Source organism: Arthrobacter sp. TmtSoilC77 (genome assembly GCF_059739415.1).
The window spans coordinates 2,063,741-2,525,113 of sequence record NZ_AP046050.1 but is presented as its reverse complement, the minus strand read 5'-3'; the positions used below and the strand labels follow the sequence as shown (position 1 = coordinate 2,525,113).

413 protein-coding genes, 1 tRNA gene and 6 pseudogenes (2 of these 420 only partly in view) are annotated in these 461,373 nt (G+C 61.5%); 204 read left to right on the top strand and 216 right to left on the bottom strand.

Going from position 1 to position 461,373, the window contains the following annotated elements; translation table 11 throughout:
- The 6 genes in view from tkt to pgl are tightly spaced (at most 22 nt apart) and all read left to right on the top strand, a layout consistent with a single transcriptional unit that may run on beyond the window.
- Positions 1-584, top strand: partial view of a transketolase gene (tkt, locus tag AC6I99_RS11595; protein WP_497960992.1) — the 3' portion only. Its footprint begins 1,543 nt before the window's first position; the window shows 584 of its 2,127 coding nt (coding positions 1,544-2,127); the start codon falls outside the window, past its left edge; its stop codon occupies positions 582-584.
- A gap of 22 nt (positions 585-606) precedes the next feature.
- Entirely contained in the window at positions 607-1,725 is a 1,119-nt protein-coding gene (tal, locus tag AC6I99_RS11590; RefSeq protein ID WP_224164362.1) for a transaldolase, read from the top strand.
- 6 nt (positions 1,726-1,731) lie between these two features.
- Positions 1,732-3,363, top strand: coding sequence for a phosphoglucose isomerase-related protein (locus AC6I99_RS11585; RefSeq protein ID WP_497945061.1), 1,632 nt, complete (start codon positions 1,732-1,734; stop codon positions 3,361-3,363).
- 15 nt (positions 3,364-3,378) lie between these two features.
- On the top strand, positions 3,379-4,935 hold the full coding sequence (gene zwf / locus AC6I99_RS11580; protein WP_224090233.1) for a glucose-6-phosphate dehydrogenase: 1,557 nt from the start codon (positions 3,379-3,381) through the stop codon (positions 4,933-4,935).
- Complete coding sequence (locus AC6I99_RS11575; protein WP_497945062.1) at positions 4,932-5,873, top strand: glucose-6-phosphate dehydrogenase assembly protein OpcA; 942 nt, start codon at positions 4,932-4,934, stop codon at positions 5,871-5,873. The genes zwf and AC6I99_RS11575 overlap by 4 nt, the downstream gene beginning before the upstream one ends.
- Positions 5,863-6,681, top strand: coding sequence for a 6-phosphogluconolactonase (pgl, locus tag AC6I99_RS11570; protein WP_224090229.1), 819 nt, complete (start codon positions 5,863-5,865; stop codon positions 6,679-6,681). The genes AC6I99_RS11575 and pgl overlap by 11 nt, the downstream gene beginning before the upstream one ends.
- On the opposite strand, the gene AC6I99_RS11565 is transcribed toward pgl, so the two are convergent.
- The 15 genes from AC6I99_RS11565 to AC6I99_RS11495 form a co-directional block, all read right to left on the bottom strand.
- Complete coding sequence (locus AC6I99_RS11565; protein ID WP_497945063.1) at positions 6,634-7,029, bottom strand: RNA polymerase-binding protein RbpA; 396 nt, start codon at positions 7,027-7,029, stop codon at positions 6,634-6,636. The genes pgl and AC6I99_RS11565 overlap by 48 nt on opposite strands.
- Before the next feature lie 165 nt (positions 7,030-7,194).
- Entirely contained in the window at positions 7,195-7,452 is a 258-nt protein-coding gene (gene secG / locus AC6I99_RS11560; RefSeq protein WP_216925786.1) for a preprotein translocase subunit SecG, read from the bottom strand.
- A gap of 36 nt (positions 7,453-7,488) precedes the next feature.
- Positions 7,489-8,304, bottom strand: a complete 816-nt coding sequence (tpiA, locus tag AC6I99_RS11555; protein WP_497945064.1) for a triose-phosphate isomerase — start codon at positions 8,302-8,304, stop codon at positions 7,489-7,491.
- A 75-nt stretch (positions 8,305-8,379) separates the two neighbouring features.
- On the bottom strand, positions 8,380-9,606 hold the full coding sequence (locus AC6I99_RS11550; protein WP_497945065.1) for a phosphoglycerate kinase: 1,227 nt from the start codon (positions 9,604-9,606) through the stop codon (positions 8,380-8,382).
- A gap of 9 nt (positions 9,607-9,615) precedes the next feature.
- Complete coding sequence (gene gap / locus AC6I99_RS11545; protein ID WP_224090226.1) at positions 9,616-10,626, bottom strand: type I glyceraldehyde-3-phosphate dehydrogenase; 1,011 nt, start codon at positions 10,624-10,626, stop codon at positions 9,616-9,618.
- Positions 10,627-10,896: 270 nt separating this feature from the next.
- Positions 10,897-11,520 (bottom strand): superoxide dismutase, encoded by a 624-nt coding sequence (locus AC6I99_RS11540; RefSeq protein WP_216925790.1) that lies wholly within the window; start codon positions 11,518-11,520, stop codon positions 10,897-10,899.
- Between the two features lie 175 nt (positions 11,521-11,695).
- Positions 11,696-12,676, bottom strand: a complete 981-nt coding sequence (whiA, locus tag AC6I99_RS11535; RefSeq protein ID WP_018777554.1) for a DNA-binding protein WhiA — start codon at positions 12,674-12,676, stop codon at positions 11,696-11,698.
- A 13-nt stretch (positions 12,677-12,689) separates the two neighbouring features.
- Complete coding sequence (locus tag AC6I99_RS11530) at positions 12,690-13,706, bottom strand: gluconeogenesis factor YvcK family protein (protein WP_224090225.1); 1,017 nt, start codon at positions 13,704-13,706, stop codon at positions 12,690-12,692.
- On the bottom strand, positions 13,706-14,629 hold the full coding sequence (gene rapZ / locus AC6I99_RS11525) for an RNase adapter RapZ (protein ID WP_224164358.1): 924 nt from the start codon (positions 14,627-14,629) through the stop codon (positions 13,706-13,708). The genes AC6I99_RS11530 and rapZ overlap by 1 nt, the downstream gene beginning before the upstream one ends.
- 87 nt (positions 14,630-14,716) lie before the next feature.
- Complete coding sequence (gene uvrC / locus AC6I99_RS11520; protein ID WP_497960991.1) at positions 14,717-16,738, bottom strand: excinuclease ABC subunit UvrC; 2,022 nt, start codon at positions 16,736-16,738, stop codon at positions 14,717-14,719.
- Between the two features lie 44 nt (positions 16,739-16,782).
- Positions 16,783-17,451: a lysophospholipid acyltransferase family protein gene (locus AC6I99_RS11515; RefSeq protein ID WP_224164356.1), complete on the bottom strand. Its 669-nt coding sequence runs from the start codon at positions 17,449-17,451 to the stop codon at positions 16,783-16,785.
- Entirely contained in the window at positions 17,438-18,154 is a 717-nt protein-coding gene (locus tag AC6I99_RS11510) for an HAD hydrolase-like protein (protein ID WP_497945067.1), read from the bottom strand. Before AC6I99_RS11510 ends, AC6I99_RS11515 begins: the two co-directional genes overlap by 14 nt.
- Positions 18,155-18,265: 111 nt before the next feature.
- Entirely contained in the window at positions 18,266-21,193 is a 2,928-nt protein-coding gene (gene uvrA, locus AC6I99_RS11505; protein WP_224090221.1) for an excinuclease ABC subunit UvrA, read from the bottom strand.
- Positions 21,194-21,258: 65 nt separating this feature from the next.
- Complete coding sequence (locus tag AC6I99_RS11500; protein ID WP_216925843.1) at positions 21,259-21,639, bottom strand: GntR family transcriptional regulator; 381 nt, start codon at positions 21,637-21,639, stop codon at positions 21,259-21,261.
- A 157-nt stretch (positions 21,640-21,796) separates the two neighbouring features.
- Positions 21,797-22,576, bottom strand: a complete 780-nt coding sequence (locus AC6I99_RS11495) for a trans-aconitate 2-methyltransferase (RefSeq protein ID WP_497945068.1) — start codon at positions 22,574-22,576, stop codon at positions 21,797-21,799.
- Positions 22,577-22,646: 70 nt separating this feature from the next.
- Here AC6I99_RS11495 and AC6I99_RS11490 point away from each other — a divergent pair, with 70 nt between their 5' ends.
- Genes AC6I99_RS11490 through AC6I99_RS11475 form a run of 4 tightly spaced genes read left to right on the top strand, consistent with a single transcriptional unit; the run spans position 22,647 to position 28,493 of the window.
- Positions 22,647-25,181 (top strand): DEAD/DEAH box helicase, encoded by a 2,535-nt coding sequence (locus AC6I99_RS11490; RefSeq protein WP_497945069.1) that lies wholly within the window; start codon positions 22,647-22,649, stop codon positions 25,179-25,181.
- Between the two features lie 45 nt (positions 25,182-25,226).
- Positions 25,227-26,609, top strand: coding sequence for a CoA transferase (locus AC6I99_RS11485; RefSeq protein WP_497960990.1), 1,383 nt, complete (start codon positions 25,227-25,229; stop codon positions 26,607-26,609).
- Between the two features lie 29 nt (positions 26,610-26,638).
- Complete coding sequence (locus tag AC6I99_RS11480; RefSeq protein ID WP_224090217.1) at positions 26,639-27,151, top strand: GNAT family N-acetyltransferase; 513 nt, start codon at positions 26,639-26,641, stop codon at positions 27,149-27,151.
- The gene (locus AC6I99_RS11475) at positions 27,144-28,493 is read left to right on the top strand and encodes an alpha/beta fold hydrolase (RefSeq protein ID WP_497960989.1); all 1,350 of its coding nucleotides are present in this window, start codon (positions 27,144-27,146) and stop codon (positions 28,491-28,493) included. Before AC6I99_RS11480 ends, AC6I99_RS11475 begins: the two co-directional genes overlap by 8 nt.
- Before the next feature lie 47 nt (positions 28,494-28,540).
- On the opposite strand, the gene AC6I99_RS11470 is transcribed toward AC6I99_RS11475, so the two are convergent.
- The 4 genes from AC6I99_RS11470 to coaE form a co-directional block, all read right to left on the bottom strand.
- Positions 28,541-29,857, bottom strand: a complete 1,317-nt coding sequence (locus AC6I99_RS11470) for an MFS transporter (RefSeq protein ID WP_497960988.1) — start codon at positions 29,855-29,857, stop codon at positions 28,541-28,543.
- A gap of 29 nt (positions 29,858-29,886) precedes the next feature.
- The gene (locus tag AC6I99_RS11465) at positions 29,887-30,915 is read right to left on the bottom strand and encodes a TerC family protein (protein ID WP_224090214.1); all 1,029 of its coding nucleotides are present in this window, start codon (positions 30,913-30,915) and stop codon (positions 29,887-29,889) included.
- A gap of 166 nt (positions 30,916-31,081) precedes the next feature.
- Complete coding sequence (gene uvrB / locus AC6I99_RS11460) at positions 31,082-33,178, bottom strand: excinuclease ABC subunit UvrB (protein ID WP_497960987.1); 2,097 nt, start codon at positions 33,176-33,178, stop codon at positions 31,082-31,084.
- A 29-nt stretch (positions 33,179-33,207) separates the two neighbouring features.
- Positions 33,208-34,449 (bottom strand): dephospho-CoA kinase, encoded by a 1,242-nt coding sequence (gene coaE, locus AC6I99_RS11455; protein ID WP_497960986.1) that lies wholly within the window; start codon positions 34,447-34,449, stop codon positions 33,208-33,210.
- Between the two features lie 22 nt (positions 34,450-34,471).
- On the opposite strand from coaE, the gene AC6I99_RS11450 reads away from it, so the two are divergent.
- A complete protein-coding gene (locus tag AC6I99_RS11450) occupies positions 34,472-35,158 on the top strand; it encodes an IMPACT family protein (protein ID WP_497960985.1) in 687 nt (228 codons plus the stop codon).
- Positions 35,148-35,654, top strand: a complete 507-nt coding sequence (locus AC6I99_RS11445; RefSeq protein ID WP_497960984.1) for a GNAT family N-acetyltransferase — start codon at positions 35,148-35,150, stop codon at positions 35,652-35,654. The genes AC6I99_RS11450 and AC6I99_RS11445 overlap by 11 nt, the downstream gene beginning before the upstream one ends.
- A 112-nt stretch (positions 35,655-35,766) precedes the next feature.
- On the opposite strand, the gene rpsA is transcribed toward AC6I99_RS11445, so the two are convergent.
- The 4 genes from rpsA to polA form a co-directional block, all read right to left on the bottom strand.
- Complete coding sequence (rpsA, locus tag AC6I99_RS11440; RefSeq protein ID WP_216925808.1) at positions 35,767-37,242, bottom strand: 30S ribosomal protein S1; 1,476 nt, start codon at positions 37,240-37,242, stop codon at positions 35,767-35,769.
- A gap of 204 nt (positions 37,243-37,446) precedes the next feature.
- A complete protein-coding gene (locus tag AC6I99_RS11435; RefSeq protein ID WP_497960983.1) occupies positions 37,447-38,481 on the bottom strand; it encodes a polysaccharide deacetylase family protein in 1,035 nt (344 codons plus the stop codon).
- Between the two features lie 48 nt (positions 38,482-38,529).
- The gene (locus AC6I99_RS11430) at positions 38,530-39,870 is read right to left on the bottom strand and encodes a GNAT family N-acetyltransferase (RefSeq protein WP_497960982.1); all 1,341 of its coding nucleotides are present in this window, start codon (positions 39,868-39,870) and stop codon (positions 38,530-38,532) included.
- A gap of 81 nt (positions 39,871-39,951) precedes the next feature.
- On the bottom strand, positions 39,952-42,594 hold the full coding sequence (gene polA / locus AC6I99_RS11425) for a DNA polymerase I (protein WP_497947083.1): 2,643 nt from the start codon (positions 42,592-42,594) through the stop codon (positions 39,952-39,954).
- A 160-nt stretch (positions 42,595-42,754) separates the two neighbouring features.
- On the opposite strand from polA, the gene AC6I99_RS11420 reads away from it, so the two are divergent.
- Positions 42,755-43,219, top strand: coding sequence for a hotdog fold thioesterase (locus AC6I99_RS11420; RefSeq protein ID WP_223932901.1), 465 nt, complete (start codon positions 42,755-42,757; stop codon positions 43,217-43,219).
- A gap of 22 nt (positions 43,220-43,241) precedes the next feature.
- Here AC6I99_RS11420 and AC6I99_RS11415 read toward each other — a convergent pair whose 3' ends face one another.
- The 6 genes from AC6I99_RS11415 to AC6I99_RS11390 form a co-directional block, all read right to left on the bottom strand.
- Complete coding sequence (locus tag AC6I99_RS11415; protein ID WP_224164342.1) at positions 43,242-43,787, bottom strand: dihydrofolate reductase family protein; 546 nt, start codon at positions 43,785-43,787, stop codon at positions 43,242-43,244.
- A gap of 13 nt (positions 43,788-43,800) precedes the next feature.
- Positions 43,801-44,730: a hypothetical protein gene (locus AC6I99_RS11410; RefSeq protein WP_224090183.1), complete on the bottom strand. Its 930-nt coding sequence runs from the start codon at positions 44,728-44,730 to the stop codon at positions 43,801-43,803.
- Positions 44,727-45,725 (bottom strand): hypothetical protein, encoded by a 999-nt coding sequence (locus AC6I99_RS11405; protein WP_224090182.1) that lies wholly within the window; start codon positions 45,723-45,725, stop codon positions 44,727-44,729. Before AC6I99_RS11405 ends, AC6I99_RS11410 begins: the two co-directional genes overlap by 4 nt.
- A 92-nt stretch (positions 45,726-45,817) precedes the next feature.
- On the bottom strand, positions 45,818-46,039 hold the full coding sequence (locus tag AC6I99_RS11400; RefSeq protein WP_216925815.1) for a hypothetical protein: 222 nt from the start codon (positions 46,037-46,039) through the stop codon (positions 45,818-45,820).
- Positions 46,036-47,241: an inorganic phosphate transporter gene (locus AC6I99_RS11395; RefSeq protein ID WP_224090181.1), complete on the bottom strand. Its 1,206-nt coding sequence runs from the start codon at positions 47,239-47,241 to the stop codon at positions 46,036-46,038. Before AC6I99_RS11395 ends, AC6I99_RS11400 begins: the two co-directional genes overlap by 4 nt.
- A 179-nt stretch (positions 47,242-47,420) precedes the next feature.
- Entirely contained in the window at positions 47,421-47,927 is a 507-nt protein-coding gene (locus AC6I99_RS11390; protein WP_224090180.1) for an HAD domain-containing protein, read from the bottom strand.
- 132 nt (positions 47,928-48,059) lie between these two features.
- Between AC6I99_RS11390 and kynA the strand changes: the two genes are divergently transcribed.
- From kynA to AC6I99_RS11375, 3 genes are read left to right on the top strand one after another with little or no spacing between them, the layout of a single operon-like run.
- Entirely contained in the window at positions 48,060-48,929 is an 870-nt protein-coding gene (gene kynA, locus AC6I99_RS11385) for a tryptophan 2,3-dioxygenase (RefSeq protein ID WP_497945074.1), read from the top strand.
- 36 nt (positions 48,930-48,965) lie between these two features.
- Complete coding sequence (gene kynU / locus AC6I99_RS11380) at positions 48,966-50,204, top strand: kynureninase (protein ID WP_497960981.1); 1,239 nt, start codon at positions 48,966-48,968, stop codon at positions 50,202-50,204.
- Positions 50,201-51,058: a PaaX family transcriptional regulator gene (locus AC6I99_RS11375; RefSeq protein WP_497960980.1), complete on the top strand. Its 858-nt coding sequence runs from the start codon at positions 50,201-50,203 to the stop codon at positions 51,056-51,058. The genes kynU and AC6I99_RS11375 overlap by 4 nt, the downstream gene beginning before the upstream one ends.
- On the opposite strand, the gene AC6I99_RS11370 is transcribed toward AC6I99_RS11375, so the two are convergent.
- The 6 genes from AC6I99_RS11370 to AC6I99_RS11345 form a co-directional block, all read right to left on the bottom strand.
- Positions 51,045-52,385, bottom strand: a complete 1,341-nt coding sequence (locus AC6I99_RS11370) for an MFS transporter (RefSeq protein ID WP_497960979.1) — start codon at positions 52,383-52,385, stop codon at positions 51,045-51,047. The two genes, AC6I99_RS11375 and AC6I99_RS11370, sit on opposite strands and share 14 nt — an antisense overlap.
- Before the next feature lie 39 nt (positions 52,386-52,424).
- Positions 52,425-52,715, bottom strand: a complete 291-nt coding sequence (locus AC6I99_RS11365; RefSeq protein WP_497960978.1) for a Dabb family protein — start codon at positions 52,713-52,715, stop codon at positions 52,425-52,427.
- Positions 52,712-54,370, bottom strand: coding sequence for a 4-oxocyclohexanecarboxylate 2-dehydrogenase (chcC1, locus tag AC6I99_RS11360; RefSeq protein ID WP_497960977.1), 1,659 nt, complete (start codon positions 54,368-54,370; stop codon positions 52,712-52,714). The genes AC6I99_RS11365 and chcC1 overlap by 4 nt, the downstream gene beginning before the upstream one ends.
- A 35-nt stretch (positions 54,371-54,405) precedes the next feature.
- Positions 54,406-55,191 carry an SDR family NAD(P)-dependent oxidoreductase gene (locus AC6I99_RS11355; protein ID WP_497960976.1) on the bottom strand — a complete coding sequence of 262 codons (786 nt, stop codon included), beginning with the start codon at positions 55,189-55,191 and terminating at the stop codon, positions 54,406-54,408.
- 221 nt (positions 55,192-55,412) lie between these two features.
- Positions 55,413-56,207, bottom strand: a complete 795-nt coding sequence (locus AC6I99_RS11350) for an IclR family transcriptional regulator (protein ID WP_497945081.1) — start codon at positions 56,205-56,207, stop codon at positions 55,413-55,415.
- A 1-nt stretch (position 56,208) separates the two neighbouring features.
- Positions 56,209-56,940, bottom strand: a complete 732-nt coding sequence (locus AC6I99_RS11345; protein ID WP_497947085.1) for a GntR family transcriptional regulator — start codon at positions 56,938-56,940, stop codon at positions 56,209-56,211.
- A gap of 112 nt (positions 56,941-57,052) precedes the next feature.
- Here AC6I99_RS11345 and AC6I99_RS11340 point away from each other — a divergent pair, with 112 nt between their 5' ends.
- The 7 genes from AC6I99_RS11340 (at position 57,053) to AC6I99_RS11310 (ending at position 64,358) form a co-directional block, all read left to right on the top strand.
- Complete coding sequence (locus AC6I99_RS11340) at positions 57,053-58,486, top strand: sugar porter family MFS transporter (RefSeq protein ID WP_497945082.1); 1,434 nt, start codon at positions 57,053-57,055, stop codon at positions 58,484-58,486.
- On the top strand, positions 58,417-59,400 hold the full coding sequence (locus AC6I99_RS11335; protein WP_497960975.1) for an N-acetylglucosamine kinase: 984 nt from the start codon (positions 58,417-58,419) through the stop codon (positions 59,398-59,400). The genes AC6I99_RS11340 and AC6I99_RS11335 overlap by 70 nt, the downstream gene beginning before the upstream one ends.
- Before the next feature lie 40 nt (positions 59,401-59,440).
- Positions 59,441-60,520, top strand: coding sequence for an SIS domain-containing protein (locus tag AC6I99_RS11330; protein ID WP_497945083.1), 1,080 nt, complete (start codon positions 59,441-59,443; stop codon positions 60,518-60,520).
- Between the two features lie 127 nt (positions 60,521-60,647).
- On the top strand, positions 60,648-61,784 hold the full coding sequence (locus AC6I99_RS11325; RefSeq protein WP_497945084.1) for a LolA family protein: 1,137 nt from the start codon (positions 60,648-60,650) through the stop codon (positions 61,782-61,784).
- 105 nt (positions 61,785-61,889) lie between these two features.
- Complete coding sequence (locus AC6I99_RS11320; RefSeq protein ID WP_497947092.1) at positions 61,890-62,825, top strand: ABC transporter ATP-binding protein; 936 nt, start codon at positions 61,890-61,892, stop codon at positions 62,823-62,825.
- A 76-nt stretch (positions 62,826-62,901) separates the two neighbouring features.
- Entirely contained in the window at positions 62,902-63,717 is an 816-nt protein-coding gene (locus tag AC6I99_RS11315) for an ABC transporter permease (RefSeq protein ID WP_497947096.1), read from the top strand.
- Positions 63,718-63,737: 20 nt separating this feature from the next.
- Positions 63,738-64,358 (top strand): L-threonylcarbamoyladenylate synthase, encoded by a 621-nt coding sequence (locus tag AC6I99_RS11310; RefSeq protein WP_216925826.1) that lies wholly within the window; start codon positions 63,738-63,740, stop codon positions 64,356-64,358.
- 26 nt (positions 64,359-64,384) lie between these two features.
- Here the strand turns inward: AC6I99_RS11310 and AC6I99_RS11305 are convergent, their stop codons facing one another.
- Together AC6I99_RS11305 and ligD (AC6I99_RS11300) are read right to left on the bottom strand one after the other, a co-directional pair.
- Positions 64,385-65,401: a serine hydrolase domain-containing protein gene (locus AC6I99_RS11305; protein ID WP_497947100.1), complete on the bottom strand. Its 1,017-nt coding sequence runs from the start codon at positions 65,399-65,401 to the stop codon at positions 64,385-64,387.
- A gap of 122 nt (positions 65,402-65,523) precedes the next feature.
- On the bottom strand, positions 65,524-66,549 hold the full coding sequence (ligD, locus tag AC6I99_RS11300) for a non-homologous end-joining DNA ligase (RefSeq protein WP_224164331.1): 1,026 nt from the start codon (positions 66,547-66,549) through the stop codon (positions 65,524-65,526).
- A gap of 112 nt (positions 66,550-66,661) precedes the next feature.
- Between ligD (AC6I99_RS11300) and AC6I99_RS11295 the strand changes: the two genes are divergently transcribed.
- On the top strand, positions 66,662-67,327 hold the full coding sequence (locus AC6I99_RS11295) for an alpha/beta hydrolase family protein (protein WP_497945085.1): 666 nt from the start codon (positions 66,662-66,664) through the stop codon (positions 67,325-67,327).
- A gap of 4 nt (positions 67,328-67,331) precedes the next feature.
- Here AC6I99_RS11295 and AC6I99_RS11290 read toward each other — a convergent pair whose 3' ends face one another.
- The 3 genes from AC6I99_RS11290 to AC6I99_RS11280 all read right to left on the bottom strand — a co-directional run bounded on the left by AC6I99_RS11290 (position 67,332) and on the right by AC6I99_RS11280 (position 70,945).
- Positions 67,332-69,416, bottom strand: a complete 2,085-nt coding sequence (locus tag AC6I99_RS11290) for an elongation factor G-like protein EF-G2 (RefSeq protein WP_497945086.1) — start codon at positions 69,414-69,416, stop codon at positions 67,332-67,334.
- 144 nt (positions 69,417-69,560) lie between these two features.
- Positions 69,561-70,295 carry a M50 family metallopeptidase gene (locus AC6I99_RS11285; protein ID WP_497960974.1) on the bottom strand — a complete coding sequence of 245 codons (735 nt, stop codon included), beginning with the start codon at positions 70,293-70,295 and terminating at the stop codon, positions 69,561-69,563.
- Positions 70,296-70,327: 32 nt separating this feature from the next.
- Entirely contained in the window at positions 70,328-70,945 is a 618-nt protein-coding gene (locus AC6I99_RS11280) for a TetR/AcrR family transcriptional regulator C-terminal domain-containing protein (RefSeq protein ID WP_497945088.1), read from the bottom strand.
- Between the two features lie 155 nt (positions 70,946-71,100).
- Between AC6I99_RS11280 and AC6I99_RS11275 the strand changes: the two genes are divergently transcribed.
- Positions 71,101-72,558: an APC family permease gene (locus tag AC6I99_RS11275; protein ID WP_497945089.1), complete on the top strand. Its 1,458-nt coding sequence runs from the start codon at positions 71,101-71,103 to the stop codon at positions 72,556-72,558.
- The gene (locus AC6I99_RS11270; protein ID WP_497945090.1) at positions 72,548-74,245 is read left to right on the top strand and encodes an amidohydrolase; all 1,698 of its coding nucleotides are present in this window, start codon (positions 72,548-72,550) and stop codon (positions 74,243-74,245) included. The genes AC6I99_RS11275 and AC6I99_RS11270 overlap by 11 nt, the downstream gene beginning before the upstream one ends.
- A 20-nt stretch (positions 74,246-74,265) precedes the next feature.
- On the opposite strand, the gene hrpB is transcribed toward AC6I99_RS11270, so the two are convergent.
- A complete protein-coding gene (gene hrpB / locus AC6I99_RS11265) occupies positions 74,266-76,956 on the bottom strand; it encodes an ATP-dependent helicase HrpB (protein ID WP_497961956.1) in 2,691 nt (896 codons plus the stop codon).
- An 82-nt stretch (positions 76,957-77,038) separates the two neighbouring features.
- Positions 77,039-78,082 (bottom strand): NAD(P)-dependent alcohol dehydrogenase, encoded by a 1,044-nt coding sequence (locus AC6I99_RS11260; protein ID WP_224164324.1) that lies wholly within the window; start codon positions 78,080-78,082, stop codon positions 77,039-77,041.
- 130 nt (positions 78,083-78,212) lie between these two features.
- Here AC6I99_RS11260 and AC6I99_RS11255 point away from each other — a divergent pair, with 130 nt between their 5' ends.
- The 3 genes from AC6I99_RS11255 to AC6I99_RS11245 are packed head-to-tail and all read left to right on the top strand — an operon-like array spanning position 78,213 to position 81,841.
- Positions 78,213-79,133 carry a helix-turn-helix transcriptional regulator gene (locus tag AC6I99_RS11255; protein WP_497945091.1) on the top strand — a complete coding sequence of 307 codons (921 nt, stop codon included), beginning with the start codon at positions 78,213-78,215 and terminating at the stop codon, positions 79,131-79,133.
- A 21-nt stretch (positions 79,134-79,154) separates the two neighbouring features.
- Entirely contained in the window at positions 79,155-79,559 is a 405-nt protein-coding gene (locus AC6I99_RS11250) for a (R)-mandelonitrile lyase (protein WP_497945092.1), read from the top strand.
- A gap of 53 nt (positions 79,560-79,612) precedes the next feature.
- Positions 79,613-81,841 (top strand): HNH endonuclease signature motif containing protein, encoded by a 2,229-nt coding sequence (locus AC6I99_RS11245; RefSeq protein ID WP_497960973.1) that lies wholly within the window; start codon positions 79,613-79,615, stop codon positions 81,839-81,841.
- 82 nt (positions 81,842-81,923) lie between these two features.
- Here AC6I99_RS11245 and AC6I99_RS11240 read toward each other — a convergent pair whose 3' ends face one another.
- The 4 genes from AC6I99_RS11240 to AC6I99_RS11225 form a co-directional block, all read right to left on the bottom strand.
- Positions 81,924-83,186: an RNA polymerase sigma factor gene (locus AC6I99_RS11240; RefSeq protein ID WP_497945094.1), complete on the bottom strand. Its 1,263-nt coding sequence runs from the start codon at positions 83,184-83,186 to the stop codon at positions 81,924-81,926.
- Between the two features lie 97 nt (positions 83,187-83,283).
- The gene (locus tag AC6I99_RS11235; protein ID WP_224090154.1) at positions 83,284-83,703 is read right to left on the bottom strand and encodes a YciI family protein; all 420 of its coding nucleotides are present in this window, start codon (positions 83,701-83,703) and stop codon (positions 83,284-83,286) included.
- Positions 83,704-83,918: 215 nt separating this feature from the next.
- The gene (locus tag AC6I99_RS11230; RefSeq protein WP_497945095.1) at positions 83,919-84,476 is read right to left on the bottom strand and encodes a hypothetical protein; all 558 of its coding nucleotides are present in this window, start codon (positions 84,474-84,476) and stop codon (positions 83,919-83,921) included.
- A gap of 139 nt (positions 84,477-84,615) precedes the next feature.
- On the bottom strand, positions 84,616-85,551 hold the full coding sequence (locus AC6I99_RS11225; protein WP_497947102.1) for a 5'-3' exonuclease: 936 nt from the start codon (positions 85,549-85,551) through the stop codon (positions 84,616-84,618).
- Positions 85,552-85,745: 194 nt separating this feature from the next.
- Here AC6I99_RS11225 and AC6I99_RS11220 point away from each other — a divergent pair, with 194 nt between their 5' ends.
- The 3 genes from AC6I99_RS11220 (at position 85,746) to AC6I99_RS11210 (ending at position 89,474) form a co-directional block, all read left to right on the top strand.
- Complete coding sequence (locus AC6I99_RS11220; protein WP_497945096.1) at positions 85,746-87,680, top strand: FAD-binding monooxygenase; 1,935 nt, start codon at positions 85,746-85,748, stop codon at positions 87,678-87,680.
- A gap of 129 nt (positions 87,681-87,809) precedes the next feature.
- Positions 87,810-89,066 carry an MFS transporter gene (locus tag AC6I99_RS11215; RefSeq protein ID WP_497947104.1) on the top strand — a complete coding sequence of 419 codons (1,257 nt, stop codon included), beginning with the start codon at positions 87,810-87,812 and terminating at the stop codon, positions 89,064-89,066.
- Between the two features lie 189 nt (positions 89,067-89,255).
- On the top strand, positions 89,256-89,474 hold the full coding sequence (locus AC6I99_RS11210) for a hypothetical protein (RefSeq protein WP_497945097.1): 219 nt from the start codon (positions 89,256-89,258) through the stop codon (positions 89,472-89,474).
- A gap of 67 nt (positions 89,475-89,541) precedes the next feature.
- Here the strand turns inward: AC6I99_RS11210 and AC6I99_RS11205 are convergent, their stop codons facing one another.
- Positions 89,542-89,895, bottom strand: coding sequence for a TraR/DksA family transcriptional regulator (locus AC6I99_RS11205; protein ID WP_497945098.1), 354 nt, complete (start codon positions 89,893-89,895; stop codon positions 89,542-89,544).
- A gap of 86 nt (positions 89,896-89,981) precedes the next feature.
- Here AC6I99_RS11205 and AC6I99_RS11200 point away from each other — a divergent pair, with 86 nt between their 5' ends.
- Both AC6I99_RS11200 and AC6I99_RS11195 read left to right on the top strand, forming a co-directional pair.
- Positions 89,982-90,401: a DUF1801 domain-containing protein gene (locus AC6I99_RS11200; protein WP_497945099.1), complete on the top strand. Its 420-nt coding sequence runs from the start codon at positions 89,982-89,984 to the stop codon at positions 90,399-90,401.
- A 126-nt stretch (positions 90,402-90,527) separates the two neighbouring features.
- Positions 90,528-90,917: a hypothetical protein gene (locus AC6I99_RS11195; RefSeq protein WP_497945100.1), complete on the top strand. Its 390-nt coding sequence runs from the start codon at positions 90,528-90,530 to the stop codon at positions 90,915-90,917.
- Here the strand turns inward: AC6I99_RS11195 and AC6I99_RS11190 are convergent.
- From AC6I99_RS11190 to AC6I99_RS11180, 3 genes are all read right to left on the bottom strand, one after another.
- Positions 90,889-91,482 (bottom strand): dihydrofolate reductase family protein, encoded by a 594-nt coding sequence (locus AC6I99_RS11190; RefSeq protein WP_224091001.1) that lies wholly within the window; start codon positions 91,480-91,482, stop codon positions 90,889-90,891. The two genes, AC6I99_RS11195 and AC6I99_RS11190, sit on opposite strands and share 29 nt — an antisense overlap.
- A 107-nt stretch (positions 91,483-91,589) precedes the next feature.
- Positions 91,590-92,471 (bottom strand): NAD(P)H-binding protein, encoded by an 882-nt coding sequence (locus AC6I99_RS11185; RefSeq protein WP_497945101.1) that lies wholly within the window; start codon positions 92,469-92,471, stop codon positions 91,590-91,592.
- The gene (locus AC6I99_RS11180; protein WP_497945102.1) at positions 92,468-92,941 is read right to left on the bottom strand and encodes a nuclear transport factor 2 family protein; all 474 of its coding nucleotides are present in this window, start codon (positions 92,939-92,941) and stop codon (positions 92,468-92,470) included. Before AC6I99_RS11180 ends, AC6I99_RS11185 begins: the two co-directional genes overlap by 4 nt.
- Before the next feature lie 66 nt (positions 92,942-93,007).
- On the opposite strand from AC6I99_RS11180, the gene AC6I99_RS11175 reads away from it, so the two are divergent.
- The 5 genes from AC6I99_RS11175 to AC6I99_RS11155 all read left to right on the top strand — a co-directional run bounded on the left by AC6I99_RS11175 (position 93,008) and on the right by AC6I99_RS11155 (position 97,346).
- Entirely contained in the window at positions 93,008-93,670 is a 663-nt protein-coding gene (locus tag AC6I99_RS11175) for a TetR/AcrR family transcriptional regulator (RefSeq protein ID WP_497945103.1), read from the top strand.
- Positions 93,671-93,766: 96 nt separating this feature from the next.
- Positions 93,767-94,186 carry an alternative ribosome rescue aminoacyl-tRNA hydrolase ArfB gene (gene arfB / locus AC6I99_RS11170; RefSeq protein ID WP_497945104.1) on the top strand — a complete coding sequence of 140 codons (420 nt, stop codon included), beginning with the start codon at positions 93,767-93,769 and terminating at the stop codon, positions 94,184-94,186.
- Positions 94,187-94,302: 116 nt separating this feature from the next.
- On the top strand, positions 94,303-94,704 hold the full coding sequence (locus tag AC6I99_RS11165; protein WP_224090137.1) for a RidA family protein: 402 nt from the start codon (positions 94,303-94,305) through the stop codon (positions 94,702-94,704).
- 187 nt (positions 94,705-94,891) lie between these two features.
- Positions 94,892-95,938: a homoserine dehydrogenase gene (locus AC6I99_RS11160; RefSeq protein ID WP_497945105.1), complete on the top strand. Its 1,047-nt coding sequence runs from the start codon at positions 94,892-94,894 to the stop codon at positions 95,936-95,938.
- The gene (locus AC6I99_RS11155; protein ID WP_497945106.1) at positions 95,931-97,346 is read left to right on the top strand and encodes an aldehyde dehydrogenase family protein; all 1,416 of its coding nucleotides are present in this window, start codon (positions 95,931-95,933) and stop codon (positions 97,344-97,346) included. The genes AC6I99_RS11160 and AC6I99_RS11155 overlap by 8 nt, the downstream gene beginning before the upstream one ends.
- Before the next feature lie 112 nt (positions 97,347-97,458).
- Here the strand turns inward: AC6I99_RS11155 and AC6I99_RS11150 are convergent, their stop codons facing one another.
- The 3 genes from AC6I99_RS11150 to AC6I99_RS11140 all read right to left on the bottom strand — a co-directional run bounded on the left by AC6I99_RS11150 (position 97,459) and on the right by AC6I99_RS11140 (position 100,424).
- Entirely contained in the window at positions 97,459-97,914 is a 456-nt protein-coding gene (locus AC6I99_RS11150; RefSeq protein WP_224090134.1) for an Lrp/AsnC family transcriptional regulator, read from the bottom strand.
- A 292-nt stretch (positions 97,915-98,206) separates the two neighbouring features.
- Positions 98,207-99,460 (bottom strand): MFS transporter, encoded by a 1,254-nt coding sequence (locus AC6I99_RS11145; protein WP_497960972.1) that lies wholly within the window; start codon positions 99,458-99,460, stop codon positions 98,207-98,209.
- Between the two features lie 76 nt (positions 99,461-99,536).
- A complete protein-coding gene (locus tag AC6I99_RS11140; protein WP_497945108.1) occupies positions 99,537-100,424 on the bottom strand; it encodes a dihydrodipicolinate synthase family protein in 888 nt (295 codons plus the stop codon).
- A 124-nt stretch (positions 100,425-100,548) separates the two neighbouring features.
- Here AC6I99_RS11140 and pdxR point away from each other — a divergent pair, with 124 nt between their 5' ends.
- Complete coding sequence (gene pdxR / locus AC6I99_RS11135; protein WP_497945109.1) at positions 100,549-101,946, top strand: MocR-like pyridoxine biosynthesis transcription factor PdxR; 1,398 nt, start codon at positions 100,549-100,551, stop codon at positions 101,944-101,946.
- A gap of 51 nt (positions 101,947-101,997) precedes the next feature.
- Here the strand turns inward: pdxR and AC6I99_RS11130 are convergent, their stop codons facing one another.
- On the bottom strand, positions 101,998-103,746 hold the full coding sequence (locus tag AC6I99_RS11130; RefSeq protein WP_497945110.1) for a pyruvate dehydrogenase: 1,749 nt from the start codon (positions 103,744-103,746) through the stop codon (positions 101,998-102,000).
- 106 nt (positions 103,747-103,852) lie between these two features.
- Here AC6I99_RS11130 and ligD (AC6I99_RS11125) point away from each other — a divergent pair, with 106 nt between their 5' ends.
- Positions 103,853-105,097, top strand: a complete 1,245-nt coding sequence (gene ligD, locus AC6I99_RS11125) for a non-homologous end-joining DNA ligase (RefSeq protein ID WP_497945111.1) — start codon at positions 103,853-103,855, stop codon at positions 105,095-105,097.
- Between the two features lie 21 nt (positions 105,098-105,118).
- Here the strand turns inward: ligD (AC6I99_RS11125) and AC6I99_RS11120 are convergent, their stop codons facing one another.
- Both AC6I99_RS11120 and AC6I99_RS11115 read right to left on the bottom strand, forming a co-directional pair.
- Positions 105,119-106,834, bottom strand: coding sequence for a thiamine pyrophosphate-binding protein (locus AC6I99_RS11120; RefSeq protein ID WP_497945112.1), 1,716 nt, complete (start codon positions 106,832-106,834; stop codon positions 105,119-105,121).
- A complete protein-coding gene (locus tag AC6I99_RS11115) occupies positions 106,831-107,643 on the bottom strand; it encodes a cyclase family protein (RefSeq protein WP_309926325.1) in 813 nt (270 codons plus the stop codon). The genes AC6I99_RS11120 and AC6I99_RS11115 overlap by 4 nt, the downstream gene beginning before the upstream one ends.
- A gap of 340 nt (positions 107,644-107,983) precedes the next feature.
- Here AC6I99_RS11115 and AC6I99_RS11110 point away from each other — a divergent pair, with 340 nt between their 5' ends.
- From AC6I99_RS11110 to AC6I99_RS11085, 6 genes are all read left to right on the top strand, one after another.
- Entirely contained in the window at positions 107,984-109,312 is a 1,329-nt protein-coding gene (locus tag AC6I99_RS11110; protein WP_497945113.1) for an MFS transporter, read from the top strand.
- 49 nt (positions 109,313-109,361) lie between these two features.
- Positions 109,362-110,501 (top strand): thiolase family protein, encoded by a 1,140-nt coding sequence (locus tag AC6I99_RS11105; RefSeq protein ID WP_497945114.1) that lies wholly within the window; start codon positions 109,362-109,364, stop codon positions 110,499-110,501.
- On the top strand, positions 110,498-110,815 hold the full coding sequence (locus AC6I99_RS11100; protein WP_497945115.1) for a zinc ribbon domain-containing protein: 318 nt from the start codon (positions 110,498-110,500) through the stop codon (positions 110,813-110,815). The genes AC6I99_RS11105 and AC6I99_RS11100 overlap by 4 nt, the downstream gene beginning before the upstream one ends.
- Positions 110,812-112,428, top strand: coding sequence for an ATP-dependent acyl-CoA ligase (locus AC6I99_RS11095; RefSeq protein WP_497945116.1), 1,617 nt, complete (start codon positions 110,812-110,814; stop codon positions 112,426-112,428). The genes AC6I99_RS11100 and AC6I99_RS11095 overlap by 4 nt, the downstream gene beginning before the upstream one ends.
- Positions 112,429-112,487: 59 nt before the next feature.
- On the top strand, positions 112,488-113,462 hold the full coding sequence (locus AC6I99_RS11090; RefSeq protein WP_497945117.1) for a LysR substrate-binding domain-containing protein: 975 nt from the start codon (positions 112,488-112,490) through the stop codon (positions 113,460-113,462).
- Positions 113,463-113,612: 150 nt separating this feature from the next.
- On the top strand, positions 113,613-113,804 hold the full coding sequence (locus tag AC6I99_RS11085) for a hypothetical protein (RefSeq protein ID WP_224090122.1): 192 nt from the start codon (positions 113,613-113,615) through the stop codon (positions 113,802-113,804).
- Between the two features lie 82 nt (positions 113,805-113,886).
- Here AC6I99_RS11085 and AC6I99_RS11080 read toward each other — a convergent pair whose 3' ends face one another.
- A complete protein-coding gene (locus tag AC6I99_RS11080; RefSeq protein WP_497945118.1) occupies positions 113,887-114,405 on the bottom strand; it encodes a hemerythrin domain-containing protein in 519 nt (172 codons plus the stop codon).
- A gap of 79 nt (positions 114,406-114,484) precedes the next feature.
- Positions 114,485-114,958, bottom strand: coding sequence for a DUF1003 domain-containing protein (locus AC6I99_RS11075; protein ID WP_497945119.1), 474 nt, complete (start codon positions 114,956-114,958; stop codon positions 114,485-114,487).
- A 226-nt stretch (positions 114,959-115,184) separates the two neighbouring features.
- Here AC6I99_RS11075 and AC6I99_RS11070 point away from each other — a divergent pair, with 226 nt between their 5' ends.
- The gene (locus tag AC6I99_RS11070; RefSeq protein ID WP_497945120.1) at positions 115,185-115,955 is read left to right on the top strand and encodes an SDR family NAD(P)-dependent oxidoreductase; all 771 of its coding nucleotides are present in this window, start codon (positions 115,185-115,187) and stop codon (positions 115,953-115,955) included.
- A 339-nt stretch (positions 115,956-116,294) separates the two neighbouring features.
- On the top strand, positions 116,295-117,752 hold the full coding sequence (locus AC6I99_RS11065; RefSeq protein ID WP_497945121.1) for a multicopper oxidase family protein: 1,458 nt from the start codon (positions 116,295-116,297) through the stop codon (positions 117,750-117,752).
- Here AC6I99_RS11065 and AC6I99_RS11060 read toward each other — a convergent pair.
- Both AC6I99_RS11060 and AC6I99_RS11055 read right to left on the bottom strand, forming a co-directional pair.
- Positions 117,749-120,175, bottom strand: coding sequence for a phosphoketolase family protein (locus AC6I99_RS11060; RefSeq protein ID WP_497945122.1), 2,427 nt, complete (start codon positions 120,173-120,175; stop codon positions 117,749-117,751). The genes AC6I99_RS11065 and AC6I99_RS11060 overlap by 4 nt on opposite strands.
- Before the next feature lie 13 nt (positions 120,176-120,188).
- On the bottom strand, positions 120,189-121,337 hold the full coding sequence (locus AC6I99_RS11055; RefSeq protein ID WP_497945123.1) for an acetate/propionate family kinase: 1,149 nt from the start codon (positions 121,335-121,337) through the stop codon (positions 120,189-120,191).
- Positions 121,338-121,504: 167 nt separating this feature from the next.
- Here AC6I99_RS11055 and AC6I99_RS11050 point away from each other — a divergent pair, with 167 nt between their 5' ends.
- Positions 121,505-122,311 (top strand): universal stress protein, encoded by an 807-nt coding sequence (locus AC6I99_RS11050; protein ID WP_497945124.1) that lies wholly within the window; start codon positions 121,505-121,507, stop codon positions 122,309-122,311.
- A gap of 67 nt (positions 122,312-122,378) precedes the next feature.
- Here AC6I99_RS11050 and AC6I99_RS11045 read toward each other — a convergent pair whose 3' ends face one another.
- A complete protein-coding gene (locus AC6I99_RS11045; RefSeq protein WP_224090115.1) occupies positions 122,379-122,876 on the bottom strand; it encodes a pyridoxamine 5'-phosphate oxidase family protein in 498 nt (165 codons plus the stop codon).
- Positions 122,877-123,010: 134 nt separating this feature from the next.
- On the opposite strand from AC6I99_RS11045, the gene AC6I99_RS11040 reads away from it, so the two are divergent.
- Together AC6I99_RS11040 and AC6I99_RS11035 are read left to right on the top strand one after the other, a co-directional pair.
- Positions 123,011-125,620 carry a cation-translocating P-type ATPase gene (locus AC6I99_RS11040; protein WP_497945125.1) on the top strand — a complete coding sequence of 870 codons (2,610 nt, stop codon included), beginning with the start codon at positions 123,011-123,013 and terminating at the stop codon, positions 125,618-125,620.
- Positions 125,621-125,673: 53 nt separating this feature from the next.
- Positions 125,674-126,132 (top strand): universal stress protein, encoded by a 459-nt coding sequence (locus AC6I99_RS11035; RefSeq protein WP_497945126.1) that lies wholly within the window; start codon positions 125,674-125,676, stop codon positions 126,130-126,132.
- Here the strand turns inward: AC6I99_RS11035 and pta are convergent.
- Positions 126,129-128,204, bottom strand: a complete 2,076-nt coding sequence (pta, locus tag AC6I99_RS11030) for a phosphate acetyltransferase (protein WP_497945127.1) — start codon at positions 128,202-128,204, stop codon at positions 126,129-126,131. The genes AC6I99_RS11035 and pta overlap by 4 nt on opposite strands.
- Before the next feature lie 206 nt (positions 128,205-128,410).
- On the opposite strand from pta, the gene AC6I99_RS11025 reads away from it, so the two are divergent.
- Positions 128,411-128,833 carry a pyridoxamine 5'-phosphate oxidase family protein gene (locus tag AC6I99_RS11025; protein ID WP_224090113.1) on the top strand — a complete coding sequence of 141 codons (423 nt, stop codon included), beginning with the start codon at positions 128,411-128,413 and terminating at the stop codon, positions 128,831-128,833.
- On the opposite strand, the gene AC6I99_RS11020 is transcribed toward AC6I99_RS11025, so the two are convergent.
- The 4 genes from AC6I99_RS11020 to AC6I99_RS11005 all read right to left on the bottom strand — a co-directional run bounded on the left by AC6I99_RS11020 (position 128,772) and on the right by AC6I99_RS11005 (position 132,890).
- Positions 128,772-130,640 (bottom strand): heavy metal translocating P-type ATPase, encoded by a 1,869-nt coding sequence (locus AC6I99_RS11020; RefSeq protein ID WP_497947110.1) that lies wholly within the window; start codon positions 130,638-130,640, stop codon positions 128,772-128,774. The genes AC6I99_RS11025 and AC6I99_RS11020 overlap by 62 nt on opposite strands.
- Positions 130,641-130,712: 72 nt before the next feature.
- Positions 130,713-131,780: a zinc-dependent alcohol dehydrogenase family protein gene (locus AC6I99_RS11015; RefSeq protein WP_497945128.1), complete on the bottom strand. Its 1,068-nt coding sequence runs from the start codon at positions 131,778-131,780 to the stop codon at positions 130,713-130,715.
- A 72-nt stretch (positions 131,781-131,852) separates the two neighbouring features.
- On the bottom strand, positions 131,853-132,317 hold the full coding sequence (locus tag AC6I99_RS11010) for a pyridoxamine 5'-phosphate oxidase family protein (RefSeq protein WP_497945129.1): 465 nt from the start codon (positions 132,315-132,317) through the stop codon (positions 131,853-131,855).
- 102 nt (positions 132,318-132,419) lie between these two features.
- Positions 132,420-132,890 carry a pyridoxamine 5'-phosphate oxidase family protein gene (locus AC6I99_RS11005; RefSeq protein WP_497945130.1) on the bottom strand — a complete coding sequence of 157 codons (471 nt, stop codon included), beginning with the start codon at positions 132,888-132,890 and terminating at the stop codon, positions 132,420-132,422.
- Positions 132,891-133,042: 152 nt separating this feature from the next.
- Between AC6I99_RS11005 and AC6I99_RS11000 the strand changes: the two genes are divergently transcribed.
- Positions 133,043-134,752, top strand: coding sequence for a GAF domain-containing sensor histidine kinase (locus tag AC6I99_RS11000; protein WP_497945131.1), 1,710 nt, complete (start codon positions 133,043-133,045; stop codon positions 134,750-134,752).
- A gap of 17 nt (positions 134,753-134,769) precedes the next feature.
- Here AC6I99_RS11000 and AC6I99_RS10995 read toward each other — a convergent pair whose 3' ends face one another.
- Entirely contained in the window at positions 134,770-135,459 is a 690-nt protein-coding gene (locus tag AC6I99_RS10995; RefSeq protein ID WP_497945132.1) for a response regulator, read from the bottom strand.
- A gap of 228 nt (positions 135,460-135,687) precedes the next feature.
- On the opposite strand from AC6I99_RS10995, the gene AC6I99_RS10990 reads away from it, so the two are divergent.
- From AC6I99_RS10990 to AC6I99_RS10980, 3 genes are all read left to right on the top strand, one after another.
- Entirely contained in the window at positions 135,688-136,050 is a 363-nt protein-coding gene (locus tag AC6I99_RS10990; RefSeq protein WP_497945133.1) for an SPW repeat protein, read from the top strand.
- A gap of 90 nt (positions 136,051-136,140) precedes the next feature.
- The gene (locus AC6I99_RS10985; RefSeq protein WP_497945134.1) at positions 136,141-137,526 is read left to right on the top strand and encodes an MBL fold metallo-hydrolase RNA specificity domain-containing protein; all 1,386 of its coding nucleotides are present in this window, start codon (positions 136,141-136,143) and stop codon (positions 137,524-137,526) included.
- Positions 137,527-137,674: 148 nt separating this feature from the next.
- Positions 137,675-138,538 carry a universal stress protein gene (locus AC6I99_RS10980; protein WP_497945135.1) on the top strand — a complete coding sequence of 288 codons (864 nt, stop codon included), beginning with the start codon at positions 137,675-137,677 and terminating at the stop codon, positions 138,536-138,538.
- 145 nt (positions 138,539-138,683) lie between these two features.
- On the opposite strand, the gene AC6I99_RS10975 is transcribed toward AC6I99_RS10980, so the two are convergent.
- From AC6I99_RS10975 to AC6I99_RS10955, 5 genes are all read right to left on the bottom strand, one after another.
- The gene (locus AC6I99_RS10975; RefSeq protein ID WP_497945136.1) at positions 138,684-139,523 is read right to left on the bottom strand and encodes a universal stress protein; all 840 of its coding nucleotides are present in this window, start codon (positions 139,521-139,523) and stop codon (positions 138,684-138,686) included.
- 41 nt (positions 139,524-139,564) lie between these two features.
- Positions 139,565-140,008: a pyridoxamine 5'-phosphate oxidase family protein gene (locus tag AC6I99_RS10970; RefSeq protein ID WP_497945137.1), complete on the bottom strand. Its 444-nt coding sequence runs from the start codon at positions 140,006-140,008 to the stop codon at positions 139,565-139,567.
- Positions 140,009-140,102: 94 nt separating this feature from the next.
- Positions 140,103-140,633, bottom strand: a complete 531-nt coding sequence (locus tag AC6I99_RS10965) for a flavodoxin family protein (protein ID WP_497945138.1) — start codon at positions 140,631-140,633, stop codon at positions 140,103-140,105.
- The gene (locus AC6I99_RS10960; RefSeq protein ID WP_497945139.1) at positions 140,633-141,103 is read right to left on the bottom strand and encodes a universal stress protein; all 471 of its coding nucleotides are present in this window, start codon (positions 141,101-141,103) and stop codon (positions 140,633-140,635) included. The genes AC6I99_RS10965 and AC6I99_RS10960 overlap by 1 nt, the downstream gene beginning before the upstream one ends.
- A gap of 87 nt (positions 141,104-141,190) precedes the next feature.
- Complete coding sequence (locus AC6I99_RS10955) at positions 141,191-142,462, bottom strand: GAF domain-containing protein (protein WP_497945140.1); 1,272 nt, start codon at positions 142,460-142,462, stop codon at positions 141,191-141,193.
- 318 nt (positions 142,463-142,780) lie between these two features.
- Between AC6I99_RS10955 and AC6I99_RS10950 the strand changes: the two genes are divergently transcribed.
- From AC6I99_RS10950 to AC6I99_RS10940, 3 genes are all read left to right on the top strand, one after another.
- On the top strand, positions 142,781-145,183 hold the full coding sequence (locus tag AC6I99_RS10950) for an HAD-IC family P-type ATPase (RefSeq protein WP_497960971.1): 2,403 nt from the start codon (positions 142,781-142,783) through the stop codon (positions 145,181-145,183).
- Between the two features lie 69 nt (positions 145,184-145,252).
- Positions 145,253-146,254, top strand: a complete 1,002-nt coding sequence (locus AC6I99_RS10945; RefSeq protein WP_497945142.1) for a zinc-dependent alcohol dehydrogenase family protein — start codon at positions 145,253-145,255, stop codon at positions 146,252-146,254.
- A 158-nt stretch (positions 146,255-146,412) separates the two neighbouring features.
- Entirely contained in the window at positions 146,413-146,835 is a 423-nt protein-coding gene (locus tag AC6I99_RS10940) for an Hsp20/alpha crystallin family protein (protein WP_497945143.1), read from the top strand.
- Positions 146,836-146,910: 75 nt separating this feature from the next.
- Here AC6I99_RS10940 and AC6I99_RS10935 read toward each other — a convergent pair whose 3' ends face one another.
- From AC6I99_RS10935 to ppsA (AC6I99_RS10925), 3 genes are read right to left on the bottom strand one after another with little or no spacing between them, the layout of a single operon-like run.
- Positions 146,911-147,936: a 6-phosphofructokinase gene (locus AC6I99_RS10935; RefSeq protein WP_497945144.1), complete on the bottom strand. Its 1,026-nt coding sequence runs from the start codon at positions 147,934-147,936 to the stop codon at positions 146,911-146,913.
- Positions 147,933-151,106 carry an HAD-IA family hydrolase gene (locus AC6I99_RS10930; RefSeq protein ID WP_497945145.1) on the bottom strand — a complete coding sequence of 1,058 codons (3,174 nt, stop codon included), beginning with the start codon at positions 151,104-151,106 and terminating at the stop codon, positions 147,933-147,935. The genes AC6I99_RS10935 and AC6I99_RS10930 overlap by 4 nt, the downstream gene beginning before the upstream one ends.
- Positions 151,103-153,526 (bottom strand): phosphoenolpyruvate synthase, encoded by a 2,424-nt coding sequence (gene ppsA / locus AC6I99_RS10925; protein WP_497945146.1) that lies wholly within the window; start codon positions 153,524-153,526, stop codon positions 151,103-151,105. The genes AC6I99_RS10930 and ppsA (AC6I99_RS10925) overlap by 4 nt, the downstream gene beginning before the upstream one ends.
- A gap of 127 nt (positions 153,527-153,653) precedes the next feature.
- Here ppsA (AC6I99_RS10925) and AC6I99_RS10920 point away from each other — a divergent pair, with 127 nt between their 5' ends.
- From AC6I99_RS10920 to AC6I99_RS10855, 14 genes are all read left to right on the top strand, one after another.
- The gene (locus tag AC6I99_RS10920) at positions 153,654-153,986 is read left to right on the top strand and encodes a DUF3040 domain-containing protein (protein ID WP_497945147.1); all 333 of its coding nucleotides are present in this window, start codon (positions 153,654-153,656) and stop codon (positions 153,984-153,986) included.
- Positions 153,983-154,450 (top strand): flavodoxin family protein, encoded by a 468-nt coding sequence (locus tag AC6I99_RS10915; RefSeq protein ID WP_223932672.1) that lies wholly within the window; start codon positions 153,983-153,985, stop codon positions 154,448-154,450. The genes AC6I99_RS10920 and AC6I99_RS10915 overlap by 4 nt, the downstream gene beginning before the upstream one ends.
- Positions 154,450-154,896 (top strand): universal stress protein, encoded by a 447-nt coding sequence (locus AC6I99_RS10910; protein ID WP_223932671.1) that lies wholly within the window; start codon positions 154,450-154,452, stop codon positions 154,894-154,896. Before AC6I99_RS10915 ends, AC6I99_RS10910 begins: the two co-directional genes overlap by 1 nt.
- 91 nt (positions 154,897-154,987) lie before the next feature.
- Positions 154,988-155,890 (top strand): ABC transporter ATP-binding protein, encoded by a 903-nt coding sequence (locus AC6I99_RS10905; protein ID WP_497945148.1) that lies wholly within the window; start codon positions 154,988-154,990, stop codon positions 155,888-155,890.
- Complete coding sequence (locus AC6I99_RS10900; protein ID WP_497945149.1) at positions 155,887-156,651, top strand: DUF2705 family protein; 765 nt, start codon at positions 155,887-155,889, stop codon at positions 156,649-156,651. Before AC6I99_RS10905 ends, AC6I99_RS10900 begins: the two co-directional genes overlap by 4 nt.
- A gap of 2 nt (positions 156,652-156,653) precedes the next feature.
- Entirely contained in the window at positions 156,654-158,105 is a 1,452-nt protein-coding gene (locus AC6I99_RS10895) for a DUF4389 domain-containing protein (RefSeq protein ID WP_497945150.1), read from the top strand.
- Entirely contained in the window at positions 158,102-159,076 is a 975-nt protein-coding gene (locus AC6I99_RS10890) for a polysaccharide deacetylase family protein (protein WP_497945151.1), read from the top strand. The genes AC6I99_RS10895 and AC6I99_RS10890 overlap by 4 nt, the downstream gene beginning before the upstream one ends.
- 17 nt (positions 159,077-159,093) lie before the next feature.
- Positions 159,094-161,805, top strand: a complete 2,712-nt coding sequence (locus AC6I99_RS10885) for an HAD-IC family P-type ATPase (protein WP_497945152.1) — start codon at positions 159,094-159,096, stop codon at positions 161,803-161,805.
- Between the two features lie 9 nt (positions 161,806-161,814).
- Positions 161,815-162,348, top strand: a complete 534-nt coding sequence (locus AC6I99_RS10880; RefSeq protein WP_497945153.1) for a hypothetical protein — start codon at positions 161,815-161,817, stop codon at positions 162,346-162,348.
- On the top strand, positions 162,323-162,793 hold the full coding sequence (locus tag AC6I99_RS10875) for a pyridoxamine 5'-phosphate oxidase family protein (protein ID WP_497945154.1): 471 nt from the start codon (positions 162,323-162,325) through the stop codon (positions 162,791-162,793). Before AC6I99_RS10880 ends, AC6I99_RS10875 begins: the two co-directional genes overlap by 26 nt.
- Positions 162,794-162,870: 77 nt before the next feature.
- Positions 162,871-163,239, top strand: a complete 369-nt coding sequence (locus AC6I99_RS10870) for a DUF5655 domain-containing protein (RefSeq protein ID WP_497945155.1) — start codon at positions 162,871-162,873, stop codon at positions 163,237-163,239.
- An 81-nt stretch (positions 163,240-163,320) separates the two neighbouring features.
- Positions 163,321-163,809, top strand: coding sequence for a GyrI-like domain-containing protein (locus AC6I99_RS10865; protein ID WP_497945156.1), 489 nt, complete (start codon positions 163,321-163,323; stop codon positions 163,807-163,809).
- 2 nt (positions 163,810-163,811) lie between these two features.
- A complete protein-coding gene (locus AC6I99_RS10860) occupies positions 163,812-164,198 on the top strand; it encodes a hypothetical protein (RefSeq protein WP_497945157.1) in 387 nt (128 codons plus the stop codon).
- Between the two features lie 39 nt (positions 164,199-164,237).
- On the top strand, positions 164,238-165,107 hold the full coding sequence (locus AC6I99_RS10855; protein WP_497945158.1) for a universal stress protein: 870 nt from the start codon (positions 164,238-164,240) through the stop codon (positions 165,105-165,107).
- 61 nt (positions 165,108-165,168) lie between these two features.
- Here the strand turns inward: AC6I99_RS10855 and AC6I99_RS10850 are convergent, their stop codons facing one another.
- Positions 165,169-166,191: an AraC family transcriptional regulator gene (locus AC6I99_RS10850; protein WP_497945159.1), complete on the bottom strand. Its 1,023-nt coding sequence runs from the start codon at positions 166,189-166,191 to the stop codon at positions 165,169-165,171.
- 369 nt (positions 166,192-166,560) lie between these two features.
- On the opposite strand from AC6I99_RS10850, the gene AC6I99_RS10845 reads away from it, so the two are divergent.
- From AC6I99_RS10845 to AC6I99_RS10820, 6 genes are all read left to right on the top strand, one after another.
- Positions 166,561-167,355, top strand: a complete 795-nt coding sequence (locus AC6I99_RS10845) for an SDR family oxidoreductase (RefSeq protein ID WP_497945160.1) — start codon at positions 166,561-166,563, stop codon at positions 167,353-167,355.
- A 110-nt stretch (positions 167,356-167,465) separates the two neighbouring features.
- Positions 167,466-168,743: a styrene monooxygenase/indole monooxygenase family protein gene (locus AC6I99_RS10840; protein WP_497960970.1), complete on the top strand. Its 1,278-nt coding sequence runs from the start codon at positions 167,466-167,468 to the stop codon at positions 168,741-168,743.
- Between the two features lie 50 nt (positions 168,744-168,793).
- On the top strand, positions 168,794-170,572 hold the full coding sequence (locus tag AC6I99_RS10835) for a flavin reductase (RefSeq protein ID WP_497945162.1): 1,779 nt from the start codon (positions 168,794-168,796) through the stop codon (positions 170,570-170,572).
- 16 nt (positions 170,573-170,588) lie between these two features.
- Positions 170,589-172,166: a phytoene desaturase family protein gene (locus tag AC6I99_RS10830; RefSeq protein ID WP_497945163.1), complete on the top strand. Its 1,578-nt coding sequence runs from the start codon at positions 170,589-170,591 to the stop codon at positions 172,164-172,166.
- Positions 172,167-172,194: 28 nt separating this feature from the next.
- Positions 172,195-173,007, top strand: a complete 813-nt coding sequence (locus AC6I99_RS10825) for a cyclase family protein (RefSeq protein ID WP_497945164.1) — start codon at positions 172,195-172,197, stop codon at positions 173,005-173,007.
- The gene (locus AC6I99_RS10820; protein WP_497945165.1) at positions 173,004-174,680 is read left to right on the top strand and encodes a thiamine pyrophosphate-binding protein; all 1,677 of its coding nucleotides are present in this window, start codon (positions 173,004-173,006) and stop codon (positions 174,678-174,680) included. The genes AC6I99_RS10825 and AC6I99_RS10820 overlap by 4 nt, the downstream gene beginning before the upstream one ends.
- A gap of 100 nt (positions 174,681-174,780) precedes the next feature.
- Here the strand turns inward: AC6I99_RS10820 and AC6I99_RS10815 are convergent, their stop codons facing one another.
- Complete coding sequence (locus AC6I99_RS10815) at positions 174,781-174,921, bottom strand: hypothetical protein (RefSeq protein ID WP_497945166.1); 141 nt, start codon at positions 174,919-174,921, stop codon at positions 174,781-174,783.
- Positions 174,922-175,144: 223 nt separating this feature from the next.
- On the opposite strand from AC6I99_RS10815, the gene AC6I99_RS10810 reads away from it, so the two are divergent.
- Positions 175,145-175,957, top strand: a complete 813-nt coding sequence (locus AC6I99_RS10810) for an MBL fold metallo-hydrolase (protein WP_497945167.1) — start codon at positions 175,145-175,147, stop codon at positions 175,955-175,957.
- A gap of 30 nt (positions 175,958-175,987) precedes the next feature.
- Here AC6I99_RS10810 and AC6I99_RS10805 read toward each other — a convergent pair whose 3' ends face one another.
- Positions 175,988-177,640 (bottom strand): helix-turn-helix domain-containing protein, encoded by a 1,653-nt coding sequence (locus AC6I99_RS10805; protein WP_276573605.1) that lies wholly within the window; start codon positions 177,638-177,640, stop codon positions 175,988-175,990.
- Between the two features lie 158 nt (positions 177,641-177,798).
- On the opposite strand from AC6I99_RS10805, the gene AC6I99_RS10800 reads away from it, so the two are divergent.
- The 6 genes from AC6I99_RS10800 to AC6I99_RS10775 all read left to right on the top strand — a co-directional run bounded on the left by AC6I99_RS10800 (position 177,799) and on the right by AC6I99_RS10775 (position 182,369).
- The gene (locus tag AC6I99_RS10800) at positions 177,799-178,185 is read left to right on the top strand and encodes a hypothetical protein (RefSeq protein ID WP_224090088.1); all 387 of its coding nucleotides are present in this window, start codon (positions 177,799-177,801) and stop codon (positions 178,183-178,185) included.
- A gap of 218 nt (positions 178,186-178,403) precedes the next feature.
- The gene (locus tag AC6I99_RS10795; protein WP_224090087.1) at positions 178,404-178,799 is read left to right on the top strand and encodes a hypothetical protein; all 396 of its coding nucleotides are present in this window, start codon (positions 178,404-178,406) and stop codon (positions 178,797-178,799) included.
- Positions 178,800-178,893: 94 nt separating this feature from the next.
- The gene (locus AC6I99_RS10790; RefSeq protein WP_224164289.1) at positions 178,894-179,568 is read left to right on the top strand and encodes a DUF6766 family protein; all 675 of its coding nucleotides are present in this window, start codon (positions 178,894-178,896) and stop codon (positions 179,566-179,568) included.
- A gap of 115 nt (positions 179,569-179,683) precedes the next feature.
- A tRNA-Lys gene (locus AC6I99_RS10785) sits at positions 179,684-179,756 on the top strand.
- Positions 179,757-179,800: 44 nt separating this feature from the next.
- Positions 179,801-180,697, top strand: a complete 897-nt coding sequence (locus tag AC6I99_RS10780; RefSeq protein ID WP_224164288.1) for a LysR family transcriptional regulator — start codon at positions 179,801-179,803, stop codon at positions 180,695-180,697.
- A gap of 184 nt (positions 180,698-180,881) precedes the next feature.
- Positions 180,882-182,369, top strand: coding sequence for an NAD-dependent succinate-semialdehyde dehydrogenase (locus AC6I99_RS10775; RefSeq protein ID WP_224164287.1), 1,488 nt, complete (start codon positions 180,882-180,884; stop codon positions 182,367-182,369).
- Positions 182,370-182,599: 230 nt separating this feature from the next.
- Here AC6I99_RS10775 and AC6I99_RS10770 read toward each other — a convergent pair whose 3' ends face one another.
- Together AC6I99_RS10770 and AC6I99_RS10765 are read right to left on the bottom strand one after the other, a co-directional pair.
- Positions 182,600-184,015: a ferredoxin reductase gene (locus AC6I99_RS10770; protein ID WP_224164286.1), complete on the bottom strand. Its 1,416-nt coding sequence runs from the start codon at positions 184,013-184,015 to the stop codon at positions 182,600-182,602.
- The gene (locus tag AC6I99_RS10765) at positions 184,012-185,313 is read right to left on the bottom strand and encodes an aromatic ring-hydroxylating oxygenase subunit alpha (protein ID WP_224164285.1); all 1,302 of its coding nucleotides are present in this window, start codon (positions 185,311-185,313) and stop codon (positions 184,012-184,014) included. The genes AC6I99_RS10770 and AC6I99_RS10765 overlap by 4 nt, the downstream gene beginning before the upstream one ends.
- Positions 185,314-185,476: 163 nt before the next feature.
- Between AC6I99_RS10765 and AC6I99_RS10760 the strand changes: the two genes are divergently transcribed.
- The 4 genes from AC6I99_RS10760 to AC6I99_RS10745 all read left to right on the top strand — a co-directional run bounded on the left by AC6I99_RS10760 (position 185,477) and on the right by AC6I99_RS10745 (position 191,007).
- Positions 185,477-186,409, top strand: a complete 933-nt coding sequence (locus AC6I99_RS10760; protein WP_224090081.1) for a LysR family transcriptional regulator — start codon at positions 185,477-185,479, stop codon at positions 186,407-186,409.
- A 487-nt stretch (positions 186,410-186,896) separates the two neighbouring features.
- Complete coding sequence (locus tag AC6I99_RS10755; protein ID WP_497945169.1) at positions 186,897-187,934, top strand: quaternary amine ABC transporter ATP-binding protein; 1,038 nt, start codon at positions 186,897-186,899, stop codon at positions 187,932-187,934.
- Positions 187,934-189,961: an ABC transporter permease gene (locus AC6I99_RS10750; RefSeq protein WP_224090077.1), complete on the top strand. Its 2,028-nt coding sequence runs from the start codon at positions 187,934-187,936 to the stop codon at positions 189,959-189,961. Before AC6I99_RS10755 ends, AC6I99_RS10750 begins: the two co-directional genes overlap by 1 nt.
- Before the next feature lie 65 nt (positions 189,962-190,026).
- Positions 190,027-191,007 carry an ABC transporter substrate-binding protein gene (locus AC6I99_RS10745; protein WP_309926380.1) on the top strand — a complete coding sequence of 327 codons (981 nt, stop codon included), beginning with the start codon at positions 190,027-190,029 and terminating at the stop codon, positions 191,005-191,007.
- Positions 191,008-191,398: 391 nt separating this feature from the next.
- Here AC6I99_RS10745 and AC6I99_RS10740 read toward each other — a convergent pair whose 3' ends face one another.
- Positions 191,399-192,433 carry an AAA family ATPase gene (locus tag AC6I99_RS10740; protein WP_497945170.1) on the bottom strand — a complete coding sequence of 345 codons (1,035 nt, stop codon included), beginning with the start codon at positions 192,431-192,433 and terminating at the stop codon, positions 191,399-191,401.
- 120 nt (positions 192,434-192,553) lie between these two features.
- Complete coding sequence (locus AC6I99_RS10735; RefSeq protein ID WP_224090073.1) at positions 192,554-192,964, bottom strand: RidA family protein; 411 nt, start codon at positions 192,962-192,964, stop codon at positions 192,554-192,556.
- Between the two features lie 81 nt (positions 192,965-193,045).
- On the opposite strand from AC6I99_RS10735, the gene AC6I99_RS10730 reads away from it, so the two are divergent.
- Positions 193,046-193,432: a winged helix-turn-helix transcriptional regulator gene (locus AC6I99_RS10730; protein ID WP_224090072.1), complete on the top strand. Its 387-nt coding sequence runs from the start codon at positions 193,046-193,048 to the stop codon at positions 193,430-193,432.
- An 80-nt stretch (positions 193,433-193,512) separates the two neighbouring features.
- Here the strand turns inward: AC6I99_RS10730 and AC6I99_RS10725 are convergent, their stop codons facing one another.
- The 3 genes from AC6I99_RS10725 to AC6I99_RS10715 all read right to left on the bottom strand — a co-directional run bounded on the left by AC6I99_RS10725 (position 193,513) and on the right by AC6I99_RS10715 (position 197,713).
- A complete protein-coding gene (locus AC6I99_RS10725) occupies positions 193,513-194,355 on the bottom strand; it encodes a pyruvate, water dikinase regulatory protein (protein WP_497945171.1) in 843 nt (280 codons plus the stop codon).
- Complete coding sequence (gene ppsA / locus AC6I99_RS10720) at positions 194,356-196,755, bottom strand: phosphoenolpyruvate synthase (protein WP_497945172.1); 2,400 nt, start codon at positions 196,753-196,755, stop codon at positions 194,356-194,358.
- Positions 196,756-196,969: 214 nt separating this feature from the next.
- The gene (locus tag AC6I99_RS10715; protein ID WP_224164277.1) at positions 196,970-197,713 is read right to left on the bottom strand and encodes a FadR/GntR family transcriptional regulator; all 744 of its coding nucleotides are present in this window, start codon (positions 197,711-197,713) and stop codon (positions 196,970-196,972) included.
- Positions 197,714-197,919: 206 nt separating this feature from the next.
- Here AC6I99_RS10715 and AC6I99_RS10710 point away from each other — a divergent pair, with 206 nt between their 5' ends.
- The 6 genes from AC6I99_RS10710 to AC6I99_RS10685 all read left to right on the top strand — a co-directional run bounded on the left by AC6I99_RS10710 (position 197,920) and on the right by AC6I99_RS10685 (position 204,060).
- A complete protein-coding gene (locus tag AC6I99_RS10710) occupies positions 197,920-199,287 on the top strand; it encodes an MFS transporter (protein ID WP_497945173.1) in 1,368 nt (455 codons plus the stop codon).
- A gap of 87 nt (positions 199,288-199,374) precedes the next feature.
- Positions 199,375-201,135 carry a dihydroxyacetone kinase family protein gene (locus AC6I99_RS10705; protein ID WP_497945174.1) on the top strand — a complete coding sequence of 587 codons (1,761 nt, stop codon included), beginning with the start codon at positions 199,375-199,377 and terminating at the stop codon, positions 201,133-201,135.
- Complete coding sequence (locus AC6I99_RS10700; protein ID WP_224090067.1) at positions 201,132-201,602, top strand: ribose-5-phosphate isomerase; 471 nt, start codon at positions 201,132-201,134, stop codon at positions 201,600-201,602. The genes AC6I99_RS10705 and AC6I99_RS10700 overlap by 4 nt, the downstream gene beginning before the upstream one ends.
- Positions 201,586-202,404, top strand: a complete 819-nt coding sequence (locus AC6I99_RS10695; RefSeq protein WP_497960969.1) for a triose-phosphate isomerase family protein — start codon at positions 201,586-201,588, stop codon at positions 202,402-202,404. Before AC6I99_RS10700 ends, AC6I99_RS10695 begins: the two co-directional genes overlap by 17 nt.
- Positions 202,401-203,198 (top strand): sugar phosphate isomerase/epimerase family protein, encoded by a 798-nt coding sequence (locus tag AC6I99_RS10690; protein WP_224164273.1) that lies wholly within the window; start codon positions 202,401-202,403, stop codon positions 203,196-203,198. The genes AC6I99_RS10695 and AC6I99_RS10690 overlap by 4 nt, the downstream gene beginning before the upstream one ends.
- A gap of 1 nt (position 203,199) precedes the next feature.
- Entirely contained in the window at positions 203,200-204,060 is an 861-nt protein-coding gene (locus tag AC6I99_RS10685) for a phosphogluconate dehydrogenase C-terminal domain-containing protein (RefSeq protein ID WP_309926398.1), read from the top strand.
- 84 nt (positions 204,061-204,144) lie between these two features.
- Here the strand turns inward: AC6I99_RS10685 and mctP are convergent, their stop codons facing one another.
- Both mctP and AC6I99_RS10675 read right to left on the bottom strand, forming a co-directional pair.
- On the bottom strand, positions 204,145-205,815 hold the full coding sequence (mctP, locus tag AC6I99_RS10680) for a monocarboxylate uptake permease MctP (protein ID WP_497945176.1): 1,671 nt from the start codon (positions 205,813-205,815) through the stop codon (positions 204,145-204,147).
- Positions 205,812-206,159, bottom strand: coding sequence for a DUF3311 domain-containing protein (locus tag AC6I99_RS10675; protein WP_224090062.1), 348 nt, complete (start codon positions 206,157-206,159; stop codon positions 205,812-205,814). The genes mctP and AC6I99_RS10675 overlap by 4 nt, the downstream gene beginning before the upstream one ends.
- A 202-nt stretch (positions 206,160-206,361) precedes the next feature.
- Between AC6I99_RS10675 and AC6I99_RS10670 the strand changes: the two genes are divergently transcribed.
- The 3 genes from AC6I99_RS10670 to AC6I99_RS10660 are packed head-to-tail and all read left to right on the top strand — an operon-like array spanning position 206,362 to position 208,400.
- The gene (locus AC6I99_RS10670) at positions 206,362-207,054 is read left to right on the top strand and encodes a histidine phosphatase family protein (protein ID WP_224090061.1); all 693 of its coding nucleotides are present in this window, start codon (positions 206,362-206,364) and stop codon (positions 207,052-207,054) included.
- Positions 207,055-207,078: 24 nt separating this feature from the next.
- Entirely contained in the window at positions 207,079-207,633 is a 555-nt protein-coding gene (locus tag AC6I99_RS10665; RefSeq protein WP_224090060.1) for a DUF3090 domain-containing protein, read from the top strand.
- Complete coding sequence (locus tag AC6I99_RS10660) at positions 207,633-208,400, top strand: SCO1664 family protein (RefSeq protein WP_224090059.1); 768 nt, start codon at positions 207,633-207,635, stop codon at positions 208,398-208,400. The genes AC6I99_RS10665 and AC6I99_RS10660 overlap by 1 nt, the downstream gene beginning before the upstream one ends.
- Positions 208,401-208,483: 83 nt before the next feature.
- On the opposite strand, the gene AC6I99_RS10655 is transcribed toward AC6I99_RS10660, so the two are convergent.
- Positions 208,484-208,801, bottom strand: coding sequence for a DUF6457 domain-containing protein (locus AC6I99_RS10655; RefSeq protein WP_224090058.1), 318 nt, complete (start codon positions 208,799-208,801; stop codon positions 208,484-208,486).
- Between the two features lie 196 nt (positions 208,802-208,997).
- On the opposite strand from AC6I99_RS10655, the gene AC6I99_RS10650 reads away from it, so the two are divergent.
- The 4 genes from AC6I99_RS10650 (at position 208,998) to AC6I99_RS10635 (ending at position 213,993) form a co-directional block, all read left to right on the top strand.
- Positions 208,998-210,587, top strand: a complete 1,590-nt coding sequence (locus tag AC6I99_RS10650) for an ATP-dependent DNA ligase (RefSeq protein WP_497960968.1) — start codon at positions 208,998-209,000, stop codon at positions 210,585-210,587.
- Between the two features lie 301 nt (positions 210,588-210,888).
- A complete protein-coding gene (locus AC6I99_RS10645; protein ID WP_309926442.1) occupies positions 210,889-212,145 on the top strand; it encodes an ABC transporter substrate-binding protein in 1,257 nt (418 codons plus the stop codon).
- 58 nt (positions 212,146-212,203) lie between these two features.
- Positions 212,204-213,136 carry a carbohydrate ABC transporter permease gene (locus AC6I99_RS10640; protein ID WP_224090056.1) on the top strand — a complete coding sequence of 311 codons (933 nt, stop codon included), beginning with the start codon at positions 212,204-212,206 and terminating at the stop codon, positions 213,134-213,136.
- Positions 213,133-213,993, top strand: a complete 861-nt coding sequence (locus AC6I99_RS10635) for a carbohydrate ABC transporter permease (protein ID WP_224167404.1) — start codon at positions 213,133-213,135, stop codon at positions 213,991-213,993. Before AC6I99_RS10640 ends, AC6I99_RS10635 begins: the two co-directional genes overlap by 4 nt.
- Positions 213,994-214,083: 90 nt before the next feature.
- Here the strand turns inward: AC6I99_RS10635 and AC6I99_RS10630 are convergent, their stop codons facing one another.
- From AC6I99_RS10630 to AC6I99_RS10590, 9 genes are all read right to left on the bottom strand, one after another.
- Positions 214,084-214,548, bottom strand: a complete 465-nt coding sequence (locus AC6I99_RS10630) for a VOC family protein (RefSeq protein ID WP_497945177.1) — start codon at positions 214,546-214,548, stop codon at positions 214,084-214,086.
- 53 nt (positions 214,549-214,601) lie between these two features.
- Positions 214,602-215,351, bottom strand: coding sequence for an SDR family NAD(P)-dependent oxidoreductase (locus tag AC6I99_RS10625; protein ID WP_224090049.1), 750 nt, complete (start codon positions 215,349-215,351; stop codon positions 214,602-214,604).
- Entirely contained in the window at positions 215,348-216,484 is a 1,137-nt protein-coding gene (locus tag AC6I99_RS10620; RefSeq protein WP_497945178.1) for a Gfo/Idh/MocA family protein, read from the bottom strand. Before AC6I99_RS10620 ends, AC6I99_RS10625 begins: the two co-directional genes overlap by 4 nt.
- Positions 216,485-216,619: 135 nt before the next feature.
- The gene (locus tag AC6I99_RS10615; protein WP_497945179.1) at positions 216,620-217,849 is read right to left on the bottom strand and encodes an MFS transporter; all 1,230 of its coding nucleotides are present in this window, start codon (positions 217,847-217,849) and stop codon (positions 216,620-216,622) included.
- A 118-nt stretch (positions 217,850-217,967) separates the two neighbouring features.
- Entirely contained in the window at positions 217,968-218,960 is a 993-nt protein-coding gene (locus AC6I99_RS10610; protein ID WP_309926462.1) for a Gfo/Idh/MocA family protein, read from the bottom strand.
- Positions 218,960-219,859, bottom strand: a complete 900-nt coding sequence (locus AC6I99_RS10605; protein WP_224167399.1) for a sugar phosphate isomerase/epimerase family protein — start codon at positions 219,857-219,859, stop codon at positions 218,960-218,962. The genes AC6I99_RS10610 and AC6I99_RS10605 overlap by 1 nt, the downstream gene beginning before the upstream one ends.
- 3 nt (positions 219,860-219,862) lie before the next feature.
- Positions 219,863-220,429 (bottom strand): VOC family protein, encoded by a 567-nt coding sequence (locus tag AC6I99_RS10600; protein ID WP_497945180.1) that lies wholly within the window; start codon positions 220,427-220,429, stop codon positions 219,863-219,865.
- Complete coding sequence (locus AC6I99_RS10595; protein ID WP_309926465.1) at positions 220,426-221,421, bottom strand: LacI family DNA-binding transcriptional regulator; 996 nt, start codon at positions 221,419-221,421, stop codon at positions 220,426-220,428. Before AC6I99_RS10595 ends, AC6I99_RS10600 begins: the two co-directional genes overlap by 4 nt.
- The gene (locus tag AC6I99_RS10590; RefSeq protein ID WP_497960967.1) at positions 221,414-222,400 is read right to left on the bottom strand and encodes a Gfo/Idh/MocA family protein; all 987 of its coding nucleotides are present in this window, start codon (positions 222,398-222,400) and stop codon (positions 221,414-221,416) included. The genes AC6I99_RS10595 and AC6I99_RS10590 overlap by 8 nt, the downstream gene beginning before the upstream one ends.
- A 141-nt stretch (positions 222,401-222,541) precedes the next feature.
- Here AC6I99_RS10590 and AC6I99_RS10585 point away from each other — a divergent pair, with 141 nt between their 5' ends.
- The 14 genes from AC6I99_RS10585 (at position 222,542) to AC6I99_RS10520 (ending at position 235,564) form a co-directional block, all read left to right on the top strand.
- On the top strand, positions 222,542-223,189 hold the full coding sequence (locus AC6I99_RS10585) for a bifunctional 4-hydroxy-2-oxoglutarate aldolase/2-dehydro-3-deoxy-phosphogluconate aldolase (protein WP_224090041.1): 648 nt from the start codon (positions 222,542-222,544) through the stop codon (positions 223,187-223,189).
- A complete protein-coding gene (locus AC6I99_RS10580; protein WP_497945182.1) occupies positions 223,189-223,731 on the top strand; it encodes a P-loop nucleotide/nucleoside kinase family protein in 543 nt (180 codons plus the stop codon). The genes AC6I99_RS10585 and AC6I99_RS10580 overlap by 1 nt, the downstream gene beginning before the upstream one ends.
- 312 nt (positions 223,732-224,043) lie before the next feature.
- On the top strand, positions 224,044-225,444 hold the full coding sequence (locus AC6I99_RS10575) for an MFS transporter (RefSeq protein ID WP_497945183.1): 1,401 nt from the start codon (positions 224,044-224,046) through the stop codon (positions 225,442-225,444).
- Between the two features lie 197 nt (positions 225,445-225,641).
- Positions 225,642-226,454 carry a sugar phosphate isomerase/epimerase family protein gene (locus AC6I99_RS10570; protein ID WP_497947113.1) on the top strand — a complete coding sequence of 271 codons (813 nt, stop codon included), beginning with the start codon at positions 225,642-225,644 and terminating at the stop codon, positions 226,452-226,454.
- A 159-nt stretch (positions 226,455-226,613) separates the two neighbouring features.
- The gene (locus tag AC6I99_RS10565) at positions 226,614-227,405 is read left to right on the top strand and encodes an SDR family NAD(P)-dependent oxidoreductase (protein ID WP_224090039.1); all 792 of its coding nucleotides are present in this window, start codon (positions 226,614-226,616) and stop codon (positions 227,403-227,405) included.
- A 739-nt stretch (positions 227,406-228,144) separates the two neighbouring features.
- Positions 228,145-228,573: a winged helix-turn-helix transcriptional regulator gene (locus AC6I99_RS10560; protein ID WP_224167393.1), complete on the top strand. Its 429-nt coding sequence runs from the start codon at positions 228,145-228,147 to the stop codon at positions 228,571-228,573.
- A 542-nt stretch (positions 228,574-229,115) separates the two neighbouring features.
- Positions 229,116-229,529 carry a tautomerase family protein gene (locus tag AC6I99_RS10555; RefSeq protein ID WP_224090036.1) on the top strand — a complete coding sequence of 138 codons (414 nt, stop codon included), beginning with the start codon at positions 229,116-229,118 and terminating at the stop codon, positions 229,527-229,529.
- 177 nt (positions 229,530-229,706) lie between these two features.
- Positions 229,707-230,570 (top strand): alpha/beta fold hydrolase, encoded by an 864-nt coding sequence (locus tag AC6I99_RS10550; protein WP_497945184.1) that lies wholly within the window; start codon positions 229,707-229,709, stop codon positions 230,568-230,570.
- 332 nt (positions 230,571-230,902) lie between these two features.
- Positions 230,903-231,694, top strand: coding sequence for an SDR family NAD(P)-dependent oxidoreductase (locus AC6I99_RS10545; RefSeq protein ID WP_497945185.1), 792 nt, complete (start codon positions 230,903-230,905; stop codon positions 231,692-231,694).
- Positions 231,695-231,780: 86 nt separating this feature from the next.
- On the top strand, positions 231,781-233,178 hold the full coding sequence (locus tag AC6I99_RS10540; RefSeq protein ID WP_497945186.1) for an MFS transporter: 1,398 nt from the start codon (positions 231,781-231,783) through the stop codon (positions 233,176-233,178).
- A gap of 25 nt (positions 233,179-233,203) precedes the next feature.
- A complete protein-coding gene (locus AC6I99_RS10535; protein ID WP_497945187.1) occupies positions 233,204-233,968 on the top strand; it encodes an SDR family NAD(P)-dependent oxidoreductase in 765 nt (254 codons plus the stop codon).
- Between the two features lie 127 nt (positions 233,969-234,095).
- Positions 234,096-235,043, top strand: a complete 948-nt coding sequence (locus tag AC6I99_RS10530) for an alpha/beta hydrolase (protein ID WP_497945188.1) — start codon at positions 234,096-234,098, stop codon at positions 235,041-235,043.
- Positions 235,044-235,064: 21 nt separating this feature from the next.
- A complete protein-coding gene (locus AC6I99_RS10525; RefSeq protein ID WP_497945189.1) occupies positions 235,065-235,307 on the top strand; it encodes a hypothetical protein in 243 nt (80 codons plus the stop codon).
- Positions 235,307-235,564 carry a CGNR zinc finger domain-containing protein gene (locus AC6I99_RS10520; protein ID WP_497945190.1) on the top strand — a complete coding sequence of 86 codons (258 nt, stop codon included), beginning with the start codon at positions 235,307-235,309 and terminating at the stop codon, positions 235,562-235,564. The genes AC6I99_RS10525 and AC6I99_RS10520 overlap by 1 nt, the downstream gene beginning before the upstream one ends.
- A gap of 1,001 nt (positions 235,565-236,565) precedes the next feature.
- On the opposite strand, the gene AC6I99_RS10515 is transcribed toward AC6I99_RS10520, so the two are convergent.
- The 5 genes and pseudogenes from AC6I99_RS10515 to AC6I99_RS10495 all read right to left on the bottom strand — a co-directional run bounded on the left by AC6I99_RS10515 (position 236,566) and on the right by AC6I99_RS10495 (position 243,650).
- A complete protein-coding gene (locus AC6I99_RS10515) occupies positions 236,566-237,753 on the bottom strand; it encodes an acetyl-CoA C-acyltransferase (RefSeq protein ID WP_497961954.1) in 1,188 nt (395 codons plus the stop codon).
- A gap of 288 nt (positions 237,754-238,041) precedes the next feature.
- Positions 238,042-239,763 (bottom strand): annotated as a pseudogene (locus AC6I99_RS10510) (3-hydroxyacyl-CoA dehydrogenase NAD-binding domain-containing protein); the annotation flags it as partial.
- A gap of 49 nt (positions 239,764-239,812) precedes the next feature.
- A complete protein-coding gene (locus tag AC6I99_RS10505; protein ID WP_497947119.1) occupies positions 239,813-240,973 on the bottom strand; it encodes an acyl-CoA dehydrogenase family protein in 1,161 nt (386 codons plus the stop codon).
- Positions 240,973-242,244 carry a CaiB/BaiF CoA transferase family protein gene (locus AC6I99_RS10500; RefSeq protein WP_497945191.1) on the bottom strand — a complete coding sequence of 424 codons (1,272 nt, stop codon included), beginning with the start codon at positions 242,242-242,244 and terminating at the stop codon, positions 240,973-240,975. The genes AC6I99_RS10505 and AC6I99_RS10500 overlap by 1 nt, the downstream gene beginning before the upstream one ends.
- A gap of 32 nt (positions 242,245-242,276) precedes the next feature.
- Positions 242,277-243,650: an MFS transporter gene (locus AC6I99_RS10495; protein ID WP_497945192.1), complete on the bottom strand. Its 1,374-nt coding sequence runs from the start codon at positions 243,648-243,650 to the stop codon at positions 242,277-242,279.
- Between the two features lie 487 nt (positions 243,651-244,137).
- Between AC6I99_RS10495 and AC6I99_RS10490 the strand changes: the two genes are divergently transcribed.
- The 4 genes from AC6I99_RS10490 (at position 244,138) to AC6I99_RS10475 (ending at position 248,017) form a co-directional block, all read left to right on the top strand.
- Positions 244,138-245,169 (top strand): LacI family DNA-binding transcriptional regulator, encoded by a 1,032-nt coding sequence (locus AC6I99_RS10490; protein WP_497945193.1) that lies wholly within the window; start codon positions 244,138-244,140, stop codon positions 245,167-245,169.
- 97 nt (positions 245,170-245,266) lie between these two features.
- Positions 245,267-246,268: a VOC family protein gene (locus AC6I99_RS10485; protein ID WP_497945194.1), complete on the top strand. Its 1,002-nt coding sequence runs from the start codon at positions 245,267-245,269 to the stop codon at positions 246,266-246,268.
- Between the two features lie 44 nt (positions 246,269-246,312).
- Positions 246,313-246,855, top strand: a complete 543-nt coding sequence (locus AC6I99_RS10480) for a carboxymuconolactone decarboxylase family protein (protein ID WP_497945195.1) — start codon at positions 246,313-246,315, stop codon at positions 246,853-246,855.
- Between the two features lie 52 nt (positions 246,856-246,907).
- Positions 246,908-248,017 carry an alcohol dehydrogenase catalytic domain-containing protein gene (locus AC6I99_RS10475; RefSeq protein ID WP_497945196.1) on the top strand — a complete coding sequence of 370 codons (1,110 nt, stop codon included), beginning with the start codon at positions 246,908-246,910 and terminating at the stop codon, positions 248,015-248,017.
- A gap of 68 nt (positions 248,018-248,085) precedes the next feature.
- On the opposite strand, the gene AC6I99_RS10470 is transcribed toward AC6I99_RS10475, so the two are convergent.
- Positions 248,086-248,616, bottom strand: a complete 531-nt coding sequence (locus tag AC6I99_RS10470) for a cupin domain-containing protein (RefSeq protein WP_224090019.1) — start codon at positions 248,614-248,616, stop codon at positions 248,086-248,088.
- Between the two features lie 157 nt (positions 248,617-248,773).
- Between AC6I99_RS10470 and AC6I99_RS10465 the strand changes: the two genes are divergently transcribed.
- The 7 genes from AC6I99_RS10465 (at position 248,774) to AC6I99_RS10435 (ending at position 255,413) form a co-directional block, all read left to right on the top strand.
- A complete protein-coding gene (locus AC6I99_RS10465) occupies positions 248,774-249,841 on the top strand; it encodes a fumarylacetoacetate hydrolase family protein (protein WP_497945197.1) in 1,068 nt (355 codons plus the stop codon).
- A gap of 11 nt (positions 249,842-249,852) precedes the next feature.
- On the top strand, positions 249,853-250,842 hold the full coding sequence (locus tag AC6I99_RS10460) for a C-terminal binding protein (RefSeq protein WP_497945198.1): 990 nt from the start codon (positions 249,853-249,855) through the stop codon (positions 250,840-250,842).
- Positions 250,839-252,143, top strand: a complete 1,305-nt coding sequence (gene eno / locus AC6I99_RS10455; RefSeq protein ID WP_497945199.1) for a phosphopyruvate hydratase — start codon at positions 250,839-250,841, stop codon at positions 252,141-252,143. The genes AC6I99_RS10460 and eno overlap by 4 nt, the downstream gene beginning before the upstream one ends.
- Positions 252,140-253,186 carry a phosphotransferase family protein gene (locus tag AC6I99_RS10450; RefSeq protein WP_497945200.1) on the top strand — a complete coding sequence of 349 codons (1,047 nt, stop codon included), beginning with the start codon at positions 252,140-252,142 and terminating at the stop codon, positions 253,184-253,186. The genes eno and AC6I99_RS10450 overlap by 4 nt, the downstream gene beginning before the upstream one ends.
- Positions 253,183-254,121: a fumarylacetoacetate hydrolase family protein gene (locus AC6I99_RS10445; RefSeq protein WP_497945201.1), complete on the top strand. Its 939-nt coding sequence runs from the start codon at positions 253,183-253,185 to the stop codon at positions 254,119-254,121. Before AC6I99_RS10450 ends, AC6I99_RS10445 begins: the two co-directional genes overlap by 4 nt.
- Positions 254,122-254,151: 30 nt before the next feature.
- Positions 254,152-255,090 carry a quinone oxidoreductase family protein gene (locus AC6I99_RS10440; protein ID WP_497960966.1) on the top strand — a complete coding sequence of 313 codons (939 nt, stop codon included), beginning with the start codon at positions 254,152-254,154 and terminating at the stop codon, positions 255,088-255,090.
- Positions 255,091-255,200: 110 nt separating this feature from the next.
- Positions 255,201-255,413: a hypothetical protein gene (locus AC6I99_RS10435; protein ID WP_224090007.1), complete on the top strand. Its 213-nt coding sequence runs from the start codon at positions 255,201-255,203 to the stop codon at positions 255,411-255,413.
- Between the two features lie 143 nt (positions 255,414-255,556).
- On the opposite strand, the gene AC6I99_RS10430 is transcribed toward AC6I99_RS10435, so the two are convergent.
- The 11 genes from AC6I99_RS10430 to AC6I99_RS10380 all read right to left on the bottom strand — a co-directional run bounded on the left by AC6I99_RS10430 (position 255,557) and on the right by AC6I99_RS10380 (position 269,161).
- On the bottom strand, positions 255,557-256,834 hold the full coding sequence (locus AC6I99_RS10430; protein ID WP_497945203.1) for a glycosyltransferase: 1,278 nt from the start codon (positions 256,832-256,834) through the stop codon (positions 255,557-255,559).
- Complete coding sequence (locus AC6I99_RS10425; protein ID WP_497945204.1) at positions 256,834-257,454, bottom strand: TetR/AcrR family transcriptional regulator; 621 nt, start codon at positions 257,452-257,454, stop codon at positions 256,834-256,836. The genes AC6I99_RS10430 and AC6I99_RS10425 overlap by 1 nt, the downstream gene beginning before the upstream one ends.
- Before the next feature lie 161 nt (positions 257,455-257,615).
- Positions 257,616-257,795 (bottom strand): hypothetical protein, encoded by a 180-nt coding sequence (locus AC6I99_RS10420; protein ID WP_497945205.1) that lies wholly within the window; start codon positions 257,793-257,795, stop codon positions 257,616-257,618.
- A 147-nt stretch (positions 257,796-257,942) separates the two neighbouring features.
- Positions 257,943-259,451 (bottom strand): sulfatase family protein, encoded by a 1,509-nt coding sequence (locus AC6I99_RS10415; protein WP_497945206.1) that lies wholly within the window; start codon positions 259,449-259,451, stop codon positions 257,943-257,945.
- A gap of 48 nt (positions 259,452-259,499) precedes the next feature.
- On the bottom strand, positions 259,500-261,968 hold the full coding sequence (locus tag AC6I99_RS10410; protein ID WP_497945207.1) for a beta-glucosidase family protein: 2,469 nt from the start codon (positions 261,966-261,968) through the stop codon (positions 259,500-259,502).
- Positions 261,969-262,004: 36 nt separating this feature from the next.
- Complete coding sequence (locus AC6I99_RS10405) at positions 262,005-263,705, bottom strand: sulfatase family protein (RefSeq protein ID WP_497945208.1); 1,701 nt, start codon at positions 263,703-263,705, stop codon at positions 262,005-262,007.
- On the bottom strand, positions 263,702-263,905 hold the full coding sequence (locus tag AC6I99_RS10400) for a hypothetical protein (protein ID WP_309926505.1): 204 nt from the start codon (positions 263,903-263,905) through the stop codon (positions 263,702-263,704). Before AC6I99_RS10400 ends, AC6I99_RS10405 begins: the two co-directional genes overlap by 4 nt.
- Positions 263,906-263,959: 54 nt before the next feature.
- Positions 263,960-264,796 carry an ATP-binding cassette domain-containing protein gene (locus tag AC6I99_RS10395; RefSeq protein ID WP_497945209.1) on the bottom strand — a complete coding sequence of 279 codons (837 nt, stop codon included), beginning with the start codon at positions 264,794-264,796 and terminating at the stop codon, positions 263,960-263,962.
- A complete protein-coding gene (locus AC6I99_RS10390; RefSeq protein WP_224167378.1) occupies positions 264,793-266,631 on the bottom strand; it encodes a dipeptide/oligopeptide/nickel ABC transporter permease/ATP-binding protein in 1,839 nt (612 codons plus the stop codon). Before AC6I99_RS10390 ends, AC6I99_RS10395 begins: the two co-directional genes overlap by 4 nt.
- Complete coding sequence (locus AC6I99_RS10385) at positions 266,628-267,569, bottom strand: ABC transporter permease (RefSeq protein ID WP_224089991.1); 942 nt, start codon at positions 267,567-267,569, stop codon at positions 266,628-266,630. Before AC6I99_RS10385 ends, AC6I99_RS10390 begins: the two co-directional genes overlap by 4 nt.
- Before the next feature lie 62 nt (positions 267,570-267,631).
- Positions 267,632-269,161, bottom strand: coding sequence for an ABC transporter substrate-binding protein (locus AC6I99_RS10380; protein ID WP_497945210.1), 1,530 nt, complete (start codon positions 269,159-269,161; stop codon positions 267,632-267,634).
- A gap of 267 nt (positions 269,162-269,428) precedes the next feature.
- On the opposite strand from AC6I99_RS10380, the gene AC6I99_RS10375 reads away from it, so the two are divergent.
- The 3 genes from AC6I99_RS10375 to AC6I99_RS10365 are packed head-to-tail and all read left to right on the top strand — an operon-like array spanning position 269,429 to position 272,636.
- Positions 269,429-270,994 carry a sulfatase family protein gene (locus AC6I99_RS10375; RefSeq protein ID WP_309926513.1) on the top strand — a complete coding sequence of 522 codons (1,566 nt, stop codon included), beginning with the start codon at positions 269,429-269,431 and terminating at the stop codon, positions 270,992-270,994.
- 8 nt (positions 270,995-271,002) lie between these two features.
- A complete protein-coding gene (locus tag AC6I99_RS10370) occupies positions 271,003-271,662 on the top strand; it encodes a helix-turn-helix transcriptional regulator (RefSeq protein WP_309926515.1) in 660 nt (219 codons plus the stop codon).
- Between the two features lie 11 nt (positions 271,663-271,673).
- Positions 271,674-272,636: a formylglycine-generating enzyme family protein gene (locus AC6I99_RS10365; protein WP_497945212.1), complete on the top strand. Its 963-nt coding sequence runs from the start codon at positions 271,674-271,676 to the stop codon at positions 272,634-272,636.
- 240 nt (positions 272,637-272,876) lie between these two features.
- On the opposite strand, the gene AC6I99_RS10360 is transcribed toward AC6I99_RS10365, so the two are convergent.
- Positions 272,877-273,818 carry a LysR family transcriptional regulator gene (locus AC6I99_RS10360; protein WP_309926519.1) on the bottom strand — a complete coding sequence of 314 codons (942 nt, stop codon included), beginning with the start codon at positions 273,816-273,818 and terminating at the stop codon, positions 272,877-272,879.
- Positions 273,819-273,938: 120 nt separating this feature from the next.
- On the opposite strand from AC6I99_RS10360, the gene AC6I99_RS10355 reads away from it, so the two are divergent.
- The 4 genes from AC6I99_RS10355 to AC6I99_RS10340 all read left to right on the top strand — a co-directional run bounded on the left by AC6I99_RS10355 (position 273,939) and on the right by AC6I99_RS10340 (position 278,952).
- Positions 273,939-274,931, top strand: a complete 993-nt coding sequence (locus AC6I99_RS10355; protein ID WP_497945213.1) for a DUF1852 domain-containing protein — start codon at positions 273,939-273,941, stop codon at positions 274,929-274,931.
- A gap of 20 nt (positions 274,932-274,951) precedes the next feature.
- Positions 274,952-275,998, top strand: a complete 1,047-nt coding sequence (locus AC6I99_RS10350; RefSeq protein WP_497945214.1) for a methionine synthase — start codon at positions 274,952-274,954, stop codon at positions 275,996-275,998.
- Positions 275,999-276,000: 2 nt separating this feature from the next.
- On the top strand, positions 276,001-276,573 hold the full coding sequence (locus AC6I99_RS10345; protein ID WP_497945215.1) for a flavin reductase family protein: 573 nt from the start codon (positions 276,001-276,003) through the stop codon (positions 276,571-276,573).
- Between the two features lie 1,215 nt (positions 276,574-277,788).
- Positions 277,789-278,952 (top strand): hypothetical protein, encoded by a 1,164-nt coding sequence (locus AC6I99_RS10340; protein WP_497960965.1) that lies wholly within the window; start codon positions 277,789-277,791, stop codon positions 278,950-278,952.
- Positions 278,953-279,200: 248 nt separating this feature from the next.
- Here AC6I99_RS10340 and AC6I99_RS10335 read toward each other — a convergent pair whose 3' ends face one another.
- A complete protein-coding gene (locus AC6I99_RS10335) occupies positions 279,201-279,371 on the bottom strand; it encodes a hypothetical protein (protein ID WP_497945217.1) in 171 nt (56 codons plus the stop codon).
- 116 nt (positions 279,372-279,487) lie between these two features.
- On the opposite strand from AC6I99_RS10335, the gene AC6I99_RS10330 reads away from it, so the two are divergent.
- From AC6I99_RS10330 to AC6I99_RS10315, 4 genes are all read left to right on the top strand, one after another.
- Positions 279,488-279,700 (top strand): hypothetical protein, encoded by a 213-nt coding sequence (locus AC6I99_RS10330; protein WP_224089948.1) that lies wholly within the window; start codon positions 279,488-279,490, stop codon positions 279,698-279,700.
- Between the two features lie 75 nt (positions 279,701-279,775).
- A complete protein-coding gene (locus AC6I99_RS10325; protein WP_497960964.1) occupies positions 279,776-280,516 on the top strand; it encodes an ANTAR domain-containing protein in 741 nt (246 codons plus the stop codon).
- Between the two features lie 1,338 nt (positions 280,517-281,854).
- On the top strand, positions 281,855-282,475 hold the full coding sequence (locus AC6I99_RS10320; RefSeq protein WP_497945219.1) for a helix-turn-helix domain-containing protein: 621 nt from the start codon (positions 281,855-281,857) through the stop codon (positions 282,473-282,475).
- On the top strand, positions 282,472-283,053 hold the full coding sequence (locus AC6I99_RS10315; RefSeq protein ID WP_497945220.1) for a DUF6036 family nucleotidyltransferase: 582 nt from the start codon (positions 282,472-282,474) through the stop codon (positions 283,051-283,053). The genes AC6I99_RS10320 and AC6I99_RS10315 overlap by 4 nt, the downstream gene beginning before the upstream one ends.
- Before the next feature lie 844 nt (positions 283,054-283,897).
- On the opposite strand, the gene AC6I99_RS10310 is transcribed toward AC6I99_RS10315, so the two are convergent.
- From AC6I99_RS10310 to AC6I99_RS10295, 4 genes are all read right to left on the bottom strand, one after another.
- A complete protein-coding gene (locus AC6I99_RS10310) occupies positions 283,898-285,154 on the bottom strand; it encodes a metal-dependent hydrolase family protein (protein ID WP_497945221.1) in 1,257 nt (418 codons plus the stop codon).
- A gap of 65 nt (positions 285,155-285,219) precedes the next feature.
- A complete protein-coding gene (locus tag AC6I99_RS10305; RefSeq protein ID WP_497945222.1) occupies positions 285,220-285,675 on the bottom strand; it encodes a GAF domain-containing protein in 456 nt (151 codons plus the stop codon).
- Positions 285,676-285,717: 42 nt separating this feature from the next.
- On the bottom strand, positions 285,718-287,391 hold the full coding sequence (locus tag AC6I99_RS10300; protein ID WP_497945223.1) for a hydantoinase B/oxoprolinase family protein: 1,674 nt from the start codon (positions 287,389-287,391) through the stop codon (positions 285,718-285,720).
- Positions 287,392-287,401: 10 nt separating this feature from the next.
- Complete coding sequence (locus AC6I99_RS10295) at positions 287,402-289,453, bottom strand: hydantoinase/oxoprolinase family protein (RefSeq protein WP_309926544.1); 2,052 nt, start codon at positions 289,451-289,453, stop codon at positions 287,402-287,404.
- A gap of 333 nt (positions 289,454-289,786) precedes the next feature.
- On the opposite strand from AC6I99_RS10295, the gene AC6I99_RS10290 reads away from it, so the two are divergent.
- The 3 genes from AC6I99_RS10290 to AC6I99_RS10280 are packed head-to-tail and all read left to right on the top strand — an operon-like array spanning position 289,787 to position 292,982.
- Positions 289,787-291,139, top strand: coding sequence for an MFS transporter (locus AC6I99_RS10290; protein WP_497945224.1), 1,353 nt, complete (start codon positions 289,787-289,789; stop codon positions 291,137-291,139).
- Positions 291,136-291,987 carry an aspartate/glutamate racemase family protein gene (locus AC6I99_RS10285; RefSeq protein WP_309926549.1) on the top strand — a complete coding sequence of 284 codons (852 nt, stop codon included), beginning with the start codon at positions 291,136-291,138 and terminating at the stop codon, positions 291,985-291,987. The genes AC6I99_RS10290 and AC6I99_RS10285 overlap by 4 nt, the downstream gene beginning before the upstream one ends.
- Entirely contained in the window at positions 291,984-292,982 is a 999-nt protein-coding gene (locus tag AC6I99_RS10280; RefSeq protein WP_497945225.1) for a zinc-dependent alcohol dehydrogenase family protein, read from the top strand. Before AC6I99_RS10285 ends, AC6I99_RS10280 begins: the two co-directional genes overlap by 4 nt.
- Positions 292,983-293,132: 150 nt before the next feature.
- Here the strand turns inward: AC6I99_RS10280 and AC6I99_RS10275 are convergent, their stop codons facing one another.
- From AC6I99_RS10275 to AC6I99_RS10265, 3 genes are read right to left on the bottom strand one after another with little or no spacing between them, the layout of a single operon-like run.
- Positions 293,133-294,623, bottom strand: coding sequence for a helix-turn-helix domain-containing protein (locus AC6I99_RS10275; RefSeq protein ID WP_497945226.1), 1,491 nt, complete (start codon positions 294,621-294,623; stop codon positions 293,133-293,135).
- On the bottom strand, positions 294,616-295,698 hold the full coding sequence (locus AC6I99_RS10270) for a DUF917 domain-containing protein (RefSeq protein WP_497945227.1): 1,083 nt from the start codon (positions 295,696-295,698) through the stop codon (positions 294,616-294,618). The genes AC6I99_RS10275 and AC6I99_RS10270 overlap by 8 nt, the downstream gene beginning before the upstream one ends.
- A complete protein-coding gene (locus tag AC6I99_RS10265) occupies positions 295,695-297,014 on the bottom strand; it encodes a hydantoinase/oxoprolinase N-terminal domain-containing protein (protein ID WP_497945228.1) in 1,320 nt (439 codons plus the stop codon). Before AC6I99_RS10265 ends, AC6I99_RS10270 begins: the two co-directional genes overlap by 4 nt.
- 422 nt (positions 297,015-297,436) lie before the next feature.
- Here AC6I99_RS10265 and AC6I99_RS10260 point away from each other — a divergent pair, with 422 nt between their 5' ends.
- On the top strand, positions 297,437-298,216 hold the full coding sequence (locus tag AC6I99_RS10260) for an isocitrate lyase/PEP mutase family protein (protein WP_497945229.1): 780 nt from the start codon (positions 297,437-297,439) through the stop codon (positions 298,214-298,216).
- A gap of 211 nt (positions 298,217-298,427) precedes the next feature.
- Here the strand turns inward: AC6I99_RS10260 and AC6I99_RS10255 are convergent, their stop codons facing one another.
- Both AC6I99_RS10255 and AC6I99_RS10250 read right to left on the bottom strand, forming a co-directional pair.
- Positions 298,428-298,997 carry a hypothetical protein gene (locus AC6I99_RS10255; protein WP_497945230.1) on the bottom strand — a complete coding sequence of 190 codons (570 nt, stop codon included), beginning with the start codon at positions 298,995-298,997 and terminating at the stop codon, positions 298,428-298,430.
- A 744-nt stretch (positions 298,998-299,741) separates the two neighbouring features.
- Positions 299,742-300,215 carry a hypothetical protein gene (locus tag AC6I99_RS10250; RefSeq protein WP_497945231.1) on the bottom strand — a complete coding sequence of 158 codons (474 nt, stop codon included), beginning with the start codon at positions 300,213-300,215 and terminating at the stop codon, positions 299,742-299,744.
- Between the two features lie 1,483 nt (positions 300,216-301,698).
- Here AC6I99_RS10250 and AC6I99_RS10245 point away from each other — a divergent pair.
- A complete protein-coding gene (locus AC6I99_RS10245) occupies positions 301,699-301,836 on the top strand; it encodes a hypothetical protein (protein ID WP_217376615.1) in 138 nt (45 codons plus the stop codon).
- A gap of 225 nt (positions 301,837-302,061) precedes the next feature.
- On the opposite strand, the gene AC6I99_RS10240 is transcribed toward AC6I99_RS10245, so the two are convergent.
- The 7 genes from AC6I99_RS10240 to AC6I99_RS10210 form a co-directional block, all read right to left on the bottom strand.
- Positions 302,062-303,270, bottom strand: a complete 1,209-nt coding sequence (locus tag AC6I99_RS10240) for a cytochrome P450 (protein ID WP_217376616.1) — start codon at positions 303,268-303,270, stop codon at positions 302,062-302,064.
- 29 nt (positions 303,271-303,299) lie between these two features.
- Positions 303,300-304,271 carry a PDR/VanB family oxidoreductase gene (locus AC6I99_RS10235; RefSeq protein WP_497945232.1) on the bottom strand — a complete coding sequence of 324 codons (972 nt, stop codon included), beginning with the start codon at positions 304,269-304,271 and terminating at the stop codon, positions 303,300-303,302.
- Between the two features lie 99 nt (positions 304,272-304,370).
- Entirely contained in the window at positions 304,371-305,135 is a 765-nt protein-coding gene (locus AC6I99_RS10230) for an IclR family transcriptional regulator (RefSeq protein ID WP_217376617.1), read from the bottom strand.
- A 29-nt stretch (positions 305,136-305,164) separates the two neighbouring features.
- Positions 305,165-306,031: an ATP-binding cassette domain-containing protein gene (locus AC6I99_RS10225; protein WP_497945233.1), complete on the bottom strand. Its 867-nt coding sequence runs from the start codon at positions 306,029-306,031 to the stop codon at positions 305,165-305,167.
- Complete coding sequence (locus AC6I99_RS10220; RefSeq protein WP_497960963.1) at positions 306,028-307,857, bottom strand: dipeptide/oligopeptide/nickel ABC transporter permease/ATP-binding protein; 1,830 nt, start codon at positions 307,855-307,857, stop codon at positions 306,028-306,030. The genes AC6I99_RS10225 and AC6I99_RS10220 overlap by 4 nt, the downstream gene beginning before the upstream one ends.
- On the bottom strand, positions 307,854-308,795 hold the full coding sequence (locus tag AC6I99_RS10215; RefSeq protein WP_497945235.1) for an ABC transporter permease: 942 nt from the start codon (positions 308,793-308,795) through the stop codon (positions 307,854-307,856). Before AC6I99_RS10215 ends, AC6I99_RS10220 begins: the two co-directional genes overlap by 4 nt.
- 60 nt (positions 308,796-308,855) lie before the next feature.
- Positions 308,856-310,406, bottom strand: a complete 1,551-nt coding sequence (locus tag AC6I99_RS10210) for an ABC transporter substrate-binding protein (RefSeq protein ID WP_497945236.1) — start codon at positions 310,404-310,406, stop codon at positions 308,856-308,858.
- A gap of 310 nt (positions 310,407-310,716) precedes the next feature.
- Between AC6I99_RS10210 and AC6I99_RS10205 the strand changes: the two genes are divergently transcribed.
- Positions 310,717-311,664, top strand: coding sequence for a LysR family transcriptional regulator (locus AC6I99_RS10205; protein WP_217376621.1), 948 nt, complete (start codon positions 310,717-310,719; stop codon positions 311,662-311,664).
- 32 nt (positions 311,665-311,696) lie between these two features.
- Here AC6I99_RS10205 and uidA read toward each other — a convergent pair whose 3' ends face one another.
- From uidA to AC6I99_RS10175, 6 genes are all read right to left on the bottom strand, one after another.
- Positions 311,697-313,472, bottom strand: a complete 1,776-nt coding sequence (uidA, locus tag AC6I99_RS10200) for a beta-glucuronidase (RefSeq protein WP_497945237.1) — start codon at positions 313,470-313,472, stop codon at positions 311,697-311,699.
- 27 nt (positions 313,473-313,499) lie between these two features.
- Positions 313,500-314,471, bottom strand: a complete 972-nt coding sequence (locus AC6I99_RS10195; RefSeq protein ID WP_217376623.1) for a LysR family transcriptional regulator — start codon at positions 314,469-314,471, stop codon at positions 313,500-313,502.
- Positions 314,472-314,484: 13 nt separating this feature from the next.
- Positions 314,485-316,158 (bottom strand): sulfatase family protein, encoded by a 1,674-nt coding sequence (locus AC6I99_RS10190; RefSeq protein WP_497945238.1) that lies wholly within the window; start codon positions 316,156-316,158, stop codon positions 314,485-314,487.
- Between the two features lie 45 nt (positions 316,159-316,203).
- Positions 316,204-318,537: an arylsulfatase gene (locus tag AC6I99_RS10185; RefSeq protein WP_497945239.1), complete on the bottom strand. Its 2,334-nt coding sequence runs from the start codon at positions 318,535-318,537 to the stop codon at positions 316,204-316,206.
- Between the two features lie 75 nt (positions 318,538-318,612).
- Positions 318,613-320,193: a sulfatase-like hydrolase/transferase gene (locus AC6I99_RS10180; RefSeq protein WP_471766714.1), complete on the bottom strand. Its 1,581-nt coding sequence runs from the start codon at positions 320,191-320,193 to the stop codon at positions 318,613-318,615.
- Between the two features lie 194 nt (positions 320,194-320,387).
- Positions 320,388-321,275: a formylglycine-generating enzyme family protein gene (locus AC6I99_RS10175; RefSeq protein WP_437344721.1), complete on the bottom strand. Its 888-nt coding sequence runs from the start codon at positions 321,273-321,275 to the stop codon at positions 320,388-320,390.
- Positions 321,276-321,632: 357 nt separating this feature from the next.
- Between AC6I99_RS10175 and AC6I99_RS10170 the strand changes: the two genes are divergently transcribed.
- Genes AC6I99_RS10170 through AC6I99_RS10150 form a run of 5 tightly spaced genes read left to right on the top strand, consistent with a single transcriptional unit; the run spans position 321,633 to position 326,741 of the window.
- Positions 321,633-322,652, top strand: coding sequence for a VOC family protein (locus tag AC6I99_RS10170; protein WP_217376628.1), 1,020 nt, complete (start codon positions 321,633-321,635; stop codon positions 322,650-322,652).
- The gene (locus AC6I99_RS10165; RefSeq protein WP_217376629.1) at positions 322,652-323,602 is read left to right on the top strand and encodes a fumarylacetoacetate hydrolase family protein; all 951 of its coding nucleotides are present in this window, start codon (positions 322,652-322,654) and stop codon (positions 323,600-323,602) included. Before AC6I99_RS10170 ends, AC6I99_RS10165 begins: the two co-directional genes overlap by 1 nt.
- Complete coding sequence (locus tag AC6I99_RS10160) at positions 323,599-324,639, top strand: cyclase family protein (protein WP_217376630.1); 1,041 nt, start codon at positions 323,599-323,601, stop codon at positions 324,637-324,639. The genes AC6I99_RS10165 and AC6I99_RS10160 overlap by 4 nt, the downstream gene beginning before the upstream one ends.
- A gap of 49 nt (positions 324,640-324,688) precedes the next feature.
- Positions 324,689-325,774 carry an amidohydrolase family protein gene (locus tag AC6I99_RS10155; RefSeq protein ID WP_217376631.1) on the top strand — a complete coding sequence of 362 codons (1,086 nt, stop codon included), beginning with the start codon at positions 324,689-324,691 and terminating at the stop codon, positions 325,772-325,774.
- Entirely contained in the window at positions 325,767-326,741 is a 975-nt protein-coding gene (locus AC6I99_RS10150) for a fumarylacetoacetate hydrolase family protein (protein WP_217376632.1), read from the top strand. Before AC6I99_RS10155 ends, AC6I99_RS10150 begins: the two co-directional genes overlap by 8 nt.
- 75 nt (positions 326,742-326,816) lie before the next feature.
- On the opposite strand, the gene AC6I99_RS10145 is transcribed toward AC6I99_RS10150, so the two are convergent.
- The 5 genes from AC6I99_RS10145 to uxaC all read right to left on the bottom strand — a co-directional run bounded on the left by AC6I99_RS10145 (position 326,817) and on the right by uxaC (position 332,726).
- Positions 326,817-327,857, bottom strand: coding sequence for a LacI family DNA-binding transcriptional regulator (locus AC6I99_RS10145; protein WP_497945240.1), 1,041 nt, complete (start codon positions 327,855-327,857; stop codon positions 326,817-326,819).
- Positions 327,858-328,176: 319 nt separating this feature from the next.
- Positions 328,177-328,719: a gluconokinase gene (locus tag AC6I99_RS10140; protein ID WP_497945241.1), complete on the bottom strand. Its 543-nt coding sequence runs from the start codon at positions 328,717-328,719 to the stop codon at positions 328,177-328,179.
- Positions 328,709-329,938 carry a D-mannonate dehydratase ManD gene (gene manD, locus AC6I99_RS10135; RefSeq protein ID WP_497945242.1) on the bottom strand — a complete coding sequence of 410 codons (1,230 nt, stop codon included), beginning with the start codon at positions 329,936-329,938 and terminating at the stop codon, positions 328,709-328,711. Before manD ends, AC6I99_RS10140 begins: the two co-directional genes overlap by 11 nt.
- The gene (locus AC6I99_RS10130) at positions 329,935-331,329 is read right to left on the bottom strand and encodes a mannitol dehydrogenase family protein (protein ID WP_497945243.1); all 1,395 of its coding nucleotides are present in this window, start codon (positions 331,327-331,329) and stop codon (positions 329,935-329,937) included. The genes manD and AC6I99_RS10130 overlap by 4 nt, the downstream gene beginning before the upstream one ends.
- A complete protein-coding gene (gene uxaC, locus AC6I99_RS10125) occupies positions 331,326-332,726 on the bottom strand; it encodes a glucuronate isomerase (protein WP_497945244.1) in 1,401 nt (466 codons plus the stop codon). Before uxaC ends, AC6I99_RS10130 begins: the two co-directional genes overlap by 4 nt.
- 221 nt (positions 332,727-332,947) lie before the next feature.
- On the opposite strand from uxaC, the gene AC6I99_RS10120 reads away from it, so the two are divergent.
- Positions 332,948-333,373 (top strand): YidH family protein, encoded by a 426-nt coding sequence (locus tag AC6I99_RS10120; RefSeq protein WP_497945245.1) that lies wholly within the window; start codon positions 332,948-332,950, stop codon positions 333,371-333,373.
- Positions 333,374-333,376: 3 nt separating this feature from the next.
- Positions 333,377-333,721 (top strand): DUF202 domain-containing protein, encoded by a 345-nt coding sequence (locus AC6I99_RS10115; protein ID WP_497945246.1) that lies wholly within the window; start codon positions 333,377-333,379, stop codon positions 333,719-333,721.
- 926 nt (positions 333,722-334,647) lie between these two features.
- Here the strand turns inward: AC6I99_RS10115 and AC6I99_RS10110 are convergent.
- The 3 genes from AC6I99_RS10110 to AC6I99_RS10100 are packed head-to-tail and all read right to left on the bottom strand — an operon-like array spanning position 334,648 to position 339,390.
- Positions 334,648-337,065: an AAA family ATPase gene (locus tag AC6I99_RS10110; protein WP_497945247.1), complete on the bottom strand. Its 2,418-nt coding sequence runs from the start codon at positions 337,063-337,065 to the stop codon at positions 334,648-334,650.
- Positions 337,058-337,630 (bottom strand): hypothetical protein, encoded by a 573-nt coding sequence (locus tag AC6I99_RS10105; RefSeq protein ID WP_497945248.1) that lies wholly within the window; start codon positions 337,628-337,630, stop codon positions 337,058-337,060. Before AC6I99_RS10105 ends, AC6I99_RS10110 begins: the two co-directional genes overlap by 8 nt.
- Positions 337,630-339,390 (bottom strand): SIR2 family protein, encoded by a 1,761-nt coding sequence (locus AC6I99_RS10100; RefSeq protein WP_497945249.1) that lies wholly within the window; start codon positions 339,388-339,390, stop codon positions 337,630-337,632. Before AC6I99_RS10100 ends, AC6I99_RS10105 begins: the two co-directional genes overlap by 1 nt.
- A gap of 1,598 nt (positions 339,391-340,988) precedes the next feature.
- On the opposite strand from AC6I99_RS10100, the gene AC6I99_RS10095 reads away from it, so the two are divergent.
- Both AC6I99_RS10095 and AC6I99_RS10090 read left to right on the top strand, forming a co-directional pair.
- Positions 340,989-341,204, top strand: a complete 216-nt coding sequence (locus AC6I99_RS10095) for a hypothetical protein (protein WP_497960962.1) — start codon at positions 340,989-340,991, stop codon at positions 341,202-341,204.
- A gap of 12 nt (positions 341,205-341,216) precedes the next feature.
- Positions 341,217-341,612 carry a hypothetical protein gene (locus AC6I99_RS10090; protein ID WP_497960961.1) on the top strand — a complete coding sequence of 132 codons (396 nt, stop codon included), beginning with the start codon at positions 341,217-341,219 and terminating at the stop codon, positions 341,610-341,612.
- A 411-nt stretch (positions 341,613-342,023) separates the two neighbouring features.
- Here the strand turns inward: AC6I99_RS10090 and AC6I99_RS10085 are convergent, their stop codons facing one another.
- On the bottom strand, positions 342,024-342,434 hold the full coding sequence (locus AC6I99_RS10085) for a hypothetical protein (protein ID WP_497960960.1): 411 nt from the start codon (positions 342,432-342,434) through the stop codon (positions 342,024-342,026).
- Positions 342,435-342,574: 140 nt separating this feature from the next.
- Here AC6I99_RS10085 and AC6I99_RS10080 point away from each other — a divergent pair, with 140 nt between their 5' ends.
- Positions 342,575-343,801: a PIN domain-containing protein gene (locus AC6I99_RS10080; protein WP_497960959.1), complete on the top strand. Its 1,227-nt coding sequence runs from the start codon at positions 342,575-342,577 to the stop codon at positions 343,799-343,801.
- A 100-nt stretch (positions 343,802-343,901) separates the two neighbouring features.
- On the opposite strand, the gene AC6I99_RS10075 is transcribed toward AC6I99_RS10080, so the two are convergent.
- On the bottom strand, positions 343,902-344,606 hold the full coding sequence (locus AC6I99_RS10075) for a hypothetical protein (RefSeq protein ID WP_497960958.1): 705 nt from the start codon (positions 344,604-344,606) through the stop codon (positions 343,902-343,904).
- Between the two features lie 229 nt (positions 344,607-344,835).
- On the opposite strand from AC6I99_RS10075, the gene AC6I99_RS10070 reads away from it, so the two are divergent.
- Positions 344,836-345,393 carry a hypothetical protein gene (locus AC6I99_RS10070; protein WP_497960957.1) on the top strand — a complete coding sequence of 186 codons (558 nt, stop codon included), beginning with the start codon at positions 344,836-344,838 and terminating at the stop codon, positions 345,391-345,393.
- 97 nt (positions 345,394-345,490) lie between these two features.
- On the opposite strand, the gene AC6I99_RS10065 is transcribed toward AC6I99_RS10070, so the two are convergent.
- The 3 genes from AC6I99_RS10065 to AC6I99_RS10055 all read right to left on the bottom strand — a co-directional run bounded on the left by AC6I99_RS10065 (position 345,491) and on the right by AC6I99_RS10055 (position 347,440).
- A complete protein-coding gene (locus AC6I99_RS10065) occupies positions 345,491-345,868 on the bottom strand; it encodes a hypothetical protein (RefSeq protein ID WP_497960956.1) in 378 nt (125 codons plus the stop codon).
- 250 nt (positions 345,869-346,118) lie between these two features.
- Entirely contained in the window at positions 346,119-346,361 is a 243-nt protein-coding gene (locus AC6I99_RS10060) for a hypothetical protein (protein ID WP_497960955.1), read from the bottom strand.
- Positions 346,362-346,510: 149 nt separating this feature from the next.
- Positions 346,511-347,440, bottom strand: a complete 930-nt coding sequence (locus tag AC6I99_RS10055) for a hypothetical protein (RefSeq protein ID WP_497960954.1) — start codon at positions 347,438-347,440, stop codon at positions 346,511-346,513.
- 788 nt (positions 347,441-348,228) lie between these two features.
- Here AC6I99_RS10055 and AC6I99_RS10050 point away from each other — a divergent pair.
- From AC6I99_RS10050 to AC6I99_RS10040, 3 genes are all read left to right on the top strand, one after another.
- Positions 348,229-348,945 (top strand): KAP family P-loop NTPase fold protein, encoded by a 717-nt coding sequence (locus AC6I99_RS10050; protein WP_497960953.1) that lies wholly within the window; start codon positions 348,229-348,231, stop codon positions 348,943-348,945.
- A gap of 144 nt (positions 348,946-349,089) precedes the next feature.
- On the top strand, positions 349,090-350,361 hold the full coding sequence (locus AC6I99_RS10045) for a hypothetical protein (protein ID WP_497960952.1): 1,272 nt from the start codon (positions 349,090-349,092) through the stop codon (positions 350,359-350,361).
- Positions 350,362-351,544: 1,183 nt separating this feature from the next.
- Positions 351,545-351,787: a hypothetical protein gene (locus tag AC6I99_RS10040; protein ID WP_497960951.1), complete on the top strand. Its 243-nt coding sequence runs from the start codon at positions 351,545-351,547 to the stop codon at positions 351,785-351,787.
- A 1,034-nt stretch (positions 351,788-352,821) separates the two neighbouring features.
- Here the strand turns inward: AC6I99_RS10040 and AC6I99_RS10035 are convergent.
- The gene (locus AC6I99_RS10035) at positions 352,822-353,085 is read right to left on the bottom strand and encodes a hypothetical protein (RefSeq protein ID WP_497960950.1); all 264 of its coding nucleotides are present in this window, start codon (positions 353,083-353,085) and stop codon (positions 352,822-352,824) included.
- Positions 353,086-353,426: 341 nt separating this feature from the next.
- Here AC6I99_RS10035 and AC6I99_RS10030 point away from each other — a divergent pair, with 341 nt between their 5' ends.
- Positions 353,427-354,089 (top strand): hypothetical protein, encoded by a 663-nt coding sequence (locus AC6I99_RS10030; protein ID WP_497960949.1) that lies wholly within the window; start codon positions 353,427-353,429, stop codon positions 354,087-354,089.
- A gap of 378 nt (positions 354,090-354,467) precedes the next feature.
- Here the strand turns inward: AC6I99_RS10030 and AC6I99_RS10025 are convergent, their stop codons facing one another.
- The gene (locus tag AC6I99_RS10025) at positions 354,468-354,653 is read right to left on the bottom strand and encodes a thymidylate synthase (protein WP_497960948.1); all 186 of its coding nucleotides are present in this window, start codon (positions 354,651-354,653) and stop codon (positions 354,468-354,470) included.
- A 1,013-nt stretch (positions 354,654-355,666) separates the two neighbouring features.
- Here AC6I99_RS10025 and AC6I99_RS10020 point away from each other — a divergent pair.
- From AC6I99_RS10020 to AC6I99_RS10010, 3 genes are all read left to right on the top strand, one after another.
- Positions 355,667-357,247, top strand: a complete 1,581-nt coding sequence (locus tag AC6I99_RS10020; RefSeq protein WP_497960947.1) for a hypothetical protein — start codon at positions 355,667-355,669, stop codon at positions 357,245-357,247.
- Complete coding sequence (locus AC6I99_RS10015) at positions 357,248-357,565, top strand: hypothetical protein (protein WP_497960946.1); 318 nt, start codon at positions 357,248-357,250, stop codon at positions 357,563-357,565.
- Between the two features lie 349 nt (positions 357,566-357,914).
- The gene (locus AC6I99_RS10010; protein ID WP_497960945.1) at positions 357,915-358,520 is read left to right on the top strand and encodes a DUF4192 family protein; all 606 of its coding nucleotides are present in this window, start codon (positions 357,915-357,917) and stop codon (positions 358,518-358,520) included.
- A 945-nt stretch (positions 358,521-359,465) separates the two neighbouring features.
- Here AC6I99_RS10010 and AC6I99_RS10005 read toward each other — a convergent pair.
- The 9 genes from AC6I99_RS10005 to AC6I99_RS09965 all read right to left on the bottom strand — a co-directional run bounded on the left by AC6I99_RS10005 (position 359,466) and on the right by AC6I99_RS09965 (position 366,451).
- The gene (locus tag AC6I99_RS10005; RefSeq protein ID WP_497960944.1) at positions 359,466-360,134 is read right to left on the bottom strand and encodes a PASTA domain-containing protein; all 669 of its coding nucleotides are present in this window, start codon (positions 360,132-360,134) and stop codon (positions 359,466-359,468) included.
- 417 nt (positions 360,135-360,551) lie between these two features.
- Positions 360,552-360,764 carry a hypothetical protein gene (locus tag AC6I99_RS10000; protein WP_497960943.1) on the bottom strand — a complete coding sequence of 71 codons (213 nt, stop codon included), beginning with the start codon at positions 360,762-360,764 and terminating at the stop codon, positions 360,552-360,554.
- 135 nt (positions 360,765-360,899) lie between these two features.
- A complete protein-coding gene (locus AC6I99_RS09995; RefSeq protein WP_497960942.1) occupies positions 360,900-361,616 on the bottom strand; it encodes a TetR/AcrR family transcriptional regulator in 717 nt (238 codons plus the stop codon).
- Entirely contained in the window at positions 361,603-361,992 is a 390-nt protein-coding gene (locus tag AC6I99_RS09990; RefSeq protein WP_497960941.1) for a RidA family protein, read from the bottom strand. The genes AC6I99_RS09995 and AC6I99_RS09990 overlap by 14 nt, the downstream gene beginning before the upstream one ends.
- Positions 361,993-362,004: 12 nt before the next feature.
- The gene (locus AC6I99_RS09985; protein WP_497960940.1) at positions 362,005-362,907 is read right to left on the bottom strand and encodes an ABC transporter substrate-binding protein; all 903 of its coding nucleotides are present in this window, start codon (positions 362,905-362,907) and stop codon (positions 362,005-362,007) included.
- Between the two features lie 59 nt (positions 362,908-362,966).
- Positions 362,967-363,719 carry an amino acid ABC transporter ATP-binding protein gene (locus AC6I99_RS09980; RefSeq protein ID WP_497961952.1) on the bottom strand — a complete coding sequence of 251 codons (753 nt, stop codon included), beginning with the start codon at positions 363,717-363,719 and terminating at the stop codon, positions 362,967-362,969.
- 20 nt (positions 363,720-363,739) lie between these two features.
- Entirely contained in the window at positions 363,740-364,684 is a 945-nt protein-coding gene (locus AC6I99_RS09975) for an amino acid ABC transporter permease (RefSeq protein ID WP_497960939.1), read from the bottom strand.
- Positions 364,681-365,661, bottom strand: coding sequence for a dipeptidase (locus AC6I99_RS09970; RefSeq protein WP_497960938.1), 981 nt, complete (start codon positions 365,659-365,661; stop codon positions 364,681-364,683). The genes AC6I99_RS09975 and AC6I99_RS09970 overlap by 4 nt, the downstream gene beginning before the upstream one ends.
- A 22-nt stretch (positions 365,662-365,683) precedes the next feature.
- A complete protein-coding gene (locus AC6I99_RS09965; RefSeq protein ID WP_497960937.1) occupies positions 365,684-366,451 on the bottom strand; it encodes an IclR family transcriptional regulator in 768 nt (255 codons plus the stop codon).
- A gap of 222 nt (positions 366,452-366,673) precedes the next feature.
- Here AC6I99_RS09965 and AC6I99_RS09960 point away from each other — a divergent pair, with 222 nt between their 5' ends.
- Both AC6I99_RS09960 and AC6I99_RS09955 read left to right on the top strand, forming a co-directional pair.
- Complete coding sequence (locus tag AC6I99_RS09960; RefSeq protein WP_497960936.1) at positions 366,674-368,317, top strand: hypothetical protein; 1,644 nt, start codon at positions 366,674-366,676, stop codon at positions 368,315-368,317.
- Positions 368,318-368,322: 5 nt separating this feature from the next.
- Positions 368,323-369,018, top strand: coding sequence for a hypothetical protein (locus AC6I99_RS09955; protein ID WP_497960935.1), 696 nt, complete (start codon positions 368,323-368,325; stop codon positions 369,016-369,018).
- 34 nt (positions 369,019-369,052) lie between these two features.
- Here the strand turns inward: AC6I99_RS09955 and AC6I99_RS09950 are convergent, their stop codons facing one another.
- Entirely contained in the window at positions 369,053-369,175 is a 123-nt protein-coding gene (locus AC6I99_RS09950) for a hypothetical protein (protein WP_497960934.1), read from the bottom strand.
- A gap of 79 nt (positions 369,176-369,254) precedes the next feature.
- On the opposite strand from AC6I99_RS09950, the gene AC6I99_RS09945 reads away from it, so the two are divergent.
- The 3 genes from AC6I99_RS09945 (at position 369,255) to AC6I99_RS09935 (ending at position 372,591) form a co-directional block, all read left to right on the top strand.
- Positions 369,255-369,413, top strand: coding sequence for a hypothetical protein (locus AC6I99_RS09945; RefSeq protein ID WP_497960933.1), 159 nt, complete (start codon positions 369,255-369,257; stop codon positions 369,411-369,413).
- Between the two features lie 69 nt (positions 369,414-369,482).
- Positions 369,483-369,830 carry a hypothetical protein gene (locus AC6I99_RS09940; RefSeq protein ID WP_497960932.1) on the top strand — a complete coding sequence of 116 codons (348 nt, stop codon included), beginning with the start codon at positions 369,483-369,485 and terminating at the stop codon, positions 369,828-369,830.
- A gap of 598 nt (positions 369,831-370,428) precedes the next feature.
- The gene (locus tag AC6I99_RS09935) at positions 370,429-372,591 is read left to right on the top strand and encodes an amylo-alpha-1,6-glucosidase (protein WP_497960931.1); all 2,163 of its coding nucleotides are present in this window, start codon (positions 370,429-370,431) and stop codon (positions 372,589-372,591) included.
- 38 nt (positions 372,592-372,629) lie between these two features.
- Here AC6I99_RS09935 and AC6I99_RS09930 read toward each other — a convergent pair whose 3' ends face one another.
- From AC6I99_RS09930 to AC6I99_RS09915, 4 genes are read right to left on the bottom strand one after another with little or no spacing between them, the layout of a single operon-like run.
- A complete protein-coding gene (locus tag AC6I99_RS09930) occupies positions 372,630-373,499 on the bottom strand; it encodes an ABC transporter ATP-binding protein (RefSeq protein WP_497960930.1) in 870 nt (289 codons plus the stop codon).
- A complete protein-coding gene (locus AC6I99_RS09925; protein ID WP_497960929.1) occupies positions 373,496-375,271 on the bottom strand; it encodes a dipeptide/oligopeptide/nickel ABC transporter permease/ATP-binding protein in 1,776 nt (591 codons plus the stop codon). Before AC6I99_RS09925 ends, AC6I99_RS09930 begins: the two co-directional genes overlap by 4 nt.
- Positions 375,264-376,310, bottom strand: a complete 1,047-nt coding sequence (locus AC6I99_RS09920) for an ABC transporter permease (protein WP_497960928.1) — start codon at positions 376,308-376,310, stop codon at positions 375,264-375,266. The genes AC6I99_RS09925 and AC6I99_RS09920 overlap by 8 nt, the downstream gene beginning before the upstream one ends.
- A 14-nt stretch (positions 376,311-376,324) precedes the next feature.
- The gene (locus AC6I99_RS09915) at positions 376,325-377,908 is read right to left on the bottom strand and encodes an ABC transporter substrate-binding protein (protein ID WP_497960927.1); all 1,584 of its coding nucleotides are present in this window, start codon (positions 377,906-377,908) and stop codon (positions 376,325-376,327) included.
- 314 nt (positions 377,909-378,222) lie between these two features.
- Here AC6I99_RS09915 and AC6I99_RS09910 point away from each other — a divergent pair, with 314 nt between their 5' ends.
- The 9 genes from AC6I99_RS09910 to AC6I99_RS09870 all read left to right on the top strand — a co-directional run bounded on the left by AC6I99_RS09910 (position 378,223) and on the right by AC6I99_RS09870 (position 386,293).
- Positions 378,223-378,855: an RraA family protein gene (locus tag AC6I99_RS09910; protein ID WP_387819164.1), complete on the top strand. Its 633-nt coding sequence runs from the start codon at positions 378,223-378,225 to the stop codon at positions 378,853-378,855.
- Between the two features lie 50 nt (positions 378,856-378,905).
- Complete coding sequence (locus AC6I99_RS09905) at positions 378,906-380,255, top strand: MFS transporter (RefSeq protein ID WP_497960926.1); 1,350 nt, start codon at positions 378,906-378,908, stop codon at positions 380,253-380,255.
- A 91-nt stretch (positions 380,256-380,346) separates the two neighbouring features.
- Complete coding sequence (locus AC6I99_RS09900) at positions 380,347-381,150, top strand: LamB/YcsF family protein (RefSeq protein WP_497960925.1); 804 nt, start codon at positions 380,347-380,349, stop codon at positions 381,148-381,150.
- 24 nt (positions 381,151-381,174) lie between these two features.
- Complete coding sequence (locus tag AC6I99_RS09895; RefSeq protein WP_497960924.1) at positions 381,175-381,927, top strand: 5-oxoprolinase subunit B family protein; 753 nt, start codon at positions 381,175-381,177, stop codon at positions 381,925-381,927.
- Entirely contained in the window at positions 381,927-382,952 is a 1,026-nt protein-coding gene (locus tag AC6I99_RS09890) for a 5-oxoprolinase subunit C family protein (RefSeq protein ID WP_497960923.1), read from the top strand. Before AC6I99_RS09895 ends, AC6I99_RS09890 begins: the two co-directional genes overlap by 1 nt.
- A 106-nt stretch (positions 382,953-383,058) precedes the next feature.
- Complete coding sequence (locus AC6I99_RS09885; RefSeq protein ID WP_497960922.1) at positions 383,059-383,856, top strand: SDR family oxidoreductase; 798 nt, start codon at positions 383,059-383,061, stop codon at positions 383,854-383,856.
- Between the two features lie 46 nt (positions 383,857-383,902).
- The gene (locus AC6I99_RS09880; RefSeq protein WP_497960921.1) at positions 383,903-385,081 is read left to right on the top strand and encodes a pyridoxal phosphate-dependent aminotransferase; all 1,179 of its coding nucleotides are present in this window, start codon (positions 383,903-383,905) and stop codon (positions 385,079-385,081) included.
- The gene (locus AC6I99_RS09875) at positions 385,078-385,680 is read left to right on the top strand and encodes a TetR/AcrR family transcriptional regulator (RefSeq protein WP_497960920.1); all 603 of its coding nucleotides are present in this window, start codon (positions 385,078-385,080) and stop codon (positions 385,678-385,680) included. The genes AC6I99_RS09880 and AC6I99_RS09875 overlap by 4 nt, the downstream gene beginning before the upstream one ends.
- A gap of 112 nt (positions 385,681-385,792) precedes the next feature.
- Entirely contained in the window at positions 385,793-386,293 is a 501-nt protein-coding gene (locus AC6I99_RS09870; protein ID WP_497960919.1) for a TetR/AcrR family transcriptional regulator, read from the top strand.
- A gap of 3 nt (positions 386,294-386,296) precedes the next feature.
- Here AC6I99_RS09870 and AC6I99_RS09865 read toward each other — a convergent pair whose 3' ends face one another.
- Positions 386,297-386,815, bottom strand: coding sequence for a hypothetical protein (locus AC6I99_RS09865; protein ID WP_497960918.1), 519 nt, complete (start codon positions 386,813-386,815; stop codon positions 386,297-386,299).
- Positions 386,816-387,632: 817 nt separating this feature from the next.
- On the opposite strand from AC6I99_RS09865, the gene AC6I99_RS09860 reads away from it, so the two are divergent.
- Together AC6I99_RS09860 and AC6I99_RS09855 are read left to right on the top strand one after the other, a co-directional pair.
- Positions 387,633-388,172 (top strand): gluconokinase, encoded by a 540-nt coding sequence (locus AC6I99_RS09860; RefSeq protein ID WP_497960917.1) that lies wholly within the window; start codon positions 387,633-387,635, stop codon positions 388,170-388,172.
- A 578-nt stretch (positions 388,173-388,750) separates the two neighbouring features.
- Entirely contained in the window at positions 388,751-390,145 is a 1,395-nt protein-coding gene (locus AC6I99_RS09855) for a glutamine synthetase family protein (RefSeq protein ID WP_497960916.1), read from the top strand.
- 175 nt (positions 390,146-390,320) lie between these two features.
- On the opposite strand, the gene AC6I99_RS09850 is transcribed toward AC6I99_RS09855, so the two are convergent.
- Both AC6I99_RS09850 and AC6I99_RS09845 read right to left on the bottom strand, forming a co-directional pair.
- Positions 390,321-390,602 (bottom strand): hypothetical protein, encoded by a 282-nt coding sequence (locus tag AC6I99_RS09850; RefSeq protein WP_497962014.1) that lies wholly within the window; start codon positions 390,600-390,602, stop codon positions 390,321-390,323.
- A gap of 136 nt (positions 390,603-390,738) precedes the next feature.
- Positions 390,739-391,068, bottom strand: a pseudogene (locus AC6I99_RS09845) (hypothetical protein); the annotation flags it as partial.
- 475 nt (positions 391,069-391,543) lie between these two features.
- Here AC6I99_RS09845 and AC6I99_RS09840 point away from each other — a divergent pair.
- Positions 391,544-391,675: pseudogene (locus AC6I99_RS09840) on the top strand (IS110-like element ISMav6 family transposase); the annotation flags it as partial.
- 187 nt (positions 391,676-391,862) lie between these two features.
- Here AC6I99_RS09840 and AC6I99_RS09835 read toward each other — a convergent pair.
- The 7 genes and pseudogenes from AC6I99_RS09835 to AC6I99_RS09805 all read right to left on the bottom strand — a co-directional run.
- A pseudogene (locus tag AC6I99_RS09835) lies at positions 391,863-392,063 on the bottom strand (IS110 family transposase); the annotation flags it as partial.
- 286 nt (positions 392,064-392,349) lie between these two features.
- Positions 392,350-392,829 (bottom strand): annotated as a pseudogene (locus AC6I99_RS09830) (DDE-type integrase/transposase/recombinase); the annotation flags it as partial.
- A 7-nt stretch (positions 392,830-392,836) separates the two neighbouring features.
- On the bottom strand, positions 392,837-393,901 hold the full coding sequence (locus AC6I99_RS09825; protein ID WP_497960915.1) for an IS110 family RNA-guided transposase: 1,065 nt from the start codon (positions 393,899-393,901) through the stop codon (positions 392,837-392,839).
- A 298-nt stretch (positions 393,902-394,199) separates the two neighbouring features.
- A pseudogene (locus AC6I99_RS09820) lies at positions 394,200-394,634 on the bottom strand (helix-turn-helix domain-containing protein); the annotation flags it as partial.
- A 307-nt stretch (positions 394,635-394,941) separates the two neighbouring features.
- A complete protein-coding gene (dmpG, locus tag AC6I99_RS09815) occupies positions 394,942-395,964 on the bottom strand; it encodes a 4-hydroxy-2-oxovalerate aldolase (protein ID WP_497960914.1) in 1,023 nt (340 codons plus the stop codon).
- Positions 395,961-396,911, bottom strand: a complete 951-nt coding sequence (locus AC6I99_RS09810) for an acetaldehyde dehydrogenase (acetylating) (protein ID WP_497960913.1) — start codon at positions 396,909-396,911, stop codon at positions 395,961-395,963. Before AC6I99_RS09810 ends, dmpG begins: the two co-directional genes overlap by 4 nt.
- Positions 396,912-396,930: 19 nt before the next feature.
- Positions 396,931-397,725 carry a 2-keto-4-pentenoate hydratase gene (locus tag AC6I99_RS09805; protein WP_497960912.1) on the bottom strand — a complete coding sequence of 265 codons (795 nt, stop codon included), beginning with the start codon at positions 397,723-397,725 and terminating at the stop codon, positions 396,931-396,933.
- 85 nt (positions 397,726-397,810) lie between these two features.
- On the opposite strand from AC6I99_RS09805, the gene AC6I99_RS09800 reads away from it, so the two are divergent.
- Complete coding sequence (locus AC6I99_RS09800; protein ID WP_497960911.1) at positions 397,811-398,584, top strand: IclR family transcriptional regulator; 774 nt, start codon at positions 397,811-397,813, stop codon at positions 398,582-398,584.
- Between the two features lie 84 nt (positions 398,585-398,668).
- On the opposite strand, the gene AC6I99_RS09795 is transcribed toward AC6I99_RS09800, so the two are convergent.
- Positions 398,669-399,409, bottom strand: a complete 741-nt coding sequence (locus tag AC6I99_RS09795; RefSeq protein WP_497960910.1) for an L-2-amino-thiazoline-4-carboxylic acid hydrolase — start codon at positions 399,407-399,409, stop codon at positions 398,669-398,671.
- An 815-nt stretch (positions 399,410-400,224) separates the two neighbouring features.
- Here AC6I99_RS09795 and AC6I99_RS09790 point away from each other — a divergent pair.
- Both AC6I99_RS09790 and AC6I99_RS09785 read left to right on the top strand, forming a co-directional pair.
- Entirely contained in the window at positions 400,225-401,037 is an 813-nt protein-coding gene (locus AC6I99_RS09790) for an IclR family transcriptional regulator (RefSeq protein ID WP_497960909.1), read from the top strand.
- A gap of 84 nt (positions 401,038-401,121) precedes the next feature.
- A complete protein-coding gene (locus tag AC6I99_RS09785; RefSeq protein ID WP_497960908.1) occupies positions 401,122-401,859 on the top strand; it encodes a FadR/GntR family transcriptional regulator in 738 nt (245 codons plus the stop codon).
- A 232-nt stretch (positions 401,860-402,091) separates the two neighbouring features.
- Here AC6I99_RS09785 and AC6I99_RS09780 read toward each other — a convergent pair whose 3' ends face one another.
- The 12 genes from AC6I99_RS09780 to AC6I99_RS09725 all read right to left on the bottom strand — a co-directional run bounded on the left by AC6I99_RS09780 (position 402,092) and on the right by AC6I99_RS09725 (position 414,504).
- Positions 402,092-403,567, bottom strand: a complete 1,476-nt coding sequence (locus AC6I99_RS09780) for an APC family permease (RefSeq protein ID WP_497960907.1) — start codon at positions 403,565-403,567, stop codon at positions 402,092-402,094.
- 274 nt (positions 403,568-403,841) lie between these two features.
- Complete coding sequence (locus AC6I99_RS09775) at positions 403,842-405,362, bottom strand: amidohydrolase (protein WP_497960906.1); 1,521 nt, start codon at positions 405,360-405,362, stop codon at positions 403,842-403,844.
- A gap of 333 nt (positions 405,363-405,695) precedes the next feature.
- Positions 405,696-406,604 carry an SDR family NAD(P)-dependent oxidoreductase gene (locus AC6I99_RS09770; RefSeq protein WP_497960905.1) on the bottom strand — a complete coding sequence of 303 codons (909 nt, stop codon included), beginning with the start codon at positions 406,602-406,604 and terminating at the stop codon, positions 405,696-405,698.
- Positions 406,597-406,911, bottom strand: coding sequence for a non-heme iron oxygenase ferredoxin subunit (locus AC6I99_RS09765; RefSeq protein WP_497960904.1), 315 nt, complete (start codon positions 406,909-406,911; stop codon positions 406,597-406,599). Before AC6I99_RS09765 ends, AC6I99_RS09770 begins: the two co-directional genes overlap by 8 nt.
- 11 nt (positions 406,912-406,922) lie before the next feature.
- Positions 406,923-407,780, bottom strand: a complete 858-nt coding sequence (locus AC6I99_RS09760) for a VOC family protein (RefSeq protein ID WP_497960903.1) — start codon at positions 407,778-407,780, stop codon at positions 406,923-406,925.
- Complete coding sequence (locus tag AC6I99_RS09755; protein WP_497960902.1) at positions 407,777-408,991, bottom strand: NAD(P)/FAD-dependent oxidoreductase; 1,215 nt, start codon at positions 408,989-408,991, stop codon at positions 407,777-407,779. The genes AC6I99_RS09760 and AC6I99_RS09755 overlap by 4 nt, the downstream gene beginning before the upstream one ends.
- Positions 408,988-409,530, bottom strand: a complete 543-nt coding sequence (locus AC6I99_RS09750; protein ID WP_497960901.1) for a 3-phenylpropionate/cinnamic acid dioxygenase subunit beta — start codon at positions 409,528-409,530, stop codon at positions 408,988-408,990. The genes AC6I99_RS09755 and AC6I99_RS09750 overlap by 4 nt, the downstream gene beginning before the upstream one ends.
- On the bottom strand, positions 409,530-410,774 hold the full coding sequence (locus AC6I99_RS09745; RefSeq protein ID WP_497960900.1) for an aromatic ring-hydroxylating oxygenase subunit alpha: 1,245 nt from the start codon (positions 410,772-410,774) through the stop codon (positions 409,530-409,532). Before AC6I99_RS09745 ends, AC6I99_RS09750 begins: the two co-directional genes overlap by 1 nt.
- Before the next feature lie 126 nt (positions 410,775-410,900).
- Positions 410,901-411,581, bottom strand: coding sequence for a type 1 glutamine amidotransferase (locus tag AC6I99_RS09740; protein ID WP_497960899.1), 681 nt, complete (start codon positions 411,579-411,581; stop codon positions 410,901-410,903).
- A gap of 50 nt (positions 411,582-411,631) precedes the next feature.
- A complete protein-coding gene (locus AC6I99_RS09735; protein WP_497960898.1) occupies positions 411,632-412,399 on the bottom strand; it encodes a gamma-glutamyl-gamma-aminobutyrate hydrolase family protein in 768 nt (255 codons plus the stop codon).
- The gene (locus tag AC6I99_RS09730; protein WP_497960897.1) at positions 412,396-413,328 is read right to left on the bottom strand and encodes an alpha/beta fold hydrolase; all 933 of its coding nucleotides are present in this window, start codon (positions 413,326-413,328) and stop codon (positions 412,396-412,398) included. Before AC6I99_RS09730 ends, AC6I99_RS09735 begins: the two co-directional genes overlap by 4 nt.
- 909 nt (positions 413,329-414,237) lie before the next feature.
- Complete coding sequence (locus AC6I99_RS09725; protein WP_497960896.1) at positions 414,238-414,504, bottom strand: metal-sensitive transcriptional regulator; 267 nt, start codon at positions 414,502-414,504, stop codon at positions 414,238-414,240.
- A 305-nt stretch (positions 414,505-414,809) separates the two neighbouring features.
- Here AC6I99_RS09725 and AC6I99_RS09720 point away from each other — a divergent pair, with 305 nt between their 5' ends.
- From AC6I99_RS09720 to AC6I99_RS09680, 9 genes are all read left to right on the top strand, one after another.
- Positions 414,810-415,583: an MBL fold metallo-hydrolase gene (locus AC6I99_RS09720; RefSeq protein WP_497960895.1), complete on the top strand. Its 774-nt coding sequence runs from the start codon at positions 414,810-414,812 to the stop codon at positions 415,581-415,583.
- Positions 415,584-415,615: 32 nt separating this feature from the next.
- A complete protein-coding gene (locus tag AC6I99_RS09715) occupies positions 415,616-416,023 on the top strand; it encodes an ester cyclase (protein ID WP_497960894.1) in 408 nt (135 codons plus the stop codon).
- Positions 416,024-416,335: 312 nt separating this feature from the next.
- Positions 416,336-417,628, top strand: coding sequence for an MFS transporter (locus tag AC6I99_RS09710; RefSeq protein WP_497960893.1), 1,293 nt, complete (start codon positions 416,336-416,338; stop codon positions 417,626-417,628).
- Positions 417,629-417,677: 49 nt separating this feature from the next.
- Positions 417,678-420,134: a glycoside hydrolase family 3 protein gene (locus AC6I99_RS09705; protein ID WP_497960892.1), complete on the top strand. Its 2,457-nt coding sequence runs from the start codon at positions 417,678-417,680 to the stop codon at positions 420,132-420,134.
- Positions 420,135-420,137: 3 nt separating this feature from the next.
- Positions 420,138-420,767, top strand: a complete 630-nt coding sequence (locus AC6I99_RS09700) for a TetR/AcrR family transcriptional regulator (RefSeq protein WP_497960891.1) — start codon at positions 420,138-420,140, stop codon at positions 420,765-420,767.
- A gap of 137 nt (positions 420,768-420,904) precedes the next feature.
- On the top strand, positions 420,905-421,354 hold the full coding sequence (locus AC6I99_RS09695; protein ID WP_497960890.1) for a pyridoxamine 5'-phosphate oxidase family protein: 450 nt from the start codon (positions 420,905-420,907) through the stop codon (positions 421,352-421,354).
- Position 421,355: 1 nt separating this feature from the next.
- Positions 421,356-421,544 (top strand): DUF202 domain-containing protein, encoded by a 189-nt coding sequence (locus AC6I99_RS09690; RefSeq protein ID WP_497961950.1) that lies wholly within the window; start codon positions 421,356-421,358, stop codon positions 421,542-421,544.
- A gap of 1,316 nt (positions 421,545-422,860) precedes the next feature.
- On the top strand, positions 422,861-423,802 hold the full coding sequence (locus AC6I99_RS09685; protein WP_497960889.1) for an AraC-like ligand-binding domain-containing protein: 942 nt from the start codon (positions 422,861-422,863) through the stop codon (positions 423,800-423,802).
- 159 nt (positions 423,803-423,961) lie between these two features.
- Positions 423,962-425,041, top strand: coding sequence for a carbon-nitrogen hydrolase family protein (locus AC6I99_RS09680; RefSeq protein ID WP_497960888.1), 1,080 nt, complete (start codon positions 423,962-423,964; stop codon positions 425,039-425,041).
- 382 nt (positions 425,042-425,423) lie between these two features.
- Here the strand turns inward: AC6I99_RS09680 and AC6I99_RS09675 are convergent, their stop codons facing one another.
- A complete protein-coding gene (locus AC6I99_RS09675) occupies positions 425,424-426,968 on the bottom strand; it encodes an IclR family transcriptional regulator (RefSeq protein WP_497960887.1) in 1,545 nt (514 codons plus the stop codon).
- Between the two features lie 165 nt (positions 426,969-427,133).
- Here AC6I99_RS09675 and AC6I99_RS09670 point away from each other — a divergent pair, with 165 nt between their 5' ends.
- The 7 genes from AC6I99_RS09670 (at position 427,134) to AC6I99_RS09640 (ending at position 435,295) form a co-directional block, all read left to right on the top strand.
- On the top strand, positions 427,134-428,447 hold the full coding sequence (locus tag AC6I99_RS09670; RefSeq protein ID WP_497960886.1) for an MFS transporter: 1,314 nt from the start codon (positions 427,134-427,136) through the stop codon (positions 428,445-428,447).
- Positions 428,448-428,459: 12 nt separating this feature from the next.
- On the top strand, positions 428,460-429,449 hold the full coding sequence (locus AC6I99_RS09665; protein ID WP_497960885.1) for a hydroxyacid dehydrogenase: 990 nt from the start codon (positions 428,460-428,462) through the stop codon (positions 429,447-429,449).
- Between the two features lie 15 nt (positions 429,450-429,464).
- Complete coding sequence (locus AC6I99_RS09660; protein ID WP_497960884.1) at positions 429,465-430,106, top strand: RraA family protein; 642 nt, start codon at positions 429,465-429,467, stop codon at positions 430,104-430,106.
- Positions 430,107-430,274: 168 nt separating this feature from the next.
- Positions 430,275-430,436, top strand: a complete 162-nt coding sequence (locus tag AC6I99_RS09655; RefSeq protein ID WP_497960883.1) for a hypothetical protein — start codon at positions 430,275-430,277, stop codon at positions 430,434-430,436.
- Positions 430,437-430,876: 440 nt separating this feature from the next.
- Positions 430,877-431,209: a hypothetical protein gene (locus AC6I99_RS09650; protein ID WP_497960882.1), complete on the top strand. Its 333-nt coding sequence runs from the start codon at positions 430,877-430,879 to the stop codon at positions 431,207-431,209.
- Positions 431,206-434,769 (top strand): MobF family relaxase, encoded by a 3,564-nt coding sequence (mobF, locus tag AC6I99_RS09645; RefSeq protein WP_497960881.1) that lies wholly within the window; start codon positions 431,206-431,208, stop codon positions 434,767-434,769. The genes AC6I99_RS09650 and mobF overlap by 4 nt, the downstream gene beginning before the upstream one ends.
- An 82-nt stretch (positions 434,770-434,851) precedes the next feature.
- On the top strand, positions 434,852-435,295 hold the full coding sequence (locus AC6I99_RS09640; protein WP_497960880.1) for a hypothetical protein: 444 nt from the start codon (positions 434,852-434,854) through the stop codon (positions 435,293-435,295).
- 307 nt (positions 435,296-435,602) lie between these two features.
- On the opposite strand, the gene AC6I99_RS09635 is transcribed toward AC6I99_RS09640, so the two are convergent.
- The 13 genes from AC6I99_RS09635 to AC6I99_RS09575 all read right to left on the bottom strand — a co-directional run bounded on the left by AC6I99_RS09635 (position 435,603) and on the right by AC6I99_RS09575 (position 450,589).
- The gene (locus AC6I99_RS09635; protein ID WP_497960879.1) at positions 435,603-436,112 is read right to left on the bottom strand and encodes a single-stranded DNA-binding protein; all 510 of its coding nucleotides are present in this window, start codon (positions 436,110-436,112) and stop codon (positions 435,603-435,605) included.
- A gap of 45 nt (positions 436,113-436,157) precedes the next feature.
- Positions 436,158-437,303, bottom strand: coding sequence for an ArdC-like ssDNA-binding domain-containing protein (locus AC6I99_RS09630; protein WP_497960878.1), 1,146 nt, complete (start codon positions 437,301-437,303; stop codon positions 436,158-436,160).
- 87 nt (positions 437,304-437,390) lie between these two features.
- Entirely contained in the window at positions 437,391-437,891 is a 501-nt protein-coding gene (locus AC6I99_RS09625) for a hypothetical protein (protein ID WP_497960877.1), read from the bottom strand.
- Positions 437,891-439,168, bottom strand: a complete 1,278-nt coding sequence (locus tag AC6I99_RS09620; protein WP_497961948.1) for a type IV secretory system conjugative DNA transfer family protein — start codon at positions 439,166-439,168, stop codon at positions 437,891-437,893. Before AC6I99_RS09620 ends, AC6I99_RS09625 begins: the two co-directional genes overlap by 1 nt.
- A 518-nt stretch (positions 439,169-439,686) precedes the next feature.
- Positions 439,687-441,147 (bottom strand): putative type IV secretion/conjugal transfer ATPase, encoded by a 1,461-nt coding sequence (locus AC6I99_RS09615; protein ID WP_497960876.1) that lies wholly within the window; start codon positions 441,145-441,147, stop codon positions 439,687-439,689.
- Positions 441,144-442,634 (bottom strand): SCO6880 family protein, encoded by a 1,491-nt coding sequence (locus AC6I99_RS09610; RefSeq protein WP_497960875.1) that lies wholly within the window; start codon positions 442,632-442,634, stop codon positions 441,144-441,146. The genes AC6I99_RS09615 and AC6I99_RS09610 overlap by 4 nt, the downstream gene beginning before the upstream one ends.
- Positions 442,627-444,042, bottom strand: a complete 1,416-nt coding sequence (locus AC6I99_RS09605) for a type IV secretion system protein (RefSeq protein ID WP_497960874.1) — start codon at positions 444,040-444,042, stop codon at positions 442,627-442,629. Before AC6I99_RS09605 ends, AC6I99_RS09610 begins: the two co-directional genes overlap by 8 nt.
- Positions 444,043-444,054: 12 nt before the next feature.
- A complete protein-coding gene (locus tag AC6I99_RS09600; protein WP_017197424.1) occupies positions 444,055-444,342 on the bottom strand; it encodes a hypothetical protein in 288 nt (95 codons plus the stop codon).
- Positions 444,343-444,566: 224 nt separating this feature from the next.
- Positions 444,567-446,813 (bottom strand): DEAD/DEAH box helicase family protein, encoded by a 2,247-nt coding sequence (locus AC6I99_RS09595; RefSeq protein WP_497960873.1) that lies wholly within the window; start codon positions 446,811-446,813, stop codon positions 444,567-444,569.
- Positions 446,814-446,953: 140 nt separating this feature from the next.
- Positions 446,954-448,492: an Eco57I restriction-modification methylase domain-containing protein gene (locus AC6I99_RS09590; protein ID WP_497960872.1), complete on the bottom strand. Its 1,539-nt coding sequence runs from the start codon at positions 448,490-448,492 to the stop codon at positions 446,954-446,956.
- Entirely contained in the window at positions 448,492-449,157 is a 666-nt protein-coding gene (locus tag AC6I99_RS09585; protein ID WP_497960871.1) for a hypothetical protein, read from the bottom strand. The genes AC6I99_RS09590 and AC6I99_RS09585 overlap by 1 nt, the downstream gene beginning before the upstream one ends.
- Positions 449,154-449,387 (bottom strand): helix-turn-helix domain-containing protein, encoded by a 234-nt coding sequence (locus tag AC6I99_RS09580; protein ID WP_497960870.1) that lies wholly within the window; start codon positions 449,385-449,387, stop codon positions 449,154-449,156. Before AC6I99_RS09580 ends, AC6I99_RS09585 begins: the two co-directional genes overlap by 4 nt.
- A gap of 404 nt (positions 449,388-449,791) precedes the next feature.
- Positions 449,792-450,589 carry a C40 family peptidase gene (locus AC6I99_RS09575; protein ID WP_497960869.1) on the bottom strand — a complete coding sequence of 266 codons (798 nt, stop codon included), beginning with the start codon at positions 450,587-450,589 and terminating at the stop codon, positions 449,792-449,794.
- Between the two features lie 473 nt (positions 450,590-451,062).
- Here AC6I99_RS09575 and AC6I99_RS09570 point away from each other — a divergent pair, with 473 nt between their 5' ends.
- The gene (locus AC6I99_RS09570; protein WP_497960868.1) at positions 451,063-451,236 is read left to right on the top strand and encodes a hypothetical protein; all 174 of its coding nucleotides are present in this window, start codon (positions 451,063-451,065) and stop codon (positions 451,234-451,236) included.
- Between the two features lie 426 nt (positions 451,237-451,662).
- Here the strand turns inward: AC6I99_RS09570 and AC6I99_RS09565 are convergent, their stop codons facing one another.
- Positions 451,663-452,448: a hypothetical protein gene (locus AC6I99_RS09565; RefSeq protein ID WP_497960867.1), complete on the bottom strand. Its 786-nt coding sequence runs from the start codon at positions 452,446-452,448 to the stop codon at positions 451,663-451,665.
- Positions 452,449-452,743: 295 nt separating this feature from the next.
- Between AC6I99_RS09565 and AC6I99_RS09560 the strand changes: the two genes are divergently transcribed.
- Positions 452,744-453,067, top strand: coding sequence for an ArsR/SmtB family transcription factor (locus AC6I99_RS09560; RefSeq protein ID WP_497960866.1), 324 nt, complete (start codon positions 452,744-452,746; stop codon positions 453,065-453,067).
- Here the strand turns inward: AC6I99_RS09560 and AC6I99_RS09555 are convergent.
- Positions 453,021-453,527 (bottom strand): hypothetical protein, encoded by a 507-nt coding sequence (locus tag AC6I99_RS09555; RefSeq protein WP_497960865.1) that lies wholly within the window; start codon positions 453,525-453,527, stop codon positions 453,021-453,023. The two genes, AC6I99_RS09560 and AC6I99_RS09555, sit on opposite strands and share 47 nt — an antisense overlap.
- A gap of 185 nt (positions 453,528-453,712) precedes the next feature.
- On the opposite strand from AC6I99_RS09555, the gene AC6I99_RS09550 reads away from it, so the two are divergent.
- Positions 453,713-453,997, top strand: coding sequence for an ArsR family transcriptional regulator (locus AC6I99_RS09550; RefSeq protein ID WP_497960864.1), 285 nt, complete (start codon positions 453,713-453,715; stop codon positions 453,995-453,997).
- Here AC6I99_RS09550 and AC6I99_RS09545 read toward each other — a convergent pair.
- The 10 genes from AC6I99_RS09545 to AC6I99_RS09500 all read right to left on the bottom strand — a co-directional run.
- A complete protein-coding gene (locus AC6I99_RS09545; RefSeq protein WP_497960863.1) occupies positions 453,984-455,183 on the bottom strand; it encodes an alpha/beta hydrolase family protein in 1,200 nt (399 codons plus the stop codon). The two genes, AC6I99_RS09550 and AC6I99_RS09545, sit on opposite strands and share 14 nt — an antisense overlap.
- Positions 455,161-455,619, bottom strand: a complete 459-nt coding sequence (locus AC6I99_RS09540; RefSeq protein WP_497960862.1) for a hypothetical protein — start codon at positions 455,617-455,619, stop codon at positions 455,161-455,163. Before AC6I99_RS09540 ends, AC6I99_RS09545 begins: the two co-directional genes overlap by 23 nt.
- Entirely contained in the window at positions 455,616-456,632 is a 1,017-nt protein-coding gene (locus AC6I99_RS09535) for a hypothetical protein (protein WP_497960861.1), read from the bottom strand. The genes AC6I99_RS09540 and AC6I99_RS09535 overlap by 4 nt, the downstream gene beginning before the upstream one ends.
- Positions 456,629-457,120: a hypothetical protein gene (locus tag AC6I99_RS09530; RefSeq protein ID WP_497960860.1), complete on the bottom strand. Its 492-nt coding sequence runs from the start codon at positions 457,118-457,120 to the stop codon at positions 456,629-456,631. The genes AC6I99_RS09535 and AC6I99_RS09530 overlap by 4 nt, the downstream gene beginning before the upstream one ends.
- A 255-nt stretch (positions 457,121-457,375) precedes the next feature.
- Entirely contained in the window at positions 457,376-458,614 is a 1,239-nt protein-coding gene (locus AC6I99_RS09525) for a hypothetical protein (RefSeq protein WP_497960859.1), read from the bottom strand.
- Positions 458,611-459,783 carry a hypothetical protein gene (locus AC6I99_RS09520; RefSeq protein ID WP_497960858.1) on the bottom strand — a complete coding sequence of 391 codons (1,173 nt, stop codon included), beginning with the start codon at positions 459,781-459,783 and terminating at the stop codon, positions 458,611-458,613. Before AC6I99_RS09520 ends, AC6I99_RS09525 begins: the two co-directional genes overlap by 4 nt.
- 1 nt (position 459,784) lies before the next feature.
- Positions 459,785-460,495 (bottom strand): hypothetical protein, encoded by a 711-nt coding sequence (locus AC6I99_RS09515; protein ID WP_497960857.1) that lies wholly within the window; start codon positions 460,493-460,495, stop codon positions 459,785-459,787.
- Positions 460,496-460,507: 12 nt separating this feature from the next.
- A complete protein-coding gene (locus tag AC6I99_RS09510) occupies positions 460,508-460,858 on the bottom strand; it encodes an STAS domain-containing protein (RefSeq protein ID WP_497960856.1) in 351 nt (116 codons plus the stop codon).
- A 16-nt stretch (positions 460,859-460,874) separates the two neighbouring features.
- On the bottom strand, positions 460,875-461,198 hold the full coding sequence (locus tag AC6I99_RS09505; RefSeq protein ID WP_497960855.1) for an STAS domain-containing protein: 324 nt from the start codon (positions 461,196-461,198) through the stop codon (positions 460,875-460,877).
- Positions 461,195-461,373, bottom strand: the end of a protein-coding gene (locus AC6I99_RS09500) for an ATP-binding SpoIIE family protein phosphatase (RefSeq protein WP_497960854.1). Its footprint extends 1,549 nt past the window's final position; the window shows 179 of its 1,728 coding nt (coding positions 1,550-1,728); its start codon lies beyond the right edge, outside the window; the stop codon is at positions 461,195-461,197. Before AC6I99_RS09500 ends, AC6I99_RS09505 begins: the two co-directional genes overlap by 4 nt.

Below are 461,373 nucleotides of genomic sequence, written 5' to 3'. Positions count from 1 at the left end.
TGGACGTTGTCCGGCCTGGTGATGCGAACGAGGTCTCCGCAGCATGGAAGGCCATGCTGGAGAACCACGAGAACCCCGCCGGTATTGTCCTGACCCGCCAGAACATCCCCACCTACGCCCGCGGCGAAGGCACTGCAGAAGGCGACACCTTTGGTTCCACCGCTGGTGTGGCAAAGGGCGGTTACGTCCTGGCCGAGGCTTCCAAGGACGGCGAAACCGTTGACGCCCAGGTCATCCTGATCGGCACCGGCTCCGAAGTCCAGCTCGCCGTTGCAGCCCGCGAAGCGCTCCAGGCTGAAGGCATCGCCACCCGCGTTGTCTCCATGCCGTGCGTGGAATGGTTCAACAAGCAGGACGAGGCTTACCGCGAGTCCGTGCTCCCGGCCGATGTGAAGGCCCGTGTTTCCGTTGAAGCCGGCCTCGCACTGGGCTGGAAGGAATTCGTCGGTGACGCCGGCCGTTCGGTCTCCCTGGAGCACTTCGGCGCCTCGGCAGACTACAAGCGGTTGTTCCAGGAATTCGGCATCACTGTCGAAGCCGTTGCCGCCGCCGCAAAAGACTCCCTCGCAGGCCTGAGCGCCTGATACCTCTATCAAGGAGAAAACAATGACCAGCACCCCCACGCAGCAACTCTCCGACGCCGGCGTTTCCATCTGGCTCGATGACCTTTCCCGCAACCGCCTCGAAACGGGTACGTTGCAGAAGCTCATCGACGAAAAGAATGTCGTCGGTGTCACCACCAACCCGTCCATCTTCCACGCCGCCATCACCACTGGCACGGACTATGACGCCACGATCGCCGCGCAGGCCGCGGCCGGTGCAAGCGTCGAAGAAACCATCTTCGAGATCACCACCACGGACGTCGCAGACGCCTGCGATCTCTTCGCACCGATCGCTGCCGCCACCAACGGCGTGGACGGTCGCGTATCCATCGAAGTGGATCCCCGCCTGGCCTGGGACACCCAAGCCACCATTGCCGAAGCCAAGCACCTGTACGGCAAGGTCAACAAGGCCAACGTCCACATCAAGATCCCGGCAACCCTGGAAGGCCTGGAGGCCATCACGGCTACCCTGGCCGAGGGCATCAGCGTCAATGTGACACTGATCTTCTCCCTGGAGCGCTACCGCGCCGTCATCAACGCCTTCCAGACCGGCCTGGAGCAGGCCAAGGACAACGGGCACGACCTCTCCAAGATCCACTCCGTGGCATCCTTCTTCGTTTCCCGCGTGGACACCGAGATCGACAAGCGCCTGGACGCCATTGGCACCGATGAAGCCAAGGCCCTCAAGGGCAAGGCAGGCGTCGCCAACGCACGCCTCGCCTACCAGGTCTACGAAGAGCTGTTCTCCACCGAACGCTGGGCCTTGCTCGCAGAAGCCGGCGCGCTCCCCCAGCGTCCGCTCTGGGCTTCGACGGGCGTCAAGGATCCGGCCTACCCGGACACCCTCTACGTCACCGAACTCGTCGCCGCCGGCGTGGTCAACACCATGCCGGAAAAGACACTCGATGCAACGTTCGACCACGGCGTAGTCACCGGAGACACCATCACCGGCACTTACGCAGAAGCGAACCAGACCCTCGACGCACTCGAAGCACTCGGCGTCTCCTACAACGACGTCGTAGCCGTCCTTGAGACCGAAGGCCTCGAGAAGTTCGTGGCCAGCTGGAAGGAACTCCTGGCCGACGTTGAAGGCGCCCTCGCCACCGCACGGAAGGCTTCCTAACCAACCATGAGCACAATCAGCTACGACGCCAGCGGTGCCGCGCAGCAGGCCATCGCCCAGAACATCTCCAGCCTGGTAGACGACAAGGTCGCCACACGGATTTTCGCCAAAGACCATACGCTGTGGGGTCCTGAAGCGGAGTCCGAGTCGGCAATCCGCCTGGGCTGGGTTGAGGCTGCCGCCGTATCGCAACCTTTGGTGGAGAGCATTCTCGAACTTCGCGATGCTCTCCGCGCCGAGGGCGTCTCCCGTATTGTCCTCTGTGGCATGGGCGGCTCCTCCTTGGCTCCCGAGGTCATTGCCGGCACCGCCGGTGTCGAGCTGACTGTGCTGGACAGCACAGATCCTGAGCAGGTCAACGCTGCTTTGACGGACCGGTTGGCGCAGACCGCGATTGTGGTTTCCTCCAAGTCAGGTTCAACCGTTGAGACTGACTCCCAGCGCAGGGTGTTCGAGAAGGCGTTCAAGGACGCCGGTATCGATGCAAAGAGCCGGATCATCATCGTCACGGATCCGGGTTCTCCGCTGGACAAGGCTTCTCGCGAAGCCGGCTACCGTGCAGTCTTCAACGCCGATCCCAACGTCGGCGGCCGGTTCTCTGCGCTCACGGCGTTCGGACTTGTCCCGTGTGGCCTGGCTGGCGTGGACATCCAGGCTTTCCTGGACGAAGCTGAGGAGGCTGCCGAGATCCTCAATGAGGATTCGGAGGACAACATTGGTCTTGCTTTGGGCATTGCCCTGGGCGGTACCAATCCTCTGCGCAACAAGATCGTCATTGCCGAGGATGGTTCCGGCATCGTCGGCTTCGCCGACTGGGCCGAGCAGCTCATCGCTGAATCCACGGGCAAGCTGGGCACGGGTGTGTTGCCTGTTGTTGCAGGACCTGATTCCCCCGAGGCCCTCAACGGGGCCGAGGATGTCCTGGTGGTCCGGCTGGTCAGTGCGGACGCCGACGTCGAACTTCGTGAAAACGAAGTAGCCATCGCAGGTGGTCTCGCTTCCCAGATGTTCCTCTGGGAATTCGCGACCGCCGTAGCTGGACGCCTCCTGGGCATTAACCCGTTTGACCAGCCCGACGTCGAGGCTGCCAAGGTGGCCGCGCGCGGCCTTCTGGATGCCCGCCCTGAGCCCACGCCCGCGGCTTTCACTGACGGCGTCGTAGAGGTTCGCGGCGGAGATTGGCTCGGTAGTGCGTCCACGACAGCCGAAGCCGTGCAGGCCCTTCTTGACCAGCTCGGCACGGATGGCTACCTCAGTGTCCAGGCTTACCTGGACCGCATCTCCCACGCACCCCTTGAGGGCATCCGTGACGACCTTGCCGCAGTTTCCGGCCGTCCGGTGACGTTCGGATGGGGTCCGCGGTTCCTGCATTCCACGGGACAATTCCACAAGGGCGGTCCGGCTATTGGTGTGTTCCTCCAGATCACCGCAGCGTCGTCCCTGGATCTGGAAATCCCGGACCGCCCCTTCACATTCGGGGAGCTCATTGCTGCACAGGCCTCCGGGGATGCCCAGGTCCTGGAAGGCCATGGCCGTCCTGTGTTGCGCTTGCACCTCACCGAGCGTGCTGCCGGCGTAGCCCAACTCCAGGAAGTCGTCGCTGCGCTGGCCGGCCAGGCCAGCGCACTCGAAAGCTAAGGCACAAAACCAAACATGCCAGAAACTGAAAACGGCAGGAAGAACGCCGGCTTGCGGAATCCCTTGCGGGATCCGCGGGACCGGCGCCTGAACCGCATCGCTGGGCCGTCGTCGTTGGTGTTCTTCGGAGTCACCGGGGACCTCGCCCGTAAGAAACTCATGCCAGCGGTCTATGACCTCGCGAACCGCGGCCTGCTTCCGCCCAGCTTTGCCTTGGTTGGATTCGGACGCCGTGAGTGGGATAACGCCGACTTCGCCGCAGAGGTGAAGGAGAACGTCAAGGCCCATGCACGGACCAAGTTTGACGAAGCTGTCTGGGAACAGTTGGCTTCGGGCATCCGCTTCGTTCAGGGCGAATTCGACGACGACGACGCCTTTGAGCGCCTCGGCGACGTGTTGGAGGAACTGGATGAAACCCGCGGCACGCGTGGCAACCACGGTTTCTACCTCTCCATCCCGCCCAAGGCGTTCGAGCAGGTCTGTCGCCAGCTGTCCAAGCATGGCCTGGCCCAAGCGAAGCCCGGGCAATGGCGGCGTGTAGTTATCGAAAAGCCGTTCGGCCACGACCTCGAGTCTGCCCGTCAGCTGAACGACATCGTGGAGTCTGTGTTCCCGCAGGATGCGGTGTTCCGGATCGACCATTACCTCGGCAAGGAGACGGTCCAGAACATCCTGGCGCTGCGCTTCGCGAACCAGCTGTTCGAGCCCCTCTGGAACGCCAACTACGTTGACCACGTCCAGATCACCATGGCCGAGGATATCGGCACGGGTGGCCGTGCAGGCTATTACGACGGCGTGGGTGCTGCCCGCGACGTCATCCAGAACCACTTGCTGCAACTGCTGGCGCTTACGGCAATGGAGGAGCCCATTTCCTTCAACGCCGATGACCTGCGGGCCGAGAAGGAAAAGGTCCTGGCCGCCGTCAAGCTGCCGGATGACCTCTCCACCCATTCCGCCCGCGGACAGTTCACCGGCGGCTGGCAGGGTGGCGAGGAAGTCCTTGGCTACCTGGACGAGGACGGCATTCCTGCTGATTCCAAAACCGAAACGTACGCCGCGATCCGTGTGGATATCAACACCCGCCGCTGGGCCGGGGTGCCGTTCTATCTGCGTGCCGGGAAGCGCCTGGGCCGCCGCGTGACCGAAATTGCGGTTGTCTTCAAGCGTGCGCCCAACTTGCTGTTCCGGGATCACAACGATGACGACTTCGGCCAGAACGCCGTGGTGATCCGTGTCCAGCCTGATGAGGGCGCCACGATCCGTTTCGGTTCCAAAGTCCCGGGCACGCAAATGGAGGTCCGCGACGTCACGATGGACTTCGGCTACGGCCACTCGTTTACCGAGTCCAGCCCCGAAGCCTACGAACGGCTCATCCTGGACGTACTCCTGGGCGAACCGCCGCTGTTCCCGCGCCATCAGGAAGTTGAGCTGTCCTGGAAGATCCTGGACCCGTTCGAAGAGTACTGGGCGGGCCTGGACGAACAACCGCAACCCTATGCACCGGGCAGTTGGGGGCCGGCTTCAGCCGATGAGCTCCTGGCCCGGGACGGACGAACCTGGAGAAGGCCATGATCGTAGATCTTCCCGACACAACCACCTCCAAGATCTCCAAAAAGATCATGTCCCTGCGGGAACAGGGCGGCGTGATCGCCCTGGGCCGGGTCCTGACCCTGGTGGTCGTCACGAAGTCCGGACAGGAAGAAGACGCCATCGAGGCAGCCAATGAGGCCAGCCGCGAACACCCCTGCCGCATCATCGTGCTTGCCGATGCCGGGGTAGAAGCACCGGACCGCCTCGACGCGCAGATCCGCGTTGGCGGCGACGCCGGTGCTTCCGAAGTCATCGTTCTCCGGGGATTCGGCCACATGGCCCACGAAAGCGAGTCCCTGGTATCAGGCCTCCTGCTTCCGGACGCACCTATTGTGGCGTGGTGGCCCCACGGGGCACCGGAAAGTGCCTGCGAGACGTCCATAGGTCGTATTGCACACCGTCGCATCACGGACTCCGCGAATGAGCCCGACCCCGCCCAGGCGCTGGAGAACATTCGGCGGACTTACAAGGCAGGCGACACCGATCTCGCATGGACCCGCCTGACGAACTGGCGCATGCAGCTTGCTGCCGTGTTCGACCAAGTGGACGGCGATCCTGTCTCGGCCGTTGCGGTGGAAGGTGCTTCGGACTCTCCGAGTACCCTGCTACTGGCAGCCTGGTTGAGCCTTGCCCTGCAGGCGCCCGTAACGATCGTTGCCGATCCGGCCGGTACGGGAATCCGCCGCGTCCGCATGACGCGTGCCAGCGGTGACGTTCAGCTTTTCCGCCCGGGATTGTCCGTGGCAGAGCTAACGCAGCCGGGTCAGCCCGCGCAGCGCATCACCCTCCCCCGACGCAGCCTGAAGGATTGCCTCGCCGAAGAACTCCGCCGGCTGGACCCCGACGAAGTCTTCGGAGAAGTGATTACGATGGGACTGCCATTAACCAGTCAGAGGAGAGTCCAGACCAGTGCACGCTGAGCCCAGAGTAAGCATCCACCCCGATTCCAAGGTGCTCATGGCGGCCATTGCGGCCCGCCTTATCACCAAGCTTGTGGATGTCCAGGACAAGCACGGTGAGGCCACGGTGGTCCTGACAGGAGGAACTGTCGGGATCGGCACCCTGAAAGCGGTGGCGGATTCGGCCGCGGCACCAGCTGTCGACTGGTCAAAGGTGAACTTCTGGTGGGGTGATGAGCGCTTTGTCGCAGCAGACAGCGATGACCGCAACACCCGCCAGGCACACCAGGCCCTGCTCGCTCACCTGCCGGTTGACCCTGCCCGGGTCCACGAGCCCGGTTCCTCGGACGAGTTCGTATCGGCTGACGACGCTGCGGCTGACTATGCCGACAGGCTGAAGGCAGCAGCTGAGGCAGAGCACGCAGCTGACATGTCCGATACCCGCCCGGAGGAGCCCGGCGTCCTTCCGCGTTTCGACGTACTCCTGCTCGGTGTAGGTCCGGACGCCCATGTCGCGTCCCTCTTCCCGGAACAGGCTGCCATCAGGGAGAAGAACCGGACAGTGGTGGGCGTTGAAAACTCACCCAAGCCGCCGCCGTCGCGCATTTCCCTGACCTTGCCCGCCATCAACACGGCGCAGGAAATCTGGATGGTCGTAGCGGGTGAAGACAAGGCCGGTGCTGTGGGCCTTGCCTTGGCGGGTGCCAATCCTGTTCAGGTCCCCGCAGCGGGCCCCGTGGGGCGCTCCAGGACCCTGTGGCTCATTGACGAGAACGCTGCGTCACGTGTCCCCCAGCAGTTGGTCCGGAAGGACCCCGCGGGCGCGTAACCGCTCCAACGCTCCAGCCAGGACGATTTCGGCGTCCTGGCTGGAGCGTCGTTCTTTAACGTAATCCAGGTGGGACTTGAAGAGGTCGTCTTCCGGCCGGGCTTCCGTAACCTGGCCCGGGTCTCTGGATGCCACAAGGCCGCATTTGGGGCAGTCCCAGGTCTTGGGTATTTGTTCGTCCGGCAGCTTAAGAAAAACAAGCCGCGTCTCGTGTCCCTTGGCGCACCAATATGGGACACGAATACGCGGCAGTTGTTCTCCATCGCCGTGGTCGCTTTGATGTCGAGGGGCAGATCCCAGTGCCACACCAACACGGGTGCCCCGGTAACCAGGCGTGCCATGAACCATTTTCGAACCCCTAGCGACTCGGTGGTCGGCCGTCACGGCCCGTAGGCCTTACGGCCAACAGGGCCAGTCTAATGCGAGGGGTACGACGGCGGCACTGGTGTTTGGTGCCGAATGATCCGGAAGTGACGGGAAGGCTCCCTTGCAGGAGCCTTCCCACACGAACTTTTAAGAATCGCCACCTGAAGTGAAGCGCATGATCAGGCCAAGGCCGATGATGACGACTCCCCAGGTAACGCCAAGAATGATGGTGAAGCGGTTCAGGTTCCGCTCAGCGACACCGGAGGAGCTCAATCCGGAGCTCATTCCCCCACCGAACATGTCGGACAAACCGCCTCCACGTCCCTTGTGGAGAAGAATGAGCAGCGTCAGCAGAAGGCTGGTTACGCCCAGCAGGATCTGCAGAATGACATGAAGAACGTCCACGACGGCCTTTCGAAGAAGCGGAAATCGGGAGCCGGACTAGTCCGTGACGAGGTGGCTCTCGAACCTGACAATGTTAGCAAACTCAGCTGGGTCCAAACTGGCGCCACCCACAAGCAGGCCGTCAACATCGTTTTCCGCCATGATGGCGGCAGCGTTGTTTGCCTTGACGGAGCCTCCGTACAGAAGGCGCGTCTTCTCAGCTACGCCCTCGTCGAAGAGCTTGGCAAGTTCGGCGCGGATAGCTGCACACATTTCCTGTGCGTCGTCCGGACCTGCAACTTCACCTGTTCCGATAGCCCACACAGGTTCATAGGCGACCACAAGCTCAGCGGCCTGTTCCGGAGTGAGGCCTTCGACACCGGCGCGCAGCTGCGCCAGCGTGTGCTCCACGTGCGTTCCTGCCTGACGGATTTCGAGGCCTTCACCGACGCAAAGGACCGGTGTGACACCGTGGCGGAACCCGGCTTTGACCTTTGCGTTCAGGACGTCGTCGGACTCGTTGTGGATGGTCCGGCGTTCACTGTGCCCTACCAGTACGTAGGTGCAGCCCAGCTTGCTGAGGAACTGTCCGGAGATGTCACCGGTATAGGCTCCGGAATCGAACTGGGACAGATCCTGTCCGCCGTAAACAACGTCAAGTTCGTCGCCCTGTACAAGCGTCTGCACGCCGCGGAGATCAGTGAACGGAGGGAAGACGGCAACCTCTACACGGTTGTAGTCATGCTTGGCGTCAGAGAGGGTCCAGGCGAGCTTCTGTAGCAAGGTGATGCCCTGGACATGGTCCATGTTCATCTTCCAGTTGCCTGCGATGAAGGGCTTTCGGACAAAGTTGCCGTTGGCAGAGGTAGTCACATGAACTCCAAGAATGCGTTGATAAATGGAAACAGCCGGCAGGACGCGAGGGCGTCCTGCCGGCCGGATTGCTGTTTAGCGGTCCAGGACGCTGAGGCCTGGAAGTTCCTTGCCTTCAAGGTATTCCAGGCTTGCCCCGCCACCGGTAGAGATGTGGCCAAACTGGGAATCCTCGAAGCCGAGGGTCCTTACTGCTGCGGCGGAGTCGCCGCCACCGACCACTGTGAAGGCCACAGTGTCGGTGAGTGCCTGCGCGATAGCCCGCGTGCCGCTGGAGAATGCTTCAAATTCGAAGACGCCCATGGGGCCGTTCCAGAAGACGGTCTTGGCTCCTTCAATCTGCGCTGCAAATGCAGACGCGGATTCGGGCCCAATGTCCAGCCCGATGCCGGAGGCACCAAAGGAGCTTTCCTCAATGGCATCCGCCCGGACGACTTCGTGCTCGGCATCCGCCGCGAAACGGCTTGCAACCACAACGTCCGTGGGAATCACGAACGAAGTACCGGCATCAGCCGCGCGCTTGAGGTAGTCCTGGACCACCGGAATCTGGTCTTCTTCCAGGAGGCTGCCGGCAACCTTGTGGCCTTCGGCGGCCAGGAAGGTGAACAGCATGCCGCCACCAACCAGGATGGTATCTGCCTTGCCAAGAAGGTTGTCGATGACTGCCAGCTTGTCCGAGACTTTGGAACCGCCCAGGACAACGACGTAAGGCCTCTGGGTGTCCGCGGTGAGCTTCCGGAGAACTTCCACCTCGGTGTGCACGAGGTCGCCGAGGTAAGACGGCAGCCGCGTTGCGACGTCGTAAACGCTGGCGTGCTTGCGGTGGACTGCGCCGAAGGCGTCATCCACGAACGCGCCGTTGTCGCCCGTAAGGGCAACCAGCTCGTCAGCGAATGCGCCGCGCTCGGCGTCGTCCTTGCTGGTCTCGCGGGCGTCAAAGCGGACGTTCTCCAGGATGAGTACTTCGCCATCCTGCAGTGCAGCTGCAGACTCCTTGGCGGAGTCCCCAACTGTGTCGGCAGCCAATCGGACGTTGAAGTCCGCAAGTTCCGCGAGGCGGGCTGCTGCGGGCTTCAAAGAGTACTTTTCCTCAGGGGCCCCTTTGGGGCGGCCGAGGTGGGCGGTTACGAGCACACGGGCACCGGCGTCCGAGAGCTTCTTAAGGACCGGGAGGGAGGCCTTGATGCGGCCGTCGTCGGTCACTGTAGAGCCGTCGAGCGGCACATTAAGGTCACTTCTGACCAGAATGTACCGCCCGCGGACACCTTCAGCGATGAGTTCGTTGAGGGTGTGAGATGTCATGTGTCTACCCTAGCCCAGCTTGGATGCGACGAGCTCCGTGAGGTCGACGAGGCGGTTGGAGTAGCCCCACTCGTTGTCATACCAGGAAACAACCTTGACCTGGTTGCCGATGACCTTGGTCAGGCCGGAGTCGAAGATCGAGGAAGCGGGGTCGCCGACGATGTCCGAGGAGACGATAGGGGCATCCGTGTAGCTCAGGATCCCGGCGAACTGATCGGACTCAGCAGCGGCCTTGACCGCGGCATTAACTTCCTGGACCGTAACTTCGCGGGAAACAGTGACCGTGAGGTCCGTGGCGGAACCGGTGGGGACCGGGACGCGGATCGCATAGCCATCCAGCTTGCCCTTGAGTTCCGGCAGGACCAAGCCGATGGCCTTTGCGGCACCGGTGGAGGTAGGAACCATGTTGATGGCGGCAGCGCGCGCACGGCGGAGGTCTCCGTGGGGGCCGTCCTGCAGGTTCTGGTCGGCCGTGTAGGCGTGGACCGTGGTCATCAGGCCACGCTCGATGCCGAAGGCGTCGTTGACTACCTTGGCCAGCGGCCCAAGGCAGTTGGTGGTGCAGGATGCGTTGGAAATGATGTGGTGTGCCGCAGGATCGTAGAGCTCGTGGTTCACGCCCATGACGATGGTGATGTCTTCATCGCTGGCAGGTGCCGAGATGAGCACCTTCTTGGCGCCGGCGTCGATGTGCTTCTGCGCAGCTGCTGCCTTGGTGAAGAACCCGGTGGATTCGATGACGATGTCAACACCGAGCTCGCCCCAGGGAAGGTTCGCGGGATCGCGTTCAGCAAGAACCGTGATGGACTCGCCATTAACAACGAGGTTGCCCTCTTTGACTTCCACGGACTGGGTCAGACGGCCACCGACGGAGTCGTACTTCAGGAGGTGGGCGAGGGTCTCGGGGCTGGTGAGGTCGTTGACTGCGACGATCTCAAGGTCTGCGCCCTGGGCCAGTGCTGCGCGGAAGTAGTTACGGCCGATGCGGCCGAAGCCGTTGATACCAATACGGGTGGTCACTATGTGTCAATCTCCTTGGTGCTCTTGCAAGCACGCCTAGTGAGTCGGATCAATATTTCCAACTAACAGACCCCGCACGTCATTGGGCAGAGGTGATTATCAGATCGGAGGGCGACCAGCCACGTTGCTGAAGGCTAACCGCCTTCCGTGACCCATCTTACGTTTAACTAAGCCTGCCCCCGCAACTGCGGGGGCAGGCTTTCCAGTATTTGGTCCCATTTCACCGTTAATGTGACTTTTGTTACATCAGCGTGAACCGGGCCTCACCAGCTACAGAACGATGAGGCCCGTAGCGTTGGCGCGGGCTGCTTCGAAGCGCTTGGCGACGTCTGCCCAGTTCGCGATGTTCCAGAATGCCTTGACGTAGTCAGCCTTGACGTTGACGTAGTCCAGGTAGAACGCGTGCTCCCACATGTCCAGCATGAGCAGCGGGGTGGTGCCAACGGCGACGTTGCCCTGCTGATCGTAGAGCTGCTCGATGACGAGGTTGCCACCGATGGGCTCGTAGGCCAGGAAGGCCCAACCGGAACCCTGCAGGCCCAGTGCGGCAGCGGTGAACTGGGCACGGAAAGCGTCAAACGAACCGAAAGCGTCCTCGATGGCTGCTGCGAGTTCGCCTTCAGGCTTGTCGCCGCCGTCCGGGGAGATGTTGTTCCAGAACACGGAGTGGTTGATGTGGCCGCCGGTGTGGAACGCGAGGTCCTTGGAGAGGCGGTTGATGTTGGCGAAGTCGCCCGATTCGCGGGCTTCAGCGAGCTGCTTGAGGGCGTTGTTGGCACCTGCAACGTAGGCGGCGTGGTGCTTGCTGTGGTGCAGCTCCATGATCTTCGCCGAAATGTGCGGCTCAAGAGCTGCGTAGTCGTAGCCGAGCTCGGGCAGAACGTACTCTGTCACGAAATCCTCCAATGTAATGGACCGAAGTCCGGTTTGGTAACTCTCGTTGTGTTCATCCGGCCGGCAGGCCAGCCGGAAATCTCTGGGGAAGAAGCCTGCTCCTGCCACCAACGGGAACAACCCGCCGCGCCCTCGCAGTATTTCCTCCACACGATCTCGATTCTATGGGCGGGAACTATTCGTCCATCATTTCCGGAGTCACATTTGCTTCCGTACCCGGAATTCCGAGATCAAGCGCGCGTTTGTCAGCCATCGCGAGCAAGCGACGGATCCGGCCTGCAATGGCGTCCTTGGTCATGGGCGGATCGGCAAGGCGGCCCAGTTCGTCCAGGCTGGCCTGCTTGTGGGCGACCCGGAGTTCGCCTGCGTACTTCAGGTGGTCCGGAACATCATCGCCCAGGATTTCAAGTGCCCGGTCAACCCTGGCGCCGGCCGCTACGGCGGCCTGCGCCGAGCGGCGCAGATTGGCGTCATCAAAGTTGGCCAGCCTGTTGGCAGTAGCCCGGACTTCCTTGCGCATGCGCCGCTCCTCCCAGACCATCAAGGCGTCATGTGCGCCCATCCGGGTAAGGAGCGCTGCAATAGTGTCACCGTCGCGGATTACTACGCGGTCTACGCCGCGGACTTCGCGGGCCTTGGCCTGTATGCCCAACCGGCGGGCGGCACCCACCAGTGCCAGCGCGGACTCCGGTCCTGGGCAGGTTACTTCCAGGGACGACGAACGACCCGGTTCGGTGAGGGATCCATGGGCAAGGAAAGCTCCGCGCCAGACGGCTTCCGCATCGGCCGCGGATCCATTGACAACTACGGAAGGCAGGCCGCGCACCGGGCGGCCGCGACCGTCCAGCAGACCTGTCTGGCGGGCAAGGGCTTCGCCGTCGCGGACAACCCTGACCACGTAGCGGCTCCCCCGGCGCAGGCCGCCACCTGAGACCACGATGATCTCGCTCTGGTGCCCGTAAACCTCTGCTATCGCGGCACGCAGCCGCCGCGCGGTGGAAGCCAGGTCCACCTCAGCCTCGATAACGATTCGTCCCGAGATAATATGCAAGCCCCCCGCAAAGCGGAGCATCGCCGAAACCTCAGCTTTGCGGACTGAAGATTTCTTGATGTCCAGCCGGGACAGTTCGTCCTTGACCGACGCGGTAAGTGCCATCGCGTGTGTATTCCTAACTGTTCCCGAAAATATCGTGGTACGCCGCTGCCAGGAGCAGTGGGTCATGGACAGGGCGGCGCCTCGAAGCCCCTACTCTACCCAACACCACCTCCGCACCGATCATCCCCGCTGCTTTCTCAAAGGCCTTCAGGTCCTGGATCGCGGAGGGATCGGCGAGTACGACGTCGACGCTGAACTCCGGCGCATAGCGTCGCAGGACATCCAGGTGGTCGGCCGCCGTCATGCCGGACGTTTCCTTGGTTTCGACGTCAAGATTCATGGTGAGGCAGCGCTTGGCGGCAGTATCGCCCAAGGCCTGCCGAAGCTCGGGGAGCAGCAAATGAGGCAACACCGAGGTGTACCAGGACCCTGGTCCGAGGATGACCCAATCGGCGAGCTCGATCGCGGTGAGCGCCTCGGTGCAGGCCCGGGCGTCCTCGGGCAGCAGCCGCACTTCGTCCAGTTTTCCCGCAACGGCACACTTTGCCTGGCCGCTGACGGTCTGCAGTTCATATCCACCGCCGGGCAGTTCCACCCGGGCTTGGCCCTCAATGGTCAGGGGAACACTGGACATGGGCAGCACCTGGCCCCGCGCGCCCAGCAGCGCCCCGGCCCATTTGAGGCCGGCCACGGTATCCCCCAGCAGCTCCCAGAGCGTGACGATGAGCAGGTTGCCCATGGCGTGGTGGTCAAGCGAACCGCCCTTGGCGGTGCCGGCAGTGAAGCGGTGCTGCATGACGTCCCGCCATGTCCGCCCCCAGTCGGTGTCGTCGCAGAGCGCGCTCAGTGCCATCCGCAGGTCGCCGGGCGGGAGGACGCCGTACTCGTCCCGCAGACGCCCGGAGGAGCCGCCGTCGTCAGCTACCGTGACGATCGCCGTCAGTTCCGACGTCAACAAACGAAGTGCGGAGAGCGACGCGGCCAGTCCGTGTCCGCCGCCGAGGGCCACGACCGAAGGACTTTTGTTTTGCTGGCTGCCCGGAACGCCCTTTGGCGGGATGAGGGGCAACGGACCTGTGAGGACTCCCATTACTCACGCCCCAGGTCGCGGTGGGTGGTTGTCACGGTAACGCGCGGATATTGCGCGAGGCGTTTGGAGAGCTCGACGGCGACTGCCACCGAACGGTGCTTGCCACCGGTGCATCCCACGGCCAGAGTGGCGTAGTGCTTGTTCTCCTGGCGGTAACCGTCCAGGACCGGCTCCAGGGCCTTGACGTAACGGTCGACAAAATCCTGCACCCCATCGGCAGAGAGCACGTAGTCGCTGACGTCCTCATCCAGTCCTGTATGGGGACGTAGCTGCGGCACCCAGTGCGGGTTGGGAATGAAACGGGCGTCGGCCACGAAGTTGGCGTCAACAGGCAAGCCGTACTTGAACCCGAAACTCATGACATTCAGCCGTAGCGTCACAGGTCCGGTATCGCTGAACAATTCAGTGATGGCTGTTGCAAGGCCGTGCACGTTGAACTCACTGGTGTCCAGGACAACGTCGGCATGCTCCCGCAGTTCGCGCAGGACTTCACGCTCTATGCCGATTCCGTCAAGGATCCGTCCCCCGCCCTGCAGCGGATGCGGCCGCCGGCCTTGTTCGAACCGGCGGACCAGGACTTCGTCGCTGGCATCGAGGAACAACACCCGGAACGTGATGCCGGTGGCGCTCAAGGCCCCCAGAGCTGTCTGGATGTCGGTAAAGAGGTCCTTGCTTCGGACATCCACCACTACGGCCAGCTTCGGGATGGATTTGGGCGCGTGCGAGACAATTTCCGCCAGGGTGCCAAGCATCTGGGGAGGAAGGTTGTCCACAACGTACCAACCGTGGTCCTCCAAGGCGTCCGAAGCGGTGCTGCGGCCCGCCCCCGACATGCCGGTAACCACCAGCAGTTCCGCCTCCGCCGGCTTGACGGGCGTTAGTCCGTCCTGCTCCGCGCCGGCTCCTGCCGTTGCCTCATCCATCAGTGGTCCCCGTTTCCTCGACAAGTGGTTGTTACGGCCTGACCGGTGGCATCGCAGTTGCGGCCACCGGTCAAGTTCTTACCCTAGCTAAGATTCGAGGATTTCGCCGGTGGTCATGTTCACGGCAGGAGCGGTTTCACCTGCGTCTTCGCTGGAACCCAGATGCTGCACGACTGCCGCTGCCAACGCCGGACCGATGCCCTTGGCGGAGGTGAGTTCCTCCGCACTGGCCGCCCTGATCTTCTTGAGGGACCCAAAATGTGCCACCAAGGCCTTGCGTTTGGCTTCTCCCAGGCCCGGAACGCCGTCCAGGGCAGACACTGTCATGGCCTTGCCGCGCTTTTGCCGGTGGTACGTGATGGCAAAGCGGTGGGCTTCATCGCGGATGCGCTGTAGCAGGTACAGGCCCTGCGAAGTCCGCGGAAGGATCACGGGGAAGTCGCTGTCGGGGAGCCAGACCTCTTCAAGGCGCTTTGCCAGGCCAACCACGTAGACGTCATCGATGCCCAACCCGGCCAAGGCACGCGCCGCAGCGTTGACCTGCGGCTGCCCGCCGTCCACCACCACCAGGTTGGGCGGGTACGCGAACTTGGCTTTGGGGGCCGGCATGGTGGGGTCCGACGGCGGCGTTTCAGTTCCAGGGGCAGCCGCGGCGGTGCCCGCACGGGTTGGGTTGATGATTTCACCGGAGACGGGCACCTGGGCGGCCTTGTCGGTGAGGTAGTGGCGGAAGCGGCGCGTCAAGACATCGTGCATGGCGGCGGTGTCATCGGTTGCCGCCGCTCCCGTGATGGAGAACTTACGATAATCGGACTTCTTGGGCAGGCCGTCTTCCACCACCACCATGGACGCCACCACGTTGGTTCCTTGGACGTGCGAGATATCGAAGCATTCGATCCGAAGCAGCGGAACCGGAAGCTCAAGGGCCTCCTGTAGCTCCTGAAGGGCCAGCGAACGGACGGTGATGTCCCCGGCCCGGCGCGTCTTGTGCAGCTTCAGCGCCTGCTCGGCGTTCTCGCGGACCGTTGACATGAGCGCAGCCTTGTCACCTCGCTGGGGCACGCGGATATCCACTTTTGCCCCGCGGAGCCCGCCCAGCCATTCACTCAGCTCGGCATGGTTGCTCGGATTCTCCGGAACGAGTACTTCCCGGGGAATGCGGCCCTGGACCTCGCTGTCTTCCCCGTAAACCTGTTGCAGCAGGTGCTCGATGAGTTCCGGCGTCGTGGCGTCTTCGACTTTCTCCACCACCCAGCCACGCTGTCCACGGACCCGGCCGCCGCGGACGTGGAACACCTGCACGGACGCCTCGAGCTCGTCTTCATGCAGCGCGAAGACGTCGGCGTCCGTATCCTCGGCGAGGACTACGGCGTTGCGTTCGAAAACCTTGCGCAAAGCGATGATGTCGTCCCTGAGCCGTGCGGCGCGCTCATAGTCGAGTTCTGCGACGGCGGCCGCCATATCCTTTTCCAGCCGGTTGATGAAGCGCTTGGCTTCCCCGCCCATGAAGGCGCAGAAGTCCTCCGCAAGTTCACGGTGCTCCTCCGGCGTCACGCGGCCAACACAGGGTGCTGCGCATTTGTCGATGTAGCCAAGAAGGCAAGGGCGCCCACTGGCTTGTGCCCGCTTGAAAACGCCCGCGCTGCAGCTTCGGACCGGGAACACGCGAAGGAGGGTGTCCATGGTTTCCCGGATAGCCCCCGCGGTGTAGGGGCCAAAATACCTGGTGCCCTTCTTGCGTTCGCCACGCATGACCTGCACCCTGGGGTACTTCTCCCCCATGGTGACGGCCAGGTAGGGATACGTCTTGTCGTCCCTGAAGACCACGTTGAAACGCGGCTTGAATTCCTTGATCCAGGTGTACTCCAGCTGTAGCGACTCCAGCTCGCTACCCACAACCGTCCACTCCACGCTGCTCGCGGCATGGACCATGGCATGCGTCTTGGGTAGAAGCCCGGACGGGTTTGCAAAGTAGGAATTCAGCCTGGAACGGAGGTTCTTGGCCTTCCCCACGTAGATAACCCGGCCGTGGGGGTCGCGGAAACGGTAGACGCCCGGGGTGGTGGGAATTTCACCCGTTTGGGGCCGGTAACTTGCTGGATTTGCCACGATTCCAGTCTAGTGAACAGGATCGGCAGCCTACGCCAGCCCGCTCAGTCCACCGACTTGCTTTGGTTGTAGCTTGAGGACCGTTCCTGTCCGCTGAGGGCAGCTATGGCATCCATGATCTTGTCCGTCACCTGGCGTCGTGCTGGAAGGGAATGGTCCGGGCCCGTCTTGTCGAAGTAGAGCGGCTCGCCAACCTTCATGGTGAAGTGCTGGGGGCGGACGGCGTTCTTGTCCGCTGGCTGCAGTTTCTCCGTGCCTATCAGGCCCACGGGAATTACAGGCGCGCCCGTGGTGAGCGCCAACCAACCGACGCCGGTCCGGCCGCGATAAAGGATGCCGTCACGGGAGCGGGTGCCCTCCGGGTAAATTCCAATGCCCTTGCCGGACTCCAGGATGTCCAGAAGGGTCTTCAGGGCCTGCACGCTGGCAGCCTGTTCACCGCGTTCCACCGGGATGGAACCGACGGCTTCGAAGAAGGACTTCATCACGGCGCCCTTAACGCCTTTGGTGGTGAAATACTCCGCCTTGGCGAAGAACGCTACTGGACGGGGCATGAGCGCCTGGACAATGACGCTGTCCAGGAAAGAGAGATGGTTTGGCGCCACAATGAACGGGCCTTCTGTTGGCACGTTCTCCAGTCCAATGACCGTGGGCCGGCACGTGGTGGAGATCAGTCCACGCGTTGTCCAGCGGATCGCATCAAAGACTGCCATCGTTTTGTACCTCGCTCAGGGCCGCCGCGCGGACAGCGTCAAGTTCTTCAATTTTGGTTCGCAACTCAAGGGTGCTGCCGACCACGGCAACCGCACCGGCTTCCTCCAGTTCGCCGTCCGAAGCGAAACCCCAGCCAACACCAATGCAGTCAAGGCCATTGGCCATTGCTCCGGCCACGTCCTGGTGCCGGTCCCCCACCATCACAGCAGGCTGGGAGTGGAGATCAGCCAAGGCCGCGCCAACAATCCCGATCTTTCCGGACGCGGAATTGGCTGCCAGCGATTCGTCGTCGGAAGCTCCCCTAATGGAGACAAAGAAATCCGCAATACCGTGATGCTCAAGGACAATCCGGGCAATACCTTGAGGCTTCTGGGTTGCAACGGCGACGGCCCGCCCCGTTTCGGCAAAGAATTCAAGGAGGTCGAATATTCCCGGATACAACTTGCTCTGGCCAATACCGGTTTCCCTGTAATGCCGCCGGTAGCGGGAAATGGTTTCATCTACCAATTCGGTCGGAACATTCGCCAGATGCAGAAGTGCATCGCTGAGCTTGGGGCCAACCATGGCGTTCAGCACGGCCTGTTCCGGGACCCGGAGGTCCATTTCGCGCAGGGCCGCGGATATTCCTCCTGTGATACCGCCGGCTGGATCGACAAGGGTGCCGTCCAGATCGAAAATTACGGGCACCGTTGTTTGAGTCACCGGCTTAGTTTCTCACGAGTAGCGGCATGCCTGAAACTCGCATGCCGCTACCGGAATACTTCTGCCCCGCTGAGGATATTCTTTAGGCGTCCAGGAAGGCGATCCGGGCTGTTAGCGCAGAATTTCCGCAAGGAACGTTGCGGTGTGGCTGTCAGTGGACTTGGCTACCTGCTCAGGCGTGCCCGTTGCGACGATCTTGCCGCCACCTGAACCACCGTTCGGCCCGAGGTCCACAATCCAGTCCGCGGACTTGATGACGTCCAGGTTGTGCTCAATGGTGATCACGGTGTTGCCCTTGTCCACCAGTCCTTGCAGGACCATAAGCAGCTTCCGGATGTCCTCGAAGTGCAGACCGGTAGTGGGTTCGTCCAGAACGTAGATGCTGCGTCCGTTGGACCTCTTCTGGAGTTCTGCAGCCAACTTCACGCGCTGCGCCTCGCCACCGGACAGGGTTGTGGCCGGCTGGCCCAGCCTGACATAGCCCAGTCCCACGTCCACCAAGGTGTTCAGATGCCGCGCGATAGGGGTGAAGGCAGCAAAGAATTCAGCGCCTTCCTCGATGGGCATGTTAAGGACATCGGCAATGGTCTTTCCCTTGTAATGCACTTCAAGGGTTTCCCGGTTGTAACGGGCGCCATGGCACACCTCACACGGAACGTAGACGTCAGGCAGGAAGTTCATTTCGATCTTCAATGTGCCATCTCCGGAGCACGCTTCGCAGCGGCCGCCCTTGACGTTGAACGAGAAGCGGCCGGGCTGGTAACCGCGGACCTTTGCTTCGGTGGTTTCGGCAAACAGTTTCCGGATGTTGTCGAACACGCCTGTGTACGTTGCCGGGTTGGAGCGGGGTGTGCGCCCAATGGGGCTCTGATCGACGTGGACCACCTTATCCAGGTGCTCCAATCCATTCACGCTCCGGTGCCGCCCGGCAACCTGCTTGGCGCCATTGAGCTTGTTGGCGAGGACCTTGTAAAGGATCTCGTTCACCAGCGTGGACTTGCCCGAACCGCTGACACCCGTCACTGCCGTGAAGAGCCCCAGGGGGAACGTGGCATCCACATTGTCCAGGTTGTTTTCCCTGGCACCGATGACCTTTAGTTCACGTTTTTTGTCGTACTTGCGGCGCTTGGCCGGGACATCGATCTTGCGGCGGCCGGACAGGTAGTCGCCAGTGAGGGAGTCCTTGTTTTCCAAGAGCTCCTTGTAGGTACCTGAATGGACCACTTGCCCGCCGTGCTCCCCGGCGCCGGGTCCAATGTCAACCACCCAGTCCGCTTCATGGATGGTGTCCTCGTCATGCTCCACCACGATCAGTGTGTTGCCGAGATCCCGCAGGCGGGTCAGCGTCTCGATCAAGCGGCGGTTGTCGCGCTGGTGCAGACCGATGGAAGGTTCGTCAAGGACGTAGAGGACTCCCACCAGGCCGGAACCAATTTGCGTAGCCAGGCGGATACGTTGGGCTTCACCGCCGGACAAGGTCCCGGAAGGACGTTCCAGGTTCAAGTATTCAAGTCCCACGTCCAAAAGGAACGTCAACCGGGCCTGGATTTCCTTCAGGACCTGGTGGGCAATCTGTGCCTCGCGGTCGGTCAGGGTCAGGCTGCCCAGGAACGACGCACATTCACGCATGGGAAGGGCCGCGACTTCAGCGATCGACTTCCCATTGATCAACACCGACAACGAGGCAGGATTGAGCCGGGCACCGTTGCACTCGGGGCAGGGAATCTGGCGCATGTACTCTTCGTACCTGTCCCGTGCCCAATCCGAGTCAGTTTCGCCGTGTTTGCGGTGAACATATTGGATGGCGCCCTCAAAGCCGGTGCTGTACTTGCGTTCCCGGCCGAACCGGTTGCGATACTGGACCACAACCTTGTGGTCCTTGCCGTGCAGCACGGTGTTCCGGACATCCTTGGGGAGTTTTTCCCACGAGGTGTCCATGGAGAAGCCGAGTTCATGGGCCAGGCCCTCCAGGAGGCGGTTCCAGTACTCCGTGGTGGCGGTGCCCAGGGACCAGGGGGCGATGGCGCCTTGTGCCAGGGAAAGCTCCGGATTGGGAACAATCAGTTCCTCGTCCACTTCAAGCCTGGTTCCGATGCCACTGCAGGCCGAGCAGGCGCCAAAGGGGTTGTTGAACGAGAAAGAGCGTGGCTCGATTTCATCGATGGCCAGGGGGTGCTCGTTGGGGCATGCGAGGTTCTCGGAGAAAGCACGGATACGTGCGGGGTCCCCCGCGTCAAGGTCCACGAACTCAATCAGCACCCGGCCTTCCGCCAAGCCCAAGGCAGTTTCAATGGAATCGGTGAGCCGCTGGCTGATCTCTTCCTTGACCACCAAGCGGTCCACCACCACCTCGATGGTGTGCTTGAACTGTTTGCCAAGCTTGGGCGGCTCGCTGAGCTGTACCAGTTCGCCGTCCACCCGTGCGCGCGAATAGCCTTTGGCCGTGAGTTCCTTGAAGAGGTCCACGAACTCGCCCTTGCGCCCGCGAACCACAGGAGCGAGAACCTGGAATCGTGTGCCCTTTTCCAGTTCCAACAGCTGGTCAACGATCTGCTGCGGGGTTTGCCGGGCGATGGGCTCGCCACAAACCGGGCAGTGCGGACGGCCTACACGCGCCCAGAGCAGACGCATGTAGTCGTAAATTTCCGTGATGGTGCCCACGGTGGAGCGAGGGTTCTTGCTGGTGGATTTCTGGTCGATCGACACCGCGGGCGACAGGCCCTCGATGAAGTCCACGTCCGGCTTGTCCACCTGGCCGAGGAACTGGCGGGCGTAGGCGGACAACGATTCCACGTACCGACGCTGCCCCTCGGCAAAGATCGTATCGAATGCCAAGGAGGACTTGCCTGAGCCTGAAAGGCCCGTGAACACGATCATCGCATCCCTGGGGAGGTCCAGGTCTACATTGCGCAGGTTGTGTTCCCGCGCGCCCTTGACTACCAGCCGGGACAGGTCCGGCCTGGTGGGCTTGGTATCGGGGACGACGGCTACACTCTTCAGGGCATCGATGGCTGCATCTTCAGCTAAGGCTTTGGGCACCTACCAATGCTAATCGAAAACTTCTTCGAATTTCCATGTCGTGCCTCACATGCTACCGATCGGTATCAATCAGCGTCATATGCGGCCGCAAGAAGCTGTACAGCCTCCGCGAATGAGGCTCCTTGGGCCTTTGCCGCAGCAGCATACTGGGCGGCAACTTCCGCAAGCGCGCCCCAGCGGTCATCCCGTGCACACACGATGGTGCCGTTGCGTCCCCTCGTGGCGACGACGCCGGCAGCCTCCAGTTCCTTATAGGCGCGGGCCACTGTATGTGGGGCTACATCCAACACACCCGCCAGGTTGCGCACCGGCGGGAGCTTCGCTCCAACTGCGAGGACGCCGGAGTCTGCGAGTTCGATGATGCGCAGCCTCAGCTGCTCAAAAAGGGCAACTCCGCTGCTGGTGTTGGGCCGCCAGTTCCCGGGAAAGCCGTCCATGGCAGTCATCGCGAAAACCGGCCGGGTACCGGAAGCCATCCGGGCGTTTGCTGCTCAATGAAGCGTCCATGGTCCATGCCGAGAATTAGACCAGCGACGCGGAAAGGGTACAAGCCACGGGCGGCAGGAAACTTAATTGCTACGTCCGGCAACAGGTCCTGCCGGCTCATTTGTCTTTCCGGGCCACCGCGAAGATACGACGGAACGGGAACACCGTCCCGTGGCCCGTAGGCGGATATGCCTCGCGCAGCAAAGCGGAGTATTCCTGCTCGAATTCGGCGGCATCTGCAGGAGACAGCGCTGCCAGTACCGGCCGCAGTCCTGTGCCGCGCACCCACTCAAGGACGGGGTCCTTGCCCGGCAACAGCTGCTGGTAGGTGGTTTCCCAGGCGTCAGCTGCGCAGCCGGCGTCGAGCATGATACCCAGGTAGTCCGCAGGACTGCCCACAACGCCATCATGCCGAAGGACGCCGCCAAGGCGGGAGGACCATTTGGGTGACGCGGCAAGCTCCCTCATGAGAGTGTGCGAAGGGGATGTGAAGTTCCCCGGGACCTGGAGCGCGAACCAGGCGCCTGGTTTAAGTGCACGCAGCCAGTGACCGAGCATGGCCTGGTGCCCGGGAACCCACTGGAGTGCGGCGTTGGTTACTACGACGTCTGTCTCCTGGTCAGGCTGCCAACCAGCAATATCTGCCTGCTCGAATTCCAGGTTGGCGAATTTCCGGGCCTCTCCATCTGCCTTCGCAAGCATGTCGCCGGAGGAATCGAGGCCGACCACGCGCGCATCGGGCCAGCGGACAGCCAGTGTGGCTGTGAGGTTGCCGGGGCCGCATCCAAGATCCACCACTTTCCGCGGCGATTCAGCCTGGATCCTGGCCACCAAGTCATGGAACGGCCTGTCCCTGTGATTGCCGAACTCCACATACTTGGACGGATCCCACCTCATATAAGCCTCCTGGCGTTGGGCAACAGTGCTGGGGCGAGCCTAAACCGTCCGGGGACTAAGCTGGAAACCAATGAAACTTCTTGAGCAGCTCCCTGGTTCCACCCCCTCCAACCCGTTGGGTCCGGACGAGATCTATACACGGTTCGTTGAGTGGACAGAAGGCCGCGGCTTGCAGTTGTACGCTGCCCAGGACGAAGCCATCATGGAGCTCGCCTCCGGAGCCAACGTCATCCTGGCTACACCCACCGGGTCGGGTAAATCGCTGGTCGCCATTGCGGCCCACTTCGAGGCCATGGCCCGTGGCCAGCGCAGTTATTACACCGCTCCCATCAAGGCTTTGGTCTCGGAGAAGTTTTTCGCCCTCTGCGACATCTTCGGTGCCGAAAACGTTGGCATGATTACGGGTGACTCCGGCGTAAACCAGGATGCGCCGATAATTTGCTGCACCGCTGAGATCCTGGCCAATATTGCCCTCCGCGAGGGAGCTTCCGCGGAACTTGGCACCGTGATCATGGATGAATTCCACTTCTACTCCGATCCCCAGCGCGGATGGGCCTGGCAGGTTCCCCTGCTTGAACTGCCGCAGGCCCAGTTCCTGCTCATGTCCGCGACGCTGGGTGACGTCAGCCGTTTCGAAGCCGGCCTCACCGAACTCACCGGGCGGCCCACCACTACCGTTAGCTCTGCCGAACGTCCGATTCCACTGCATTACTACTACCACCTCACTCCGGTCCACGAGACACTGGAAGAACTGCTCTCCACCAAGCAGGTCCCGGTCTACGTTGTGCACTTCAGCCAGGCAGAAGCGATCGAGCGTGCCCAGAACCTGATGAGCATCAACATGTGCAGCCGGGAGGAAAAGGACCGCATCGCTGAGCTCATCGCAGGCTTCCGGTTCGCCGCGGGCTTCGGAAAGACACTCAACCGGCTGGTCCGCCATGGCATCGGCGTCCATCACGCCGGCATGCTGCCCAAGTACCGCCGCCTGGTGGAGCAACTCGCACAAGCCGGGCTCCTGAAGGTTATCTGCGGGACCGACACGCTGGGCGTGGGCATCAACGTTCCCATCCGCACGGTTCTGTTGACGGCGTTGAGCAAATACGACGGCGTACGCACCCGGGTGCTCAACTCACGCGAGTTCCACCAGATTGCCGGCCGCGCGGGTCGCGCAGGGTATGACACCGCCGGCACCGTGGTGGTCCAGGCACCGGATCACGTAGTGGAGAATGCCAAGGCCATGGCAAAGGCCACGGCAAAGTTCGGCGACGACCAGAAGAAGCTTCGCCAAGTGGTCAAGAAGAAGCCACCGGAAGGTTTCGTTTCCTGGGGTGAATCAACGTTCAAACGGCTGGTGGAGTCGGTTCCGGAGCCTTTGGGTTCCAGCTTTACGGTCACCCACGCGATGCTCCTCAACCTCATGGAACGCCCAGGAGATCCGTTCCAGGCAACCCGGCGCTTGCTCACTGAAAACCACGAGAACCGCCCGGCGCAGTTGAAACTCATGAAGAAAGCGCTGGGCATCTACCGTGAACTGCTGGCCGCGGGTGTGGTTGAACGCATTCCGGAAGATGAACAACAATCCGAAGGCCGTTCTGTCCGCTTGACGGTCCACTTGCAGGCCAACTTTGCCCTCAATCAACCGCTTTCACCGTTTGCGCTTGCCGCGCTGGAACTGCTGGATCCAGAGTCGCCGTCGTATGCGCTGGACGTTGTTTCGGTTATCGAGGCCACATTGGAGAAGCCGCGCCAGATTCTCTCTGCGCAGCAGAAGAAGGCCCGTGGCGAGGCGGTTGCCGCCATGAAGGCCGACGGCATCGAATATGAGCAGCGGATGGCCATGCTCGATGAAGTCACGTACCCGATGCCCTTGGCGGAGATTCTTGGCCAAGCCTTCGAGGTGTACCGAAAGGCTGCACCATGGGTGGGCGACTTCGAGCTGGCGCCGAAGTCAATTATCCGCGACATGTATGAACGTGCCATGAACTTCGGAGAGTTCGTGCAGTTCTACGGCCTGGCCCGCTCCGAGGGCATCGTCCTGCGCTACTTGGCGGATGGATTCCGTGCACTCAGGCAGACTGTGCCCCAGGACTTGCTGCGCGAGGACCTCGAGGACCTCATCGCCTGGCTGGGTGAACTTGTCCGGCAAGTGGACTCCAGCCTCCTAGACGAGTGGGAGGAGCTAACCTCAGGGCTCATGCCAACACCGCATGACGCTCCCCCACCTCCGCCGCCGCTATTGACCACGAACATCAGGGCTTTCCGGGTCATGGTCCGGAACGAAATGTTCCGCAGGGTGGAGCTGTTTGCGGACGAAGACTCTGCCGCCCTGGGTGAGCTGGACGCCGACGCCGGCTGGGACGCCGAGCGCTGGGAAGAGGTTCTGGACGACTACTTCGATGAACACGATGACATCGGCACGGGACCTGATGCCCGCGGACCCGGATTGCTCATCATCACCGAAGAACCCGGCACGTGGCGGGTCCGCCAGATCTTCGATGACCCCGCCGGAAACCACGACTGGGGCATCTCCGCCGATGTGGATCTCGCGGCTTCCGATGAGACGGGCACAGCCGTGGTTCGCGTGACGAACGTCAACCGGCTCTAAGCCAACAGGCTCCCAGGTCCAGCTCAACCGGCTTAAGGAAGTCCCATGGAATCCGTCCCCGATCTCGGCAGCAGCTTGCGGGCGCTGGAGGTAATGAGCGCACAACCTGCGGCTCCCTGGACCGGATCGCGACGATGGTGGCCCTGCGCAGATGGCGTTCCTGCACTGGACGTGGAAGGGCTGGCTTTGGGCGCGGTGCGGGCTGCAGCTACGGCCCTGAATGCCTTGATGGGAACGACGCGCCGGTATTCTGTCGCAGCGGGGCCCACTGCGGCCGCGTTCGATTCCCTGGGGCACCTGCGCATAGGTGGCCGGAAAGCTGAAGGGTTCGCTCCCTTGTCCGGTTTTCGAAAAACCGCTGATGGCTGGATCCGCCTCCACGCAAACTATCCACACCACGCGGCCCGGCTCATGGAAGCGGTCTCGGCCAGCGAACCTGCCGACGTGGACCGCGCACTTCTGGCAATGACGGCTTTGGAAGCCGAACACCTTATTGCGGGAAACGACGGCGTAGCGGCCGCTGTCCGTACCAGGGAAGAGTGGGTAGCCGCCCCTATGTTTGAAGCGGCCAGTGAGGGGCCGTGGATCACTTTCGATCAACCGGGACAATCCGCTGAAGCAAGCCGCCCGTCGTCGTGGGTTCCTGCCGCGGAACCGGGACGTCCTTTGGCAGGTCTCAAAGTCCTTGACCTGACCCGGGTCATTGCCGGCCCCGTGGCAACCCGGCTCCTTGGAGCCTTGGGCGCGGACGTCCTCCGGATAGACCCTCCCCAGCTTCCGGAGCTGACGGACGCCTTCATTGACTCCGGCTTTGACAAACACAGCGCCGAAGCAGACTTCCGGAATCCCGAAGATCTGGCTGCGGTCATGGGCCTCCTGGAGACGGCAGACGTTGTGGTAGTGGGGTATCGCGGCGGCGGGCTGGATCGTTTTGGATTGACCCCCGACGCGCTGCTGCGGCGCCGCGCCGACCTCGTCGTAGTTGCCTTGGGCGCATGGGGCCACGGCGGTCCCTGGCAGGCGCGACGAGGATTTGACAGCCTCGTGCAGGCAGCATGCGGGATAGCTGATCGATATGGCCAGTCCGGCGACGGCGGGTGGAGGCCTGGGGCGCTACCGGTGCAGGCACTGGATCACGCCACGGGTTATGGCCTTGCGGCGGCAGTGTTCGCTTTGCTTGCCCAGCGACTGGGTACGGGACGTGGCGGAGCAGCCCGGCTTTCGCTGGTCCGGACAGCGGAAGAGTTACTTCTCCTTTCGACGGGCACGGCGACTGAAGTCGAGCTGCCAGAGCCCGATTTCCACGAGATGGACAGCCCCTACGGCCGTCTCCGGTACGTTGGCCCACCCATCACGGTGGATGGTGTTCCCGTTGGTTATCAAGAACCTCCTGTCACGTACGGGTCCTCCGCCCTGCGCTGGCGGTAGGCGACCCGGGCCCTAGTAAGCTCGGAAGCATGAGTGTAATCCGCCCTGCCACCGTTGAAGACGTTCCCGCCATCCTGCGTATGATCCACGATCTTGCGATCTACGAAAAGGAACCCGACGCCGTCAGGAACACCCCGGAGCTCCTGACCGAGGTGCTCTTCGGAGAGAACCCCCGGGTGTACGCCACCATGGCCGCGAATGCCGCTGGGACAGTGCAAGGTTTCGCCCTGTGGTTCCTGAACTACTCAACGTGGGAGGGTGTCCACGGCATCTACCTGGAGGACCTTTACGTTATTCCGGAAGCGCGTGGCGAGGGCCATGGCAAGGCGCTCCTGCAGCATCTGGCCGCGACCGCCGTCGAACGCGGCTATGCCCGGGTGGAGTGGAGCGTCCTGGACTGGAACGAACCGTCCATCAAGTTCTATAAGAACCTTGGCGCCCTCCCCATGGATGAATGGTCGACGTTCAGGCTGACCGGCGAGGCGCTGGAAACGTTCGGGGCAGGTGCCACCAACGGAAGCAAGGCTCTTGCCCATGGCTGAACTGCAGGCCGTGGCCGACGCACACCGCATCCGCGCCCGGCACGAATTCCGAGGCCTCCGAACCGCTGAGCACTACTTCACGGTCCCCCTGGACCACGGTTTGGCCACATCTGCTGTGGACGGCCAGACGACCGGCGAAACGATCACTGTATTCGCGCGGGAGTATTCCTCCACGGAGTACTCCGCGGAGGAGGCCGCCAAACTTCCGTGGTTGCTGTTCCTCCAGGGTGGACCCGGCGGACGCGGGAACCGCGTCACTTCCCTCTCAGGTTGGATGAAGGCAGCGGCCAAGGATTTTCGGATCCTGATGCTGGACCAGCGCGGCACGGGCCTTTCCACTCCGGTGGAGCGGCAGTCATTGGAGCTGCGGGGTGACGCCGCAGCCCAGGCTGACTACCTGAGGCATTTCCGGGCCGATTCGATCGTGGCTGACGCCGAGTTCATCCGGCATGCCCTGGATTCCGGTCCATGGTCGGTGCTGGGCCAGAGCTTTGGTGGGTTCTGCGCGTTGACCTATTTGTCGTTCGCCCCGAAAGGGCTGCGGGAGGTTCTCATCACGGGAGGACTTGCCCCGCTGCACGGCCCCGCAGAGCGCGTGTACCGCGCCACTTTCCGCCGGGTGGCGGAGCGGAACGCGGAGTACTTCGCCTGGTATCCGGAAGACCGCGAAACTGTCACCAGGATCGTCCGCCACCTCGGGCAGCATGAGGAATTCCTGGCCAGCGGGGAACGGCTGACGCCCGAGCGGTTCCAGATGGTGGGATCGTTCCTCGGCGGCAACACCCGGGTGGACTCCCTGCACTACCTCCTGGAGGACGCCTTCATCGAAACACCCGTGGGCGAACGCCTGTCGGAGGTGTTCCTTGAGCAAGTCCGGACCCTGGTGAGCCGGGCCGGGAACCCTCTGTACGCGGTCCTCCATGAATCGATCTACGGGCAGGGCCAGGCCACGGACTGGGCAGCATGGCGCGTGCTGGAAGAATTCCCGGAGTTCAAACCCGAAGCAGAAGCCCCCCTGCTCACGGGCGAAATGGTCTACCCCTGGTACTTCGAACAGGACCCTGCACTAATCCCGCTTCGCGACGTAGCCGACTTGCTGGCAGCCAAGTCGGACTGGTGTCCCCTCTACGACCACCAGCAGTTGGCGGTCAACAAGGTTCCAGTAGCAGCCGCCGTCTACAAAAACGATATCTACGTGGACCATGACCTCTCAATGGAAACCGCCGCGGCAGTCCGTGGGCTTCAAACCTGGGTCACGGACGACTTCCACCATGACGGCATAGGGGAAGACGGCGAAGGCATCTTCAGGCGGCTCTTCGGGCTTGTGCGGGGTTCCCGCTAACCCACCCTGTTTCCAGCGCAGGGATTGTTCCCGCGCAGGGATTCTTCCTATGCGGGGAGTGAACGGCGCACCCGGGCAGCGGTGGCGGCCGTTAAGGCCAGCATGACGGCGGCCAGCACGCCAGCGGCTATGTTCAGTCCTTCGTAGCCGAGCCAGGCGAGGACGAGTCCGGACGTCGCGCCGCCCGTTGCGCCCGCCGCGCCCATGAGCGTATCGGAAACGCCCTGCACGGTTACCCTCTGTTCTTCGGCGACGCTCTCCGCAAGCAGGGTGGATCCGGCAATGGTCGCGGCGGACCAGCCAAGGCCAAGGATGATCAGCCCGGTGGTGACCAACACCGGCTCTTGTTGGCCGATTCCTGCGATCAGCACTGCGACCAGCAGAAGCCCGTGGCCCATGGCGATGGTTTGGATGCGGCCGGCTTTGTCCGTCAGCCAACCCCAAAGTGGCGATAGGGCGAACATGCCGGCGATATGCAGCGAAATGGTCAGCCCAATAACTACCAGGGCATCCGTGCTGTCAGTTGTTCCGCCGTGATGGCCGGCATGTGAACCGCCAACCAGCTGCTGCAGGTGCAAGGGTGTCATGGACATGATCGCCACCATGACGCCGTGTGCTGCGACCACGGCCGCAAGCCCAAGGATGGCCCGGGGCGAGGAACGAACAGCCTGCAGGCCGGAACGGATGGTGCCCCTGACAGGCAGGGACCCGGCGCCCGCGGATTCCGAGGCCAAGCGCCGTGCCAGCAGCAGCGGGTCGGGCCGCAAACCGGCAAACAGCAGCACCGCCGCCAGGAACAGCCCTGCGGCCGAGAAGACAAACGGTCCGGCAATCGGCGGCAGGCCCAATGCGGCCCCCACTGCGGCGCCGGGCTGGATGAGGTTCGGCCCCGCGACAGCCCCAATCGTGATGGCCCAAACAACAGTGGACAGTGACCTGCCGCGGTGCTCAGCGTGGGCGAGGTCGACGGCGGCGAACCTCGCCTGAAGGTTGGCGGCTGTACCAAGACCGAGGAAACCGGCAGCGAGCAGGAGCAGCGGGAAGGATCCGATCACCACGGATGCCATCACCAGGAGCGCCCCGATCATGGCAGCGACCAAACCGGAGACGAGGCCAACCCGGCGTCCGCGTGCTTCCGCGAGCCGTGCCAGCGGTAGGGCAGTCAGGGCTGCAGCGAGGGTCAGCACAGTAGTGATGGATCCAGCCCACGCCTCGGATCCGGACAGGTCCACGGCCAGGAGCGATCCAATGGATAACGTGGCGCCGTTACCGATTCCGCTCAGGAGCTGGGCCGAGCTGAGCAGGAAAACAGTACGGCGCTGAACCCGTTGGGGGTCCAGCGCCGTAGTAGAAGTGGTAGTCACTTCACGAGACTACAACCTTCACAGCCCGGTTACTCTGCTTCGCTCAAGCTCTTCTTCGCGTCTTCTTCCAACCGCGCGTCCAGCTTGGACTGGCGGGCGGCCGGGCTAAGCAAGCTGGCCACGACGGCTACGACGATCGTGCCGATAATGACCGCCAACGAAACGAAGGTGGGAATCTCCGGAGCCCACTCGATGTGGTGGCCGTTGTTGATGAAGGGAAGCTCGTTGACGTGCATTGCGTGCAGGACGAGCTTGACGCCAATGAAGGCAAGAATGACTGACAGGGCGTGCTTCAAGTAGATCAAGCGGCTCATCAGTCCGCCCAGCAGGAAGTACAGCTGGCGCAGGCCCATGAGCGCGAAGATGTTGGCCGTGAAGACGATGAAGGCACTCTGGGTCAGGCCGAAGATCGCGGGAATGGAGTCCACCGCGAACAGGAGGTCTGTCATGCCGATGGTCACGAAAACGATCAGCATCGGGGTGAAGACCTTCTTGCCGTCCACCGTGGTCCGCAGCTTGCCGCCGTCGAACTTTTCAGACATCGGCAGGACCTTGCGCAGCCGGGCAACCAGGGGGTTTTCGGCACCTTCTTCTTCGTCTTCACCGGAATCCGTGGCCTGCTTCCAGGCAGTCCACAGCAGGAACGCGCCGAAGATGTAGAAGATCCAGCTGAATTGCTCGATGACTACTGCGCCCAAGGCGATGAAAATGCCGCGAAGGACCAGTGCGATGATGATGCCCACCATCAGCACTTCCTGCTGGTATTTCCGCGGCACCGAGAAGCGGGCCATGATGATGATAAAGACGAACAGGTTGTCGATGCTCAGGCTGTATTCCGTGACCCAGCCAGCGACGAACTGGCTGCCGTATTCGGGGCCAGTGAAGTAGAACATGGCACCGGCAAAGACCAGGGCCAAGGCAACGTAGAAGGCGACCCAGAGGCCGGCTTCCTTCATTGTTGGTTCGTGGGGACGCTTGACGACCAGGAGGAGGTCGATCAGCAGGATAATTCCGAGGGCGACAAACGAGCCGACCTCAAACCAGATTGGAAGCTCCATTAATGCGGGCCTTTCGCAGGGTACGGGAAAGCGGTGTAAGTCTCTCCGGCCTGCCAGTGCGGTGAATGCACGTTCAGCGGCCCACTAAGTCCGGCGAGGCATCTGTGCCTTGCGTGCTGACGGACGTAGCGCTTGGGATACTCCCCTACGTGACCATAACCTTACCTTAGGCGTGCCCTGCAGACTGCATTTGACGCAATTCCCGCTTCAACTCCCCCACTTCGTCACGGATACGGGCCGCCACCTCGAATTGCAGTTCGGCAGCGGCGCCATGCATCTGTTCCGTGAGTTGTTCGATGAGGCCAACCAGGTCTTCCGCTGGAGCTGCGGCCAGCCCGTCCTTCCGGACGGTGGCTGCACCTTTGGCGCCGGACGTACGTTTGGCACCCTTGGCCAGCCTGTTGTTGTTCAGGAGCTCCTGGGTATCGGCATCTTCGCGTGCCAACTGGTCTGTGATGTCAGCGATCTTCTTGCGAAGCGGCTGGGGGTCAACCCCGTTGTCGGTGTTGTACTTGATCTGGATGGCGCGGCGCCGGTTGGTTTCCTCGATGGCGTGGGCCATGGAGTCCGTGATCCTGTCCGCGTACATGTGGACCTGGCCGGACACATTTCGAGCGGCACGGCCAATCGTCTGGATCAGGGAGGTAGAGGAACGCAGGAAGCCTTCCTTGTCCGCATCCAGGATGCTTACGAGTGAGACTTCAGGCAGGTCCAGGCCTTCACGCAGGAGGTTGATGCCGACCAGGACGTCAAAGACCCCCATCCGCAGCTCGCGCAGCAGTTCCACCCGGCGAAGAGTATCGACGTCGGAGTGGAGGTACTGGACCTTGACTCCATGGCCCAGGAGGTAGTCTGTGAGGTCTTCGGCCATCCGCTTGGTCAACGTGGTGACCAGGACACGTTCATCGCGTTCAGTACGTTGGCGGATTTCACCCAGGAGGTCATCGATTTGTCCCTTGGTGGGCTTCACGATCACTTCGGGGTCGATCAGGCCGGTGGGCCGGATGATCTGCTGGACATATCCGTCTGCCTTCCCGAGCTCGTACTTTCCGGGCGTGGCCGACAAGTACACGGTCTGCCCGATGCGTTCAAGGAACTCGTCCCACTTCAAGGGCCGGTTGTCCATGGCGGAGGGCAGCCGGAAGCCGTGGTCCACCAGCGTGCGCTTGCGGGACATGTCCCCTTCATACATAGCGCCGATTTGCGGGACGGTGACGTGGGATTCGTCGATTACCAGGAGGAAGTCATCAGGGAAGTAGTCCAACAGGCAGTGCGGTGCCGTACCGCCGGCGCGGCCGTCAATGTGCCGGGAGTAATTCTCGATGCCGTTGCAGAAACCCATCTGCTGCATCATTTCGAGATCGTAGGTGGTCCGCATCCGCAGGCGCTGGGCTTCCACCAGCTTGTTCTGGCTCTCCAGCACCTTCAGGCGTTCGGCGAGTTCGTCTTCGATGGCTGTGATCGCCCGGCCCATTCGTTCCGGCCCTGCCACGTAGTGGGAAGCCGGGAAGACGTACATCTCGGTTTCCTCGCGAATGACCTCGCCGGTGACTGGATGCAGTGTGTAGATGTTCTCGATTTCATCGCCGAAAAATTCGATCCTGAGTGCGAGTTCCTCGTACATGGGAATGATCTCTACGGTGTCTCCGCGGACGCGGAAGGTGCCGCGGTGGAAGTCCATGTCGTTTCGCGTGTACTGCATGGAAACGAACTTGCGAAGGAGGTGGTCGCGGTTCATTTCAGCGCCCTTGGTGAGCGTCACCATGCCCGCGATGTATTCTTCGGGCGTTCCCAGGCCGTAAATGCAGGAGACTGTGGCCACCACGATGACGTCACGCCGGGTCAGCAGTGCATTGGTGGCCGAGTGCCGAAGGCGCTCAACTTCCTCATTGACCGAGGAGTCCTTTTCGATGAACGTATCCGTCTGGGGTACGTAGGCTTCCGGTTGGTAGTAGTCGTAGTACGAAACAAAGTACTCCACCGCATTGTTGGGCAGGAGTTCCCTGAACTCGTTGGCGAGCTGGGCTGCCAGGGTCTTGTTTTGAACCATGACCAACGTGGGGCGCTGCACCTGCTCAATGAGCCACGCAGTGGTGGCGCTCTTGCCCGTGCCCGTTGCGCCAAGAAGTACGACGTCCTTCTCGCCGTTCTTGATGCGTTCCGTCAGTTCCGCAATTGCCGCCGGCTGGTCTCCGGCGGGTTTGTAGTCGCTGACGACTTCGAAGGGCGCGACGACACGGTTGATCTCCTGGGCAAGACTCATGACACCAATCTACCCCTGCACCCCGACAGTTATTGTCCTGCTTTATGTCCCGCTGCAACGGAAGAATACGACGGCGGTTGCCAGCCGGTGCGGCTGGCCCACTCATCCATCAGCGGCCAGGCCACCTCCGTGAACCAGGGCTCTTTGGCGTCGGCGTATCCAGCGGTGCCGGGGTCGGTGGCATGCTGTGCAGCCACTTCGCGCTTGTGCGCCTCGTACACGGCAAGAGCAGAAGGTTCCGCCCTCAACCAGTCGCGGAACAACAGCGCGTATCTCCAACCCGGCGTGCCGGCAACGCGCACATGAAGGTTGGTTGGGCGTCCCGGATCAGCATTGGCATGGAAGCGCTTTTGCCATTGGGCCGGATCAGGGTGTGACGGCTTCGGGGTGTCCGCGGTCACGCCAGGAACACGTGGGTATCCAGCAGCGGCCAGACGCGGTGCGATCCGATCCGCTGCGTCAAGGTCCGCAACAGTCACTTGAAGGTCGATAACATCCTTGGCGGCCAGTCCGGGCACGGACGTAGACCCAATGTGGTCCACGGCGAGGATGTCATCCGGTGCTGCCGCTCGGATGCGCGAGGAGAGCCGGGCCGCTTGCAGGCCCCAGTCGGTTCGCGGGGCGGACAGGACCGGACCATTTGTCCGCCGGGCACGAACCCCACGCCTGCAATTCTCAGCGAAGGGCACCAACCGCCCGAACCACAAGTCATCCACTTTGGCGAGCAGTTCCTCCCGGCTACCGGAATTTTCCAGGACGATGTCCGCCGCAGCGATTCTTGCCTCCTGGCTGGCTTGGGCCGCCATTCGGGAACGCGCGTCCTCATGGGTCATTCCGCGAAGGCCGACCATCCGTTGAATCCGCACATCATCCGGGGCGTCCACCACGATTACCAGATGGAAAGCGCTCCCCTGCCCTGTCTCAACCAACAAGGGAATGTCCTGGACCAGAATGTCTTCATCCGTAGCTTCGGCGACGATTGCCGCTGCGGACTGCCGGACCAACGGATGGATGATGCCATTGAGCACTTCCCGCCGAGCGGGATCCTGGAAAACTATGGCGCCAAGGGCCGGCCGGTCCAGTCTGCCCTGCCCGTCCAGGATCTCCGGCCCAAAAGCCTCTACTACACGGGCCAGGCCCGGAGTTCCAGGCTCCACCACTTGCCTGGCAATGACGTCAGCATCAATGAGCACAGCCCCCAGCTCGTGCAGCCTGGCCGCCACCAGCGATTTTCCCGAGGCGATGCCGCCCGTCAGTCCGATCTTCAACACCCCTCCACACTAGACTGAAGCGGTGGAAATTGAGGATGACAGCCGCGCGACGGCCTACACAACGCTGGCCGAGGGTCCTGATTTCCGTCACGAGCTGGAGATCCGCCGCTCCCGCTTCATCACCGTCCTCCGCCGCTCTCCTGACGAAGATACGGCACGCTCACTTGTGGCTGCGCTGCGACGCGAGTTCCATGACGCACGGCACCACTGTTCGGCTTTCGTTGTAGGTCCGGACAGGATGGTTCAACGATCCAGTGACGACGGCGAACCTTCCGGCACGGCTGGTATCCCCATGTTGGAGGCACTGCTCAAACGTGAGACATCACCCGGGGTGACTGATCTGAGCGACGTAAGCGCCGTCGTCGTGCGCTATTTTGGTGGGATTCTCCTGGGCGCCGGCGGGCTGGTCCGCGCCTATTCGGAGTCGGTCTCGGCTGCCCTTGATGCCGCCCCGCTGGTGCAGCGCCGCAGGCTGCGGCTACACGCCGTCAGCGTTCCACATGCCGCCGCCGGGCGACTGGAAAATGACCTCCGCTCGGCCGGGTACGTAATGGCGGAGACCGGCTACGGAGCCAACGAGACGGTCCTGAGATTGGCGCTCCCCGATGAGCCGGCAGCAATGGCCGACGCCGGTGCACGGCTCGCGGCGTTAACCGCCGGGTCTGCGGTACTCCAGCCGGAGGGAACGGAATGGATCGATGTGCCCTGAATCAACTGTGGCACCCCGCGTGGCACTGGCCGACGTTGATGAGGAGATGCTCAAGGAATTGCTTGCGTTGGCGCTCGTACAAGCCAGCGCTGATGAGGTCACTCCCCCTCTGGGCTCGACGCCGTCCTGGAACCCTGAACGGATCGCCTGGTTCCACGCCTATCACCGGGCCGCTGCAGCCGGACTTGAAGGGCCTGCGCGTGAGAAGACGTGGGCTGTGGTGGCAGACGGAACGGTGGTTGGCTCCATCAGGCTGAAACGAACGGCGCCCGGTTCCGCAGAAACCGGCATCTGGTTGGGCCGGAGTTTCCGTGGCCGGGGTGTGGGGCGGCTGGCCCTCCACCTGGTGGCAGACGAAGCGCGTGCTCGGGGCTTCGCCGTCCTGCAAGCCTCTACTACGCCAGGAAACAAGGCTGCACAAGCCCTGCTGTCTTCCCTCGGTGCCGAACTCATAGTCGAGGGCCCTTCGGTGGAAGCGCGGCTGGCGCTCCGATAGGCAGCGCTCTTTTCACTAGTGCCCCTCGCACCTGACTTAAGCAGAAGGACCCCTGCCGCAAGGCAGGGGTCCTTCTTTGGCTATTCAGCGCATCCCGTGAGGGGTGGCGGAATTAGTTGCCGGTCAGCTTCTCACGCAGTGCCGCGAGAGCTTCGTCGGACGCCAGGGTACCGGCGTTGGACTCGGCAGCAGCCGGCTCCGAGGAGTAGCTGGTGGTGCCGGAATCGCTCTCACCGGACGTTGCAGCGGCAGCGTCGTCAGCAGCGTGCTGTGCAACCTGCTTCTTGTGGGCTTCCCAACGGGTCTGGGCGTCAGCGTACTGCTGCTCCCAAGCGGCGCGCTGGGTCTCGTAGCCTTCGAGCCATTCGTTCGACTCGGGGTCGAAGCCCTCGGGGTACTTGTAGTTGCCCTCTTCGTCGTACTCAGCGGCCATACCGTACAGAGCGGGATCGAACTCGGTGCTGTCAGCGTCAACGCCCTCGTTAGCCTGCTTGAGGGAGAGGGAGATGCGACGACGCTCGAGGTCGATGTCGATGACCTTGACGAACAGTTCGTCGCCAACGGAGACAACCTGCTCGGCGAGCTCCACGTGGCGGACAGCCAGCTCGGAGATGTGAACGAGGCCTTCGATGCCGTCTTCGACGCGAACGAACGCACCGAACGGAACCAGCTTGGTGACCTTACCCGGAACAACCTGGCCGAGGGCGTGGGTGCGGGCGAAGGTCTGCCACGGATCTTCCTGCGTAGCCTTGAGCGACAGGGAGACACGCTCGCGGTCCAGATCCACTTCGAGGACCTCGACGGTGACTTCCTGGCCAACCTCGACAACCTCGGACGGGTGGTCGATGTGCTTCCAGGAGAGCTCGGAAACGTGAACGAGGCCGTCTACGCCGCCAAGGTCCACGAATGCACCGAAGTTGACGATGGAGGAAACGACGCCGGGACGAACCTGGCCCTTTTCCAGCTTGTTGAGGAACGTGGAGCGGACCTCGGACTGGGTCTGCTCGAGCCATGCACGGCGGGACAGCACAACGTTGTTGCGGTTCTTGTCCAGCTCGATGATCTTGGCTTCGATCTGCTGACCGATGTACGGAGCGAGGTCGCGGACACGACGCATCTCGACGAGGGATGCGGGCAGGAAGCCGCGCAGGCCGATGTCCAGGATGAGGCCACCCTTGACAACCTCGATGACGGTACCGGTAACGACGCCGTCTTCTTCCTTGACCTTCTCGATGTCGCCCCAGGCGCGCTCGTACTGAGCACGCTTCTTGGAGAGGATCAGACGGCCTTCTTTGTCTTCCTTGGTGAGAACCAAAGCTTCGACCTGATCGCCAACGGCAACAACTTCGCCGGGGTCAACGTCGTGCTTGATGGAAAGCTCGCGGGAAGGGATGACACCTTCGGTCTTGTAACCGATGTCGAGCAGGACTTCGTCGCGGTCGACCTTGACGACGGTACCTTCGACGAGGTCGCCGTCGTTGAAGTACTTGATGGTGGCGTCGACAGCTGCGAGGAAGTCCTCAGCGGTACCGATGTCGTTAATGGCGACTACGGGGGTACCGGGCTTCTCGGTGGAGGTGATGGTCATGTAGTAGGGGCTCCGTTGTGGATAGTGTGTCGGTCAGGCAAACCGCTGCCGCCCGGGTCCGGACGGCAGAACACGGCAAAATACCGGGTCATCCTGATTTGTGGATTAATACAAAATGGACGCATGCACGTAGTACACGCCCGTTTATTCTAGTCGTATCTGCAAAGCAGGGTCAAAAGGACCCCGGCAGGACTACGAAGGCCTTCACACAGGCATAACGTCTCCGAGCCGCGCGAACGTAACCCCGCGGTCCAGCAAGCGAGGCAAAGCCTTCGCATAACCCTCGGCAGTTCCCGAGGCCGGCCTGTTGAAATGCGAAATCACGATGTCCCCCGCATCAACCTTGGCCACTTCCCCGGCGACGGTTGCCGGCGTGAAAGTGGCTCCGCCGTCGCCGTTCACCGTGAAGTTGACCGGGAGCATCCCCAACCTGCGGGTCATGCTCGCAGCGACTTCGTCGTAGAACGCCGTTCCCGGCCTGAAGAAGCGCGGCGAAACACCGGTCAACTCAAGCATCAGGGCTTGGTTGCCCATTAGTTCCTCGTACACTGCGGCCGGGTTTGCCGTTCCGGCAATGCCGTAGGCGGACCTGCCGTTAACTGACAAGGGCAGGTGCAGTGTCCCGTGGTTCGCGAGCTCGAAGAGAGGCTCGGCGGCCAGTTCCGCGGGAAGTGACCTGTTGGCGGCAATCCAGCGGCTGTTGATGAAAAGCGTGGCCGGGACGTTGAGGCTGCGGAGCGACTTCAGCAATTTGTGGTCACAGCCGGTTCCGCCCGGGCCACCGCAGGCGTCGAAGGTCAGGGCCACATGCTGCGAGGCAGAATTGTTCACTACACCCGTAACGTGAAGGCCCCACTCCTGGGGCCGCAGGGGACCAAATTCCGCCAGGATCTGCGGCTTGCCTGGGATTGTGGCTGGCGATGCAGGAACGCTCGACGGCGGAGCTACAGTGCTGTCGCCTCCCTCACCGCTGCCTCCTTCACCGCCGCCGGGTTTGGCGGCGACCGCCGCGGCGGCCTGCTCGCTTGAGAGTGCAGCGATCGAAGGCGGTGGCGTCGCAGGGCCGGCACCCGCTGCGCTTGGCTGGGCGACAGGCGACGCCGGCCCTGCTCCCGCGCCGTCCGGGAATGCCGGCCTCCCGTTGTCCGCGCAAGCCGCCAGGGCAGCAGATGCCAGTCCCGCCATTCCAAGCAGCACTGATCGCCGGCCGGCCAGCGGCCGCCGCTTGGAATCCCCCATGGATGTCCTTGTCTATTGGGTGTGTGAGCTCTTTGTAGAAGTGTATTTCTAGAAATGGGTGAGGCAGTGTGCTGGCCGTTCCACAGCAAAAAGCTGCTGGGCTGCGAATGCGGCACCGGGCTTACCTTCACGCATCCGCCCTGCAGCAGTGAGCGTCACCGGGGACACAGCACCAAGATAGATGGACGCGAGATCGGCGACATCCATCCAGAGATCCGGTTCCTGGCCGGATACCTCGGTGACGGTCGCGGCAGCACCGCCGTCGGACTCCAACGCCCACGTGCCACCAGCCATGCCAAGGGTATCCGAGACTTCCATGACCAGCTTTCCGGCAGCCGGGTACCGGCGGGCGGACAGCGCTGCCGGAACGTCCAGGATCCGTAACCACAACATGTCCCGCACGTCCGAGGAATCCAAGCATCTGGGATCTTCCAGGGCCCACGTCAACGGATCATCCACGGGGGCCTCGGCCCACGTCACCTGGTCAATGAGATCGATGCTCCCAAGGAAGCGCCAGAGATCGAGGTAGGCCGCATTGGTGCCAGCAACGAGGTCCACGATTTCCATGGTGTACGGCTTGGCGTCCCAGCCCTTGAAGCGATAGGAAACGTAGCCGTCCGGTGTCCCGGAGGAGTCGTAGTGCAGGGCGCTTCTTACCCCGGTGTCCGGCTTCCCGTCATGGCCGATCGCTCCGGAAGCCAGCAAACGATAGTACTCTTGACGGTCTACTGAGCCAGGAGTTACCCGCTGGACGTGCTCGAAGACCTGTGGCGCAACGTCCAGCAGAACTGCCGGATCAGCCACCTCTACCGTTCCCGTCGCTTGCCCCTTGAGGCGGAAACGAGGGCCGGTATCGACCTTGATGCTGCGCTCAAAAGTAGCCACGCCAAAACCGAAGCGGCCGTAGATGGACCCCTCCGAGGCCGTGAGCGCTGCCATGGCGAGGCCATCGTCCTTTGCGCCGGCAAGGTCAGCGGTGATCATGCCCCGGAGCAGTCCTTTGCGCCGGTGCGTTCCACGTACGGTCACCGCGGTCACCAGGTTTGATTCCAGTTGCCGGCCAAACCCGATGTTCAGGGATTTGCGCATGGTGCCGTACGTGGCCACCGGAACCTCCGCGCCCAGAGCGTGCTGGGGAACGTCTCCGTTGATGTAGACCCCGGTCAATTCGCGGCGGTCCGTGCGGTAAGCGCGCAGGGTCTTGGCGATGTAGTCGTCGTCGCGTCTGTGCTGGTGGAAGCCGTGCGAGACTGCCTGGACCCACGCGGCACAGCGGGAGTAGGCGGGGTCCTCGCGATCAGCTACGGCAGGGAATTGTTGAACCCTGTATTTCCCGGCATATGTTTCGGCGGAATTCGTTTCGGAATATCTTTCATTGGGATCAGCCACGCCCCGAGCCTAGCCAGACGCCGGAGGGCGCGCCACCATTCAGGCGGCGCGCCCTCCGGCGATCCTTGGAACGCCTGGCGGCTAGTGGCCGGCCTCATACCAGCTGGAGCCCACGCCGAGCTGGACGTCCAACGGGACTGACAGCTCAGCAGCAGCCCCCATTTGCTCCACCACGAGTTTCTCGACAGCCTCGCGCTCTCCCGGTGCGACCTCGAGGACGAGTTCATCATGGACCTGGAGGAGCATCCGCGATTTCAAGCCCTGGCCCGCAAGTTCGGCCGAAACACCCAACATGGCCCGCTTGATGATATCGGCGGCGGAACCCTGGATGGGCGAATTAAGGGCAATTCGCTCGGCTGCTTCCCGGGCCTGGCGATTGGTGCTGGTGAGGTCCGGGAGGTAACGGCGACGACCCTCAATGGTGGCCGTGTAACCATCCACCCTCGCCTGGTCCACAACGCCCCTGAGATAGTCACGCACGCCGCCGAAGCGATCGAAGTAGTCCTTCATCAGCGTCCGGGCCTCGTCCACGGAAATTTCCAGCTGCTTTGAGAGACCGAACGAGGTCAGCCCGTAAGCCAGTCCATAGGACATGGCCTTCACTTTGGATCGCATCGCGCTGGTGACCTCGGCAGGAGCGACGTTGAAGATCCGCGAGCCCACGAAGCGATGCAGGTCCTCCCCGTCCCTGTATGCCTGGATCAATGCTTCGTCACCGGAGAGGTGGGCCATGATGCGCATTTCGATCTGTGAGTAGTCAGCGGACAGAAGGCATTCATACCCTTCGCTGACCACGAAAATCCCGCGGACACGGCGACCTTCTTCGCTGCGGACCGGGATATTTTGCAGGTTGGGGTTGTTCGAGGAGATCCTGCCCGTGGCAGCAATGTTCTGCGCGTAGGTGGTGTGGATGCGCCCATCGTCCGCCACGGACTTCTTAAGGGTTTCCACCATCTGGGCGAGCTTGGATGATTCCCGGTGCGCCATAAGCTGCACCAGGAATTCATGGCCGGTCTTCTCCAGCAGGGCCTTCAACGATGCCGCATCCGTGGTGTAGCCGGACTTGATTTTCTTGGTCTTCGGGAGGCCGAGTTCCTCGAAAAGGACGGTCTGCAGCTGCTTGGGCGAACCCAGGTTTACCTCGTGCCCGATCGCGGCGAAGGCCTGCTCCTGGGCGTTCTCGATCACCTTGGTGAGGTCCGCAAGCTGCTCGTTCATGCGGTCCATGGAGACGTAGATACCAGTCAGTTCCATCTGTGCCAGGACGCGGGACACAGGGAGCTCCAGCGTGGTCAGCAGGGCGTCGGCCTTGCGGTCGGCGAGTTCCTTCTCGAAGTGCTTGCTGAGGGCATGCACGACGGCGGCCTGCTGGACGAGCGCTGCGGCTGCGGCTTGGTCGCTGCCTCCCATGAGGTCCAGCTCCAACTGCCCGGCCGACGCGGTTACAACGCCCAGGGAGATCTTGAGGTGGACCTGGGCGAGTTCAGGGAGGTCGTAGCTGCGGCGGTCAGGCTGGATCAGGTATCCGGAAACCGAGGTGTCATCAACCACGCCTTCCAGTCCCAGGCCACGGTTGTGCAGGGCCTTGAGGGCGGCCTTGAACTCGTGCACCACCTTGGCTTCTTCAGGATCCCGGAGCCAGTTGGCCAGCACCGGCTCGGCTGCTGAATCCAACTCCGTGAGGTCGATATAGGCAGCGCCATTGTTCCGGACCACTGCCAACGCGTTGGCATCCTCGCCTATGCGGCCTTGGACGGGCTGGATGGCAATCGCGGAACGTGTGCCGGAGCCGGCGCTGAAGAAGGCCTCCAACTCAGCGGCGTCCTTGAGCGTGGCAAACTCAGGGGCTTCGATGGTGTCCGGGGCGGCACCGGTGGTGTCGTCACCGTACAGATCGAACAACCGGGCGCGCAGGGTGCGGAATTCCAGTTCCTCGAACAGTTCCTCGATGGCCTGCCGGTCGGGGCGCGGCTCGTGGAGGTCCTCCAGCCCGACGGGCAGTTCGAGGTCCGTCAGCAGCTGGTTCAGCCTGCGGTTACGTTTGACGTTCTCCAGGTTCTCCTTGAGTGCCCCGCCCACCTTGCCGCCGATGGCGTCCAGGTTCTCCAGGATGCCCTCCAGGCCACCGTAGAGGTTGATCCATTTGGCGGCGGTCTTTGGCCCCACGCCCGGTACGCCCGGAAGGTTGTCCGCGGATTCGCCCACCAGTGCGGCGAGGTCCGAATACAGGGCAGGCTTGACGAAGTACTTCTCCTCAATGGCCGCGGCATCCAGCTTGGGGATGTTGCTCACGCCCTGTTTGGGGTAGAGCACAAACACGTTGTCATTGATGAGCTGGAAGGAGTCCCTGTCCCCCGAGACCAGGAGGACCTCAAAGCCGGCGGCATCCGCCTGGGCAGCTAGAGTGGCCAGGATGTCATCAGCCTCGTAGCCGGGCAGTGCGATGGTCTTGATACCCCAGGCCTCCATGACCCTGGCGATGAGGGCGATCTGGCCTTGGAACTCCGCAGGCGTCGCGTTGCGGCCACCCTTGTACTCGCTGTACTCGGCCTTGCGGAAGGTGGTGTCGTCAGAGACGTCGAACGCCACGGCGACGTGCGTTGGCTTCTGGTCCTTGATCAGGTTGATGAGCATGGAGGTGAATCCATGCACGGCGTTGGTGTGCTGGCCTCTGGCGGTAGAGAAGTTTTCAGCAGGAAGGGCGTAGAAGGCCCGGAATGCCATGGAATGGCCATCCAGGACCAGCAACCTGGGCCGGCCCTCCCCCGTGGTGCTGGATGAAGCGGTGGAAGAGGGGGTGGGTGCTGTTGCAATGGCAGCAGCTTGGGCCGTTGGAACCTGGTCCGGTTTGGTTGTTTCACTCACAGGTGCCAGCCTAGTTGGCATGATGGACAATTTCACGCCGAACCGGTTTGTCGACGAACTGAACGAGGCAGGTGTGCCCGAAGAGTTCCATGATTGGCTTTCGGGGCACGGCGTCGGCTCCCTTGTGGTGAAAATGGGGATCCGGTTTACCGAGCTCAGTGCCGAGCGGACTGTGGCAACCATGCCAGTGGAAGGGAACACACAGGTAGCCGGCATCCTTCACGGCGGAGCCCACGTGGTCCTCGCCGAAACCCTGGGTTCATTTGCTGCCTCGCTTCACGCCGGCAGGGGACGGCACGCCGTAGGAATCGAAGTTGGCGCAACGCACCACCGCTCCATTGCAAGCGGCACGGTAACCGGCACATGTACGGCGATCCACCTGGGCGGGACGTTGGCCACCCACGAGATCGTTATCACCGATGAAAAAGGTCGCAGGCTTTCAACCGCCCGGATTACCAACATGATCCGGAACAACCGCCACTGATCCGGGAGTTGCTGCCTAACAGCTACCGTGGCGGCATACGGTAGTGCAGTTCAGCCGCGGCCCCGCCAAGGATGCGCGAGGAGAGCAACTCAAGTGGCGCCGTCGGGCCCTTCAGCGGCAGCAGCCGCTTACCGGCGCCAAGGACAACCGGGATGATGGTGACGATCATCTCGTGGAGCAAGCCGGCGTTGGCGAACTGGGCCACGAGGTCGCCGCCGCCCACCAGCCAGACGTTCTTGTCTCCGGCGTCGGCGAGGAGATCCGGTGCGAACTCGCGCACGTCCCCACGGACGAACGTGACATTGGAACCGGCCGGAGCTGAGTACTCATGATGCGTGAACACCCAACAGGGGATGTCCGGGTACGGCCACTTGCCGGGCTCGTGCTCCATGAGCCAACGGTAGGTCCCGCCGCCCATGGCGACACAACCCACACCTGCGAAGAAGGACTCATAGCTGCCGCTCACGCCTTCAACCTGGTCGAATTGCAGGAGCCAGCCGAGATCGTCATCCTCGGAAGCAATGAAACCGTCCACGGTGGACGCCACGTAATACTGGAAGATCGACATGGCCCCACACTAGTCAGTTGGCGCTGGCGTTCCCATACTCCACACGCACACTGCCATCATCACGCAGTACCACCACCCGGCCCTGGGCAAGCGTCCATCCATCGTTCAGCAGGAAGATCCTTCCTCCACTGACCACCAGCAGCCGCAAACCCGTGTACCGGTACAACGGCTCAGCGTCCGTACCAGCCGAGTCCTCATGGACGTTGGGCGCTGTCACGGCCAACCGCTCCTTGCTGTAGACCACGGCCGTTGGCAGCAGGCTGGATCTTTCCTGGTAATCGATGGCCGCGCCCCGCCCAAGGGCCTGCGCGTAATCGGAGGTACCCCAGAAAAGGAGCAGGGTGACCAGGACGAACACAAGGGACCTTTCGAGCGATCTCGGAGTGGTGGCGCGGAGGATCCTCTGGGCAGGATCAGCGGCCCGCCGACGCACGCTCAGCCCCCATGCCCCCACGAGCAAGCCGGCGGCGATGAGGAAGGGTGCGTAGAGCAGGATCCGTCCCGGCTGGGTCACGATCGCCACCCACATCACCGCCGCGTAGGCGAAACCAACAACCAACACCACCAGGGCGGCCCTTCGCAGAAGCGTCCGGTGGCGTGCGGCGCCCAGGAGCCGGGAAACGAGCCGGTCCACCATGAGCCACAACAACCCGATCACCACGAGCCAGGCCAGCGGCTGGAAGAGCGACTGGATACTCCGCAGAATAAAGTCCTGCACGGTATAACCAAACAGGCTGACGTCCAGGCCCATGGCCTTCGCCTGGGCATCCGTACGCGCCCAGCCGAAGTAGACCAACAACGCCGTGGCCACGGTCAGGGGCGGACCTATGACGGAGAGGACGTCCAGGGTCCGCTGCCAGCGGTTGTTGACCAGGCTCCGCTCAGCGGATTCTTGAGAGGCAGCGGATTCTTGTGAGGCAGCGGGCTCCTGGGCGGCGCTCATGGAGTTGCCGTGGGGGACGCACCGACAGAAGGGATGGCCGGCGGGGCGCTCCGCGTGGGCTCAGCGCTTGGCTGGGTTCCATTGGTTTCGGGCGTTCCACCCGGGCCCGTGCCGGTGGGTGCGGAATCATCATAGAAAAACGTCACTGTTCCGCTGATGTCCACGGTGTCCGTAATGGAAATGCGGACGGCGGCGCGGCCATCGGACGGCGGCATCCTCAGATACAGCGTTTCGTAGTCCCCTCCTCCGGCAACTATTTCGGGAGCTGCGGGGACGCCGTCGAACAGGATGTCCCCGACCCTGACGTAATAGCCATCCAGCCTGACCACAGTGCCGCCTGACCGGGGGCCGGAGGCACGCGCTGTGCCTGCCACTGGCTTCAGGTCGTTGTCTACTACCGTGAGGCCGCTCAGGTGCCGCGGGCAAGCTTCACCCGGGGCGGTTTCAGGCTTTAGTTGGACTCCCGGGTTGCTGCGGTGTTGGGCGACCGCAGAAGCTGACGTTGCGGCGACGGTGAACTCAAGACACTGGGTCTGCGGTATGCGCGGTGTAGCTGCAACGGCATTCGAAGCGCGCTGCCAGTCCTGCTGCACACCACTTTGCAGTGCCTTGCAGACAGCGGCGGCGGCTTGCCACACGGCAACATCTTCGGCGCCTTCCAGGCTCTTGGCCAGCGCATCGCATTGGAATTGCTGCAGCAGGAGATAGCGTTGACCGGCTGTGGGATCGTTGGGGCCTACCGGCCCAATGGGTACCCAGCGCACCACCGGCGCTTCTGCCTGGGGTGCTCCCGGTCCGGCCGGACCTGCGGGCTGCCCGGCGGTGGGAGCGAGGGCGGTGGGGACCGCTGGTGATGTTGCGTTGGTGGCGGGCGGAGCCGGATTGGGAGATGGACTGCCCTGTGGGGTGTTGTTGGGAACGCACGCAGAAAGTGCCAGCATCAGGACCGGAACGAGCGCCAGTCCGATGCGATGTCTTCGGGAATGGCACTTCATGACAGCCCCACATCTGCCGGATCACGATCACGCAGTGATGTAACTTCACTGCTGATTATTCTCCCGAATGGACTTTGCTGCCAGAGAGGCGGTTACTTTCCGAAGTAGGGCACGATCAAGTAGATGCCGAACAGCACGGCGAGTCCGCAGATGCCAAAGCATACGGCCGCCAGGGAGCGAACGAGTCCGGGCGACTTCTGCTGGGCGTCACCGGCAATTGCGGTGAGGCGTACTCCCAGGGAGTAGAGAACCACCAGGGTCACAGCAGCAACGAGCGTGACGCCGGCAACCTGAAGCAATTCCAGCCACTTCATCGCTGCACATCCTTGTTGTTGACGGACTTTCGGGATTTCTTTTTCTTGCTGAACTTCACGGCGTGGCCGGCCTCTTCAACTTCCACTGCGTTGTGGTGGCCAACATGCGATTTACGCGACGCAACAAACATGAAGACGACGGCGGCGCTACCGACGACCGCGGCAATGACGACACCCACGACGCCGATGTTCACCAGGAGCGCGGTAAGCCCACCCACGATGGCCGACGCCGGCAGGGTGAACAGCCAACCCAAAGCGATCTTGCCGGCAGTGCCCCAGCGAACGGAGGTGCCCTTTCGGCCCAGACCTGAGCCAATGACGGAACCGGAGGCGACCTGCGTGGTGGAGAGCGCGAAACCCAGGTGGGAAGAAGCCAGGATGGCTGAGGCCGTGCTGGTTTCGGCCGAGAAGCCTTGCGCCGGCTTTACTTCGGTCAGGCCTGAACCCATGGTGCGGATGATGCGCCAGCCGCCAGCATAAGTGCCGATGGCGATGGCCAAAGCACAAGCAGCCACGACCCAGAACTGCGGACCGGATCCCGGAGCCTGCGTGCCTCCTGCAATGAGGACCAGGGTGATGATGCCCATGGTCTTCTGGGCATCGTTGGTGCCGTGTGCGAGGGCTACGAGGCTGGACGTGAAGATCTGGCCGGTCCGGAAACCACCGCGCTTCTGCGTGAGCTTGTCACCCGTTTCGGGGTCGTGCCGGGAGGTCAGCGCGTAGGCCAGGCGGGTGCAAAGGTACGCTACGGCCCCGGCGATGAGGGGTGCAAAGACAGCTGGCAGGATCACCTTCTGCAGCACTGTTTCAAAGTTGATGGAGTGCAGTCCGATACCCACCACCGCGGCGCCGATAAGGCCACCGAACAATGCGTGCGAGGAACTGGAGGGCAGGCCTTTGAGCCACGTGACCATGTTCCAGAGGATTGCACCCATCAGACCGGCGAAGATGATGTCCGGTGTGATGTGGATTCCGTCCGAGCCTTCCCGGATGAGTCCCCCGGAAATGGTTTTTGCCACTTCGGTTGAAAGGAACGCCCCAACAAGGTTGAGCACGGCTGCCAGGGCAACCGCCGTCTTGGGCTTGATCGCCCCCGTAGCGATAGGCGTAGCCATCGCATTGGCTGTGTCGTGAAAGCCGTTGGTGAAGTCAAAGAATAGGGCCAACGCTATGACAAGCGCGACCATGAAGGTGATTTCCACCTGTTGCCCAATCTGCAGAGTCGACGTTCAGCAGTTCCACTTCCCCATACCTGCCATGCACAGCATAGTTCAGCCATTGTTCACCTGACTGGACTTGCCGCACTCTATCCGGCGGGCTTGAAACCTTAAGAATCCTACGTGCCAACCACCGAGCGGCCAAACAGGTACCGTCGCTTCGGTCAACCGAGGAAGGTACGGACCGCGGCAAGATCGCGGCGGGAGAGTCCCTTGCGTGGATCCGGTGAGATGCAAAGCACACGGTCCTGGTGGTATTCAGCCCAGGAACGGGCGTCTGACTCCTGGCCAAGTTGGTCGTCAAGCCACACGAAGCGCTCGGCTCCCATCGCGGCCAGGTCCTTCTGGAGCGCCCCGAGTTTCCACCATTCCGCGCTTTGGTCCCACCCCTGGCTGGTAAGGACAGGCCAATCCTCGCCCTTCAGTCCAATGGCAGGACAGAGAAACTCCGGGGCAAGGCGTTCCCAGGTGGTGAGCCATACAAAGCGGGCGAAGGGATGCTCTGCCAGCTCGTTGAGTTCGGCCACTGCCTCGGGCGCGAACGCGACGTCAAGGATGCCGGCGTCGGCGATTTTCCATTCACCACCCCAATCAGTGACGCCCTGGGGGCCGAACGGGTTCACCACGCCGTCGACGTCCAAATATATGGACACCGGCATGTTGGAGGCCATGGTCGTCCTCCCTTCCCCGCGTTCCGGTCTACCAAGCCCAGCGTACGGCACTGCGGCGAACGTCAGGGGAAAGAACGTGCGGGGCGAAATCATTCGCTTGACGTTCGTCATGGAAGTGATAATCTCGAAGGTATGGAAAAGCCCCCAGTCCATTCCTCCCAAAGTGTCCGCCACATAGAAGACTCAGTGCGCACCGATTTCCGGCATGCAATGTCCTATGGCGGTTATCTGGACCTGGACCACCTGCTCAACTCGCAGCATCCGCTCAGCCAGCCCGAGCACCACGACGAACTGCTGTTCATCATCCAGCACCAAACCAGTGAGCTGTGGCTCAAACTCGTCCTGCATGAGCTCCTGGAAGCCCGCAGGCTTTTTGACCAGGACAACCTTGGCAAGGCGCTCAAATGCATCGCCCGCGTCAAGGCCATCCAGCGCACCATGACAGAACAGTGGTCGGTCCTGGGCACGCTCACGCCCCGCGAGTATGCACAGTTCCGCGGATTCCTGGGTAGTTCCTCAGGTTTCCAGTCGTATCAATACCGCGGGGTTGAATTCCTGCTGGGCAACAAAAACAGGGGCATGCTGCGCGTTTTCGAAAGCGACCCCGAAGCACATGCGCTGCTCAGCCGGCTCCTGGATGAACCCACCCTGTACGACGCCTTCCTGGCGGTGCTCGCCCGGGCCGGATACGACATCCCGGCCGACATTTTGGAGCGGGACACCAGCGAGCCTTGGACGTTCCGAAAGGATCTGGTTCCGGTCTTCCAGAAGATCTACGAATCGGATGATACCCAATGGGGCCTATACGAGGCCTGCGAAGACCTCGTGGACATCGAAGACAACTTCCAGGCCTGGCGGTTCCGGCATCTGCGCACCGTCCAGCGGACCATCGGGTTCAAGGTGGGCACCGGCGGCTCCTCAGGTGTCGACTTCCTCAAACGCGCCCTTGACCTCACCTTCTTCCCCGAGCTGTACGCCGTCCGTACTGAGATCGGCAACTAAGCAAACACCCGCCAAGCATTTCCCAAGGAGGGAACCATGACTACTGCCCAGCAGACCCAACGGCCAACGTCGGCCGAGCTGGACGCCGCAGATCCTCTCGCCGCCCAGCGTGAGGCCTTCTACACGCCCGACGCCGGCCAGCTCACCGCTTATCTCGACGGCAACTCGCTCGGACGTCCGCTGAAGGCAACCGCAGCGAACCTCCAATCCTTCGTCCATGATGCCTGGGGCAGCCGGCTGATCCGCGGCTGGGACGAACAGTGGATGGATGAGCCTACACGCGTGGGCGACCGCATCGGCGAAGTGACTCTTGGTGCCGCTCCCGGGCAGGTCACCGTGGGCGACTCCACCTCGGTCATGCTGTACAAGCTGATCCGGGCAGCGGTAGATGCCCAGCCTGGCCGTGACGAGATCATCATTGACAGGGACAACTTTCCCACGGACCGCTTCATCATCGAAGGGATCGCCAGGGAACGCGGGGCAAGCATCAAATGGATCGCCACCAACCCCGCAAGCGGCGTTCGTGCGGCGGACCTTGACGGGCTCCTTGGCGAGCGGACCGCCGTCGTGGTTCTTAGCCATGTGGCCTACCGCTCCGGGTTCCTTGCAGACGCGAAGGCAATCACCGGCAAGGTGCATGCCGCAGGTGCCCTCATGCTCTGGGACCTGTGCCATTCCGTAGGTTCCGTGCCGTTGGACCTTGATGCCTGGGACGTCGACCTGGCCGTTGGCTGCACCTACAAGTACCTCAACGGTGGTCCGGGCTCCCCCGCATTCGCGTATGTCAACGCCTCACGGCAGAACCTTCTCCAGCAGCCCATCTGGGGGTGGATGGGTGCGGACAATCCATTCGGCATGACGGATTCATACCGTCCCGCCGAGGGAATCCGGCGGTTCATCACGGGTACTCCTCCGGTTCTTGCCATGCAGCCGATCAAGGACATGGTGGAGCTGATCGCCTCTGTGGGCATGGATTCGGTCCGGGGGAAGTCGGTCAAACTCACCGAGTACGCGATCGCCCTTGCGGACGAGCTCCTGGTTCCACTTGGAGTAGAAATCGTGAGCCCCCGCGACGCTGCCGAGCGCGGCTCGCATGTCACGGTGGACCACCCACTGTTTGCCGATGTGACGGCCAAGCTGTGGGAGCGGGGCGTCATTCCAGATTTCCGTCCTCCACATGGCCTGCGCATCGGATTGTCTCCCTTGAGCACGAGCTACGCCGAGGTTGAGCTGGGAGTGACAGCTATCCGCGACGCCCTCGCCGAACTGCTGTGAGTGCCGTTCTTGACGATATGGACTCCCGTCCCGGGAGTACCACGTCGTTGCTGCGAACCGTCATCGGCTTGTACCTGCGGGAAGCGGGCGGTTGGATGTCGGCCAAGGACATCGTCGTCCTCATGGAAGCCCTTGGCACGTCCGGCACAGTGACCCGGACGGCCCTGGGCCGCCTGCGGAAGAAGGACGTTGTCCTTCAGGAGACGCGCGACGGGATCCCCGGTTTCACGCTGACCGAAGGAGCCGCATCCATGCTGGCCCGCGGCGACCGCAGGATTTACAACCCCACCAGCATGTCACCGTCCGATCCGTGGTGCCTCGTCTCCTTTTCGATTCCGGAGACGGAACGGGAGAAGCGTCATCAGTTGCGGCGCAGGCTCCACTGGATTGGCTGCGGGACGGTGGCCGCCGGCCTGTGGATCTGCCCGGATACCCTGCGCGGCGAGGTGGAGGAAATCCTCGCCGACCTCGAACTCCGGGGAATGGCCACCCTCTTTGTGACGCAAACCCCGCTGGTGGGCGGCAGCCTGGAGGATGCCGCCTCGAAGTGGTGGGATCTGGACGCCGTAGCGGAGCTATACAAGGACTTCATCCGTGAGCACGGGGCTGCCGTGCCCGCCCGGGACGGCGTCGGCATCGATGCCGGCGCCTTTGCCAGGTATGTCCAATGCATTGACCGCTGGCGGATCATCCCCTACCTCGACCCCGGGCTGCCCGGGACATTCCTGCCCGAAGACTGGCCCGGGGCCCAAGGAACTGCGTTGTTCAAGCAGATTATGGACGCCTACGCACAACCAAGTGCGGACTTCGTGCGCCGCACCTTGCAGGGAAGTACCGCGGTTACTGTTTCCTAGCGGCCACTCCGCGCCAGTATGGCTCGCCGAGCTCCTTGATGGGCGTTCGTGCCGTCTCGCGGGAGTAGAAGGCGGCCACGCCGGCGATCGCCATGCAGACGACCGCGAAGCCCGCTACAGGTAGCCAGCCATCGTGTCCCTTTCCCAAAAGAATGCCTGCGATCAGTGGGCCAAATCCAGCCACCACCAGGCCCAGCTGGTTGCCCAAAGCCATTCCTGAATAGCGGACCGGAGCCGCAAACAGCTCGGCAAAGTAGGCTGGCCAGATGCCGTTGAAGCAGGAATACAACAACGTCATGTTCGCGAAAGCCGCAGCAAAGACCAGCAGGATGTTGCCCGTGGACAACGCACCGAAGTAGGCGAAAATCGTAACCGAGCAGCCGAGGGCAGCCGTGAGGAGAAGCGGCCTGCGCCCCACTTTGTCGGAGAGCTTTGCAGTCAAGGGCATCACGAACATGGACAAACCAATCGCAACGGCGTTGACGGTGAGGATCGACGCTTTGTCGAAACCCGCAGTTCCTGTGGCGTAGGACAGGCCGAAGACCGTGAAAATAGTCTGCATGACGGACATGATGGACATGCCCACCACCCGGATCACGTCTGCTGACTGGAAGCGCAGGACCTCCCGGAGTGGCATGGGCGCAACCACTTGACTGGCCTTTGATTCCTCGAATTCCGGCGTCTCGTCCAAGTGCGTGCGGACCCAGTAGGCGATTGCCAGCACCACGATGGACAGCCAGAACGGGACGCGCCAGCCCCAGCTCATGAGTGCTTCGGTAGGCAGCGCAGCTACGGGGATGAACACCAGCGTTGCGAGGACCATCCCCGAGGCGTAGCCGGTCATGACGAAGCTCGTGAAGAAGCCACGGCGGCCTTCCGGGGAGTGCTCCAGGGTGAGGGTAGATGCGCCCGCGGACTCTGCACCCGCCGAGAAGCCTTGCGCCAGGCGGCCGACCACCAGCAGGATGGGAGCCCAAACGCCAATCTGGCTGTAACTGGGCAGGAACCCGATGCCAAGGGACGCCGTGCCCATGACGCCCAGCGTGATGAGGAGGATCTTCTTCCTGCCCAGTTTGTCGCCGAAGTGGCCCATGACCAGGCCGCCTACCGGCCGGGCAACATAGGCGACTCCAAAGGTGGCGAACGCGCCTATGAGTCCCACCGCAGGGTCCTCGGACGGAAAAAACAACGGACCGAAGACCAGCGCGGCAGCGGAACCGTAAATGAAGAAATCGTAGTACTCCAGGGTGCTGCCCAGAAACGAGGCAAGTGCGGCTTTCCGTGGTGTTTTTTGCAGTTTTTGCGGCTGGCGGGTGGTGCTTAACATGGCAATTCTCCTTTGAATGGCAACGTGCTGCGGCCAGGGCTACAGCGGAAAGTCGACGGCGATGATCTGCTCGCTGTTGCGGAACGAATACTTCTTGAGGGGCTCATGCAGGGGATGGGTGTTGTAGGCCTCGATGTCTTCCACCGCATTGAAATCGGCAACAATGGCGTAGTCGAAAGAGCGCCCTTGCTGGAGGATGTCCGAGCCGTGGGTGAGCTTCAGCAGCCCCGGAATGTTGCCCTCCATCCGGTCAAGGCCCTCGATCCAGGCTGCTTTGTCCATCGGCGGGAAATCCGGTTTGAACTTGAACAAGACCGTGTGGCGGATCATGCGCCCACCCCCGCCGGGACAGCCTCATACTCCGCGGATTGGCCTGCCAGGGTCCGGCCTGCCAGGTACCCCATGGTCATGATGGGTCCCAGGGTCGCGCCGGCTCCGGGATAGCCCGCAGCGTAGGCATTTTCTGCAGTGTTTCCTGCGGCGAACAATCCAGGAATTGGTTGTCCGTCCACGTCCAGTACACGCGCGAGGCCATCCGTCGCCACGCCACCATTGCTGCCAAACGCACCATTGACCACCTCCATCGCGTAGAACGGGCCGGTTTGCAGCGGACCGAGCGAGGGGTTTGGCCAGGGGCAATCGTCGTCTCCCCAGTATTTGTCGTAGGCACTTTCGCCCCGGCCAAAGTCGGGGTCCTCTCCCTTGACTGCGAACTCATTGAAGCGTTCGACCGTCGCCTTCAGGTTCCCTGCGGGGACGCCGATCTTCAATGCCAGTTCTTCCAGGGTGGGCGCCTCGATCAGGTAATTCGGCGTGGGCTGGCCCGCCCTGTGCGCGAGGACCCCATAGCGTTCCAGGTAGCTGTAGTCGAAGACCACGTGGGCCGGAGTATTCAGGGTCTGGTTGTTGGGCGAATCCCACGACTGCAGGCAGCGGGCGAGATCGTTGTAGTTCTGGGATTCGTTGGCAAAGCGGCGGCCGTGGCGATTGACCATGAGCGAGCCCGGTCCCTGACGTTCAAACCGGAGCAATGTGCCAATGGGTGCGCCGTCGCGGGTGTCGCCCGTAATGGACATGGGCGCCCACCACGCTTCACGGGTTGCCCTGGTCTGGGCACCGATCCGTTGCGCCATTTTTAGGCCGTCTCCAGTGTTGGAGGGCGGCGAGCACATGATGTACAAGCGTGAAGCCAGGAGCGAGTCCGCCAAAGCCTTGTCCCATTCGAAACCTCCGGTGGCGAGGACTACGCCGTCGTTGGCGTGGAAAACTTCACCCGACTCGAGTTCGACGCCCGCTACCCCGCCGCCGTCGTACTGCAGCCGGTGGCCGCGTGCGCCGACTACGAGCGCAGCGTCATCGCGGACCAAGCTGGCCAGCAACATCGCCACCAAGGCCTGACCCTTGGCCACGAGGCCCCGCTCTTGCCGCTGGGTGAGTTCTTTCCAGGGGAACTTGGTGAAGGCGCCCCATGTCTCGTACTCCTGCATGGTGAACGGTGCCCGGCCATCGGAACGGACGTGGGCTGCGAGTTCGCCGAGCGCCTCCCGGATGTTGAACAGCTCCGGCTCCACCGTCCTGCCGCCTTCCACCGAGCCAGCGAGATCCTGCCGGTAGTCGGGGAAGTTGTCCAGGAAGATGAACCTGACGCCGCACTCGTCCTCTGTGAAACGGAGCATGGTGTCGCCGTAATCCAAAGCTGCATCCAGCAGTTCTTCCCGGCCGCGGCCGCGGGCCACGGCCCGGACGTAACGGGCGGCCGCACTCTTGGAATCGTTCAGTCCGGCCGCACGTGCATGGTGGTTGTCGGCCACCCAGAGCATGCCGCCCGAGACGGCGGACGTACCGCCCAGCAGCTGGGTTTTTTCAAGCACGACGACGGACTTGCCGGCCCGCGCGGCAGTCGCCGCTGCCGTCAAAGCGCCCGCGCCGGAACCAACCACTACTACGTCGTAGGTATCGGAACGTGTGCCGTTCAGGAATTTCATGATGGTGCCCCTCTGGAAAATTGTGGTGGTGATGGTCAGACAGCTGTGTAACCGCCATCGATGACGAGCTCGGAGCCCGTGGTGAATCGGGATTCATCGGAAGCCAGGTAGAGGACTCCGTACGCAATTTCGTCCGGTTCACCCTGGCGCGGGAGCGGGTTGCCGCCCACGAGCTGCCTGTAGTAGGCCTCCGGTCCGATGTCTGATTGCTCAGCCGAGCGTCGGCTCATCCTGGTGTTCATGGAACCCGGGTGGACAGAGTTCACCCGCACGCCATGGACGCCATAGGCTGCGGCATCGGACTTGCTCAGGAGCCGGACGGCACCCTTGGTCGCATGGTAGAGCGGAACATTACGCCCACCGGTGAGTCCGTGGATGGATGAGAAGTTGATGATGCTCCCCGACTGCTTGTCGATCATCCCCGGGACGATGTACTTGGTCATCAACCACACGCCCTTGACGTTGACGTCAAAGATCACGTTGAAGTCGTCAAGGCTTGCGGTGTGGCTCGCTCCCGCTGGTCCAATGATGCCTGCGGCGTTGACCAGAATGTCCGCAGTGCCGAGATCCGCGGTGAGTTGCCGGACAACCTCGGCGACACTCGATTCGTCGGTGACATCGACGGCGTACTCCCTGACGCCCGGGTGGCTGGCCCCGCCGGCAGTGCCTGCCCGGTCAAGGCTGGCGACCACTGCTCCATGATCCGCCAACAGGCGGGCCGTTGCACTGCCCAGGTCTCCCCTGCCTCCCGTGACCACGGCCACCTTGCCGGCTACGCGTTGTGCCGTCAATCCTTGAAGTGGCTGCGTTGCTGTCTCCATGACCAGCTCCTCCTGCCGCGGCATTGCGGCTGCTCAAAATCGTCTCGACTCAAAATCGTCTCGACTCAACATCGTTTCGACTCAATACCGTTTCGACGCAGGGCAGCACGGAATTGCCCGTTGCGGCTTCGTTTTGTGGTTACCGGGCGAGTTGCCCTGCTTGGGTTCCACTGTGCCAGCGCGCCTGTGAGAGGAACCACAGCGTTACCGATGAACGGGAATCAGATGTTGCCGTTGCTCTGCCGCAAGGCGCCTTTGAGTTCGCCGCGCCACCCCAAAGCACGCGAGATGCCGCGGGCCGCCGTCATCAAAACGGGTACCCGGGTGGCGGCATTTTCTTCATTCCGCGGGACGACGACACTCAGCGCGGCCACCACCTTATTGGCGCGGTCAAAGACAGGAACTGCGATGCCGCTCGACTCGGGAACGATGATTCCGGGCATGGAAGCGAAACCACGCTGGCGGATGCCCGCCAGATGGCGGCGCAGTACAGACGGATCGGTAAGTGTCGAGTCCGTGAACTTTTCCAGGGGCCTGGACAGGAAGAGGTCCTGGTAGGCAGCCGGAGAGTGGGCAAGCAGCACCAATCCGGACGAAGTCCCGTGCACGGGGAGGCGCCCAGCGACCTTGGTGATGTCCACCATGGAATCCCTGGAACCGATCCGCTCGATGTAGAGCACTTCATCCGAATCCAGGATCCCCAGCGTTGTTGAATGCTGAACCACGGACTGGACGTCCTCCATGAACGGCAGGGCGGCTTCACGCAGCCCCACCATCCGGGAACTCCTGGAGACGAGTTCCCATAACCGGGTGCCGATGCGAACCTCGCTGTTGGCTTCGCGTTCCAGCAGCCCCTCCGCGAGCAGCTCATCGACCAAGCGGTACGTCGTGGTGACGGGGAGCTTTGAACGGCGGGCAAGGGTGGCCACGCTCATGGTGCGGTGTCCGTCGTCGAAGGCTTCCACCAAGCGGACTACCCGACGGATAACGGACTCCCCCGACGGCGAATTGGCCATCTCAGGCGCCCGACTTCACCCGGGAAACGAAGCGGAACCGGTCGCCGCGGAACGTGCTGCGCGTCCATTCGACAGGGACCCCTGCAGCATCCCGCGCCAGGCGGTGGACCACCAGCAACGGCGCCCCCATTTCGATCCCGAGCAGCCGGACGTCCTCCGGTCCAGCCAGTGCTGTCTCCACGGTGTCCTCGACGTCGGAGATATGGATGCCGTAAATGTCGGCCAGGGCTGCATAGAGAGAACCGGCCTTTTCCAGGTTTGCCTTGAAGCGTGGCAGCTTGCCCGGTAGGTAAGCGACCTCGTGGGCCAGGGGTTCGCCGTCGATCAAGCGAATTCGCTCAAGGCGTGTGACGCCATCGCCAGGATCGATTCCCAAATGCGCTGCGACGTCGACGTCCGCCTTGGCCGCAGCCAGGGACAGGAGGTTGGAGTCAGGCCGCAGGCCTTGGTTCCTTGCGTCGTCGGAGAAGGACGTGAGCTGCCGCACGTGGGTCATCTTTGGCGGCGCCACAAAGGTGCCATGGCCCTGGATGCGGCCCAGTTTCCCCTCCGCGACGAGCTCGCTGATGGCTTGCCGAACGGTGGTGCGGGACGTCTTGTACTTCTCCGCCAGAGCCCGTTCCGTGGGGATGAGGGTGCCCGGCTGGAGTCCGGCGATCGAGGCAAGCAGCTCGGTCTTGAGGACGTAGTACTTGGGCATTGCCGCCGCGACATCTGTGGACATATTGGACATCCTACTTGTAGACAAGGTGATTGGTCTATGCCAATCTAGTGCAGGTTGGTCTAAACCAATTTCGGAGAATCTCCGCTGAACCCCTACTTTTCCACAGATCCAAGGGACAAAGATGTCGATCCTGCAAGACCTACGGCAAACACCCAAGCTCGGGCTCCTGGTGGGCGGCGCCGCCGCCACCATCGGCGTGATTTACGGCTACGACATGTCCAACATCGCCGGCGCCCTGCTGTTCATCACCAAGCAGTTCAGCCTCACAACATCCCAGCAGGAACTTGTGACCACCGCAGTGGTTGCCGGAGAGGTGCTGGGAGCCCTGGTGGGTGGCTGGCTATCCAACCGCGTGGGCCGCAAGGCGTGCATGGTGGGCCTGGCGATCGGATACGCGCTCTTCGCAGTGCTCAGCGCCATGTCCAACGATGTGCCGACACTGCTCATTGCCCGACTACTGCTGGGCCTCACCATCGGCATCTCCGTGGTGGTGGTTCCCGTGTTCGTCGCGGAGTCGGCGCCGGCGAAGGTCCGCGGCGCCCTGCTGGTTGCGTACCAGGTGGCAACCGTTTTCGGCATCATCGTTGGCTACCTGGCGGCCTACGCCCTGGCAGGCACTGGCTCATGGCGGTGGATGCTTGGCCTTGCAGCGATCCCGGCAATCATTGTGCTCGCCATGGTGGTCAAGCTGCCGGACACTGCCCGGTGGTACATGATGCGGGGCAGGACGGTGGAAGCCAGGCGGACCCTGTCCGCTATTGAGCCCGGGACAGACGTCGACGCCGAATTGGCAGAGATGCAGCGGGCTATCAGCGAAGAACGCGGCGGCGGCCTGCGCGAAATGCTGCGCGTTCCCTACCTCCGCGCAACGGTGTTCGTGGTTGGCCTGGGCTTCTTCATCCAAATCACCGGCATCAATGCCGTGGTCTACTACAGCCCCAGGATCTTTGAAGCCATGGGTTTCAGCGGCAATGCAGCGCTCCTGTTGCTTCCCGCGGCAGTGCAGGTGGCCTCGCTCGTCGCTGTCTTTGTTTCCCTGTCATTGGTGGACCGTCTGGGCCGCCGCCCGGTGTTGTTGACGGGCATAGGCATGATGGTGGTGGCCAATGTCCTGTTGGTAGGTGTCTTCATGGCCGGCCAGGACTTCGGCGGCCTGCTCACCGTCCTTGGCTTCCTTGGCGTTCTTCTTTTCACGGTCGGCTTCACGTTCGGGTTCGGTGCACTGGTGTGGGTATACGCCGGCGAGAGCTTCCCTTCCCGGCTCCGCTCGCTTGGTGCAAGCGCGATGCTGACCTCCGATCTGGTGGCAAATGTCCTGGTGGCAGCGTTCTTCCTGACCATGCTCCAGCGGTTGGGTGGTGCAGGCACCTTCGCAGTGTTCGGTGTTCTGGCTATCCTCGGCTTTATGTTTGTCCGCAAGTTCGCTCCCGAGACGAAGGGCCGCCCCTTGGAGGAAATACAGCAGTACTGGGAAAACGGTGGGAAGTGGCCGGAGGCCGAAGCGGCCGGACACATCCCCGCACAGGAAGACACCGAACCGGCGGTTGTCCGGTGACGCCGGCGGTGTTGGGCCTTCATATTGGAGGTTCCAAGACACATGCTGTCCGTTCGGAGCTGGATTCGGGCCCAGGCCAGGGCACGGAACCAAGCAATGAGGCACCTCTTGAGATCACCGAGGCGAGCGCCAACCTGTCCTCAGTGGGTCACCAGGGAGCAGACGCCGTGCTGCGGCGGATCGCGGCGGCTGTCGGTGACGGTGTCCAGGCGGTTTGCGCCGGTGCCGCGGGGGCTGATACGCCTGCCAGCAGGGCAGTCCTGAGTGCTTTGCTGACCGAGCGCTTTCCGGGTGCCAGGGTCGAGGTGGTCCATGACACCCGCATCGTCCTCGCCGCAGCAGACCTCGACGCCGGAGCGGTCCTGGTCGCAGGCACCGGCTCGGTAGCCTGGGGCCGGAACCGGGAGGGACAGGAGGCGCGCAGCGGAGGCTACGGCTATTTGCTCGGCGATGAAGGCGGAGGATACTCCGTGGTTCGTGACGCGGTCCGGGAGGCCCTGCGTGAGTACTACGCGGGGCTGGAACCCGGCACGATGGTCAGCGCCCTTTTGGCTGCGACGGCGAGCGCGGACGCGCTGCAGCTCATGGATCTTTTCTATGCCAAGCCAGAGCCGGACCATTGGGCTGGCCTTGCACCGTTGGTCCTGGATCTTGCGGTTGAGGGTGATCCCGCTGCGTTAAGGATTCAAGCCGAAGCCGCGCATTCCCTGGCCACGTTGGCCAGGCAAGTACTGGGCGAGCTTGGATTGGACCTGCCTTTGGTGATGGCTGGTGGTCTCCTGGTCAATCAAGAACAACTGGCAGGCGCTGTTGCCCGCAAGGTTGCCTTGGAGGATCCCTCACTGATCAGGATCCTGGGCCAAGCCCCGGTGCACGGCGCGGTAAAGCTGGCCCGGCAATTGATCGCTCCCTGACTCCCAGAGATTTTGTCCCTTCGAAAAACAGACAGGAACCATGACCATCACTCCTACCTCCCCAGGCGTCCCGCACTCTGTTCCGGCCACTCCAGGTGCCAAGATGGCCCATGAGATCAGCGAGCAGCCCCAGGTACTCGCCGGACTCCTGGATTCGGGCCGCCAGCAGTTCGTTGCCATGGCGGACATCATCAAGAGGACGTCCCCGCGGTTTGTCCTGCTTGCCGCCCGCGGCACGAGTGACCACGCGGCGTTGTATGCGAAGTACCTCATTGAAATCAGTCTGGGGTTGCCGGTTGGCCTTGCCTCGCCGTCGACCCTTACTGCGTATGGAGCCAAGCCCCAACTGGAAGGTGTGCTGTGGTTGGCGGTAAGCCAGTCCGGCGGTTCACCGGACCTGGTGGAGTCGACGGCGGCAGCCCGCCGTCTTGGCGCCCTCACCGTGGCGGTGACCAACTCTCCGGGGTCCCCGTTGGCCGGGGCTGCGGAACATCACGTGGATATCCTGGCCGGGAGCGAAACTGCGGTGGCGGCTACCAAGAGCTACACGGCACAGCTTCTGGCTCTGTGGTTGTTGGTGGATGCGTGGCGTGGTGGAACGTCCGCCAACGCGGCGGGCATTCCTGACTGGGCCGCTTCGGTGCTGGCTGACGATGCCGTGTTGGACGTGGCCGGCAGTTACCGCTTTGCCGAGCGCATCATCACTACGGGTCGCGGCTATTCCTATCCCACTGCGAGGGAGGGTGCCTTGAAGCTCATGGAAACTTCCTACCTTCCCGCGCAGGCATTCTCTGGCGCGGACCTCCTGCATGGACCGTTTGCGATGATCGACTCCCAGCATCCTGTGATTGCCGTTGTACCGGAGGGAATCGGGGGAACGGCCATGCGCCCGGTCCTGGAGAGGCTCGTAGAACGGGGTGCCCACGTGTGCGTGGTGGGTGACCTCTCTGCCGCCCTTCCGGGTAGTTTGGTTGTTCCTTTGCCTGCGGGCGTTCCGGAGGAGCTTTCTCCTATCCTGCAGATCCTGCCGCTCCAGCGGCTGGCCTTGCAGTTGTCGGTGGAACGCGGCAACGATCCGGATGCTCCGCGTGGCCTGATGAAGGTGACTGAGACCTGGTAGAGGCCGTTGCGTGCGCGGCTGGATGTGCACACCGCATCCAGCCGCGCATCCAGCCGCGCACCGATGATCCGCACAGGTAACCGGAGTAGTCTGGATTCATGCCTCTCACGTGTGGTGGTCGGTAGTCATGGCGCGGGCCAGGCAGCGGTGGCTGCCAGCTCTCCTGGTTCCCCTTGCACTGGCGTTGGCGGCGCTCATCGGCTCCGTCCAGGCTGGCGCGAGTGTTTCCCTGCCGCCCAAAACAGCGGACGAGATCCTGGCCATGATCGCCCGTACCGAGGTGCGCGCTTTATCCGGCACTGTGGTGCAAACCGCTGAGTTGGGTCTGCCTGAGGTTCCCACTGCCGGCCCGGGAATCGTACCTGGGGCCACCTCGGCACTTGAACTGCTCACAGGTTCGCACACCGCCCGCGTTTATCTGGACGGACCCTCCAAAGCCAAGCTGCAGATCCTGGACAGGATGGCCGAGCGTGACTTTGTGGTCAACGGCGGCGATGCCTGGTTCTACAATTCCGCTGACAACAGCGCTACGCATTTGAGCGTCCCTGTGCCCTCATTGGCAGACCGGGGAAAGTCCCTTCCGACTGAATCAACGCGTCCTGACATTCCCACTCCGGAGGCAATGGCACGTCACTTCCTGTCAGCCATCGATTCCAGCACAGAGGTAACGGTGGGCGAAGCTTCCACCGTTGCGGGTCGAAGCGCTTACCGGTTGAGCCTGGTGCCGCGCAGTGACGGGACACTGGTTGATTCTTTGTCGATCAACGTCGACTCCGAAACCGGATTGCCGCTGCGCGTCGAGGTTCGCGCGAAGGGCCAGCCGGAGCCTGCTTATTCACTTGCCTATACCGAGGTGAACTTCTCCACACCTGACGCGGCCTTGTTTAACTTCACTCCTCCGGCCGGTGCAACTGTCACGGAGAAGCCGGTCCCCATGAAGCCAATGCCGCCGGAGATGGAAGATCCTGCCGTCCCGGCACCGGATGAGCCTGTTCCGGCACCGGGGGGATCATCCATTCCCGTGCTCCCCAATCCCGGCCCTTCAGTGACCGGCGAAGGGTGGGACACCGTGATCGGGTTGCCCGCTGGAACGGCGCCCGCTGATCTCACATCGAACCCGCAACTCGCCCAGGCCCTGCAACCCGTGAATGGCGGACGGGCGTTGACCACGGCCCTGGTGAGCGTCCTCATTCTCGACGACGGCCGCGTGTATGCCGGCTTGGTGCCTTTGGACCGGCTCGAATCAGCCGCGAATGCCCAATGACCGGTGCACAATGATCGGTGCACAACCTAGGGCAACCTGTGAACAGCGCCCCATGATCGGCATCCTGTGACGGAGATCCGCGAAGCTGCTCCCGGCTCCCAACCGATGGACCTTGCGATAGAAACCCATGGCCTCGTGAAGCGCTTCGGGCACCGTTCCGCAGTGGATGGCATTGACCTTGCGGTCCCCCGCGGCGCGGTCTACGGCTTCCTGGGGCCCAATGGGTCGGGAAAGACCACCACGATCCGCGTTTTACTTGGACTGGCTTCAGCGAACAGCGGCGAGATACGGGTTCTGGGCAAGGACATGCCCCGGCAGTGGGCCTCGGTGTTGCCCGATGTAGGCGCGCTGGTGGAGGGGCCGGGGTTCTATCCGTTTCTTTCCGGAGCGGCCAATCTGCTGCGGCTGGATTCAGCGGACCGCCATGCATCGTCTTCCACCCGGCGCAACCGCGTCAACGAAGCATTGGACCGCGTTGGGCTGGGTCACGCCGCCGGAAAGAAAGTACGTGCCTACTCACTGGGCATGAAACAGCGCCTCGGGCTGGCCAACGCCATGCTCCGGCCGCGCGAACTGCTGGTGCTCGATGAACCAACGAACGGGCTGGACCCCCAAGGCACCCGGGAGGTTCGCAGCCTGGTGCGCTCCCTTGCCGCCGGCGGGACCACCGTCTTCGTTTCCAGCCACCTCCTGGCCGAGGTGGAACAAATGTGTACCCATGTGGGGGTGATGAGTGCCGGACGGCTGGTGGCCCAAGGACCGCTGGATGAACTGCGGTCTGCCGGGCAAGCGCACGTTCTGGTACGAACGCCCGACGTCGAACGTGCTGCCGGTGTCCTGGCCCGGCTGGGGCTGGTGCCCGGCGAAGCACCTGGCCGCGGGGTGATCCAGGGAAACGGGCTGGACGGCGTTGAGCCCGAAGAGATCGTTGCAGCCTTGGTAGCCGACGGCGTACGGGTCCGGGGCTTCTCTGTGGAGAACGCAAGCCTGGAAGAGCGGTTCGTGTCCTTGACCGGAGAGGGGTTCGACGTTGTCGGCTGAAACTGGTGACACCTTTGAGAGGGTCGGAAGGGCTGGAACAACCAGGGCTTCCAATGACAAGGCTCTCCATACCGGGATGGGGTGGGCGTTGCTTGGCTCGGAGTTATCCGTGCTGTTTCGTCGCCTCCGCACCTGGGCCATGCTGGTGGCCCTCGCTGCCGTTCCCATCCTGATTGCCCTTGCCGTCAAGCTCTCGTCCCGGCCGGCGACACCTGGCCGCGGGCCACTGTTCCTGGATCGCATCACCCAGAACGGCCTCTTTGTTGCTGTGACAGCCCTCGTGGTGTGTGTCCCGCTGTTCCTCCCCCTCACTGTCGGCGTGGTGGCCGGAGACACCATCGCCGGAGAGGCCAACCTGGGAACTTTGCGGTATCTGCTCCTGGCACCGGCGGGGCGCATCCGTCTGCTCCTGGTCAAGTACACCGGGGCCGCTGCTTTCTGCTGTGCTGCGACGGCTACCGTGGCAGCGGCTGGGACCTTGGCCGGCGTCGTGTTCTTCCCCATCGGTCCTGTCACGCTGCTCTCCGGCGACATGATCGGGGTTGGCGAGTCAGTCCTGCGCTCCTTGCTGATCGCTGCCTACATCACGGTCTCGCTGCTGGGCCTGTCCGCGATCGGGCTGCTCATCTCGACCTTCACGGACGTACCCGTGGGCGCCATGGCCGCCACGATCGTCCTCTCGGTGGTATCGCAGGTACTGGACAACCTGCCACAACTGGAATGGCTGCATCCTTTCCTGTTCAGCCACCACTGGCTGGGCTTCGCCGACCTCCTGCGGCAGCCGGTTGTCTGGACATCGTTTGGCGAAAACGCGCTTCTCCAAGCGGGTTATATTGCCGTCTGCGGCGCGCTGGCCTACGGGAAGTTCACTACCAAAGACATCCTGTCCTAGCTTTGACGTAGGCTCTCTCCATGGCCAGATTCTTTGACGTCCACCCTGAAGATCCCCAACCACGCGCCATCGGCCAAGTGGTTAATATGCTGCAAAGCGGCGGGCTGATCGCCTACCCAACCGACTCCTGCTACGCCCTGGGTGCCCAGATCGGCAACAGGGAAGCCCTGGATCGCATCCGGACCATCCGGCAACTGGACGACAAACACCACTTCACCCTGGTCTGCAAGGACTTTGCCCAAATGGGGCAGTTCGTGATGATCGATAACGATGTTTTCCGCAGCATCAAGGCCGTCACGCCCGGCAGCTACACCTTCATCCTTCCGGCCACCCGCGAGGTTCCCAAGCGCCTGCTCCACCCGAAAAAGAAGACAGTGGGCGTACGCATCCCGGACCACAAGGTGGTCCAGGCACTCCTTGCGGAACTCGGTGAACCCTTGCTGTCCAGCACGCTTCTGCTGCCTGACCAGGAGGAGCCACTGACCCAGGGCTGGGAGATCAAGGAGCGGCTGGACAACGAAGTGGACGCAGTGATCGATTCCGGCGATACCGGTTCAGAGCCCACAACAGTGATCGACTTCTCCAGCGGCACGGCAGAGGTAGTGCGGCGCGGAACGGGCGATCCTTCACGGTTCGAATAGGGTCCCAGCCCTCCGCAGGAGCGGGGTCAGCGGAACTGGAAACGGCAGCTCGCGTTCAAAGCGACCTGGGCCAGCCCTGTCAGTTCCAAGGCGATGGCCGAGGGTTGCGTGGACAGGGGCAGCGGCGGGTACGCCAAGGAAATGGTGAGCTGACGGTTGCCATCAGCACTGCTGATCGAGATGGTGCCATAGCCGGGTATGTCACCTGAATGGCCGTAATAGAGGCCGTTGGTACACGTGTCGTGCCAGTGGTCCAGCCCCAGTCCGTAATCGGCGAAAACCGGGCCCTTCATCTCCACGAGGCTCTGCGGTAAGAGCAGCCGCCCTTTGAGCAACGCTGCGTAGAAGGCATTGATGTCTGCCACGCTGGCGATCACGCCCTCTGAAGCCGGGCCGCCAGCCTGCGCGGAATGCGTGACGTCCACGGTTTTACCCCGCAGCACTGCATAACCATGGACCAACGCGGCCGGAAGGGGGCCCTCGTCCAACACCTTGGTTGAATGCAAATTCAAGGGATCCAGGATGTCCGTTCGCAGCACGGTTCCCAGTGGAGCCCCCCGCAGCCGCTCCACCAAAAAGCCAAGGACCGCATAATCCGAAAGTCCGCTGGCATAGGGAGTCCCGGAGGTGTGGTCCAACAATTGCCGGACGGTCACTGGCTCTTGCCCCGGCTGCAGGAGGACGTCGATCCCCGGCAGGTATTTGGCGATCGGATCCTCAAGTACCAGCCGGCCTTCTTCCACCAGCTTCAACACGGAAACTGCCACCATGGTCCGCGTCAGCCCGCCCACCCGGATCGGATCATCCGCCTGCACGGGAGCACCTCCGTCAAGGCTCCTAACACCTGCCGCGTGCCTCCACACTTGTTGCCCGGCTCTGGCCTCCATCAGCACCGCCGGCGCACCGTTCTGGAGCATCTCCCGACTAAAGAGTTCCAAAGTTGCCTGCAGCTCGCGAAAGGCAGGTGTTACCGGTGGTGACTGTGATGTTGATGTCGGCGGCGGCGCAGGGACCGTGGGAGGGGCCGCCGTCGAGCTTGTCACTGGCGTCGACGGCAGCGGGTTGGGCCGCGGTTCGCCCGTGCAGCCAGCGAGGAACAGGCCGCATACAAGCGTTGCGGTCACAATGCCCCCGCGTGAACCTGGATGCACACCCGCTCCTGCGTTTACTCCTCCTGCTTGCGCGCCCGGCTGGGCTGCACCCGCATTGGCTCCCCCGGCATCTTGGGAAATTCCGGTGGGAACGGCATTTCGCCTTGGCCGTTCTTGACGTCACGCTCCCACCATTGCAGCAGGACGTCGATGTCTCCGGGCTTGTCATGCATCGTTGCCCACGGGTCACCTGTTGTCTTCAGCCGGTCCGGGACAGTGGTGATGGTGTATTTGGCCGGATCGGAATTCTCCAGCTCTTCCCACGCCAACGGGCACGATACCTGTGCATTTGGCACGGCACGCGGGCTGTATGCGCCGGCGATCGTCCGGTCGCGGTTGGCCTGGTTGAAGTCCACGAAGATCCTGGTGCCGCGTTCTTCTTTCCACCATGCTGTAGTGACCTTCTCGGGCATCCGTCGCTCCAACTCCCGGCCGGCAGCGATCACCGCGTGGCGCACTTCCAGGAATTCATGCTTGGGGTGGATGGGCGCATACACATGCAGTCCCCTGTTGCCCGAGGTCTTGATGAAGGCCGTCAGCCCCGCTTCGTCCAACAACGCACGGAGTTCCTGCGCAGCCGGTATGGCGTCATCAAAGTCGGTTCCAGGCTGGGGATCGAGGTCGATTCGCAGCTGGTCGGGGTTATCGGGATCGTTGGCACGGGAAGCCCACGGGTGGAAAACGACCGTGTTCATTTGCGCTGCCCACACCGCGGCCGCGGGTTCATCGATCACCAACTGCGGATGGGTCCGCGCGCTCGGATAAGTCACCATGACCGAGCGGACGTAGTCCGGCGCACCCTTGGGAGGGTTCTTGGAGAAGAACATTTCGCCCTCGATGTTGCCCGAGTACCGCTGGAGACTGACGGGCCGGTTGCCGTTGGCAGCCACAAAAGCGTCCCCCACGTCCACCAGGTAGTTTGCCAGGTCCAGTTTCGTCAGCCCGGCCTCAGGCCACATGATGCGGCCTGGACTTGAAATCCGAACTTCTCGGGGGCCCTCGGGACCGGGCACGGAGACTGTTGCTGATTCGCTCGCCATGGCCACAAGCTACCCCGTCAAGGGCGTTCACGTCAGCATCCCGCGTTCCTTTTTTCGGGCGGCGGGGAGTATGCCTGACAGCTCCAAGGCCAAACTGCTTCATGATGGATACATGCCAAACACTGAAACCGCCCTGACTGTTGCCATGGGAGACACCAAGGTATCGGGAATCCACGTCTGTCCGGAGAAGTCGTTCGCCACCCTCGTAGTTGCCCACGGCGCCGGAGCAGGAAAGGAACACCCCTTCCTGCAGGGATTTGCCGAAGCGATGGCGGAGGAAGGCGTCAGTACGCTGCGCTTCAATTTTCCGTACCGGGAAGCCGGGCGACGATTCCCTGACCGCCCGCCGGCAGCCATAGCCACGTGGCGCGCTGTCATGGAAAAGGCCGCGGAACTCGCAGGCAATGAACCGTTGTGGGCGGGGGGAAAATCCTTTGGCGGACGGATGGCCTCCATGGCCGTGGCTGAGGGAATGCCCGCGAGTGGCCTGGTGTATCTCGGTTATCCACTCCACGCGCCGGGCAAACCGGAGAAGCTCCGCGATGAACACCTCTACGGGATAACAGTGCCCATGCTGTTTCTTCAGGGCACCCGCGATACCTTCGCGACACCGGAACTACTGGAGTCTGTGGTGGCCAGGATAGGCACGACGGCGACTCTCCAGTGGAGCGAAAATGCAGACCACTCGTTCGTGGTCAAGGGCCTCAAGCGCAGTGCCGCCGAGATAGGTGCCTCGCTTGCACCCGCGGTGGCAGGATTCATGAGGGAAAACAGTTGAGGAACTACTTCGGCACCGGCTCGTGGCGCAGGTAGGATCTCCGGAAGCGGCCGGTGCCCGCTGTCAGGGCGCGAAGTTCCACGGCGTAGCGCCGAAGTTCCTGGTCAGGGACCTCGGCGGTGATCTCAGTGCCTTCGCCGTTGGCTGCCGTCGTGCCTGTCACCCGTCCCCTTCGGCCGGACAAATCACTCATCACTGCCCCGACATGCTCGTCCGGGACACTGACCACAACGGCTGACACGGGCTCAAGCAACTGGATTTTGGCCGTTGCCGCGGCTTCGCGGAGGGCCAAGGCGCCGGCGGCCTGGAAGGCTGCGTCCGAGGAATCCACACTGTGGGTTTTTCCGCCCACCAAGGTGACTTTGATATCCACCACGGGGAACCCGGCCGAAACGCCCTTCAGCATCTGGGAGCGGACGCCCTTTTCCACGGAAGTGACGAACGTACCGGGAATGACACCGCCCACCGTCTTGTCAGCGAATTCAAACCCCTCCCCGCGCGCCAGGGGCTCGACCTCGATGTCGCAGATAGCGAACTGCCCATGTCCGCCGGATTGCTTGACGTGCCGGCCGTGCCCGGCTGCCTTGCTGGCGAAGGTCTCCCGCAACGGTGTGATGACCTCCACGGTTTGAAGTTTGACGCCCTGGTTGCGCAGCCTGTCCAGGATCACCTCGGCATGCGCTTCACCCATGCACCACAGGATCAGCTGGTGCGTGTCCTGGTTGCGTTCCACCCGAAGCGTCGGATCTGCCGCGACTACCTTTCCTATGCTCTTGGCCAACGCGTCCTCGTCGCTACGGGACATTCCTTCGATCGCTATGGGCATCAGCGGTTCAGGCATGTTCCAGGTTTCGATCAGCAGGGGGGCGTCCTTGTCAGAGACCGTGTCCCCGGTTTCCGCGTTTGCCAGCTTGCTGAGGGCACAAATGTCACCTGCGATGCACTGGGAGACAGCTTTCAGGCTTGATCCGACGGGTGAGTACAGATGCGTGACGCGTTCATCGCTGTCGTGGTCCTCGTGTCCCCTGTCAGCCAATCCCCTGCCGCCGATGTGGATGGCTGTATCTTCACGGAGGGTTCCGGAAAAAACACGGACCAGGCACACGCGACCCAGGAACGGGTCCACAGTCGTCCGTACCACCTCGGCAGCCAGGCGTCCTGCGGGGTCGCAGTCCAGCGGTTTCAGGGACGAACCGTCGAGCTTCATCACCGGGGGTGCGGTTCGTTCCAGCGGCGACGGCAGCGCATCGATCATCAGCGCCATGAGCTCGGGAAGCCCCAAACCCGTTTCCGCCGAGGTAGCCATCACCGGGAAGAAGGAGCCTCTGCTCACAGCGGTCTCCAGGTCCTTGATGAGGTCCTCCAGCGGCAACTCTTCACCGCCCAGGTAGCGGTCCATCAACGTCTCGTCTTCGCTCTCGGCAATGATCCCTTCAATCAACGGACCGCGTGCTTCCTCCACGGCAGGATCATTGCTGCTTCCGTGGAGCACGCCTGCCAGTTCTCCCCCGGAAGGCAGGTACAGCGGGAGAACGGACTCGCCGAAGGCTTCCTGGCAACGCACGACGGCGGCGCTGAAGTCTGCGCGGGGGTGGTCCAGGCGGCTGACTACGACAGCCCTCGGCATGCGGATCTTCTCGCATTCACCCCACAAGGCGATGGTGGCGCCGTCGATGCCGTCCACGGCGGACACGACAAAGAGGGCCGCATCGGCGGCCCTCAACCCTGCTCGTAATTCCCCTGTGAAATCCGTGTACCCCGGAGTGTCGATCAGGTTCACCTTGACCTCGCCCACCAGTATCGGGGCCACAGACAAGGTGACGGACCTCTGCTGGTGGATGGCTGAAGGGTCTGAATCACTGACGGTAGTCCCCTCGGTGATCGAGCCCATCCTGGTGATGGCCCCGGTCGCCGCCAACAGGGCCTCCACCAGCATCGACTTCCCTGCACCTGAATGCCCCACGAGTGCCACGTTGCGTATCTTGGCAGGATCGCTTGCCGCCAGAGCCGTACCGTTCTCGCTTCGCCGGGACTCGGGTGTACCGGGTCCGGCCGCTTTGGCCGTCTCCCGTGTGCCCTTCGCGGACATGAGCACCTCCTGGTGTCGTATCCAAGCTCGGAGTTCGAACGCGTCGAAAGGTTCGAACGTGTAAGAGGATTGGACACCCTGAGGCGACCACAGGGCAAGACCCAGTTGCGGACGAAGAGCCGCCGGCCAAGCGGCCAACGTGTACTAGGCCGGCACCATGCCCCACAACAACCATGCTGAGGTTACAGTGCTTCCTGTGATGACTACGGAGAATCCTGTCAGCCACAGGAATGATGGGACACCCGTGGTTTGGCTCAGGATGTAGGCGTCCGACGCTGCGAGCCGGTTCCGGCGCCGTGTATGGACACCGGCAAGCTTGAAAAGGTCGCGCACGGCACCCACTGACAGGGCGATCCCCAAGGCCAGCACAGCGTAGTCAACGATGGTGGGAGATCCGAAGAAGACCAAAAGCTGGGCGATAGCTGCGCTGACCACCGCCACGAGGATCCCTGTGAGGTTGCGCAGGAAAATCAGGGAGACCAGCAGGATGAGGGCGCCTACGGACATTGCGGCCCCTGATCGGCCGGCGGCGAACGCAGCAATCAAGGCAAGTCCCACTACCGCGGGCGCAGGATATCCCCAGAACCCTGACCAGGCCGCACCAAAGGGGCTCCGGCCGCTGCTGACGAGGCGGCCCGAATGATCCAGTCCGATGCGGAGGCTGTGGACGAATCGCCCCGTCATGAGGGCGGCATAGGCGTGGCCCAGCTCATGGACGAAGGTGACGTAGAGACCGAACCATCGCCACGTGGCTCGAGGGATGCTCAAAATGGTTGCTGCGGCAAGAATCGCCACCAACGCAGATAGGGGCACGGCCGTCGTGTGGACGTCGGTGAAGCCACGGACCACAGCCGCCCACCAGGTTTGTAAAGGATTCACAGCGGGATTCACAGCGCCGTTCACAGCAACGTTCACGGCACCGGGGAGTTGAGGCGTGAACGGAGCCCGGCTACCAGGATCTCCAAACCGAAATCGAAGGCTGCTTCACCCCGCTTGTCCGGCGGACCCGCGTGCGTTAACGCCTGGGTAAGGGCCGGGTAGCCGTCAACGGGAGGGGCCCACACGACGTCGGGAGCGGCCAGGTCCAACGCAAATCCCAAGGCAAAACTGTCGATCGTGGAGATGGCCGAAACCACATCCTGTCCCTGGAAACCGGCATTTTCCAAGGCGACCGCCAGACTCTCATAGAGAGCCAGCACCTGATCGTCCTGCACAGTTTGCAAGACCAGCAGGGGCGCCAGGCGGGGGTGCCGGGCGAAGGCGTCCCGGTAGGCGCGGACGATGACCCTGAGGGCGTCCTCCCAGTCCTGCCCTTCATGGAGCGTGTAAGGGCTCTCGGCGATGATCCGTCCCCGCATCAGCTCCAGTATTTGTTCGCGGCCGCTGACATGGTTGTAAATGGACGATTGACTGACGCCGATCCTCTTGGCCAGTTTGGGCAGGCTGAAGTCCCCGGCCTCGTCCACCAGTTCCAAGGCGGCCGTGACGAGTGCGTCGATGGATATCAGCGGAACCAGCGGGCGTGGCATTCGGGTTCTCCAATCAATGTGTTGTTACGACTCTAGCCAGAAGTTTGGGCAAAGGTATTGTGCGCCCAATCACAAGGCCCTACGATAAACGAAAGCCTTTCGCTTATCGATCGACTCCCCCCCAAATCTCCCCGCATTAGATCTCCGAGGACACCATGTCTGAAATCGAAACCCGCCCTCCTGCAGCGGATGCTGGAAACGGGCTCAAGAAAAATGCCATCGGCACAGGCGGCATTGCATTCCTGGTCATCTCCGCAGCAGCTCCCTTGACCGTGATGGCCGGCGTGGCACCTGTGGCCATTGGCATCGGGGGCATTGGCGCCCCCATGGGCTACGTCATCGCCGGCGCCGTTCTCTTGATCTTCGCTGTGGCTTTCATGGCCATGACCAAGCACGTCAAAGCAGCCGGCGGCTTCTACACCTACATCACTCTTGCCATGGGAAAAACGGTAGGTCTGGCCTCCGCCATCCTCGCCATCGTCTCCTATAACTGCCTGCAGATCGGCGTCTACGGGCTCTTCGCAGTCCAGACCCAGGCCATGCTCCGAACACTCTTCGGCCTGGACGTACCATGGCCGGCAGTCGCCTTGATGGCCGTCGCCGCCGTCTGGTTCCTTGGCTATCGGGGCATCGACGTCGGGGCAAAGGTCCTGGGTGTCCTGCTCATTGCCGAGACCGCCATCCTTGCCGTCATGGGCGCCGGCATCCTGGCGAACGGGGGCGCCCAAGGCATCAGCCTTGCCTCCTTCTCCCCCGAGCATGCGTTCACCCCTGGCGTCCTGGCCATCCTTGCCATCTGCTTCGCCGCTTTCATGGGCTTTGAATCCACCGTGCTGTACCGCCGTGAGGCCCGAAACCCAGACAAGTCCATCCCGCGGGCAACCTACATCGCGGTCGGCTTCATGTCCGTGTTCTATGCGTTCATCGTGTGGACGGTCATCCAGGCCTACGGCGATGGTGACGTGATGGCAGCTGCAGGTGAGTTGGCCGACGGCATGTTCTTCGCCACGATCAATCACTACGTGGGTCCGTGGGCCGAGGTTGTCATGTACGTGCTGATCGTGACCAGTGTCTATGCCTCCCAGCTTGCCTTCCACAATGCCATCAACCGCTACGTTTACATGCTGGCAAAGGACGGCGTCCTTCCCGCTTTCCTCGGGAGGACCCATCCGAAGTACAAGTCCCCGCACCGCGCCGGACAGATCCAGACAGCCCTCGCAGCCGTCGTCATCATTATTTGCGCCATCGCCGGCGCCGATCCTTACAAGGAGCTGCTGATCTGGGTCAACACCCCCGGCATCTTCGGCATTGTCGCGTTGCAGGGACTGGTGTCCGTGGCAGCTTTCATCTACCTTCGGCGCAACCCGGAAGCCGTGACCAACCGGCTGCTCATTCCTTTGAGCATCGCTTCAGCCATCCTGCTCTTCGGTGTGGTTGCCCTGATCGCCATCAACATCGAACTGTTGACTTTCGCCGATGCCCTTACCAACACCATCCTCCTGTTGGTGACCCCCCTTGTTTTCGTGGCAGGCCTGCTGACAGCCCGCAGATTGCGCAGTGCCCGCCCTCACATCTTCGCCCGGATTGGAAGCTTCGAAACCCATGACTCCTGACCTCATTGTCCTTGCCGACACCATCCACACGCTCGACGACCACCCGGATAACGGTTCCCGACCGGCCATTCAGGCCGTTGCCGTCCGCGACGGGTTGGTAGCCGCCGTCGGAACCCGGGAGGATGCCCGGCAGTGGCGTGGGCCCGGTACCCGGGTAGTGGACCTTGGCGGTGCGACACTTACGCCAGGCCTGGTGGATTGCCACATCCACCCGGTGTTTGGCCTGGACCTGACCATCGGCTGTGATCTGTCCGGCGCGTCGACTTTGGCTGAAGTACGCGCGCTGCTGCAGTCAGAATCAATGAACGGCGCAGAATCAACGACCGGCCCAGAATCAATGACGGGCCCAGTGCCATCGGACGACGGCGGCTGGTTGCGTGCCTGGGGTCTGAATCCGAACGCGTTTGGCCCAGTACCCCTGCACCGGAGTGTGCTCGACGAAGTCTCCGGAGACCGGCCGGCGATGATCCGTTTGTTCGACGGGCATTCGGCGTTGGCAAACAGCCGGGCACTGGAATTGGCCGGGATCAGTGGCCGCGTTGAATTCGACCAGTCCGCCGAGGTGGTCTGCGACGCCGACGGCGTCCCCACAGGGATGCTCCTGGAAGCGGCGGCCATTGACCTGGTGCAGCGTCACATTCCCAAGGAATCCTTTGAGGACCGCAAGACCCGCCTGGGTGTCTTGCTCCGGGACTTCGCCCGGTCCGGCCTGACCGGCGGGCACGTCATGGACCATGACGAGGAGTCGACGGCTCTACTTCAGGCTTTGGAAGCCGACGGTGAGCTGCCGCTGCGGTTGCGGAGTGCGCCGTGGTGCATGCCGGGCACTGGCGTGGCCGAATGGAAGCAGCTTGCCCGCACTGTAGGCACCGGCGGACGCCGCTGGTCGGTCGAGGCCATCAAACTGTTCGTTGATGGAACCGTGGACAATGGGACGGCGTGGCTTTACGAGCCGGACCTGTACGGCCAATCCACTGCGCCATTCTGGCCACGGCCGGAAGAATACACAGCTGCGGTACGCTACTTTGCCTCCCGGGGAATCCCGACGGCGACACACGCCATTGGCGATGCCGGCGTGGAACATGTCCTGGACGCCTTGGAGTCGCTCCGCGGTGTTGTGCCCTCGGACGTGCTCCGCCAGACAGTTCACAGGATTGAACATATCGAAACGGTGCCCGACCAGCTGGTGGAACGCTTCCAGCACGCCGGAGTCGTGGCGAGTATGCAGCCGACGCACTGCACACATTATTCCGCGGCTGACCACAGTGACAATTGGTCCACCCGGCTAGGCAAGGTCCGTGCCGACCGCGCATGGCGTTGCAGGGACCTCCGCGAGGCCGGAGTCACCGTGGGCATCGGCTCCGACTGGCCGATCGCTCCGTACGCACCCTTGCCGATCATTGCAGACGCCCAGTTGCGGCGCCGTTCCGGACATCCGGAGCAGGAGCCCATCGCACCAGCCCAGGCGCTCACCGCACTCCAAGCGCTTGAGGGCTACACCTCGCACGCGGCGCGGGCTGCAGGACTGTGGGACGTTTCGGGCTCGATCACGGTGGGCAAACGCGCCGACTTCACCGCGTTTGAGCGGGACCCACTGACCACGGCGCCGGATGAGTTTGCCGCAAGCAGCGTAGTAGGCACGTTCGTGGACGGCGAGATCCAGTTCATGTTGGAAAGGCTTGCCTAGCAGTTCTTTCATCGGCTGGGCTACATGCGGTTCTTGGTTTTGGCCGTAGCCAGTGCCGTCCACGGATCTTCGGGCCAGGGATGCCTGGGGTAGCGCCCACGCATCTCTGCCCGAACCCGGGAGTAGGGCCCGGACCAGAACGAAGCGAGATCGGCTGTTACTGCCAACGGCCTGCCTGCGGGAGACAAAAGGTGGAAAAGCACCGGTACCCTTCCGCCAATAAGGCGGGGCGTGCGGTCCCAGCCGAAGCATTCCTGCAGCTTGACCGCTACAACCGGGCTACCGCCGTCGTGCTCCGCATTCTTTCGCTCCGGGCCCCCGGAGCCGTCAGCGACCTCGGGGTAGTCGATCCTCACCCGCGAGCCGCTGGGCACCTGAAGGCGCTCGGGCACCAGGCTGTCCAAGGTGGAAGCCTCGGGCCACGGGAGCAGGCGCCGGAGTGGATCGGTGAGGTCAATCGTGGCGGCCGGGGTACCGGTGGCCATGGATTCGAGCTCCGGGGCAAGCCAGTCATCCAACCTGGCCAACAGGGCGGATTCGCTGACATCCGGCCACGGATCGCCCAGCTCCCGGTGCAACAAGGCCAGACGCCGGCGCAGCGCATCTGCCGCAGCGGACCACCCGATCATCGAGAGTCCTGCCTTTTCCAGCGCAATCGCAACAGCATGACGGCCCTGCTCGACGCTGGGGCGCACGGGCGTCGAGGACAGCACAAGGGCTCCCAGCCTCCGCTCAAGCCTGGCGGTCACCCGGCCTTGGGCGAAACGTGCCGTTACTTCCTCCACCGACAGCTCCGGCGCCGCAGCCACCGCCAGTTCGGCGGACAGGGGCGCCGCCGATCGGATCACGGCTCCCGTGCCCGCGGCATCCCTGCCTTGGGCGCGGGAAACCTCCGCCACGGCCAACCAGTCATGACCGGCCAGGGAGCTACCTGCGGGCAGACCAGCCCTGGTGCCCGATGTCAGCAGATACGTGGGTGCCCCTTGGCCGGGAACCCGCCTGGCAATACGGTCCGGGAAGGCCAACGCGACCACGAACCCCGGAGCTTCCCTCGCTGAAACGTCCAGGGGCGCTTTCACGGCGTCGGAGGTCTCCTGACGCGCGAACGATTCCATCCGTTTGACGTCCTCGGCGAATCGTCGGGCTGCCGGGTCTGATCCGGAACGGACTGCCGCCAGGAGTTTTGTGAGATCGGCACCAGGTGCGCGTTGATCACCGGCCACCAGTGCCACGGTTTCAGCGGCAAGGCGGCGGCCAACCAGCGCGGAACCGTCCAGCAACGCGCGGGCCAGCCGCGGGTCTGCCGGGATCTTCGCGAGTGTCCTGCCCAGGTCCGTGACCGTTCCTTCCAATGTCACTGCACCGAGTTCCCGAAGGACCTCGACGGCGTCATCCATAGCGGCACGCGGTGGTGCGTCGGGCAGTGCAAGCCCCCGACCCCCGGGTGCTCCCCAGCAAGCGAGAACCAGAGCGGCGCTGGTGAGGTCGGCCACCGAAATCTCCGGGGTTTGATGTGCTGGCGCAGCAGCGAAGGCCTGTTGGTCGTAGCACCGGACAACCCTGCCTGGTCCTTGGCGCGCTGCGCGGCCGGCCCGCTGCTCCGCAGAAGCCTTCGAGCAGGACACCGTCACCAGTCCGGACATGCCTCTGCCCGCGTCACGACGCGGTTCACGTGACAGGCCGGAATCAATAACGAGCCGGACGCCCGGCACCGTGAGTGACGACTCGGCCAACGCCGTTGACACAATAATTCGAGGAGGGCCGCCGGGTTCCCGGCCCGAAACCGCCCGGTCCTGGGCATCCGGACCGATCTGGCCGTGCAGCTCAAGTACCTCAACACCGCCCTGGACCCGCCCGCGGAGGCGGCTGGCGACGTCGGACACTTCACGGACGCCTGGGAGGAAGACCAAAGCGTCAACGTCGGGGTTTTCCATGAGCGCTTCCTCATGGGCGGCCACCGTTGTCTCGGCAACATGGTTAAGGAAGCTGTATGCCACGCCGCGATCGTCCAAGCGCTGGCCCGGGGCCGGAACCCACTGGACCTCCAGGGCGTGCAGCACGGAAGGACAGTCGACGACGGGAGCCGGCACGCCGCCGTCGGCCTCCCCCAAGCCGCCTCGCTCCAGCCCGTTTTGCCCCAGCAGGCTGGCGAAACGCTTCGCGTCAACGGTTGCCGACATGGCCACCAGCGTGAGGTCGCCCCGGAGTTCCTGGACTTCCGCGAGCATGCCCACCAGCAGGTCGGTTTCGAGGCCCCGCTCGTGGACCTCATCCAGGATCACCGCTTGCGTGCCCTCAAGTCCCGGATCAGCCAGGAGGCGCCGCAAGAGAATGCCGGGAGTGACGAATTCCACCACAGTGTCCGGGCCCGATTTGCTCTCGCCGCGGACTGTATAACCCACCCGGCTGCCCAGACGGCTGCCGTCGAGAGAGGCAAGGCGGCGGGCGGCTGAACGCGCGGCCACCCTGCGCGGTTGGGTGACGACGACGCGGGGCGGGCCCGGGCGCCCCTCCTCCACGAGGTTGGCCAGCAGCGGAGGAACCAATGTTGTCTTTCCCGTCCCGGGTGGGGCCTGGACGACCACCGTTCCGCCGACGCCCTGGCTTTTGAGCGCAGCGGTGAGCTTTCCCAGGGAATCAGCGAAGACCAGCCCTGCGCCAATGGTCTCCAGTCTAAAAGTCACCACACCATTGTCCCTGCTTGCCTGCACTAAAAAGGCCACGCCCCTCGATCAACCTGACGGCTGCGAGGAGGCGTGGCCCCTTCAGTGGTCTTGCTGTTGGGTCGGCGTGCTAGCCAATGGTGGACGCGTCGATGACGAAGCGATAACGCACATCGGAGGCGAGTACGCGCTCATAGGCATCGTTGATCTTGCTGGCGGGGATGACCTCGATCTCGGCACCGAGCCCGTGCTCGGCGCAGAAGTCCAGCATTTCCTGGGTTTCGCGGATTCCGCCAATCATGGAGCCGGCGAACCTGCGGCGTCCACCGATGAGGGCGAAAGCATTCACGGGCAGCGGCTCGGCCGGCGCGCCAACGTTCACCAGCGTGCCGTCAAGGCTCAGCAGTTGCAGGTAGGCGCTGATATCGATGGAAGCACTGACCGTGTTGATGATGAGGTCAAAGGTACCTGCCAGTTGCTCGAACGTGGCAGGATCACTGGTGGCGTAATAGTGGTCAGCGCCAAGATTGAGGCCATCTTCCATCTTCTTCAGGGACTGAGACAAAACCGTCACCTCGGCACCCATGGCGTGGGCAATCTTGACCCCCATGTGGCCCAGGCCGCCAAGGCCCACGATCGCGACCTTCTTGCCAGGGCCGGCTTCCCAGTGGTGCAGCGGGGAGAAAGTCGTGATGCCTGCGCACAGCAGCGGTGCAGCAACGTCGAGATCCAGCGCTTCAGGGATGGTGACGACAAAGTCCTCGTTCACCACCACGCTGCTCGAGTAACCGCCCTGGGTGACGGTACCGTCACGGTCAATTGCTCCGTAAGTGCCCACGTTGCCGTTGAGGCAGTACTGTTCCTCGCCCGCCAAGCAGTTCCGGCACTCCTTGCACGAGTTGACCATGCAGCCAACACCAACCCGGTCGCCGACTTTGTGCTTGGTGACGTTCGGGCCAACTTCGGTAACGATGCCGGCAATCTCGTGGCCAGGGACCAGCGGGTACTGCTGGGGACCCCAATCGCCGCGCACAGTGTGGATGTCCGAGTGACAGATGCCAGCGAATTTGATGTCAATGTGGACATCGTGAGGTCCAACCCCGCGACGTTCGATGGTGGTCAGGGTGAGGTCGCCCGTGGCCGAGGGTGAAGCATAAGCGTTAGCGGAAGGCATGTTTCTCCTGCGTGATGAAGATCAGTGGATGTTTCCATCTAACCCTCTTTTCCACAATGCAAGGAGTTACTGCTGTTAGGGGTACTGACAGGGACTCCCTTGGGAGACCAAAACCCCTACCGTTGGAAACATGGACAACCGTACCGAGACGCGCGATTTCCTCTCGACACGAAGAGCGAAGATCACCCCCGAACAAGCTGGGCTTGCCGCCTATGGCGGCAACCGGCGCGTCCTGGGGCTCCGCCGAGGCGAAGTTGCCATGCTTGCCGGCGTCAGTGTTGAGTACTACACCCGCTTGGAGCGGGGGAACCTCTCAGGCGTCTCGGATAGCGTCCTCGAATCGCTCGCCAATGCCCTGCAACTGGACGACGCCGAACGGGCGCATCTCTTGGACCTCGCCCGTGCGGCCAACGACGGCGGCTGGTTGCGGCGTCGGCCGGTACGGAAACAATCCATCCGGCAGGGCGTCCAACTCACATTGGACGCAATCACCCATTCGCCGGCATTCGTGCGCAATGGCCGGCTCGATATCCTCGCTACCAACGCCTTGGGCAGGGCACTGTACTCGGAAAGCTACGACAACCCTTCCGGACCACCCAACCTTGCCCGCTTCCTCTTCCTCGATCCCCGCAGCCATGACTTCTACACCGATTGGGAACGGGCCGCCAACGACACGGTGGCCATTATGCGGACCGAGGCCGGGCGGGACCCATACGACCGTGGACTCACAGACCTCGTAGGCGAGCTGTCCACCCGCAGCGAAGAATTCCGTGTGCGCTGGGCTTCGCACAACGTCCGGCAGCATTACACCGGCAAGAAACAATTCCGTCATCCGATCGTCGGGGACCTGCACATGCTCTACGAGGCGTTTGAGTTGTCCGCTGACGACGGCCTGACCATGACCATCTACAACCCGGAGCCCGGCACCGGGACTGAGGATGCCCTGCAACTGCTTGCGAGTTGGGCTGCCACCACGCTTGCCTCTGAACCTGGCACGCCCGAACCCGGCCACGACCTCCCCGCGACGAAACGCAAGACGAACCGCAACTAATTCCGCAACGAAAAAGGAACGATGGAGATTACCCCCAAAACCACCAGCACCAAGGGACCATCAGGGCTCTTCACCGGCGACGTCTACTTCGACGTCATCGCCAAGGGAGACGAGCCCTCCCGACTGCGGGTGAACATCGTCCGCTTCGCACCGTGTGCGAGAACGGCGTGGCACACCCACGCGGCTGGACAGACGCTCTACGTGACCGACGGTGTGTGCCTGGTGCAGGCGCGCGGAGGCGAGGTCAAGGTGGCCCGTCAAGGTGACACCATCTACACACCGCCGGGCGAGTGGCACTGGCACGGTGCTGCTCCGGACCATTTCATGAGCCACCTTGCCATGTGGGAAACCACCGGAGCCTCAGACGGTTCCGAAACAACCTGGGGCGAGTTGGTATCTGACGAGGAGTACGGCTATCCCGGCTGAAGCCCTTGGAAGTGCTTCCTAAAAATGTCAGACCCTGGTGAGAGGGTTTATTCATGGGAAGCATTGGGGAAATCATGGCGCGACGGGCAGCGATGCCTGGCGTGGCGGTGCGCCCCCGGGGCCTTCCCCGAGGAGGCCACACCGGTCCTGCCAGCGGCCAGGCCGGCTGTGAAAGCCCGACGGCGTCGGCTGCGGCAGGCGGCGATTCGGAGAAGCTCAGGGCCATGGCGCTGCTTCGCGGCATTGAACCGAAATCCTTCGCCACCCTTAGTGAAATGGACCGTGAAGTCGAGCCTGTTCACGGCCTGGAACCACTGCCCTTCGCCGGCCTTGGGGTCCATCCTGAAGTTGAAGTCGATTCAGGAATTAGGGTCGATCCTGAAGTCAGCTCTGTTTCCCGGGGACTGGGCGGTTCCTTGGGACTTGGGAGTCCGCTAAGACATCAAGGCGCGCCGGGGCTTGAGGATACGCTCGGACTTGGGGATGCGCCGGGGCTTGGGGATGCACTCGGACTTGGGGATGCGCTGGCTGATAGCGTTGGGGCCTTGGAAAGTCTGCGTTCCGTCACCGTGGCCGGTGCCCCGGGGTTCGGGTTTGCCGAAGCCGCAGGGTTCGCCGGGCGGGTGGAGGAGATCGCCCGCACCGTGGAGTATCTGCAGGTCATCGCGGCGCACGCCGTGGAACGGACCCGCACCCAGGCCCAGCAGGCACGGCCCTCCTCCGCGGCGGGCACGGGATGGCAGACAGGCTGGACCAACCCCGCACCCACAGGACCAAACCCCGCCACCGCCACAGCCACAGACACCGCTGCAGGATCCGACACTGCTGCTGTTGCTGGCTTCTCCACTGCCGGCGGATCCGCCACCGCTGCTGGCTTCAATACTGCTGCTGGATCCGCCACCGCTGCTGGCTTCAATACTGCTACTGGGTCCGCTACTACCGGGTTCGATACTTCTGCTGGGTTCGGTGCTGCTGCGGTGGCGGACGCTGCTGCGGTGGCCGATGATGGCTACCGCAACGCCGCGGAATTCCTGCGGGCCCGTTTGCGGATCGGCATCAGCGAAGCCCGGCGCCGGCTCGCCCTGGCCTCCCAGGTCCTCCCCGGGACCGGGATCGCCGGGCAACACATCCCGGCCCGCCGCGAAATCCTGGCCCAAGCCCTCGAATCCACGCAAATACCCACCCGGTCCGCGAGCATCATCAGCGCCGCCCTGGACAAAGTACGGCTCCTCACCGACGAGGAGACCCTCACCCGGATGGAACACGCCCTCACCCGCACCGCCGCCGGGTCCGACCCCGACTTCGTCCTGAAAATGACCAAACGCTGGAACGACCTGATCGACCAGGACGGCCCGGAACCCAGCGAAGAAATCCTCCGCCAGCTCCAAGGCACCTTCATCCGCAAGCCCCGCCACGGACTGCATCATCTGGAAATCTTCGCCACTACCGAACAATACGAAACACTCACCACCGCCATGAACACCGCCACCAACCCCCGACTCACCTCCGCACACACTAATGAGCCCGAAACCAGCAACACCACCGACGAAAGCAACGCCACCGGCGAAAGCAACGACAGCGTTAACGGGAACGGGGGCGGGAACGGAGACGGCGGGAACGAACCAGCGGGTCCGGACCTGGACCGGCGTTCCCGGGCCCAGAAACTCCTCGACGGCCTCGTCGGAGCCTGCGCCGTCGCCATGACCACAGGGATACTGCCCTCCAACGGCGGGCTCCGACCCCAGCTCGCCGTCACCATCGACGAACGCGACCTCTTCCAACGACTCACGCGCACGGCCCCCACCCGGACCACAGGCACAGGGACCGGACCTGACCCGCAACACCCCCGGCTCAGCTCCGGCTCCGCCACCTTTGCCGGCCCGATCCACCCCGACACCATCCGCAAAATAGCCTGCGACGCCGACATCCTCCCCGTCCTGCTCGGAACCGACTCCCGCATTCTGGACATCGGCCGCACCACCCGGATCTTCCCGCCCCACATCCGCAAAGCCATCACCGCCCGGGACCAAGGCTGCGCGTTCCCCGACTGCACCATGCCCTCCCCCTGGTGCGAAGCCCACCACATCACCTACTGGTCACACGGCGGCACCACGTTAACCGACAACGGCACCCTGCTCTGCAGCCACCACCACCACCTCATCCACAAAGAACAATGGACCATCACCACCACCACCGGCGTACCCTGGTTCACCCCACCCCCACACATCGACCCCCACCAAACACCACGACGCAACCACCACCACACACCCCTCAGAACATAAGAGAGCCTCCGAACATGAAGAGTGCCCGGCCATAAAAGTGCCCGGCGCACATCGAGGGGCTAGCGTGCACCCGTTTGAGCGCTTACTGGCGTTCTCCGGGTTGCAAGTCCTTGATTTTTCGCTCAAGGACCAAGCGTTCGGCGCCGCTGGAGCACAGTTCAAGAGCTTGGTGAAATGCTTCCCTCGCTTCTTCATCGCGTCCAAGCCGCCACAGCAGCTCGCCTCTTACCGCCGGCAAGAGATGCGAGCCCTTAAGTTCACCCGTGCGATCCAATTTGTCAACGAGGTCCAGTGCGGCGGCAGGGCCAGAAGCCATGGACACCGCGACGGCACGGTTCAAATCGATGATGGGCGACGGCGTGAGTCGCCCGAGCGCCTCGTACAGAACCACGATTCGATCCCAGTCCGTCTCCTCCACTGAGTGCGCCACAGCGTGGCATTCGGCGATGGAAGCCTGCAGCCCGTAGGCGCCGAGCCCACGGCCGGAACCAGCCGCCGTCGAAAGTGCTGCGCGTCCGCGACGGATTGCTGACTGATCCCATCGACGTCGATCCTGGTTTTCCAGCAGGATCGGCTGGCCATCCGCGTTGAGCCTTGCCGGGAACCGCGCCGCTGTGAGTTCCATGAGTGCAAGCAACCCGAATGCTTCGGGCTCCGGTGCCACGCGGACCAGCACTCGGGCAAGTCGACGTGCTTCACTGGCCAGCTCGGTCCGCATCCAGTTTTCTCCTCCGGAAGCGTAGGCTCCTTCGTTGAAGATCAGATAGACGACATTCAGCACCGAACCAAGCCGCTCAGGGACCTGTTCGGCTTCGGGCACTGCGAAGGGGACGCGCGCAGCGGCGAGCGTCTTCTTGGCCCGGGTGATGCGTGCCTGGATGGTTGGCACCGGGACCAGGAATGCCTTGGCGATCTCTTCCGTGGTCATGCCGCCCACAACGCGAAGAGTCATGGCTATCCGGGCTTCCCTGGACACCACGGGGTGGCAGGAAATGAACATCAGGGCCAGGACGTCGTCGTCTATGGCTTGGGGGTTGAACAGCGCATCCACGCCCGCTTCTTCCTCTGTGAGGTCGCGCGCCAGCAGCGCATATTTGTCGTCCAGAGCGGCCCGCCGCCGGAAAGTATCGATGGCACGACGACGACCCGCTGTGAGGAGCCATCCCACGGGATTGGCAGGTGCGCCGTTGACAGACCATGACACGAGGGCCTCTGCGAGTGCTTCCTGTGCGAGGTCCTCTGCCAGTGGAAAGTCTCCGGTATAACGGGCAAGGGCGCCGACAATACGGGCGGATTCGCTGCGCCACACCGCTTCGACGGCGGCCCTTGCCTCGTTAGTGCTCATGCCAGCTACTGCTCATGCCAGTTACTGCTCACGTCAGGTGGTTCTCACGTCAGTTACTGCTCATGTCCAGTACTGCCCAAAGGAGTGCCCGTCCGGTCTAGAGCTGTCCGGTCTGTTCGCGCCAAGCCCGCTCCTTTTGGATCCATTCGTTGTCCTGGGGGAATTCGTCGATGCTGGTTACCCGTCGGATCTCCGTCTTGGTGCCCGCGGTCATCGGCGCACGCTTGGCCCACTCGACGGCTTCCTGCTTGGACGCAACATCGAGGATGTAGTAACCGGCAAACAGTTCCTTGGTTTCACCGTACGGACCATCAGTGACCACCGGAGTGTCGCCGGTGAAGTCGACCACGACGCTTTCCTTTGCATCGTCCAGTCCTTCTGCAGCCAGGAGCACCCCGGCGCGAATCAGTTCATCATTGAACTTGCCCATGGCTTCGAGGATTTCGTTGAAGTCAATGTTCTCGAACTTGGCGAACGATTCGTCGGTTGCCCGCATGATCAGCATGTACTTGGCCATTGCACTCAATCTCCTGTGTTGTGGAAGGTCGCCCTTCGACCTTCTCATCCATGGGTCGAACAGTGCGAGGCAAAATCGACAACCTCTCAAAAGAATTTTCCCGGTTCTTCCAGAAGCTGTGTGGCCTCAACGATAAGGATCCCCTGGAGCTGTCCAGGGGATCCTTATTGCTTCCGAGCATCGCGGGGTGGTTACTCCTGCCCGGGGGCAGCGCCTTAGTGGCCGCCGCCTCCGATGACTCCAGCTTCAACAGCTTTGGTCACGGCATCCGCTTCAGCCTGTGTGAGCTTGCCGTCCGCCACGGCCTTGTCCAACCGGGTCTTGAGGGCAGCGGCTCGCTCCTGCTGGGCGGCAGCACGAATTTCTTCCAAGGCGGTAGTGACCTTGGATTCGTCAATGCCCAGGGCTGCGGCCAGGGACTTGGCCAAGGCTGCTTCCTGCGCCGCCCGGTCCGGCTTGGTTCCTTCGGTGCCTTGGGTTGGTGGCGTGGTGGGCTTATTCGCTTCTCTGAAGGCCTTTAGTGCGTCGGTGACCTTGGCTTCGTCCACTCCCAACTTGGCGGCAAGGTCCGCTGCGAGCTGGCCGCGGTCACGACCGTGGCCTCCGGGCCTTCCGTGGCCCTGCCCGGGCGTTGTGGCATCGGCTGACGACGTTGCGCTCGGTGTAGGCGTCGGCGTCGTGGTGGCTGAAGCAACACTGGTGACACCCAGCCCTGCGCCCAGCGCCAACGCTCCGGCTGTGATGCCCAGCGTGATTCTCTTGGTCTTTGACATGGTGCCTCTCCTCAATCCGCCGTCAATTTAACGGTGCTGAGCCGTCCGAACGGCTGGTAACTTCCAGACGATCTGTAAACATCGTCCTGTTACTACAGTGAGGCGATCACCCAAGCCCACGCTGTTCTGAAGCTGTCAATCAGCTGTGAAGGTGTGGTTGGGTGTCCAAGGCCGCAAGCAATCGTTTGACTGAACCACCCAGGTTCCACTCGTTGGCCAAGCGCTCAAGCTCAGCGCGTGCCTCGCCGGTCACGGGACGCAGTTGGGCGCCTGCCTCCTCAAGTGAGGGCACCTTCAGGTCGCGAACCACATTGACGACGGCGGGAGCTACTTCAAGGTATCCGGCCGCTGCGGAAAGCTTGGCGCGTACGGAACTCGAGAGTCCGCCGTCGGGATCCTCTGCTGCCTCCAGGAGGCCCTCAAGGGAGCCGTATTCCGCGAGCAGGGACGCGGCCGTTTTCTCGCCGATACCGGCAACGCCCGGCAGGCCATCGGATGAATCGCCGCGCAGTGTGGCGTAGTCCGCGTATTGTTGCGGCAGCACGCGGTACTTGCCAACGACGACGACGTCGGTGACCACTTCCAGGTTCTTCATGCCACGAGCGGTGTAAATGACGCGGACGTCCCGATCATCGTCGACGAGTTGGAAAAGGTCCCGATCACCCGTGACCACATCGGTGGGCAGCTGCGCCTGGCTGGCGTATGTTCCTACGACATCGTCGGCTTCATGGTCATCGATGCCCACCACAGCAATACCCGCAAGGTCCAGCACGTGGCGGATCAGCGGGATCTGCGCTTCGAGAGGATCGGGGACGATTTCGACGTCGGGGCCCACCGGCACGATTTCGGCCACCCTGTGGGCCTTGTAGCTGGGGATGAGCTCAACACGCCATTTCGGGCGCCAGTCATTGTCCCAGCAGGCGACCACGTGGGTCGCTTCATAGTCCGTGGTGAGGCGGGCAATCATGTCCATCAGGCCGCGGACGGCGTTGACGGGTGTGCCGTCGGAACGGCGGATGGAGTCCGGAACACCGTAAAAGGCGCGGAAGTACAAGGAAGCAGTGTCCAGGAGCATGAGTCGAGGCATATCTGATCCTGACACGTCCTGGCCGGATTCACCGTGAACCTGCGCTAAGCCTCGTCGGCCGGCTACATAAAGACTTGATCCTCACTGTGAGCCGCATTACGATTGGGTGAGCGATAATAGAACAAGGTGTTCAACTATAGAACACCATAAGAATTCAACCCACAAAGAAGTGAGGAAAGCCCGTGCAGTTCCACCACCACGGTTACGTATCCGGTGACCCTCGGGTCGAGCCAGCCGCCGGCGTCGGAATCAACCGCCCGGCCGAGCTTCCCGATGAAGTCGACGTTCTCATCGTCGGTACAGGCCCTGCAGGGATGCTGGCGGCCGCGCAACTGGCTCAGTTCCCGGATATCACGACGCGTATCATCGAGCGGCGCCCCGGTCGTCTGGCCATCGGCCAAGCCGACGGCATCCAGGCCCGCAGCGTGGAGACCTTCCAAGCGTTCGGGTTCGCCGAACGCATCACGGCTGAGGCCTACCGCATCACCGAAATGGCGTTCTGGAAGCCGGACCCCGCCGACCACTCGCGCATCGTCCGCGCGGCCCGCACAGTGGATGACCCCACCGGCATCAGCGAATTCCCGCACCTGATCGTGAACCAGGCCCGCGTGCTGGACTACTTCGCGGAGTTCATGGCCAACTCCCCCACCCGCATGAAGCCTGACTACGGCTACGAGTTCCGCAGTCTCCAGGTCACTGGTGTCGGTGACTACCCGGTCACCGTCACCCTTGGGCACACCGCGGGGCCGGACGAAGGCCAGGAGCGCACTATCCGGGCCAAGTACGTCGTTGGTGCCGATGGTGCCCGCAGCAAGGTCCGCGAGTCCATCGGGTGCCATCTCGCAGGTGACCAGGCCAACCATGCCTGGGGTGTCATGGACGTTCTGGCCGTCACCGACTTCCCGGATATCCGCACCAAATGCGCTATCCAGTCCGGCGCGGGCGGCAGCATCCTGCTGATCCCCCGCGAGGGCGGGCACTTGTTCCGCATGTATGTGGACCTTGGCGAGGTTAAGCCTGAGGATCACGGCGCTGTGCGGAAGACGACCATCGAGCAGATCATCCAGAAGGCCAACGACATCCTGCACCCCTACACGCTGGATGTCCGCAACGTCGCCTGGCACAGTGTTTATGAGGTGGGGCACCGGCTCACGGATAGGTTCGACGACGTCCTGCCGGAGGAACGCGGGACGCGGACGCCGAGGGTGTTCATCACCGGCGATGCCTGCCACACGCACAGCGCAAAGGCCGGCCAGGGAATGAACGTTTCCATGCAGGACGGCTTCAACATCGGCTGGAAACTCGGGCATGTCCTGGAAGGCCGAAGCCCTGAGAGCCTCCTGGACACGTACTCCGCTGAGCGTCAGGTGGTGGCCAAGAACCTGATCGACTTCGACAAGCAGTGGTCCACCTTGATGGCCAAGAAACCCGAAGAGTTCGAAGACCCCACGGAGCTTGAAAACTTCTACACAAGCACGGCCGAGTTCCCTGCCGGTTTCATGACCCAGTACGCTCCGTCCATGCTTGTTGCCGAGCCCACGCACCAGGAACTCGCCACGGGCTTCCCCATCGGCAAGCGCTTCAAGTCGGCCCCGGTCCTGCGGGTCTGCGACACGAACCCGATGCACCTGGGCCACCACGCCAAGGCAGACGGCCGCTGGCGCATCTACATCTTCGCCGATGCCGCGCAGGCCGGCGCCCCGGGCCCTGTCGCGGACTTCGCCGAGTGGATCGCGAACTCGCCGGACTCGCCGCTGGCGGCCACGCCGTCGGACGCTGACCGCGACGCCTGGTTCGATGTGAAGGTGATCTACCAGCAGGACCACACCAACGTAGACATCAACGCCGTCCCCGCAGCGTTCAAACCCACCGTTGGACCATTCAAGCTCACCTACCTCGAGAAGGTCTTCGGCACGGACCCGGCAGCAGACATCTTTGAGCTGCGCGGGCTCAGCCGCGACGGCGTGGTGGTAGTCGTCCGCCCGGACCAATACGTCGCCAACGTACTCCCCCTGACCGCGACGGAGGAACTCGGTGTGTTCTTTGCCACCGTGCATTCCGGGGAGCGGGAAAAGTCGAACACAACGGACGCCGATCTGGTCAGCCACCAGGCGTAGGGATGGATGCAGCTGCCGGGGGCCGGCCCAGGCTCCCGGCAGCGAAACCTTCCCCGGGATCTGGCGGAGGCCGGGCAAGCGGACGAGAATGAGCGTGTGGTCACACCTGCCAGCGCTGGCGGCGACACCCTGAACGACGCCGCCAGAAAGATTCAACGTGTCTATCTCACGCTGACGCTGGGCAACACGGTGGCAGCTTCCTTCATCTGGGGTATCAACACGCTTTTCCTGCTTGATGCAGGCTTGAGCAACCTCGAGGCCTTCGCTGCCAACGCTTTCTTCACAGCGGGGATGGTCCTTTTCGAGGTACCTACCGGCGTCATCGCGGACGGCTGGGGTCGCCGTACTTCTTTCCTGCTTGGCACGATCACGTTGGCGGCCTCTACATACTTGTACTTTGTGCTGTGGCAGATCTCCGCACCGTTTTGGATGTGGGCCGTTGTCTCGGTGCTCCTTGGCCTCGGGTTCACGTTCTTCTCCGGAGCTGTGGAGGCCTGGCTTGTGGACGCCTTGCGCTTCTCAGGCTACGAAGGCGGTCTTGAAACCGTTCTGGGCCGCGGCCAGATGGTGCAGGGTGTGGCTATGCTGCTGGGTTCGGTGGCAGGTGGGGTGATCGCTCAAGCCACCAACCTTGGTGTGCCGTTCCTCTTACGGGTTTTCGTTCTGGTTGCCATGTTCGCCGTGGCGTTTGGGCTAATGCACGACGTCGGGTTCTCACCTGAGCGGTCCACCCACCCACTTCGCGCCACCCGCGCAGTGCTCTCGGCCTCGATCGAGAACGGTCTGAAAAACCCGCCGGTCCGGTACGTCATGCTGGCCGCTCCCTTTAGTGCCGGCGTCGGGATCTATGTTTTCTACGCCCTGCAGCCATACCTCCTGGACCTGTTTGGCGACCCCCATGCCTATTCCATTGCGGGCCTCGCCGCTGCAATTGTGGCTGGCTCGCAAATCCTGGGCGGTTGGCTTGCGCCGCATGCCCGGCGCTTGTTCCATAAACGGACCTCGGTGATGATCCTGGCCGGTCTGGTGGGATTCGTGATCTTGCTGGTCCTCGGTTTCACCCGTGTCTTTTGGGTGGCACTGGTGCTGCTGGCACTGTGGGCTGTGGTCGGCTCTGCGGCAACTCCGGTCCGGCAGGCGTACGTCAATGACATGATCCCCTCGAAGCAGCGCGCCACAGTGCTGAGCTTCGATTCGCTCATGGGATCCAGCGGCGGTGTGGTGATACAGCCACTCCTTGGCCGTGGCGCTGACCTTTACGGCTACCCGGCGTCGCTGGCCATCGCGGGCATTATTGAGCTCATTTCGGTGCCGTTCCTGCTGGCGAGCCGCAGGCAGGGGGCATCCGCAGACCGTGCCAACACCGAAGCCGTTCAGTCACCTTGAGCCGGCAGCGAGGGCTTTATGGGCAATCTTCCGGTCAGGGGAAGGTGAATGAGGCGGCAAGTCCGTCGGCATGACACAGTGGGACTCACTCCATGAACGTGTTTAAACGCAAAATGTGGTGAAACCAGATACTGAAAGCGTGGACAAGCAATGATTTCCCTAAGGCAGGACTCCCAAGGCTTCATCCGGATGAGCAGGCATTTTCCCGCCAGCGCCTCTGTGTCCGTCACGTTTGCCGACGGCACCCGGAAGGTTTTCCCGGGCAAGCGGCTCAACGAGATCTTCGACGATGCCCTGGCCGCGTTCCGGGCGGGAAACAACCTGGACGCCAAGGGCTTCGACCGCGGACCAAAAAAGAAGGTCCAGCAGGGCATCGAGTTCGTGCCCATCAGCCCTGACATGGCGTGAAGCGTGCCTGGCTGGTCTCTACCCGTCGGGTTTTCCTGTTTGCCTGGGTTTCCTGTTTGTCCGGGTTCTAATGTTTGCCTGAGGCGTGATTGACGCAATAGGGCGTCCACGGCCTCGCTTCGAGCCGGCCCTCCGGAATGGCGACACCACAAACCGTACATATGCCGTAAGTTCCATCGGAAATCCGCTGCAAAGCGGCCTCAATCTGCTCAAGGCCCACACGGCTCTGGTCAAGCAGCGCGGAGGCCTGTGAGAGCTCGAAGGCGATGGTGGTGCCTTCAGGATCATGCTCGTCGTCGACGTTCGAGTCCTGGCGGGCGAGGCTGACCGATGTGATGTCACTGCGCAGCGCCTTCAGCAGGGCAAGCTTCCGGCCCCGCTCCTCCTCCAGCAGAACCCGGAACCGCTCGACGTCGACCATGTGAGCAAGCCTACCCATCGCCCCGCCCGCGGTCTGGACAAGACCCAGTCTGGACAAGCTGTGGGGCGTAGTGCCCTAATAACGTGATGGGGAACTACTCGCACCATCCCGGAGTCGATAGTTACATAGACGCCCTCCCGGACTGGCAACAAACACTTTGTGAGGAACTGCGTGACGTGATCCACGAGGCCGAACCGGACATCGTGGAGACAATCAAAAGACGGGTTCAGCCCTACTTTGTCCTGGATGGAAACGTCTGTGCATTGCTCGCGGCCAGGAACCACGTGAACCTCTTTCTCTATGATGGCGCTATCGTTCCTGACCCTGCCGGGATCATCACAGCAGGGCACGATAACAAGACCGGCCGAATGATCAGCTTTTACATCAACGACGATGTACCTACCGCACCCCTCATCGCTATGCTGCGACAGATCGCCGCCAACAATCGCGCAGGCGGGTGGCGGAAAATCAAAGCAGGTTTGCAAGAGACTTCCGGCCCAGCGTGAGCGCCGGCCTTCATCGCGCGGCGGCCGGGAATCATGCGGAACAACGGCCCGTTATGTCTACAACGGCCATCTCTACAACGGCCGTTTCCGCCGTACACATAACGACAGGAAGTTTGGGGACTGACCATGACGTTGAACGAAACGATTGCCCGGCTCCGGGCGGCCCACCTCATGGTCCGTGACGCCAAGGAGTGGGACGAACTGTCCGTGAATCTGTGGACGGCCTACCAGGCCAACGATGAAGAACTCGTTGAGCAGTTGCGGCCACCCTTCCTGCAGTCGTGGCGGACCGTCACGCGTTACGTGCTCCGGGACACCTTCGACGCAGCCGGCATCTCGGTCGGCGAACCATCGCATCCATGGGGAATCGCGACGCTCACCGCCAATGGAACCACCAGCGAACCACTCCTCTGCCCCGCTGAAGGATTCCAGCTGCTCACGTTTGCCGAAATAATGTCCAGCTATTCGGATTCGCTGGAGCCTCTTTTCACGGCTGCCGGACAGGCGGACCGCTGATCAGCGTGGGTATGTACTCCAGCAACTGCAGCTGACCATCGAAGGTCCTGCTGTTCACCATTTGAAGCGAAACATCAGGATAGCCGTCATAGATCCGTTCCCTGCCAGTGCGGCCAGTGATCACCGGAAAAACGACGATCCTGTATCGGTCCACAAGTCCGGCACTCAACAAAGAGCGGCAAAGGCTGAGGCTTCCCAGTGTGGTCAGGGTGCCGGTCCGGGTCCGCTTCAGCTCTTTGACAGCTTCCACAGCATCCCCGCTTACCAGCTCGGAATTCGGCCATGCCAGGGGTTCCTGGAGTGTGGACGAGAAGACGACCTTCGGCAGGGCCGCCAGCCCTGTCAAGGCCTCTCCCTCTTCCTTGGAGAACCCGGAGTCTTCGCCCGCGGCCTGTTCCGACATGCTCGACATCACCCGATAGGTGTTGGCCCCCATCAGCGTGGTGAAATCCTTCTTCCCTTCTTCCTCAAGCCAGGCAAGGTATTCCGGGGATTCAAGTCCCCACCAACCGGGCCATCCCTCCGCTGAGGCATACCCATCAAGGGAAATGATCAAATCCACCATCAACTGCGCTGATGTCGCTTCTGTAGTTGGCTCGCCCACGGCTGCTCCTCACGGGATTTCAGGTTGTGCCTAGCATTGTCCTCCCGAAGGCCGGTTTGCACCACGACTCATGTGCTCCTGATCCGGTCCAAACTCTCACGCAGTCCGATCACGGGAATTTCAGGGAACGCGGCACGTTCCACAGCCGGATCGAAGGCCGCAGCGCCTGATTCCATCCACAGCGCAGCCCTGGCCATCCGGGCCATGAACGGCGAAATCGGACCTGCAACTGCGGCCATCACCCGTAACGCCGCTACTGGTATACGCTGGATCGAGCCCATTCCAGCGTCTGCGAGGATGGCTTCCGCGAGCGTGTTGAAGGGGTGCGTTTCGGACCCCCACTCAACGGTCCTTCCACGCAAGGAAGCTCCGGACAGAGCCAACCGAACAGCGGCAGCAGCGTCCGGCGTCGACGTAAATGTCACAGGTGCCCGTCCCGAACCGAAGACAAGCACCCTGCCCTTCGTGTGGAGGGGCTGGCTCATTGAGTCGAGGAACTGCTCAAGGTTCGCTCCCATCCGGATTACTGTCCATGCCATGCCCGAGGCCTTCAATGCCTCCTCCGCTGTGTACTTCATGCGCAGGAAATCCAGAGGGGCATCGGGAGCCGCCCCATGCATCGACATCATCACTACATGTTCCACGCCCGCCCGAGACGCGGCATCGATGACCCGAAGTGCGCCGTCGCGGTCCACAGTGCGTGGGTTGCCGCCCCTTTTCAGCCCAAAGCCCGACGCCGCGAACACCACGTGGCTGCATCCGGCAACGGCCCGCCCGCAGTCCTTGCCCGAGGCGAGCGTCCCGCGGACAAGCTCGACGCCGTCGACGTTCTTCCTGGGGAAGGGCTGGGATTCACCCCTGGCCATGACCCGTACGGAAGCACCGCGCCGAACCAGTTCCCCCGTAAGCCGCGAACCCAGGCGGCCCGTGCCGCCCACTACGAGGATCATGACCCCTGCGATGTCGGAAGTACGGCCCCATCCTGAAGGCCCGTGCCCGCAGTGGCGCGGACGGCGTCGTTGATGTCACCCGAAGAATGTTCCACAGGTTCGAGATAGAAATGGACGGAGGCAATACGCTCCTGGCGCACAGTAAAAATCGCCACTCCGGCAAGTTCCACCGGCGTCCCATCGCGTCTTGTGCCCCGGGCGCCCCATTCAACCCAAACGGTTCCGTCCCGGCCTTCAGCGGCGTCGGCGATTGCTGGTGTGAGGTCAGGAATACCAGCAAATAGGCTGGTCCAGTTGGCACGGACCTGGGCGCGGCCCGTGAAATTACGTTCGGGATGAATCGGGGTGATGTTGACGTAGTCGTCGGCGAATTCGGCGACCAAGGCGTCAAGGTCGTGGCGGCCGGACGCAGCGAACATCCGGCGAACGGGCCCTTCCGGAAGGCGCTCCAGGCCCTCCACGGTTTCCATGGTGACTCCTTGGTGCGGTATCTTGAATTCAATACAGTTATCTGTATTGATTGGAGTCTAGGAGTCATGGCAACCGGAATCAAGAGTCCCGGTGAAACATCCGGGGGTCAACGCAGCTACGATGCCAGCCGTCGCCGCCAAGCCGCCGAGGCGTCGCGGCGCACCATCCTCGCGCGCGCCCGCGAACTATTCCTCCTGCAGGGCTTCGGCGCGACCACCATCTCCGATATTGCCGCTGCGTCCGCAGTATCGACGGAGTCCATCTACAAGAAATTTGGCGGCAAGGCCGGCCTCGTCCGGGCTCTCCACGAGCAGAGCCTCCTCGGCAAGGGCGGGCCGCCAGCCGAGCAGCGCTCAGACCTCGCACAAGTAGCGGCGGACGACCCACGGGAACTGATGGAACAGTTCGGCCGGTTCACTGCAGAAGTCAGCCCCCTTGCGGCGCCGATCAGCCTGCTCATCCGTGACGCCGCCGCAACAGGGGATGCCGACATGGCCGGCCTCCTGAAGGACATTGACGACGCCCGGCATCGCCGGATGCTGCACAACGCGCGTCAACTGATTGCCCGCGGCCTGCTCCGTCCGGGCTTGGGCGCTGAAGAGGCCGCCGACATCATGTTCGCGTGCACCACGCCCGAACTGTTCGAAAGCCTCGTCCTGAAACGAGGGTGGAGCGCAGGGCGGTACGGCCGGTTCGTCGCCTCCGCTCTCGCCGCAAACCTGCTCTGACACGCAGACCTACTCTGACACGCGGACCTACCCTGACACGCATGCCGAAGCACCGCCCGGCTGGGAAGACCCGCCCCGACGTGCAACGCTTGTTCAATGGACCTGGAAATCTCGCCCTCCCTCACGATTCCGGCCTCGGAACTCGGTTGGCGGTTCTCGCGTTCATCGGGACCGGGCGGTCAACACGTCAACACGACCGACAGCAAGGCTGAGCTTTCCTGGAACGTAGCTACGTCTGAGGCATTAACAGAAGGCCAGCGGGAGATCTTGCTGCGTCGCCTGGAGAAGCGACTCGTCGACGGAGTCATCACAGTTACAGCCTCCGAACAGCGCTCGCAGTTGCGCAACCGCGAGAGCGCCCTGGCCAAGCTCGCTGGCATTGTGGTGGCGGGCCTTGCCCCACGGACTCTCCGCAGGGCAACTAAACCCACACGCGGTTCCGCCCAGCGGCACCGCGCCGCAAAAGTACAGAGGGCAGCAACGAAACAACAACGACGGCGGCCCTCGCCTGAGTGACGAACACCTGAGTCACAAGCACCTGAGTGCGAATACGCGACTGACGAGGCGGGGCCAACCGGAGCATTGGGGTGCACCCCCTTTTGGCAATTGGCCGGGGATGGCAGCATACAGTCATGTCACCTATCCAGCGCATCCGGCCCGAGGGACTTGTCTCCAGCCCGGCATTCAGCCATGTAGCCGTCGTCCCTCCAAACGCCACCACCATCTACGTCGGCGGCCAGAACTCCGTCGACAGCGGCGGTTCGCTCGTCGGCGAGGGTGATGTTGGAGTGCAATCTGCCCGCGCCCTGGCGAACGCAAAGACCGCGCTCGCGGCTGCCGGGGCAACCCTTCGCGACGTCGTGCAGTGGACGGTCCTCTTCGTGGACGGCGCCGACCTCGCCGCAGGGTACGGCGCCATTGCATCGGACCTCGCCGCCGACGAGCCGCCGCTCGTGACAGCCGCGTTTGTCTCCCGTTTGGGCGTTCCCGGGGCGCTGGTGGAGATCAGTGCGGTAGCCGCCGTCGAGCGGTAAAGAAGGCCATTGCTCTGGAAGATTCTCCATCCAATCCCAACTGGGGGCAGCACCGCGGGCGTTTAGGCATGGTTGGCGGCTTTTTTGGGCGTTTCGTCATCCTTGGCGGGCGATTCGCATCTAGGGAACTGACACGGCTGGAACCGAGGCTTATAGGACAGCACCACCGCCCTACCAAGGAGATCACGTGACTACCTACAACCTGGCCCTCATCGGTTTCGGAGGCGTCAATCGCGCTTTGGCCGAACTCATCCGTGATGAACCCCGGCGATTTGCCTCACTCGGATTCGAGCTTCGCGTCGTGGCCATCACCGATCTTGCCTTCGGCTCACTCGTACAGGTAGACGGCATCGATCTGGCCGCCGTGTTGGCGATGCCCCGTGGGTCCTCGTTCGAGGGACTGCCAGGTGGCAGCCCGGATCCCCGCAATGAAGACGTCATCAAGAACAGTCCGGCCGACATCGTCGTTGAGGCTACATTCACCAGTCCGATCGACGGCGAACCCGCAGTTTCGCACGTCAAGTGGGCCATCGAGTCCGGCAAGCATGTGGTGACCACCAACAAGGGCCCGGTGGCCTTGCATGGCATGGAACTGGGCCGGCTTGCGGCAAACAATGGTGTCCGTTTCGAGTACGAGGGTTCAGTCATGAGTGGCACGCCCGTCATTCGACTAGCACACAAAATGCTGGGCGGCCTCGAATTGAACTCCGTTCAAGGCATTCTGAACGGAACCAGCAACTACGTCCTGGGCCGGATGGAGGCCGGGCTGGGCCTGAAGGAAGCGATTGCCGAAGCCCAGGACCGCGGATACGCCGAAGCGGACCCCACTGCTGACATCGGCGGCTCGGACGTCCGGTTGAAGGTCGCCATCCTGGCCAACGAGCTGCTCGGCGCCAACATTCAACCCAATGACGTGGAAACCACCGGTATTCAGGACATCAAGAGCGAAGACGTGGCACAGGCCCTGGCAAGCGGCTACCGCTGGAAGCTGATTGGCGAAGCCCGGCGGCAAGACGACGGCGGCATCGTAGCTACCGTCCAGCCCATCGCCCTTCCGGGTGAACACCCGCTGGCTGGTATTTCCGGCGCCACCAATGCCGTGTCCTTCAGCACGGATTTGCTGGGAGCCGTCACAGTATCGGGTCCTGGGGCCGGCCGCGTGGAAACTGCCTACGCCCTCATCTCGGACATCATCGCCGTCAACGAATTCGCCAAAGGAGCGGTCCGTGCCTGAGTCAGCCATCGCCGACGCCACAACCGCAGCCCCTACCACCGACCTGGCGGTCTACGACAAGTTTGACGGTTCCATCCTGGCGACCCTTCCACAGTGCACCGAGGCAGATGTGCGCGTGGAGATCATCCGTGCAGCAGCCTCCGCTCCGGCAGCGGCGGCTATGCCGCGTCATGAACGTGGACGGATTTTGGATACGGCTGCAGACCTTCTCCAGCAACGGACGCAGAAAGTGGCCGGGCTAATCGTCGCCGAGGCCGGGAAGACCATCACACAGGCGCTCAAAGAGGTCTCCCGTGCAGTGAATACGCTGAAGCTCTCGGCAGCGGAAACCCGCCGTAACGTTGGCGAAGTAGTTCCCTTCGACTCCTTCTCCGGCTCCGAAAACCGCCAGGGCTGGTTCACCCGTGAACCGTTGGGTCTTATCGCTGCCATTACCCCGTACAACGATGCCCTGAACCTGGTGGCGCACAAGTTGGGGCCGGCGATTGCCGGAGGGAACACCGTCATCCTCAAGCCGTCCCAGCTGACACCTTTGACGGCCATCCTCCTCGTGGACCTGTTGCGCGAGGCAGGCCTGCCGACGGAGTTCGTCACCGTTGTCCTGGGCGATCGCACCATCGCGCAAACCATCATCTCGTCCAAACTGGTTCGGATGGTCTCCTTCACGGGCGGCTTTTCCACCGGCCGGGCCATCGCCGCCAACGCCGGTATAAAACGCCTGTCCATGGAACTCGGCGGCAACGCACCCGTCATCGTCTTCGACGACGCGGACATTCCTGCCGCCGTCGAGGCCAGTGTTTCCGGTTCCTTCTGGGCCGCTGGACAGAACTGCATCGGCGCCCAGCGGATCCTCGTCCAGCGGCCGGTCTTCGACACCTTCCTTCACGCTTTTGTCGCCCGAACGGCCGCCCTCACGACAGGCGATCCCCGAAGGGAGCAGACCGACGTCGGACCCATGATCAGCGCCGCGTCTGCCGCAGAAGCGAAGCGCAAGATCGACGAAGCGGTGTCGGCCGGTGCGCGACTGCTCACTGGCGGCACGTTGGACGGCGCGCTCCTGACACCTGCTGTCCTTACCGAAGTACCGCGCAGTTGCGAGGCATGGAGCGAGGAACTGTTCGCACCCGTGGTCCTGGTGGAACCGTTCGACTCCGCCGAGGAAGCCATCGAACTGGCCAACGACAGCGAATACGCGTTGCAGGCGGGGGTATTCACCAAGGACCTGGCCCGGGCGCTGGCCACCGCTAAGGCAATCGACGCAGGCGGAGTGATGATCAACGATTCTTCGGACTACCGCCTCGATGCGATGCCTTTTGGCGGCTCGAAATACGGCAGCATGGGCCGGGAAGGCGTCCGCTTCGCCTACGAAGAAATGACGCAGCCCAAGGTCATCGCGATCACGTCATGATGATCGCCTGGCGTTACCGTCAATAAATCAGGCCGTGCCTGTTCCGGCGCTGCGTAACCTCCTCGGTTCCGCAGCGCCGGAACCATTTAAGCCCGGTATGGTTCGCGCCGCCTTAGCGGGGTGACTGCCTGTCGATGACCGTGGAGAGGGACAAGGCAGTGGTGATGTCGCGGACTCCAGGAAACTCTGAGACCTGCCTCCAGATCTCCTGGATCCGTGCAGCGTCGGGGGCCTCCACCCTGACCACGATATCCAGTTCGCCGCTGACGACATCACAAGTGGCGATCTCAGGAATGGCCTTGAGTCCGGCAATCACGTCTCCGCCCCGCATCCTGTCATGCCGTTGGATCAGGAGCACCGCATTGACCGTGGCCGAGCCTTCTCCGGCTGATTCCTTGATGGTGTACCCGTGGATATACCCGTCCCGTTCAAGTCGCTCAATCCGTTGCCTCACTGCGTTTCGGGAGAGCAGCACCTTCTCGCCCAACTGGGCAAGGCTGATACGGGCATTGCGCCGCAGCTCGGCCAGAATCTGCGCATCTATCTCATCACGTGGACTCTTCGGCACGGACGCTCCTGTCTGAGGGGTTGTGAACATGTGTTTGGGGACAACGCCCTTCGAAGCAGGAATGCCGCTGCGGCTACCGTGTCCGGCGAGTTGGCCGGTTCAAACATATCCCATTGATCTATTGCTTCTTCGGGCATAGTTGGCAGGACCTTGTTCGGTGCTCGTGTGGACCTGCCGGACCTGGTCCAGTCCCCCGAACCCAAGAGCGTCAAGGTGACACGAAAAGATGAAGGTGCCCTGCTGTGGAAAGTGCGGCAAGCGGCTTTCTGCTCCAGTAAAACCCTGCTATGTCTTACGGCCTGGCCTGCCTCAGGGCCGATCCCGCTGTTTGGGACCGTTCGCGACGGCGGTCAAACAGGGAAGCGCTCACGGCCACCGCAATAAGGGCGGACGCCAAAAGCAAGGGCAGGTGTGGCATGGGTACAACCATGGCCCCTGCCAACGCTGTGCCGGCAGAACCCGCTGTGATCTTTAAGGCTCCGATCCACACGAAGACCTGACCTCGTGCCCCGGCTGGTGCATATTCGCTGCGCGCGGCCAATGTTGCGGCGAAAAAGCAGGAGTTGAGCACTCCGGCCAGGGAATAGACCACCGCTGCCACGGGGAAGATCCCGGCGAAGACCGCCCCACACAGCGCAACGCCAACAGCAGCTCCCAGCCAGGTCATGAGGTGGTCCGCATCGCTTCGCAACGGCCGGATCATGACACCAGCGGATCCTAGAAGCCCGCCAAGACCATATGCGGCAGTCAGGACCCCTGCCGCGGCTGGCCCGACCCCCAGTTGTGTCGTCGAAGCCACTGCGGTGACAGGCAGCGAAGCGACCGACAAGGCGACGACGACCGTCAGGTAGAGCGTGCGACGCAAAGGACCGCTGGACAGCATCATTAGCAAGGTCGGACCCGGGCGCGGTACCTCCGAGGGAACTGAAGTTTGAGGAGAAGAGGGCAAAAGCCTGACCAGGGCAGCGGCGACAAACGTTAGTCCGGCTAGGATCAATGCCGCCAATGCCGGATTCGCCCAGCCCGAAACAGCTGCGACCAAAGAGGGACCAATGGTTCCGCTGATGCCATATGTTGCTACATCCCATCCATGTGCGCGTCGCTGACTGATTCTGCTGCCCCCAGCGATCGCTGAGAGCCGGCTGCTAATGCCGCCCGTCAATAATGGACCGACCAGTCCGGACGCAATGAGCAGAAGACCCGGCACGATTGGAGGAGTCAGCGGGTACAGCAGGACAGCAGCGGCCAGGGTAACGCCGTGCATCAGGCACGCCCAGGCGATCACCGTTCTGCCGTCCCGGGCAGTGTCCAGTGTCCTGGCAACGAACGGACCGAAAAGGTGCGGTGCCGTGATGCAGGCACCCAGGATTCCGGCCAGCCAACCCGGCGCCCCACTGGTTGTCACCAGCAGGACAATGGCGACAACCGCACCCCCATCGGCGCTGCGGGCCAGCGTGGCAGCAGCGACATAGCGGGCCAATCCGCCCGGAGACGTCTCCTTACCCCTGGCAGCACGGTTGGTTGTGCGCCCGTCGATGAGGCTCATGTCCCTCTCCCCCGTTCTTGGCCCGACCCCATTCATTTGCGTTGTTTCCAGCCAGGTGGCCAGCCCTCCAAACCACCTAGGCCTCCAATCCACACTGGCGGATGGCTTCGGTAACTCTGGTGCGTCCTTCGGTATCCAAGCCGTGCAGCGGCAACGGCAAGGCTGACGACGGAATGAGCCCCAGGTCTTCAGCCAGTGCGACGGTGACCCGAAGGCTCCCATAGGTTCGGAACAGGGACCAGACGGGTTCCAACGCGGCGGAAGCTGCCATCGCATCATCGCGCCGGCCAGCCAAAGCGTGATCAACGATTTCCCGGGCCTGGCGGGGAAGGATCCCGCCAATCACCGAGTACCAGAGATCGCAACCAGCAAGCAGTGCTTCGGCGGCAATCCAATCTCCGCTGATACCCACAAATGTTTGCCCGGGCAAAGCTGCGCGGAGCTTGCCGAGTTTGCTCTCAATGTCAGTGGCAGCCGGCGGCGGAATCTTGATGGAAGCTATTCCCGGGATACGTGCGATCCGGGCATGCAGTTCGTCCGTGAAGGTGAAGCCCGTGGTGCCGGGATTGTCATAGACGACGACCGGAAGGTCTGACTCCGACGCAAGGTCCTCAAACAACCCGAAAACCTCCCCTTCCGACAGGCGTTGATAGGACACCGGGGCCAAGAGCAGTGCCGAGGCGCCAGCGGCATGGGCATCGCCGGCAAGCGTGAGGACGTCGCGGGTACGCACTGCCCCCACACCGGCCAAAACCGGCACGCCCCCCGCAGCCTGAACGGACGCTTCAAGGACCATGCGTCGTTCTTCACGGGAGAGGTAGGCGTAGTTCCCCGTCGAGCCAAGGACACCGAGTGAATCCGCCCCTGACTGTGCCGCGCGGGCCGCCAGCCGGGCAACGGCGTCCAGATCGACACTTTCACCGTTCATGGGTGTCAGGGGGAATGCGCTGAGGCCGTTGAACACTACAGTCCTGCTTTCTTGTGGCTGTGGCCGGGTGCGAGCACAGCAAATGGGTGAGTACGCGTCTCATGCTGCCAAAGGGCTTGGTCCTACACTAGATCCAAGAATGAACAACTCCGGAGGTCCAATGAGCGAATCGGAAATACCCATCGAGCTGGATAGGCAGAGTCCGGCCTCCCTGTCCGCCCAAGTTGCAAGCCAGCTCCGTAGCGCCATCCTCAGCGGACTCCTCCAGCCTGAGCACACGCTCCCCGCAACCCGACGCCTGGCCAAGGACTTGGGGATATCCCGTGGCGTGGTGGTGCGGGCCTTCGAGCAGCTCTCCGGGGAAGGTTTCCTGGAAAGCAACGGTACTGGTGGGACCAGAGTGGCTGTCCGGCCGGACATTCAAAAGCGCCCGGACGAAGTGAAAGCGCAGCGCAGCAGCCCTGCCAACGCCGAGGTGATTGACCTGACCCCCGGCCGCCCCTCGGGATCGCCGTTCCAAGACAGGGAGTGGCGCAACGCGTGGAAGAGGGCCTTGGCGGAGCAAGGAAACACGCATCTGCCACCACCCCTTGGAACGCTGGAGCTTCGGGAAGCCGTGGCCGGTCATCTGGCGGTGTCCAGGGGTTTGGCCGTCGACCCGGAGGACGTCATCATTACTGCCGGCACCAGTGATGCACTGCATCTGGTGGTGTCCATGCTTCGCGGCAGGAGGAACAATCCGCGCATCCTGGTTGAAGACCCGGGCTACCCCACGGCGCGGCGGGTGATGAGCGCGGCCGGTGCCCATCTTCAGCTGCTTCCCGTGGACGAGGACGGCCTGAAGAGCTCCCAACTCGCCGGACTCAACGTCATTCCCGACGCCGTCCTCATCACCCCCAGCCACCAGTACCCTCTCGGTGGCAGGATGGCAGTCCAGGAACGGCTCGGCCTGCTGAAGTGGGCGGACCGCCATGGCGTGCTCGTGTTGGAGGACGACTACGATAGCGAATTTCGTCACAGCAGAATGCCCCTGCCTGCCGTCGCCTCCCTGCCAGCAGCTGCCGACGTCGTACTTCTTGGAACGTTCTCAAAGAACCTTAGTCCTTGGCTGCGCTGCGGATATCTGGTGGTCCGGGGCGATGCCGGCCAGCGCCTCAGGGCCGTACGTGAAGCCTTGGACACTCCGGTGGCCGGGGTCCTGCAGTCGGCCCTCGCCCATTACCTTCAGGGCGGCGGACTCTCCCGACACATTGCCCGGGCCCGGAGGGAATATTCGCACCGCCGGTCCTTGCTCATTGAGCGCTTGGGCCCGCGGACCGATGTGGAGCTTGCAGGACTCGACGGCGGGTTGCATGCCGTGATCCGCTTCGAACACCCTGACGCGGCGGATCTGGCTGGGAAGGCGCTGGAACGGGGTGTACGGGTCATCCCCCTGGCCGGATATTACGCTGAGCGCCTACCGGTGAACGGCTTGGTCGTCGGGTATGGCGCAGTGTCCGACCTCCAACTGTCAAAAGCCCTCGCTATCCTGGGCACCCTTCTCGACGAGCATCCGTAAGCCAGGGAATTCCTGCGTTCCGTTTGAAACTGCTGCCGGCACAGACTCCCGTCACCGCCGGGGAATGTTGCGCAGATTGCTGCGGGCCATGCTCACAGCTTCGCCGGCGCCGCGGTTCAAGACCACTTTGGACATGGCCGTCGCGAACCCGATGACTTGTTGCCCCGAAATCTTCGGCGGGATGGACAGCGCATTCGGATCAGTGATGAGCTCCACCAGAGAAGGACCCGGGTGGGCGAACGCCTCCCGGTACGCTTCCTCGATGTCCGCAGGATCCGTCACCCGGACAGCATGGAAGCCCAAGGCCTTCGCGACGGCGGCATAGTTTGCGTCAGGTACGTCGACGCCGAAATCGGGTAGCCCGTCCACCAACATTTCGAGCTTGACCATGCCCAGTGTTGAGTTGTTGAAGACCACTACATTAACCGGCAGTTGATGTGCAGCCACGGTAATGAGCTCACCAAGCATCATGGACAAGCCCCCATCGCCAGAGACAGAAACCACCTGGCGCCCGGGATAGGCCATCTGTGCACCGATGGCGTGTGGAAGGGCGTTGGCCATTGACCCGTGAAGGAAGGAACCGATCAGCCGGCGCGTGCCCAGGGGGTTGATATAGCGAGCCGTCCAGACGTTGCACATTCCGGTATCCGCGGTGAAGATGGCGTCATCCGCCGCTATCTGGTCCAGCAGGGAAGCAGCATACTCAGGATGAATGGGCTGCTTCTTTTCGACCTTCCGCGTGTACGCGCCCACGGACTTGTTCATCAGGCGGTCGTGCTTCTTTAGCGTCTGGTCAAGGAAGCGGCGGTTCTTCTTTGGATTGACCAAGGGCAGAAGAGCGGCCAAGGTAGGCAGGACGTCGCCATGGACGGCAATGTCGACGTCGGTCCTCCTCCCCAGCCGCTGTGCGGCCCGGTCAACCTGTGCCGTCCGGGTGTCCGGCAGGAACTGGTCGTAGGGAAAATCGGTACCAAGAAGGATCAGCAGATCAGCGTCCTCGATGCCCTCCGCAGCAGCACCATAGCCCAGGAGCCCGGTCATGCCGATGTCGAACGGGTTGTCGTACTGGACGAAGTCCTTGCCTCGCAGCGAGTGGCCAATCGGGGCGTTGACCAGTTCCGCCAAAGCAATGAGTTTGTCGTGGGCTCCCTGGACGCCCGCCCCCGCGAAAATGGCGACTTTTCCGGCGTCGTTGATGGCGTCAGCCAGTTCCTGGACGCTCGACTGGTCCGGGATCAGGCTGGCGGGCCGAAACGTAGCGGGTAACGGGGTCGGCGCGGTGGCCTCAAGTCCGGCGATATCGCCGGGAAGAGTCACGACGGCGACTCCTCCAAGGGCTACAGCGTTCTGGATGGCGCTGTGCATCACGCGGGGAGCCTGCTCGGCCGTGCTGACCAGTTCCGAATACACTGAGCATTCGGTGAAGAGCCGGTCAGGATGGGTTTCCTGGAAGAACCCGCTGCCGATCTGCTTGCTGGGGATGTGCGAAGCGATGGCAAGTACGGGCGCGCCAGTGCGGTTGGCGTCGTAGAGTCCGTTGATCAGATGGAGGTTGCCCGGTCCACAGGAGCCGGCACAGACTGCAAGCTTGCCAGTCAGTTGCGCCTCGGCGGCCGCAGCAAAAGCGGCCGCTTCTTCGTGCCGGACATGGATCCAATCGATACCGCCTTTGGCCGACCCTCCCGTTTGACGTACGGCATCCACTATTGGATTGAGGCTGTCACCGACGATTCCATAAATGCGCTGCACACCGGCAGCCTGGAGTTGTTCGATGAGCTGGGTAGCAAGTTCCTTGGCCATAGTGTGCAGACTCCCGCGATTGTGGTGGTGGACTGACATGGTCAATATAGTCGCCGCCCTCGCCCCTGGTCTGGCTGGGACCGCCGATCGTTGCTAGCGTGGCGGCATGAACCCGTCGAAGACTCCGGCAGAGATTCTGGACATTGGCGACGCCGAGGTTCGCGTCTCGAATCCGGACAAGGTCGTTTTCCCCGAACCCGGGCTAACGAAGCTGGATTTGGTCCGCTACTACCTTTCAGTTGCGGAGGGTGCGCTGCGGGGCGCGGGCGGCCGCCCCATGGTGCTCAAGCGCTTCCCCAAGGGCATCGACGCCGAACCGTTCTTTCAGAAACGCGTTCCCGAAAACCATCCGGAGTACATTGATACGGCAACGTTGCACTACTCATCGGGGACTTCAGCAGAAGAAACTGTAATCCGGGACGCCGCTGGTTTGGCGTGGGTGGTGAATCTTGGCTGCCTGGACCTCAACCCCCACCCCGTACGTGCCGAGGATCTGGATCATCCCGATGAGCTCCGGATCGATCTTGATCCCATGCCCGGTGTGGATTGGTCCCAGATCGTCGACGTCGCCTATGTGGCGCGCGAGGTGCTTGACGACGTCGGGCTGGTTGGTTGGCCCAAGACAAGCGGGTCCCGGGGACTGCACATTCTGGTGCGAATCGCCCCGGAGTGGTCCTATAGCGAGCTGCGGCTCGCCGCGGAGACCCTTGCCCGGGAGGTCGAGAACCGGGCCCCCGGGCTCGCCACGGCGCGGTGGTGGAAGGAGGAACGCGGCGAAAGCGTCTTCGTCGACTTCAACCAGAATGCGAAGGATCGGACTGTCGCCTCCGCCTACTCTGTCCGGCCCCGGCCCGATGCCCGCGTTTCCACTCCCCTGACATGGGCCGAGGTCACTACCACCAGGCCCGAACAATTCACCGTCCGCTCAGTGCCAGAACGCTTCGCGGAGCTGGGCGATCCCCACGCTGGAATCGATGGTGCTGTTGGCTCCCTTGAGGGCCTGCTGGCCTTGGCCAAGGAACTTGGTCCCGCCGAGAAGGCACCGCGCGCCGGCGATGGATCGGGCCGCCGTGTCTCAACAATGCCACTCATTGAGGTGGCGCGAACGAAGACCAAGCCCGAAGCGCAGGCCGCCCTCGATGAATGGAAGGCCCGGCATGCGGACCTTGTCCCGGACCTGCACCCCGCCGATGTACTCATCGACGGGATGCGCGGTTCGAGTTCGCTCTGGTACCGGGTCCGGGTGAACCTGCAGCACATCCCCGAAGCAAAGCGACCGGCCCAGGAGGAGCTCATCGCGGACTACGATCCCTGGGCCGGCAAGGAATGGCCAGGGCGTCCAGGATCGTGATGCCCTGCGCGACGGTCGGCTTCAATGGCCTTTGAAGGCCTCGGCGAGCCACCACGCGCCACCGTCGGAAGCGATGCGGGCGTCAATGACGAGCGGCATATCCCGGGGACCCGCAACCCATTCCTCCACTGGAGCCAAATCCGCGACGCTTCGGACCGTCACGGTGGCAACACCGTAGCCCGCGGTGATGGAGGCGATATCTGTCGTGGGGAATCGAACCACTTCCAGGTCTTCATCATCTGCATCAAAGTGATGGACCTCGGCGCCGTACGCGGAATCGTTGTAAACAATCACCACCATCGGAATCCGCTCACGGACCAGCGTCTCCAATTCGGAAATGGCCATGAGGAAGCCACCGTCGCCGGTGCCCAGGACAGGTACGCGCAGGGGTTGGGCGACCGCCGCGCCGATCGCAGTGGACAACCCCAGCCCAATCGACTGAAAAGCCTGGGTGAAGCAAAAGCCATACTCATCGGGAACGGACAGGTAGGCGCTCGGGTACCCCATGAAATTGCCGGAATCAACGGAAACGATTCGATTGTGGGGCAGGATCCGGTCCAGCTCGCGGCTGAGCACCCGGGGATCGATGGTCCCCGCAGTGGACAGGTCTTCCGTGGCCACCGAGTTCCAGCGCGCATGCACGGCTATCCGGTCAGCCATCTGGTTGGTACGCAGGCCAACCGCCTGGTGTCCGGCAGAGCGCAGTTCATGGAGCACAGCAACGGCCGTCTCGCCGCAATCCCCCAGAACCCCCAGATCAATGTGCCGGTTCGCCCCCAGGGCCGAGTCATCAAGATCCACTTGCACTACTTTTGTTCCAGGGCCAATGAGCGAACCATGGCGCATCGTCCACATGTTCAGCGCACAACCCCAACCGACGATCAAGTCTGCGTCCCGCACGGTGTCCGCAGTGAATGGCGAGGAAAATCCACCGGAAATTCCCAGATTGAACGCATCGCCGTTGAAGAGTCCGTGAGCGACTGCGGACGTCGCCAGCAGCGCGCCCGCGGTTTCGGCGAGCGCTGCGATGTCCGGCCCTGCATCGCGGCCTCCACGGCCAGCCACAAAGACGGGCTTCTTCGCAGCTTGGATGAGTTCTGCCAGTTTGCTGGCAGCCGCCCGTGATGGCCTGATCCGCTGCCGGGGTTCCAAAGGATCCACGTGGCCGGTTCCTGCCGGCGCCTCTGCGCTTTGGATGTCTGTCGGCAGTGAAAGGACCACCGTGCGGCGTTCATTTACGGCCGTCCGGTAGGCGCGGAGGGTGTCTGCTACTGCACTTTGCGGCGAGTGGACCCGCTCAGCCACTGCCCCGACGCTTCGGGCAAGGGCATCCTGATCGATAGTGAAGTTGGACCTGACGGCGGATGCCGCCGTGTCCGCGGTTAGGACGATCATTGGAGTTCGGCTCTTCGCTGCCTCCCCGATTCCAGTTACAGCATTGGTCAGCCCGCAACCCTGATGCGTAGTGACGACCCCGACCTTGCCCGACATCCTCCCGTAGGCATCGGCCATGGTGGCGGCGCCGCCTTCGTGCCTTGCTGCGGTATAGGGAACTCCTGCCCTGCGCAGTGCGTTTGTCACGACGAAGTTTCCGCTGCCCACTACTCCGAAGACGTGGCCGATACCAAGCCGGGCGAGGGTGTTCCCCACGAGTTCGGCAACATTGACGGAGCGGGATGCGGGTGCCAGCGCGGTGGAGTCCTTTTTGAGAACCGGGGTGCTGGTGCTGACGGTCATCGTGTTTCTCCTTCTTTGAGCGCGAACACGCGGGCCGGGCTTCCGGTTCCGCCAACGATTGGCAAGGGCGCAACGATGAGCGCGGCTCCGATTGGGGGCAGTTGGTCGAGGTTTTGCAGTGAGGTGATTCCGTACTTGTCGTTACCCAGCAGGAAGTGATGGGCCGGAAAGGGAGGTTCCTGTCCACCGGCGGCCCCGGCATCGATACCAACGGTTTCCACGCCAATGCCGGACAGCGCAGACTCCTCGGCAATCCATCGGGCGCATTCGACCGTGAGCCCAGGAGAATGTGGCCCAAACTCGTCCTTGTTCAGGAAGAGCTGTCGGTCATGGGAGCGCTTGTCCCATCCCGTTCGAATGAGGAGCCAGCCGCCGTCGGGCAGTGGTCCGTAGGTTTCCTCCCATCGGCGGATGTGGTGGAGGTCCAGGAGGAAGTCCGGGTCCGCAGTAGCTTCCCCGGTCGCGTCAAGGACGATGGCCGGGCCCACGAGCCGGTTTGGTTCTATCCGGGCGACGTCTTTGCCGTTGCGCCCGGTGATCCAGTGCACGGGCGCGTCCAGATGGGTGCCTATGTGTTCGCCGGTGTGGATATTGTGATGCTTCCAGAAGGGCCCGGGGCTGTTATAGGCGGAGACCTCTTCGAGGCTGAAGTCGATGAGGTTTGCGAAGGGCTCGGGTAGTTCGAGGGTTGGAGTGTTGTTCGAGAGCCTGGTGGTCAGGTCAATGACATCGATCCGGCCCGCGGCGAGGCCGGCAAGCACCTGGGCTACGCTGCCTTGGCGCACGTCAATATTGCTGCTGGTATCCATGAGAGTTCCTTGGGGATGGGTCCGCCGTCGATGAGGGCGTTGAGGGTCCCGTGGCGGTGCGCAACAGGACTTGTGGCTGCGACATTAGCAGCACATTCATACGCACCGGAACAGCGTTTTCATCCCAATTGCAAGGGTTACCCGGAAAGGCATAGCCCCTGGCAAAACCGGCATTCGACGTTCCCCTGCGCTCGGTGGAAACTGAAATCAGCAGCTGTAACGCCCATCACAATTGACCGTTTCGATCATGAAGCGGACAACCTGATCCGCAGAGTTGCAGCCAGGACGGTACGTCCAATTGGCCGCACGATTGCCGGAGCTTTCGCCCTAAGGAGCAACAATGTCCCATCCACAGCACACCTTGCCCGGACAACGTCCCGGAGTCCGTCGGTACGTTGTTGCCTCCCTCGTGGGCAATGCGCTGGAGTGGTATGACTTCTTCCTCTACGCCACTGCATCGGCAGTCGTCTTTGGTCGGTTGTTTTTCCCCTCCGACGTCGACCCCCTGGTTGGTACCATGGCCGCCTTCGCCGGCTTCGCCGTCGGGTTTGCAGCCCGTCCTCTGGGCGGAATCATTTTCGGACACATCGGCGACAGGCTGGGCCGCAAGCGCGCCCTGGTCATGACGCTATCCATCATGGGAATCAGCACAGCCCTCATGGGCTTGCTACCGACATATGCGCAAGTAGGGCTGTGGGCCCCTGCCTTGTTGATCCTGCTCAGGGTCATTCAGGGCATCGCGGCCGGTGGTGAGTGGGGCGGAGGCGTCCTGCTGATCAGCGAGAACTCCTCCAATGCCCGCCGGGGCATGCTCTCTGCCTTCAGCCAGGGAGGAATTTCGCTCGGTTTCGTGCTGTCGTCCATGGTCTTCTTCCTGGTCCAGTTGATGCCGGACGCCCAGTTCCTGGAGTGGGGCTGGCGCGTTCCGTTCCTCCTGAGCGTTGTGCTGCTGGCAGTGGGCGCGTACATTCGCTTCCGGCTACCGGAAAGCAAGGAGTTCACCGCCGTCAGCCACAGCAAACAACACCGACTCCCCGTGCTTGCGGCCATCAAGACCCACCCCCGCGAAATCCTCGTCGCCATGGGACTTCGTGTGGCAGAGAACGGCGGCTCGTACATCTTCCTCTCCTTCTCCATTGCCTATGGAGTTCACGTGGGCGTGGACAAGGGCCTGCTGTTGATGGCAGTGGCAGTATCCATGCTTGTCTCATTTGGCACGTACATCTTCTTCGGCCATCTCTCGGACAGGATTGGACGGCGTCCTGTCTACGCCCTCGGGGCAGTTGGCATGGGCGCCATGGCTTTCCCGTTCTTTTCCATGATTGATTCCAACACTCCCGCCATCGTCATACTGGCCTTCCTCCTGGGCAATGGCCTCTGCCACGGAGCAATGATCGGAACGCAGCCGGCATTCTTCCACGAACTCTTCTCCGCCGAGGTCCGCTATTCCGCGATGGCGATCGCCCACGAGCTGGCAGCGGTCTTCGCCGGCGGATTCGCCCCTTTGATCGCCACAGCCTTGCTGCTGCAATACGGTTCCTCCATACCGGTGTCCCTTTATGTGATTGGCCTGGTCCTGGTCACGCTCGTAGCACTGGTCTTCTCGCGCCATGGCATCAAAGCCGCACAGAAGGAAAAGGCTGGCCACCAGGCACAGGTTCTCTTGTAGACACCCAAAGTCCTTCTGCTACTGCTTTCATTCTTTGGAAAGGATGGCCATGACGGTCTCCATCATCGGGACGGGACAGTCCCCCTACACCAGGCACCCTTCACCAGGTACCACCACGTCCCGGCTTATTGCCGGGGCCGTGAGCAAGGCATTGCATGATGCCGGCCTCCAAACCAGTGACGTGGATGGGTTTGCGGTATCCAGCTTCACGCTCGCACCCGATCACGCCATCGATCTGGCATGGCGCATGGGCCTTCGACTCTCCTGGCTGATGCAGGACACCAACGGCGGCGCCAGCGCAGGCGGAATGCTCCAGCATGCCATCCGTGCCATTGAAGCAGGCGACGCAAACGTTATCGTCCTGGCCGCCGGCGACCTCATGGACCAGGCCGCGTTCTCCCGCCTTGTTGCCAGTTACAACAAGGCGACGGAAGACCATCTGACGCCCCTGCCGATGAACGGACCGAATGCGCTCTTTGCAATGCTTACTTCCCGCCAGATGGAGCACCTGGGACTCTGCCGGGAAGATTACGGCCGCATCGCCGTGGCGCAGCGCCAATGGGCCATGGATAACCCAGCTGCTGTCTACCGGACATCCCTGAGCATGGACGAATACCTTAACGCTCCAATGGTTGCCACCCCCTTGGGCCGGTACGACTGCGTACCTCCCGTCACCGGGGCGGACGCCGTTGTCCTGGTGGCAGATCGGAGCAAGGGAACTCCCCGCGTCAAAGTGCTTTCTGCAAGGGCCTCGTACAACTCTGACCAACAGTCCGGCGACGGCCTCGCTACGGGCCTGCAAGCCTGCGCAACCAGCGGCTGGGAGCAGGCGGGGATCGGTCCCAGCGACGTAGGTCTCGCCTGCGTCTATGACGACTACCCGGCCATGGTGGTCGCGCAATTGGCGGACCTGGGCATTCTTTCAGAGCAGGACGACCCGGCCTACTTCATCGAACACCGAATTGCCACGCGCCAGTTGCCGGTCAACAGCTCCGGAGGCCAGCTTTCGGCCGGGCAAGCTGGTGCAGCGGGTGGAATGCACGGACTGGTTGAAGCGGCCACACAGCTGATGGGACGGGCCGGGGCCCGTCAGGTCACGGCACGCCACGCAGTCGTCAGCGGTTATGGGATGGTCCTTTACCGTTACGGGGCCTGCGCCACGATGTCGGTGCTGGAGGCAGCCGAATGAGCGCCGCCATCCAAGCCTGCGTTGGATGCGGGAGCCTCTTCTTTCCGGCACGTCTCATTTGTCCCCGCTGCGGACAGGATGACTTTTCGACGGTCCAGGCCGGGCAAGCAGACGTCCAGCAGACAACGCAACTGGCTGACGGCACGCTTCTGGCCACTCTGAGTATCCCGAACGGGCCTCATGTCATTGCCAGGGTGACCGGCGGCACGACAAAGCCCGGTCAAAGCCTGCCGCTCACCAACAACCCAAACGCCGGCCCCGGCGTCCACGCCTTCATCCCTGTCCACTCAAACGTAAATGAGAATCAGCCATGAACCCTCAGGTAACAGACCCAAACCGCCGTCCCCTGACCATCCCGGAAATGCTCCTTGAACGAGCCCGGAAAGCACCCACGGCGCCTCTGTTCCGCTGCGGTGAAATTCGTCGGGACAGCCAGACGATGGCAGACGCAGTTGCCCGCACTGGTGGGCTGCTGCGCAGTGCCGGGATCGAGGCTGGCCAAACAGTAGCCCTGATGTCCTCCAACAGGACAGAGCTGCTGGACTTCATCCTGGGCTGCGCATGGATCGGCGCTGTCGCTGTCCCCGTAAACACTGCAAGCAGGGGCGAGCAGTTGCGGCACGTCCTGATCAACTCCCGACCGGCGCTGATGGTTGCTGAAGCTGAACTGCTGCGCCATATCTCCGCGGTTGGTCCAATACCGGACCTGCAGAAGGTGTGGGTACTTGATGGTTCGATGACGGACGTTACCACCGCTTTCGAGGCCACCCCCGCATTTGAGGTTATGCCTGTTCCCGAGGCCGTTTCCGGAGTGGAACCAGTGGAAGCGGGACCGGCAGACACGGCTGCGATCCTTTACACCTCCGGCACCACCGGGGTATCCAAAGGTGTGCTGTGCCCTCAAGGGCAGTTCTATTGGTGGGCCGAAAATATGTCAGACCAGCTGGGTCTCAAGCCTGATGACGTGCTCTACACCTGTTTGCCGCTGTTCCACACGAACGCCCTCAATGCCTTCATGCAGGCCGTCGCTTGCGGCGGTGAGTACGTACTCGGCCCACGGTTTTCGGCCTCGCGGTTCTGGGCAGATGCGTCCTCCGCGGGAGCAACCGTGACCTACCTTCTCGGCGCGATGGTCGGAATACTCGCCGGCAAGGAGCCTGCACCCGGCGATCGGAACCACACCATTCGCCTCGCCCTTTCCCCGGCGACGCCTGCCCGCCTGGTGGAGCCCTTCCAGGAACGGTTCGGGGTGCTCCTCCTGGATGGCTACGGATCCACCGAGACCAACTCCGTGATCGGTTCCACGCCCCATCAGTGGCGTCCAGGGTACATGGGCCAGGTGCGGCCCGGGTTCTCCATCCGCGTTGTGGACGCGCACGGAGTGCCCGTTCCCAACGGGCAGCCGGGTGAGCTGCTCATCCGCAGCGAGCAGCCCCATGCACTGGCCACCGGATACCATGCCATGCCCGAGGCGACAACGAAGGCGTGGCAGGATCTCTGGTTCCATTCCGGGGACAGGGTGGTTCTGGAAGAGGACGGGTGGGTCCGGTTTGTCGACCGGATCAAGGATGTCATCCGGCGCCGCGGGGAAAACATCTCTTCAGTGGAGGTTGAGCAGGTTCTGCGGCAGCATCCCGCCGTCCAGGAGGCTGCTGTGTACGCGGTGGATTCCGAACTCGGTGAAGATGAAGTCATGGCCGCACTTGTCCTGCGTGAACCTGTGGATTTTGAGGGGTTGTGCGAGTTCTGTGTTCCCCGGCTCGCTTCCTTCGCCATCCCCCGCTTCCTGCGGGTCGTGGATGAACTGCCCCAGACCGAGAACGGCAAAGTGCGCAAACAGGTGCTCAAAGCCGCTGGCCGGGAGGCAGCACAGTGGGACAGGGACGTTGCCTCGCCGCGCCGGGCCGCGGCTGTAGGCACCCGCTGATTGCCACTCCCGCTGGGGTTGGCAGCAGCCCGCAGGATATCGACCCGTAGGATGAAGGCATGGACCTGCGGGCGCTGCTGACCACCCACGTAAAGCTCCGCCACCTTGTCATTGCGCTCACTGTGGCGGAGCAAGGCAGCTTGGTCCGGGCGGCCGAAGAACTCTATCTAACCCAACCGGCGTTGAGCCGCGCTTTACGGGAAGCCGAACACGCCATCGGAGCACCCCTTTTCGAGCGAACGGCGCGTGGGATGGTCCCTACGCCGGCCGGGGAGGCATGCCTTGAGCATGCAAAGGCCATCGTCGGTCATCTCAGCACCCTGCGGCGCCGGGTAGAGGAACTGGCCGACCCTGCGTCGGGCCTGATTAAGGTGGGCGCCCATGTCACCGGCGCCAATCTCCTGTTGCCGCGCGCTGTCGCCCGCCTCACCGCCGAAAAGCCCCGCGTGGAAGTCCGTCTCCGCGAAGCGCCGCCTGAGACACTGATCCAGGAACTGGGCAATGGTGACCTGGACCTGCTTGTAGGGCGTGTGACTGAGCATCCCAGTACAGCACGGCTGCGGCTCGTCCCCCTGTACCGTGAAGACTTTCGCATCGTCGCCGCTCCGTGGCACCCCGCCCACGCCATGCCCAACGTAACCCTGCAGGACCTGGCAGATCAGCGCTGGGTGGTACCACTTGCCAACACTCCGCTTCGCGATGAGCTCGAACAGAATTTCAGGAATGCCGGGCTTGCCCCACCTGCACAACAGGTCGAATCCGGCGCTCCGGCCACCGTGCGTACGCTCGTGGTGGAGGCGGGGTTCCTGGCTCTCATGCCTGAGTCCATGGCCTTGGCTGAACCGGATGTTAAGATCGTCGACCTTCATCTGAACGGACTGGCTCAACAAGTAGGGCTGCTGCTCCATCCCGATAGGCCCCTGGCCCCAAGCGCAGCACTGCTGGCAGAAAAACTCCGCGAAGTCGGGGACGAGATGGCAAGCGAACTTGCTCTACGGGCGCTGCCTTCGTCCGAGGTTCCCGGAGAGGGCTGAACGAAGGCAGACTGCAGGTCGAAATTCTTGTCAATCGTCAACAATTGACGATACTGTTGTTGCATCCGTCTGCGAAAGGCAGCCCCCCATGCGACAACGTCGTCGTCTATCGCCCTGGAAGTTTTGCAAGCCGGCGAAGGTTCTGGCGCCATGCTTAGCTTGAGCCTCATCATCGCCGCGGCTTTGGTGACCAGTTTCAGTGCGGTGTCCCTCATTCCGCGCTCCGCGCCAGGAGGATCGCGGCTCTCCAAGGACGGCCTCCTCTTGCAGCTCGGCGCGGGAATCCTCGCGCTGGCGTCCGTGGTGCTTGCCGTCAACATCCAGCTGGGCGCGTTTGGGTGACGGAATTGTAGCCACAGACCTGGAACCCTCTGCTTTTTTACCGGACCACGCGCATCACAATCCGTGCACAGACTCAGGCCTCTCAGCTTTGTTTGTGGTGGTGAGTGTGAGAATGAGCTTCACCAACCAATTCGTGCAGCCCTTCGACGGCGGACGCCAGAGAAAGCTCAGCGGAATCAGCGATAAACGGCATGAGGAGCTGGTTCTCCTTGTCCAAGTGCAAGGCGAAGAGTTCTTCTATGACTCCGCCGGTCACCGCAGCCTTCACACCGCGGGAAACACGAAGTTGCTCCACGAGACCGACAATTGCTTTGTGCTCGGCCAACATGCCTTCAACCAGAAGCCTGCCCTCCAAAGCTTTCCTGGCGCCTCCATAGAGAGGCTCCTCCTCTGCCAAAGCGTGGGGAATCAGCTCATGCTCGCACCAGGCAAGCAACTCCTCCTGGGCGTGATGTCCGGTGTTGGAGTCTCTCTCCTCAACTGCCCGGACGAGCGCGGACACGAGCTCGCGCAGCTTCCCAAGCATTTCTGCGTGATGATGCTCGACGGCCTGGAGCGCGCGCCGCTCTGCTGCCGGATCTTTGTGCGTGTCGTGATGCATACCGTCTCCTGCAACTTGAGCGAGCGGGTTGCCAAAACCAAGCATTTCCACTCTACGTCGCTGAACCGTTCCAGCAACCTCAAACCGAGCGCGGGTTCCAAGCGTCGGGGTCCGCGGGGGGTGTTCCGCCGTCGGTCCCCGACATTCGCGGCTCCCGCAGCAGGACCCTAAGCTCCTCAAGAAGTTCCAGCTGCTGGCTGTTGATGGCCATCAGTCGATCGATCTCTGTCTTCGCCTGCATGTCCGTTTCATAGTCGTGCAGAGCCATGGCGGCGGCTATCGCGTCCTGCCGCTTTGCAGCAATGAGCAATATGGCACCTTGGAGACCGGCCAGCATGGACAAAAAGAGGTTCAGGAGAATAAACGGATAGGGGTCCCATGCCTGATTGGCCAAAATATACGTATTCACCACGGCCCAGGCTGACATGAATACCACGAACAGCCCAACGAAAGTCCAGCTTCCCATGCCATTCCGAAGTATGTCTGCCGCGCGCTCACCTCGGCTCAGACCCGCCTTATGCTGCCCATGCCACGTTGTCTCTGTTTCACTCATGAGCACAGCGTAAAGGCCTGCCCGGAAGCATAGGGACTTTCAGCACTTGTTGGCGGCTTTGTTTCCGCCGCACGCTAGAGCTTAAGGACGACCACACGAATTAAGAACAAAATACACTACCCGTTTCACCGGCTCCCAGCTGGCAGAGTGCCAACCAAACACAGCAGCCCGATTCCTCAAAATGCCGGCTCGGCGTACCGGTCCCTGAACGTAGAAGGAGCCTCCCATGCCCGCATGGCGCGAAGTCGTCACACCTGGCCGGTTTGACGGTCAGACCGTCATCGTCACCGGGGCAGCTTCTGGCATCGGTCGTGCGACCGCGCTGCGCGTTGCCCGGGAAGGCGGGCATGTCATCGCCAATGATGTGAGCCAGGATGGCGTGGACCGGCTTGTTGCCGATCATTCAGACTTGGACCTCGTGCCCGCGGCAGGTGATATCAGCGCTGAGGACGCCGTGCAGCGTGTCGTCGCTGCAGCCAACGGAAGGATTGACGCCCTGGCGAATGTCGCGGGCATCATGGACAGTTTTCAGCCCGTCCATGAGGTGGACGACACGACGTGGGAGCGAGTGCTCGACGTGAACCTCACATCGATGATGCGCCTCATGCGCGCCGTGGTGCCGTTGATGCTCGACGCCGGATACGGCTCAATCGTGAATGTGTCATCGGAAGCCGGACTCCGAGGCTCGGCGGCAGGAGCAGCGTACACCGTTTCGAAGCACGCAGTCATCGGCCTCACGCGCAATTCGGCGGTCATGTACGGGCGCAAGGGCATTCGCGTGAATGCGGTTTGCCCCGGCGGAACAAGGACCAATATCCATGCCGAGTTCCAGTCCCAGCTCGCGGCTGAAGTTCTCGGCCCACTCATGCAGGTCAATGTGCCGCCTATCGCAGAAGCCGAGGAACTAGCGGCCGGTATAACGTTCCTGCTGAGCCGGGACGGATCGAATATCAACGGGAGTGTGCTCCCCTCCGACAATGGATGGGCCGCTATCTGAGAGGGGCCAGTCGAAAGAGGCGGGCGAACCTGTCCGCAGATCGGGTACACAACGGTGGTGCGTCAGGTGAAAGGTTCTTGTCATGATGTGGGGCTATGGGATGGGCAACGTTTGGATGTGGATCTGGGGGCTTCTCACGCTCATCGGCCTTGCGATCCTTGTGCTTCTTGCAGTCCGGATGTTCGGCGGGGGGTACGGTACCGGATCACGCCACACCCCCGACCTACAGCCCCCCGGACGAAGCCCGGCCCGGCAAATACTCGATGAACGATTTGCGAGGGGGGAACTCACCGCAGACGAATACCGTGACAGGATCAAGGTTCTCGGTGAAGGACCCTGATGGAGCCCCTCAGCAGGCGTTCGGCGTTGCTCCTGGGAAGCCTGGGTTTGGCGAGCACTGTCGTGGGCGGGACAGGCCTTGTTACGACGCTGGCGTCCCATCCCACCGGTGCCAGCGTTGGAACCGATTTGACCTATCCGCCGGTTGTGAAGAGTTCGGCAGGCAGACTGAACGTCCAGCTTGAAGCCGGACACAGCCGTGTGGAGCTCGCGGGACGGCAGGCCTCCGCCGTTGCCTACAACAATGAAGTACCTGGTCCAACGCTTCGGATCCAACCCGGTGATGTCGTAAGAATCCACCTCGCCAATAACCTGCGTGAACCCACGAACCTTCATGTGCACGGACTGCATGTCTCACCCCAAGGCGACGGCGACAATGCTTTTATCGTTGTTGGCCCCGGCAGGACCTTCGACTACGAATACCGTCTACGTGAGGACCATCCTCCGGGCGTGTACTGGTACCACCCCCATCATCACGGCAATGTTGCCGACCAGATCTTTGGAGGCCTCTTCGGAGCGATCATCGTTGAGGACCCTGAGACCATCAACACGGTTCGCGAACGGATCCTGGTGGTTTCCGACACCACGTTGGACCCTTTCGGGAACGTCCAGCAGGCGTCTCAAATGGAGAGGATAGCCGGCCGCGAGGGCACGCTTCTCTTGGTCAATGGGCAACTCAATCCGCGGTTGGAGGCCCGCCCCGGCGAACGCGAAAGGTGGCGGATCATCAATGCCTGTGCTGCCCGTTATCTCCGTTTGAGCATTGACGGCCAGCACCTTCAGCTGCTGGCGGTGGACTCCGGTCGACTGCCACGGCCACTTGCCACAGAGGACCTGCTGCTCGCTCCGGGCAACCGCGCCGACCTGTTGGTCACAACAGTCACTGGCGATTCCGTCCTGCGAGCCACACAACACAATCGTGGCGTCCTGCCGGTAATCCCGGGCACTGGAGGATCGAAGGTGTCAGGTACGGAGGACAACGACAGCACACCTTTGGCCACGTTACGTGTTGCGGGAAAACAGGCAGGGCCGTGGCCTGAGGTGCCCGGGGGAAACCAAGGCCTCGACCTCAGGTCGTCCCCGGTAGCGGTCCACCGTCGCCTGACATTCGGCGCCGGGATGGGTATGGGGATGATGGGATTCACAATCAATGGCAAGCAGTTCGACGCCACCAGGACGGACACTACAGCTTCGGTCGGGAGCGTCGAGGAATGGACCTTGATCAACGGCAGCCCCATGGACCATCCCTTCCATCTTCACGTGTGGCCCATGCAGGTCATCGAAGAAAACGGCAAGGCATCGGATGTCGTTCGACGTCAAGACGTGGTGAACGTTCCTGCGAATGGCAGGGTCACGGTCCGCGTGGCATTTAGTGATTTCGTCGGACGCTCCGTCTACCACTGCCACATTCTTGACCACGAAGACCTGGGAATGATGGGCGTCATCGAAGTTCGTTAGGAATCCGGCTCCGACCATGTCCAGTCCCTGATCTCCGGAAGGTCTTCGAAATGCTCCCGTATGTAGGTTGCGTGGGCGTCAAGCTGGCTCAGACAGTGCTTCACAAGTTCTTCCGAACCTGCGAAGCGCCCACGGGCCCGGCGTAGCGCCTCCATGACCAGGTGGTAGCGGCTGACCCTGTTCAGCACCACCATGTCAAAGGGTGTGGTGGTGGTCCCCTGTTCGTTGTAACCGCGGACGTGGAATCTCTCGGGAAGTGGGCGGCCATGCAGGAGTTGATGGAGAGCCCGCGCGTATCCATGCCACGCCATCACCACGTCCACATCAGTAGTAAAGATCTCCTCAAACTTCTCAGTTGAGAGCCCGTGGGGATGCGCATCCGCAGGCGGGAGCACCATAGCATCCATGACGTTGACCACCCGCACGGTCAGCCTGGGGACGTGACGCTGGAGAAGCCAGGCAGCGGCCAAGGTCTCCTGGGTGGGAACATCCCCGGCACAGGCAAGGATGATGTCAGGTTCTGCAGCGACGGGTGAACTGCCGCGCTGTTCATTCCCGGCCCACCCCCATATGGACGCACCAACGGCAGCGTGCTCCCTGGCCTCGGCAAGCGTCAGATACTGGGGGTGGTCCTGCTTGTCGATGACAACGAGGTTTACGTAGTCCTTGCTCCCCAGCATGTGCTCCGCCGCCACTAACAGGGTATTGGCATCCGGCGGGAGGTAGACCCTGATGACACTTCCGGACAGGGATAGGACCGTGTCGATGAGCCCCGGTCCCTGATGGCTGAATCCGTTGTGATCGTTTCGCCAACAGGTGGAGGTCAGCAGGATATTCAGGCTCGGGACGGGCTGGCGCCATTCCAGCTCCCTGGAATGCTGCAACCATTTGGCGTGCTGGACTGTCATGGAGGCGCTCACCATCGCAAATGCCTCGTAGCTTGCGAAGAGGCCGTGCCGTCCTGTTAGCACGTATCCTTCGAGCCAGCCTTGGCACAGGTGTTCGGAGAGGACCTCCATGACCCGGCCGCTGGCCGATACATGGTCCTCAGCCAGGGCTGCGGCGCTGTTAGTGGGCGACTCCAGCAGGCACCTGTCCGTGGCTTCAAAGACTGCACCAAGCCGGTTGCTATTGGTTTCGTCCGGGCAGAAAAGGCGGAATTTGGGATCATCGGCGGTATCGACATAGATGTCCCTGAGCATCTCCCCGAGTGGTCTGGTGCTCTCGTGCATCAACGCTCCGCGAGGAACAGCCCCGACGGCGTACCGGCCAAGGTCGGGGATCACGAGTTCTCCACCGCCCACCCCGCGGCTCGCCGGCAGCGCTCCCATGCGAAGGTCGCCGTCGGGAGCCAAGGCCGCCAGTTCAGGGATAAGGCGCCCTTGGTCATCGAAGAGGTCCTCCGGACGGTAGGAGCGCATCCAGGTCTCCAGTTGCGCCAGATGCCCGGGCTTTTCCCTTACTCCAGCCAACGGCACCTGATGTGAACGGCTGGTTCCTTCAACCGGCACTCCGTCCACTGCGACCGGCCCCGTCCAACCTTTGGGAGTGCGAAGGATAATGGCAGGCCATCGGGCCGGACCCGTAACGCCTTCTTGGCGGGCATGCGATTGTATGGCCCGGATGGAGGCGTACGCCGAATCCATCGCGGAGGCCAAGGCTGGGTGTACAAGGTCCGGATCGTCTCCGGCAACAGTGACAGGGTCCCAGCCATGCGCCGCCAGCAACGCCGCGACGTCCATGTCCGTGCGACGGCCCAAGACCGTGGGACCAGAGATCTTGTATCCATTGAGGTGGAGAACAGGAAGGACCGCGCCGTCGCGGAGCGGGTTGATAAATGCCGGCGCCTTCCATGAACCCTCCAAAGGCCCTGTTTCTGCCTCTCCATCCCCAACCACACAGGCCACAATGAGGTCCGGATTGTCCATGGCGGCTCCAGTGGCATGCATCAGCGAGTAGCCCAGTTCACCGCCTTCGTGGATGGAACCGGGCGTGGCCGGTCCGACATGGCTGGCGATCCCGCCGGGCGTCGAAAATTGCCTGACAAGGCGCCTCAGCCCTTCAAGATCCCTGCCAACAGCCGGATAGACCTCTGAATAGCTGCCCTCAAGATACGTATTGGCAACGACGGCGGGGCCTCCATGGCCAGGGCCAGTCACCAAGAGGACTTCCGCCTTCGTGCGACAGATAAGCCGGTTCAGGTGGGCATAAATGAGAGACAACCCGGGGCTGGTTCCCCAATGGCCCAGAAGCCGGGGTTTGATGTGCCGTGCTTGCAATGGTTCGCGCAGAAGAGGATTTTCCTGAAGGTAGATCTGAGCCACGGTGAGGTAGTTCGCGGCAGCCCAGTAACGGTTGAGCAATTGAAAGTCCTCGGACTCCGGCCCATTGACTTGGCGGGTGTCCGGCGTGCTTGGCCTCATCTTGCAATCCTTCCTATTCACGTTCAGCGAGGAGTGAAGCAGTGGCTTCTGCGATTGCGCGCTCCTCGTCGCTGGGCACCACAAGCACAGGAAATGTGGAATCCTCCGTGCTGACGCCGCGGATGCCTTTCACATCAGCTGAGTTCCCGTCCGCGGCGACGCGTAGTCCCAAAGGGCCAAGCCAGGAAAGGACCTTGGCCCTGAACACATGGGAATTCTCGCCCACGCCCCCCGTGAACACTAAAACGTCGGGCCGATGAACCACCATCGAGTATGCCGCGATGTACTTGGCCAGACGGTAGGCAGCAGTCTCGAGGGCCAGAACTGCCCTGGGCTCTGCCCTCTCTACCGCAGCGCCAATTTGGCGCATGTCCGCCGTTCCTGCCAATGCCAGGAGGCCCGATCGATGATTGAGGACAGCATCGACTTCGTCTGCAGTGGCTCCCGCACGTTGCATCAAGACGATGATGGAAGGGTCCAGGTCCCCCGATCGGGTACCCATGACCAGCCCTTCCAGCGGTGTCATACCCATGGAGGTGTCCACGCTCCGGCCGTCCCTGACTGCCGTCACCGATGCGCCATTACCCACGTGCGCCACTATTGCGTTAAGGGAAGGACAGGCCACATCAAGAAACGCAGCCGCATCACGGCATGCCATCTCAACGGAAATGCCGTGGAATCCATAGCGCCTGACAGGGTGCGCTGTATAGCTGTCTTCCGGAATCGCATAGCGGGCTGCGAACTCGGGGATGGAACGGTGAAACCCTGTGTCGAACACAGCCACTTGGGGGACCCCCGGCCAGCGTTCTCCGGCAGTCTTCATACAGGCGGCGCTCGCGGGGTTATGCAGCGGCGCCAAGGGACTCAGCCGTTCAATGGCCGCCACAACGTCCGACGTAACGCGTACCGGAGTACTGAACCGGTCACCGCCGTGAACGACGCGATGTCCGATTGCCTCCGGAAATCCTGTTCCCGCGTTCTTGGCCACTGCGGCACCGATTTCTTCAAAAGTCTCCAGCAGGAGAGATGGATCATGGCGGCCATCCGGTGGCAAATTGACCTGTCCCGAAGTCAGGACGCTGTTGTTCCCAGCGGGGTGCAAAGTGTCCCTCAAATGGTATTTCAGCGATGAGGAACCGGGGTTCAGCACAAGAACTTGCACATTGTGATCCTTCCCGCCCGATGTCCAGTGGGAGCCTCCAGCCCTCTGCTGAGGACCCTAACGCACTTCTGCAGGCGGCGGAAAGGTCTTCTGGCCCTTGCGACGGCGACTTCACCCGCAGATAGTGGAAACGATCACTGTTGGGACACGCGAGGGGACGCCGTTACGTGAAGAACCAGATCGTGGCAGCCCTTGATGGTTCCAGGGCCGGCCGGAACGTCGCAGACTGGGCGGCGGCACATGCAGATGCCCTTGGTCTGGGGCTCAACCTCGTTCATGTCGTTCCGCCGGACTGGGCGTTTCCCGGGGCGGATGAACGAAAGTTGGCCCTGGAACGGGCTGGCGACCTGTTAGGCAGCGAAACCGGGCGGCTCGCCCAGGCGTACCCTTCGTTGGAGGTCTCATCCACACAGTTGACCGGAGAACCTGCAGAAACCCTCGCCGGCCTGTCCCCGGAAGCAAACATGCTGGTTGCAGGAACCGACCGCGGGCCAGGGACGGAAGGGCAGGGATACGGATCCGTCAGTTTCCAGATCGCAGTCACAAGCAACTGCCCTGTCGCGGTGGTTCCGGACATGGCATCCGGTGTCCGCACGGGCGTGGTGGTCGGAGTCGACGGCTCCGCCGATTCGCTCACTGCCCTGGATCTGGCGGCGAGTGAGGCACAGCGTATGGATGAAGAACTGATCATCGTTCATGCGACGGGTCCGGATCCCCGATCTCCCCGGAACGGTGGCATCATGGCCGAGGCCGTCCGCTGGGTCAACGAAAACTACCCCGGGGTATCCGTGCAGGAAAAGCTGGAGGACAGCCTCGGACCTGGGGACGCGCTGGTGGATGCTGCCAGGGAGGCCCGGCTGCTGGTCATGGGCTGCCGCGGGCGGGGTGGCCTACGGGTGCTGCTGGGATCCGTGGCACAGCACGTTCTCCTCAATGTCCAGTGCCCCACAATCCTGACGAGGCCGTCATCCTGACGAGGCCGTCCTGAAACCTGACAAGGCCGTCCTGAAACCAGACCGCCAACCCGGGCCGTCGCGCCCGCTACTGGTGTCCGGCGTCGTTCCCTTCCGCGGCCCCGTCGTCAGATGCGGCAGGATCCAGCGGCGGCCACCACTTGGAGGGTGGGGTGATGACAAACCGCCGTCCACTGATTTCCGTTGGCGTCACCCGCACCAAAATGTCCTTCGGACCGGGCTGCCACGGGGACAAGCCTGCATCCACCGCTTCCTGAATTTCTTCGGGATGGGTCACGAACTCGGGGCGTCCCTTAATGATGACGCTCCAGGCAATGGTCCCGTAACGGTTGAACCCGTCAGCTTCCATAGCAAGCACGGACCCTTCGCGGAGGGCGTTGTGTTTGGTCCCCTGCCCGGTCCTGAACAGCAGCGTCCCGAAATTAGGGATGTAGTTAACCGGGAAGATCTCCGGAACGTCCCCATTGATGAGTGCCACCCTGCACGTAGACGTGGACTGCAAATACTTCCAGCAGTCGTGGACGCTGAGTTCTTTCGTTTCCTGGTCCGGTGATGTGTTCTCCATGGCGCCGAGCCTAACGCCTCAGACGCGGCACGTGTAGGGCAGAAGGTCCTTTCCCAACCGTGCCCTTTGGCCCTAGACACGTCAGGGCTGCTGATGGAGCCTTTCAGGAACAGGCATCCCGTTTTGGAGAAACCATGTCCTCTGGGAACAAACCCCCTGCGCCGCTGCCTGCAGCGACCCGAACCGACGGCCTGAGTTCCCGCGAGGCCGCGGAGTTATTGGCAGAAACGGGCCCAAACGTTCTGCCGCAAGCCAGAAAGTTGCCGCAGTGGCGAAAGCTGTTGGGCGAGTTGACACACTTCTTCGCATTGATGTTGTGGGTTGCCGCCGCGTTGGCCTACATCGGTGGCATGCCGCAGCTGTGTGTGGCAATCATCGTTGTTGTCATCGTCAACGGGGTCTTCGCCCACATCCAACAAGAACGTGCCCAGCACGCAGCTGAACGACTGCAGGGCCTCCTCCCGGCCGAAGTGAATGTACGGCGGGACGGGAGGATCCAAAGCGTGCATGCCAGCGACCTCGTCCCGCGGGACGTCGTCATTCTGGCAGCCGGCGACAGGCTTCCCGCGGACATCCTGCTCGTTGCGGCCTCAAGCTGCACGGTGGATGAATCCATGCTGACCGGCGAAAGTGCAGCAGTGCCCAAAGGCAGCAATGAACCTGTCTGGGGTGGAACGTTCCTGGTCAACGGAGAAGCAGAAGGCCTTGTCACCGCCACGGGCGGGAACACCAAACTGGCCGCAATTGCCGCCCTCACGAGTGGCACCAAGTCACCACCAACTCCCCTGACCCTGGAACTCCGGAGGATAGTCCGGCTCATAGCCATTGTTGCTTTGACCGTTGCAGGCTCGTTCTTCGTCGTTTCGCTCTTGGTAGGGATAGTCTGGCGCGACTCGTTTCTGTTTGCGATCGGTGTTGCCGTCGCGCTGATTCCGGAAGGCCTCCTGCCCACCGTCACTCTGTCATTGGCTATGGGGGCGCAGCGTATGGCTGAACGGCAAGCACTCGTCCGCAACCTGGAGGCAGTGGAGACGCTCGGTTCCACCACCTTCATCTGCACGGACAAAACCGGAACCTTGACGCAAAACCGGATGAACGCCGTCGAAGTCATCACTTCCGACGGTGCAGTGAAGATCGTGGGCGAGGGCTACGGCCCCGTTGCACGGATCGAAGGACAGGCACGCAGCGCGTCGCTGCTGGCCGCTTTGGGTGCACGGGCAGCGTCGCAAGGACGGGCGGTGCAACACACAGGTGAATGGACGGCCAGTGGCGACCCCATGGAAGCGGCCATTGATTCCCTGGCACGGCGGCTGCTGGGGCGCGAGCCTGACACGGTCACCACCATGCGGCGCTTTGCCTTTGACGCCACCAGACGCCGGGAGTCCGTCATTGTCGGCGCAACGCTTTTCGTCAAGGGGGCCCCTGAATCGGTTTTGCCCTTGTGCGGGGACACCTCCGGCATCTTGGCCGACGCCGTAGAATCAATGGCTTCGCGCGGATTGCGGGTGATAGCAGTGGCAAGCCGGGAGTTGCCCGGAAGGGCAGAGGACTGGCTGGACCGATCGGCCGTAGAGGCCGAACGCAACCTTGTGCCCTTGGGCCTCATCGGGCTCCATGACCCGCCCAGGCCGGATGTCGGTGAGGTGATCAAGGCAGCCAGAGGGGCTGGGATCAGGATCGCAATGATCACTGGCGACCACCCATCAACGGCCGGTGCAATCGCCAGGGAGATTGGGCTGATGGGGCCGGACAACCTCGTCGTCCAAGGCGTCGACCTCCCGGAGGATGAGCAGATCCTCGGGGCCCTCCTGGACCGCGACGGCGTTGTGGTCAGCAGGGTGTCGCCGGAGCAAAAGCTACGCGTGGCGAAGGCATTGCAGGCCCGCGGCCATGTGGTGGCGATGACGGGAGACGGCGTCAATGACGGTCCCGCGCTTCGCCAGGCCGACATTGGGGTAGCCATGGGACTCAGCGGCACGGACGTGGCCCGCGAAGCTGCGGATTTGGTTCTCCTGGACGACCATTTCGCTACGATCGTGGCCGCAATCGAACAGGGGCGCGCTACCTACTCGAACATTCACCGCTTCCTTACTTACCACCTCACGGACAACGTGGCGGAGCTGGCACCTTTCGTCATCTGGGCGTTGTCAGGCGGCCAATTCCCGCTTGCGCTTGGTGTCCTCCAGATCCTGGCGCTCGACATCGGAACGGATCTGCTGCCTGCCCTGGCTCTCGGCGCCGAGCCGCCGGGTCAGCGCGTACTGAAGAGACCACCCGAAAAGCGGCATCTCCTGGACCGTCAACTCATGCTGAGGGTGTTCGCTGTAATGGGACCAACCGAGGCTTTGATAGCCATGGCAGCATTCTCCACAGTGCTGTTCGGCAGCGGCTGGGTTCGTGGCCAAATGTGGGATCCGGGTGTACTGATGTCAGCGTCCGGGGCTGCGTTTGCCGCCGTGGTGCTGGGCCAACTGGCCACCGCTTTCGCATGCCGGAGCGCAACGGCTCCCCCCTGGAAGCAGGGATGGTTCACCAACCGGCTCCTGCTGTGGGCTGTATCCGCGGAATTGGCGGCACTGGCCCTGTTCCTGTTCGTTCCGCCCCTGGCCGGAATCCTTGGACAGGCGCCGCCCACTGCCTTGGGGTGGCTCGTAGCCGTCCTTGCCATTCCCGGCGTCCTTGGCGTCGATTGGCTCTACAAACGGCTGCGTCACCGGCAAAGCGGAACCCCTTCGCGGGCCTGAAAACGTGTCCTTTGGCCCTATCCTGGCACCGCGCGCAGGGGCAAGCTGGTCCCATGAACCCACAATCACGGCCGAATCGAATTGTCGTCGGCGTCGATGGCTCGGAATACTCCTCGAAGACCCTCGAAATGGCAGGGCGGATGGCGTCCACCCTTGGCGGGCCCATGGACGTGGTCACCTGCATCGGCATGTCCGATTTCTACATGGCATCGCGCTTCGAACCTGAGCTGACCCGTTTTAGTTCACAGCTTGAGGACACCGCGAGGCGCCTGGTGGAGGAGGCACTTGAGCGCGCTTTCGGAGAATCCCGCCCCGAGGACCTGACGGTCACTGTCAAATTCGGCGATCCAGCGAAGGTATTGGTCGAGGAAAGCCGTGGATCCCAGTTGCTCGTCGTAGGCAGGCACGGCGCCGGCGGCTTCCTGAATCAGCCCATTGGTTCGGTCAGCAAAGCCTGCGCAGCCCATGCCCACTGCCCGGTTCTTCTGGTGGCTACGGAGGAAGACGCCTAGCCTGCTTGCTGGGCCTGGACGGCGGTGATGGCTACCGTGTTGATGATGTCATCCACGGTTGAACCCCTGGATAGATCGTTGATGGGCTTGCGCAGACCCTGCAGGATAGGCCCGACGGCGATAGCACCCGAGGACTGCTCCACCGCCTTGTAGGTGTTGTTGCCAGTGTTGAGGTCGGGAAAGATGAAGACAGTCGCCTTCCCTGCGACGGTCGATGAAGGCAACTTGGAGCTCGCGATGGTCGCATCCACTGCGGCGTCGTACTGAATTGGCCCATCCACCGGAAGATCAGGACGTGCATCCCTGACCAGTTCCGTGGCGCGGCGCACCTTGTCTACGGCAGTTCCGGATCCGGAGCCTCCCGTCGAATAGGAAAGCATGGCCACCCTCGGCTCTACACCGAAACGGGAAGCAGTGTCAGCGGAAGCGATGGCGATTTCCGCGAGTTGTTCTGCGTTCGGCTCGGGAACCACCGCGCAGTCTCCATAAACGAACACCCGGTCCGGAAACAACATGAAGAAGACAGAGGAGACCAGGCCTTCCCCCTCCCGGCCCTTCACGAACTCCAACGCCGGCCGTATGGTATTGGCCGTAGTGTGGGCCGCGCCGGAAACCATGCCGTCTGCTTCACCGAGCTGGACCATCATGGTGCCGAAGTACGCGCCATCAAGCATGATTTCCCGGGCGCGTTCCATGATCATGCCTTTCCGGGCCCTCAAGCGGCAATACTCGGCAGCAAAGCGCTCCCTGAGCGGTGAACTGGCAGGATCAAGTATCTGGAGCCCGCTCACATCGATGCCATGGGCTTCAGCGAGCTCCCGGATCGCAGCTACGTTGCCAAGGACCGTTATCCTGCAAACATCCCGGCGTCGAAGGATCTCGGCCGCCCGCAGGACGCGCAATTCTTCGCCCTCGGCCAGAACAATTCTTCGTTCCTGATTCCGGGCCCTTTCGATCAGCTCGTTGAGGAAGCGCAGGGGCGTCACAGTGGCCGGATGTGGAAGGGCCAAACGATCGAGCATTTCGGTTTCGTTGACGAAGCGGGACCAAACCCCCAGCGCCGCAGCCAGCTTACGGTTCTCCCCCGTGTGGATCTCACTGCGCACACCCGCGACCTTTTGTGCCGTGACATACGTATCTGTCGGGTGCGTGAAGACAGGGAAGGGCGCACGCTCCAACAACGGCAGCACGTGTGCACCGGGAAGCAGCCCATCCGACAGGATAATGCCCGCAGGCGTCGGAAGTTCGGGCGACAGGGCCGAGGCCACGCAGGCCATCATGACGTCGGAGCGGTCACCGGCAACGATGACCAGATCTCCGGCATGGAGAGTCTCAAGGAAGTTGTCCACGTTCATTCCCGCCACCTTGATACTGCGCACATCACGGTCCAGCTCTGTGCTGCCCGACATAAGGGTAAGGCCCAAGGAAGAGGCGACGTCTGCAACAGTTGGGGTGGAAATCTGCGGCACTTCGGGTATGACGTATGAAGGGACCTCCCCCGCAGATGCCTTTACAGCCCGATGGACGTCCCCCAGTGCCTTGGGATCGGCGCGATTCACCACCAATGCCAGGAGTGGGCAGCGCCCCGCCTTGAACTGCCTGACGGCTGCGTCCACGGCGCCTGCTGTCTGTGCCACCGAGAGTCCTCTTGCGCCAACGACGGCCAGCACCGGCAGCCCCAGGTTGTTCGCCAACCTGGTGTTGAGGTCCAACTCCCTTCCTGCGTCGTTTCCGCGAAGGTCCGAGCCGTCCACCACCACCACATCGCACTCTTGGGCAATCTCCCTGTATTCCGCCAGGATCCAGGAGAACACTTCGTCCTGACGGCCCGCCGCGACGTCCGCCCTCGCTGAGTCCAGGGACATGCCGCTCCGGCAGCGGGACTGTCCCAGTTCGTAGAGTCGGCGAAGCATGACGATTACGGGGTCCTCCTGGGCCTGGGCACTATCGACCAGCGGCCGGAAGAAGCCCGGACGTCCCGTCCTGCGATGCAGGGCATCGGCCAGACCCAAAGCAACCAGCGACTTTCCGGAACCCGGAGCAACGGAAGCAACGTAAACGCCCTGGACCATATGTCTCCCTCCACACCTGAACGGGCCCGCTTCACAGCTTCTCGCGGACAGGCCCGGGAGGCCAGAGCCGAAGGTCATGGTGCCGCACCTTCCCGCAGGACCTTGGACCCTGTTGCGGTCAACGTGGCCCGCCGTAGGATCACGGACATCAGCTGCGGCAGGCCATCCAGCCGGGCAGCCCCTACGTCAGGTGCAGGAGAAAGACCGTGGAAAATGACGAGCGACCAGGCACTGTCCTGTCCGAAGCCGACTCATGGAAGGTCCTCGAACGGAACCAGCATGGTCGTTTGGCCGTCAGCGTCCTGGGCGAGCCGGACATCTACCCCTTGAACTTCATCGCACACGGGAAGCGTTTGCTCCTCAGGACCAATCCGGGAACAAAGCTAGCTGAGTTGACTGTCAATGAGAAGGTTGCCTTCGAAGTGGAAGAGATCGTTGACGCCGAAGCCTGGAGTGTGGTCCTCAAAGGGACGGCGCGCGTCATCGAGTCGCAGTCGGAAATCGACGAGGCCGACAAGTTGCCCCTCAAACCGTGGATCCCGACCCGCAAATACACCTACGTGGAGATCACTCCGACGCGTGTCCAGGGCCGCTACTTTGAACTTGGGGATGAGCCCGAGCGCTACTGAACGCGGGGCCAACGGCCCTTGAACGTGCGCTGGCCAGCCGTGGACCAAGCGCCCTGAGCGCATTCAGGATAGTCGCCAAATCCACGAATTCCTGAAGCAGCGCTCCGGCCACGGCGGGGATCACACCCAACGTTGCCACCGCCATCAGGCCCAAGCTTAGGAGGATGCCTGTCCAGATGCTCGTACGGGCGATCCGCATGGTGTGCTGGCCGATGTCCACCGCGAAGGCGGCTCTTGAGAGGTCGTCGAGCATAATGACCACGTCCGCCGATTCGCTTGCCGCAGTGGCACCTTTGGCGCCCATGGCGATGCCGACGTCGGCCGCCGCCAGGACAGGGGCGTCGTTGACACCGTCACCAACCATCATGACCGGCCGCACAGTGAGGGCTGCAACGGTGGCGACCTTGTCCGAAGGCAGACACTCCGCCTGGACATTCCCGATCCCAGCGGTTTCAGCGATGTGATGGGCGGTCGACGAAGCATCGCCAGTCAGCAGCATGGTTTGTGCGACACCGAGCCTGCGGAGCTCCGTGAGTGTTTCCACAGCATTTGCCCGCAAGGGATCACTCATGATGAGTGTCCCGGCAAACTTTCCCTCCACACCTACGTAGACCGCGAGTTGCCCTCCTTCCAGGGGCGCGCTTTCAAAGCCTGCCGTATTTTCCTCGACGAACGCCGGCTTTCCCACCACCACCCTCCGGGTTCCGACATCGGCAGCCACGCCATTGGTGGCGTGTTCGCTGGCGTTCGTCGCCGGCAGCAACGGTAAGCTCCGCTCGCGCGCCGCCGCGATGACGGAGGCTGCAAAGATGTGCGACGAGTACTGCTCAGCCGATGCCGCCAGCTGCAACAGTTCGTTTTTTGACAGGCCTGCCGCGGCAGAAAGGCGAATCCCGGTCAGGACAGGCCTGCCTTGGGTGAGAGTACCGGTCTTGTCGAACACAGCAGTCTTCACGCGGCTGAGCTGCTCCAACGTACCTGCATTCTTGATGATGATGCCGGCTTTGGCGGCCCGGCTGGTACCGGCAAGGAAGGCGACGGGCGCGGCAATCAGCAAGGGACACGGAGTCGCAACAACGAGCACCTCCACAAACCGGACTGGATCGTGGCTGAGCCACCAGGCCGCCCCGGCAAGGACAAAGGCTACCAGGGTGAACGGCACGGCATATCTGTCAGCCAGGCGAACCGTAGGTGCACGACTCGCCGCGGCTTCCCTCACCAACGCAACAATCTGGCTGTACTGCGAATCGCCCGCGGAAGCCGTGGCCACCATCCGGATCGCGTCGGCCCCGTTCACGGAGCCACTGAGCAGCAAGTCTCCCGCCAGTCGCTCCGCCGGAAGGCTTTCGCCTGTCAGCGCAGACTCGTCAAAGGTCCCGACGTCGGACAGCAGCCTGCCGTCCACGGGAACAGTTTCAGCCGGCTTCACCAGCAGAATGTCACCACGAGCAACGGACTCGACGCCGACGTCTTCCACTAATCCACCGCTTTCCTCACGGTGGGCAATACGCGGGGTACGTTCCAATAGTGCGCGGAGCTCCTTGGTGGCGCGGCCGTGGGCAAAGTCCTCCAACGCTTCGCCACCGGTCAGCATGAGAACAATGACCAAGGACGCAATGTACTCCCCGACAATTGCGGTTGAACAAATGGCCGTAACGGCCAGGAGGTCAATGCCCCACCGTCCTTGAAAAAGGCCCTTGATCATGCTCCCTGCGCGGTAGACCGCTACCGAGAGCGAGTAAATGGTTGCCGTCCCCTGGGCTGCAGCATCGTGCCCGCTGATAATCAGTGCCGCAACGACGAGCATGGCCAGCACAGTGCCGGCCACCAACGGAAAGCGCGCTACCAGCGTCACCAAACGATGTCTCACGATGAATGTTCAGTCACGGGGCGTCCTGCTGAGCACCACTTTCAACGCCTCCGTTTCGGCGGCCCTGGAAAATGTGTCATAGGCGTCCATGATCCGGTCGAGGGAAAAGTGATGGGTGGCGAACTTCTCTGCGGGCAGCTTGTGCTGGGCAACCAAGCGCAGGAGCATCGGAGTGGTGTTCGTGTTGACCAACCCCATGCTGATATTGATATTGCGGATCCACAAGTCCTGCAAGGGCAGTTGAACAGGCTTTCCGTGAACGCCGATATTGGCCACATTGCCTCCTGGACGTACCAGCCGCAGGGCCATCTCGAAAGTCTCCGGAATCCCCACCGCTTCCATGGCAACGTCAACGCCGGCACCATCCGTGAGGGCCAGGACGTCGCTGATCCAATCCTGGCTTTCAGGGTTGACGGTGTGCGTTGCACCGAAATCGGCGGCCCTTGAAAGGCGGCTTACGTTGGGGTCGATGGCGATGATCGTTGACGCTCCGCAGAGTCCCGCCGTCGCCATGGCCGCCAAGCCAATGGGCCCGGCCCCCACTACGGCGATAATGTCGCCGGGAGCAACGCGGCCATCCAGCACGCCGATCTCAAAGGCTGTGGGAAGGATGTCGGACAACATGACGGCCTCATCATCGTTGACACCGTGCGGAAGCTTGTGAAGTGAGTTGTCCGCGTAGGGAACACGAACGAACTCCGCCTGGGTCCCGTCAATGAGATGACCGAAAATCCAGCCCGTACCCACTTGCCCTTCGTCTCCAAGGCAATGCGAAAACAGCCCTTTTCGGCAATTGGTGCAGTGTCCGCAGGACTTGATGCAAGAGATGATCACACGGTCTCCTGGCCTGACGTTGCCAACTGAACCACCAACCTCCACGACGGTACCCACCCCTTCATGGCCGAGGATCCGTCCAGGTTCCACCGCAGGTACGTCGCCCTTGAGGATATGCAGATCGGTGCCGCAAATGGTGGTCGTGTCGATGCGCACAATTGCATCCGTGGGCTCAGTGATGCCCGGATCCGGAACATCCTTCCACGACTTGGTGGCTGGACCACCGTAAACAAGGGCTTTCATGGTGCTGATCCGTCCTGTGCGTGGCGTTGCAGGCTACCGTTTAGCAGGCATGCAAGGCACTTTGAGAGTGGGTTAGTGGAAGGTTTCGGTACGCGCGTCGTTCAACGGGGTTCCCCAGAGGTCCGGTCGCTTGGTCTTGAAGCGGCGGCCGGTGACGGCGTCCGGAACGAGGCGCAGGTAGTAGTTCTTGCTGCCAGGTTGCCAGGGATCGAGCCCCAGCGCGTCAACCTTGGCCCTTTCCTGCCGGTCCAGGATCAGGGCTGTCCGGCCGCGAACGACCACGCTCCAGGCCTTTCCGCTGAGTGCCCGGTAACCGTCGATTTCCAAGGCACAGGACGTGGTCATGGTGCTCCAGAATTTCGTACCGGCACCTGTACGGAAGACGATGCTGTCTCCTTCCAGGACGTAATTCACCGGAAAGACATCAGGGTGCCCTTCAACCAGGACGGCCAGCCGGCCAACGTTGCTCTCACCCAGCAAGTCCCAACATTCGTCAGGGGCCAACCGTTCTACGACTGCATCAGGCTTTGTCTTCATGCCCTCGACGCTAGCGGCGGCAGGTCGCCGTCGTTAGGGCCGTTGGACCCGGGGCAGCGCGGGCCTGGATGCCGTGGGATCGGCCGCAGTGGGACCGTCCCGCTATTCCAAACCTGCGCGGGTGGCATCGTCCAAGGGGCTCCACCACGTCAGGGGCGGCGTCACTTTGAAGCGCCGCCCGGTCATGGAGGTTGGGACAATCCGGACAAAATGGTCCTTCCGGCCGGCCTGCCAGGGAAAGAGCAAAAGGCCAACAGTGTCCAGTACATCCTGTGTCAACTTGATGCTTTCCGTGGTCCCCTTGATTACTACGCTCCAGGCAATACCGGATCCGGAGTCCACACCGTCCGCCTCCAGCGCTACAGGCGTTGCCCCCAGTGCCGCATGGAGCTTTGTGCCTTCGCCAGTGCGGAAGACCAGGGTTCCGTGATCAACTTTGTAATTGATGGGGAAGATGTCGGGGTGGTCGCCTGCCCAGACTGCCAAGCGCCCCACCGACACACTGCGGAGCAGTTCCCAGCATTGTTTGATGTCCAGGTTCTCTGCCTCGGGGATTGCTGGTTTGTTCGTCATGCGATGACACTAAGGCGGCCCACGGGAATGCGACAGGGCCCAAAGCCCCCTACCCGGCAACGGTTTCGGGCGGAGGGGCCCCGGAGTAGGCTGGCACCAAAGATGGGTGAGGCACCTCCCGTGGTGTTGCCGGTCCTGGTCGAAAGGCGACAATGAACGACTCTCCGGAGGAAGCACGCAACGAGGCGCCGGGCGCGCCGGGAGTCCAGTTGGAAGACCTCCTGAAAGAATTCATGGCCCGGGCCGGAGAACTGCTCCAGGCCCAGGAGAGAACGCGGGGGCTGCTCGAAGCGGTGGTGGCCGTAGCCGAGGACCTGAGCCTCGAATCCGTGCTGGAGCGGGTTGTCAGATCCGCCTGCGATCTCCTCCAAGCACGCTACGGCGCTCTGGGCGTCATCGGCGAAGACGACGTATTAAGTCACTTCATCACCGTCGGCATCGATGACCACCTGGCCAGCCGGATCGGCCCGCTTCCCACCGGCCACGGGGTCCTCGGTCTTCTGATCACTGAGCCCGCACCGCTGCGGCTCCATGATCTCAGCCAGCATCCCAAAGCCCATGGCTTCCCCCGGAATCATCCTCCCATGAAGTCGTTTCTGGGCGTCCCGGTGCGGGTCCGGGATACGGTCTTTGGGAACCTCTACTTGACCGAAAAGGCCGGCGGCGAGGACTTCACGCCGGAAGACGAGGACCTGGCAATTGCTTTGGCGGCCGCGGCCGGCGTGGCCATTGAGAACGCCCGCCTCTACGAGGACGCCCGTCGCCGCACATCGTGGCTCGAAGCCTGCATGGACGTCACCGGCAGGATGCTGGAGGACGGCCAGCCCGAGAATGCATCCCTGGACCTGATCGCAAGCAGGGCTTTACTGGAATCCGGGGCGAAGCTGGCCTTGGTCCTGTTGCCTGCCGCCGAGCGGCCCGGGGTCTACACCGTGGAGGGTTCCGCCGGAATAGACAGTGTTGCACTCAGGGGCCGGGTGCTATCCGTGGATTCCACGGATACCGGCGCCGATACCTTCGAGGGAGCTGCGACCGCCCTCGACGATCCTTGGAGACTAGTTGACGAGACAGGCCATGGGCAGCCCGGCAAGCTGCTCATGGTGGACCTCAGCGCCCAAGGCGCCCATCAGGGATACCTCCTACTGGGCCGTTCGCCCGGCACCGGGGCCTTCTCCGCCACCGATATTGATATGGCATCCGTCTATGGCTCGCACGTGGCCCTGGCTTTGGCCCTTGACCGTATTCATCGCTTACGTGAACAGTTGGTCGTCTTCACTGACCGGGACAGGATCGCGCGCGATCTTCATGATCTGGTGATCCAACGGCTCTTCGCCGCAGGACTGAGCATCCAAAGCCTGCGTCGCTTCACCTCCACAGGATCAGCTGCAGGGCGGATCGATGCCATAACGGACGAGCTCGACACCAGCATCCGGGATCTTCGGAATACCATCTACTCCCTGCGGGCCACTACCAGTGAACCTGAACTCTTGAGCAGCCGAATCCTGCGGACCATACAGGCAGGGGCAAAGACTCTGCCACATGCACCACACCTGACACTGACAGGGGCCGTGGATGCCTTGGAAGACGAGGTTGTCGTAGAGCACCTGTTGGCAGTCATTACGGAAAGCCTGAGCAACGCAGTACGCCATTCGGGGGCAGAAATGATCACAGTGGCCGTGGCCGTGGAAGACGGCGCCCTGATCATGGAGCTGGCCGATGATGGCTGCGGATTCAAGGAGCCCGGTGCCGGCAATGGGCTCGGCAACATGATCCGCAGGGCCGCTTTACTCAATGGTTCATGCACTATCACCAGTGCCCCGGGCAAGGGTACCTTGCTGACATGGACAGTTCCGGTACTGTAAGCCGGCCAACCTGTCTGTCAGTGACCTCGTCCTGAGTCCTCCCCCGGCGCGTGGGCCATGAAGACCGCCGCCTGGGTCCGGCGTTCAAAACCCAGTTTCGCCAACAATGACGAAACATAGTTCTTGACAGTCTTCTCTGCCAGTAGCATCTCTTCGCCAATCTGGCGGTTGGTCATGCCTTGGCCGACGTACTCCAGGACACGCCGCTCCTGCGGCGTCAGGGACGCTACGCGCGGATCCAGCCTCTTGGGCTCCGTCAGTCCCTTGATAATCCGGGCCTTGACAGTCTCATCGAACAATGATTCGCCGCGGGCTGCGCGTCGCAGGGCCCCCAGGAGATCCGTGCCGCCAATTTCCTTGAGAATGTAACCGGCCGCACCGGCAAGCACCGCGCCACGCAATGCCTGCTCGTCGTCGTAGCTGGTCAAAATCAAACAGTTGAGGCGAGGGTCAACGGAACGCACATCCCGGCAGACTTCGATTCCTGTTCCGTCCGGAAGCCGCGCATCCAAGACCGCGACGTCGGGGTGCAAGGCTGGTATCCGCCGAGTCGCCTCCTCTGCAGACCCCGACATCCCAACCACCTCGAACCCCTCGCTTTCCAGAAGCTCCTGCAAACCCCGGCGTACCAATTCGTGGTCGTCGAGTATGAACACACGGATGGGCTGCACCGTGATATCCGGGGCGGATTCTTCTACGCGATTCATGATTATCCTCTCCGGCGGGGGCCGCAGCGCACATGCCGATCTTTCAGCACCTCCAAATTGTTGCCGACGTCCTCCCCGGGTTACAAGGGCCCAAGGACCCTGCCGAAGGCTCGTGACTTTCGGCCCTGTTGCGCTTCGAGGTTTGAACTGAATCTGGGAATACGGGAGACCGGAAGCCGCCCTGCAGAGGCAGGCGGTGTTTCCAGACAATGAAGGAGCAAGAAAACCATGAAGAAATGGACGCGATGGCAGGACTGGACCGTTGTCGCAGCCGGCGCCTATGCGGCCCTATCAGTGTTGTGGACCAGTCAAATGGGATCCTCGACGGCCGTAATGGTCACCCTGGGCATACTCCTTGTCATCGGCGGGGTGGTTAACCTTGCCGCGCCAGGGATGCCTGCCGCGGAATGGGCACAAGCCATCATTGCGGTGGCCCTGCTGCTGGCGCCGTGGGTAGCCGGCTTCACTTCTGCCACAGGCGCAGCCTGGAGCGCGTGGATTACCGGCGCCATAGCGTTGGTAGTAACCGCGTTGGCAATAAAGCCCAGTACTGAGGAATACCGGCATCACCACGCCGTACCGTCGTCCTAGCGAGGACAAATACCTGGCGCCGGAGCATCGCCCGGCGCCAGATGCTTCCCCGAATCCCGCTGCTTCAGCCGCCAGGGTGGATAGGTCCCCATGCATAACAAGCACGTCCCCAGACTCCGCTTTCTCGGCGCAACCGATACGGTCACAGGTTCGCGGTACCTCCTTGAGTACCAAGGCTCGCGGGTACTCGTGGACTGCGGCCTCTTCCAAGGCTATAAACGGCTTCGGGAACGCAACCGCAGGCCCTTCCCGGTTGCGCCTTCCTCCGTCGACGCCATACTTCTGACCCATGCCCATTTGGACCACACCGGTTACGTCCCTGCATTGGTCCGGGATGGTTTTCGCGGACCCGTGTATGCAACACATGGAACCAGCCAGCTTTGCAAACTGCTGCTGCCCGACAGCGGCCATCTGCAGGAAGAAGAAGCCCGCTATGCAGGCCAAACGGGCTCCTCAGTCCACGTACCTGCCCTTCCGCTCTACACCGCCGCAGACGCCGTCACATCACTTAACAGCTTCAGGCCCGTGGATTTCGATGCCACCATCGAAGTCGGCCACGGGGTTGAGGCCACTTTTGTCCCGGCGGGCCACATCCTGGGGGCGGCCCAAATCCATGTCCGGATAGGCGGGCACTCCGTCCATTTCACTGGTGATCTGGGCAGGGCGGACGATCCCTTCATGTACCCGCCACGCGAACTTGGCGAAGCCGACATCCTGGTCACGGAGTCCACATACGGCAACCGGACACATCCCTTGGGCAGCTCTGAAAATGAACTCGGAGAAGTAGTCAACCGTGTCATCAAACGGGGAGGGGTAATCCTCATCGCGGCGTTCGCGGTGGGACGCGCCGAAACCTTGATGCTGCAATTGGCCCGTCTTCGCCGCAATGGACGCATTCCGGACGTACCGGTCTACCTGAACAGTCCCATGGCCATCGATGCCTCATACATGTACCAGCAGCATCCGGAAGAGCATCGCCTGCGTCCTGGGGAATTCAAGAACATGTATCAGATCGCCACCATGACCAGAAGTGCGGATGACTCAAAGCTCCTCAACCTGCGTGGCGGTCCGATGATCATCATTTCAGCCAGCGGAATGTTGACTGGCGGCAGGATCCTGCACCATATACAGGCGTATGGGTCCGATCCGAAGAACGCCCTGGTACTGAGCGGCTACCAGGCCGCCGGAACCCGTGGTGCGGCGCTTGCGGCCGGTGTCCGCGAGCTCAGGATTTATGGACAGGATGTTCCCATACGCGCCGAAGTGATCCAACTCGAGGGTTTCAGTGCACATGCCGACGCCGACGCGATCATCCGGTGGATGGGTTCGGCTCCCCGGGCGCCAAGGATGACCTATGTCACGCATGGTGAACCGGAAGCCTCAGATGCGTTGCGTCTCCGAATCAAGCGTGAATTGGGGTGGAAAGCACGGGTTCCGGAGTATCTGGAGACCGTCTCAGTCGAGGCGCCGGAGTAGCCAGGCCCCAACCCTGGACAGTAGCGGACCCAGCATCCGCTTAGTAGGACTTCCGGCCCTAACTCCAAGGAAACGGAAGGCAGAAACTGGACTGACAAAGCCCCGGCCTCACCCTTCCGGGGAACATCCAAGAAGAATGGGACCAGCCATGAAGGAAGCAATTGTCGTTGGCGTCAGCGATTCCCCCGGTAGCGACGCTGCAACACGGTGGGCCATGCAGAGGGCGGCCGCCCTGAAATTGCCGGTGCAGCTTGTTCACGCAGTGGATGACCGCTGGGCATATGACGCCGTTGGGTATAACGAATGGATCCGGGAATCCGGAGACAAATTCCTGGTCACAGCCAAGGACCGTGCCAGCAAGCTTGAGCCGACTGTCGAAATCACCACAGACCTGGTCTCGGGAGGAGCCGGATACGCGCTTCGCAAGAAGTCAAAAAGGGCCTCAATGGTTGTTATAGGATCCGGGCACAGCTGGGTTGGGGGCTCCCTGACTGACCGTGCACTGCAGGTTGCCGCCGTGGCACACTGCCCCGTGGCAGTCATAGGGGAGCATGATCTGGCGAACCGGCACGGCGTCCTGGTGGGCGTGGACGGTTCGGAAGAATCCACGCAAGCCGTGGCGTTTGCCGCAGCCGAGGCGGATCGGGAAGGACAGGAGCTTACCGTGCTCCACGCCTTCCGGCTGCCCGAGCCGGTGGTGGCCCGCGGCATGCCGCCAGGAAACTTCTCAGAAATCGTTGCCGAGGAAGAACGCGTGGTGTTGGCCGAAACGGTTGCAGGGTTGGCAGACACCTACCCTGACCTGATTGTGCATCAGGTTCTGGAGACGCACACAGGACCCGCAGAGGCACTTATCGCAGCCGCCGCTACTGCACGCTTGCTGGTTGTCGGCAGCAAGGGGCGTGGCGGTTTCAAGCGTCTTCTGTTGGGATCAACGGCACACTCAGTACTTAGCAAGCTGCCGTGCCCGACCATCATTACCCGCCTCCATACCGTGAAGCACTCCGAATAGCCTGAGTGCTGCAGTTTGCCTGAGCGCTGTAGTTTGAAGGGCCCTGGATCCACACGTTCCAGGGCCCTTCAGGTTCGTCGGTCCTTCGCTGCAACGACCGGCATTCTCTTACGGCTTCGTGTACCTGAGCGCTTCGTGTACCTGACTACGGCCTGGGGTGCCTGACGACAATCACCGGGCAGCCGGCGTGGTGGAGCACGGCATGGGCAGTCGAACCAATGCTGCCTTTAACGAGGCCGAGGCCGGAGCTCCCCACGACGACAACCTGCGCATCGCTTGTGGCGCTCAAGAGTGTTCCTGCGACCGATGTTCCACTCAGCAGGACATCCGCCACCTCCAGCCCCGGCGTCGTGTTGCGTACAGAACGTATTGCGGAGTCAAGCATTTCCCGGGCGCCAGGGCCCTCAGCCGTGTCATGACCGTCGTGCTTTCTGCGAACGTGCACAATCCTTAGGCTCGCTTGGGTTTGGGATGCGAAGGTCGCTGCATACCGGAGCGTCGCTTCCCAGCCTTCCCCATCGATTCCGACAACGACGGGTCCGCCGGGACGCTGCACGGGCCCGATGACGGCCACGGGACAGGCCGCCGTGGCGGCCAGTTCGAGGCTGACCGATCCGACCAGCAGGCCCAGGAACCCGCCAATGCCGCGGGTGCCGACAACCAGGAGGGAAGCATGTGAAGCCAATTTGCGCAGGTTCTCGGCCGGCCATCCGTACACCAGGCTCGTTGTGACCTCGACGTCAGCCGACACCTCGCGAGCGCGCGCTACTCCTTCGGAAACGACCGACTCGGCCGCGTGGCGCAAGCCGCTTTCGGCGATTCCAGGCACAGGTTCCATGTTGTGGGTTATGACCGGCCAGAGCGAGCAATGCACAATTTGCAGCGGGCATTTTCTCCTGTTGGCCAGCCTGGCGGCCCACTGCACGGCCGTGTCTGCCTCGTGCGAACCGTCGTAGCCAACGACAATCGGCTCTTTGTCATTCATGGTCAAAGCCTCATTCCGCCACGCATGGCCCTTGGCTCCTGTCAGGCCAAATAGACGTGGCGGCCTGTCATCTCGGCGACCTGAATACGGACGAAGAGGTCACGTCCACCGCCTGCCCAAGGCTCGGCCATGGCCTTGCCCCAGAGCTCGGTCAACAGCCCAGGCTCTACCACATGGGAAGACGGACCACTGGCTAGAACGGACCATCCCTCACTCCTGTCCACCCGGACGTCGTCAACCTGGAACGATACCTGCATCCGTGCAAATGGCTCACCGATAAGCCCTTGAGGAGCTGTGCGAAAGTAGAGGTTGTTCCTGTGGATCACGTGGTTAACGGGAAGGATCATCACCCTTCCGTGGTGCACGAATCCAACCCTGCCGGTAGTCTGCGAACGGAGCAATTCCCAACACTGGTCTTTGCTGAGGTCTTCGCTGACATGCCTTGCTCCATCGATCCGGCCAGGCTCCGTGTTTGGCAGTGTCATCTTCATCTCCTCCATTGGGCGGGTGCGTTCACCCGCCGTCTACTGTGAGCCTAGGAAGGCCCAGGCTTCCGGACGTAGGGCCAAAAGACCCCGCCTACGTTTCGGTGGCAAGAAGTGCAGCCAGGCTTCCGCCCCAACGGGTCGCGTGTTCGAGCTCGTCCGGGCCGACGGAGGGCCTGGCATCTACCTCGAAACTCCGGGGCTCAGCAATCAGCGTGAACCCAGCTTTGCGTAGTTCGGTTGCGATGCCTTTGGATGCCCTTCCGGTGAGGAATGCAGGTCCGTGGTTGCGGGTATCGAAGGATGCCGCCTTTTGGCCCTGGAAAGCCGGACGGAGCTGCGACAGCCACTCCCGGACGCCAACTGTCAGATTGCCATCCGGCACCTCGGAACCACTTGCAGCCGCCACGTTGATGGCGGACCGTCTCGTTGACCATCGACTCATGCCGTGCACATGGGTCGGACCTCCGACGATCAGCAAATCGCAGGCACCCGGTTCTTCCCCAGTGAGTTCGGCGACAGAGACAAACCGGGCTTCTCCCATGCCACTGAACCCCGCAGCAATTGCCTCAGCTACGCTGCGGGTATTCCCGTACACGGTTTCGTAGACAATAAGAACACGCATTACTGGATCCTGCCGTTGTCCGACGTCGCATCCACCTCAGGCTCATGCACAACGAGAACCGGACAGTGGGCATGTGCGACACACGCGGAGCTGACCGATCCCACCAGCAGCCCACCAAACCCACCATGTCCGCGCCGTCCAACGACAATCAGATCCGCGTCGCGGCTTGCCTCGATCAGCCCTTGCCGAGGATGATTACGGACCAAGCGGGAAACGACGTTGTCCGGAAGGGCAGGTCCGAATGCTTTTTCCACGGACTTCTTGAGAATCTCCCCCGCAGCTTCCTCGAAGCCGGTGATTCCCATGGCTACGTACCCCTCATAAACACGGGGATACTCCCAGAACGCCGTGGCAACCACCTCAGCGCCCAAGGGCACTGCCAGGCGTTGGGCTTCCCGCAGGGCAGCAATTGATGCCTCCGAGCCGTCGACTCCTACGATGATAGTGCCTGCGGAACCTGAACTGTTCATAACCGTCCTCCCACCGAGCAAAGCATTTGTGCTGCCAGATTCTCGTGAAAGACCGACGTCGACCAGAGTCTTAGGTCACAACGCCACTCATGGGACGTCCCTGGATTCGTCGGAGCGGAGTTGCTCGATGGTCTCCCGGAGCGTTCGGATGGTTTGGTCGAGATCCGATGTTACGTCCCCCATACGTTCCAGGGCTGCAGGATCCTCCATGAAGCGCCGAAGGTTCTGAATCCCCAGGCCAGCGGCAAAGAGGCGCTGGATCACGAGGTCGTGCAGATCCCGGGCGATTCGTTCGCGGTCCGTCAGCAGGAGTGCTTGCTCGCGAAGCGCACTGACTCGCGCGAGGTCCAAGGCCAGACCCACCCTGCTTCCAAACAAGGCGCTCGATTCGACGTCGGAGCGCGTGTAAAGGGGGCCACCTGCAGCTCGCGCCAGCAGCAGGACGCCGTTCCCGGTCCCGCGGTGTCCCAGAGCGGAGACCAGTACGCTACCCAGCTTTTCCGACATGCCAGCCCCGAACACCGTCGCCGCGTCGCGCACCAACTCGGATTCTCCCGTTTCCAGTACCGACGCGACAACGTCAGCGCTTGGAAGTTCCTGACCCGCGTACAACCCCTGTACACCGACGGCCGAGCGGCAGCGTAGAACTCCTGCAGGAGTCGGGACGGCTACGACGCCCAGAATAGAGTCCGAGGCCCGCAAAGCAGTTTCGGCAACATGGTCAAGGTTGCCTGAGCCACTCTCGGACTGATTGGCAATCAGGTGTCCGCCCAGCTCCATTCCGGCTTCCAACCACCGCTGCCGCCGGCGACTCTCCTCGAAAAGGCGGGCATTCTGGATGGCAACACCAGCCGCCGCTGCGAGAGCGATGGCAAATTCCTGGTCGGCTGCGTTGAAGTCCTGGCCATTGCTCTTTTCCGTGAGATATAAATTGCCGAAAACGATGTCTCTGACCCTGATCGGAACGCCAAGGAAAGTCTTCATGGGCGGATGGTTTTCGGGGAAACCCACGGCCATCGGATGATGGCGCAGGTCATGGAGCCGTAGAGGCTTCGGCTCCCGGATCAGATGTCCCAGGACCCCATGCCCGGTCGGGAGATCGCCGATGGACCTGATGCCGTCATCGTCGATACCTACTGTGATGAAGTGGCTCAGACGCTGGTCTTCCCCGATCACCCCCAGCGCTCCATATTTTGCATCCACGAGGGCGCAGGCCGATTTGACGACGCGATCAAGAACGGCTTCCAGGCTGAGATCTTCGGCAATTGAGACAACTGCCGCGAGCAGGCCGTTCATCTGTTCCTGGGCATGCAACAATTCGTCTGCACGCTCCACGAATTCGCGCAGAAGCGTATCCACACGCCCTTTCACCGGGGAGCTCCAAGTATGTTCTTCGCCCATGGGTACCGAACTTCCTTACGTCGGTCCAGGAGTGTCTTTTGCTTGAGTCTAGGGGAAATCGTGGAATACAGACACACGTCCCTGCAGCTTCCGGGGTGAGCCGTTCAACAAGGCATTCTTCCCCCGACGTTGCAAGCTTTCGTTCCAAAACTGTCTTGTGACTTTCGGCCCTAGACCGGCCATCCCGCGTCCGGAACCCTTGTACTTCACTGGACAGCGTGGAGGAACCTTGAATCGTGCGAGGTATGCCAACTTCTTAACTGAGGTTTGCCGCCAGTGACCAAGCAGTACGGTCCGCTGGCGGGCCTCTCTGCTGACGACGTCTCGCAGCGGATCCGCGACGGGCTGGTCAACGTCGCGCCCATACCAACCAGCCGCAGCTTGCTGGCTATCGTCCGTGCCAACGTCTTTACGCTTTTCAACGGCATCGTCTTGTCGGGCTTTTCGCTGTTGCTCTTTCTCGGGCAGTGGCAGGACGCGCTGTTCGGGTTGGCGGCCATCGGGAACGCCCTTATTGGCGTCATCCAGGAATACCGCGCCAAACGATCCCTCGATCGCCTGACCATCATCCACGCGGCCACGGCACGCGTGGTCCGCGATGGACATCACCACGAAATTCCCGCAACGGGACTGGTGATGGATGACTTGCTGCTGCTTGGTGCCGGCGATCAAGTGCCAGCGGACGCGGTTGTCACCGGGGAGGGTTCCGTTGACGTGGACGAGTCATTACTGACGGGTGAGTCGGCGCCTGTGCCGAAGCACCGCGGGGACGTGCTGTTGGCTGGGTCCTTGATTTTTGCCGGTTCCGGCTCCGCCCAGGTCATCAGGGTTGGCCAGGAGACATTTGCCAACCGACTGACCGCGGATGCCAAGCGTTTTTCCCTTGTGACCTCTGAGATACGCAGGGGAATAGACAAGGTGCTGGGCGTCCTGGCCTGGATTGTCCTGCCCGTGACGTTGCTGGTGCTGAATTCGCAGTTTGTCCGGCAGGACGGCTGGGCGGGAGCACTGGCTTCCGGGGCTTGGAGACAGAACGCCGTTTCCACCGTGGCTAGCACGATAGCCATGATTCCCCTCGGCCTGGTGCTCCTGACCAGCGTAGCTTTCGCCGTCGGAGCCGTTCGCCTGGCACGGCAGAAAGTCCTCGTCCAGGAGCTGGCAGCTGTCGAAGTCCTCGCCCGTGTGGATGTGCTCTGCTTGGACAAGACAGGAACGCTCACGGACGGACAGATGGCTTTCGACGCCGTTCACCACCTCCGGGACGACATCCAGGATGGCTGGAGCGCAGCACTGGAATGGTTCGGGGCCAACCAACCGGCCAACGCCACCTCGCGGTCTGTCGGGGACGCCTTTCCCCAGAAACAGGAGCTGCACGCGTTGGCTTCAGTGCCATTCGATTCAGCGCGCAAGTGGAGCTCTGTGACCCTTGGCAATCTCCGGGGCGGCTCCTGCACTTGGGTACTCGGCGCCCCGGAAGTGGTCCTGGCGGGTGGCTCTTCGGGATGCAAATCTGCACGGGAGCGGGCGGAACGGTTGATTGAGTCAGGTTTCCGGACCATGGCGTTGTCCCGCTCCAATCTGGCCATTGTTGGGACCGAAGATCCTTTGCCCCCGGATTGTGAACCGGTACTGCTGCTGACATTCCGTGAAAGTATCAGGCTCGATGCGCCCCGCACGTTGGCCTACTTCCGTGAGGAGGGGGTGGACATAAAGATTCTTTCCGGCGATGATCCCCGCACGGTTGGTCTGCTGGCCGGCAAGCTGGGCTTGGAAGATACGAATGCAATCGATGCCGGCACATTGCCTGAAGATCCCGTCGCATTGGAAAGGCTGATGGAAGACCACTCAGTGTTCGGACGCGTCTCCCCCAAACAAAAGAAGGAGCTGGTGCTCGCACTGCAGCGCCGGGGCCACACAATTGCGATGACCGGTGACGGGGTCAATGACACCTTGGCACTCAAAGTGGCAGACCTGGGCATCGCCATGGACTCCGCAGCTCCGGCCACCAAGGCTGTAGCGCGCATCGTCCTGCTCGATGGCAAATTCAGCAGGCTTCCTGCCGTGGTGGCGGAGGGACGGAGGGTAATTAACAATATGGAGCGGGTTTCCATGCTGTTTCTCAGCAAGACGGCGTATGCGGTTGTTATCTCCGTGTTCTGCGGGACGCTGCTTCTACCCTTTCCCTTCCTTCCACGCCAACTATCGGCGGTGGATGGGCTGACCATCGGGTTGCCCGCGTTCTTTCTGGCCCTACTGCCCAATTCGAGAGGCTATGCCCGCGGATTCCTGCGCCGCTCGCTGTCCTTCGCCATACCCGCCGGGTTGGCCACCGCCGTCGGGATAACCGCGCTCAATTACTACATCCAGGCGACGGGCAGCTTCAGCGTCGACCAAGCCCGCTCAGCGTCAACCATGGCGCTGGCACTCATTGGCTCGTGGATCCTGGCGGTCATCGCGCGTCCGCTCGATGCACGGAAGACGGCTGTCATAGCCGCGATGTATTTCGGCACAGCCACCGTTTTCACCTTCCCGCTGCTGAGTGACTTCTTCCGGCTCGACTGGCCCCCGGGGGATCTCTTGCCGGTGACGATCGGAGTCGCGGTGGCGTCCAGCGCCGCCGTCGAGATCGCGGGGCGATTCCGCAGGAGGGTGTCCCCCGCCAATAGCCGGACCCCGTGACCTTTGGCTCTGGTTTATATCCCTGCAGCCTGCAAACCTCGTGGCATTGAATCGCGGAAGGATTTGGCAATGCATGCATGGTGGGTAGCAAATCCCGGACCGATGCCGACCCGGCCCTTGGTGCAAGGGAAGCGGAAAGATCCCCGGCCGAAAGCCGGGGAATTGTTGATCCGGGTGAGTGTTTGCGGTGTATGCCGGACAGACCTGCACTTGGCTGAAGGTGATCTGCAGCCACGCAGCGCTAATGTGGTTCCGGGCCACGAAGCCGTTGGAACTGTGCTCGAAACCGGCTCGAACGACAGCAGATTCGCGGCGGGCGACCGCGTGGGCGTGGCATGGCTCGGTGGCACCTGCGGAACGTGCACCTTCTGCCGACGGGGCAAGGAAAACCTGTGCTTGACGCCAACTTTCACTGGATGGGACCGCGACGGCGGATTCGCGGAACTAATGACGGCCCAGGAGGATTTTGCCTACGCTGTCCCAGCCCGCTTCACAGACGAACAGGCCGCCCCGCTCCTTTGCTCGGGAATCATCGGCTATCGCGCACTGAAGAGGTCCTCCCTACCACCAGGAGGGCGCCTGGGCATCTACGGTTTCGGGGGTTCCGCCCACCTCACCGCGCAGATTGCGATGCATCAGGGTGCCTCGGTCTACGTCATGACGCGTTCAACGGAAGCCCGGGCCCTTGCCCGCTCCCTGGGCGCCGAGTACGTGGGCGGTGCCAAGGATGTTCCTCCGGTCAAACTCGATTCAGCGATTCTTTTCGCACCGGCAGGAGAGCTGGTGCCCTACGCATTGAGGTCGCTGGACCGCGGCGGAACGCTGGCAATTGCCGGCATACACCTCACAGACATCCCTTCACTCAAGTACGCCGACGACCTGTTCTACGAACGTCAGGTCCGGAGCGTAACTGCCAACACACGCACGGACGGGGAGGAACTCCTGGCCCTGGCTGCAGACATGGCATTGACACCGACCACAACCTCATACGACTTCGGGCGGGCAGACCAGGCCCTGGACGATCTGGCGAACGACCGTATCACCGGAGCAGCCGTACTCCGCGTCCATTGACCACCTGGGCCGGCATGCTTCAATGGCGGGTTCCTGCGGAGGACTTTCGACTCTGGATGCCTGTTTCCGGCTGAACAAGGCTATAGGTGCGGGGAACCACTCCCTGCATTGATTGGATCAGGTTGATTGGACCGGATTGTTTGGACCAGGAGGAAAACATGACTGACTTGATGAAATGGTTTGACTCACGTCGCTCGCCTATTGAGCTGATCGAGAGGCTCTTCGATGGAGATGCCGGCACGGGCGCGATCAGGGTGGAGGAAGTCGTTGACGGCAACACCTTGGTCGTCCGGGCAGAGCTCCCCGGAATCGATCCCGAAAAGGATGCTGAAATCACCGTCTCAGATGGCGCATTGACGATCAAGGCAGAGAGGCAGGAGAAGAAAGAGCAAAAGGACAAGGACAGTTATCGTTCTGAGTTCCGCTACGGCTCCTTCTTCCGGCGCGTCCCCCTGCCGGATGGCGTGCAGGAAAGTGACGTGAAAGCGTCGTACAAAGACGGGGTCCTCGAGGTAAGGGCGCCCATCCCGGAGCAGGCGTCGGTGGCTTCCACTTCAAGAATCCCCATCACCAGAGAATAGTCGTTTGGCCCGGCCTCGCCGGGTCAAACCCTTTGTCCGGGAACCTCGCTCCCGGGCGGTCGCGACATCCGGGTCCTAGCCGAACAGCTCCTCGGCTTCCAAATACCGGGAGACCGGCACAGTTTTGATCGTCCCCAAGGCGGTTTCCAGGCCCACGGTAATAATGTCCGTTCCGCGCAGGGATACCATGGTCCCCCATTCGCCTGCTGCGGCTGCCCGGACTGCAGCCATCCCCAACCGTGTTGCCAGCACCCGATCAAAAGCAGTGGGCTCTCCTCCGCGTTGAATATGGCCCAGAACGGTTGCCCTGGTCTCGATTCCCGTAAGATCCTGCAGTTGCTGTTCCAAGAGCATCGCGATACCTCCGAGACGCGGCCGGCCGAATGTGTCCAGTCCACGCGGCGAGTACGGAGCCTCCTGGCCGACAAGCACAAACGCCTCCGCGACAACCACCAAGGGCGCACGGCCGCGGTCATGGGCCGAATTGACCCATGCCGCAACTTGGTTCAAAGCCGCTCGATGCTCGGGAATCAATATGGCGTGTGCGCCTGTGGCCATTCCCGCATGCAGCGCGATCCAACCGGCGTTACGTCCCATCACCTCAGCAATCATGCACCGATGATGCGACTCACCCGTGGTCCGCAACCGGTCGATCGCTTCCGTGGCCGTCTGTACTGCGGTATCGAAACCAAAAGTGAAGTCGGTGGCGCCCAAGTCATTGTCAATGGTTTTCGGCACCCCAATGACCTTGATTCCAGTATCCGACAGGATCCTGGCGGCAGCGAGCGTACCCTCTCCCCCTATGGCAATCAAGCCATCCAGACCGTGCCGGCGCAACGAGTCGGATACAGGTACGGGACCGTCCTCCTTCAAAGGATTAGTCCGTGACGTGCCCAGGATTGTTCCACCGAGCCGGGAGATTCCGCGAACGGCACGACGGGGCAGAGGGAGGATGTCATCGTCCAGGACGCCTCGCCAGCCGTCGCGGAATCCAATGAATTCGTACCCGTGGGTCAGGGCTCCGCCCAGCACTGCCCCTCGGATGACAGCGTTCAAGCCCGGGCAGTCGCCACCGCTTGTCAGGATTCCCAGTCGCTTCATCGATGTTCGCTTTGGCGCGCTGGTTGCATGCGGAAGCTTCGTGTGTCTCCACATGCCAGCATCACGGTTTGGCCGTGGACCTTGACCCTGACCGGTGGGGCGCCGCCGGCGGCAGAGGATATTCGGATGCGTCCATCTTTCAATTGGATGTCCATCAAGTGTCCCCGGTAGGTCACATGGAAGGAGACCGACCGAAGGCCGTGGGGCATGTTCGGCGTAAACGACAACCCGCTCCTGTCCAGCCGCAGGCCAGCGAAGCTTCTTTGGACAACATCGATGGTTCCCGCCATCGCTCCCAAATGTATGCCCGCCTTTGTGGTGCCGTGCTGGGTGTCATCAAGGTCAGCATCAAGGGCTTCCCTGAAACTGTCCCATGCCCGTTCCGGATCCAACGCAGCCAATACTGAAGCATGCGCGACCCTGCTCAAGGTGGAACCATGGGCCGTCCGGGCCAGATAGTACTCAATCGTTCGATCCAATTGTTCCTGCTGCAAAGCGTAGCCAAGGCGCTTCAGAAACGAAATAAGCCCTTGGCGTCCCAAGAGATAAGGAAGCATGAGGACGTCTGCCTGTTTGGCCAGCTTGTATCTGTTGACGTCATCGCCCTCTGCTTCGAGGATGAGGTCCAGCCGCTCAATGTTGTCGTACCGCTGGCGGTACTTGTCCCAGTCCAGTTCCTCCAATTGGTCGTAGCCGGCAAATTGGCTAATGATTCCGTCGTTTGTGAAAGGCACAAATATGGCGCTGGACAGGTGGCTCCACCGGTCAACTTCCTGTTCAGTGATGCACAGGCGTTCCAAAAGGTCGGCCAGTTCGTGACCGGAGAAGGTTTCGGGAATCATGGCAGCACAGGCACAGACCCAGGCAGCCATCACATTCGTGTACGCGTTGTCATCGAGGCCGGGGTTCCCGTTCCCAGGCAACTGCGTGTGATACTCATCCGGTCCCATTACGCCGCGGATGTGGTAACGCTGGTCACCGGGATCGTATTCGGCGACAGCGGCAAAATAGCGCGCTACTTCCACCACCAACTGCGCCCCCTTCTGCGAAAGCCATGGCAGGTCGTTGGTGGCTTCAAAGTACTGCCATGCATTAAAGGCAACAGCAAGCCCCACATGCCTTTGCAGGTGGGAGTGGTCCTGCACCCAACGTCCCGACCTCGCGTTGTATAGCCACCGCGGAGTTTCTTCAGTTCCGTCGCTCCCGCTCTGCCACGGAAACCTGGCACCGGGAAGACCGCCACAGGCCGCGGCCTGCCGTGCCGCAGGGAGTCGACGCCAACGATAGTCCAACAACGCCCGCGCCACGTCAGGTGTCCTTGAGGTGAGAACGGGAAGTACGAACAGCTCATCCCAGAAAACGTGGCCACGGTACCCTTCCCCGTGCAATCCCCGTGCGGGTACGCCAACGTCGAGTTCAGCCGTATGCTGCGTCAGCGTTTGCAGCAAGTGGAACAGGTGCAGGTTCAAGACAAGCTGTACCTGCGCCGGGGCGTCCAATTCCACCTTGAAAGGACGGACGGTCCGCTGCCATGCGGACTCATGGGCCCGCAGGAGTTCGTCAAAATCGGTGCCGGCCCTTGCCAAGCATGCGGCCGCCGCTGTGCCAGTCGACGAAATGGCCCGGTCCCGGGACGTCGCAACGACCACGATCCTCGTCACCGTCACTGCTGCCCGGTCAGGACAATGGGCTTCGAAAGTCCGGAAGTGGAACGCCCCTTTGCTCCCGGAAGTTCCCTTGATACCGGCGACTTCCACACGAAGACCGACGCCAATCCGAACCTGGCTTTGGCTGGTTTCCGCTTCAACCAACAGGGTGTTTCCTTGACCGCCGCCTGCGCCGTCGAAGGTTGTCCGGTCGATCAGGTGTTTGAGACCCGTCAGTGGTGGTTCGGGAAGGTTTGCGTTGCGTACGCCGGCATTGACACCCACACGGATACTGATCAAACCACTCCATCCCACCGGAGCGATACGGGTCTTGATGGCGAGCACGTGAGGATCGGCCATGGAGACGAGTCTCGTCTCAGTGACTTCCAAACGCCGCCCGTCGGGTGCCTCCAGGACGAGTCGGCGCGTGAGGACTGCCTTGTCCATTTGAAGTGTTCTCCGCTCGTGGACAACCCGCAGCCCGTCACTGGACCACCACGGACTGCCTTCCAGCCGCAAGTCCATCGGGAGGCAATCAGGACCGTTGACCATGTGTTCTTCGAGGACTGTCTCCTGGCCCAGTCCGGCGGAGACACGATTGAATACCCCTGAAAGATACATCCCGGCATAGCGCGTGCTCCGGTTGGATTCGGCCACGGCGCCGCGGACGCCCATATATCCATTGCCAAGTGTTGTGAGTGCCTCACGATGGCCTTCGTGGTCCGGATCGGTTCCTTCGAAAATCAGCTGCCAGGGATCACCCATGACCAACCCCAGGTCAAGTTCGCTGACGTCATTGAGCACTACACTTGCTCCGGCGGCCTCAAGCTGGTTGCGGATTCCCCTGCGATCGATCCCCACGACCAGGCCGAACCCGCCTCGATGGGCAGATTGCACTCCTGCAACAGAGTCTTCTATGACTACCGCGCGCTTTGGCGGGACGTTCAACCGCCGGGCTGCCTCCAGGAACACATCGGGCGCAGGCTTGCCGGGGAGGCCAATCGCGGCGGCCGCCGTCCCGTCAAGGACTACGGCGAAGGTGTCTTCCATGCCGGCCCCCGCGAGTACCGGAGTGGCATTTCGGCTTGAGGTCACTACCGCCGCTGGAACCCCGGCTGCCCTCAAGCCCATCAGGAACTGGACTGTTCCCGGATAGGTTTGGACGCCGTCGTTCCTTAGGCGCGCCAGATAGGCCTTGTTTTTCAGTGCACCCAACCCGAAGGCGCTCCACTCACCTGTGGGGTCGCTCGGTAGTCCCTGCGGGATGCGAACACCCCGGGATGCCAGGAGATCCATCAAGCCTCGTTCCCGCGGCTTTCCGTCCACAAGTGTGAAGTAGTCGTTCGGCGTGAAGGCCCGGCGGTCGGCGTCCGACGGAAAGCGGGCATCATGGATGATCGCATCGTAGGCGTCTTTCCAAGCCCCTTGATGGATAGTTGCCGTGCTGGTCACTACTCCATCCAAATCAAGAATGACGGCGTCATAGGGAGGCCTGGCCGCAGCAGCGGTGGGTGATCCCTTCATGTGGCCCTGTCCTGCTCCGGGCGCTGTTCGGCGGCCGCTATCACCGGCAAAGTGCGTAGGAAGGTATCCGGGTTCAATGAGATTGAGTCAATGCCCTCCTGGACCAGGAACCCTGCGAAGTCCGGGTGGTTACTCGGCCCCTGGCCGCACAGGCCGATCTTGATGCCCGCATCGTGCGCTGCCCTGATGACTTGGGAAATCATCGTGGTGACGGCGGGATCCCGTTCATCGAAAAGGCCAGCCAACTGTTCCGAATCGCGGTCCACACCCAGAACCAACTGGGTAAGGTCATTCGAACCCACTGACAAGCCATCAAACCTTTGCGCGAACCTTTCTGCCAGGACGACGTTCGAAGGCACCTCGCACATCATGTAGATCCTGAGCCCGTTTCTCCCCCGCACCAGTCCGTTGTCAGCCATGACAGCGATGACCGTCTCCGCTTCGTGGATTGTGCGGCAGAAAGGTACCATGACGATGACATTGGTAAAACCAATATCGTCACGGACGCGCTTCAAGGCCCTGCACTCCAGCTCGAAACCTTCTTTGTACTCGTTGCTGTAGTACCTTGAGGCGCCACGGAAGCCCAACATGGGGTTCTCTTCGGGACGCTCGAAGTATTGGCCTCCCATGAGGTGGGCATACTCGTTGCTCTTGAAATCGCTAAGGCGGACTACCACTGGCTTGGGGTGGAACGGAGCCGCAATCTTCGCAATCCCAGTGGCCAACACCGAAACGAAATATTCCTCAGGACTTTCATAATCGACAGTCAGGTCACGGATCGACGCGGCCTCGGCGGCGTCGATGACCCGCTCCGGATGCACCAAGGCCATCGGATGAACCCGGATCAAATTGTTAATGATGAATTCCATCCTGGCCAGGCCCACGCCGGCCGCCGGCAGGCGCCACCACCGAAACGCTGCAGACGGGCTGGCGACATTGATCATCACTTCTGTCCGGGTCTCGGGAAGCGTTCCCACATCCACTTCTTCGACGTCAAACTCCAGCAAGCCCTCATAAACCCGGCCTTGCTCACCTTCAGCGCACGACACCGTCACTTGTGAGCCAGGTTTGAGGACTCCCGTGGCGTCACCGGTTCCAACGATTGCCGGGACTCCGAGTTCCCTGCTGACGATGGCAGCGTGGCTTGTGGGACCACCGTGATCCGTGACAATGCCAGCAGCACGCTTCATGACAGGGACCCAGTCGGGATCCGTCATCTGTGTGACCAGAATGGAGCCGTCCACGAACGATTCGATATCCCCCGCATCCCGGATGACACAGACCGGGCCCCGGGTAATCGACTCGCCTACCGCGGCACCGGTTGCCAGTATCCTGCCAGGGCGCCGCAGGTGGTGCATTCGGAAACTGGAGGCAGATCGTTGGGCCTGCACAGTTTCCGGACGTGCCTGGACCATGAACAGTTCGCCGGTGACGCCGTCCTTGGCCCATTCCATATCCATGGGACGGCCGTAGTGCTCTTCCACGGCAACAGCCCATCGCGCAAGCTGCAGTACTTCCGGATCCGTCAGGACCAACGAGCGCTGTTCCCGCTTGCTCGTGTCCACGAGCCGGGTCCGGGCGGTACCACCCTGGCTGTAGACCATCTTCCGTTCCTTGGCTCCGATGTCCCTTTGGATCACCGGTGTCAACGCCGGGTCGCCCAGTAGCGGCTTAAACACTTGGTACTTATCAGGGTTGATGGTTCCTTGAACAACCGTCTCCCCCAGACCCCAGGCTGCGCTGATAAGGACGCTCCGTGGAAAACCGGACTCCGTGTCAATGGAGAACATGACTCCGGACGCCCCGACATCGGAGCGGACCATTCGCTGCACGCCTACGGAAAGCGCTACGTCGAGGTGCCCAAAGCCCTTGATCTCCCTGTAGCTGATGGCCCGATCGGTGAACAGGGAGGCGTAGCACTGCCTGCATGCCTGAAGGACGCCACGCTCCCCGGAAATGTTGAGATAGGTTTCCTGCTGGCCGGCAAAGCTCGCGTCGGGCAAGTCCTCCGCCGTCGCGCTGCTCCGAACGGCCACGGCGAGATTTTCCTGCCCTGCGCGCTGGCACAGGATGCTGTAACTCTGCTCAACGCTTCGGGCGAAGTCCGGCGGGAATTCGGCTGACAGGAATGCTTCCCTGATGGCGCTTCCCGCCTGTCGCAAGGATGAACGCCCGGACCGGTAACCATCCAAAGCGTCACTGATCACCGATTCCAGGCCGTTCGCGAAAAGGAAATGACGGTAGGCATCAGCAGTGGTGGCAAATCCGTCAGGTACCTTCACTCCGGCGGACCGGAGGGACCTGGTCAACTCACCCAGTGAGGCATTCTTGCCCCCGACGGACGGGATGTCCTGGATGCCTGAATCTTCAAACCACAAGACATGGGCGCTGTTCAACGAAGCTTCACGTACTGAATCCATGCCTTGATTCTGGACGCAGGCCTGCAGCATGGGGAGGGTCTTTGGTCCTCTGGCCCGCGGTGACTTTTGGCCCTGTTTCGCCACCTGACATCCGCCCATGCTGGACAAGAGAGCAGGAGGTAAAACCATGGAACTATCCAACTTCGAGAGGCTGGAATTGGACAAGATCGCACGGGCCCTCGAAGAAGAGGACCCAAGGCTGGCCGCCCTCATGAGCATGGAAGACCTGGGACGAATCCGCTGGAAGCATGCCGTCAGGGGAATCCTGGTTGGCCTGTCAGGACTGGGGTTGCTGCTGGCTGGCGTCGCGCTGGGTGAACCAGTGCTCGGAATAACGGGCTTCATGGTGATGGGCGGCGGCACATACTGGGCAACTCTGTTCATGGATGCCCGTCCCGCCCGCAGGAAGGCCGAGGCCACCAGGCTCCAACACCATGGAAAAGACGAGGAAGCAGCATGAAGGCAGTTATTGTTTACGACTCCGCTTACGGAAACACCAAGGCAATCGCGGAGGCTGTGGCCTCTGGACTGGGATCAGCGAATGCCAGGACAGTGCCGGCAGCACAGTTCCGGCGTGGGGATGTGTCGGCCGGCGACTTGTTGGTAGTGGGTAGCCCCATCAACGGCTGGCGGCCTACACCCAAGACCATGCAAGCCTTAACCGATGTTGGGACTCAGGGACTTTCCGGAATCCTTGCCGCTGCCTTTGACACCCGGGTCAAGTTATTCATCCACGGCGATGCGGCCAAGAAGATCTCCCACCAACTGAAAAAGGCAGGTGCAACTCTCGTGAGCAAGCCCATGCCCTTCTACGTGGGGGGCACGGAAGGTCCACTCCTGGCCGGTGAGACCGAGCGGGCGCGTACTTGGGGCGGGGAGCTCCTAACGCTAATGAAGACCAAAGCAACCAAGAGGAGTGCCTGATGGCTGGACGTTTGGATCCCAGCAAGATCATCGTGGGCGTCGACGGCTCCCAAGCGTCAGTGGAAGCGTTGCGCCAAGGCCAACATTTGGCAACGGCCCTCAACGCGCCTATGGAAGCGTGGGCCTGTTGGGAACTTCCCCTCGGATACGAGGCCTACCTGGCGATGGGCATCGACGGGTTCGCCCATGAAGCCGAGAAGCATTTGGAAGACGCCCTCGTCGAAGCTTTCGGGGCCGACCTGCCAAAGAACGTCAGCCGGCGGCTTGTCCAAGGCTCGGCCCGGGCCGCCTTGGTGGAGGGCAGCAAGCATGCAGCACTCGTCGTCGTCGGCCGCCGCGGACACGGCGGCTTTGGTGGCCTCCTTCTTGGGTCAGTGAGTTCCGCAGTCGTCGCGCACGCCCACTGCCCCGTCGTCGTCGTGCATTCTCCCGAAAACGCTACCTGAGATGGAACCGGACCAGAAGACGCGGCTTCCAGCCAAAAAAGCTCCTCTCCCGGAGTCAGCAAGCCCACGTGCTGTGATCGAATGCACGGGCTTGACTAAAGCGTTCGGACGCAACATCGCCCTCGATGCGGTAAACCTGAGCGTGCTCGAAGGGTCGATCTTTGGCTTCCTGGGCCCCAACGGTGCAGGAAAGACCACTCTGCTCCGCATTATGACGGGACTGTCCCACGCTACGTTCGGCGGCCTCCGCGTACTGGGCATGGATGTCGGCGCGGAAGCCCCCCAAGTCCGTCGCGAGGTCGGCTATCTCCCTGATGTTCCGGCCTTCTACGGCTGGATGACGGCTTCCCAAACCCTTCAGCTCGCTGGCCGGCTATGTGGTCTCAAGGGCGGACTGCTGGCCGACCGGGTCCAGGAGTTGTTGGGCTTCATGAGATTGGACGGAAACAACCAGGCAATCGGGAAGTACTCCCGGGGAATGCGTCAACGCCTGGGCGTGGCACAGGCCCTCATCAATTCGCCCAAACTACTTTTGCTGGACGAACCCACCAGCGCACTGGATCCCGGCGGCCGGAGGGAACTCCTGGATTTCATCGGTGGACTGCGAGGGCAGACTACCGTGTTCTTCTCAACGCATATCCTCAGCGATGTGGAGCGTGTTTGCGACTCAGTGGCCATCCTTGACAAGGGCAGGGTCCTCTCCCAGTCCTCCATGGAAGAACTCCGGTCAAGGCACGGACAACAGACAATCGCAGTGGAAGTCAGTACGGGCGCCGAGAGGCTCGCCCAAGCAATCGCCGGAAGGAACTGGAGCATATCGGTGCACCCCGGCCCCCGGGGCGAAATTCTTGCGCGGGTATCGGATGTGGCTGCTGCCCAGCACGAGATTCCCACCATGGTCAGTGACCAGGGCACGGGCCTGGTGCGTTTGGAAAGCACCGAGATCAGTCTGGAAGACATCTTCCTCGAACTCGTTGGAGACCCGGTGCCGTGAACAGCTTTTCAGTCCTCGCCCGCAAGGAAGCCCAGGAGATAGTCCATACGTGGCGCATATGGGTGCTTCCTGCGATGGTGGTCTTCTTTGCCGTCACCGGCCCGCCGCTTGCCCGGATAACTCCTGAGCTCCTGGGATCACTCACCGCCGGGTCGCCGGGGTCGATCAGCCTGCCCCCGGCAACGTTTGCCGACGCGTACGGGCAATGGGTCAAGAATCTGTCCCAGATCATCCTGTTCGCCATCATCATCATGTACGGCGGAATGGTCTCCACCGAGGTCCGCGAAGGCACTGCGGCATTCGTACTCTCCAAGCCTTTGCGGAGACGCACGTTCATCACCGCCAAAGCAGCCGTCCATGGGCTCTTCGTCACCATCGCCATTGGTTTTGGCACCCTGGCTACGTGGCTTGCCACGCTGTTCGTCTTTGGCGAGGCACCCGCCGGCCGGCTTTGGGGTCCGGCGCTTTTGCTCCTCCTCTTCGCCCTCCTGATCCTCGCCTTCATGGAACTCTTTTCGGTCCTGATTCCAGCACCGGCAGGCGCCGCCGGGGCCGGACTTGGCTTGTATGCGCTGTTGGCAGTGGGCGCAGCATGGGATCCGTTGGCGAGCTATTCTCCCGCGGGTGTCCCCGGCCTGGCTGCCGCCATAACAGCGAATCAAGCACATCCTTCGCCGGTCTGGCCTGTGATCACGGGGCTTGCTGCCGCGGTGGCCGCTGTCCTATTGGCCACGTGGGCATTCACGAGGAAAGAACTGTAGACATGCCAAAACCAGCCTCGATAGCGATGCTCGTCGTCGGGATCATTCTGTCAATCTTTGGATTCGCGCTCACCACGGGAGGGGCAGCGGCTGCTCTACTGGCCTCGGGCCAGGGCGACGAAGGCTACTTCAGCTCGCGCACGGAACGCTACACCGTGGCATCGTATGCGTTGGTCTCTCCACAGCTGGATGCCATCGGCGAGGGAACTCCTGAAAGACTCCCCTTTGACGTTGGCACGCTGAGGCTCAGGGCAACGCCGGACAAACCTGATGGCCGGATTTTCATCGGCATTGCGCCCCAAGCCGAAGTTGATGCCTATCTGAAGGGCGTCCACCGTACGGAGCTGCAGGAAGTTAAGTTCCAGCCCTTCCGGCCCGTTTACCGGGACATCCCCGGGTCCTCCACACCGGCCCCACCCACCAGCCAACCCTTGTGGGCAGCCTCCGCTTCCGGACCGGGACGACAGGAACTCACATGGAACATTTCCGCGGGCAGTTGGACCGTGGTTGTCATGAATGCCGACGCAAGCGAGGGCGTTTCCGCCGACCTCCAGGCAGGATTCCGATCAGAGCTGATTAAGCCTGCGGCAACGGGCCTGCTGCTCGCCGGCACACTTGCCCTGGTCCTCGGAGTGCCGCTGCTGGTGGCTGGAGCCGTAGGACTGGGCAGGCACGGCGCCGCCTCTGTGCCGTCGGTCCAGCAAGCCCCCTTCGTGGCCGGGCAACAGCCGGCAGCCGCAGGAACCATCGGCTATCCGGTGCGCTTGTGGGGGTCTGTGGATCCGGCCCTCACACGTTGGATGTGGCTGGTCAAGTGGTTCCTTGCCATTCCACATTTCTTCGTCTTGTTCTTCATCTGGTTTGCATTCGTGGTGACCACCTTTATCGCGTGGTTTGCCATTCTCTTCACCGCCCGATATCCGCAGTCGCTCTTCCAGTTCAACGTGGGCGTCCTCCGGTGGACGTGGCGTGTGGCTTTCTACGTCTACGCCGCCGGCGGCACGGATCAGTACCCGCCCTTCACACTTGCACACGCCAACTACCCTGCCGACCTGGACATCGACTATCCGGCTCGTCTTTCCCGTGGCCTGGTGCTTGTTAAGTCCTGGTTCCTGCTTATCCCGCATTTGCTCATCGTCGGGGCGATCACCGGCACAGCGACGTGGGCGTGGCGTACCCAGGACGGAGCCGCCGGTGTGGTGGGTGACCGCGGCGGAGGACTGTCTTTGCTTGCCCTGCTGGTGCTTATCGCCCTGGTGATCCTGCTGTTCACCGGCAGGTATCCCGAGGCACTATTTGCTTTCATCATGGGCTTGAACAGGTGGGTGTACCGGGTCCTGGCGTATGGCGCGCTCATGCGTGACGAATACCCTCCGTTCCGGCTTGACCAAGGCCCTGATGAGCCGTACGTGGTGCGGCCTCCGGGTCAAAACCAACAGGACGGCTACCCGTGACCGGGAACGACCTGCCGTCACAAGACCTGCCGTCCAGGAGCAAGGCACGACGGCGGATGGTCGCCGTCGTGGTTGTGGCCGCCTTGGCGGTGCTTGCGGCGGGCCTGACGCTGATGATCAGTTTGTGGCCAAATGGATCACCTGGCCCCGCGACGCAGGGTGCATCGCCGGAGACACGTGCGGCAAGTTCCCCCGCCAGTCCCACGCCTCCTGCCACAAACACGACACCAACCACGGAACCATCCCTGGTTCCCCCACCGGAAGTTCCCCCACCGGAACCTGCGCCCACCGTGCCCGGCTCCACCACGGCCACGCCGCCTGCCCTCCCTTTTCCAGAGTGGCTTCGCGGACAGGACCTGACGTCGATTCCAGGAGCAGGAAACCAGATTGCCTTGACCTTCGACGGCGGCGCCAACGCGGCCGGACTTCAAATCATTCTGTCCACGCTGGACCGGGAACATGTCCGGGCGACGTTCTTCCTCACAGGAACCTGGGCAGCGGCGAATCCGGACGGCGTGGCCCGGATAGTGGCGGCCGGGCACCGGCTGGGCAACCATTCGATGACCCACCCTGCCTTCACCCAGCTGACGGACCCGATGATCGCTGACGAAATCGGACGCGCCGAATCAGCGATTGTCGCGGCAGGCGGTGCGCCCCGGCCCTTCTTCAGGTTCCCTTTCGGAGACCGCGACTCCCGGACCATCAACACCGTCAACGGCCTCGGCTATGTGCCTGTGCGCTGGAGCGTCGACACTCTCGGATGGAAGGGAACCAGCGGAGGCATGGCCCGTGAATCCGTAGTCCAACGCGTCTTGGGAGGCCTTCAGCCAGGAGGCATCATCCTCATGCATGTCGGTTCGAATCCTGACGATGGCAGCACGTTGGATGCAGATGCTTTGCCGCTCATTATTGAAGGGACAAGGTCCGCCGGATTCGGTTTCGTCACTCTCGATGCGCTCATGGCCGGCTAGACCAAGGATGCCTCCCGATGAAGAACGGCACCGAGACGGCCCACCATAGCCTGCCCGCCCATGAAGTAGTGCTGCTCCTGGAAGCCGACGCGTTTCACGGCCTCAGGGTGGAGGAAATTGCGGGTCGGAGGCAGGCATATGGGTTGAACGTGCTCCCGCGCGCTGCCCGGAGCGGGCTTCTGCGTTCCGCGGGCCACCAGTTCAACAATCCCCTGGTCTATGTACTGATTGCTGCGGCCATCGTGACCATGGTGCTCGGTGAGTATGTGGACACCGGAGTCATTGTTGGTGTTGTGATCGTCAATGTCGTGATCGGACTCATCCAGGAAGTCCGTGCAGAGGCCGCGTTGGAGGCGTTGCGCTCACTTGTTCCGACTAGCAGCGTCGTAGTCAGAGGGGGTAACCGGATAGAGGTCCCCTCCGAATATCTGGTACCGGGAGACCTCGTATTGGTGGAAGCAGGCGACAAGGTCCCCGCGGACATCCGGCTTGTACGTACTTCCGGGCTACGGGTTGACGAGTCCGCCCTGACAGGGGAATCCGAAGCTGTGAGCAAGGATGAAATCGTCCTGCCGCTCACCACTCCCGTGGCCGACCGCCGCAACATGCTCTACGGAGGCACCCTGGTCACCGTAGGCGCCGGCGCTGGAATCGTCGTCGCCATTGCCGCAGAGACGGAACTCGGGGAGATCCAGCGGCTCATGGGGGCAGTCACTCCGGCTTCCACTCCCCTTACCAACAAACTGGCCTCGTTCAGCATGACACTCACTGTGGCAATCCTCGCGTTGGCCGCAGTTGCTTTCATCATTGGGGTGGGCCGGGGCCAGCATCCGGCCGGAATGTTTACGGCCGCGGTTGCCCTGGCGGTCGGTGCCATACCTGAAGGCCTGCCGGCTGCCGTTTCCGTGACGCTGGCCATTGGAGTGAGGAGGATGGCACGCAGACGCGCCGTGGTCCGGCGGCTTCCTGTCGTGGAGACCCTGGGGAGCACCACGGTGATCTGCTCGGACAAGACGGGCACCTTCACTGAAAACCAGATGACTGTGACCGCGATCAGGACCCCCGCCTGCTGCTACGAGGTCACAGGAACCGGATACGGTCCCGAAGGTGCCATTGGGCCTGTTTCCCCTGGGCACACCGCGGGTACTGCCACCGCGGGTGACGTTGCGCTGCAGTGGTGCCTTGTAGCCGGTGCCGTCTGCAACGATTCCACCGTCTTCCAGGAAGATGGCCAGTGGCATGTACGGGGTGACCCTACAGAAGCCGCCATGATCGTGGTTTCGGGCAAGGACGGCGTGGACATCCCGCGCTTCGTTTCCCGGAATCCCCGGCAGGGCATCATCCCGTTCACCCACGAACGCCAATACATGGCAAGCTTCCACAAGGACGCTGGCGGGGAATCGCATGGCCTGCTCCTTGTCAAAGGAAGCCTCGAACGTGTTTTGGAACTCTCCTCCAGCCAAATGGGCGCTGACGGCTGCTCCCAGCCGCTCGACGTCCGGACCATCGGCCAGGCTGCTGAGGAACTTGCCGGGCGCGGCCTGCGAATACTCGCAACAGCCATGAAACGCCTGCCCGAAAACGCGGCAATCGACGCTGCACCGCCGCTTAAAGGACTCGTGTTTACTGGCTTTCAGGCGATGTACGATCCTCCGCGGGCGGCAGTTGCAGGCGCTGTACGGTCCTGCCTGGACGCAGGCATCGCCGTCAAAATGATCACCGGGGACCACCTCGGAACGGCCACCGCGATCGCCGCAGCCGTTGGTCTTGACGGCGGAAGTACCGCCGCCACAGCCCTTTCGGGCACCGACCTTGAAGGCATGGGTGAGGATGAACTAATGGCCGCCGTCAACAAGGCATCAGTTTTTGCGAGGGTGTCGCCGGAGCTGAAGCTGCGCCTTATCGATGCGCTGCAAAACAAAGGCCACATCGTCGCCATGACAGGCGACGGCGTCAACGACGCACCGGCACTTCGCCAAGCCAACGTCGGCATCGCCATGGGTCATTCCGGAACAGAGGTAGCCAAGGAGGCATCGGACATTGTACTGACCGATGATAATTTCGCGACCATCGAAGCCGCGGTCGAGGAAGGCCGGAACGTTTTCGACAATTTGGTTAAGTTCATTGTCTGGACGCTTCCGACGAATATGGGAGAAGGCATGGTCATTCTGGTGGCCATCGTCCTCGGACTGACCCTGCCTATCCTGCCCACGCAGATTTTGTGGATCAACATGACGACGGCTGTTGCCCTCGGCCTCATGCTCGCCTTCGAGCCCAAGGAGCCCGGCCTCATGTCCAGGCCGCCCCGGGATCCCCGCCAGTCCCTGCTGACCTGGACGCTTACGCTCCGCGTCCTGCTTGTCTCGATTCTCCTTGTTGGTGGTACCTGGTGGATCTTCGAATACGAATCAGGCCAAGGATCCACGCTTGAGGAAGCGCGGACTTCAGCCGTCAATCTCTTTGTCATGGTGGAGCTTTTTTACCTGTTCAGCTGCAGGTCCCTGACCCGTTCCGTGTGGAAGCTCCGCCCGTTCAGCAACCCTTGGCTTGTGGTCGGTGTCCTCATCCAAGCAGCCGGACAGGCCGCCATGACCTACTTGCCGTCCATGAACGCCGTGTTCCACACCGCTCCATTGTCAGCAGAAGCTTGGCTGCGCATTCTAGGCGTTGCCATGGTGGCTGCTCTGGCGGTGGCATTGGACAAGCACTTTCGCCACAACATCATTTAGGAGGAAGACATGACCTTTGTGCTGCTTCTGATCATCCTCGGCTTCGTCGCCACGACTTCCATAGCTGGTGGCCTCACCATGGTCCTTGGATCCTGGCCGGGCCCGGAACGCCTCGGACTGCCAGCGGAGATACAACTGCCTGTTGAGTACCTGGAGGGCTCGCTTTTCAGCAACTATCTGGTTCCCGGAATCTTGCTGGCATGCGTTGTGGGAGGCCTCCATACGGCAGCATTCGTCCTGCTCCTCAGGCGGAGCCGCTTGGCCGGTCTTGTAACCACCACCGCTGCCTATTCCATACTGGTATGGATCTTCGTACAGATGTCCCTGATCCCGTTCAGCGCGTTGCAGGCCGTCTACTTCGGTGTGGGCCTGGCAGAACTGGGGCTGCTGTTGCTTCTGCTCGGTGTCATGCCCCCAATTGGTCGGCAGCACGCTTCACGGCGAGTGGCAGCGAACCGATCGCACGACGGGACTTTGGGCCCTGTTAGGCACAATCGAGCCGCCGTAGGATCGCCGCATGACCGACAAGAACATAGTGCCTGAGGCAGAAGTACTCGAAGCCGACGATTGCTGGAGGCTCCTTGGCGAAACGAACGTTGGGCGACTCTCCGTGATTGTGGACGGCCACCCGGACATCTTTCCGGTGAATTATGCCGTGGACAACCGGACGATCGTCTTCCGGACGGGCATGGGAACCAAGCAGCAGGCTATTGAAGACAACTCCGTTGTTGCCCTTGAAGCCGACTCGGTGAGTGCCGAATTCGGTATGGCCTGGAGCGTGGTGGTGAAAGGCGCAGCCGGCGAGGCCGGTCCGGGCGGTCCCACCTTGGATGAAGTCAAACGTTCCCTCTTCCCGTGGCAAGGCGTTGGCCAAGACCTTCTGTACCGGGTAGTCCCCCAATCCGTCACCGGCAGGCGCTTTGATCTCTCGGCTCCCATGTCCCTGCAAACTCCGCTGGACGACGCCACGCGCGCAGGCTTGGAGTAAGTCCGGCCGTCGCAGCCAAAGACGGCGGTGATGGCACTGGGCGCCAGATTGCTGCCTCGAAGCCCCGGCCGGGCGTTGTGAGCCTCACTCCGCCACCCGATGCTGTGGCCTTTTTCGATGGGTCACCCGAAGGACTGGCGATCTGCAACGCGGTCTTCAGCGCGATCTCCGGCCTCGGGCCGATATCGGTCCGCGTTTCCAAGAGCCAGATCGCCATCCGACGCCGGCATGGTTTCGCCTTCCTTTGGCGCCCGGGCAAGTACGTGAAGTCAACGGTTCCTGTCGTCTTGTCGTTGGCTTTGCCGTATGAGCTCGGATCCCGCAGGTTCAAGCAGGTAGTCCACCCGGCCCCCTCGGTGTGGGTTCATCATCTGGAACTTCGGGATCCTGGGATGGTTGATGAGGAAGTGGCGCAGTGGCTGCAGGTGGCCTTTGATGCTGCCTAAAGCCGGTCCGGTCGTCCCCTTCCTACGTTTTAGAGTCGTTCGGCCCTGTCGGTTGCGGGATGATCAGGGAAATCTGGAGGCATGAGCACCATCGACCTGGAACCCAGACTGATTAAGACGTCCGAGCAGCCCACCGCGGTGGTCCGCGACCGCGTGCCAATGGCCAACCTGACAGAGTTCTTCGGCCGTGCCTTAGGTACAGTCATGGCCGCCGCCCAGGCCCAGCACGCCAGCCCCACAGGCCCACCGTTTGCCCTCTACCACGGCATGCCTACCGACACCGTGGACGTTGAGGCAGGGTTTCCTGTTACCCCGAACTTCTCCGCAGGCGGGGACGTCATCAGTGGCCGACTGCCGGCTTCGGACGCGTTCGAGGCCGTCCACAAAGGACCCTATGACACTTTGGAAAGGACATACGCCCTTATCCTTGAGCGAATGAGCGCGGAAGGAATGACCCCCTCCGACACAATGTGGGAGTTCTACCTGAGTGATCCGGAAAAGGAACCGGACCCCGGCAAGTGGCAGACGCGCGTCGTCTGGCCCGTAGTCGGAGCAGTGCAGGCAGTCTGACCATGCCGGCCCGACACGACAATCCACGCAAGCGCGACCGTGGCCTTTATCAAGGTCACCGGGCCGACGGTCATCAGCGAGGCGCCAAAGGCACCGGGAAACTGCAGATGGTGGTCAAGTTGGAGCCGGACTATCCGGCTGCCTGCCTCATTGTCCGTGGTCACATCTCCAGCCAGAACATCCCGGTCATCTTTGCCGTAGTGCGCCGGGTCAACACGGCCGTTCCCGGCGTCGACATCTCCGTGGATCTCAGCCTTGCCAGCATAACCACCGAGGCTCTTGGCCAGCTCAAGGAGGTCTCCAGGAACGGCATGCTTCCCCTTGCGGCGGACCTGGCCAGGGTTCCCTGCCACGTTCGGATCCTGGAATCCTCACGCCAAATGGCCTGAACGCCACACACTGCAACTTGACGAAAGCAGGCAACAACAATGAGCAACGACCACACCATCGCCGTCGGCGTAAAGGACTCTACCCAAAGTGAGGCCGCCCTGATTTGGGCTGGTCGACGTGCCGAAAAACAGCATGCGCCGCTTGCAATCCTCCATGTCCTGGATGACCGTTGGCTGGTTGAGCCCGCTTCGTGGCGGCGTTCCCTCGCCCAATCCGGCGAAAAGCTCCTGCAAGCAGCTGAGGCACGTGTCATGCAGCGTTTCCACGTCAAGTCCACCACCGAACTGCTCAACGGCAGTGTGGCAGCGGCCCTTGGTGAGTACGCCCGGAAGACGTCTTTGATGGTGATCGGATCCGGCAGCCCCCACCTTGGCGGCTCAATGACAGACCGGGCCCTGCAAATAGCCGGCGCTTCGGCCGGCCCGGTGGCCGTGGTCGGGACGGCAAACGACGAAGAGGACAGGCACGGAATCGTGGTTGGCGTGGACGGTTCGGAACTCTCCCTCAGAGCCGTTGCCTTCGCGGCTGCCGAAGCGGACCGCGAGGGCCAGGAACTCACAGCACTTCATGCGTACAACGCCCCTGATCCGGTCACGGATGCCGGTTTGGCGCCAGCGGAACTCAGGCAGTTGATCAGCGAACAGGAGCGCATTGTTCTGTCTGAGACGGTTGCCGGACTCAGCAACTCCTATCCCGACCTGACCATCAAGAGGGTTTCGGAGCCGCACAAGGAACCGGTGCGGGCTTTGGTGGAGACAGCCGCCAACGCAAGGCTGCTCGTGGTGGGGAGCCGGGGACGCGGAGGTTTCGCCCGTCTGCTGCTTGGCTCGACGGTCCATGGCGTTCTGACTCATTTGCCATGCCCCACCATCGTCATCCCGCCGGACAACACTCCGGAGATGGACTAGCCTGCGCTTCTCCATCCTCCCACCTGCAACCGACGGTGCAGCAGCGCCGCGAAGGTCTCTGCTACCGGCGAAGGCTCTCCGAGGGCAACTCGCCGAACGTGTCCAGGTACAGCGCCGAGAAGCGCCCTTGGTGTGAGAAACCGCAGCGCTCGGCGATCGAAACAATGGTCTCCTGTCCAGGGGCAGCAGCGAGAAGCAGTTCCCGGGCCCGGTCCAGGCGCACCCTCCTCAACAACTCCGACGGCGTTGCCCCAACTTCGGAGCGAAGAGCCAGCTGCAGGGTACGCACCGACACTCCCAGGTTCTCCGCGATGTCCGGAACCGCCAGGTCCTCAGAGGCATGCCGTTCCAGCAGTTCGCGGAACTGGCGGATCAACCGGCTCTCGGCGGCAGGGCTGGAGCGATCAGCCTCCGTCACAGGATTCATGGCCAAGAGCAGTCGTGAAACCATCGTGTCCGCGAGTAGCTTCTGGACGAACCCTGGAGCTGTCTTTTGCTGCTGGCTGATCATGTCGTCGTGGAGTTCAACGACGGACCTCAAGAACGCCCGGCCGGCCGAGCCCGTGAGGTCCATCGCGTAGCCGAGCTTCACGCCCTTCTCCGGGTCTGCGCCCGGATCATTGCTGCGCAAGTCTTTACCCTGCGGATCCCCGCCGTAGAGCTGGGCTGCAACGGAGGCAAGGGCGAGGCGGCTCACGTAGACAATCAGATGCGGGGTTCCGCGATCCCACGTCATGGTGAACGGGCGGTCGATCGGCGGAACTGTCGCGGTTTTGGGGCTCGAGTCCACCGACGATGAGCCCACATCCATGTGCGCGTGGCCAGCGAGGGGAATCTGGATCAGGTGGAAGTTCTCCAGGCCTTCCGGACTGATCCGGACGTCCGCACCGTAGTCGAGGAATTCGATGCCGACATCACCGCGATGCAACGAGCGCAGCTTCATGTCCACGGACGTCCCCCGGGTCTGCGGAACGAGGTCGTGACCGCAGAACAGATCGGCGATTTTCTGGTGCGCATCATCGACATCGGTCGTGGTCACTGTGGGCAAACCCCGGAGGACATCACGGGGAAGGATCCTCACCATTGCGCGTTCCTTCCCCGGTTTTCGTTTTTCGGATGAGCCCTGCGCCAAGCGGATAGACCCGTTTTTCGCCTGTGAATAGAGTCGCTCTTAGAACAAGTATGACGCACGTCATAGAAACGCAGCAACGAAACCGATGGAAGGGGTGAGCAGAGATGAAGAACGTCAAGCTGGTGCATGACCGCCGAATCGAGTGGGAACGGACTCATCCGAAGCCCGCGCCCAAGCCCACTGTCAAATAGGTCCAGGCCGACTGTCCAATAGTCCTGGCTCGGTCAAATAGGCAGTGAAACGGGCCCTCCGTCGGCAATGACGAGCGTCATGCGTACGTAAGACTTTCCACCTCACAGATTCACTACGAAAGGTTTGGCCATGTCAGAACTCTCGGGCAGGACCGCTGTCGTCACCGGCGGCGTCACCAAGATCGGCCAAGGCGTCGCCATGGCGTTGCGCGATGCCGGTGCCACCGTCGTGGTCGCCGACATCGACGCCGACGGCGGTGCCCAGCTCCACACGTTGGGAAGCGGCATCAGCTTTTCACTCACTGACATCACGGATGACGTAGCCATTGCGCGGCTTATGGACGATACGGCGGCCTCGCACGGGGGTATCGACATCCTCGTCAACCTTGCCTGCACTTACAAGGATGACGGTGCGGCTTCGGACAGGAACGATTGGCTTCAGGCACTGAACGTCAATGTGGTGAGCGCCGTCATGGCAAGCAACGCGGCGCGCCCCTACCTCAAGGCATCCCAGCGCGGAGCCATCATCAACTTCACCTCGATTTCGAGTTCCGTTGCCCAGACAGGCCGGTGGCTCTACCCCGCGGGCAAGGCCGCCCTGGTCCAGCTGACCCGGAGCATGGCCGTAGATCTTGCCGACGACGGCATTCGCGTCAATTCGGTCAGCCCTGGATGGGTGTGGAGCAACATCATGGACACCCTGTCCGGCGGCGACATTGACAAGACAGACTCGGTAGCAGCCCCGTTCCATGCCCTGAAGCGGGTGGGCCGGCCCGAGGAGATCGGAGCCGTGGTCGCTTTCCTCGCCGGCGACGCCGCAAGCTTCGTGACAGGAGCTGATTGGGCCGTCGACGGCGGCTACTCCGCATTGGGGCCCGAGCGCGCCGAAGAAGCCATCCCATTACTCGCCGCTGAAAAGAGGTGACGACACATGAATGACATCAAGCTCGTGCACATCGGCCTTCCCGGCTGGGAACAAACCCATCCCGAACGAACGCCGAGGCCCGGCCAAATATCTTCCCCCATCATTTACGGATGCAGAGACTGCAGAAAGACAAGGTCAACACTATGACACAGCGCCACATCACCATCGTCGGAGCAGGGCAATCGGGCCTGCAACTTGGCATCGGCTTGCTCAAGGCAGGATTTGCGGTCACCACGATCTCCAACCGCACCGCTGAAGAAATCCACGAGGGAAAAGTCTCCTCCAGCCAGTGCATCTTCCACGATGCCCTTGAACACGAGAGGGCGCTTGGGTTGGACTTCTGGCCAGAAGCCCCCACCGTGGACGGAATATCGTTCACGATCCCCCATCCTGAAGTTCCTGGTGAGAAGGCCATCAGCTGGGCATCCCGCCTGGATAACCCGGCCAAGTCCATTGACCAGCGGGTCAAATTCCCGCGGTTCATGGAAGAGTTCGTGGCGCAGGGAGGCGAGCTCGTGTTCGAGGACGCCGGCGTGGAAGAACTGGAACGCTACTCGCTTAACTCCGATTTGGTGATTGTGGCAGCCGGCAAGGGAGAAATTGCGCAGCTCTTCACCCGGGATGCCCAGCGCAGCGCCTACGACGCACCCCAACGCGCTTTGGCGCTGACGTACGTCACTGGAATGGAGCCCAGAGCAGAACATTCGGCAGTTTCCTTCAACCTGATTCCAGGGGTGGGCGAATATTTTGCCTTCCCTGCGCTCACCACCACTGGTCCCTGCGAAATCATGGTTTTCGAGGGCATCCCGGGCGGACCCATGGATTGCTGGAAGGGCCTGACTCCCGCGGAACACTTGGAGACGTCCAAAAACATCCTGAAGCAGTACTTGCCGTGGGAAGCCAGCCGGGCAGCCGACGTCGAGCTGACCGACCCCAACGGGTTCCTGCAGGGCCGGTTCGCACCCACTGTCCGCCATCCCATCGCCACGCTCCCCAGCGGCAGGAAGGTCCTGGGACTCGCCGACGTCGTTGTCCTGAACGACCCCATCACCGGACAGGGCTCCAACAACGCCAGCAAGTGCGCGGCTTCCTACTTGCAGAGCATCGCGGCGCACGGCGAAGGTGCCTTCGACGCAGCGTTTATGCAGGCCACTTTCGAAGAGTATTGGAACTACGCCCAGCACGTAGCACAGTGGACGAATGCGCTGCTGGCTCCGCCGCCCCCGCATGTCCTTTCGCTACTGGGAGCGGCCGGCCAGTCGGCCGAAATCGCCCACCGCTTCGCCAACGGATTCAACAACCCGCCGGACTTCCAGGAATGGTTCATGGACCCGGATAAGGCGGCCGCATACCTTGCAAGCGCGGGCTCCGCCGTACCCGCGACCTGATAGTCGTTCCACTTCCCCTGGCAACAACGTTCCTCGAAGGAAAACCAGACATGCGAAAGATCGCAATTATCGGAGCCGGCGAATCCGGCGCTCAACTGGCCTTGGGCCTGCAGCGGGAGGGGTATGAAGTCACGCTGTTCTCGGACCGTTCGGCCGCCCAAATCCGCACCGGCAAGGTTATGTCCAGCCAATGCATGTTCCCCACGGCCCTCGCCGCCGAAGCACAGCTGAGTTCGGCCCTGACCAGGCTTTATGACGATGAAGCCGTGCCCGGGATCAGCGCTATCCAATTACGTGTGGAAGGCGAACCCGGCTTCGGCGCCATCGAGTGGGAGGCGCCCCTTGAGGGAACCGCCCACTCGGTGGATCAGCGGATCAAGAGTGCTGCCTGGATCGAGGCCTTTGTGGCTGGCGGCGGTGATTTCCGTATAGAGAAAGTCACGCCGCGCATGCTCGAGCAGCTCGCACGGGACTACGAACTGGTTATCGTCAGCACCGGAAAGGGAGAGATCGCCCAGATCTTCCCCAAGGACAGGTCCAAGTCCCCGTTTGACCGGCCGCAAAGAGTCCTCGCCCTGAACTATGTCTGCCTCGATACAGCCTCTCTCGATACAGCCTCTCTCGATGCATCCACCACCGAACCGGCCGATCAGCCCAGCGACAGCATCCGCATGTCCGTAGTCCCCGGCGTCGGGGAATTCTTCACCTTTCCCGGACTCACCGTGTCCGGGCCATGCCAGATGATGGTCTTTGAAGGCGTCGTGGGCGGCCCGATGGATAAGTGGACCGACGTCACGAGTCCGGAGGAACAGCTGAGTCGATCTCTGGAAATCCTGGAAGAGTATTTTCCCCACGAGGCGAAGAACTTCGCCAACGCAAGGCTCACCGACGAGGGCGCAACACTCCTGGGACGGATCACCCCGACGGTTCGCTCAGCAGTGGGTGAGCTGGGCAACGGCAACCTGGTCTTCGGCCTGGGCGACGCCGTCCTGCTCAACGATCCCCTCACCGGCCAGGGGTCCAACAACGCGACGCTGGCCGCCAAGTACTACCTGGATTCCATCGTGAGGAGAGGCCAGCAACCCTTTGACAAGCAATGGATGGAACGCACCTTTGACGAGTTCTGGCGGGGCTGGGGCCAGTGGGCGGTGGCATGGACAAATGACATGCTCAAACCCCGGCGGGAACACCAGCAGACTGTCCTGGCCGAGGCCGCCGACCACCCGGCCCTGGCCGCAAGCATCGCTGCAGGATTCGATGATCCCCGCACGTTCTACCCATGGTGGTTCGATCCCGCAGCTGCCGCCGAGTTCATGCAGGCACGCAAGGACGAAGATTCGTCGGCTTTTGACCTGAGGGACTTCCGCGGCGCCCTGGGACAATTCGCCACCGGCGTCACGGTGGTCACCACCCTCGGAACCGACGGCCGGAAAGTAGGCATGACTGCCAACTCCTTCACGTCCGTTTCCATGGAACCTCCACTGGTGTTGTGGTGCCCCAGCAAACGGGCTCCGAGCCTGGCGGACTTCGAGGACGCCACGCACTTTGCCATCAACATCCTGGCCAGCGACCAGCACGTACTCTCGCGCCAGTTCGCAACACCGGCCACAGACAAATTCGCCGGCGCGGAAACCACGGAAGGAATCGCCGGGATCCCGTTGCTGGACGGCGCCGTCGCCACGTTCCAGTGCCGGACCGTCTCACGACACGATGCCGGAGACCACGTCATATACGTAGGCGAAGTGGAGAAGTACGAGAATGCTGGAGGGGCGCCCCTGGTGTTCCACAGCGGCAAGTACCACGCCGCGACCAACCACCCGGACTTCTGAGATGACGGCGTCCTCCATGACGGACTCGACCGATATTGCCATCATTGGTTCGGGGATCAACTCCCTGGTAGCTGCCGCGGAACTTGCCATGGCCGGGAAGCGCGTCTGCCTCATTGAGCGGGCTGGCAGGCTGGGCGGCTTCATCCATTCAGCGGAACGAACGCTGCCCGGGTTCATCCATGATTCCTTCTCTTCCTGGCACCCCCTGTTCGTTTCCGGAGGGGCATACCAGGCTTTGGGAAGCGAGCTCCATGCGAGGGGATTGAAATACTGCAATTCCGACGGCGCGGTGACCGCCAGCGTGGCAGCCGATCCAAAGACAGGGCAGCACAGAACGGTCGTGGCCCACCGCGATCCAGAGGTCACTGCAGCCGCTTTGCAGGCAAACGGAGACGACGGCGCCTACCTGGCGATGCTGGAGGACCTTGGCCGCAATGCCGGGACCATTTTCGGTGCGTTCGGTGCTGAACTGCGGTCTTTCAGGGAGGTCCTGACGATCGCCGCGGGCGCCCTGCGGCGAGGCAAGGTCAAGGGCACCGAAGCATTCGTCCGCGATTCGGTGATGAGTGGCCGCAACTACCTCCGCAGCCGCTTCAATGGATGGCAAACCGACCAGCTGTGGTCCCCTTGGCTCCTTCACGCAGGCCTCGGCCCGGACCAAGCGACCGGCGGCGTCATGCTTCCGGTCATGGCCTTGAGCATGCACAGCTTTGGCCTCCCTGTCGTGAAAGGCGGAGCCTCGAACTTCATCGCTGCGTTTGAGGCCCTCCTGAGGGATAAAGGCGTCCGGATCATGCTGGACACAGAAGCCGAGGAAATCCTGGTCGATTCCAAAGGTGCAACGGGAGTGAAAACCTCCAATGGCCTGGTCAGCGCACGGACCGTCCTGGCCAATGTGTCGCCCCAGGCCTTGTATTCCAAACTGTTGCGTCAACCACCAGCGGGCTTGGCCGAAGCAGCCGCACGTTACCAGAACGGCCGCGGAGCCATGCAGATCCACCTGGCCTTGGACAAACCGGTCAAATGGCTCGATCCCCGTTTGGATTCCGTACCCTTGGTTCACTTGAGCAACGGTTCGGACAGTACCGCAATTGCTTGCGCCCAAGCCGAGGCGGGGCTGTTGCCTACGGAACCTACCGTCGTCGTCGGTCAACAGTGCGTCCTGGATCCTACCCGGGCCCCCGCAGGCAAAGCGACACTATGGCTCCAGCTACAGGAAGTGCCCTTCTCGCCGGTGGCGGATGCCGCAGGCGCGCTCGCCGTGGACGGCGGCTGGACACAGGAACTTAAGGAACGGTACATGGAACGTGTCCTGAGCAGGCTCGAACAATTCGCGCCCGGCACCAGGGCGTCCGTCCTGGGCTGGGACATCCTGGCACCAACCGATCTGGCTGCGGAAAACCCCAATGCCGTCAACGGCGATCCGTACGGCGGATCCGCGGAAATCTTCCAGAACCTGCTCTGGCGGCCCTTCCCCCAGGCCGCAAACCACAAGACCACCGTCAAGGGCTTGTGGCACATTGGCGCGTCCACCCACCCCGGCCCCGGACTGTCCGGCGGGTCGGGGCATTTGGTGGCCCGGAAACTGAAATGAACCCACACATCAATCCGACAGGAGAACAATGTCTGTTCTAAGTGAACTCACCGCAGCCTTGTCATCCGGCGCCATCGACGTCGTCGACCTCACCACGCCGCTCAGCGGTGACACTCCCATCCTGAATCTGCCCCAACCCCTGGCCAACACGGTTGGACTCTCGCTGACTCCCGTCAGCAATTTCGACGACGCCGGACCGGCCTGGGCGTGGAACGACGTCACGGTGGGCGAACACGCCGGGACGCACCTGGACGCTCCCGTCCACTGGATCACGGGCAAGGACGGGAAGTCCGTTGACCGGATCGAGCCGCACCGCCTGGTGGGGCCGGCCGTGGTGATTGACAAGACCGCCGAAGCTGCACGAGACGCCGATTTCCTGCTGGAGCCCGAACACTTCGAGCAGTGGCAGCAGGAGCATGGCCCTTTCCCGGAAAACTGCTGGGTCATCTTCCGCACCGGCTGGTCCGCACGCGGCGGTAACGCCTCGGACTTCATGAACGCTGACGACGCCGGCCCCCACACCCCGGGGGTCTCCGCGGCCGGCGCCAAATGGCTCGCCGGCAATGCCTCCATCAGCGGCTTCGGCGTGGAAACGGTGGGCATCGACGCCGGCCAGGCCGCCACGCTGGACCCTATGTTCCCCGTCCATTCGTTCCTGCTCGGCGCTGACAAATATGGCGTGACGTCGCTGCGGAACGTTGACCGCCTCCCGGTCACCGGCGCGACGCTGGTGGTTGCACCCCTTCCTATCGTTGGCGGGACGGGCAGCCCCAGCCGCGTTTATGCTCTGGTTGACAGCTCAGCAAATACGGCAAGCACGGCATCGGAGCCGGGCGCATGAGCGAGCAGGCAAGGGTCTCTACCTTGGTGGGCCGGACACTGGCAAAGCTGGGAGTCGGGCACGTCTTCGGGGTGGTGGGCAGCGGCAATTTCGACGTCACCAGCACCATGATGAACGCCGGTGTACCCTACACCGCGGCCCGCCATGAGGGCGGCGCTGCCACCATGGCCGATGCCTACTCCAGGATGTCGGGCAAGGTGGGCGTGGTGACCACACACCAAGGATGTGGCCTGACCAACGCGATCACCGGCGTCGGAGAGGCTGCCAAGAGCCGCACCCCCATGATCGTGCTGACGGCCGATACGCAGGCTGCAGCCATCCGGTCCAACTTCAAGATCGACCAGGATGCTCTGGCGCGCAGCGTCGGGGCCGTGGCAGAACGGATCCACTCCCCCGAAACGGCCGTAGCGGATACCGTCCGGGCCTTCCGAACGGCGGTGAACGAGCGCAGGACCGTGGTGCTCAGCTTGCCTTTGGATATCCAAAGCGGAACCGCCGCAGACACGGTGGGTACCGTCGTCGTGCCTGTGCCGGCGCGGCTTCGTCCGGATACCGGTGCAGTGAACCAGCTGGTAGAGCTGATCTCGAATGCGAAACGCCCCGTGTTCGTCGCAGGCCGCGGTGGCCGGGGCGCCCGGGATTCCATCCTGGCCCTGGCCCGGCACGCCGGGGCGCTGGTGGCGACCTCGGCCGTGGCCAATGGGCTGTTCAACGGCGATTCGCATAATTTGGGCATCTCCGGCGGATTCTCCTCCCCTTTGACCGCGGAGCTCATTACCTCAGCGGACCTGATTATCGGGTGGGGTTGCACGCTGAATATGTGGACTATGCGGCACGGCAGGCTCATCTCTGCCGGAACAAAAGTAGTCCAGATCGACGTCGAAGACTCCTCCTTGGGCGCCAACAGGACCATCACACTGGGCGTGCTGGGCGATTCCGCCCTCACCGCGGAGGACGCCCTGGAAGTCCTCAAGACGATCCAGCCTGCCGCGGCTGAAAAGTACCGTACCGAGCAGAACGCCGTCGCCATCAAACAGAGTGCACGGTGGCGGGACGTGGAGACTCCGGACCTGGGCACTTCGACGTCCATCGATCCCCGGGTGATCAGCCGGGAACTGGATACAATCCTTCCGGCAGACAGAATCGTCGCAGTGGATTCGGGCAACTTCATGGGCTACCCCAGCCAGTACCTGGCGGTGCCGGACGAATTCGGATTCTGTTTCACCCAAGCGTTCCAGGCGATCGGCATTGGCCTCTACACGGCAATCGGCGCTGCAATGGCGCAACCACAGCGGCTGCCCGTCCTGGGTGCCGGAGACGGTGGTTTCCTGATGGGCATCAGCGAACTGGAGACCGCCGTCCGGCTGAAGCTGCCGCTGGTTTGCATCGTCTACAACGATGCTGCGTACGGCGCTGAGGTGCATCACTTCGCTGAGCATCACGCCCAGGAAGAACTGGGGAGTGTCTCGTTCCCGGAGACCGATATTGCGGCCATCGCCAGGGGATTTGGGGCCGACGGCGTGACAGTCAGGACTCTGGAGGACCTTCAGCCAGTGCGGGAATGGGTTGCCGCCTTCCGTGACGGCGGACAGGACCGGCCCTTGGTGATCGATGCCAAGATCGCCTCGGACGGTGGTTCCTGGTGGCTGGCGGAGGCCTTCCAAGGACACTAATTCCGGCATGGGTGGTCGGAGAAGGGTTGGGGCGCGATGCTGCCCCAACCCTTTTCACGGTTGCGTACTTTCACACGCAAGGAATTTGTTCAAAGGGTGTCTAGATGAATATGAGGCCAGCCCACGGTGTGGCAACCGGCGTCGTGCCGTCGAACACGGAGCGGAACTCTTCATCGAGCAGAGCGCCCATGGTCAGTTCCTGTGAATGTTCCATGATCTCATCAGAGCGTGAACCAGACATCTTTGTCTCCTTAGTTCGGACATGAGGAGCGGGCCACCGCTTGCGGTGCCCCCATGCTTCCAGACACAGTTTATATCGTTACCATGACGCTCGTAAAGAGATCGACATATAGATTTCTGGCGTAGCGGGGCTGGAGTAGAAGGCTGATACAGCGTAAATTGGCGCCAGGTTCGGAGCAGAAGGAGACCGGATACGTCCGGGACCTGAGCGGGAAGGGATAGCTGTGCTGATCTGCGCAACCTGTGCCGTTGAACGCGACGAGCCGACGCCGGAAGTCTGCCCGATCTGCGCCGACGAGCGCCAGTACGTGCCCGAGGACGGACAAACGTGGATTTCACTCGACGAATTGGCGCAGGCTGGCCAGCAGTTACTGCTGGAAGAGAACGAGCCGGGACTTATCGGCATCAGAGCTGCGCCGAAAGTCGGGATCGGTCAAACTGCCCAGCTTGTAGTGACACCACAGGGTTCGCTGCTGTGGGACCCCGTTGGATTTGTTGATGACATCAGCGTGAAAGCAGTCCTTGAACGAGGCCCGGTTGTGGCGATTGCAGCCAGCCATCCCCACATGTTCGGGGTACAGGTGGAATGGTCACGCCGGCTTGGCGGCGTCCCCGTGCTTGTGGCGGACGCCGACCGGCAGTGGGTTGGTCGGAATGATGCGGTCATCTCCTACTGGTCCGGCAGCAGGACCATCACCGAAGGATTGACGTTGCACCAGACCGGAGGCCACTTCCCCGGGAGCGCGGTAGCGCACTGGACTGCGGGAGCAGGAGGCAAGGGGGTCCTGCTGACCGGAGATAGCGTGTTTCCAAATCCGGACCGCCGCTCCATCGCCTTCATGCGTAGCTACCCGAATCATCTGCCGCTTTCGGGTGCGGTAGCGTTGCGGGTCACCGCACAACTGGAAGAACTCACGTTCGACAGGATCTACGGCAACTTCAACAACATCATCGCCTCCGAAGCCAAAGCCGTTCTGCACGATTCAGCCCAACGGCATGCTGCCTGGGCGCGAGGCGACTTTGACCATTTGACGTGATGGGGCAACCTGGCGCCCAAAGACACTCGGCTACGGGGCGATGTTGACGATCCCCTGGCCGATGGCATGCGTGGCTGCTTGCGTTCGGGAGCTCACGCCGAGCTTTTCGAGAATATTGGTTACGTGCCGGTGGACGGTCCGCTCGCTGATGAACAACTCGCCGGCAATTGCCCGGTTCGTCCGGCCACGCACGATCAAACGGAGCACCTCCAATTCGCGCGGCGAGAGCCCGTATTGAGGGGAAACACCCTGCTGCCGGAGCATGTTCTCAACCTCGGCCAGGTCGGCACGGGCGCCGAGACGCCTGAATTCCTGTCGCGCTGATTCAAGCTCAAAGCCTGCGGCCTCGTGGTCCCGCACACCCCGGCAGGCCGTCGCGAGGAGGACCGAGCACCGCGCGACTTCGTAGGGGACATCCAGCCCACGCCATAGGTCAGCGGCCCGTCGAAGTTCGGGAAGTGCCTTCTGACAGTCACCGTCGGCAAGAGCAAGCTCGCCCAGGGCCCGCGCGTGGGCTGCGCGAACACTGTCAGAGGCGAAATGCTCGGCGAGGCTGCCTATCTCCTCGGCAGCGGCCGCGGCCTCGCGGCCAGCCCCGGCCGCAAGAAGGACCGTCACCGCCGCGGGCAGCAGGTCCACGCGAGCACCTGATCCCGCGGATTCCCCGAGTGCGCGCCGGATACCCGCGGCCGCCGCTGGAACATCGCCCAGGGAAAGCCTGAGCAGTGCCAGCCCCGGCTGCGTAGGACCTCCCGAGAAGGCGGCCGCCCGGAAGGACGCCTCTGCCTCGGGGAAATCCCCGAAAAGACGATGCGATTCACCGAGTTCGTAGCGGGCGTGGCCGATAAGGCGTGTGCCCGCACCGTCGGCCAAACTCCGACATGCCTCCTGAAGCTCAGCGAGGGCCGCCGCCCATTGTCCCGCGAGCCGGAGATGGACTGCCCGGTATGTAAGGCAATTGCCATAGAAGGGCCCGCCGAATGGGGGCACCGCATCCAACCACGATCCAAGGGCTATGCTCCACTCGCGGACCCGCGACACATCCCGGGCCTCCATCTGGCACGTGCCGATCGCCGCGCAGAAGAGCAGGCTCGTGGTCCTGGGGGTGGTTTCGCCCACCACAACACGGAGCATCGCATCGTCCAGCCAAGCCAGTCCGTCCGCGAGGTGGCCGGACTTGACCAGTGCGCGGCCGGTAAGAAGCGTCGAAAAAGCCAGCTGATCGGCGTCGTGCGCGGCAGTGGCCGTCGCCCGGGCGCGCGCGAGAAGTACGCCCGCCTCGTCATACGCGCCCGCCGCGATGAGACCGTAAGCCTTAGTGATGAGCAGCCAACCGGGGTCTCCCCCCACGTCATCCGGACCGAGTTCGCGAGCCCTTGCCATCCAGCCGCTGGCCTGGGCGAACTCATTATTGAGGTTGTACGCCTGCCACAGCCAGAACGCTGAGGCGAGCGCGGCGCGCACCTGACCCTCCGCTGCCCGCACTTCGAAGGAACGCTCAAGCGCGGGTATCGCATCCTCATTCAGCCCTGCGATCTGTGCGCACTCCGCGAAGCGCTCCACATCCTCTACCCCGAGTGCCGGCAGTCCGCCGGCGGCGCGAAACTCCTCGCACGCCTCCCGCCACTGGTACTCCATGTGGAGCGTCCGGGCCCTCGCCAGGTGATCTGCCTCGTCGGCCACGTCCACCTCCTGATCACCAGTATGCATCGGTGGACTGGGCAGAACTACCCAACGCCGGGACGGCGAAGCCGGCCCGAACTCCCGATGTCCGGGCGGGGCGCCAGCGGGATCCTGAAGGTAATCCGCAAGGTGCGGATCCCTTGATTCAGGAGGCAATCATGTCAGAGCCGTTCATCTACTTCAGCACATATAAGGTGCGGGCCGGTCATCTGGAGGAAGCCCTCGAAGCATGCCGCGAGGTGTCGCGGCTTGTGGAGAGCCGCGAGCCCAGGATGCTTATTTTCCAATTCTTCGGCGACGAATCAGGCCGGAAAATCACCTGCCTTCAGGTCCATGCCGAAGCAGAGTCCATGGCCAATCACATGTCCGTGATCAGCGATCATCTCGCACAGTCCGGTTCATGGATCGAGTCCTTCACCAATGCCGTCACACTGGGCGAGCCACCAGCCGTCCTGACGCAGTGGTATGAGGAGGCCGGCGAGCAACTGGATCAGTTCCCGCGGCGCATAGCGGGCATCACCAGAGTTGGGTCGCCCGTAGGGTGAGCACAGGCCCTGATGAAGGTCGCCATTGAGGACCACCGCGGAACTGCCCAAAGTCGCTGGATAAGGCGGCGACGTGCAGTTCACCTGGCTAAGCAGTTCCTGAGTTTACACTAAAGCCATAGCAGATCCTCAGGTTGCTTAGTGTCGGTGGCGGGGAGGAACGCATGGGTGCATGTCGAAGGTTCGGTTGCCTGGTCCAGTCTCTTAAGCTGGGGCCCATGCGCAGAATAATCCCCGCTACTGCCGCCAGCCTTCTCCTCTTTGCTGCGACAGGTTGCGCCGTAGATACTGCCGGCGCAACCAAGGTCGCTGAGGATTTCCATCGTGCCGTAGATGCCTCGGACTGGGCTGCTGCCTGTGATTTGCTGCAGCCCACGGTCCGGGACAAATCTGAAGAGCAGGACGGTGACGACTGCCAGACCCACTTGGCGTCACTACATCTTCGAGCTTCCGGAGAAGTGGTCAAAACCGAAGCCTATGGCCGGGAAGCATTGGTGCAGTTCGAGAGGGATAACGTTTTCGTCGCTGTTTCCGGCTCAAGTTGGCGTGTGACAGCTGCCGGATGCACTCAAAGGGAGGAAACCCCCTATTCCTGTGAAGTAGGAGGAAGATAGCAATGCGCGTCGCCTTTAGCCTCTATCTCATTCTCATTTTCGGTGGTCTTGCCTACCTGGCCTCCGTGGGACTGGTTAACGGATAGGACGCGACGTGAAAAAAGCCTTGAGGAACAACGGATTAAGCCTATTTTTCGGTCTGATCTTCATCCTTGCGTTGGCGGGTCAGGCCATTACTGGACAGGCCGTCTTCAACGAAGACCAACTCACTGCCGGCCTTGATGAAATCACCTTCCTCCAATACATCACTTCTTCCAGCTTCGCGGTTGACGTGTCGGAAAACTGGCAATCCGAGTACCTGCAGTTTCTCCTCTACATCACAGCCACCATTTGGCTGCTTCAGAAGGGGTCCCCGGAATCAAAAGAGCTGGACAAGCCAGGCCTGGAATCCGACGAAGAACAACTCGTCGGTGAACATGCCAACGCCAAGTCCCCCGCATGGGCCAAGGCAAAAGGTTGGCGCCTGACCGTATTCTCGAACTCGCTCGCCGCAACAATGGGCCTGATTTTTATCCTCTCGTGGCTGGTCCAGTCCATCACAGGCCACGTTGCCTTCAACGAAGAGCAACTTCGCAACTTCCAAGAGCCCCTGTCCTGGGCTGAGTACCTGGTATCACCTGACTTTTGGAACCGCACCCTGCAGAACTGGCAGTCGGAGTTCCTTGCCGTCGGATCCATGGTGGTCCTTTCCATTTACCTTCGCCAGCGGGGATCACCGGAGTCCAAACCTGTTGGCGCAGCCCATGATGCCACCGGAACCAGCGGCTGACCCGGCCGGGAATACCTCGTGGTGAGGCACGGTTAAAGATTGCGCCCACAATGAATCACGCCATGTGACCCTGGCCGAGCCGGAGTCCTGCGCGCATGGCTCCGGCGCGATTCCGGCATCCGTAGCTCAGTGGTCAGAGCAGGGGACTTTTAATCCTCGGGTCGTGGGTTCGAACCCCACCGGATGCACCGAAGTGGAAACTACCCCGCCTGCGCACGCGTAAGCTACCAGCATGCTCGACCTCCATCGCCTCACCCTCCTCAGGGAAGTCAAGCTGCACGGCAGCATGAGTGCCGCCGCCCGCGAACTTTCGTACAGCCACTCCGCGATCTCACAGCAGCTCGGTTTGTTGGAAAAGGAAACAGGTGTCGTTCTTCTCGAACGGGTGGGGCGCAATGTCCGGCTCACCCCTGCAGGCGAGGAACTCGTACGCAATACCGAGGCAATACTGACCGCGATGGAGCGCGCCGAAGCTGATCTTGCGACCTCCCATGAACGGCCCCAGGGGATTGTGACCATAGCGGCATTCAGCACTATCAGCCGAAGCGTAATGCCTTTTGCGCTGGCCGAACTGGCCCGAAACTATCCCGGACTGGACGTCAGGTTGCGACGCGAGGATCCCGAGCAGGCAGTCGTTCAGCTGATCTCCCGGCAGGTCGATGCCGTGGTCAGCGATGCGTTTCCCGGGACTGCAGTGGCTCCGCCCGGAGGAGTGCACACCACCCTGATCGGCCAGGACCCAATCCGCGGCTATCTGCCGCATGGCCTGGAGTTTGCTGACTTTGACGATCTAAAGCAACTGCGCTGGGTAGCAGAGCCACTGCACACCGCCTCATCACAATGGGCCGTGCGCGTCTGCCGCGAACTAGGCATCGATCCGGTCATCTCCTATGTTTCTTCGGACCTTCTTTTCCACCTCCGCATGGTTGAACAGGGCCTCGCCGCGGCCTTCCTGCCTGACATGGTGCTGCGTGAAGCCGGCAGTGTGATGACGCCCAGCTCCTGGCTGCCAGCGGATCAACAGCGCAGCATCCAGTTCCTGGTTCGGTCCGGCTCTGAGCGCAGCGCTTCCCTGACTGCCGTGCGGGAAGCAATAACCCAAGTGCTGCACGCCAAACACAACATGTAAGAAAAACTTACATAAGTACGTCAAAAAGGTTCGCTTTTATTTACTTTCGCACGTAATTACATTGGCTTTAGGCACAAAACCATCATGCGTTGGTTATCGATCGCGGCGAAACGCAGATCATCCGTTGGAGATGTACGCGTCTTCGTACCGCCATCGACCAGGCCAGTACTGAAAGAGAGAATCGATGAGCCTCATATCCGACGTCGCTGCACCCCTGATTGCGGCCGACTCCGCCAGCGTCAAACATGCCGATGCCGTCATCCGATCCATCAGCCTTCCCAGCTCGGGCATCGAAGTCCAGGACCCCGCGACAGGCGAAACCATAGCCCATGTCCCCGACGCCGATGTTGAGGCCGCGCTGGAAGCTGTTGCGACAGCCGACAAGGCTGGAACGCCCTGGGCCAGGTCCAGCCTCCGCCAGCGCGCCGACGTACTCCACGCCTGGTACAACAAACTCGTTGAACACACCGAAGACCTCGCCCACCTGATCTCCCGCGAAATGGGCAAGCCCCTCGCCGAAGCCCGCGGCGAGGTCAAGTACGGAACCGATTTCGTCCGCTGGTACGCCGAGGAAGCAGTCCGCCCCGCAGGAAACTTCCGCGAGACACCGGATGGTGGTGCGAGCCTCCTGACACGCCGCTCCCCCGTCGGCCTGGCGGTCCTGATCACGCCATGGAATTTCCCCTTGGCGATGGCCACCCGAAAAATCGCACCCGCCCTGGCTGCGGGATGCCCCGTAGTCATCAAGCCTGCGACCCTCACCCCCCTCACGACGTACTTTGCCGTTCAACTCGCGGTCGAGGCAGGGGTACCGGAAGAACTTATCCAGGTCATCACGACCTCAAAATCAGGTGCGTTCAGCGAAGCCGTCCTGCTCGATCCCAGAGTCAGGAAAGTTTCTTTCACTGGATCGACGCCGGTGGGACGCCAGCTGTTGCAGCTTGCCTCCCAGAATGTCCTCCGAAGCTCAATGGAGCTTGGCGGCAACGCACCGCTCATCGTCTTCAACGACGCCGATCTGCAGCGGGCAGTGGACGGAACGTTTGCCGCGAAACTCCGCAATGGCGGCCAGTCCTGCATTGGAGCCAACCGGATCTACGTCCAGGACGGAATAGCCGATGACTTTGTTGCAGCGCTCACCGAACGCTTCGCCCAGGTCGCTGTGGGAAGCGGGCTCGGACAGCAGACCGGACTCGGCGCGCTGATCGACGACCGTGCAGTCGCCCAAATGCAGGCCTACACCGAGAACGCCGTGGCTCTGGGAGCCACACTGCTCACCGGCGGCCACGGTTACGACTCCGCAGGCAATTTCTTCGCCCCGACCGTCCTGGACCGCGTCACCGAGGATTCCGACGTCGCCCAGTCCGAGATTTTTGGCCCCATCGCGGCGATACAGCGCTTCAGCTCCGAAGCCGAAGTGATTGCCCGCGCCAACGCCACGGAATTCGGCCTCGCCGGCTACGTCTTCACCGAGAACCTGGACCGCGCCCTTAATGTCGCCGACAATCTCCAGACAGGAATCGTCGGCATCAACCAAGGCGTCCCATCCAACGCAGCCGCCCCCTTCGGAGGCGTCAAGCAGTCAGGTCTCGGACGCGAAGGAAGCGCCGAGGGCCTCGAAGAATACGAGAACATCCGCTTCTACAACGTAGCGCGACGCGCCACATCCTAGCCCGTGGCAAGGCTAAGGGCCGGACATCTGCATTGCTGCAGTTGTCCGGCCCTGGCCGACGGAACCCTTGGGCACCAACCGCCAAACGTTGGGGGGTTATTGGCAGTTATTTGGGCTCCGCTGCATCCAGTAAAGACCAACGGGCAGTCTTGGTGCACGAGTAGTTTGTACTCGTCTTTCGTCCGTAACCGTGGCCACGCTACCTGTCCCGCTATCTCCGCAGCTGGAAGCTAGGCATCAATCACCATATCGGTCCGGGCTGTGGAGCAGCAGGGCAGGAACTTGCCTGCATCGATTTCCCTGGCCCGGATCCCGCCCTGGTGGTTCATCTCCACCTCCCCGGAAAGCTTGACGACCTTGCAGGAGCCACACATGCCTTCCTTGCAGTTTGCGCCGATCCTGACGCCCGCACGCTGGGCCGCCCCCAGAATGTGCTCGGTGGGATCGATGCGTACATTGATTCCCGTGCGCATGAAGGACAGCGTGAGGCTTCCCGTTCCGACGGTGTCGAAACTTGAGGCATCCGGGGACGCGGTCTCCGGCTCGGTGTCCGAACCGCCGTCGAGGGCTTCCGGACCAGCCGCATCCGCATCGACGGTTTCCAGCGGCAGTCCCCCGGCCTTCAGGGTTCCCTCGGCGTCGTAGCCTGGCTCGTAGAGCCCGAACGCTGTGGGCTGGCTTTCAAAGTAGTCCTCGGCGGAATCGGCGATTTCCTCCGCGATTTCCTCGGCAATGTCCGCTGCATGCGCCAGCTCCGCCTGGTATTCAAGGAGCGTCTGGCGGTCGCCGGTGAAGAACTCCATGTAGATGGAGGTGTCGTCGACGCCCACCTTCTTGAGGAGCTCGGTGGCAGTGTTCAGGTAGCCCTCGGGACCGCAGGCATACACCTGGCGGCCGTTGGCATCGGGGGCCACCTCGTCGAGCATGGCCGCCGTCAGCCTCCCGCTGAGTCCTTCCCACCCCTCGGGTTTGCTGCGGTCACCCAGGGAATAGAAGACCTTTACGCGCGAGTCCACGGACGCTATGTACGCCAATTCCTGGTGGAAGGCAAAACCCCCGGCTTCCGCTCCGTGGTACAGGACAACAACGTCAGCATGCCCCGGCAAGGAGTGGATGGTCCGCACCATGGACATGATGGGCGTAATGCCGGCTCCAGCAGCGAGCAAGAGGTAACGAGCACGCCGGTCCGCGTCGGGCAGGTGGAACGCGCCGACTGGCCCGAGCATCTCCAGGACGGTACCTGGCTTGACGTTTTCGTGCACCCACGGCGAAACCAGGCCGCCACCATCGCGCTTGACGCTGATGCTGAAAGTCCACGGCTCGGTGGGCGAACTGGACAGCGAGTAGCTGCGGTCCACCGGTTCCTTGTCCTCGCCGTTCACGGGAAAGGCCACGTTGACGTACTGCCCTGCACGGAACGCAAGAGGGGCGCCGTCGCAGCGCCGGAACACGAACGTCATGAGGCCGCCCGCTTCCGGAACGGTTTCCACGCATTCAGCCATGAACTCCTGCGGGTGCCAGGGGCCCAGGGCACGGGCAGCACGGGCGGGTGCCTCGGTGCTGCCCATCACCCTGTTCCACGGCATTTCAAGTCCACGGATCCGCTGTGGCTCCTGGATTGCCGTCTCTGTGAGGAGTTCAATCATGCCAAGTGCTCCTGCACGCGCTGTACGTACCAGTTGATGAACGCCTCAACCTGGTATTCGCTCTTCATGTACGGGCCGGGCTCGTAGGCGGGGCTGCCGGCGCCCTGCTGGCACAGCTCCACGAAGGCCTTGTCCTGCAGGTTGGTCTGCTTCCAGGTGTAGGTCAGCTTCTCGAGGTCGTAGTCAACGCCTTCCACGGCATCGTCGGCTACCAGCCAGGTGGTGCGGACCAAGGACTGGTGCTCATTGATCGGGAAGACACCGAAGGTGATCACGTGGTCGCCCAGGAAGTGGAACCAGCTGTTGGGCTGCAGGTGCATCGAGCAGCGGCCAAGGCGGAAGTCGGGCAGGTCACCGAGCAGCTTCTTGGACAGCCGGCGGCCATCGGCGGAGAACGATTCGCCCTCACCGTCCAGGGATTCGCGCGAGATGCGGATTCCGGCGATACGGGTGTCCAGTTCCTCAACTACCTCGTAGGGCAGGCCGTAACGGCGGCAACGCTCTTCGAGCGAGGACTGTGCTTCCTTGTTGCGGTCCCAAACTTCCTCGAGATGGGCCGGGATCAGCCCCTCGGTCAGGCCCCACGTGGGGAAGAGCGAGCAGGCGAGTTCCGGATGCCCGTCGCAGTGGTAGCACTCACGGTTGTTCTCCATGACGAGCTTCCAGTTGCCCTCTTCGATGATGTTCTGCTGGTAGGCAATCTTCGTCTTGGACAGATCGTGGGGCGCGAGGTAGGGCTCGAAGATCTTGGAGGTCTCGTCAAAGTCCGTCGGCGGTTCATCAGCGATGCAGACGAAGATGAGGCCGGCAACTTCGCGGCTGTGCGCACGCTTGAGCGCGAAGCAGTTCTTGTCGAACTTCGCTTCGCCGGGAGCGGAGGCGTGGATCAGGTTACCTTCCGCGGAATAGGTCCAGGAGTGGTAGCCACAAACGAGGTTGCCAGTGGACCCGGCAGCTTCGGTCAGGACGCGGGCGCCACGGTGGCGGCACACGTTGTGCAGGACGTTCACGCCGCCGTCGTCGTTCCGCAGCACAATCAGCGAGTAGGGGCCATAATCCACAGTGATGTAGTCACCCGGCTCCGGGAGTTCTGCGACGCTGCCGGCAAAGATCCAGTGCTGGCCAAAAATGGCCTCCATGTCGATCTTGAAAATCGTGGGGTCTGTGTAGAAGGGGGCATCGAGGGAATATCCCGTGCGCCGGAACTCGAACAACTGGCTGATCTCTGCCAGCTGCTCTGCAGGCAATGATGAAGCGAGTTTTCCGCGTGAATTGAGGGGCAAGACTGGAGCAGACATGTGTTTCCTCCCGGGAGGCCTGGGTTAGCGTGCGATTCATGGCGACCAAGGGTGCTTGGGTGCAACCGATGTTGTATTCAAAATCCTTGTAGTCATGAGATTAGGGACGAATGCGCTGCAACAAAAGCGCAACATTTGGAAGATAACCGTGCACAATAGGTGCATGATCGATGCGAGACTCATCACACTTCGGGTGTTTGCCCGCTGCGGCACCATTGGCGCCACCGCGGAGCTCACAGGTTATTCTCCCTCCGCCGTGTCGGCGCAGTTGCGGGAGCTCCAACGCGTACTTGGAATGCAGCTGCTGACGAAGGACGGCCGGGGGGTGCGGCTGACCGCCACGGGCCGCTTTCTCGTGGCGGGTTCGGACACGCTCATTGCCGACTGGGAGAGCCTGCGCGCCGCAGCCATGAAGGCCGGGGACCAGGTCCAGTCGCATTTTGGCCTCGGCGGATTCTCGACGGCGGCCGCCCAGTTGCTTGCGCCACTCGCCGCGACTCTTCGCTCAACGCGCCCCCAACTGGAAGTGCAAGTACTCGAGGCCAACCCGGCCCGCTGCTTCGACTTGTTGGTTGCCGAGCGAATCGACCTTGCAGTCATCGTCGCCATGCAGTCCGACACATACGCCGAGGACGATCCGCGCTTCGAACAGACCGTCCTGCTCGATGACCCCCTGGACGTCATCATTCCCTCTGACCATCCGTTGGCATCGCGGGAGACGGTGACACTCCAGGAGCTGGCGTCGGAACCCTGGATTACGGAGGCCGCCGGCTCGACCTACCATTCCCTCTTCACTGCGGCGTTCACCGCGGCCGGGGTAACACCACGAATTGCCCACGAGGCCGTCGAGTGGGAAACCCAAATCGCCTTCGTGGGCGCAGGGCTGGGCGTGGGCCTGCTGCCGAGACTGGCGCCGCTGCGTAGTGCAGAAAACGTAGTTCGGCTCCGTATCACGGGCAGGGGTAAGCCGTCGCGCCGCATTGTCGCTGCCGTACGCCGCGGCAGCATCACCTCTCCCCTGATCCAGGAATCGCTCGGCATCCTCCAGTTGAGCGCCAATCGAATTCTCACTGCCCGGCCCGAAGACGACCTCTGAGATCCTCACACCGGTCAGAACCAGTACGGGCCAATGCCGTCATACGACTCGACGGCACCGTCACAAAGCAGCTTCCCTCACGGTGACCCTTCCCTTGACGTGGTCCAGCGCCCAACCCGCCAATCATTGGGATGGCGCAAGCGTCGTCCACGGTGGCTGTTGGCCATCGTTTTTATTTATTTCCAAACCTTGACAGGTGGAGTGAGATACATCACTGTTGCGTATTACGGGTGATGTTGATGCATGCACAACCAGCAACATGCAGATCAAGTCCGTTCGCAGCGAAGAAGATTTACAGTGCCCTCGCGACATCGCGCAAGGATTTGCCCGCGGGCGTCTGGAGCATGGCGTTGAGAGCGCTGCCTCCACCGGCGTATCCCCCAGCTTTCCCCAAGCTCAGTGGGGGACTTCGGCGAAAAGGCAAGCAGCAAGACATCCACTCAAAGCCCGGCCATTGGTTCGAGCCGCCATAAGCAGGAGTACAGCAATGAACAGCCCCGACATCTCAGTACGGAACCTCTGGAAAGTCTTTGGCCCCGCTGGTGAAAAGATCCCTGGTGATCCCCGGCTTTCGTCCCTTAGCTCTGCTGAACTGTTGGCAGCCTCAGGCTGCGTAGCGGCCGTCCGCAACCTAAGTTTCGACGTCGCAAAGGGTGAGGTCTTCGTCGTTATGGGTCTCTCGGGATCCGGCAAATCAACCCTTGTCCGCTGCCTCACCCGGCTTATTGAACCCACTTCAGGGCAGGTAATGGTGGACGGCAGGGACGTCCTGCAGGCAGGCGTTGGGGAGCTGCGGGAACTTCGCCGGCGGAAGATGTCCATGGTGTTCCAGCACTTCGGACTCCTGCCTCACCGGACGGTTTTGGACAACGTATCCTACGGCCTGCAAATCCGGGGGGCGGCTAAGAATGAGCGCTACGGCCGGGCTCGGGAAATCATTGAACTGGTCGGCCTGAAGGGGTACGAACAGCACTATCCGGACCAGCTGTCCGGCGGTATGCAGCAGCGTGTCGGCCTTGGCCGGGCTTTGGCAGGCGACCCGGACACCATCCTTTTCGACGAGCCCTTCTCTGCATTGGATCCCCTCATCAGGCGTGACATGCAGGCCGAGGTGATCCGACTCCACAAGGAAATGGGGAAGACCATGGTGTTCGTCACCCATGACCTTTCCGAGGCACTCAAGCTCGGGGACCGCATCCTGATCATGCGCAACGGCGAGATGGTCCAGTGCGGCACCGGGGATGAGTTGGTGGGATCTCCGGCAGATCAGTACATTGAGGATTTTGTGTCCGAAGTTCCCCGCGCGGACGTCCTGACCTTGAAGTGGATTATGCGTCCCTTGATGGATGGAACGCCCCTGGATGCTCCGGTCCTCAGTTCCGGCATGATCATCCGGGACGCCATAACAACCGTGATGCATTCCTCCTGCCCCGTCCTCGTGGAGGATGAAGCAGGCAGGATCATCGGGCAGATCGACCGTGACAGCATCCTCTCTGTGCTGCAGCCAGCGGAAGCAGCGGCCTGATGACTACGCTTGTCCGGGATCAGGAAAAGATCCAGCCAGCCTCCTCCCCTGTTAAGGAACCGCGCCGCCTGCCCAGTCGCCGCACCATGCTGCTGGTTGGCGCGGGCGTCATCTGGATCCTGGGCTTTCTGATCCTGCACGGGACGTCCACCCTGACTTTGCCTGCCTCCGAGTTGACGGATCTGCACCGCTCACTCAACCAGTTCAACGCCTGGGTTGCGGCCAACCGGGCCGACAACCCCGTCTTCCTGTATATCTTCACACCACTGCGGGCCGTGGTGGACAACGTCGCCAACCTCTTCATCACGCTCTTTGCGGCGAGTTCCACCGGCCTGCGGCTGCCTGAAATTGGCTGGCTAGGAACCGTAGGACTACTTGGCTGGATTGCGTTCGCCGTCGGGAACGTCCGCGTGGCTCTCCTGACCCTATCCGTCTTTACCTTCTTCGGCATCCAGGGTCTGTTCGTTGAGGCCACCTACACGTTCGCCTTGGTTCTTACCGCTGTGCTGCTGACACTCCTGATTGGGATCCCGCTCGGTATCCTCGCCGGTGTCTCCACCCGGGTTGCCACAGTGATCACGCCGGTACTGGACTTCATGCAGACGCTGCCCACATTCGTCTACCTGGCCCCCTTGGCGCTCATCTTCCTCATCGGCCCGGCCTCGGCCGTCATTGCCACTGTCATCTACGCCGCGCCTCCGGTAATCCGCCTCACGGCCCACGGTATCCGAAGCATCCCGGAGAACACCCGGGAAGCCTCGGACTCGCTGGGTACCACGGGCCTGCAGCGGCTGCTTACCCTGCAGCTTCCCATGGCCAGGCGCACAGTTGTCATGGGAATCAACCAAAGCACCATGGCGGCTCTGTCCATGGTCACTATTGCGGCACTGATCGCCGCTCCAGGACTCGGCCAGGTCGTTGTCCGCGCGCTGCAATCGCTCGACGTCGGAACTGCAGTAAATGCCGGCCTCTCCATCGTCCTGCTCGCGATCGTGCTGGACCGGGTAACCACTGCAGCCAGCCGCCGGGCGGAACCGGGCGCTGCCCGGAACGGCCGGATCTCGCGCAGGAACCGATACATAGTCCTGGGTGTCACGCTGGGCCTGGCCCTGGTCATGGTCCAGTTGTCCAGGAGCTCATTGTGGGCCGCGGCTTTCCCGAAGGACTTCAACATCGGCCCGGCGATTGTCCAGGCGGTGAGCTCGGCAAGCCAGTGGATGCAGAGCAACCTGTCCCTGTTCACAGTGTCCCTGCGTGAATCGGTCACCACTGGAATCCTGAACCCGTTCCAGTCCCTGCTCACAGACACCCCTTTCTACATCCTCGTGGGCGTCATTGCCCTGGCCGCTTACGCATTGGGCGGTTGGAAGCTCGCCGCCGTAACCACCGCCTGCCTTGGTGTCATCATCTACCTTGGCCTCTGGAGCGATTCCATGGTCACCCTCGCCGGAACGCTGGTGGCCACCGCGCTTGTCATGGTCCTTGGTGTGGTCTTCGGTGTCGCGATGGGCCGTTCCGAAAGGGTAGACCAAGTCCTTCGGCCAATTCTGGACGCCGGCCAGACGATGCCCGCGTTCGTTTATCTTGTTCCGTTCCTGGGACTCTTCGGCGCTACCCGTTTCACGGCGATCATCGCAGGCATCATCTACGCAGCTCCTGTCGCCATCAAAATCACCGCCGATGGCATCGCAGCAATCTCACCCACTGTCCTTGAAGCTGCCATTTCCAGCGGCTCAACGCCTTGGCAGGTCATTACCAAGGTCCAGTTGCCGATGGCCAGGAAGTCCCTGGCACTCGCCGCCAACCAAGGGCTGATCTACGTCCTTGCCATGGTGGTCGTGGGTGCCCTGGTCGGTGCAGGCGGACTCGGGTACGACGTCGTCGCCGGCTTTGTCCAAAGTTCACTGTTCGGCAAGGGCCTGGCCGCAGGCCTTGCCATCGTGTTCCTCGGCATCCTGCTCGACAGGATGACCCAGGCTGCGGCAGCAACCCCGCTGCGGAAAATTGCCGCGGCCAAGACCCCATGAACCTGGTCGCTCCAATGAACAAACATTCCCGCCATACTCCCACCCCCCAACAAGGAGACCCAACAATGAAAAAAGCCGGACCGCTGTTGAAACGAACTATCCCCCTGATGGCAGGAGTCGCCGCGGCTGCTTTGCTGCTGACAGGCTGCGGGGGTGCTTCCGTGAACCAGGTGGCCGCCGCACCCGCAGGTGCCTCGGATGCACCCTGCGGAGCTGTTAGTGTCGCGATGAACGCCTGGGTCGGCTATACGGCCAATGCTGCCGTGTACAGCTACGTAGCGAAAAACCAGCTTGGTTGCACTGTGGTGCAGAAGGACCTCAACGAACAGATTTCCTGGCAGGGTTTCGCCTCCGGTGAGGTGGACGTCATCATGGAAAACTGGGGTCATGCTGACCTCACCAAGCAGTACATTACGGATCAGAAGGTGGCTGTAGACGCCGGACCCACCGGCAACGAAGGCCACATCGGCTGGTACGTACCACCATGGATGGCAGAGAAGTACCCGGACATCACGGACGGGAAGAACCTGAACAAGTACGCGTCGATGTTCACCACCTCCGAGTCCGGCGGAAAGGGCCAGATCCTCGACGGCGACCCCGCTTTCGTCACGAACGACGAAGCACTGGTGAAGAACCTGAACCTGGATTACAAAGTGGTGTTCTCCGGCTCGGAGGCTGCCCTCATCCAGTCGTTCCGGACGGCGGAGCAAAACAAGACGCCGCTGCTGGGCTACTTCTATGAACCGCAGTGGTTCCTGTCCCAGATTCCCCTCAAGAAGGTCTCCCTGCCGGCCTGGACCGAGGGCTGCGATGCTGACGCAGAAAAAGTGGCGTGCGACTACCCGACCTATACACTCAACAAGATTATTTCCAAGAAGTTTGCGGACAGCGGCTCACCGGCAGCCAAACTGGCCAAGGGCTTCAAATGGACCAACGATGACCAGAATTCAGTCGCCACGGATATTCAGGGCGGCATGAGCCCCGAAGCCGCAGCCAAAAAGTGGGTGGACGCGCACCAGGAAACGGTGACGTCCTGGCTTAAGTAACAGGAATCGTGCGACGGCGGCACTCGGCAAGTACCGCCGTCGCACTTTTTCCTGTCCATAAACTTTGCCTAAGCTGCGCAAAACCGGGGTAACTCTTGATCCAGCTGAAGCATGGTTGAACCAGCAGGATGCAGGAGGAGCCATGAAGCGCATAACAGCCACCCCTACCTTTGGCGGAGCCCCCAAGGGAAGCTCGCCGGTCAAAGTGTCGAGCGGTGTCACATGTAAGGCGACCGCGTGGCGGACTCCCCCCGCGACTGGGCTGCGATCCGAATCCCGTGGTTTTGGCATTCAGGAAACGAGCCATCAAATCTGGCCCGACTGCCGTGACTGAAGGCTTTCCGGCGGCGTGCCACCACCTCGAGCCCGACGCCTGGAGAAGGCCTCGCCGTCAGACCAGCCAGCGCCACCAGCGTGACTGTTCCCGTTCCGGCGTCGCTTCCGTCTCCGGCTCCTCACCCAAGGCCAGTGCGGCCTCGGCGATGTCCTCCGCGGTGAGCGTCATGACGGCCTCACGATCGAGGGCGTCCAGACTTTGTTCTTCATCGAGCGAGAGCCGAAGCGCCTGGCGGTTGAGCGCCTGCTCGAACAGCGTGCGTGCAAACCGCGCGTTGCCGGAGTCCTCGCCCGCGTGGAGCCCAGTGAGGATGCGCCGCAGCATCTGGTCTGCACCCGGCTCCAGCGTGTACTCGTGCTGGGCAAGCATCTGGTGGAAGATCGTATCGAGCTCGTCCACGGAGTAGTCCGGGAACGTAATCTCCCGGGCGAACCGGGAGCGCAGTCCAGGGTTCGAGAGCAAGAAGGATTCCATCAACCGCGGGTAGCCGGCCACGATCACCACCAGGCGGTGGCGGTGGTCCTCCATCCGCTTGAGCAGGACCTCGATCGCCTCGGGGCCGAAATCCATCCGGCCGTCCTCCGGGGCCAGCGCGTAGGCCTCGTCGATGAACAGGACCCCGTCCAACGCCCGCCGGATCACCCGGTCCGTCTTGATGGCGGTCGCCCCGACGTACTGCCCCACCAGGCCCGAACGGTCGACCTCGACCAGGTGCCCTTTCTGCAGCAGCCCGACCGCGCGGTACATCTCGGCCAGGAGCCTCGCCACGGTCGTCTTGCCTGTGCCCGGGTTTCCGAGAAACACCAGATGCTGGGATGTGGCCACCTCCGGCAGACCGTGCGCCTTACGACGAGCCTGGACCTGGAGCAGTGCGACCAGGGCCCGCACCTGTTCCTTCACGGTCCCCAGTCCAACCAGCGCGTCGAGTTCGGCCTGCACCTCGGACAGCGGCCGGGCCGGCCCGGGCCTTGCACCGATGAGATCGCCCACGAGGTCGTCGACGCGTTCGGAACCGGGCAGCTTGAGCTGATTGGCCAGATGGCCGATGGTTTCGCGCAGGTCATCGAGCGGATTGCGGCTGGCAGCCATACATCAACTGTAGTACCCGATTTACCGCTGAGTGGGCTTGGCCCCCATCGGTATCACGATTTGGTGGTTGAGGCGCTGAGGACTCTTTAAACAGTCGTGCACGAACCCCTGGTGGCGTTGCTAATCCAGTACCGCGGTTGCTTCAACTTCGACGAGCCCATCCGGTTCGAACAGATACTCGACGCCGATCAGCGAGGACGGTGGCATCGGCGAGGGCAGTCCGATCTCCGCAGCGACACTTTCGATACCTTCCATGAAAGCGCTGATCTTCTCCGGAGCCCAGGCGGTGACGTAGAACGTCAAACGCACGACGTCGTCGAAGCTCGCCCCGGCGCCGGCCAGCGCGGTCGCGGTATTGCGGAGGGCCTGGGCGACCTGGCCGGCCAGGTCGTCCGGAGCGACGGGCGTAGCATCAGCCAGGCGCGAGATCTGGCCCGCGACGTGAACGTGACGGGTGCCGGTGCCGACGGCGACGTGGTGGTACGGGGTGGGCTGCATCAGGCCTTCCGGGCTGAAACGGTGAACAGGCATGAGACTCCTTGGGAAAGAGGTAAACGTTGGTATATCTTTGATACCTGGTAGATGCAGGACACTTCAACGAGACCAGGTTTCATGCCGGATACCACTAGCCACGATGACCGTCTGGAGATCAGCACGCCCCATCGGGAATTGCTCGATCAAGTTCTCGACAAGTGGTCATTGAGCGTGCTCAACGAACTCTGCGAGCGGCCTTGCCGGTTCAGCGAACTGCGACGGGCCATCCCGTCGGTGTCGCAGAAGTCCCTGACGGCGACGCTGCGTCGCCTCGAACGAAACGGCATTATCGAACGCGAACTGCTTAGCTCGCGCCCCGTCGCGATCGAGTACCGCATCACACCTTTAGGCAAGACACTTCGTTACCCCATCGATGTGCTCCTGGAGTGGGCTGCAAAGCACATGCCCCTCATCGAACAGGCGCGCGAGACCTTCGACGTCCAGGACCTGGCCGAAGACACCTAACCCTCATTGACCTTCCGGCCCAAGAGCGTGCCTCCCGATCTTCATGATCGACCTCCCCTGTGGGTTGCGAGGCAATGACGTCAGTGATGCAGCTGCATTCGTTGGAGCACCGTGGCAGATATTTCTTCCACGGACATGGATGCGGAGTTGACGTAGGGAATGTCATTGGCCCGGTACATGTCTTCGGCGTTGCGCAGCTCGAAGGTGCACTGGTTCAGGGACGCGTAGTTACTGCCCGGCCGGCGTTCCTGCCGGATTTGGCTGAGCCGGACAGGCTGGGATGTCAGCCCGAAACACTTGCCCGCGAAAGGCAACAAGGGCTTCGGGAGCACCATGTTGTCAAAGTCTTCCTCCACCAGCGGGAAATTGGCGGCGAGGATGCCGTGCTGCAAAGCAAGGTACATGGTGGTGGGAGTTTTCCCGCACCGCGAAGGGGCAATGAGTATCAATTCGGCGCGTTCAAGCGCCCGGAGCGATTGGCCGTCGTCGTGCTCTATGGCATATTCCACCGCGGCCATGCGGGATTGATAGCGGACGGCATCGCCCACGCCGTGAGCCTGGCCGGGCTTGCCGTTGGCCTGCGCACCGAGGGCTTGTTCGAGTTGCCCTATATGCGTACCGAACAAGTCGAAGAATTGCCCGCGGCTCTGGGAGAGTACGGCACGGATGCCCTGCCCCACGGCGGTGGAAAAGATGATCGGAACAGGACCTGTGGCAGCCACCCGGTCGATCAGCGCCACCACCTGACGCGCTTGCTGGATGGTGGTGATGAACGGGATGGTCCGCCGTTCCAGCCGCTGGCCGGGGAACTGGGTCAGTAGCGTATTGCCGAGCGTTTCAGCGGTGATTCCGGTGCTGTCCGAGAGGAAGAACACCGTGGGGGCGGGCGGGGAGCCCGCCCCCACGGTTTGGTGGTCTGCCATTTAGACCGTGGTACTGGTGGTGCGGGCCAGGCGCAGCCAGGTTTCGGTCACGGCGTCGGGGTTGAGCGAAATCGAACTGATGCCCTGCCCGAGCAGCCACTCGGCAAAGTCCGGGTGGTCACTGGGGCCCTGGCCACAGATGCCGACGTAGCGGCCCTTGGCGCGGCACGCCGTGATCGCCATCTCCAGCAGCTTGGTCACGGCCGGGTTCCGTTCATCGAACCCTTCGGCAACCAGGGCGGAGTCGCGGTCCAGACCCAGGGTGAGCTGGGTGAGGTCGTTTGACCCGATGGAGAAGCCGTCGAAGTACTCCAGGAACTCGTCGGCCAGGAGTGCATTGGCCGGCAGTTCGCACATCATCACGATCTCCAGCCCGTCCTCGCCGCGCCGCAGCCCATTGGCGGCGATCAGTTCGGTCACGCCACGGGCCTCGTCCAGGGTCCGTACGAACGGGACCATCAGCTTGATGTTGGACAGGCCCATCTCGTTGCGCACGTACTTCAAGGCTTCGCATTCGAGTTCGAACGCCTGCCGGAAGGACGCCGACAGGTACCGGGACGCGCCGCGGTACCCGATCATCGGGTTTTCTTCCTCCGGCTCGAACGCCGGACCACCGATCAGGTTGGCGTACTCGTTGGACTTGAAATCCGAGAGCCGGATGATGACCGGTTCGGGGGCGAAAGCCGCCGCGATGGTGGCGATGCCTTCGGCCAGGCGCCGGACGTAGTAGTCGCGGGGACCGTCATAGGCGGCTGTTTTTTCCTGGATTTGCCGGATGGTGTAGTCATCCAGGGTCGCCGGGCGCTCGATCTCACCAGCCACAGCCAACAGGGCGTTGGGATGGACACCGATCTGCCGGTTGATGATGAACTCCAAGCGGGCCAGTCCCACACCGTGGTTGGGGAGCTTGGCGAAACTGAACGCCTGTTCCGGGGTTCCCACGTTCATCATGATCTTCACCGGAGCTTCCGGCATGGTCTCCAGGCTGGTTTCGTGCAGCGAGTACTCCAGCAAACCTTCGTAGACGAGCCCAGCCTCGCCCTCCGCGCAACTAACGGTGACCGGAGTTCCGTCCTTGAGGATCTGGGACGCGTATCCGGTACCAACAACGGCTGGAATACCCAGTTCCCGGGCAATGATGGCGGCGTGGCACGTCCGTCCGCCCCTGTCCGTGACAATCGCGGCGGCCTTCTTCATGATCGGTTCCCAGTCCGGGTCCGTCATGTTCGCCACCAGGACATCGCCTTCCTGGAACGAGGACATCTGGTCGATCGAGGACAGCACCCGCACCTGCCCGGCACCGATCCGCTGACCGATCGCCCGGCCCTCCACCAACACCGTGGACCGCTCCGTGAGCGTGTACCGGGAAGTGGTCCCGGCGGCTTTTCGGGACTCTACGGTTTCCGGACGGGCCTGAAGAATGTACAGCCCACCATCAACACCGTCCTTGCCCCACTCAATATCCATCGGACGGCCGTAGTGCTCCTCGATTGCTACCGCGTGCCGGGCGAGCTGTTCAACCTCAGCATCGGTCAGGCTGAAACGGTTCCGCAGATCCTGCGCCACCGGGACGAAGTCAATCGTCCGGCCAACTTCGTCCGAATCCGTGTAGACCATCTGCACGGCCTTCTCCCCCAAGCCGCGCTTGAGCACCGCCGGGCGCCCAGCTGCCAAAGCGGGCTTGTAGACATAGAACTCATCAGGGTTCACAGCCCCCTGGACCACGGCCTCCCCCAGCCCATACGAGGACGTGATGAAGACAGCGTCCCTGAAGCCGGTTTCGGTGTCCATGGTGAACATGACGCCGGAGGCACCGACGTCGGAACGCACCATCCGCTGAATACCTGCCGAGAGCGCCACTTCCGAATGCGTGAAGCCGTGATGTACGCGGTAGGCGATTGCGCGATCGTTGTACAGGGAAGCGAACACATCCTTGATGGCCAGCAGGATGTTCCCGATGCCGCGGATGTTCAGGAACGTCTCCTGCTGCCCTGCAAACGACGCATCCGGAAGGTCCTCAGCCGTGGCACTGGAACGTACCGCCCACGACACATCCCCACCATGCTCCTGGGTCAGTCGCTCATAAGCCGTCCGGATGTCCTCTTCGAAACCGGCCGGAAACGGCGTCTCACGGATCAGGGTCCGGATTTCCTGGCCGGCCTTGGCCAACGCGGCCACATCGCCGCTGTCCAAGCCCTCAAGAATGCTTTCAATCCGGGCATCCAACCCCGAGTCCGCCAGAAAACGCCGGTAAGCGTCCGCCGTCGTCGCGAAACCGCCTGGAACCTTCACCCCGGCAGAGGCGAGATTCCGGACCATTTCCCCAAGCGATGCATTTTTGCCGCCAACCTGGTCAAGGTCGGACAAGCCAAGCTCAGAAAACCAAAGAACGTTAGTCATAAATTGTGTCCTCCATTGGGCACGCTCTGACAAGCGCTAAAAAAACTAGGTCATGCAAGGATCCAGCGCACGGGTCGAGGGAAGCAAATAGATGTGATGAGCGCAACATGACCGGGAAGTAACGAAAGGTCACCCACCCGGTCTCGGAAGCCACTGCGTAAGACCATTGCCGGAATCAAAAGCCCGCGGCGTTTGGCGCGAATCGCGCGGTGCCTTACTGCGCGGCGTCGAATCCGGCGAGAAGGCGCCGTGATGCCGTAGCCATGTGGGAACGCATCGTCTCGGATACTGCTGACGCGTCCCTGGAACGCAATGCCTCGAAGATCGCAGTGTGTTCGCGGAGCGCGGCTTCGGCGTGACCTTCGTCGGTCAGGGCACGGTCCACCCAGATCCGCAGCAGCGAGCGAATGCTCTGGAGGAGCTCCTCCAGGACCATGTTGCCGGAGGCGGCCGCAATTTCGCGGTGGAAGGCCGCATCTGCTTCAACGAATGCTGCGAGGTCATCGAGGTTCTTGGCCATGACGTCCAGGTCGGTCTGCATGCGCTCAAGCGCCTCGTCAGTAACCCTAAGCGCGGCAAGCTCAACAGCTTGAACTTCCAGGCCGCTGCGCAACTCAACCAGTTCGCGGGTACGCGGCTCACCCAACATCAGTCCCCAACTCAGCGTCCGGGGCAAAAGTTCGGAGACGCCGTCGCGCAGGTACGTTCCCGAACCTGGGCGCACGATGACGATACCGAGGATCTCCAACGCGGCGAGGGCCTCGCGGATCGCTGAACGCCCAACCCCCAAGGAAGCCGCCAGATTCCGCTCCGCCGGAAGGCGGGTTCCCGGTGCGATGTCACCACTCGTGAAGTAGGCGAGCAGCCTTTCTGCAACTTCGGACACAACGGAGCCCTGCTCCATGGGGGCAAGCGCTGCCGTCATGTGTGCCGCTGCTGCGGCGGTGTTCGCTGACATGCTCTCAGCGTAACAACCGGATGACCAATTGAGCGTTTGGGGATCCGGAACAAATACTTGAGGTCAACCGGTTGACCAATTTGCCTCGAGCGCCCTATGGTTTAACTCACAAGCTTCGCCAACGCCGGATCCCCACCGGCATGACATGAGTCAGCCCGGCGCATCCAGTGCAGGATCCGCAGGGATACCAACATCTAGGAGTCAATGTGGACACCACACAATCGGTGGTCGAAAAATCCGCAATCAAGAAGGTGGCAATCCGGCTGGTGCCGTTCGTCGCCCTGATGTTCTTCATCAACTACCTTGACCGCACGGCCATCTCCTTTGCCGGCCCCAACGGTATGAACAACGATTTGGCACTCTCTGCGGCCCAGTTCGGCTTCGCATCCGGAGTCTTCTTCATCGGCTACATCCTTCTCGAAGTCCCCAGCAACCTGGCCCTCCACAAATTCGGCGCCCGCCGCTGGCTGGCACGCATCATGGTCAGCTGGGGCATCGTGTCCCTGCTTTTCACCTGGGTAGGCAACGTTGAGCAGCTGTACATCCTGCGTTTCATCCTGGGTGTTGCCGAAGCCGGCTTCTTTCCCGGCGCCATCCTCTTCCTGAGCCTCTGGGTTCCGTCCAAGCACCGCAGCAAGATCCTTGCCCTCTTCTACTTGGCACAGCCACTCACCACTGTGATCGGCGCCCCGCTTGCCGGAGCTTTGATCCAGCAGCACGGCGTGTTCTTCGGTCTCGAGGGCTGGCGCTTCATGTTCTTCGGTGTCGCCATCCCGGCAATCGTCATCGGCATCATCGCCTGGTTCTACCTGGCGGACTCCCCCGCCAAGGCCAAGTGGCTGACATCCGAGGAAAAGACCTGGCTGACCGGCGCCCTTGAAAAGGAAAAGGCCCAGACCGCCGCAAGCAACAAGCACGTCAGCGTCCGCACCGTATTCGGCAATGGCCGCGTCTGGATGCTCTCCCTGATCTACTTCGGATTCATCTACGGCCTGTACGCCCTGGGCTTCTTCCTGCCGACCATCATCGCCGGCTTCGAAGGCCTCTACGGCACCAAATTCGATGTCTTCCAGAAGGGCCTGATCACAGCGATCCCGTACCTGCCGGCAGCGTTCGCCCTGTACTTCTGGTCCAAGGACGCCACAAAGCGCGGCGTAAAGACCTGGCACATCGCCCTTCCGGCCCTCATTGGCGGTGTCAGCATCCCACTGGCGCTGTTCGCCGGATCCCCCGCGGCAACGATTGCCGTCATCACCATCACGGCCATGTCCATCTTCGCGGCACTGCCCAACTTCTGGACGGTTCCCACCCAGTTCCTTACAGGTGCAGCGGCCGCCGCAGGCATCGCACTGATCAACACGGTGGGCAACCTGGCAGGTTTCAGCGCCGGATACATCACGGGCTGGCTCAAGGACCTGACCGGCGGCTACACGGTACCCATGTTCGTCGTCGGAGGCTTCATGTTGCTCTCCTCGATCCTCATGGTCACCCTCAGCCGCCAGCGTAAGTCCAGCGACGGCATCCCCGCCGAGGCACTGGACCCCGCAGGTGCCGGCCACCACGCGGAGCCGTAACCACGCCAAGCAGCAGGTTGTGCCCTTCCAGCAGGGAGGGCACAACCACCACACCTCACACCTTTAGTACAGCCCAGGAGATACCCCATGACCCGCCTCTTCAACGAGCCCTCAGCTTTCGCTGACGAAATGATCGAAGGCTTCGTCGCATCGCACGGCCGCTGGGTCCGGCGTGTCGCCGGTGGCGTCGCCAGAAGCACCCGCAGTATCCCGGGCTCTGTGTCCTTGGTGATCGGGGGCGGCTCCGGTCACTACCCGGCTTTCGCTGGCTTGGTCGGCCAGGGCATGGCCCACGGTGCAGCGATGGGCAACCTCTTCGCGTCCCCTTCCGCCCAGCAGGTCTACAACGTAGCCAAAGCCGCGGACAACGGCGGCGGCATCCTGCTCGGCTACGGCAACTACGCCGGCGATGTCCTGCACTTCACCCAGGCCCAGGACAAGCTCCGCGCCGAGGGCATCGACTGCAGGAGCATCGCCGTCACCGATGACATTTCCAGCGCGCCCTTGGCCGAACGGCACAAGCGCCGGGGCATCGCCGGCGACCTCACGGTCTTCAAAGTGGCGGCAGCGGCCGCCGAAGTGGGCTACTCCATGGATGCCGTGGTGGAGATTGCCGAACGGGCCAACGACCGCACCCGTTCCTTCGGTGTCGCGTTCACCGGCTGCACGTTGCCGGGCGCGGACCACCCGCTCTTCACAGTTCCCGAAGGGCGTATGGCCGTGGGAATGGGCATCCATGGCGAACCCGGTATTGCCGAAACTGACGTCCCGACCGCGGACCAACTCGCCGAACTGCTGGTCAAGGACCTCCTGGCGGAAGTCCCGGACGGCCTCACCGTCCGCGGAGCACGCGTGGTCCCGATCCTCAATGGCTTGGGCAGCGTCAAGTACGAGGAACTGTTCGTGGTCTACCGCCGCGTGGCCCAGCTGCTCGCCGAAGCAGGAATCGAGGCAGTGGACCCACACGTGGGCGAGCTCGTCACCAGCTTCGACATGGCCGGCACCTCCCTGACGTTGTTCTGGCTGGACGCGGAGCTGGAGGCGTTGTGGCTCGCGCCCGCCGATGCCCCGGCTTTCCGCCGTGGTGCGGTCACAGCAACACCGCTCGACGCCGCACAACTCGCCGCCGGCAACGACGTGACGGAGCGTTCCATCCCAGTTGCCTCCGTGGTCTCCCGTGATGCAGCAGTCCGTGTCCTTGCGGCACTTGGTGCCGCGAAGGCAGTCATTGACTCAAGCGTGGACGAACTGGGAAGGATCGATGCGATCGCCGGCGACGGCGACCACGGCATCGGCATGGAACGCGGAGTCCGGGCCGCCGTGGAAGCCGCGGCAGACGCCGTCGAACGCGGTGCCGGCGCCGGAACCGTCCTGAACCTGGCCGCCGATGCCTGGGCAGACAAAGCCGGTGGCACCTCCGGCGCCCTCTGGGGCATGGCCTTGCGGGCGGTTGGTGACGCCTTGGGTGATGTCAACGCGCCCGACGCCGGTGCTGTCGCCACCGGTGTGGCCGACGCCGCAGCCGCGATCATGAACTTCGGCAAGGCCAAGGTGGGCGACAAAACCATGGTTGACGTCCTGGTCCCGTTCCGCGACTCACTCAGCGAGGGTGTCCACCACGGCCAGTCCCTCACCGAGGCGTGGGGCATCGCCGCCACCATCGCCGAGCAGTCGGCCGAGGCGACCGCAAACCTGCTGCCCCTCATGGGCCGCGCCCGCCCGCACGCGGAAAAGAGCCTTGGAACGCCCGACGCCGGAGCCGTCTCCATGGCTTTGATCGTCCGGGCCATCCACAACACCCTCGCCGGGAACACCGCCGGGAAGATCTCAGTAAAGGAAACAGCATGAGCACCAAACTGCGCCTGGTCATAGGATCGGACGACGCCGGATTCGAGTACAAAGAGGCCCTCAAAGCCGACTTGGAAGCCAACGGTTTGGTGGAATCCGTGACCGACGTCGGCGTCGACGCGTCAAGCCACACTCCGTACCCGTCCGTGGCCATCGCAGCGGCTGAACTGATCGCCGCCGGCAAGGCCGACCGCGCGCTCCTGGTCTGCGGCACCGGCCTCGGCGTCGCGATCGCAGCGAACAAGGTTCCCGGCATCCGCGCCGTCACCGCCCACGATTCCTTCTCCGTGGAACGCTCCGTCCTTTCGAACAACGCACAGGTCCTCACCTTCGGACAGCGCGTGGTTGGGCTGGAACTCGCCCGCCGCCTCGCCAAGGAATGGCTCACGTACACCTTCGACGAAACCTCTGCCTCGGCCGAGAAGGTCACACTGATTAAGGACTACGAGGGTGTCACTTCCTGCTAACAACTCCGGGGTGAAATCCATGGCGGTCATCGGCGTGAGCCTGAAGATGTACTTCGGCTACCAGCGCTCCGTGGACTACTGCCGCGATGTCGCCACCATCGCTTTCAAGCACCCGGCCGTGGTGAGCCGCGACATCGAAGTATTCGTGCTGCCCACCCTGCCGGTCCTGCCCGAAGCGGCCCGGATCCTGGGGCAAGCCAACGTTGGAACGGGAGCGCAGGACATCTTCTGGGAAGACGAAGGCGCGTACACCGGGGAGGTCGGCGGCAAGACGGTTGCGGAGCTCGGTGGCAGGTACGTCGAGGTTGGACACGCGGAACGCCGCAGGATCTTCGGCGAGGACGATCGCGTGATCGGCCTGAAGACTGCAGCTGCCTACCGCAATGGCCTCACGCCCGTGCTCTGCGTGGGCGAACTGAACGCCGGCTCCCCCGAGGAAGCCGTTGCCCACTGCATGGCAGAGATCGACGCCGCGCTCAACCGTGCCGCAACCCTTGGACCCACAAACAGGACCATCGTGGCCTACGAACCGCAGTGGGCCATCGGAGCACCGGAACCTGCAACACCGGACTACATCAGCGCCGTGGTTCGTGGCCTGGACGAGCACCTCCGCTTGCTGCCGGGCCAGGAAAACAGCCGGGTCATCTACGGCGGCAGCGCCGGACCGGGCCTGATCACGGAACTTGACACCGCCGTCGCGGGCTTGTTCCTGGGCCGCTTCGCGCACGATCCGCAAGCGCTGAAGACCATCCTGGACGAGACAGCGGCGCGGCTCGCCGCGGATAAGGCGGTGGCGGCATGAGCAGGATTGGACTCAGCAGCTACGCGTTCTTCTGGCAGCTCTCGGACCAGGTCAGTGAACCGCTGAGCATTCACGACGCCCTGCGGAAGGCCGCGGACCTGGATGTGGATCTCTTCCAGATCTGCGATTACGCGCCGCTGGAGGACATGGACGACGCCGACCTCGCCGCCGTCCGCCACACGGCAGACGAACTGGGAATCACCCTGGAAGTGGGGACGAAGGGCATCCGCGCGGAACACCTGCGAAGGTTCCTGCATATCGCCCAGGTGCTGGGCTCGGACCTTTTGCGGACCATGTTCAACGTTCCCGGCCATACCCCGGACAACGAGGAAGCCGTGGCGATCTTTACCGAGGTGCTGCCCGAGTTTGAGGCAGCCGGGGTGAAGATCGCCGTCGAGACCTATGAACAGGTCCCCACTGAACGGATCCTGGACGTCGTCCGCCGCGTCAACAGCCCGTATCTCGGCATTTGCAGCGACCCCGCCAATACCGTGGCGGCGCTGGAGATGCCGCGGCAGGTGATTGACGCCGTCGGGCCTTACGTCCTGAATATGCACATCAAAGACTTTGCGTTCAGCCGCAAACAGGGATGGGTCGGGTTCACGTACTCGGGCGCACCCCTGGGCGAGGGCCTTCTCGACTACGACTACATGGTCGAAAAGATCCAGCCCAAAGAAAGAAACATCAACCAGATCGTCGAACACTGGCTGCCATGGCAGGACACCGAAGCGGAAACCATCCGCCTCGAAAACCAGTGGACCCAACAAAGCCTCGATTTCCTAAGGAGCAAGTGAAATGTCAGCAGAACAATTGACCGTCGCGGTTATCGGAGCCGGTGGCAAAATGGGGATGCGCGTTTCCCGCAACCTCCAGAAGTCCAGCCACACCGTCTTTTACAGCGAGAACTCCCCGGCCGGCCAGGAACGCGTCCGCGCCGAAGGCCGCGAGATCACGGCAACTGACGACGCCGTCAAGTCCGCCGACGTCGTCATCCTCGCCGTCCCGGACACCGTCCTTGGCATTGTCTCCGAGGGCGTCGTCCCGCAGATGAAGGCCGGCGCGATCCTTCTGACCCTTGACCCGGCCGCCGCGTACGCAGGACTGCTGGCCAAGCGCGACGACGTTGTCCAGGCTGTTGCCCACCCGTGCCACCCGTCAGTGTTCCTGGAGCGCACCACCAAGGAAGAATGGGCCGATACCTTCGGCGGCCAGGGGGCCCCGCAGAATGTCGTAGCAGCCATCGACGACGACGCCCCCAGCACCACCCGCGACGTAGCCGAAGCGGTCATCCGCACCATTTACGCACCCGTGATTGACGTTCACTGGGTCACCGTCAAGCAGCTCGCCATCCTGGAACCCACCCTGGTGGAAACCGTGGCCTGCATGATCGGCACCCTGCTCAACGAAGCACTGCACGAGACCGTCCACACAGCCGGGGTTCCCGAGGAAGCCGCCAAGGCCATGCTGTTCGGCCACGTCCAGATCGCACTCACCAACGCCCTGCGCGGCTCCAACCCCTTCTCCGAAGCCTGCGAAATCGCCATCCAATACGGCAAGGACACCATCATCAAGGACGACTGGAAGAAGATCTTCGACGACTCCGAGCTGGACGGCGTCATCGCCAAGATGCTCAAGCTGGACGCCGTCAAGCGCTGAACCTTCCCGGAGTTGCGGTGGTCACCATGCCACCGCACCTCGGGCCATCCCGGGCTGCGGCCCAGGCAGGCGCTTTGCTCAGCCTCACGGCACCGGCGGCGCGTCTCCCGGCTCCACGAAGCGATGCGTCCGCTCGATCTCGGCAATCTTCGGATCGGTTTCATCGGCGCCATAATCCGATGGCCGGGTCTTGTCCGCCCCTGCCGGCACCTTCAGCGCGCGCAGCACCAAGGTGAGGACAGCGGCGACGATCAGGTTGAGGGCGAAGGCCGTAACGGCGATATACACGGTGAAGTCGGTTCCCGGGATGGGGGCGACGGATCCACCAAAATGCGCGTGGGTCACCGGGTTGACGACGTTGTAGGCCGAGACGGTACCGAAGGCTATGCCTACCGCCCATCCGGCAAGCAGCGCCCAGCGGTCAAACCATCGCGTGTATAGACCGGCTACAACGGCCGGGAACGTCTGGAGGATCCAGATGCCGCCCAGCAGCTGCAAGTTGATCGCCGTGGTCTGGTCCATGGCGACGACGAAGATGAGCGCGCCAACCTTGACCACCAGCGAGACGATCTTGGAGACGCTCGCCTCTGTCTTGGGGTCGACGTCGGGCCGGATGAAGTCCCGGTAGACGTTGCGCGTGAACAGGTTCGCCGCGGCAATGGACATGATGGCCGCCGGCACCAGGGCACCGATGGCAATGGCCGCGAGGGCAACTCCGGCGAACCACGCCGGGAAGTGGTCCAGGAACAACTGCGGGACCACGAGTTGGGGATTGACCGATCCATCGAGGTCAGTCGGCTTGGTACCGGCTTTGATGGCCACGTAACCCAGCAGGGCGAGGAACCCGAGCATGAGCGAGTAAAGCGGCAGGATGGCTGCGTTGCGTCGGATCGTGTTGCGGCCTTTTGACGCGAGGACGCCAGTCACGGAGTGCGGGTACATGAAGAGGGCCAGGGCTGAGCCGAGCGCCAGGGTCCAATATGCGGAGTAGTTGGCGCCGCCTGGGATGAACACCCCGGCCGGCTTGCCCGTTGCCTGGTTCACTGTGCCCAGCTTGGTTTCCGCCGCACCGAAAATCGTGTCCCAACCGCCGAACTTGATCGGAAGGTAGATGACCGCCACGATGACGGAGAGGTAGATGAGCAGGTCCTTGACGACGGCGATCATGGCCGGCGCCCGCAAACCTGAGGTGTAGGTGTAGGCGGCGAGCACGACGAATGCGAGGATGAGCGGCAGGTCCGTTAGCAGCACGTTCTCGGAGCTGCCGAGGCCGAGAACCGTGAGGACTGCCTTGATGCCCACAAGCTGGAGGGCGATGTAAGGCATCGTCGCCACAATGCCGGTGATGGCGACGGCGAGCGACAGCCACCGGCTCCCGTACCGGCCACCAACGAAATCCGCGGAAGTGACGTAGCCGTGCCTGTGGGACACGGACCACAGCCGGCTCATGATGATGAAGATGATCGGGTAGAGGACGATCGTATACGGCACGGCGAAGAAGCCGGTCACCGCGCCCGTGGCCCACATCGCTGCAGGCACGGCCACGAAGGTGTAGGCCGTGTAGAGGTCGCCGCCCAGCAGGAACCAAGTGATCCACGTTCCGAAGCCGCGGCCGCCCAGCCCCCATTCATCGAGGCTGTGGAGCCCCTCGTCCGACTTGCGCCACCGAGCGGCAAGGAAGCCCATAACAGCAACAATGACGAACAGCACGATGACGATGATGAGGGCGATCCAGTTGATCTCGCGTCCGTTCATGGCCTGTCCCCTCCGTTTCGGTTCCCGGCGCGGGCCGCTGTCCGCCGTCGTCGATCCTCCGTACTGACCAGCCAGTAGGCTATCCCGCTGAGCCCTGCGGAGATGGGCACCCAGAGCAGCTGGTACCAGTAGAAGAAGGGCATACCGCCCAGGCGTGGCGCGTCGAAAGAGTACAGCTGCGGCATGAGTGGGAGCACGATCGCGGTGACCAACAGTACGCCTGCCACCACGTAGGGTAGGGGCCTCGCCGGTCCTCGGGTTGGCGTCTCGCGGGTTGGCTGTCCGCCCGGCGGAACTGCGGGGAAGGGGCCCTGATCCGGACCCGCACCATTTTGATTGGACACCACGACCTCCTTGTCGACCATGGTTGGAGGGCGAATATGCCCTCCTCAACTCTTTTGTACCGCTGTGTGTCCCGCTCGGGAAGGCCTCTTCGGCCTATCCGAAGCCTGTTTGTTCATCGCAGGATTCTCTTCCTTACCGAGCCAGGAATGATGCGACCCGGCATGGTCCACACCACCAGCGGAGGGTGGCTAGGCTGGGTGGATGGCAACACTAATTCTCGTGCGGCATGGCCGCACCACAGCCAACGCCAGTGGACTGTTGGCGGGTAGGGCCGACGGCATCAGCCTGGACCAACTGGGCTGCGATCAAGCAGCCCTGGCCGGTGACCGGCTCGCTGCTGTGCCCGTCGCCGGGGTGGTATCGAGCCCTCTTGAGCGTTGCCGGCAGACCGCCCGGCTCATCATCGATCGCCAGGCCGGCTCGCCGCAGGCAGTAGTGGATCCCGATCTCACCGAGTGCGATTACGGTCAGTGGCAGGGCCGCAAGCTCGATGACCTGGCCACCGAGGATTTGTGGCCTATGGTGCAGTCGCAACCGTCCGCCGTCGTCTTTCCCGGCGGTGAATCCATGGCCGCGATGCAGGCCAGGTCCGTGGCAGCAGTTCGACGCCACGATGCTGCCTTCGAAGCCCGGAACGGGCCAGGGGCCGTGTGGGTGGCCGTGAGTCACGGTGACGTCATCAAGTCAATCCTTGCGGACGCGCTGGGCATGCACCTTGACCTGTTCCAGCGTATTAACGTCAGCCCCGGTTCCGTATCAATCGTGCATTACAGCGCGAGTCGCCCCAGCGTCCATGCGACCAATACCGAAGCTGGTGACCTGTCGTGGCTGTCGAACGGCATCCGCTCGGGCGATGCACCGGTGGGCGGCGGCGCAGGACAGAAGACGACGTGAAGGTCATGTGCCTAAACTACTGGCATGCCTACACGCGTTCACGAGTTTGCCTGGCCTGATCGGGTTGTCATTGGCACCATTGGCCTTCCCGGAGCGCGCACGTTCTACCTGCAAGTGCGGACCGGGGCGCAGATCGTGAGTATTGCCCTTGAGAAGCAGCAGTCGGCCCTGCTCGCGGAGAAGATCGACGAACTGCTCGATCAACTCCTCACCGTCGACGGCAACCCCTTCAGCGTCCCTACGGGTACACCCATTGAACTCGTCGACAATGACCCGATCGAACCTCCTGTGGAGCAGTTCCGCACCGGCGCCATGACCTTGGATTGGGACCCAACCACAGCCCAGATCGTCGTCGAGGCATACCCCCTCATCGACGTTGATGCTGACGACGAGGACGAACCGCTTGTTGAGGACGGCTCTAACGAAACCGAAATGATGCTGGTGCGAATGCCGGTTGGGACCGCCCGCGCATTCGCCAAGCGCACACGTGAGATTGTGGACGCCGGTCGGCCGATATGCCCCCGCTGCGGGTACCCCATGGATGCGGACGGGCACGACTGCACCTTGCCCGAGGTCTAATGCCGGCGCTGGACCTGATGACCGCCGAGCTGACGCTTTCAGGGCGCATCACGGCGGCCTCAAACGCCACATTCCTCGGCAGCATCGGCGACGTGCCGGTCGTCTATAAGCCAATAGCGGGCGAGAGCCCCCTATGGGACTTTCCCGACGGCACCCTCGCCCACCGGGAGGTGGCCGCGTACCTGGTCTCGCAGGTCCTCGGCTGGAACGTCGTGCCGCACACCTGGCTGCGTGACGGTCCTCTGGGCGAAGGGATGGTGCAGCTCTGGCAGGAGCAACACCCCGCCCAAAGCGCGGTGGACCTGATTGCAGCGGACCACCTGCCAGAGTCAGGTTGGAAACACGTTCTCGAGGGACAAGATGAAAATGGTCGGATGGTGGCCCTCGTCCACGAAGACTCGCCGGCGCTGAGACGTATGGCGGTGTTCGACGTCGTGGTCAACAACGCTGACCGCAAAGGAAACCACATACTTGCCATGACGGACGGACACCGGCACGGTGTGGACCACGGACTCACCTTTCACAGCGAACCTAAACTGCGTACCGTGCTATGGGGATGGCTGGGAGAGGCCCTGACAGCGGAGGAACTCGACGGGATCGATCGCGTCACCGAAGGACTAAAGCGCGAGCTGGGCCGGAATCTGGCGGACCTGCTCACTTCCGAAGAAATCGCATCGCTCATCGCGCGCTGCGCTCGGCTCCGGCTGACGGGACGATTTCCGGCCCCGGTCAGTGGAATGCCGGCGGTCCCCTGGCCGCTGTTCTAGAGTCGGCTACCGGCTACCGGCTTCGCGGGCTGAGTCGTCCGGTACTCCCCTGTGCCAAGTCTTACCGTCAGGGGTTCTCGGCCTTACGACTGATTTGTGGGCTCCCAGCCCCTTCCTTCCGCCCGGTCAGAACAGAGCCTGAAGGCGATGTCTGCCGCCTTGCTAGTTGCCACGGCAGGTAAAACGTCCGATCCCCGGCTTCCTTTCCCGGCTTCAAGCCCGGCAGCGTAACCGACCATGAAAGCCGTCACCGGCGCTGCTGCATGGATCACGGAGTCTGCAGATTTCCTGGCCAGATCGAGGACAAGTTCCTGGTCAACCTCAAGGTCCAGGATGTGCAGCGCCCTTGCCAGTTCCTGGCTCCACTGGGACAGAACCTGTGCTTCGTTGTCGCTGGGCATGATTTCTCCTTGCCGAAAGTCTCAAGTGGTTCGGGGGTGGTGCCGTGGTTCGGTGTGGTGCCATGAGAATACAAGGCATTGCTCCACAAGTCAGGGGTTGCCCGGCAAATTGGCCGGGGACCGGGCATTCGCCCGCGCCGCTTCTGGACAGGGATTAATCGCTGTTCATGGACGGCGGCCGTGACAGACTGGTGCCATGCTGCTCGATGAGCTCGTGAGGACCTCGGAAGCCGTCGCGGCCACCCGCTCCCGGGTCGCCAAGATCAACGAACTGGTAGGCCTGCTGCTGCGCCTCGACCCCGCGGACATCCCGACGGCGGTCGGCTTGCTCACGGCCAAGCCTCGCCAAGGGCGGGTCGGGATCGGCTGGAGCGGCATGAGGGCGGCCAAGGGCAAGCCCGCTGCTGAGCCGACTCTCACCATCGCCCACCTCGACGCTGCCTTGGACCGGCTGCTGGCGGCCGCAGGCGCTGGGTCGACCGTAGAACGCGCCGCCATCCTTCGGACCCTGATAGCGGAAGCCACAGAACGAGAGCAGACCTTCATCGCCGGCGTGCTGCTCGGGGAGCTTCGTACCGGTGCGCTTGAGGGCGTATTAACGGATGCCGTTGCCCGTGCCGCCGATCGCCCGGTCGAGGCCGTACGGCGCGCAGCGATGCTCTCCGGCGATCTCGGCGGGACTGCCCTGCTGGCGATCACAGGCACCGCCGCCGAGCTTGACGCAGTCGGCCTCGTCGTCGGGCGTCCTGTCCAGCCCATGCTCGCCGCAACCGCGGCCAGTGCCAGCGAGGCCCTGGAGACGACGGGGGAAGCGTCCGTGGAATACAAACTCGACGGCGCACGCATCCAGGTGCACCGTGCCGGCGACGACGTGCATATCTTCACCCGCACCCTGGCCGAAGTGACCCATCGGTTGCCTGAGGTGGTGGAGGTGGTGCGCGGACTGCCGGTGCGCGATGTGATCCTCGACGGCGAGACACTGGCACTCGACGAGGACGGCGGGCCCAGACCATTCCAGGAGACCATGTCCCGGTTCGGGGCAAACGCGGCGCGCACCACACTGCTGCATCCGTGGTTTTTCGACGTGCTGCACGTCGACGGGCGCGACCTTCTCGACGAGCCGCTGGCAACGCGAATCGGCGTGCTCGAGCGGATCGTCCCCTTTCACCGCATCCCAGGGAAAATAACTGCGGATGCAGCTGTTGCCGAGAGCGTTTCGCGCGATGCCCTGGAAGCCGGCCATGAGGGTGTGGTCGTGAAGGCGCTGGGCTCGTCCTACGCCGCCGGGCGGCGGGGTTCGAACTGGATCAAGGTAAAGCCGGTGCTCACCTACGACCTGGTGGTGCTCGCCTGCGAATGGGGGTCAGGACGACGCGCCGGGCTGCTGTCGAACCTGCACCTCGGAGCCCTGGACCCTGTTGGGGAGTTCGGCGAACCCGGCGATTACGTGATGGTGGGCAAGACTTTCAAGGGCATCACCGACGCGCTGCTGAAGTGGCAGACTGAAAAGTTCCAGGAGTTGGAGGTGCGGCGTACTGCGGGCACCGTATGGATCGAGCCGGTCACCGTGGTCGAGATCGCCATCGACGGCGTCCAACACTCTCCCCGCTATCCGGGTGGAATCGCCCTTCGATTCGCACGCGTCAAGCGCTACCGTGACGACAAGACCGCCGCCGAGGCCGACACGATCCAGGCCTTGCGCGCTCTGCTCCGTACAACAGGGGGTAGAAAGGTATCGCCCGCACCGGCGGAGCCGGATCCCCGGGCCCTGGCTGAGGAGCCTTAATCTGGATGTTGGTTGAGTTCGACCAGTGTGGCGGTGGCCGCACGGGCCGCCGATCGAGAGCAAGGCACTTCCAAAATCCGCACCAAAGGTTCCCTTGACAGAGCCCCCCATCGGCCCTAAGTTTATTGCAACCGATCTCAGCAACCGATCTCACTGCTAATTTCGTAAAAATGCAACCGATCTCAAAGGAGAGACTCGATGATCAACTGGCTCCTCCCGATCGTCGGTGGCCCACGTTTGGTAGGCATCGATTGAGCACGGCATGCTCCCGCATATGCAACCCAGTTCACAGGAGAAATTCATGATCAAAAAGCGATGGGGCTTGGCGCTCGTCACAGCTGTCGTGGCCGGCCTCGCCCTCAGTGGCTGCTCCCCCTCGGCTTCGGAACCCAAAGGTCCCGTGACGCTCAATTACTGGGACTTCCTCGATCCCAGCCAGGCGAATCCGCGCTCGAAGGCACTCAAGGAAAACATTGCCAAGTTTGAGGCGGCAAACCCCGATATCAAGATCAACCTCTCTGTGGTTTCGCTTGGCGACATGTTGAACAGACTGCCGCAAGCGGCGGCAGCAGGTCAGGCTCCTGACGTCTTCAAGATGTTCACTCCCGTAGTGCCCCAGATGGCGTCTGCCGGCGTCTACGCACCGCTGCCTGAGGCTGCTTCCAAGGTGACTGACTGGCTGCGTCCGACCGACACTCTTGCCGGCCCTGACGGCAAGCCGGTTGCCGTGCCCTATGAATACCGAACCTGCGCCCTCTACTACAACCAAAAGATCCTTGACCAGATAGGCGCGACCGTTCCCACCACGTACGACCAGGTTGTCGACGTTGCCCGGAAAGCTGCTGCTGCAGGATTCACCGGCTTCGGGACCGGCTTCTCGGACACCGACAACTCGGCAATCATCAGCACCTTCTTCAACTGCTTCATGACACAGGTTGACCAGGAAATCTGGAACAAGGATGGGAAAGCGGATTTCGCAACAGCCAAAGGCAACGAGTTTGGTAACTTCCTTGCCAAGCTCAGGGACGCAAAGGCTTTGGGTAGCAACGTCGTTTCAGACACGTACGGCACAGTAGCTGACGGCATGGCGAGCGGCACGGTCGCCATGGCAGTTCTGGGCACGGAACGAGCAGTTTCCTTCGGCTCGCAGAACAAGGACCTTAAGTGGACGGCCTTGCCTAAAGCGAGTACCGGCGATACGACAGGTACCACCATTGGCTGGACGTTGGGCATAGGCAATGGCAGCAAGAACACCGACGCCGCCTGGAAATTTATCGAGTACATGACCGGGCCGGAAGCCGGTGCCCTCATGGCAACCGGCGGTGAGGTGCCCACCCGGGCAGCCACCTACCAGCAACCGTTCTTCTCCACGCCTGAGGCAAAGACCGTCAATGACATCGCAGCCTACGTCAAGACCAACAGTGAGCCACGCACCTATTCCAACACCTGGACCGCACTTGCCACTGGTCTGTCCCAAGCCGGGCAGAAACTGACCCTCAACGGTACGTCAGGCAACGACTTTATCCGTTCCGCGCAGGACGCGGCCAACAAGAAGTAGCCGCCCGATATCAGGGGAGCCTGACCAAATCAGGCTCCCCTCGGAAGGAACACAGATAATGTCAACAAAAAGCCCAACCCGCACCTCACGCCAGACTGTGGCTTCCCCTTCAGGCGTCGATGCTATCCGCCGGGTCCGTAGGGATCGAATGGTATGGCTCTACGTCGTCCCCGTCAGCGCCGTTTTCCTCTTTGTTTTTGTGGGGCCGCTCATCTACACAGCGTGGACGGCCCTCCACGAGACGACTTATTACCAGATAGGGAAATTCTCGGGTCTGAATTCGTTTGTCCGACTGTTCTCAGACTCCGAACTCCCGAGCCGCATCTGGACAACCTTGGTATTCTCGCTCGGCGCCCTGGTTATCGCCTTGCCGGCCGGGCTTCTGTCTGCGATCGTGCTCAACAATCTTCACCGCTTCAAGCGCTCCGTCCGGAGCCTCTTCCTGCTGCCTTGGCTGATGTCACAGGCCACTGCAGGAACAATCTGGCTCTGGTTCCTCAATCCCAATTACGGTCCCGCTTCCGCTATCACCAAATCCCTCGGATTCGGACCTACTGATGTGTTCTCATCACCCGGCAGTGCGCTTGTTGCAGTAACTCTGATGACAGCCTGGTGGTCCTATCCCCAGGCCATGCTCCTCTTCCTGGGCGCCCTTCAAACGATTCCTGAAGAGCTTCGCGAAAGCCTGAGGGTAGACGGCGGCGGTATCTGGCACCAGTTCGTGAATATCACTCTGCCCTACCTGCGCAACACCATCGTCTCCGTCGTCGTCGTTCTTCTCATGCTCTATGTGCAGATGGTCACCATCATTTTGGTCACCACAAGAGGAGGCCCCATCGGGTCTACAGAGACGCTGTCCATGCGTGTCTACAACCAGATGTTCGACAAGTTTGATCTCTCCGGAGCATCAGCAACGGCAATCCTTCTTTTCGCCGTCAACATCGTCCTGACTCTCGTCGCCATTCGCTTCCGACGGAAGGAAAGCCTGTGAGCATCACAACCCCGCGCCGCCAGCGACGCCTGGGCAATGTCATTCGTGCGGTCCCGTCCTGGGCGTACGTCATTCTCTCAGCCGCGGTGGTCCTTCCTCCGGTCGCATGGATCCTGTCCACTTCGCTCAAGACCGCCTCGAGCACCCTGGAATTTCCTCCAAGGTGGATACCGGCCCCATTCTCTGCCGAGGGCTATATCGGCCTGCTGACGTCGACCAACATGCGCTTTTTCGCAAACTCCCTCATCTATGCGGTCGGCTCTATCGTCCTTGCCCTGGCAATTTGCATCCCGGCAGCGTACGTGGCAACGCGGTACCGGAGCCGCCGCATGGAAACACTGATGACCGGGATTCTGGTCCTGTCCATGGTCCCGGCGATCGTGGTTTTCATCGCGCTGTACTCCATGTTCGTCAAGACCGCCTTGATCAACACCTACCCGATGCTGATCATCGTCTACACGGCAATCATCTGTGGACAAACCATCCTGTTCCTGCGAAATTTCATCGAGAACATACCCGTCGAAATCGAGGAAGCGGCGGCAATCGACGGATGCTCCCGAATGCAGATTTTGTGGCGCATCATCCTCCCGCTCATCCGGCCCGGTATCGCTGCTGTGGCAATCTTCATCTTTGTCTTCGTTTGGAACGACTTCCTTGTGGGCACCGTCCTCGCCACCACAGAAGACATGAAGACCGTCCAGAACGGCATAGTGCGATACATAACCACCGGCTTCGGTAGCTTCTGGGGACTCTTCGCCGCATTCATCGTCGTGGCTTTCATCCCCGTACTCTCAATCTTCCTCGCATTCCAGCGCTGGTTCGTTGCCGGCATGACCTCAGGTGGTGTCAAGGGGTAGCCTATTCGCCGAGGTTTGGTCCTCAGGCGGGCGTGGTGCCACGGTAAATGCAACATTGGCGGGCAGGGTGCACCCTGCCCGCCAATTCGCTTATGAATTTTCGCTCGAGCGCCAGTCGGGCGGCTGAATCAGTTCTACCCGATTCCCATCCGGATCGAGTAAGTAGATCAGCAGACCTCCTGCAACCGGTCCGGACGTGGGCGCGACCGGTTCGGACAAGGCCCTGTATCCGAGCTTCGTCATTCTGGCGTAGACCTCGCGCAGGTCAATATCCGTGAAGGCAAGATGTGCCGTGCCAGGCTGCGCTTCCGAGGGATCAACGGCAGGCGGAGGATCCTCAACCTGGACCAGCTCCAGGTGAAAGGTCCCATCACCGGCTGTGAGCATCATGGCTTTGACCTTGACGTTCGGACGGCCGTACAGCTCGCCGACGTAGGGGCCCGAGGTCCACTCATTCAAACGGGTAAAGCCCAGCCCTTCCACGTAAAACCGGGCGCTGCGCTCCAAGTCTGCAACGTGCAGAGCAGTGTGATGATGACGGATTGCTGTATGCATTTTTCCTCTAATTCCTGACTGAATCGAAATATCTGCTCAAGGATGCGTGCGGGTCAGGTTCCTATTCCCAGATGTGCTCCGCCTGCCACGTCGAGGGACACTCCAGTGATGTAGCGATTGTCGGGATCAGAAAGGAACAGGATGGCACGGGCAACTTCATCGGGTTCGGCAAAGCGGCGCATCGGTAGCTGCGCTGCCCGCTTGGCCCGGTTTGCTGCTGCGTCCGGGCCGGAGTCCCTGGCGAATTGAGCCCACATGGGCGTGTTCACCGGTCCTGGTGCAATGGCGTTCACTGAGATGCCGTTGGGTCCAAGCAATTCTGCGAAAGACCACATAATATGCAGGACCGCGAGCTTGCTCGCGTTGTAGGGCAGATAGTTGAGCCGTGCTTCTTTGGCCGCAACTGAGGACAGGACTACGATGGCGCCGGATGTGCCGGTCTCAAGCATCGATTTTGCGGTCTCCCGGACCATGGTGAAGGTCGCGGTGGTATTGATCCTCAGGATGGAGTCGAACTCTTCGGTGCTTGTTTCCATGATGTCCGGTGTGGGGCCGAGCACTCCCGCTGCGTGGACGAGGACATCAAGACGGCCATATTTGGCTTGTATGTCCTGGATAACCGTTGCGCACTGTTGTTCAGAGGTGATGTCGAGGGGATGGAATGCCTCCAGGGACTGGTCCTCTTTCGGGGAACGGTCTGCGCCGATGACGATGGCACCTGAGGCTGTGAGTGCGCTGACTGCAGCATCGCCGATTCCTCCGCTTGATCCGGTTACCAGGACCACCTGGTTTTTGAGGCTCATCGGTTCCCTCCGCTCTGGGCGCGGCTCATCCGCGGCGTTCCTGTGGTCGGGGTGTGAGGTGCTTGCGTCATGTTCATTTCCTTACTCGATATTGCTCGGTTCGGCCGGTCGCCATTGGTTCGCGTTTTGTCTATTTCGCGTTCTGCTGATGCTGCGTGATGAACCGCCCTGGCATCAGGGGCTGCCCCTGCACGGATTGCGTCGGCGATCTCTGTGGCACGGAGTGCCTGGGCGAATGAAACGGCCGGCGTTTCACCCGCACAGAACCTCAATGCCGCTTCCGCCTGGCGGAGGAAGAGGTCAGAGGGATCGAAGGTCTGCTCTTGTTGGCCGCCGTCCCGGTCCCACACGTGCAGGGAATCGTTTGACCACAACATCCGGCCGCCATTGGCAAGGACATCGACGGTCAGGCTCCAATCGCCCTGGTTGAGACCTTCGGGTTCTTGCCAAGGGGACCAGTAAGTCTGCAGAGTGAACACCACTCCAGAGGGGAATTCGAGCGTGGAGACGACGTGTTCCGGCACCGGAGATCCGTAAAGGCTGTTGCTGGCGCTGGTGGCCAGGACCTTCGGGTCACCCTTGAACCACGACGAAACCAGTTCTATGGCGTGAATGCCGTTCACTACCGCAACGCCACCCTCCTTGGGATCAGCACGCCATGAGTCAACGTTCTGCTTATGGGCAACCGAACGAACAGTAATGGCTATAACGTCGTTGTCGCTGACCCACTGCGATACGGCTGGAACGCCTGGATGCTGGTGGAGTGTGTATCCCACCATGAGCCGTTCATTGACTCCCGAAGCAGAGGCCATGAGTGCAGCACCTTCTGCATCTGCCGCCACCGGCTTTTCAGTCAGCACCCGGAATCCCCTGTTCAGCAGATCCGCACAGATGGCCGGTTGCAAGGTTGTTGGCAACGCGACGACGACCAGGTCAAGGTGATCAGGCAGCTCCAGGACGCTGGGCACCAAGTGCGCACCCAGCTCCTGTGCGAGCGCAAACCCCCGCTCGTCCTGCTCCACAAGGTGGGTGACATTTGCACCGGCTTTGGCGAATGCGCGGGCATGCCGGGATCCGGCCCAGCCGGCCGCTCCCACCACAGCGACGCACGGTGCCTGTGCCGCCGTCGTCATGATGCGGGTCCTGCGAAGATCAAGCCTGGGGTGAAAGTGTAAGTCATGAAATCTCTCCCTTGAGTCCATTCAAAATGTCGATGAGATCGGTTGTATTAATGGGCGACACCAACATTTGGTGTCGCAGTAAGGGTGTCAAGGGCCTTTATCAAGCATGCGTGGCTTGTTGACCATGATTGCCCCTGCCACAAGCACCACGAGCCAGGCACCGAGCATGCCAAATGAGGGCAGCCAGTCGTCCCCTGGACTGTGCAGGAGCGCGAAAAGAAAAGGGCCGATGCTTGCGAAGGCGTAGCCGGTCCCCTGGGCGAAGGCGGATAAACTTCCCGAGCCGGATTGCGTTCGTGTCCGCTTGTTGATCATGGTGAACGCAAAGGCATAAGCGCCTTGGCCCAGGCCCGCAATGACGACCCAGACCGCTGCAGAGGCTGGTGGGGCGAAGATTATGCCTGCATAACCGACGGCAAATGCGAGGACAAAGAGGATTGCCACAGGTAGCGGGCGTGGCATTCTTACGACAACCACAGGCGCAACCAGGGCGACCGGCAAAGCGAGGATCGAATAGAGCGCCAGCATGGATCCAGCAGCGTCCGGGCCCGTCCCTCTGTCAACGAGAACCGCCGGAAGCCAAGTCAGCGCCGCAAAGGTGTTGCTGGAGCAACCAGCAAAGATCATCGCTGTGCCCCAGCCGATTGATGATCTCCATGGTTTTATCGCGTTCGCAGGGGGCAACGGCCTATCATCGGCTGGTGAGGTCCGCGAACGGGCTAGGTTCCGTTTGGCCGCCGGAAGAATCAGCCAAGGGATCGCAGCAAGCGCACTGAAGGCAGCCCAAATACCTATGGAGAACCGCCAGCCATATAGATTGCCCAGAGGGATGGCGAATTGGGCGGCCATGGCCGTGCTGCCACCCAGGAGACTGATGTGAAGCGCTGCCAGAACCCCGATCCGATCGGGAAAATACTTCATCAGTAGAGGCGGAGCCACGACATTGACCAGGCCAATCCCAAGCATGGCGATGCAGGTGAACACCAAGAATGCCACGACGTTCCATCCAAGTGCACGGCCCACCTGACCTGATGTTGTCAACAGGATCGCGACCAAGAGCAGGTGTTCCATCTGGAATTGCCGCACGAGCGGCAGCGCAAAGAATCCCATCATTGCGAAGCCTGCGGTCGGCAGCATCCCGAGGATCCCCGTGGTTACCGCGTCGAACGGAAGGTCCGCACTTATTTGGCCAAGGAGCGGGGACACCGCCGAGACCGCTTCTCTCGCGCTGAAGGCAACCAGCAGGAGTCCAGCCAGCGCGGTGACACGCCCCCGAAGCGGCCGCTTCTCCGCTTCCTTGCCTTTCAGTGCACCCATGTTTCGTAGGCGAAGTAGAGCTATGTTCGCACCTCCCTATATCCGACAGTCGGCTCTGGCCACTGCGTCTAAAGCGCCCGCGCCAGACACCTGTGCAACTTTGGCAGAGGTGAACGGTTCAGCTTGCGTTTACCGCGTGGCTTGCCCATTCGCGGCCGGTCTGCTCCTCTGTCGGCAGGCCGGCGGCTGCAAGGATCTGATCGAGCAGACGTTGGGTGTGAACGGCTTCCCGGCCTGAGGTAAGCGGCTGGCCCCTGTCGGCGACCCGGTCCAGGAAGTGGTGAACGGCGGCCGAGAATCCGAGGGTGTCTGTCGCCGTAGCCCAGCCGTATGCTTCCGCGCTCAGTTCCCGTGACGTCGTGACGCCGTTGATGGTGGTGGAAACCGTTTCCGGTGCCCTGACTTCGACCGTCTTCCCGTCACCATAGGCGTCCAGTTTTTCGTTCCATGCCCCCGCTGTACGGGCCGCCATCAGGACGCCGGTATTCCCGGTGCTGAAGCGGATGGTCGCTGCAAGTCCGTCTTCTTCCCAAGGATCCTCACCCGCGGCATGGGCGGCCACGTGTTCCGGTTCGCCTCCGCAGTACCAGCGTAGGAGATCGACCATGTGGATGGCGTTCTCGAAAGTCGCGCGGTATTCGGACCCTGGGCGGTTCTTCTGGGCGACGCAGAAAGTAGCACCTTTGTCGCCAAAAACTTCGCGGCCGGCCGTGTATACGGGTGCATACCGGCGGTTGAAGTCAACCATCAATATCCGTCCCCGCTCGTCGGCCAGATCAGCCAGACGTTCCGCTTCATCAGTTGCCGGAGCCAAAGGCTTCTCGCAAAACACATCCACGTCGTGATTGAGGCAAAGCTGGACGGCATGGGCATGCTCGGAACGTGGGGTCAACACGAAAACTGCATCCAGCGCCTGCGCGGCCAGCATGTCCTCCACCGTTTTGTAGGCATCGTTGAAGCCCCACCGCCGGACCAGGCTGCTGGGATCCTCACGCCGGGAAACCAAGGCAGCCAGCTCAATGTCATCGCGTTGCACGAGGGTGGGTAGCTGGGCAATGGTGGCGATGTTGCCGGCGCCGATAACTCCGACGCGGAGGCGGTTGGTATTCATCAGGCGTTCCTTACTTTGGCCGAATCAGCGAGCATTGAGCGCAGGACAGCGACGGATTCCCGGAATCCATCCTCCGGCGCAGGGAGGTCTTGCGGGTGCCAACGGTATTCAAGCTCGATGCTCAGCACGTCGTCATAGCCGTGCTGAAGCAGCGCGACGAGGATCCGGGCCCACGGAACAACACCGCTTCCTACAACGCGGGAGCGGACTGCGCGCTCTGAGGCGTTGACCCTGGCCGTTTCAGTGGCGCGGAAGGCCGCATTGGGATCCGTGAAGACAAGGTCTTTCACGTGGACGTGACCGATCAGGTCACCTTGAACAGCGAAGGCTTCTTCGTAGTTTTCGTCGTGCGTGAAGGTGAGGTTCGCCTGATCGTAGAGCACGCGGACGGACGGCTGGGCAATTTCCCGGACCAGGGCCGCTGTGTCCGCTGCCGTCTGGGTCATGGTGCCGAAATGGTTCTCCACGCAGAGGCGGACGCCAGCCTGCTGGGCCACGGGGGCAAGGGTCTCCAGCGCCTTCCGCAGCTGTCCCCAGCGGGCCGCGTGATCGGTGTCTCCGGGGTGCCAGGAACCAGCGTAGACACGGACGCGGTCAGCGCCGAGCAATTGTGCGGTGTCAATGGCACCACGGAATTCGTCGACGGCATTGCGCCATTCGGCATCGTCGAGTGAGTTGATAGCGGTGGTGTAAGGCGTCAAACCGACGATTGGTACGCCTTCGCCTTCGGCTGCTTTCAGCGCCTCCATTGCCGAGCGCCGGTCGCCCAGGGGCAAACCGGACTTGTAGTCATCCTGGTAGATGACCTCGGCGGCATCGAGCCCTGCGGCCCGAAAGAGACCAAGTGCTTGGGGAACGGTGTGGTTCGGCGTACCTAGAGTGTGACCCGCTAGCCGCATTGTTTATGTCCTTTCTGAAGTGTTTGGAGCTGCCGTCCAGTCCGTAGGACCGACCAGCCGGGGCGGGGCTGCGACGCGGGATCTGTCCACGATTTCCATCAGCAGCCCCCAAGGGGTGACGAAGTAGGTCCAGCGGTTGCCAGCTACGCGTGGGCTGTCGCCAGCGACTTCCTTGCGCTCACCGAGCACCCTGACGCCAGGTGTTTCCTGCAGTACGGCGATGGCTTCGTCGACGTCATCCACGACGAAGCACAAGTGGTGCCCACCGGCGTCGCAATGACGCGGTGGCGTCTCACGCCGCTCAGCGCTGCTCCACTCGAAAAGCTCGATGTTCAGGTTCGGCGGCAAGCGCAGCATGGCAAGCGTGAGCTTGGCATCTGCCGGCACTTCGAAGTTGGTGGTCATGAATTCTTCATCGGGGCCGCGCTCGGAGCGGTACAGCTCCTCGGCGCCGAGGACTTCGACAAAGAAGCGAATGCCTTCATCAAGGTTCGGAACCGTCAGACCGACGTGGTCTGTGTGCCGTATTCCCGGCAGGCGCCGGAGCGTCTGTTCCTGCGCCCCGCTCATTTGCGCGGTCCAGCGGTGGAGCGACGGACCAGAAGCTCAGGCTCGAGGACTATATGCTCAACCGCCCCATCCACGTTTTGCTTCTCGGCCAGCTCGATGGCAATGTGCCCCATGTCGGCAATGGGCTGCCGGATGGTTGTCAGGGCAGGGTTAAACCGGGCACCAAGAGCAAGGCCATCGAATCCGATAACCGAGACGTCTTCCGGAACCTTCACACCGCTGCCGCCCAGTGCTGAGATCACGGCGAAGGCCACCATGTCGTTGGCTGCGATGATGGCCGTTGGCGGATTGTCCATCTCCAGGAAGTGCTCTGCACCGCGAGTGCCCGCATCAAGGTCTGAACCGCTGTCCAGCACGATGGGCGTGCTCCCGCTTTGGGCGGTGAGTTCAAGGTAGGCGTCCATCCGGTCTTGGGCAGTGTGTGTGCCGGCGATGCCGGATACGTATCCGATCGATGTATGCCCCAGGCCGTGCAGGTGGTCAAGTGCGAGCATGATCCCTTGACGGCTGTCGACCGTGACGGTTGGTACGGAGGAATCCCCTTCCACACGGTCGATTACCACCACTTTGTGGCCGAAGTCGAAGCGTTTCAGGGCCTCGGTATCGACCTTGGTCGAAGGTGCCACAATCCCGAAGGGGGCGTACATCGCCTGCATGGCGGTGAAGTATCCGTCGGTCTTGGCTGGGTCGCCGTTGGTGACGCAGAGCATGAGCTGGTAGCCGCGCTCGTCGGCTGCCTGTGTCATCGTCTTGGCAAGTTCCGCGAAGAACGGGTTGGTGATGTCGGGGACGATCAGCGGAATGATGTTGCTTGTCTTCCGTCGAAGCGCCTGGGCGAGTGGGCTCATCGTGTAACCGAGTCCTTCGGCGACCCGGAGGATATGCTCGCGTGTTTCGCTCTTCACCGCCTCTGGGCGAGAGAACGCCCGGGAGACGGTTGACCGATGGACACCGGCGGCTTTCGCGACGACGTCGATACTCAAGTCAGGCATGTTCTCTTCCTCCGTGCTGGTTGCCATAGGCCTGCCAAATGGGGCGCATGACATTTTCGAGCTGGGCCAGCGTCGGCAGGCCCCGGAATCCATCTTCCAGCGTCCGGGCGACGTTCCGCACAAACGGGTCGTAGAGCGGGTCGCTGTCGACATTGATTTCGTCGATTTCCGTAGTTCCGTCCAGTGCCGTGAAAGTAGCTGTGCCATCGGAATTAAGGGAGGCGAATCCGGCCTCGCCCACTGAGGTAAAGCTGCAATACCGCTTCAATGGCGAGCCAGGGAATGCGTAGCCAACTTCCACGATGGCTTCACGTCCCTCCGGCGTCGTGATGATGAGGCTGGCATGATCCTCAACAGCCTGGCCGTGGAGAACCGAAGAGAGCCGGGAATCCACGTCCGCTGCCGGCTCATCGCAACCTCGGAGGAACAGGTCAACAAAATGTGGACCCAGGTTCGCGAGGCAGCCTCCCCCGGCCTTGACCGGATCGAGCATCCAAGGATTGGAGTTCTCCAGATACCGGGATGGCGGCCCGGCAATGAATGAGGCTCGCTGATAACTGGGCCTACCCGCCTTGGCAAGCCATTTCTCTGTGGGTCCGCCGCGCTGAACCAAGGGCACAGTGGCTGGCACACCTGCTGCTTCGGCGGCCTGGCGCACGGTGGCAAGCTCCCCGAGGGAAGTGCCCACCGGCTTTTCCACGACGAACGGAATACCCCGCTCGATCAGGGCCATGCACTTTTCCGCCATCCCCTCGTGGGGACCAAAGACGTAAGCGAGTCCCACGTCGGGAAGATCAACCAGCTTTTGCCAATCGGCTTCAGCGTCTGTCTCCCAGCGAGCGGCCAGTTCCTTTACCTGCACACGAGAGACATCTTCGTCGCTTACTCCAACCACGTCGTGTTCTTCGGCGATAGCCTGCGCGCAGAGTGGAACGTGCCAATGGGAGGCGCCAAGAATAATTGTTCGTACATGAGTCAACCGCAATACCCCCTTGTATGAGATCGGTTGCTGAGATCGGTTGCAATAACAGTATGGATGGTGGGAGAGTTTGTCAACGAAACATCAATACGGTCGGGCCGCTCGTGAAGATGACGCCGCCCGGCCAGAGAGAGGCCAGCTATGAATAAGAAACTTCGCACTCTGCAAACCATCCATGAATCAGGAGCCGTCCTCATCGTGCGGCTGGAGAGCGCCGAACTTGCCGAGCAGGTCGCTGAAGCTGCCATCGAAGGAGGCTTCCGGGCCCTGGAAATTACTCTTTCCATTCCGGGGGCCGTTGAAGTGATACGCCACCTGGCCGCAAAACACGGACCCAGCGGCGTGGCGGTCGGGGCGGGGACAGTGCTTGATGAGCACTCCGCATACGAGTGCATCCGGGCGGGCGCCGAGTTCCTGGTCAGCCCCCAACTGAACCCTGCCATGATCAGGACAGCAAACCGGTACCAAGTGCCAACAATCAGCGGAGCCTACACGCCAACCGAACTCGTCGAGTCCGCCGAGGCAGGTGCCGACATCCTCAAGCTCTTCCCCACCGAGGCTGGCGGAGTCGCCTACGCGAAAGCAGTGCTGGCACCGCTGGCGCACCTGCCGATCATGCCGGCTGGGGGCGTAACCCTGGACAATGTGGGCGAGTGGTTTGCCGCGGGTGTGGCAGGCGTCGGCGTGGGGAGCTATGTGACCAAGGCATGGCAGCCGGACGGCGACTTTACCCGCGTCAGCGAGGCAGCCCGGGCTTTCCTCGCAGCTGTAGCAGAGGCCCGCCGTTAATGTCCCCCCAGGTTTTCATTGTCATAGGACCGGCTGGCTCGGGGAAAACGACCATTGCCCAGCAAACGGCAAAGGACCATGAGGCCGCGTACCTGGACAAGGACCGGGTCAGCGGGCGATTTGTCGAATTCGCCCTGGCCGCGACCGGACACGATCCCACCGACCGGGAGTCCAACGACTACTACCGGGACAATTTGCTGCCACTTGAATACGAGACACTCATGGATGTGGCGGGAGTGAACCTGCGCCTAGGCAGGTCCGTAGTCCTCGACGCCCCTTTTGGGGCCTATTTTGGGGACCCTGACTATTTGACCCGCACGGCAGACAGCTTCCACTGGCCAACGTCCACGATCACCGTAGTCCGGGTACGGGTGCCTAAAGACGTTCTGCGTACTCGGCTTATCCGCCGCGGACTGGAACGAGACCAGTGGAAACTTGCCCACTGGGATGAATATTGGTCCTTATATGGCCGCTTGGAGTGCGCCTGGTCCGGCGTGGAATACCTGGACTTCAATAACGAGGCGCCCCTTCCCGTCGATTGAGCCCTGCTCCTAAACGACCGCATGTTGGATCCGAGCAAAGCTATGGCAAAACACATTGACAATGATCACATAGCATCCGTATCGTTGACTGCAACCGATCTCAGCAACCGATCTCATTGGAGATTCCGGATGTTGCATATGCTTCTTTCCGCTTCAAAACCCAGCAGCGCCCACCGCGCTGCCCGGCTGCCCGGCGTTGGAATTCCATCGAACGGGCCAACAAAATCTACAGCCGGCTGAAACCCGCACACCGACGTGTCCGGGAACCCGCAATATACCCACAGCACTAAACGTGAAAACATGGAGAGTTCAATGAAGACCTCAAAGGAAGCCGTTGACAGTTCCGGCACTTCGGAGCGACCCGAAGCGTCTGAACATCCTCGTCGCACACTGAACATGGTGGCCGGTACGATCGGCCATTTCGTTGAGTGGTACGACTGGTACATTTATGGACTGCTGGCGGCCGTGTTCTCGTCACAGATTTTCCCCAGCGATTCCCCCTTCGCCTCCCTCATCGCAGCACTGCTCACCTACGCGGTCGGGTTCGTGGTACGCCCGCTCAGCGGAATCATCGTCTCGCCACTGGCCGATCGTTTCGGCCGGCGGGTCATTCTTACACTGTCTATCTCCGGAATGGCCCTCGGCTCGCTCATCATTGGCCTCACTCCTTCTTTTGCAACCATCGGTTACGCAGCGCCTGTACTCTTCCTGGTTGCACGCATCCTCCAGGGAATCTCGGCCGGCAGCGAGGGACAGAGCGCCATCGCATTCATGGTTGAACACGCTCCCGCGCGCCGGAGGGGCCTGTTCGGTTCGTTCACCAACATGGCAAGCGGTCTGGCGACCCTCGCGGCAACAGGGGCCGCTGCAATGGTCACATCATCCTTTACACCGGCAGACCTTGCGGCGTGGGGCTGGCGCATCCCCTTCGTCATTGGAGGCATCCTCGGCATCGTAGGCCTCATCCTGCGGTCCCGCGCGGAAGAAACCCCTGAATTTGAAGCAGGGAGCCTTGTCGATCAAAAGTCCGCAGCTGCGCGCCTGATGGACCTGCTTCGCGAACACCCCAAGGCGCTGCTGCAGGCAGCAGCGCTCTCTGCTCCGGCCGTGGCCTACTACACCTGGGCCACGTTCCTCCCCACCTACGCCAAGCTGACCTCCGGCCGGGACCTCGCTTCCACACTGGCCGGCAGTGTTATTGGGCTGGCCTTGCTGGTTATCATCGTGCCGGCATGCGGCGCGCTTTCCGACCGTCTCGGCCGACGCAAGATCTTTCCGATCATCGGCGCCATCGGCATGATCGTCCTCTTCTACCCCTTGCTCCTGCTCCTGAACCAGCCGGGCTTCGGCGTTTACGTCCTCGTATCGGCGTCCGGATGGGTTGTTCTCGGTATCTGGCAGTCGGTCTATCCGACCATTCAGGCCGAGCTGTTCCCCGCCTCCGTCCGCGTATCGGGCATCGGCTTCGCACACCAGATCGTGATTGCCGTCTTCGGGGGTACCGCTCCGCTGATTGCGGCCGCATTCGTCGGCGCCGGGCAGCCAATGCTTGTCGCGGTCTACATGATCGTCGTCGTCGCTATCTGCCTCGCGGTCTACTTCACGCTGCCGGAGACCGGAAACCGCGGTGACCGCGCCACCGTGGCGCTTGCCGACCCTGAGGTACTCGAAGGCGAACACCTGGTCTCAAGCACGTCCTCGCGTACCAGCTAGGGCAGGCCTGGCCGTTAGGCGCGCCTGTCCTTTGAAGGCCGGCACAGCCCGACGAGGCATCAGCGGGTGACCCCGATTTACCGGGCCGCCGGCTCGCGCAGCAAATTGCCGGGTGGGATCGAAATTTACAGTACGTGCTATCTAAAAGTTCGTTCCACGTTGGCTCAGAACTGAGAGGAACTCTCCAAGTGAACCAAATGATTATCAATACGTTTTCCTACCTGTGGTCATCCTCGGCAATTGATGCGATTGCCGAGTTGGTTGAAAACGGGCACAAAACCTTTGAAGTCCCAATTAGCTCTCCACATTGCTGGCCGGAGGAAATCTCCGGCCCCGAGCGGTCCGCGATCTACAGCCGGCTCAATGGCTACGGCGCCGATATCAGGTCGCTGAATGCCGGTGGATACGACATCAATCTGGCCAGTCCCGGGGCAAATATGCGCCGGAAGAGTATCGAGCATATCAAGTCAGTGATTGAGCTGGCCGAAGCTTGGAAGGTCCCGGAGGTGGTGATCTCCCCCGGGACGCGACGCCCTATGATTTCGCCCTCTCTTGAAAAGACTTACGGGTGGATGTACGAGAGCCTGGAAAGCCTGATTCCGCTGGCCAAACAGGCGGGCACGCGACTCCTCTTCGAAAACACTCCGTATTGCTTCACCCCCACGATCCAGGACCTGGCAGGCGTCGTTAAGACAATCAACGACGACGCCGTCAAGATCGTCTATGACGTCGCCAACGCCGCCTACATAGGTGAAGACCCCGTACAAAGCTTGCTCTCCCATCACGAGCTAATTGGGTTGGTACATATTTCCGATACGGGTACTGACACATGGGGTCATGATCCGATCGGCACGGGAGTGATTGACTGGTATGGACTGGGCAAGGCGGTCAGCGAAACGTGCGGCGTCAACAACGTAGTTCTCGAGATTATTCGCGAAGAAAACCCCGAACAAGAATTCAAGAAGGCGATGCAGGACCTCAAGGATCGGGGCTGGGAACTGGCCAATTAACCCGGATTTGGCGATCGGGACGCCTGCGGGCCCGTAGGTCGAATTAGAAATTCTAAATAGTTCACATTGCGAATCAGGTGGCCGGTAAAATTGGGCAGCTCTTGATTCTCAAGCAATAGAAGTATTTCTCAAGTGAACCGATGATAAGGACGACGTTTAATGAGAGCTTTGGTCAGTGGTGGAAGCAGCGGCATAGGAGCATCTGCCTGCCTAAGAATCGCAGAGGCGGCTCTTGCCCGCGGCGTACACCCCATGATCGCAGTGGCAGGACACGAATCGAACGGCAACCAAGACCAGGTGGTGCGTTCGATCCAGTCAATGGGCGGTACCGCGATAGCACTGGCGGGCAACCTCGGCGATCCGGATGTACCAAGTCAATTGGTGGAAGCTGCGGTAGCGGAGTTTGGTGGGTTGGACGCCCTGGTAGCGAATGCCGGGATCGCAAATCCTGGTGCTATCTGTGACGTGACAATCGAGGACTGGGACGAAATGTTCTCCGTCAACCTTCGCGGACCGTGGCTTCTTGCCAAAGCAAGCCACCCGCATTTGAAGCAGAGCCGCGGATCCGCCTGCTTTACCTCTTCAATGTCTGGCCAGATACCACACGCAGGATCAGGTGCTTATAGCCCCAGTAAGGCCGCGTTGACGATGCTGGCCCAAACTCTCGCGTTGGAATGGGCGCCTGAAGGAATTCGCGTCAATGTGGTCTCCCCCGGAATGACTCACACACGGATGACCGAAAAAATGTACGCCGATCCCCAAATCAAGAAGGCCAGGGAAAACATCATCCCCTTGGCACGAATTGGAGATCCCATGGACATTGCCAACGTGATCGAGTTTCTCGTAAGCCCTCTGGCGGGCTACGTCACCGGGCAAGACATTTGTGTCGACGGTGGCTTCACCAAATCTATTCTTAGCCATATCCCTGGACGACCAAGCTCCAAATCCTGAAGCCTGCACTGCACCTGCAACCCGGAGCAAAGGGCCAGCCCCGCCACCGTCACGTGCTTTGAAAGCACCGTTACGTTGGCGGGGCCCGACTCACCTGGGCCGCAGCACATCGCTCAACTGTCCATGACAACTACACGAGGAGGCGCCGTGTACATGGCAAAGAACATTTTGGATGGCACGGAATGGACCGCCCCGGAGTTCGCGGTTCTTCTCCCGGAACAACAAAAAGCAGCCCGACAGGAACTGGCATGTCTGTCTTGTGGCGGCCCCGCCGTATTTCGAGCGGGAGCGAAGCGGCGGCCATCGTTCGCCGCCCATCATCAGTATGGCTGCCAGTTGGTTTCGCCAACGTGGAGTGCTTTCAAATACTTGGCAGGCCAGGGATACGCGCTGGACCAAAAGGCCGGAATCTCAATCGGGTGACCCGTCGAAATATGAAGCATGAGGGGCTCGTTCGTGATGAACGGAGTACGGATCATCGTCATGGCTGACAAGTCATGACGCCTACTCCCCCACCCCTGCGGCAGGGCCCCTCTATAGTGCGCCACGCTCCTACGCAATAACGGGACTGTCCCTCGGTACTTGGGTTCCTTCAAGCCAGGCACTCCTGTCTGGGACCCATCGTGCGGCTGACTCTCACTCCGAACTGAATTTCGGGCCTTCGGGTATGATAACTATCAACTCAGGAGTTACATCGGTAGATCAGTTATTGAGTCAACCCCAGAAAGGCGGTGTGACAATGCGCAGCCGAAGCAGCTTTGACGGCATGAAATGCAACGTCGCCCATGCTCTCGAAGCCATCGGTGACGAATGGAGCGTGCTGATCATCCGGGACGCCGTTGTCTGGGGCAAGAGCCGCTACGACGAATTCCTGGAGAGTCTCTCCATCTCGCCCACGGTTTTGTCCAAGAGGCTGGCCACTCTGGTGGACGCGGGCATTTTCGAGCGCTCTCTGTACAACGAAAGGCCTCCCCGGTTCGAGTACAAGCTGACGTCCGCTGGCAAGGAACTCGAGGTGCTGATAAAGGTTTTGGATAACTGGGGATACGAACACGCCCGCACGCCCGATGCCGCTGACCCCATTATGGTCTCAGGCTATGCCCAGAACGTCATATCCCGCTGGTTCAGCGAGCCCGTAACCGTCGGGTCAGGCGCCTCCAGCCGTTAGCCGGCGCATCGGCGAAGTTCACGGCGGTCTGGTCTGCACCATGCCGGAGCCGGGGCGTCGGCACCAACTCAGGCAGCCGTCGGCGCCAGTCGTTTGCTGGCCGGCGCCAGCAGAACGGTCCAACACACGACCAACTCAACGACCCGCGCCATAAAACGGTGCGAGAGCGGGCCGGGCCCGCACGGGTCGCACCTCCATTGCCAAGGATGTCCACGACCAGCCCCAACCGGACCTTTTTCAACGAGGCAACCTATGCCCCGCCGAGGACCTTTTCCATGAGTCAACGTGAGGGGTTGACAGGCGCACTGTGACGGAATAATGTAGCTGCCATCACCACTTACTACTGAAAACGTAGCAACCCCCCGAGTAACTATCGAAAATGGAGTAAGTGCGATCCGGAGGCCATCGCGTTCGCTACATTCCCCTTCGCGACTCGGCCGCGGTTGGCCTTCAGGCCATGTTCCCGGCGATTGTTGATTCGATTCGCTGGAAGTTCCACTTCGAACGCTGTTCAAGCCCAGCAACTACAAAGGAAAAGTTTTATGCCCATATTTCACGCGTATATTCCAGCTCAAAAATTCTCAAGCGAGGAGAAGCGTGCTCTTGCCGATGCCTTGAATCTTGCGCTTCATGAAGCGATGGAAACGCCCATGGATGATCGTTTTGTCGTCATCAGCGAGCATGGCGTGGATGAGCTCTTCATCCACCCAACATTCCCGGCCCAAAAAAGGTCCGACCGGCGCTTGATCGTGACCGTAACCTTCGGTGACAGCAGGACTATCGAGCAGAAGCGCAGGCTCGCCGAGCTGGTCACCCGCTACGCAGTGGAACGCGTGGGCGTCGACCAGGACGATGTAACTCTGCTTATGCATGCCATTCCGCTGGAGAACATGAGCTTCGGCGGCGGCAATCTGGTTTCCGACATCGACCTTTCGATGCCCTGGGTGGAAAGGTAGGAAAGTTCGCGGATGGGATGCTGAATCCAATCGTTGACAGCCACGCTGCCACGGAATAATGTTGCACGCATCACCATCGACTACTGAAAACGTAGTGACTTCCGAAGTAACTACCGAGAATGTAGTCATTGCGGCTGTCGGGCATTGCCCCTGCATTCCCAATCTGAAAGGAAAGGCATGTCCTCTCTGTACCTTGCTACCCCTGTGCGCTCTGTCGACGTTGACGGCACTGGGCTGGCATACCGCGAATTCGGAGACCAATCCGGCGTTCCGCTGGTTTTGTTCAGCCGGTTCCGCGGAAGCATCGACGACTGGGATCCCACTGTCATCGAACTGCTCTCCCAGGATCGCCGCGTGGTCACCTTCGACAACGCCGGCGTGGGCTTCAGCGACGGTGAGGTTGGGGCCAACATTACCGAGATGGCCAAGACTGCCATCGAGTTCATCAAATCCCTTGGTGTTGAGAAGGCGGACCTGCTTGGCTTCTCGATGGGCGGGTACATCGCCCAGCGCATCGCCCTGACCGAGCCGGAGCTGGTCCGGAACATCATCCTCGTAGGTACGGGTCCTGGTGGCGGCGAAGGAGCCACCTACCCCGGGCCGGAGGTTGAACACTGGGTGAATGCAGTACGAGACCCGGAACTCACCTTCCAGGCATTGTGGTTCAACGGTAAAGGGACCGGCAGAGCCGCAACCCGCGCCTACATGGACCGCATTTACACTCCCGAGCGTCCCGGGCGCGCCAATGTAACTGCCGAGGCCGGCGCAAAACAGCGCGCCGCCATCGTTGACTGGTGGGAAGGCAACGGCTCCACCTTGCCGGAGCTGGCGAACATCCAGCACCCGGTCCTGGTCGTCAATGGTTCCAATGACGTCATGGTGCCCACCCCGAACTCCTTCCTAATGGCCCAGCGCATTCCCAACGCCCAGTTGATCATCTACCCCGACTCCGGACACGCCTCACTCTTCCAGTACCCGGAAACCTTCAGCGAACATGTCCTGAAGTTTCTCAGGGACCAGGACAACGGCGGCATGAAGTGATCCATTCCCCCTTCGAATGTCGGGGAAGAGTTTTGGTCACCGGACCCGACGCCGGGTAAGGGACTGGCCATTGCCAAGGGCTTTGATGCCTGGGCCGGCCCAGCAGAAAGGTCCCCGTCGGACGCATTGGCGAATGCAACGAGGTCATCGGGGCCGCCCTGGCACGTCATCCGAAACCCCTTTCTATCATTTCTCCTCTAATTAGACAGGACTGGAATTCAATGGAGACTTCCACAACACCTACGACATCCAGTGGCAATGGATACTCAGCCATCGCGAGCGGCCATCACGCCGCTCTATTCCCTCAACGACAACAGGAACTCTCCGAGCCCATGCCCTCAATGCACCAGGTGGCCACTGCGCCCGGAAGCCCCTTTGAACTCCGCGGCAAGCGCGCCGTGATCACGGGGGCAACTTCCGGCATGGGACTTGCTGTCGCTCGAGCCTTTGCACTGCACGGGGCAGACACCATCATCTCGAGCTTCGACGCGGACGATGTTAGTAGCACAGTCGAGATGCTGGCCAGCGACGGTATCGAGGTTTCGGGCACAACATGCGACCTCTCGAGTTCGGATAACGTGCGCTCGTTCCCAGCGGCCGTCACCGACGAATTCGGGCCCATCGACATCCTGATTGCGCATGCCACGCCATTTGCGCCGATGGGCCCGATCGAACAGACTACCCGCGAGGAACTCGACCGCCTCTTCAGCGGGGTCCTCAACAACTTCGAGCTGATGCGTGGCTTCCTGCCGATGATGTCGAAGAACGGTGGCGGGTCCATAGTCGCAACTTCAAGCATTGCCTCAGTTCGCGCCAGCATTTCGCTCGGCGCGTACGGCGCAGGCAAGGCAGCCACGGACGCCTTCGTTCGAAGCATCGCGGCGGAATGGGGCAGCCGCGGCATCCGAATCAACAGCATTGCTCCCTCGATCGTGCGCACACCATTCGCCGCTCCCGTCTGGGACGACGACCAACGCGGCGACGCAGCCGCGCGCAAGACGGCCCTCGGGCGCATCGCAGAACCGGAAGAGGTGGTGGGTGCTGTCCTGCTGTTCGCCTCGCCGGCCGGCTCCTACATCACCGGTCAAACACTCGTGATCGACGGCGGTCGTTCGATTCTCTAAGAGATCCGCAGTGCATGTCACCTACGAATTAGACGTTCCCTCACACTCATCTACCGGGTCAATGCTGATCCCAAGAAAGGCCGATCGTGGCTACTTCTGACAAAACCTCGCCGATCGTGGCGACCACTGATACGACCTCCGCGAAAACGAACATCCAGGGTTTCCTCGACTCGCAACCCGTAGGAAGAAGACGCTGGTCCATCGTGGTCCTTGCGTTCCTGGTGATCACCCTCGACGGCATCGATGTCCAGGCGTGGAGTTTCGTCTTTCCGCAGATCGTGGCCAAATGGGGGACGCCCCTTGCCGCGATTACCGCAGTGGTTACTCTCGGTGTAGTGGGTATGGCCGTTGGCGCCATACTCGGTGGCCCCCTCGCCGACCGCTTCGGACGACGGACAATCATCTTGGTGGGGACCGCGTGGTTCACAGTCTTCACGCTTCTCGGTGCCGCCTCGCAAACTGTTGAGATGGTTGGCGCCACCCGCTTGTTGGCGTGTCTTGGCCTCGGCGCCGTCCTGCCTACAATCGTCACTCTCGTAGCCGAGTTTGTGCCGGCGGCGCGACGTTCCACTCTCATTACCATCGCCTTCTCCGGATTCACTTTCGGTGTGATCTTGTGCGGCTACTTGGCAGCAGCAATCGTTCCGACCCTCGGATGGCAGGCGCTCCTGGTCACTGCAGGCATACTCTCGCTCGCGATCATCCCCTTGCTCGCGTGGAAAATCCCGGAGTCGGTTACCTTCCTGGCGCTCAAGGAACGCTCCCCCGAGATGGTCAAGCACACTCTCCAGGCAATTTCGCCATCGGCTGACGTTGAGAACATCAACCTCGGCATCGATCGCGCCGAGCCTGTACGGGAGGGCGGCGTCCGAGTCGTGCTGTCCAAGCAGTTCCTGGCCTCAAGCATCCTGCTATGGGTCTGCTACTTTATTGGGCTTTCGGTCACGTACCTCCTCGTCAACTACTTGCCCCTCATCATCAATGCCTACGGGCTGACCGCTGCAGATGCCGGCGTGATCGTCGCAATGTACGGCTGGGGCGGCACGGTGGGCTCGCTGCTCGTCGGTTTCGCCATGGGCAAGCTCGGCAGTTTCCGAGTGCTCGGAGTCATGTTTTGCCTCGGTTCCCTCTCAATCTGGGCTGTCGCGGCGTTCACACTCGGATTCTCCGGCCTCTTGGTGGCCGCCTTCGCCTGGGGACTGTTTCTCCCCGCAACGAACACGGGCGTCAACGCGCTTGCCGCGCTTGTCTACCCAACAAGGGCCCGTGGTACGGGAGTCTCGTGGATGCACGGATTCGGTCGCGTCGGCACCATTGTCAGCGGCATTGTCGGCGGCGTCATGCTCTCCCTCGGCTGGAGCACCGGGCAGATCTTCTTTGCAATCGGCTTCCCGCTCCTCATAGGAACGATCGCAATGATCCTGCTCGGGGTCGCGTCACGTCGCCGGGAGGCGCGCGCGCTGGCCGACAACACCCTCAACTAAATCCCGCCGACAAGGAAGCTACACCATGAACGAGACAACCGATCGCTTCCGCCTTGACGGCGACGTCGTCGTCGTCACAGGCGGCGGGAGCGGCATTGGAAAAACCTTGGCCGCGGCATACGCCGATGTGGGCGCGACCGTCATCATCACCGATGCCAACGAGGAGGCCGCCGAATTGGCCGCCGCGGAAGTTGGTCATGGCGCAACTGCGGTCGCTATCGATGTCACTAACGAGGCATCCGTAACCGACGGTTTCGCGCGGATCGCCGACGAGCACGGCAAACTCGACGTGCTCTTCAACAACGCCGGCGTCAACCGGCGTGTGAAGACCACTGAGCTCAGCATGGCGGACTGGCAGTTGGTGATCGCGGTGAACATGACTGGATCGATGCTTGCCGCCCGGGCCGCGGCCGCAATTATGTTCACTGGCGGAGGTGGCAGGATCGTCAATACTGCCTCGGCACTGGGGCTGTCCGGCGGGTGGTACCCGAACCTGGCTTACCAGGCCACCAAGGGTGCTGTCGTCAACATGACGCGATCGCTGGCAGTTGAATGGGGGCCGCAGAACATCCGCGTCAATGCTGTTGCACCGTCCCTGGTACGCACACCGTTCATCAAAGCAATAACGGATCAACCGGGTCAGGTGAAGTTCTTCGAGGGGCTCTCTCCGCTCGGGCGCATCGGTGACGTGGAGGACCTGATCGGGCCGGTGATTTTCCTGTCATCGCGTTCCTCCGATTTTGTAACCGGACACATCCTGCTCGTCGACGGCGGCCTAATGGCCTCCTAGTGCTGATGGTCTTGCGCGAGGAGACCTATTCCCTGACCATCGGCGGTCGAACGATACATGTAGAGCACCGGCACGACGGGTCCCCCCCGATTTAGTAACTGCACTGACAATGACAAAGGAGTCAGCCATGTCCAATGATCAGCACCAAACGCCGCGATCGCAAACCCAGGGCAAATTCACGATCGAACGGGTCAGCTTCCGTGCCGACGGCGACGTTGAGCTTCGGGGCAACCTCTACATCCCCACGACAGGTGATGGCCCACACCCGGCACTGACGCTTTCCATGGGGTACGGAGGAGTCAAGGAACAGGGCGCACTCCCCTATGCCGAAGCCTTCGCCAGCGCCGGCTTCGTCGTGCTCTTCCACGACCACCGCGGCTTCGGAGAAAGTGATGGAACACCGCGCCAGGACATCAACCCCTGGCAGCAAATCGAAGACTGGCGCAGGGCCATCACCTACCTTGAGTCCCGCCCGGAAGTAGATCCGGACCGGATCGGGCTATGGGGCTCGAGCTACTCGGGAGGCCACGCACTCGTCCTGGGCGCTACCGAACCCCGGTTGAAGGCGATCGTCTCGCAAGTGCCCACCATCAGCGGCTACCAGCAAGGACTCCGGCGGGTCAGCCCCGAAAAACTGGCAGCACTGCAGGCCTCGTTCGCGGCCGATGACCGCGCACAACTCGCCGGTGAGGAACCGCACCGTATCGCCCTGGTCTCTGACGGGTCCGTCCCTGCCAGCTACACCGATCCGGAAGCCGTATCGTTCTACCTGCAACCCATCCCCGACGGGCTCTGGGAGAACAACGTCACCATACGCTCAACACGGGCGGCGCGGGCCTACGAACCCGGGATCTTCATCGGACGCATCTCACCGACGCCTCTGCTGATGATCGTCGGGGACAGCGACACGGTGACACCAACGGATCTGGCACTGGAGGCCTACCAGCGCGCCCTCGAACCCAAAGAGCTGCTGCTCTTCCCCGGGGGACACTTTGACGCCTACCTCAGCGAATTCGAAGCCACCTCCGGTGCAGCCCTGCAATGGTTCACCAAGCACCTCATGCCGGAACAGTAGTGTAGGGAGAAACATCTGACCATGACTGACGGATCCGGACGCTACATGGCTTGGCCCGCTACCACCCGCTACGGGCTCTCTGTCGCGCCCGGAACCCTCGGTCTCGTTCAGGACTTCCTCAACACCATCACAGAGGGAACCATAGCTCCCCCCGACCTACTCGCCACCCTGGACACCGCCCAGGAATGGGCCGACACAGTGACCGAGCAATGGATATCCATCGACGAACTGGGTTGGGCGAAAACCCTGCCTATCGTCCCGTGATGGCAGTCTCCACCGGAGGTATCGATCTCCGGCCAGACGGGGAGGGCTGGCAGTACTTCGAGATGGCGCTGCTTCTCATCTGCCACCAAAGTCAACTCGAAGGCGTCCTACGCCGCATGAAGTCATGCAAGAGCGAGACGTGCGACGTCGTCTTCTTCGACCGCTCCAAAAACAACAGCGGCGCCTGGCACGACGTCAAGGTCTGCGGAAACCGGGCCAACGTCCGGGCCCACCGGGAACGCTCAGCAGCGGTCTAAAGCCCCCATCAGGCGAGCCTTGGTTTCCCCTGCATCCGGTGCACCCAGTTCTTCTGGAGCGCACCGCTCTTACGGCTGAATCCCAACACGTCCCTGCCAGCCCCTGTGGCCCTTTGATCGGGTCAGGGGCACACACGAACACCTGCATTCGATCCTGCCCAGGCGCCGGGTCACCCTGCTGTGGGCCGTTGGAGGATTGCGCGGCCCTCAGTCAGGACGAATTGCTCAATCGGTGCGCTGAACTCCCTTTCCGTGACAGTCCAAGCTGTGTAGCCTTGCGATTTTTCGAAGAGAACGCGAGGTTCCACACCATCGCCAAGCATCCATAGCATGTCAGCCTTTGGTGTTACTGCCTCTACTTTTCCAATCCGGCTATACCGGCTCCCTCTCCGTACACAAATGGTGCGCCCGGCCAGATGAGTCCAGTCATCAATACGTCGACCCGTCATATCAGCGACTCCATGGTTGGTAGGGCTATCTTGATGAAGCCAGTGAGTTCCTGGCCGCTCGAAGTGGTGCAACATCAGATTTCGAACCACCATCCAATCCACGCTGCCGAGCCGAGGAGAGGACCCTCTGGCATGATCTCTTCGTGCACAGATGCGGACGGGAGCGGAAGATTCTCCAGCCCGCGTTCGGTATACATAGCTGGTTGAGGATGCTGGTCGGGCAATACAACGCTCGTACAGAGCTCAGCGGGGGCAGTACCGTGATGGCACAATTTTCCGTGCAGATTATTTGACATGGGCGGATCCACTTGGCTTTGCGCGCCATAAAACTGCCTGAGTGATTTGGCCATTGGCATCAGCATCGTAGGGGCCGAGCAACTGTATCTCGGGCGGGATGTGTTCAGTGCATGTCAGTGGGAGTCTTATGACCGTTGGAGTGCTCCCTGTCGGATGATTGATTAGCCGCCGGGACTTCATGGCGGTTCCCTTCTTTCCTGTTGGTGGTGTTGTTCAGCTGTGCAGTCGTGAAAATTGAGCAGGGCAAACCCTTATTCAGCGGCTGAGGAGCAGGGCTTCCCCCTGGCCGCCGCCGCCGCATAAGCCGACAGCTGCCTTGCCGGTGCCGCGCCGTAGGAGTTCGTAGGCGGCGCTGACCACCAGCCGTGCACCGGAAGCGCCGATAGGGTGGCCTAGGGCGATCGCTCCGCCGTTGATGTTGATCCTCTCCATCCCGACGCCAAGCTGTGCGGCAGAATGGAGCGCTACCGAGGCAAAGGCCTCGTTGATCTCCACGAAATCCAGTTCAGCCGCGTTCCAGCCCTCCTTTGCCAGTGCTTTGCCGATTGCACGGGCTGGTTTGTCCGGCAGTGACGTGTCGGGGCCGGCTGTCTGCCCGGGGGCACCGAGTACGGCCAGGACCTCAAGTCCATGGTCATTCGCGTAGCGGCGGGTAGTAAGGACGACGGCGGCCGCACCGTCGTTGAGCGGTGAGGCATTACCGGCCGTGATTGTGCCGTTGGGTGAGAAGGCAGGCCGGAGCCGACCCAGCAGTTCTTCGCTGCTGTTCGGGCGTACGCCCTCGTCCATGGTTGCCAGTTCGGTCTGTCCGCCCCGATGGGGCACCTTAACAGGGACGATCTCGGCGTCGAAGAGCCCGGCCGCCTGTGCGGCAGCAGCCCGGCGGTGGGAATCGGCCGCAGTCCTGTCCTGTTCCCCGCGGGCAATCCCGATAGCCTCATTTATGCGGTCCGTCGCCAGGCCCATGGCCTCGTGGTCAAAGGCATCGGTAAGTCCGTCATGAGCCGCCGAGTCGACTAAGGCGGCGTTTCCATAAAGATGTCCGGCGCGCGAGCCTGCCAGAAGGTGTGGGGCGTTGCTCATCGACTCCTGTCCGCCTGCCACCACTACATCGGCTTCTCCCAACTGCAGCAGGCGGCTCGCCTCGATAATGGCACTCAGGCCGGAGAGGCACACCTTATTGACGGTGGAGGCGTGGGCGCCAAGCGGAATCCCCCCGGCGACGGCCGCCTGGCGGGCAGGATTTTGTCCCGCCCCGGCCTGGAGGACGTGACCCATGATGACGGCGTCCACCACATCGGGGTGGATTCCAGCCCTGTCCAGGGCCGCCGAGATTGCTTGGCCGCCGAGCTCAGTGGCGGACAGTGATGCAAGCTGTCCCATAAGCCTGCCTTGCGGGGTGCGTGCTGCCCCTACGATCACAACATCTGACGTCTTCTTCATATCTTCTCCTTGGGAAACGCGCAGGCCGGGGTGGAAAGTGGTGCCAACTTTCCGGTCCAGCAGCGGCGTCAGCCCTCCTGCATGGAAGGGATAGTTGGCGCCGAGGATCATGCACAAATCGATCTGCTCCGGTCCGGCCACCACGCCCTCGTCGAGCATGGCTGTGACTTCCTGGGCCAGCGCGGACAGAATCCTGTATTGGACGGCGACGGGATCGACGGACCTCGGCACAGGCAGGAGGTCGACGGCGGCAGGTGAAATCCCGCCTTCGTCGTCCAAATAGCCGGCGCTCCCGGAGGCGACGAGCGCAGCCAGGCTGGTGCTTACTGGGAAGCGCGCCGGATAGGCCGCATGCATGGCCTTGCAGATGTGCAACTGCACGGCCGGGCCGATGTATTGCAGCAGTTGCAGTGGAGTCATGGGCAGGCCCAGCGGTTCCAATGCACCGTCCACGGTGGCGGGATCGGCGCCGTCGTCAATCATCGAGAGCATCTCGCTGAACAGGCGGGTCAGCACACGGTTCACCACGAAGCCGGCCGTATCCGTGACCAGCACGGCGGCTTTGCGTAGACGCCGGGCAAGCTCAAACGCCGTCGAAAGCGAGGAATCGTCTGTGCGAGGTGAGGTGATGATCTCCACCAGCGGCAGCACGGCTACGGGGTTGAAAAAGTGGAAACCGACCAGCCGTTCAGGATGCGCGAGGCCGTGACCCATAGCTTCAATCGACAATGAGGAGGTGTTGGTCAACAGCAGAGTGTCCGGCCGCAGCATCGGTTCGAGCTCAGCGAGCACTGCCCGTTTCACCTCGAGTTCTTCAAAAACTGCTTCAATGACGACGTCGCAGTCGGCAAAAGCGGCCTTGTCCGTGCCCCCCGTGATCAGGTCGCGGACGGCATCCGCATCCCTTTCGTGAAGGATCCCCCGGTCCACCAGTTTGCCCAGGTCCGCGCCGATCCGGCCCAAAGCTGAGTCGATGCGCTCCTGGGACAGATCGGTGATGTGTACTGGGACGCGCAACTGCTGGGCGAAGACGAGGGCGAGCTGACTGGCCATGAGTCCGGCACCGATGACGCCAACCGCGCGCACGGACAGCGGCTCGGCGTCCGGCCTGCCCGTGGGCCTCTTGGCCATGGACTTCGTGAGGTGAAAGGCGTAAATGCTTGCTCGCGCCTCATCGGAAAGCAGTAGCTCTCCAAAGGCCCGGATCGTTGCTGCCGTCTGAGCAGCGGCGCCGGCGGTGACATCGGTCGCTGCGATCAGGTCCAAGGCGCGGTAAGGAGCAGGCGCAGCACCATGGAGGCGGGCGTCGAGTTGAGTCAGGACCGCCTCCAGCGCTGTGGAATAAGCGAACCCGGCGGGCTGCCCTTCCTCTTCGGCTGGGCCCGGGCGGCTCGGGGCTCCAGCAGTGCCGGCGAGGATCCCGGCGGCAAAATCCAATGACGCTACCAGGAATCCCTCCTCCGGCAACACCGTATCGACCAAGGCAAGCCCAGCCGCGGCTTTGGCTGACAGGTTCTTGCCAGCGAGCGAATCCGTGACCACCAGCCGGGCCGTCCGGGCGGGTCCGAGTAGCGCTGCTGTTCGCGGTATGCCGCCCCAAGCTGGAACCAGCCCGAGCCGGACCTCGGGAAAGCCAAGGGCCTGAACCGAGTCTGCGACAGTACGGTAGTCGGCGTGGAGGGCCAGTTCGAGCCCGCCGCCCAGCGCGATTCCGTTGACGAACGCGAAAGTTGGCACGGGAAGCGCCGCCAGCCTGCCCAGCGCATCGAGGCCCTGGCGCGCCACGTTCTCTGCCTGCTCCAGGGTGGTGGCCTCTGTCATCGACTTCAGATCGGCGCCGGCACAAAATACCGCGCCCTTACCTGTAACGGCGACCGCGTCAACTCCATCCAGTCTTAGTGAAAGCACAGCGGCCTTGAACCGGGCCAGGGATGCCGGGCCCAGTGTCACGGGCCGGTTGCCCGTGTTAGCCAAGGTTAGGACCGCGAAGCGGAAACCGGCGTGGTCCATATAGGTCGTGACGATCTCGGTGACGGTTTCCGTGGGCTGAGTCATGGGACTAGGAGAAGCTTGGAATGCCGGTGATGGCACGGCCCATGATCAGGGTGTGGATCTCGTCCGTGCCCTCGTAGGTCCGCACACTTTCAAGATTGTTTGCGTGCCGCAGCGGCGAGTATTCGAGCGTGATCCCGTTTCCGCCGAGGATGGTGCGCGCGGAGCGGCAGATCTCAATTGCCTGCCGGACATTGTTGAGCTTCCCGAAGGAGATTTGCTCGGGACGCAGCCGTCCGGAGTCCTTCAGGCGCCCGGTCTGGAGGGCCACCAGTGTCCCCTTTTGGATCTCCAGCACCATGTCCACCAGCTTCTGCTGCGTGAGCTGGAACGCAGCGAGCGGCTTGCCAAACTGGGTCCGCTGGTTGGCATAAGCCAAGACGGTTTGGTACGCATCGCGGGCGGCGCCCATGGCGCCCCACAGGATGCCGTACCGGGCTTCGTTGAGGCAGGAGAAGGGGCCCCGGAGACCAGTGACTTCGGGGAGTACGGCAGTGGCGGGCAACTGGACGTTCTCCATGGTGATGTCGCACTGGATTGAGGCCCGCATGGACAGCTTGTCCGGGATCGGGGTGGCCAGGAAGCCCTCGGTGTCCGTCGGGACGACGAAACCGCGGATGCCGTCGTCGGTAGCTGCCCAGACGACCGCCACATCCGCGATGGAGGCAAGGCCTATCCAGCGCTTGGCCCCATTCAGCACCCAGCCGTGCCCAACACGTTCCGCCCGGGTGACCATGCTGGCGGGATCGCTGCCCGCAGTTGGTTCGGTGAGGCCGAAGCAGCCGATGAGCTCACCTGCAGCCATGCCAGGGAGCCATTGCCGCTTTTGCTCCTCTGACCCGAACTTGGCTATGGCGCTCATAGCCAGGGAACCCTGCACGGAGACAAAAGTTCGGATGCCTGAATCGCCGGCTTCAAGTTCCATAGCGGCTATTCCGTATTCGACGGCGCTGCGGCCGCCGCAGCCGTAGCCGTTCAGGTGCATGCCGAGCAGGCCCAGGCTTCCCATCTCTTTGACAAGGTCCTGAGGGAAAACCGCGTCCTCGTACCAGGCGTTGATGTTGGGCCGAATGCGGTCATCGACGAACTGGCGGACCTGGCTGCGCAGGTCGAGCTCCTGTTGGCTGAGCAGTGAGTCGATGTCAAGGTAGTCGGTGGCGAGGTCGATCACGGGTGTGCTCCCATTGGCTGGTCGTTGGTGTTCTTGTTGTGGAGTTGTGGGGAATCTGTGGCTGGCAGGCTGTTGAGCCAGGCACGGACTTCGTCGGCGTGCTGCCCAAGCCGGGGTGGGCGCCGGCGGTAGGACACTGGGGTGTCGGATAAAGTGATCGGATTGGCGGCCAGGTCTACGCTGTCCTGGCCCACGCCATCGCGGTCGGTGTTGTCGTGGCCGGCTCCAACGCTTACGCGGGGGCTGAGACCAAGTTCGCCGGCCATGGCAAAGGCTTCGGCGATGTTATTGACCGGCCCGCAGGGAATCCCATGCGCTGACAGCAACCTGTACCAGTGGTCGGCGGTTTCGCCGGTTGTCCGTTCCGTGATGATGCTGTCGAGCTCATCGATGTGGGCGACGCGGGCAGCGTTGGTAGCGAAACGTGGATCGTTTGCTGCCTGTGGAACGCCAAGTGCGGTGCAGAGCTGAGTGAACTGCCGGTCGTTGCCAACAGCGATGACCACTGACCTGTCCGAAGCGGGAAACAGCTGGTACGGCGCGATCGACGGGTGCCGGTTGCCCAGGATGCCCGGAACCGAGCCCGCGGCGGTGTAGCCCACGCTCTGGTTGACCATGCTGGACAGCAAAGTGCCTAGCAGATTGACCTCAACAAGCTGGCCCCGTCCTGTTGTCTCCCGCGCCCGCAGGGCGGCCAGCACACCGATCGCGGCATGGAGCCCCGTCAGCACGTCGACCAGGGCGACGCCGGCCTTGACCGGCTCACCAGGTGCCGGCCCGGTGACGCTCATCAATCCTCCGACGGCCTGCACCAGCAGGTCGTAGCCCGGCAGGTCCGCCGCGGCGTCGTGGGAGCCGAACCCTGTGATGGAGCAGTACACCAGCCGTGGGTTGATCTCTGCCATCTGGTGGTAGGACAGCCCGTACCTTGCCATCGTGCCCGGCCGGAAGTTTTCGATCAGTACGTCGGCGCGCCGAATCAGTTCGACCAGGTCCTCATGGTCGGCCGCCGCTGACATGTCTGCGGTAAAGGAGCGCTTGTTGCGGTTGACCGACAGGAAGTACGTCGCCTCATGATCATCGGTAAACGGCGGACCCCAGTGGCGGGTATCGTCACCGGAACCGGGACGCTCGATCTTTATGACGTCGGCGCCAAGGTCACCGAACAGCATCGTCGCGTACGGCGCCGCCAGCACCCTGCTGAAATCTGCGACGATGATCCCCGCCAGCGCGCCGGCAGGCGGGCGTTGCGGATCGGTGTCAATCATTGGAACTCCTTAGTTGGTGATCAGCGGGGTGATCAATGACTGGCTGCGCGGACCGCGTTGTTGAAGAGCGGAGTCCGGACGATCAGCATGATGGCGGCGGCCGCCAGCGGCAACACGGTCACCTGCAGCAGGCCGGCTCCTTGCCAACCGACGCTTGGCACCAGCGCAGCGAACAGCAAGCCGGAAAAGGCTGCCGATCCGTAGTAGCAGGTGACGAAGAGACCGGCGGCGCGCCCCACCTGGTGCGGACGGACTGCCCGCTGGATGGCGCTGTTCATGTTGGGGAAGAAGACGCCAGTACCGAACACCCCCATGAGGCAGGCGAAGACGCACTGCCAGGCGAACGGTGCCTTGAGCTGGTAGATCAGCACGCCGAGCACCGCCATGACAGCCAGGGAAACGATCAGCAGGGTCCGCTGGTTGATCCGGTCCCCGATCCAGCCCCCGAGCAGACCGGCGAGGCCGCCCAGACCCACGAAACTCAGTGCCACGGCGGACTCTCCGGTGGAAATGCCCAGTTGAGTGGTCAGGAATGTGGGGTACAGGCCCAGGAATCCATAGAGCGCGATGGAGCCGCAGCCGGCGGCAGCCGCGATCGCCAAGGAGTTGCGGTTGTACGCCCTGTCCGGCATGTAGTCATAGGATCCTTCGACGCCGGTCAGGCTGATGGCCCGCTCGGTGAACTTGCGGCTGACGGTGAACGCGACCACCACTGCGAGCAGCAGACCGAGTGCCCCGAAGATCGTAAAGGGCGCACGCCACGTTCCGAACTGGCCGGCGAACATGATGCCGAGGGCGGGCCCGAAGGTTGCACCCAGGCCGAATGCGAAGCCCAATATACCCAGGGCGAGGCCCCGCCGGAGGTGGAAGAACGACCCGACCGCGGCGAACAGAGCTGCGGCCTGCATGCCCTCACCCAGCCCGGAGATGACCCGGTACACGGCCATGTCGCCCCACGAAGCGGCAAGCGGTGTGGCCAGCGTGCCCAGGGAGTAGATCGCAATGCTGACTATCAGGACGGTTTTGCGCGAGAAGCGCTCCACCAGGAACCCCGCAGGGATGCCTGCAATAGCCATCCCCAAGGTGAAGATAGTGGCCAGCAGTCCGCCGGCCTGCAGGCTGAACCCGTACTCAGTGCTGATAGTGCCCAGCAAGGGAAAGAAGACCTGCCTGTCCATCGCGTTGAGCATAAATGTGATGGCCAGTACCGCGAGCGACACACCAGCAACCACCTTGGTGGGCATGCCCTCGGGATTGTCCTTGACCCGTGATGGTGCAGGGCTGGACGGAACCGCATCCATGGAAATAGCGTCCATGGGTTCCGGGTATGTGGGCACGGCGGGGTCGGTGGAAGGTCCAGCTGGGGCCGAAGGCTGGCCTGTGCCGAAGGGGGTCGAGTGGGACATCTTTGTCTCCTAGTCGGGAGGATTTCGTTCTCATGTGGATTTGCTGGCCGAATCGGCCAATGATCAACGGAATGACATGAAGTACGGCAGGTGGCCGGATCCTGACCAGGCCCGGAAGTCTCCTCCCCTGGTCAGGTGGGACCCGCCTCGTGCGTCGCAGTGTATAGAAGCTGCCCGTTTCTGCTCGTGCAGTCTGTGCAGATTGGATGCGACGAGATGTGGAACTTGTGCTAACGATAGCACGCTCACTGGCCGAGTCAAGAGCATGTTGGTACTTCTGATCACAAAAGTCATCCGCCTTGACGACTACCGCAGGAGTGCTATCGTTAGCACTAGTAGTCCTCGTCGCTGGCACGATTTGAGCCTTCATGCCAGTACGTTGAAATGGGCTGGCGCTCGGGATGGCGCGTCAGTCCAGGCCGCATCAGTACACTGATCCCAGCCCGGTTCCCGATAGCAACCGCTCACCGGCTTCACAGGAGGAACGATGGTCACCACCAAGGATATCGCTGCACACCTGCAGCTGTCGGTCTCCACAGTGGGCCGCGCACTGGCCGATGACGCGCGCATCAGCGACCAGACCAAGGCGCGGGTGCGCCAGGCGGCTTCCGAGCTCGGATACGTAGGCAACCATGCCGCACGAATGATGCGCGGGGCTCCCAGCAACGTGGTTGGGCTGGTCATCCCTGATATCCGGAACAGTTTCTACTTCACGATTGCCCATGAGCTGTCTACGATCATGGCCGGCGAGGACTATCAGCTGATGCTGGCCGAGACTTTCGATGACCGCCTCATTGAGAGGCGCCATCTTCGCGAGCTCTCGGCGAGCCGTGCGGCAGGGGTTGTCATTGCCCCCACCCCAAATCCCCACAGCGATTCGATCAATATGCTGAGCGGAATGCCGTACGTCCAACTACTGCGCAAGCATTCATCTCTGGGCGCCCAGTGGTTCGGCATCAACGACCGTCGCGCGCTCAAGGATGCCACGACGCACCTGCTCGATCTCGGCCACTCCCGGATCGCCTATATCGGAGCGCCCGCCGACCTGCCCACAGGCCGGGAGCGGCTCGAAGGCTACAGCCAGGCCCTGCACGAAAGCAACGTTCCACAACGCTCGCAGCTTATCGAGTTGGGCCCACCGGCGTCTCCCGAGCACGCCCGGGAGGCCATCCGCCGGCTACTGAACCGACCCAGTCCGCCCACCGCCGTCGTCCTTGGCTCCGTCCTTCACACTGTGGGCGTTCTGGACGGATTACTGGAGATGGGCATCGACGTTCCGACGGAACTGTCCGTGGTGGGCTTCGGCGATCAAAGCGGGTTCTCCTGGTGGGGGCCTGGCCTGACTACCGTCAGCCTTCCCATCGGCGATGTGGCCACCTCCTGCGGCCTATGGTTCATCCGCCGGCTCAACAATCCGCCTGCTGGAAATGACCCCTACGAGTCGGCGTCAGTGGGCTGGCTCGTGCAAAGGGGCAGCACTGCCCCACCTTCCGCGGCATCGCGCGAGCGCTCCGCCTGAAACCGAATTACCAACCAAAAGCTGCGTCCCTTGCGCGAACCTAAAAGTAATGATGCTAACGATAGCATGACATAAATCACATTGGAGATGGACAAATATGCTGCCACCGGTCGATCTACGTCCGCCATTCAACATCACCCGAACCAGCCACCTGCGCCTGAATGTCGCCGACCTTGCCGCGAGCCGTGACTTCTACACCACTGTCCTCGGCCTGGTGGTGACCGAGGAGGACAACTCCACCGTCTACCTGCGTGGCCTCGCCGAGGCCTGTCATCACAGCCTTGTGCTGGAGAAGAGCAAAGACGGCGGCACCGCCCGCCGGATAGGTTTCCGCGTCTTCTTTGAAGAGGACCTGGACGAGGCCTACAGCTATTTTCGTGAGCGGGGACTCCCGGCCGAGTGGGTGGACATGCCACATCAAGGCCGCACCTTGCATGTTGCAGACCCCGCCGGCACTCCCGTGGAGCTGTGCGCAACCATGGAGACCCGGCCACGGCTGCACATCAACTTTGAGCAGTACAAAGGCGCCCACGCCCAGCGGCTGGACCACTTCCAACTGCTCACGCCCGACGTCTACGGGTTGTGCGCGTTCTACAGCGAACTGGGATTCCGAAACTCGGAGTACCTCGAGCATGGCGATGAACTTGTGGGAGCCTTTATGTACCGCAAGGGCACCTGCCTCGACCTGGCGATGGTGCCCGGCGCCGGTCCAAGCCTCCACCACTTCGCTTACACAGTCTCGGAAAGCCACGACATCTTCACCGCCTGCGATTTCGCCGGCATCCTGGGCTATGGCGACCAGGTGGAGCGTGGTCCGGGCCGTCATGGCCCGGGCGGCATGCTGTTCGCGTACCTCCGGGACCCGGACGGCCACCGCGTTGAGGTCTTCAATAGCCACTACCAGACCATCGATCTTGAGACCGAGCCTGTTCGCTGGGACGCCGCATCGGTGAGCACCAACGCACGCTGGGGCCTGCCGGCCCTGGAACAGTGGTACTTCGAAGCCTCGCCCTTCGTCGGCACACCACTGAAGTCCCCGGCTGTCCGCCCTGCCCCCATGACGCTGGAAAAGTTCCTGGCCAGCCCCCAACTCCCCTGATTGCCAGCCCCGCTGACACCCCAACCCGACTGGAGCACCACACTATGTCCCGAGTTCCCTCCCTGTCCCGCGACGACGCCGTCTCGGTCCACCAGCAGCCGCTGTGGGACCGCATCGAGGCGGAACGCAAAATGCCCACAGCCAACATCTTCCGCTCACTGGCGAACGCCCCGGTGCTGCTCGACGCGTTCCTCTCCTACGCCAACGCCATGCGCGACAGCTCCCTGCTGAGCCCGAAGCTGCGGGAGCTTGCCATCCTGTCCGTGGGTCACGCCACCGGCTCTGAGTATGAGATCGCGCACCACCAGTCCCATGGCCTCAAAGCCGGACTCACGGATGAGCAGCTTGCCGCAGTGGCCGACGGCACCAGCACTGAGTTGTTCAATGACCTCGAACGCGCAGTGATAGCGCTGGCGCGTGAATCCACCATCAACGTGAATGTGTCCGATGAAAGCTGGTCAGCTGCAGCCAAGCACCTCGATGACCAGCAGATGGTGGAGCTCACGTTGACCATCGCCTGGTACAACTCAGGCGTCCGGATAATGGGCCTCCTCGGCATTGAACTCGAGGACAGCTACCGTAAGTAGCTGCCTGCCTCCCTCCCCCAGAACCACACCCTTTTCCCAGAAGGAGCCGTCAATGGCGACGATGCGCGCAGCCAGACTGCATCAGATCGGCGATCCGATGTCGATCGACACCATCGAAGTACCCAAGCCCCGACCCACGGATGTACTGGTCAGGGTCAAGGCCGTCGGCATTGTGCCGAACATGGCCAACGTGATCAATAGTTGGCCCACTTGGTTTCCGCACCAACCGATCCCCAAATTTCCGGCGATCTTCGGGCTCGATCCCACCGGGGTGGTGGAAGAAGTGGGCGAGTCCGTCATCAACATCAAACCCGGAGACCGGGTGTATGTGAGCCCGCTCCGCTCCTGCGGCAGCTGCTACGCCTGTTCCGGGGGAACCCCCAGCCGCTGCCGCTACTACACCCTCAACGGGTATTTCAGCACCTCCCGCGATGGCCAGAGGATCTTTGATCTCTACCCTTACGGCGGGTTCAGTGAGTTCATGACCGCGCCACAACAGGCTCTGGTTAAGATTCCTGACAACCTTCCGTTTGAGCTGGCAGCCCGTTTTGGCTACATCGGCACCGCTTACGGTGCCCTGCGCCTGGCCGATGCCGGACCCGGCACGGTGGGCTTGATAGACGGCATCACCGGTACCTTGGGCGTGGCTGCTACCGTGCTTTGTTTGAGCATGGGCGTTGCGAAGATCCTGGGCACGGGGCGCAACGCGGAGCTGCTCCAGCGCGTGAAGGCGCTCGCCCCGAACAGGATAGAGGTCATGAACCTCGGGGAGCAGTCCTCCGGGGAGTGGGCCAAGGCCCGGACGCGGGGCGACGGTGCCCACTTCGTGATCAGTGCGCTCGGGGCCAGGGCTGACGCCGCAACCATGGTGGACTCCATGAAGGGGGTCCGGCGTGGCGGCCGCGTGGTGAACGTCGGCGGAGTTGCCGACGAGGTCCCAGTGGACATGAAGTGGCTGATGGACGAGCAGGTGCAGATTATCGGTTCGAACTGGTTCACCGCAGCCCAGGGCCAGGAGATGGCAGACATGGTCGAGACAGGAACCCTGGACCTCAGCTACCTTGAGACTGAGGCCTTCCCGTTGTCAGACGTTAACAATGCCATCTCAGGGCGGTTGAAGGACCCGCGCGGTGGCTTCAGCAACTATGTAGTCATTCCCTAGTGAAGTTTCCGGCTGGCCGTCCCTTCGGGGACGGCCAGCCGAGGTGTCCCTGAGACACGGGACAGTACTTAGGCGCCGGCGCCGGTGAGCACAAATGCCACCGTCGCCGGCGTCTTTGTCTTGTTCCGCCAGGCATGGCGGGCGGCAAGCTGCACTATGGTGTCACCCGGGCTCAACAGCACCTGTGCGCCGTCGTCGAGCTCCAGCCACAGCTCCCCGTCCAGCACCACTCCGTAGTCGACGCTGGGCGTGCGGTGCATGCCGTCCGGCTCGAACACCTCCGCAAGGTCAGGGGCGTAGGCCGCCATCTCCTGCCCTGCGGCGCCCGGATCGAAGCCCGGGCTCATCACCACGGATTCCGGTGCGTAGCTCACGATCACGAAGCTGGCCCCGCCTGGCCCCGGCACCACCGGGCCGTGGTTGTCGGTAGGTTCCCCCTCCGGCAGCGAACCTGATGGCACCCCCGGTGTAAACCAGACCCGGACCTGAGCCTGTCCCGGCATACTCGCGAACGCATGGCTGTTGGGCACTGGTCCGTCGGAAACAAAAACGGACTTTCCAGATCCGTCCATGCCGGTCACCACTCTGCGTACAGTCATGGCTTGTCCTCTCTCTATGTGCAATCGTTAGCACTATTCCCCCATGACGCTGAGGTGTCAAGGGATGGGATCAAAACCGGGAATGATTTAGCGTCGACCTCCTACTTTTACGGGTAAGCATCTGGCATTCGCCTTCATCTGTGCTATCGTTAGCATTATGCTTGAAGAAGATAAGATCGACGACGGCGTCGCTCCCGCGGGAATCGTCCTGACCCAGGCGGGCCTCCCCCACGAAAAGGCAGCCATCTGGCTGGTGCGCAGCGGCAAGGCACTTCCGTTGCAGGCGTGGGCCGGACGCTGGGCCTGCGCCGGATTCGCCTCACTCACTGAGCTGATTGCCCACTGGGGCAGCGTCCATGCGGAGCTTCGCCGGCTCATCGAGCTCCCTCAGACTTCAGCGGCGATCCGCGAAGAGGGCGTTCCGGTGGCTTCCCTGCGGCTCGAGGCTCCCATCCAGCCCACCCAGGTTTTCTGCACCATCGGGAACTACCGCCGCCAGGTCATCGAAGCCGCGGTGGACGCCGGCGACCCCGCCGACGCCGGGCAGTTAGCGGCCGACACCGCCCAGGCACTAAAACTCCGACGCCGGGATGGCAGCCCCTACGTCTGCTTGACCAGCAACGACAGGGTTGGCCCCGCTGATGGCGAACTCGCCCTGGAGCCGGACTTGGACACCCTTGACTGGGAAGTGGAGATCGGCGCCGTCGTCGGAGGTTCCGGCTACCGCCTGACGCTGCCGGAGGCTGAGGCGGTGGTCGCCGGCTACTGCGTGGTCAACGACCTGACCATTCGCTCCCGCATCTTCCGGCCCGACTTGCCCGCGCTGGCCTCGGATTGGCTGCAGTGCAAGGGAATGCATGGGTCGCTGCCGCTTGGACCCTGGTTCGTGCCGGCCTGGCAGGTCCCCGACCCCTCGTCACTGCGGCTTCGGCTCTCGCTCAACGGCTCACCCATGCAGGACGACACGGCCGACGACATGCTGTTCACCATCCCCGAACAGATGGCTTACCTGTCCCAACACACCCGTCTTCGCCCCGGAGACCTGCTCTGCACCGGCTCCCCCGCCGGGTTCGGGATCCACCACGGCCGGTTTCTGCGGCCCGGAGACTCCGTAAAGGCCTCGATAACCGGGCTCGGCGAGCAGCGCACCCGCTTCGTTGGTCCGAAATCCATTCCCACCCCATCCCCTTCAACCTTGGCCGATCCAGGCCTGACCACCACATAAGGAGCAGACTCATGACGCTGCAGCAAACAGTCCTGCTGACAGACCGGGCCTGGCCCGACGACAGTATCGAACGCGGCATCATCGAAGACGCCGGCTTCCGTCTTGTTGCCGGTCCTGCCGACCCCGCACCAGTTGAGGCCATCGACGCACTGATCGCCGAACACCAGCCCGCCGCCATCCTCACCTGCTGGGCAACAGTGTCCGCCAACGCGATCGCATCCTCAGCCCCGTTGCGGGTTGTTGCCCGGATGGGCGTTGGCCTGGACAACATCGCCGTGCCCGCGGCCACGGATCATGGCGTGCAGGTGACCAACGTGCCCGACTACTGCGTCGAAGAGGTCTCCGACCACGCCGTCGGTCTGGCCCTGGCCTGGACGCGCGGCCTCGTGGCCGCAGACCGTGAGGTCCGCGCCGGACGTTGGAACCCCGCCGGGGCCCGGCTTCGCCGCCTGTCCAACCTGACGTGCGGCGTGGTCGGATACGGTCGCATTGGCAGAACCACCGCAGCCAAGCTCAAAGCGCTCGGAGCCCGCGTGGTGATCAGCGATCCACACCCACCGGCCAAAACCGACGGTATTGAGGTGATGGCATTGGATGGCCTCCTGGCAGCCAGCGACATCGTAGTCCTCCACGCTCCCCTGGTCCCGCAGACACATCACCTTATCGGGGCCCGGGAACTGGCCCTGCTTCCGCAGGACGCCTTCCTGATCAATGTCAGCCGCGGCGGGCTGGTCGATACCGACGCCCTGACGGCCGCCCTGCAATCAGGCAAGCTCGGCGGAGCAGGACTGGATGTCCTGGAGGAGGAGCCTGCAGTTCCGTCCGGGCTGTTGGCCTTTCCAGGTGTGATTGTCACACCACACATCGCTTTTGCCTCCGACGCCTCGGTGATCGACCTGCGACGCAGCGCCGCCGAGGAAGTGGTCCGCGTCCTGCGCGGAGAACCCGCAAACTATCCCTGTAACACCCCGTCCGCCCTCGCAACAGGAGTGTCATCGTGAGCATCATCCGCACCGTCCACGGCCGCCAGATCTTTGATTCCCGCGGCCGCCCCACTGTTGAGGTGGACATCATCCTCGAAAACGGTGCCAGCGCCCGGGCGTCAGTACCTTCCGGAGCCTCCACCGGCACCCACGAGGCACACGAACTACGCGATGGAGACGCATCCGTTTTCGACGGCCTCGGAGTCACCTCCGCCGTCGAGCATGTAAACGGCGAGATCGCAGCGTCGCTGCTCGGCCAGGATGTTGACGACCAACGGGCCATCGACGAAAGGCTGCGGAACCTGGACGGCACCTCCACGCTGTCCCGGCTCGGTGCCAACGCAGTACTGGGGACCTCGCTGGCGGTCTGCCGCGCCTCGGCCGTGGCCAGCGGCCTGCCGCTGTACCGAAGGATCGCCCAGCTCGCCGACGTCGACGAGCCCGTACTGCCGATGCCGATGGTCAACATCCTTTCCGGCGGCCTCCACGCCGGACGCGGCATGGACGTCCAGGACTTCCTCGCAGTACCGGTCGCGGCAATGTCCGCACTCGAAGCCATCCAACTTACCTCCCGTGTCCGAACGGCCGCCGCTGCCCTCTGCGCCGAACGGGGACTGCCCACGCTGTTGGCCGACGAGGGCGGACTGAGCCCTGGCTGCCGAACGGGCGAGGAGGCCCTGGAGCTCATCACCGAGTCCATCCTGGCCGCTGGCCTGCAGCCGGGTACGGACATTGCCATCGCCATCGATGTCGCCGCCGCATCCCTGTACGACAGTGAGGCAGGCGACTACCACCTGCGGCGACAGGGACAACGCCTCAGCACCACCGAGATGATTGACATGGTGTCCTCATGGGTGGACCGCTTCGCCATTGTCTCGATTGAAGATCCGCTCGATGAAGATGACTGGACCGGCTGGCGGACCCTGACGAAGCGCCTCGGCCACCGGATCAGGCTGATCGGCGACGACCTGTTCACCACAAACAGCGAACGGCTCGCCCGGGGCATTTCCCAGGGCGTTGCCAACGGCGTCCTGGTCAAAGTGAACCAGAACGGCACCCTGACAGGCACCCTTGACGTGGTGGCCCAAGCGCGGGCCGCAGGCTATGCGCCGGTGGTATCTGCCCGCTCCGGGGAGACCGAAGATGACTTCCTGGCCGATCTGGCTGTAGGCACCGCATCGGGGCAGATCAAGATCGGGTCGGTACGGAATTCTGAACGGCTCGCCAAGTACAACCAGCTGGTGCGCATCGCCGAGGACCCGGCCCTGGGCTTCACGAACTTCCCGGCGCTGGCCTTAACCGCGGAAGGTGGCCGGTGAAAATCGCCGAACCCCAGGAGCGGGTGCGGGAGTTCCTGCTCCGCCATGGACTGATGCAGCCTGGTGAGGAGCCGGCACTACACCCGTTGACCGGCGGCGTGAGCTCGGACCTCTGGCAAGTGTCGCTGCCCGGCCGCACCCTGTGCGTCAAGGGAGCATTGGCCCAGCTGAAGGTGGCCCACGAGTGGCTCGCGCCCCTCTCCCGCAACCGGGTTGAGTACGACTGGCTGCAGTTTGCCGGCAGCGTTGCCCCCACACAGGTCCCCCAGGTCCTGGCCTACGATGGGGAGGCCGGGTTGTTCGCCATGCAGTTCCTTCCCTCCCGGAACTACCCGGTCTGGAAGGAAAGCCTCCTGGCCGGGCAGGTGGACCCGGCCGCCGCTCATGCTCTCGGCGTCCTCCTCGGCAGGCTGCACTCGGCAAGCGCCAAGGATCCAACGCTGGCACGTAGATTCGCCACCGACAGCAACTTCGACGCCCTGCGCATTGAGCCATACTTCCGCGTCACTGCACGCGCCAACCCCGACCTCGCGGACCGGATCGAGGTTCTTGCCGAGAGGACCGCCGGCACTCATCTGGCGTTGGTACACGGCGACGTCAGTCCCAAGAACATACTCCTGGGTCCGGACGGGCCGGTCCTGCTCGATGCCGAGTGCGGCTGGTTCGGCGACCCTGCATTCGACGTCGCATTTTGCCTGAACCATCTGATGCTCAAAGCGATCATCCTGCCGCAGCACACAGCACGACTGCACACTTCCGCAACAATGCTGCTGGACGGCTACGCCCACCATATTGACTGGGAACCTTCCGCGGACCTGATGGCTCGTGTCGCTGCCCTGCTGCCGCTGCTCGCCCTGGCCCGGGTCGACGGAGCCTCCCCGGTGGAGTATCTGACACCTGGGCAACGGGTCCAGGTGCGCGACCTTGCACGGGAGCTGCTGGCCCGGCCCGCAGTGCCCCTCCACATTGTCCTCAAGGAGTGGATGCTGGTGGCGGCCGCTCCAGCGGCCGGCAGGACCCATGTGAAGGAGCAGACCAGGTGACCTTTTCCTTGTCCACCGTGCGGGTCGACGGAGTGCCCACCCCGGTGCTCCGGCTCTCCGACGGCCCCATATACCGACTCGCCGACGTCGCCCCCGAGGTACTCCACCACCATCCGGTGGGCGGGCTTATGACAGTCTTCGCCAATTGGGAGACCGCCGAGCCCCGGCTGCTCGCCGCCGTCGAGACCCTCGCTGAGGGCACGGCAGCCCAGTTGCCCGAGCCGGCCGAGCCTGAAGACTGGCTCACGCCGCTGCAGTATCCGAACAAGGTCATCTGCGCCGGCGCCAACTATTACGACCATGTGGTCAACGACGGCGGCCATGCTGGCTTTTCGAAGGAAGACAACATTCCGGTCTTCTTCCTCAAGCCGCCCACCACCACGCTCGTCGGCCAGGGCAGAGCCGTCCATTACCCCAGCCAGACGGAGAAGTTCGACTACGAGCTTGAACTGGCCCTTGTCATCGGCCGGCGCGGCCGGAACATCCCGCTGGACCGGGCGCGTGACCACATCGCCGGCTACACCATCGCCCTGGACCTGTCAGCCCGTGACTGGCAGCGCCACCCCAAGCACCTCGTCAAATTCGATCTCTTCGGCGGCAAAGTCTTCGACGACAGCTGTCCGCTTGGTCCGGGAATTGTGCCCGCCCGCTTTGTCGATGACACCAACCTGCAGCTGCAGTTCCGGCTCAACGGTGAGCTGCGCCAAAACGCCAACACGTCCGACCTGATCTGGTCTGTTCCCGAGCTGGTCTCCCTCATCAGTGAACACGTGACCCTCGAACCTGGCGACGTTGTGCTCACGGGAACTCCCGCTGGGGTGGGCCTCAGCACCGGAACCTGGATGCACCCCGGAGACCGGCTCGAGGGACGCATCAGCGGCCTTGGAACCATCAGCGTGCAGATCATCCCCGCCGACACCGACCAGCCAGACTGACACACACCACCAAACATCAAGGAGCAGACCATGGAGGCAGCCGTCCTGACCCGGACTGGAACAGTCCCGTCCTACGAAGACTTCCGAGATCCAGAGCCCCACAGTGGACAAGTCATCGTCGAGGTAGCGGCGGCCGGGGTCCATCACCTCGACTTGGCCAAGGCCTCGGGAGCATTCGGAGATCCCGACACCCTGCCCTACGTGATTGGCGCCGACGGCGTAGGCAGGACCTCCGCCGGACGTCGCGTCTTCTTCACCTCACCGGTTTCGCCGCATGGTTCCTGGGCCGAGCGCACCATCGTGGCCGAGGGAGACCTGCTGGACCTCGCCGACGACGTGGACGACGTCACCGCGGCCGCGCTTGGCAACACCGGACTTGCCGCCTGGCTGGCCCTCACCTGGCGGGCCAAGCTGCAGCCAGGCCAGAACGTGCTTGTGCTTGGCGCAACCGGCGCACTGGGCTCCATCGCCGTCCAACTCGCCAAGTCCCTTGGCGCCGCAACGGTGGTCGCCGCCGACCGTGACACCGGCCGCCTCGCCCTGTCCCGGGAACGCGGAGCCGATGCGAGCGTGACCATCAGCCCGGGCACCGACCTAGTGGCCGCCTTCCGCAGCACAGTGGGTGACAGCGGGTTCGACGTCATCCTTGACCCGGTGTGGGGTGAACCCGCCCTTGCCGCAATGCATGTTGCAGCCCGGGGCGCCCGCCATATCCAGATCGGCCAGTCAGCGGGAGCAACTCTGGAGCTTCCCGCCGGGATCGTCCGTGCCGCCCGCCTGGAGCTCCTCGGCTTCGCCCATATGGACCCGCCCGCACAGATCCGGAGAGAGGCTTACCTGAATCTGACGGCGCTCGCGGCGACAGGCGCTTTGTCCGTCGACGCAATGACCCTGCCTCTTTCCGATTGCCAACAGGCCTGGGAATTACAGCAGCATGGGGCCCCGCGGAAGCTCGTGCTAACCCCGTAGGGGCCCCACATTCCTTCCAACCACGAAAACGCTGCGATGGAACCCGGCTACACCGAGACGGCCAAATCAATACACGACCACAGAAATAAGAACGAAGGTTTTACAACATCATGTCCCGTCCAGTACGGCTCAACATCAGACACCGCAATGATTTAGACAACGGACTCAATCTGGAAGTAGCTGCCGCGATCCAGAAGGCCCTCAAAGACCCCGGATATGGCGTGTTGGTAACCCGCCATGATCGCGAAACGTTCACAATACAGCTCTCCCCTGATGTCCCTCACGGAATGACCCACGAATTGGATCTGTTCTCCCGCTCCTGATCGAGCGCTTCGTCCCTGGCCAAACCCTATTAACGGCAGTTCCGTCATGAATTCGATGCTCCGGGGGGTACTTGTAGGCGGCCAGCCTGGTCTTGGCAAAGGCTGCCAATTCCTCCACCCTGAGGCTGGGGTTCTGCCAGGCCTCAGGCGTGGGGAATCCGGAGCAGCTCTTCGAGGGCATCGGCTCCAGCCGCCGCACCCCCGGCGGCTGCGTAGCCAGCAGCGACCCGCCGGGCTCCTTCCTTCTTTGTCAGGGCTTCGTGAACTGCGGCGCGAAGCTTCTCCGCAGTGAGCTTCTTCCTGCTGAGCCGCACACCCGCGTCGGCGGCCACCACCCGGGCCGCAACCTCATGCTGATCGCGGCCGAACGGAACCACCACCACCGGAACTCCCTTGGACAGTGCCTTTTGGGTGGCTCCCATACCGCCATGGGTGATGGCAACCGCAGCGCGCTCCAACACCTCTGAATGGGGCACGAACCGTTCCAGCCGGGCATTGGCAGGAAGGGGTCCAAAATCCACCGGTCCGGCGGACCGCTGGTCTCCTGCCGATCCGCTCCCCTCCGCAGGCAGCGTGGCAACGACAGTGAAGGGCTCGTTGGCCATGCCCTGCAATGCTGCGCGGACCAAATCCTCGTCGGCCTGGTACTCGGACGAGGTGGTCACCAGGATGACCGGGTCCACGGCGTTCTCAAGCCAAGCTGGCGGAGAGAAGGGCGGGTCCCATGACAGCGCCCCGATCATCCGGACACGGTGTCCCCAGTCCGGGTGCGGGTATTCAAACGGCTCGGCACTGGTAACGAGGAGGAGCGGCGCGGTGAGGAAGAAGTCATCCACGTTCCGCGACGGCGGCAGTTTACCGCCGGAGATTTCAGCCCGGGCCCTGTTGATCCCGGGCATCATCAGCTTTTCGACGGCGCCAGTCACCAGGGGTCGGATGAGCGCGTCCCGGAGCCTTCCCACTGGACCTGGCATCGGATCCAGCCCGGGTCCGAACGGCGGGGTTCCGCGGGACGTCAGTGGCGGTGTGTAGGGGCAGAAGCTGGCCCACGGGAGCCCGAGATCCTCAGCCACGATACGTGCGCCCCACGCATTGATGTCCACGAGCATCAGATCCGGACTGGTATCGCCGATGGCGCGGCGAAGGTCAGGGGCGTCGAAGCGGGCACGCGCCGTGAAGGTCTCAGTGCTCGCGGTCAGCCCACCCTTGATCGATTTCGCCAGATAGTCCCGGTGCCTGATCTCAAGGAGGCGCGGGTCGACGGATTCGGCCTGGAGGCCGGCGCCGCGAAGGGCCGTGAGCTGTTGGGGAATTGTCCGCACGTGGACCTCATGTCCCCGGGCCTTCAGTTCCAGTAACAGCGGGACCATGGGAAAGAGATGGCCGATGGCGGGCGAGGTGTAGGCGAGAACGGTGGACATTATGGCCTCCGGGTGAAGGGCTCAAGCATTTCGATTAAGGAAAGGGCCACCTGGTCACGGGTCAGGCCAGCGTCCAGCCGGAGCAGCTTCCAGGTGTAGACGTCACAAAGAGCGACGAACTGGGCAAGACGGCGGCCCCGATCCGCCCCGTCCGGGAGAAAATCATCCTCAAGGAACGGGGCGAAAACCCGCTCGCACCACAGGCGGTGAAGGCGTCTGCCCGTTTCAGTCATGTCCGCCACGGCCGCTGAGGTTCCCTCCTCGGACAGCATCTTCAAGGCGAGAGCGCCCGTGGTCTCATAGTGTTCGAGCAGGTTCTCGATGGCGCCGGGGACGTTGCCGGCAGGCGCAGCATCGCGCTGGGCCATCACCTGCGCAGCGGTGTGTTCGACCGTTGCATCGATGAGCCCACTGCGGTCACCAAAGCGACGGATGACGGTCTGCACGGTGACTCCGGCACGATCAGCCACCGCGATCAAGGTGATCTCCGAGAGCGGTCTTTCCATGAAGAGCTCCCGTGTCGCCTCAAGGATCCGGCGCCCCGTGTCGGCGGCGTTGGACGCCCGTTTCCGGTTGTCGTAGCGCCGGGCTATACCTCCGCCAACATTCATGTTAATCATGTTAACTCCAATATTGACGACAGGTCCAGAGATGCCGAGCGCACGAATACCTCAGGGCTTGGTGTACAGACGCCAGCCTCTTTGAGTCTGCCGTAACCCGGGTGCTTCCTTGCAACGGGAAGTTCCGGGGCTCTCAGGGCCTGGTGTCCCCGTAGGGGCTCTCAGGGCCTGGTGTCCCCGGAGTCCAGGTCCCGTTCCCGTGGGCGGACCAGCGCAAGGAATCTGCGGGCCCGCTCCCGCCGGCCGTATGCGAGGATGACGGCGGCCCAGCGCAGGGCACTCAGCACAGTGACGGCGGGCGTGTCTGCGGGAGCGGCAGCGGGCCGCTTGCTCATGGTCATGGGTGTTCCTAACGTTGACGCGTGATCCGGGCCATTACGACAACCAGAGGTGCGGTGCGACAACCAGAGGTGCCGCGCGACAAGCGGAGCTGCAACGGGTATGGGGCTGCCCGGCTTGTGCTGGACAGGCCGCCAACCCATCGCGTCCTAGCTGGATGCCCGAAGAGCCTGGACATATGTTTCGACTCGTTCCAGGGTGTCTGCATCGTGCGGTCCCCATTCCGGGTGAGGTGTGCCCGGACCCGCGTAGGGTTCGTCCCGGTAATGATGCTGGTACCCGGCTAGTTTCTGTTCGAGCTCGGCTCTGATGGAGCGGTAGCTGGGGTCATCGGCTACATTACGGACTTCGGTGGGGTCGCTTCTGAGGTCGTACAGTTCCCATTCAGCCTCAAAGACACGATCAGAGGCCCCGGGGACGTCCAGCCCGGCGTTGTAGTAGTGGATCAGCTTGTAATCGGAGGTCCGGATGCCGTAGTGGCCGGGTGCTGAGTGAATAGGATCGTCGTGCTCCCAGTACCGGTAATACGCCGCGTCGGGCCAATCGTCGATCTCCTCACCCCGCAGGAGAGGCCGGAAGCTCCTGCCCTGCGATGTGGGAAGTGCCTCGTCTGCCTTGATTCCGGCGATGTCCAAAAAGGTGGCGGCGAAATCGACGTTTGTGATGATTGCCTCGCAACGGCTGCCGGCAGAGATTTCGGCTGGCCATTTCATCAGCATCGGCATCTGCAGGGACTGGTCAAACATCAGCCGCTTGTCGAACCAGCCGTGGTCACCGAGGAAGAACCCCTGATCGGATGTGTAGACGACGAGGGTGTTCTCGGACAGTCCGCGCTCATCGAGGTAATCGAGAAGCCGACCGACGTTGTCGTCGATGGATTGGATGCACTGCAGGTAGTCGCGCATGTAGATCTGGTACTTCCACCGCATGCGCGCTTCCCTGTTCTCAGGTCCGCGGAGTTCCTCCGGGACCTCAGACTTGAGGTCCTCGGCACCCATGTCGTCGGCAATGGTCATGTGGACGTTCCGTACAGCTTGGCTGCGGGTGGCGTAGTCATCAAAGAATGTTTCGGGCTCCGGGATCTTCCCGTCAGCGTAGAGGTGTTTGTGTTTCTCGTCGGGGATCCAGGGGCGGTGGGGTGCTTTGTGGTGGACGAGCATGCAGAAAGGCTCCTCCCCCGTGAGTCCATCCAGCCAATTGATGGAGAGGTCGGTGACGATGTTCGTCGCATAGCCGGGAACGGTCGCGCTGCCCGTCTCGTCGATCATTTCCGGGTTGAGGTAGTCACCCTGTCCAGGAAAGATCTTCCAGGCATCGAATCCGCGCGGCAAGGACTTCCCGTGCTCACCCAAGTGCCATTTCCCGAAAAGGGCAGTCTTGTAGCCCTGTTCGTGGAGTACGTCCACGAATGTGGGTACCCGGTAGTCCATCTCGGTCCAGATGGAGGATACGCCGTTGATATGGCTGTAGGTCCCTGTGAGGATAGACGCCCGGGAGGGACTGCAGATCGAGTTGGTGCAGAAGACGGCATCCATGCGCATGCCTCCTTGGGCGATGCGGTCAAGGTGCGGCGTTTGGTTCACCCGGCTGCCGTATGCCGAAATGGCGTGGGCGGCGTGGTCATCGGACATGATGAAGATGATGTTCGTCCTCGACATCGTTCTTCCTTTCGTACGTTTGGTGCTGATCCTGGGGGCTGTCGCTTATCAGTGCTCTGGCTGGGTGAGCCGAACAACCCTGGTGATTGGAAGCTCTGAGACGGAGGTGCCGATCCTGAGGGTGTATTCGCCGGGTTCGTAAGTCCATCCGTTGTTCCAGTACGCCAGCAGACGGGTGGGGACCTCCAGAGTCGCGGTTACAGTTTCGCCGGGTTGGGCCCAGACGGGTGTGGAGGCAATGAGCCAGCGGACCGGGCGCTCGACGGCGGAGTCCTTCTTTTCGGCGTAGACCTGGACCACCTGCTTGCCGCTCCGTTCGCCTTTGTTGGTGAGGGTGACGCTGACCGGAATTGCCTCGCCCGGGGTGACGGGGCCGTCGGGTCCGTCGACGGTGTCCAGGGTCCAAGTGGTGTAGCCGAGGCCGTAGCCGAATTCGTAGGCTGGAGTAGCCCCGGTCTTGAGCCAGGCGCGGTACCCGATGTGGATGCCTTCGTCGTACCGGAGCTTCCCGTCGGCGTCGGGTGTGGTGTTAAGGACCGGGACGCTGCCTTGGGTGGCAGGCCAGGTGGTGGGCAAGCGCCCGCCTGGTTCGACGGTGCCGGTGAGGATGTCGGTGAGGGCGTTGCCGAATTCCTGGCCGCCGAAGTAGCCGATCAGGATCGCGGCGACCTCGTGCCGCCACGGCATAATGACCGGGGACCCGGCGTTGACGATGACAATCGTGCGGGGGTTCGCGGCGGCGACGGCGTGGAGCAGCCGGTCCTGCAGGCCGGGCAGGTCCAAGGTGGTGCGGTCGTAACCTTCGGATTCCACCCGGGCATTGGTCCCGACGACGACGACGGCGACGTCGGCTTTCCGGGCGGCCTTGGCTGCTTCAGTGATCAGCATTTCAGGGTCCGCGTCGGCGGGCTCGGTGCCGAGGGTGACGCTGAGGGCATTGTCTAGAGGCCCGGAGCGTTCCGCGGTGTCCAGGTCGACGCGGACGTCCAGGGGAACACCGGCTTCCACCGCGATTTCGGTGGTTGAGGAGGGTGGGGCGAGGAAGGATTCGGCAATGTCCTTGCCCTCCACCTCAATGTTCCCTTCGTGGACAAGAACGTCGTTGACGTAGAGCCGTGTCTTACCCACGGTCGCGGCGCCCAGTCGGACGGTGCCGGTTTCATCCGGGGTATAGATCGTCTGCAGCCGCACCGCGGAGGACTCCTTCACCGGGGCGTCGCCGCCGAACCAGACCAGGGCCGTGGAGCGGCGGTCCTCGGTGAACAGCTCAGCCCCGGAACTGTCGAGGAAGCTCACCCGCAGCCCCGGCTCGCCGGTGGCCGGGTTGGTCAGCTGGTCCAAGGGCAGCTCGGCGACCCCTTCCTGCACGATGGCACCGATGCTGTAAGTGACGTTATCGGCTCCAAAGGCGGCCCGGATGCCGTCCAGCGGTGAGACGACCTTCTCGGGCAGGACCGTGGCCGAGCCGCCGCCCTGGGTCCTGGCGTGCCTGGCGTTGTGCCCGATCACCGCCACCGTGCCCGTCGCGGCACGGTCCAGCGGCAGCACGCCGTCGTTCTTCACCATCACCGTGCCGGCGGCCGAGGCTTCCCGGGTGAAGGCGACAAGGTCTTCCTGGTCCACGGGTTCTGCCTGAACGGGTTCGAACCCTTCCAGCGCGCCGACCCTCGCGGCGAGCTGCAGGATCCGCAGCACCTTCCGGTCAATGCTTGCTTCCGGGATCTCCCCTGCCTGGACTGCGGCCACGAGCGCCCCACCCCACGGCCCATCCGGTCCCGGCATGACCAGGTCCTGGGAAGCCTTCGCGGCATCAACGCTGCGGACCGCGGTCCAGTCACTGATCACCACCCCGTCGAAGCCCCATTCGCTGTTCAGCGGGGTCTCCAGCAGGTTGTTTTCGGTGGCGGTTGTGCCGTTGATGGAGTTGTACGCGCTCATCACCAGCCACGCACGGGATTCAACAATGGCTTTCTCGAACGCCAGCAGGTACAGCTCGCGCAGCGGCCGCTCGTCCACCTGCACGTCAACGGTGAACCGGTCGGTTTCGGAATCGTTGGCTACGTAGTGCTTCGGTGTGGCGCCCACGCCGTTGCGCTGTACCCCGTTCACATACGCCGCGGCAAGCTCACCCGTCAGGACGGGGTCCTCACTGAAAGCCTCGAAGTGCCGGCCGCCCAGCGGGGAACGGTGCAGATTGATCGTCGGGCCAAGAACGACGTCGACGCCCTTGCGCCGCGCCTCCACCGCCGAGGCGGCACCTAGACGGTCAGCCATGGCAGGGTCCCAGGTGGAGCTGATGGCCGTCGCGGACGGGAAATTCACCGACGGCTGCCGCTCATCCCACGCCTCACCCCGCACACCCGTCGGACCATCCGAAACCAGGATCCGGCGCAGGCCGATTTTCTCCATCGGCCATGTCGTCCAAAAATCCCGGCCCGTCAGGAGCTGGATCTTTTCCTCCAAGCTCAGTTCGTTGAGCAGTGCTTCCATGCGTTGGTCTACGGTGAGGGTTTCCATGATTCCTTCTTTCGCTGCACGTTGTTGTTTGCCGCCTCAAAGGGGCAGTTCTTTGCTTTCTTGGAGGTGGCCCTCGTAGGAATGCGGGGCACGTCCGGGCAGTGGGGCTTCCAGCCGCGCTTCTTGGCTTGGCGTGAAGCCGAGACGCCAGGCTTTGAAGCGCAATGAAGTGGCCCCACTGACGCGTACGGGGCCTGTGTAGAGGTTCCAGATACGTCCGTCTTCCCCGGGACTGCCAGTTACCCGGTCCATGAGTTTCCTCGGCTCTTGCGGTTGCCACGGGAGGGCTGTCCATCCAATTGACGCGCCTGGTGTCTCGCAGTCAGCTGTGGCCCCTTCGGCGGTCAGCGAGACGGTTGGAGTAGCGGTCACCGGCGCCTGGCCGTTAGGGCGCCATGTCTCCATCAACTGTCGTTCCGGCAGCATGCCCATGTCTTGGATGCGGTCCTGCCATGTTTGAAGGACGCGACGCAACGTCGCCAGAGCTTCGGCACTTTCAGGGTCTTGCACGAGGTTGCACGTTTCGTGGGGGTCCTGCTCAAGGTCGTAGAGTTCCTCTTCGGGCTTTGAAGCTGCGACGAGGCGCCGTTGAAGCTCGCTCAGAAGGCTGGGCAGTTCACCGCATGCCAGTTGCCTGGCTTCCTCCCCCCTTAACCGCCTGAGCTCTGCCCAAGTGGCTGTGTGGTCGGGGTAGTCGATGTGCGGCATGGGCGAGCGGTCCGGATGGAAGTTCCTGACATAGCGGTACCGCTCGTCGCGGACGGTCCGGGTCGTGTCCTCCGACTCGTCCATGCGGTCCCGGCCGCCATAGATGTAGGCGTTGGGGCGGCTGATGAAAGTGCCGTCCCGTTCCATGAGCGGTTTTCCGTGCATGTGGGCAGGAATGCCCAGCCCGCTGACGGCAAGCATTGTAGGAGCAAGATCCATGGTGTGGACAAGGTCAGGCCTGACTGTCCCGGGGTCAATGACACCTGGCCAGCGCAGGAGAAGGGGTACACGCAGGCCGGCTTCCGTCGCCCAACGCTTGGCGCGGGGCATTCCCCTGCCGTGGTCGCTCCAGAAAACCACGATGGTGTTGTCGGCAAGCCCGTCTTCCTCCAGTTGGTTGAGGATATCGCCGACCCAGTGGTCCATTTCGGTAATGAGGTCCGCGTACCGTGCCCACGCTTTGCGGAAGATTTCGGTATCCGGGTAGTAGGGCGGCAGCGGCGCGGCTGCCATGTCGTGCCGATCCTGCGGCGCTACATGCGTGGTGGCGCGTTGGAAGGACTCCTCATCGAGATATATCTGTGACTCATGGGTGGTCATTCCATGAAAAGCTGCGAAAAACGGCGCGTCCTTGTCCGGTCTGTTGCGCCAATGAGCCGTTGGGCTGCAGTCGTCGAAAACGACCGGCGGTACGTCCACCTGGAAGTCGGTGAAGTAGTTGTTGGTGCAGTAGTAGCCCGCTTCGCGAAAATATTGCGGCAACAGCCTCACTTCGGCCGGGGGGACGGCCTTCGTTCGCATGTGCATCGTGCCAATTGCATTGGGAAAACAGCCGGTCATGATTGCCGATCGGGCAGGCGAGCAAACCGGTGCAGAGGCGAACGCCCGGTCGAAACGGGCGCCCTCTGCGGCCAAGCGGTCAAGATTAGGCGTCAGCGCATATTCGGCACCTGGCCAGATGCCCCGGTAGCTGCCGAGATCAGGGTTGATGTCATGCGTGGAAATCCAAACTATGTTGGGCTTGTTCATGCGGTGGGCGCCCCAGTGAAATCAGTTGCCTGCCCGATGCCTGAACGAAATTGGCTGGTCATCGGATCGCCGGTGCCGGTCATCCAGCGGGACAGGCTGTTCCCTTTTCGGGTGCGGACCGGTGCCATGTCAGGGTTTCCCGCGAGGTTAGTGGTGCTGCCGTCCATGTCGTCGGCCGTGATCAGGAAGATGCTTGTCACGCTGTTGCCTTTGTTAGCTTCTGGGCTCATGGCGTTGGTTGTCTGCACCGCTTCCTATGCGTTCTGGGCGGCGAGCAGCTGTCGGCGTTCTTCGCGGCGACGTGCCTGGGCCTTGGGGTTTGCCACCGGAGCGGCGAAGAACAAGCGCTGGGTATACGGGTGCCGGGGTCGGCTCGTGACCTGGTCTCCGTCGCCGAATTCGACGATTTCCCCCCGGTACATCACTGCAACGCGGTGACTGATGTGCCGCACGACCTCAAGATCATGGGAGACAAAGAGGTAGGCGACCTGGGTTTGCTCCTGAATGTCTTTGAATAGTTCCAGGACCCGGGCCTGGGTTGAAAGGTCAAGGGCTGATACCGGCTCGTCGCAGACGATCAGGGCTGGTTTGAGTGCAAGGGCGCGTGCAATGGCGATGCGTTGCCGCTGACCGCCGGAGAACTCCCTGGGAAGACGGCTTCCCGCGTCGGCCGGGAGGCGGACCATATCGAAGAGGTCCTTGATTCGCTTGGAAGATTCGGCCTTGGGGACCTTACGTACGTCGAGGGGTTCGGACAGGATCTGCTCGACTGTCAGCGACGGGTTCAAGGAAGTGTAGGGGTCCTGGAAGACCACCTGGATGTCGCTGGCCAGCCGCCGGCGGTCGGCACGGTCGGCATGCGCGATGTCTTCTCCGCGGAACAGCACTTTTCCTTCGGTGACGGGCGCCAGGCCGAGAACAGCTCTGCCCAGCGTGGTTTTGCCTGACCCGGATTCACCTACCAGGCCTACGCACTCGCCTTTTTGAACATCAACGGAGACACCGTGCAGGGCCCGGAATGGTTTGCCACGGAAACCATGGCCGGGGTACTCGACGGTGACATTCTGGATATCAAGCAACAACTCGCTCATCGAACTGCTCCCTTCGGGGACGGGCTGGCGCTGCCGCCAGCACCAACGAGCGGGCCACGCGGTTCAGCCTCGCTAAGGATGGCGCCGAGCAGCTCCTGGGTGTAGGGGTGACGCGGGGAGTCAAAAATCGGCTCAGTCGGGCCGGTTTCCACGATCCGGCCGAGCCGCATGACGGAAACCCGGTCGCAAAGGTCCGCGACGACACCAAAGTTATGCGTGACGAGGACCACTGCCATCTGGAACTCGGACTGGAGGTCCCGGAGGAGGTCCAGGACCTCGGCCTGGACCGTGACGTCGAGGGCGGTAGTGGGTTCGTCGGCGATCAGAAGGTCCGGGTTACAGGAGATGGCGCCGGCGATGAGGACGCGTTGGGCCATACCGCCGGAGACCTGATGAGGGTAGGAGTTATACGTTCGCTCGGGGTTGGGGATGCCTACTCGTGCCAGGAGGCTCAGCGCACGTTCTTTGGCCTCTTTGGCCGATATGCCAAGCTGAATGCGCATGGGCTCAACGAGTTGGCTTCCGATGGTGAAGGACGGGTCCAGGTTGGACATGGGTTCCTGTGGAATGTAGGCGATCTTCCGCCCGCGCATTTTTTCGATGTCCCGTGACGACAGCTTCGCCAGGTCTTTGCCCTGGAAGTGGATGGAGCCGCCGACGATCTTGCCGCCTTCGGGGAGTAGTCGGAGGATGGACCAGGCAGTCTGGGTCTTGCCCGAACCTGATTCGCCGACGAGCCCATGGACCTCACCCCTGCGGACAGTGAGGGAGACGTCGTGGACGACCCTCTTGGTGCCACCGTCTGGGCCTGGGTAGCCAACAGAGAGGTTGGCGACTTCGAGGACGACGTCTCCTTCGGAAGCTTCAGGCTCCGGGTGCCGGATGATGTCGTCCACGGTCTTCGGGTCGGTCGTGGTAACTGCGGCCTTCTTCTTGCGCACCTGCTTACGGGGTGCGTTGGCGCGTTCAAGCTCGTCCCTGAGGCTGTTGGCCAGCAGAGTCAGGGCGATCAGGGTCAGACCGATGGCCATGGCCGGCCAAAGGATCAGCATCGGAGCGGTGTAGAGGTTGGTGAAGCCATCGCTGAGCATTGAACCCCATGTAGGGACGTTGATGTCCCCCAGGCCGAGGAATTCGAGCCCTGACTGGACGGCCAGGGCGATGCCGCCCACGATAGCGGACTGGATCACAATGGGGGCCCGGACGACGGACAGGATATGGATGGTGATGATGCGGGCATCACTGAGTCCCGATACACGGGCGGCGTCGACATAGAGTTCGTTGCGTACCGCGGTGACGGAAGCGTAGACCAGCCGGAAGAACGCCGGGGACAACATGATGCCGAAAATGAGCATGGACACCCACAGGGACGGCCCAACGACCGCGCGGGCGGCCAGGAGTACGATGATCGCGGGCAGCGCCATCAGCAGGGAGATGACCCATGTCCAGACGGTGTCGATCCACTTGCCAAAGTAGCCAGCCAGAAGGCCGCCGGTCACGCCGATCACCATCGCGGTCAGCAAGGCGACCAAGGCTCCGGCAAGGCTGAACTGCGCGCCGAAAATCAACCGGGACAGGACATCGCGGCCTGAACCGTCGGCCCCCAGCGGGTTGTCCCCGCCTGGAGGGGCGAGCACATTCTGGATAACGGCGTTGTTGGGGTCATGCGGGGCAAGGAACTGGGCGAACATTGCCGTGAGCACAGCAATGGTGAGGAACACCATCGAAGCGAGGGCGAGGGGATTGCGGAGCACTCGGCGGAAGAGGGAGACCCTTGTGCCGTCGCGGGGTGCGACGACGATCTCGGGATCGGTGGTGTGTGCCGGAGTTGTCATGACAGACGCACTTTCGGGTTGAGCCAGCCCTGGGCCAGGTCGACCAGGAGGTTGAAAACGATAACGATGACACCGGTGGCGACAAGCAAACCCATGACGAGGGGAATGTCGCCCTGGGTTGTGGCCTGTACGGCTACTTGTCCCAGTCCGGGGATCGCGAATACTTGCTCCACGATGACTGCTCCACCGAGGAGTCCAACGAAGATGACGGCGAGGACTGCAAGGGCAGGGCCTGCAGCATTACGCAGAACGTGCTTGAGGATGACGGTGCGCTCGGGGATTCCGCGGCTGCGCAAGGTGCGGACGTAGTCGTTGCGGAGGGCATCGATGACGGCTCCCCGGATCTGCTGGGTGACGTTGGCGATACCACCCAGCGCCAGGGCGATTACGGGCAGGGTCACGGTCTTGAGCCATCCCGTCGGTGATTCTGTGAAGGGGACGTACCCAGTGGGGTCGAACCAGCCCAGGGCAAGTGCAAAGAACAGAACCAGGCCGACGGCGAAAAGGAACCCGGGGATTGCGTGGCCGAGGACGGCGAGCAACTGGGCAAGTTTGTCGACCCAGCCCCGTTTCGTTGCCGCGAGTACGCCAAGAACCACCGAGACGATGGCGACCACAACGACGGTGCCGATGACAAGGGACAAGGTGACGGACAGACGGGAGATGATCGCGGCGGAAACGGTCTGGCCGCTGAACCATGAATAGCCGAAGTCTCCGGTAAGTGCGTGGACTACCCAGTCGCCGTATTGCATCAGGACGGGACGGTCCAGGCCGAGTTCCCGGGCCTTTTGGGCGACCGTTTGGGCGTCCGCGGACTCGCCGAGAATCTTCCTGGCGATGTCCCCGCCACCCAGGTACAGGAGCGTGAATCCGACTGTGGTGATAGCAGCGAGCATGACGATGCCCGTGAGCAGCCTTTTCACGATGAATGAAATCATGATGATGATCTTTCAGTGGGTAGGGCTGCCGGGGGCCGTGGGAGCGGTCCCCGGCAGTGGTCCTATGCCTTGGGGGTGATGTTCCAGAGGTTGGGCCAGGCGTTGCCCTGGTTCAGTTCAACGTTCGTCTTGGCATTGGTGACGAAGAAGTTCGTTGGCGTGTACCAGGGGGCAAACCAGGCTTGGTCAACTACGTACTTGTTGAGTTCCTTCAGGGCCGCGTCACGGTCCCCGCCCTCGGCGGTACGGATCTTGGAGATCAGTGCATCAACGGTGGGATCCTGGTACTTGAAGGTGTTCCAGGTTGCTGTAGGGGCCAGAAGGAAGCTGATGAGCTGCCATTCATTCGCATCGCGCTGGAGGGTGAAGTAGGACACCCCGTATTTCTTGGCCTGAAGGTCAGCAATGATGTTCTGTCCGACGTCGGTGTAGGAGACCTTGATACCTACATCGCCGAGCTGCTGCTGCAGCAGCGGCCACATCTGCTTCGGGAATCCCGGGGAAGTGGGGATCGTCAGGTCAAAGCCCTTGGGGTAGCCCGCCTTGGCGAGCAGTTCCTTGGCCTTGGCGGGATCGAACTTGTACGTGTCGTTCAGCTTGCCGTCGAAGGCCGGGGAGTCTTCACGGAAGACCTGCCCGGTCACCTTTCCGAAGCCGAGGCCGACAACTTTGAGGAAGGCGTCACGGTCGACGGCATAGTTGATGGCCTGCCGTACTTCGACTTTGCCCAGCGCTGGGTTGCTTTGTCCTGCGCGGTCAAACAGCATCAGGCCGGCGAAATTCAAGTCGCTGCCGTTATCGGTGAAACCGGCGGCCTTGACCTGGGGGATGATGCTGACGTCGTTAATGGCGGACGCGTCCAACTGCTTGCCCCGCAACGCGTTCAGCAGTGAGGTGGCGTCGTTGTAGACGTTGATCGTCAGGGTGTCGTACTTGACCGCATCCGGATTCCAGTACTTGGGGTTCTTGTCGAATTTATACGACGTCCCGACGACACTCGAGCCGGAGTTAAGGATGTACGGTCCGGAGCCGACCGGATTGGTCTGCACATCGGGCTTGTCGAAAGCGGCAGGACTTTCCTGCATGCCGGCCGCCTGGGCCAGGTAGATCAGGAACGCCGGGTTTGCCTGCTTGAGCTTGATTTCCAGGGTGTTTTTGTCTTTGGCGGTGGCATCTGCCAAGTCCACGACCTTGCTCTTCTGGGGGGAAGTTCCATCGCGGAAGCGAAGAAGGTTTTGTGCTGCTACGTCCGCGGTGAAAGCAGTGCCGTCGGTGAAGGTGACGCCATCACGCAGTTTCATCGTGAGGACGGTCTTGTCTTCGTTGTACTTCCACTCCGTGGCCAGGTTCGCTTCGACGTCCTTGCCGTTCGGTGAAGGCTTGAGGAGGCTGTCGTACACCGCCTGGAAATACACTGACTGGTTGCCCCAGTTGATGTTCCGCGCCTCAAACGTTGCCGGAGGGGTGATGTTGCCAAGAACAAGGCTGGGCGAAGATTTCGCCGCACCACCGGTCCCACCGCCGCCGCATCCAGCCAGCGCGAGACCGGCGGCGATCGCGGCTGCAACGGCGGCCTTCTTAAAACGCATCATTACGTCCTTTCAGCTGTGGAGGTACCCAGCCGTTTTCGCCGCAGTACCTGCCGCTCAGCATTGAGCAGTAATTCGAGAATGACACACTGTGAGCCACAGCACAAGACCTTTGCTAGTCAACTTGTGAAATAGTGCTGTCCCTTGTTTATGGTGAAATACCTGTTCAAGCTTTTCCACTAGTGCTATAAAGGATGACATCAGCGGGATGTCCCCACCCACACAGCGACCTCCCGGCTTTAGCGGCAACCAGCAGACAGGAATGGATCGATGAAGATCATCTACGTGGACGTGGACTCGCTCCGCCCCGACCACACCGGCGCCTACGGCTACGCCAGAAACATCACGCCCAACTTGGACGAGATGGCCAAAAGCAGCGTGATCTTCGACCGGTACTACTGCTCCGACTCGCCGTGCCTGCCCTCCAGGACAGCGTTAACCAGCGGTCAGCATGGGATCACAAACGGGGTCATCGGACACTTCGGCGATGACGCCCGGTTCCGCCTTGACGCCGGCCACGCCCCTCACCCTCACCGGCCACTTCTCGGCCAGGCGCTGAACATGGCCGGTTACACCTGCGCCGCAGTCTCATCGTTCGCCGAACGGCACCGGGCTTACTACTTCATGGGCAACTTCCGGGAAAATATTCAAGTCACCCCCGATATGGGCGACGAACCGGCAGACATGATCACCGATGCTGCCCTGGAGTGGATCGGCAAGCACCGCGACCTAGATAACTGGTACCTCCATGTCACCTACTGGGATCCGCACACCGACTACCTGCAGGACGAATCGTGGACACGGAAAGCCGCAGAGTCCGGCCCGGCCCCCGCTTGGCCAGACCAGAAAGCCATTGATGGGCACGCCGAGGTTTATGGCGCACGAAGTGCCCTTGACCTCCACTATTCCGGGGGACCCCGTAAGTCACGTGTACCCCACAACATGCCGGACGAGATCCGTACCCGGGCCGACTTCGAACACCTCATCAACGGCTATGACGGGGCAATCCACTTCTGGGATTCCGAGTTCGGCCGGCTTCGCCGGTCCATCGAGGAGATGGGACTGGCCGAGGACGTCGCGATTATCGTCTCCTCAGACCATGGCGAATCCTTCGGCGAACTCGGCCTCTACGCCGAACATGGTCTGGCGTCCGAACCCGTGCATCGCCTCCCCATGATCATTCACTGGCCGGGCGTCACTGACCAGCCCGCCGTAGCGGCGACCCACAATGACGCACTGCTCTACAACATTGATTACGCCCCGACCATCCTTGACCTGCTGGGGCTGCAACAGCCCGAAAAGTGGCAGGGCGCGTCCTACGCTCCAGCCGTACGCGGAGAAGCCATCCAATCGCGCCCCTATCTCGTCTGGGGGCACGGTGCGCACACATACCAGCGGGCCGTCCGAACCCGCGACCACCTGTACATCCGCACGTACCACCCAGGCTGCTTTCGCGCCGAACTCGAGTCACTGTTCAACGTCACCGAAGATCCCTACCTCACCAACAACCTGATCGACGCAGACCCGGCCCTCGCCACGCAGATGCGGTCCAACCTTATGGAGTGGCTCGGTTTCTATGCGGGAACCCCAGGAGCGCTTCCGGACCCCATGCAGGGAGCCCTTCAGGTGGGCCCTACCCTCTACAATCAGCCCAAAGACTATATGCGGCATCTGCGTAACACCGGGCGGAGCCACCTCGCGAAGCATCTCGAGGAACGTTTGAACCCGGGCAACTCGGCGACACACGTCTCCTGGCACGCGCAGGTGCCGATAAGCGAGGAAGATCGAGAAGCAATGCGGAAGCGGTTTGCTGCAACGGTCATGGCGGAGGAGTAAGACAATTGGTGACTGTACCTGTCGAAAAAGTACCGACACTAAAGCGGTCCCGTGCCGAAACCGGTGCGTCACTGGGCAGGCTCGAGGTGATCCTGCTGAGCCTGCTTAGCACCAGCGCGCGTACCGGATACGACGTGCGCAAATGGCTTGACCGCCACGGTCCGTACGTTGGCTACAGTGCCCAAACCTCCCAGATCTACCGCCAACTCGGCAAACTCGTGGATCGCGAATGGGCTATCCCGGTGCCGGATCCCCGCGAATCCGGACCGGACGCCAAGCTATACGAGATCACAGACGAAGGCCGCCGGAAGCTGCAGGAATGGATTGACTCACCCTATGAGCCGCCCATCCGGCCCCTGGACCCCGATTTCCAGGTACGGCTTAGATTCGCGGGAACTCAGAGCCCGGAAAAAGCTCTGGAGCTTGTCCGCACCGAGTTGCGTTTCCGCCGCGAGCACCGTCAAAATCACCTCTTTGCCAGCGCCCTCGCAGAAGAAGACTTCGCCCCGGAGGAGGACGACGACGAGCGGTACTGGCGCGAGGAACTTGTCAGACTGCAAAGTGAGAGGGGCCTCTACATGGTCAACAGTCTGATGGCGTGGCTTGAAGCAACGGAAGTCCGGCTGGAAGCCTTGATACGGCAACGGGACCTGAGGAGAGAAAAGTGATACCTCTGTCCTTGAGTGATTCCAACACGGCCCATGGCAAGAGCTGCTGTGCGCCGACTCGGAAGCCGGGTGGAACGCGGCAGCAAGCTCAGACAGATTCGCCATCGACAGGGTTCTTGAAACCAACCCACGAGGACATCTCCATTCCCGGAGGAACGTACACCATGGGGGATGCTTTCGGGGAAGGATATCCCCGTGACGGGGAATCACCCGCCCACCAAGTGCGCCTCGACTCATTCACTATTGACGCAACCACGGTCACCAACAAGATGTTTGCCGCCTTCGTGGAAGAGACCGGCTATCGTACCGAAGCGGAGGTCTTTGGCTCATCCGCTGTCTTCCACTTGATCTCCACCGCCAAGGCAGACGACGTCCTCGGCGTCGCTGCGGGAGCACCCTGGTGGCTGAACATCCGCGGCGCCGAGTGGGCCCATCCCACTGGCCCGGACTCGCAGTGGGAGGACATTCCGGATCATCCCGTCGTCCACGTATCGCACACCGATGCCCTTGCCTACTGCGACTGGGCTGGACGGCGACTGCCAACCGAGGCGGAGTGGGAGTACGCTGCCCGGGGCGGCCTGGAAGGCATGCGTTACGCGTGGGGCAACGAACTGACACCCAACGGCGAACACCGCTGCAACATCTGGCAAGGTACGTTCCCCCAAAGGAACACTTCCGACGACGGCTATCTGGGAACGGCGCCGATAAAGTCTTTCCCACCCAACGCATACGGCCTCTACGAAGTAGCGGGAAATGTCTGGGAATGGTGCTCGGACTGGTTCCTGCCCAAGTACTACCGCAACTCACCAACCGATAACCCCCAAGGCCCCTCAATCGGGGCGGGACGCGTGATGCGTGGTGGCTCCTACCTCTGTCACGATTCCTACTGCAACCGGTACCGCGTTGCGGCACGTACGTCGAACACTCCCGAATCCTCCAGCGGCAACTGCGGGTTCCGGACCGTGGCCCTTTAGGCGTCCTGGGCGCGTGCCTGCCGGACTCGAGAATGAGGCGGGCAGCGCTGACACAGCGTTTCAGGCCCAGATGTCCCTTGGCTGGATCGTCACCACCTGGAACAGGCCGGTTTCCTTGCTGGCGTCTGCCCCGGCCATGCCAACGTCAGCGGCGGGCGTGTACGACACCAGCAACCCGCTCGGCTGCAACGCTCACGTCCAAGCCACCGAAGGGGTAAAGACCCGCCCGCTCAACTGCAGTCAGTCGAGTAGCGCTACGCCGAACTCAGCGACGACGGCCCGCAATTCCCTGAGGTAGTGCTGCGCTTGGTCGGTAAGCGGAATCGCGGCGTGGCCGACCCAGCCGATCTCGATGCGTTCGTCAACGTCGAGCGGGATGGCGACGATCTCCGGGTCGAGCTGCCCGCTGATGATGCCCGTCGAGATCGTGTAGCCGTGGAGCCCGATCATGAGGTTGAAGATCGTGGCACGGTCAGAGACCCGGATCTCCTGCTTGCTGGACATGGTGGAGAGAATCTCCTCGGCGAAGTAAAAGGAGTTGTTCGCACCTTGATCGAAGGTTAGCCGCGGCAAGCCGGCGAGATCATCGAGAGTCGCACGCCCTTTTGCGGCGAGCGGGTTGTTCCGTGAAATGAAAATGTGCGGATCGGCGAGGAAAAGCGGAGTGAACCCGAGCCCGGATTCCCGGAGCAGCTTGTCGATGACCTTCCGGTTGAAATCGTTCCGGTAGAGGATGCCTATCTCGCTGCGGAGCGTCCGGACATCCTCGATGATGTCCCAGGTACGGGACTCACGCAGCGAGAACTCGTATTCGGCCACATCAGTGGCCTTGACCATCCGGACGAAAGCGTCCACCGCGAACGAGTAGTGCTGCGTCGACACCCCGAGCAGACGTCGCCGCGGTGGCCTGCCAAGGTAGCGCTGCTCGAGGAGAGCGAACTGCTCGACGACCTGCCTCGCGTAACCGAGGAACTCTGCCCCGTCGGCGGTCAGGGTGACCCCGCGGGCGGAGCGAACCAGGAGCTCACGGCCCACCCGGGCCTCAAGATCCTTCATTGCTGCGGACATTGTCGGCTGCGCTACGTAGAGAAGATCGGCAGCCGCGGAGATCGACCCCTCAGCTGCAACTTCTATGAAATAGCGCAGCTGCTGCAGGGTCAATCCGCTCGAAATCTGGGGCATAGGAAAATTCTATATGAACGCATAGTAACCACGAGTTACTTGATACCCCACGGAAGGCTGCACCATGGATACATCACCTTCTGAAAGGCCGTCTCCGGCCCATCAACGGATTGGCAGCACATGGCAGACGACTTCACCTTCAGCATCACTACCACCCCCTTCGACGAGGACTACTCCCCGTCGGAAGGCTCACGGATCACGACGAATTTCGCCAACCTGGCACGGGGCGAGCACCGCCAGGAGAACCTCCGCAACGCCTTGACCATGATTCGGCGCCGCTTCAACGATCTCGCAAGCTGGGACAACCCGGACCGGGACCGTTACACGCTCGAGCTTGAGATCGTCTCTGTGCAGATAGAGTTCACTGCAGACGGTACGGATCAGCAGTTCCCGCTGTTCGAAGTTCTCGACATCCAGATCATCGACCAGCTGAACGGGGTCCGCCACCAAGGGATCGTTGGGAACAACTTCTCCTCCTACGTCCGTGACTTCGACTTCAGCATCGTACTGCCAGCGGCAGCAGGGGACTCAGGCAAGCCCACCGTTCCCGGGGACTTTGGCGATCTTCACGGCAAACTGTTCCAGCAATTCCTCGATTCCCCGGCATGCCAGGAACGCTTCCCGCAGCCGCCAGTGGTCTGCATCAGCGTCTCCACAAGCAAGACGTACCGGCGAACGGAGAACCGTCACCCGGTCCTGGGCGTCGAGTACCAGCAGGACGAGTTCTCGCTGACGGACGCGTACTTCGCCAAGATGGGGCTGCAGGTCCGCTACTTCATGCCACGCGGAAGCGTCGCGCCGCTCGCCTTCTATTTCCGCGGCGACCTGCTCAACGACTACTCCAACCTGCAGCTCATCGGCACAATCAGCACCATGGAGACGTTCCAGAAGATCTACCGCCCGGAGATCTACAACGCGAACTCCGCCGCCGCCCACGTCTACCAGCCGAGCCTGGGAGAGCAGGATTACTCGCGGACCCAGATCGCTTACGACCGCGTAGAACGCAGTCAGCTCGCGGTCAAGCAGGCGAAGTACACGGAGGAACACTTCATCACGCCCCACAAGGACCTGTTGGACCAGTGGACCGCCAAATACCCCGCTCTCGTCAACTGACCCACGGAGAATCGTCAATCATGAACACACTTTTGCCCACCACCGTTGTCGGAAGCCTGCCCAAACCATCGTGGCTCGCACAGCCTGAGACTCTTTGGTCCCCGTGGAAACTGGAGGGAAATGCGCTGCTCGAGGGCAAGCAGGATGCTCTGCGCATCGCCATCCACGAGCAGAGCCGACGCGGCATCGACATCGTCAGCGACGGCGAGCAAACCCGCCAGCACTTCGTCACCACCTTCATCGAACACCTCAGCGGGGTCGACTTTGAACAGCGCAAGACCGTGCGCATCCGCGATCGCTACGACGCCAGCGTGCCGACCGTCGTCGGAGCGGTGCGCCGCGAGCAGCCGGTATTCGTCGAAGACGCAAAGTTCCTCCGCGCAACCACCGACCGGCCGATCAAATGGACTCTTCCCGGCCCAATGACCATGGTGGACACGCTCTACGATGACCACTACAAGAGCCGCGAGAAGCTGGCCTGGGAGTTCGCCACGATCCTGAACCAGGAGGCGAAAGAACTAGAGGCGGCCGGCGTGGACATCATCCAGTTCGACGAGCCCGCATTCAATGTCTTCCTCGATGAGGTCAAGGACTGGGGCGTGGCTGCGCTTGAGAGAGCGGCAGAAGGACTGCGCGCGGAGACCGCCGTGCATATCTGCTACGGCTACGGCATCAAGGCGAATACTGACTGGAAGGCGACGCTCGGCTCACAATGGCGGCAGTACGAGGAAACGTTCCCGCTGCTGCAGAGCTCCAGCATCGACATCATCTCGCTGGAATCCCAGAACTCCCACGTGCCCATGGACCTCATCGAGCTCCTCCGCGGCAAGAAAGTCATGCTCGGGGCAATCGACGTCGCAAGCGAGACCATCGAGACCCCGGAGGACGTCGCCAACACCCTCCGCAAGGCCCTGCAGTTCGTCGATGCGGACAAGCTCATCGCCAGCTCCAACTGCGGCATGGCACCGTTCCCCCGGGACGTCGCACTGGCCAAGCTGAGTGCTCTCAGCGCAGGGACGAACATCATTCGCGAGGAACTCGCCCGCTCCGCCCCCAGGGTGTCATAACGATGTTTCACGCCTATCCCACAGACACGTGGCTCGGGGCTCCGAAGCAAACCTTCCCGTCCTCCCTCTCTGCCGACGAATTCAAGGCACTGTTCCGTGGCCATCCGGGAGGTGTCGCCGTCATCACGGCAGATGCGGGCGAAGGACCGGTGGCACTGACGGTATCGTCGGTCGTGTCAGTGAGTGCGGAACCTCCGTTGCTGATTTTCTCGGTCTCGGCACTGTCCTCTGCGTCCGAGGTGCTTTCGCGCGCCGAAACCGTTGTCGTGCACCTGCTGGACGCGCACGACGTCGACTTGGCGAAGTTTGGAGCGACCCCCGGCGCCGACCGCTTTGACCAGACGCACCGCTGGTCGGCCCTTGCCACCGGCGAAGCGGTGTATGACGATGTCCGCGCCTGGGTGCGGTGCGCCGTGATCAATCGCATGGAGGTGGGGACCTCCACAATCATCGCCGTTCACGCCCTGGAGTCCCGCGTCATGCGTGACGTCCACCCGGGCGAACCCGGCGACGCTCTGGTCTACCACAACCGTTCATGGCACCGTCTGGGCGAGCATTCCAAGCTTGAAGGCTGAGCGCCGCGCCAACGATGCGAGGCGGCAAGCCGAACGACTCACGACGGCGGGAGGATAACTCCCGCCGTCGTCCTCGTTAACATCGGAGCGTCCATCGACTTCCTGAATGGCTCGGATGCAACCCTGATCTGCACACATACCACGCTTCGGTTCGCCCTCAAGAAGCACCCACCGAAGGCGTTCACCGCTCGACGCCTTGGGGAGGGCTTGCCAGCCATAACGTAGCGCCCCAGAGACATTGATATGCCAGGGGTTCCCGTGGCTGGCCCGATCCGAGACGGGCCCGTCATGTCGTTGTGAATGACGGGCTCCAATGCACCTGTGTGAGCAAGAAAACCGGAACCGGCCCATCCCACCAAAAAGCAGAGTGGAGTGTGCACAATGTCCACACACGCTTTGACCGGACAAATACGATGCGCCGGACGATCAAGAAGCAGCACTGAACCGGTCATGAAGAATCTTCAGGATAGCTTCACAGGCGAGCCGCGGCGCCAGGCACCCCCCGGGGCCCGTGTCAGTGGGACTGACCACAAGATATGTCAACACGTTAAAGCAAAAGCCCCCTCTGACGAGGGGGTATGCCGTGCCCGCGGTGGGACTCGAAGGTGATTCCAGGCCTTGGGAACGCTGGGATTTCCGGGAATCATGCCGAATCCGGCCCGATCCGACCGATGTACGCCCCAGTCCGACAGGCAAAGTGTGGACAGTGTCCACACCCTCTTATTTGCCTTCCGGCAAGGCCCCACACTTAATGGAAGCAAAGCCGAGCGGGCCGCCGTCGCGATCCGAATCACCCGCGCCGAAACGTTCGGGAACTGGTTTCCGAACGAAAATCTTGGCACAAAGTGCATCGGCTTCCCTCCCCTCCGCTGGTCGTTCTCCCACCGTCCATTGCAGGTCCGGCAGCGCACGACATGACCAGCCCGGCCAGGCACAATGCCTCCAGCAGTCACCGGTGACATTATGGTCAGCCAACTCGCAAAACCCCAGGCGCAGCCCGCGCAGAAGTCGGTGTTGAGACTTCCCGCCAACATCCCACTTCCCGACTCTTGGCGAGGAGTCCGCCGTCGGTACGGGAGCCGGGGCATATGCACCGAAGGACATTGCAAGGTTTTGTCGAAGAATTGCACAAGATTCGTCAATCCACCACCCAGCTGGGGCGGCTTATGGAAGCATCGTCCTCAGGGCCTTTCCCGTTGGATGTTGGAGGTAGCGATGTTCGTTCCGAATTCCAGTGATCACTTCCGCGAGGAGGATCTGCCAGCCCAGATTCGTGCAATCCGAATGCCACGCTGGGCAGGCGCGGCCCTCGGTGCGGCCCTTGTGGTGATCGCGGTGGCAGCGGTCGCCGGTTCGATCCTTGTCAACGATAGTGACAGCACGATCATCCCGTTTTGGGTCGAGGCGCTCATCATGGCGGGATCAATAATCTCAGCTATCTCGGGTGCCCTCCTGCTTTGGCATGCCGGAGAGTGGGTCACGCTCACACGGTTTGAGGCGATCGTGACGAGGGCATTCATAGTCCAGATCAAGGTCGACCGCACACACCTTGAAGACTTCCACGCCTACCTTCACCAGTACGCTGCCGGCGGGGGAGTTCGCTACCGCATGGTGCCGACCTTCACCACCAAGGACCCATACGACCGGCTGAGGGATCTGCCGCTGCCATTCCTTGCCTACTGGAACCCGGTCGGAGGCACTGAAGCTTCACTCCCGCCGCGTGCTGCGTACATTGAGGCCTGGGCCCGCGCGGGCTATAGTCCGTACTCGAGAGCTATCCCCACCGGCGCCGTGCCCTACACGCTATCGATACACCGGCAGGCCGTCCGGACTGGCCTGCAGCGCCGCGCGCGCTTGTGGGCGATCCTCCTCCCGGTGGTCTCGATTGGGCTCGGTCTAAGCCTCGGCGTCGGACTCGGACCCGCCACCAAAGCCCTAAGCCACACCCGCAGCAGCGCCGACCCCCAAACGAACCGCACGGGCATCCGCGACCTCGACGACGCGCTCACTCCCGGAGTCTCCGGCTACCAGTGGCATGCGAAGGTCTACCCGACGACCGGCACGAGGGACTTCACCTTCTTCCCAACCTTGCGGCACCTGCCGCCGGCGCCGTACACGGTTCGATACTTCATCCGTGACCCCGCGCAGCACGGCACGGATCTCAGTGTCCCGGAGCAGAAATACGGCCGAATCGTCTCGCAAGGGACAATATCCGTAAGGGACCCCACTATCGAATTCACGCTCGACCACGACGACAGCACCTTCACGTTCGAGGTCTACGTCACTGACAACCGCGGGCACACCACGCGCGACTCGGATCTCTACCGGAACCTCGCCGCGCTCCCGGCATCGACCCCTGCGCCGATGCCTACGCGCTGAGGCGTCCAATGATTTCAGGTTAGAAATTTGATGCAATGGCGATCCGCCCGGGAGATCAGATCGCCGACTGGGTCCGATGAGAGCCGGCGACGTTACCGGCACACATGATAGCCATTAGTATCACCATGCCCACGCCCTCCGAGGTCGAGCCACGAACTCGGAGGCGATCCGGCCCCTGACCGACGAACAATTCGTCGCCATTATGCATTCGTCCCAGGTGACCCAGCGGCGGGTTCTGCCCACCCGACCTAATCCAACAAGGCAGCCGCCTTCAACGCAGGGTCCGGGTATGCTTCGGCGCCCATGACGGTTGTCGCGGGCCTAGCCAAAGCCGAGGCCAGCAAACCGACATCGCGGATATGGAAGCCGTACCGGTCAACAAGCTGGAGCGCGTCCTCGATGTCCAGGTACGCGGTCACGCGTCCTCAAAACGCGTGAGCAGCTCAGCATCATGCTTCTTAATAGCGCGCTCTTGTGCTGGCAATTGGTGTTGAAGTGCGGTTTCTCTTGCTTTGACGGGGAAGCAGTTCCTAGCATGGGCGTTGTGGAGGAAGCGCGTCGGGTCGCGCTTGCCGTGCTGGACACAACCAGCACGACGGTCAACGATCTCTGGGTCTCGTTCTGGAGCATGGGCGGCAACGCCGACGTGCTGGATTTGGACGCCTATGTCCACGGGTTGGCACCTTTCAGCGCCTCCGACGAGCTGGCTTTGGAGGCCGCCGTCGAGGAAATCAGCGCCCCGAACTGAAGCAGAAATCCCGGCCCAAAAAAGGGCCCCTCATCCGTCTTGCCCCTGTAAATACCCGCTTCTACAATGCTGGATGTGGACACTGAGGAGCAGAACGAAGACTTCCAGCGACTTCACCAACTCATCGCTGGAACCGATGACGTCAAGTCCTTTCTGGACGGAATGACTCGCTGCGCGGCTACGACTTTAAGCCGCGCCACGCAGATCAGGATCGAATGCGCGGTCACCCTTTGGCGCCGGAAGCGGGCCGTGACCCTGGCCGGGAGCAGCGACGAGGCGATCCTCTGGGACGGCGTCGAACAGAGCCTGGGCGACGGCCCAGTCCTGGAAGCACTCCAAACCGGCCAGCCAGTGGTGGTGGCGGACACCAGCGCCGATAATCCGTGGCCCAAGTACACCAGCACTATCGCTGAGGCCGGTGCGCGCAGTGTCCTCGCGGCACCACTGGAGCTGGGCAACGACGCCTCAGCGGCCCTGAATTTCTTCGCCCCCGAGGCGGGAACCTTCACCAAGGAAGTCGTGAACGAGGCCATGGTCTTCGCGGACATGGCTGGCCAGGCGTTGCGGCTGGCGCTGCGGATCGCCACGGCTGATCTGCTCACCGAAGACCTCAAAGCCGCCATGCGTCGCCGCACGGTCATTGATCTATCGACCGGGATCATCATGGCCGAGAACAACTGCACCCAGAATGAAGCTTTCGCGTTCCTTCACCAGGCATCCCAGAATCGGAACCAAAAACTCCACGACCTCGCCGGGAACATCGTCGCCGAACCCAACGGCACCACCACGGCACCGGCAAACCATTTCGACGACTAAGGCCACCACCCCCTCCAGTCATGTCCCAGCAACTGAGTGGTGGGTTTGTCGCTGAGCCTCCGGGGTACGAAGTATGCGTGCGGCCACTGCCCTCGACGGGCGTTCAGGACGGTTCTACTGAAGACCTACCCTAATCCTGGCGTGGCAGGCTAAAGGCCCTGCAGGCTTCGGGTTACCGCTATCCCGCCCCTCCCCAAGCCTTACCGAATCCCCGCTATCGGCGAACCGGTCGGCTTCGACGTGGGCGGCCCCGAGGATCGTGTGAAAACTCCCAATGCTCGGCGACCTTGGCAGAGACCGCAACCTGCGCCGTGCCACTCCCCCATTTGTTCGTAGTCACGCGTCGACGACGCCGACGAGTCCTCCCCCAAAACATCCGATCGACCGCGCCGACTGAACTCTCACGTCGCCGGGGCCCTGCAGATAGTGCGCTTGCGAATGGGCGGCATGTCGCTCGGGCCAATTACAGGCGATGACTAGATGTAGGCCGAACAACGGGCAGGCAATGGCTGTCATCAGTCTCAATAAAGAAGATTTAAGTGTGGACAATGTCCACGCCCTCTTTGGCCTGACAAAACATCGGCCACGCCGGGTACACAACGTCAGCAACGAGCCAAAACCAAGAACTTTTGACGCATTATCACGAAGTCATGTTGCGCTCAGCTCCGCTACCCATGAAAGGTTGTAGGCCAACCAGGACCTAACAGACATACAAGAAAGGATCGCATAACCCCACAACCAAACAGGCGACCCGCGGCGCCAGGCACACCCGCGGCCAATGTCAGAGGGGCCTGACCAACCAGAATGTACACACGTTAAAGCAAAAACCCCCTCTGTTGAGGGGGTATGCCGTGCCCGAGGTGGGACTCGAACGCGGTTCCCGGCCTTGCGGACACTGGGAAGTGGCGGAAACATGCGGAAACCGGGGCAGTCCGGCGGCAGTACGGGCCAGGACGAAGCGAGAAGGGTGGACAGTGTCCACACGCCAATTTCGCCGATTCAAGCTCTCCAACCGCCGATCGCACCCCATATGGAAGGGGCGCGGTTTCTCATTGTGCTGGCAAACAATCCGAGGCTCCACCCGGCCTGAACCCACGGCCGAGGGCACGCCCGCAGGCAGTAGCTCCCTGCGTCCAAAACCTTACCCGCATCCAATCTCTCCACGGCGGCTGCACCTCCCTTCGGCAATCTCATGATCCGCTCGGCCGAAACTCACCTGACCGATCAATAGCGTCCACTATGCTTGGCATCCACATACGAGCCAGCTGACCGCCGGACGCCCGCCCTCAAATGCATATGTCACCATTCGGTGACATAATGGACGGTAGAAGGGACGCCATGACACTGGAAAGCACCATCGAGACCCCGGCATCAGCGGGCGCCATCATCCGCGCCCGCCGCACAGCCCGCCGGCTGTCCCAGCAAACCCTTGCCGACATGGCCGGTGTGTCACGGAAGTTCCTCATCGATCTGGAAGCCGGCCATGACCGCGCCGAACTCGGCAAAACCCTAGCCGTCATGGCCGCCGTCGGCCTGACCTTGGCCGCCACAGATCCCATCCCCCGGGGCAGCGACTTCGACCCTTCGCGGCGAGACTACGCGGCAACCTTCACCCGACTCATCTCCGAACGGGACTTTGAGTTCGCCATCAAAATGCTCGCCGACTACGCCACCGCTTCCCTCACCGCCGGCAGACCGCTGCTCCAGCGCAGCCCCCGCCTCAAAGACCCGCACTGGTCAGCGGCCCTCGCCGGAATCTCCAACTACACCGCACACCGCCTCGGCCAACCCACGCCATCCTGGACACGACGGATCAAACCCCTCGACAAGGCATGGATGCCGGCAGAGTCCTACCGCACCATCCGCGCACGCATGAAGGAACTCACCCGCACCGAAACCCCGCCGGAACTCGCCGCTTTGAACGTCTTCATCCGCGAACGTAGCCTGGTCACGGCATGACCGGCGGAGAACTCACCGCCGCACAAATCCGGGCTCTCCTCCATGAACTCGGCAGGCGCCTGCAGGCCACCGGTACTCACGGCGACGTCAAGTTAGTGGGCGGTGCCGCCCTCATCCTTCAGGGCATCGGCAACCGGCCCACCGCAGACATCGACGCCAGCTACGCCGACCCGCACACCATCCACACCGTCGTCACGGAAATGGCAGCAGACTACGACCTCGCGCCCGACTGGCTCAACACCAACGCCTCAGCCTTCGTCCCCGAGAACGCCACCTGGGTCGACATCGAACAGCTCGACGGACTCACCATCCAGGCCGCAGACACCGAAACGCTCCTGGCCATGAAAATCGCGGCCGAACGCGACAAAGACACCCTCGACATCGCCCGGCTCCTGCGCCGACTCAACATCACCAACGCCGCCGACGCCGTCGACCTCGCATACGACAAATACGGCGAACACTCCATCCCACTCGCCGCCGGACGCGACAACTACCTCATCGTGGTCGACGACGCCCTCGACGCCGCCACCGCCCTCGAATCCCGGACCGGACCCGAATCAGGCAGATATCCCACATGACCGTTGCCAAAGGCACAAATTAGCTTCTCCGGACGCCAGTCTGAATGGTATGGGACCGCACGGCGGGACCGGAGCTCACGAGACTTAACGCTCACAAGGAGCGCCTGTCTTCGGAAATCGTTCCGGCCTCCGGGATGCCTGACTCATCGCCCAATCTCGCAGGTTGCATGGTCGCCCTGGATAGCGGCCGGTATGTCGTGTTGGCGCCGGAGGGGACTGGCTTGCGGGGCTGCCCAGAACTTCGGTCGCAGGGTGAGTGCGTCGCATGCCCCATTACCCCTCCCCTACCGAGCTGTACGAAAGGCCGGTTGTCGGCCTTATAGAAATCCCGGGAAACGCGGGGAGACTCCACCCACCCCCTCCGTAAAAGCAAGTTGGCGCGCGCGGGCCGCCGGGAGCCCCCAGCCCTCACCTAACGGAGGGCTACGTGCCCTGGTGGGCCCGAGAAGTCCCGTTCGGAACCGGCAGCGCTGACAGAACCACGCCAAATACTCCTGCGATTCACACCCGGAGAATTGCAACTAGGGCATCACGTCTCGGTCTCATTACTATGCTTCGAAGTCGCTACTACGCCGAGCGTGACCAAATCACTGTTGCGAGGCACTCAGACCACTAGCGCGCATACAGAAATGCCTCGCAGCAGTAGCTAAATGGGACCGGCACGAACCCAGCTGAGTTTCAGCCGGGTTCTTTCAGTCAATAGGGCGTACATCGTAACCGACGCTGACCGGAAAGGTTTAGAACGGATCTGACCGAAAACAAACCGCTGTTAGCACTATGCGAACTACTTGCAGCTTGTCCGTGTCGGTGCCCGCGGCGCGCGCAAGTACACCATCCGGCTTTCTCAGGCAACCGGAACGTTTAACGGGAGGTCCGCCGCACCCCGAAGGGCACCGGTGGAGATGATCTGCCCATCCTTGATGACGGTCCGCGTCTTGCTTTCGTCCCAGAGGATCGATGGTTCGTGGAAGGGATTCCCGTCCAGCATCACCAAGTCCGCGCACGACCCTCGGGTGATGCGTCCAAGGTCACCGCGTCCAAGCAGGGCGGCGTTGGTTGATGTTGCCGACCGGAGGGCGCCGTACACGCCAAGCACTTCGCACTGAAGGCGGAGTCCGGCCAGTTGCTCGTCCTCCAGTTCACCCATGAGGTCTGTTCCGAATCCGATCCGGACCCCAGCGTCGCGGGCCAGTGCCAGCGCGTTCCTCCCGGCCTCCAACACTTCCCGATTCTTGGCCGTTCCCGTTTTGGTGAGGCCGACTTCCTCTCCGCGTCGTTCCATGGCCTCGTAGGTCACCAAGGTGGGGACGAGATAGACGTCGTTGTCAGCCATGAGCCGGGCGGTTTCCGCATCCAGCAGATTGCCGTGTTCGATGCAGCGGACCCCGTTAAGTACTGAATGGCGAATAGCCTCGGGCGAATATGCGTGGGCGGTGGCATAGCTGCCCCGCCGGGAAGCCTCGTCCGTTACGACGCGGATTTCCTCCGCACTGTACTGCGGAACCCGAATCGGATCGACCGGCGAAACAACCCCTCCGGAGGTCATGAGCTTTATCGCGGTGGCGCCGGTTCGGAATCGGTGGCGCACGGCCCGCAGCAGGTCATCTGCGCCGTCCAACACTTCGCACATGTGGCCGCCATGGAAGCATCCTCCGTCGTTCGCGGCCCGGATATCGCCGTGGCCTCCTGTTTGGCTTAGCGCCGGTCCCGTGAAGAAGTAGCGTGGACCAGGGTACAGTCCCTCCTCGATGGCGTTGGCAAGGCCAACGTCACCGCCCGCCACGTCACGCACCGCTGTGAATCCACGGAGCAATGCAGCAGCGAGGCGCCTTGCCCCGGTAAGTGCGGAATAGCTAAGTGGCCCCGTCTCGTTCGTGGCGGACGTCAGGCTGAGCGCGTAAGCATGAAAATGTGCATCGATAAGTCCTGGAATCACGGTTCGGCCGCCGGCGTCAAGGACGGCACCGGTATCTTCCACCTCCCGCCCCACGTCGGTGATCCGGCCATCCCGGATGCTGATAGAGCCCTCAATCAGGTCAGGTGATTCGCCGTCGAAGATCAGGGCGTTACGTATTGTCAGGCTTTCCGGATTGGTGGTCACGTGCGGTTCCTTCCTGTTGTTGTCGGCGCGGGCGGGCCCCCAATTGGTGCCCGCCCGCGGTGGAACTAGTTAGTGGTGATAAGGGCTTCTTGGAGCAGATGGACGGACCGCCGTGCGACGTCCACGGCTGCCTCCACCGAACTCTGGTCGTAGCTGCCCTCAGGTGCGAGGAAGTTCATCGATCCGATAGTCCGGCCGCTGCTCACGACCGGAACGTTCACGATGGCCCCGCAGCCCAATGACTCGATCGTTTCCGAATCAAAGAAGAATGCGCGGACCGCTTCCTTGTCCGCCCCCAGGAACGGCTGCTGTCTCTCGAGGACCTGTTCAAGCCACACCCGGTTCGTGTCCCCGGCGAGGGTCTTCTTCCCGCCTACCGGATAGACATCGGGATGGGTGGTGTAGACGCGGGCCATACTGGCGCCGTCGTCGGCGATGACTGAGATGGTAAAGAGGGTGACGCCGACTGCTTTCCGGGCGCTTTCGCAAACGTCGTCGAAGGATTGATATTGGGAACTCATGGAGTCCTCCCTTCTGGATGGGAACCCATCCACTGGTGGGGCTTAGTAGCCGTAGTGCGTCCGGGCAAAGTCGTCGGTGATGAATCCATTGACGATGTCGTAGGTGATGTCCTCGCGGGAGCGCTTGGAGACGTCTCCGAAGCCGCCGCCCCCGCCCACAGCGAGGCGGACGACGTCGCCGGCTTTGACCTTGCGGGCGTTCGCCTTCAGAGTGCGGACCTCATCAGAGCGTCCGGGGTTGATCACAACTTCCGGGCCTTGAGCGTCCGATCCGCCGAAGAGTCCCCAAGCGGGGGTCTTTGACCGTTCGAACCACAGCCCGACCACGCAGTCGGCCAGGAATTCGTATTCGCGCACTACGCCGTTGCCGCCACGGTGCTGTCCGGGTCCGCCGGAGTTGGGGCGGATGGAGTACTCGTTGATCCGGAATGGGTAACGGGTCTCCAACATCTCGATCGGCAGGTCCTTGAGTGAGCCGTTGACGTTGTTGATCATGGCTGATTCACCGTCCGTGCCCTGCCAGGCACCCCAGCCGCCCAAGGTGGCTTCCATAGTGACGAAGTTCCGGCCGAAGCGGGTGTCGAAACCGGCGGCGGTGATAATCATGGAGTCACCGTGGCTGGCGCTGGCGACCCGATCGGGCATGGCCGGGGCCATTGCCTTGGAGACGAGGTCAATCAGCAGCCCAAGGTGGGAGAAGTACCACTGGCACGGGGCCGGCGTCACGGCGCCCAGAACCGAGCCGGACCGCACCTGGGTGGTCATTGGCCGGAAGGAACCACCGTTGGAGTTGGACTCCGGGCTGACGAGGAGCTTGTAGCCCACGCGCAGTGCCGAGACGGCCTGGGCGGCACCACAGTTGACCGGACCCAGGGTCTGGTCCGCCGATCCGGTGACGTCAAAGTCAACGGTATCGTCCGCTACCGTGATCCGCAGCTTGATTGGAATGGGAGTGTCCAGATCGATGCCGTCGTTGTCCAGGAAACCCTCGGCTTCGTAGACGCCGTCCGGGATGTTGCGGACGGTCGCACGCTCGATTTCCTCCGTTTGGCGGAAGATCTCATCCCGGGCGGCATCCAACTGCTCCATCCCGTACCTGCCCACGAGCTCCTTCATGCGGGTGGTCCCCATCCGGAGGGCTGCGATCATCGCGTGCATGTCACCAATGGTCTGGTAAGGGAAGCGCACATTAGTCCGGATCAGGTCAACGACAGAAGTCTCTATACCGGCTTCGACCAGCTTGACCGGCCCCATCCTGAAGCCTTCCTGGAAGATATCTGTCGAGTCCATCGAGCCGCCCACATCCTTGGATCCCATGTCCATCCAGTGCGCCCGAGTGGCCGCGAATCCAACCACGGCGCCGTCGTCGAAGATCGGAGCAAAAATGGTCACATCGTTCAGGTGGGTCCCACCCAGGTATGAATCGTTGAGGATCCAGATGTCCCCTTCCTGCCAGACCGCGCGGCCGTACATTTCCTCCACGGCGATCGAACACGTTTCGAGGTTGCCCAGGAACAGCGGCAGGCCTGCGGACTGTCCCAGCACTCGGTGTTCGGTGTCCAACAGGGCCACGACGCAGTCCCCGCCTTCGTAGAGGATGGGTGAGTAGGCGGAACGGATCAGGGTGGCGTTCATGTCATCCGCCGCGCTGGTGAGTGCATTGCGGATGATTTCCACGGTGACCGGATCCAGGGTTGTGACTGCTGCAATTGTCATTTTTGGTACCTCAGTTTTCTTCGACGTTTTCAGTGCGGATGACCAGGGAGCCGAACTCGTCGACCTGGACGTTGAACCCGGGTGGAACCACGGTGGTGGCGGTCTGCTCCACGATGATGGCGGGTCCTTCGAATGTGTGGCCAGCGCCGAGGTCGTCACGGCGGACCACGGTGGTGCTGTGCTCGACGTGGTCAAAGACCACCTGGCGGATTTCGTGCTTGAACTCCGGCCCCTGTGCAGTGACGTAGCTCGGAGCTTCCAGCCGTCCCAGGTCACCGACAGCCTGCGTGCGTAGCGTAACGATTTCGATCGGCGCGCCAAGGTTGGAGTGGCCGTAGCGCTCGTGGTACATCGCGGAGAATCGGCGGGCGAGGTTGGTGACGAAGTCGGGAGATTCGGGCTCGTCAGCGGATGTCAGCGGAACGTTCAGTGAGAACTCCTGTGACTGATAGCGGACGTCCACGGACGCCTTCGTTGCGCGGCTTTCCTCCGGGACCCCTTCCGAGACCAGTGACGACAAGCCTTCGACTTCCATGGAGCGCAGGATGCCGGCCATGTCGGCCACGTCGATGTCTTCGTCGAGGTAGAAGTAGGGTTCGGAAAAGTCCTTGCGGATGTTGGTTTGCAACATGCCCCAGGCGGAGAAAGCACCGGGAAATCGAGGAACGACTGTTTCCGGAATGCCGAGTTCCTTGGCCAGGAAGACTGCGTGCATGGGTCCAGCTCCGCCGAAGGCCACGAGGGAGAAGTCCCGGGGCTCGATGCCGCGGGAGATCGTGATGGTCCGAATCGCCTGGGCCATCTGCGAGTTGGCTACGTCGCAGATGCCTTCCGCCATGGCAATGGGGTCCAGGCCGAGCTGGTCACCGACAGTTTTCAGGGCTGTTATCGCGGCTTCGCGGTCCAAGGCGACCTGTCCGCCGGCGAACCAGTCGGGGTCGACACGGCCGAGGACCAGGTTGGCATCAGTGACGGTGGGTTCCGTCCCGCCGCGGCCGTAGCAAGCCGGTCCGGGGTTGGCTCCTGCGGAGCGCGGTCCGACCCGCAGGCCGCCGGCTTCGAGCCAGGCGACGGAGCCGCCGCCAGCGCCGACGGTGTGGATGTTGACAACGCTCATGAGCATCGGCAGACCTTCAAGGTGGGCCTCCGTGGAGACGTCCGGCTTGCCGTCAACCACCAAGGAAACGTCAAAGGATGTTCCGCCCATGTCCACACCGATGAGGTTGCGGTTTCCCGAGACACCTGCCAGTTCGACGTCGCCCATGGCGCCGCCGACCGGGCCGGAAAGCAGCGTCTGCAGCGGCCGCTTACGAGCGGATTCGGCGGTGAGTACACCGCCGGAGGACTGCATGATGTGCAGTGGGGCTTCCACTCCCCGGTCAGCGAGTTTATCTTCCAAGTCCAAAAGGTAGTTGCGTACGACCGGACCCGTGTAGGCCTCGACGACGGCAGAGGACGTGCGCTCGTATTCGCGCCATTCCTTGGCTGCTTCGTGCGATAGGGAGACGGTGAAGTCTTCCCCCAGTTCCTCTATGAGGATTTCGCGGGCCCTGAGTTCGTGCGAGGGGTTCTTGTAACTGAACAGGAACGCAACGGCGACGGCGCCATAGCCTTCCTCTTTTGCCCGGCGCGCTGCTTGGCGGACTGCCAGTTCGTCCAAGGGCACAAGTTCCCCGCCTTGGCTGTCCAGCCTGCCTTCGACGCCGATGACATCCTTGCGCTCGACCAGCGGGGCGGGCTTGCGGTACTGAGCATTGTAGAGCTCAAGACGCGGTCCGCGGGCGATGTGATAAGTGTCCTCGATGCCGGCGGTGGCCAGCAGCAGCACGGGAACACCACGGCGTTCGAGGAATGCGTTCAGGCCCTGCGTGGTGCCGTGGACCAGGAAATCGATGTCGGATAGATCATCAACTATCGATTCGAGGCCTGCGATGACGCCGGCACTGAGGTTCCCGGGCGTGGTTGACGCTTTCGTTGCCGCGTAGGTTCCGGCGTCCTGGTCGTACGCCACAATGTCGGTAAAGGTTCCGCCGATATCCATCGACACCCTGTAGTTCGGCATGTTTATCTCCTCATGGTTCTGGGAATGGCACTTTGTGTGTGGCAACACGCTACATACGGGGCCAACCAAGGGGATGGGCATACTGCACCCTTGTGCTCAAGCTGGACGGGCAGACTGCATAAAAGCGGTGGCAGTTACGCCATGCCCGGACGGGTGCACCTTTTGGGCGGTAGTGCTTGGCGCCCAAACCTCCATGCCAGAAAAGTGCAAGCTGAACACCATCTGTGAGTTCTCGGTTTGTAATGTGAGGGCAATCACTCGGCGGGAGGCTTGGACAGGCTGCTCCGAGTGGAGGCTTCTTCTTATCCCATTCGCAATATCGGAGGTCACGACATGTCCAATATCGACCCACTCGTTTCAGGGCCAGTGCCCGGGACTGCGAGTCCACCTCTCTCCATGGCCGTGGGGCACGCGTTCCGCGACATGCCTTTCGGGTTCATTCACGTCAAGATCTGTGCGGTCCTCTTCGTTGCTTTCGCAATCGAAGCCTGGGAAATGCTCATGCTCACCTACGTTGCCAGTGATCTGGCTACGAGCCTGCAGGTCGGAATGACGCAGGTAGGAATCGCCATTTCGGCGCTGTTCCTTGGCATGATTCCCGGGTCACTCGTTTGGGGACCCATCTCTGACCGGATCGGCAGGAAGGCCACCTGTGCGTGGAGCTTCTTCGGTTATGGCGTCTTTACGCTCCTGAGCTGCTTCGCGCCGAACTTTGAGGTCCTCTCGGTGGCTCGCTTCCTCTCCGGGCTTTTGTTCTCCGGCGTCTTCACGGTGACTTTCCCCTATTTTGAAGAACTGCTCCCTGTGAAGGTCCGCGGAAAGGCCACTGTATATCTGGCTGCAGGGTGGCCGATTGGCATCCTTGCCGCCCTCGGCACCGCTGCCCTGATCGGAGGGCACGGCTGGCGCTGGGTTATTGCTGTCAGCGCGCTTGCCAGCCTATGGGGCATCGTTCTATACAAGGTCGTACCGGAATCCCCCTACTGGCTCGCGAGGCGGGGCCGGAATGAAGAGGCACACGCTGTCCTCGAGCGTCTGGGTGCACGCGGCATCTCCCGGAGCGCCATATTGACGGTCTCGGACGGCAAAAAGCTGTCCTTCTGGAACCTCTTCAAGGGGAGGATGGGCCGGATCACGGTTATTCAGGTCCTCATCAACTTCACCTTCTCCTGGGGCTACTGGGGACTTCAATCGTGGATGCCCACGTTGCTTGAAGGGCGAGGACTGAGCGCCTCATCAAGCTTTGGCTTCATCGCCCTGAGCGCGGTGCTCATGATCCCCGGCTATATGTCGGCCTCCTACCTCACTGGACGTTTCGGGCGCAAGTGGATCTTCACGATCTACGTCCTCGCCGCAGCAGCCGGGGGATTCTTCTTCGGGACAGCCTCCACAGAGACCGAGATGTATGTAGGCATGTTCTCCCTGGCTTTCTTCGCCCTGGGAGCCTGGGGTGTCTGGGACACGTGGATGGGTGAGCTCTACCCCTCAGCGCTTCGTGGCTCAGGCTACGGGTCCGGGCTTTTCGGTCAGCGCGTCGCAAATACGGTCGCGCCGAGTCTTGTCGGGCTCCTCCTGGCCTCAGCCACCGAAACTACTTCGACAATCCTCTTTATCAACATGTTCTTGTTTGCCACGGTCATCCTCGGCCTGTTCTTGCCCGAAACCGAAGGAAGTGAATTGGAATGATCAGCCCAAGCGAAAGTCTCGACGTTCTCCCGGAAAATACCCGGATCCTGTGGATCAACCCGCTGTTCACCGATCTTTACAACCGCGCAATGGCGGACTCCTTCCGCCAGATTGTCCGTCCGGGCACCGAAGTTGATGTCGTCTCACTTGATGGCGTAGGCCCCTCCCACGTTGAGTACAACGCCTTCGAGGCACTCATGCTTCCGCAACTGCTGCGCACGGTGCGCTGGGCGGAAGAAGAAGGCTATGACGCCGCCGTCATCGGTTGTTTCTACGACCCGGCGCTGCGGGCCGCACGCGAAATCACCGATCGTATGGTGGTTGTGGGCCCGGCGCATTCGGCGCTGAGCCTCGCCGGCAGCCTGGGCGAGCGATTCTCCATTCTCGTTGGACGGAAAAAGTGGATTCCCGAGATGGCCGAGAACGTCCACCGTTGCGGCGCGTCAGACCGTCTTGCCTCGTGGCGCGTGCTCGAGATGGGCGTCGACGACTTCCAGGCGGACCCGGCTCTCACGGAGAAGCGGATCATGACCGAAGCCCGCAAGGCCGTGGAGGAAGACGGAGCAGACGTCGTCATCCTCGGGTGCACGGCCGAATTCGGATTCTTCCAAACGGTTCAAGAGGAAATTGGCGTACCTGTGATCGACGCGACTGTGGCCCCGCTCAAACACGCTGAGCAGCTCGTGGACTCGGCCCGCCGTTTCGGTTGGACGCACAGCAAGCGCTTGGGCTACGACGGGCCGACCGCCCAAGAACGTGCGCAGTTTTTCCCGGCCCTCAAGCCAAAGCACATGGTGTCAATGACTTCGGCCCCTGTGTTGACTGAACTCTCTATGGTCCGGCCATGAGCAGGCCGGAATCCGCGGTTGTCTTCCGCGAACTGGGAGGCCCTGAAGTGCTGAGCGTCGAAGATGCTTCGCCACGTCCGGTCGCCGACAACGATGTCCGCATCGACGTCGCAGCATTTGCACTCAACCGGGCAGATCTGATGTTCATCCACGGGGAGCACTACACCATACCGGCGTTCCCCTCGCGCATCGGTTCCGAGGCAGTGGGAACGGTGACCGAGATCGGCAAGAACATCACGGCCTTCAACATCGGCGACCGCGTGACGAGTATTCCCTTCTACACCACGACTGACGGCGTGCAGGGAACGACAGCCGTCCTTCCGGGAGACTACCTAACGCTTGCTCCACCCGAGCTTTCGGATGCCGAGGCCTGCTCTGTTTGGATGCAATATCTGACGTCCTATTTCGCCTTCGCAGAGGTAGCCAATCTCGGATCCGATGACACCGTGCTCGTCACGGCCGCCACCAGTTCGGCCGGGCTTGGCGCCATCGAGGTAGCGCGCGCACTGGGGGCGAGGGTGATCGCGACGACACGGACGGAGAAGAAGCGGTCGCTCCTCCTCGAAGCAGGCGCAAGCGAAGTTGCCCTTGTGGGAGTCGACGATGTCGGCGAGGTCATTGACCGCACCACCGACGGCAAAGGCGTGCGGGTCGCTTTCGATCCTATAGGAGGAGAGTCCCTCGGCACCTACGTCCATCACCTGGCACCCAACGCAGTGATTTTCGGGTACGGAACTCTGAGCGATCAGCAGCCCGTCATCCCCATGGCAGCAATGTGCAGGACTCAATCGGTGTTCCATCCCTACTCAATGTTCAACCATGTCGGACGGGCCGATGAACGGCAGAGAGGCGTCGACTTCATCCTCGAGCGGATTGGCTCCGGCGGGCTGCGGCCCAGGGTAGACAGGGTCTTTGCTTTCGACCAGGTGCTCGACGCCTACCGCTACATGGAGTCGAACGAACAGTCAGGGAAGATTGTTGTCCAGATAGGTTAGCCCTGCGGTCCCTGGATACCGTGTCCACAGAACAGTTGTCCATAGAACAGTTGTCCCTGGAACAGTTCGAAAGGACACGGACCAGGGACCGTTCCCGGGCATGGACCGCGGTCACGGATTGCTGGCGGAACGGTATGCCCGCGTGCTCGCCTAGTCTTGCAAAGAGCGCTGCAGCACTTTGGCAATGAGGTGGACGGACAGCAACTCGGACGGGATATCCAGCCGGACACCGAGTTCCCGTGCCCGATTAAGCCGGGCCTGCAGGGTGTTCCGGTGCAAATTGAGGGACTTCGCTGCGAGGCTCACTGAGCTGCGGTGATCCAGGAAGGCGGCCACCGCGGTAATAATCACGTCGCGGTCAGGAGATGCCATCAGGCGCGGCAGTGTTAGTTCGGCCACGAGCGCGACGGCGTCCATGTCCACGAAGCTGGTGGCCGCCGCCACCCCGAGTCTGGCGAGGCCTAGAACCGTACCCGGTCCCATCGACCGGGACGATTCAGCCGCCAGCCGGCCCTCACGCACGATCAACGCCAGCGCCGGGCCATCCTCCTGCCACCGGGACAGTCCGGCCACCAAGCCAAGCTCGGCAAGGGCCGGTCCCAGACGTGTCCTGATTCGGGTTTCGAGCTGCGTCGAGGCGTCCTGGTCCCCAGCGGGTACGAGCGTCAGCCAACCACCTTGAACCTCGGCCAAGGGACTGCGTGCTGTGACCTTGCGCCAGAGCAGGCGCAGCACAGCCGTCAGTTCGGGCCGATGGTCTTGCACCCGCCCGCCTCGGAACCACACAGCCACGTAATGCTCCCCTTCGCGCCAGCCCAGCTGGTTCAGCAGATGTCGGTGTTTCTCCTCGAATTCCGCCCCTGACGCATCAAGGTCCCGATCCAATTCCGCGAGCGCCGCTGTGGGAATGGCACGGGCAGAGCTGTGGAGGTCTTCCAACAACCAGGCGGCCTTCACCGCCGGGGTGGCTACCTCAAGGATTGAGCGCACCAGCCGCAGGTTGTGGACCCCGGATGTGGGCACGATTGCCGTCAGGGTGAAGCGGAGGGCACTATTGGCCTCGCCGACTTCTACGGTGATGACTTCGTCAGTCTCCCGTGGAGGTATTCCGGCGGAGGCCAGCACCACGCCGTCGTACCCCAGCAAAACTCCCACCCCGTCCAGTTCCCTGGAAATGGTCTTGAGAACGTCACCGAGGGTGGTGTCCTTTGTGACCGCCCGGGCTACCCGGGCCAGTTCCGCATCGACCACCGACAGGGCAGCTCCGATCTCGGCCGACAGAGCCAACGCCAATGCCGCTGGGTCCCCGTCAGCGGCCAGGAGGGTGGTGCCCAATCGCTCCGCCAGTCCGACCGCTCCGCTTGCATAGGTAGTGCCGGCCACGACGACGGCGCTGGCCCGCCGCTCCCAAGCGTGTCGCAGTGCCGCGGAAACCAGCCAGCCACCTGATCCCATCTCTGGTGAGAGGACGACCACAGTGTTGGGACGCACCTGTCGGATTTCCTCAAGCTGGGAGACCAGAACTACGCTCTCTACCAACCCGCTCGATGGAGTGAGATACAGAGGCGTTGTGCCACGGAGTGAGCCGTGCGCCAACAGCCCGGCGAGATCGAGCCGGGTTTCATTTTTCGACCTACGCATGTCGCCGCCTTGGGTGCGCTATCGGGATGCCGAAGGCCTTGGGCTCAGTGAGATCAAGCCCCGCCTCGGTGTACCACTGTGTCGCTGCCGTAATCTTCATGATGTCCATGACGTCGCCCACCTGGACGTCGTCGATGTTGACCACCGTGCCCTGCTCGGAATTGAGCAGGGTCACCATGTCCGGGACGGCTGCTGTTACTTCGCCATCCACGAGGACCAGCAGGATCTCATTCTGGATTTCGAGACGAACGATGCGCCCCGTGGTCTCGTCCTCGAGCGTTACGCTGGACGGTTGCGCCGGCAGGCCGAGGTCCGTTGGCCGCGAGAGGCTTTCGATGTGGCTCACGCGGGCCCGGGCGATGCGCGTGGTGCCGAGGAGCTCGGCGAGCATCAACAGCTTTCTCTCCACTGGGGTGTTCGCGTCGAGGATTTGCCCGATCCGGATCATCCGGCTGATGGAACCGTGGACGCCGTGTTCCTTCAGCTGTCGCGCTGAACACGGGTACATGGCGGTGGCTGCCCAGCCGCCCAGTTCGGTCACCAGTGCACGCACCAGCGTTTCGGCCCTCTGAGGGCTTTCCACCTCGACCACCGCCCGTTCCCCGGTTACCCCCTTGAGTGCGATGGGGCCTATCGCCACGTTTCCAATATTCAGCGTCGTTTGGCTGATCAAGGGGAAAACACGGCCCATGGGGTCGGAATCGATGACGGGCAGCCCGGACTGCAGTCCAACCATGAGGGGGACGATTCCGTTGATATTGGCGGCGGCAAGTGAATAGACCGCCCGCACCGAGCGCCCGAGATTGGCCTCGATGGCACGGATACAGCCAAGGAACTCATCTCCCACCGGAGGCATATCGGCAATGAAAAGGCCCTGCGTGACCATTCCGACCGCCACCACCAGGTCGTCGGGAGCAAGCTCGTCAACGGTGATGAGTTCCAAAGACCGGCCCTCCATCGCCCGCTGGATCATTTCTGCGTAGATGTAGATGGCCGTCGGGTCGATGGTGCAGGTCAGGAAGTGCGCCCCTGTGCGGAGGTTCCGGACGTCTTCGGTAGTGAGTACGGTGCTCATAAGGTTGCTCCAGGGGCAGATGTTGGTAGCGTGTGTTCCTCGTGGACGTACGTTTCTCCTGCCGCTTGGACCCGTATGCGAACGATACCCGGGTTGCCATAGGGCATGGCATAGACGTTCGATTCAATGATGCGGGTCTGCCCGGGGCTGGCGCCCAACTGGACCGCCGCTGAGTAGGCGTCCTCTTCGGCGAGGTTCTGTACGCGTTGCAGGTCATCCCGGCCGCGGACGGTCTCGAGCCTGTCGATCCACGCCGTCAGCGGCGCCCCGGCAGACCCTACCAGCGCGGCGTCCTGCGACGCCGGCAGAGTCGCCACCAGCCCGAACGGAAGCGCAGTCTCCTGATGCTCGCGGAGATCGGCAATCACGGAGGGGATGTCCGTGCGAACGGGATGGTGGACAGTGTAAGGCTCAAGTATGGCCGCATTGCTGGCGATGCTCGCGTCGAATCCTTGGCGGATGAGGCTTCTGGCCGCAGGCAAGCCTCCCCGGGTGTGGCCCACGGCGGCTCCGGCCTCCATGCAGAGAATGACTTCCCCATCGGGGATTCCCGCCAACGTGGCCGCGCCAAGGATCGCCATCGCGGACTCCGCGTACAACCCGTGCACAGGAGCCAACGCCAAGCGTGACAAAGGCGCCCGACCGCCGTCGTTCTTTCCAAACGACAAGAGGGTGGCCGGGAACTGGCGCCGGCCTGCCTCCTCAAGCAGGACAGCCAACTCTTCCCCCGTCTCCATCAGGGCACTGTTAAGGATGGCAGTGTAGTCGCGGTCCCGGAAAACGCTGGAATAGAAGTCGCTGGAAATACTGATACGCATGTCCCGGTCGTTGCTGAGGATGGCATCTGCAATGCGCGTTTCATGCGCCTTTGACGCCGTCGAACCGACGGAAGTGATCGCCACGTTCCGTACGCCACTGGAGAGGATGCCAGGGAGATCAGCCAGGAACGCCTCCAGGTCCAACCGGGCCAGAGGCCGTCCCCGTAGGTCATGCCCCCCGCTGACGTGCACGGTGCGGGTCACCGCCGGCTCAATAAGGGGTGGCAGCACGGTCATATGGAAGCGGTCCGCGGGAGGCCGGGGCGAAATACGGATGGCGACGACGCGGGCCAGCTTCCGCTCCGCCAGAACCCGTCCGACGTCGGCAGTGATCTCCGTGATGCTTGACGCGAACTCCCGACGGAGAGCGGACAGGGACGATTCCAGTGCTTCGGGCAAGCTGTCGGCGTGCACCTCCCGGGCGGCGGAAACTACAGTCCGCCCATCCAGCACAACGGTCCGGCAGCTGGTTCCCTGAAGCCGCAGTCCCACTCTCATTGTTCAGATCCCTGCCTGGCGTCTACCGACATTGAGTACCTGCCGACGGGTGGATATCTTCCATCCACATAGAGTCCACCACTAGTCGTCCTCTAATACTCCCCCAAATCACTGGAGAACAATCTTTGTTCAGAGACCGAGGGGAGCTGGATCAGGACACCACCGAACTTTAGCGCCTCAGGAGTCCCTCCATCTGTTCTCCGATGCGCACTCCATCCCTGTCCATCCAGTAGCGTCGAAGGATCCTATGGCTGACGCACGTGTCCATGATCTGCACCCCAGGTGCTCTAACACTCCCGACCGCAAGCCACGGCTGATCCGGATGAAGTCATCGACGTCGGCTCTAAAGCCCGCATGGAAAGGCGCCTTGCGTCTAGGCTGACTTAGGCGAGTGATCCCAACCATGACGACGGAGGACGACCATGACCGAATCAAATATCCATGCCCGGGCCGAGAAATTGAAGGCTCTGCATGAGGCACCGGAAATCCTGCGCGTGGTCAACGTGTGGGACGCCATCAGCGCTTCGACCGTTGCAGCTCTTCCTGAGACGAAAGCCATTGCCACCGCCGGGCACTCGATTGCGGCGGCGTATGGCTACGCCGATGGAAGCATGCCCCTGGATGTCGCGCTGGATGGCGTGAAGAGGATTGTCAACGCGGTTGAACTTCCGGTCACGGCAGACCTCGACGACGGCTATGAAGACCCAGCCGAAACCATCCGCCGGGCGATTGGCATCGGCGTCGTGGGCGCCAATGTCGAAGACCGCCTGCGTCCTTTCGATGAAGCCGCCGCCCGCGTGAAGGCGATCGTCGACGCCGCCAACGGCGAGGGCATCGCGTTCCAGCTGAACGCACGCACCGACGCCATTGCGAAGGGCGGCGACCGCCCGATCAAGGACAGAATTGAGGACGCCATTGCCCGTGGTCGCGCCTTCCTGGATACAGGAGCAGCGTTGGTATTCGTCCCTGGCGCCCTGACACGCGACGTTATCGAGCCGCTCGTCGCAGGCCTCGGACACGGCAAATTGTCTGTGATCGGCGCCCCCGGAGCGCTTCCTGCAGCCGAGCTCCAGAAACTCGGCGTTGCGCGTGTTTCCTACGGTCCCTTTACCCAGCGGGTCGCCTTGCGCGCCCTCCAGGATCTCGCAGCCGATCTGTACGGTTCCGGCGTCATCCCCAAGGACACCCCGGCCCTGAACTAAACCAAGGAAACCGGTCCGGCATCACCGGCGGGGCCGGTCATGAGCCGGATCGCGTGTCGTAGGCTACTCGGGTGGCTGCCGATGATGCACCGGATGAATCATTGATTCAGATCCTGGCCTTGACCCGGCATGTTTACATCACGTGGCATCGCGAAGTGCCAATAAACCCTGCGGCCACAACTGGACTGCTGGAACGCGGGTCGAGCCCAGGCTAGGGTGCGGCGAGAACTTCAATGATCGCGAGCTCCCACTGGTCGGATGTTGGGGACGTGTCATTGATCGTCACGGGCGTTCCGGTTGTCGGTGTGGTGGAGTTCTGTCGTTGGACCCAGTACGTGTCTCCCGCAGGCGCGAGGAACTGGTCGACGAGGGTCTGATTCGACCCTGGCGTATGGGATATCGGGTTGGACCAGTCCGTGCCGACGCCCCAGAGCCAGGAACCGGCCCTCGTGGTGGTGAGGGTGGCCGTTGGCGCGCCCGAGGAGGCGTTCGCACCCAGTGTTGCACCTGTCGTGATGTCTGCCCCGCGGAAGGCGACAACCGTCATGGCGGCATGCCAACTGCCCGAGGCTTGTGTGGCGGTGATGGTCGCATTCGAAAGCGGGCCGGGGGCGACCGCTTGCCAGATCTCGGCGGTGCCAGGTTGCGTGTTGGTTCTTTGTCGGAGCGTCCAGCTGAGCCCTGCGCCGGAAACGGCCGCAATCCGGGCTGAATTGGCGGAGTTCGGTCCATCCGAACTGATGAAGGCAAGGATAAGTTCGTTGGAGGCGGTGGTTGTCACCCCGGTTGTGCTGATCGTCGTCGTGCTGGTTCCTTGGTGAGCGGAGACGAGGGCTCCTGACTCTTGATGAATGCGTAGAGAACATCCATCGCAGGAGGGCTACGAGCCCTTCAGCTTTCAAGACACAGAATCCGTTTCACCACGAACCACGGAGAGCCGGCAAACGTCGGCGTAATGGTCCGTGCCCGCCGCCGGTACCGTGGGCTGTCGCAGTAGGCCCTGCCGACAGCGCAGGGGTTTCCCGGAGATTCCTCATCGATCTCGAAGCCGGCCACGAACGCGCCGAACTCCGCAAGACCCTGGCCATCCTCACGGCCTCGGTCTGTCGCGGCGACGGTCGCCAACGAACCACCGAGAGCCGGACATGCTCGACGATCTGCACGCCTGGTGCCCCAAGGCCATACGGCCCTACCTGATGAACGTCGCACCAGCGACAACAGAACAAATTCCACTCGTGCGTGAAAACCCGCCAGCCAGTCGGCAGCCCAGAGTCTCGACGCGCCACGAGTCCAGGACCACCTGCAGTCCAGTCAGGTGGGGCACTTTGCATAGCGCCACAGGTTGACCAAAGGGTCGGCAAGGCTAGAAGGCGTTAGATTTCCCTCGGGTGAAGCTAGACGTACCGGTATACCCGGATTGGTCCCATAGACATTGAAAGGGCCGAATGTCTTGAATCTAGTCTGCGATTCGCCGGCCTTCTGATACTTCAGTTGAAGAGAAAACTGCCAATTCTCTTGGCAAGCATCATTCCTTACTTTGAATGTCGCTGCTGCATCCTTTGTTACCGAAAAACGGTTCGAATGCGCCCCCTTGAAAAGCCGCGAAGCTCGTATCCTGACTCGATGGGCGAACTGATGGTTTATCGATACGCGCCGTCAGGAAAACACTTTTGTCGCCCAGACTGCCACATCCACCATAAGACTTTACGTAAATCCACTGCGGAGGGTTCTCAAGCTTTTTACGGTCAATAACCGTTAGAGACAACACCGTGAATGACGATGAGTCCGCAGCTGACAGGTTGAGCTGCAGAAATCCAGACTCCCATAACCCAGCTCGCACTGGAGCCTGGGCCGTAGACAAAGAGGTCACTTCGGACAGATCGACTTTATCCTCGGCGGCTGGGAGCGGGGACATCATAGCTAATGATTGCAGACCGCAGCCATAATTCGAATTACCCCAGTCTTCCACTACAGCTATATCGGAGGCTTCTGCCTCCATCCTCTGATAAATGATCGGCGTAGCGACACCAGCGACAGCCGCAAGGCAAGCCGCCGCGGCAATAAACAGTGTACGCCGCTGGAATTTGCGAGACTCTTCGCGAACACGACGCTCACCGCGGCAAATTGCTCATGGAAGATGGTATCCCCTTCCGCGAACTCGCGGGCAGGCACGTGAGAAATCGGGCATTTATGAAGCATAGACCGGGACTGCAAATGAGTCGCGGCCATTAGCGCCGGTCTATGGTGGCCTGAAACGGAAAGGCGTCTTTCCCAGCAAAGGATAGGCTCGCCGCGACCAGGTTCTCGTAACTGTTGGCCGCTTTATCCGTTCCGTCACTGCACTGTTGCACACAACATTCCACCTGCATACGCCATTGCGCTACCTGACTGGCCAACCTGTAGGTCGATCTGTCGCGGGACTAAGTTCGCAAGCGGGAACGGCCGAGATTGGCATCGTGCTTGAACCTGGTTTCTCGCCCTGCGATCGTGCAGACTTGCAAGAACCGCTAGTCTCAACTCGCTCTGATACACAGGGCATCGTGGGAATACCCGCGTAACGCGGGAACCATCCCGGCAAGCAGCGATACCCCGGGCAGCCGCACGTCTCCAAAGGCAGGATCCGTTGGGTGGAGGCACGCATCGAACGTTTTGGGCTGCGACAGACGGCACTATCCGGAACCACCGTCGGGCATTTCCTAGTGGTGGAAGGTCGGCAACCGTAGCTCGCCAGAATCGTCACCAGCGGCACGGCCGGCGCCGAAGTCTACGGGGAGTCCATCTCTTCAGAAGCAGCCGAAGCCTTCGGCAGCCAAACCCCCGTCCTGCGCGTTGTCCTGCTCGGGCCAGGGAACGAACGCAGCCATGCACTGGCCTTCGTGTCCACCAATCCCAGACGCCCAGGTTGTGCACATTGTGCAGAACCTGCTTTTGGTTCAGCAGCCACGCGTGGACACTGTCCACACCCCTTTGTGCTGACATTTGGCCCTCAGCAGTCCCTTCCCGGCAACAGGAAGACGGAGACGGGGAGCAATTTCCTCAAGAGATTTCCTTCTAGTCATGTCCTTCCACAACGCCGGGACATGAATAAGTGAGGCCAACAACGGCCACCAACAAGGGTCAGAAAGGAGGCCCAATCACCCCACACCCCATCAGGCGGAGGGTCAACCAGCCACGACCCTGAACCCGCTCCCCCACAACCAAACAGGCGACCCGCGGCGCCAGGCACACCCCGCGGCCAGTGTCACAGGGACCTGACCAACCAGAATGTACACACGTTAAAGCAAAAACCCCCTCTGACGAGGGGGTATGCCGTGCCCGAGGTGGGACTCGAACGCGATTCCCGCCCTTGCCATTGCTGGGAAGTCGCGGAAACATGCCGAATCCGGGCCAATCCGGCGGCTGTACGGGCCAGTCCGAGGCGGAAAGTGTGGACAATGTCCACGCCTTTTCCTGACCGCCCACCAACTCTGGAGGCGAAGAACTTGCCCACCGCAAAGAATGTCCTGAGGCTCATCGCCTACCACCAGTTCACGCACATCAGCGACCGGCTCGTGGTCGATGTCCCCGGCATCGACCGATCACGCGAACACATCGCCCCATCAGCTCGCCTTCGACGCTGACCCCGGCTACCGCTTTGCACGCTCACCGACAGCTTGCTCGGCACCGGCATCATCCCAGACTGGAACATTGACAAAACCCGTCTACCGAACCCGCCTCGACATGCCCTGGGAAGGGCCGGGGCCGACCAAATTCCGGCGAACTCACGACAGTAAGGTGCCTTTGGGACGGAATCTGCCGGGTTCTGTAGTTTCCGGGGCCCTTTTTATGGGGGCCCGATTGTTCCTTTAGGCAAGTTGCACGCGGAGGGGCAAAGATTCCCAAGCCCGCAGCGTGTTGTTGTGGTGCCGACGCGTAGGACCCATGATCTCTATGGACCGAATGCGCTTGGCCAAAACATTCAGGATGGTTGAAGCCTCTAACCGTGCAATGTGCTGACCCACGCATTGGTGGATGCCGAATCCGAAGCCCACATGCCCGGACGGGTCCCGGTTCAGGTCAAAGAGATCGGGGTTCACCCAACGGCGAGGATCGCGATTAGCTGACCCCAGAAACATGAGGATCTTTTGCCCCTCTGGAATGAGTGTGGTCCCCACTTGGACGTCTCGGGTGGCGGTACGGAAAAACGTCTGCACGGGCGACTCCCAGCGTACTGCTTCGTCGAAAGCCACACGCGCGAGGGCCGGTTCCTGCCGCAGTCGTCGCCATTGGTCCGGGTTGGTGGCGAAGGCGTATAACACAGCGGCCAGACCGTTGACGGTCGTATCGACACCTGCAGTGAGCAACGATCGGACAATCAGGGGTGCCTGTGCCTCGGTGATGTCTCCCCGGTCGGCGGCAGCCCAAATTTGAGAACCAAAACCGTCCTCAGACAGCTCATTGCGGGAACATTTGGCGGCGATTGAGGCTGACAGTTCGGCAACCCGCTGTGCACCCTTTTCGACGAGCTCGTTAGGTGGCCCGAACGCGTTGAAGACATGGTCGCCATAGGGAAGGAGGTCTTCGCGGCCCTCTTGGGGTATGCCGACGGCATCGGGAAAAACCCTCAACGGGAACGCGGCAGCCAAGTCAGCGACACCATCGAATTCAGGACCGTTCGCCAGCAGGGTATCGACCAATTCAGTCGCGTCTGCTGCCCAAGACTCGGTCAGACGGCGAATCTCGCGGGGACCGAGAATTTTAGTAAGGATGGCGCGGGGCGCATCGTGGTGGGGTGGGTCAGCCTCAAGAAGGAGGCTAGGTTGTCGCCACGGCTTCTCGTAGCGGAAATTGCTCAGCCCAACACCAGCGGCAGATTGAAAGGTCTGCCAGTTGGTCAGGGCGGCCTGGACCTCGGCGTAACGTCCCATCGCATAGACGTCGTATTTCTCCAGGTACACCACAGGCCCGCGCTCGCGCAGGTCTGCTTGGAATGGCAGGGGGTCCTCGAGCACGTCGTAGCTGAATGGGTCAGCGGAGCTGACCGGCCTAGTTGCGGTAATAGGTTGTGTTGTCATCTTTAGTTCCTTCTCAGGATCCGGTCCGGTCACAGGTCAAGGACGAGGAGGTTGCTGCATGAGCGTGAAACGCATGGGAACATGCAGTGGCCGGCAGCACGGTCAGCGTCTCCAAGAATGGAATCCCGGTGGTCAGGCTCACCCTTTAAGACGGTGACCTCACACGTGCCGCACGTGCCCTGACGGCAGGACGTAAGAATGTTGATTCCTGCGTCTTGAAGAGCATCGACAATGCTCATGTTCGGAGGAACAGTGATTGACAACCCGGCCGCGGCGAGCTCTACGTCAAAGGCCGTGTCCAGCGCCGGGGCGCCCTGGGCCTTTGCAGCGAAGTGTTCGAGGCGAAGCGATCCCATTGGCCAGTTAGCGCAGCGTTGCTCTACGGCTGCCAGTAGTCGCTGTGGTCCGCAGACGTAGGCTTTCGTACCTTTGCGGTGGTCACCGATGAGTTCATCCAAGTGACAGGGACCGCTTTCGTCCTTGGGAAAGACCAGAACCCGGTCACCATAGGCAGCCAGTTCATCAATGAACGCCATAGTTCCACGTGACCTGCCCAGGTACAGCAGCTTCCACTCAGCCCCAAGCATGTCTGCCTGCTTAATCATCGGAAGGAGCGGGGTGATGCCAATACCTCCCGCAATGAACAGGTACTCTTCCGACGGCGCGAGGTGGAAATTGTTGCGTGGGCCGCCAAGCTCGACCATGGCCCCTTCAGTCAACTCCTCGTGAATGAAGGCCGAGCCGCCGCGCCCGGTCCGTTCATGGTGCACGGCGATGCGGTAGTTATAGGGATCCCAACGGTCTCCGCAGAGCGAATATTGTCGGTTCACTCCTGTCGGTAGGACTACGTCCACATGCGCACCCGGGGTCCAGTCAGGCAACCTGCGCCCATCTGGATGGGTCAGAGTCAGGGCAACCACATCGGTTGAAACCCTGACCTTCGATGTCACTGTCAGCTTGATCTGTGACTGGCTGGCAATAACGTCTGTTCCTTCGAACACGTCGGCTCCCTTGCTCAGATTGTTCTATGCCAAGCCTCACTCATGGGCGACTGTCCCGGAAAGGCGATTCTCAATCAGTGAGAACGAACCTTCGTGGAGCTACAAAGTTGGGGATGCCGGGTACCTCATGGCGCGGGAAACGGCTGCTGAAGCCGCTTGGAGGATGACTATGTGGGAACGGGCGGATATTTCATTCGGCACTACGATTGCCAGGGCAGCCGCTACGTCCCCTGTTGCGTCTCTCACGGGCACGGCAATTCCGGCCGCGTCAGGATGCAGGTGGCCGGGCAGAAATGCATATCCGAGCCGGCGAACCTCGGCCAGCGATGTCCGAAGCTCCGAGGGGGTGTTGATGGTATTCTCCGTGAATACCTCCAGCGGCTGCCTCAGTATTCGCTCTTGCTGCGCTAGTGGGGCATACGCCAGGAGCAGCAGACCTGCAGATGAAGCATGGAGGGGAAGCCTTCCCGCTACCTTGGTGAAGTTGATGACGGCCCCTGGAGCGGTGAGACGCTCGACAAAAAGCACGTCGTCTCCTTCCATGACGCCCAGCTGAATGTGCTGGCCCACAATCGCGTGGAGATCCTCCATGACTGGCATGGCCGCTTCCCGGAGACTAAGCGTGGGCGAGGCCCGTGAAGCCATCTCCCACATCCGAACCCCGATCTGGACTTTCCGCCTTTCGTCTCGTTCAAGCCACCCAAGTGTGCAAAGCTCTTCCACTAGACGCGACGCTGTGGCAACGTGCAATGCGGACCGTCGAGCGAGCTCTGTTATAGACAACGTGGTCTCGCCTGGTCCGAAGGCCTCTAAGAGACGAATGGCCCGCGATAGAACGGACTCCCCTCCCTGAGTACGTGGCATTCTATTGCTCCCGATAGGCGTAGGTGCCGTTACAAGCGCCAGGATGTGCTGCCGGCGTTTAGCTCGTGCCAAGCAGCCCTGCGCACTGCCTGCTCGTCCGGGTCGGACAAAGGTGACGCGAGGAGCAGTCGTTGTGTGTACGGGTGCTGCGGATCGACCGTAACCTGCTCGGCGTCGCCCTCTTCCACAATGTTTCCCCGATACAGCACAGAAACTCGATCACTGACATATCTCACGACGTCGAGGTCGTGAGAAATGAACAGGTAGGCCACGCCGGTGTCTTGTTGGATTTCGGCGAAGAGATCAAGGACGCGCGCCTGCGTTGTAAGATCCAATGCACTGACCGGTTCGTCGCAGATAATCAACTTCGGTTTGGGCGCCAGAGCCCTGGCGATGGCAATCCTTTGACGCTGGCCGCCACTGAACTCCCGCGGCAGCCGGTCCATAGCGTCTGACGGCAAGTGGACTCTGTCGAGCAGGGTGCCGACCCTCTTGCGGGCGTCCTGTCCAGACGTGCCTGAAACCAACAATGGTTCGGACAACGTGTCACCGATTGTCCTTGCCGGGTTCAAGGAGCTGTACGGATCTTGGAATACGACTTGCAGCTCCTTGCTCACGGCACGCCGCTCACGCTGCTTCAGGTGGGTGATGTCACGGCCCTCCAGGTGGATGCGTCCTCCTGCTGCGGGTACGAGGCCAAGGATCGCCCGGCCTATGGTTGACTTGCCGGAACCGGACTCCCCCACGAGTCCGAGGGTCTCTCCGAACCCGAGGTGGAGTGAAACGCCGTGGAGGACCTGGAACGGCCGGGCGAGCCTCCGCTTCGGACGAAACTGTACTTTCAAGTCCTGGACTTCAAGGAGTCGGTCCGGGCCGCTTTCTGCCATCGTGCTCATCGTTCCTCCGTCGTTAGCGCTGGACGGGCTGTTTTGCGGGACTCGGCGTTTTTGACCATAGAGCCCAACAGCTTTTGGGTGTACTCATGGGTAGGCTGACGAATGATGTCCCGCACGGGGCCCTGTTCAACCACCGCGCCGGACTGCATGACTACTACCCGATCGCAGAGATCAGCCACCACTCCAAAGTTGTGGGTGATCAGTAGGACACCGAGCCCCAAACGTTGCTGCAGATCGCGCAGGACATCAAGTACTTCAGCCTGGACGGTGACATCGAGAGCTGTAGTGGGTTCATCGGCAACCAGCAGGTCCGGTTCGCAGCTGATGGCGCCGGCAATGAGAACCCGCTGGGCCATGCCGCCGGATATTTCATGCGGGTATGCGCGCATCGTACGGTCAGGGTCGGGAATTCCGACGCTAGCAAGTAGATCCTTGGCACGTTTTGTGGCCTCGTGCTTGGAGATGCCCAAGACCTCACGCATGGGGCTGGTGAGCTGGAATCCGATGGTGAATGCTGAGTCGAGGTTGCTCATGGGCTCTTGCGGGATGTAGCCGATTCGCTTGCCGCGGATGCCACTGTAGTGCTGTTGCCGGATTTTCGCATCTCCGGGTTTAACCAACCAGCGGTCATCGAAGGAGACGGAACCGCCGGTCACGATGGCCGCACCGGAAAGCAGCCCAAGCGCGGTAAAGGCTGATTGACTCTTGCCGGAGCCGGATTCACCTACGAGACCTACAACTTCACCGCGATCTACGGTGAAAGAGACATCTTTGACGACGGTCCGCAGCTCAGAAGGACCGGTTGGATAGGCGATGCTTAGCTTTCGGACATCCAGTAGATGTGCTGCTTCCGGTCGCTTCGGCGCGGTCTGTCCTTCGTTCATGTGCTCATGGTCGTCGTTGAAAGCCGGTGCCGCAGCCTTGGCCGTTCGTACCGGACGCTTACCTTTGACCTTTTCTGCGTCCTCAAGGGCGTCGCGAAGAGCATTGCCCAACAGGACGAAGGCAGCGGTTACGAGACCGATGGCGAGGGCCGGCCATAGAAGGCCAAGCGGGGTTTGGTATACGGTGACGAAGCCGTCACTCACCATCCCGCCCCACGTGACAGTGTTCGGGTCCCCCAGACCAAGGAAATCAAGTCCGGCCTGGACCGAGATTGCGATACCGCCCACGTTGGCCGTTTGGATAATCAGCGGCGCCCGGACAACAAGGAGTACGTGGCGTGCCATGATTCGGGCGTTGCTGAGACCGGCGACCCTGGCCGCGTCGACGTAGAGTTCGTTTCGGACCGACTGAACCGTGGAACGTGTCAGACGGAAGTACGAAGGGCTCACCATGATGCCCAAAGCAATCATAGCGATTACCAAGGACGGGCCGACGGCGGCGCGCACAGTCAGCAGAACGATGATCCCCGGCAGGGCCATCAGGACGTTGGCCACCCAGTTGGCCACGTCGTCGAGGAATCGCCCGTAGTATCCAGCCAGCAAGCCTGTGGGCACGCCAATCAGGAGGGCCGTCACCGTCACGATAATTACGCCTAGCAGGGTTGTCTGACTTCCCCAAAGCAGTCGGCTGTAGATATCGCGTCCGGCGCTATCGGTGCCGAGCAGGTTGGGGCCCCCGGGCGCGGCGAGGGAATTGCCGAGGTCTGCGTATTCGGGAGGGAATGGGGCTATTAGGGGTGCGAGGGCTGCTGCTGCTACGAGAGTGAGCAGCACGACGATGGAAAAAAGAGCGAATGAATTGCGGAGCAGGCGGCGCAGGGGGTGACTTCGCAAGGCGGCCGGAGCGACCGGCGCTGCGGTGGAGGAACTGACTTCGGTCATGACACACGCACCTTGGGGTTCAGCCAGCCGTTGACGAGGTCGACGATGAGATTGACGATGATGACGATAATGATGGTGTAGACGACCACGCCCATGACCAGGGGAATGTCGCCCGTGGAGGTTGCAGACACCGCGAGTGTTCCCATGCCGGGCAGCGCAAACATCTGTTCGATGATGACGACGCCGCCGAGCATTCCAACAAACTGCAGGCCAAGCAACGTCAAGGATGGTGGCGCCGCACTGCGAAGAACGTGACGGTACAGAATCACGTTTTCCCTCACTCCACGGCTGCGCAGGGTCCGCACGTAGTCCATCTCAAGCTGCTGGATGATGGCGCTGCGCAGTTGCTGTGTCATCGCGGTGATGGAACCGATGGTTAGGGCGAGCACGGGCAGGGTAAGGCTGGTTATCCATGGGGAAAGGCCGCCGCCTGGGTAGATCGTGCTGATCGCCGGGAACCAACCGAGTTGGATGGCGAAGAAGGTGACCAAGAAAAGCCCTATCAGGAAGTTGGGCAGTGCCGTTCCGATGACGCCTACGACTTGGATGGCACGGTCCGTCCATCCGCGCCGGACGGCGGAAACGACGGCAAGAATGACAGATATGACGACGGTCAATACGGTGGCAGCAATGACCATCGTCAGTGTGATGGGCAGGCGGTTGAGGATCGCTTCGAAGACCGGCTCGCCGTTGTACCAAGACTTACCGAAGTCTCCGTTGAGGGCACCAACCCACCACAGGCCCAGACGGGTCAGGAGAGGTTGGTTCAGGCCAAGTTCGGCTTCTTTAGCGGCGATCTGATCTTGGGTCGCATCGGTGCCGAGGATGTTCTGGGCGACTGTGCCACCGGAAAAGAACAGCAATATGTAAGTGAGGCAACAGACCACGACCAGTATGACGAGGCTCGACGCGAGTCGCCGGGTGATGAAGGCGAACACGGCCGCCCTCCTTCCGTTGGGGTTTTGGCGGGAAGGAGCGCGGCCCCTTCCCGCCGGTGTTTACTTCTTGGCGGGCAGGTAGTTATAGATGGACGGGCTGTTCTGGAATGCTTGCGGCAGCACGTCAACGACCTGCGGGTTGAAAGCCAATGGGCTGCCGACCCGGTACCACGGTGCGAACCAGGCGTTGTCCACGAGGTAGCGGTTCAGTTCCTGCCCGGCGTTCTCAGCATCGCCTGCGTTTCGGGTTTCCTCCAGGAGCTTGTTGAGCTCAGGGTTTTCCGACTTGAAGGCGTTGTAGGGCGCATCGGGGGACACTACTCGCTGAATCATTGTCCAGGTGGGACCTTGGCTGATGACCGACCATGGCATCGCGTACTGACCACCTGAAATCGAAGACTGGAACTCCTGTGGCGGAATGGACACGCGTTCTACGGTGATGCCTATCTCGCCGAGGGCCTGGACGATGAAGGGAGCTGCGAACTCCGATGGTTTGGCGAAAGCGATCTTTACCTTGAAACCGTCTGCGTAACCGGCGTCGGCCATCAACTTCCGGGCTTTTTCAACATCGTGCGGATAGGCGTTGTCGAGATCCTTCACGTACGCTGAGCTCTCTGGAGCGAACATCTGGCTTGTGACCTCACCACGTCCCAGCACCGCTTCCTTGAGCATGAGCTCACGATCGAAGGCATAGTTGATTGCCTGCCGGACGCGGACGTCTTTCAACCCGGGTGCTACCTTGCCATCTCTGTCCAACAGCAGCATGCCTTGGACAGAGGACGTCCAGTCGGTCACCTTGGCGCCGGTCTTTTCAGCTTGTGCGATCTGCGGGGGCTGGACATTCGCAACGTCTACTTGCTTGGCGGTGAGGGCATTCAAGCGCGCTGCCGGGTCGCTAAGCAGACGGAAAGTCATCATGTTCCAGTGCTGCAGCTCGGGCTTCCAGTAGCCATCACGGGCTTTGAAAATGTACTGGTTGCCGCGGACTGAGCCAGGGTCCAGAACATAAGGTCCGCTGCCGACCGGCTTTGTTTCCGCTGAGCCGTCTTTAAGGCTCGCGGGACTCGCTTGGAGGCCTGCCGCCTGACTGAGGTTGATCTCGAGCGCGGGATTCGGCCTGTCCAGCTTGATTCGGACCGTCTTGGCATCGACGACCTCTGTACCGGTAACGCCGTCGATCTGGTTGACCTGCGGCCCCTTGCCCTCACGGAAGTGGTCAAGGTTCGCCTTTGCAGCTTCGGCGTCGAACTTCGTCCCGTCGCTGAAGGTTACGTCGTCCCGGAGTTTGAGTTCGAGGACTGTCCGCTTGTCATCGGTGTAGCGCCACTCGGTGGCCAGTGCGGGGACGAGCTTCCCTTCGGTATCGACTCCGATGAGTGTGTCATAGACGCCACGGGCGAGCTCGAGTTGGGTTGCCACTCCTGCCTTGCCCGGATCCCATGACGGAATGTCATTGAGCATTGCGATCCGTATGTGATCGCCCTTTTGATCCCCGCCGGGGACCTGGGCGTTTCCTGTACCGGTGGTGCCGCCGCTGCCTCCGCAGGCGGTCAGCAGAGCGGTAGCCAGGGCGACGGCTGCGATGCCGGCTCCGCGCCTTCTTGACTTCATTTTTGGGCCTTCCTCATTGACTGCCGTGGTTGCCTAAAGGGCCAACCGATCTCGTTTTGGAATGTGCAGGGTGGGTGTCTGACCAGCCGCCTCAAAGGCGTTGGGGTTTCCTTGTTTGGCGGGTCTAGCCAGCATGAATCACTTTCATTACTACTGTGAGGCAGCTCATGTATCCGTGAAAGGGCCAATTCGGGATAGCTACTATTACCTATACTAATTTCACAGACAGGCACACGGGCGTGTAGCGGTCCCGCGAGGGCTCGCATTTGTACAGGTCCCCATATATAACGGCTCAAGGAGAAACCAAACCGTGAAGGGTATCGACCTAAACCTGGTTCCGTTGCTGCAGGTGCTCCTTGAGGTCCGGAATGTCTCGCGGGCGGCCGAGCAGCTTCAGATCAGCCAGCCCGCAGCCAGCACCGCTCTCGCCCGCCTGCGCCGACACTTCGATGATGAACTGCTGCTGCGGGTCGGGCGGAAATACGAACTGACGCCTTTTGCCCAGTCGCTTGTCCCGCTCGTTGACGAAGCAATGCAACAGATCCGGCTGATGGCCGGCGCGCGGTCACACTTTGACCCCACTACCACAGAGCGGGCGTTCAGGATCGTAGCTTCCGGGTATGCTGCTGCTCTCCTGATCGGCCCGATTAGGCGCATTCTTCGGGAAGAGGCACCGCGGGCGTCAGTCGAATTCGTTCCGCTGGGGTCCATAAAGCCTGAATTGGCCGAGTTCTCGCGGTTCGACTTGCTCGTCGCTCCAGCTGACTACGGCATGCCCGGATCCAGCCGGCATTTGTTCAGGGACAGCTTCGTGGCGATAGTTTCCGCCGATAACCCGATCTTGGAACGCGACTTCAACCTGGCTGAACTCGCCGGCATGCCCCACGTCGTCGCACGGATCGCCGACGTCATACGGACGCCCGCTGACATGCTGTTTGAACAATACGGCCTCAAACGCAACGTGGTGACCTCCGCGGCCGGGTTCAACTCGATGCCCCTGCTGGTGCAAGGCACGGACCTCGTAGCCCTCGTCCCGCGCATGCTGGCCATCAAGGCACAAAGCTCGGGCATCCGGATGCTGGATCTGCCCTTGGAAGACGAGGTGTATCTGGTCGAGTCATTGTTCTGGCATCCCGCCCAGACCAATGACCCGGCCAGCACCTGGTTACGCTCAGTTGTGCAACGCTCAGCAGCCCGTCTTTCGGATCTCTTCACGGACGACGTCGAAGAGCGGCTCCCGGCCGACCGGCACCAGTAAGGACGCCGCGCCGGCTGGCAGCAGGGTTGTTGCTAGTTCGAAGACCACCGCTTACGAAGGATGTGGGCCGCGGCCTTTGGCCGGCGGTCCCGGGTGAATACGCCCTTCTTGTTGCCGTCGACACGGATGACTCCGGTGGCTGTCTGGAAGTCTGCGAAGTTCCAGACGTGTTCTCCAACCACCGCTTCAATCCTGTCGAAGACCCGGTGGTACATCTCCAGGAACGCCGCCTGAAATTCTTCGCTCCAGGGCGTTTCATAAAGTGAGTGCAAGCCAGCTATCGTGTCGGCGCCGTATTCGGTGATAATTATCGGCTTGCCGTGCTTCGCTTCCCACTCCAGGAGCTCCTTTTCCAGGGCAGTTTCCGCGCTGCTCAGGTCTCCATGGTGGTGATACCAGCCGTAGTAGCGATTGATCATGACGACATCAAAGAGATCTGTGATCGTGTCCTTCTCAGGAGTATCGAAGCCCACATTGACATAGCCAACAGGCCTGGTGGCATCGAGCTTGCGTGTCAGCGCGGCCAAAGGTTCGAAGTACGGTCGGGCGCCTTCGTCCGAGGCGTTCGGCTCGTTAGCAATGCACCACATGACTACCGATGGGTGGTTCTTATCACGCGCTACGAGTTCTGCGATCGCTTGCCGATGGCTGGCTGCGGTGTCCTCGTTGACATAATCGTCGGAATAGGTGGACTTGGGCCCGGCTCCAAAGCCAAAGACCGTGTTGAGCCCGACGGCGCCTGTCTCATCAATCACGACGATGCCGTGGCGGTCGGCGTATTCCAAAACCTCTTCAGCGTAGGGGTAGTGCGTGGTGCGGAAAGAGTTGGCGCCAGTCCAGTCCAGCAACTGGAAGTCGTTCACCATAAGCGCTTGGTTGTGGCCCTTGCCAATTCCCGCGTGGTCCTCGTGCATGCCGAAGCCCTTGAAATAGAACGGTTGTCCGTTGATAAGGAATTGTTTGCCACGGATCTCGACGGTGCGAACACCAAATGACTGCCTGTAAGAGTCGACAAGCTCACCGTTCTGGTGAACTTCGGCAACAAGGCTGTAAAGGTAGCCGGCGCCGGGCTGCCAGAGGCTGACATCTGCCACACGGAGCACTCCTTCCCGGCCTTCACTTTCAGCCACTTGGCGGCCCTCGGCATCGAGAACTCGTACAGTGACGGTTTCCTCACCTCGCGCTCCGGCTACGTCGATGCTGTAGCTGACGTTTCCTACAGTCCCCGTGTAGTCGGTCGTCACGGTGACGTCCTCCACCCGGGCAACCGGTGTGCTGTAGAGCCAGATGCTGCGATGGAGGCCGGCATAATTGTAGAAATCATGCATGTACTGTTGCTGCCGGCGCCCGTCCTTTGTGACAGTGATGACTCCCGGTGGAATCGAAGCCTGGGTCAGTTCATTGTTGACCGCTATTGTGAGCCGGAACGTACCCCCTGCGGTGACGTGATCGGTGATGTCCGACGCGAACGGGGTATAGCCCCCTTGATGCTCCGCTACCAGGACCTCGTTGACGAAGACTTTGCCTTCATGCGTCGCCGAGTCCAGGCGTACGTGGATCCTTTGACCAGCCCACCCGCGTGGCACCTGCACATCGCGCTGGTACCACACGTAGCCCACATGGTCCCTTATCGCCTTATCAGGGAAAAGATCGTTATAGCTCGAGGGGACGGCTACTTCCATCTCAGTCCTTAGCGGACCTGCCTGCCATTTTTCTGCTAGTCCCGAGCGTTCAAAATCGACTTTGAACCTGTACAGGCCATCAAGATTGACGAGTTCCCGGGTCGGGCTGTTCTGTGGTTTCAACATGGTTCTACCTCTTGGTTCGAGCGGTTGCTAAGCCGTCTCTGGGTGACCGAAGCCGGGGTCCGAAACGACGAGCGGGTGAATAGTGGGTTGGAAGAGTTCCGGCAGTTGTGCGCTGGACCGTATCACCACGGACCTCAGCCAAGTGTTTGCCGGGTCATCGTTTTGAATCGGGTGCCAAAACATGGCCTCGACCAGGAACGCCTCTTGTTCCAGAGGCAGCTCAAGTATGGCTATAGCGTCCGCCTGTTGAGCACGTGCGGCGAGCATTCGCGGTACCGCCGCGACGAGGTCTGTTCCATCAACAAGCAAGGGCAGTGCCAGGAATCCGTTGGTGACGGCGGCGACGTTGCGTTTGAGGTTGAGTTGTTCGAAAAGCTTGTCTGCCGGTGTCCTAATGCCCTCACCAAAGAATCCGACTGCGTGCGGCAGCTTGGCCAGTTCCGCAAGCGTGATACTGCGCTGGTCCAGAACCGGATTGGCTGCCCCAACTATGGCTACGAAACTGTCCCGGAACAGCTGCCTGCTCGCTCCCGGCATACCATAGCCAGCGGGTGCGATCAGCAAATCCATCCGGGAGAACTCGGATACTTCGCCACTGATGGAGCTGGTGGGAACAAACTCCACGGAGACTCCCGATGCTTCCTGCTGCAATATGCGGCGCATCGGCCCGACCAGCAGAGTCGCTGCGTAATCGGACGCGGCGATGATAAAGGTGCGGCCCGTGGTTTCAGGATCGAATGCCGAGCGCGCTCCGGACATCCGCTGAATCCGGTGCATCGTCTCGTCGACGAGTGGGACAAGTGACTGGGCAAAAGGTGTCAGTTCATACTTCCGGCCGACCCGGAGCAGCAGCTCGTCGTCGAAGTGTCGTCGCAGACGCGCCAAGCCTGTGCTGGCGGCGGGTTGGCTGATCTGAAGTTGGTCAGCAGCCCTCGAGACATTCCGCACCTCGAGCAAGACATGCAGCAGCGGCACCAAATTCAGGTCGATACCTTTCACAGCGCGTGCCCCGTCATCGGATTGACCTGCTGCCGTCTGTCGGGAGCTCGGAATGGACGCCGGCCTGTACATCCGGGCTCGGTTCAAATCCAAGCCTCCAGGCCCTGAACCACAAAGGCCCGCCGTGAGGCTCAACAGGACCGGTATACAGTTGCCAGCTCCTGCCGTCGTCTGCCGGCGACCCGCCGAGGCGTTCAAGCATTGCCAAGCTCCGTCCGGGGACGCCGGGCTCAACCGTGGTCCATCCGATTGATGCTCCGGGCGTTTCGCACGTCGCTTCAAATCCTTGGGGAGTCTCGGTGATGGTAGGCCTGGCAGTGACTTGGCGCTTGCCTCCGGGTCGCCATGTTTCGATGAGCGCGTCCTCGTTCATCAATCCGAGGTCTCCGTAGTGTTCCTGCCAGTCGCGCAGGGCAGCCCTCATCCTCGTAACCGTGGTCTCGAATTCCGGGTTCGACGCGAGATTGCGCGTTTCGTGCGGGTCCGCGGCAATGTCGTACAGTTCCTCTTCGGGTTTGCTTGATGCCACAAGGGTGCGCTGTAGGTCCGTGAAGAGAGTGCGCGGCTCGCCGCGGCCCATCTGGCTGGCCTCCTGCTTGGCCAAGTTGCGGAGTTCAATCCAGGTCGCCAACTGATCCGGATAGCTTGTATGAGGAAGGGCTGCCCGGTCAGGGTGGAAATGCCGGATATATCGGAACCGGGCGTCCCGGACGGTCCGGGACGTGTCCTCTGCCTCATCCATACGGTCCCGCCCACCGAAGGCGTACTGGTTGGTTTCCCTGATAATCCCACCGGTGGAAGAAAGGAACGACACCCCCTGCATGTGCCCGGGGATCGGAAGGCCACAGGCATCGAGCATGGCAGGAGCCAGGTCGAGTGTCTGCACCACATCGGTGATTACAGTTCCTGGAGCGATTTTCCCTGGCCACCGCACAATAAGGGGTTCGCGCAGCCCTGCTTCCGTGGCCCATCGCTTAGCGCGCGGCAAACCGCGGCCGTGATCGCTCCAGAAAACCACGATCGTATTTTCGGTCAGTCCGTCCTCGTCCAGCTGATCCAGGATGCCACCCACCCAGTGGTCCATTTCGGTGATGAGATCCAAGTATCGGGACCACGCCATTCTGAACACCTCGGTGTCCGGGTAATAGGGGGGCAGCGGCGCGTCTTCCGGGCGATGGCGCTGTTCCGCTTTCACATTCAACGTCGCCTTGGCGAAGGCTTCATCATCCAGGTGAAGCTGGGATTCGTGGGTGCTCATTCCCTGGAAGGCAGCGAAAAACGGGGCGGCAGCGTCAGGCCTGTTCCTCCAGTGCGCTGTCGGGGAACAATCGTCATAGACGGTGTTCGGCACGTCAACCTGGAAATCGGTGTACCAGTTGTTGGTGCAGTAGTAACCGGCCTGACGGAAATACTCCGGCAGCAGCCGTACCTCCGGGGGCGGGACCGCGCGGGTGCGCATATGCATGGTGCCAATCGCCGTGGGGTAGCAACCTGTCATGATTGCCGACCGGGCCGGTGCGCACACAGGAGCGGCGGCGAAGGCCTGGTCGAACCTGGCCCCTTCATTGGCCAACCTGTCAAGGTTAGGTGTGATGGAGGACTCGGCGCCGGGCCACACGCCCGCGTAACACCCGAGATCCGGGTTGATGTCGTGCGTGGAGATCCACAGTACGTTGGGCTTTTCCATGACGTCTTTCTATATGAGTAGGCTCAGGTACATTGCCTTCAGGACTTAGTCGAAGACTTTCTCGACTTCCTGCTCGATGTCGATGATCTGTTCCCTGTTGTAGGCTGCCTTGGCGCCGGGGGTATACCGGACTGAGGAGAGCTTTCCTGTATACGGGAAAGCTCCCCGCCGTTGGTACAGGTCCCAGTCCACGGGTCCTCCGCGGTCAATGCCGACGCTGATGCCGGTGAACGGACACATACCGCCGGTCAGCTGAAGAACCGGGCCGAGCCGGACTTGGCTCTCTCCAGTACTGACCTCAATGTCCCACTTGAAATCGGGTGTCGCGACGAAACTGACCCTCACATCCAGCATGCCTTCGGAAAGCGGAACTAACGTGCGCAGCATTTCCCCGTATTGGTTGTACGACAAGTGCAACGCGTCAGCTTCAACGTACAGGCTGTAACCACCGCCCTGGTCTCCGTGGGCGAGAAGAACCCCCTCGTTGCCCGGCCTGTGCTCCAAGCGGACGTCAATCTGGAATGAACGCATTCGAATGAGCTTGTTGGAACGGAAACGTTCCAAGGTTGCTGTTCCGGGGTACAACGTCACCGGTTCTTCGAAGAGAAGTTCGGTCGAGGGACGGTTGCGCATCATCGAATGGTCATCATTGAGCGGAAACACCTGGTTGTGCCATGCCGCGGCCTTCCAGCGTTCTGCAAGTTCCCGGACCAGTTGCGGCTGCTCAGGGGCTAGGTTCCGAAGTTCAGTTGGATCGGCTTCAATATCGTAAAGTTCCCATCCGTCCTCTCCCCCGGTGGACCCATTGGGGTGAGGCTCGATGGCCTTCCATCGCCCGTCAAGAAAGGACCTGCGGCCACCCAACTCAACGTATTGCTCTGTGTGGTGCGTCGGTAGTGCAGGGTCGCGCAACCATGAATCAAAGGAGTAGCCGTCCGTTTCAAGGGCCGGCCGGCCATTCCTGCTCTCCAGTGGTTCAACTCCCGCGAGCGCCATCAACGTAGCTCCCAGGTCAGTTGCGTAGGCGTACTGCGTCCTGAGCCCGTTGTCGCCTGCCGCCCGCGGCAGTCCCGCAGGCCACGACAGCAGCATCGGGACTCGGACGCCGCCTCCGTAGGTGTGCGACTTGTACAGCCGGAACGGCGTATTGGAGGCATAGGCCCAGCCATGGGGGTAATGCACGTAAGCTTGCGGGCCGCCAATAAGTTCAGGATCCCGAGCGACATCAGTAGTCCATTCCTGCGGCAACGCCGGATTGCGGGCACCGAAGCCACTGAAGTAACTGCGGGTACCTCCGGACCCGCCTCCCGCTGCTCCCCCGTTGTCGGAGGTGAAAACCACAATGGTGTTTTCGTATTCGCCGGATTCCTTCAGATGGTCAGTGAGCTTCTTGAGGTTCTGGTCTACGTTGTCGATCATGGCGGCGTAAACCTCCATGTACCTGGCGAACAGTTCTTTTTGTTCTCCGGTCAATGATTCCCAAGGGACGACCTCCGCGCCGGGTTCTGTATTTCGGGGCGCGCACTGGGTCCCTTTGGGGAAGAGGCCGCTGCTGACCTGCCGTGCGAACCGTTCGGATCGGATGTGGTCCCAGCCGGACTCGTACTTTCCACGGTACTTTTCGATGTCAGCAGCTTTAGCTTGAAGTGGTGCGTGTACGGCCTGGTGCGAGAAGTAGAGGAAGAACGGTTTCGCCGGATCCGATGCGCGGAGTGACTTGATCATGTTGAGGGCGCGGTCCGTCAGGTCATCCGTGAGGTAGAAGTCGTCAGGATATTCGTCCACCGGCACTTGCGCGTTGTCCTGCACCAAGCGGTGGGGGTGGAAGAGAGAAGTAAACCCGTCCATGCATCCGTAGTACCGGTCGAAGCCGCGCTGGACCGGCCAGCTGTCCTTCGCCGCCCCATCATGCATCTTCGACTCAAGGGTAAGGTGCCATTTGCCCACCATGAAGGTGGCGTAACCTCCGGCCCGGAAGTTTTCCGCCAACGTCGGGGCGTCCTCGGGCAACTCCATGGCGGTGTTGGGAAATCCGGGATCCATGTGGGGGACAAAGGCGAAGCCTGCGCGGTGCGGGTTGAGGCCTGTGAGGATCGCGGCCCTCGACGGAGCGCACATCGGCGGTGTCTGATAGTTGTTGAGCCGGTACCCCTCACCCGCTATTTCTTCCAGCGTAGGAGTGTCGATCTCCGCCCCAAAAGGCGAGATGTCGCTGAAGCCCATGTCATCGAGGAGCATAAGGATGACGTTGGGAGCGCCCGACCGGGCGCGTCGCTGCCTGGGCCAGGACGGTGTTGAGTCTGAGGCGCGTTCGCTGACGTGTCCCTCGAATTGTTCGTATCCGCGGACTGGGTAGGGGCTGTTGTGTGCTGGGCTCATTGCTTCCTCACGTTGGAAGTAAGTTCATGGTTGGGACGAAAGGCTGGCACGCCAACCGGGCAGGCCGGTTCCGTTTTACGGTCGTCGTGGTTTGTTGTAGTGCTTGTAGGCGATATCGAAGCCCTGGCTGATTCGCGTCTGCATCAATTGCTCGGCGTCCTCCGACAGTTGCTCGTGCGGGCGGCCTGCGACCAGGTCTTCACCGTTGGAAGTAAATCCTTCCGGGCGGCCTTGGAGTGTTTTTGCCAGCAGGCGCCTCCATGAGATCAGGTTCTCGGAATAATCTTCCCGGGTTGAGAGGTCAATAATCTCGTCAGGGTCTTCGACCAGGTTGAAGAGCTGTTCGGCGCCCGAACTGTCGAACCAGATGTACTTCCATTTACCGTCAGTCAGCGAATGCCAGCTGGGTTCGTACATCAGGTTTCCTTCGACCTGTTGTCCAGGCAGGGCAGGGTACATACCGGCGTGCGCACCGCGCAGCGAATTCTCGCTATGGAGGTACTCACGCCAATTCGGCTTTTCGCGCTCCAGCTCATCCCCGTTTTCGCGGTCCAGCTCATCCCCGGTCTCCAGCAGGGAGACGATGCTCTCACCGTCTACGCCTTCGGGGCAGGGAAGGCCCGCAAGGTCAAGGACAGTGGGTAGGATGTCGTGCCAGCCTACGGGCTCGTCCCGTACCTGCAGCGGAGAAATGCCCGGCCCTGCAATCAGGAACGGAATATGCGCCGACCCTTCGTAGGGGCGGGACTTGTGATACAGGTAGTGGTCCCCGAGGTTCTCTCCGTGGTCGGATGTGAAGATGATGTAGGTATTCGGCATCCGCGCGACCTTTGCCAGAATCCTGCCGATTTGGTAATCCGCGAACGTAATGTTGCCGTAGTAACCCGCTTGGACAGATTTCAACAACTCGCCGTCAAGATTGACGTAGCCGGTTCGGTCGGGGTTCCAGTTTGCTACCGGCGGGATGTCCCACTCCCCGATGGCCGGTTCGTCTACATCCCCGTTGTTGTAATAACGGTTGAAGAACTCTGCCGGCGGGTTGAGCGGGCCATGGGGGGCGTAGTAGCCCACCGAGAGGAAGAACGGGCGGCCGGTGTCCCTGACATTCAGGAACCTGAGCGCCTCCTCTGTGGTCCACTGCGTGTGGTGAAACTCGTTTGGCATGTGGAAGGGAGCCGCTACCAGGGAGTTGTTGCCCGTACCGTTGCCGTAATAGCCGCCGGCCAAAGCGGGGGCATTGTTCCGAAGGAATGCGAAGAAGTGATCCTTGGTATCTTTCAACTCCGAGCTCGGATCCCCCGGCACGTAGTATTCGAACCCGTTCGGATCATCTGATGGGACCGTGTGGAAGGTGCGGCCCACCAGAGCAGTCTGATAACCACCGCCCCGGAGCTCCTTTGGTAGGGAGTGCTCCATAGGAAAGTATGGGATCCCAATGTTTCCCTGTACTCCATGTGTGGATGCCAATTGCCCGGTGAGGAACGTCAGCCGTTGCGGGATACAGACGGGACATGTTGAGTAGGCAGCGGAGAAGCGTGCCCCCCGTACAGCCAGATAGTCCAAGTTGGGAGTGAACACCCGCCGTTTGCCTTCTATGCCCAGGCAATCAGCTCTGTGCTGGTCGGTATGGATGACGAGGAAATTAGGCTTGGCCACTCCGAGCGTCCCTTCTTGTACGGACGGCACCGGAACCAAGGCGCCAAGGAAGATCCCTAGCCACCACCTGTATGGTCCGGATGCGTTGTTGATTCACCTACTACGGTGACGCAACTCATGTATCCGGGAAAGCCCGATCTGTGGATACAAACTATTAGGGAGTGACATACACCGGTGCCGGGGTTAGTGCCTTCTCACACATCAGAAGCGGTTCGGAAACCGCAGTTGCCGCTGGATGAATCAGGCGTGTTCGAGGTTCTGGCGGCGACGCGGTAACGGTTGCAATATGAGTCGTGGCAGAGGTAGGAGCCGCCCCGCATGACGCGTCCCGCTCCCACCGTCGGTCCTTGAGGGTTCAGCTCAGGCGAGTTGCGATAGTACCGGGGCAGATACCAGTCCGAGCACCACTCCCACACATTGCCGGCGACTTCAAACAGCCCGTATCCGTTGGGAGGAAAAGTCCTCACGGGCGCAGTTCCAACGTAGCCGTCGTCGGCTGAGTTGTATTCAGGAAAAGTGCCTTGCCAAATGTTGCAGAGATGCTCGCCATTCGGCCCTCTGAGTTCGTCACCCCACGCGTAACGCTTCCCCGAAAGCCCTCCTCGAGCGGCGTACTCCCATTCGGCTTCAGTGGGAAGACGACGCCCTGCCCATTGGCAGTAGGCCAAAGCGTCGTCATGGGATACGTGGACAACCGGGTGGTCAGGTATCTCGGACCAATGCGAGTCCGCTCCCCCGGGGTGCCGCCAGTGCGCTCCCTTCACACTCAACCACCAAGGAGCGCCTGATGCTTGCCCTAGTACATCCCCGGGGGGCGCCGCGAGGAGTAAGTGGAACACTGCGGAGGTACCGTAAAGCTCAGCTTCGGTTTTGTAGCCAGTGGCCTCCACAAACCTGCCGAACATCTGGTTGGTCACCGCTGTTTTATCGATGCGGAACTGGTCAACGCTGACCTGGTGGACAGGGGTTTCACCATTGGCGGCGTAGCCTTCGTTGAAGGCATCGCCCATCGAAAAAACACCTGACGGGATTAGCACGTCCTCATGAGCCACATTCAGCGTGCGGTGGTCACCAAGCGCCAAGTGACCTCTCACGGGCCCCTGCCCCTCTCTACCGCCACCAGAGCAACACGAACCTGGTGATTGGCGGGCTTCATCACCCAAATGGTTGCTGACACTAAACTCCGCCCCGGGCTCTTCGGCCGGCACAGCAGTGGGCTGCTCTTTCATGGTGTTCCCTTTCATATGAACAGTGAGAAACCCGCAATCGGGCAGGCATCGCGAGCCGATAGTGCCACATGCTATCCCCTGTGGACCATTCACTCTGCTTATATTTGGCATTCAAGAATTGGTCTATTGCAAATACCAGTCGGGATCCATAGTGGTGAGTGATGACCCCGGAACACGGGGATCCAATTCTCTCCCGAAGGAAGTACCCACGTGGAAACTCCACTCTCTCATCTTGCCCACCTCGAGATCACCACGCCGGACGTTGAGGCGTCGGCACGGTTCTACGAGGAAAAGTTCGGCATGCGCATCATCGACCGTATCGGTGGCAACGTGTACCTGCGATGCTGGGGCGATTACTACCGTTACAGCCTGGTAATCACCGAAGGTCCGGAGGCCTCTTTGGGGCGGATGGCATGGCGCACCAACTCCCAGGCCGCACTTGAAGCAGCAGCAGCTCGCGTGGAAGCCACCGGCGTACAGGGCACCTGGACTGCCGGCGGCCACGGCTACGGCAAGGCATACGAGTTCACCGGCCCCTACGGCCACCACATGCGGCTGTTTTATGACGTGGAGAAGTTCGTTGCAGAGCCCGGTTTCGAATCGACCTACCCGGACCGCCCCGAACGCCGCAGCAGCCACGCCGCAGCTCCCCGCTTCCTGGACCACGTCACAGTAGCGAGCTCGGATGTCCGCGGCTTTGCCAAGTGGTACAACGAAGCCCTGGGCTTCCGTGTCATGGCGTTCGTGGACCTGGACGAAGCACCCATCACCGTCTTCTCCGTACTCACCACCAACGAGAAGTCACACGACCTCGGCGTCGTCCTGGACACCTCCGACCGCGCCGGCCGGGTTAACCACATCGCTTTCTGGGTGGACGCCACCGAAGACCTGCTCCGTACCGCAGACGTCATGATGGAAAACGGCACCCCCATGGAATACGGCCCCTCCATCCACGGCGTGGGCGAGCAGAACTTCCTCTACTTCCGCGACCCGTCCGGGATGCGTGTGGAGCTGAACTCCGGCGGCTATCGCAATTACGTCCCGGACTGGGAAGCCAACACCTGGAAGCCCTCGGAGGGCTCGAACAATTTCTACAAGAACGGCGCCATGCCGCACTCCATGACCGAATCCTTCCCCCCGGCCGAGGGTTTCACCGCCACCGAAGAAGGCGCCTCCCCCGAAATGAAGGAAGCCCTCCTGAACCCCTACGCCAAGCAGGGCCGCGGCTAATGACCCAGCCAGAATATTCACTGATCCGCTTCCAGGAACCCGGCGACACCAAAACCCGGGCCGGCCTCCTAGTCGGTGACCGGGTCCTGGCCCTGGACCGGGACATCAACTCAATCATCCAACACTGGGACACCACCGAAAACGAACTGGACTCACTCGCTGCATCCGTTGGTGAGGAAATCGGCCTGGCCCTGGCCGCCGTCGAGGTCGTCTCCCCGGTGGAACCCGCGCAGGTCCTGCAGACGGGGGCGAACTACCGCAAGCACGTCATCGACCTCGCCGTCGCGCACCGCGAACCGGGCCAGGACGCCGAAGAGGTACGCGCCAAAACCGCCGACATCATGGACAGGCGCGCCGAGCAGGGAACACCGTACTTCTTCATCGGCCTCCCGACGGCGATCGCTTCGGCCACGGACGACTTGACCCTCCCGTCGTACTCAAAAACCCACGACTGGGAACTGGAACTGGCCGCCGTGATCGGCAAAACCGCGTTTCGGGTCACCCCCGAAGAAGCACTGGAGTACGTCTTCGGCTACACCATGGTCAACGACATCACAACCCGTGAATACGTGTTCCGCAAAGACATGCCCGCGATCGGTTCGGACTGGTACCGGGCCAAGAACGCCCCTGGATTCTTGCCGACCGGGCCTTTGCTGGTCCCGGCGAAGTTTTTCGGCGACCCGCAGGACGTCCGGGTGACCTTGAAGCTCAACGGCAAACCCATGCAGGACGAATCAACGCAGGACATGATCTTCGGCGTCGCCAAACTCGTCAGCGAAGCGTCGCAGAACATGCCCCTGCGCCCCGGAGACCTGATCCTGACCGGCAGCCCGGCAGGCAACGGCCAACACTGGGGACGGCTCCTCCAAGACGGCGACGTTATGGAAGGCACCATCACCGGACTGGGCACCCAACTCATCCACTGCAAAGACGAAGGCAACCAGCCGTGACCGCCCAGGACACAGCAGACACCACCGGCACCGGGGAATCAGCCACTGATTCCCCGGTGATCCGGCGCGAGGACCCGCTCGGCAGCATCACCACAGCGGCCTACAAATACAACAACTGGGGCCGCTGGGGCGAGGATGATGTGCTGGGCACCTTGAACTTCATCGACACCGCCAAACGCATCCAGGCCGCCGCCCTGGTCACCACCGGTGAAGCGTTCTCCTTGTCCCAGCCCTTCGACACGAACGGCCCGCAAAAGGGGTGGCGGCGCCGCACCAACCCTGTGCACACCATGACCGACACCGGAGTCGACGCCGAACGCGGCAACCAAGGCTTCCCCCACGGATTCGGCGGAGCAGACGACGTCATCGCCATGCCCCTGCAGTGTTCCACCCAATGGGACGGCCTGGGCCACATCTTCGACCGCGGCCAAGCCTGGAACGGCCGGGCCGCCGGAGACGTCGTCACCTCAGAAGGAGACCTGTACACCGGTATTGAAACCGCCGCCGCGAAGATCGTCACCCGCGGCGTGCTGCTCGACGTCGGTCGCGCCCTGGGCCCCGAACTCGGACACCCTGAGGGGGAACTGCCCGACGGGTTCGCGATCACCGCCGAACATCTCGAACGCACCATCGAGCTACAAGGATCCAGCTCCACAGTGGGCCGAGGGGACATCGTGGTGATTCGCACCGGCCAATACACCCGCGTCCGACGCGAAGGCTGGGGAGACTACGCCGGAGGCGCCGCCCCGGGCCTGTCCTTCAGCACAGCCCCTTGGCTGCACACCACCGAGATCGCCGGAATTGCCACCGACACGTGGGGCTTTGAAGTGCGTCCCAATGAGTTCGATGGTGCGTTCCAGCCACTCCACCAGATCGCTATCCCCAACCTCGGACTCTTCCTCGGAGAAATGTGGGACCCGGACGCATTGGCCCAAGCCTGCGCAGCAGACGGGAAATACGACTTCCTGCTCACCGCCGCCCCGCTGCCCATCACCGGCGCGGTCGGATCCCCCGTCAACCCCATCGCCCTCCGATAAACAAACGAACCAGCCAACCACCACCACTACCTTCGAGGACGGAACAGACATGACCGAAACCTCCGCCAACCCCACAGTGGACGTCCACGCCCACGTCCTCCTTCCGGCCCTCCAACAACTGGTTGCAGATTCCGATCCTGAGGGCTTCGCCGCTCTTCAGGCCCTGGAAGTCCGACGCAACGGGCCCGAGTCCATGGCCGCTTCGGGACTGATGATCAAGGAACGGTGGCCGCAGCTCACGGACGTGAACCGCCGGCTCGCGGACATGGACGCCCAAGGCGTCGACATCCAGCTGGTCTCCCCGTCGCCGTCGCACTTCTACTACTTCGCCGGCGAAGAACTGGCACTGCAACTCGCCTCCGCGGCCAACCAGGCCGTCCGGGACCTCGTGGACCAGGCACCCGACCGTCTCCACGGCCTCGGAGTGGTCCCGCTCCAGCATGCCCATCGCATGGTCGAAGCTTTGGAGCATGCAGTGCTGGAATGCGGACTGCTCGGCGTGGAAATCGGCTCCTTCGCGGCTACCCCCGGCCGGGACCGCACCACCGTGGAACTATCCGACCCTGGCCTGGAACCGTTCTGGTCCCGGGCCGAGGAACTCGGCGCAATAGTGTTCGTGCACCCCTTCGGCTGCTCCTTGGATGAACGGCTGGACCGCTTTTACCTCGCCAACACCATCTCCCAACCCGCCGAGAACGCCGTTGCCCTGTCCCACCTGATCTTCAGCGGCGTCCTCGACCGCTACCCGAACCTGAGAGTCCTCGCCGCGCACGGCGGCGGGTACCTGCCCACCACCATCGGCCGCTCGGACCACGCATGGAAAGTGCGCCCCGAAGCCCACGGCTGCGCCGAACCGCCCTCTTCCTATCTGAAGAAACTCTTCTTCGACTCGCTGGTCCACAGCTCCCGCGAACTGCGGGCACTCATCGAGGCGGCCGGCCCCGGACAAGTGCTGCTCGGCTCGGACTACCCGTTCGACATGGGCTCCGAACAACCAGCAGAGAAGGTCATGGCCGCAGGGCTTCCCGAGATCGAGGCCGCATCAATTCTTGCCGGTAACGCCGCCCGGCTCGGCATTACTGCTGCCTCGACGCGCACGGCGGGCCACGCCGTCCAAGGAGGCACCCATGGTTAAAATCGCCCGATGGAATGACGACGGCGGCACCCAGACAGGATTCGTCGACGACGGCAACTGCTTCGCCGTGGCCGAGGGACGCACCGTCAACCACCTCTTGGATGCCGGCTTGGAAGGAACTCTGGCCATCGCCGAGGAAACGCTCAGCACCATAAACCCCGTCCCGCTGCGGGACGTCCAGTTGGTGGCACCTCTCCAACCGGCCACCATCCGGGACTTCGTCGCGTTCGAGGAACACGTCGAAGGCGTCCGGAAAAGCATCGACGGCGTAGCAGGCGTAGTCCCCGAATGGTACGAGGCGCCCACCTTCTACTTCACCAACCCGCACACCGTGACCGGCACCGGCGAAGTCATCGGAATCCCGGCCGGATGCACAGACCTTGACTTCGAAACCGAAGTCGCCGCCGTCGTCGGACACGTCACCGGCTCCGACGGACGCAACCTGACCGTCCAGGACGCACACCGCCACATTTTCGGGTACACCATTCTCAACGACTGGTCCGCCCGCGACCTGCAACGACGGGAAATGAAGGTCAGCCTCGGACCCTGCAAAGGCAAGGACTTCGCCAACACACTTGGGCCCTGGATCGTGACCGCAGACGAGTTCGAGAACCTGCACGACGACGAGGGCTTCCTCCCGATCTCCATGGCGGTAGAAGTCAACGGCCAGCACATCGGCCAGGACTTACTCTCCAACATGGGCTGGCCCTTCGCGGAACTCGTAGCCTACGCATCCCAGGACTCCGTGATCCGGCCCGGAGACGTCCTCGGCTCAGGCACCTGCGGCAGCGGATGCCTCGCAGAACTCTGGGGACGCAACGGCACCCAAACACCCCAGCCACTGAAGACCGGGGATACCGTCCGAATGACCGTCGAAGGCATCGGAACCATCGAAAACACCGTCGGTAGCCGGCGGGAAGCCATCACAAGGGTTCCGGCCCGTAAGCGGCCACGGATGCAAAGATGAATCTCCCCTCGTGTATCGCTGCAAAAACAGGAGCGGCCCCGTGTTTCTGGGGCCGCTCCTGTTTTTTTGCGCGGCTTACGCGTGGGTGGCGGCCTTCCCGCTTGAGCCACGCAGCAACAGTTCAGTCTCCATTTGAAGTGTTACGGAAGTAGCCTGGGAGCTGTTGAGAAGGTCAAGCAGTCTCGTCGTGGCTGCTACACCGCACCTGCCAAGGGGTGAGCGCACCGTGGTCAAGGCCGGGGTGGTGAAGTCTGAGCCGAAAAGGTCGTCGAAACCTATGATGCTGATGTCGTCCGGGACGGATACGCCGCCGGCTTGCAGTTCCTGCAAAAGTCCGATGGCCAGCAAGTCGTTGTAGGCCAAGATCGCGGTGGCACCGCTCGCCAGCACTGCCCGCGCGACGTCCCGGCCTCCGTTGGTGGTTGACTTGCTGGACTCCACATAAACGCATTCCAAACGGGACCACTCGCAGGCACTTTGGACAGCATCCCAGCGATGCGCAGACATCCAGGACCCGGGATGGCCTGCGACAAAGGCCACCTTCTTGTGGCCATTACCAGCCAGATGCCGTATTGCTTCCGCAACGCCTTTGGCAACATCCGGGATTACACACGGTACGCCAACCACTTCCCGGTTGATGACCACCAAGGGCTTCTTCGAAGAAAGGTCAAGAATGACGGTGTCGTCCATGCGGGAACCGGCCAGGATCAGGCCGTCCACGCTTGCCAACATCCTCTGGGCGGTTTTAAGTTCGGTGTTGGCTGACTCCGCAGATTCCGCCAACACCAGGGTGTAGCCCCGTGCGCTGCTGATTGTTTGAGCCCCGCGGACTATCTCAAAGTAGGTTGGATTCGTAATGTCAGCAATGATGAGTCCAAGCGTTTCAGTTTGTCCCGTCGGCAGGGCACGTGCCATCGGGTTGGGTGTGTAACTCAACGTGGCAGCGGCTTCCTCAATCAGCCCTGCAGTCTTAGCGCTGACCCTCCCAGGTTTGCTGAAAGCCCGGGAAACGGTGGAGGGATTGACTCCGGCCATCTTGGCTACGTCGTAAATAGTGGCAACCTTTGGACCGGGACGCGTGTTCTTCTCAGGAGAACCTGGAGCCGCTGCAGCCATGAACAGACTAGGCCCGGCCACGTGTACTGACGCACTCCACCAGCGTGGCACATGGCCCGACTAATTGCTTGGCATATGGGTTCGGAGCGGCCATCATCAAGTCCTCGGTGATGCGCACGGAAAGAGACAAGAGCGAGAGCTTCGCATCGAGAATCTGACCGTGCAGTTTTGTAAAGCATTCATCTACCACGTTGACGTATCTCAAGTATCGGTAGAAGAGCGATCTTTAGATAGCAAGTATTGACAGTCCTGATAGTTTGCAGGGATTCGAGCGGCCCGCTCCCCAATGCGAGCGGGCCGGTCGAGACAGGCCACGAGGCTAGCTGCCCTGTTCTCCAGAGACGGCAACAACGGGTAACCCTATGTCTGTGATTCCGCACAGAGAATCGGCCAAGACCTGCTGCACCGGGGCAGCGATACTGACGACGATCCCGGTTTCGTCTGATTCGAGCGGTTCCAGGGTTGCCAGTTGCGAGTCGAGGAGGGAGGGTGGCATGAAGTGGCCGGGGCGGTTGTTCATGCGTTCGCCCAGGAGTTCGCGGGTACCGTGCAGGTGCACGAAAGTGACTCCCGGGTCGCCGTCGCGGATGATGTCACGGTAGGCACGTTTGAGCGCACTGCACGCGATCACAAGGGCAGCGCCCGACGTCGAGAACCGCCTGCCGATTTCGGCCAGCCAGGGTGCCCGGTCGGCGTCGTTCAGGGGTGTGCCGGCGGCCATCTTGTCGATATTCGCCTGCGGGTGCAGCGAATCTCCGTCGAGGAACTCCGCGCCGAGCCGTTCAGCCAGGGCCGCACCCACGGTGCTCTTACCGCACCCGGCAACACCCATCACCACAAGATGGGTCGGTTTACCAGTCATGAACGGTGCCGTCGACGAGGCGGTTGTAGGGCAGATAGGCCTGCTGGTACGGGTATGCGTTGGCGGCTTCTTCGTTGAATTCGACGCCGATGCCAGGGTTGTCGCCGGGGTGCAGGTAGCCGTCCTTGAAGGTCATGGACTGCTGGAAGACCTCGTTGGTCTTGTCCGAGTGCTGCATGTATTCCTGGATGCCGTAGTTATGGATGGCCAGGCCCACGTGCAGCTGCGCGGCGAAGCCCACCGGGGAGATATCCGTGGGGCCGTGGAAGCCGGACTTGATCTGGTACTGCGCGGCGAAGTCCATGACCTTCTTCAACGGGCTGATGCCACCAAAGTGCGTGGACGCGGCCCGTACGTAGTCGATCAGCTGTTCCTTGATCAGGGTCTGGTAATCCCACACGGTATTGAAGATCTCCCCGATCGCCAACGGAGTGGTGGTGTGCTGGCGGACCAGGCGCAGGCCTTCCTGGTTCTCGGCCGGGGTGCAGTCCTCGAGCCAGAACAGGTCATAGGGTTCCAGCGCCTTGCCGAGCTTGGCGGCCTGGATGGGGGTCATGCGGTGGTGGCCATCGTGCAGCAACGGGATTTCGGGGCCGAACTCGTTCCGGACCGCTTCGAACACGGTGGGCAGGTGCCGCAGGTAGGCGCGGGTGTCCCAGTCCTCCTCCAGCGGGAAGTTGCCCCGGCCCGCGGGTTCGTAATCATAGCGTTCACCGGAGGCCTGGGCCTGCGCGGCGACACCGTACACGGCCTTGATCCCGGGCACGGCGGTCTGGATCCGGATCGACTTGTACCCCAGTTCCAGGTGCTCCCGCACGGAGTCGAACAGGGACGGGATGTCCGAACCCGAGGCGTGGCCGTACGCGCGGAGCCCATTGCGCGAGGCACCGCCCAGAAGCTGGTACACCGGCATCCCGGCCAGTTTGCCCTTGATGTCCCACAACGCCATATCGACGGCGGCGATCGCGGCCATGGTAACGGGGCCGCGGCGCCAGTACGAGGACCGGTACAGGAACTGCCAGGTGTCCTCGATCCGGTGCGGGTCCTTCCCGATCAGCAGCTGCGCCACGTGCTCTTTCAAGTAGGCGGCGACGGCGAGTTCGCGGCCGTTCAACGTGGCATCGCCAATACCGGTCACACCATCCTCGGTAGTAATCCGGAGAGTGACGAAGTTGCGGGACGGGCTGGTCACAAAGACATCAGCAGCAATGATTTTCATGGTTGTCCTTTCAGCACGGGCTCGGCGTCGAGGCTGCCCGCGGGTTCAAAAGCGGAATCGGCAGGGGACGCAGCCGTGAGTTCTGTCTGCAGGGCGTTGAGACGGTTAACGAGGCCGGTGTCGCGCGCGAGGTCCGAGCTGAGCAAGCCCAGGAGGGCCGCGATTCGTTCCTTGCCTTCGAAGGCGTTTCCGACGCTGATGTGCTCGGCGCGAGGATCTTGCAGGTCGGTAGCAGAAGACACGTAAGCCAACCATGCGGCGATCATCCGGGCGGCTCCGTCTCCGGATCGTCCGGCCATGCGTTCAGCCGTCAGGACCGGCAGCGCCCTCATCCGCAGCTTCGTGGTCCCGTCCATGGCGATCTGGGCCAGATGGTGGGCGATCCTTGAGTTGCTGAAGCGTTCCAGCAGCGCGGCCCTGTATTCCGGTACGCCAAGCTCGCCAGGCAGGTGCCGTTCAGCTTCGTCCCAGAAATCCTCCACAGCATCCCGGCAGAGGGGGTCGGACAAGGCCTCGGCCACGGTGGCGTGGCCCCGGAGTTGCCCGGCGTAGGCGAGGATCGAGTGGGCCCCGTTCAGGAGCCAGAGCTTGCGGTTCTCGTACGGTTCGATGTCGTCCACGAACACCGCGCCGGCGTCCTCCCAACGAGGCCGGCCTGCCGGGAAGTCTCCGGACAAAACCCAGTTGTGGAAAGGCTCGGTGACCACGGGCGCGTCGTCGAGGTAGCCGCAGGATCCGGCCACCAAGGCCACGTCTTCGGGGGTGGTCCGGGGTGTGATGCGGTCAACGGAGGTGCTGACGAAGCTGACGTTCGCGTCGATCCATTCGGCCAGCCCGGCATCAACCTCGCGGGCCAGTGAAAGCACCCCGTTCCGGGCTACGGTTCCGTTGTCCGAGAGGTTGTCGCAACTGACGACGGCGAGCGGCCCGGCGTCGTGGTTCTTACGGGCGGCGAGGCCCGCGACCAAGCGGCCGATCGGCGTCGTGGGTTCACCTCCGGACAGCAGTACGGGCAAGTCCGCGGCGCCCAATCCGTACGCAGCCTCCGTGATGGTCAAGGTCACCACGGCGGTGGCAGGAGCGGCGAGGAGGTCAAGGAAGCGGGCCACATCAGCACCGTCGACGGCTTCGACGATGCTGCCCACCACTTCAAAGGAGTCCCCGGCGTCGGAGCGTTCCACGACCGTGAACAGGCCATCCTGGGCGGCCAGGACAGTTGCCGCGTCGGGCCTGCGTCCGGTGAACGAAGCGATGCCCCAGTCCCCTGCATCGCCGGCGTGCTGGGTGTACCAGGCTTGGTGGGAGCGGTGGAAGGCGCCGAGTCCGAGGTGCACAATGCGGACGGGCGCAGCCGGGGTGGTGCGGCTCAGCCGCGCGCGCGGAGTGCTCATAGTTTGAACACCCGGCGCGGGGAGCCGTCGACGATGTCGAGGATGAGCTCGTGGGCACGGTCCTCGGAAACCCGGTGTTCGGCCACCAATCGGGCAAGGAAGGAAGCTTCGATCCTGCGTGAGGCGTCATGCCGGGCGGGGATGGAGCAGAAAGCGCGGGTGTCGTCGATGAAGCCGGACGAACGCGAGAATCCTGCTGTCTCGGTGACGGCGGAGCGGAAGCGCAGCATGGCATCCGGCGCGTCCAGGAACCACCACGGGGCACCAAGGTAGACCGAGGGGTAAAAGCCCGCCAGCGGCGCCAGTTCCCGGGAGAAGACAGTCTCATCCAAAGTGAACAACACCAGGTGGAAGTCCTTGGCCGTACCGAAATCCTGCAGCAGGGGCCGGATCCCTTCGGTGTAATTGATGGCGAACGGGATGTCGTGGCCGGTGTCCGCGCCGAAGGCCTCGAACGTGGGCTGATGGTGGTTGCGGTAGGAACCCGGGTGGACGGTCATGACCAATCCGTCTTCCACGGACATCCGCGCCATCTGGTACATCATGTGGGCCTCGAACGCATCGCGGTCCGCGGCTGTGGCCTTGCCGGCGCGTGCCTTCTCGAAGAGCGCTTCCGCGTCGGCTTGATCCAGCTTCAGGGTTGCCGGCGTCCGCACGCCATGGTCCGCGGACACGGCACCGTGGTCCACAAAATAACGACGGCGGTTTTCCAAAGCGGCGATGTAACCGGCGTAGCCAGTACCGCCGTCGGCTGCGGTTTCGATCAGGCGCTCAACGTTGGCGGCCCAGGCAGGGTGGGCAACGTTCAAATACGCATCCGGGCGGAACGTCGGCAGGACGCGGCCGTTGAAGCTGGCGTCGTCGGTCAGCGCCTTGTGGCTGGCCAAGTCATCCAGGGGATCGTCCGTGGTGGCAAGGACCTCGATGTTGAAGTCCTTGAAAAGCTGCCGCGGACGGAAGTCCGGTTCGGTGAGCTTGGCCGAGATCGCGTCATAGCTGGCGTCGGCGGACATCCCGGAGAGGTCGGCGCCAAGTTTGAACACCTGCTCGAACTGGGTCCGGAGCCAGTAACCGGAGGCCGTTCCCTCGAAAAGGGGCCAGGCTTCAACGAACCTGCGCCAGACTTCGCGCGAGTCCTGGGAGTCGCTGGCATGAAGCTGATCCATGGGCACCCCGTCCGCGTGGATCAGGCGGGTGACGTAATGGTCCGGGCTCACCAGCAACGCAGCGGGATCCGGAAACGGAGTGTTCTGCTCGATGACAGCGGCATCAACGTGGCCATGGGGAGAAATGATGGGCAGGTCCTGGACGCGCTCCAGCAAGGACCGCGCAATGCTGCGGGTCCCGGGATCAGCGGGCAGGAGCCGGTCAGGGTGGGAAGGACTTTGCTGGGGCATGTTTCAGGACCTCGAATCTCCTGTGGAACCCGTGAACCGGGCTCATCTTCGTGCAAACCGACGGAAGCTCGACGCAGACCATTACCCTCAGTTGCACGACGAACGTTGGAACTCCCCTCTACTTTGGGCTGCAATAACTATTAGGGAAAGAGTCTTCTCCCTATATCAGTTATTCGTGGTTCCAATACTTACTTGCTTGAATTAACCGCATAATTGACGGCATGCCCACTCTCCTGCCAAGCAACTCCCGGACAGCCGTTAGCCAACCCGCTGCAGCAACCAAGGGGCGCGGTCGGCTGTCCGCTCGGCTCCTGCGCGGCGGAACGGAACCGGATCCGCGTTTCACCTTGGCAAATGAACGCACCTTTTTGGCTTGGATCCGTACGTCTTTGGCACTACTCGCCGGTGGCGTCGCCGTCGAAGCATTAATGTCCGGACCCCTGGCTCCGGACTTACGCAAAGCTATCTCCCTGCTGCTGCTCCTGTTGGCACTTGTCATTGGCGGAGGATCGTTCTTCCGATGGCTCAACGTCGAACGCTCAATGCGGCACAAACAACCGCTGCCCTTGCCATGGATAGCTCCTGTCCTTGCGATTGGCGGCGCAGCCGTTGCGGGAACCATGATCAGTTTCGTCATCCGGGGTTGATCCGTGCATCGAACAGCAAGCACGGTCCGGCACCACGACGCAGGACTCCAGCCGGAACGCACTGATCTTGCCTGGCGGCGGACATCGCTCTCCCTCGTTGTGGCAGCAGCTGTTTTCCTCCGGTGGGCACCACATCACGGCACATTCGTCGGGTTGCTTGCTGGCGCTGCCCTATGCGTCGCGCTGACCAGTAATGTGACCCGGAAAAGACGGTTTCGTCGCGCTGTCCAGGGAATCAATGACGAATCGCTTCCAGCCTCGACCGCTTCAGTGCTAGCCCTCGCAGCCAGCGTAGCCGCCTTGGCCCTGATGGGTATCTATACACTGCTGTTCCGCCCGCTCGCCTAGGAGCTTCAAGGGGTAGGGGATTCCCGGAACAAATTCCTTAGCAACGACGCGGTCCGGGCATTCTAAAGCGAATTTATCTAGCATTCGTGCTTCAGCCGGCTGCAAGCCAACGCACGACAGCTCAGATATGAGGGCAGCTTCCGCAAACGCGACCCGGTAAACTCCCGGCGTGGCCGCATTCTCCCCACTCACACAAACAGCTCCCAATGGGCACCCTGCACACCCGAGCTCGGCATCAGTGTCTAACCGGCTGTCATTTCACACTTATTGCGCCCGACGGCACGGACTGGCCAGACACCAAGGTTGGAATTGCTGACTTTCGCCTCCGCAACCACAAAGGCGTCCGCACCTATCCTCCTTAATAGGCCCAGACAAAGCCGACGCCCGCATGACGGGAGACCTACGCCGGCCAGACCAGTCCCCGGCTGGGTCACGGTCGCAAGTCATGTTGCAACTTGACCTTGCCAATGAAGGTGTGTGAACTCGTGCCACCCCCAGGCGGCGAAAGACCCGTGCGAACTTCTATCCGAACCAAAGTGTGTTCAAATTATGCACACCGTTTGGCAGGCACGGCTGCCCCAAATGGAAGACTCGAGCATCCGACGCGAACCCAAGGCGCCCATGAAGTTCCAAGGCAAGAGGCCCTCCACGTCTGGTGACGTCACAACCACAGACCATGAAGTGGTCAGCGCCCAAAAGTGGCCGCAAGGACACCCAGGAAGGACACCGAGTTGACTCAAGATCTCAGCCAGCGAAGCGCCCACCAGCCAGGGCGCTGACCCCGCTCCGCCACCCAAACTGAACAGGCGGCACCCGGAGGCCAGGCACCAGCCGGGACAATAAATCAGAGGGACTTGTCATCCCCTCCGGAGTGACAGCCCTCGCCACGAGCGTCTCACCGGGTGGCGGGTCATGGGCGTCGGTGGCTAGTTGATGATGGCAACGTCCGGTTCCCAGAAATGACGGGTGATGCCTTGGTCTTCGTCGGCAACGCGTTCGCCGAGCTCAATGGTTATGAGTTCGTCACCTTTGTAGGCGGGACTCAACTCGAGCGCAAGATAGTCAAACAGCTCTCGCTCGTGAACTGCGATGATGACCTGTCGTTCGTTTTGTTTCGACAAGAGACGGACGAGGGCAGCGAACTGCGCGACATGCACCTCGTCCATCGCTTGCACAGGGTCGTCGAACACCAGACAAGGGACGAGAGGCTCAACTGCGAGGTGCAGCGCGAGAAACAGCGACAGTGCTGCGGTGTTCAGGTTGCCTGCGGACAACATCATTTGCGGGGGCCCGCTGGTTTCCCCGTCGCGGTGAATGGTTTCCAGCTTGATGTCGAAGGTCTTCTTGGCCGCGCTTGGGATGCCGAATCTTGGAATGAAGCTCTCGTCGGGGGCGAGTCTGGTGAACACAGACTTCCATACATCATTGAGGGACTCAGTGAAGACGCGGTGAACGATGGCGGTTCGCGCTTGTGATGCGGCTTCGTGGACCTCTTTCGCCACGCCTTGACGGCGTTTGGCTTCCCCGAAACGGTCTTCCCATTGCTTCTTCTGTTCCACCACGTCAACCACTTGGCGACCGATCAGAGATTCACGCTCGAGGGCTTTCACCAGCAGAGCAGCTTGCTCAACGGCCTTCTTGCTCTGCTCGGCCTTGCGCTTGAGGCGGTCAACGTGAGCCTCTGCATGGTCACGCAGTTCGTTCAACACAGCCGGGAAATCCGGGGTTGATGGCACGGCTGCCCCCAGCACGTCCGCATACTTTGCGATCTCTCGGCTGATATGTACCTCTTCCAAGGTTGCAGCCTCAAGGTCATCCAGTGTCTGTTGAAGATCGCGCTCGGCCCGCTCGAGGTCTTTGCCATAGGACTTCGCCAATTCGATATCACCGACCTGGACAGCGAGTTCGGTAAGCGTCGTGAGACGGTCCTCAATGGACTGCCGCTGGTCTGGAGTGAGTAGGGTGCCCGAAAGCTGGGTGAGTTCGACTTCAGCACGTGCAATTCGTGCGACCAGGTTATCGCGATCCCGGCGAAGGACCACGAGTTGCTGGCCATGCGTCGCTAGGTCGGTAAGCTTTCCATCGATGTGAGCCAACAAATTGTGCGCGGCGGTTTCAGCGAAGTCTCGATCACAGACTGGGCATCTGTTGGTTTCTACGGCCACAGTGCGGGCGGCGGTCAGGCTCTGCACGAGTGCACTTGAATGCTCGTGAGCCTCGGTAAGCCTCGTTTGAACTGCATCAAGCTCGGCCTGGTCGCTGACCAAATTCGTGCGGACGGATTCGGTCTGCCTATGAAAATCCAAATCGCTGCGCAGTTTCTGAGCAGCTACATTCTTGGCATGTTCGATCGCGCTCCGCAGATCGGTCTGGAGGTTGGCGCCAGCAGTCCCCGCGGCTGCTTCCCATGCCCGAATCCTTACCCCGCTGTTGGCCTCCCATTCCTTCCTTCGGGTCGCCGTGGCTGCTAATGCGGTGCGTGTTTCCTCGAGGCGCTGCGGGGTGGGGCGCTCAATGAGCGCGGAGATGCGACCGCCTAAGGCGATGAGCTCTTGCTGGCGTCTTGTCGCACCCTCCAACTCTGCACGGGTGGAGGTGTCGTCGCGGAGTGCATCCGCGTACTCGAGGAGGGCCTGATCGGTCTCCCGTTCGGCCCCACCCCCACCATAGTTGAGGCCTACGATCGTCTCGCGCAGCGCAGTTCGCGCGCTGGCAACCTCCGACCGACACTCTGCCAACAGTGCGGTTTGGTTCTTAAGTTCAGCTGCTGCGGCTTTTGCTTCACGGTCGGCGTCGTCTACGCCAATTGCGAGTTTCTTAAGAACCCTCAGGTCGAGGGCCTCACGGAGTCCGTCCCGGAGGGCATCTAGCTTCTCCAAACCGAGGAGTTCATTGACGAACTTCTCCAGCGCCGACTGATTGCTTCCTTCGCGGTCCTGATACAGATCGAGCAGACGACTCAGGGATGCCTGGTCCAAGTAGCAGCGTTCGGCGTAAAACTGTGCCGCCGACGTGCTGAACGCCGGGGTACCTTCCGTACGCGCACCGCCGACCGTCAGCGGCTGCCCGGGATTACCTGCTTGCAGACTCTCGGCGACATCGACACGAACGGTCGCGTATGGCTGACCGAAGAATGGTAGATGAGCTCGGTATCGCGGTGAGCTTCGTTCCATGCTCCGGATGGAACCGGTCAGCGCAAGCTCGAGCGCGGACAACACGCTGGTCTTTCCTGTCCCGTTGGGCCCATGGATGAGAACGATGGGGGCATCCAGCGGGAACTCGCGCGTGCCCTCGATACGGCGAAAGTCTGAAACCGTCAGTCGACGAACCGGAAGGTCACGCATCTTCGCCTCCCTTCTTGTCTGTCCAGCCAGCCCCGGCGTTCGCGTACCGCCGCAGAGCTTCCCGGACTGCTTCTGGTCCGTCCTGGGCGGCTTGGATGAGTGCAATGTGCTCCGATGATGCCTTAGAAGGTCCAAGGGCACCCATCACATCATTAAGCGGGTCGCTTCCATGCATGAGATCGGCGTTGGGGAGACTGAGGGGCAGCAAGACAGCGACTGCTTCCTCGATTTCGGATACATCTGGTGTTGCTGACGATATGGGAAGGATCCGTGCATAGCGTTCGAGCTCCAATCGATCTCTGGCAGCCAGTCCGCCGAGAACCACGAGGCTGACCGGGCGACGAGACTCGGCCAAGTCGAGGGATCGAGCTAGACCTGCGACAAGGCGCTGCAAGCGGCGAGGAGGAACTTGGTCAGTGGCAATCAGTACCAAGTCATGCGAACTCTTGGTTCCTCGCGCGGCCGCTTCGAAGTCAAACTCTGTACCGACGATCGTCAAGGGCTTCGGCAGCCGTTCGAAGCCAGCGCGTTCGAGTACAGCGAGGACGTTGAAGACACTCGTCATTAAAATCCTCCTGCCAGTTTGAATGCCTCATACAGCTCGTCAACTGAGGACGTCTCGCACATGCTGGATGCGACGTTGAAGCGTCCAGCGCCGGACTTGCCATCGCGTCCATAACGGGACCTTGGGGACCTGGTCTGCGTTCGAGGCTCCTCGTCCGCAACGACGACCAGAACACTCGCGTCGCCATCGTCGAGTGCACCATCCAACTCGAGCCCCGTCAAGGCAGTGGCGTCCTTCACGAAGAAGACACGCGCCTCTTTGGGACCGGCTAAAAGACGGATCACCCCACCGTCAGGTGCTTTACCGTGGCCTGGCTCAACCGACCACTGTCCGGCGCTGAGTCCTCTACCAATGAGGGCCAACGCGATGGCGAGCCGACCGAACTGTTTCGATGGGTAATCCGGGTTGAGCACCGCATGGGCGATGGGACGCTCCGATAGCGGTTCGTAGCGTTTAGTAGTCTTATCCGGGGTCCGGCCCGCGCGGAAGATTGTCAGGGCCAGATTCACGACATCAATCAAACGGGATGTGAACTCGCGCTGAAACTCCAAGATCTCCGAAAACTGGAGTGTTTCAAAGTTGTCGGGTTGAGCAAGGCCGGCGGCAAGGTCGCGCAGCTCGACGAGATGGGTCTGCAACGGCTGCGCGGACACCGGCTCCCAGACGCCCTCAACGCTATGTTCGAGCAGGTAGCTCAGCTTTTCCGTGAGAGACGTCAGAACCAAAGCCAACAGTGTCGGCTTGGCGTACGCCCCCAACAGAGCAGAGTCCGCGATCGCCTTCGAGTTGCCCTGATGACTCTCACCAAACGTAATTTTGAGCAGAAGCCGGTGGTACGACTCGAGTCGCTCTTCACTGAGCACAACGGAAGGAGGAGCCGCGGGAAACGGGCGGGAAAGGTCCTGAATGGAATTCGCAAACATCGTGTGGAGGTTCGCGTCCTGGGCCGACAGGCCGAGCATCAGTGTCAGTCTGTCCGTGTACAGCGTCTCAAGATGCTTCCGCATTGACCGGTTCTCTTGCTTCGTGGTCCATGTCGAGATTTGAGATTCACGAGCAATGAGACGTTCTCGATACTCCCCCTGGAAGTCTCGGGCGCGCACCGCGCACCCGTGGAACTTGATGATGTCGATACGCGGGCCATGGTCGCGGAAGTCGTCAGGTTTCACCACCACGCGGACGAGCGACGCAAATGCCGGGGTCAGTTCACTCAAGGCCTTCTCGAGAAGGCCATCCCAGTTTGCCGTGACCGCTGTTGGCACCAACCCTTCCAGCAGGAGGATAGCGATGCAGTAGTGCTCTACATCTGGTTCAAGATCCGGTGCCCCGTACGTATCCGGAACATCGAGCCCGGTCCAGACGAGATAGTCTTCCGGACTATCGTCCCCAACGGGTACATCAAGCACACTTGCGTATTTCGTCACGAGTGCGGCGAGGATTTGCTTCCGCAGATCCCAGTTGCTGACCCCGATAGAGAAATCGATAGATTCGAGCTCTTCTCGGGTTAATGGCGTGAGCCGAAGGACTTCATTGAGCGCTATCCGGTACTCACATTCTGGGTCACCTGGATCGATGTGCGACCGGAGATGCTCTATTACACGCTCGAGGAGATCGTTAACATTCGGCACCCGCTCGCGCGAGATCCCCGAGCCCAGCCAAAAGACGTACTGTCCCTCATTGAAGCCAGCGGAGAACTCTGAAAACGTCGAGTCAAACTTCTCCAATACAGCCGGAACTGTTCTTGCAGGTTCAATGCTCATTCCAGCCCCCAGGTGCGAAACGTCTCCGCGCCTCGCGGATGGGCGACACGTCAGTGCGCGTTCTCATCCATCTTGCCATGCGTTGCATGCCACTTAGCGCCGTCTACCTGGCGCGTGTCACAGTGGCGCGCCGTAGACCTTGACCATGAGTCGACGTTGGCCCCAGCTAGAACGGCTGCCAGCATTTCTTCAGGGTGAAACGTAACTCCATTGATCATGTCAGTACCAGGCTTCATACGGAGAAGTCCGGCCCGCGGCCGCACATGGCGCAGGTCTCCGCGGCTGATGTTGTCCCATTCCGCAGAAATGTCGAGCCGCGGAGTCTGAAAGGTCGCACGGTTTGAACCACTTTACCCAGTGGTCGCCGGCAAGGACGTAGGCCAACATGTCGGAGAATGTAAGGGCCCATCGAGTAAGACAAATACCACGTGAAACAAGCGACAGGGAGTGGGCGGTCTATAGTCCCCAGAACCTAAAAAGTCAAGTTTTGTCAACACTCACAGGTCAATAGAGCTCTGACCTGCGACAATACAGTGCCCGAGGTGGGACTCGAACGGGATTCTTGGCCTTGTCATTGCTGGGAAGTGGCGAAAACGTCCGGAATCCGGGCCAGTCCGGCGGCTGTACGGACCAGTCTGAGGCGAAAAGTGTGGACATTGTCCACACCTCTTTTTTGCTCACACAGGTAGCTTCCCGGAGGCCGTTGGCAAAGAAACCCAAACGTCGGCCAAGGCGGCTGATGGGCACCCCTTGAAGGCCGCCGGAGCCGATTCGTTCGGCACAAAGAAACTGTCATCAGATTTCCTCCTTTCACACATTCATGGCGGTTCGATCAGAATGCGACATGACCGTGCAGAACCTCGTTAAAGGACTGCCACCACATGTTCGCAGGGGGCGACCATTTTCTACCCGAGGGGTAGTGGCATATTGCACGTGATCGTTTGAGCCCCTGCTGATGCATCGGAGAAGCCGGCGCCCAGGGGGCGCCGGCCTCTCCTGTTGTTTAATGCTCTTCCGACCTGGACTTCAGCAGCGCCCCGTTTTAGGTCAAAGACGCGCGTGCAACATCACTTCCTACAGGCGGAAGTGAAATCGTAATGGGCTGCCCAAGGCCGCAGGCCAGGTGCGGGATGCGGGCCCCTGGCCAGCCATTCGTTGCTGATGTCGGTTGCCTTTTGCTGCGTGGAGCACGAGCTGGACGGCAAGTGCGGACCCGGTGACTTTGGCGTACGCGACTGCGGTTTCGCCGACCGTCTCAGTGTTTTCGAGCAGCGGAAGCAGGTGGCGGAGGCGACGTTGCTGAGTTCCCCGACTCGTTCTCCATCGGTCCGTACTTCAACGAAGGCGCGTTCTTTACCGTTCTTCAGGGTGCGGGTCTCCTTGTTAAGGCTGACCAGTAAAAGGCCGGTGCCCGCGGGCGGGACGAACACCAAACCTCCATCTGGGAACATCAGTGAATGCGGCTTGGGCACCAAATTGTCTAAGATCCCGCTGCCGCCACTCTTCAACTGAACGATCCAACATCAGGCTGAGCCCGGGCCCGACCACCAATCAAGTCAGCTACACCCCTCCGGTCGACCATGTGGCATGCTTCAGGCATGACTCAGCAGCCAATGGCCCCCAAACTTCTCCTCGACCCCCAACGATGGAAGATCCTTCATGGGGCTCACACAGCCTTCATCGCTGAGTCGTCACCGGTCTACGACGAAGTACTGGTCGAGGTCGCCGGCCGCATAGAGAAGTCAGGAAGTATCGGCAAGGCTGACATGGTGGCAATGGTCTTGTGGAAGCGTGTCAGGGCCGACACACCTTGAGTTGGGGAGCTGATGGCCACACCTGAGATAAATGTCCGCGCAGTGACGGAGAAAGCCGTGGCTGCCGTCAACAGTGAGGCTGTAACCACTCCACAGGCAGCCTCCGACGGCCGCAGGGCCCTGGCCGCCTTGCCCGGCTTGAAAACTGGCGACGCGTTTGCCTCAGCATTGCTACTGGCATCAGCTCCACACCGAATGGCCGTGTACGACCGTCGCGCGCAGACAGGCTTGAAGGAACTCGGACTGACTCTCTCTTCAACACCTGGGCGCTACCGGCGCTATATGGCACTTGTGGAAGACCTATGCTTGTCCGCTAAGCACCACGGCCACAAGTGGATTGCCCGTGACGTCGACGTGGCGCTCTATAAACTCGGCGGGCCAGGCACAACGGCACCCACTGCATCATGAGAGGACATGACCGACAACGACGCGGCAGCGGTCCGCTGGTGATTAGCAACCGAGAGAAGCGTCTACTGGAAGTCGAACGCCTGGCTGCAACCGGTATGACCCAAAAGGGTATCGCTGGCGCCGTGGGCGTCCATCCCCGCACAGTGGCCGACGACATCGCGATCCTGCGTTGGAGAACTTCGCACCGGAAATCCGAAACAACAACACTAAAACCCCTCCCTGTTCTGGCACAAGAAAACCCACAACAATCGACACCTCGGCAATGGACGAACCCTCTGCCCTGCGACCAAGCGTGGGCTTTGACTCCCAGGAAAGCCGGGGTCAATAAGTGGAGGCCGCAAATGGTTCAGGCATGAGTCAATCTGGAAGTGCGTATCGTCCGGTCCAAGAGCTGGGCCAGCCAGCTTGCCTTCAAGGAATCCCAGCCCGAAGCAATCGAGCCCCGGGCACACCAGGGTTGCACTGAGCCTTACGGCTATTGGCCGCGGCTGCATCGCCGTGGAGCTGCTGCTGGGTTTCGTCAGCCAGCACCTGAACATCCCGAATACCCGTTTCAAGGATTGGGAAGCCAGCTTCCTGGTGGACTTTATCCAGAGGTACGACGTTGACCACAAAGGTAAGACCCACCCCCTCCCACCCATCGTGACCAATGGTTTCAGCTAAGATGGCAAGTACCGGCGCCGGAGACTGGTCAACTTCACCTTTACGGACGAAGTCGGCATCCAGGTCAGCGACGAGTTCCAGGACGATGACGGCCACAACGAAAAGGATCTCTACGACATCTCCGAAGCCAGAGGCATACCGGAGTGGTTCTGGGACCACGGTCCGGCCGAGGTAAGACGCTTCATGTAAGTCGGGCACCCACGGCAATAAACCGACATCGGAGCCACTTATTGGTCAAACGGGGCGATAGGATCATGCAAAAGCGCCGCTAAAGGGAAGCGGTTAGAGTGCGGTTGCCGGTGGGTTTCTTTGTGAGTGAGGGCGCGATGAGGAACATTTTTGAAGGATTGATTCCGCTGGATGCTGAGGCCGGCGAGGAAGCACTCAAGCAATCCACCATCGTTCTGGACACCAACGTGCTTCTGGACCTTTACCGGTACTCGCGAGACACCTCGACCTACTTCCTGGAACTTCTTAAGAAGGCAAAGACCCGGCTATGGCTGCCACACCACGTTGGTTGGGAGTTCTTCCGCCGGCGAGCCACAGTCCGCGCCTCACTCACAGAGCATCACGATGTCAGATTGGCCGCTCTGTCGTCCCTGACCCGAGCGATCAGGGAGACCTCCGGGAAAAAGACCCATGTGGGTGACGATGCTGACGAAAAACAGTTCCTCAGCGAGTTGCAGCGCTATACAGCGAAACTCAAAACGCAGAGAAATGAACTGACCAAGTGGGCATCGTCCAGTCACGACGACAGCATTCTGGAAGCTCTCCTGGACCTGTTCGACAACAGGACAGCTCAGCGGCCTTCGACAGAGTGGTTAACGCAGCGCGAGGTTGAAGGCAAGGAACGATTCGAACGCCTGCAACCTCCGGGATTCGAGGATCGCGCCAAACCATCGAACCAGTACGGGGACTACTTCATCTGGCGCGAATGTATTGGACGGGCAAAGGCAACGAAAAGCCCGCTGATCTTCGTCACCCGGGACAGCAAAACGGATTGGTGGGAAAAAGTCGGCAACACAGTCGTCGGTCCACACACTGAACTGATCGACGAGTTCTGGGAAGAAACTGGACAACGCCTGACGCTGCTGAATCCGACACAACTCTTCGACGAACTTCTGCCTGACTTCGCTGGCCAGGACATCCCAGAGGAGGTCACTCTAGCCCGCAAAGAGATCCAAGTGGCTCAAGAGTCACAAAAACCTGCACCGGCGGACAGCTTCGCCGAGTTATATGCATCCTTGATTGGGGACAGCGTAAAACGCGACTTCGGCTACACGCCACGTGCTGGGGACAGCTGGCTCAAAGACCTGTACATTCCCGGACCGAAAGTGGATTGGCAGCCCAGGTTCAGCGCTGAATCACTTCGGAAGCTGCGGGAGTACCTAGTAAAGGCTCATTTCGCCGGCGACCCTGAAGCATTCAAAATGTACCTCTTGAAGTCAACTGACTGGAACTCAACGGCAGATTCTGAAGATTCTGCTTCCGACGACGATGCTGACGGGGAAAACAAACAAGAGTGAACGCCAACGGAGTATTTCATCACTTAGCTAGTGGCCCTCGTCGGGATCTCGCAGATTGCTGCTCACATCGTGCTTGCCGGCTCTCTGCTGCAGCCCTTGTTCAGACCAATTCCGATGGCTTCGAGTCAATGTCCGACTTCCGCACCTCGAAGTCGTAGCCATATCGCTTGATGGTCCTGCCGACCAAATCGGCAAACCAGGAACCAGAACCCGGTGCGATGTAGACACTGTTGATGAGGCGCCGCAGATCCACAGCGACTGGAATGACGGTCCCTACCGGCTCTTCGGAGCCCACCTTGACCCATTGCCACTGGGCACCGTTGCTTTTGCCAGGAGTACCCGGCACAGCCAGCAAGCGGACCTCCTTCTCATGCTCAAAGCTCCCACGCTTGTGCATAAACGGGCTAAAGGAGTCGCTTTCCGGAATGAACGTGGATCCGTAGTCGACGTATGTAATGTTGCCGCCGTAGATCCACATGTCATCAGTAATGCTGCCCGTGAGATCAGCCCACGTGGTGCAGAGGGCAACACCTCTGCCTGCCTTCTGGTAGATCTCCCACATCCCTGCTGATTCGTACTTGTTTTCGTGCCAGCAACTCATGAAGGTCTGCTGCAAGATTGCATCGCGGTGCTTTCTCATCGCAGCTGTAACGGCCTCGCCGGCCGGGCCATAGCATTCAGGACGTGAACGCACCTGGTCGTTGTAGTGACCCGTTGCACCTTCCCACTTATCGGTCATCAGATCCGCCCGGGCAAAATGCAGCGCTTCGTATTCGAGCAACGACAAGAACCGGGTGATGTCCATGTAGCGCCATAGAACGCTCTCGGGCGCTGGCCGGACTGGGAAACGTTCCGGCAAGTCAGTTCTGAAAATGAGGGTTAGCTTACAGATCAGCGGTCGCCCACAGTGACAGCAGCGAGGGCGATATCACCGGACATAACCTCCAATGCCGGGCGGCTAGCTTATCCACCGGGTCTGTGCGTATACTCTTCTCACCCGGGATCGCCACTTATACAACCACTCAGGAGCGCCGTTGTTACACATCACAGTAGGACCCAAGAAACCCGCCGATCCCCAAGACGGACTTCGTCGCAGCCATGTCGGCTACTCCCCGGACATGACTCCGGAGGAAGCCTTCGAGCACAATCGCGGTGAGTGGACCATTGGTGCCCGAGGTCGCGATGGCCGGGAGCGGTACGCGCTGTTCTCGTTCGAAGGAACAGTCATCCAGGCTGTTGAAATCGAGAAGATGAAGCCGACCCGCGAGTTTCCTGATGATCCGAAGCGGGACGACAAATACACCATCGAAGGGACAATTCTCAGAAAAGGTCACCCGGTCTTCGAGAAATACGTCGACCAACCCCAGCCAATCCCCTTTGGGCGCAACCCTGTCCGGTACTTCGAGGATCCGGAGTTCGACGGCGATGCCGGCCTCCCATGCCGGTGCGGTTGCGGTGGACGGGCGACCGTCGGCGAGTTCATTCCGGGTCACGACCAGCGCGCCATTCATGAGCGGATTGCCCGCATCGGCACGGTCGTTGAGTTCCTGGATTGGATGGATATCGTTCGGCCGGCGACGCCAAGCCACTGATATGGAATCTTCGCCAACCGGAGGACGGAGCCGCCGAACACGCGAAGACCCCTTCCCGTCAACTGGAAGGGGTCTCTACGCTCGCTTCCGGAACAGACTAGTTGCCGTCTGCGCTGTCGTCTTGACGAGGGTCTCCGGACACCTCGACGTTGGTCGCTGCGGAACCACGCGCCGCACCACCTGCGCTGTTCCTATTGCGCTTCTGGTGCCTCACGACGGTCGTCGCCACACAGGCCGCAGCGACTACACCAGTCACGGAGGCCACGATGATCACCGTCTTGTTTGGAGCAGCCCGCAAACGAGAGCCCACGGAGGCAACCTGGTTGGCCACATCAGAGAAGTCAGGCACCTCATCCAGGTGGTCTACGATAACGCCCAGCTTGTCTCGAACGACGCTGCCAATCCTCATGAGATCACCGGACATGAGACCGGCCTCAATGTTCGGCGGGGCGTAGAGAGTCGTCTGGATAAGCATTGGGCGTCCTCCGGGGGGGGTGTAGCAATGATCGTTAAGGGCTGTTCAGCGTAGTCAACGAAACCAGACGATAAAGTGTTCCGGACTAGCTCGATTCACTATCGCGACATCCACACTGACCAGTACGGGGCGATGGCAATCCTACGCGTGAGGGGCTGGCACACGATGTACCAGCCCTTTACTGCTCCTTCTGAACAAGAGTGTTCCCCGTACGGAGACAACCCATCGCGCGCGGAGAACCATCGCCTTGCTACACTGCAGCCCCTGCGAGATTCTTCCCGGCCGAAGCGGCTTCGCTCCTGGCAGTGCCGCGCTTGGTCGACACACTTGCGGACGCCTGAGCCCTGCGTTCGATGGTCTCGGCTGCGATGTAGAGTCCCTCTCGGTTCAAGTGCCGGGAGTAAGACGAGTCCAGGTAGAGCGTCGGAAAGGAATCCTCGCTGTTCATCTCAGCGGCCTTCGCCAGCAGGGCGCTGTACAGGTGGTGCTGCACCGAACCTGCGCCTCCGCCCTAGACATAGGCCACTTCGGTCATGGCACCGACAACGGTCAGAACCCGGCCGAACTGCTCCGCAACCACCTTGGCAAAAAAGCTGGTCTCCTCGTCCACGAAGGCTGCAACCGTGTCATAGAAGTTGCGCTTCAGGGCGACGGGCGTGCCTGAAGATACTCCGCCAGATGCTTTCGCGAAGAAAAGCCGGTCGCGAATCCGCGGTCATCCAGCGCCTTCAACGTGTCCGTCAGCACAGAGCCGTAGCCCTTGTTGAAGGTCGTGAAGGCATCAGCGTTGAAATTGCCTGCAGTGAACACCGGAAAGTTCACAGTGCCTTCACCAATGTCGATGCCGATGGTGTGCTGGGCAGCCAGAACATCCGCAGAGGTTATGCCCTCCAGGGTCAAACCCCTTGTGCGGACGTCTGCGAGCATCGCCTTCATCAGCGGCTCGCCCTTGGCCGTGATGGCATACTGCGCCGATGCGCCTTCGGGGATGACCTGCACGTCCATGAACTTCAGTTTCACCGTCACAGGAGTCTCGAAGTTATGCATCGACACCGTGTGGATGCCGTTCATGAACTCAGCGGCGTAGCGCACCCTGTGGGAGAGGTATTCATTGATCGGCAGGGCCAGCGCAGCGCGAACGCCGACGCTGAGTACTTCATCTGCCGGCGGAAGAGATCCGTTATCCCGGACATAGTCGCGCACCGCTTTGCCGGCAAACGCTCCCATGACCAGGATTCTGCTCAGTTCCTGATTGGTCTTGCTGCGTCGGCCGACGACGTCGAACTCTTCGAACGCGCCCTGGGCGCTCAGAGCACGTGTGCCGAAGAGTCGCCTGTACTGGTCCCCAATGAGCGGCGAGGCGAAGCTGAGATCCAAGTCGTTGTAAAAATCGCCTTCCATCCTGGCCAGCGCCTCCGCATCAACGGGCAGGGAGTTGGATCGCGTGATAAATGCGACCCCGCTGGAAAGCTCATTTTCGCCTACTTTCTGGGGGCCGGCCAACCGGATAAGGCCCTTAACGTAGCCATTGGCAATGTCGATACCACCGATGAGATTTGCTGAAATGGTCATGGGAGTGATCTGTTCTGAACAGTGTGTGGGATTGTCTCTTGCATGGAAGCGCGGAGCCCTTGCGGCGCAGCGACGAGAGCCTGTCGTTGATGTCGACCTGCTCTCCAGCAATGGCCCGTTCTTCGGGGCCGTCGAAAGCTGCGTCGCCTACTTCGGGATTCCTCACAGGAGTAGTTCTCGCTGGCGAGAGCTCAGTCTCCGCAGGGGTGAATGCCTCGTTCCCGCTCGGGTCGTCGGCCTCTGGAAGCCCGGCCCCCCCGCCGGCCGTCCCCGCTTGAATGACTGCGCGACAGGCTTGTTGAAGACATCGAAGTAACCGGACCGCTCGATGCTCTCGTGGACCAACTGGCAAAGAGAAACGGATAGGTCCTGCAGCGCCACCCACCTCACGACCGAATCGTCCGCTCGAGGGACGTTGAAGCGGAAACGGTGCGGCGGAACTTTGGCTGGAGGTCGCGTCTTGGCAACATCGGACATGCTGACTCCTGTCAGCATACGCAGATGAGACCCTTTATCCACGTTTCGAGGATAGGTCGTGGGTCAATCCGGGTAAACGGGCTGCACGCTCTAAATCCACTGAATCAAGCGGTACTATGGTCCGCGAGAATCTGTGGCTGGTCAGCAGGTGGTGAATCCGGGCTGCGCAGGAATACGCTCGCGATTTTCAGCCCTTTACGCCCTCGTAACCAAGGCTTCCCGAATCACGCCCAAGGGCGGAGTCGACTATGCTACCGACACTCGTTGTGACGACGTCCTCACCCAGGGAAGCGAGGTCTAAAATCACAACTGTGATTGAACCCTGGGTGGACCCCTCCCACAAAGATCCCAATAAAGACAAGCTCGACCGCGGGCCGTTCGTGAAGATGTCGGCGCGTTTGATCGAAAGACTGGCCAACAGCAACGACAGTACCGTGTTGGGGCTGGTTGGTCCTTGGGGATCCGGCAAGTCCACCGTGCTGAACTACATCAAACGCGAACTGGCAAAAGATATAGAGGTCGTTTGGTTCAACCCGTGGTCCTTCGACGAAGAACAGCTGCAGGCCGAACTGTACGCAGCAATCGTTGCCGCCTTCCCCAAGGGCAGCCGCGAAACCCTCCGGCAAGAGGCGTCCAAACTCGTTCGCCGCAACAGGCCGGCGTTGAAGGCAATCCCGAAATTAGGCCCAGCAATTGCCGATACCGTTGGCGAATACGTTCCCGAGGAGTCCTGGCACACAGCTTTCAAGGATCTTGCCAGCACCATCAAGCAAGCGAGCGTCAAGGTCCTCGTTGTCGTCGACGATGTCGACAGGCTGCAATCCAGAGACCTCTTGCTGGGGATGAAGACGATTCGGCTGCTGGGACGCTTTCCACGCGTCAACTACCTGTTGGCATTCGACCGGGAATCGACCATCGCCACCCTCAGCCCCGCACTTGGTGGCGCGGGCATCGCTGCTTCCTACCTTGAAAAAATCGTGCAGTACCCTTTGGACCTGCCAGCGCCTCAGCAGGTCTATCTGCAATAGATCGTCAGCTCATACCTGGATCCAGTATTGACCTCCGCATCCGTGGGAATAATCGGTCCGACACCAGCGACCAGATTTGCCGAGTTCTACGGGGAACACATGTGGGAAACGCTAACCACGCCACGCGCCTGTCATCGCTACGCCATGCAGGCCGTAACCTTTCTGGATCTCGGGAAAGGAGATGTTGACCCTTCGGACTTCTTCGCACTCACGTTCTTGCGGTTGTTCCATCCCGCACTCTTCAAAGCGTTGCCTGGCTGGGCAGGCCACCTTGCCACCAGTCGCGACAATACCACTCATTCCAACCGTCTCCCCGAAGACGAATGGAAGGCCAAAATAATTGATCTGGGCTACCCCGAAACCAAAGCAACTGAACTCGCTCAGGCCTTGGCATCGCTGTTCCCAACTGCGTTCTCCGGGAACCATTGGGGATCGGCGGGCGGCAAGTACAGGGCCTATGACATCGACTACTTCCACCGCTACTTCAATTATTCGCTTCCCGCAGGTGACGTTTCAGATGTCACGGTGCAAAGGGACGTGAACGCGATCCTTCAAACCCGTTTCCCGAGCCATGCAACCTATCCGGACACATTTGATCACCCACTTGAAGACGTAAAGATGCGGGCTGTCCGAAAGGGACGGCTCCACACTGACTACGAGTCAGACACGCGCAACCTCGTGCACTACCTCAGCAACGAACTATCCAAGCCGCAGGCCGACTTTGGCGCCTATGTGGGGAGCCGAACACTCAAAGAGGCTTGGTTGGCCAAGCTCATTGGTAGTCAACAGCCGTGGTCGGCCGAGGACATCGAAGGGCTTGTCCAAAGGTTTGTCCGTCCCGCTGATCTCGGATATGCTCTGCGCGACTACTCCGGCGCTCCACCTGACGTGGGGTACACCAGCACTTTCCCACCCGCGCATCAGGAGCTTGACCCGGAGAGTTTTGCCGTCCAGCTTCGCGAGTCCTGGACGAGGCACGCCGTTGTTTGGCTTCTCGACGAATGGCAGTCAAAGGCTTCGGCAGTTTCAGAACTGGAGCTGTTTCAAGTCTGGGAGTACATAGTGCTCTTTGACGGTAGAGACTTGTTGCAGGCTGCGGCCCTCGACGCCATGCACACCGGCCACCTGACCCTGTCCGCCTTACTGCCGAGATTCGTTGTCAGGACACAGAAGATGGGACATTCGAAGGCTTTGCCATCCGACCTCATGTTCCAAGCAAACCAACTCGAAAACACCGTCCCGCCGGACCAACTCATTGCCCTGCCACTTGACGAGCCAGAAGCCGTTGCGCCTGCCGAAGGCGACGACATCCCTTCTGCGGAGCAGCGTGCAAGGTTCGCCTACGAAGAATGCCTGCGCTGGCGCCAGGAGCGGGCCAACGCTGCCCCAAGCGAAGAAGGCACTTCCGGCGACTGAGCTTAGCTAGGAGATTGTTTCCGCAGAAACGACCCTTAACCAACCATCGATGGTCTCACGGTTGATAGTGGCAGTGCCCACCTCGAGGACCACCTACACCTTGGTGTAGTCCGTCCACTTCGCAGCGTGCTTTCTTGTCTGTAAACACCGACAAGTCCTGGCCCCGCCTTGGGCCTTGAGCATGACGGTGTATTCACCGGCTGCTCCATGATTTTGTGAGTTCCTCGAAGCCGGAACTCAGAAAGGTCAAGCTCGGAGTGTTTAGAAGGGCCCGTCGCACCGTGGAATCGGGGATGGGCAATTGAATCAGTAGTCGCCGCCATGACGCAGACCATGGCCGCAGAAATCCTTCGAGACGCCACGATCTGGCCCGCGGACCTAGTTTAGAAGGCCATCGGCCGGCTGATACTTCGACTGGCAAATCGCACAAAACCGCTTGTAGTTGTCGCCACGGCCAACTACTGATTCGAGGAGTGAGGATTCCAAGTCGCCCCGTACCGACCTTTCGCACAACCTCACAGCAAAAGTCCTCTTCAAACGAGGAATAGGGCTGCGGACAAAGCACCAAATATTTCTTCCACAGCCAAGATAGTCTTCGTCACCCTCCCTCAGCTCAGCCCAGACATCGTGGCCATTGGCTTCAGGATTTTCGAGGATTGTATGGGTGGCGCTGACGGCAGCTCAGTCAGGCCACGCTTGTGAGGACGGTGGAGGAATTGGACGCACGCGGCCTCGACGTTTTTATAGGACCCATCCAGAACGGACCATCCTCGACCTGATATGCGAGAGAAAGTGGGCTATTCATGCCCCGGCCACTAATAAAGTGGATAGGGGCGTGAACACCACTATCCCGGCACTAAATCCGTCTTCCTCCTTTCATACAGGAGGCAGTTCTACCCTGCGGCAGTTAGTTCAGCTCCGGGCACTTGGATCGGTAGTGGCCGGGTGTGCGGCAGTGTCCGCATTTGCGCACTCGGGGCGCCGCCGCAGGCATAGTGTTGGCGACGGGGGCCAGCTCCATTGAAACTGAAGTCTTGGTGGGGACTAGATCGTCAAAATACCCAGGTGCGGACAGAACTGTCGCTGTACGTTTAGGAACCCTCAACTCATCTTGCGTCAAGACCTGATCCGAGAAGGCTGCTTCACGCATCATTTCCAGAAAACGCTCGTTTAAGCCTCGGACTTGAGCGCCACCCATTCCACCTCTTCCAGCGGCCTTCGCAAGCGCTTTAGCCTCCTTGCCCACGATCTTGCCGTCGGCCAGCGCAAGCGTGAGCACATCAAGGCCGATTCAGCCGCTAAGAACCGCTCTTCAAACACTGCGTTATGGGCAACAACCAGCGCACCGTCCAACCGTGCCAAAATATCCGCAGCAACCTCTCCGAAGAGCGGCGCATTTCGCACGGCGTCATTGCTGATCCCGTGAACGAAAACAGCGCCCGTGTCGCGCCCTGGGGGTTGATCAACGTGGCGTACTCATCTTCAACGCGTCCCTATCGGTTCGACATCGATGACAGCAAAGGGGCCGTCATGCACATAGCCATTGCCGGACCCGGGACCGGCGTAACTGAAGAGTTCACCCACCTTACCCGGTTCCGCAAACCGCATACTCCGGCGTTCCGGATCAGCGGGTTTGTCGGAAGCACGGGGGTTGGTGAAGGTTGGCGGTGTGCATCTCGTCTCCGTTGGGGGCGCCACAGCCGAGGATCGAGGAGAAGAAGGAGATGAAGCCGTCTTCTGTCTCTTTCGGGCAAACCACCAGAGAACGGCAGCGAGCAACAACAGTACAAATGCGACTTCTACAGTCTCTTCTTTCAGTCCCAAAAACCCTACAGCTTCAAGCGGTGCAGCGGCTCCAGCGCGTTTCGATTTTCTCCGCGCTGCCCCAGTTCGGACAGACACCATTCACAGGCCTCCGCACAGCCCAAATTAAACACTACTTGCAGCTACAACTGATGTCCTTGACGGAATCTCCATTTATCGGCGTTGGAGTGGGGCTAGTAGACGTAGATGCGAGAACCCGGTCTAGGGGCGCGCCGGCAGGGTGTGCGGAGCGCGTCGCGGTACCCACCTGGGATCCTATCTAGTTATCGGTGGGACCGGCAGCTGAAACAACGAAGGGTCACTAGACGACTACGCAGCGATCCCTCTCTTCCGACCACTTTTTGTGGACAAAACGTTCCGGATACTGCCGGAGGTTGATGTCGTCTACGACCGGAAATTTTTCGTGCTGGTTCACCCATTCAAGGTACGGCGCGCTTGCAAGTGCGGACTCAAACGGGCGAAGAGAATTAATGAAGCACGACCCATCTGAAATGTGGAGTTCCACGGCTACTGAACTGCAACGCCCCAACTCCTGCCGGACCCAAGGAACAAAGTCCTTGCTCATCGGAATGCTCAATCGTCCAATAGGACTGCCTTCGATGTTGACTAATGCCCGGTCTCGCTTTGCCGTCGCTTTCAACTGTAAGGGTCGCGTACGTTGCCAAGTCTGACTCGTGACATAGCTCCGTCAATTCCCGCTCGCCGCAGCCGGGCGATCAGGTTTTGTTCGGCAACGTCGGCGGTCTCGGCACGGACCAGGCCGGCGATGTAGACCCGTGGGGGCGGTCCGAAACGCGCCACGTGCCAGGTGATCATCTGGTGTTTGCCGAAACGCTGTGTCAGGCCGCGTGCCTGCCGTACGTAGAAGGGCTTGGACGGATAACCGGGGATGTTGAACATGAGCACGTAAATCTACCTCCACCCGGCCACCGCTTTCATTCCGGTTGAGGGCGGGTTGATGAGCTCGTAGGCAAATGACACGTCCCAGTATCAGGCATCCTCGGGCGCCGAACATGGCAGACATTGAGCAAATCAGCCGATTGGGAGACGGTTGAGAAGGGAATCGAACAGGTTTCACTCAGCGAACGGGAATCCCCTTTTGGGCCCGGCCGCCCAGACACCACGGTAAGGCGAAGCCCCAGCGCGGCCGGGTATACAAGAGCCCGCAGTCCAAGACCCACTACGCCGTCCCCTACAGCGACTGGCCCTAGGCACCTGCGCGCTTCGATAGGCTCGTCGGTATGACGAGAACAAGCACCACCGATTCGCCCGCCCAGCAGGCTGCCGCGGCCAACAGGGCTCGGTACACGCGGGAGGATTTCCTCCGCAGTCTGGAAGGCCTCACCGACAATGAAATCCGCGGCTTCATGGAAGAGACCGTCGCCCTGGAGAGCGCGGCCATGCAGGAGTGGCTTGACTCCGGCGACTGCTACATCGTCTCGCTGGCCGGCAAGGTCCACCTCCCAACATGCGACAGCATGCTCCGGTTCGTGGATCGGGATGCCGCCTGGGGTGTGAACTTCCGCTTCCCCGTCAGGCTGCTGGACCCGCCCGAGGGTGACAACCCGGTGCCGGTCTGGCCGCAGCTGCGTACCCGCGCCCAGCTCGAAGCCATGCCGAAGCGCACAGCCTGCCCCCTTTGCCGCCCTGGCCTGGTTCATCTGAACATGCCCCAGGTGGCCATCACCTGGACGTATCTGCCGGCCCGCGGCCTCGGCACCAAGCATTTTGGCACCGAGTTCCGCCTCCCGTCGGGCACACTCCTCGGGGCGCTGATGAAGATTTCCACGGTGGAGACTACCGACGGGCTGGCGTTCTCGGCCGAATTCGAACGTGCAGAAGCCCCCGTCACCGATCCGGACACCGAGCTGATGTACCAGACCGGGACGAGGGCCCGGGTGTAGTCCGCGCTGGCTAGGTCTGCTTCGAGAGCCTTACGGAACTCCGGACCTGGTCATCCGCGCCCAGCACACGAAACACTGTCATGATCTTGACCAAGTCTGCCGCCCGGAGGGTGTTCCAGCCGCCTGACGCATCTTTGCGATCGAACCCGCTGATAACACTGGCCAAATCGTCGAGTGCCGACCAATCTTCGTTCTTCCCGCTGCCTTGATGCGGCAGGCAGCCAGATGCACCTCATCGCCGAGCCCGTCTTTAGCGATCCCCGACGCGTTGGGCCATTCATGTGCTTTCCAGCGCGGCGTGATCGGGGCAGGTGCTCTAAGACCGTCGAGTTCGTCGAGGGTACGCAGGCTATATGAGAGTGTCATGGACTCATCCTTTCAGACCGCGACCGGTGCCTTGATCAGCGGGTGCGGGTCGTATCCAACGATCTCGACGTCTTCGAACGTGTAGTCGAATGTTGAGGCCGGGACGTGGTGGAACTTCAGCTCAGGGTAGGAGCAGCCGTCGTCCAACGGGCCGAGCTGTTTGGCTACCTGGTCGGTGTGGTTGTCGTAGACGTGCACGTCGCCGCGGGCCGGGCCCAGATGAAGTCCCAGATGAGCGGGAAGCCTTTGGCCAAGTCGAAACGGATCTGGCGGCCGAAGACAATCCTCGTTCCAGTGCCGATACGGTCGCCCAGGCCTCACGGTAGGCGACGGGCCGTTTCCGCCGCCGGCAGCCAGGCTGCAGGTTCCGCCGTTTTGGCTGATACTACGGGCCAGACCAGGCTGTTCCGGCTGTGGGCTGCAGCTGCCAGCGACGGGTATCTGAGATGCAGTGACCCATGAATCCGTTATGGCCAATTGTTTGCACCGCAAGGCCGGACACAGGACGCCAACCGAGGCTCCGGCTATGCTGCCGCCACCGCCCCAACAAAATTGCGGCCCGTCCCGTCCAACCGCAGTATGGCACTGGCAACGCCGAGACGGCAGGAACTCCTCAGCCGATTGTCCGTCAGCAGCGACAGCACTCCCTGCACCCCCGTTTCCGTATTGATCGTCCGTGTTCGGATGTTGACCATTTCTTGCCAGCCTTGGAATCTGGCCTGCCCGTAGGCAGTGCGGTCAATGGTGCCGACAGGTTGGTGCTTGGGCACCGAAGGCAGATCAAGAACGGACTCACTGGTCGCCCGCGAACTGATATCGTAGCGCCACTTGCGATGGGATCCTCAGCAATAGTCGGGGCCTCTGACGCCCGGAACGCTCTTGGCATCTGTCGAGGACACAGCAACCCAGCTTAACAGTTTGCCCTTCTGCCGGCATGGACCAAACCGCTGCTACAGCAGGACCACAGTTCAATTCACTCGAAAAACACCGACACGACGCGGAGACCCGTCTTGCCAAACGAAATAGGGCAAGAACAATACAATGGGGCAACTGACAATCAGGAGCACATTTTCGTGAAGAAACCCCGGTCCTTTTGGAGCCACCTAAGGCGAAGAGCCTCCACATATCGTCGACTCTTCTTTATGGGTGCATGTACTTTTGGTGTACTCGGGCTTCTTGTGATGTTTACGACGCCGGCGTATCAAACACACGTGTCCCCAGAAGCAGTTGTGTTGATCTGGGTCTTTTTCTGGATCTTCATCGCTGTCCGGCTCGTCCTGGCTGAGCAATCGCTGAAAAGACTCAGCATCCTGCTCCCGGACCTGCGTAAACATCCCAAGGAAACAGTCTTCGTACCCGCCCCGGCCTCAAAAGAACTCGCTGAGTACTACATGCAGCAGTTTTTCGCATCGCCGCATGGGCACACTCTCGTTGACTCCCTAGCTCTCCTTGTTGACCCACCCTCTTTTACTTCGCGGGTCTCTCAATCCTTCAAGCTGCTGGACGAAAGATACACAATCGATTTAGCACGGACCATCCAAACGAGTGGTCAAGCCCTCGCGGTTCCTCTCCTGAAGGTGCTGAAAGGCCGGATCGTTGGAAGTCTTCGGGTGACTGTCGATGACAAACGCACGAGGACACTGACTTACGATGAGTCCAAGGGTTTCCAAGTAGCCGCGCTCTACGTGATGTACGACCGCGTCTTCCCGGTGGCGAATAAGGACAACTTGCTGGATCGATGCTGTAATGCAGTAGTCGGTGCGAAACCACCAGCTGGTGACAACTTTGCGGCCCTGCTCAGTGAATTTAGAGAAGCTATTGACTCCGCAGAGGCTTCCAAGGCAGATAAGGACACCCTGTACAGGCTCGTCGCGGAGGCCTCCCACTATGACTACATTCTGGGAATCGTCGAGGCCAGCAAGGAAGAAAAAACGCGACGCGTAATCGTCAACTACGACGGAACATACGAAGATGGCGTCCGGGGAACCAGTCGCCTGCACACGGCCTTCGGGCTGGGTAAGCGCAGGTTTACCTTCGAATTGCCCTACGCCGCAGAGTCGAGAAGCTTTCACTTGCAGGTTGAAGGTCCTGAACGCATGTATGCCTATGAGGTGTATCCGCTGTGGGGATACAGCGGACGGACGACCACTGAAGCAGACGACGCCTCGCGAGGGCGCATCAGAAACAAAGTTATATCGCGGTCACAGCTTAGTGGCGACCAGCATGCCCATGTGTACATGCGTGATCTCGACGGTGGTCCTGTCATCGACGTACAGTCCGACGAAGGTTCAAAAGAAGCACAAAGCATAGCCCGGGTGTTCCTCGAGTACCGAGAACATCCGCCTGGAATCCTCGGCCCGGTGCTTGCCGTTTCCTTCTGGCTCACTGCACTGACTTGGACCGTTGGCTTCTTCCACGACGACATTTTTCGAGTACAAGCCGGCAACACGCCGGGCGCACAAGGATGGGCGACAGTAATCTTCGGCGTACCCGCCATCGTGACCGGCTGGATTCTTTCCAAGGCGGATGCAAAAACCATGCGCAGCATCTCCCTGGTGACATTCATGGCGCTGGCACTGCTGGCGTTGAACGCCGTTCTTTTGGTATCAATCTCCGCTTTGAAGATCGCGGGAGTTGGGGCCTTCTCGTTTGACTTGGGTTTCATCAACGTTCAGCACGGAACTTGGACTGCTATGATGTTCCTCACGCTCTTCCATTTGGCTGTGTGTTTCGGCATGTTTTTGACCAGAGCGATCCGCTTCGCATCCACCATAAATGAGAGGGTCGAATAGATGAGCTTGGAGAATATCGAAGTCACGACAACTGGCCCTCATTACCATGTGCCTGCGTCCAAGGTGGAATCGATTGATCTGGATCGGTTTGAGAAGCCCAGCGATGACAAAGGATCTTCTTCGCATGACCGGATCATTAGACTTCTCGGACGCGCGCTCGGCAGAGGCGTAGTCATCGTTGGGGCCGAGGGCCCGAAGACCATCAACAGCGTTTCAATGTCGCCTGTCGAACTCGAAACCTTCAAAGAAGGTCTGAGCAAATCCGAAGCGAGGGTCAAAGAACGACTGGCCAAGTCACGTGGTGTTCCGACCACCTGACATACGTCTGCGCCGACTCCGCGAAATCCATGGTATTCCGGCGAGGATTGGAGGGCTACGGAGTCTTTTGCATTCGCATGGATCTAACGATCAAGCGCCGGCCCTTGGCAGAACAAGGACCGGGCCTTCTCTTGAGAGGTAACGCCCTTTAGGACACAAGGGCTACCGTCACGACTTGGCGAAGTTGGCTTTCGCTCGACTGGCTGGACTGGCGTCTCAATAGAAACGTCTGTGAAGCGGCGCACTTGGGGCTGTTCATCGACTTCGCTTGGCGCCGCTCAGGTAAGGGACACTGCGGGTAGGACTCTCATCAGCGGAAACTGAATGGTCCAATGACCTCTCGATAGCCATGCCATCCGAATTCATCTACCGCGGCAGCACCATCGAGCCCACCAGCAGAATCACCCTGCCACCGGCCACCCACCAGCATGCGCACGCCGCCGCCGTCGAACACCACACGAAAACCATCCTCAGTCGGCACCCAGCCGCAGCCACCCAAGACGCCCACAGACTCTGGACAACCATGCTCGAGACCAAGGACTACCCCACCGATGACGACATCCTGACCCTCATCGCCTACTACCAATTCCCCCACATCCGCGACCGGCTCATTGCCGACATCCCCGGCATCGACGAACCACCCGAACACGTCCTCTTCGCACAAAGCGATGCCGCCCCGAGTTGGTCACGGATCGAATGGGCAAAACAACTCCTCACCCACGCCTACACAATGACCAGCCCCGAGCACGCAGCACCTATCCTCACCGCCATCGGGTACATCCACTGGTGGGAAGGAAGAGGCTCCAAAGCACACCAATACCTCCAACTCGCCCTCGACACCGACCCCGGCTACCGCTTCGCAAGACTCAGCGACCAGATGCTCGGAGCCGGCATCATCGCAGGCTGGAACACCAACCGAGACACCGCCCACAAAACCCACCTCGACATGCCCTAACCCAGACGAATACGAAGCAGCAGACGCCGAGAAACGTGGGGGCGGCGAAACGGGCCTTCGGAACGCGGCTGCCACCGCCCCACGCCGTCAAGTGCCCAGAATCCACGTATCGAAGTTGACGGAACGCCGGTTATCGGCGTTCCGGACGAGTTGATATCAGACGAGAGAATCGAGCGTTAAGCGGGTTGGCTAATCAAGTGACCGGCACATAAGTTGCCGCCAGGGTGAGTTCGTGGTTCGGCAGATGATGCACCATCGCCTCAGCACATGGTTACCGTAGGTAATAGACGCGCGTTAGACGTGGGCGGGTGTCGATGGGTCCTAGCTGGCTTCTTCTGCGAGCTGTGCAAGAATTCGCCGCCCTGGGACGCGCACCCGCACGTCCTCGCAGGAACGGATCAAGGCTGGCAGGAAAATCGTGGCACCTTCTTTTCTCATTGCCGAAACGTACTGTTGCCACGCTGGTGCCAACAGCGCTGGCAGGTAACCAATTCGTTGACCCTCGAAATCAAGGGCGACAGCTGATACGTCCCAGGGATTACATGGTTCCGGGATCATTTCAAGCTCTAAAGGAGAGCTGGCCTTCATGAGGGACCACGGCGGAGAGTGGAATGGCGCGCCGCTCACAGGCCTGCTTCTGGCGCCTTTGTAGCGGAGCACCCGGCGCTCTCGGTCCACATGGGGTTCTTTCGGCCGCTTGTAGAAAGTGTCGTGCCACATTTCTTTCGTTCTCGTTCAGCATTGAAGGGCGTCTCGGTGTGATTGCCGATGCCAAGCATTGACTTCGACTCGAGCGCGACGCAACCGGGAGAGGCCGGGGCGCCAGGAGCGCAACCGCCTTGCTGTGGAAGCTTATCCATCCCTACGCTTCCGCGGGAGATGCCATAGTAATCTTCTGTCTCGCAGTCTCCCCGGTTTGGACTTCATGGGTCCGGCTTTTGCCGCCTACTTTGGTTCTTCCGGGCCAGGTAGGACGCCGGGCCATGTTGCTCCGCCCGTTTCCGGCATGTAGGCGTTTTTGATAGCGCTGTCGCCATAGACACCCGTGTGCACGTAATAGCTCAGCAGGTCCGGGACGTGGGGGTTGAACGGGGTGTAGAGCCCCGGAGCAAGGGCGACGACCTGGTCATCGACGAGCTGGCCCTCAAGGGCGAACTTCACCCGGTAGTCCAGCGACGCGCTGTGAACGATCAGTGGGTAGCCCGGGAACTTGGCGGGGACCGACGCGGCGTACCCCTTCGCCGTAGGTGTGGGGGTAGGCATAGGGGTCAGGGTGGGTGCAGCCTTCGCCTTTGCATTGATCTTCAGCGTCGTCCCCTCCGGAAGAGATTCCCCTGTTTTTGGTTCAGTGGAGGTGATGACGAACTGGTTTGAAGAAGCCGGGTGGATCTTCGTGCCGTCCTGGAAGTACTCGTACTTCAGCCCGTCCAAGGCCAGTGCGCCCGCTGCCTGTCCAGGGGTCTGACCGACAATGTCTGGAACGACGACGGCTTTGGCTGTTGCACTGGCGGACGCGGCAGCGGTTGATGCGGCAGGTGATGGATTTGCCGATTGGCTGGCGCCGCAGCCTGCCAAAAGCAATGACATGGCAACAAAGCCCAAGACCTTTTTCAAAGAGGTTCCCCCTGTACGAGTAGGCAGCACCGAGCGGAATCCGGCGCAGCGATTTGAATCGTAGCCCAGTCCGAGGAAGCCGCACGGCAGCCGCCCTTTCATTACGTGAGCCGAGCTGAAGGCGCAGCTGTATCCGAATTTCCTGGAGGCCACGGCCGGATACTTCCGGGTGGTTAGACAACGGGCGCCGACTCTTGGGGCTAAGTTGTCTGCGTCTCCGCAGACGGCATATACGCAGCCGGAGGGAAACACCTGCAGATCAGCCTGATGACACCCGACGGTAAGACGATCTGGGAAAACGACGATCCTGACAGCGTTGCGTGAAGACCGCCGTCCGAGGTAGTTGGGTGGAAGGTTGCGGGTCCTGTAGGCCCTGAACCCACTAGATGGGGAGTGTCTGTTTAATACGTGGAACCGCTACCACGCCGAGCCACCTCGTGCTTGCCCGTATCCCAGATGCTGGTCCATTTCCTCTTCCAGAGCGGTCTTCAGGACGTTCTTGGTCAATTTGTTCAACAGCCCGCCCGGGCCGACAAGCTCCAACCCCTGCTCCTTGGCCTGGGACAGGAGCTGCTGCGCCAACTCTTGCTGATCCACGTCAGTCGCCATGGGACCCGTGGTCTCGCTCATGATCAGTCCCCCGACAAGGCAAGGCAGGCCAACCCCGGATCCACCGTTATTCCGACACTCCCGCTAGATGAGAAAAGTGACGGCCGGTGCTGGGTAAAACCTCGGTCGAAGGCGGGCCCCGCTATTCTGTGGACGCTAAGTCCGGAGGTTGTTCAGCCCTTTGATTAGTGCGTTGAGCCCGAGCCAAAAGGCGGTGTCACGGGGCTTCTCGTGGCTGCGGCCAGAAGATGTGTGCTGGGCCAGGGCAGATGTGAAGCTCGGGACATCTTGTGCCAGAGCGCCCGGGTTGAATATCTCTTCGGGTGCGTTGATGTCGAAGGCTGCGCCGAAGATGAAGGATTCGAATGCAGTGATTATCGGGATGATCTGGCACTCGGGGTACCCGGCTGTGAGCAGTCCGGCACTGATTTCTTCGTACATTGCCAGGGTCTTGGGTGCGCCCGTCACTGGGAGGACTGCGATGAGCGGGATCAGTGGGGTGTGTGTAGCGAAGACATTACGGTAACTGAGTGCCCAGCAGCGAACGGCGTCTTCCCAGTGGGAGCTACGAAAGGCGGAGACGTTGACCCGGGAGATGAGGTGTTCTTCGAGCAGCCGCAGGACGTCTTGTTTGCAGGTGACGTGGTTGTAGAGTGCGGATTTTGAGACTTTAAGGCTGCGGGCAAGGGCAGCCATCGTGAGCCCCTGGTACCCGGATTCGTTGATGAGCGTGAATGCTGCTTCGGTGATTTTTTGAGCGGTAAGAATCCCGCCCGGTGGCCGCCCAGGCGGTCGCCGGCCCGGGCTGGCCTCCCTGGACGCAGTGGTCCGGGGAGGCCGGCGGTGGGTGGTGAGGTTGCTAAGGGCTGTCACTGAGGGCTGCCGTGGCGGATAGTTCGACTTTCATGCCCGGGATTCCCAATTGGTTGACTCCCAGGGCGCACCGGACTGGTCTGGGGGCCGGGAAGTACTCTCGGTAGATCGTGTTGAAGGCGGCACGTTCGTTCAGGTCGGTGAAGTAGATCGTGATGTGCAGGACGTGTTGGAGGCTGCTTCCCGCACGCTCGAGCGCGTCGCGGAGGTTGTCCAGGACCTGCCTGGATTGCCCGTCGATGTCTGGTGCGATCTTGCCGTTTTCGGTGGTGGGGATCTGGGTTGTGAAGACCACTCCCCCGGCTGTGGCGGTGTCGGAGTAGAGTGCGTCTTCGGATGCGCCGGGCTCGGCGACGAAGGTTACGTTTTCAGGCACGGTCGCTCCGTCTTAGCTGGTGTGGATCTTGGACTCGGTGATCTTCGCGGACTCCAGTCCCCACTTGGCGAAGGTCTCGTCGTACTTGCCGTTGTTGATGAGCTTGGTGAAGGCGGCCTTGAACGCCTCGGTCAACTTGCTGCCCTTGGGCAGGGCGATTCCGCCTTCGACGTTGTGGAAGACCTTGCCGGCGGTCTTGAGCTTGCCACCGGACTGTTTGGCGACGTAGCCGGCCACTTCAGCGCCCATGCCGGTGGCGTCGGCCCTTCCGCTGGTGACGGCAAGGGTTGCCTGGTCCTGGGTCTTGTAGCCCTGGACTTCAACGGTTGGTTTGCCGGCGGCGGCGCAGTCCTTGCCCGCGTTTTCGGCGTAGGTCATTTCGTAGGAGCCGCTCTGGAGGGCGACGCTGCGGCCGCAAAGATCTTCAAACTTGTCGATGGCACCTTTGCTGTCATCGCTGCGGACCAGATACTGGGAGCCGCTCTGGAAGAAGGAGACCATGTCCACGGCCTTGGTGCGTTCCTCAGTGATCCAGAATCCTGCGAAGCTCGCCTGGTACCGGTTGGACTGCAATGCTGGAACGATGGCGTCGAAGGCGACCGTAGTGGGTTTGACGGTCACACCCATCAGTTTCCCGGCCGCTGCCCAAACTTCCGGTTCGATGCCGACCATCTTGTCACCCTCCATGAAGTCCATGGGCGGGTAGGCGGAATCGACAGCTATTTCAATGGTGCCGCCTTTCTTGAGTTCCTCGGGCAGCAGGGCCTGGATTTCGGCATCGGCATTGGCTGTGGTGTCCGCGGCCGGTTCAGCAGGAGTGCCGCCGCAGGCGGTGAGCAGGCTGATCGCCAGGAGCGCTGAAGCTGCCGCCATTGGCTTCTTCAGGGCATGACGAGGCTGGGAGTTGTCCTTCATGATGATTCCTTATGTGAGTGGGGTGGAGCTCGGGGTTCTTCGGGGAGGTGGAACGGGTCCTAGAGGACCTTGGAGAGGAATGCCTGTGTACGGGCGTGTTGCGGGTTGTTCAGGACGTCTTTGGGGTGTCCGCTTTCGACGACGGCACCGCCGTCCATGAAGACCAGCGAGTTCCCGACCTCTTTGGCGAAGGCCATTTCGTGGGTCACTACAGCCATGGTCATCCCGGATGCGGCGAGTTCACGCATGACGTCCAGGACTTCACCGACGAGCTCCGGGTCCAGCGCGGATGTTGGTTCATCGAACAGCATGACTTTTGGCTTCATTGCCAGGGCGCGGGCGATGGCGACGCGCTGTTGCTGGCCGCCGGAGAGCTGGCCGGGGTAGTTGCCGCTCTTTGATCCCAGCCCGACGCGTTCGAGCAGTTCCATGGCTTCGTCGCGCACTTCGTTGCGGCGCCGGCCGCGGACCTGGACGGGGGCTTCCATAATGTTTTCCAGTGCGGTCATGTGGGCGAAGAGGTTGAACTTCTGGAAGACCATGCCGACGTCGGCGCGTTGCCGGCAGACGTCTTTGTCTTTCATTTCGTGGAGGTTCCCGCCGCGTTCGCGGTAGCCGACGAGTTCGCCGTCGACGTGGATGCTGCCCGCGTCGATTTTTTCGAGGTGGTTGATGCAGCGCAGCATGGTTGATTTCCCGGATCCGGAAGGTCCCACGACGCACATGACTTCACCGGCGTGGAGTGAGAGGTTGATGCCGTTCAGGACGTGGAAGTCGCCGTAGTGCTTGTGCACGTCGGTGACCTGCACCATGGGGAGGGTGTTGTCGGTGTTCACCGGTTGCCTGCCTTCCGTAGACGCCGAGTGGTGAGGAGTTGCTTGAACCGTCCGCCGGCCGTGACGATCTGCTGGTCGCTGCGCCCGAATTTGCGCTCGAGTTGGGCCTGTCCCACGGAAAGGATGGAGGTGGCCAGGAGGTACCAGAGGCTCGCGACGATGAGCAGCGGGATGGTCTGGAAGGTCTGGGCGGAGATGAGGTTGACCTGATACATCAGGTCCGCGACCGCCACCACACTCACAAGGGAGGTGCTCTTGAGCATGGTGATGGTTTCGTTCCCTGCCGGCGGGATCATGACCCGGGAGGCTTGGGGAAGGATGATGCGGCGGAGGGTTTTGGCTCTGTTCATGCCCAGGGCGCTGGCGGCCTCGACCTGGCCCTTGTCCACGGCCGTGATGCCGGAACGGACAATCTCGGCCATGTAGGCGGCCTCATTGAGGACCAACCCCAGGAGGCTGGCGATGATGGGGGTGATGATTTTGTTCGCGTCAAGGCTGGTGAAAACCGGTCCGCCGAAAGGGATTCCTATGTTGATCGCTGGGAAGAGCGCCGCGAGGTTGTACCAGAACACCAGTTGCACCAGCAGCGGTGTGCCGCGGAAGAACCAGACGAACGCCCAGGCCGTGTAGGAGGCGACCGGGTTGGAGGACAGGCGCATAATGGCCAGGACCACGCCCAGGGCGATGCCCAGCACCATGGCCACGACCGTGAGCCAGAGGGTCAGCCACAAACCTTGCATGATTTGGGGGGCGAAGAGATAGTGCGCCACCACGTCCCATTCGAAGTTGGGATTAGTGAAAAGGATGATGACGCCCTGGAGCAGGAGGATCAGGATGATGACCGCTGACGCGATCCTTCCTGGCCTGCGCAGGGGAATGACCTTCCGGGGGCCGTGGCTGGTTGCCGGTTCGCCGGCCCTGGTGGTTGAAAGAGTGCTCATGCCATAACCTCGCTGTAAAGACGCATCCAGTTCCCGCCCATGACTGCGGTGGTTTCATCCGCGGTCAGGCCCCGGCGGGTGAGGCCCTCGGCGATGCCGGCGAAGGATTCCATCGATGTGAACCAGTCCGGGTCGTCATCTCCGGGGGACACGGGTGAGGCCGCGCCATAGTTGGTCTTACGCGTCCACCGTCCCTCCCGCATCCAGGTCAGGTCCGCCGGGCTCGTGCTGCCTCCAAGGTCGGATCCGATGCCGACATGGTCGATTCCGGCGATGTCGGCCGTCCGGATCACCATGTCGCACCAGGCATCAAGGGACTTGCTGTAGTCGGGCCCTGCCAGGTTGGGGTAGAGGGCACAGCCGATGACGCCGCCGCGGACGGCGAGTTCCTTGATCAGGCTGTCGGAGACGTTGCGGGGGTGGGCGTAAAGGCTTGCAGCGTTGGCGTGGGTGATCGCGACCGGTTTTGAGGAGGCGGCTATCGCGTCCTTGCAGGTCTTTTCTCCCACGTGTGACAGGTCGACAAGGATGCCGTGCTTGTTGAGTTCGCCGACCACTTCGTACCCGAAGCGGGTGAGGCCGGCGTCTCCTGGTTCGTAGCAGCTGGAGCCGACGTCGTTCTGGTTGTTGTAGGTGAGCTGGAAGACGCGCACACCCATCTGGGCAAAGAGCCTGACGAACCGGATCCTGCCCTGCAGGGACGAGGTGTTCTGGAAGCCCAGCAGGACCGCGGTGCGGTTTTCGGCCCGCAGGTTCCGGATATCGTCCGCGTTGCGGGCCAGGCCTGCGACGTCGCTGTTGGCTTCGATGAGTTCCGTCCATCTGGCGATGGAGTCAAGTGACTCCACTGCATCGTCCCAGAACCCGCAGGTGACGGTAATGCAGTCCACCTGGCCGGACCTGATGGTCCGGAGTGTTTCGGCGGTGAAGCTTCCGCTTTCCATGCCGTCCACATAAATGGTTTCCGATGTTTTCATCGTGTGAGAGGTCCTCTGTTGTTTAGGTGGCGGTGTGCCAGAGCGCGTGGAGGTTGTCCGCTCCGGCGCGAAGCCTGCGTGCCACGTCGTCGATGTCCAGGCGGTCCTGGGGACCCAGAACACCGAGGGCGGCAACGCAGTATCCACGGTCGTCCATCAGGGGAACGGCCACGGCGGTAATCATGTCTTCGTCATCGGGTTCCCGGGCAGAGACAGCAAAGCCGTTGCGACGGACCCGGGCCAGTTCGGTCTGGGTGGGGAGTTTGGCGCCGGAGGCTTTAAGTTCGTCCACGACGGCGGGGTCGGCGAACGCGATCAACACCCGTCCCGATGCGCTGTCATCAAGGGGCCAGCTCATCTCCGCGCCGATGTCGGCACGGATGCGGCGCCGGGGTTCCAGCCGCTCCACAATGTGCGCCATGTCCCCGTCAAGGACAGCGAGGAAGGTCGATTCCCTGGTGCTCTCTGTCAGCTGGCGCATGACCGGAAGGACGCGTTCGCCGATGCTGGATTGCTCCATTGCCGCCCGTCCCACCCGGCTTGCCCGCATGGAGAGCCGGTACGAGCCATCCTCAAGCTGCTCAAGCCAGCCGGCGCTGACGAATGTCACCAGGTGCTGGTGCAGGGTAGCCCTGGACCAGCCCAGCTGACGCGAGAGCGTCGGCGGCTTTACGGGGCGCCGGTGCTCGGCGATCGCTTCCAGCAGGCTCAGGGCCCGGCTGGCGGAACTCAGGGTCCGGGTTGCGGACTTCTGAGCGGCTGTCTCTTCAAGGGCTGATGTGTTTTCCATTTGCGAACAGCGTACGTGTGCTGCGAGGCACATACAAGAGCTGAACCAAATTTTCCCATCGGCCGCCGAAATACCGCACTACCGTTCGAAGTCGTGTATGTGTATGCTGAACAGCGTCACGTATACACAGACATACGTTCTGAAACTTTTCGCCCGTTCAGGGCAGACAACAACCGCCGATTTGGAGCAGGAATGATGCAATTGAGGGATCCGGGAGTCGTTATGACCCCCGACACGCTGGGCGCATTGCAGCCCACACGGTTCAGCGCCAGCCGAGCGCTGATGAACAAGATGGTTCAGGAGCGCTGGGTCATCACCCGCCCGGAGTTCGACATGGACGCCCTGGGTGAAGGCAGCGCCCGCTACCACGTGGCAGTCAACGATGACTGGTCCTTCGAATTCGTGGTGTTCTCCAACGCCCCGAAGGAGGGCGTGGAACGCACCGACCGCATCATCGGCAGCCACTGGGACATGATGGGCGCCCTCGTTGAAGGATCCGCAGACAACGAACGCATCGAGCACACCAAGCGAGAACTACCCAAGCTCTACGGGGGCCGGGCCGCACGCGGAACCCTGATCTGGTGCCGGGCAAACCGCAGCATGCGCGCCTTCGACCTCACCGTCGACGCCCTCTCCCACGGAGAACAACCACCGGCCCGGGTACTGGGGGCGGTCTGCTACCTCATGCGAAACACCGGCCTGGACGGCAACGGCACCTTCGGAACACGGTCCTTCGCCGCCTACGAGAACGACCACCCGCTGCGCACGCCCTACCACGCACAGATGCTGACCTCCTACCTCATGCGGGAATTCAGCCTTGACCTGGCCGAGCACATGGCCAAGGCCCGCAACACGGAAGCACCCGGACTCAGCCACGCCTTCCGCCGCTTCCTGGGCCTGGGCAATGCATCGGGGCTTGGATTGGTGCTGTTCGCGAAGAACCATCCCGGCATGGTGGACCGCTGGCTGACCCTGCGTGAATCAGCCCTCGCCCAAGCACGAGCCCTGAAACTGGGCACGGACGCCCCGGAACTGGAGCGCCTGGACAGCCTGCTGTCCCGGGCCGCAACCTACAAAGCCCAGGACCGGATGCGGTACACATACCAGCCCGCAGCGGACCTGGTCAGCGCCGAGCTGTCCGAGCTGCGCAACCGGCTAGCCGAACTGCACCGGTCCGCAACAGGTCAAGGCCCTATTCTTGATGAACTTTACGTCCAGGCCGCGGACCTCACCCTCGAAACCCAGGAAATCCTAAGCACGCTGCTCACGGAGCTTCTCCCCTACCCCGAGGACATGACCAGCCTTACCACCGTGGATGAATCCCCGCTCGCCAGCCCCGCTACCCCGGTTTCTGAACTCGCGGACATCATTGCCAAGGACTACTCCTGGGCACTGGAGGTCGACCTTTCCCTCCCGCAGGCCAACCACTTCGCCTGGTACAAATCCGCCAATGCCGAAGAACCCCGCCGCGGCCCGCTCCAGGACCTACCCGACCTGCTCGACGACATGACCCTGGACCTCCCCCAAAAATTGCAGGCCCTGATGCCCCTGCTACAGCACGCAGCACCCGCACTGACAACCGGCGCCCTGATACGGCAGCACCCGGAATACCGCGCTACCGTCGAGCGCATCCTGGCCCACAAGGACCAGGAATATCACACCGTCCGCGCAAACACCCGGGACGAGGACTTCAACCCCGCCCACATCATCCGCCTCTTCAACAGCGCCTTCTACGGACTGGACAAAACCAAGGAGGACGGCCCCGTCGGAGTAGTCGGAGTTATCTACCACGGCGCCCCCACCCCTGCCGAAATTGCCAACGGAACCGGCCAGGACTGGCAGTTCCCTGCAGAACCCGAGGACTGAACAACATGAGTGATTCCAAACTGACTCCCCCACCCGGCGACGCTGCCATGTCCGTAAGGGAATGCCGACTAATCCTCGATCGCCTCCTCGTGGCCGCCGGCCTGGAATCTGGTGAAGTGCCGGCAGCCCGCGATGCGCTTCTGGCTGCTGAAATACACGGTCTGGGGCTCCTGAAATACATCCATGCCGAACCGCTGACCGTTCCGTCAGAACCTGTCAGCTATGACGAAACTGGCTCGACAATCTGCGTTGACGGCGCCGGTCGCCTTGCGGTACTGCTGCTGCCCGCCCTCAGGGACATCATCCTCGAGCACGGAACTGTCCAGATCCTGGTCCGAAACGTCGCAGCACCCCAACTCCTCCAGGCCCTCGAATCCGTACCGGAACTGGATGCCAATAGGATCCGAATCGACCTCACGGCCCCGGATACCCTCGAAGTAAAAGCCAGCCCTGGAGATGCCGCACAGCAACAGGCCGCCCGACAGCAACGCATCACCAACGCACACCGAAACGGCCTCCCCGTCCCCGGCATCGTCTGGCTTGACCTCTACCAACGATCCAACGCAGCACTCCACATCGAATCCGCACAAACCCGACGCCATGCCGGCCACAAGGACGTCGACGAAACCGGCCGAATCGTCAAGCAAATGGACGACGACGTCGACATTGAATTCGCGCTGCAACAACAGGCCACAGCTTAAAAGGACGCCGCGGCACGAGGGACCGAGAAGCGTCCTAAAGGGCTGTCATCACCCGCTTTACGGCGATGACAGCCCTTGCCGTCTCCGAGGGCACCAGGGCCACTCGAGCCCCAGCCGGGAAAACCCCAGCCGATGTTACGTAAACTTGGGTTGTCACCGCACTCCTTCTTGGCAACTCTGGTTGCGTTCGGGCATCTGCTCCCTGTACCAACCGGAGGCCGACGAAGGGAAGCTCAATGGGCTGGTTCACCGAGGGCAGCGACCACGAGGGCTACGTTATCTGCGTCTTCGCCGACGGCATATGCGCAGCCGGCGGGAAACACCTGCAGATCAGCCTGATGACATCCGACGGTAAGACGATCTGGGAAAACGACGATCCCGACAGCGTTGCGTGAAGACCGCCGTCCCAGTTAGTTGGGTGGAAGGTTGCCTGCAGCTGCGAACCGCACCGCAAGCACGTCATCATGGACCAGCTGTGGACCCGGGTCTGGGATCCCGCCGAGGAAGATCTCACCCGGCATCGTATCTACGCCGGAGATCCCTCCAGCGACGACGCCGCCTACGTCAACGACCGCGAAGACCTGGAACCGCTGTTCCTGGATCAATGGCGCTTCCACATCGCCCCTGACCTGCATCTTCACACCATCAGCACCTTGGGCGGTCAACTGAAGACGATCGAGAACCAGCTCGATGACGCCGTGGCGGCCGCCCGCGCCGACGGCCTCTCCTGGGACAAGATCGGCAGAGCATTCGGGATCACCCGCCAAGGAGCACGAAAGCGCTGGGATGCGCAGGCGACCAGCCAGGAATAGTGACGACGTCGCTGCTCCTGAACCGGGCAGCGTTCAGGTCCCGTATCTCCACCCCAGCCGCCGTCGGCTTCAAGGCCACGGCTGTCACCTTCAAGACCCCAGTCCGCAGCACGCCCCAAAACAGTTCCTGGCAGCTCCGGACTCCCCTAACTAGGTTGTTCGTGTCTAGCCATTCGCGGGCACCCGTCCATCAGTATTGTCATACCTATGCCGAGTGAACGCCCCGTACAGCAGCCGCTCACCAGCCTCAACCTGGCGGGACAGGCGACCATAGATGACGTCCTGACCGAGCCATACGACCTCACCCTTCGGCTTCCATTGTGCTGGTCGGATTTCGAGGGCACCGTCCTATCCGGTAGGTATCAAGGACCAGAACGCCTTCCGGGCACTCGAACCAATGAAAATTAACGTCGTCTAAGTCGTGTTGGTTGCAGGTTCGCAGAATGTAGCGCAAGCAATTGATCCTGGGTGGATCCGCGGCTGGCTTATCCAGAGTCCCTGTTGGGGATCTGGCGGAAGGCGTAGCGTCATCTAAACGGCGGTGAGGTCCAATGGATGCTCTCGAAATGAGCGGGGGCTGCTCTTTGAGGAGGCCAATATGGCTGGGTGGAACGCTGATACGGCGGCCGGGCCGCTGGGGGCTGGGTCGATCACGCTGGTGGAGGGGTCATCGTTCTGCATATCGTTGCCGAACGGGGATATTAGTCCGGACCGGCCGCACGGCCTGTTTGTGCGGGACGCCCGCATCCTCTCGGCGTGGTCCTTGACGGTCGATGGCCAGTCGCTCGAATCCCTGACCGCGGAGACGAAGGAACCCTACCGGGCCATTTTCGTCGGGCGCGTACCCAGGTCGGACGGTTATGCGGATAGTCCCCTTATAGTGGAGCGTCTCCGGGAGGTGGGCGCGGGTCTTCAGGAACAGATCACTGTCCGCAACTTCTCAACCGCACCGGCCGACTGTGTTGTCACCGTAGACGTCGATGCGGACTTCGCGGATTTATTCGAAGTGAAAGAGGCTCGAATCCGGCATCGCTGGGAGCAAACGCGACAGGCCGACGAAGGCGTACTGAGCATCAGAGGAAGCTGGCGGGACGTCCGGAAGGGCATAGTCGTCCATGCACCGGATGCGAAGGCCGAGGCCGGGTCCGTGACGTTCCGGGTGTCAGTGCCTGCCCATGGGCATTGGAGCACTGTTCTCACTGTTGTGCCGTCTACTGATGGACCAGAGTCGGCGCCTGCTTTTGGTCCAACAGAGGGGAACGCTATGTCCCCCCGGGACCGGCGCCGGCAGGAGTGGGTGGCCAGGATCCCCGTAATTCAGATGGGCAACCGCTCCGTGGAACGGACCCTGCGCCGCAGTTACGACGATCTGGGGGCACTCCGTATTGAGGACCCCGACCATCCGGAGCGGATTGTCGTGGCCGCGGGCGCGCCGTGGTTCATGACCGTGTTCGGCAGGGACTCACTGTGGGCCTCGGTGATGGCGATGCCGGTGGACCCATCGCTGGCCCTGGGGACCCTGCAGACACTCGCAGACCGTCAGGGCCGGACTGTGGACCCCGTCACCGAGGAGGAACCAGGCAAAATTCTCCACGAGGTCCGGCTTGATGTCTCCAGCGGCCTGTCCTTGGGCGGCAAGTCAAACTACTACGGCAGTGTGGACGCCACGCCCCTGTTTCTCATGGTTCTTGGGGCTGTGAGCCGCTGGGGTTTCGCCACAGATACCATCAAGGCCCTGCTGCCCCACGCTGACCGCGCACTGGACTGGATCATCAATTACGGCGACAAGGATGGTGACGGCTTCGTTGAGTATCAGCGGCTCAACGATCGGGGGCTGCTCAATCAGGGCTGGAAGGATTCCTGGGATGGCATCAACTTCGCCGATGGCACCTTGGCCGAGCCGCCGATAGCGCTCTGCGAGGTCCAGGCCTATGTTTACGTGGCCTACCTGTCGCGGGCTTGGCTAGCCTACGACGCCGGGGACACGGCGATGGGTGACAGTCTCACCCATCGCGCAGCATTGCTCAAAAAGCAGTTCAACGAGCAGTTCTGGATTCCGGAGCGCGGGTACTACGCCATTGCGCTGGACAGCAGGAAACGGCAGGTTGATGCCTGCGCCTCCAACATGGGGCACTGCCTTCTGTTGGGGCTGATCGATGAAGACAAGGCTCCACAGGTCGCCTCGCATCTCCTGTCACCGGAGATGTTCAGCGGTTGGGGCGTACGCACGCTGGCCAGCAACATGGGCGCGTACAACCCTGCCAGCTACCACAACGGTTCCGTCTGGCCTCACGACAACGCCATCGCCGCTGCCGGGCTCCTCCGGTACGGTTTCGTCGCGGAAGCCCAAAGAATTGCCACCGGGATAATGGAAGCAGCGGAGTTCTCCGACGGCCGGCTTCCGGAACTTTTCTGCGGCTTCGACCGAGACCACCTGGCCGCTCCGGTGCCATACCCGACCGCCTGCTCCCCCCAGGCCTGGGCAGCCACCGCACCCATCCAGCTTATGTCGAGCCTGATGCGGTACGACCCGGTGGTGTCAGCGGGCGGTGTATGGCTGGATCCGGTTCTTCCCGAATCCTTCGGGGACCTTCACCTGTCCAACGCCCCACTGGGCGGTGGGCGCATCACCATTGACATCGCCGGGTCTGTCCCGTCGATCAGCGGCCTACCTGCAAATATGACGTTCCACCGGGGCACCCGCCCATGGATGACGGAGCTGGTGGCTGAGGCAGTCCGTCGCCGTCAAGCCGGCCAGTAACAGGCGTAAAACGTCGCCCTGGCCGGCACTCCTGCTGGTTACCTTCCGTCGTCGAATCCTCCGGCCTCCGGGGCCGGAGGATTATGCCTCTTCGATCGGGCTTTAACCGGCAGCCGTCTGGGGCCGATGTCGAACCCGGGCCCACCGGGCACCGAATCGATCAGCCGGCGCGTGTAGGGGTGCTGTGGATTCCCGTACACGGCGTCGACATCGCCGGACTCGACAACCTCGCCATGGAACAGGACCAGGATTTCATCGCTGACGTGGTGCACTACGTCGAGGTCGTGGGAGATGAACGCCATGGTCAGGTTCAGCTCCTTGCGGAGCCTGCCGATCAGGTTGAGGATTTCGGCCTGGACGGAGAGGTCCAGCGCGGAGGTGATCTCGTCGGCGATGATGAGGTTCGGCTGCACGGCCAACGCCCGGGCGATGGCGATGCGTTGTCGCTGTCCGCCGGAGAACTCGTGCGGGTAGCGCTCGGCCACGTCTGGATCCAGGCGGATGGTGGAGAGCCAGTAGGAGATCTTTTCCTGGTGTTCCTTGGAATTGGCCCGCAGTGGATCAATGGCCTCGGCCAGGGTTTGGCCGATGGTCCGGCGAGGGTTCAGCGAGGAGTAGGGATCCTGCGGAACCATCTGGACCGCGCGGCGCATGCGGCGCCGCTCGGATCCGGACATCTTCAACACGTCCCGCCCGTCGAAGGAAATCACACCGCTGCTGGGCTTCACCAGCCCCACAATCGCCTTGGCCATGGTGGACTTCCCTGACCCCGACTCACCTACGATGCCCAGGGTCTTGCCCGGGAGGATGCTGGCGCTAACGCCCTTCAGCACCGTGGCTGCGGATCGCCCGGAGCCAAAGGTGACCCTGACATCGTTCAACTGAAGAACTGCTTGGTCGGCACTCACTTGGCGGCCTCCTCGGTCTTGTCGGAACCGCGGTTGGCGGCAGGTTCGTCGTCGTAAACCTCTTCCATGGCGAAGTCGGTGGCCTTCACGGTGACCAGCTCGGCTTTGCGTTCGGCGATGGAGGGCGTCGCCGCCAGGAGGGCCTTGGTGTAGGGGTGTTTGACCTTGCCGGCAGCGAGTTCTTCACCGGTGAGGCGTTCGAGGATCTTGCCGCCGTTCATCACGATGACCGTGTCGCAGAGGGCCTGGACAACGCCGATGTCGTGCGAGATGAATAGCATGGCGGTGCCCATCTCCCGGTTGATGGTTCGGAACTGCCGGAGCACGTCGGCCTGGACAGTTACGTCCAGCGCCGTGGTGGGCTCGTCGGCGATGATCAGCCGGGGATCAGTGACCAGCGTGGACGCGATCATGGCCCGCTGCAGCATGCCACCGGACAGTTCGTGGGGGTGCTGCTTCATTCGTTTCCCCGGCTGGGTGATTCGGATATCGGCTAGCGCTTTGACCATCCGGCCGAAGGCGGTTTGCCGGGACTGGCCCAGGTGCACACGGCTCACTTCGGTCAGCTGCGAGCCAATGCGAAGGGCCGGGTTAAAACTGGTTCCAGGGTCCTGATACACCAGCCCGATCGAGGTCGCCAGTTCGCGGGGGTTGTTCTTCTTGAGCAGATTCAGCTCCCCCAGGCGCATGGTCTTGGCGCTGACGCCCAGTTCCTCGGGCAGCAGCCCGGCGATGGACATGGCTGTCAGCGACTTCCCGGAGCCCGATTCTCCAACCAGGCCCACCACTTCTCCGGCGTGGATGCTCAGCGATACGCCCTTCACCAAGGGAACGCCCGACGGCGTGGTGACCGTGAGGTTGTCCACCTCAACGAGCGCTTCGGCGTCGGCCCGCAAGGAGGCGGGAACCTCGGATGCCTTGCGGAGGCTGCCGAACTTACGGCCGCCACGGGGATCGGTCGCGGCGGCAAGGCCGTCACCGATGAGCATCGCGGAAAGCCCGGTGACGGTGATCATGATGGAGGGCATGACTGCCTGCAGCGGCTGGGAGTAGATGTTGACCAGGGCCTCGTTGAGGAGACGGCCGAAGTCGTACTCGGGGTTCTGCACACCAAGACCGATGAAGGACAGGCTCGAGAGGTCGATCAGGGTGGTGGCGAAGACTGTGGCCGTGAGGACGAGGAGGGGTTCGGCCATGTTGGGCAGCAGGTGCCGAGTGATGATGTGCGGGCCGGATACCCCGAGCAACCGTGCTGTGGAGACGTAGTTGCGCTGCGAAATGGAAGCCGCCATGTTCGCCGTCAGACGCGCGAAAGCAGGGATGCTGGCGATGGAGATGGCCAGTACGGCGGACCAGGTACCTTGGCCCAGGATCGCGGCGATCAGGAGCGAGAAGATGAGGCTCGGGTAGGCAACAGCAGCTTCGATAACCCGCAGGACCGCGGCACGGACGGGGCGCGGCGCCAACCAGACTGCGGTACCGATAGCAATGCCGGCGACGACGGCAATTGCCGTGGTGGCGGCGGTCATCAGGAGCGTGAGGCGGCTTGCAACCAAGGACCTGGCCAGTACATCACGGCCAAAGTCATCAGTTCCGAGCCAATGACCGGCGCTGGGTCCTTGCGACGCCTGCGGCGTCAGCTTCTCCGCAGCGTCTGCGAGGAACATCGGGGCGAATACGGCTGTGAGCACCATGATGGTCATCATGACAATGCCGACGATCAGGCCGCTGGTCCAGCGGAACCTGCGGCGGGGACGGGCTGTCTCAGCCATTGGATTTTCCTCCGAGCGTACGTGGGTCGATAAGGCCGAGGATGACGTCGACCAGGAGGTTCAGCACGATGGCGAGGAAGCCCAGGACCAGGATGATGCCTTGGATCACGGGGTAGTCCTTGTTGACGATTGCGGTGACGATTTCGCGCCCGAGCCCTGGCCAGTTGAAGACGTTTTCGACGATGATGGCGCCGCCGAGCATGCCAGCGAGAATGAGGCCCGCCAGCGTGAGGGCGGTGGTCAGCAGGTTGGGCAGGGCGTGCCGGGCATAGAGGCGCAGTGACGGCAACCGCCATCCGCGGGCAGTTCGCAGATAATCCTGTTCCAGCACCGTGGAGGTCTCGCGGCGCACCACACGGGCGATCGAGCAGATCGGCGCGATGGACAGGCCGACCACCGGGAGGATCAGTGAACTCAATGAGGCTGCACCGGCTGCGGGGAGGACCTTGAGGATGATGGCGAAGACCACCACCAGCATGGTGGAGACGACGTACTGCGGGACGGCCTGGAAGAATCCGGTGAGCATGCCGAAGGACACGTCCAGCCATTTCTTCCGGCCGCCGCGGGTGAGGATGCCCACCAGCATGCCCACGGGTACGGAGACGAGCAGCACCACGATGATGCCGAGGAGGGCGATCTCAGCCGTGAATGGAAGCTTGGTGGCGATGATCTTCGAAACGGAGGTGCTGTACGCGAAGGATTCGCCGAGGTCGCCGGTGAAGAGGCCGCCGACGTAGTTGATGAACTGGATATAGAGGGGGTCGTTGAGGCCGAGGCTGTTGCGGATGGCCTCGATTTGTTCGGTGGTGGCGTCCGCGCCGGCTACTGCCACTGCCGGGTCACCCGGGATGAGTGGAACCATGAAGAAGGTCACGACGACGAGCAGGGCGACCGAGAGGAGAACACCACCGGCGCGGCGGATTGCGTAGTCGGCCCAAGGCGACAGGCTCAGGGCCCGGCCCCGGGGGCCTTTGGCGGCCCCCGGGGTTTGGCTCTCAAGGATCTGTACTTCCTTGGAGAGCATGGTTGGTTCAGTCATCGTGAAACCTTTGCTTACTTGGTGATGCGCAGAGTGGCGTAGTCGACGATTCCCGACGGTGCCTGGATGGAAAATCCTGAGCGTTGGGCGACGATCTGAGGTTCGCCGACGAAGGGAACGATGTCGTTGTCGCTGAGGATGCTCTTCTGTGCCTTGGTGTAGGCGTCGCAACGGGCTGATTCGTCAGTGGCGGCCTGGGCGGTGGCGATGTCTGCGAGGATGTCGGCGTTCTCGCCGCCGCCGATGTTGCGGCCACCCTTTTCGGTGGGCACACCGGCGATCCTGGTCAGGGAAGCTGCCACGGTTCCGACGAAGTTGGCATCACCCTGCACGGTCAGGTCCCAGGTCTCGGGCTTGGTCTGGGTCATGGTGGCCCAGGTTCCGTTGTCCACGAGCTGGAGGTTCACCATAGCCCCTGCCGCGCGAAGTGCTTCCTGGACATAGGTGCTGCCCGCTCCGTTCGGGCCGATGCTGGTGGTGCCGACCATCTTGAAGGTCTTCCCCGCAAGCACGGCCTTGGCCGCGGCCGCGTCCTCCTTGGTCAGGCTCGAGTTGTCCGGGAGCGCGCACGGCACCGTGGGAGCCACGATCGAGTTGTAGGTGATGCCCTTGCCGGCGTAAGCGGCTGCGTTGAACGCCTGCTGGTTCATCAGTTGGGCCACTGCCTTGCGCAGTGCCGGATCGGTAAAGGGGCTGCCTTCACGCTGGTTGAAGAGGAGGAAGATGCCTGCGAAGGGTACGGAGGTGACGGTGTAGTCCTTGTTGCCTTCAAAGCGCTGGACATCGGCGGGGGCGATATCCGAGACGTCCATTTCACCGGTGAGGAGCTGGTTGGCCACCGTGGTCTTATTGACACCTGGGAAGAAACGGACGGTTTTGGCGGGAACGCCTTCCAGGGGCTTGGAGTACTTCGGCCAGGCCTTGTAGTCCTCGCGCAGGGTCATGTCATAGCTGACGCCATGGCTAGCCTTGGTCAACGTGTAAGGGCCTGAGAACGCACCCTTGACGGCGCCCTTCGCCAGGCCATCCAGATCAGCGAGACCGGCCGGGCAGATGATGCCGGTCTGGGCCAGGGTCAGCCCGCCGATGAGCTCGGACCAAGGCTGGGCGAGCTTGATCTCCACCGTCCCAGCGGCGTCATCGCCGGTGATCGTGGGCTGGCCGGGACCGAACACGAGCTTGCCGAAGTTGTTCTTGGTGGCGGGGTCGGCGAAGTAGCTGAGCGATTTGGCCACGATCGTGGGAGTGATGGGGGTGCCGTCCGCGCATGAGGCATCTTTGCGGATGGTCAACGTGGCGTTGGTGGCGGTGGATTTCCACTCGGTTGCCAGGCCGCCAATGAACTTGCCGTCAGCGTCCCTGCGGACCACGGTGTCGTACAGGAACCGGGCAACCTCGTAGTCGTCCTTGGCGTTGGCCTTGGCGGCGTTGAAAGTAGTGGGATCTGCGTTGAGGGCAGTCCGGATGGTGTCCGTGGACATGGTGCCGCCAGTGCTTCCGCCTGCCGCTGACTGGCCTCCGGTGGTGCAGCCGGTCAAGAGGAACGCGGCAGCGGTTACTGCGGCCGCGGTGGCCATGAACGTGGAACGTCCTTGCATAAGGGTGAACCTCCTGGTCGCCTTCGGGAGGCCGCGGCCAGGGCGGATGCGAGCGAACCCGGCCGGATATATCCCTAAGGAGTGAATTGCGATATCTTTCGCGAATGAGAAGAGATTCACACATTGGTTTCGGTAAGTCAATGCTTTTTTGTGAGTTCCCCCACAGGAGATCCGCCCCTCGCCGAGGTTTTACAGAACGGAAACATCGGGGGCTTGACGGCTGGAAGAAAAAACGCGAAACTTTTCTCATATGTGATGGGCGTCTCAGGGCGTCCAGCGCAACCGATACCCGGACCAATCCAAAGGTGGAACACATGGCAACGACTCTCGAGCTCACCGTCCGCAAGGCACAGTGGACCCGTCCGCCGCGGGAGCTGGTCCGTGCATTCGAGGCATTCCCGGTGGCCAACATCGGCGATGCCATGGAACGCCTCGGCCTGGTGGATGGCAACATCAACCCCGTGTGGGCCGGCGCCAAATGCGTTGGATCTGCCCTGACGGTCCTCGGTGCAGCGGGCGACAACGCGGCGGTCATCGAGTCCCTGAACTACATCGAGCCCGGTGACGTCGTGGTCATCAACGGCTTCGGCCACGAGCACCGGGCACTGGTGGGCGAACAGCTCTCCCAGCGCTTCGAGGCCGCGGGCGCCACCGGTGCCGTCATCGATGGCTACATCCGCGACCGGGCAACCATAACCGAGATCAAGTTCCCCGTGTTCGCACGCGGCACCACCCCCGCCGGGCCGTTCAAGAACGGCCCGGGCGTCATCGGCGAACCGGTAGCCATCGGCGGCATTGTTTGCTCCGCTGGCGACATCGTCGCCGCAGATGATGACGGCGTCGTCATCATCCCCCAGGCCCGCGCGGCCGAAATCCTCGAGTTGGTCAAGGCTGTCGCGGTTCACGAGGCCGAAATGACCGCCGAGATTACCCGCGAATACAGCTAGTCCTCCCCTACTCCCCCAACGGAACACCGCTTAGACTGAGAGAACCCGCAATGACTAACTCATCGACGGCATCAGTGACACTGAACACCGCTCAAATAAAGGTCGTCACCGCTGACGGCAAGGTGGTGCGCAAGGCGACCCTGGCCGGCACCATGGGTTCCTTCGTGGAATGGTACGACTACGGTATCTATGGCCTGCTGACCACGTACCTGGCCATCAACATCATGGGCTCCAAGGATCTCGGTTCGCTGCTGCTGACCAACGTGGGCTTCCTGGTGAGCTTCCTGGCCCGCCCCTTCGGCAGCGTCATTGCCGGTTACCTCGGAGACAAGCTGGGCCGCAAGAACCTACTTGCAGTGCTTTTGCTGCTCATCTCCGGAGCAACGGCATGTATCGGCCTAATCCCGTCCTCCTCGGTCATCGGTTGGGCCGCGCCGGCACTGCTGATCCTCTTCCGAATTCTGCAGGGCTTCTCCGCAGGTGGCGAGGTGGCAGGCGCCATGGCCTTCGTTGGCGAATACGCCCACGACAAGCGCCGCAACTACTCCATGAGCTTTATCGCAGTGGGCTCCTTCTGCGCACTCCTCTTCGGCAGCGGCTTCTCCGCCATGCTCATCACTACCCTCGGCGACGCCACAATGGAAGCTTGGGCATGGCGCATTCCGTTCCTTTTTGCACTCCCCCTGGGCTACGTGGGCTTCTACATCCGCTCCAAGATGGAGGACACCCCGCACTTCGCCGCCCTCCGGGAACGCAACGTCGTGGAACGTAATCCGCTGCGTGCCGTCTTTACTTCCAAGCGGCACCTCAAGGCAATTGCGCTGACCATCTTCCTCCCGGCCCTCAACGGACCCGGCTACTACCTGCTCTTCGCCTACATGCCAACGTACCTAAAGACCCAGCTCGGCAGTGGCAACAACTTCACCATGCTCCAGGCCCTTATGGTCACAGCCGTAAGCCTCGTCGCTATCATCGTGTCCATTCCCCTCATGGCGCGGCTGTCAGACCGAATCGGCCGCAAGCCAGTACTGATTCTGTCCGCCGTTCTCATGGCTGTGGTGTCCTACCCGATGTTCGCCATGATCACCACCGGAAACATGGGCCTGGCTTGCATCGCCACAGTCATCATGGCCATCGCCTTCTCCGGCCATGCCGCCGTGGTCCACACCGTCCTGACGGAAATGTTCCCCACGACCGTCCGCTACAGCGCTTACAGCATCGGCTTCAGCCTCAGCACCATCATCTTCGGCGGCAGCGCCCCGCTGGTCATGACCGAAATCATCAAGGCCACCGGCAACAGCATGGTCCCGGCATATGCCGCCATTGGCACGGCCATCATCACGCTCGTCTCGGTCTTCTTCCTGAAGGAAACCAAGGGCCAGCCCCTGGCCACCCACTAACAAAACCCGTGCGGCGGCGGCCTGCCGCCATTGCCGGCCGGCCGCCGCCGTTGGACCATAAAGCACACAACGAGAACCATTGGGAGTCACCTTGGGCATCAACTCAGTCGCCGTCGTCGCAGACCTCGGTGAAAGCTACGGAAATTACACCATCGGCGATGACGACGCCCTGCTGGGCCTGGTCACTGCCTCCAACATCGCCTGCGGCTTCCACGCCGGTGACCCCCGAGTCATGGACGCTACAGTCAAAGCCTGCGTGGAACGCGGCATTGAACTGGGTGCACACCCGGGCTACCCGGATCTGGTGGGCTTCGGGCGCCGGCTGATCGAGGCCAGCGAGGAGGAAATCCGCACGGACGTCCTGTACCAGATCGGCGCGTTGGACGCCTTCGCCCGTATCCACGGCGGCAAGATCAGCCATGTCGCGCCGCACGGCCGCATGGGCAGTATCGCACAGACTGACGCGAAACACGCCCGGGCCATCACTGATGCCATCAAGGCCTATGATCCGTCGTACATTGTGATCTGCCAGAACGGCCTGCTCGCCGAGGAATCCCGCAAGCGCGGGCTCAAGGTTGGCTACGTCTTCCTGGCAGACCGCGGCTACGGCGAGGACGGCATGCCCGTTTCCCGTAACACCGAGGGCGCGCTCCTGCACGACCCCGAGGAGATCGGCCGCCGCGTGGTCCAGGTTGTCACCGAGGGAACCGTTCGTGCGGTCACCGGCAAGGTTGTCCCGCTCGGCCACGATGCCGACGTCGTCCTGCTCCACGGCGACCACCCGCAGGTCCTTGAGAACGGCACGGCTCTCCGTGCGGCGCTGGACAAAGCCGGCGTCAAGGCCACAGGACTGCAGGAAGTGCTGGCCGAGAAGGCCAAGCTCGCAACCGTCTGAGCCTCCCCTACTTCCGAAGGAATCATGAGTACGCACCCAGTTCCCGGACAGACTCCGGACATCAATGCCGTTCCTTTCGGGGACTCGGCGCTGATGGTCAGCGTGGCTTCCGGGACCGTCGAGGACCGACAGGCCGGCAGCCGGCGGCTCCGCGAAATCCTTCTGGAGGTGCGGCCCTTCGGCCTCCAGGATGTGGTGGCCGGTGTGGACTCATTGTTGGTGGAATTCGACTGCCTGGCCGTAAGCCATGCGCAACTGGCCCAGACCATTAGGCTGGCCGTTGCCGGGCGGTTCCACCAGGACGCCAGTCAGGCCGGTGGCAAGCATTTTGTGATTCCGCTGGTGGTCAACGAGGCCTTCGCACCGGACCTGCCGGACGTGGCCGCCGAGCTGGGCATCAGCGAGGAGGCCGTGCTGGGCCATCTCGAAGACTCTGTCCTCTCGATCAACCTGTTGGCCTCGGCCATGGCGCCCATGATGGGCGCGGTGCGATTCCCCGGCCAGGTCAGCCGTTGCAAGGAACCGCGGACCAATGTGGATCCGGGGTCGGTGATGGTGGCCGGAACCAATGCCATCATCCAGCCCTTCCCGGGCCCCACGGGGTGGAAGGTCATCGGGCGCACTCCCCTGACCATCTGCGACATCCATGAGGATCCGCCCACCTCTTACGCGCCCGGTGACACCGTACGGTTCAAGGTGGTCCCGGAGTCCGAGTGGGCACGCCTGGAAGGCCGGTTCCTGATGACCGATTCGTACTCGATTGAGGGGGCACGCTGATGCAGGCCGAGCGCAGCGTTACCATCAGGGTCCAGGAGACCGCATGGCTGGCCACGTTCCAGGACCTGGGACGTGAACAATCCGAAGCGCTTGGTGTCCCCTGCGGCGGCGCGGCCGACCAGCACTCGGCAGCGGTGGCGAACATCCTGGTGGGTAATGACCGTAGGGCCACTCTCCTGGAACTCATGGGCGGCCGGTTCTCCTTCACGACGTCCAAGCCTGTGCTGATTGCCGTTACCGGAGCCCCGGCCGACGTCACGGTGAATGGCAGCAGGGTCTCCATGTGGGAACCGGTCTGCGTGCCTGCCAAAGCGCGGGTGGTGATAGCCAACGCCCGCGGCGGCATGCGGAACTACCTCGTTTTCTGCGGAACCCTGGTCGCGGACCACTTCATGGGCAGTACGGCCCCCGAGGCAAGAATGGGCTTCCCGCAACAGATCGCCGTGGGCCAGCATCTGGAACTCAAAACTTCCTACACCGGCTTTGAGCATCCCTACCTCACCCAGCCGCTGTTCCGGCTTCCGGTGCCGATCCCTTCGCTCGAGCACCCTCTGTGGACCATCGACATTGTTGAAGGACCGGAAACCGACGCAGCCACGGGAATCCGCGAACTCCTCGCCTCCCGCGAATACACGGTCACCGCCAAGTCCAACCACGTAGGACTGCGTTTGGACGGTCCGGTGGTTCACCCTGAAGGCCTGGGAGAAATCGTGTCCCACGGCGTGCCGATCGGTGCGTTCGAGATCCCGCACGGCGACGAACTCATCATTCTGGGCCGCTACCGGACACTGACGGCCGGCTACCCCATCGTCGCTTTCGCCACCACGGCATCCATGCCCATGTTGGGCCAGGCGCGTCCCGGTCAGCGCATGATGTTCCGCTGGGTGAGCCAGGACAAGGCCGTTGCCGACTATCACGAATCCCAGCGCCTGCTTGGCGTGCTGGAGTCCCGGGTCGAGAGCCTGTTCGAGGCAATCGACCTCCCACACCACTCACGTCAGGCGCCGGCGCCGGCCGCGGCCTGAAGAGTTCAGCCGGGGAGGGTACTTGACCAGCAAGCTCTTTAAATGAGAAACTTTTCGCATATTTGATATGCTTCTCACGACATGCACCCCTCACAGGAACGGAACCATGGGACTTCTTGAAGGCAAAGTTGCCGTAATTACCGGCGCGGGCACGGGCATGGGCCGGTCCACGGCAGCGCTGCTCGCCGCGGAAGGAGCTCAGGTGGTGCTGGTAGGCCGGCGGCTTGAGGTCCTTGAAGAAGTCGCCGCGGAGATCAGGGCTGACGGCGGGAACGTCCACCCTCACGCCGCGGACATCGTTTCCAAGGACGGCGTGGACGCCCTGGTCGAGTGGGTGTGCGAAAACCTCGGACCTGTGGACGTCCTAGTGAACAACGCCGGAAGTGCCAGCAAGGTCCTGAACGTGCGCTGGATCAGCCAGGAGGAATGGAACAGCGTCCTGGACGTGAACCTGAACGCCGTGTACCTGCTCACCCAGGCCGTGCTACCGGGCATGCTTTCCCGGAACACCGGCACCATCATTACTGTCTCCTCCCTTGCTGCCGTGAACCCGAACCTCTTGGGCGGCGCTGCTTACGGGGCAGCGAAGGCAGCCGTGCGGAACTTCATGACCTACCTCCACAACACGTTCCGCAATGAAGGGCTCCGCGCCATCACTATCCTCCCGGGCGAAACGGCAACCCCCATCCTGGATAACCGGGCACGGCCGCCCAAGGACGAAGAACGCGAAGCCATGGTCCAGCCGGAGGACGTCGCCCGGGCCATCCACCTCGTTGCCACCTTGCCTCAGCGCACTGTGGTCCAGGAGCTCGTGATTGCACCCACCGTCCAGCGCGATACCTCCGGAGACATCGAAATCAGCCGCTGGATCGGCGCTCCCCGGGAAGACATTCCCCAGCAATAGCAAACCCATCATCTTTCACTCCCAACAATCCCGAAGCAGGACTGCCATGACCCTCGAACCATCCACCGCCGTCGCGACCTTCCAGCCTTCAGAGGCCGTGCAGCGGGTCCAGCGCACATCGCTGCGCGTCCAGCAGCCCCAGTCCAAGGGCGACCTCGTTTCGCTCGCCATGGGTGAGCCGGACTTTGACACCCCCGAACAGGTCCGCGCCGCAGCCGCCCGCGCCCTGGAAGAGGGACACACCCACTACTCGCCGTTGCTCGGCGAGCTGGTGCTTCGCGAGGAGCTGGCTGCCCGTATCGGCCAGCTCCTCGGCGAAGTGGCCAGCCCCAGCGACGTGCTCATCACCCAAGGTGGAACCGCCGGACTTGCGGCCGCCATCCTGGGCATCGTCAACCCCGGAGACAAGGTGGTCATCCCCGATCCCACCTACTCGCTCTACGCGGACCTGGTGAGCATGGCCGGCGGCGAGATCGTTCCCGTTCCACTGGCTGGCGACCTCCATTGGGACCTTGAGGCCCTGGCATCGGCCCTTGAAGGCGCCAAGATGTTTGTCTTCTGCAATCCGTCCAACCCCACCGGCATCGTCCACTCGCGGGCGGAGCTTGAGGCCCTGGCAAGCATGGTTGCCGGGACGGGCACCCTGGTCTTGTCCGACGAAGCGTACAGCGACCTCGTCTACACGGCGGAACCTTTCACCTCCGCCCTGGAGATCCCAGGGCTGGCCGGCAGGACAATCTACTGCCAGACCTTCTCCAAGAGCTATGCCATGACGGGCTGGCGCGTGGGATACCTGTGGGGACCCTCCGATGTCATCGCCTCCGCCGCGCGTGTGCACAACACCTTCAACGGCTCCATGAACACCGCCGTCCAGCTGGCCGCCCTGACCGCCCTGAAGACCTGCGGACCCGACATCAAGCGCATGCACGCCTCGTACGCAGAGCGCCGCGAGCTCATGTATGACGGACTCCGCAAAATCCCCGGCCTCACGGTCAGCTCCCCGGAAGGGGCGTTCTACCTCTTCCCCAAATACGACGTGGACCTGCCAGCTGCCCAGATGGTGGCGCACCTGCGCGAATTCGGTGTCGCTGTCCGTCCGGGCAGTGAGTTCGGGCGAAACGGCGAACACTATCTCAGGCTCTCCTATGCCGCCAGTGCCGAAGCCATCACAGCCGGCGTCGAGCGGATCGCCGCAGGCCTGGCTGCGCTCAGGCAGACGCCGTGACCCTGCTCAATCCTCCGGCGGGCCTGCGGGTGGACATGCAGCGGAACCGGACGCTTTTGGTGGATGCGGCCGGCCGGCTCTTCGGAGCCGGCCGTTCGGCTACCATGTCCCAAATTGCCGCCGAAGCAGGGATCTCCTCTGCCACGGCTTACCGCCATTTCGCATGCGTGGACGACGTCCTTGCCGCTTATCGCTTTGAGGTCGGCCGCGAACTGCTGGAGTTCAGCAGGGAGCAGAACGCCCAAGGGCTCGAACTGCTGGAAGCTGTGTGCAGCAAGTGGGTCCATCTTGTGGTGCAACACGGCGAATCCATGATCCACACCAGGTCCCCGGAAGGCTATCTAGCCCGCGTCAAGGTCGGGGCCTACTACCTGACCGTGCAGGCCGATGCCCTCGCGAAACCGCTTGAGGAAGCATCCAAGGCTCTCGGCATCGAGCATCCCGGAGACGAGGCACTGTTCCTCTGGAACGGCTTCTTTGACCCCAGGGAAATCCACGACCTCCTCCGAAGCCTGGACCTCACCGCCGCCCAGGTGTCGGCCCGTCTGGTCAAGACCTTCACGGCCGCCCTGACAGGGTGGTCCACTTCCAGGACCTAAGCTTGAGGTGACGAAAGGGTGCCCATTAATGCGTAGTGACACACAGCGCAACCGCAGACAACTGGTCAACGCTGCTGGTCAGCTTTTTGCCTCCCGCCGTGGGCCGATCAGCATGACTGACGTGGCTAAGCACGCGGAGATTTCCACTGCCACCGCCTACAGGCACTTTGCATCAGTGGATGACATCCTTGCCGAGTACCGTTTCGGTGTGGGTGAGAAGCTGCGGGACTACAGCCTCAAGCAGCAGGAACTGGCCGGAGTCGAACTTTTGACGGCGGTGAGCCGCAAGTGGGTGGACCTGGTCACCCGCCATGGCGGAGCCATGCTCTACACCCGTTCCGGCGAAGGATACCTGGCCCGCCTCCGCGCCGGAGCCTTTTACCTGACCGTGCAGGCGGATGCGCTGGAACGTCCGCTGCGCGAGGCCTGCGAGGAACTCGGGTTGCCGGCGATCGGCGATGAAGCCATGTTCCTCTGGAACATCCTGTTCGACCCCCGCGAAATCCTCGACCTCATCAACACGGTGGGCCTAACAAAGGACCAGGCAACGCGCCGGTTGATTGCCGCCCTCAAAGGTGCGTTGGCGGGCTGGGCACAGGACAGCGGCGCCTGAGCTTCAATGGCCCTGACGGACCAGTTCGCGGATGCGTTCAGCTGGCAGGGCTGTCAAAGCAGCAATGCGGAAGATGTCCATAGCGGCGGCTTCGAGCCCTTCAAGGACGTCATCGCGGAGCTTTCGCGCACCAAGCTCCTTCTCCGCCAGAGCCGCGTTCAGTTGATCGGTAATGGCCCGCAGCCCGGAAAGATGCCATTCCGGCGGGGCACCTGAAAAGTCGAGTTCCTGATAGGCGCGCCCGAGCCGCTTAACGTCCGTTGCGCGGATACCCACCACATCCGAGATCGAGGACAAGGGGACCCTGTCAGCCATGGCCGCGGCGATCGCTTCATTGCGACGCCCCAGAAGGGTACGGACATGGCTGTCGATACGTGCCCGCACCACCTTGGAGTCCAAGAGGCGGCGCTCCAACGGGCTGTGGCGTCGCTTCGCCGGTGAAGGACGACGCCGGGGCCTGGCTTCAGCTACGTAGGTCACGACGCGCAAGGCCCTGAACAAGGTGCCAGACCACTGCAGCATTTTGGTGTGTGGGCATGATGCTCCCCTCCAGCACCTGGAGATGGGGGCCCGCCTCACCGACGGGGGCCCACATGCCGCTCACCGGGCAGTGGGACCCGGTTCCGGCAACATACCGGCAGCGGTGTGTATGTCCGCCCGGGTGTTCTCCAATGATGCGCAACATGGTGTGCCTCCCGCTGTTTGAGCCTGCTTAAAGACTCCGGAAATCTGATGCTTTAAGCGTATGTCGCACACCACGACTAAGCAAGAAATTTTTCTCATTTGTTTAAGATTTCTCATTGCCTCCGGGTGCCTCACTGAAGATATTTGAAGACGGTCCAAGATCTTGCGACCAGCACGCAGTCCGTCCTGTGCCGTGCCCCGAAGGCCGGTGTTTTCTTGCTGGATGTGGCCCTGAAAAATGCCGGCGATCCGCAGCCAAGGCACACCAGCCCCCCCCGTTGGCAACTCTTGCGCCAGGCGGGGTCTCGGAGATCAAAATCGGATGCGCGCCAGTCCTTGCCGTCCACCGCGCTTCGAGCCCACTTCACGCGCCCACCCCATCCCCGGGAAATTCAGAAGAAAGCGGGCGCGACCCCGATGTCGATGATCCCGCGGGGATCCTTACAAGGTCCTTCATGGGCGCCTCCCTCTTGCCTGCGTGCCACTCAACGGCGAGAAGCTCATATGAGAATTTTTTCTCACTTATATTCGATGTGAGTCAAGGGGTCGCCCATCTTTTGGAAGGGGCTTGACCTTCCATCATCTTCCTGAGAATGTTTTCTCAAGTATGATTTCTCGCGCGTCTGCAATGGCGCCATCGGAAGGAACGTTGAACATGGTCACCACTCCCCTACCTCCCTTGGTGGTCATGGGGGTCTCAGGATGCGGCAAGTCGACCATCGGCTCACTCCTGGGCGAGCGGCTGGGTGTGGCTTTCCAAGACGGGGACAACCTGCACCCCGCCGCTAACAAGGCCAAGATGGGTGCGGGCATCCCGCTTGACGATTCGGACCGGGAACCTTGGCTGGAAGAAATCGGGTGCGCCCTCAAGGCATCCGGTAACGCGGGCGCCCCGGCGATCATCGCCTGTTCGGCGCTGAAACGCAGCTACCGTGACCTGCTGCGGTCCCATGTTCCCGATCTCATGTTCGTGCACCTCAACGGTGACCGGCAGACGCTGCTGGAGCGGATGAACGCCCGTAACCACGAGTTCATGCCCTCAAGCCTTCTCGACTCCCAGCTGCGCACCCTCGAACCACTTGAGTACGACGAGAGGCACATCCTTGCGGACATCACGCTCGCACCAGCCGCACTCGTAAACGACATCTGCACTCAACTCGCTCACGCTCCTCTTCGTGGTGAAGACCGGCACTGAAGGAGGACCGCGCCTCCGGGCCAGTTGACCCGTGCGCATTCCACAGCCGCGGCGGAAGGGCGTGTACACCCCAAGCTGACGTCAGGGCGAAGCGCAGAGAGCGTCAGAATAGAACTGCGGTTGCTCTTTTCTGACACCATGCTTTGGAAGTCTCTGCAGCTCAACCTGACAGTTGCGGGGGAAGGCTTTCAATGCGACATATTGTGCCGCTTATTTCGCGTTGTCGGCGTCCGATCCGTCGTCGCCTTCCAGATTTCCTCATCCTTCCACGAAAGTCTCGGCCCCACCGCAGACCGGTCGGCCAGCGTGTTGCCCTTGGGGACGTGCTGTTCTCCTAAGAACGTCGACAGGGCTTTCGTCACTCCCCCGCAGCCAGCCCGTGTGGTGGGTGCGGGGTTGAAGCACTGTTTCAGATTAAAAGTGTTCTCATCAAAGTCGGTGGCTGGGCTTGTTCTTTCACTAAGGCAAGACTGTGACCGCGCTTACAGGAGTTCCACTCTCTGAAACCAGCCCATTGTCAGCCGAGGGCCGCCAGCCGACCATGGTCTTAGAAAGCCTAAAGAAAGCCGGAGGATTTGATGGAACACCCCGCCCAACCCGCGAATGCGGAGGCAATATCAAAGGTACGCGCCATTCTTGAACAAGAAGGCATCAAGCGGGTGCTAGTGATGGGCACAGACATCCACGGCCAGTCCCGCGGCAAATTTATCCCTCGATGGCGCTTCGAAAAGGATCCAACAGAAGCGCAGCACATCGCCGACATCATAGCTGTCCTGGACGTCGAGGATGAGATCATGGCTAGGCCGGCCGGGTACACCGGCTGGTGGCCTTCATGGGAGTCGGGTTTTTCCGACATGGAGGCACTTCCCGACCTGGAAACTTTCTCACCCGTCCCTTGGATCGACGGCAGCGCGATAGTTCTTTGTGACTTCCAGGATGAACAGGGACGACCGGTTTCCGCCATGCCACGCAGCCTGCTTCGTAGTATGGTCGATCGCGCCGCAGGAATGGGTTTCACGGCCAGGATGGCGACCGAGTATGAGTTCTTCGTTTTCCGTGAGACAGCGCAGTCCGCTCGTGCCAAGGGTTTCCGCAATCTGGAGCCAATGACCAGCGGTGTCACCATGTACGGTGGAGAGCGGGCACATAACGAGCTGGAACTGACGGCGGCCATTGAAGCTGCCTGTGAAAGCATCGGGGTTAAGATCGAGGCCGTTGTGCCTGAGGGAGGACCATCTCAATTCGAGCTTAACTTGACGCCGCAGGAAGCCTTACGGGCCGCCGACGAAGGCTTCTTGTTCAAGTTTGCCGTTAAGCGCATCGCCGAATCGCTCGGTTACACCTCATCCTTCATCGCCAAACCTGCTCCAGGCGGTTTTGGTTCCAGCATGCATGTGCATCAGTCACTGTGGTCCGGTGAACGAAACGTCTTCCACGACAACACCTCCGTTGATGGCCTGTCAAAGATTGGAAGGCAATACGTTGCCGGGCTCACGAGCACCCTGCGGGAGTTCACCGCGGTGTTCGCCCCCTTCATTACGTCTTACAAACGTTATGAGGCTGAATCAGCCGCTGGAACACAAGTTGCCTGGTCGCTTGGTAATCGTACGACAGCAATTCGAGCGATTACTGGCGCCGAACATCTCACTCGCATTGAAAATCGCACCCCCGGGGCAGATGGGAACCCATACCTCGTCCTATCTGCCATGTTGGCCGGTGGCCTGTGGGGAATCGAAAGCGACCTCGATCCCGGCACTGCTTACGCTGGTAACGCTTACGGCGATAGTTCTCTTCCAACCGTTCCCAGAACCCTCGCCGAAGCGGTGGACCTCTTCGAGCAGAGTGAAGTCGCCAACAAATACTTGGGTGAGGAATTTGTTCGCTACTACGGGGCGACCCGACGCTTGGAAGTCGAACAGTTCAACAGCGCAATAACAGACTGGGAGCTGTCCCGGTACTTTGGCAAAGTCTGACCCCACCGCGGATTGGTAGACACTGGGAGAGCGCCTCCATGACGCTCTCCCAGGGTTTTTGCCTTGCATCCTTGCGTCGAGATGGCGCATGCGCCTTCAATACCTGTATGAGGCGCTAATGCGGCGTCCACAGAGAAGTCAATGCACTTATCGAAACAGTGGCGCTGTAGCCGGCTTATGTTCTCGTTGTTGCTGTGCTGCCATGGCGACGTATGTCGCAGAGATAGCTGACCCGTCCGGGGTGGGACCAGATGATCAACAGTTGGGCCGCGGCGACCGGTCCGACTACTGGTTCGGCGAGCAGTGCCGGCCCGGCAGGGTGTTCGTGGATCCGACGGACCAGCTCGGGTTCGATGTCCGCGAGCTGGCTGCCAAGAAACTGTATGCGCGCGGTGATCGACTGCATGGTCACCAGCGTGATCAGGTGTTCGACCGTGGCGGCCGCGGTGGTGACCATGCTTCCGATCAATGTCAGCTGGGTTGCCAGCGGACGGCCGCAGCAGCGCCCGCAGTTGTTCGGGTGCAACCACGATGAGGCTCCTGAGTTCGTTGATTGCTTTGGTACGGCTGACGAGGCCCGCCTGGCGGGTCGCTGACAGGGCTCTGATCCCTTCACGCAGTCCGCCCACGCACGGACTGGGCTGGTGTTCCCGTGCCAACGCGGTCCGGGCGGCGCGGACCGCGTCGAGCCGATCGTTCTTGGAGCCGCGGGCGCGTTTCAGGGCACCGACTTCGACTACATCCTCACCGGCTAGGGCAAGTTCCCCTGCCAAGCCGGCGGCGAAGCTTCCTGTTCCCTCCAACGCCCAGACGCGGCGTCCAGGCGCGTGCTGTCGTGCCCACTCGAGCATGCGTGCGTATCCCGGACCGCCGGCCGCTGCCTCGATGTGGGCGTGGATGCCGCCGGTGGCCGTATCCAACACCGCCAGGTCGATGGTGTCACGTCCGGATCACCTCCGATGACGTAGTCATAGTCCTCTGCCAACTCGGTCATTGGTCGTACCCTAGTCAACTGGCGAACACGTCCACGCCGGACACGAAGGAAGATCACTCATCGCGGCAGCACTATGAAGGGTCACGCCCGAAGGGCGGACAAGCTCCTAATTAATCCAGGACCAACTGGGTCAGGTCGGCGCCGGCAGTTCAAGAGACGGGTCCAACGGAAGGCGCGCCTGGTTGCGGCCCTTCTCGGGAGTCACCTCTTGCTGCCGGCACTAACCGTTCCGGATCAGCCCTTCCAAAGCCACTTCTCATACTCACAGTGTTCTCGTTTGAGCCGCGCTTTCAGGCACTCGCGGGGTCGCAGAAGTACACCGGGATAAAGTGTCCGCCACATCAATCCTGGTGACAAGACATCTCGGTCCCCTGAGCCCATATCAAGGAACGGCGCAGATGGGCCGATCTGATCTGCGACCGTGTCCGGCAATCAACACGCTCCGGGCCGCCTTGCTGAAATACTTCCCTGCGCTCGAGCGCGCGTTCGACTCCAAGAAAGCCCCGCTCATCCTTGTCAGTGGCTACCAGACCCCGAGAATGTCCGGCGGATAGGACTGACCCGGCTCACCGGCTGGCTGAGGAAACGCGGCTGCCGCAACAGTGTCAAGATGGCCTAGAAGGAACTGATTGCCGCGAACTCCGGGCACACCCTCCTGCCAACGCAATTGAGACGAGAGGCCAAGGGGACGGCGCGCGACCGAACATAGGTCATCGGAAGCGAGAGGGTGTCAGCATCCGCGCCGGTGCGGCTGGCCACCCAGTCGATGGCCCTATTGATTCCGGCCGCAGTGGTGGGAAATGACCGGGATTCAAGTAGGGCACCGGTGGTGGCTACGAGGATTGCGTAGACATGATTGCGGGCGTGTGTGTCGACACCCACGACAAATGGGTGGGCATGAGCGACGATGGACATGGCGGTCACGGCACCTTTCCGAGAAACGAGGACATGGGTCAACGGCCGTCAAGGGCCGGTACCAGTCCGGGTAGGAGTCACGTCGGAACAGCACTGTGATGGGTCACGCCCCGCCATGGGGTGGACAATCTTCTGATCAAGCTACCGAGGTGGGCCGGGATGGTACCGGCCACCAACCCCAAAAGATGGACAAGTCCACAGCAAGACAATCAAACGTCAATGATTGTATGAGCCACATCCTCGGGGGCGGGCGGGCCAGTAGCCATCCTGCCAGCCGGTCCCGGACCAGCCATGATCAAGACTCACAGTGATTGTAGGGATGGAGCCACTCGGGGAAAGCTGCGACACGCTCGGCCTCGGAGCGGTAGGGCCGGATGTAGGCCCATTCCTCCAGCATCGTGCGGTTCAACCGTTCGACCTTGCCGTTGGTCTGCGGGCGATAGGGGCGGGTGCGTTTGTGCTTGATGTCCGGGCCCAGGGCCTGAGCGAAGGCCTTGGACCGGTAGCAGTTCCCGTTGTCCGTCAGGACCCGCTGGATAGTGATCCCTTGGGCTTGGAACCAGACATTGGCCCGCTGCCAAAAGGCTGCTGCTGTTTCCTTTGTCTCGTCCGCGAGGATTTCGGTGTAGGCCAGGCGGGAGTGGTCATCGACTGCGTTGTGGAGGTAGTGGTAGCCGGGACGGCGGTTGGACGGCGTCCCGGCTTTGTTTCGGCGTCCGGCGGCCCTGCTCAGAACCCGGTGTCCACCGCCGTCCGGGATCCGGCCGACTCTTCTATGTCTGTCAAGCGGCATTAGTGCAGGAGGCATTGAGCGTCCTATAGATGCGCCGGGCCAGGTAGCGCTTGATGCATCGACGGATTTCCCTGTTTGTGTGGCCTTCTGCCCGCCGCTTCTCGACGTATTTCCGGGTCTCGGGATCGTGGGCCATTTTGGTGAGCGCGACCATGTGTAAGGCTCGGTTCAGGCTTCTGTCGCCCCCGCGGTTCAGGCGGTGGCGGACGGTGTTTCCTGAAGACGCAGGGATCGGGTTGACGCCCGCCAGGGAGGCGTAGGCGGCCTCGTTTCGAACCCGCCCGTGGTGGGACCAGGTGGCGAGGCAGGTCGCTGCAGCGACGGGCCCAAAGCCCGGTTCCTGAAGCAGGGGCGCGGCCTCGCTGATCTGCACCAGCTCGGTCAGTTGGTTCTCGTTGGATTTGAGCTGTTCATCGAGTTCGAGGACACGCCTGGCCAGGCGAACCGCTTCGGCGCGGGCAATGGACAGGGAGAGCTCCTCCTCGCGTGCACGCCACCGTGAGACGTCAGTGATCTGCCCGACTGAAAGAGGCTTCCGGGCGTCCATTCCCAAAACGTGTGTGCGCAGCAGCGCGGTGAGCGCGTTGGCCGAGCGGGTCCGCTCGGTGCTCATCGCATCGCGTGCCGTGATCAGGATCCGCAGGGCTTGACGGACCCCGTCGTTCACCCTGGGCCGGCGCAGCTTCTCCAGCGGCAGCGGCAGCACGGCCGCGCCGATCCGGTGGGCGTCCAGGGCATCGGACTTCCCAACGCCGCGGCGCTTCCTGGCATCCATGCGTGGTGCCTCGGCGATCGGGAAGCCCTCGGCGGCAACAGTGCCGGCCAGGACAGCCCCGTAGGATGCGGCGCCTTCGATGACCCAGAGCGTGTCAGCGTCCGCCCCGGTACGGCGGGCGACCCAGGCGATGGCCCTGCTGATGCCGGCAGGCGTCGTGGGAAACTCCCGGGTATCCAGCAGCTCGCCGGTCCCAGCGGCGAAAACGGCGTAAACATGATTCCGGGCGTGGGTATCAACCCCCACGACAAACGGGTGGGAATGCGCAACGATAGACATGGCGGTGCAGCACCTTTCCTCAGCGATGGACAAGGTCCGGCCGCTAAAGGCCGGTACCGGTCCGGGTAGGAATCACATCGGAACAGCACTGTGACGAGTCACGCGCTCAACAACGCGGACAATCTTCTGATCAAGTCACCGAAGTGGGCCGGACAGGTACCGGCCGACCACCCCGACGGAAGGACAAGTCGGACGCAAGACACTACTGGTCATAGTTTCTTTGAGTCACAACCACCGAGGCGGACGGCCGATACTATCCTGCCAGCCAGTCCCAGACCAGCTGCTGATAAGACTCACAGAGTTTCTTGATGTCGACATGGACCAGGTCCCCGGGCCTGTCGTGTTCGTAGCGGCGGATCACCCTTCCGGTGCCGCGGTCGAGCCAGGCCAGTTTCGCCAGCCGGTAACGGGACAGCACGCGGTGCACAGTGGACGGGTGGATGCCCAGCAGATAACCGATCCTGGCAGGCCCCCACCGGCGGTTGACGCGCAGGGCGATGATCCGCCGCTCGATACGCGTTGCCGTCCGCCGTGGAGAAGAATGCGGGCGGCTGGAGCGGTCCTCCATCCCAGCCGGGCCGTGCTCGCGGTAGCGCCGTGCCCACCGCGCGGCGGTCGGAACCGAGACCTGGAACCGTTCCGCGGCCCGGCGCAGACTCCAGCACTGATCAACGACACACTGCGCGAGCCGCAGCCTGCCACGAGGCGTCAGAAGAGCGTTAGGGTGGGACATGAAGACCTCCGTGCGTGGAATTGGACTCTAGACAAGCCCCACTCCACCCGGAGGTCTTCTTCATGTCACCAACCACGCCGAGCGTCATCAACGTCCGTGGTCAATACACCTAGGCTTCCCCCACCCTGGTCCCTTATCTCATGAGGTCTTAGCACCAAAGACATCCAAGGTGAGAGCTCTTGACACGCACCGACTGGGCGGCTTGTGCATGAAGTACCCCGTGATGTAGCGATCCCGATACTCTTCACGCACAAGCCACCGCCCTCGTCGGCATTGACTCGGGCAGCTGCCTCCCTTTGGCAGTCCTTTAGCGTCCGGCGGAAAGCTGTACCGCAACGTCGACGATCATGTCCTCCTGGCCACCAACGTAACCGGCCCTACCTACCTCTTCGAGGATTTTCCAAGCCGGCACGCCATAGCGATCGGCAGCGCGTTCAGCATGGATGAGAAAGGAAGAGTAAACGCCGGCGTAGCCCTGCATAATAGAAGCGCGATCCATGACCGGGATGCGTCGGATGTAGGGCCTGACGGTATCCTCGGCTGCGGCCATGAGCGCTTGGACGTCAACGCCTGTGTTGATGTTCAACCGGTCGAAGGCAGCCGCCAAAACCTCAGTGGGCGAGTTGCCTGCTCCAGCCCCGAGGGCCGCCAAGGTGCCGTCGATCTGCTTTGCGCCGGCCCGGACGGCGAAGACCGAGTTAGCAACTCCGAAGGACAGATTCTGGTGGCCGTGGAATCCCACCTGCGCATCTGACCCGAGCTCGGCAACGAGCGCGGCAACGCGGTCGGAGACGTCCTCCAAAATCAGAGCGCCAGCAGAGTCCACCACATACACGCACTGGCAGCCAGCGTCGGCCATGATCCGAGCCTGTTTGGCCAATTCTTCGGGGGAGACGCGATGGGACAGCATCAAAAAGCCCACAGTTTCCATGCCCAGGTTCCTGGCATGGCCAAAGTGCTGGATAGATACATCCGCTTCAGTGCAGTGGGTGGCAAGACGGACCACGGAAGCGCCAGCGTCCCGGGCCTCATTTAGGTCCTCGAGGGTACCCAGGCCAGGGAGCATGAGCACCGCGATCTTCGCCCTTGTGGCCTCCTCGACGGCTGCCTTGACTAAGTCGAGTTCGGGGGTGAGGGAGAAGCCGTAGTTGAACGAGGAACCACCCAAGCCGTCGCCGTGTGTAACCTCGATGACCTGCACTCCGGCGTCGTCCAGTGCCCGGACGGTGGAGCGCACGTGGTCCACCGTGAACTGGTGGCTCATCGCGTGGGATCCATCACGAAGTGTAGTGTCGGTCAAGCGGATGCTGTAGTCGGGTGAGGTGCTCAAGCGTGTGCTCCTGCGGTAGTTGGGGCGGTCCCCGCCAGCTTGCGCTCGGCAAGCAGGTCTGCGGTGCGGGTCGCGGCGGCGGTGATGATGTCAAGGTTGCCGGCATATTCGGGCAGATAATCAGCCGCTCCCTTGACTTGAATCCAGACGCCGACTCGGCCCTGGTTATTCCACTCGGGGCGGGCGTGGTCAAACTGCGGGTCCACCCGTAGCGAGTAGCCGGGAACGTAGGCTTGGACTTGTTTGACGGTGCGGGCTATAGCCTCCCGGATGGCATCCTGCACGGGTCCAGGCTCAGTTGCCTCGGCCGGGACCGCAGCGTAGACGGTGTTTCGCATGATCATGGGAGGTTCGACGGGGTTGATGATGATGATAGCTTTGCCGCGGGCAGCACCGCCGACCACTTCAAGAGCCTTTGCGGTGGTTTGAGTGAATTCATCAACATTGGCCCTGGTTCCTGGCCCTGCGGACTTAGACGCGATCGACGCAACGATTTCAGCGTAGGGCACGGGGACGACAGACGAGATTGCAGCGACGATCGGCGTGGTTGCCTGCCCGCCACAGGTGATCATGTTTACGTTCTCCGCTTCCGGCACAGCGTCCAGATTCACCACTGGGCACACGTACGGGCCCACGGCGGCCGGGGTCAGGTCGATGGCGGTGATCCCGGCCGCAGCGTATCGCGGCGCGTTAGCGGCGTGGGCTTTCGCGGAGGTGGCCTCGAACACGAAGTCGGGTTTATCATCCTGGGCCAGCAGCCAGTCGACTCCCCCATGGGACGATATCAGGCCGAGCCTGGCGGCACGGGCGAGTCCGTCAGAGGCGGGGTCAACGCCAATCATGTATGTCGGTTCGAGGTGCTCGCTGCGGCGCATCAGCTTGAACATCAAGTCGGTGCCGATGTTGCCCGACCCGACGATTGCCGCCGTCATTTTTTTGGCTGTCATGAAAGAAGCCCTTTCCTGTTTAGGTGAAACGGATAGTCAGGGACCCTAGGTCCCCGAAGTCAGCTGTCGCCGTGCTGTCTGCAACAACCGGCAGCGCTTTGGTAAAGGAGCCCGGCAAGATCAACTGCCCTGCCTGGAGCGCAACGCCTTGCTCACCAAGGACGTTGGCCAGCCACGCCAGCGGGGCCACGGGGTCGCCCATAACCGCCTCACCGTTGCCGGTCTCTGCGGCATGGCCATCTATCACCAGCGTGCACTGCACCGAAGCCAAGTCGGCAACGTCCACGTCAAGCGGCGTGCGTCCAACCGCGATGGCCCCGCACGATGCATTGTCCGCAACGGTGTCGACCAGCCTGATGTCCCAGTCGGTGATGCGCGAATCGATGATTTCGATAGCCGCGTAGACTGCCCCGATCGCCTCGCGGGCCTGCTCCACGCTGACCCCCGGCCCCCGGAGGGTTTCCTTGAGCACGAAACCGAACTCCGGTTCTACTTTTGGGGCGATGAAGTCAGAAGCCGGGATAATCGCTTCATCATGGTGGACCATGTCTTCAAAGAAGAATCCGAAGTCTGGTGAGTCCACGCCCAGCTGGGCCTGCATGGCGGGCGAGGTGAGCCCGACCTTGCGTCCAGCCAGCACCCGCCCCTGCGCCAGATGGTGCTGCAACTGCGCGTTTTGGATCTCATAGGCGTCCTGGATACTCATCCCCTCCAGCCGGGTGCGCAGCGGAGAAATCGGCACGAGGGTGCGGGTCGCCTCCAGCAGCTCATCGGCGAACGGCTGCAGGACATTGATTGCAGTTTGCGGTTCCACATTGGCTCCTAGTTCGTTCCATAACCTATGGAAAGGCTTTTACTCTGATCTTGATTGTGTGGGCAGCGTCCGGCAGACTGCAATGATGCGTACCGCTGATTGGAACACCTCATCGTCCGTTTTGGAGCGCTCCGCGTTGATCCTCGGGGCATTCCGCTTCGAAGACCGGACTCTCGGGGTTTCCGAGTTGGCCCGCAGAACTGGTTTGGCAAAGTCGACTGTTGCGCGGCTGACAGCTGAGCTGGTGAGGCTGCAATACCTGGAACGCCACGGGGTGTCACTACGACTTGGCCTGGCTCTCTTCGAACTCGGCCAGTTGGCGGCGACTCCCAAGGAACTGCGCAGACGTGCCATCGGCATCATGGCGGACCTGCGCAACGCCACAGGACATACAATTCACCTCGCCTTGCTGGACGGAACGGAAGTGGTGTACATCGAAATTCTCCGTGGCCACGGCACTCCCCAGTTACCCTCCCGGGTGGGCGGACGGCTCCCGGCGCACGCCACGGCCGTAGGCAAGGCCATGCTCGCCTTCTCGCCGGACCAAGTGATCGAAAATGTCATTTCCGCGGGTCTGCCGCTTGTCGGACCTAGCACCATCACGGATGAGAAGTCCTTGAGGGCCGCTCTGGCCGACATTGCAGAGACCGGCCTTGCATACGAACGCAATGAATCCGCACCTGACAGCTTTTGTGCAGCGAGCCCGGTGATGGACACCGGAGGCAAGCTCGTAGCGGCCATCTCCGCCTCGGGCAAGGTGGGGCATTTGGATATCCATCGCGTGGCACCAGCGGTGCGAACCGCGGCCCTGGCCCTGGGACGCCAACTGCCCCGAAACGCGGCGCTTGCCGACGGCTGAGCAAGAAAGCGAAGTTGCAGACCAGAATCAGTGACACAGGAGACAGACGTACGTTTCGTGTGGCACCAGTGATGCCCGCGCCCTTCAGCGCATTTCACCACTGCCCTCAGCGCCAGGAGACCTACCCGCTGCAGGGCGCCTAAGAACGACATCGATGGGGATTACTGTACGCTCCTGGGAACGGTCGAAAACGAATTCGCAGCTTCCGCTCCCGGTGGACATAGTCATCGTGCGGGCGGTCCTAATCGACTTGCGCGATTGGTCCATCACATTCAGATAGTTTCGGTCCCATTCGCATACGGCCCTTGTAAGCCCTGGTTCACCGGCTGCTTCGAGGAAATTGAAGGCACCGCATCGTGGCATCACGAGTTTCCAGCCGGTCTCAGTTGTCTCATGGTCAAACTGAAACCCCTTCCCGAATATAGCTTTATACATCGGGATCAGATGCTTGCCCGTCGCCTCCACGGGCCGTCGGGATAGTGACAGGAGCAGCCTGGCAAGAATCCGGACCGACGCCCCGAACGTCTTGCGGAAGGATCTACGGACGGCGTCGAAGGCTTCTTCAGGGCTGACTCCCCGTGCAATGAGCTCACGATGGGTACCCAGGACCATCGAGGGTATGCCGATGACTGACACAATCCCTTGAGGATCGGGAGCCTCGTGCCGGTGAAGCTCGAAGGACTCGGATGTTCGCCGCCGTGCGCCGAGGACGACAGCGTTTACCTCGCCCGGCAACAGATAGCGCACCTCATCTCGCAACCGCCGGAAAAAAACGTATTGCCACATGCGCCATTCAACCATTACAAGGTAAGTCTTCATCGACATCTTCGACTCCATTGTTGTGCTCTAAAACTGGTCTTTGGACCGCTTTCCGTGTGTCCCGCTACGCCGCAGCACCAAGGGGCAGCGGATCAAGCTCGAAATTCCCCCATGCGGGTCCTGCCCTTCGACCCGGCAAACACGCCTCCAGATGAGGGCGCCGGTACGATGTGCCCCTCTTCCGGGGCTGGTTTTACGAATTCCAATATGAGCTCGCCGATGTGTGTACGCTGCCCTATCGTTGAACTACCAGCCCGAACGCACTGGGAAACAGGCTGACGAGCACGTAATGCCTGACCAACTCACCTCTGACGCTGAATGTTCCGGCGTAGGCCGCCTCAGCTGAGAAGGACCGCCGAATAAGGGGACTTCCTATCATTCGTAGTAGGAACGAAGGCATCTACTATCACGACGTCAAGCGTTTGAAACATCACGACCTCCCGTTAGAAGAAGATAATTTATGCTTCACGCCTGCGCACGCCTTGAAGCTCGCGGAGTACGAGGCGAGGGCAGGGAGAATGATGTGCCCGACTCAGCAGCCAACCTGCGTCCCGTCAAGTCTCTGGGCTTGGCGTTAGGTTCATGATCAGCCAGAGACCTTTTGCTTGCAACAAGGTGGTTCCACACCTTGGAACCAAGCATTTTGAATTCTGGCCAACCCCACTCAAATACGCCCCGTTCGACTGGACGCGTCCGATGCGGCGATGCAAGCTCTTCAATCCGCCCACCTCGTCCTGAGGCCGCCGCCCAGGGGTGTGGCAATTGCACCGAGGGCCAGTTGCCCTGTTGAGAAAGTGACCTGAGGCACCTATGCTATTGGTATGTTGGTCAGCCCAATGGTCCCTTCGGTGGCCGCACTCCCTGTTTCCGAAGCGTTGTCGTCTGTTCATAAGGCGGCAGCACTTCTCATTGCCTTCAACCACACCGGCGGGTGCGCCACCTTAACCGAGCTGGCAAGGGAAGCAGGCCTTCCCAAGTCCACGGCACACCGGCTCCTCGGTATTTTGCGAGAGGTCGGTCTGGTCGATCGGAACGACATGGAGTGGTATCTCCGCCGACCGGTCCTGCAACTAGGTGCGCTGGCGCTTCGCGGCGGTGCCGGTGCGCTACGGGAGGTCGCCCTTCCCTACATGACCCAGCTCTATGAAGAAACCCACGAGAACGTCCACCTCGCGATGTTGGAAGGCATTGAGGTCGTCTATCTGGAAAAGGTGTACGGGCACCGATCGGCTCCCTCCCCGTCACGTGTGGGCCACCGCGTTGGCGCGCATGTCTCTGCGGTTGGCAAGGCCATGCTCGCTTTTTCCGATGAAGCGAAGGTCAGGGACGTGATTGTGTCAGGTTTGCGCCCGGCGACACCCCACTCTGTTATTTCGCCACGGGCTCTGCTTCGCCAGTTGGAAGCAGTACGCACCAGCGGAGTCGCATACGACCTGGAAGAGTGTCGTCTGGGCCTTACGTGCGTGGCGGCGCCTGTAGTGACAGCAGACGGGCGGCCAGTGGCGGCAATATCGGTCGCTGGTTCGACTCGCACGATGAGATTGGATTTGGTAGCCGAGAAAGTAAGGGCCGCTGCTCGGAAGATCAGCGTTCAGGCGGGGCCGGATGTAGACCTGCTCGCAACAGCCGTATGAAGGACTGCCGAATGCTGCTTCTGGGCGTTGCGCCTGTCGCTTACTGCCCTGCATTACTATGTTCAAATTCGAAGGGGGCGCCGCATGTTGCCTGTTGATCATATGGGCGATGTGACGTGGTCCTACACGTCCAATTCTTCGCTAACCAGTGTGGACCAGGTTCAAACTACATTGAAGAACATGATTCATCGGGGTGAACTTGCACCCGGCGACCGCTTGCCTGCAGAACGACGGCTCTGTGCCCTCTTACAGGTATCCAGGTCGACTCTCCGTGAAGCTCTGAACGCCTTGCGTGCAGACGGCTACATCGAGGTTTACCGCGGCGGTCCGAGCGGGGGTTCTTTCATAAGCCATCTCGACGTGGCGTATGGGCGTTGGCTCGCATGGATGCAAGCTGACTCGTCACGGCTTCGAGAAATAATGCATCTAAGGACGGCTATAGAATGTCAGATAGCCTGGCTCGCTGCGGAGAATTCCCAAGCCCTCGACGTGCTGACAGTCATCCTGCCCGCGCACAGATCGAATATGAGCCAGAAAGAATTTCGTGACGCGGATGGACGTTTTCATGCTGCGTTGGCGGACGCCGCCGGCAGCCCTCGACTGAAGTCTTTGATGCTGGAAGCCCGTGGAGAACTTTTTGTGCCCGCGAGTTCCAGTTTGATTAACGCTGCAATGATCGACCGCAGTCACCGCGAGCACGAGATCATCACGCAAGCTGTCCAGGCAGGTAACCCAGGGGCAGCTGCAGAGGCAATGAGAGCCCATCTTGCCTCCACTTACCACGACGTCTCCTCGGCTTTGAATCTGCCTGAAGCGTTGTAAACCGCTGCCCGGACCCGGAGTTGTGGGCTCTACCAGAGGACGCAGGTTGGATTTCTTCGAGTTCGGACAGCAGCTGAATACTTGCCGTTACTTGGTTCCTGGGGCAAAGGGACCCTGAAACGGGAGCCAGAAGACCTGCAAGCACGCTTTAGTGCCTGCAGGTCTTCCGCTTTACTCCAGGAAGTATTCTTTCTATCTTGCGCTTCGACTGGGAGCCATCTGCGGCAGGGCGTCAGTGCGGGGCCACCACGCCCGAGATCGGCGGTACTTCCGCTTTGTTATCTTCGAATGAATTTCCGATCGAGGTTCCCTTCCGTCTTGTGGCATATGCCCCTGACGCACCCACAAGTGCTGCCAAGAGGATGAGCCATGGTAGAAGCACCGGGATGCCGGAAGTAGCGCCCGCCAGAATGTCCCAATTGGCTACAGCGAGGTACACGGCCGCCGTCAGTCCGAGGGCCGACAGGATTGGAGCTACTGCGCTGCTCCACGGGCGGAATTCCTTGCGTTTTTTGCGGAGGAAGAAAACTACTACAGCGATGGAGGTGGTGGCTTGCATCACTAGAACGCCCAGGGTTCCGAGGCCAACGAGCCAAGCGTAGAGCTCTGCGAAAGGGTCGGCGCCGGCGAGCATGAACGTTCCAACAACGACAAGAGAGAGGGCAGTCACCGTGACGCTCGCGATGTGTGGGGACTGCCACCGCGGATGTGCGGATCCAAGGACGCGTGGCAGAACCCCGGATCGGCCGAGTGCAAAGTTATATCGAGACAGTGTGTTATGGAACGCGACTAGCACTGCAAAGGTACTGGTCAACAGTAGGAGATTCATGGCCAGGGTTGACCAATGTCCGACGAACTGGGTATTGAGAGCAAAGATGAACCCGGACGGGTCTTCGGTTGCGGCTTGCTGGATTTTATCGGTGCCGCTCGCCAACGAGATTGCCCACGTGGAGACCGAGTAAAAGACCGCAATAAGCACTACGGCAACGTAGGTTGCACGAGGAATAGTTCTCGAGGGATCCTTCGCTTCCTCGCCGTAAATGGCCGTCGCTTCGAAGCCCACGAACGATGCGGCAGCAAAGAGCAACGCCACCCCGAGTCCGTCCGTGCCAATGGTGCTGGGCTGGAATGAGTCCAGGTTGATCCCCGCAGCTCCGCCTTGAATGAACACGGCCGCATCGAATACCGAAAGGATGAGTACCTCTCCGATCATAAGAACTCCCAGCACCTTGGCACTGAGGTTGATCTCGAGATAGCCGAGAAGCGCCACTGCTGCCCATGCGCCGGCGGTCCACAGCCTCCAGTCCGTTTGTGTCCCGGTAAGATCACCAATAACTGCACTACAGAAGTAGCCGAAGAGGCCGTAGAGCCCCATGAGCATGCCGTTATAAGAGATCAGCGCGACCGCTGCCCCGGCGAACCCAACCGTCCTCCCCAAACCTTGTTCAAGGTAGGCTGCGAAACCCGCGGAACTCGTGACGAAACGGCTCATGGAACCGTATCCGACAGCAAACAATATGAGTATCACTCCGGCGATGAGGTATGCGCCTGGGGCTCCTGCGCCCACAGCCGCAAAGGCGATCGGCGATCCGCCCAGGGCCGCAGCCAGCGGGGCGGCGGCTGCGACGACGAAGAAGACAATCCCCGGCACGCCGATCGCGTTCCGCTTGAGCGCGGGCGGGGTGGGTTTCTTTGTATGGTCTGACATATAACTCTCGATCCATTAATGTCCGGACTGACGCCCGGGGCATAGGGGAAAATAGGGGTTGTATTTGAAGCGCCAGGCTCCGGCTACCTACGCAGGGAACCCCAACGCATATGAGTTAGTCCGAAAACGTGCTGGCCCGAAGAGTTAACTGCCCTGCGCGAGGCAGAGAAGGCCAGTTTGGTCGGCGGAAGACAGGAAGCCCGGCCCCAGGGATGCGAAGACGGTCCTTCCGGAGGGAACCTTGGGGAGCCCTAGCCTCTCGCTCCTGGTTTCCTTATGAAGGGGTCCGCTCGTAACGGAGAACCCCGTCAACGTAGGTCCTGAGCACCTGCATGTCGCGTAACTGGCGGGTTGGGCAGGTGAGAGGGTCTCGGTCCAGAACAAGGAGGTTGGCGCGCTTGCCAACTTCAATGCTTCCCTCCTCGGAGCCACGTCCTGAGGCCTGCGCTGGGTTGATGGTGTACATGCGCAGTGCTTCCTCGGCCGTTACGGCTTCGTCAGGTTCTAAAGGAGCGCCGGCCAGGGTTTCCCGTGCAACGGCGGTCCACATAATCTCGGCTGGCGAAAAGGTACCGCAGGGATGGTCCGAGGCCAAGCTGACGCGGACGCCAGCGTCGATCATGCTGCGCACGGGAAAGAGTTTGAGGTGGTGCTGTTTTTCACCGCGCCACATATCAAAAACCTCGCCCCAGCCGTAAGCCAAGCCAGGATTGGCGACAAGGTCGATGCCCAGTTCCGCCATTCGCTGCCCTTGGCCTGTTTCTGCGATGAACGCATGCTCGAGTCTTAGGACTGTTTCGGCATTGCTTTGTCTGCGGACAGCCTCATAGGCGTCGAGGACAATGTCGATGGCGCAATTGCCCATTCCATGGATCGCGAGATTAATGCCCAATTTGCTGGCTTGAACGGCCAGGTGGTGTACTTCGTCCTTGCTGTAGAAGTTCGCGCCAACGTGGGTTTTGCACCCATCATGGATTTGGTCTATTGCTGGACTCGGGTAGGCGCGGTCCACAAAGATTTTCATGGCGCCGCCTCGGAGCAGAAAACTTTCGGGCTCCATGATCCGATCGACTATGTCCGATCGGCCCAGGTCTTGCATCGAGAAGAAGTGGTCTCCTCCGTGCAACTGCTGAAGCGTAAAGGGCATTTTGCCTGCAGCATCGGCGCGACGATACAGCTCCGCAGACTTGGCCGTGACCATGGCATCACCAACCCCGGTTAGGCCGACAGCGAGATAGCTATTCATCTTGGAATGCAGCATTTCTACTGCTCGGTCCCAGTCGCGATCTGCGTAGTCGTTCCAAGAGGCCGAATGCAGGAGGTTGGCGGCGGCCTCAAGTAGCGTTCCCGTTGGGGTTCCACTGGCATCCCGTTCAATCTCCCCGCCCCAAGGGTCGGGTGTATGGGCGCTGATGCCCACCTGATCCAGTGCAGCACTGTTCGCGAATCCTGCGTGGCAACTCGCGTCAATGAGAAAGAAAGGATTATTCGGGGCGACTTCGTCAAGCTCATATCGCGTCGGGTTACGTTGTTCACGAACGTGCGAGGCGTGAAAGTTCATTCCGCGAACCCATTGTCCCGGCGGGACGGTCAGGCAATGCCTCTCGATGACCTCTAGAACCTCGTCCAGAGTCGTAAGCGGTGGCGTGGAGCAGTCAACGGAATCTGGCGCGAACGCCGCGACGCTGAGATGGTTGTGAGCGTCGATGAAGCCGGGAACGACGGTCTTCCCGGACAGATCGAGAATTTCAGTGTCGGGTCCCGCTGCCCCTCGCACAGAGGCTTCCGTTCCCACGGCGGCGATTCTTCCTCCACGAAGCAGTACCGCTTGCGCTACGGAATTCCGGGAGTCCACCGTTCGAACAGTTGCATTGGCAATCATGAGGTCACGCGTTTGTGTCATGTCTTCTCCGATTGATCGACGGGCAGCGCAATGCTGTCCTCGGCTTGAAACAAATAATTGACAGCTCGTTCACGCAGAGCTGGCCTTCGGTCCCCCACAATCGCACTGCGTTAGTTGACTGTCGTGTCGAACTCTTTTGCTTACCCAGAGGCGTATACAAACTGTTTCGATCCAACCGGGTAGGCCCCTACCACGAACCTCCTACGCCTGTAGGTTGGGTGCGGGTCAGACCGAGTTAAGCTTGTTCACAGCCGAGCGCGGGTCGCCCGCCAATTGACGCGCGTACTCTGAGAAGGCCCGGCCCCGGACTGCTTCACCGCCGTCACATTCGATGATGCTCCCCGTGATGGTTCGCGCATCGTTTGCGGATGCAAGCGCCACGTACCAGCCGACGTAGTCACCGGGCTCAGGCAGGAAGCCCAGAGGCGAGACTATGGAGATGAGCTTGTCCATTGGCAAATCTGAAATCGTCGATGCAGCCTTCGATAATGCAGGAGGCGGCGCGAGCGCCGTAAGCATTCCGCCGGGCGCGACCGCGTTCACTCGAATCTCCGGTGCAAGCTCGTATGCCAACTGACGCACAAGACCTACGACGGCATGCTTCGCGGCAGTGTAGAGCGGTCCACCTCCGCCAGGGTGAAGGCTCGCATTGGATGCCGTCATGACTAGGGATCCATGTGTTCGACGTAGGGCCGGAGTTGCGGCCTTGGCCCCGGCCAGAAGCGCCTTCACGTTGAGGGAGAAGATCTGCTCGAAGGCCTGATCGAACCCCTCGTCCTCAGGAAGGTCTTCTGCCGAGACCCCAAAGTCCCAATAGCCAGTGTTCGCGATAAAGCAGTCCAAGTGGCCGAAGACCTCTGTCGCGGTCTCCACAACTGTGCGGTTGTCGTCTAGCTGCGTGGCGTCACCCCGAAGGACAACAACTTTGCCTGCGTGCTCCTCAACGAGCACGTTAGCACGTTCGGGCGAGACCTCGAGGACGGCGACGGAGCATCCTTCGGCGACAAATCGGTCAACGATTGCCCGCCCAATTCCTGCTCCGCCGCCGGTAACCACGGCGGCCCTACCCGCAAGTCGTCCTGGAGAAACGCTGACGTGCTCCAACGAGGTATCGAATGCCAGCAGCTCAGCCATTTATCTGCACCATGACCTTGTTGCCGTCAACCATCGTGGGATATACGGTCAATGGAATGGTGGCTGGTGGAGCAAGAACTTGACCTGTTTTGAGGGAAAAGCGGGCCATGTGGGCAATGCACTCGACCACGCACCCTGACTCGACATATCCTTCCGAAAGAGAGGACTGTCCATGGGTGCAGACGTCGTCGCTCGCGAAGAATTGTCCGTCAACGTTGAATATAGCCAGCGCATTCCCGTCTATTTCAAAACGGCGTCCCTCCTCATCCGGCACTTCATCCACCGAGCAAACTACTGTCCAGGTCATGCTACTTGCGGTCATCGGCTTGGCTTGAGATCGCGGTGACCCCACCAACTGGTCGTCGTATAACTCGCGCCGCGATGGGTAGCCTCGTCAATGAGCCGCCCCCCACAGCCGTACTCGATGGTGAATCCGCCCGGGGCAAGAGCGTAAAACGAGTACATGTTGTCGTTGGAGTGCCGACCGAGCGTGGTCTGGGCAAGCTCCTTATCACTGCAACGTTCGTACGCGGCACCTACTTCATCGATGTCGGTTACCTCAAACATGATGTGCTGCAAGGTGTACTGGTTTTTGCCTGCCACGAGTGCCAGGCTGTGATGCCGCTCGTTGCAACGCAGGAAGTAAATTACCTCGGAGCTCAAGTGGATGCTGTCTGTCACTCGCAGGCCCAGGCCGGAGCAGTAAAATTCGAGCATTGCCGGAAGATCGCTGCAGTAGAGGACCATGTGGCCAACGCCCGGGTGCGTCTCAAACTTAACCTGGTGCGGGGATACGAACGGTTCGCCTGCCACGGCTGCGGAGTGGAAGAGCTCCACGCGGTTACCGTCCGGGTCCTCCCCGGTAAACATGCGCTGGACCTGGCGGTGACCCGCATCTGAGGGTGACGCCTCATCAAACTTGTAGCCTTGCGCGTTCAGACGATCGGCAAGCGCTTCGATCTCGGCATCATCGGCCACCTCCCAGCCCGCGAAAGCTAGGTCATTGTGCTCGCCGGACATGATCTGCACCCTAGACGTGCGCTGATCGAGGCGGATGTCGAGGCCATGTCCCTGCTCGGTAACTTGAGCGCCAAGTAGGGGTCCAGCGAGTTCGCGCCAATCGTCGAGTCGGTCAGAAGTGATTCCAAGGTATCCAAGGGTACGTACGCCGTTCATGTTGATACTGCTACCTTTCGTAGGTCAATGGAGGAGTCTTCAATAAGTAGTGGGTCTACGGAGTCGCCGCTTCGAATTAGATTGGTCGCCGTTCGGATCTCGCGCGGGGCGTCCAGGCCGATGGCTCCGACCACTTGCCCGCCGCGCAGGTGCACGCTGATCTTGGTGCCTCCGGTTGACCCGACGCGTTCGATGACGTGGCTTCCTTGATCTGGCCGACCTGCCACCTCGATCCTGTGGTCGTACTGATCCGTCCAAAACCACGGGACCAGAACGCTTGGCGTTTCATCGCCCATAATTGCACGCGCGACGACCTGCGCTTCGTCGATGGCTGTTCGGAAGTGCTCAACCCTGAGCCTCCCGAGGATTCCGAAAGGCCAGGAGGCAACGTCACCGGCGGCCCAGACGCCCTCCATGGACGTCCGTCCAAACGCGTCGCAAACGACGCCGTCTGAGCAGTCGATGCCGCTAGCTGAAGCTACCTCAAGGTTAGGTTGACTACCGGCAGCGACCAGGAGGAGATCACATGGGATGCTCTGACCTGAGGCTGTAATGACGCCCTCGATCTTTGTGGTTCCCACTGCCTGGGCGACCACGTCCTGTACGAAGGCCACCCCTTTGCCCTCGTGGAGTTCTCGTATGACGCCGGCAGCCCAAGAGCCGAGCTTATTCGCGAGCGGTTCAGCGAAGGGCTCTACGAGTGTGACCTCACAACCATTGGAGCGGAGAGACGCTGCTACCTCAGTTCCAATAAAACCGGCACCGGCGATGACCACGCGCCTTGAGGTGGGTAAGTGGGAATAGATGTTCCGCGCGTCCGCCAGATCACCCAGCGTCAGGACATTCTGTAAATTGCAGCCCGGGAAATCAATGCGCCTTGGGCGGGAACCAGTGGTCAGCACGACAGAGTCTGCCATGACCTCACCACCGGCTTCCAGATGAATGGCGAGGCGGGATTGTCGCCGTTCCACTCGCGTTGCGCGAGAACCCAACTGGACGTCGATGCCGTTCTCGGAGTAGAAATGGGCGGGCAAAACTGGTACCACCTCCTGGCCGAGCAGAATCCCTTTTGATAGCGGTGGCCGTTCGTAGGGAAGTTCCGTATCTGCACAAATGAGGGAGATTTTCCCTGTAAATCCTTGGTTGCGGAGCTCTTGGCTAAGGATTGCGCCCGCCTGTCCGCCACCGATAACCGCAATTGTAGTTGTCATAGAAACACCGCCAAGTTGTTGCCGAGCAAAACTGTCTGGTCCAGGAGGATCTGACGTTTTGTGATGAGTAAGTCACCAAAAAGTGGTGATTGGCGACGCACGAGATCTCGTCGGGCACCTGCGAACATGTCCTGGTACGTCGTTCCGCGGGTTCGGTAAAGAAGGAAGCTGGACCTCACGAAAAACGTATCGGGTTCCTCAGTCCGTTCGACCTCAATGTTAGTTATGAGGTGCCGGGTTCGGGACGCCGGGACCTCAGACCAAGCACGTCCAGTTGCCACCTTGCGCACTCGCTGTGCAAGGTCCTCTTTGGACTCGTCAAAGTGGGCGCCGCCTGTGGGGGGCTCGAATTCTTTGCTTTCCTCGCGGGGCATCCGAGCCAGTCGCACGGGGGCGGTGTATCGAATCTCATCGGCAAGGAGGGTCAGCCACTCGTCGAATTTTCGTTCATCCAGGAGCCGCGCCTCTCGGGCCATGAACTGGCTGACCTCGAAATGATCCGTCAGTAGGTTTTCCCGCAGTCGGGATTCGCTGATCATCAGTCCCCCTTCTCCATCAGTTCGAGCCAGCGGCGGTAAAACGACCGGCCGGCCTCTTCGCTGTAGATATTGCCAATGAGGCCAGGGAAGTCGTCGTGCTGGCCGGCGGCACCACGACCCATCGTGAAGTTGAACGATGAGCGCCCGGCACGATTGCCTTTCAGGACACCTTGAATCTCGGACCAATTCTCGCCGTCTTCAGCCTCAAAGATGCCGCCAGCGCTGAAGGTACGTAGTGCGTTGCGGCGCATTGCGTCCTTTACTTCCGCAGGTGCATCCGCGTCACCGAGCGTCCACGTCATCACTTCAATGGAGTGGGGACCCCGTGGTTGCCAGATTCTGAACGTGTTGGTTCCCACTAGGAAGGAGAAGTTGGGAAAAATTGTGTTGTGGCCGCGGACGTGCACCGCGCGGGTTTCTCCGAGTCGTTCAATCTCCGTTTGTCGGATCGCGGCGCGATATTCGCTGGCCACGGGGCCGTAGTCTGTCATGTCGGGCGCGTCATCCAAGTAGAAGCCTGTTCCGTGCCCGCCGGGCGAGCTGAATTGGAGTCCGCGCGTGTCTGCGTTTACCCAGTCGCCGCCCTGGGCAATGAGTGCTGAAATGTGGCTTGTCTCTGCATGGTAAACGTCCGTGGCGAATTGCTCGGCGGGGAACTTCCAGTTGCAGTCGATAATCCAGCGGTTAGGTGCGCCGAGGACCTCGTTGTGTTGCCAGCGGTCGGCAAAAGAGTCGAAGTACCAAGCCATCTCACCCAGGTATTCCTCGAAAGTGGGTCCCTCTTCGGCCCATGTTCCGAAGATAAATCCCTTGTAGTTCGTCACCCGCGGCACGCGCTGTGCGCCAAGCTTCTCTTTGTTGAGAGCCCCGAGGTATCCGTCCTCCTCGTGGGGCACCTGAACGAGTTTGCCGCTGAGGTCGTAAACCCATCCATGGTAGGAGCAGGTGAAAGCCTTCGCGTTGCCCTCATCGGACCTGCAAAGTCGCATGCCGCGATGACGGCACTGGTTCATAAACGCAACGAATTCGCCGCTGCTTTGACGCACGACGACCACAGGGTCGTCGCCCATGGTTGTGGTGAGGTAATCGCCCTTCTTCGGAATCATCGATTCGTGGGCGAGGAACAGCCAGCTCGTCCCAAAGATGCTGCGCATCTCCTGGTCGTAGATGTCCTCATCGGCGTAGATCAGTGCGCTGATCTGGCCCTCGTCAGGGTCGACCAGATCGCTGTACTTCTTGGTCATGTGGGTGCTCCTTGCAAACTTTCATGTTGCAGCCATGTGGCTGTTGCGTTTGTCCTGCTTGATCATCGGATGGGCGAACCGATGATGCCAATGGCTGAGTTCCGGTGGCTAGAACCAGAGGGGGACTTATCTGATATTGGATTTCGCACGGCAGCGGGCCTCCTTGACCACTCGCCCAAATGCGTTAGCGACAGCCTGTCCGTGACTGCGCAGCACATCTTCGAGCTCTGTCACTTTTAGGCGCGTTCGGGTGCGCTCGTCGGTGGGCAGCCCGTCGACATCGCGGTCCATCCAGGACAGGAATCGCTCTGGCACTGCTTCAGGGTGGCTTTGGATGCCCCAAGCGTAGGATCCGACGCGGAACAGCTGGTTCGGGAATTCGGCGGTTCCACCTAATCGAACGGCGTGCGGGGGCAGTTCAGTGACCTCGTCGTAGTGGTAGCTGAAACCCTGATAGGGCGCCGGTAACTGTGCGGCGAGTGCATCCTCAGAGGCGGTTTCCGTCAATTCCACCTCAACGATTCCGATCTCGGGGCCACGCTTGCTGCGTTGGACTTCGCCTCCAGTCGCGACTGCCAGGAGTTGTGCACCCAGGCAAATTCCCAAGAGCGGAGTTTCCCGGCTAACCATCTCGCTGATTAACTTCCGCAGCGGAGGCAGCCACGGCACCTGTTCATCGTCGTGTGCCCCTGGCTGTCCGCCAAGGACAATAAGAGCCTCCAGAGATTCTTTATCCGGCAGGGGGTCGCCTGCGTATGGCCGGTGAACCACCACGTCGAAGTCTTGCTCCTGTAACCAGGGGACCATCCTTCCCAGAGGGGCTCCTGGCTCATGTTCTACCACGTCTATGCGATGGATCATGAAGCCGAACCTTCGGTTTGGAAAGTGGAGGCAGACAAGGCCAAGCCATGTGCGGAGCTTCTGCAGTGTTCGACAAAGGCGCCAAATAGCGACGACCCCTCAGCCTCCTCCGGATGCCACTGGACACCTTGAACCATGCCGCGGCCTTCCATCTCAACCGCTTCAACGACACCATCCTCTGCCCAGGCGACCGCCCGTAGCCCGTGTCCCAGAACCCGAATGGCTTGATGATGATGGCAACTTACCGTAGTTGATTCTCCCAGGGCTGATGACAGCCAGCTGCCTTCCTTTATTCGGACCTGTCGGGGGGCAAAGACCCCGTCAGACCCGTGATTCAGTATTTCGAGGTCATCATGGATGTGTTGATCGAGTGTCCCGCCACGCCAAACGTTAAGAAGCTGCGCTCCCCGGCAGATGCCAAGCAATGGCTTTCCCGCGGACACTGCCGCAGCAAGCACGGCGATTTCGGTGGCATCCCGATTCCGACGTGGTTCACCTGCAGAGGGGTGTCTGGGCTGGTGGTAGAGCGCGGAGTCCACGTCCGGGCCACCGCTAATGACGAGTGCGTCCAGGCGGGAAAGCGAGTCTAGGGCGGCGTCAGGTCTGGACGGAATCAGAAGGGGCGAGCCTCCAGCGTCCGCCACTGCGTCGGCATAGGCGGTTGGCAGCACATCAGCGTCCCTGTTCCAGTACGACCACTGAGTTTGCTCTCTGTACGCCGTAATGCCGATGACAGGACGGCTTTCGACACGTGCACGACTCATGCTTTAAGGAATTCGATAATGACTTGGTCGTGCTCCTCCGGCTTTTCCCATTGCGGCCAGTGCCCACTGTCGCGCATTAAGTAGAACGAGGCGTTGGGGATCTTTGAGGCGACATACTCACCGAAGTCTGGGCCTTCCCATGGGTTACCGTCAGTCCAGAAGACCAGAGTCTCCGGTTTGAAGTTCGCCAAATCTGCTTCTGTATAAAGGTCTGTCCACGTCCAGTCCCTGCCGATTCGGTAGACGTTGCGCATGGCCGCATTGACTTCTGGATCCGCGTAGAGACGGAGGCGGAGTCGAACCATTTCATCGGTCATGCGGTCGGGTTCGGCGACCAGCCACTCCAACCGTTTCTGCATCGTCTTGTAGTCAGGTTCGAGAAGAGTCTTTACAGAGAGTTGCTTCAGTTCCTCGAGGCTTCGTGGAGGGGGCGCAAAATCGTCCTTCTCCAGTTTTACGTTCCCGAAGCCAGTGTTAAGAATAAGTTTGCCGGCCCTCTCGGGATACATCAGGCCGAAGTGGCAGGCGATGGAAGCGCCCATCGATTCACCTTCAACGTGGGCCCAGTCATGCCCCAGCGCGTCGAGGAGGTCTACCAAGGCATCTACTTGCAGACGGTACCGCTCGTCATCGTCGTAGGGCTCCTTGTCCGTGTAGCCATGGTAGAGCGCGTCCACCGCGTAGACGTGGAAGCCGTTTGCGGCCAAGTTTTGAAGGTTTCGAGCGTAGGTCTCCGCGTGACCGCCGATTCCATGTAGGAGGATTAGCGGCTCCCCGTCATGGCCGGCCTCAATGACTCGGTGACGCCATCTCTCCCCTTGGACGAATCGGGTCTGTGTACCCAGGAGTTCGACGGAGATAGGCTCCCACTCTGATAGCGGCTTGCATGTCACAGGCTCGCGGAGTTCGAATTGTTTCGCCTTCGGCATTGGGCCATTCCCTTTTATAGTTCGTATTCGATCGGCTGCTGAAGCACAACCGACAGTCTGTGATCCCATCTAACTTGCCGATATTTCTAATCGCAGGGCTCAGTCAGACAATGTGGGTCTAGTTACCATCCATGGAAGTCGAGAGCATAGGCAACCGGGTTGTTCTATCCCTTGGAACATCCCATCACCCAAGACATCGAAGATCCGTGACGCATCATGATGCTCGCCACGCCTATCCGTACCGCCCTCAGTGCTCGGCCGTCGGGTGCGGCGACCGGCCCGCGTGTCGCTGCAGTACCGGCGGCAGAAGAGGCCCCACGGTAACGCTACGACCTTCGCGTATGCGGCCGCCGGAATGCCGCGGCCCGAAGCCCCTCCCTGGTCACTGTGGGGGCGGGTCGGGACAATGTTCAACTCATGCCGCGGTAGTTCCCCGTCCTGGGTTCTTGTCAGACGCTCCTGGACCGAGACACTCCAAGGCTTACGTCAGCCTCGACTTAGCGCGCATGCCTGACATGGGGCATGCAGAAGGAGCTTTCCGTGTGCGGCCGCACCCTGGTTATAGATTGGTCTGTCAGCAACGGCTGAAGGCTTCCCAGGTGCTCCTCACCGTCAGCCAGTGACGAACATCGTTTTGAGCTGTCGAAGGCGTGGCGTTCTCTGTCTTGCGCATTTCAGTGGCGCCTTCCGGCGCCAATTCGGCAGTCCCCGCCGTCGTTGCTCCGCTCCCCCACTTAGCCGCCCAGCAAATCGGGTCTCATTGATAGCTGCCCCGCAAGGGAGCTGCCGCATTGGTCAAGGAGTCTGCGATTCTCAAGCAAGACTTCAACGCGCTGCATACCTACCATTGAATTCAGGAAATCTAAACAGCCATGAAGACGCTATATGCGGTGCCATAACGGACTGCTTTCAAGCCAGCGAAAGGAACATCTTCTCGAGTTCCTTAAGGTCGTCCGCGGTAGCCGGATGCTCTGCGTCCTGGAGGTGGTATTGGAGTGCCGTCGAGATGATGGCGAACCCAGCCCTATCGAGGGCTCGGGAGACAGTTGCCAGATTGTGCACCGCAACCCGGCATTCCTGTCCGCTTTCAATGGAGCTGATGACGGCGTCCAATTGACCGCGGGCTCGCTTGAGGCGGTTGAGCACGGGATTCATTTCTACCGGATCCAACTGCATGTTCTCTTCTCCTCATGAAAAATTGCGCTGGTACTTAGGTCAGAAAGTATACCCGCCGGGTATATTGCATACCCATGGGGTATCTGCCACCATGGAGTTGAACTTCAGGTGCCGAGGCCGCGATGCCAGTGCGGCCGTCAGCAACGAGATGAATATCAGGGAAACGTCGTTCCCGGCAGTGTCGGGAAGCGAGCGATACCACCTGTCTCATCCATTGCCACAAACGCCCGCCTACTGGGATGTTCGAGTATTAGCCTTGCCAAGGCGCGGATACCTGGAGCCAACCCACAATCAAAGGAGAAATCTTGTCTCTTGAAATTACGCTCGTCGGCGGCCCCACTGCGGTTCTCGACTTCGACGGTTTCCGCATCGTCATCGACCCGACGTTCGATGAGCCACAGTCATATCGGCCAGACGGCTCCCCTGTCACGATGATTAAGACGGTCGGACCGGCATTCACTCCGGAGGAACTGGCGCCCGTCCACCTGGTGCTCGCTTCACATGAGCACGAGGACAACCTGGACCATTCGGGACGTTCATTCCTGGCTGCAGCGGATAAGGGGCTGACGACCCCCGAGGCGGCTGCCAAGTTCGGGGATAACGTGGGAAGCCTGGAGTCCTACGAATCCTTAGTGGTTCCAATGCCTGACGGTCGAAACCTTAAGGTGACGGGTGTTCCGGCCCTTCATGGCCCTGATGGTGTATGGCAGATTGCCGGCCCGGTGACGGGTTGGGTCCTCTCCGGCGACGGCGTACCGACCACCTATGTGAGCGGCGACAATTCATGGCTCGAGCTGGTGGAGGAAATTGGCAACAAATGCGGACCCATTGACGTCGCAGTTCTTTTTGCAGGCGGAGCACGCTTCGAGGAACTGGGCGGAGCCTATCTGACGCTCAGTAATGAAGACGCACTTCAGGCGGCTCGGATTCTCGGCGACGCGACCATCGTCCCCGTCCACGCCGACTCCTGGGCGCACTTCTCCCAGACGGCGGCAGACTTGAAGCAGATGTTCGAGGACCAGGGTCTCGGCCACCGGATCGTCGCCCTCGAACCGGGGCAGACGGCGAAGATCAAGTAGCGCCCAATCCAAAACCGAAGATAGGTAATGCAATGACTCTGGAAGAAAACAAGAACTTGGTCCTTGACTTCTACGCTGCATTAAAGCGTGAAGACTATGAGGCGGCCGCCGGTATATGCGATGACGACTTTATCTTCTACAACCAGGTGGACACTCCTCACCATGGTATCGACGGCTTCATGGCAGCGGAGAAGAAGAATCTTGACGCGTTCGAGGGCTACAGCATGGCGATCGAGACTACTGCAGAGGAGGACCGCGTCGTGGCCTACATAGTTTTCGAGGGCAATCAAAGCAAAGAGATATTCGGCATCCCCCCCGCAGGAGCCCACCTTCGCATGTCGATGTGCAACCTGTTCCGCATTAAGAACGGCAAGATCGTCGAGAAGCGAGCGCATTTCGACCGCCTCGACCACATCGATCAACTCAGCAAAACCAACTGACCTTCATCCCAAACTCGTGCACCTCTAATGGGGTCACCGCAAGCCGGCGGTGACCCCATTAGCGCGTGCGGAAGTGGAAGCGCGACTTTCCACCCAACTTGCATCACGACCTGAAAGGGCCTCTCCGGAATCGATGGGGCCCGCGCTTAGGCCCCCGTGTGGCAGGTAAGTCTGTGCCCGGACCATATCACTATGTAACATTTTCATTAACAGACCGAGTGCTCGGTCCGTTAATGGTAAAGTGGTGATCATCACACTCGAACAACCATCTAAGTTCGAAACCCAACGCTTCTAAAGAAAGTGATGAGACCCATGGTTGCGTCTGATCCTGCAGCACGCCCCGGAGGAACGACTTCGCTGGCCGGGCGCGCTGTCCCCGTCCCGGTCGAAAAAGCCAAAGCCCGCGTCATAGCCACAATGGTGGTTGCCCGCCTCGGCCTCATGCTGGCTCTCTCCACCCCAGCACTGGCTGGTATGACACTCAAAGTGCAATCGCTCGTCGACCCGGCCGCGGTGGCGGGCACACTGGGAGCGGTAATCTCCACGGGCGCTTTCGCGGCACTCCTTTTCGATCCGATCTTCGGCCGCTTGAGCGACAGGACAGTTGGCCGCTTCGGCCGCCGCCGCCCCTGGCTGGTTTTCGGTGCTCTAGGCCTGCTGGCGAGCCTGGCGGTCATCGCCGCAGCACCAAACGTTACTCTGCTGGGTATGGGCTGGTTCTTCGCCCAGTCCCTAGGCAATGCTGCGGTCGCTGCACACACTGCGACGTTGGCCGACCAGGTACCCCAGAGGCAGCGTGGCAAGGTCAGCGGGATGATCGGTATTGCTCAGCAGGCGGCCGGTCTGGGGGCGGCCTATTCTGCCAGCTTCCTCGGCCAGAACATGCTCTTGCTGTTCCTTGTTCCCGGCGTTATCGGGCTGGTCTTGGTTCTTGTCTTTGCCTTCGTGTTGCCCGACCAGCCCATAGCCCCGAAACCGCATGCCGAAGGCGCACTGAGCACCGCCCTGAAGACATTTTGGGTCAACCCGTTCAAGCATCCGGACTTCGCATTTGCCTGGGCATCCCGCTTCCTCGTCGTCCTCGCCATGTTCATGTTCGTAACCTTCCGTCTCCTGTACTTACAGCAGGATCTGAACCTGTCGAAGGCAGAAGCCGCAGGCGTGCTGGCCAACGGCGTGCTCATCTACACCGCCGCCCTCGTCATCGCAGGACAGGCAGCCGGCTGGCTCTCAGACCGCCTCGCTCGCCGCAAAATCTTCATCTGGGCCTCTGCTGTCATCTTCGGCATCGGTACGTGGATGCTGAGCCAGGCCACCTCGGGGACTGGCTTCTACATGGCTGAGATGGTCATCGGGATCGGCTTCGGCATCTACATTGCAGTGGACCTCGCACTGGTCATTGACGTCCTGCCCAACCCCGAGGACACAGCCAAAGACCTGGGTGTCTTCAACATCGCCATGACCGGGCCGCAGACACTTGCACCAGGACTTGCTGCGGCCCTGCTGGCGGCGGGCGGAGGTAGCTACGACCTAATGCTTGCCGTAGCGGCCGGTATTGCGTTGCTTGGGGCAATCACCATCCTCCCCGTGAAGAAGGTCCGCTGAGCGGACCCGCCCCGACAGAGACGCACGGAATCAGGACGGGAACGAACCTATGACCTCGGATAACACCGCCACAGTAATTGAACGCGCCATTGAATCCCTCGATCTGACTGCCAAGATCAGGCTCCTCTCCGGAGCCAAAATGTTCAGTCTCTGGGCAGACCCGGACATCGGATTGGAAGAGATTCTGATGTCGGATGGTCCCACTGGGGTCCGCGGAGATGAAGTGGTGGGTGGGCGCATCAGCTGCCTCTTGCCCAACGCGACACTGCTTGCGCAGACATGGAATACCGAGGTCATGGACGAGGTTGGGGCCATTCTGGCGGATGAGGCCGAGGACCAGCACACCCATGTCGTTCTCGGGCCAACTGTCAATCTCCACAGAACCCCCTTGGGCGGGCGGCTCTTCGAATGCTTCAGTGAAGACCCGCTCCTTACCGGACATCTCGCGGCCGCCTACGTTAAAGCCCTGCAGAGGAGGAAGATCGCTGCAACGCCAAAACACTTTCTCGCCAACGAAGCCGAAACTGAACGCACCACGGTCGACTCTGTTGTCCCGGAGGACGCCCTGAGGGAGCTGTACCTGCTGCCCTTCGAAATCCTCGTCCAGGATGCGGAGCCATGGGCCATCATGGCCTCGTACAACCGGATCAACGGGGTCACAGCAACAGAACATGACGAACTCCTCAACACGATCCTGAAGGAGGAGTGGGGCTTCGACGGGCTGGTCATCTCCGACTGGTTTGCGACCAAGACCGCAACGGCAAGCGCGAATGGTGGCCTCGACCTGGTCATGCCGGGTCCTGACACGCCCTGGAGTCGGTCACTGGTCTCTGCCGTTCACAGCGGCGAAGTAGCCGAAAAGACCCTTGACGAGCACCTTCGCCGTCTCCTTCGGATGGCGGCACGGGTCGGCGCTTTCCACGGCAAGAGGTTCTGGACAGATGAACTGCCTCGGCCCGACAGCTTGGAACGCCGTGCACAGCTGCGCCGACTCGCAGCAGAAGGCATGACAGTTCTGGTTAACCGGAACGGAGCACTGCCGTTGTCCCGGAACAGTGGCGAAAAAATTGTTGTCATCGGCCGACATGCAATCGACACCGTAGCCCAAGGCGGTGGTTCAGCCATCGTTAGGCCGCCCCACGTGGTCACCATAGCTGACGGCATATCAGCCGCGCTCGGGTCCGCCAGGGTATCCATCCTCGACGGTGTCAGAACGCGCACCCAGTGGACCGCCGCGAGCCCGAGCCTGGTCCGCGACCCGGAAAGCGGAGCCCCGGGAGCCCGTGCACGGACATTCGATCGTCATGGAAATGTCATCCAATCCGTGCACCTGGAGGTACCTGAGCTCGAAGTCAGCACGGAAAGCTGGGTTGCCGGCGCTGCGCGGATCGAGCTTTCGGCCGAGATATGCATCGACAAGCCGGCCAGAATGCAGATCGGCGTCCGGGGCCCCGGAACCTGGCAGATTGTCGGGCCTGGTTACAGCGAAACCGTACGGGTGCCCTTCCATGAAGGCCCGGGCGGGGGCTTCTTCCGGCCGAAGAGCCACGCCAGCGCTCTTGATATTCATCCTGGCGCAGTAATTACGGCGGTCACGGATGCCGAGCAGGAGATGCGTCTCATCGGACTGGTCGCCCAGCCTGCCCTCAAAAGCGCCGCGGCGGCGATCCATGACGCCGTCGCGGCGGCCTCCGCCGCTGACACAGCCGTCGTAGTTGTTGGGCTCACTTCTGAACAGGAGACAGAAGGGCAGGACAAAATGACCCTGGCGCTTCCAGGAGATCAGGATGCGCTGGTAGCCGCTGTGGCCGCTGTTGCCAAGCGCACCGTGGTGGTCATTAACGCGGCCACTCCTGTACTAATGCCCTGGCTGGATTCGGTAGACGCTGTGCTTTTCGCCGGGCTGCCAGGCCAAGAAGCAGGAGATGCGGTGGCCGCAGCACTCACCGGCGACATCGAACCATCCGGGCGGCTCGTGACGACGTTCCCCGTCCGCGACGGTCAAGGGCCGGCCTGGTCCACGACACCGGTCCGCGGGAAGCTTTCCTACTCCGACGGCACCGGACTCGGCTACCGAGGCTGGAGCCTGAACGAAGAAACACCGCTCTTCTGGTTCGGTCACGGCCTGGGCTACTCCACCTGGGACTACCTGCATGCTGAAGTAACGGCCAGCGACCAGGGGATGGTGAAAGCACTTGAAGTGGTCCTGCAAAACACCGGTCACCGCACAGCACGCGAGACTGTCCAGGCCTACCTCATACCCGCCGACCGCACGATTCCGCCGCGACTCATCGGATGGTCACAGATCGTCCTCAGCCCCGGCGAACTGGCGCGAGTTGAGGTCCCCTGCGACGCAAGAGTGCAGCGGACCTGGGACACCGCTGCGCGCTGTTGGCGGCCCCTCACGGACGGCAGGATCGTTCTGGCCCGGGGGCTGGGCGACATCCGACTAGATTTGTCTAAGGCGCCCGGCCCGGCTCTGAACGCAGTAATGATGGAGGACTAGATCGTGTCATATCCCGCAGGCTACCGGATCGAACGAGAACACCCACGACGCCGCCGAACCGGCGAATTGGCAAGGCTCAAAGCCATTGAAGCAGCCATCGAACTGTTCGCCATAGGAGGCTACGCTGGAACTTCGGTCGCAGATGTTGCAGCTAAGACCGGACTCTCGCAATCCGGCCTGCTTCACCACTTTCCGTCCAAAGCAGCGCTCCTTACCGCCGTGTTGGAACACCGGTCAGCCGAGGACAACGAATTCCTCTTCGGAGAAACAGATGTTCCGCTGGGATGGGCGGCCTTCGACGCACTGCTCTCACTGGTCGCACGCAACTCGACCCGCCGTGACTGGGTGGGCCTGTTCGTTCGCCTCTCAGCAGAAGCCACCGACCCCGGCCATCCTGCTCACCAATGGCTTCTCGACCACTACGAAAGCCTGCGCAAGTGGCTCACCGAAGCCCTGGAACAAGGACAATCGGTCGGTGAAGTCCGGCCTGACGCTAACGTGTCCCTCATCGTAAACAACAGCATTGCCATGATGGACGGCCTACAGCAGCAGTGGCTGTGCAACCCCGGCCACCTCTCCATGGTCACCCATTTCCGCGCCTTCATAGACGACACCAAACGCAACTGGAGCTGACCGGCAGTGAACTGAAGCCGGAACACCACACCCCAGGTAGTCCATGCAGCAACGAACACAGCGCATAGGACGATCTGTGGATCCCACACCCCCTTTACAACCGCCTGCCACGAAACGAAACCACTGGAAAGTATCCCATGCCCGTACTTCCCGAGGACCTCTTCGAGTTTGCCTCGCAGCCCAATCCGAGCGTGATGGCGACACTCACCGCAGACGGCAACCCGGCCTGCGTTCCAGTCTGGTACCTCATTGAGGATCCCGGGCATCTCCTCCTCAGTATCGCCACAGACCAGTCGCGGGCAGACCGCCTGAACCACCTCCGCGCCGATCCCCGCATGTCGATCTCGATCCTCGGCCACGAGGACTGGCACCAGTCAGTCTCTATCCGAGGCACCGCAATAGAATTCTTCAACGACAAAGACCTGGTAATCATCGACGCGATGGCGGTGCACTATTCGGGTTCCTTCTACGCCAAACGCTCGCCACGCATGGCAGTAAGGGTGCGGATCGATGACTGGACAAGCGAGGTGTCACAGCCCGTGACTGATAATGTCCCTATCCGCAGGGAGGACAATCACGTTGAGTGATGTGAAGCGGTTGCCGGCGTCCGTCGACGAACACGGGTCCCAAACCGGCCCGCGGTTTACCCTGGCCAACGAACGCACCATACTGGCCTGGACCCGTACGTCCCACGCCCTCACTGCTTGCGTGGTGGAGAGGGAGGCCTTGGACGTGGTCTACACGAAGGACTTCGGTTCGACGCGTCGACCATGCTGATCGGCCTCGGGATACATACCACCTTCCATGCCGTCACGGGCTGGATGCGTACGAAGCACGCCCTACCGGTAAGGACTCCCTTAACTTTTCTGCCCTCCTGCCGCTTGTCTCCCCTGCCTGTCCGTGCTTGCCGGATCCCTTATCCAGATAAGAGTCCTGCCAAATGTTTTCGGTGCGTGATCTATGATTCTTGGCGCGGCGAGCAGCAATTGCAGCTGCCTGCCCGCCGTCGTGCGCAGACGTTATGTGCGGAATCACCGGCTGCTCACAGCTTCAGCAACAGCTGAGATGCCCTTGGCCAGAGGGCGGCTCATTGCCGTACTCTCTGGAACAACAAGTGCCGACGGCCTCGTATCGCTGTTCGTGGCGGCTTCCATTCAACTCAAAATATGAATGGCGGAACCACATGAGCATTCAGGGAGCGCCAGCCAATGAACCTCACCTCGTACCGGTCGGCGATGCGTCCAGTCGGATGCAAACAAGGTTTCGCCCGCCGGCGACTTTCCTCGGCGCCCTACAAAGGCCACGTCCTAGTTGCCGAAGACATCTGCCAAGCTTGGGCGTGGTTAAGAACTCGGCTGGCGGAACCAAGCGGTGTCGATAGGTGTCAGAGTCTCCAATCGCTCACGAGGAAGCGTCCGTCTGGCAGCCGAGGGCGGATACCGCATCCGCGCATCTGCGTCGAGTCCCTGCGGCAGGGATGGTCGGAGAGTGGACTGGCGCGCTGTCATTTTCAGGACGTATCCCAATTCAGTAGGCTCGTGACGGGCTTACATCACGGCCCGGAATGTGGCAGTCCCAGATGCGCTTGAAGTTGTCGCAATCGGGAGGGTCTCTTCAACCCTGCCATGGCACCGACCTCAGAGAAGTTAGAGTTCCCGATGCTCTCCTCGCCGTTCCCCTTGAGCTGCGATGACAGCCATTCAGGTAGGACAGGACTCGCTCCTGGCGGTCGGCAACTGCGCTAAGGTCCTCAGCGATTCCGCCAGTAAATTAATGGCGCCCAGCTCCTGGCGAGCTGTTCCAGTGTAAGGCCAACCGATACTATGTAGGTACTTGCAACTATGACATCCCAGCCACCGGGCCGCCCATGTGAACATCTAGAATTTCCGCCTGTTCGGCTCGAACATCCGCTTTAGCAGGCTTGCGGTGTGGCGGTTTACCGCTGCCCATGAAACGAGCTCTTGGCAGTTGCTCTTACTTGAGCTGGATTGGCTTTGAGGGAAGCGATTCGTGGGAGGACAGTTCAGATTCAACGATCGGGCAGTCCCTCGGGGGTCCTGCTATATAAGGTAGAGCCGTTAAGGAAACGCATTATGGCAACGGTTGTTCGTACGTCTTCTGTTCCGGTCCGGAGCAGGGTCGCTTTTTGGACTGAGAGTGTCTCAGAGGCGTTCGTAAGCCTCGACTGCAGGGCCGACGCCGGGCACGAGGACATTCAAGGAGAGCTGACCGCCCAGCCGCTGGGCTCTTTGGACCTCGCCCGTGTTCGTGCCACAGCGCAGTCAGTTCACCGTACTTCAAACGACATCAATTCATCCGCGGAGGACTTCTACCTCGTTGGAATTCAAACGGCTGGGTCCTGCCTCGTGACTCAGGCAGGACGATCGGCTGTCATTGAAAACGGAGCTTTCGCCCTATATGACACAACGCGGCCATACTCCCTTCGGCTGACAGACCACTTCGAACAGCTGGTGCTCCGGATGCCGCGAGGAGGACTTGAGGCACATCTTCCCAACGCTGGGGGGCTGACGGCGCTGGCAGTCGGCGCGGATCCGGGAGCTGCCCAAATCCTGGTCAAGACCGTAAGAATGCTGGCGGACGACATCGAGTTTCTCACTCCTTCCGCGGCATTGTCCGTCTCCCACGGACTGGAACATCTGCTCGTGGCCGGGCTGGGGAATCTGACCAGCAGGCTGCCTGACAGTGACAGTCAATCCAGGAGAAGGCTTATCCAGCGCTGCATTATGGACAACCTGAGAGACGACTCCCTGAACGTGGGGATGATCGCCGGGCAGCTTCACCTCTCGCCGAGCAGCATTCATCGCGCGTTCGCGCAGCAAGGGCAGACCGTTATGGGCTGGGTCTGGCAGCAGCGGCTGGAGGGAATCCGACAAGAGCTCATAGCCGGAAGCCATAAAGGAACATTGACCGAGCTGTCCTATGCCTGGGGATTCTCGGACTCTGCCCACTTCAGCAGGGCCTTCCGGCGCCAATTTGGCCAGCCCCCGTCGTCGTTACACCGGCCCACAACGTAGCCCTCCAGAGTGAGGCACTCCCTCGCTAGAGTCGCTAGAAAATCTGACACGTACGGTCAACGTTTATGCGATGCACAGGCAAGACATGCCTGCACCACCTGCCTAACCTTGAAAGCATCCAAGTCGCAGTGACTGAGGTCACAAATTTAGGAGCTCTCAATGGACCATCCCAGATTCAAGGCAGCGGCCATTCAGGCCGCCCCTGTCTTCCTCAACCTTGACGCCACCATCGACAAGGCGGTCGCCCTCATAGAGGAGGCCTCCAACAACGGCGCTGAAGTGATTGCTTTCCCCGAGACCTGGCTTCCAGGCTACCCCTGGTACGCCTGGCTGGACGCACCCGCACTGTGGCTGGCGAAATTCGGTCAGCGCTACTTCGATAGCTCCCTCGAGTACGGCACGCCCCAGGCCGAGCGTCTTGCCAAAGCTGCCAAGGACAACAACATCATGGTCGGTATGGGCCTGAGCGAACGAAGCGGCAGCAGCCTCTACATCGCCCAATGGATTATCGGCAGCGACGGAAAATCCATCGCCCAGCGCCGTAAGCTCAAGCCCACGCATGTGGAACGTACCATCTATGGCGAAGGGGACGGCAGCGATCTTTCCGTCTGGGACACAAAGCTTGGCCGGGTCGGCGGCCTCTGCTGCTGGGAGCACTTGCAGCCGCTCTCCAAATACGCCATGTACGCCCAGAACGAACAGCTCCATTTTGCAGCCTGGCCCAGCTTCTCCATCTATGAGGGAGGAGCCTATGCCCTCAGCGGCGAAGCCAACACCTCGGCCTCACGTGTGTACGCGCTTGAAGGCTCCTGCTACGTGCTGGCGCCCACAGCGATCGTTTCCCAGGAGATGCAAGATGAAATGTGCGAAACCGACTTGCAAAAAGCACTCCTGAAGACCGGCGGCGGATACAGCCGCATCTTTGGCCCTGACGGAAAACAGCTCCACGAGTCCCTGCCAACAGACCAGGAAGGGATCGTCTACGCCGACATTGACCTTGGATCAATCTCTCTGTCTAAAGCTATCGCAGACCCCGCCGGCCACTACTCACGAGCGGACGCCACCCAACTCGTCCTCAACAAGGCCGTCCGCCGCCCCGTCATCGAAACCGCCCCAGCCCAGCGGGCCGCACGGCGACCCTCTGTCGAGGCGGAGTCCGACGCTGCCGCCCAAACCTCCTCCTGGGATACCACTTCCGAGGAAACGGAAGGATTCGAGCAGGTTCCGCAGACCCTCTAGAGTCCTCTCCTCACAGTGTGCGTGGCCCCGTATCGGGACCACGCACACCGGATTGGACTCACATGGGCTCCGCCCTAGAGCTAATAGCAGTATTCATAACTCACGCAGGCCACAGCTTCGTACCGCTGGGTCCGCGTAGCCTGTGAGTGAGCGTAGCGCCGGACCACAAGGCAACAGCTATTTGGCTGCACCTTAAAAGAGCCCCAGACCGCTCCCTCGGACCCGGGGCACAAGTCAGCGGTCAATCTAGATGTGACCCTCCCCAGAAGGGTCACAACATGAATCTGATCTTTTCTAATTTTGATGTTCCTGGACGGCGGGCCCACCACTACCTTGATATTTAGAACATTTCGGCCAATAAGCCCAGTATTCCCTTGCCCGTTTAGGCATTTTCGGTGGAGAGCAGTTTCGTCACGCGCGCAGCGCTGGCTTGTACTGCCTGGGCCAGGACTTCTGGTGCTGAGTCTTGGATTCGGTAGCGGGGCACGGTTATGGTCAGTGATCCTCTGATGTTTCCGTCAATGAAGAAGGGGGCGGCTGTTCCGTGCGCCTCGGGGATTCTTTCGCCGTCGCCAATGGCCCACCCACGGTTTCGTATCTGCTCAAGATTTGCTTGTAACTCTGCGGGGTCGGTTACGGTCCGCCCGGTAAACGCTTGCAAATCCATTTTATTCGACGCTGCAGGCAGGTAAGCCAGGATGGCCTTGCCCGCGGCACCTGCGTGCAGAGGTACTTGAGACCCTATTTCTAATACGTAACGGACTCCGCTCTCTGAACCGGCAAACGTTGCTGCCATGTGAGCCGCGTGGGTGTTCTCGTCCAGAAGTACCAGCCCCACGGTTTCCCCCGTTTGCTGTGCCAGGTCCCGCAGTTCGTCTCCGATCAGGTCAGTGAGCTTTGTTTGGGGCCCTAGCTCAGCGGCCCACCGCAGGAGGGCAGGGCCTGCGATCCAGTTCCTAGGTCCTATCTGTGTCAACAAACCTGATTCTGCCGCCGAGTCCGCCAGTCGGCGGGCGGCAACTGATCCGGCGCCGACCACGTCGGCAAGTTTTCCGGAACCCAGGTCCGCCAACGGTCGGCTACACAGTTCGGTCAGAAGCCGCGATATTCGCTCTATTGAGGTCGCGGCGCCGAGGTCGCGCTTCTGGCGCGGACCTGGCTCGTTCAGGGCGGTTCGTGTAGCCGATTCGATCTCGGATGCGGTGGTCCGGAGTAAGTCTGCGGTCTCGTTAATGCCCGTTTCATCAAATTCATTGCGTGGCCTCGAGAGGGAGATAGAACCTACCATGTGTTCGCCGACGCTGAACGGGACAGCGACGCCGGCTGCGTCAGGGATGTGCTGCCCTAAACTGACCACTGCCCCCAGCTCGGCGTGGTCTTTAAGCGCTTGTTTGACCTGATCGAGGCTTTCCATTGAATGCTCGGTGTACTTGGGTAGATGCTGGGGCAGCCCTGTCGTTCCACGACGTGACAGGATCGCCAACCCGAGCGCACCGGCGTGAATAGGAAGCCTGCTCCCTGGCCGGAGGGTGTACCGCACCGGGGAATCTGGTTCGTGGGAAATCAACACGAAACACTCTTCGGGAAGATTCGATGCAATGGCCAGCAGTGCCGTGGCATTTGTGTCCTTGCTGAGTTGGGCCAGAAGTCGGGAGCCTTTGGCCAACAGGGGGTGGCGTTCATGGAGTGTTTGGGCCAGAACCCGCAGTCGGGGCCCCACCGAGTACGTGCTGGTGGCATCACGGGACAGTAGGCGCTCTTCGACCAACTTGCTCAAATTCCTGCTGATGGTGCTCTTGCTCGCATTGAGATGTTCAGCGAGTTCGCGAACTCCCCACCCGTACCCAGCACGGCTGATCACCGCTTCAAGTACAGCGAAGAGCTCGGCTGAGCCATCGCGCGGATTAGAGCGTGCGGGTTCTTCCATGACCGCAGTATCTCACGGCACCCTACGGCGGGCTGCTGCTTCCCCGGGCTCGTCCACCTCCCGGTTTCCAATCATCTTGACAGTGGCATGGAGCACATGCATTCTTTAACCATCAACACGAAATGGGACGTTGTCCCATTTATCTAAAGACAGAGAGGTCTTCGGATGACCACCCCAACCCTCACCGCTCCTGACCTGGAGCGTCGTAAAAAGGCCAAGAAAGCCACTGGCGTCGCCGCCTTCGGTACGTTCATCGAGTACTACGACTTCAGTGTCTACGGCTATGTTGCCGCGACACTGGCAACGGTGTTCTTCCCCAGTGAAGACCCGGTCGTGTCACTGTTGAACACCCTGCTTGTCTTCGGCTCAGCGTTTGTGGTCCGACCCCTCGGTGCCATATTCTTCGGCCGCCTAGGTGACCGCCGGGGCCGTCGGTACAGCCTGATCGCCAGCATCTCCCTCATGGGGGCCGCCGCTACACTTACGGGTCTCCTGCCCGGCTTCGCCCAGATCGGTGTCCTTGCACCGATTCTGCTGGTGGTCCTGCGCATGCTGCAGGGTTTCTCCACCGGCGGTGAGATCGGTGGCGCCGCGGCGTACATCCGGGAGTGGGCCGAACCGAGAAAGCGCTCACTCTACGTTTCGATGATTCCTGGCATCGCACAGTTTGGAAAGGGTCTCGCAGCAGGTTTGGCTGCCCTTGCTGCTTCTCTCATGCCGGCTGCTGCCATGACGGACTGGGGTTGGCGCATCCCGTTCCTCCTTGCCCTTCCCCTGGGCGTCCTGTGCTTGATCCTGCGTCTGAAGATAGAAGACAGTCCCGAATTCACGGCGATCAAGGACAAAGACACTACCTCCGAGAAGCCCTTCCGCGAGGTTTTGTCCAAGTACCCGAGGGCGCTGGCAAAAGTCACCACCATCTCCTTGGTCCAGAATCTGGGCACCTACATCGGCACAGTCTTCGTTGCGGTTTACTTCAGTGAGGTCCTCGGCTTCAAGAAAAGCGAAGCCTCAACCATTGTTCTGCTTGCCGTAATCTTCGCCGCCGTACTGATTCCCTTCGCCGGACAATTGGGTGATCGCATTGGTGGGCGCAAGGTGCTGCTCTGGTCCTACCTGGCCTACGCCATCATCTCTATCCCTTCATTCGCGCTGATGAACCAGCATTCCTTCGTCTTGGCACTCCTGGGACTGGGGCTGGGCATCATTCCGTACGCCCTCTGCCAAGCCGGCACTTATGGCTCCATGCTCGAGTTCTATCCCACCCGCGTCCGCCACACCGGCGTCGCGTTCGGTCACAGCATCGGTGCAGTCATCGGCGGCGGTGCAGGCCCTTACCTGGCCACTTGGCTCATTGACCTCACCGGGAACACCTTTGTGCCCGCGTTTGTCTTGGTTGTCGCCGGCGTCATTGGCCTCCTTGTGGTCGGTTTGCTCGTGAAACCGAACCACGATCCCTCCGATCATCTCTACCGTTAGGCCCTGTTTCCCATGACCGAGATATATATCTCCGACCCCATCCACGCTGCCGTGCTGGCTGATATACAGGCAGCAGCAACTGTCCACCTCGGTTTCGGCCCGGAAAAAGTGGATTACCTTGACGTCAGCACGAACGTTGAAGCGGTGATCCTCCGAGCCGAGAACTTCACCAAGAACATCATCGAGGCCTCCCCGCAGCTGAGGATCATCGCCCGCCACGGTGTCGGCACCAACAACGTGGACATCGACGCCGCAACCGAGCAAGGAGTGTGGGTCACCACTACGCCCGGGGCCAACAGCAACGCCGTGGCCGAGCACGTCTTCGCACTTCTGCTCTCCGGCGCGCGACGCATACCCGCAGCCGTGAACTCCGTGAGGACCGGGAATTGGTCAGAAGCCAAAGCAGATCTGATTGGCTTCGAGCTCTCCGGCCGCACCATGGGCATTATCGGCTTCGGAGCCATAGGGCGCCGGGTCGCAGCGATCGCCCAAGGCTTCGGTATGAGCGTCATGGCCTGCGACCCTGTCGTCAAGGACGAGGATGTAAAAGCTAGTGGGGCACAGCTGGTGTCACTGGATGAACTGATCACCGAGGCAGACGCGATCAGCATCCATGCACCCCTGCTCCCGTCAACACACCACATGATCGGGGCACCTGAACTGGCCCGCATGAAAAAGAATGCCTTCATCGTCAACACCTCACGGGGCGGGCTCGTGAACGAAACGGCGTTGGTGGAAGCCCTCAACAAGAGGCTAATTGCCGGAGCGGCATTCGACGTCCTCGAAGCCGAGAACGTCGACATGAAGGACCCGCTCAATCACACACCGTTCCCGCACGCCACCACTCCAGGACTGATCCTGACTCCACACATCGCAGGGCAAACCGATGAAGCCTTCCTCGAAGCCGGGGCCGGGGCCTGGGCCGAAACCCGACTGGTCCTCACCGGCAATCCCCCGGAACACCCGGTCAACAACCCTGCTCTCCGCCCGACCCACGCCTAAGCCAGAAAGTCCCTGATGTACATCAACGTCTCCGCAGAAAACATCTCCGTCCACCCGGAGTGGCCCAGACCATCCCAGGAACTCATCCAGTCGCTGGCAGCCTTCCCTCCAGCCCTCATCGGCGATGTCCGGAACCGTCTAGATATGATGTCCGCCGACATCCGCTGCCTTACCCCCGACATCCGTCTCGCCGGCGGGGTTCTGCCCATCCAGATTTGGGAAGGGGACAACCTCGCCATCCACCGTGGCCTTGACGAAGCCAAACCCGGTGACGTCCTGGTCATCTCGGGCAACGGAGTCACTAACCGTTCGGTCTTCGGCGGCATCCTCGCGGAGATCTGCCTCAACAAAGGTGTAACCGGTGTCATCATCGACGGGGCTGTGCGCGATATCGAGGAGATAAATGAAATGGGCCTCCCCCTCTACGCCAAAGCCACGGTACCCGCCGGGCCCTCAAAGAACGGCCCCGGTGTCGTCGGCAAGCCCGTCGCGTGCGGCAACGTCGTATGCAACCCCGGCGACATAGTCATCGGCGACCGGGACGGCATCGTAGTGATCCCTCAATCCGAAGCCCTGGAAACACTCCAGCGACTCCCCCATCAGGAAGACGTTGAGAAACAAATCCGGAATCGGATCAAAGCCACTGCCACCAACTGAAGTGATTGGCTGTCACCGCAGGCTGGTGACCGCCAGTCCTCCCATCAGAAGAAAGCTGGAACACTCGTGACCTGTTATAGGCACGCAAACTGGGAAGATCTCGTCGGAGCTCTCGTCGAGATCCGACACAACGGTGACATTGTGCGAACAGGTATCGTCGAACACGCAATGCCTGACGGATCTGCCGTCTGGATCACCTCAGACGGCGGCCACCCACGCAGGATCTACGAAAAGTCCGAAGGATTCCTGATCTACGTTGAACCCAGGCAGCTATCCGGGCCCTCAACCTACCGAATGACCACGGAGCAGCTAAACCGCCAAAACCACTAGATTCACACCTGTGTAAGCGGCGACTACAAAAGAAGCCGCCGCGGTGCTTATCGGCGCTATCCAGCACAGATTCTGGTTCTCGTGGGACTTTCCTCAGGGGTGCTTGTTCATTGTCCAGGCGCAGACTGGACTCTCGAATCTCTAGGCTCAGACTCTTCGAGGACAGCGCGGCCGACAAAGCGTTTGCCAAATTTGCGAAACAGCCTGTTGCGCAAATGGCAGGAGATTGGCGTCCTTCAAGCAATCCCTGCCAATCAGACCCTTGACCGACAGAGTTGTCTGCCCTGGGCCGCCTCCCTTCTGCACGAGAAAGAGACCACAGCAGCGATCGCCCCTCTCACAGGCCCCACCTTCCCTCACACCTCTGGCATCCAAGGCCAAACTCGTCATCGAAGCACTTAGCGTCATGGTGAAGTGACCCGCCGCATCAATGAACAGCTGTGAATAGGAAGACGACACCGGCAGAGATCGACGCCATCTGCAGAGAGCGCATCGACCGTCTCACCACCGAGCTCAGGAACCAGTCCTCGGAACTCGAGCGCCTCCACGCGATCTACGCAGAGTCAGAAGCCAAGAACAACCTCCTCCACAACGAAGTCCTGCGACTCAAACGCGCCCAACGAACGAACGTCCAGGAACTGGCTCACGTTGCTGCTGCACTGCTCCACTTCTCACGCGCAAAGGGAATTGCCCTCGACGCCACAAGCGTAAGCATCCTCCGACGTCGAGGTTGGTTACCCGGCAAGCCTCAAGCAAGAGTCAGCCGACCATGACAATGTCCATCGCCCGGCTGTCTGTGATGTCGGGTCTCAAGTACCTCTTCAAGTCCACGATGCTGGACGATCAGCCCTCGAGTCCCCAAGACACCATCGGCTACTACGTCAAGGCGGGAACACCACAAGGTCGATGGGTCGGCAGCGGTCTCAACGGAATCGACCGCGCAAAGGGTGACCTAGTTACAGAATCCGCCGCGAGGTCCATCTTCCAAAAAGCCGAACACCCAGACAAGAAAACACCGCTTGGCCGCCCGTACGGCGAAGCCAACATTGCCCAGAAGGCCCAAGGGCAATCCCAGCCTAGGCACGCCGTCGCCGGTTTTGACCTGACATTCAGCGTCCCCAAATCCGTCTCCGCACTTTGGGCCCTGAGCCCACGGCAACTCCAAGAAGACATTCTCACGACCCACCACCAAGCCGTGGAAGCAACCCTGAAGTGGCTTGAAGACTTGGTCATCAACACTCGCGCTGGCCGTAACGGCGTCGCCCACCTCGGCACGCGTGGAGTCATCGCAGCGGCCTTCGACCATTGGGAGTCTCGAGCTGGCGATCCACAACTCCACACCCACGTCGTGATCGCCAACCGCGTCCAGCGCATCACTGACAATGCCTGGGCCACCTTGGATTCCCGGAGCCTGTACAAGGCAGTAGTTGCAGCGAGCGAGCACTACAACGGATTGCTCTTCGACGCTCTCGGCCAGAACCTGGGTACGGAAACGGACATCCGCTCCCCCGCCCTGAACACACACCATCCGAGCCAGCAACTCACTGGAGTAGATGATGCCCTGATTCGCGAGTTCTCCAATCGATCACGACTCATCGATGTTGAAACCGACCGTCTGGTGCACGCGTGGACCGCGGAGCACGGCACACCGCCGAGTGCTACAACCATCGTCAAGCTGCGACAGCAGGCAACACTCTCAACGCGAAACCCCAAGGAGGCCGCCCCGTCTCCCCTACACGAAGTTTCCGCCCGATGGCGCAACCGATCTAAACTCAAGGGTTTCGATCCCGAAACCGTCGTAACCTCCACCATCCAGCGGTCGCACCACCGTCCGTTCCACACTGGTGACTTCACTCCTGACTGGATTGCCGCCGTCGGGCTTGTCACCAGACAGCAGGTGGCCGCCAAGCGGTCCACATGGAATCGCTGGAACCTGATCGCAGAAGCAGAGCGCGTTTGCGCCGAGATTCGCTGCGCCTCCGTTGCAGACCGCAACGTCATGATCGACGCCGTCGCGACGTCGGCCGAACAGCATTCCGTGCCGCTCAACGAGTACCGATACAGCCTTCCTGCCGGCGCGGGTGATGACCTGCGGTACGCAGACCGTATGGTCTTCGAGTTCCACGGTTCACGCCTCTACACGGATGAGGCCACGCTCGCCTTTGAGGATCAGATTCTTGCGGCAAGGAACGACGACGGCGGGCCGGCGGTGAGTGCGCACGTCGCCATGGAATCACTCGCTTCATACACAACAAACGGCCCCGTTGAGCTGCATGAGGATCAGAGAGCGGCGGCTGCTGAGGTCCTGTTGAGTGCACACCGGCTTGATGCTTTGGTGGGACCGGCCGGGACAGGCAAAACGACGACACTCGGTGCCATCAAGGCCGCTTGGGAAGCGGAATTCGGAACAGGCAGCATTGTCGGTCTGGCGCCGGCGGCTGCGAGCGCGGAGGTTCTTGGCTCAGGGCTGGGAATGGTCGCTGAGAATGTTTCAAAGTGGCTTTTCGAGTCTGTTGGCAGTGGGGCGAGCCATCGGGCCACGGCGTACTTCGAAGCGCAGTCGCGGATCGGATCGATCGTGGGTTCCCGCAACGCCTTCGCTGCTGTGCTCGAACAACGGCTTGCCCGACTGGCGGCAGAGCAAATTCAGTGGTTGTTCAAGCCGCATCAGCTAGTCATCGTTGATGAGGCGTCGATGGTGTCGACGCAGCAGCTCGCCGCGATCGTTCGGCAGGCCCAGGATTGTGATGCGAAGGTCCTGTTGGTGGGAGATCCTGGTCAGCTGGATTCAATCGATGCCGGCGGTGTTCTTGGTTGGTTGGATCGGCAAGGGAAAGCTGCCCGTTTGAGCTCCATATGGCGGTTTCGAAACGAGTGGGAACGTTCGGCGTCGTTGGGCTTGCGCGACGGTGACGCGACGGTTCTGGGCGAGTATGAGCGGCGCGGCCGGATCAGTCACGGCAGATACCTGGACATGGTCGACCGCGCATACTCCTCCTGGCATGCCGATGTGCTCTCAGGGCAAAGATCTGTGTTGATTGCACCCGACAATGAGACCGTCCAGATACTCAACGAACGGGCCCAAGCTGACAGGGTGATCCAAGGAGTTGTTGACGCTGAACATACTCTGGCGCTCAGAGACCGCCTACGTGCGGGCAGTGGCGACATCATCATCGCGCGGCGCAACGACAGGAGGCTTCAGGATAGCCAAGGCGCTTTCGTTCGAAACGGCACACTATTGGAAGTGCTCGATATCAACGCACGTGAAGGGTCCCTAAGAGCCCGCAACACGCTCACAGGTGCAATCGTCCATCTCGGTTTCTCTTATCTGCAGTCGTCCATGGAGCTGGGCTACGCAACCACCGCCCATCGCTCCCAAGGCATCACCGTTGATACCGCCCACACGGTCGTGACTCCGGGTCGCCTCACCCGCGAACTTCTTTACGTGAGCATGACGCGGGGCCGGGAATCCAACACCGCATACATCAGTGAGAACGACCCCGACGAAGACGAAATCCTGGACCCCGCCGCCCAAACGGGTTGGAGAGGGGTCCTTGCAGAAGTCCTGGCAGCAGAAGGGGCAGAGCGAACTGCCCACGAAGTTCGCGCCTTTGAAACGGCGCATGCGGACAGTCTCGAGAGACTATCTCGGGAGTATGACTACCTGGCCCAGATAGCGGCCGGCGCTGATCTGACACGGGCTATCGAAGACGTGTCCGCCGGAAAATCAAGCGCATTTCTGACTTCACCTGCTTGGGGAGCTGCAGTTGCCACGTGGCGAAGGGCTATCGGCTTCAATCGATCAGGCGCTCGCCGCGTCTTGACCGGTGCCCTTCAAACGGACAGCACCGCCGAGGATCCAGCGGCAATCGCCCACTCCCGACTCCGCCGGTTCATCAAGGGAATGCCACAGGCCGCGATTGATCCGCGCACCGAGAATTTCACCACAGCAAGGCAGGACCTCGAGTCAGCGCTCAACCAGATGCGCCAGAGAATCCACAACAGGATCGAATACGTCGGACGATCCGCCCTGATGGACGAGCCATCTTGGACTGCGGCCTTGTTTGAGAAGCTAGGCTCCAACCCAGATCCACTCGAAGCGGCGATACTGGTTCGCAAGGTAGCTGTTTACCGGGATCGGTGGAATGTCGGCAACTCTCCCCTGCCCTTGGGTGCGGCCCCATCGGAGTATGAGTGGGAGCAGCTTTCGCAGTGGAACGAGCTTCACCGCAGTTTTGCTCGTGTCGCAAGTCTGAAGGCAGTTGACGCTGATGCCGGCACCGTCAACACACCGGAGCCCGCAAGCCTTATCAACGCTGGTTGGCAGCTTTAAACTGGAACCAGAGGCCCGAATGCAAAGTAACCCAACCGTCAAGCCCAGAGTTGGAACACCCGCTCTTGTTATCGTGAGCGCGGTGACGTTGGTCCTCGCCGTCGTGGCGGTGGCACTTGCTTCTGCAGGTCCCGGCAACGGCTGGTTCTTTGCAGGAGTGGCGGCTTTGGGTCTCGTCACCTTGTTGTATTGGGCCCTGCGCTTCCGCAACCAACGCGTCTGGCAGAACGCAACAGATGCTCACTGGCAGCAACTCGAAAACGTCAAGAGCAGTAGCGGGACCACTACCGAGATCACTGTCCTCAGCGTTGATGCCCTGCAGCCAACAGGCTCGTGGATCACCATCCTGTGGAATCGGTTCGACTTCACGCAGCCCGCTTGGATCGAAGCACTCCCCGAGCCAATCTGGCCCGGCTCCGTTCTCCTCATCAGACCGGACCCAGACCAAGTGCGGCCAGGATCTCCATGGCCGGCGACGTATCTCATCAGAGGTAGCCAGATCCTCGCGTGGGCGCCGCAACTGTAGGCCAGAAGGCGTTCACTGGGAGCCGCGGCACCGTTTCAAGATATCCAACTCGAGGCCGTTGCCTACAGGGGCCTCCCTCGCCATGTTTCGGCGTCTACCCGCTTAACCTGACCTGCGGGAAACCATTGGACGTGATAGACCCGCAGGTCATCCACCCACTCGATGATCCCATACGATCGCGTGTACTTGATAGCCCGGCCGTAGATCATTGAACAATGATTAGAACATATATTCGAATGGATGGCTCCGGAGCAGGAAGAAGCCCACGCTGCACGGGCAGCGTGGGCTTGAGCATGGAGAGAGCGGATCACATCGTCATGTCATTCCGCGACCCGCCTAAAGGGGACGCCACCACCGGATTTTTCGTCGTCACGTTGTAAACCGGCCAGCCCGTAGCGGTCGTCGCCTCCGGCCCGGCGGCCTCCACCGCCACTTCCGGCTCGGACACAGCGCGTGCAGACCGCTGGTAAGTGGCAGTCCCGAACCGGAGATCCGGCCCAATCGTGTCAGCAATGATGCGCCGAGCCTCGCGCCGCTCACCGTCTTTGTCGTACGCGCGGAATTCAAGCTCTCCCGACACGGTCACAGGGTCGCCCTTCTTGAGTGATGTGGTGGCGTTCTCTGCGAGCATTCGGAACGCGGACACGTTGTGAAAGACCGGTTCGCCATCCCTCCAGGTGCCATCTGGGTTCTGGATCCGTTGGTTCACGGCAACCCGCAGCTTCGCATGCGGTGTACCGGATTCGCCGATAGTCAGCTCAGGGTCGGCCACGAGATTTCCTGCGATGGTGATGGGAATCTTTGTATTCACAGTCATTACCTTTCCTTGTCGACGGGCTTCTCCCATCGGACAACTTTTTGCTCAGGGCCCGGCCAGCTCAGGACCGCCCATCGAAGGGCCAGGACCCGGGACGCCGGCGTATGTGGAAGAAGCTGTCACGGTTCGGCCCGCATCAACTGCCGCTAGCTTCCCTCCAAACCCCGGCGGGTCGGACACTGCAAGAATTCCCTTGGTAGCAGCTGTCACGCGCCCAAGGACAGACTTGGCGATGTCCACGCGAGACGTCACCGCCCGACCCTCCAGCGTCACCCGCTTCATGTCCCGCTCGGCGTTAATCACGGCATCTGCCCACCCAGCCAAGTAGGTTGCCGATTGTGGCCCTCGATCGATGCCGTGAGCCCTGAGGACCGTGTAGGCGACCGACTCGGCTTCCACTTCGGCCAAGCCCCTATGGTTTGCGCTGCTGCCATATAGCCGACCAACACTGTCGTCCGGTCCGTGCAACAGGACGTGGCCGAGTTCGTGGGCAAGCACGGCCACCTGCTCTTCGGTGTTCATCCAAAGGCCAATTTGGATTCGACGAGCGTCGAAGTCCGTGTAGCCACTCGTATAGCCGTACTGGACGCCTGACACATCAACCCTGAAGCCGTTTTCCTTCGCTACTTCGCAGAGAGATCGCCACAGCTCGTCCAGATTCGCCCCAGATTGAGCACCCCGTCGGGGCACCAGCAGGGGCGTTCCCTCAGTTTGGGTGACATCAAAGACTGCCTGTCCACGCCAACCTGTGATGACGTTCTTTTTGCCGCTGCTAACTGCATCCGTAGGTACTGCCTGGCTCACCGGCAGAAGCTTTCGCTGACCGTCTGCCAGCGTCAGTTCCTGCATTGCTGCTGTCCGCGGTGCGATGATCCACAGCGCGTGTTCGCCCCTCAATACCGTCCGTCCATGGCGCGCCCACTCCTTATAGCCGGCCACAAGCGTGGGTTCTTCAGCTCCCCGCTGAGCCATCTGCATCATCAAGAGCGCGACATTGCCGCCCGAATATCGCCACAACGTCGCTGAAGCGTCCAGTAGAATCTGCCAGCGGGCGGGCGAGTCAATCGCCTGCTCCAGGGCGGAGTGAAGCCCCTCCGTAAGGTTGGCGATGCGATCCTCCGCGGACATTCGAACGGCAGAGGAGCCAGCGTCAGCCCCGCGGGAGTCATGTGAATCATGTGCAGCGGCCACGACAGCCATCCTTCATACTTCTGAACCAGCCCCAAAAAGGGGATCACTTCTCCATGTCCGGCATGTGTGTGAACGCCATGACGAAGCTCAACTGCGGCTCTGGTGGGCGCTCAGTTTCCATTCGTCGAAAGCAGCATCGGCGGTGACCGCACGCGGGCTCGGTTCCTTATGGCTTTGAAGTCCAACGCACCCTGCTGTTCGGGTATGCGTCCGGAGACGTTCGACGGCGTGTGGCAGCCTTTCGTGGAAGGCCAGCGGACCAAATCCCGAGTCGTCTGGTGCGAAGGAAGCCATTTCTGCGCGCTGAAGTGCATAGAGCTCGGCAACTATCTCGGAATGCCGCCACCAACAGTCAGGCACAACTGAGGTCGTCAGCTGGTAGGTCGCCACAAACCAGCGCACCCAATCGAGCAGGCTCTGCCACACAACCTCCGCCTGCGCCGACGACATGTCGCGCCATCGATGCGTGACACCGACATTGCGTGGTGCGGGTTGAAAAGAGGACCGGAACAGTTCAGCCGTCAGTTCGTCGTCCAGGTCCGTCACACGACCAACCTCGAAGTCAGAATCATCTCCCTGTGTGCTCATTACTCAATCTCTTTGTTCGCTGCTTGCCGGTTGAGGTGGCCGACGGCCAGCTCTCGCTCCGTCTCCATCTTCGAGCGGCCCAGCTCGGCACCGTCTTTACGCTTGTGCCAGTCACGCAGGTCCAAGAGAATTGGGCGCGTGCGCCGTCCAAGCATGAGAGCGGTGCCAATCGGAAGACGCCTGATCTCGTCAAGCCTGATCACCGGGCTTTCCCGAATCTGCTCGCCGTCTTGTCGCCCCTGAGCAGACCAAGAGCGAGTGTTCACAATGAGGCTGCGCTCGCCGAGTAGCCCCGCCAGCGAGCGCAGATCACGCTCATCGGAGCCACCGCCGAAGATCACTTTGATAATCGCGGAATCCCAGATCGTCGCCGCCTCCTCAACAGACCAGCCGCTCCGGGCCTGGGAAAGCGACTGGAGGACTACCAGGGTCGAGATACCAATGCCGCCGCCGTCGGAGAGCACCACCGGAAGTCCAGGCCAGGGCGAAAGGTTGGCTATTTCATCCAGGATCAGAGACAGCGGTGGATCCAGCCGTCCACCGGCGGAGACAAAGGCCATATCGCGGGCAGCATTGTCTATGTCATCAATCAGAGCCGAAAGGTACGGCCCAGCAGCTGCAGCTCCGGATCGGGTGCCAATCAAATAGAGAGTCCCCCGCTGTCGGATGAAGCTCTTTGGATCAAATTCCTCCGCCTCATCTTGTGGATCCAGTGCCGCCAAAACCCGCGGGGACGATAACGGGGCGACGGCAGCCGAGACGCCAATCCAAGAGTTCGATGTGTTGCGGGGATCGTCCTCAAGGATCCCCATGAGGTCTGCCTGCCAGCCGAGCGCCGCGCCAGGCTTACCGAGGATGTCCAGGGCTTCTCGAGCGAGCACGGGACTTGAGGACCACCGTCGGAAGGCACCAATTCCTTCTCCCGATAGTGCTGCCGCGTGGAGCAAGCACTGCAGGACGATCAGCGAGCGCTTCTGCCATGCCGCGTTCTCGCCTTTCATCTCCGTGTCCGCAGTGATGACCAGCGCCCGGCGAGTAGCAATGTCCGGGTCAGCACACCCCCGCACAGGCGACCATCGCAGAGTCGATGGCAGCCCGGACATTCCTTGAGGATCAAAAACAGTCACGGGTCTCCCCTGTGACATCCTGGCCCTCATCGTGACCACCAAGTTGTCGGCGCGCGTTGATGTCGTAACCACGGCCCCAGGAGCATCCAGGATTGCATTGATCACCACGTACAGCCCTTTGCCAGACCGTGGTGCCCCCTGAATCACCATCGATTCCTCGGTCGAGACGTGGATTGTCACTCCCCGCGAGCGCCCGAGTGTCCACGACACGTCGTGAATGCTTGGCTTGCTCAGCCCCGGGCGGGTGTACTTACCCCGACGTCGGACAGCCCTCCACCCAAAATCGCACACGATCTCCGCTCTGCCCGCAACGCCGTCCCGACTCAAGATGTCCTGCCGCAGCCACGCCCCTGATTGCTTCCACATCCGCCACCCGACGACTCCAGCACCCGCGAGCGCAGCGATGAGTCCTAAGACACCGCCCACGATCCACCACACGGCAGCCAGGTTGACCGAACACTCCGCTGAAACTCGTGAAATCCAGTCGGGACGTCCAGCCAACAATCCAACACCCGCCGCCGGATTCAATGACGAGGGCAGCCTGCCACCACACTGCCGTGGTGCAACAACGGCGGACGCCGCCTGGACGAGAAAACAAAAGACCACGTAGCCTGCGACCACCCACAAGCCGATAGAGACCAAAGGATTCGTGGGTCCCGATCTGGTACTCACAGATGCATCCGATCATCCGTGCCGAACACTTCCAACTCATCCGTCGTGACCCTGTTAGCGACGATGAAGGACCGATTCCCCACCTTCCACAGACCAACGCCCTTGGGAAGATTCTCAACATGCTCGCACTCCGCCTCCGTAAGGCCCAAAGCTTCCTTGGTCAGGCGCATGGCATCGTGCTTCTGCCGATAGATGATGCGGGTGTCAGCCTCCGTCAGTAGGCCGAGCGCCTTCTGACGATGTCCGCTGGTGCTGTCGCCGATCTCGTTGAGGTCTGCCACCTTGTGCATGATCAGCAGGTTCGCGATCCCATAGGTGCGGGCGAGCCTCCACTGCTCGCTCATCTTCGCCAACATGTAGGGATCGGCGAGCATCCGCCAACCTTCGTCGTACACCACAAGCCGCTTACCGCCGTCGGGATTTGTCACGGCTGCCTCCAGCCAGGTGGCGCTGCAAGCGGCAGCAAGCGACAACGCCTGCTCTGAGGCACCAATAAGTGCCGACGTATCCATCACCATCATTGGCGCGTCGGCGTCGAACGCCACGGTAGAGGGTGCGTCGAACATCCCTTCCAAGTCGCCCGAAACCGTCCGCCGCAACGAGTGACTGACTGACGCACCGCCATCCTTGCCAACAAGGGCGAGCGTTTCCGCCGAAGGACTCAAGAGGTGGTCCAGCACCATAGGCAACGTCGGCGTCGAATTTTCGGCGGTGGTTTCCATGAGCGCCATGTCGAGAGCGGTGTGCTCGACAGGATGCAACGGTGTGCCTGGGCGCATGAGGGAGACGAGCGCGACGAGCAGTTGCCGACGACGCTGCCGGACTACGGCTTGCCACTGAGTGTCAGTTAGAGAACTTGGCCTAGGCCCTGCGTCCAATGGGTTCACACGAGCTGATCGTCCCGGCCCAACAGAGATGACTTTCCCGCCCACCGCGTTGGCCACTGCTACCCACTCGCCCTTGGGGTCGGACGCAACCGCTGCCTTCCTGCCCAGGGTTATGGAACGCGCAACCAGCGACTTCCCGCACATGGACTTGCCCGTACCCACCGTGCCGATCACGATGATAGACGGCCCGCTGATGATTCCTTTGTCGTAAAGGATCCACCGATCATAGGAGAACGCCCCGGAGCCAAAGACGTCGGTGCCGATGTAGGTGCCCTCGTGGCCCAGACCGGATTCGGTGATGAAGGGATAGGCTGCGGCGAAGGTCAGCGTGGACGCCCGGTGCGGTGCTGTCTTCAGTCGATGTGGACCCCACAAGGACTGAGCTTCCCGGCTCCCCCAATCGCCGACACGGCGCTCGCGGTCCCCATGCCGCTCCATGGGATCGTCGATCCGCTGTCCAAGTTTGCGGTTCTGCAGCGATGTCTCAGCGGTTGTCGCCCTTCTGAGACTCTTGCGTTCGGCACGAGTGCCCGACGGCGTGTAGGTCACCTCTTGGTTCTTGAGACTCATCGCAATCCCCTTCCCAGGGGCAGTCCGCCCGCAATGAAGGCTGCCCACTGCTGCCCCGCCAGCAATCGGAGTTCCACGAACGCACCGGCAGCTGCGGACTCGATTTCGTGGCGGTGTCGGGCCAAGTCCTCTAGAGACGCTGCCGTAATTGTCACGAAGGCGGTCGAACGGACATCACCATGACCGGCAACGATCTCTTCTTCCCGTTGCGACACTTCTTCCTCCTCGGCTCGCTGCTCTCGTGTGGTGGGTCTATCGAACCGGGCATTAATGCGTCGACGGGTTTCGTGAGCTTCCTGGGCTGAGCGAATGTCCCGGAGTGCCTCCACAGTGGGCACAGCCCGAATCACCTGGGTAACCGTGTGCCGGAAGTCGCCGACATAAACAAGCGGATGCAGGAATCCTGGGTACACCTTTTGCCGTGGCCACTCTGCGACCCAAAATGTCTGATGGAATCCGGAGTCCGTACGCAGATAGGTCCAGTGCTCCTCTACGGCCATGGGGCTCGAACTCAGCCGCCGCTTCCCGATCCGTTGGTCACCCTGCGACTCGCTGTCATTCTTCGCCGACCCTCGCGAGACCGTTTCAGGATCAAAAGAACCCCTAAACACTTCAAGCAGCCGGGACTCCGAAAGCCACTCGTCCACCCGCACTCCATGAGTTGCCAGGGATGTAGAGATTGCTTGTACCTCCAATCGCAGCACACGCTCGAGTCCATTTATGCCTCCCCCGGACTCTTTGATGCGCCTCCTTGATTTCGCTGTGTCCACAACAATGGACAACAAGACGTCGTGACTCATGGAGGATCCAGCAGCGGCTATCAAGTCCTGGTACGCCAACTCACCCCACGGATTGCCACCAGGATGGCCACCGTTTTGCACGACGGTGTGGTCATAGAAATCCTGAAGGGCGGACGACGGATACGGAACCGTGTAGTCCTGAACGGCGATTCTTGCTATGTCCGAGCGTTGGGCGAGTCCGGCTTGCACCCGTGACCATGCCTGCGCGGCCCACGCTTTATCATCGTCGTCGAGGAGAGCGAATGATCTGGTGGTGCAACGCAGGACGACGGTCGCCTCCCTACCTTGAGGGTCGACGATAAAGCACTCTCCACGTCGGGTCATCTGGAGTTTAAGGCTGCCGAGACCGCCGGGCAGCGCAAGCTTGCCCGCTTTCAGTGCATTTTCGGGACGGGCGAGGTAACGGGTCTGCCCCAGGATCAGTCGAACGAAGAACAGCGTGATGAGGCTGAGCCAGATGGGATAAGGGATTCGAGCGTGTTGGAGCACTCCCATGAGCATGAGCAGCAGCCAGATGGGACTCATCGTCGTCAGTCCGACCGGACCTCCCGTTGCAGAGGCGATAATCGCCGTCAGGATGCCGAGGGCCAGCAGCACGAGCTGGTACCACTTCAGCCCCATGAAGATGCCACGGCGCTCGTATCGGGGAAATTTGACCGCCTCAAGGGCGCGCGTATCTTCAGTCATTGCGTTTCTCCGGAGGGAAGTGCCCCTCAGAAGCTTTGGGCCTGATGGGCGGCAATTGGGATGGGGGCACCGCGCTGCCGGTGCTTCGCACTTCGGGCTGCCGAGGGGTCCTGGGCCGGTTTGCCTTCGGCGGTCCGGCGGCCGGATTCCGGCCTATCGGCGAAGGTGTGGCAGAGGATTGCATACTCGGCTCGGTTGAGACCACTCCGCTCAATACCTCGCCTTGCCTAGCCGCGCCTCCGCGGGCAGAGTCTGCCCCGTGCGATACCAAAGCGTTTTCACTTGAGGTGAGTATTGGCGTCGTACTCGTCAGGCTGCGCGGCAGGGGCACCGAGGTTGGTAGTACGCGCGTGGGGATGTCTCTGCGACTTGAGGGGATCGGTCGAGCTAGTGACGATCTGCCCAACATTGATGCAATCGTCAAGCGGCCACCGAGTTGTCGACTGAACTGTCTGGACGCGACGCTGCTGCTGCGAGCAAGAACGTGGCCGCCGCCAGCCGTCTGAGCCGCGGCCGCGAGTTCGCCACCCGCAAAGCTCACCAACCTCAGCGCCATCAACGGTGCTCCGCAGGCAAGAACCATTCCTACAGTGCCAGCCGCCAACCCGGCAAAGGACGTCGAATCCGCAAACAGCTTGATCGCCGCCGCAAGAACTGTCGCTGCCAGGGGTTTCGCCAGCAAGAGCGCGACGACGACTTCGCACCACCGTCCGGCCCAGGCCTTTGACTTCTCCCAGGGCATCATCATGAAGGCGACGGGTGCGACAGCTGCCAGGACGGCGAGGGCGAACGTCCTGAAGATCATGGAGCACATGAGAATGAACGCCAGTATCCACACGACGATGACTGCCATTGCTGTCACTATCGCGCCTCCGACGGCTCCGCCTTGATTGCCCGGCGCCAGAGAGATGACGTTCCATTCGCGGTCGGAACCCGCTGGAGCCCGTTCGAAGCCGAAGAGTCGCATGAACACGACGTACGGATCGGTTCCCATCGATTCCAGCAGGGCCGCCGACGCCTCGTCGCTGACCCTGGTGAGCTGCCGAACCACGTAGACGGCCGCTGCAACTAGCGGCACTGCCGCCGCTCCCCCGACGAGTGCCCTCAGCAGTCGGCGTGGTTGCTGGCTGATCAGACCGGTCAAGAGTTGCAAGATCATCACAACCACCAGCGGAGTCATCATCACGATGACCCACCAGTTGGTCAGTCCACCGATGGCAGCCCACTCGGAATAGTCGACTTCGGAAACGCTGAAGGCCCCGGTGATGAACCCCCACATCCAGGAGGCGATGTTTTGAAGAACGTTGGCGAAGATTGACGTGATGGAACCTTGGACGCCGTCGTTAGCTTGGGAAACCAGTCCGCAGCCCGGCGGCCACCAACCGTTGAGGTCACACTCGATGGGCATGATCGCGAGTGGCTAAAAGCCCAACGGAAAGGCCGTCTGCGACCACAGTATGTATCCGTTGATGCCGCCAAGGATTGCCGCAACGGGGCCGGTCCACAGGAGGATTACTCCTCCACCTGAGGCCAGTCTCGAGGATTGGCTCAGCTTGCCGGCCAACAGCATCGCCGCTCCGATGATCGCCACGATTGCAATGACGATGAAGGCGCCGACGAGGATGCCGCCGCCGATCTGCTTGAGTGACTCAAGAAAAGGAAAGTTCGCGTTTGGTGTGATCCCAGGATCCACCGCTGCCAGTACCATCTGGTGCTCCATCCAGTCGTCTTCCAATGGAATGAGCTGATAGGGCTCACGACTTCATGGGGGAGAGTGAGGGGACGACATGACTACAATGTGCTTGCCATAGGAATCCATCGTTGATGTGGAAGCTCAAGTCGAGGGACTGCGCCTCTAGAGAACCTGCTCATGTTTAGCAGGCTGTCAACCGTGGCAGCCGCTGAAGCGGCCCGTTCAGTTCTTGTCGAGTGTCACAGGGCTACTGCCGCTTCCAGGCTCTTCTTCTCGAAGTGTCTGAACCGTCGAATCGCCTCGTCCATCTGTGCAAGATTGAATACCCCAATTTCATTGAGCCTTCGGAATCCTTTGAGGCTGAGGCCGGTGGAGCGAAGGAACAGATCATCGTCGAGGGATTCGATCACGTGCGCAAAATGCTCCTCACGGAAATCGGTGAGATACATAAAAATAAGAACCTTCGCGCTGATCTTTCGCAATTTTTCACGAATGACTTTCCTTGTATCATTGACCTGCTTCTGGTGCTGGTCAATTTCGCGTTTCGGCTTCTGATTCTTCTTGGCATCCTTTAGCTTCTCAGTTTCAGTTACGATGCTCTCCGCAAACTCGCGGATATTTCGAAAGTCTTCGATCTGCTCCAGTTCCTCCAGTACCTCTGGAGCGTCAAGCAACCGAGACATGGTCACTGTGTTGAGATCGAACAACTGGTGCGATCTCCATTTTCTGGCCAAGGATGTAGAAGTGACTCCCGCGTTCGCCCAGTCGAGGACGGCGTCGACGTCAAGTCGTTCCATACTTCCCCCGTCAATGGCAAAAATCGGAAGAAAGTTGACAAGTTCTTCCAATATTTGACGCTGGGTGGTGGTGCGCGTTGGGTCGTTTATCGCCAATTCTGTGCCATAAAGTGCGAGTAACCCAAGAGCCCGATTGGGGTCGAATTCGAAGACGTAACAAGATTCTTTGATGACGTCCCCTTCTTGTCGCCACGGGGACTGGACACGGAACGCGGCCTGGAAGTAGGACTCAGGCGATTTGAGTGCCCGCAGCATGAAAATCGACGTCCACTCGGGCACCGTGACGCCTGTCATCAATTTTCCGCACGAAAGCGTGATCGTGCCTGTCTTACCTCTAGTCTTGTAGCCCTTTAGGGCGTCTTGGACTGGCAAAAGAGCCTCAGAACCAGTGCCCGCGCCAGCCCCAGCGGCCACGACAATATCGTAAGACGAGAAATAGTTGTCGGCGCGGAGCACATCGGCCATGGCCTCACAGGCAGCGACGTCGGCCATGTACCAGACGGAATGCCGGACAGCTTCCGTGAACTTCGCTGATTCGTATGGGAACGACGGTTTCGTGCCTTCGACGATGTCGTTGTCGACCTGTTTTCGGCCACGAATAAGTTTGAGAAACTCCGCCACCTGATCAGCCCGAACGAACTCAGCGACTCCGAGGTCGTTTCGTCGCGCTTTGAAATAGGCATTGAGATTAAACCCGTCGAACTCTCCGTCCTCGGCCCATTCCTCAGCTTCGGCACCCATCCTGTAGGTGTACATGAGCATCTGGGGTAGGTCGCGGTATGGATTCGGGCCGTCGGCTTCGTTCCAGCTGGCTTTCGCGCGCTGCTCATCGATATAAGTCCAGTTGTAGACCTCGTCCTCCGCATAGTCTCCATTGGTAAGTGCTCGGAACGGAGTGCCCGACAGGTGCAGATGAAACCGCGTCTTGAGACCGAGGTCTTGGTCGGTTATAAGGTCGTCGGCGTTGGGCACCTCTGCAACTGCGAGTTTCATATCAGCAGGATCATAGAGTTCACGAGCACTAGCTGTGCCAGCTCCGAAGTGGAACTCGTCGATCACGATGCAGTCCCAGTCGACAACATGAATAGTCTCGTTGTGCTTCTTGACGTTTCCGCTTCCATCGCGGCCTAGAAGGTCTTGGAAGGATCCAAACCAGACGAACGGCGTATGACCCGAAGCGATCAAGTCTGCTGTGTCTACGGGGGTCGTCCGACCGACAAATGCCCAATCGACAAAATCGACGTGGCTGAGCAGGTCATCGCGCCACGCGGTCTTCACAGCCGGTTTGTAGGTTAGGACTAGGACTTTAGTCCAGCCCATCTCAGACGCGAGCTGGTAGGTCGTAAATGTCTTTCCAAACCGCATCTTGGCATTCCACAGATAGCGCGCAGCGAATTCCTCATTATGAGCCCGAAAGTGAGCGGCAGTCTGCGTAACAGCCTTTTGCTGCTCTGGTCGCATCTGAAACGTATGGATGCGGGTCGGGGAGAAGGGGATCCCAGTCTGAAGAGAAACAACCGCCCCACGCACTTCGTCGTGGGTGGCTTCAAACCATTCACCCCCGACCCGTCTGATACCGTGCTCGGCAAGTACGCGATGGACATCGCCGTCGGCGAAGCCGGACCCGTCGGGACGAGTGGCCTGCTCATCATGGAACAGAACCTCCACCCCGTCGAGGTTGGGGAACACGGTACGAAGAGTCTCCCGAATACGCGCCAGGCCCTTCCTAGTGGTCTGGCCGACCTTGATTCGATAGGTCCCTGAGTGGCCTCCAGGGCGGGTCCAAGGCTGCTGTTGTCCTCGGACCGTATATGCATAGATGTAAACGGTCACGCGTTGACCTGCGAGGGCGTGGGCATCGGCTTGATCTGCGATTCGATGAACACAATCTCCTCGTCCGTGAGAGCGTAGCGCTCGTAGAGGGCCTCATCCGTCCATTCCCTATTCATTGGCAGGTCAGGAACGAACTTGAATCTATCTTTTGAGAGATGCTGAGTGTTCATACGGAGCCAGATCATAAACCGCACGAATCGCGTGCGAAGGTAACGATCCAGGTTACGTGATTCTTCGGCAGTACGGAACGAGCCAACCACGAGATAGGTCTCGGTACACACGGAGTTCGGCCCTGCGAGTGTCGGTTGTGCAATGACAGAGTAAGGTCCGTCATGATCCTCCCCGTATGCGGCATGGAGCAAGGTCTTATGCTTGTCAATCAGGTCCTGGTTGTTGGTGATTGACTGTTTATCAACCCATTCGACCTTTCGGCTCATGACGTGCAGAGCGACGGCTCCTGGAGTTGTATCAGCCACGTACTGACGGAACTTCGCACGAAGGCCGAAAGGAACCAATGAGGACACTTTTTGATCCAGCATCACATCGTCCTTCGCTCTGACTTTCTCGAGGATGGCGATGGCTTCGTTGTACCTGACGAAAACGTCATATCGGTCCAAATTCCGAACCATCGGCGTGCTAGAGCTGCCACTTCTTACTGTGCGGATTTCGCAACCGCCACTGTGTTCCCGGGCCCACAAGAAGTAAGAGACACCGCCTCGGATCTTGACTCCAGGGAAGCATTCCTGCGCCTGGGGGTAGTCCACAATATGCGAAACGCGGTGATCGTTTAGCATTTGCCGGCGATACTTATCGAGTCCAAGACCGCCAGCAAACCACCGCGAGGGTGTAATCATAACCACGTAGCGGGGTTTCATCTTTATTGCCTTCTGTACGAAGAGCTGGTAGATGGGCATAGTCCTAGAATTACCGTCGCTGTCGATCTGGTAAGGCGGATTTCCGACGATGACATCGAATTTCATCTCCGACAACTCCTTAGTCGGGTAAGTCCCGTGGATGAATGGGTATGCGTAGTTCTCGCGGCTGTGGCCGCGCTCTAGGCCGGCGGGTGCTTTGCATAAAGTGCATCTATTTTCTTGAAACGTGTGTTGTGTCGGGACGAAGGGAATTTGCCCAGATGGCTGGTCGAACCGGACGATAAGGTTCTTAAGGTGTTCATCCGTCAGGCCTGCTCCGGTGGCATCCATGGAATGGTAAACGCTGCGACGAGCGATCTCACCGGTCAGCTGGCTCGTGGCAGACCCATACAACATGTTCCGGAGGATATGTTCGCGCCGCTTGGCCTCGTCTGGTTGCCAATCGGAGAGACCAATCATGAGACGACGGGCGATCTCGCGCAGGAATACGCCTGACTTCGTAGCCGGGTCAAGCCACTTATAAGCAGACTGGCCCCACACGCTCGTTGGCAGGAGATCGAGCATCGCGTTGGCAAGCTTTGGTGAGGTAAACACCTCATCGTTTGGGAGCTGCGCGATCGTCTCCAAAACGTCTGGCATATGTTGTAGATCGAGAGTCATTAAACTACTGCCTTTTTAAGCGAACTTAACTGCGTGTAGTGCACCGGTGCCCCGTCGGTCTTCCGCCCGATTTGCTCTGCGAACAGATCCAGCTGTTCGGGACCCTCATCTTCTTCGAGAGGGGACCAGACACGCAGGAAGAGTCCATCACCAATCGGCTTGTACTCAATGAGCTCGATACTAGTTGAGTCAGCCAGCGTATCTGCTTGAATGACATTTGTGCCAAGAACGGAGCTCACAGCGTCCATCAGGTCGCGACTTGCCGCCACTCCAGCATTGCGGAGGTGCTTGTCCAACACGGTGAACATCCGTTCACGAGCCTCAATGACGTTGGACTCGTCGATATCTATGCCGTAGGTCGAAGTGAAGCAGCGCAAAAGTCGATACTCGAATTCTTCACCCTCGCCGTATCGATCGACAGTCACATGTTCGATTTTCCGGCCGACTATTTCCACAAGGAAGTTGCCGTGACCACAGGCCGGTTCAAGGAACGTGCGGTCTATATTGCCCGGATGCTGTTCATCAGGAAACATGTCGGCCACGAGGTCGAGCATCGCGGTCACTTCCCGATCATGCGTATATACCTCGGCAAGGTCCCGGACTCGCTCGCGGGAACGAACCTGGTCCTCGAAATGAACCTTGCCGATCGACTGCGTGGGGCTCATGGCGCTCCCCCGCCTTCAATGACAAGTCCCGCATCGAGCAAGGTCAATAGGCGGAAGAGCCGATCGCTATATAGGCTGGGCTTCCCGGCCTCAATCTCGCAAACGTAGCGACGGCTGATACCGAGCGCCTCGGCCACCTGACACTGGGTGTATCCGCGCTGAACACGGAGTTCAGCTATACGACGACCGAGGTCCGCAGGGCTGCCGGCCCGGTTACGAGTTACTGTCATGATGTAACCATATATGCACACCGCATCTAAGTCGGTGAAGACAACGAACTGCCCACGGAAAGAAACTAAGCCAGCCGGACGTGGTGACGGCGCCAAGGTTACCTACTCACGTGACGCCTGTCATGACTCTAAGTATGAAAGTCTTCCAGGGCACGCTGAACTTCGGAAATCGGTTGCTGCGTCCACGGCCCGCGCGACTAAAACCTTGGTTTCTTGGCCTTCCGCTTGGGCGAGCCCGCAGGAGCCTACTCATCGAGCCAGATGACCTTCGTCCGGGTACTGCTTTGAACGTCACACTCACGGCAGATTTATCGATACCAGCAAGGCCCCGTGGCACACCGCACCGACTACACAGCCAATGTCGAGGCATTTGGACGACCGCCGGAGGCCAATCGGGATTCCACCTAATCCAGTAGATCGAAATAGGTGGTGCCGGGGTTCCAATCGATCGGATGCAAAAGTGTCCCGGCGGATGGATTCAATGCGCTGTACATCATCCCCTCTCCCGCATAGATCCCCACATGGCCCCAGTTGTATGTACCTTGAGGATTTTGCACCACAAGGTCTCCAATCTGAGGGCTTTGAGTCATTCGCCCTACCCGCCACTGCTCCACACGCGGCAATTCGATCCCAACCTGCCGATAGATCCACTGCACAAATCCAGAGCAATCCCACGCCTTGAACGCCGTCCCACCCCAGACATAGGCACCGCCCACGCCTGTCTGCGTAAAGTGCAAAATGTCCTGTCGGATTTGCGACAAGCCCTCTGCAGAGACCAGACCCGGTCGGCCCTTCTCCCCCGGACTGCACTTCGGGACGGTGGTGACGCCCTGTAGCAGGTCGACGATGGCCGTCGCCTGTGGTTCCCATCGAGCATAGAGCTCTGGGAACGCTGAGACTTGGACTGCTTGGGCTGCTTGCCCTTTGCTCATGGCCGACCAGCCTGGCATATCGAGCAAACCTCGAGGGCTGCCTTGATTCGGTCCAGACGGCCCTCCATAGAATGCCCTCGCGTTGTAAGTAATATCCATCAGCTCTGCAACGGTTCCCCATCCAGCCGCTGGCCGCTGCTGTGCCGAACCTACTGAGTCGTGGTCACTCCCAACCCCGTCATGAGGAAACTGAAATGACGCAGGGACATTCGCGTTGGCCAGCATCCGGAGGGTCGACTCCTGCAGAGACATCATGATGGCGATCACCATTGCCTCCCGAGGAACGCCAAGTTGTTTCCCGACTGAAATGTACCCCTGTGCCACAGCGATCTGTCCTGCGGAGAGTCCAACGGCTTGACCATCCGGCCGAGATCCACTGTTCTCGAGGACGCTTTGTGTGACAGCGCCGCTGCTTGACGCACACCCGAAAGGTGATTCCGGTTCGCTGCCCGCCAAGGCTAAAGCGACGGCACTAACGACAACACCCAGGGAAAGTACGATGACGAGAACGACGGCGGAGGCAGCCCGCACGAGCCTTCGTCGCCTGAGTAGGGCCATCGCCAAGGCCGGATGCGGCATCAGTAGACGATCCGACTAGTCGAGGCATAGAAGCCGACCATTTGGCATCGATCAGGCGGGGCGGTCGCTGCCGGCGGGCAATTGGCCATGACACTGACCGGCGCTGTGTATGAATTGCTGCTACTGACTGTCTGGTCAACGACCTTGAGTCGAACCGTGCAGACATGAAGCCCCGCCCATGGAGCAGGGCGTTCGCGAACCTTTACGAGTTCGTTGTCGCAAGCCATGGATTCGAACGTTGCTACCCTGTAGGCACCTTGGCCCGCAAGCGAAGCGAAGGACCCCGCGTTTACGCCCGTTGCCTCAAACTCCTGGACCAGGACCGCCAACGGATTTGATCCGTCAGGGAGGACGAACCACCAACCCCGAATTCGAGCGTATACATCCGAATAGGACGAATTTCGGGTGTCCCAGCTATAGATGGCCACGGCGGCCGCGGAAGCAAGCGCCCGATAATCGGCCGTGACAGGCGGAACGGACGGAGGCATTTTCGAGGACGGAGCTGACCTCGTTGGTGGCGCTGTAGTAGTCGGAGAATTGCTCAGTAGAGCCTTGGGGGTTTGAGACTCTGCCGATGGGACATCCGTCCCTTTCTTAGACGCGGACTCCCGCGGTGCGACCAGAACGAGAATGAGGGCGCCGAGGATAGCCGCCAGTGCTAGGCCAAACACGCACCGACGAATCGTTCGCCCCCGCCAAATGGATTCCATCATGTTCGCCTCCTAGGCCTGTTCATGGCTCGGCATATAAATGGGCAACATGACTCAAACTGTCGAAGTCATAGAGCTGCGAATCACTCGCCATGCCGTTTGATACAGGCGACGGGCCGTGCCGATTTGAACTGCCACATATCGATCAGTCACATTGAACTTCTCGGCAACCGCCGCAATGGCAACCTGCCGTTCGACGCCGTGATGTTCGGGCAGAACGATTGCTTCGGCCACTCCCCGCAGCAGTGGACTCGGCAGGCAATCAACGGCGTGCCCGCAAAGACTGGACATGTCTTGCACAGCTTCAGGATCTACATCCAACGCTTGGCTTATTGTCTTTGCAGCCTGTCGAACCGCGGTGACTGCATTCCAGCGGCGACGGTCTTGCGGCGAAGGAGGCGCGTATCGTCGGGGCTCGGTAAGACTGCCCACTGCGAGGCGCCACACCGGAGCCGCCACAGCGGCCCGAGTCAGCCCCAGAACCATGTGCGCCCATTCTTGATCGATGATCTCCTCGGCTTCGCGGTAATCACGGGACACGACCAGCACCGTTAGCTGCTGGAGAATGTCCGAGCTCTCACCGTTGCCCGGATCCAAAAGCAGCGGCAGCGTCTTGTGGCCGAGTTCCCGGCGGACGTGCGCGGCGCAGACATTCCCAGTGACGCCTTGCACCCAGGCCTCGAACGGAACTCCAGGGATCTGTCGGTAGTTTCCGCGTGTCACCCCATCCCACACGGCCACCCTGATGTCTTGCAAGACATCGTCTACGTCGCATGAGCGGCCGATCCGAGCCAAGTGCGAGACGACGTACCGACGCACGCCTTCGACTGCTCCCATCATTTGGTCGATGGGTACCGTCAGGGGGGTGTCTCCGGACTCAGCAGCGAAATGTCCACCGGGGATGGGTTTGAGTTCTGTATTTCAGCGTTGCCCGCCAGGTGTTCCAGGCTCATGGCTCTCACCGCTTCGACTAACGGATTCGAATATCTTCGACGCCACCAGAAGTGGCGAATCAACGTGGCTAATAGCGATCTAACCACCACACAAGCTTCTAACAAATATTGTCAAAGATAATTAAAGTATCGTCAAGACTCCAGTTCTTACTTTTTCCATGTTGTTCAGCAAGAATGGAGGCATGCCACGGATCACGCAGCCTCACGACGACGCCTGGTCGCCTGACGTTGAAGACGCCGTAGCGACGTTCGGGAACCGCTCCCGGAATGAAATTCTGAGATTCCTGGCGGCGAATGGGCCTGCGTCCAGGGGGGACATTGTCGCAGCGGTCAGCGCCGGTGAGCCCAGCGTCGCCAAACACCTCATCGCCCTGGAACAGGTTGGGGCGATTGAGGTCGATGTGGAAGCCGGACGGCGCCATGGCCGCTCCCCCCGTTACTCGGCCAATCCGGCCCGCATCAAGGAGTTACTCGACGCCCATCTTCGGTATGTCCTGGAGGAGTAGCTGCCGCCCGCTCGCCATTCGGATGCAAGCCGATGTCCTTATTTAGATACTCGGAGATGGCGCGCAACGTTTCCGGTGAGACATCACCGAGCGTCCTAACGGCGAATGACTTCACCCGCGCGGCCCTCAAAGATTTCACAAACTCCAGCTGCGAATCGATGCGTTCTGGGATGTCGCCTTCGACGCCGTTCAGCAGATAGGAGGGATCGACGTCGAACATCTCGCAAATAGCGGCGAGCAGCTCCGGGTCACTAACCAGACGCCCTGTGCCGTCCTTCATGTAGAACCATCTGGCCCTGGAGATCTTGACTCCTCGAGCTCGGAGGCCGGCCTCAATCTCCCTGAAAGTGACGGGCGAACCCCTCTCGGCTACAACGACGTCGAGCAGCAGGTTTAGTCGGCGGGCGAGAGTGGCCTGCGGTGACAACTCGCCGTTGCGGCTCGCGTCTCGTGCCGGCATGCTCCACCTTTCCGACTGCCTCGCTCGATGAGAAATGCTGATGCATTGCCATCAGTATTCCGCGAGCCCAGTGACTAAACAATCAACTGCGCCTTGAATCTGTTCCACTGCCTACGTGAGGCGTATCCTGTTGCTGTAGACCCGTCTACAGCAACAATCCTCCACAATCCTGAGCCGTGGTTTGAATGTCGACGTCCATCTTGATGAACCGAACACGGAGCCAGATCCTTCGCTTCCTTATCAGAAGCGGGCCATCGTCCCCGGGCATGTTGGCGTCAGGACTTCAGGCTTCGCGAGCAACGGTTCGGCGTCATCTCCTCGTCCTTGAGTCGGCTGGTTACGTTCAGGCTTTGGCCGACGAGCGTTACTCCGTTCACGTCTCACTCGTCGAGTGCCAACTCATCGACCTAGCGGCCCAGTACTCGGTACAAGTACCTCCTACGACTGCCCTGCCGCTTATTCAGGACTAGAGCTGGCCAGCGGGAGACCGTGGAACCACTCCTCGACCGATCGCTCCCATTTTTCGGGGTCGACATTCCACTCCAAGGAGTGCCCCTCAGCTTCAAACTCCACCAACCTGATGAGGTCTGGCCTCAGGCTGGCAGCTTTCTTGGATGCTTCGAAGGGTGTTGTGTCGTCTTTCTCCCCATGAAGGACCAATATCGGTTTTTTCAGTTCCGTTGCTCGCGTCAGCCAGTCCAGGGAATCGAGACAGATGGGTTCACCAAGGCCGGTCACCCATCGGAGGTCCTTGGATCGAAGAATGCTGAAGCCCAGATGCACGAGCGGCCGAGGCAACCCTGCAGCCTTGGCATTCGCGGCCAGTGTGGTTCGCCAGTCGAATACGGGCGCGTCGAGAACCATCCCGGCTATTCGTGACGAGCTCTGCGACAGGGCCGTTGCTTGAAGGGCGATAGCCGCGCCAAGTGACCATCCAAAAAGGATAATGCGTTCAGCGCCGTTGCTGATGGCGTAGTTGATGGCGGCCTCGACGTCGCGCCACTCGCCTTGGCCGAGGCTGTAGCGGCCATCGTACGACGGCGGCGCGTCGCCGTCGTTGCGGAACGAGACAACCAGCGACGTCAGTCCCATACGACTTGCGACTGGTATGCCGCGAAGAGTGCCTGCCCGCTTACCGCCCATGCCGTGGATATGGATAGCCCACGCTCCAGGAGTCGCGACACCAGCCGGGGGGTCAAATCTCCATGCTGGCGCGACACCGTTGTCGACTGAAATCTCAACGTCTTGGTACGTCAGACCAAGTTGCTCCGGTTTCGAGTAAACGTATCCACTCCAAATACCTGCCTTGGCTTGTTTGAGGTCCCCCGATTCCACTCGCTCAACCCGCCGGACCACTGTGTTTCGGTCGGGGTGGGAGTCAACGACCGAACCGAGGCAAGCGTGGCCTGTCCCCTGCTCAAACCAAAAGCTGTATCGTCCCGGTGCCCTCGTTTGTTCCGTATCGGGAAGTTCGATTTCTAGAGATCCGTCTTCATGTGTGTGCACTGCCCGAACGTGCAAACCCTCACGACGGCTGTATTTTGGCACGACAATTTGACGAGCGAAGTACGCTGCACCGGCGACGCCTGCAAGCAAAGCCCCGAATACAGCAAGACCTCCTACCTCTAAAGCCCTACGACTGGTTGCTGTCGGCATCGTCCACCCCCTGAGCCCTTTTGCGTTCGTCGATCACTTGGCGAAGCCTCACCAACGTTTCCGGAGAGATGCCCTGCAACTGACGAGCAGCGAAGTTCCGCACACGTGCCTCACGCAGTGTACGAAGAAGTTCGAGCTGAGCGTCTACGAGCTTGGGTATCTCCCCGGCGTCATCGAGGAGGTAGTCACGGTCTACGCCGAAGAACTCTGCAAGGTTACGGAGCAGCATGGGATCGGTGGCCAGCGAGCTGTCCCCGCTTCGCATGTAGGCCCAGCGGGAGCGGGAAAGTGGCGTTCCACGCTGGGTCATGTGCCGATTGATCTCGGGGTACGTCAATGCCTCTGATCCCTCGGCCTCATAGAGGTCAAGAAGAAGGTTGAGCTTTCGCGCCAATCTGGTCTGAGGGGATTCGGAGGAACTGGCATCATCCGTCATAACGCCCGTTCCCCCTTCCGCCTACGAACTGGAACCTGACGCACAAAAGGCCCCGCCAGGTAGTTCTCAGCAGCGTTCAAGACATTGAGGTCGTGGATGTCCAAGGAGCTGCCTAAACCGGGCTCGACTAACAGTGCGTCCTGTACTTCTACAAGCATTCTATGGAGTCTTTGGGCCCGGTCCTGTTGGTTGATCATCTCGGTGTCTCGCACGAGCCGAACGTCTTGCCGTTTGTTTGTTGTCTTTTCCCAGATTCTCGAGAGATCGCTAACCAGCTCCTGTTCGGTCGCGAACTGCCTATGGCGGAGAACTCGGCGCGCCACCGGCGGGAGGGCCAGACCGACGCACAGGAAGGCCATGGCGGCTACGACCGCGGCATCGTATATAGGCGAGACCGTGCGCATAGCATCCAGCCGCCCTTGCAAATGCAGAATATCCATGACCAGCACTAGCAACACGAGGAGAACGGCAAAGCTACAGCCAACCCCGATACACGTAAATGCCATGCGGAAGTAGGGCCTCAACATGTCGCCGCGAAATCGGAAACACGTAACACCGGTAATGCTAACCACGTAGCCGATGTATACGAACTGGACGGATGAGTAGAGTGCAGCAAACCACTGGTCCCCGTAATCCACCATGAAACGAGTGGAACTCCCCTGGGTGACGATGGCGCTGAAGCTGGTTGCGAGGCCCACGATCACCGCAGCCAAGAGAATTATGCCAGCACTGTCTCGTTTCTCGACCGACTCTTCCAGGGTCGCCGCCCGAATGATGGCTCTTGAGAGAAAATAGATCCCCACGACCATAGATATGTTGGCCACCAGGTCAACGAAGTTACGGCCCCCAAGTACAGAATCGATGCCGAGATAGACCTGATCGATGTTCAGCGTCAGGGCCACTGAAATCGTGGTGGCGGCTGTCAGAACGCTGTGATCCCGGCGCACCCGGATTCCAGGGAGGAGACAGCCGACGAGGAGCCAAATCAAAGCTGCGGCCACAATTTGGATCATTCGAAAACCCTCTCGAACGATCTTGGCTCCCTGGCGCTGTTCCTGATTGCTGCTGCGAACAGATCCGCGAGCGATTCCGCGGCGGCTTCCAAGTCATCAGTGAAGCTGCTCCGCGCCAGAACGCGTGAGACAAGTCCTACGGGAAGATTCGGGAACAGGACTGCTATGTAGTCGGCTGGGACGACCAGTTCATGGTGTCTCAAGACCATGTGCCCGAGTTCGTGGAGCACGAACTGTTGCCGGTGCAGCCCGGACGGACTGACAGCGTGCAGGATTATCTCCACGTCGTCGGTTGAAAGCCATAGTCCACAGACCGACCCACCGTTCAGCATTCCGGCAGCTTCGATCTGAATAGGCCGACGTCTGACACGCTCGACCACCTTCACCAGTCGATCCACATCGAGGTGATTCGGGAGCACCAGAGAGTCAAAGGCATCCTCGGCGCGTTCTGCCGGCGATTGCCCTGAGAGATATCGTTTCCTTTGCATGGGCATCCCCAGTGATGCGTTCCCCTGGTTCGTCGGTGGCCCAATTCGACTGTTGCCTACTAAGCCGACTGCGAACCCTCAAACCCATTGAACTACTGGCCTCTGGACATGTCCAGAGGCCAGACAGTTTCCATGTAACCCGGGGCTGGGAGTCATCCGGCCGAAATCTCAGAGCATGCTGCGACACTCGAAACGTCCACATACGTCGTGGCGAGACGCTCGTGGACGCCCAGGCTCACCAGCCCGGCGTAATTACTAACCAGCCGGGTTAGGGTTACTAACGGCCGGGTCAGGACTTCCGAGATGCCCCCGATCAGGGTTTCGCTTGGGGGCCCAAACTCCAAGCGATATGGGCTGCAGCGCCGTCTCGACGACACCGAGAAGGTCCTGCGTCGTCGTCGCCGGATCCACCTCAGTGCGCAGGCGTTCGCCGAAGGCAACGACAACGCGCTCAGCGTCGAACTGCTCCCGGTCGAACCGTCTATCGACGCGTCGGCGGATCCACCGGAGCGCTGGAAGGAAGAGCGCGGCCGCGGTCAGCGTCGCGAGAGCCACAGCGAGGGACGGCGCGTCGGGCAGGATCCAGGTGGTTGACGTCACGACCACGGTGTAGACGCCGATCAGCACCAGGGAGACGAGAGCGTAGGCCGCCGTACGCGAGATCAGGCGGTCAATCTCGTAGAGGTGGTAGCGCAAAATCGCGACGAGTATTGCTATCGGAAAGAGCGCGTGCACCAACAGTATCGACTGGGTCAGCACCTCGAAGTCCTGGGGTATATAGAGCGGGTAAGTCAGCGCAGGAACGTTAACCCCGACTGCCCAGAGCATCCATTTGATCTGCGCCCGCTCCTGCAGGTCACCATGGCGATAGCGGGCGATCGCCGACGCAAAGGAGCCGGTGATCGCTCCCACGTACACTGCCCCGAGGACGAAATACTGCGCAGGTATCCCACCCAAGTACCACGGAACGTGCACCGGGCTCGGCACTCCTGGGTACGCCGTCACCATGTTCGTCGAGAGGACGGCGACGGAACCGACAAGCAGCGCGATAGTCACGAAGGAGAACGCACGCCATCGCGGAGAGGTGAGGTGCCCGGTGGGAAAGCGCAGCGGGATCTGGGTCAGCATGATCCCGACGGGCAGCATCGGCCACCAGGAGTCGAGGGGCGTACGATCGTGGCCGAACCACAGCAGCCACGCTGCCGCCTCCGGGTCGCTGTGCAGGAGGGCTCGTCCCGCGAGATCCGCCGGCAACTGCACTGCGAAGAGCGCAGTAATCGTCAACATGAGCCAGCCGAGCGAGTTCCGCGGAACGCGCGCCGCGAGGAACCAGCCGACGGCGAGCTGGAAAAAGAGGAAGCCAATAAAGCCCCAGCCCGGGTAGCGCATCCAGTACCCGGTTGCGAGCGCAGCTGTGAGAGACGCGAGGATGAGTGCACCTGTGACATGAGCCGCCCATCGAGCCACGATCGACGGCCACGTTTCGCCACTCATGTGGTCCTGCCTGCAGTCCACAACCCGACGGAGGCCGGACGCAGTGCCGCGTCGACCGTTGTGACAAGTTCCTCCGAGACCGTGGAGGCATCGACACGCGTACGCAGTCGCTCACCGAAGGCTTCTGCGACACGTTCGGCGACATATCGCTCACGGTCAAAGTGACGGTCCACGATCCGCTGTATGCGGCGCAGTGCCGGCAGGAACAGACCAGCGGCGGCCAGAGTGGCAAGCGCAACGGCTAGCGCAGGGGCGCCAGGCAGCAGCCACGTCACCGAGATGACGACGAGCCCGTACAGCGTAACCGAGAGCGCGGTCACGACGGCGTAGGAGAAGACTCTCCCCGCGACGCGACGAACGTCGTACAGCCCATATCGGAACACTGCGAGCCCGATCGATAGAGGGATCGCGTTCATCGGGAGAAGGTTTAACGGAACTGTGCGCAACCACGCTGCCTTTTCGGCGCTCGGATGCGTCGAAGGAGCCAGCACCTGCCACAGGGTGTCGCTGAGGAGAAGCACGATCACTGCTGAACAGCCAAACAGGAACCACCGGTATTGTAACTGCTGGTCTGCGGTCGACCTTCTCCAACGCAGTGAGAGTTCCACAACCTCGGCAGCGGCGAGTAAGGGGAGGGCAAAGTTCAGCAGCAGACCGTCGGGAGCGCCAACTCCCCCTAACGCTGTCAGAAGCCAAGGCTCGTCCAGGACCGCCGCAGGCGGAGGAGCAACGAACAGGCAGGAGACGAAGGTGGCCACTGCCGTGGCGACGAGGATCGCCAGGATGATGCGCCCACCGCTCGTTGTCACCGACCCGCTGGGGAAAATCAGCGCAATCGATAGCAGGACGTAGTAGGCGAGGATTCCGCAGATATTCCCCGCAACGCTAAGAGCATAGGGCAACCATGTCGGACCGGAAGTCCCGATTGACGCCACCACGACGAAGGACCCGGCGAGGCCCGCCCACAGCAGGCCGACAGCGAGGAGCGCACGTCCGATGTTGTTGCCCGGCCTAGAGATCAGAATAAGGGCACCCACAATCGGGAACAGAGCCCAGCCAAACGGTACGTAGAGATCTTGCCGTACCGCGACATCGAGCGCGATCAGGATGAGGCAAGCTGCGAGCAGTGCCCAAACCGCGGCGCGGCGCGCCACCTCGCGCTGCATCACGTCAAACCCTGTCCCGGCGGATGCGCCGGATCGGCGCGGTCACTAAGTGCCAGACGCTATGGATGCCGGAATTGTTGCGGATATTGCCCCAGTGGCGCCAGAGGCGCCGTCGGTCCACGCATTCCGTCTCCTCCACGATGTCGACGTCCGTGAGACCATGAGCCGCGGCGAGGTTCCGCAGCGTCTCTGACCAGAATCGGTCCTCAAGCCTCCGCAATCCCGGCCACATCGCCTCGAACAGGGGATCGGAGCAACGCAACAGCATGCTGATTCTCGCAGTCGTGGGCGCGCCTTCCTCCCGCTCGCCGCTGAATGTGATGAGCGCCGAGAACATGTGGCCCTCGGGTGTAAGGAACGTGAACGACGTTTCGTCGGCGTACAGCACCAAAACCCCCATCGCGACGCCACTGCCCGTGAGGGCGGCGACCTCGCCGGGCTGGATCGCCGACACCGACCCGTAGAAGTGCCCAAGCCTCGGCCAGTACTCCGGGAAGTGGGCCCGCCAGTCCGCGATGAGGCGCTCGGGGGTGACGGCCTGCCCTAGCTCCACGCTGTACTTGCGCTGCCACATGCGTCCAAACCCCTGCGGCGGCCCCGCGAGGCGCCTGCCTTCTACGTTGTAGCCGTAGCGGCGCATCTCCGCGGGTACCGTCAGGCGGTCGACCTTGGCAGCCCAATTCGAGATGTCGCGGGGGTTTCTGCTCTCTTCCATCCCGTTCTCCGCTCACTCCGTCGCGGCTGCTGTCGCGACGTCATCATAGAGGGCGATGGCCTCATCGAGCCTCGTGAGCTCGAAGATCTGCCGGTAGTGCTCCGACAGGCCGGCGGCGACGATGCGCTGCCGCCGCCGCTGCCCGCGCACCAGAAGCGTGACGAGCATGCCTATTCCGCCGCTGTTCATGTAATCCATGCCGGAGAAGTCGAGCACAATGAGGGCGGCGCCGGCATCCGTCGCCTGCTCATGTGCGGCCATGAGCGTCTGCTCGCACGCTCCGGTGACGTCGCCCGTAATGCTGATGACCGAGGCACCTGGCGCCGCGGTTGCGACCGTCATGGTCGCGATGGGGGTGGACATGCTAAACCTCCGTCGGCTATTGCGTGATGGGCTGCTCTATCTCGATGAAGTCGCTCAGACGCGTGATGTCGAAGATATGCTTGTAGTGCGCTGACAGGCCAAGAGCGCGGATTGTGCTGTGCTCGGCACGTGCGCGCACGAGCACCGCCACGATGAGCGCGATGCCCGTCGAGTTGATGTAACCGACGTTGGTGAAGTCGAGCTCGATAGCAGTCGGGCGTGATGTCGAGGCATCCTCGTACGCGACGTCGAGGCCGTCTCCGGCCTCGCGGTCGATGCGACCGGAAAGGTGGATCCGTATGACGTCGCCTCGCTTTGCGAGCTGGCAGTCGAGGCTCAAGGCTCCCCCGTTCTCGAGTCGGGCTCGTCCGCGTGCATGACGAGGCGAACGACGTGGCGATCTCCGTTCGAGGATTCCTCGACGCGGTCGACTAGGTTCTTGACGAGGAAGAGTCCCCATCCGCGCGGCGCCTGAAGGCCCGCGAGCTTGAGCTCGAGGTCGGGCTCGGGGAAGT

Excerpts from the sequence above, each read along its gene's own strand:
- AC6I99_RS09870 (WP_497960919.1), top strand. The coding sequence starts at position 385,793 with ATGACTGACGTGGCTAAGCACGCGGAGATTTCCACTGCCACCGCCTAC.
- polA (WP_497947083.1), bottom strand. The coding sequence starts at position 42,594 with ATGGCATTCCGGGCCTTCTACGCCCTTCCTGCTGAAAACTTCTCTACC.
- AC6I99_RS09880 (WP_497960921.1), top strand. The coding sequence starts at position 383,903 with ATGACCCTCGAACCATCCACCGCCGTCGCGACCTTCCAGCCTTCAGAG.
- AC6I99_RS10300 (WP_497945223.1), bottom strand. The coding sequence starts at position 287,391 with ATGACAATTGCAGCAGTCACAACCCTGGATCCGGTCACCGTGGAAATC.
- AC6I99_RS09970 (WP_497960938.1), bottom strand. The coding sequence starts at position 365,661 with ATGAAAACATCGGAAACCATTTATGTGGACGGCATGGAAAGCGGAAGC.
- AC6I99_RS11075 (WP_497945119.1), bottom strand. The coding sequence starts at position 114,958 with ATGAGTGAAACAGAGACAACGTGGCATGGGCAGCATAAGGCGGGTCTG.
- AC6I99_RS09565 (WP_497960867.1), bottom strand. The coding sequence starts at position 452,448 with ATGATGGGAGCAGTCGAAGGCGTGCGTCGGTACGTCGTCTCGCACTTG.
- AC6I99_RS10185 (WP_497945239.1), bottom strand. The coding sequence starts at position 318,537 with ATGAGCCCAGCACACAACAGCCCCTACCCAGTCCGCGGATACGAACAA.
- AC6I99_RS09925 (WP_497960929.1), bottom strand. The coding sequence starts at position 375,271 with ATGGCTGAGACAGCCCGTCCCCGCCGCAGGTTCCGCTGGACCAGCGGC.
- AC6I99_RS10555 (WP_224090036.1), top strand. The coding sequence starts at position 229,116 with ATGCCCATATTTCACGCGTATATTCCAGCTCAAAAATTCTCAAGCGAG.
- AC6I99_RS10620 (WP_497945178.1), bottom strand. The coding sequence starts at position 216,484 with ATGACGACGGCGGCACAGGCACCGTGCGTCGCTGTGGTGGGAGCGGCC.
- AC6I99_RS10420 (WP_497945205.1), bottom strand. The coding sequence starts at position 257,795 with ATGACCATGAGCAAGCGGCCCGCTGCCGCTCCCGCAGACACGCCCGCC.
- AC6I99_RS11090 (WP_497945117.1), top strand. The coding sequence starts at position 112,488 with ATGGACCTGCGGGCGCTGCTGACCACCCACGTAAAGCTCCGCCACCTT.
- AC6I99_RS09625 (WP_497960877.1), bottom strand. The coding sequence starts at position 437,891 with ATGAGCACACAGGGAGATGATTCTGACTTCGAGGTTGGTCGTGTGACG.
- AC6I99_RS10760 (WP_224090081.1), top strand. The coding sequence starts at position 185,477 with ATGATCGATGCGAGACTCATCACACTTCGGGTGTTTGCCCGCTGCGGC.
- AC6I99_RS10835 (WP_497945162.1), top strand. The coding sequence starts at position 168,794 with ATGCGAAAGATCGCAATTATCGGAGCCGGCGAATCCGGCGCTCAACTG.
- AC6I99_RS11210 (WP_497945097.1), top strand. The coding sequence starts at position 89,256 with ATGAGCAGGCATTTTCCCGCCAGCGCCTCTGTGTCCGTCACGTTTGCC.
- AC6I99_RS09730 (WP_497960897.1), bottom strand. The coding sequence starts at position 413,328 with ATGCCGAAGGCGAAACAATTCGAACTCCGCGAGCCTGTGACATGCAAG.
- AC6I99_RS10920 (WP_497945147.1), top strand. The coding sequence starts at position 153,654 with ATGGAACTATCCAACTTCGAGAGGCTGGAATTGGACAAGATCGCACGG.
- AC6I99_RS10315 (WP_497945220.1), top strand. The coding sequence starts at position 282,472 with ATGACCGGCGGAGAACTCACCGCCGCACAAATCCGGGCTCTCCTCCAT.
- AC6I99_RS10305 (WP_497945222.1), bottom strand. The coding sequence starts at position 285,675 with ATGAGTTCCCAATATCAATCCTTCGACGACGTTTGCGAAAGCGCCCGG.
- AC6I99_RS10150 (WP_217376632.1), top strand. The coding sequence starts at position 325,767 with ATGGTTAAAATCGCCCGATGGAATGACGACGGCGGCACCCAGACAGGA.
- AC6I99_RS11205 (WP_497945098.1), bottom strand. The coding sequence starts at position 89,895 with ATGGTCGACGTCGAGCGGTTCCGGGTTCTGCTGGAGGAGGAGCGGGGC.
- AC6I99_RS11445 (WP_497960984.1), top strand. The coding sequence starts at position 35,148 with ATGTGCCCTGAATCAACTGTGGCACCCCGCGTGGCACTGGCCGACGTT.
- pta (WP_497945127.1), bottom strand. The coding sequence starts at position 128,204 with ATGGTCCAGGGCGTTTACGTTGCTTCCGTTGCTCCGGGTTCCGGAAAG.
- AC6I99_RS10855 (WP_497945158.1), top strand. The coding sequence starts at position 164,238 with ATGAGCAACGACCACACCATCGCCGTCGGCGTAAAGGACTCTACCCAA.
- AC6I99_RS10515 (WP_497961954.1), bottom strand. The coding sequence starts at position 237,753 with ATGAAGAAGACGTCAGATGTTGTGATCGTAGGGGCAGCACGCACCCCG.
- AC6I99_RS10460 (WP_497945198.1), top strand. The coding sequence starts at position 249,853 with ATGACGCTGCAGCAAACAGTCCTGCTGACAGACCGGGCCTGGCCCGAC.
- AC6I99_RS11415 (WP_224164342.1), bottom strand. The coding sequence starts at position 43,787 with ATGTCGATCTTCCAGTATTACGTGGCGTCCACCGTGGACGGTTTCATT.
- AC6I99_RS10490 (WP_497945193.1), top strand. The coding sequence starts at position 244,138 with ATGGTCACCACCAAGGATATCGCTGCACACCTGCAGCTGTCGGTCTCC.
- AC6I99_RS10045 (WP_497960952.1), top strand. The coding sequence starts at position 349,090 with ATGCAGGCCGTAACCTTTCTGGATCTCGGGAAAGGAGATGTTGACCCT.
- AC6I99_RS10220 (WP_497960963.1), bottom strand. The coding sequence starts at position 307,857 with ATGACCGAAGTCAGTTCCTCCACCGCAGCGCCGGTCGCTCCGGCCGCC.
- AC6I99_RS10055 (WP_497960954.1), bottom strand. The coding sequence starts at position 347,440 with ATGACCATTTCAGCAAATCTCATCGGTGGTATCGACATTGCCAATGGC.
- AC6I99_RS10545 (WP_497945185.1), top strand. The coding sequence starts at position 230,903 with ATGCCCTCAATGCACCAGGTGGCCACTGCGCCCGGAAGCCCCTTTGAA.
- AC6I99_RS09795 (WP_497960910.1), bottom strand. The coding sequence starts at position 399,409 with ATGTCGATGAAGACTTACCTTGTAATGGTTGAATGGCGCATGTGGCAA.
- AC6I99_RS09890 (WP_497960923.1), top strand. The coding sequence starts at position 381,927 with ATGCAGGCCGAGCGCAGCGTTACCATCAGGGTCCAGGAGACCGCATGG.
- AC6I99_RS09770 (WP_497960905.1), bottom strand. The coding sequence starts at position 406,604 with ATGGCTGAGCTGCTGGCATTCGATACCTCGTTGGAGCACGTCAGCGTT.
- AC6I99_RS10230 (WP_217376617.1), bottom strand. The coding sequence starts at position 305,135 with ATGCCACGTACTCAGGGAGGGGAGTCCGTTCTATCGCGGGCCATTCGT.
- AC6I99_RS10885 (WP_497945152.1), top strand. The coding sequence starts at position 159,094 with ATGAAGAACGGCACCGAGACGGCCCACCATAGCCTGCCCGCCCATGAA.
- AC6I99_RS10995 (WP_497945132.1), bottom strand. The coding sequence starts at position 135,459 with ATGAATCGCGTAGAAGAATCCGCCCCGGATATCACGGTGCAGCCCATC.
- AC6I99_RS09940 (WP_497960932.1), top strand. The coding sequence starts at position 369,483 with ATGGACCAGCTGTGGACCCGGGTCTGGGATCCCGCCGAGGAAGATCTC.
- AC6I99_RS10820 (WP_497945165.1), top strand. The coding sequence starts at position 173,004 with ATGAGCGAGCAGGCAAGGGTCTCTACCTTGGTGGGCCGGACACTGGCA.
- AC6I99_RS11490 (WP_497945069.1), top strand. The coding sequence starts at position 22,647 with ATGAAACTTCTTGAGCAGCTCCCTGGTTCCACCCCCTCCAACCCGTTG.
- AC6I99_RS09695 (WP_497960890.1), top strand. The coding sequence starts at position 420,905 with ATGCCCGTACTTCCCGAGGACCTCTTCGAGTTTGCCTCGCAGCCCAAT.
- AC6I99_RS10525 (WP_497945189.1), top strand. The coding sequence starts at position 235,065 with ATGACTGACGGATCCGGACGCTACATGGCTTGGCCCGCTACCACCCGC.
- AC6I99_RS09855 (WP_497960916.1), top strand. The coding sequence starts at position 388,751 with ATGGAACACCCCGCCCAACCCGCGAATGCGGAGGCAATATCAAAGGTA.
- AC6I99_RS11260 (WP_224164324.1), bottom strand. The coding sequence starts at position 78,082 with ATGCCTTCCGCTAACGCTTATGCTTCACCCTCGGCCACGGGCGACCTC.
- AC6I99_RS09620 (WP_497961948.1), bottom strand. The coding sequence starts at position 439,168 with ATGGTGATTCAGGGGGCACCACGGTCTGGCAAAGGGCTGTACGTGGTG.
- AC6I99_RS11195 (WP_497945100.1), top strand. The coding sequence starts at position 90,528 with ATGACGTTGAACGAAACGATTGCCCGGCTCCGGGCGGCCCACCTCATG.
- AC6I99_RS11480 (WP_224090217.1), top strand. The coding sequence starts at position 26,639 with ATGAGTGTAATCCGCCCTGCCACCGTTGAAGACGTTCCCGCCATCCTG.
- AC6I99_RS10750 (WP_224090077.1), top strand. The coding sequence starts at position 187,934 with ATGACTACGCTTGTCCGGGATCAGGAAAAGATCCAGCCAGCCTCCTCC.
- AC6I99_RS10665 (WP_224090060.1), top strand. The coding sequence starts at position 207,079 with ATGCCTACACGCGTTCACGAGTTTGCCTGGCCTGATCGGGTTGTCATT.
- AC6I99_RS09665 (WP_497960885.1), top strand. The coding sequence starts at position 428,460 with ATGACCGAGATATATATCTCCGACCCCATCCACGCTGCCGTGCTGGCT.
- AC6I99_RS10840 (WP_497960970.1), top strand. The coding sequence starts at position 167,466 with ATGCAGAGACTGCAGAAAGACAAGGTCAACACTATGACACAGCGCCAC.
- ligD (WP_497945111.1), top strand. The coding sequence starts at position 103,853 with ATGAACCCGTCGAAGACTCCGGCAGAGATTCTGGACATTGGCGACGCC.
- AC6I99_RS10500 (WP_497945191.1), bottom strand. The coding sequence starts at position 242,244 with ATGATTGACACCGATCCGCAACGCCCGCCTGCCGGCGCGCTGGCGGGG.
- AC6I99_RS11410 (WP_224090183.1), bottom strand. The coding sequence starts at position 44,730 with ATGAGCGCCGCCCAGGAGCCCGCTGCCTCACAAGAATCCGCTGCCTCT.
- AC6I99_RS10560 (WP_224167393.1), top strand. The coding sequence starts at position 228,145 with ATGCGCAGCCGAAGCAGCTTTGACGGCATGAAATGCAACGTCGCCCAT.
- mobF (WP_497960881.1), top strand. The coding sequence starts at position 431,206 with ATGACAATGTCCATCGCCCGGCTGTCTGTGATGTCGGGTCTCAAGTAC.
- AC6I99_RS11065 (WP_497945121.1), top strand. The coding sequence starts at position 116,295 with ATGGAGCCCCTCAGCAGGCGTTCGGCGTTGCTCCTGGGAAGCCTGGGT.
- AC6I99_RS11110 (WP_497945113.1), top strand. The coding sequence starts at position 107,984 with ATGTCCCATCCACAGCACACCTTGCCCGGACAACGTCCCGGAGTCCGT.
- AC6I99_RS09980 (WP_497961952.1), bottom strand. The coding sequence starts at position 363,719 with ATGGTGCAGGTCACCGACGTGCACAAGCACTACGGCGACTTCCACGTC.
- AC6I99_RS10815 (WP_497945166.1), bottom strand. The coding sequence starts at position 174,921 with ATGTCTGGTTCACGCTCTGATGAGATCATGGAACATTCACAGGAACTG.
- AC6I99_RS11020 (WP_497947110.1), bottom strand. The coding sequence starts at position 130,640 with ATGCTCGTCGTTGCGGCACTGATTATCAGCGGGCACGATGCTGCAGCC.
- AC6I99_RS11270 (WP_497945090.1), top strand. The coding sequence starts at position 72,548 with ATGACTCCTGACCTCATTGTCCTTGCCGACACCATCCACACGCTCGAC.
- AC6I99_RS09575 (WP_497960869.1), bottom strand. The coding sequence starts at position 450,589 with ATGGTGATCGCCATCATGATGTCTCTGCAGGAGTCGACCCTCCGGATG.
- chcC1 (WP_497960977.1), bottom strand. The coding sequence starts at position 54,370 with ATGAAATTCCTGAACGGCACACGTTCCGATACCTACGACGTAGTAGTG.
- AC6I99_RS10010 (WP_497960945.1), top strand. The coding sequence starts at position 357,915 with ATGCCATCCGAATTCATCTACCGCGGCAGCACCATCGAGCCCACCAGC.
- AC6I99_RS11310 (WP_216925826.1), top strand. The coding sequence starts at position 63,738 with ATGGCCAGATTCTTTGACGTCCACCCTGAAGATCCCCAACCACGCGCC.
- AC6I99_RS11355 (WP_497960976.1), bottom strand. The coding sequence starts at position 55,191 with ATGGAGACAGCAACGCAGCCACTTCAAGGATTGACGGCACAACGCGTA.
- AC6I99_RS09680 (WP_497960888.1), top strand. The coding sequence starts at position 423,962 with ATGGACCATCCCAGATTCAAGGCAGCGGCCATTCAGGCCGCCCCTGTC.
- AC6I99_RS10495 (WP_497945192.1), bottom strand. The coding sequence starts at position 243,650 with ATGTCCCACTCGACCCCCTTCGGCACAGGCCAGCCTTCGGCCCCAGCT.
- AC6I99_RS11245 (WP_497960973.1), top strand. The coding sequence starts at position 79,613 with ATGGGAAGCATTGGGGAAATCATGGCGCGACGGGCAGCGATGCCTGGC.
- AC6I99_RS10165 (WP_217376629.1), top strand. The coding sequence starts at position 322,652 with ATGACCCAGCCAGAATATTCACTGATCCGCTTCCAGGAACCCGGCGAC.
- AC6I99_RS11325 (WP_497945084.1), top strand. The coding sequence starts at position 60,648 with ATGGCGCGGGCCAGGCAGCGGTGGCTGCCAGCTCTCCTGGTTCCCCTT.
- AC6I99_RS10395 (WP_497945209.1), bottom strand. The coding sequence starts at position 264,796 with ATGAGCGAGTTGTTGCTTGATATCCAGAATGTCACCGTCGAGTACCCC.
- AC6I99_RS10375 (WP_309926513.1), top strand. The coding sequence starts at position 269,429 with ATGAAGATCATCTACGTGGACGTGGACTCGCTCCGCCCCGACCACACC.
- AC6I99_RS11250 (WP_497945092.1), top strand. The coding sequence starts at position 79,155 with ATGGAGATTACCCCCAAAACCACCAGCACCAAGGGACCATCAGGGCTC.
- AC6I99_RS11565 (WP_497945063.1), bottom strand. The coding sequence starts at position 7,029 with ATGGTTCATGGCACGCCTGGTTACCGGGGCACCCGTGTTGGTGTGGCA.
- AC6I99_RS11485 (WP_497960990.1), top strand. The coding sequence starts at position 25,227 with ATGGAATCCGTCCCCGATCTCGGCAGCAGCTTGCGGGCGCTGGAGGTA.
- AC6I99_RS11295 (WP_497945085.1), top strand. The coding sequence starts at position 66,662 with ATGCCAAACACTGAAACCGCCCTGACTGTTGCCATGGGAGACACCAAG.
- AC6I99_RS11060 (WP_497945122.1), bottom strand. The coding sequence starts at position 120,175 with ATGAGGCCAAGCACGCCGGACACCCGCCAAGTCAATGGGCCGGAGTCC.
- AC6I99_RS10570 (WP_497947113.1), top strand. The coding sequence starts at position 225,642 with ATGATTATCAATACGTTTTCCTACCTGTGGTCATCCTCGGCAATTGAT.
- AC6I99_RS11420 (WP_223932901.1), top strand. The coding sequence starts at position 42,755 with ATGATGGACAATTTCACGCCGAACCGGTTTGTCGACGAACTGAACGAG.
- AC6I99_RS10130 (WP_497945243.1), bottom strand. The coding sequence starts at position 331,329 with ATGAGCACTCCGCGCGCGCGGCTGAGCCGCACCACCCCGGCTGCGCCC.
- AC6I99_RS09740 (WP_497960899.1), bottom strand. The coding sequence starts at position 411,581 with ATGGTCCCCTGGTTACAGGAGCAAGACTTCGACGTGGTGGTTCACCGG.
- AC6I99_RS11280 (WP_497945088.1), bottom strand. The coding sequence starts at position 70,945 with ATGCCACGCCCGCTGGTTCCGCTGATATCCATCGACGCACTCGTCACG.
- AC6I99_RS11465 (WP_224090214.1), bottom strand. The coding sequence starts at position 30,915 with ATGGAGCTTCCAATCTGGTTTGAGGTCGGCTCGTTTGTCGCCCTCGGA.
- manD (WP_497945242.1), bottom strand. The coding sequence starts at position 329,938 with ATGAAAATCATTGCTGCTGATGTCTTTGTGACCAGCCCGTCCCGCAAC.
- AC6I99_RS10770 (WP_224164286.1), bottom strand. The coding sequence starts at position 184,015 with ATGATTGAACTCCTCACAGAGACGGCAATCCAGGAGCCACAGCGGATC.
- ligD (WP_224164331.1), bottom strand. The coding sequence starts at position 66,549 with ATGGCGAGCGAATCAGCAACAGTCTCCGTGCCCGGTCCCGAGGGCCCC.
- AC6I99_RS10595 (WP_309926465.1), bottom strand. The coding sequence starts at position 221,421 with ATGCCTGACTTGAGTATCGACGTCGTCGCGAAAGCCGCCGGTGTCCAT.
- AC6I99_RS10575 (WP_497945183.1), top strand. The coding sequence starts at position 224,044 with ATGAAGACCTCAAAGGAAGCCGTTGACAGTTCCGGCACTTCGGAGCGA.
- AC6I99_RS10295 (WP_309926544.1), bottom strand. The coding sequence starts at position 289,453 with ATGCCGAACTACAGGGTGTCGATGGATATCGGCGGAACCTTTACCGAC.
- AC6I99_RS10140 (WP_497945241.1), bottom strand. The coding sequence starts at position 328,719 with ATGACTGGTAAACCGACCCATCTTGTGGTGATGGGTGTTGCCGGGTGC.
- AC6I99_RS09685 (WP_497960889.1), top strand. The coding sequence starts at position 422,861 with ATGGCAACGGTTGTTCGTACGTCTTCTGTTCCGGTCCGGAGCAGGGTC.
- AC6I99_RS11275 (WP_497945089.1), top strand. The coding sequence starts at position 71,101 with ATGTCTGAAATCGAAACCCGCCCTCCTGCAGCGGATGCTGGAAACGGG.
- AC6I99_RS10520 (WP_497945190.1), top strand. The coding sequence starts at position 235,307 with ATGGCAGTCTCCACCGGAGGTATCGATCTCCGGCCAGACGGGGAGGGC.
- AC6I99_RS09745 (WP_497960900.1), bottom strand. The coding sequence starts at position 410,774 with ATGACCAAGAAGTACAGCGATCTGGTCGACCCTGACGAGGGCCAGATC.
- AC6I99_RS11040 (WP_497945125.1), top strand. The coding sequence starts at position 123,011 with ATGTCCTCTGGGAACAAACCCCCTGCGCCGCTGCCTGCAGCGACCCGA.
- AC6I99_RS11165 (WP_224090137.1), top strand. The coding sequence starts at position 94,303 with ATGTCACCTATCCAGCGCATCCGGCCCGAGGGACTTGTCTCCAGCCCG.
- AC6I99_RS10000 (WP_497960943.1), bottom strand. The coding sequence starts at position 360,764 with ATGAGCGAGACCACGGGTCCCATGGCGACTGACGTGGATCAGCAAGAG.
- AC6I99_RS10975 (WP_497945136.1), bottom strand. The coding sequence starts at position 139,523 with ATGAATGACAAAGAGCCGATTGTCGTTGGCTACGACGGTTCGCACGAG.
- AC6I99_RS10640 (WP_224090056.1), top strand. The coding sequence starts at position 212,204 with ATGTCAACAAAAAGCCCAACCCGCACCTCACGCCAGACTGTGGCTTCC.
- AC6I99_RS10685 (WP_309926398.1), top strand. The coding sequence starts at position 203,200 with ATGTCAGCAGAACAATTGACCGTCGCGGTTATCGGAGCCGGTGGCAAA.
- mctP (WP_497945176.1), bottom strand. The coding sequence starts at position 205,815 with ATGAACGGACGCGAGATCAACTGGATCGCCCTCATCATCGTCATCGTG.
- AC6I99_RS09850 (WP_497962014.1), bottom strand. The coding sequence starts at position 390,602 with ATGGTCACCACCGCGGCCGCCACGGTCGAACACCTGATCACGCTGGTG.
- uvrB (WP_497960987.1), bottom strand. The coding sequence starts at position 33,178 with ATGAGTCTTGCCCAGGAGATCAACCGTGTCGTCGCGCCCTTCGAAGTC.
- AC6I99_RS11100 (WP_497945115.1), top strand. The coding sequence starts at position 110,498 with ATGAGCGCCGCCATCCAAGCCTGCGTTGGATGCGGGAGCCTCTTCTTT.
- AC6I99_RS11190 (WP_224091001.1), bottom strand. The coding sequence starts at position 91,482 with ATGGTGGATTTGATCATTTCCCTTGATGGGTATGCCTCAGCGGAGGGA.
- AC6I99_RS10650 (WP_497960968.1), top strand. The coding sequence starts at position 208,998 with ATGCTGCTCGATGAGCTCGTGAGGACCTCGGAAGCCGTCGCGGCCACC.
- AC6I99_RS10630 (WP_497945177.1), bottom strand. The coding sequence starts at position 214,548 with ATGCATACAGCAATCCGTCATCATCACACTGCTCTGCACGTTGCAGAC.
- AC6I99_RS10580 (WP_497945182.1), top strand. The coding sequence starts at position 223,189 with ATGTCCCCCCAGGTTTTCATTGTCATAGGACCGGCTGGCTCGGGGAAA.
- AC6I99_RS10405 (WP_497945208.1), bottom strand. The coding sequence starts at position 263,705 with ATGAACAAGCCCAACATAGTTTGGATTTCCACGCATGACATCAACCCT.
- AC6I99_RS10440 (WP_497960966.1), top strand. The coding sequence starts at position 254,152 with ATGGAGGCAGCCGTCCTGACCCGGACTGGAACAGTCCCGTCCTACGAA.
- AC6I99_RS11475 (WP_497960989.1), top strand. The coding sequence starts at position 27,144 with ATGGCTGAACTGCAGGCCGTGGCCGACGCACACCGCATCCGCGCCCGG.
- AC6I99_RS10290 (WP_497945224.1), top strand. The coding sequence starts at position 289,787 with ATGTCCAATATCGACCCACTCGTTTCAGGGCCAGTGCCCGGGACTGCG.
- AC6I99_RS11005 (WP_497945130.1), bottom strand. The coding sequence starts at position 132,890 with ATGACGAACAAACCAGCAATCCCCGAGGCAGAGAACCTGGACATCAAA.
- AC6I99_RS10100 (WP_497945249.1), bottom strand. The coding sequence starts at position 339,390 with ATGAGCATTGAACCTGCAAGAACAGTTCCGGCTGTATTGGAGAAGTTT.
- AC6I99_RS11000 (WP_497945131.1), top strand. The coding sequence starts at position 133,043 with ATGAACGACTCTCCGGAGGAAGCACGCAACGAGGCGCCGGGCGCGCCG.
- AC6I99_RS11330 (WP_497945083.1), top strand. The coding sequence starts at position 59,441 with ATGACCATCACTCCTACCTCCCCAGGCGTCCCGCACTCTGTTCCGGCC.
- AC6I99_RS11225 (WP_497947102.1), bottom strand. The coding sequence starts at position 85,551 with ATGCTCCTGGACACTGCTTCCTTGTACTTCCGCGCCTTTTACGGTGTT.
- AC6I99_RS10430 (WP_497945203.1), bottom strand. The coding sequence starts at position 256,834 with ATGTCCACCGTTCTCGCCTACACCTCGCCCGCCATCGGCCATCTCTTT.
- AC6I99_RS11340 (WP_497945082.1), top strand. The coding sequence starts at position 57,053 with ATGTCGATCCTGCAAGACCTACGGCAAACACCCAAGCTCGGGCTCCTG.
- AC6I99_RS10850 (WP_497945159.1), bottom strand. The coding sequence starts at position 166,191 with ATGGTGAGGATCCTTCCCCGTGATGTCCTCCGGGGTTTGCCCACAGTG.
- uidA (WP_497945237.1), bottom strand. The coding sequence starts at position 313,472 with ATGTTGAAACCACAGAACAGCCCGACCCGGGAACTCGTCAATCTTGAT.
- AC6I99_RS11530 (WP_224090225.1), bottom strand. The coding sequence starts at position 13,706 with ATGGGAGTCCTCACAGGTCCGTTGCCCCTCATCCCGCCAAAGGGCGTT.
- AC6I99_RS10910 (WP_223932671.1), top strand. The coding sequence starts at position 154,450 with ATGGCTGGACGTTTGGATCCCAGCAAGATCATCGTGGGCGTCGACGGC.
- AC6I99_RS10435 (WP_224090007.1), top strand. The coding sequence starts at position 255,201 with ATGTCCCGTCCAGTACGGCTCAACATCAGACACCGCAATGATTTAGAC.
- AC6I99_RS10380 (WP_497945210.1), bottom strand. The coding sequence starts at position 269,161 with ATGATGCGTTTTAAGAAGGCCGCCGTTGCAGCCGCGATCGCCGCCGGT.
- AC6I99_RS10670 (WP_224090061.1), top strand. The coding sequence starts at position 206,362 with ATGGCAACACTAATTCTCGTGCGGCATGGCCGCACCACAGCCAACGCC.
- AC6I99_RS11240 (WP_497945094.1), bottom strand. The coding sequence starts at position 83,186 with ATGAGCACTAACGAGGCAAGGGCCGCCGTCGAAGCGGTGTGGCGCAGC.
- AC6I99_RS09955 (WP_497960935.1), top strand. The coding sequence starts at position 368,323 with ATGAGTGATTCCAAACTGACTCCCCCACCCGGCGACGCTGCCATGTCC.
- AC6I99_RS11070 (WP_497945120.1), top strand. The coding sequence starts at position 115,185 with ATGCCCGCATGGCGCGAAGTCGTCACACCTGGCCGGTTTGACGGTCAG.
- AC6I99_RS11185 (WP_497945101.1), bottom strand. The coding sequence starts at position 92,471 with ATGATCCTCGTAGTGGGCGGCACGGGCCGCCTGGGTTCGCGGCTTACG.
- AC6I99_RS11235 (WP_224090154.1), bottom strand. The coding sequence starts at position 83,703 with ATGGCCAAGTACATGCTGATCATGCGGGCAACCGACGAATCGTTCGCC.
- AC6I99_RS09860 (WP_497960917.1), top strand. The coding sequence starts at position 387,633 with ATGGTCACCACTCCCCTACCTCCCTTGGTGGTCATGGGGGTCTCAGGA.
- AC6I99_RS10860 (WP_497945157.1), top strand. The coding sequence starts at position 163,812 with ATGCCGGCCCGACACGACAATCCACGCAAGCGCGACCGTGGCCTTTAT.
- AC6I99_RS10465 (WP_497945197.1), top strand. The coding sequence starts at position 248,774 with ATGCTTGAAGAAGATAAGATCGACGACGGCGTCGCTCCCGCGGGAATC.
- AC6I99_RS09945 (WP_497960933.1), top strand. The coding sequence starts at position 369,255 with ATGGGCTGGTTCACCGAGGGCAGCGACCACGAGGGCTACGTTATCTGC.
- AC6I99_RS10360 (WP_309926519.1), bottom strand. The coding sequence starts at position 273,818 with ATGCCCCAGATTTCGAGCGGATTGACCCTGCAGCAGCTGCGCTATTTC.
- AC6I99_RS10535 (WP_497945187.1), top strand. The coding sequence starts at position 233,204 with ATGAACGAGACAACCGATCGCTTCCGCCTTGACGGCGACGTCGTCGTC.
- AC6I99_RS09975 (WP_497960939.1), bottom strand. The coding sequence starts at position 364,684 with ATGAGCACTCTTTCAACCACCAGGGCCGGCGAACCGGCAACCAGCCAC.
- AC6I99_RS10320 (WP_497945219.1), top strand. The coding sequence starts at position 281,855 with ATGACACTGGAAAGCACCATCGAGACCCCGGCATCAGCGGGCGCCATC.
- pdxR (WP_497945109.1), top strand. The coding sequence starts at position 100,549 with ATGAGCGAATCGGAAATACCCATCGAGCTGGATAGGCAGAGTCCGGCC.
- AC6I99_RS10865 (WP_497945156.1), top strand. The coding sequence starts at position 163,321 with ATGAGCACCATCGACCTGGAACCCAGACTGATTAAGACGTCCGAGCAG.
- AC6I99_RS11180 (WP_497945102.1), bottom strand. The coding sequence starts at position 92,941 with ATGGAAACCGTGGAGGGCCTGGAGCGCCTTCCGGAAGGGCCCGTTCGC.
- AC6I99_RS10645 (WP_309926442.1), top strand. The coding sequence starts at position 210,889 with ATGATCAAAAAGCGATGGGGCTTGGCGCTCGTCACAGCTGTCGTGGCC.
- AC6I99_RS10095 (WP_497960962.1), top strand. The coding sequence starts at position 340,989 with ATGACTCAGCAGCCAATGGCCCCCAAACTTCTCCTCGACCCCCAACGA.
- AC6I99_RS09635 (WP_497960879.1), bottom strand. The coding sequence starts at position 436,112 with ATGACTGTGAATACAAAGATTCCCATCACCATCGCAGGAAATCTCGTG.
- AC6I99_RS10355 (WP_497945213.1), top strand. The coding sequence starts at position 273,939 with ATGGCAGACGACTTCACCTTCAGCATCACTACCACCCCCTTCGACGAG.
- AC6I99_RS10270 (WP_497945227.1), bottom strand. The coding sequence starts at position 295,698 with ATGAGCACCGTACTCACTACCGAAGACGTCCGGAACCTCCGCACAGGG.
- AC6I99_RS11495 (WP_497945068.1), bottom strand. The coding sequence starts at position 22,576 with ATGAGGTGGGATCCGTCCAAGTATGTGGAGTTCGGCAATCACAGGGAC.
- AC6I99_RS09670 (WP_497960886.1), top strand. The coding sequence starts at position 427,134 with ATGACCACCCCAACCCTCACCGCTCCTGACCTGGAGCGTCGTAAAAAG.
- AC6I99_RS09525 (WP_497960859.1), bottom strand. The coding sequence starts at position 458,614 with ATGAGTGGCGAAACGTGGCCGTCGATCGTGGCTCGATGGGCGGCTCAT.
- AC6I99_RS10585 (WP_224090041.1), top strand. The coding sequence starts at position 222,542 with ATGAATAAGAAACTTCGCACTCTGCAAACCATCCATGAATCAGGAGCC.
- AC6I99_RS09790 (WP_497960909.1), top strand. The coding sequence starts at position 400,225 with ATGTTGGTCAGCCCAATGGTCCCTTCGGTGGCCGCACTCCCTGTTTCC.
- AC6I99_RS10600 (WP_497945180.1), bottom strand. The coding sequence starts at position 220,429 with ATGAGCGGGGCGCAGGAACAGACGCTCCGGCGCCTGCCGGGAATACGG.
- AC6I99_RS09605 (WP_497960874.1), bottom strand. The coding sequence starts at position 444,042 with ATGCCCATCGAGTGTGACCTCAACGGTTGGTGGCCGCCGGGCTGCGGA.
- AC6I99_RS10935 (WP_497945144.1), bottom strand. The coding sequence starts at position 147,936 with ATGAAGCGACTGGGAATCCTGACAAGCGGTGGCGACTGCCCGGGCTTG.
- AC6I99_RS09885 (WP_497960922.1), top strand. The coding sequence starts at position 383,059 with ATGGGACTTCTTGAAGGCAAAGTTGCCGTAATTACCGGCGCGGGCACG.
- AC6I99_RS10565 (WP_224090039.1), top strand. The coding sequence starts at position 226,614 with ATGAGAGCTTTGGTCAGTGGTGGAAGCAGCGGCATAGGAGCATCTGCC.
- AC6I99_RS10795 (WP_224090087.1), top strand. The coding sequence starts at position 178,404 with ATGCGCAGAATAATCCCCGCTACTGCCGCCAGCCTTCTCCTCTTTGCT.
- AC6I99_RS10475 (WP_497945196.1), top strand. The coding sequence starts at position 246,908 with ATGGCGACGATGCGCGCAGCCAGACTGCATCAGATCGGCGATCCGATG.
- ppsA (WP_497945146.1), bottom strand. The coding sequence starts at position 153,526 with ATGGATTCAGTACGTGAAGCTTCGTTGAACAGCGCCCATGTCTTGTGG.
- AC6I99_RS11550 (WP_497945065.1), bottom strand. The coding sequence starts at position 9,606 with ATGACATCTCACACCCTCAACGAACTCATCGCTGAAGGTGTCCGCGGG.
- AC6I99_RS10485 (WP_497945194.1), top strand. The coding sequence starts at position 245,267 with ATGCTGCCACCGGTCGATCTACGTCCGCCATTCAACATCACCCGAACC.
- AC6I99_RS10350 (WP_497945214.1), top strand. The coding sequence starts at position 274,952 with ATGAACACACTTTTGCCCACCACCGTTGTCGGAAGCCTGCCCAAACCA.
- AC6I99_RS10615 (WP_497945179.1), bottom strand. The coding sequence starts at position 217,849 with ATGGGTGCACTGAAAGGCAAGGAAGCGGAGAAGCGGCCGCTTCGGGGG.
- AC6I99_RS10190 (WP_497945238.1), bottom strand. The coding sequence starts at position 316,158 with ATGGAAAAGCCCAACGTACTGTGGATCTCCACGCACGACATCAACCCG.
- AC6I99_RS10240 (WP_217376616.1), bottom strand. The coding sequence starts at position 303,270 with ATGACAACACAACCTATTACCGCAACTAGGCCGGTCAGCTCCGCTGAC.
- AC6I99_RS10725 (WP_497945171.1), bottom strand. The coding sequence starts at position 194,355 with ATGGCAGACCACCAAACCGTGGGGGCGGGCTCCCCGCCCGCCCCCACG.
- zwf (WP_224090233.1), top strand. The coding sequence starts at position 3,379 with ATGCCAGAAACTGAAAACGGCAGGAAGAACGCCGGCTTGCGGAATCCC.
- AC6I99_RS10940 (WP_497945143.1), top strand. The coding sequence starts at position 146,413 with ATGACTGACTTGATGAAATGGTTTGACTCACGTCGCTCGCCTATTGAG.
- AC6I99_RS10690 (WP_224164273.1), top strand. The coding sequence starts at position 202,401 with ATGAGCAGGATTGGACTCAGCAGCTACGCGTTCTTCTGGCAGCTCTCG.
- AC6I99_RS10625 (WP_224090049.1), bottom strand. The coding sequence starts at position 215,351 with ATGAGCCTCAAAAACCAGGTGGTCCTGGTAACCGGATCAAGCGGAGGA.
- whiA (WP_018777554.1), bottom strand. The coding sequence starts at position 12,676 with ATGGCACTTACCGCGTCGGTCAAGGACGAACTGTCCCGGCTGGACATC.
- AC6I99_RS10735 (WP_224090073.1), bottom strand. The coding sequence starts at position 192,964 with ATGCCTGTTCACCGTTTCAGCCCGGAAGGCCTGATGCAGCCCACCCCG.
- AC6I99_RS10730 (WP_224090072.1), top strand. The coding sequence starts at position 193,046 with ATGCCGGATACCACTAGCCACGATGACCGTCTGGAGATCAGCACGCCC.
- AC6I99_RS09960 (WP_497960936.1), top strand. The coding sequence starts at position 366,674 with ATGACCCCCGACACGCTGGGCGCATTGCAGCCCACACGGTTCAGCGCC.
- AC6I99_RS09600 (WP_017197424.1), bottom strand. The coding sequence starts at position 444,342 with ATGGTACTGGCAGCGGTGGATCCTGGGATCACACCAAACGCGAACTTT.
- AC6I99_RS10970 (WP_497945137.1), bottom strand. The coding sequence starts at position 140,008 with ATGACACTGCCAAACACGGAGCCTGGCCGGATCGATGGAGCAAGGCAT.
- AC6I99_RS11175 (WP_497945103.1), top strand. The coding sequence starts at position 93,008 with ATGGCAACCGGAATCAAGAGTCCCGGTGAAACATCCGGGGGTCAACGC.
- AC6I99_RS09570 (WP_497960868.1), top strand. The coding sequence starts at position 451,063 with ATGAAGCCCCGCCCATGGAGCAGGGCGTTCGCGAACCTTTACGAGTTC.
- AC6I99_RS11370 (WP_497960979.1), bottom strand. The coding sequence starts at position 52,385 with ATGTTAAGCACCACCCGCCAGCCGCAAAAACTGCAAAAAACACCACGG.
- AC6I99_RS10845 (WP_497945160.1), top strand. The coding sequence starts at position 166,561 with ATGTCAGAACTCTCGGGCAGGACCGCTGTCGTCACCGGCGGCGTCACC.
- AC6I99_RS10930 (WP_497945145.1), bottom strand. The coding sequence starts at position 151,106 with ATGAAGGGATCACCCACCGCTGCTGCGGCCAGGCCTCCCTATGACGCC.
- AC6I99_RS10980 (WP_497945135.1), top strand. The coding sequence starts at position 137,675 with ATGAAGGAAGCAATTGTCGTTGGCGTCAGCGATTCCCCCGGTAGCGAC.
- AC6I99_RS10705 (WP_497945174.1), top strand. The coding sequence starts at position 199,375 with ATGACCCGCCTCTTCAACGAGCCCTCAGCTTTCGCTGACGAAATGATC.
- AC6I99_RS09585 (WP_497960871.1), bottom strand. The coding sequence starts at position 449,157 with ATGAGCCCCACGCAGTCGATCGGCAAGGTTCATTTCGAGGACCAGGTT.
- AC6I99_RS09915 (WP_497960927.1), bottom strand. The coding sequence starts at position 377,908 with ATGCAAGGACGTTCCACGTTCATGGCCACCGCGGCCGCAGTAACCGCT.
- AC6I99_RS10075 (WP_497960958.1), bottom strand. The coding sequence starts at position 344,606 with ATGGACATCACCCGGTTCTTGTCGTTGCTCGAATACGAAGCGCTGCAT.
- AC6I99_RS10225 (WP_497945233.1), bottom strand. The coding sequence starts at position 306,031 with ATGAGCACGATGGCAGAAAGCGGCCCGGACCGACTCCTTGAAGTCCAG.
- AC6I99_RS11575 (WP_497945062.1), top strand. The coding sequence starts at position 4,932 with ATGATCGTAGATCTTCCCGACACAACCACCTCCAAGATCTCCAAAAAG.
- AC6I99_RS11255 (WP_497945091.1), top strand. The coding sequence starts at position 78,213 with ATGGACAACCGTACCGAGACGCGCGATTTCCTCTCGACACGAAGAGCG.
- AC6I99_RS11405 (WP_224090182.1), bottom strand. The coding sequence starts at position 45,725 with ATGAAGTGCCATTCCCGAAGACATCGCATCGGACTGGCGCTCGTTCCG.
- AC6I99_RS11365 (WP_497960978.1), bottom strand. The coding sequence starts at position 52,715 with ATGATCCGCCACACGGTCTTGTTCAAGTTCAAACCGGATTTCCCGCCG.
- AC6I99_RS09985 (WP_497960940.1), bottom strand. The coding sequence starts at position 362,907 with ATGAAGGACAACTCCCAGCCTCGTCATGCCCTGAAGAAGCCAATGGCG.
- AC6I99_RS11095 (WP_497945116.1), top strand. The coding sequence starts at position 110,812 with ATGAACCCTCAGGTAACAGACCCAAACCGCCGTCCCCTGACCATCCCG.
- AC6I99_RS09555 (WP_497960865.1), bottom strand. The coding sequence starts at position 453,527 with ATGCCGGCACGAGACGCGAGCCGCAACGGCGAGTTGTCACCGCAGGCC.
- AC6I99_RS09965 (WP_497960937.1), bottom strand. The coding sequence starts at position 366,451 with ATGGAAAACACATCAGCCCTTGAAGAGACAGCCGCTCAGAAGTCCGCA.
- AC6I99_RS11585 (WP_497945061.1), top strand. The coding sequence starts at position 1,732 with ATGAGCACAATCAGCTACGACGCCAGCGGTGCCGCGCAGCAGGCCATC.
- AC6I99_RS09710 (WP_497960893.1), top strand. The coding sequence starts at position 416,336 with ATGGTTGCGTCTGATCCTGCAGCACGCCCCGGAGGAACGACTTCGCTG.
- AC6I99_RS10330 (WP_224089948.1), top strand. The coding sequence starts at position 279,488 with ATGGGCGTTGTGGAGGAAGCGCGTCGGGTCGCGCTTGCCGTGCTGGAC.
- kynU (WP_497960981.1), top strand. The coding sequence starts at position 48,966 with ATGACTACTGCCCAGCAGACCCAACGGCCAACGTCGGCCGAGCTGGAC.
- AC6I99_RS10755 (WP_497945169.1), top strand. The coding sequence starts at position 186,897 with ATGAACAGCCCCGACATCTCAGTACGGAACCTCTGGAAAGTCTTTGGC.
- rpsA (WP_216925808.1), bottom strand. The coding sequence starts at position 37,242 with ATGACCATCACCTCCACCGAGAAGCCCGGTACCCCCGTAGTCGCCATT.
- AC6I99_RS11320 (WP_497947092.1), top strand. The coding sequence starts at position 61,890 with ATGGACCTTGCGATAGAAACCCATGGCCTCGTGAAGCGCTTCGGGCAC.
- AC6I99_RS10780 (WP_224164288.1), top strand. The coding sequence starts at position 179,801 with ATGCTCGACCTCCATCGCCTCACCCTCCTCAGGGAAGTCAAGCTGCAC.
- AC6I99_RS09810 (WP_497960913.1), bottom strand. The coding sequence starts at position 396,911 with ATGACAGCCAAAAAAATGACGGCGGCAATCGTCGGGTCGGGCAACATC.
- AC6I99_RS10105 (WP_497945248.1), bottom strand. The coding sequence starts at position 337,630 with ATGACGAGTGTCTTCAACGTCCTCGCTGTACTCGAACGCGCTGGCTTC.
- AC6I99_RS10605 (WP_224167399.1), bottom strand. The coding sequence starts at position 219,859 with ATGCGGCTAGCGGGTCACACTCTAGGTACGCCGAACCACACCGTTCCC.
- AC6I99_RS11350 (WP_497945081.1), bottom strand. The coding sequence starts at position 56,207 with ATGGCCAATTCGCCGTCGGGGGAGTCCGTTATCCGTCGGGTAGTCCGC.
- AC6I99_RS10800 (WP_224090088.1), top strand. The coding sequence starts at position 177,799 with ATGTCAGAGCCGTTCATCTACTTCAGCACATATAAGGTGCGGGCCGGT.
- AC6I99_RS10530 (WP_497945188.1), top strand. The coding sequence starts at position 234,096 with ATGTCCAATGATCAGCACCAAACGCCGCGATCGCAAACCCAGGGCAAA.
- AC6I99_RS11035 (WP_497945126.1), top strand. The coding sequence starts at position 125,674 with ATGAACCCACAATCACGGCCGAATCGAATTGTCGTCGGCGTCGATGGC.
- AC6I99_RS10015 (WP_497960946.1), top strand. The coding sequence starts at position 357,248 with ATGAGCTTGGAGAATATCGAAGTCACGACAACTGGCCCTCATTACCAT.
- AC6I99_RS11390 (WP_224090180.1), bottom strand. The coding sequence starts at position 47,927 with ATGGCCTCCAACATGCCGGTGTCCATATATTTGGACGTCGACGGCGTG.
- AC6I99_RS09800 (WP_497960911.1), top strand. The coding sequence starts at position 397,811 with ATGCGTACCGCTGATTGGAACACCTCATCGTCCGTTTTGGAGCGCTCC.
- AC6I99_RS09765 (WP_497960904.1), bottom strand. The coding sequence starts at position 406,911 with ATGACCTGGACAGTAGTTTGCTCGGTGGATGAAGTGCCGGATGAGGAG.
- AC6I99_RS10875 (WP_497945154.1), top strand. The coding sequence starts at position 162,323 with ATGACCGACAAGAACATAGTGCCTGAGGCAGAAGTACTCGAAGCCGAC.
- AC6I99_RS09560 (WP_497960866.1), top strand. The coding sequence starts at position 452,744 with ATGCCACGGATCACGCAGCCTCACGACGACGCCTGGTCGCCTGACGTT.
- AC6I99_RS10895 (WP_497945150.1), top strand. The coding sequence starts at position 156,654 with ATGCCAAAACCAGCCTCGATAGCGATGCTCGTCGTCGGGATCATTCTG.
- ppsA (WP_497945172.1), bottom strand. The coding sequence starts at position 196,755 with ATGACTAACGTTCTTTGGTTTTCTGAGCTTGGCTTGTCCGACCTTGAC.
- AC6I99_RS10965 (WP_497945138.1), bottom strand. The coding sequence starts at position 140,633 with ATGCGTGTTCTTATTGTCTACGAAACCGTGTACGGGAATACCCGCAGC.
- AC6I99_RS09705 (WP_497960892.1), top strand. The coding sequence starts at position 417,678 with ATGACCTCGGATAACACCGCCACAGTAATTGAACGCGCCATTGAATCC.
- AC6I99_RS10740 (WP_497945170.1), bottom strand. The coding sequence starts at position 192,433 with ATGGCTGCCAGCCGCAATCCGCTCGATGACCTGCGCGAAACCATCGGC.
- AC6I99_RS10745 (WP_309926380.1), top strand. The coding sequence starts at position 190,027 with ATGAAAAAAGCCGGACCGCTGTTGAAACGAACTATCCCCCTGATGGCA.
- AC6I99_RS09660 (WP_497960884.1), top strand. The coding sequence starts at position 429,465 with ATGTACATCAACGTCTCCGCAGAAAACATCTCCGTCCACCCGGAGTGG.
- AC6I99_RS10065 (WP_497960956.1), bottom strand. The coding sequence starts at position 345,868 with ATGCTTATCCAGACGACTCTCTACGCCCCGCCGAACATTGAGGCCGGT.
- AC6I99_RS09590 (WP_497960872.1), bottom strand. The coding sequence starts at position 448,492 with ATGACTCTCGATCTACAACATATGCCAGACGTTTTGGAGACGATCGCG.
- AC6I99_RS11400 (WP_216925815.1), bottom strand. The coding sequence starts at position 46,039 with ATGAAGTGGCTGGAATTGCTTCAGGTTGCCGGCGTCACGCTCGTTGCT.
- AC6I99_RS10415 (WP_497945206.1), bottom strand. The coding sequence starts at position 259,451 with ATGTCGAGGACGAACATCATCTTCATCATGTCCGATGACCACGCCGCC.
- AC6I99_RS09905 (WP_497960926.1), top strand. The coding sequence starts at position 378,906 with ATGACTAACTCATCGACGGCATCAGTGACACTGAACACCGCTCAAATA.
- AC6I99_RS10145 (WP_497945240.1), bottom strand. The coding sequence starts at position 327,857 with ATGGCTGCAGCGGCTCCAGGTTCTCCTGAGAAGAACACGCGTCCCGGT.
- AC6I99_RS11015 (WP_497945128.1), bottom strand. The coding sequence starts at position 131,780 with ATGAAAGCCCTTGTTTACGGTGGTCCAGCCACCAAGTCGTGGAAGGAT.
- AC6I99_RS09785 (WP_497960908.1), top strand. The coding sequence starts at position 401,122 with ATGTTGCCTGTTGATCATATGGGCGATGTGACGTGGTCCTACACGTCC.
- AC6I99_RS10385 (WP_224089991.1), bottom strand. The coding sequence starts at position 267,569 with ATGATTTCATTCATCGTGAAAAGGCTGCTCACGGGCATCGTCATGCTC.
- AC6I99_RS10775 (WP_224164287.1), top strand. The coding sequence starts at position 180,882 with ATGAGCCTCATATCCGACGTCGCTGCACCCCTGATTGCGGCCGACTCC.
- AC6I99_RS10655 (WP_224090058.1), bottom strand. The coding sequence starts at position 208,801 with ATGCCCAGCGACAACGAAGCACAGGTTCTGTCCCAGTGGAGCCAGGAA.
- AC6I99_RS09510 (WP_497960856.1), bottom strand. The coding sequence starts at position 460,858 with ATGTCCACCCCCATCGCGACCATGACGGTCGCAACCGCGGCGCCAGGT.
- AC6I99_RS10470 (WP_224090019.1), bottom strand. The coding sequence starts at position 248,616 with ATGACTGTACGCAGAGTGGTGACCGGCATGGACGGATCTGGAAAGTCC.
- AC6I99_RS09935 (WP_497960931.1), top strand. The coding sequence starts at position 370,429 with ATGGCTGGGTGGAACGCTGATACGGCGGCCGGGCCGCTGGGGGCTGGG.
- AC6I99_RS11010 (WP_497945129.1), bottom strand. The coding sequence starts at position 132,317 with ATGAAGACAAAGCCTGATGCAGTCGTAGAACGGTTGGCCCCTGACGAA.
- rapZ (WP_224164358.1), bottom strand. The coding sequence starts at position 14,629 with ATGGATGAGGCAACGGCAGGAGCCGGCGCGGAGCAGGACGGACTAACG.
- AC6I99_RS11115 (WP_309926325.1), bottom strand. The coding sequence starts at position 107,643 with ATGGATACCAGCAGCAATATTGACGTGCGCCAAGGCAGCGTAGCCCAG.
- AC6I99_RS09780 (WP_497960907.1), bottom strand. The coding sequence starts at position 403,567 with ATGTCAGACCATACAAAGAAACCCACCCCGCCCGCGCTCAAGCGGAAC.
- AC6I99_RS09760 (WP_497960903.1), bottom strand. The coding sequence starts at position 407,780 with ATGAACGGCGTACGTACCCTTGGATACCTTGGAATCACTTCTGACCGA.
- AC6I99_RS10035 (WP_497960950.1), bottom strand. The coding sequence starts at position 353,085 with ATGTTCAACATCCCCGGTTATCCGTCCAAGCCCTTCTACGTACGGCAG.
- AC6I99_RS09825 (WP_497960915.1), bottom strand. The coding sequence starts at position 393,901 with ATGTCTATCGTTGCGCATTCCCACCCGTTTGTCGTGGGGGTTGATACC.
- AC6I99_RS09545 (WP_497960863.1), bottom strand. The coding sequence starts at position 455,183 with ATGCCGACAGCAACCAGTCGTAGGGCTTTAGAGGTAGGAGGTCTTGCT.
- AC6I99_RS10915 (WP_223932672.1), top strand. The coding sequence starts at position 153,983 with ATGAAGGCAGTTATTGTTTACGACTCCGCTTACGGAAACACCAAGGCA.
- AC6I99_RS10715 (WP_224164277.1), bottom strand. The coding sequence starts at position 197,713 with ATGTCAGCGAACACCGCCGCAGCAGCGGCACACATGACGGCAGCGCTT.
- tal (WP_224164362.1), top strand. The coding sequence starts at position 607 with ATGACCAGCACCCCCACGCAGCAACTCTCCGACGCCGGCGTTTCCATC.
- AC6I99_RS10210 (WP_497945236.1), bottom strand. The coding sequence starts at position 310,406 with ATGAAGTCAAGAAGGCGCGGAGCCGGCATCGCAGCCGTCGCCCTGGCT.
- AC6I99_RS09865 (WP_497960918.1), bottom strand. The coding sequence starts at position 386,815 with ATGCTGCAGTGGTCTGGCACCTTGTTCAGGGCCTTGCGCGTCGTGACC.
- AC6I99_RS09920 (WP_497960928.1), bottom strand. The coding sequence starts at position 376,310 with ATGACTGAACCAACCATGCTCTCCAAGGAAGTACAGATCCTTGAGAGC.
- arfB (WP_497945104.1), top strand. The coding sequence starts at position 93,767 with ATGGACCTGGAAATCTCGCCCTCCCTCACGATTCCGGCCTCGGAACTC.
- AC6I99_RS10990 (WP_497945133.1), top strand. The coding sequence starts at position 135,688 with ATGAAGAAATGGACGCGATGGCAGGACTGGACCGTTGTCGCAGCCGGC.
- AC6I99_RS10550 (WP_497945184.1), top strand. The coding sequence starts at position 229,707 with ATGTCCTCTCTGTACCTTGCTACCCCTGTGCGCTCTGTCGACGTTGAC.
- AC6I99_RS10110 (WP_497945247.1), bottom strand. The coding sequence starts at position 337,065 with ATGCGTGACCTTCCGGTTCGTCGACTGACGGTTTCAGACTTTCGCCGT.
- AC6I99_RS10480 (WP_497945195.1), top strand. The coding sequence starts at position 246,313 with ATGTCCCGAGTTCCCTCCCTGTCCCGCGACGACGCCGTCTCGGTCCAC.
- AC6I99_RS09715 (WP_497960894.1), top strand. The coding sequence starts at position 415,616 with ATGACTCTGGAAGAAAACAAGAACTTGGTCCTTGACTTCTACGCTGCA.
- AC6I99_RS09615 (WP_497960876.1), bottom strand. The coding sequence starts at position 441,147 with ATGAGTCTCAAGAACCAAGAGGTGACCTACACGCCGTCGGGCACTCGT.
- AC6I99_RS10345 (WP_497945215.1), top strand. The coding sequence starts at position 276,001 with ATGTTTCACGCCTATCCCACAGACACGTGGCTCGGGGCTCCGAAGCAA.
- AC6I99_RS09675 (WP_497960887.1), bottom strand. The coding sequence starts at position 426,968 with ATGGAAGAACCCGCACGCTCTAATCCGCGCGATGGCTCAGCCGAGCTC.
- AC6I99_RS10880 (WP_497945153.1), top strand. The coding sequence starts at position 161,815 with ATGACCTTTGTGCTGCTTCTGATCATCCTCGGCTTCGTCGCCACGACT.
- AC6I99_RS10340 (WP_497960965.1), top strand. The coding sequence starts at position 277,789 with ATGTTCGTTCCGAATTCCAGTGATCACTTCCGCGAGGAGGATCTGCCA.
- AC6I99_RS10660 (WP_224090059.1), top strand. The coding sequence starts at position 207,633 with ATGCCGGCGCTGGACCTGATGACCGCCGAGCTGACGCTTTCAGGGCGC.
- AC6I99_RS10830 (WP_497945163.1), top strand. The coding sequence starts at position 170,589 with ATGACGGACTCGACCGATATTGCCATCATTGGTTCGGGGATCAACTCC.
- AC6I99_RS11290 (WP_497945086.1), bottom strand. The coding sequence starts at position 69,416 with ATGTCCGCGAAGGGCACACGGGAGACGGCCAAAGCGGCCGGACCCGGT.
- AC6I99_RS10155 (WP_217376631.1), top strand. The coding sequence starts at position 324,689 with ATGACCGAAACCTCCGCCAACCCCACAGTGGACGTCCACGCCCACGTC.
- AC6I99_RS10825 (WP_497945164.1), top strand. The coding sequence starts at position 172,195 with ATGTCTGTTCTAAGTGAACTCACCGCAGCCTTGTCATCCGGCGCCATC.
- AC6I99_RS10265 (WP_497945228.1), bottom strand. The coding sequence starts at position 297,014 with ATGAGAGTGGGACTGCGGCTTCAGGGAACCAGCTGCCGGACCGTTGTG.
- AC6I99_RS10030 (WP_497960949.1), top strand. The coding sequence starts at position 353,427 with ATGACGAGAACAAGCACCACCGATTCGCCCGCCCAGCAGGCTGCCGCG.
- AC6I99_RS10390 (WP_224167378.1), bottom strand. The coding sequence starts at position 266,631 with ATGACAACTCCGGCACACACCACCGATCCCGAGATCGTCGTCGCACCC.
- AC6I99_RS10275 (WP_497945226.1), bottom strand. The coding sequence starts at position 294,623 with ATGCGTAGGTCGAAAAATGAAACCCGGCTCGATCTCGCCGGGCTGTTG.
- AC6I99_RS10945 (WP_497945142.1), top strand. The coding sequence starts at position 145,253 with ATGCATGCATGGTGGGTAGCAAATCCCGGACCGATGCCGACCCGGCCC.
- AC6I99_RS10700 (WP_224090067.1), top strand. The coding sequence starts at position 201,132 with ATGAGCACCAAACTGCGCCTGGTCATAGGATCGGACGACGCCGGATTC.
- AC6I99_RS10985 (WP_497945134.1), top strand. The coding sequence starts at position 136,141 with ATGCATAACAAGCACGTCCCCAGACTCCGCTTTCTCGGCGCAACCGAT.
- AC6I99_RS09530 (WP_497960860.1), bottom strand. The coding sequence starts at position 457,120 with ATGCAAAGGAAACGATATCTCTCAGGGCAATCGCCGGCAGAACGCGCC.
- AC6I99_RS09655 (WP_497960883.1), top strand. The coding sequence starts at position 430,275 with ATGCCTGACGGATCTGCCGTCTGGATCACCTCAGACGGCGGCCACCCA.
- uxaC (WP_497945244.1), bottom strand. The coding sequence starts at position 332,726 with ATGCCCCAGCAAAGTCCTTCCCACCCTGACCGGCTCCTGCCCGCTGAT.
- AC6I99_RS10120 (WP_497945245.1), top strand. The coding sequence starts at position 332,948 with ATGCCCACTCTCCTGCCAAGCAACTCCCGGACAGCCGTTAGCCAACCC.
- AC6I99_RS10090 (WP_497960961.1), top strand. The coding sequence starts at position 341,217 with ATGGCCACACCTGAGATAAATGTCCGCGCAGTGACGGAGAAAGCCGTG.
- AC6I99_RS11435 (WP_497960983.1), bottom strand. The coding sequence starts at position 38,481 with ATGGGGGATTCCAAGCGGCGGCCGCTGGCCGGCCGGCGATCAGTGCTG.
- AC6I99_RS09895 (WP_497960924.1), top strand. The coding sequence starts at position 381,175 with ATGAGTACGCACCCAGTTCCCGGACAGACTCCGGACATCAATGCCGTT.
- AC6I99_RS11230 (WP_497945095.1), bottom strand. The coding sequence starts at position 84,476 with ATGTCAAAGACCAAGAGAATCACGCTGGGCATCACAGCCGGAGCGTTG.
- AC6I99_RS10425 (WP_497945204.1), bottom strand. The coding sequence starts at position 257,454 with ATGATTAACATGAATGTTGGCGGAGGTATAGCCCGGCGCTACGACAAC.
- AC6I99_RS10410 (WP_497945207.1), bottom strand. The coding sequence starts at position 261,968 with ATGGAAACCCTCACCGTAGACCAACGCATGGAAGCACTGCTCAACGAA.
- AC6I99_RS09580 (WP_497960870.1), bottom strand. The coding sequence starts at position 449,387 with ATGACAGTAACTCGTAACCGGGCCGGCAGCCCTGCGGACCTCGGTCGT.
- AC6I99_RS11045 (WP_224090115.1), bottom strand. The coding sequence starts at position 122,876 with ATGGAGAACACATCACCGGACCAGGAAACGAAAGAACTCAGCGTCCAC.
- AC6I99_RS10765 (WP_224164285.1), bottom strand. The coding sequence starts at position 185,313 with ATGTCTGCTCCAGTCTTGCCCCTCAATTCACGCGGAAAACTCGCTTCA.
- AC6I99_RS09550 (WP_497960864.1), top strand. The coding sequence starts at position 453,713 with ATGTCGACGTCCATCTTGATGAACCGAACACGGAGCCAGATCCTTCGC.
- AC6I99_RS11345 (WP_497947085.1), bottom strand. The coding sequence starts at position 56,940 with ATGTCCAATATGTCCACAGATGTCGCGGCGGCAATGCCCAAGTACTAC.
- AC6I99_RS11145 (WP_497960972.1), bottom strand. The coding sequence starts at position 99,460 with ATGAGCCTCATCGACGGGCGCACAACCAACCGTGCTGCCAGGGGTAAG.
- AC6I99_RS11080 (WP_497945118.1), bottom strand. The coding sequence starts at position 114,405 with ATGCATCACGACACGCACAAAGATCCGGCAGCAGAGCGGCGCGCGCTC.
- AC6I99_RS10960 (WP_497945139.1), bottom strand. The coding sequence starts at position 141,103 with ATGAACAGTTCAGGTTCCGCAGGCACTATCATCGTAGGAGTCGACGGC.
- AC6I99_RS11130 (WP_497945110.1), bottom strand. The coding sequence starts at position 103,746 with ATGGCCAAGGAACTTGCTACCCAGCTCATCGAACAACTCCAGGCTGCC.
- kynA (WP_497945074.1), top strand. The coding sequence starts at position 48,060 with ATGGAAAAGCCCCCAGTCCATTCCTCCCAAAGTGTCCGCCACATAGAA.
- AC6I99_RS10285 (WP_309926549.1), top strand. The coding sequence starts at position 291,136 with ATGATCAGCCCAAGCGAAAGTCTCGACGTTCTCCCGGAAAATACCCGG.
- AC6I99_RS09750 (WP_497960901.1), bottom strand. The coding sequence starts at position 409,530 with ATGATCAGCGAATCCCGACTGCGGGAAAACCTACTGACGGATCATTTC.
- AC6I99_RS09540 (WP_497960862.1), bottom strand. The coding sequence starts at position 455,619 with ATGACGGATGATGCCAGTTCCTCCGAATCCCCTCAGACCAGATTGGCG.
- AC6I99_RS09515 (WP_497960857.1), bottom strand. The coding sequence starts at position 460,495 with ATGGAAGAGAGCAGAAACCCCCGCGACATCTCGAATTGGGCTGCCAAG.
- AC6I99_RS11315 (WP_497947096.1), top strand. The coding sequence starts at position 62,902 with ATGGGGTGGGCGTTGCTTGGCTCGGAGTTATCCGTGCTGTTTCGTCGC.
- AC6I99_RS09910 (WP_387819164.1), top strand. The coding sequence starts at position 378,223 with ATGGCAACGACTCTCGAGCTCACCGTCCGCAAGGCACAGTGGACCCGT.
- AC6I99_RS09735 (WP_497960898.1), bottom strand. The coding sequence starts at position 412,399 with ATGAGTCGTGCACGTGTCGAAAGCCGTCCTGTCATCGGCATTACGGCG.
- AC6I99_RS09535 (WP_497960861.1), bottom strand. The coding sequence starts at position 456,632 with ATGATCCAAATTGTGGCCGCAGCTTTGATTTGGCTCCTCGTCGGCTGT.
- AC6I99_RS11515 (WP_224164356.1), bottom strand. The coding sequence starts at position 17,451 with ATGGCAGTCTTTGATGCGATCCGCTGGACAACGCGTGGACTGATCTCC.
- AC6I99_RS09725 (WP_497960896.1), bottom strand. The coding sequence starts at position 414,504 with ATGCAGTTGGATCCGGTAGAAATGAATCCCGTGCTCAACCGCCTCAAG.
- AC6I99_RS10610 (WP_309926462.1), bottom strand. The coding sequence starts at position 218,960 with ATGAATACCAACCGCCTCCGCGTCGGAGTTATCGGCGCCGGCAACATC.
- AC6I99_RS09755 (WP_497960902.1), bottom strand. The coding sequence starts at position 408,991 with ATGACAACTACAATTGCGGTTATCGGTGGCGGACAGGCGGGCGCAATC.
- AC6I99_RS10260 (WP_497945229.1), top strand. The coding sequence starts at position 297,437 with ATGACCGAATCAAATATCCATGCCCGGGCCGAGAAATTGAAGGCTCTG.
- AC6I99_RS11500 (WP_216925843.1), bottom strand. The coding sequence starts at position 21,639 with ATGACTGCCATGGACGGCTTTCCCGGGAACTGGCGGCCCAACACCAGC.
- AC6I99_RS11200 (WP_497945099.1), top strand. The coding sequence starts at position 89,982 with ATGGGGAACTACTCGCACCATCCCGGAGTCGATAGTTACATAGACGCC.
- AC6I99_RS10250 (WP_497945231.1), bottom strand. The coding sequence starts at position 300,215 with ATGGAGGCAGAAGCCTCCGATATAGCTGTAGTGGAAGACTGGGGTAAT.
- AC6I99_RS11085 (WP_224090122.1), top strand. The coding sequence starts at position 113,613 with ATGCTTAGCTTGAGCCTCATCATCGCCGCGGCTTTGGTGACCAGTTTC.
- AC6I99_RS10280 (WP_497945225.1), top strand. The coding sequence starts at position 291,984 with ATGAGCAGGCCGGAATCCGCGGTTGTCTTCCGCGAACTGGGAGGCCCT.
- AC6I99_RS09610 (WP_497960875.1), bottom strand. The coding sequence starts at position 442,634 with ATGACTGAAGATACGCGCGCCCTTGAGGCGGTCAAATTTCCCCGATAC.
- AC6I99_RS11105 (WP_497945114.1), top strand. The coding sequence starts at position 109,362 with ATGACGGTCTCCATCATCGGGACGGGACAGTCCCCCTACACCAGGCAC.
- AC6I99_RS11120 (WP_497945112.1), bottom strand. The coding sequence starts at position 106,834 with ATGACCGTCAGCACCAGCACCCCGGTTCTCAAAAAGGACTCCACCGCG.